Origin of the sequence: Mycolicibacterium chengduense (assembly GCF_033741155.1) — a bacterium.
Classification (GTDB): Bacteria; Actinomycetota; Actinomycetes; order Mycobacteriales; family Mycobacteriaceae; genus Mycobacterium.
Map to the genome: position 1 here is coordinate 1 of NZ_JAWQNH010000005.1, position 454168 is coordinate 454168.

Sequence of the window (454168 nt, forward strand, 5' to 3'; positions counted from 1 at the left end):
GAACGGGTCGCCCCGTACAAGAAGATTCGTAGCGTCGAATTCGTTGAGATGATACCCAAATCGGCGACTGGCAAGATACTGCGTCGACTCCTCAAGGCGTGATGCGAAAGTGACCGTTGCTCTCCGTCCAGGCCCCCGCTGAACAATGGCCGCGGTGTAGTCGCCGTCCCGATATTCTCGAAACCCGCTCGCGGACAGGCTCAGGTCGCGCGACGCACACGTCTCCGCTGTGGCGCAACCTGAGTTCCCGACGGACTCGCACCCCGTGGACGAGCGAATCCAACACCTCGTCAGTGGTTGCGATCTCGGCAAGCAGCGCAAGCGATTCCACGGACGCCTCGTGAGCCGGCAACGAGCCGGCCGAACAGGCGTCTGTGACGACGATCGTGCGGTATCCGTGGTCGGACGCAGCACGTGCGGTCCCTTCGACCGAGAGGTTGGTGGCCACGCCCGCGAACACGACGGTATCGACGCCGGCGCGGCGGAGTACGAGATCCAGCTGACTCGCATGGAAGCCGCCCACTCGCTGATGACAGATGACCGTTTCCCCGGCGCGTGGGGCGAGTTCGGCCGCGATGTCGGCTGCCGGGGTGCCGTCGACCAGACAATTCTTCTGCGCGGACATCGCCAACAGCGGGCTGTTCGCGATCATGTCGGAATAGTCCGGCTTGAAAGCGACCCGCGTGTACACGACCGTTGAGTGCCATTCCACTTCGGCTTCGAGGCTGATCCACGACGTGGCGGCCAACAACTCCTCTACCGCTACGCGTAATTCCAGTTGCGCCAACGGCATTCCCACACATCGATGAATGCCCCAGCCGAAGGCCAGGTGTTCGCTGGCCTTTCTTCCTTCGTGGTGCATGCGGCTGGGATCGGCGAACTTGGCAGGATCGAGGTTGGCAGCCGCGTAGAGCAGGTACAGCCGCTCGCCCTTCCGAACCTGCATGTTTCCGACGATTGTGTCCCTGGCAGCTGTTCGCGCGAACCACCGCAACGGGGTGTTCAGCCGTAGCGACTCCTCGACTATTGCCGGAATTCGCGCGGGTTCGTCGCGGAGCAGCTGCTGCAGCTCGGGGTCTTCGACGATCTGCGCCATGAGACACGCCAGACCTCGGGCGGTCGAGTGATGTCCGCCGGTGAGAACGGCTGTCAATGCGCCACGCACCTCGGCTTCGTCGAGATCACCCGCATGGTCGTTGGCGCGCGCGATCACACGCGATATCCACGAATCGTCGGGCTTCGACTGGCTATCGGCGATGAGACCGTCGAGGATCTCCTGCAGTCTCTTTGCGGGATCGCTGCCATCGGGCATCGGGCGTCGGTAGAGGAACAGCGACTCACTCAAAGTCTCCATTTCCGACTTGATCGACTCGGGTGCGCCGATCAGCGAGAAGATGACATCCAGCGGGAGGGGATACGCATAGTCCGCGCCTAGATCGGCTATCTCGGCCGCGGACAGGCGATCGAGCAGAGCGCCGGCGTGCTCGCGGACCATCCGTTCAAGGGGAGGCGTCACTCGCGGCCCGACCAGTTCGGTGAGAATCGCTCGATGGCGAGTGTGCGTTGGGCGGTCGTACTCCAGCGCCAGGATGTGCGACGTGAGTGCTCGCGGGAAGCGAACGCCATCCGCAGACGAAAACGTCTCGTGGTCTGCCGCGATCTGACGGCAGAGCGCATAGTCGGAAACGACCCACAACCCCCCTTGCTTCTCGGACCAGGCGATTCCGCCCGCCGCCCGAACCCGTTCGAAGAGTTCGAGGTCGTGAAGCACCAGATCTTGATCAGTGGAGTCGAATTCCACTACCGGAATGCCAGTTGCCGTCATCGTGCGCCTTCCCGAGGCAGTTCCAACGCCATGTCGAATGAGTGGCATGCTAGCATGCGACACGACGGCAGCCAGCGAGAATGCGAGCGAAACTTCAGATTCGGACCCGCGGCGCGGAGGTGTGCCTGGCGAGTGGCTCGTTGACAAAGCGAGAATTCGAGTTCGCGGACCCGACCAGAACGGCCTCGAGAATCGTGCGGTCAGTCGCCGACCCAACGTCAGCGCGGCGCGGTCCCGTTGACGGCGTGGGCCTCCGCATTGATCACATCGATCGTGCCGACGATGTGTGCTTCCATTTCGCGACGTGCGCCTTCCGCATCGCCAGCGTGGATAGCGGCACGGATGCGTTCGTGATCCGCGTGGCGCTCGTCGAGTGCGGAGCTGAGCGGCTGCGGTACCCCTGTGGTGTTGATCAAGAAATCGGACAGATCCCACAGCCGGCGGCTGGTGTCGGCGGCGATTTGCGAGTGGGCCATGTCATGGATGGCATCGTGGAAATTGCGGTTCAGCACGCGATATCCACGCGATCTCACCCGGGGATCGGCTTCCTCTCGAAGAGCATCGATCTCCGTGGAAATGGCGTCGAGTTCGGCGACTTGCTCCTCCGTACGACGCAGAGCTGCGATGCCGGCGATGGTGCCCTCGAACCCTCCGAACATCATGTAGAAATCAGCGACTTCCCGCAGGGTGTACGCCATCACCCGTGAGCCGACCTGTGGCTGGATTTCGATCAGGCCGTCGGCGGCCAGTCTGCGCAGTGCCTCCATGACCGGTTGTTTGCTCACCCCGAACTCGACGCGCAGGGCTTCTGCCGAAAGGCGTTGGCCAGCCGGGTAATCGCCCTCCATCAGCCGACCTCTGAGCTGGTCGTAGACCGCGTCATTCAGTCGTGACACTGTCCGGCGCGACCGTGATTCGCCCTCATAACGCATGTCCACCCCTGAAAGCGTAGCCCTGACCCTCGCTTGACTGCTTCAACTGCATGCCGACCTTCTTGTGGTGGGCCGGGTAAACGCGATACTGTGATGCTAGCATTCTAGTTTCCATTCGGCTCTGTTCCCCCCGGTCCGGTTCGATCGAATCGGCACCGGACCACCACGTAGGCGATTCACAGGTGCAATGACTGATTCGACGTTTCCCCCTCCTCCTTCCTTCGTTCCGTTCCGATCGGACGTCCGTTCCGGAATCGACCTGTAACCGATCAACCGATCCCATCAAAGGACCCTGACGCGTAAACCGTTGTGACACGCGGCTTTCGATCGGTCTCGATCATTGCGCAAGCCGCCTTCGAAAGGTAGGAACCCCTATGCGAACCGCACCTGCAATAGCGACGTTGTGCTTGTCGCACAGTCCCCCAGATGGCTCAAGACGTCGACCACGCGCAAGGCCTCGAGTTCCGCGCGGGATTTGCGCGGGTCGCCAAGGCGGAGGCCGACTACAGCCCGACGCTCGTGGTCTATTACGGCCCGGATCACATGCGCGCGCTCGCTCCATCGCCCCGTGCTTCACCGTCGTCGAATCTGCGACCGGCTACGGTGACTGGGGTACGCCGCAGGAGGATTACGCCGTCCCGCGGCAGAAGGCGATCGAACTCGCCAGGTATCTGGCCGAGGCCGGCATCGATATCGCCACTGCCGACACTTTGCGGCTCGACCATGGATTCGGACAGTCCACGGCGGATTTATTCGGGTCCCTGTCTTCGGTACCGATACTCCCCATCGTCATCAATTGCGTCGACCGGCCGATCGCCACAGTGGCCCGCGTCGCCGCATTGGGTCGGGCGGTGGGGGAGTGGCTGCGCATGCGTGTAGAGCCTGACGAACGCGTCTTGGTGATCGGTTCCGGCGGGCTGTCCCACGCACCGCCCTCACTGATACCCGGGGCGCGGGACCTCACCGAAGAGCAGCGGCGAAAACTGGTTACGGACAATATCGCGAAGGCCGCGGAAGCCATTGACCCGGACTGGGACCGCGATCTTCTCGACGTGTTCGCTTCTGACTGGGAGCGTCTCGCCAGCCTTCGTGAGGCCGACCTCGTCGCGGGAGGTTCCGGCGGCGCTGAGGTCCGCACATGGATAGCCTCGGTATTCACCGGCGGCACGCCGTTGGAGAAGATCGTGTATCAGCCGGTGAGTGAGTGGATCACCGGCATGGGCATCGTCGCCAGTACGAATCTGGCTGTCCCGGCCTGATCTCCGCGGCAGGCTGCGCCCTGCTGCGACACCGAAAAGTCTCCCTTCGAGGGGTTTTCGGTGTCGCAGCAAGGTAGACGGATGCGCCATGCGCCGATCAAGCCGGTCGACGACTGGGAGCCGCTGTTCCCTGGAAGGGCCAGACGTTCATTCACCGGGCGCAGTGAGGAATTCCAGTACAAGACGGTTGAACTTGTCCCGCTGTTCCCATTGCGGCCAATGCCCAGCACCGGTGATGAGTTTGAATTGGCCGCCCGAGATCTTCTCGGCCATCTCAAGACCGGCTCCTGCCGGGCCGGAAGGGTCGTCACTGGTCCACACCACCAATGCGCCGTTCGGCACCGCCTTCAAGTCTTCATCGGTGACCATGTTGCGTCGTCGCACATCGGGGTCTTGCAGGCACAGGATGTGGCGCATTGATTCCGAGAACCCCGGCTGCGAGTAGATTGTCCGACGAATCGCGACCAGTTCGTCGGTGACGGACGCCGGGTCGGCCATGAGCCACTCCAGCCGGGCGCGAATGCGCTCCTCCGACGGGTCGTCGGCGGCAGCCTGGGACAGCCCTCGGATCTTCTCCATCACCTCTGGTCGAGCCATCGTGCCGCCCGGCGTGTTGAGCACCAGCTTGCCCACGCGATCGGGATGGGCTGCCGCAAACTTGATCGCGACCCAACCGCCCAGCGATTCACCGTTGAGATGAGCCTTGGTCGTCCCGAAGGCGTCGAGTAGTGAAGCGAGATGCTCGACGTACGTGTCCAGTTCGAGGTCCGCGTCGGCAAGGGTGGTGTAACCGTGCCCCGGGTAGTCGTAGGCGATGACGTGGTAGTGCTCGGCGAAGGCGGCGATGTTGTGGGAATACGCCTCGAGGTGTCCGCCGGTTCCCGGCATGAGCACGAGGGTTTCGCCGCTGCCGGCTTCGAGCACGCGGGTGCGCCACGGGCCGACCGTCACATAGTGCAGGCGGTGCTCTGTCGCGCCCAGCGCCACCCAGACGGGCGTATCCCGGAGGAGTTCCGCGCTCACGCGCTCACCACGACCGACTCGAGCACCCCGTTGCCGACACCGGGTCGTTCGTCGAAACCCGTTGATTTCCTGGCGTGTCGCAAAGTCGCATCCCATATCTCACTGAAAGTCGCTACTGGCATGCTAGCATCACACACACCCGTCGCAAGTATGCCGGCATGCGTGGTTCCGGTGACCGATGGACCGACTGTGGCTGACGGCGCTAGACACGCCGCAGATTCATACCCCCGTCGACCACGGTGGCCGTGCCATTGACGAAGGATGCGGTGTCGGAGGCCAGATAGGTCGCCAGGCCCGCAATGTCGGCCGGTGCTGCCATGCCACCCTGACCTTGGGTCACCATCTGCTCGAACGGCATACCGGTGATGTCCGCGAAGACGTCACTGGTGCGCGCGACCATCTCGGTGGCGACGAAGCCCGGACAGATGGCGTTGGCACGGACCCCGTGGTCGCGCAGCTCCAGCGCCATCGACTCGGTGAGCCTGATCACCGCCGCCTTGGTCGCCGAGTAGATGCCCAGGAGGGGGAAGGCCACCACGCCGCTGATGGACGCGATGTTGATGATGGCACCGCCGCCGTCGATGAGCGCCGGCACGGCGTGCTTGTAGACCAGCCATGGTCCGCGCACGTTGATCGACATCAACCGGTCGAAGTCCGCCTCGCTGGTCTCGTGCAGCGGGGCGAGCGTCTCCACGCCGGCATTGTTGACCAACACGTCCAGTCCGCCGAGGGACGCAGTTGTTGACTGCACCGCCGCGGCGACGCTGTCGGCTGAACTCACGTCACATGCCACACCGATTGCGCCACGGCCGATCTCGTTCGCTGCAGCCTCGGCGCCCTGTATATCGGCGATCGCGACGACCGCACCGGCTTCGGTGAAGGCCTCGGCGATCGCGCGACCGATCCCACGGTGTCCGCCGGTGATCAGAGCCCGCTTGCCTTCAAGGGTACCGCTCATGTCAGCGCACCTTCTTTCTGTTCGTCTCATGTGTGAGCAGGGCGAACCAGGTTGTGATCGCCCCTATTTCGCCGGCGACGGCGTGCTCGCCGCCGATGCGGTGTCGGACTGTCGTCTCTTATGACGGCTCAGCCGACGGCACTGGCCTCGGCTTCCCTGACCAACAATGGGCCGACGAATTGCGCTATGGTGTCGTGGATTTCGGCGGCTCGCGGAACCGCCCCCGACACCGACAGCGTGGTATGGAACAGACGTGCCAGGCGTCGGCATTGAGTCGGCACGCCGGCGGCCTGCAACGCGGCCGCGTAGTCCTCGGCCTCGTCGCGAGTCGGGTCGATCTCCATGGTCACGATCAGGGTGGGCGGCAGGCCCGATAGGTCCTCGGCTCGGATCGGTGCCGCCCACGGCGACGTGGCGTTCACGGGATCACCTAGATACAGAGTCCACATCCGTTGCCCGAGCTCGGTCGAGATCATCGGCCCCGCGGCGAACTGCTTGCGAGAGTTGGTGTCGGCCAGCGGGTCTATGGGTGGCACCACCAGAATCTGCGCCCGCAGCGCGGGGCCACCCTCGTCTCGGGCACGTAGTGCGGTCACCGCGGCAAGGTTCGCCCCCGCGCTCTCGCCGCCGATGGCAATACGGTCAGGGTCCCCGCCGAACTCACGCGCATTCTCACCCGCCCACCGAAGCGCAGCGAGAACGTCATTCGGTGCTGCGGGGAACGGATGTTCGGGCGCCAGCCGATAGTCCGGGGACACCACGACCGCGCCGACTCGCTTAGCCAGCACCGCGCACGGCTCATCGAACGCGTCGAGGCTACCGCCGATCCATCCACCGCCGTGAACGAACACGATGACGGGCAGCGGCGAGGTGTTGCCATCGGGCCGATACAGCCGCACCGGGCGCTGTCCGTCCTCGGTGGGGTAGGAAGCCTCGGTGATGGAGATGCCGGTCGGCAACGGAAGCTGCATGGCCCTGAGGGACTCAAGGCTGAAACGGGCTTCCTCCAGAGAACACTGCTCGAGGGGTTTCACGCCCATGTTCATCATCCCGGCGAGCAGGAAGACTTCGCTGCCGTCGAGACTCACCAGAGTCGATACCGGCCTTTCGTGACCGTCGAAGGCGAATCCGCTGTAGTCGCGGGCCACGACCTCTTCGACGATCGCGCGAAACATCGGTGCGCCGGTGAACAGTGAGATCGGCGTCCGTGCCTTGCCTGCGATGTTGTCACCCATGAGCCACGTGGTCCCGGTGGGAAACAGGGTCACATCGGCGACTTCACAGACCAGCTCGTTGTAGCGGGTCTCGGCCTCGTCAGTGACTTCCGCCGTTCGGTACCCGTGCTGCTCCATCGTCGAGATCAGGCCGGCGATGAAGTCCACGCTGACTTCGATGGCAATGGGATTGTTGAACAGGGCTGCGGGACCCTGCGGACCGTTGACGTGGAAGAGGTTGGGAAACCCGTGGGTGGCCGTGCCGAGATAGCACCGTTGGCCGTGCGCCCAGTGATCGGTCAGTTGCTTGCCGTCGCGGCCGACGACGCCCATCCGCTTCAGCGCTCCCGCGCCTACATCGAAACCGGTTGCCAAGATGATGACGTCGAACTCGTATTCCTGCTCGGTGGTGGCGATGCCCTTTTCCGTGATCCGAACGATGGGTGTCGTGCGCGCATCGACGAGCCGTACGTGGGGTTCGTTGAACGCCTCGAAGTAGTTGGTTTCGAAGGTCGCTCGCTTGACCCCGTAGGGGTGGTCGGTAGGGCACAGCAATTCGGCGACCTCGGGGTCGGTGACACGCTCGCGGATGCGGCCGCGAATGTAATCGGCCACTGTCCGATTCGCTTCGGGATTGGTGATCAGGTCGTAGTAGGTCGAGGCAAGCATGCGGAAACCGCCACCGTTGTAGAACTCGTCGTACACCGCTCGTTGTTGGTCAGGGGTGTGGGCCGCAGCTGGGAGGACCGCGCGCGGATATGCCGCGCCCGTAATGCTGTCGAGTGCCTCCTGGCGAATCCGCGGGTAATCGGCCACCGTGGCATCGAATTCGTCATCGGACAACGGCCTGTTGCCCAGCGGACACGCGAAGTTGGGGGTCCGCTGGAAGACCGTCAGTTGGCCGACCTCCTTGGCGATGGTCTGAATGACCTGAATGCCCGTAGACCCCGTGCCGATCACGGCGACGCGTTTGCCGGCCAACTCGATGCCCTCGTGGGGCCAGCTGCTGGTGTGCACCACCGTGCCGCCGAAGTCGTCTTGTCCGGGGAATTCGTTGGGCTTGGTCACCCCGAATCCACCTGCGGCGTTGATGAAGAACCGTGCGGTGGTGGTAGCCCCGTCGTCGGTGCCGACGTGCCAGAGCTCGGCATCGTCGTCCCACACCACCGAGGTCACCCGGGTGTTGAAGCGGTAGCTGCGTCGAAGGTCGAACCGGTCGGCGACGTGTTCGAGGTATCGCTTGATCTCGGGCTGAGAGGCGAAGCGCTCGCTCCAGCGCCACTCGCGCTGCAGATCCTCGTCGAACGAATACGAGTAGAAAATGCTTTCGAAGTCGCAGCGCGCCCCTGGGTAGGTGTTCCAGTGCCACACCCCGCCGGCGCCGGGCGCGGCCTCGAAGGCCTGAACCGAGAGCTTCAACTCGTTGCGGAGTTTGTGGGTCGCGTAGAGGCCCGAGAATCCGGCTCCGACGATTACGGCGTCAACGTCACTGTTGGTCATGCCTCCATCGTGGTGAACAGTGATCGGTCGCACATCCGGTTGACTACCCGTACCCATACCTGCGCCCATACCTGATCTGCTGTCGGGACGGAATGGTGAACGGTCATGCCCTGAATCGTTCGGTGCGCCAGCCGAGCCCATAGCCGTGCCAAGACCCGGCGTGCACGCCGGGTCCTCGCCTTCTGCCGGCTGGCGGCGAGCAGCGTTGACCCATCACGGGACAGCGATTCCGGCCGACGGCGTTATCGGCGTGCGCGGGTTCGCTCCGCCTGCTGGGGGTGGCCGTCTGTGAATCGGCTGTCGCTGACGCCATGTCGAGACTCCTCGTGAGGAGTTGAGTTTGTTTGTCCGGGAACCGGAGTGGGTGACTGAGGTGGACGCCGACCTCGATCGGGTGCCGGGGACCTATTTAGCCGTCGCGGTGTGAGTGGCTCATTATTCGGGAGGCGGATGCGCAGATGCGTCGTAGGTTGTGCGCGTGGGGGCGAAGGTCGGCGGATAGCGGAACCGATACCGATAGGGCGGCGATCGGTGTGCCGTTGCGGCCGAATACCGGTGCTGCGATGCAGCCCAGTCCGGGGCGGCTTTCCTGGTGTTCGGTTGCCACGCCGTCGAGTCGGACGCGGTCGAGGACGCGGGCCAGTTGGTCGGGGTCGGTGATGGAGTGGGGGGTGAGTGCGGTCAGCGGCCTGCTGGTGATGTTGTCCACTGCTGCGGGGTTGTAGGCCAGCAGGACTTTGCCGACCGCGGTGCAGTGCGCGGGCAGGCGTCCACCGATGCGCGACGGGGCAACTGCATTGCGATGTCCGTACAGTTTGGCCAAGTAGACGACTTCAGTGCCGTGCAGCATCGCCAGGTGCACGGTCTGGCGGGTCGTGTCGAACAATTCGGTGAGAAAAGGCATCAGTTGGTCACGCACCCGCTCGTGGCCCGGGGGGTTCACCGCCAGGCCCAATTCGTGGAGTCGTGAGCCCAGCCGGTAACCGGTGCCGACGCGTTCCACCACCGCGTTGCGCTCCAGCATCCCCAACACGCGGTACGCGGTCGACTTACTCAAACTCGCGCGGCGAGCGAGTTCGCTGACACCGACACCGGTACTGGCTTGGTCTCCGAATGCAACCAGTAGGCTGAATGCCTTGTCGATGGCAGCTCTGTCGTCGCGTGCGGAGTCGATCACCGCTGTCATGAGGCCTCCTGGGTGTGTGACAGGGTCGCTTCAAGTTCCCTCTTCGTCACTCTTGATGACCATGATGCAAAACCCGACGTCGTTCGTCAATAATGACGAGATGACTATTAAAAGTGACAGTGCGTCCGGAGTGAACCAGCTGGTCGCCCGTAACGTGCGCCGGTTTCGCCGCGAGCGTGCCATGTCGCTGGGTGAGTTGGCCCGCCGTTCCGGATTGGCGAAGCAGACCTTGTCGAAGATCGAACAGGGCACGGGTAATCCGACGGTGGAAACGCTGGCGCTACTGGGTGCTGCGCTGGACCTTCCCGCACGGCGGCTGCTGACCGAGTGGGGCACCCCGGTGTACGTCCAACGCCGCGCTGACGGGGTGTGGAGTGGGAGGCCCGAGTGGTCGGAGCGGCTGCTCGACGAGATCTACGGCTCGGGGTACGTGCGCACCCTCGTGTTGCGACTGGAGCGCGGTGCGGCCGAGCCTGCGGTGATCGAACCGCATCCACCCGGCACCCTCCATCACCTGTTCGTGATCACCGGGAGGCTGCGCACCGGTCCGCTCAGTGAACCGGTCGATCTGGCGGCGGGAGACTTCGTCCGGTTCCCCGGCGACGTGGCGCACCGCTACGTGTGTCTCAGTGATCGAGTGACTGCGCACGTGGTGACCACGCTGCCGCAGATCCGCCAGATCGGGCCTGCCATACCGCCCACCCAGGGTCGCGGTGACGACGAATGATCCCGTACTGAACCGTATTCGAGTTTGCATGCGGCGCGCTGCGGGTGTGGCCTACGAACGGAGCTACGGCAGATCAGGGTCCTGCAGGCCCTGGATGACGGTGCACGTAGCCACGATGTGGTGTTCCATCAACTCTCGCGACCGTCGTCAACAACAAAGGGCTGGCTCGCCATCCTCTGGGATAGGAGACTCCTGCTGACTGTCTATGGGCTGGAAATGTCCTTATAGGGCGTCGGCGAGGTTCAGGCCAGATGCCGGCGGGACAGCCCACGGGTGGCCTCCCCTTGTTTGGGAGCCGGTACGTCATCGCACTGGCCGGCCCCGAAGGCGGGGGTTCGGCAATCCTGCCTGCCGGTGAATCCGCGTCGGCGAACGGGGAGCCGCAGGGTCATTGGGCATCCGTTTCCAACGCAGCATGTACCTGCGGCAGATGTCGGGTCCGGCATGACTCCCGAGCGGAGCGCATAACCGGGCTGGCTGTCACGTGACAAACAATCTCGGCAGTCGAATGTCGGGGCGCGGGCTGCATTTCGGCGAACTCGTCACCGCAGGATGGTTCACTCGGATATGACACGACTGTGAGACAGATGTCGTATGACATGTCGTGAGACTGTCCGGATCGGTGCAGGTCAGAACGCCTTCATATGACAGTGGATCTGAGAATCTACATCAACCATGGGTTTTGGGCGTGGGCGTCAATTTCTCGCGGCGAGCTTCATGTCGATGTCACCTATGTCACGCACCGGGGCTTACGAGGACAACGCCTACGGGCCAACGTAGCCATGGGGAGTCGTTCGTCGCCCCGCTCCACTGCAGTGTCGTGGACCGTCAGTCCAACGGGGAGCCGGTGCTGGGATCAAGTCTGGTCGCCGTCACGTTCAGGATGCAAGTCGGATCCATCCCCGCCATATCCTGGTGAAACGCGGGGCTCTGCAGGTAGGCCCGCTCGAGGGACTCGAGATCGGCTCCGTCGGGATAGGACGCGAGGACGTAGAGGCGATGGTCGGTGTCGTCCGGGCTGGTCCAGATGCCGTGCAGGGTGATGTCGAATTCCCCTACGGTGCCAAGATGTCGAGGATAGACGTCGTGTTGGTAGGTCCGTAGCGACTGCGCATCTTTCAGGGTGTACACGCGCCATTGGTAGACGCTCATGGCTGCTGCTCGGCCCAGGGCAGCAGTACGCACTTGCCCGTCGAATGGCGGTCTTCGATCAGCCGGTGCGCCGCGGCCGCCTGCGACAACGGCAGTTGTGCCCCCAGTTCAACCTCGAGCCGACCGTTCACTACATATTCGGCGAGTTCGGCTACCACAGAGGCTATTTCACGCCGATCACCGCTGAGGTAGGGGTAGATGCTGAAGAATCCCAGCGTCTGGTTGCCGAACAACCGTCCGGCCGCGAACTCGGCGTCGAAGTCGATGACGGGGGACGTCTTGTCGGCGCCGCCGTATGCGCTCAGCCGGCCGAACGGGGCCAGCGACGCAATCGACTGGGTGAACGCCTCTCCGCCGACGTTGACCAACGCGGCGTCTACGCCGCGGCCGTCGGTCGCCTCCATCACCTCGGCGCTCCACTGCGGTCGGGTGTAGTCGATGCAGACGTCGGCACCGAGGTTCACGACCAGCTGCCGCTTGGCCGGCGTGCTTGCCGCACCGATCACCTGGCGTGCACCGCGAAGCTTCGCGAGCTGAACGGCCATGGAGCCCAAGCCTCCTGCCGCAGCGAGGATCAGTACTGTCTCGCCAGGTGCGAGCCGCACGCCGTCGCGAATTAAGAGGTGGGCGGTCACGCCTTGGACGAGCAGCGCGGTGCTCTCGGCGTACCCGAGCTCGCGCGGTAGCGGATACACCGCGTCTGCTGCCGCGACGACGTACTGCGCGTACGCGGCCGGTTCGGCTCCCGATAGGAAACCGAAGACCCGATCACCCTTCGCCACGGTCGAGGCGCCCGCACCGACCTCTTGCACGGTGCCGGCGAATTCGGCGCCCAGCAGGTGGGGTAGTGGAGGCTGAAACGGATAGTTGTTTCTGCGTTGTTCGATATCGGCGAAGTTGATTCCCGCGGCCTCGTTGCGGATCAGCACCTGCCCCGGGCCCGGTTGGGGAATGGGAACGTCTTCGTAGACGAGGCTTTCGGGTGGCCCGTATCGATGGATCCGGATGGCCTTCATGGTGTCGCTGCTCATCACTGTCTCCATCGTGAGCTAAATTAGTAGGTGTAATCAAACTATATGCGTATTAGTTTGGTCATGCCAACTAGTTCTCGCCGAAAGTGACGGGCGACATGCCGCAGCAGGAACCACCCGCGCAGCGAATCCATCCGGCGATGGTGAAGCTGATTCACCAGATGAGCCGCCCCGAGACGCGCACCAAGCTGCTGGGCGATGCCGGGCACGACCTGACGCCCGTCGACGTCGACCTGCTGCGGACCATCATTGCCAGACAACCGGTGCGGGCCTCGCACCTGTCCGATGCGCAGGCGGTCGACAAGTCGACCATCACCCCCCAGATCCGCCGACTGGAGCGACGCAAGTTGATCACGCGGAGAACAGATCCCACTGATCGCCGGGCCGTGTTGCTGAGCGCGACCGCGCTGGGGCGCGAGACCAGTCATCGGATGGACTCCACCGGCACCGAATTCATCGAAACCGCATTGCGGCATTGGCCGAAGAAGGATCAAGCCATGTTCGCCACCTTGTTCTGCCGTTTCGTCGATGACCTCGCTGATCAGCCTGCCCACTAAGCTGGTCGACGCGCCCCATCGCGCGCCCCCGCTATGAGGCCTTCTCGGATATGACACGACTCTGAGACAGAATCTCATGACATTGTGTGAGACGTATCGGGATAGTCGCAGGTCACTCTCGCTGCCGTATGACAGCAGATCTGAGATCTACATCAACAACCGTGATTCACCGCACCGGCTGCGACGAGCGCACCGCACCCCTTCGCCGTGACTCGGTCCGTGGCCGATCTCGCCATCGATGACGTGATCGCACACCGGGGCGGCGTCGACGAGGTCGATGAAACGAACGCCGCACCTGCTGTGCCTTCAGTCCGAGTTCTCCTGCAAGCCAGCATAATTCGGTCCGATCATCTGCGGTCAGCTTGACGTCGGCGAGTGCGGTGGCGGAAGGGCGAAGCGCGAGGCGCTGTCGCGGATGCCGCTTGCAAGCCCGCTAGAACAGTCGCCTGGCGCGCCAACAGTCTCCTATGTCGAGGTCCTGGGAATCCGGTGCGCCAACCGCGCCCGCCTCCGTGCCGGCTGCTGGGCGACCCGCGGGCCCGGTGGGTTGACAAACCGCTTCGGTGTGATCAGGCTTACAACATCAAGTGATAGCGACTATCATAGAATGAGAATCGAGGGAAACAATGCGGGTGGCAGTTCTGGGCCTCGGAGAAGCTGGTGCGTTGTATGCGGCGGGATTCCTCGCCCACAGCTGGCAGGTCAGCGGGTTCGACCCTGCCGACGTCGCCACTCCGCCCGGCGTGGAGAGATTCGACGACGTCGCCGCCGCCGTGCGCGACGCCGAGCTTGTGTTGAGCCTCACCAGTTCGAAGGTTGCGGTGCGGGCGGCACGCGACGCGGCGCCCCACCTCAAGGCGGGCGCGGTCTACGCCGATATGAACTCCGCTTCGGTCGCCGTGAAAACGGCAGCGGCGGAGGCCATCGCCGTCTCCGACGGCGTGCTGTTCGCCGACGTCGCGGTGGTGGGCTCGGTACCTGCGCACGGGTCGAAAACCGCACTGGTGATCAGCGGGTCCGGGTCGGCGAAGGCCGCGGCATACTTCCAGGGCGTCGGAGCCCGGGTGGATGATATCGCCGGCGAAGCGGGTGACGCCTCGCGGCGCAAGCTGTTGCGCAGCAGCTTCATGAAAGGGCTCGGCGCCTTGATCGTCGAGTCCACCGAGGCCGGTGAGGCCACGGGCGCTCAGCAGTGGGTGCGCGACCAGATCGCGGCCGAGCTCGTCGACGGGTATGCGGCTCTTGACCGCCTGCACGATGGCACCGTCAAGCACGCCGCGCGCCGCGCGGTGGAGGCCTTCGCGGCCGTCGACCTGCTCGACGAGGCCGGCGTCGCTCCGGTGCTCGCGCGCGCTGCAGCGCAGGTACACCAGCGTCTGGCCGACGCCGACGGCCGCGCCGCCGATGAGCTGCTGTCCGCCTTCGAGGGATTGCCGGTAGCAAACATCGGCGACGCCCGCGGCCGCATGGGCATGCTCGATTCGGGCATTCGCCCCATGTGGAAAGGGGCTCGTCTGGTCGGGCGGGCACGTACGGTGTGGACGCGCGCCGGTGACAACAAGGCGCTGCAGGAGGCCCTGGCCAAGGTACGTCCGGGGGAGGTGATCGTTATCAACGGCCACGGTGACGTCAACCGCGCCCTGATGGGCGAGTTGATCGCCGAGCGCGCCCGGTCCCGCGGTTGCGTAGGCATGGTGATCGACGGCGCTGTCCGCGACGTCGACGTCCTTGCCGAGATCGGCTTCGGGGTGTGGGCGCGCGCGGTCAGCCCCGCGGGCCCCTACAAGGACGGCCCCGGGCAGGTGGACGTGCCCGTCGCGGTCGGAGGCGTGGTGTGTAATCCCGGCGATCTGGTCGTCGCCGACGACGACGGTGTGATCGTCGTGCCCGCGGCCGAGGCGTTCGCGAGCCTTGCCGGGGGCAGGGCCGTAGAGGCCGACGAAACCCAACGCCGCGCGGCCATCATTGCCGCTCGGAGCGCATCGTGATCGCCGTCTGGGCGCTGGTCGCCTTCATCGCGGCGATCGTGGTGTGGAACGCGGTGCTCAAGCGGAACATCGGCGAGGCGATGATCGTCGGTCTGGTCGCCGTGGCAGCCTTCGCCGGTGTCCATGCCCCCACCTATGTGTGGCACGGCTTCACCGATGCCATTCAGGAGGAGGTCACCTTCGCGGGCCTGGCCTTCATCTTCATGAGCTTCATCCTGGTCAAGACACCCGTACTGGACAGACTCATCGACGTCCTGAACTCGTTCCTCGGACGGATGCGTGGCGGACCGGTGTACACGTCGACCGTCGCCGGCGGCATGTTCGGCGCCGTCGCCCACGTCGGCGCCTCGGTCACCGCGGCCGTCGGGTCGGTCACGGTTCCGTGGATGAAGCGGTCCGGCGTCAGTCCGGAACTGTCGGCCACCGTCGTCGCGGGCTGCGCGGGTATGGGTGTCACGTTCCCGTTCAGCGCCACCATGTTCATCCTCGTCGGTTCAGCCACCGTCACCGGACTCATGGAGCCCGACGAGATCGTCCTTCCGCTCGCGCTCGCCGGACTGTGGTGCCTGGCCTACCGCCTGGTCATGAATTTCTACCTGGTTCGCAAGCACGGTCTGCAGCCGATCGCCGCCGAGGACCGGCTGCCCATCAAGACGAGCCTGCGCACCGGATGGCATTCGCTGCTGCTCTTCATTCCGATCATCGTCCCGCTGGCGCTCACCAGGGGACCGTTGGCTGCAGAACTGTCGGCTTACACCGACGTGGTGATGTCGAAGGCGATCAGCTTGGTCACGTGGATCCCGGTGCTGATGATCGCGCTGGTGCTGTTCCTCGGGCGCCGGCATCTACCACGCAATCCCTCAGGTTGGTGGAAGGTGTTGGGCGACAGTGCTCCTCAGTTCGGCGTCATCGGCGTCACGATCGTGGCCGCGTTCACCGCATCCAATGTGCTGGCCGACCTCGGACTGCCCGAACAATTGACCACGGTGCTGGAGAGTGTGCACGCGCCGGCGTGGCTGATGGCGGCCATCGTCGGGATCATCATCGTCGTCATCGCGATCCCCCTCACCGCGTCGGCCACGATGGCCGCCGTCGGCGGGGTGGCGGTGGCAGCCCTCGTCGGTGTCGGAATTCCGGCCCCGATCGCCGCGACCGCAGTGCTGGTGTTCGCCTCTACCGAAGGCGCCTCGCCGCCCTCGGGCGCCCCGATCTACGTCGCCGCGGCCATCGCGCAGGTCGACCCGTCGAAGACCTTCCTGCCGCTGCTCAAGTACTACTGCATTCCCATCCTGGGCGTCGGAGTCCTGATCGCCCTCGGCCTCCTCCCCGTCGCCTAGACAGAACGGACACACATCATGATCAGAACAGTCATTTCGACCGTGTTCCGAATCACCGTGGCAGCCTTCCTCATCGGCGGTGCGGTCGTGGTCGGCCTGCAGGCCGTGGGCATCGTGATGGGAAATGGCGCATTCATCGACGCCGTCTCCGACCACGTCGCCCCCTGGGTCTACGGATCCGCCGGTGTCGCCGGACTGCTTGCCTTCGCGTTGTCCTACTTCCCGCATGGCGACGGGGACGACGCGATGGACCAGAACTCGTCTCCGGCTGTACCCGAACACGCATGACCGTCGCCAAACCCGACTCAGGTTTGCATACCGGCTCCCGGTATGCAGACCTGCTCCAACGCCGAGACGGTGCGCCGCCGGGGAGCAGTTGGGGAATCTTCGACAATCCGGACCGCGGTACTGCCGGATTCGCTACGGCACAACATGTTCGTTCAGCAGTACGTCGGGTGCGCAGGGGAGCGGTGTTCAGCCTCGACTACCCGCTGACGGCATTCGACCCGCCGATGTCCCGCTCCCGATCGGCTCCTACCCACACGATCACCTGCGCGCACGAACAGTCGCGCGACGACAGCCTCGACGGCCTGTTCCTCCAGGCGAGCAGTCACGTCGACGGTCTGCGGCACCGGCGCGCGTCCGGACACGGTTTCTACGACGGTGTCGCTGACGCCGCGATCGTGACCGGCACACCGCAGCTGGGCGTGCAGGCATGGGCCGACGATCCGATCGTCGGCCGCGGCCTGCTGCTGGACGTCGAGGCACTCCTTTCGTCGGAGGGGACACCGCTTGATCATCGTGACGGACCGGCCGTCGACGCCGGTGTTCTGGACCGTGCCGCCGCACGGCAGGGGGTGGTCGTCGAGCCCGGCGATCTGGTTCTGGCTCACACGGGCTGGGCGAAGTGGTTTCTCGACGCCACCGACGACGAGCGACGCGCTGTCAGGGACGAGCGCCGAGCGACGGGATTCGCCCAACAACGTTCGCTGCTGGAGTGGTTGTGGGACAACCAGATAGCGATGTTCGCCACTGACACCTTTGCCGTCGAAGTACTCCCCGTGCTGCCGTCGAGCCCGTTTCGAGAGTCGGCTCCCGAGGACCTCGGCATGATGCACCAGGAACTGATCGCGAAGCTGGGTGTCCCATTGGGCGAGCTGTGGAACTTGACTGCGTTGGTCGAGGACAGCCGCCGGCACGGGCAATGGGACGCCCTGCTGGTGGTGAAACCGCTGGCCCTCGTCGGCGGGGTCGGCTCACCGTGTAACGCCACGGCTATCCGATAGGAACTCTCGTAGGATGATAGCCATCCAGGGTTGGTGACGAAGGTACGGAGAGCCGATGAGCGCGCGAACGGCCGGTTGGCGTTTCGCGCTGAGTTACCAGACCGCGCTGGTGCAGGCGTCATGGACAGCGGTGCGCCTGATGGTCGGCTACCGCGCCCTTGCGCTCGGTGCCGACGCGCTCGTCATCGGCGCGCTGGCAACCGCGTTCGCGCTGCCCGCGTTGTTTGCCGCGTTGCCCACCGGTCGTTGGTCGGATCGCTCCGGGGGTCCGGTGGTCGCCGTCGCCGGATTGGTGACGGCGACGATCGGGACGGCCATGGCCTTCTTGCTCCCCGGACTGTGGCTGTTGTTGGCGGCCGCCGGCGTCATCGGTCTCGGCCAAATCATGATCATGATCGGCCAGCAGACCTTCGTCGCACACGCCAGCGCCGGGGGAGACAGCGACCGGGCGTTCGGCACGCTGACGTCCGCCGCCTCGGTGGGGCAGCTCATCGGGCCGCCGGTGGTGACGGCGGTGGCGTCCTTGGCGATGTTCCATGGTCGCGATGCGCCCAACGCCACCGTGGGACTCGTCCTGTGCGCCGCGCTGCTGGCAGCGTCGATGCCGGCATACCTGCCGCTGCGGCGATGCGACCGAGAACTCGAACGACCCGCTGCCCGCGCCGCCGATCCGGAACGGGTTTCGGATCTGATCAGGGCACCTCAGATGTGGCGGTCGCTGACCGTGTCAGGGGCGGTCTTGGTCAGTCTGGATCTGATGTACGCATTCGTGCCCGTCTGGGCGACGGACCGGGGGATCGACGCGACGGTGGTCGGTGCACTGCTGGCGCTGCGAGCCGCGGTGACCGTCGTCAGTCGAGTCGGACTGCCCCGCATGGTGCGGCGGTTCGGCCGGCGTCTGCTGATCACCGCCTCCATCGGTGCGGCGTTCGCCGGGTTGCTTGCCTTCCCTTTTGTCGGAACCGGGGGTGCGGTTCTGGTGATGGTCGCCTTGGGCATCGGGCTCGGAATCCCGCAGCCGTTGACCATGTCCTGGGTGACGTCGTTGACCCGCGCGGAATCACACGGCACCGCCCTTGGTATGAGGCTGACCTCGAACCGCGTCGCCCAGATCTGCGTTCCGTTGGCGATCGGAGCCCTCGCCGGGCCCTTTGGCGTCGTCGGAATCTTCTGGGCCAATGCGGCGGTGCTCCTGGGCGCGATGGGGGTCATGGCCACCACGCGGTCACCTGACCCGGGGGCGGCATGAGCAGAATTGCTTACGATGTGCCACGTGCCAAGGGAGCCACGGTGACCACCCCGGCGAGCAACATGAGGTCGCTCGATCGATCCTTCGACGTGCTCGACGTCCTCCAAGCCGCCAAGCAGCCGATGCGGCTGGCCGAGATAGCCCGTGCCAGCGGGCTTCACATCGCGACGGCTCAACGCATCGTCAACGTGCTGGTCGCCCGGGGTTACGTCGCCCGCTCCGGCGATGCGTACACCGCCGGGCCCGCCGCTCTGGCGGTCGCCCACGCCTATCTGGTGAGCAACCCGCTCAGCGTGCTGGCGCAGCCGGTGTTGCAGCAGTTGGCGACCAACACCGGCTACACCGCTTCGCTCTACGTCAGGGTCGAGTACAGCCGCGTGCTCGTCGCGCGTGTGGAAAGCGCACATCCCCTGAGTTATGTCCTGCCGGTCGGTGAACGACTGCCCCTGCACCTCGGCGGCGCGGGCAAGATCTTCCTGGCCGACATGGATCCCGACGACGTGAGCCGGGCTCTCGACGGTGTGGTCGACCTGCACCATGCCGATGGCAGCACGTTGAGCCAGAAGGATTTCGGCACATTGCTGGACCGGGTCCGGGTTGACGGCTACGCGGTGTCGATCAGTGAACGACTGATCGGCATCGCTTCGGTCGCCGCGCCGGTGCGCGCCGCCGACGGCACCTTGTGTGCCGCGATTGGCCTCACCGGACCAGCCGACGCCATCGACGGCGCCGCTCAAAAGACCCTCGTCGCGGAGGCTCGCAGGGCGGCCGACGCGTTGGGCGGCAGGATACCGCTGACCAAATGACGGGCAGCCTGCTTCGCGTCGATCCGCGACGATCCTCGTCAGAGCCGGACGACGAACTGTTCCGATGCACCTTTGTTCCGGTTGACGTTTGATCTGCGACCGACGGTTCGAAATAAGTTGCCTCGCACGGTGATCACCGCGTCGAGGCCGGCCGGCGGGACATTCGGACATCGAGTGACCGGCCGATGGCGTGTCGAGGCGAGCCGCCATCGGCTAGCGTCAGCCCCGAGCGCATCACACCAGCAAGGGAGCCCCGTATGCCGATCGATCCGGGCGCCGTCGGCGCCACCACCGAACCCCAGGATTTCACCTGGACCGACCGCGAGACGCTGCTGTACGCGCTCGGCGTGGGCGCCGGCGTCGACGATCTGGCGTTCACCACCGAGAACAGCCACGACATCGAGCAACAGGTGCTGCCCACCTTCGCGGTGATCGCCTGCTCGCCGTTCGCGGCCGCCTTGCGGATAGGCACCTTCAACTTCGGCATGCTGTTGCACGGTTCGCAGGAGATCCGGCTGCACCAGCCGTTGCCGCCGGCCGGCCGGCTGCGGGTGCACTCGGAGGTCGCCGACATCCAGGACAAGGGTGAAGGCAAGAACGCCGTGGTGATGCTCAAGGGCTACGGGGCTGACCCGGACAGCGGGGCGGTCGTGGTGGAAACGCTGACCACGGTGGTGATCCGGGGCGAGGGTGGCTTCGGTGGCCAACCCGGGCAGCGCCCACCCGCCCCGGAGTTTCCCGACCGGGCGCCCGACGCCACGGTGGCGCTGCCGACCCGCGAGGATCAGGCGCTGCTGTACCGGCTGTCCGGCGACCGCAATCCGCTGCACAGCGACCCGTGGTTCGCGCAGACGCTGGCCGGCTTCCCCAAGCCGATCCTGCACGGGTTGTGCACCTATGGGGTTGCCGGCCGGGCGTTGGTGGCCGAGCTCGGCGGCGGTGACGCCACCAAGGTTCATGCCGTCGCCGCGCGCTTCAGCTCCCCGGTGTTCCCCGGTGAGACGTTGACGACCACCATCTGGCGTACCGACCAGGGGCGCGCGGTGTTTCGTACCGAAGCGGCTGCGCCGGACGGTTCGGGTGCCCGGGTGGTCCTCGACGACGGGGCCGCGGAGTTCACCGACTGAACCGGAGCCGGTCGAGCTGGTGTTCGAACGCATGTTCGACTAGTCTGGCCGGGGTGGGCTGGCACAACGGACCGCCGACCTGGTCGGAGATGGAGCGGGTGCTGGCCGGCCGGGCCCGCCGTATCGAGCCGCCGCCCGCGGACGGCGGGGACAGTCCGGCCTGGTCACGCAAGCGTGGCCCCTATCAGCCGACGGGTATCGAGCGCAGCGGTTCGCGCGTCCCGTACGCAGAGTTGCACGCGCACTCGGCGTACAGCTTTCTGGACGGGGCCAGCACGCCGGAGGAACTCGTCGAGGAGGCGGCCCGGCTGGATCTGCGCGCCATCGCGCTGACCGACCACGACGGGCTCTACGGTGTGGTGCGGTTCGCCGAGGCGGCCCGCGAACTGGACGTGGCCACGGTGTTCGGAGCCGAACTGTCGCTGGGTAACGTGCCCCGCACCGAGGAGCCCGACCCGCCCGGCCCGCATCTGCTGGTGTTGGCCCGGGGAACCGAGGGTTACCGGCGGCTGTCCCGCGCGCTGGCCGCGGCGCATCTGGCCGGCGGGGAGAAGGGCAAACCGCGCTACGATTTCGACACGCTCACCGAGGCCGCGGGCGGCCATTGGCACATCCTCACCGGATGCCGCAAAGGCCATGTCCGCCAAGCGCTCTCGGAAGGGGGTCCAGAGGCCGCGGCGCGGGCGCTTGCCGATCTGGTGGACCGGTTCGGCAGCGACCGGGTCAGCATCGAACTCACCCAGCACGGCCAACCGTGCGATCACGAACGCAATGCCGCACTGGCCGAGCTGGCACCCCGGTTCGGGGTGGGGGTGGTGGCCACCACCGGCGCGCATTTCGCCGAACCGTCCCGGGGCCGGCTGGCCATGGCGATGGCGGCCATCAGGGCCCGCAACTCGCTGGACACCGCGGAAGGCTGGCTGGCCCCGCTGGGTGGCGCACATCTGCGGTCGGGGGAGGAGATGGCCAGGCTGTTCGGCACCGACGCCGTCACCGCCGCAGCCGATCTCGGTGAGCAGTGTGCCTTCGGGCTCAGTCTCATCGCGCCCCGGTTGCCGCCGTTCGACGTCCCGCCCGGGCATACCGAGAACACCTGGCTGCGCCACCTCGTCGAGGCCGGCGCCGCCGAGCGGTACGGGCCACCGTCGCACGCGCCCAAGGCCTACGCGCAGATCGAACACGAGTTGCGGATCATCGAGCAGTTGAACTTCCCGGGGTATTTCCTGGTGGTGCACGACATCACCCGGTTCTGCCGGGAGAACAACATCCTGTGCCAGGGCAGGGGTTCGGCGGCCAACTCGGCGGTCTGTTACGCGCTCAAGGTCACCAACGTCGACCCGGTCCGCAACGAGTTGTTGTTCGAACGGTTCCTGTCTCCGGTGCGCGACGGCCCACCCGATATCGACATCGACATCGAATCGGACCTGCGTGAGAAGGCCATCCAGTACGTCTACGAACGCTACGGGCGGGACTACGCCGCCCAGGTCGCCAACGTCATCACCTATCGCGGCCGCAGCGCGGTCCGGGACATGGCGCGCGCACTGGGCTTCTCGCAGGGCCAGCAGGACGCGTGGAGTAAGCAGATCAGCCGATGGAACGGGTTGGCCGACTCGCCCGACGTGGAGGATATCCCCGAGCAGGTGGTCGACCTGGCCACCCAGATCACCAACCTGCCCCGGCACATGGGCATCCATTCCGGGGGCATGGTGATCTGCGACCGGCCGATCGCCGATGTCTGCCCGGTGGAATGGGCGAGGATGGAGAACCGCAGTGTGCTGCAGTGGGACAAAGATGACTGCGCGGCAATAGGTCTGGTGAAATTCGACATGCTGGGTCTCGGCATGCTCTCGGCGCTGCACTACGCCATCGACCTGCTGGCCGAACACAAGGGCATCGCCGTGGACCTGGCGCAGTTGGACCTGTCCGAGCCTGCGGTGTACGAGATGCTGCAGCGCGCCGATTCGGTCGGGGTGTTCCAGGTGGAGTCCCGCGCCCAGATGGCCACCCTGCCGCGGCTGAAACCGCGTGAGTTCTACGACCTGGTGGTCGAGGTGGCGCTGATCCGCCCGGGCCCCATCCAGGGCGGGTCGGTGCACCCCTACATCCGGCGCCGCAACGGCCAGGAGGAGGTCACCTATGACCATCCGTCCATGGAACCGGCGCTGCGCAAGACGCTGGGGGTGCCGCTGTTCCAGGAGCAGCTGATGCAACTGGCGGTCGACTGTGCCGGCTTCAGTGCCGCCGAGGCCGACCAGTTACGCCGTGCCATGGGGTCCAAGCGGTCCACCGAGCGGATGCGGTTGCTGCGCAACCGGTTCTACGATGGCATGCGCGAAAAGCACGGTATCACGGGCGCGGTCGCCGACCGTATCTACGACAAGATGGAGGCTTTCGCGAATTTCGGTTTCCCGGAAAGTCATTCGCTGAGTTTCGCGTCGCTGGTGTTCTACTCGTCCTGGTTCAAACTGCACCATCCCGCGGTGTTCTGCGCGGCGCTGCTGCGGGCCCAGCCGATGGGCTTCTACTCGCCCCAATCGCTGGTCGCCGATGCCCGCAGGCACGGGGTGCAGGTGCACGGCCCCGACATCAACGCCAGCCTGGTGCACGCCACCTGCGCGAACCGGGGGCTGGACGTACGGCTGGGCCTGGGCGCGGTCCGCACTATCGGTGACGCGCTGGCCCAGCGCATCGTCGACGAGCGAACGGCACACGGGCCGTTTGCCTCCCTGCTGGACCTGACCGCGCGAGTGCAGCTGTCGGTTCCGCACACCGAGGCGCTGGCGACAGCCGGTGCGCTGGGCTGTTTCGGGATCACCCGCCGTGAAGCGCTGTGGGCGGCGGGTGCGGCCGCGACCCAGCGTCCGGACCGACTCCCCGGGGTGGGAGCCTCCTCGCATGTGCCCGCGCTGCCCGGCATGACCGAACTCGAGCTCACCGCGGCCGATGTGTGGGCCACCGGGGTTTCCCCGCAGCGCTATCCCACTGAGTTCCTCCGCGAGAATTTCGACGAGCTGGGCGTGATTCCCGCGGGCCGACTGCTCGAAGTCCCGGACGGGAGTCGAATTCTGGTGGCCGGGGCGGTCACTCATCGGCAGCGTCCGGCGACGGCACAGGGCGTGACGTTCATGAACCTGGAGGACGAAACCGGCATGGTCAATGTGCTGTGTTCACCGGGTGTGTGGTCGCGGCACCGCAAGCTGGCGCAGACGGCCTCGGCGTTGATGGTGCGCGGCATCGTGCAGAACGCCAGTGGGGCGGTCACGGTGGTGGCCGACCGGATGGCCCCGGTGCAACTGCGGGTGGCGTCGCGGTCCCGCGATTTCCGGTGATCGGACGCCGAGCGTGCACCCAGAGCGTCGCCTCGCGCGAGAGCGCGCTCCATGTGCACGCTCGCGCGTTGAACGGCTATCCCTTCCCCCAATCGGGGGACACGCACTTCATCCCCGCCATCCACCGGTCACCGGACAGATCCCGCGCGTGAATTCGGGCATTCTTTTCTCAACGGCGAAACAAGCCGACAACAGAAACCAAAAGCTCACTCACACAAAGGATTACAGAAATGACCTCGATCTTGCGCACCCTGGTCCTGCCCATCGTCGCCGCCGGCATCATCGGCGCCGGAGCCCTCGGCCTGGCCGGCACCGCCGCCGCGGCCACTCAGGTGAACCCCGGTGACCATGGCAGCCACTCCTTCAGCCCCGAGGTCAAGGCCCACCCGGCTCCGAGCATGGCGCCCGGCTGGCATGCCCACCACGGTCCGGCCCGGGTCGCGATCCTGCAGAACCGCTGACCGGACCCAGCGCGAGCCCCACCTGCGAAAGCGAGTGGGGCTCGGCGGGTATCACGCCTCGGTCGGGGTGGTCCAGACCTTGTCGACCGAGATCTTGATGCGGGTGCTGTACCCGGACATCGCCTCGGTCAGCCCGAATTGTGCGGCGGCCTTTTCGTATTTGGCCCAGTACGGCGCGTCGTCGCGGCCGTCCACGCCTTCGGCGTCGATCCGGGCGCTGCCGCCGACCACGATGATGCCGCCGCCGTTGCCGTCGGAATCCAGGTTCAGGCTCACCTGCGGGTGGTTACGGATGTGGCGCACCTTGGCCGCCGACGGGGTGGTGTAGATGACGAGGTCGGCGCCGTCGAAGTAGAACCACACCAGTTTGGGCACCGGCTGCCCGGATTGTGCGACGGTGGTCAGCCAGCCGTAGTCGTCAGAGGTCAGGCGTTCGGTGATGTCTTGGGTCAGGTTTGTCGTCATGGACGGAATGTAGTCTCGCGATATGACTGGCGACATGACACTGAACCTGTCCGCGGATGAAGTTCTGACCACCACCCGTTCGGTGCGCAAACGCCTCGATTTCGACAAACCGGTGTCCCGTGAGGTGCTGCTGGAATGCCTCGACCTGGCGCTGCAGGCGCCGACGGGGTCGAATTCCCAAGGCTGGCAATGGGTTTTCGTGGAGGACCCGGCCAAGAAGAAGGCCATCGCCGATATCTACCGCACCAACGCCACCCCGTACCTGGCATCGCCGAAAGATTCCTTCGGCGATGCCCGCGACGAGCAGATCGATGCCGTGCGCTCGTCGGCGAGTTATCTCAACGACAACATGGAGAAAGCGCCGGTGCTGTTGATCCCGGTGCTGGAGGGTCGGCCCGACGGTGCACCCGCCGGGGTCAGCGCCTCCTTCTGGGGCTCCCTGCTGCCCGCCGTGTGGAGCTTCATGCTGGCGCTGCGGTCGCGCGGGCTGGGCTCGGCCTGGACCACCCTGCATCTGCTGGGCGACGGGGAGAAGCAGGCGGCCGAGGTCCTCGGTATCCCGTTCGACAAGTACTCCCAGGCCGGCCTGTTCCCGATCGCCTATACCAAGGGCACCGATTTCAAGAAGGCCAAGCGGCTGCCCGCCGAGCAATTCGCGCACTGGGACACCTGGTGACCGTCAGTGCAGCGCGGCGATGATGTGGTCGGTGAGCTTCTCGCAGTAATCGTCGTCGACGGGTAGCTGCATCACGGCCAGCCGCCAGTACAGCGGCCCGGCCATCAGGTCCAACGCCAGGTCGGGATCGGTGCCGACGGGCAGCTGCCCGCGTTCGACGGCCCTGTTGAACAGTTCGGCGGCCTTGATGCGGCGTGGTTCGCGGACGTGCTCGCCGAGCACCGCGGCCAGTTCGGGATTGCGGATGGCCTCGGCCAGCAGGTCGGGCCCGATGCGGCGGACCATCGGATGCGACAGGGCGTCGCGGGCGGTGCGCAGGTACTGCAGCACGTCCCCGCGCAGGGTGCCGGTATCGGGTATGTCGATGGCGGCGACGGCCGTCTTCGGGACGAGTGCCATCGTCATGTCCAGCTTGGATCGCCAGCGCCGGTACACCGCCGCCTTGCCGACGCCGGCACGTTTGGCCACGGCGTCGATGGACAGCCGGCCGTACCCGGTCTCGGCCAGTTCGGCGAAGTACGCCTCTTCGATCGCCGCGGTTACGTCGTCCTGGAGCACCGGCCCACCGGAAGTACGGCGGCGAGGGGGAGTGGTCACGAACACACCGTAGCCCAAACGGAACGGTTGCGTTCCGTCAAATCCGGTGCCATTATCGATACGTAACCGTTCCGTTTCGTTTAGGAGGCGTGATGAAATTCCTGTTCGAGGACGAGTCGTTCTCGTTCGAAACCCTGCGTGCCGCCGGCTTCGCCAACTACGGTGGCGCCGACCTCGGCGAGATCCTGATCACGGCCCGCGCCATCCCCGAAGGCGACGAGGTGGCCTGGCACCATGCCTGGAAGGCCACCGCCCGACGCGCCGAGGCCCAAGGGCGCGAATCGCTGGGCAACGGTCATCTGGTCAGTGCGCGGGAGGCCCTGCTGCGGGCGTCGAACTACTACCGGACCGCCGAGTTCTATCGCCGCGAAGACCCGGCCAACGATCCCGAGGTGACCGCGCTGTCGCGCGCCGCGCAAGACAGCTTCCTGTCGGCGATCGAATTGTTCGACTTCGCCTTCGAGCGGGTCACCATCCCGTACCTGGACACGACGCTGCCCGGCTACCTCTACCTGGTCGACGACTCCGGGCAACCGCGACCGACCGTCATCTACAACAGCGGATACGACTCGACATTGGAAGAGTCCTACTTCGCGATCGGCGCCGCGGCCCTGGCCCGCGGCTACAACGTGCTGGCCTTCGACGGTCCCGGCCAGGGCGGCGCGATCCGGGAACAGGGACTGGTGTTCCGGCACGACTGGGAGGCCGTCATCACGCCGGTGCTCGATTTCGCGCTCACCCGTGCCGAGATCGCCGCCGACCGCATCGCGTTGTTCGGCTATAGCCTGGGCGGCTATCTGGCGGCACGCGCGGCGGCCTTCGAGAGTCGGCTTGCGGCGGTGATCCTGGACGACGGCGTCTTCGACTTCGGCTCCGCCGTCGCGCGGTTGATGCCGCCCTTCCTCGGCCGGTGGATCGCCGACGGCAACACCGGGGCCGCCGATCAGGTGCTGACCTTGCTGACGGCGGCCAACACCCAGCTGCGGTGGGCGCTGCGCAACGGGGTGTGGGTGATGGGTGTCGCCAGCCCCGCCGAGCTACCGGGGGTGTTCGCCCGCTACACGCTGGCCGGCATCGCCGACCGGATCACCGCGCCGACCCTCGTGCTCGATGCCGAGAACGACCAGTTTTTCAAGGGCGAACCGCAACGCGTCGCCGATGCCCTGGTCAATGCCAAGGCCACCCTGGTCACCCTGCGGGAATCCGAGGGTGCCGGCGAACATTGCCACATGGGCGCCATGGGTCGGGCCCATCAGGTGATCTTCGATTGGCTCGATGGCGTTCTGCCGCAGCCGAACTGAGTCACACGGCGCCGATGAACCCGTGTTGGCGCCAGGCCTCGTAGGCCGCCACCGCCGCGGCGTTGGAGAGATTCAACGAGCGACGCCCGGCCAGCATCGGGATGCGCACCCGGCCGGTGATGTGGGGGTCGCCCAGTGTTTCGGCGTCCAGGCCCGTCGGCTCGGGACCGAACATCAGCACATCGCCGGGCTGATACGCGACCTCGGCGAACGAACGGTCGGCGTGCGCGGTGAACGCGTACACCGCCGCCGGCATCAGCGCCGCCCACGCCGATGCCAGATCGGGGTGCACCGTCACCGACGCCAGATCGTGGTAGTCCAGGCCGGCCCGGCGTAACTTCGGTTCGGACAGGTCGAAGCCCAGCGGCTCGACCAGGTGCAGTTCGCATCCCGTCGCCGCCACCATCCGGATGGCGTTGCCGGTGTTGGGTGCGATCCGGGGCGAGTAGAACAGCACACGAAACATCCGACGATGATGTCATCCGGCCCCGCACACGACGGGGCAACATCTCGGTCACGAACCGTGCGCGAAGGCTCGCGAACTGTGGAAAGCGCTGCATGCGGCTGTCATACTCGACAAATTGCGACAGGCGTGCCACGCCGGCCCCCGTAGGGGCAAACACAGCAGGAAACGATGAGCAACGAATTCGCGCACGCCACAACGCAAGACGCCGCTGATGCGGTCAAGCGGCCGTCGCGCTGGGCGCTGAGCAACTGGCCCGTCGGCTGGAAAGTGCTTGCCATCGCCCTGGTTCCATTGGTGCTCGCCGGGGTGCTCGGCGGGCTGCGGATACATTCCGGGCTCGGCGCCGCCACCGATCTGCGCCGGGCCGCCGACCGGGCCGACCTGGTACCGGCCATCGTCAAGTACATGGCCGCGCTGGACGCCGCGCTGCTGGCCACCTCCACCGACACCGATGTCCAGCCCGCCGTCACCGCCTTCGATGCCAGCCGGAAAACCCTCGCCGACAAGCTGGCCGGCACCGACGCGGTGCCCGATGTCGACAAGGGTGTCACGACGATCCTGCAGGGCGGCCGGCAGCTCCTCGACGGTGTCACCTCGAACGCCATCGGCCTGCGGGACCGGATCACCACCTACGCGCCCCTGCTGTTGACCGCCGAGGACGCGATCAACGGATCGGTGCGGGTGGAGGACGAACGGATCCGTGCGCAGACCGTGGGGCTGTCCCGCGCCGTCGGCGCGCGCGGCCAGATGATGATGCAGCAGCTGCTGGTCAACCGCGGCGCCGATCTGCCCGAACCGGAACTGCGCACCTCGATGATCACCCTGGCCGGTACCGAACCGTCGACCCTGTTCGGGATGAGCCAGGTGCTCGGTGTGGGCTCGGCCGACGCGCAGAAGCTGCAGGAACAGATGGTCCGCCGGATGGGCATGATGTCCGATCCGGCCATCCCGCTGCCCAACAACCCGGACCTGGCTCAGTCCATCCAGGCCACCGACCAGATCGCGGGCAAGGTCATTGCCGACACCGCAGCATCGATCACCGCGGCGGTGCACGATCAGGCCGATCGCCAACGCAGCACCGCCATCCGGGACACGGTCGTGGTCGTGGGCGCCATGCTGGTCGCGCTGATCGCGGTGGCCCTGGTTGCGCGATCCCTGGTCCGGCCGTTGCGGCGGCTGCGCGACGGCGCGCTCAAGGTCGCCCATCAGGATCTGGCCCGCGAACTGGAGCAGGTCCGCGCCGGCGGTGACCCGGGTCCGATCCGCCCGCTGCCGGTGCCCACCACCGAGGAAATCGGCCAGGTTGCGCACGCCGTCGACGAGCTGCACGAACAGGCTGTCCTGTTGGCCGCCGAGCAGGCGCGACTGCAGCTGCAGGTCACCGACATGTTCGAGACGTTGTCCCGGCGCAGCCGATCCCTGGTGGACCAGCAACTGGTCGTCATCGACCAACTGGAACGCGACGAGGCCGACCCGAAGCGGTTGCAGAGCCTGTTCCAACTGGACCACCTGGCCGCCCGGATGCGCCGCAACGGCGCGAACCTGCTGGTGCTCTCCGGTACCCGGTTGTCCCGCGAACAGTCCGGGCCGGTCGCGCTGACGGCCGCCGTCAACGCCGCTGCCTCCGAGGTCGAGGACTACACCCGGGTCGCCACCGCGGCGCTGCCCGACACCGACATCGACGGTGCCGTCGCCGCCGACCTGGTGCACGTGTTGGCCGAACTGCTGGACAACGCGCTGCGCTACTCCCCGCCCACCACCTATGTGCGGGTGTCGGCGCTGCACACCGGCGACGGCGCGCTGGTCATCGAGGTCGGCGACGAGGGTCTGGGCATGACCGAGGCCGACCTGCGCGTGGCCAACGCCCGGCTGCAGTCCGGCGGTGAGGTCAACCCGTACACCGCGCGGCATATGGGTCTGTTCGTCATCGGCCGGCTGGCCGCCACCCACGGTCTGGTGGTGCGGCTGCGCAGCACCGTGACCGGTGATCCGTCGTCGGGGATCACCGCCGGCGTCTACGTCCCGCAGAGCCTGCTGGTGGGGGAGGGCGGCGCCCCGTTCACCGATTTCGTCCCGGCGCCACCGACAGCCGTGGTGTCCCCGGCCGCGACCCGGCCGGTCGAGCCTGCGCCGGTCGTGCCGGCCGTGTCGCCGTTGGCCGATGCTGGTTCGCTTCTGCCGCAACGTCATCCGGGGGCCAGTGGGATCGCCGGTGACGCGGCGAGCCAGCCACCGGCCGGGCCCACCGAGAAGTCCCCTGAGAAGCCCACCGATACCTCGTCCTTCTTCGCGGCGCGCGCGCAGGTTCCTGCCGAACCGCCGCCGCCCAGCGCGCCCCCGACCGGGTCGGACGACGCGATCTACCAGAAGATGCTCTCCGAATGGCTCGTCGACCCGACCGATCTGGGCGCCAGCACCGACCTCGATTGGAAGTCGGTCTGGGACAACGGCTGGTCGGCAGCCGCCGCGGCCGAGGACGCCCCGGTGGCCGAACACACCCCCGAGGGGCTGCCGGTCCGCGAGCCGGGCGCCCGGCTGGTGCCCGGAGCCGGCAGTGACCCGTTAGCATCTGAACCCGCCGGCGACGAGTTCGACACCGGTCCGCTGCCGGACCCGGCCGCGGTCCGGGCGAGCATCAGCAACCACTTCGGGGGTGTGCACGCCGGCCGGACGCACGCGCGTGAGACCGGAGGATCCGAATGAGCTACCCGGCGGGGCAGAGCGCGGCGACCGGCGGGTCACCGCAGCGGCAGTCGCTGGACTGGTTGGTCTCCCGGTTCGCCCGCGAGGTCGCCGGGGTGTCACATGCCGTCCTGGTATCCGCCGACGGACTGCTGATGGCGGCCAGCGAGCATATGCCGATCGAACGGGCCGACCAGTTGGCGGCGGTCGCTTCCGGGCTGGCCAGCCTGTCGACCGGCGCCGCGCAGCTGTTCGAGGGCGGCCACGTCATGCAGTCGGTGGTGGAGATGGAGAACGGTTACCTGCTGCTGATGCGGGTGGGCGACGGCTCCCATCTCGCCACGCTGGCCACCCGGTCCTGCGATATCGGCCAGATCGGCTACGAGATGGCGATCCTCGTCGAACGTGTCGGCACCGTCATCCAGTCGGCCCGGCGAGCGCGCCAGCACTCGTGAGCCCGGATGGACAGCTGGGAAGCCGACGCCGGTGAACCGAGTCTGGTACGGCCCTACACGCTGACCGGTGGCCGCACCGAACCGGCCGTCGACCTGCCGTGGGAGGCGCCGATCCGGACACGCGATCTCGCCCCGGCGCCGCGCTGGCCGACGAATGACGTCCGGGCGCGGATACTGGAACTCGGCGGGGATGGTCCGTCGGTCGCGGAGATCGCGGCCCGCCTATCGTTGCCGCTCGGCGTGGCGCGGGTGCTGATCGGAGATCTGGTCACCCAGGGGTATCTCACGGTGCACCAGACACTCGACGACGCCGCCACGACCGATGAACGACGCGAACTGATCGGAAGGACGTTGCGTGGCCTACGGGCTCTCTAGGCACCGAACGAGCTCCACCAAGATCGTCATCTCCGGTGGCTTCGGTGCGGGCAAGACCACCTTCGTCGGCGCGGTGTCGGAGATCATGCCGCTGCGCACCGAGGCCCTGGTGACCACCGCGTCCGCCGGTGTCGATGCGCTGGCGGCGACACCGGACAAGAGCACCACGACGGTGGCCATGGACTTCGGCCGGATCACCCTGGCCGAGGATCTGGTGCTGTACCTGTTCGGCACGCCCGGCCAGCGCCGGTTCTGGTTCATGTGGGACGACCTGGTACGCGGCGCGATCGGCGCGGTGATCTTGGTCGACGTGCGGCGGCTGCAGGACAGCTTCGCCGCGGTGGACTTCTTCGAGGCGCGCAAGCTGCCGTTCATCATCGCCGTCAACGAATTCGACGGCGCCGCACGGCACCCGGCCGCCGCGATCCGGCAGGCGCTGGCGCTCCCCGAGGGCATCCCGATCGTCTCGGTCGACGCCAGGGATCGGAATTCGGCGCGCGACGCACTGATCGCCGTCACCGAGTACGCGCTGGCCGCGCTGCCGTCGTGACGGAGCCGGTGTGGGTGGACCGCGAGTTCACCGGCCACGACTTCCGTGGCGAGGACCTGAGCCGGATCCGCACCGAGCGCGCGGTGTTCGACGAATGCGATTTCAGCGGCGTCGACCTCACCGAATCCGTGCACGCCGGCTCCGCCTTCCGTAACTGCACCTTCCGTCGGGCCACGCTGTGGCACAGCACCTTCACCAACTGCAGCCTGCTGGGCTCGGTGTTCACCGAGGCCAGGCTGCGGCCGGTGGTCATGACGGAGGTGGATCTGACGCTGGCCGTCCTGGGCGGCTGCGACCTGCGCGGTATCGACCTGTCCGGGTCGCGGCTGCGGGAGGCCAGCCTCGTCGGGACCGATCTGCGCAAGGCGGTGCTGCGCCAAGCCGACCTCACCGGGGTGCGGGTGCAGGATGCGAAATTCGAGCAGGCCGACCTGCGCGGCGCCCGTGTCGATCCGACGTTCTGGACGACGGCGAAGGTGCGCGGCGCGCGGATCGACATCCCGCAGGGCCTGGCCTATGCCGCCGCCCACGGCCTCGACATCCACGGCGAATGAGTGATTTGTGGAGCCGCACCCGTAATGGTTACGGGTGCGGCTCCACAAATCGCGGAGAACTAGCCGGCTTTGAGCCGGATCTTCCAGCGCACGAAGCCGACGTAGAACACCGACAGCGCGACCAGCATGCCCATGTCGAACCACCACGTCCCGGCCGTGTGCTTCCAGTGCGAGTCATCCGGTGACAGCGGTGCCGGCACCAGCCCGGTCAGGTCGATGGTCGACGCGGTGGCGGCGAAGCCCCAGCGGGCCGGGGTTGCCCAGGACATCTGGTCCAGCACGATGCGTCCGGTCACCGGGATCATGCCGCCGGAGAACACCAGCTGCGACATGATCGCGATGACCAGCAGCGGCATGATCTGTTCGTTGGACTTGGCCAGCGCCGAGAGCGCCAGACCGACCATCGCCGCGCACACCGTGGTGGCGGCCACGTCGACGTAGAGCTCAAGGCTGCGCGGCAGCAGCAGGCCGGATGCGACGGCGCCTTCGCCCCAACCCTTCCCGAGGATGGCGATGGTGACCGCGATGGCCGACTGCACCAGCGCAAAGATCGTGAAGATGAACACCTTGGCCAGCAGGTAGGCCGACGTCGACAATCCGACGGCCTGCTCGCGCAGGAAGATGGCGCGTTCACCGATCAGGGCGCGGATGGTCAGCGCGGTGCCCATGAAGATGGCGCCGACGTTGAGCAGCACCAGGATCTGGCCCGGCTCATTCGGTGCCTCACCGCCCTTGATCGCCGGCACCGGCAGGCCGAAGCCGACGTCACCGGGCACGGTCAGGGCCAGCGTCCCCATGATGAACGGCAGCAACGCCAGGAAGATGAAGTAGCCGCGGTCGGAGACGGTCAGTCGGAACTGCCTGCGCGCGATCGTCGAGAACTGGCGCACCAGACTGGTTTTCGCGGGCTTGCCCAGATCACCGGGTTTCTCCGACGGCGGCGCCGGGGGAGTCGGGGCGCTGCGCTCCAGGTACCGGCGGTGCGCCGCGTCCGGGTCACCGGCCACGCTGCTGAAGATGTCGGCCCAGTTGGTGGTGCCCAGCTGCGGACCGATCTGGCTCGGCGGTCCGGCGAACGCGGTCTTGCCGCCGGGCGCCAGCAGCAGCACTTGGTCGCAGACGTCCAGGTAGGTCAGCGAGTGCGTCACCACCAGCACGACGCGACCGGCGTCGGCCAGCTGGCGCAGCATCGTCATCACCTGGCGGTCCAGCGCCGGGTCCAGGCCGGAGGTCGGCTCGTCGAGGATGAGCAGCGAGGGGCCGGTCAGCAGTTCCAGCGCGACCGACGCGCGTTTGCGCTGGCCGCCGGACAGCTTGTCGACGCGGGTCTCCAGGTGCTTGGTCATCTCGAGCTCTTCGAGCACCTGCATGACGACCTGTTCGCGGTCCTCTTTGGTGGTATCCGGCGGCAGCCGCAGTTCGGCGGCGTACATCAGCGCCTGCTTGACGGTCAGCTGCCCGTGCACCACGTCGTCCTGCGGGACCATGCCGATCCGGGACCGCAGCGAGGCGTACTCGGCGTGGATGTCGTGACCCTCGAACGTGATCGTGCCGCTGGTCGGGTGGGTGTAGCCGGCGACCTGCTTGGCGAAGGTGGACTTGCCGGCACCGGACGGCCCGATCACCGCGGTGAGCGTGCCGGGCCGGGCGTCCAGCGAGATGTTGTCCAGCAGGGTCTTGTTGCCCTCGATGGTCCAGGTCAGCCCGCGGACCTCCAGGCCGCCGGTGCGGGTGTCGGCCTCGGTCTCGGTGCGCCGGGCCAGCGTGCCGCCGGCGAAGACCAGGTCGACGTTACCGATGGTGACGACGTCACCGTCGCGCAGCGTCGCCTCGTCGACGCGCTGACCGTTGACGAAGGTGCCGTTGATGCTGCGGTTGTCGCGGATCTCGGTGGCCCCACCGACGGGCACCAAGGTGGCGTGGTGCCGCGAGGCCAGCACATCGGGGATGACGATGTCGTTGTCGGTGGCGCGACCGATCTTGATCCCGCCGGCGGGCACCTCGGGGGCGCGACCCGGCCGCAGGATCTTGAGCATCGTCGTGCCGATGTTGCCGTCGTTTGACCGCGAAACGGCGGTGGGCCCGATGGTGGTGGGCGGCGCGGCGGGTGCCGGTTGCTGGTAGGTCGGGTGCGGGGCGCTCTGCTGGACACCGGACGGGTACTGCGGCATTGGCGCGCTCGGCTGCGGGGCCGACGGGTAGTGCGGGCCGGTCGGGTGGTTGGGCTGCGGTCCCGACGGGTACTGCGGGTGCGGCCGCGAGGCCGGCGCGGCCGTCGGCCACGGGCTCGACGACGGCGGCTGTGTCGGCCACGCCGTGCTCTGCCGCTGGGTGACCGGTATCGAGGTGGTCTGCGGTGGTGTGCCCGCCGAGCCCTGGTGCCGGCCCACCTCGAAGGTGAGCTGCGGACCGTCCGGGTTGCCGATGTTGATCCGCTGACCGTCGACGATGTCGACGGTGGGCACCCGCTGCCCGTTGACGTACATCCCGTTGAGCGAGCCGTTGTCGATGGCGATCCATCGCCCCTGGTCGAAGCGCAGCACCAGGTGTGCGCGCGAGATCAACGGGTGGGCGATGCGAACATCGGCGCGCAGATCGCGACCGACGACGACATCGTTGCCAGCGGAGAAGGTCCGTGCGGACCCGTCGTAGCGAACGGACAGGGCGGGCGCTGCGGGTCGGCTCATCGGTGTCAACTCTATCGGTAGCCGGCCGCAGACACGGGGTGGTACACCATTGCGTTACCCGCCGAGTGCAGGCCGCATACACCCCACCGTGGTCGGATGTCAGTGCACCAGCGTGTCCGGTGCGCCGGTGAGCACGCAGTGCGTGTGGGTGTAGATCGTCGGCATGCACAGGTTGCAGTGCGTGCACACCGACCTGGTGTCCCGATCGGCCTTGATCCGGTTGATCAGACCGGGCTCGGCCAGCAGGGCCCGGCCCATCGCGACGAAGTCGAAACCCTCGGCCATCGCCAGGTCCATGGTCTCGCGATTGGTGATGCCGCCGAGCAGGATCAGCGGCATCGTCAGCTCGGCGCGGAACAGCCGGGCCTCGCGCAGCAGGTAGGCCTCCCGGTACGGGTACTGCCGCAGAAAATTCTTGCCCGTCATCCGCATGCCCCAGCGGATGGGCGGTTTGAAGGCGCCGGCGAACTCCTTGATCGGCGCGTCGCCGCGGAACAGGTACATCGGGTTCACCAGCGAGCTGCCCGCGGTCAGTTCGATGGCGTCCAGACCGCCGTCTTCTTCGAGCCACTTGGCGGTCTGGAGGGCTTCGGTGTTGGTGATCCCGCCGCGCACCCCGTCGCTCATGTTCAGCTTCGCGGTGACGGCGATCTGCTTGCCGCCGTGCTTGTCGACGGCGTCGCGCACCGCGCGCACCACCGCGCGGGCCACCTTGGCCCGATTCTCCAGTGCGCCACCGAACTCATCCGTGCGGCGGTTGAGCAGTGGGGAGAGGAACGCACTGGCCAGGTAGTTGTGGCCAAGGTGCACCTCGACGGCGTCGAACCCGGCGTCGATGGCCAGGCGCGCGGCATCGGCGTGCGCGGCCAGCACGTCGCGGATGTCGTCTTTGGTGGCCTTTTTGGCGAAGCGCATGGACAGCGGGTTGAAGAACCGGCCGGGGGCCAGTGCCTGCGCCTTGTTGGTGCGGGCGTTGGCCACCGGGCCGGCATGGCCGATCTGGGCACTGATCGCCGCCCCCTCGGCGTGGATGGCCTCGGTGAGCCGGCGCAGCCCGGGCAACGCCTCGGGGCGCATCCACAGCTGCCAGCCGTCGGTGCGGCCGCCGGGGGACACCGCGCAGTAGGCGACGGTGGTCATCCCGACACCACCGGCCGCGGGCAGCCGGTGGTAGTTGATCAGGTCGTCGGTGACCAGCGCATTCGGGGTGGACGCTTCGAAGGTGGCGGCCTTGATGATGCGGTTGCGCAGGGTCACCGGACCGAGCTTGGCGGCGCCGAACACGTCGGTGGACACATTCTGCGGACTGTTCATAGTCGGAGCCTGCCACGGCTCCTGACACAATGGCACCCGTGGGTGCGATTACGTTGGACGGCAAGGCCACGCGCGACGAGATCTTCGTCGATCTCAAGCAGCGCGTCGCGAAACTGACCGATGCGGGCCGGACGCCCGGACTCGGCACGATCCTGGTCGGCGACGACCCCGGTTCGCAGGCCTATGTGCGCGGCAAGCACGCCGACTGCGCCAAGGTCGGCATCAACTCGATCCGCCGGGATCTGCCCGCCGACATCAGCCAGGCCACGCTCGACGAGACCATCGACGAGCTCAACGCCAACCCCGAGTGCACCGGCTACATCGTGCAGCTGCCGCTGCCCAAGCACCTGGACGAGAACGCCGCGCTGGAGCGCGTCGATCCGGACAAGGACGCCGACGGTCTGCACCCCACCAACCTGGGCCGGCTGGTGCTCGGCAAAGAAGCCCCGTTGCCGTGCACGCCGCGCGGCATCGTGCACCTGCTGCGCCGCTTCGACGTGCCGATCGCCGGCGCGCATGTGGTGGTGATCGGGCGCGGGGTGACGGTGGGCCGTCCGCTGGGTCTGTTGCTGACGCGCCGGTCGGAGAACGCGACGGTGACGTTGTGTCACACCGGGACTCGTGATCTGGGGGAGCTGACCCGGCAGGCCGACATCATCGTCGCCGCGGTCGGGGTGCCGTACATGGTCACCGCGGACATGGTGAAACCCGGTGCCGCAGTGGTGGATGTCGGGGTGAGCCGGGTGGAGGGCAAGCTGACCGGTGACGTGGCCCCGGACGTGTGGGATGTGGCGGGCCACGTGTCCCCCAACCCGGGCGGTGTCGGACCGCTGACCCGGGCGTTCCTGCTGACCAATGTGGTCGAGCGCGCCGAGCAGTCCTGAGCCGAACGCCATGACGCTCAAGGAGTTCGCCCGCAAGGTCTTCGGCGGTCAGTGGCCCATCCTGACCGTCGGGGTCATCTTCGTCGTGGCCTTCGTGCTGGTGGTAGCCGGGTACTGGCGCCGGGGCGCGCTGGTCATCGCGATCGGTGTCGGCGTGGCCGCCGCCCTGCGGCTGGCACTGACCGAGGACCGGGCCGGATTGTTGGTGGTGCGGTCCAAGGTGATCGACGTCGCCACCACCGCCACGGTCAGCGCGATCGTGCTGTACATCGCCTGGACCATCGACCCGCTGGGTACCTCCTGACCCCTGTTCGGCCCTCGTTCACGGCTCACCCACGTCGACGACGGGGCGGGCCGCGGTGGCCCGCTGGTGCGGTCAGCCCAGCGTTGCCCGGATCCCGACCGTCACGTAGGGCAACGCCAGTCCGGTCGTATTCACCAGTGCCGGATGGGTTCTCAACAACTCGCGGACCTCGTCGAGCGTGCGGGTGCGGACCTCGGCCGGTGAGGTGATGCAGTAACTGCGCGAGGCCACCAGGTCGACCAGCGCCTGCGGGGTGAGATAACTCGTCCATTCGAAATGGGCGCGCTCGACCGCGGCGAACGGTTCGGGCAGGGTCACCTTCTGCTCCAGGGCGTGATCCTCGTGGCCGATGATGCGGCCGAGGTCTTTGACCCACCCCATCCGTTCGTCGCGGGTGTTCCACACCAGCCCGAGCCGGCCGCCGGGACGCAGCACCCTGGCGATCTCGGCCACCGCGCGGTCGGCGTCGAACCAATGCCAGGCCTGGGCCACCAATACCGAATCCACGCTGTCGTCGGGTAGCGGGATCTCCTCGGCCGTGCCCAGCAGCGCCGGTGTGTCGGGCAGCGAGGCGGACAGTACCTCCAGCATCTCCGGGATCGGGTCGACGGCGATGACGTCGAGTCCGCGTTCGGCCAGCCTGATGGTCAGCTTGCCGGTGCCGGCGCCCAGATCGAGCACGGTGCGTGCACCGGGCGGGAGCAGCCAGTCGATCGCTTCCGGCGGGTAGGACGGCCGGCCGCGCTCGTAAGCGGCGGCTTCCTCCCCGAATGACAGCGACCGGGGCCGGGTCGACTCGCTCACTGCGATGCGAGCTTCAGCGTCTGCCGGACGAGGGCGCCCACCGCGTCGGTCTCGACCAGGAAGCCGTCGTGGCCGTAGATCGAGTCGACGACGTTGAGCCCCGAGCACCCCGGGAGCAGGTCGGCCAATTCCTGTTGCAGGCGAATGGGATACAGCCGATCCGAGGTGATCCCCCCGACGATCGTCGGCACCTGGCAGGACTCCAGCGCCGCGGCCACCCCGCCCCGGCCGCGGCCGACGTCATGGCTGGACAGCGCATCCGTCAGCGCCACATAGGTGCCCGCGTCGAACCGCGACACCAGCTTGGCGCCCTGGTACTCCAGGTAGCTCTCGATCGCGAAGCGGGCGTCGTCGTCACCTTGGAGGTCGCCTTGCAGATCGTTGCCGAATCGCGAATCCAGTTCGGCCTCACCGCGATACGTCAGATGGGCGAACCGCCGGGCGATCTCCATCCCGGCGTTGGGCAGCCGCCCGGTGCCGTGATAGTCGCCGCCCTGCCAGTTCGGGTCGGCCTTGATGGCGGCCACCTGGCTGCTCTGCGTACCGATCTGATCGGCGGTGGCGCGCGCGCCGACGGCGAGCACCAGTGCGGTGCGCACGGTGTCCGGGTGGCCGATGATCCATTCCAGGGCCCGGGCTCCGCCCATCGAACCGCCGATCACCGCTGCCACCCGGGTGATGCCGAGGGCGGCGAGCGTGGCCAGATCGGCGTTCACCTGGTCGCGGATCGTGATGGCGGGGAACCGGGATCCCCAGGGGCGGCCGTCCCTGGCCAGCGAGCTGGGCCCGGTCGAGCCGCGGCACCCACCCAGCACATTGGTCGAGATGGCGCACCAGCGGTCGGTGTCGATCGGGGCGCCCGGCCCGGCCACACCGTCCCACCAGCCGGGGGTGGGATGGCCGGGACCGGCCGGACCGGTGACGTGCGAATCACCGGTCAGCGCGTGCAGCACCATCACGACGTTGTCGCGCTCGGGGGACAGCTGCCCCCAGCGCTGGACGGCGATGGTGACATCGTCGAGCACCGCGCCGCTCTCCAGCGGTAGCGAACCGATGTCGACGAGGGCGGTCTCGCCTTCGGCGGGCAGGGACACGGCGGGGCGGGTATCTGACACGGTCACACTGCCGCCGCCGTGTCGGACGACACCTGCCGGGCCGCCGCGAAGCCCTGCTCCAGATCGGCCAGGATGTCGTCGATGCCCTCGATACCGACGGCCAATCGCACCAGGCCCGGGGTGACGCCCGTGGTCAGCTGCTCCTGCGGGCTCAGCTGCTGATGGGTCGTGGACGCGGGATGGATCACCAGCGAGCGCACGTCGCCGATATTGGCGACGTGGCTGTGCAGGGTCAACGCGTCGACGAACGCCTTGCCTGCGGCGATGCCGCCGGCCAGCTCGAAAGCCAGCACCGCGCCGGTGCCCTTGGGGGCGATCCGGCGACCCACCTCGTACCACGGCGAGGTGGGCAGGCCCGCGTAGTTCACCGAGAGGACATCGGGATGCCCGGCCAGATACTCGGCGACCCGCTGCGCGTTGGACACGTGACGTTCAACACGCAGGCTCAGCGTTTCCAATCCCTGCGCGATGAGGAAAGCGTTGAACGGCGAGAGTGCACTGCCCAGATCGCGCAGCAACTGCACGCGCGCCTTCAGCGCGTACGCGGGCGCGCCCAGGTCGGCGAACACCACACCGTGATAGCTGGGGTCCGGCTCGGTGAAGCCGGGGAACCGACCGTTCGTCCAGTCGAAGGTGCCGCCGTCGACGATCACACCGGCGATCGCCGATCCGTGTCCGCCCAGGTACTTGGTGGCCGAGTGCACGACGATGTCGGCGCCGTGCGCGATCGGCTGGATCAGGTACGGGGTGGCGATGGTGTTGTCGACGATCAGCGGCACGCCGCTGTCGTGCGCCACGGCGGCGACGACGGGAATTTCGAGCACGTCGATCTGTGGGTTGGAGATGGTCTCGGCGAAGAACGCCTTGGTGTTGGGCCGTACCGCCGCGCGCCAGGACTCCGGGTCGTCGGGGTTGTCGACGAAGCTGACCTCGATGCCGAGCTTGGGCAGCGAGTAATGGAACAGGTTGTAGGTGCCGCCGTAGAGCCGCGGGCTCGAGACGATGTGGTCACCGGCCGCGGCGAGGTTCAGGATGGCGAACGTCTCGGCGGCCTGCCCGGAGGACACGAACAGCGCTGCGACACCGCCTTCCAGCGCCGCAACCCGCTGCTCGATGACATCGGTGGTGGGGTTGCCGATGCGGGTGTAGATGTTGCCCGGCTCGGCCAGCCCGAACAGCGCGGCGGCGTGATCGGTGCTGTCGAAGGTGTAGGACGTGGTCTGGTAGATCGGCAGGGCGCGCGCGTTGGTGGCGGCGTCGGGGGCCTGGCCGGCGTGCACCTGCTTGGTCTCGAACGACCAGCTTGCGAGCTTGTCTTCTGGCGTGCTCATGGGAAAACGAACCTCCATCCGTGTCTGGGGGTCCGTCCGTCAGCACGGACCCGCGCTTGCCGGTAGCCGCCTGTCGGCTACACAACCTGGTCCTCACCCGGAGCACCCCACCGCGGTTGGAGGGTTGCCGGCCAGCAAGCCGGGGCTTGTTGCTGGCACTCATGACCGATACGAAGCCTAGCTCACCACGTCGACCGACGGCCAGCGGGTTCACCGCGCACATCGGCCGCGCCGGCACAAAAGCTACTGGTCAGTAGTCAAGGTTGGCCCGTCACGCGGTACGGGGCCCTTGTAGTGTGGCGCTCGAGAGCTGCCGGAACCCGGAAGCCTCAGCAGACAGTGACACGCCAAGGGAAAAGGCACCCACCACCAAGGGGTACGTCGCTTTTGGGCCCGTGTCGCACGCCGCATATCTGACACCGACAGTGAGGCCGTAAGAACAACCATGAGCGCCCAGCAGCCGACCATCATCTACACGCTGACCGACGAAGCCCCGCTGCTTGCCACCTACGCCTTCCTGCCGGTGATCCGAACTTTCGCCGCCGCCGCCGGTATCGACGTCAAGACCAGTGACATCTCGGTGGCCGCCCGTATCCTCGCTGAGTTCGGCGACTACCTGACCGATGAGCAGAAGGTGCCCGACAACCTCGCTCAGCTCGGCAAGCTGACCCAGGATCCGTCGGCCAACATCATCAAGCTGCCGAACATCAGCGCCTCGGTGCCGCAGCTGCTGGCCGCGATCAAGGAGCTCAAGGCCAAGGGCTACGACCTCCCGGACTACCCGGGTGAACCCAAGACCGACGAAGAAAAAGCGATCAAGGTCCGCTACGGCAAGATCCTGGGCAGCGCCGTGAACCCGGTGCTGCGCGAAGGCAACTCCGATCGCCGCGCCCCCAAGGCTGTCAAGGAGTACGCCCGCAAGCATCCGCACAGCATGGGCGAGTGGTCGCAGGCCTCCCGCACGCACGTCGCGACCATGAAGACCGGCGACTTCTACCACGGCGAGAAGTCGATGACGCTGGACAAGGCCCGCAACGTCCGCATGGAACTGAAGACCAAGGGCGGCGAGACGATCGTGCTCAAGCCCGAGGTCAAGCTCGACAACGGCGACGTGATCGACAGCATGTACATGAGCAAGAAGGCGCTGATCGACTTTTACGAAGAGCAGATCGAGGATGCCTACAAGACGGGCGTCATGTTCTCGCTGCACGTCAAGGCGACCATGATGAAGGTGAGCCACCCGATCGTGTTCGGCCACGCGGTCAAGGTCTTCTACAAGGACGCGTTCGCCAAGCACGGCAAGCTGTTCGACGAGCTGGGCGTCAACGTCAACAACGGGCTGTCCGACCTCTACGACAAGATCGAGTCGCTGCCCGCCTCGCAGCGCGAAGAGATCATCGAGGACCTGCACCGGTGCCACGAGCACCGGCCGGAGCTGGCGATGGTCGACTCGGCCAAGGGCATCTCGAACTTCCACTCCCCGTCCGACGTCATCGTCGACGCCTCGATGCCGGCGATGATCCGCCTCGGCGGCAAGATGTACGGCGCCGACGGTCGCACCAAGGACACTAAGGCCGTCAACCCGGAGTCGACGTTCTCCCGCATGTACCAGGAGATGATCAACTTCTGTAAGACCCACGGCCAGTTCGACCCGACCACCATGGGCACCGTCCCCAACGTCGGTTTGATGGCGCAGAAGGCCGAGGAGTACGGCAGCCACGACAAGACCTTCGAGATCCCCGAGGACGGCGTCGCCGACATCGTGGACAACGACACCGGTGAGGTGCTGCTGAGCCAGAACGTCGAAGCCGGCGACATCTGGCGGATGCCGATCGTCAAGGACGCCCCGATCCGGGACTGGGTCAAGCTGGCCGTCAACCGGGCCCGGTTGTCCGGTATGACGACGGTCTTCTGGCTCGACGACGAGCGCCCGCACGAGAACGAACTGCGCAAGAAGGTGAAGGCCTACCTCAAGGAAGAGGACACCGAGGGGCTGGACATCACGATCCTCCCGCAGGTCTGGGCCATGCGGTACACGCTGGAGCGCGTCATCCGCGGCAAGGACACCATCGCTGCGACCGGCAACATCTTGCGCGACTACCTCACCGACCTGTTCCCGATCCTGGAGTTGGGCACGAGTGCGAAGATGCTCTCGATCGTGCCGCTGATGGCCGGTGGCGGACTGTACGAGACCGGTGCCGGTGGCTCCGCGCCCAAGCACGTCAGCCAGCTCGTCGAGGAGAACCACCTGCGCTGGGATTCTCTCGGCGAGTTCCTGGCCATCGGCGCCAGCCTGGAGGATCTGGGCAACAAGACCGGCAACGCGAAGGCCAAGGTGCTGGCCGACACGCTGGACACCGCCGTCGGAAAGCTGTTGGACGAGAACAAGTCTCCGTCGCGCAAGGCCGGCGAGCTGGACAACCGGGGCAGCCAGTTCTACCTGTCGCTGTACTGGGCGCAGGCGCTGGCCGAGCAGACCGAGGACAAGGAGCTGGCCGAGCACTTCGCGCCGCTGGCCAAGACGCTGGCCGACAGCGAGGCCGCGATCGTCGACGAGCTCAACGCGGTGCAGGGTGGGCATGCCGACATCGGCGGCTACTACTACCCGGATCCGGAGAAGACGGCGGCGGTGATGCGTCCGAGCAAGACGTTTAACACCGCGCTGGAGTCCTCCACCAGCTGACCGGCGCCGAGACTACGGTTTGTGGCGCGATTTCCGTGAATTCGCGCGATGAACCGTAGTCTCGGTGTCACCCGGCGGGCGGCGTCGCGCGCTGGGGCTCGGCGTAGGCATCGACGAACTCGCTGATCAGCTGGGCGACCCGACCGGGTGCTTCGAGCATCGGGACATGCCCTACCCCGGGCAGCCGGGTGACCTGCGTGTCGGGCGGCAGGTGGTCGACGAAGTAGCGGGTGCCGCGTGGGGTCGGGAACACCCGGTCCTTCTCGCACAGCACCAAATGGGTGGGCACGCCGACGTCGGCGAGTTCCAGCAGGCCGGGCAGCCGTAGTGTTTTGACCAACAACTGCAGGTATGCGGTGCAGTGGGTGGCGTCCTGCACCAGCAATTCCAGGTCGGTACGGCTGGGGCCGTCGGCGGGTCCGCTGACCGCCAGAGTGGCGATCCGGGTACCGAACGGCACATCCAGGATCCGCGGGCCGATCAGCCGGGCGGCCAGCAACGCGGGCGCACCGAGCACGAATTTCAGCACGGTCTCGTATTTGGTGAGCGAATGCTGCCCCCAGCCGCCGGCGGGCGCGATACCGGTCAGGGTGCGCGCCCGGCCCCGGCGTTCCAGTTCGAAGGCCACCCAGCCGCCCAATGAGTTGCCGACGATATGTGCTGTGTCCCAGCCTATTTCGTCCATTCGACGTTCGACATCGTCGACCAGGGTGGCGGTGTCGAGCAGCCAGCCGGGCGCGCGCGGTCCGCCGTGGTGGCCGATCATGGTGGGGGCCAGCACCTCGAAGCGGCCGGTCTGGGCCAGCTGGGGTGCCACCGTCCGCCACACATTCTGCGAGCACAGGAACGGGTGCAACATCAGGATCGGTTCACCCGTCCCGAGATGGATCGGCGCACGTTCGGTCATACGGCCCGACAGTATGTCGGTACCGGCGGTACCGCAAGGATTCTCTGTCGGTGGGCTGCACTAGGGTGCTGGCGTGATCGTCACCACCGTCAATGTCAACGGCATCCGCGCGGCCGTCAAACAGCGTTCCGACGAAAACCTGGGATTGCTGCCCTGGCTGAAGGAGTCCCGCGCCGACATCGTCTGCCTGCAGGAGACCCGGGCCGATGACGAGCAGCTGCGCGACGCCCTGGCTCCCGCCTTGGCCGATGATTGGCACCTGGCCTCGGCGGAGCCACATGTCAAGGGCCGCAACGGTGTTGCCGTGCTCTCGCGCACCCCGTTCAGCGCGGTCCGGGTCCTGGAATCCGAGGAGTTCGCCACCCACGGCCGCTATATCGAGGTCGACACCGAGGGCGCCACCGTCGCCAGCGTCTACCTGCCCACCGGCGAGGCCGAGACGGAACGGCAACTGGAGAAGGAACGGTTCATGGCCACCATCGAGGCCAGGATGGCGCACCTCTTGGCAGGCAACCGGGACACCGTGCTGTGCGGCGACTGGAACATCGCGCACACCGAGAACGACATCAAGGCCTGGAAGAACAACGTCAAGAAGTCGGGGTTCCTGCCCAGCGAACGGCAGTGGCTCACCGACCTGATGGCCACCGGCTGGGTGGACGTGGTGCGCCGGCTTCATCCCGACGTCGCCGGCCCGTACAGCTGGTGGTCGTGGCGCGGCAAGGCATTCGACAACGACGCCGGCTGGCGTATCGACTATCACCTGGCCAACGCCGGCCTGGCCGAGCGTGCGGTGTCGGCTCGGGTGGAGCGGGCCGAGTTGTACGCGCTGCGGTGGTCAGATCACGCGCCGGTGACCGTCGAATTCTCCTGAGGACCGGTTCAGCATCCCTGCCGGTTGGGAACCAGGGCCGGGTCCTCGGTCAATGCGGCACGGACCACCTCGAAGACCCGCGGATCCCAGGTGAGCGCGGCGTCCCAGGGGAGACCGGCAGCGTCGGAGACGTAGATGCTGTGCGTGTCATCGAATACCGCGCAGCGGCGGCGGGGCAGGACGCGTTCGTCGATGTCGGTGGCGAGTGCGCTACGCCGACTGACCAACCCGTCGTTCGGCCATACCGTCGGATTCGCCGATCCCGGTACGTCGAACCGATCGCCCGCGATGAGGGTCACCGGGACGGTATCGAGCACGCCGGCCTGGAATTCGTTCCAGCCACCGGAACCCATCAGGTAACCCTGGTTGACTTCACGACCCGATCCGCTCATCAACCGGGTCACCTCGTCACCGAAGGCACGCATGTTCTGCTCGCAGAACGCGTCGCCGAGACAGTCCGAGAGCGGGGTGATGCCGTTGGCGTAGTCGGACAGGAAGGAACCCTGCCATGGGGTGCCGAGTGTCGTCAGTGAACGGATCCGGATCGGCGAGTGCAGCGTTTGCAACACGCGGATCGCCGCGCGGGAGTACAACCCGCCCATCGAGTGGCCGATGATGTCGACCGTGCTGACCGCGCGGGTGTCGTGCAGATAGGTAAGGAAGCGGGCAAGGTGTTCGCCCGCGAGGTCGATCGAGGCGGTGGAATCGACGGTCATGTTGTCGGGCAAGGTCGTTGGGCAGTCGCCGAAGGCGCCGAAGCCGCCCTGGTCGACCACGACGCCGCGCCCCGCCATCGCGGGCGAGGTGTACACGACATGGCCGGCATCCAACAGCATCTGCCGCAGCGCGGTGTCGGTGTTGCCGGCGGCCAGGCCGGAGCGGCACGCGTTTCCGGGTTCGGTGAACGGACTGACCGCAGCCCCACCGGAAACGATGACCACCACCCGTCCCGGCTGCGGCGCGGCCGCCGCGGGAACGGGCGCAAGCAGGCTCAGCGCCAGAAAGACGCAGCACATCAGGCTGATTCGCACGGCTGGGATGCTATCCCGGGTATCGACCTCCTGCGCGGTATTGCGAAAGGGCGATGACGCGCAAGGTAATTCAGGGTGTTGCAGGCACACGCATCGGTCTCCAGTGCGGATCGCGGCCCAGATGGGCGAGCACCTGATCGAGAACGCCCGTTGCCGCTGCGGCTACCGCCGGTCCGAACGGCGCGCCGGGGGTGCTGCGGTAGTCGCCGTCGGGCACCATGAGCGCCAGCGGCCGGACCGCGTCGAGCACATCGGCGGGCAGTTGATAGGCCTGGCCGAGAGTGGCTGCCACATCCCAGCCGTGTACCACGTAGTCGACGAGGTGGAAGCCGATGGCCACCGCTGCGGGAAACACCGCTCCCGGCCCGAATTCTGTTAGTGCGAAAGATGTTTCCGCGGCATCGGGGGCGGCGAATGCCGCCAGGGCATCGTGGGCGGCCGCGGCGTAGGTGTCGCCGGGTGCGCGCGTCACCGCGTCGCGAACCGTAGTGGCGTCCCAGACCGCCGCGTCGGCGCCGTTGCCGCGGGCCGCTGCCGCGAAACCGCGATGCTGCGCGGTCATGTGGGCGAGCAGATCGGTCAGGTCCCAACCGGCGCACGGGGTGGGGCGGTGCAAGTCCTCGGCGCTGACCGTCGCGACGACGGGGATGGTGGCCAGGACGGCGGTGCGATGGGCGGGGCGAGGTCGTCAATCGTATGCATACGCATATCGTATGCGCATGCATACGATATGGCAACGCCTACCATGTTCCGATGGCTGCCCGGCGCCCCGACCTCGCGGCGATGCTGGCCCCGCTGCTGCGCGACACGGTTGCCGCCGAGGAGCCGGTGCTGCGCAAGCACGGTCTGACCATGTGGGGCTATGTCGTGCTGACCGCACTGGACGGCTCGCCGATGCGCACCCAGGCCGCGCTGGCCGAGGCGATCGGCGCCGACAAATCTCGGATCATCCCCACCCTCGACGAGCTGCAGCAGGCCGGTTACATCGAACGCCACCCCGACCCCGACGACCGCCGGGTGCGGCTGCTGGCCATCACTTCCGACGGCAGGCGGGTGAAGGACGCCGCCCAGGCCGAGATCCAGCGAGGGGAGGACCGGTGGCTCGGCGAACTGGATCCGGCCGACCGGCGCACGTTCCTGCGGGTGCTGCGGCAACTGACCCGCGGGGAATTCGGATGACAGCAGTGCAAAAATCGAGGGATCATGAGCACTCCAGCCAAGCCCGTCGTGTTTTCCGGCGCGCAGCCCACGTCCGACTCCCTGCATCTCGGTAACGCGCTCGGGGCGGTCAACCAGTGGGTGAGCCTGCAGCACGACTATGACGCCTACTTCTGCGTCGTCGACCTGCACGCCATCACCGTCGCGCAGGAACCCGAGGTGCTGCGCAAGCGCACGTTGGTCACCGCGGCCCAATACCTGGCCCTCGGGGTGGATCCCGCGAAGGCCACGGTGTTCGTGCAGAGCCAGGTGCCCGCCCATGCCGAGCTGGCGTGGGTGCTGGGCTGCTTCACCGGGTTCGGTCAGGCCTCGCGGATGACGCAGTTCAAGGACAAGTCGCAGAAGCAGGGGACCGACTCGACCACCGTGGGTTTGTTCACCTACCCGGTGCTGATGGCTGCCGACATCCTGCTCTACGACACCGGCCTGGTGCCCGTCGGTGAGGATCAGCGCCAGCACCTTGAACTGGCCCGTGACCTCGCCGAACGCATCAACGCGCGGTTCCCCGGCACATTCGTCGTGCCCGAGGCGATGATCCCCAAGGCGACAGCCAAGATCTACGACCTGCAGGATCCGACGGCCAAGATGAGCAAGTCGGCGGCCACCGACAAGGGCCTGATCAGCCTGCTCGACGATCCGAAGAAGACGGCCAAGAAGATCAGCTCCGCGGTCACCGACAACGACGCCGAGGTCCGCTTCGATCCGGAGAACAAGCCCGGGGTGTCGAATTTGCTGACCATCCAGTCGGCGGTCACCGGGACCGATATCGACAAGCTGGTCGAGGGCTACGCCGGCCGCGGCTACGGCGACCTGAAGACCGAGACCGCCGAAGCCGTCGTCGAATTCGTCACCCCGATCAAGAACCGGGTCGACGAATTGTTGGCCGATCCCGCCGAACTCACCGCGGTGCTCGCCGCGGGCGCCGAGCGGGCCGCGGACGTGGCTACAAAGACGCTGCAGCGGGTATATGACAAGGTGGGATTCTTGCCGCCGACGCGCTGACACCCGGGAGAGACCGCATGGCCGAGCCGGACGACAAACCCGGTGTACTGGATCGACTGCGCACGCGCTACCCCTGGTTCGACCGGGTGATGCGGGCGCAGGAGCGCTACAACGACTGTAAGGGTGACTTCTACGCCGCCGGCATCACCTATTTCACGGTGTTCGCGTTGTTCCCGCTGCTGATGGTCGGTTTCGCCGCGGGCGGTTTCATTCTGGCCAGCCAGCCGCAGCTGATGGACCAGCTCGAGCAGCGAATCCGGGAAACGGTGTCGGGGGACTTCGGCAGCCAGCTGGTGCAGCTCATGGACTCGGCCATCGCCTCGCGCGGCACCGTCGGTCTGATCGGTCTGGCGACCGCGGCATGGGCGGGCCTGGGCTGGATGTCCAACCTGCGGGAGGCGCTGAGCCAGATGTGGGAACAGCGCGGCGAGAAGGATGGCTTCCTGCGCACCAAGCTGTCCGACCTGGTCGCCCTGCTGTCGGTGTTCGTGGCCATGGTGCTCACGATCGGGCTGACCGCGCTGGCCAACAAATCGGTGATGACCCGGGTGCTGGACTGGCTGGGCCTGCACGAGATCACGACGCTCGGCGGGCTGCTGGGCATCGTGTCGTGGCTGATGTCGGCGCTGGTGTCGTGGCTGCTGTTCACCTGGATGATCGCCCGGTTGCCCCGGGAGCCGGTGGCCTTCGGCAGTTCGGTCCAGGGCGGGCTGCTCGCGGCGGTCGGCTTCGAGATCTTCAAACTGGTTGGCTCGCTGTACCTGTCCTCGGTGCTGCACGGCCCGGCCGGCGCCACCTTCGGCCCGGTGCTGGGCCTGATGGTGTTCGCCTACGTCACCGCCCGGCTGGTGCTGTTTGCGACCGCGTGGGCGGCCACCTCCAAGGAGAGCATGCTGCTGGTCCCGGTGGAACCGCCGGGACCGGTGGCGATCACGCCACGGGTCCAGGTGCGCGAGGGTATCGGCGTCCCCGCCGCCGTGGCCGCGTTCGCGGCCGGAGCGCTCGGCACCCTCGGTATCTCGCGGCTACGTCGACGCTAGTGGCCCGCCACGCTCAGCCCCGCGATGCCTGGTCCCGGGAGATGGGCATCGAGGTGCCCATCGTGAACGCGCCGATGGGCGGTGTGGCCGGCGGTCGGCTGGCCGCCGCGGTGTCGCGGGCCGGCGGGTTGGGCATGATCGGCATGGGCAGCGCGGCCACACCCGACGCGCTGCGCCGAGAGCTCGCCGAACACCAGCGCTGGGGTGGCTCGGCGCGGCCGTTCGGGATCGGGCTGGTGCATTGGGTGATGACCGATCGGCCCGAACTGTTCGACATTGCGGTGGCCGCCCGGCCGGCCCTGCTGTCGGTGAGTTTCGGCGCCGACTGGTCCTGGGTGGCCGATGCGCACGCCGCCGGTGTCCGGGTGTGCACCCAGGTGGCACGCCCGGGTGACGCGCGGCGCGCGGCGGCCGCCGGGGTGGATGTCGTGGTTGCCCGCGGCGCCGAGGGCGGCGGGCACGGCGAGCCGGTGCTGGCGACGCTGCCGCTGCTCGCCGAAGTCCTTGAGGCGGTGGATGTTCCGGTGCTCGCGGCCGGTGGTATCAGCTCGTCGCGGGCGGTCGCCGCGGTGCTCGCGGCCGGTGCGGCCGGCGCCTGGGTGGGCACCGCGTTCGCAGTGAGCCACGAGGCGCTGACGCCGGCGGCGGCCCGCGCGGAATTGCTGGCCGGCACCGAGACCGAACTCACCCGTGAATTCGACATCGCCGCCGGATACCGGTGGCCCGCGACGATGCCCGAGCGGGTGCTGCGCGGCTCGGCGGTCAATGCGGGTCAGGGCGTGGGGGAGGTGCGCGAGCAGCTGGCCGCTGCCGAGGTGCTGGCCCGGTTGGCTCAGGCCTGAGGCCGCCGGTTCATCGACCGGGCGGCCATGATCAGGGCGAACACGATGATCGCCCCGACCACACCGACGCCCACCCGCACCGGTACGGCGTCGGCGGGCGGCAGCGCGGTGGCCGCGACCGCGGTGGGATCCGGAGCGTCCGGCTTCTGCTTGGGCAGCAGGGACGGGTCGGGCTCGATCAGCTTGCCCACCTTGGTGCCCGGCGCGGTGGCGAAGCCGTAGTCGAGCAGGTGCGCGGCCTGCTCCCACGGCGCGATGGGCTCGCGGGTGCCGCGCAGCAGCACCGCCACCAGCCGGCGGCCGTCGCGTTCGGCGGCACCGACGAAGGTCTGGCCGGCGTCGTCGGTGTAACCGGTCTTACCGCCCAACGCGCCCGGATAGTTGTAGAGCAGCTTGACGTCGTTCTCCAGGTCGTAGCCGGGATGGTCGTTGTCCTCACCGGGCCGGGCCGGATACCCGGGGAACGGGTACTTCTCGGTCCCGACGATGCGGGTGAAGGTGTCGTTGCCGAACGCGTAGCGGTAGAACAGCGCGATGTCGTAGGCCGAGGTGCTCATGCCGGGGCCGTCCAGACCGGACGGTGTCGCGGCACGGGTGTCGCGGCCGCCGAGTTTGTTGGCCAGCGTGTTGATCTTCTGCAGCGCGGTGTCCATGCCACCGACCTGGACGGCCAGGGCGTGCGCGGCATCGTTGCCGGAATGCATCAGCAGGCCGTGCAGCAGATCGTTGACGGTGTAGTGGCCCCCCTGGTCGACACCGACCCGGGTGCCCTCGGCGGCCGCATCGTCGGACGTGCCGATCACCTGCCGGTTCAGCGGCAGTTCGTCGATCGCCTGCATGGCGATCAAGACCTTGATGATGCTGGCCGGCCGGTGTCTGCCGTGCGGGTCCTTGGCGGCGATGACGTCGCCGCTGTCCAGGTCGGCCACCACCCAGGCCTCGGCCGAGATGTCGTTGGGCAGTGGCGGGGTGTCCGGGGCGACGACGACGCCGCAGTTGCCCATGGCGTCCCCGCCCACCGGGGTCGCCGGCACCGGCAGAGGCGCCGGCGGGTCACCTGCCTTGGGCACCTCGGATGAGTCCACCGCGGGTGGGGTGGTCACGCGGAACGGGCATGGATCCGGTGGGGCCGGGTCGGCGTGCGCCATGGCCGGTCCCGCGGCCAGGAAAAGCGCCGCGGCCAGGGCCGTAGCGCGGTGGAGCGGAGTTTTCTTGGTCGCCATCGTCTCAGCAGATTAGGTGACCATACTGCCGATCCGCGGGAGCCGCGCTGTGACAGGTGGGGTTTGTGTTACGAAGGTGATCCTCCTGGGAGGGCGCAATGGGCCAGCGCGCCGGAGCCGATCGTGCTCATCCAGAGCCGGCCGTCCCGCTCGACGAGCCCGGTCACCTGACCGAAGTGGGGGTGTTTGCCGTGCAGGCCCCCGACCGCCCGCCCGGAGTCGGGGTCGAACGCCACCGCCCACACCTCGGAGGGCATGTCGGGTTGCAGTGCGGCGGGCAGTTTCCACATCAGCTTGCGCAGCGCGGGCGGACGCGGGGCCAGCCAGTCGGCCGGTTTGTTGACCGGGCAGACCAACGCGACCCAGATCCGGCCGTCACTGCCGGTACAGATGTTGTCCGGCATGCCGGGCAGATGCTGCACCAGCGGGGTGACGGTGCCGGCCCGCGGTCCGGTCAGCCAGTATTTGGACAGCCGCCGGCCCTGGGTCTCGGCGAAGACCAGCGCCGACCCGTCGCCGGTCACCGTCAGCCCGTTCGCGAAATACAGTCCGCTGACCAGGGTGCTGACCGAGCCGTCGGCCTCCAGCCGGTACAGCCCACCGGTGCCACGGGCCTCGAAGATGGCCGCCTTGAACCATTCGTAGTGGAAGTCGCTGGTCGACTCCGTGAAATAGATTGTGCCGTCCGGTGTTTCGGTGACGTTGAAACAGAACCGCAAGGGGCGCCCGTGCGGCGCGGAGCCTTGCGAGCCGACGCCCTCGACGGGGACGGTCCGGGTGAGGGTGGTCAACTCGCCGTTGCCCGGGTCCAGCGCCAGCAGGCCGCGATAACTGTCGCAGATCAGCACCCGACCGTCGCGGGCGACGTGCAGCCCGAGCGGGCGCCCGCCGGTGTCGGCGACCACGGTCGCATCGCCGTCGGGGGTCAGGCGGACGATCCGGCCGTCCACCAACCCGGTCCACAACGAGCCCGCGGCATCGGTGACCACATCTTCGGGCCCGTGCCCGGGCATCGGCACCAGGGTCAGGTCGGGGAACGGGAACTCCGGCAGCGGATCCACCGGCGGCGGCTGCCAGCGGACGGGGTTGATGGCGGGTTTGGCGGACGGGGCAGGCACGAAAGCGACGGTAGCCCGCCGACGACGACGGCCGGGCGGTTTCCCGCCCGGCCGTCGTGTGAAGCTCTGATCTAGAGGCGGCGTCCGGCCTCGCTGAGCACCCCGTGCAGGATGTCGTAGATCGCGTCGAACTCCTTCTGCCCGCTGATCAGCGGAGGAGCGAGCTGCACCACCGGGTCGCCACGGTCGTCGGCGCGGCAGTACAGACCGGCTTCCCACAGCGCGGGGGTGAGGAAACCGCGCAGCAGCCGCTCGGACTCTTCGTCGTCGAAGGTCTCCTTGGTGGTCTTGTCCTTGACCAGTTCGATGCCGTAGAAGAAGCCCTCACCGCGGACGTCGCCGACGATCGGCAGGTCGTAGAGCTTCTCCAGGGTGGCCTTGAACACCGGTGCCTGCTCCTTGACGTGGGCGTTGATGCCCTCGCGTTCGAAGATGTCCAGGTTGGCCAGCGCCACCGCCGACGACACCGGGTGCCCGCCGAAGGTGTAGCCGTGCCCGAACACCGTCTTGCCGTCGTTGAACGGCTCGAACAGCCGATCGCTGGCGATCATCGCACCGATCGGGGAGTAGCCCGAGGTCAAACCCTTTGCGCTGGTGATGATATCGGGGACGTAGCCGAAATCGTCGCAGGCGAACATGGAACCGATGCGGCCGTAGGCGCAGATCACCTCGTCGGAAACCAGCAGCACGTCGTACTCGTCGCAGATCTCGCGAACCCGCTCGAAGTATCCCGGCGGCGGCGGGAAGCAACCACCGGCGTTCTGCACCGGTTCCAGGAACACCGCCGCGACGGTGTCCGGGCCCTCGAACTCGATGGCCTCGGCGATGCGGTCGGCGCAGTAGCGTCCGAACGCCTTCTCGTCGTGCGCGTAGGCCTCCGGCGCCCGGTAGAAGTTGGTGTTCGGCGCCCGGAAACCACCGGGCGTGAGCGGCTCGAACGGCGCCTTGAAGGCCGGGATGCCGGTGATGGCCAGCGCGCCCTGCGGGGTGCCGTGGTAGGCGATCGAACGCGAAACCACCTTGTGCTTACCGGGTTTTCCGGTCAGCTTGAAGTACTGCTTGGCCAGTTTCCAGGCGCTCTCCACCGCTTCGCCGCCACCGGTGGTAAAGAAGACGCGGTTCAGGTCACCCGGCGCGTAGTTGGCGATCCGCTCGGCCAGCTCGACGGCCGTCGGCGTGGCGTAGGACCACAGCGGGAAGAAGGCCAGTTGCTCGGCTTGGCGGGCCGCCGCGGCGGCCAGTTCCTCGCGGCCGTGCCCGACCTGCACCACGAACAAGCCCGAGAGTCCGTCGATATAGCTGCGGCCCTGGTCGTCGAAGATGTTGACGCCCTCGCCGCGGGTGATGATCGGCGGGTTGATGTCGGCGCCGTGCCGGGCGAAGTGGCCCCACAGGTGCCGTTTGGCCTTGGCGGCCAGATCTGTCGAAATAGATTGTGCTACATCAGTAGTTGTCATCGCGTGCCCCAATTGTATTGCTGTTTGACAAGTTTGAGATAGACGAGAGTCTCGGTTGATATCACCCCTGGCACGGCACGGATCTTGGTGTTGAGTAGGTCGAGTAGGTCGTCGTCGTCCTCGCAGACGACTTCGGCGATGGCGTCGAAGGTGCCCGCGGTGAGCACCACGTAGTCCACCGATTCGATGGCGGCGATCTTGTCGGCGACCTTGGTGGTGTCGCCGGTGCAGCGGATGCCGATCATGGCCTGGCGGGCGAAGCCCAGTTGCATCGGGTCGGTGACCGCGACGATCTGCATGACACCCGCGTCGACCATGCGCTGGACGCGTTGGCGCACGGCGGCTTCGGACAGGCCGACGGCCTTGCCGATCCCGGCGTAGGACCGCCTGCCGTCCTGCTGCAACTTCTCGATGATCGATTTGGACAACTCGTCGAGTTGAAAGGCCGCCCCAGGACGGGACTGGCTGATTCGCAGGGAGACGGCAGACGCGCCGGGCTGTGAATCTGGGTTCGACATGCTGACGATTGTGCACGGAATCCGTAGTTTGGGGCAACCATTTCCATGAAATCGCGCGTTTGAGATGTCTCAGACCGGTGGAATGCGCAGCGGTCCTCGGGTAGCGTGTGACCTCGTGACCACCACCCAAACCCCTGTTGTCGCTGGTAGCTGGATCAACGGTGCGGCGGTGCGGACGGGCGGGCAGCCCTTCTCGGTGATCAGCCCGGCCACCGGTGAGGTGGTGGCGAGCTATGCGCTGGCCACCCCGGCCGATGTGGATGCCGCCGTCGCCGCCGCCCGCGCCGCGCAACCCGGCTGGGCCAAGGCCGCCCCGGTGGAGCGGGCCGGCGTGCTGGCCAAGCTCGCCGAACTGATGGAGGCCAACGCCGCCACCTTCATCGCCGAGGAGGTGGCCCAGTGCGGTAAGCCGGTGCGGCTGGCCACCGAGTTCGACGTCCCCGGCAGCGTCGACAACGTGGCTTTCTTCGCTGGTGCGGCAAGACATTTGGAAGGCAAGGCCACCGCCGAGTATTCGGCCGACCACACCTCCAGTATCCGGCGTGAGGCCGTCGGCGTGGTCGCCACCATCACCCCGTGGAACTACCCGCTGCAGATGGCGGTGTGGAAGGTCATTCCCGCACTGGCCGCCGGCTGCGCCGTCGTCATCAAACCCGCGGAGATCACTCCGCTGACCACACTCACGCTGGCGCGCATCGCCGCCGAGGCGGGGCTACCCGCCGGTGTGCTCAACGTCGTCACCGGTTCGGGAGCCGATGTCGGCACCGCGTTGGCCGGGCACCGCGACGTCGACGTCGTGACCTTCACCGGGTCGACGGCGGTGGGCCGCAAGGTGATGGCGGCCGCGGCCCTGCACGGCCACCGCACCCAGTTGGAACTCGGTGGCAAGGCGCCGTTCGTGGTGTTCGACGACGCCGATCTGGACGCGGCCATCCAGGGTGCGGTCGCCGGCGCGCTGATCAACTCCGGTCAGGACTGTACGGCGGCCACCCGCGCGATCGTTGCGCGCGACCTCTACGACGATTTCGTCGCCGGGGTGGGTGAGGTGATGAGCAAGATCGTGGTCGGGGATCCGCACGATCCCGACACCGATCTGGGTCCGCTGATCACCACCGCGCACCGCGACAAGGTGGCCGGCATGGTCTCCCGCGCCCCCGGCCAAGGCGGACGCATCGTCACCGGCGGAGTCATCCCGGACCTCCCGGGGTCGTTCTACCGGCCGACGCTGATCGCCGATGTCGCAGAGGATTCCGAGATTTACCGGGACGAGATCTTCGGTCCGGTGCTCACGGTGCGCGCCTTCACCGACGACGATGACGCCCTGCGGCAGGCCAACGACACCGACTACGGGTTGGCGGCCTCGGCCTGGACCCGCGACGTCTACCGCGCGCAGCGCGCGTCCCGCGAGATCAACGCCGGCTGTGTGTGGATCAACGATCACATCCCGATCATCTCGGAGATGCCGCACGGCGGTGTCGGGGCGTCCGGGTTCGGCAAGGATATGAGCGACTACTCGTTCGAGGAATACCTGACCATCAAACACGTGATGAGCGATATCACCGGCGTGGCCGACAAGGCCTGGCACCGAACGATTTTCACGAAGCGCTGAGCGCCGGCACCGCCGTCACCGTGATCGCGACGGCCGCGAGCCGGGTGTGGTTGCCGGTCTGGTGGACGTGGTTGCCGCTATCGGTGGCCCCGATGTACACGGTGTCGGTGCCGCTGTACCCGGGGGTGGCCAGATAGGTGAACGTCCCGTCGAGGTTCTTGGTGAATGCCACGCCGGTGATGGTGCTGGTGGTGACCGGGTCCCCGTCGTAGTCGCTGACATCGACGGCGAGATCGACGGCGACGTACCCGTCGTCGGTCCAGCGGGTGTCCAGGACCCGGACCGCGTCGATATCCGGCGCGGTGTTGTCGAACATCGCCTCCAGCTTGCGGTAGCCGTTCCAGATCGATTGCAATATCGGGTTATTGGCGTGCCCCGGCGCGGGGTTGAACCCGAACGCCCCCAGCGCGTTGAGCACGAACGTCCGCAGCGGTGACGACGGCCGGCTCGGCGCCGGTCTGACCTCGGTGATGGCCGCGGTCACCGACGGAAGATCGGTCGCCGATGCTGCCGGCGAGGTCGGTGCTTGCTTCTGCGTGCCGACGACGACGACCGGGTCACCGGCGATATCGGGCTTTGTGGCGGTGGACAGGCTGGTGTGCACCGCCGCGGTGACGGTCGAGGCCTTGTCGCCCGTGTGATCGAAGAGCGTCTCGATGCGCCGGTAGCCCGCCCAGACCGCCTCCAACAGTGGGTTGTTGGTATGGCCGGGCACCGGGTTGGGGCTGAAGCCGAACACCCCGAGCACGCCGAGGATCAGCGTTCGGATGCCGGGGGCGGCTGTGGTCTGGGTGGGCGCCACCGCGGTGGTGGTGGCCGTGACCGCGCCCGCCACACCGACCGGGGCCGCCGCGGCGGTCGGGGCCGCAACCGGTGCCGTGGACGGCTTGTCGGTCGGGGTGTCGGCGGTCCGCGACTCGGTCGCCGCGGCAGGGGCCGGCGCGTCGCGCACCGTTGCGGTCTTGGCCGTGCCGACTCGCGCGGCGGTGCGCTTGCTGTCCCGGCGGGTATGCCGGGCGGGGCGATGATCGGCCGGTTCGCTGATCTGGTCCTCGGAGTCCTTGGCACCCTTGGGTGCTTCGCCACCGTTCGGGTTCTGCGACGTGGACGAGCCGGTCACCCCGCCCGCTTCGGTGCCCGTCGTTGCCCCCGTCGACGGTGACGAATGAGCTGCACCCCCGGAGCCGGTGGAGTCACCTGTACCGGCACCGCCGGTGGAGTCACCCGCGCCGGCACCGCCGGTGGACGACGAGCCGCCGGATGCGCCGTCGTCGGCCCATGCGACCTGCGGAAAGGTGAGTGCGCTGCCGATACCCACGGCGACGGCCACGGCGCCCACCCGACCCATATGTCTCGATCCGTCCACCAGCCATGACGATTTGGTCGGTCGGGACATGCGCCACCTGTTCAGTCGCTGAGAGACAGAGATCGGGCATGACGATAACGTCAAATTTCGCGTGCTGTCTGTCCGTCGATCGTGTGACGCGCCGTGTGGACAGAACGGCTCAGTATTTGCTGAATTCCTCGCCCGTCTCCGGGTTGATGGCCCGCTCCCCGGGCGGCAGATTGGACAGATCCGGGGCGATGACGGTGGGCATGTCGCCCGAGTCGGGCAGTCCGAAGCGGGCTTCGACGGCGGCCTGGTCACCGACGGTCTCCAGCACCAGGTCGTGGCTGCGGCGCGGCAGCGTGATGCCCTTGAAGAAGCCGGGCGCCATGACCCGCCACACCAGCATCAGGACCAGCCCCAGCACCAGTGCACCGATGCCGACCACGGCCACGGCACCGAACCCGAAGATGGTGACGTTGTTTCCGTCGTCGTCGGTCAGCCAGTCCGGCTTGGCGTACTGGATCAGGCCGTAGACGAACACCACCAGCAGGATGATGCCGCCGAGCAGCGGGACGACACCGCGCATCATCAGGTCACGCACGTTGCGGGTCAACGTCTTCCGGTAGAACCAGACGCAGGCGAAGCCGGTCAGGCCGTAGTAGAACGCGATCATCAGGCCCACCGAGCCGATCAGCGCCGTCAGCAGGTTGGTGCTGATCACCGTGAACAGTACGTAGAAGACGGCACTGACGACGCCCATCGCGATCGTCGAGGTGGTGGGGGTCAGGTAGGTGCGGTGGATCTTGGCGAACGAACCGGGCAGCGCCTTGTACACGCCCATCGACAAGGTGGTGCGCGCGGTCGGCAGGATGGTGGTCTGCGTGGATGCCGACGCCGAGGTCAGGATCGAGGCCGAGAGCAGCAGCATGCCGACATGGCCGAGGACACTGTCCCCGAACAGGTCCGGACCGATCGCGGCGAATACGTCGGCGGAGTTCTCCGGATTGCCGAGACCGATGCCGTCCGTGCCGACCCCGGCGAAGGCCACCGCCGCGACGCTCACCAAGGCGTAGGTGGCCAGCAGCAGGAAGGTGGAGATGACCGCGGCCCGGCCCGGGGTACGTCCGGGATCGTCGGATTCCTCGTTGCACGCCACCGCGGTGTCCCAGCCCCAGTAGATGAAGATGGTGGTCAGCACCGCGGGGGCGATCACGGTGCCGAAATCCAGTCCGCCGGGCCAGAACCAGGACAGCGACGGGATCAGCGAGTAGTCCTCGGCGTTGTGGGTGTACACCTTGACCAGAGCCACCACCGAGAGCGCGATCAGCACCACCACCTCGATACCGAGCAGGGCGTACTGCAGCCGGGCCGAGACCTCGATGCCGCGGTAGCAGATGTAGGTCATCACCGCGATCCAGATGACACCCGCCACCGTGGACCACAACGTGCTGCCGGCCAGTGTCGCGGCCGACTGCCAGCCGAGATCACCGGCGAAGGTGAACGAGTACGAGCCGGCGATCTGGGCCAGGTTGGCCATCACGATGACGTCGGCGGCGATGATGCCCCAGCCGCCGAGCCAGCCCACCACCGGACCGAATGCGCGTGAGGCCCAGGTGAAGGTGGTGCCGCAGTCCGGTTCGGCCTTGTTCAGTTCCTGGTAGGCCACCGCGATGAGGTACATCGGGATGAACGAGATGAGCACGATGGCAGGCGCTTTCACGCCGGACAGCAGGGCACCGCCGCTGGCGATGATGAGCCCCAACGTGGCCGCCAGGCTGTAGGCCGGGGCGGTCGAGGCCATCCCGACGACGATGCTGGACAGCAGGCCCAGCGCGCCGCCCTTGAGGCCCTTGCTCTCGACGGCGCCGCCGCCGGGTTCCAGGGTGAGTTCGCCCTTGCTCATCGCTTCTCCCTGCTGATTACCTATGATTTTCAAACGAAGGATACGGTTTCAGTCGTTTTAGCGCTTGTCAACAACGAAATTAGTTTTCGCAGCATGTCTACGGTGACGGGCCGGGGGCTAGGGTTGTCCGGGTGACCACCGCGGCGCGGGCCGACGAATTCGAGGCGCTGCGTCCGCATCTGTTGGCCGTCGCCTACCGGCTCACCGGCACCTATGCGGACGCCGAGGACATCGTGCAGGACTCCTGGCTGCGCTGCCACCGGACGGGCACCGAGATCGACGATCTGCGCGCGTGGCTGACCACGGTGGTCAGCCGGCTCGCCCTGGATCGGTTGCGCTCGGCCGCGCACCGGCGGGAGGCCTATGTCGGTGAGTGGCTGCCCGAGCCCGTCGTGACCGGTTTCGGGGCCGGTTCGGACGGGCCTGGCGACCCGCTGGCCGCCGTGATAACGGCCGACGACGCGCGCTTCGCGGCCATGGTGGTGCTGGAGCGGTTGACCCCCGACCAGCGGGTTGCGTTCGTCTTGCACGACGGATTTGCCGTGCCGTTCGACGAGATCGCCGACATCCTCGGCATCAGCACCGCCGCGGCCAGGCAGCTGGCGTCCCGGGCGCGCCGCGCCGCCCCATCGACCCCGCCGCGGGACCCGGCGCACCCCGAGATCGTCGGCAAGCTGATGGCGGCGATGGCAGACGGCGATATGGCCGCCGTCGTCGCGCTGCTACATCCCGAGGTCACCTTCACCGGTGACGCCAACCGGCGTGCCCCGACCGCCGCCCGGGTCATCGTGGGCCAGGACAAGGTGGCCCGTTTCCTCTTCGGGCTGGCCAAACGTTATGGGCCGAACTGGCTTTCGGCCACCCAGCTGGCACTGGTCAACGGCGAACTCGGCAGTTACACGCCGGGGTTACCGGCAGCTGACGGGTACCCGGAGCTGGCGCCGCGGGTGACGGTGATGACCGTGCGCGACGAATTGGTCTGCGCGGTATGGGATATCGCCAACCCGGACAAGTTCACCGCATCGCCGTTGCGGGCCAACGTCACTCGGGCGGCGTCGGGGAGTCGAGCCACGGCACCCGGCATGCGTCGCCGGAGCTGAAACCCTGCTCGGTGATACCCAGGGCCGAGTACATCCGGGCCCGCATGTTCTCCACGGCGATCTGGTAGGTCAACTCGACCACGCCGGCATCGCCGAACCGCGCCCGCAGCTCGGCCACCTGCTCGTCGGTGACCCGATGCGGGTCGGTGGTCATGGCGTCCGCGTAGGCGATGGCGGCGCGCTCGTCGTCGTCGAAGGCCGATGACGTCGCGTAGTCCTCGATGAACGTGAGCCGGTCCGTGTCGAGGTTCTCCAGCCGCATCAACATCGACCCGAAATCCACACACCACGAGCAGCCGATCGTCCGCGCGGTCCAGAACACCGCGAGTTCGCGGACATTGGCCGGCAGCGTGGTGGATCCGCGTTGCAGCAGCGCTTCGTGCACGGCATTGGCGACCAGCAGGCGCGGGTGGTGGGCGGCGACGGTGAACGGTTCGGGCACCGTGCCGAACCGCCGCTTGGCGTAGCGGTACATCATCCGCGTCAGGGGGCCGGCCTTCTTCGGGGGCAGTGGAGCGATTCTCGTCGTCATATCACCTCAGACGAGGCAGCCCCGCCCTTTGTGACAGGCGGATATGACAGGCGGGTGCGACGGCCCTAGCTGCGCCCCGGTGACCCGGTCGGTAGCGGCGGCGCGATCGACCAGATCACCTCGCTCTCGCCGGAGTCGGCGTTCTCCCAGGCGTGCGGGGACTGGGCCGAAAACGTGTAGCAGTCGCCGGCGCCGAGCGTCATGTCCTGGCCGTCGACCGTCAGCCGCAGCCGGCCGCGGACCACGACGGCGACGATGGTCTTGGAATCCAGGGTGTAGGCGCCGCCGGATCCGCCGCCCGGTTGCAGCACGGTGCGCATCACCTGGACGTGCCGCTCGGTGGCCGGGGTCAGCAGGTACTCGCGGATGCCGCTGCCGCCCATCTCCAGCGGCGCGCCCTGACCGCTGCGCACCATCGCCGAATCGGGGAAGTCGAACAGCGCACCGACCGAGACCCCGAGGATGGCGCAGATCCGCAGCAGGTTCGGCACGGACACCGCTGTCTGGCCGCGTTCGACCAGGCTGAGGAAGCCCTTGGTCAGCTCCGCTTCGGAGGCGAGCGCATCCAGGGTGAGGCCGCGTTCCTGTCGCACCGCCCGCAACTTCGGTCCCAGCCGGGTCATCTTGGAGTCGACGTCGGAGGTGCGACCCGCGCCGGCGGTGTGGCTTCGTGGCATGGGCTCTCCCGGCGGTCGCGGGTCCGCGAGCGGCGACCGTCTCATTCGCGATGGTGGTGTGACACGCCTTGCAGGCCGAAGTTTAGCGGGATATAACTTCGACCAAAGTTTTGTGTCATTAAACAGGCGGGATGGGCCATGAGTCAGACCGGCGATCGTGACGCGCACACCGTGCGGGCAGCGGTGTTCATCGAGCCGGGCACGCCGGTGCGCACCGTGCAGGTGCAGCTGGCCGCGCCCGGACCCGGCGAGGTGGAGGTGGCCATCGCCGGCGCCGGCGTCTGCCATTCCGACCTACATGTGGTCAAGGGGGAGTGGGACGTGCCCGCCCCGGTCGTCTTGGGCCACGAGGGCTCCGGGGTGGTGACCGCGCTCGGCCCGGGCGTCGACGGGCTGGAGGTCGGCGATCATGTGGTGCTGTCCTGGGTGCCGGGCTGCGGCGGCTGCCGGCAGTGCGAACTCGGCAGGCCGTGGCAGTGCGAGGTGGCCGCGAACGTCGTCGCTGCCGGCGGCGTGTTGTTCGACGGCACCAGCCGCTGGAGCAGCGACGGGGCGCCGCTGCATCACTATCTGGGTGTGTCGTCGTTCGCCGAGCGGGTGGTGGTCCCGGCCTCCGGGGCGGTGCGGATCCGCCGGGACGCGCCGCTGGACGTGGTCGCCCTGGTCGGCTGTGCGGTGGCCACCGGCGTCGGCGCGGTGCGCAACACCGCCGGCGTCGAGGAAGGTGCCACGGTGGCCGTCATCGGCTGTGGCGGAGTCGGGCTGTCCTGTATCCAGGGCGCGCGGCTGGCCAAGGCCGGCCGTATCGTCGCCGTCGACATCGACGCGGCCAAGTTGGACCACGCGCGCCGGCTCGGCGCCACCGACACCGTCGACTCGTCGGCCACCGACGCCGTCGAGGCTTTGAAAGCTCTTGTCCCAGAAGGCCTCGACTACATCTTCGACGCCATCGGCAAGATCGTCACCACCGAACAGGCCATCTCCGCGCTCGGGCTCGGCGGTGCCGCCGTCATCGTCGGACTGCCGCCGACCGGGTCGACGGCACGGTTCGACCCGCTGGTACTCGCCGAGGCCAACCAGCGCATCCTCGGGTCCAACTACGGTTCGGTCGACCCGCAGCGCGATATCCCGGCCCTGGTCGACCTGTACATGGACGGTGAGCTCGAGCTGGATTCGCTGGTATCCGGGCGCCGCCCCTTGGAGGCGGCGCAGGACGCGCTGGACGATCTGGCCGCCGGCGGCGCGCTGCGCACCCTGCTGGTGCCCTCGCTGGCGGGCGGGCAATGACCGCCCTGCTGTTCATCCGCCGGCTCGGTGCGCTCACCATGATGTGCGGAATCCTTGGTGCACCGGTGCTGGCAGATGCGTTCTACGACAACATCTTCCCGGTGCCCCGGCGCCGACGAACGTGTTTGCCGACGCGTTCGTCACGGTTCTCGTACTCGGGATCGTGGGATTCGTGGCGCTGAAATTCGGCGATCCGGTGGCGGCGGAGCGCGCGGGCACGTATGCAGAAGACAGCTCATCCAACGAACAGAACCAGGAGTGATTTTTCATGGCGCAGTACGCAGTGGTCGATCCCGCATCCGGTGAGGTGCTCCGTGAGTACCCCACGGCGACCGACGCTCAGATCGAGCAGGCGCTGTCCGCGGCGGCCGGCGCCTACCGGGATTGGTCCAAGAACTCAACGCTGGAAGACCGCGTCGCGTTGATCCGCAAGGTCGCCGCGTTGCACAACGAGCGTCGCGACGAGCTCGCCGCCATCATCGTGCGCGAGATGGGCAAGCCGCTGGACCAGGCCACCGGTGAGGTCGAATTCAGTGCCGCCATCTACGAGTTCTACGCCGACAACGCCGCCAAGTTCCTCGCCGACGAACCCATCGAGCTGCTCGATGGCGAGGGGTCGGCGCTGATCCGGCGCGGCCCGGTGGGTGTGTTGCTGGGCATCATGCCGTGGAACTATCCGTACTACCAGGTGGCGCGATTCGCCGGCCCCAACCTGACGCTGGGCAACACCATCCTGCTCAAGCACGCCCCGCAGTGCCCGGAGTCGGCGGCGGCCATCCAGCAGATCTTCGACGACGCCGGCTACCCCGAGGGCGCCTACGTCAACATCTACGCAACCAACGAGCAGGTCGCCGACATCATCGCCGACCCACGCGTGCAAGGGGTTTCGCTGACGGGTTCGGAGCGGGCGGGGGCGGCGGTCGCCGAGATCGCCGGCCGCAACCTGAAGAAGGTGGTGCTCGAGCTCGGCGGGTCCGATCCCTTCATCGTGCTGTCCTCCGACGATATGGACGCCACCGTCGAGGCGGCGGTGGCCGGGCGGTTCGAGAACACCGGACAGGCCTGCAACGCCGCCAAGCGGTTCATCGTCGCCGAGCAGGTGTACGACGAGTTCCTGGACAAGTTCACCGCCAAGGTGCTGGAGCAGCGCGACGGGCTGGCCCCGCTGTCGTCGGAGGCCGCCGCGCAGCGGCTCGCCGAGCAGGTCGACCGTGCGGTGGCCGGTGGGGCGAGGTTGACCACCGAGGGCGAGCGCAAGGGCGCGCACTTCCCGCCCGGCGTGTTGACCGATGTGCCAACCGATTTCCGCGAGGAGCTGTTCGGGCCGGTCGCCATCGTCTACAAGGCCGCATCCGAGGACGAGGCCGTCGAACTGGCTAACGACACGCCGTTCGGGCTGGGCTCGTACGTGTTCACCACCGACGACGAGCAGGCGAGCCGGGTGGCCGACAAGATCGACGCCGGCATGGTGTTCGTCAACGTCGTCGGCGCCGACGGGGTCGAGCTGCCTTTCGGCGGGGTCAAGCGATCCGGCTTCGGCCGCGAACTCGGCCGCTACGGCATCGACGAATTCGTCAACAAGAAGCTGATCCGCAAGGGATAGGCCCGGAAACGAACGTGAGCTTGGGTGCGAGATCCGGACCGGATCTCGCACCCAAGCTCACATTGGGCTGCAGAGAGAAGAACTACCGCGCGAACATCAAGGCGCGCTTGACCTCTTGGATCGCCTGGGTCACCTGGATGCCACGCGGGCAGGCATCGGTGCAGTTGAAGGTGGTGCGGCAGCGCCACACCCCGTCGACGTCGTTGAGGATGTCCAGGCGCTCGGCGGCACCCTCGTCGCGGCTGTCGAAGATGAACCGGTGCGCGTTGACGATGGCGGCCGGGCCGAAGTAGCTGCCCTCGTTCCAGAACACCGGGCAACTCGTGGTGCAGCACGCGCACAGGATGCACTTGGTGGTGTCGTCGTAGCGGGCGCGGTCGGTCTGGCTCTGGATCCGTTCCCGGGTGGGCGGGTTGCCACTGGTGATCAGGAACGGCTTTACGGCCCGGAACGCGTCGAAGAACGGCTCCATGTCGACGACGAGGTCCTTCTCCACCGGCAGTCCGCGGATCGGCTCGATGGTGATGGTCAGCTGCTTGCCCGGCTTCTTGGGCAGCAGGTCACGCATCAGCACCTTGCACGCCAACCGGTTCACACCGTTGATCCGCATGGCGTCCGAACCGCACACGCCGTGCGCGCAGGACCGGCGGAAGGTCAGCGTCCCGTCCAGGTACCACTTGACGTAGTGCAGCAGGTTGAGCAGCCGGTCCGACGGCAGGCAGGGCACGCGGAAGCTCTGGAAGCCGGCGGCATCGGGGTTGTCCGGGTTGAACCGCGCGATCTTCAGCGTCACCATCACCGCGCCATCGGGCACGGGCGGCAGCTCGGGGCCACCGGCTTGCGGCTTGTCGATTACGGGTGCACTCATGATCAGTACTTCCGTTCCATCGGCTCGTACCGGGTCTGGACCACGGGCTTGTAGTCCAGCCGGATATCGGACAGCAGCTCGGTGCCTTCTTTGTAGGCCATGGTGTGCCGCATGTAGTTGGTGTCGTCGCGGTTGGGGTAGTCCTCACGCGCGTGCCCGCCACGGGATTCCTTGCGGTTCAGCGCGCCGACGACGGTGACCTCCGCCAGCTCCAGCAGGAAGCCCAGCTCGATGGCCTCCAGCAGATCGCTGTTGTAGCGCTTGCCCTTGTCCTGCACCGTGATCCGCGAGTAACGCTCCTTGAGCGCGTGGATGTCGGTGAGCGCCTGCTTCAGCGTCTCCTCGGTGCGGAACACCGCGGCGTTGTTGTCCATGGACTGCTGCAGCGCCGTGCGGATATCGGCGACGCGCTCATTGCCGTGCTCGGAGAGGATGTCACCGACCCAGCCGACCACCATGTCGGCCGGGTTCTCCGGCATGTCCACGTGGTTGTGGTTGTTGGCGTACTCGGCAGCCGCGATCCCGGCGCGCCGGCCGAACACGTTGATGTCCAGCAGCGAATTGGTGCCCAACCGGTTGGAGCCGTGCACCGACACACACGCGCATTCGCCGGCCGCGTACAGACCCGGCACGATCGTGTTGTTGTCGCGCAGCACTTGGCCGTGCACGTTGGTCGGGATCCCGCCCATGACGTAGTGGCAGGTCGGGTACACCGGCACCAGCTCGGTCACCGGGTCCACGCCGAGGTAGGTGCGGGCGAACTCGGTGATGTCGGGGAGCTTGGCCTCCAGCACGTCCTCGCCGAGGTGGCGTACGTCGATGTAGACGTAGTCCTTGTTCGGTCCGGCGCCGCGGCCTTCGAGCACCTCGAGCACCATCGAGCGGGCGACGATATCGCGCGGCGCCAGGTCGACGATGGTCGGGGCGTAGCGCTCCATGAAGCGTTCGCCCTCACCGTTGAGCAGCCGGCCGCCCTCGCCGCGCACGGCCTCGGAGATCAGGATGCCCAGGCCGGCCAGGCCTGTCGGGTGGAACTGGTGGAACTCCATGTCCTCCAAGGGAAGTCCCTTGCGGAAGATGATGCCCAGGCCGTCACCGGTCAGCGTGTGCGCATTGGAGGTGGTCTTGTACATCCGGCCCGATCCGCCGGTGGCGAAGACGATCGCCTTGGCGTGGAAGACGTGGATGTCACCGGTGGCCAACTCGTAGGCGATGACACCGGTGGCGACGGGGCCGCCGGGGGTCTCGGTGAGCGCGATGTCCAGTGCGTAGAACTCGTTGAAGAATTCGACGTCGTGCTTGACGCAGTTTTGGTACAGCGTCTGCAGGATCATGTGCCCGGTGCGGTCGGCGGCGTAACAGGCGCGGCGTACCGGGGCCTTGCCGTGGTCGCGGGTGTGCCCGCCGAACCGGCGCTGGTCGATGCGGCCTTCAGGGGTGCGGTTGAACGGCATCCCCATCTTCTCGAGGTCATAGACGGCGTCGATGGCCTCCTTGCACATGATCTCGACGGCGTCCTGGTCGGCGAGGTAGTCCCCACCCTTGACGGTGTCGAAGGTGTGCCACTCCCAGTTGTCCTCTTCGACATTGGCCAGGGCGGCGCACATACCGCCCTGGGCGGCGCCGGTGTGGCTGCGGGTCGGGTACAGCTTGGTCAGCACGGCGGTGCGGGCCCGGGGGCCGGCCTCCACCGCGGCGCGCATTCCGGCGCCGCCGGCACCGACGATCACGACGTCGTAGCGGTGTTCAACAATCATTTCCTACAACTCCAGCTCAAGAGATGTTCGCGTCGAACGTCAGTAGCACGTAGGTACCCAGTACCAGGGTGAACAACATCGACAGGGCCAGCAGGGTGTTCAGCCAGAACTTGGTCGAATCCTTGCGGGCGTAATCGGCGATGATGGTGCGCATCCCGTTGCCGCCGTGCAGTTGGGCCAGCCACAGCAGCAGCAGGTCCCAGGTCTGCCAGAACGGCGAGGCCCAGCGTTGCGCGACGTAGTTGAAATCGATCCGGTACACGCCGTTCTGCCACATCAGCATGATGAACAGGTGGCCCAGCGCCAGGAACACCAGGACGATGCCCGAGAAGCGCATGAACAGCCAGGCGTACTTCTCGAAGTTGGGCATGCCGCCCGGGCGCCGCGGGGAGCGCGGGTTGTCCAGCCCGGCGGGCCGGTCGTAGCTGCGCTGCATGACCGGGGCCGGTCCGCCGCGCTCGCTCAGGTGGTCGTATGGATTTTCGCCGCTCATAGAAAACGCTCCGCCATGTGCATGCCGAGGACTCCCAGCGAGGGGATCATCACGGCCAACCAGATTCCGGCAATCACCCACAGCATCAGGCGCTGGTAGCGCGGGCCGTGCTGCCAGAAGTCGATGAGGATCACACGGATGCCGTTGAGCGCGTGGTACAGCACCGCCGCGACCAAACCGACCTCCATGAGACCGACGATGGGCGTCTTGTACGTCTCGATGACTTCGTTGTAGGCCTGCGGGCTCACCCGCACCAGCGCGGTGTCGAGCACATGGACGAACAGGAAGAAGAAAATGGTGGCACCCGTGATGCGGTGCAGAACCCAGGACCACATGCCTGGATCGCCGCGGTACAGGGTGCGACGGCGGCCCGGTTTTGATCGCGGTGCCGGTGTATCGGAATCCGCAGCCGTAGCTGTGCTCATAGGGGTGTCCTCCAACGCCATCGGTGGACGTCCGGGGACAAGGCTGTAATTCGTCCCCAAACCTCGGGGCGACTCTAATCCCAAATGGAACCGACTTAGAACTAGCGTGGAGCCGAAAGAGGCCGTTCTACCACAAAGTTAGGGTGACCTACATTGGTTGTAGCCTTCGGATGTCGATCCTTCGGAATGCATTCAGATCATCCTGCGCGGAGGGTGTCATGAGCCTGGAAATCGACTGGAAATTGTTGCGAGACAACGCAATCGAAGCTTCGCGCGGGGCCTATGCGCCGTATTCGGGTTTTCCGGTCGGAGCGGCCGCCTTGGTCGACGACGGCAAGATCATCCGCGGATGCAATGTGGAGAATGTCTCATATGGCCTAGGTCTCTGTGCCGAGTGTGCTGTGGTCTGCGTCCTGTTTTCCGGCGGTGGCGGGCGCCTCGTCGCGCTCAGTTGCGTGGCCGCCGACGGCGCCCCGTTGATGCCGTGCGGACGGTGCCGGCAGGTGCTCTACGAGCACGGCGGACCCGATCTGCTGATCGACCATCCCGACGGTCCGCGCCGGCTGGCCGACCTGCTGCCCGACGCCTTCGGGCCTGCCGATCTGGAGCGCGCATGAGCCCGGGTACGCCTGCCGATGCGCCTCAGCACGGGTCGCATCTCGATGCACATCATCACGGGTCGCATCTCGATGCTCCGTCCGTCATCCGGACCAAACGCGACGGCGGCGTCCTCACCGACGAGGCCATCGACTGGGTGATCGACGGCTACACCCACGGTCGTGTCGCGGACGAACAGATGTCGGCCCTGCTGATGGCGATCTTCCTGCGCGGCATGACCCCCGGCGAGATCACCCGCTGGACCGCCGCGATGGTGGCCTCCGGTGAGCGGTTCGACTTCACCGATCTGGGGCTGCCCCTGGTCGACAAGCACTCCACCGGCGGGGTCGGTGACAAGATCACCATCCCCCTGGTACCGGTGGTACTGGCTTGTGGCGCAGCGGTTCCGCAGGCCGCGGGCCGCGGCCTCGGACACACCGGGGGCACCCTGGACAAACTGGAGGCCATCGCCGGATTCACCCCCGAGCTGTCCAAAGAGCGCATCCGCCAACAGCTTTGCGATGTCGGAGCGGCCATCTTCGCCGCGGGCGATCTCGCCCCGGCCGATCGCAAGATCTATGCCCTGCGCGATGTCACCGCCACCACCGAATCGCTGCCGCTGATCGCCAGTTCGGTGATGAGCAAGAAACTGGCCGAAGGAGCGCAAGCCCTGGTCCTGGACGTCAAGGTGGGCCGCGGCGCGTTCCTCAAGACCGAAGCCGAGTCCCGCGAGCTGGCGGCCACCATGGTGGCGCTCGGCAATTCCTACGGCGTCCCGACCCGGGCGTTGCTCACCGACATGAACCGTCCACTGGGCCGCACCGTCGGCAACGCGCTGGAGGTCGCCGAGTCGTTGGAGGTGCTGGCCGGCGGCGGCCCGCCCGACGTGGTCGAGCTGACCCTGGCGCTGGCAGCCGAGATGCTCGACGCCGCCGGGATCGATCGGGTGGACCCGGCCCAGACCCTGCGCGACGGCACGGCGATGGACCGGTTCCGCCGGCTCGTCGCCGCCCAGGGCGGTGACCTGAGCCAACCGCTGCCGCTCGGTACGCACACCGAAACGGTCACCGCATCCAGCGCCGGGGTGATGGGCGATATCGATGCCATGGCGGTGGCGATGGCCGCGTGGCGGCTCGGGGCGGGCCGCGCCGCACCTGGGCAGCCGGTCCAGCTCGGAGCCGGTGTCCGGATCCATCGCAGGCCCGGTGAGCCCGTGTCCGCCGGCGAAACGGTGTTCACCCTCTACACCGAAACGCCCGAGCGGCTACCGGCGGCGTTGGCCGAACTCGACGGCGGGTGGAGCGTCGGCGGCACCGTTGCCGAGCTCGGCCCCGTCGTCATCGACCGTATCGGGTAGGCGAACACGTGATGACGGCCCGGGAGATCCGCGCGCCTGCGCCGCCGCGGGCGAGCAAGATGGACAGATGAGTACGCCGCTGACCCTCGACCTGATCACCCAAGCCCCCAAAGCGCTGCTGCACGACCACCTCGACGGCGGGTTACGCCCGGCCACGGTGCTCGAGCTGGCCGATCAATTCGGGTACGACGAGCTACCGGCCACCGAGGTCGACGAGCTCGCGACGTTCTTCCGTACCGCCGCCCACAGCGGGTCGCTGGTGCGCTACCTGGAACCGTTCGCGCACACCGTCGGCGTGATGCAGACCCCCGAGGCCCTGCACCGGGTGGCCTACGAGGCCGTCGAGGACCTCGCCGAGGACAACGTGGTGTACGCCGAGGTCCGGTTCGCCCCCGAACTGCACATCGATCGCGGACTGTCGCTGGACGCCGTCGTCGACGCGGTGCTCGGCGGCTTCGCCGACGGCGAGAAGGCCGCCGCGGCGGCCGGCCGCACCATCGTGGTGCGCTGCCTGGTCACCGCCATGCGGCACGCCGCACGGTCCCGGGAGATCGCCGAGCTGGCCATCCGGTTCCGCGACCAGGGCGTGGTCGGCTTCGACATCGCCGGCGCCGAGGCCGGTTATCCGCCCAGCCGGCACCTGGATGCGTTCGAGTACATGCGAAGCAACAACGCGCGCTTCACCATTCACGCCGGTGAGGCCTTCGGCCTGCCGTCCATCCACGAGGCCATCGCCTTCTGCGGTGCCGACCGGCTGGGCCACGGGGTGCGCATCGTCGACGACATCACGGTCGGCCCCGACGGCGCGGTGCGGCTGGGCCGGCTGGCGGCCATCCTGCGGGACAAGCGCATTCCGCTGGAACTGTGCCCCAGCTCCAACGTCCAGACCGGGGCGGTGGCCAGCATCGCCGAGCATCCGTTCGACCTGCTGGCCCGCACCCGGTTCCGGGTCACCGTCAACACCGACAACCGGCTGATGAGCGACACCACCATGAGTCAGGAGATGCTGCGGCTGGTCGAGGCCTTCGGCTACGGCTGGAGCGACCTGGAACGCTTCACCATCAACGCGATGAAATCCTCGTTCCTGCCGTTCGACGAGCGGCTGGCCCTCATCGACGGGGTGATCAAACCGCGCTATGCGGTGCTCATCGGCTGAGGACGGTCCGCAAGGTTGCCGCGAACTCGCCTGGCGCGCCGAGGAATCCACCGTGATCGCCGGGGAAGATGACCGGCTCGCGGTGCAGCAGCGCCGCCAGCGCCCGGGTGGTGGCGGCGGTGAGCAGGTGGCCGGACTGCGCGCCCAGCGCGACGACGATCCGCGCCGGCCCCGCGGTCAGCGCGGCGATATCGGGCAGGTACCGGGTGGTCTCCCGCAGTTCGTGGTCGAAGAACCGGGCGGAGTCGGCGAGCTGCTCGGCCAGTTCCTCGGGCGTCGGCTCCGGGCCTGGGGGAGGGCCGGCATGCGGGTCGCCCAGGTCGAAGCCGGCGTTGGCCATGAACGCCATCCACGCCGCCTCGACCCCGTCCCGGTGGAACGTCGCGATGATCTCCTCGGTGGCCGCGCGGTGCTGGTCGGCGTCGGGCAGCAGCTCCAGCAGCGGGGGCTCGTGGGCGACCAGGGTGCGCACCCGGCCGGGGTGGCGTGTGGCCAGCGCCAGCCCGGTCACCGCGCCGCCGCTGGATCCGAACACGTCGGCGGAGTCGGCGCCCAGCGCGTCGAGGATGGCGGCCACGTCGTCGGCACGCAGGTCCGGTGTCGCGTCCTGGTCGGGGTCATGGATCGTGCTGTGGCCCAGGCCCCGCGGATCGTAGGTGACGACGGTGTGGTCGGCGGCCATGGCGTGCGCCAGCGGCAGGAACTCCGTGGCGGTCATCGGCGAACCGATCACCAGCAGCAGCGGCCCGGACCCGCGTACCTCGTAGTGCAGGCGGGCGCCGGGAACGTCGAGTGAGCGGCAGATGAGTCCGTCCGTGGTGGTCATACCGGTATGGACCGGCCGCCACCGCCGAAATCATCGGTGATCACTCGTGGCGCAACCGCGATTCGACGAAGCTCTCCAGCTCTTCCCACTGCTCCACGGCCTTGGCGTACGGCGCGGCCGGTTTGGCCGCACTGTCCGGCTCGATCAGGTAGGAGACCAGCGCACCGAGCGGCTGGGTGCGCTCCAGCGCCTTGGCGACGATGGTGTCCTCGGCGTAATCGCCGACATCCCTGAGGAATTCGACGGCCAGCTCCAGCTGGTCACGGTCAACGGCGTCCGGGCCGTCGGCGATGTCGTCGGCCAGGCCGGACAGCACGTAGATGTTGTCATCGGTGACGTCCACCCGCAGGGATCCGTCGGTGGCCGCGGTCCTGATGATCTCATAGGCGCTGTAGCCGGACAGGTCGCTCTCGTGCTCGTCGGCCAGATAGCGGGCCAGCGCCCGTTCGGAGCTGAACACGCTGATGCGGCCGTTGCGGCCGAGGAACTTCGGGTCGTCGCCGACGTAGCAGCGCAGCGTGTACAGGGTGCCGCCGCTGGTCATGATGCGCACCGGGTCGATGCCGACCTGGGTCCAGAAGTCCTCGTCACCGCCGAGCACCTGGCGCTGGGCCTCGGCCTCCAGCGCTTCGCTCTCCTCGTCGGTGTCCACCTCACCCTCGATGACCACCTCGTCGTCGTCGGCGGCGGCGAGATCGTCCTCGTCGGGCTCGGGTGCCGGCTCGTCGAGCTCCTGCTGGGCCTTGGCGGAGTCGGCGGCGCTGACCTCCGGCGTGCTGACCAGTTCGTCGATGACGTCGATGACCGAGTCCCAGGAGCGACCGATCACCGCCTCGATCTCGGCCCAGCGCTTGCGGCCGGCGCGGCCGGCGAAGGCCTCCAGTCCGCCGCCGATGGTGCCCAGCACGGGGTTGCCGTTGAACAGTTTGGTGATCACCGGCAGGTCGCATACCGACCCGATGGCCGAGACGATCACCAGCGCGCGGCGCACGGCGTCGACGGAGTCCTCGGAGGGCTTGTCCGCCACCAGGGCGGGCACCTCGACGAGGTCGTAGAGGTGGGCGTCGTCGGGATCGAGCCGATGCGCATTGGCCTGGGTGAGCTTCTCCCAGGCCGGGTGGTCGGTGAGGTCGTTGTCGGCGTTGGTCCGCACGAACGCCGTCAGGTCGGCCACCGACTCGAACGCGAACAGGTCCTCGTCCTTGCCGAGGAAGGCCTCCCATTCGTCGCCGGCGTCGCGCCAGCGGGGTGCCCACAGGGTGTACAGGTCGCCATTGGTCAGTCCGAGCCGGACCGGCACGATGTCAGCCGCCATGGCGCACAGCGTAACGATGCAGGCTGACCGCTCGGGGGCCACACCCGTAGTTCACGCCGTCGGACGCCAGAAGCCCTGAAAGCCCTGCCCGGCGTTGGTGGTGCGGATGGCCGAGAGTTGCACCGGATCGCCCGCCTCGATCATCGTGCCGTTGCCGACGATCATGGCGACGTGGCCGTCCCACACCGCCAGGTCGCCGGGGCGCAGTGATCCGGCGTCGACGGCGGCCCCGATGTCCTGCTCCTGGGCCAGCCGCGGGATCTCCAAGCCCGCCTCCCGGTAGGCCCACTGCGTCAGCCCGCTGCAGTCCAGGCCGACGCCGGGGGTGGTGCCACCCCAGTCGTACGGCACGCCCAACTGGGTCAGTGCGTGCCGCACGGCGCTGGCCGCGATGGCATTCGGCGCGGTGGCGGTGCTGCCGTCGGGCAGCCGGACGGCCACCCCGGACCCGAAGGCGGCCGGATCGCCCAGGACGGCGCCGCGCCGCCGGTCGGTCGGCGTGGCCCGCTCCAGCGCCCCGGACAGCGCCGGCGCCAACCCGGCCCCCATCGGCGTGAGCGCCCCCATCGCTCCGGGCGCGAGCGCCCCGGCTCCCGGTGCCAGCCCCGGGAAACCGGCCGGGGCCAGGCCGGCCGGTGCGGTCGGCACCGTCGGGCGGGGCGCGGCCCCGATGGTGGCCGCGTGACCGTCCAGCTCGGCGCGCAGACCGTCGACCACATCGGTGGCCCGCCGTTGGGCATGCCGAGCCTGCGCGGTCAGTTCCTCGGCCACGCCGGGGTCGTCCAGCTGCGGTTCCAGCTCGGCGGCGCAGGCTTCGAAATCGGCGATGATGTCCTGCAGCCGGGCGCGGGCCCGGGCAATCGCGTCCGCGGCCGCGCCGACCCGCTCGGCGAGCAGCCCGACCCGTTCGGCCAGCGTGCGCACGGCTGCGGCGATCTCGTCGGTGGACCGCGCCGCCGCGGCGCCGGCTTCCCCGGACCACGCGGCGTCGTCCCAGGCGCGGGAGGTGCCGGTGGCCAGCGCATCGAGCCGGTCTCTGGCGTCGTCGAGCAGCGCCGACGGATGCTCCGCCGCCGCCCAGCCGGGCCCGATCTGTGCGGCCAGGTGGTGCAGGGGTGCGGCCAGCCCGGCGACCAGCGCGCTGGACACGCTCAGCCGCCGAAGGCTGAGAGCGATTGCCCCACATGATGTTCGGCGTCCCGATAGGACACCGCGATACGCCCGGCGGTCTGTTCGGCGAGGCCGAGCTGGGTCCCGAGTTCGGTGACCGCCCGGGTGGTGTCGGCCACCGCCGCGCGCAGGGCAGCGACAAGGGCGTCGGCGACCGGCCCGAACAGCGCGGGAGCCGAGTCGGCGGCGGCGGGCAGGGTGGTGGCCAGCGCACTCAGTTCGGCGGCGATGCCGCCCAGGGCGAAGCCGGTGCGGTCGATGGCGGCGGTGTCGGCGTGCATGTGGGTTATGACGCACGCCGGGCGGCAGCGGTTCCACCCGAATCCGGCACTTGGCCGAGTACCGCGCCGCCCGATCGGTGTCCGGCTAGTCTTTCGGCCCATGGATGTCCGGGTCGTCGATCACCCCCTTGCCGCCGCGCGGCTCACCACGCTGCGCGACGAACGCACCGACAACGCGGGATTCCGGTCCGCGCTACGCGACCTCACCCTGATGTTGGTGTACGAGGCGACCAGGGACGCCCCCGCCGAAGAGATCACGGTGCGCACCCCGATGGCCGAGACGGCGGGCTCCCGATTGGCCAACCCGCCGCTGTTGGTGCCCGTGCTGCGGGCCGGCTTGGGCATGGTGGACCAGGCCCACGCCTTGATCCCGGAGGCGCAGGTGGGGTTCGTCGGCGTCGCCCGCGACGAGCGCACACATCAGCCGACGCCGTATCTGGCGTCGCTGCCCGAGGATCTGAGCACCCGGGCGGTGTTCGTGCTGGACCCGATGTTGGCCACCGGCGGCTCCATGGCGCACACCCTGACCCTGCTCCAGCAGCGCGGCGCCACCGACATCACCGCCATCTGCGTGGTGTGTGCTCCCGAAGGCATTGCGGCACTGGAGCGCACCGCCCCCGAGATCCGGCTGGTGACCGCCACCATCGATGAGGGGCTCAACGAGATCGCCTATATCGTGCCGGGTCTCGGGGACGCCGGCGATCGACAGTTCGGTCCGCGCTGACTTCTCACCAGGCCTGCGCGGCGGCCACCAGTTCGCCGCGCAGCGCGGCGGCTGCGGTACGGGCCGCAGCCAGATCGTCGGTCGGCGCGCACCGCACTTCGATATAGGACTTCAGCTTCGGTTCGGTGCCCGACGGGCGGATCACCACCCGGATCCCGGCGCCGCTGAACACCAGCGCATCGGTGCGCTGCTGGCCGCGCCGCTGCCCGAGATCCTCGACGGTCACCGGGATACCGGCAAGCGCGGCAGGGGGATTCGCGCGCAGCGCCGCCATTGCCTCGGGCGCATCGTCGACGCGGCGGGTCACCGCGGCCGTCTCGTGCACACCGTGGCGACGGGCCAGGTCGTCGAGCGCGTCGAGCAGGGTGCGGCCCTCGGTGGCCAACGTGGACACCAGATCGCACACCAGGACCGCGGCGCTGATGCCGTCCTTGTCGCGCACCGCCTCCGGGTCCACGCAGTGCCCGATCGCCTCCTCGTAGGCGTAGACCAGGGTGGTGCCGGGTGCGGTGGCCCGCGCCAGCCATTTGAACCCGGTCAGGGTCTCGGCGTGCTGCGCGCCGTGGTGCGCGGCGATCGAGGCCAGCATGCGCGAGGACACCACCGTGCTGGCGACCAGCGCGCTCGCCGGGTCGGCGAGCCTGGACAGCAGGTATTCGCCCAGCAGCCAACCGGTTTCGTTGCCGGTGAGCATGCGCCAACCGGCGGGTCCCGGCACGCCGACGGCGCACCGGTCGGCGTCGGGGTCCAGCGCGATGGCGACGTCGGCGCCGATGTCGGCGGACAGGGTCAACAGCAGGTCCGCGGCGCCCGGCTCCTCCGGGTTGGGGAACGCGACGGTGGGGAAGTCCGGGTCGGGGGCGAACTGCGACTCGACCACATGCACATCGTCGAAGCCGGCCAACGCCAAGGCATCCAGGGCGAATTCGCCGCCCACGCCGTGCATGGGGGTCAGCGCCACCCGGGCGGTGCCGGACCCGCGCCGCACCGCGGCGGCCCGCTCCAGGTACGCGGTGAACACCTCGGTGCCGTGCGGCTCGACGGATCGGCGGGCGATGTCCTGCGGGGCGCGGGCCATCGCGGTCTCGATCTCCCGGTCCGTCGGCGAGATGATCTGCATGCCGCCGTCGAGATACACCTTGTAGCCGTTGTCGTTCGGCGGGTTGTGCGATGCGGTGATCTGCACACCCGCCGCGGCGCCGAGGCGTCGCACCGCGAACGCCGTCACCGGGGTCGGTGCGGGCTGCGGCAGCATGACGACGGAAAAACCCTGGGCGGCAAGCACTTCGGCGGTCGCAACGGCGAACTCGTCGGAGTGGTGGCGGGCGTCGCGGCCGACCACCACCGTCGACCCGCCCAAGCAACGGTCGGTGAGAACCCGCGCCAACGCCCAGGTTGCCCGGGTCACCGTGCCGACGTTCATGGCATCGGCACCCTCGCGCATCGGGCCACGCAGGCCGGCGGTGCCGAAGGTCAGGGCCGGTGCTGCCGGGCGCTCGCCAGTCATGCGCTGATTGTGCCCGCTGCCGCGGAGTCCGCGTCGGCCAGCTTGCGCAGCACGGGGGCCACCAGCATGAGCAGGTCGAATTCCAGCTCGTTCAGGGTGTCGCGCATGGTGGTGTGCAGCCACGCATCGCGCTCGGCGCGGTCGGCTTCCAGCAGCGCCAGGCCGGTGGGGGTGAGTTCGATGAGCTGACGCCGGCGGTCGTGCTGATCGGGCCGGCGCGCGGCGAGCCCGCGACCGACCAGGTCGTTGATGCCGTCGGTCAGTGACTGCACCCGCACATGCAGCCGGGCGCCCAGTTCGGCCGGCGTGGTGGAACCGGCGCGGCTCACCTCGCCGAGCAGTTCCAGTTGGCTCAGGGTGAGGCCGTGGTCGGGGCGGTGGCGGCGCATCTGGCGGGTGACCGCCATCATCGATTCCCGCAGTTCGGTGGCGGCCGAGGTGTCCTTACTAGCCATATAACAAGGATAACCTTGGTATTTGACCTGAGTCACACAGGTTGAATGTCGACAAAGACAAGTTCATACTTGATATAGATATGAAGCGGTTCGCGAAGTGGGTGCTGTTACTGACGGTCAGTGTGGCCGTCACGGTGCCGCTCACCGTGGCCGGTGTGCCTTCGGCGGCCCTGTTTGCCGCGCTGGTGGTCGGTATCGCCCTGGCGCTGGCCGGCCAGGCACCGGGAGGCGTGCCGCGCCGCGCCGGGGTCGCCGCCCAGGGTGTGCTCGGGGTGTACATCGGCACCATGGTGTCGCAGAACGCCGTCGCCGCTCTCGGCCCGAACTGGCTGCCGGTGCTCGGTGTCGCGGTGGCCACCCTGCTGCTGTCGGTGCTCGCCGGGGCGCTGCTCGGACTGCACCGTGATGTCAGCCCACTCACCGGATCGTTGGCCCTGGTGGCCGGGGGAGCGTCGGGTCTGGTGGCCATCGCCCGCGAGCTCGGCGGCGACGAACGCGTGGTCTCGGTGGTGCAGTACCTGCGGGTCGCGCTGGTCACCGCGTCCATGCCGGTGGTCGTCACCCTGGTCTACCATGCCGACAAGAGCCATGGTCACCTCGCTGCCGTACGCGAAAGTGCCACGGCACCTTGGTATCTCAGTATCGTCATGCTGGTCGGGCTGGTGCTTGTCGGGTCCAACGCCGGCAGGTTGATCCGGTTGCCGGGGGCCGGGTTGCTCGGGCCGCTGGCGCTGACGGTGGTGCTGCAATTGACCGGCATGTCGTTCGGACTGAGTGTGCCCGCCGTGCTGGTTCAGGCCGGCTACCTGGTGATCGGCTGGCAGGCCGGCCTGGCCTTCACGCGGGAATCGCTGCGTGCCGTCGCCCGCATCCTGCCCACCGCGCTGGCACTGATCGTGGTGCTCGGCGTCGCCACCGCCGGTCTGGGCGTCGCGCTGGCCCACTTCGCCGGCCTCACCCCGCTGGAGGGGTACCTGGCCACCAGCCCGGGCGGGGTCTATGCGGTCCTGGCCACCGCCGTCGAGACCGGCTCCAACGTCACCTTCATCATCGCCGCACAGGTGGTGCGCATCCTGATCATGCTGTTCATCGCGCCCCTGCTGGCGCGGGGGATGGCCCGGCTCGGAGGTCAGAGGCGAGCGATGACCGCGGCCAGCAGGGTGCCCATCCGCGTGGCGGACTGACGGCCGGCCTCCAGCACCTCGGCGTGCGACAGCGGCTGGCCCGTCATGCCCGCGGCCAGATTCGTCACCAGCGACACGCCCAGCACCTGCGCTCCGGCTGCCCGCGCGGCGATCGTCTCGTGCACCGTCGACATGCCCACCAGGTCCGCGCCCAGGGTGCGCAACATCCTGATCTCGGCCGGCGTCTCGTAATGCGGGCCGGGCAGCCCGGCATAGACACCCTCGGTCAGCGTCGGATCGATCTCCCGGGCCAGGGCACGCAGCCGCGGCGCGTACGCGTCGACCAGGTCGACGAACTGCGCGCCCACCAGCGGGGAGCGCGCCGTCAGGTTGAGGTGATCGCTGATCAGTACCGGTTCGCCCACCCGGTACTCGGCGCGCAGCCCGCCTGCGGCATTGGTCAGCACCACGGTGCGCGCCCCCGCAGCGCAGGCCGTGCGCACCGGGTGCACGACATGGCGCAGATCGTGCCCCTCGTAGGCATGGATCCGGCCGACCAGCACCAGCGCGTGGCGGGCGCCGACCGGAACGGACAACACCTGACCACCGTGTCCGGCCGCGGTCGGCGGGGTGAACCCGGGCAGTTCGGCCATCGGGATGGTGGCGCTCGGCGACCCGAGTTGCTCGACGGCGGGCGCCCAGCCCGACCCCAGCACGACAGCGACGTCGTGGGCGTCGACCCCGGTGCGTTCCCGGATCGCCTGCGCTGCGGTATCGGCCGTCAGCTGTGGATCAGTCACGAATGAGATACTGCCAGGATGCCCACGGTCACCGCGTTGTCGAGCGTCGAGGATGCCGTCCACCGGCACGGCGGGGACCTCATCGAACTGTCCCACGCGATCCACGCCGAACCCGAGCTGGCGTTCGAGGAACACCGCAGCTGCGCCAAGGCCCAGGCGCTGGTGGCCGAGCGCGGTTTCGCGATGACCGCCGCGGTCGGCGGACTGCCGACCGCCTTCCGGGCCGAGTACGGCAGCGGTCCGCTGGTGGTCGGGATCTGTGCCGAGTACGACGCGCTGCCCGGCATCGGGCATGCCTGCGGACACAACATCATCGCCGCGTCCGCCGTGGGCACCGCGCTGGCGCTGGCCGAGGTGGCCGACGAGTTGGGCTTGACCGTCGTGCTGCTGGGCACCCCGGCCGAGGAGACGGGCGGCGGGAAAGCCTTGTTGCTCAAGGCCGGAACATTCGACGACATCGCCGCGACGGTGATGCTGCACCCCGGCCCGATCGATATCGCCGCGGCACGTTCGCTGGCCCTGTCCGAGGTGGCCGTCGGGTACACCGGCCGGGAATCGCACGCCGCCGTCGCGCCGCATCTGGGCATCAATGCCGCCGACGCCCTGACCGTCACGCAGGTGGCCATCGGCTTGCTGCGCCAGCAGCTCGCACCCGGCCAGATGGTGCACGGTCTGGTCACCGAGGGCGGCCAAGCCAGCAATGTCATCCCGGCGCACACCGAGCTGCGCTACACCATGCGCGCGACCACCATGGAGTCACTGCGCGAACTGGAGCAGCGGATGGCGGGCTGTTTCAGCGCCGGGGCGGTGGCCACCGGCTGTACGCACACCGTCGCCGAGACCGCGCCCGCCTACGACGCGCTGGCGCCCGATACGTTCCTGTCCGAGGTGTTCCGGGCCGAGATGCTGCGGTTCGGCCGGACGCCGGTGGCCAAGGAACTGGAGACGGCCCTCCCGCTGGGCAGCACCGATATGGGCAATGTCACGCAGGTGATGCCCGGCATCCATCCGGTCGTCGGCGTGGACGCCGGCGGCGCGTCGATCCACCAGCCGGAGTTCACGGTCGCCGCGGCCGGCCCGTCGGCGGACAAGGCCGTCACCGAGGGCGCCATCATGTTGGCCCGCACCGTCGTCGCGTTGGCGCAGAGCCCGGCCGAACGCGACCGGGTGCTGACGGCACACGAACGGCGACGGGGAGAGCTTTCTTCGGGGCGAGCGCAGCGACGGGAGAACTCTTCGGGGCGAGCGCAGCGACGGGAGAAGAGATGAGTCTGCGCGCACACACCGCGGCCTGGATTGCCGCCCACCATGACGACCTGGTGGCCTGGCGACGGCACATCCACACCCATCCGGAACTGGGCAGGCAGGAGTTCGCCACCACTGAGTTCGTCGCCAACCTGCTGGCCGATGCCGGGCTGAACCCGAAGGTGTTGCCCGGCGGCACCGGGCTGACCTGTGATTTCGGCCCCGACGACGGGCCTCGGGTGGCGCTGCGCGCCGATATGGACGCGCTGCCGATGGCCGAGCGCACCGGTCTGCCGTTCGCGTCGACGGTGCCCGGGGTGGCGCACGCCTGCGGGCACGACGCGCACACCGCGGTGCTGCTCGGCGCGGCGCTCGCGCTGGCGTCCGCCCCGGAATTGCCGGTCGGGGTCCGGCTGATCTTCCAGCCCGCCGAGGAACTGATGCCCGGTGGCGCGATCGACGCGGTAGCGGCCGGGGCGGTGGCCGGGGTGACGCGGATCTTTGCGTTGCACTGCGATCCGCGCCTGGAGGTCGGCAAGGTGGCCACCCGGCCCGGGCCCATCACCTCGGCGGCCGACTCGATCGAGATCACCCTGCACTCACCGGGCGGGCACACCTCGCGACCGCATCTGACCGGGGACCTGGTGTACGCGCTGGGCACTCTGATCACCGGCGTGCCGGGCGTGCTGTCACGTCGGATCGACCCCCGGCTGAGCACCGTGATGGTGTGGGGTGCCGTCAACGCCGGGGTGGCGGCCAACGCCATTCCGCAGACCGGCACGCTGGCCGGCACCATCCGCACCGCCAGCCGGGAGACCTGGCTGACGTTGGAATCCCTTGTCAGGGAGACGGTTTCGTCGTTGCTGGCGCCGCTGAAGGTGGAGCACGCGGTGAACTACCGCCGTGGTGTGCCGCCGGTGGTCAACGAGGAGACCGCCACCCGCATCCTCACCCATGCCATCGAGGCGCTGGGGCCCGACGCGTTGGCCGACACCCATCAGTCCGGCGGCGGTGAGGACTTCTCCTGGTATCTGGAGGAGGTGCCCGGCGCGATGGCGCGCCTGGGTGTGTGGTCCGGTCGCGGCCCGCAGTTGGACCTGCACCAGCCCACCTTCGACCTGGACGAGCGTGCGCTGGCCGTCGGCGTCCAGGTCATGTCCAACCTCGTCGAGCACTCCGCTCCCTGACGTTTCTCTGGCGAGCGGCCGTGTCTGCACACCGACACGCCGCAATGGTTGGCATTTTGGGGACACTCGCCGGCCGGGTTATCCACAGATCTTCGCGCGGGGCTGTTGTGCCCGGTTGTCGTCGCCGACCATCGGTGCCATGGTCGACGAGCTCATCGAACTCTTCCGGGCTCAGGGCGGCCTCGCCACGAGTGCGCAGATCCTGACCTACATGCCGCGGAGGGCCTTCGAGGCCTCGGTCAATTCCGGTGCGCTGGAACGTATTTGGCAGGGCATCTACTGCCTGGGTGAACCGGACGACGCGCTGCGCCTGCGCGGGCTCGACTTGCTCTGCGGCAGAAGGGTTCCGGTGTGCCTGGCCACCGCGGCGGCGGTCTACGGGTTTGACACCGAGGACCCGGCGGAGCTGCATGTGCTCAGCCCGCCGGGTACCCACCTGCGATCCGCGGACGGCTTGGTGGTGCACCGCCGCGACGATGCCCCGTTGCGCATGGTCGCCGAACGCCTGACCACGGCACCGAATTGGACGGCGGTGGAGGTCGCCCGCGCGCTGCGCCGGCCCCGTGCCCTCGCGACGTTGGACGCGGCCCTGCGCAGCGGCAGTTGCGACCGGGCTGGGTTGCGTCGGGCCGCGCGCGAGCAGTGGGGGCGGCGCGGCATCGTCGCTGTCCGTGACCTCATCGAGTTCGCCGACCCACTGGCCGAGTCGCCGATGGAGAGCGAGGCCCGGTTGGTGATGCGCGAGGGCGGGCTGCCGGCACCGGTGCTGCAGTACGAGGTTGTCGACGGAAATCGGGAGTTGCGCCGGCTGGATTTCGCCTGGCCATTCGCGGGCGTAGCCGCCGAGTACGACGGCGAGGCGGCCCACAGCGGACCCGACGCGATGCGCCGCGACCGGCGCAGGCAGGCGGCGCTGCAGGATATCGGGTGGACCGTCATACCCATGTTGGCCGAGGATGTCCGGCGCCAACCGGTGGAGCTTGTCGCACGGATCGAACGTCAACTGCTGCGACGGGCGGCGTGAGCGTCCGCAAAATGCCACTCATTGCGGCGTGTCGGTGTGCAGACATGGCCGCTCGCCGAAGAAAGCGTTACGTGCCGGGGCCGACGTTGGCGGCGGGGCGGGTGCGCAGGTCATGGACGTACTCGGCGGGCGCGCCGGCGATCTCGGCGGCGTCGGCCATCACCCCGAGGTAGCGCGCCGACGGCAGGCCGCCCTCCCAGGCGTCGACCACGTAGAGCCAGGCCAGCACCGGATCGGTGGTGGTGTCCGAGGACAGCCGGTCCACCCGGCAGCGGATCTTCTTGTGGAAGCCGAGCTCGGAGCCTTCCCAGCGGTCCAGGTTTTCTTCGTCTTCTTTGGTCATGTCGTAGAGCACGACGAAGACCTTTTCGTCGGGATCCTCGACCAGGGTCGCCAGCGCGCCCTCCCAGCCGATGTCTTCGCCGCCGAAGGTCAGGCGCCACCCGTGCAGCCAGCCGGTACCAGCGACCGGCGAATGCGGGGCGCGCTGCAGCATCTGGTCCGGATGCATATTCGACCCGTAAGCGGCGTAGAGCGGCACGGGCCAACTTTAGGCGGTTCAGCGGGCGGGAGCGAAGCGACCCGGGGGATCGGCACGTGTGGGCTCGGCCGCAGTCACCCACTACGTTAAGGGCGTGCCCACCCGCATCGTGATCATCGGCGGCGGACCCGCCGGCTATGAAGCCGCCCTGGTCGCCGCATCCCGTGGCCCCGCCGTCGCGCAGGTCACCGTCGTCGACAGCGACGGTATCGGCGGCGCCTGCGTGCTGTTCGACTGCGTGCCGTCCAAGACGTTCATCGCCTCGACCGGCGTCCGCACCGAGTTGCGCCGCGCCAACGGGCTCGGCTTCGACATTGCCATCGAGGACGCCAAGATTTCGCTGGAGCAGATCCACAACCGGGTCAAGACGCTGGCCAGGTCGCAATCCGCCGATATCGGCGCGACCCTGCTGAACGCCGGCGTCAACGTGGTCAAGGGTCGCGGCGAACTCGTCGACAGCGTGCCCGGCATGGCGCACCACCGCGTCAAGGTGTCCACGCCAGACGGCAAGGTCGGCGTGCTCAAGGCCGACGTGGTGCTCATCGCCACCGGCGCCACCCCGCGGGTGCTGCCCGGTGCGGTCCCCGACGGCGAGCGCATCCTGAACTGGCGCCAGCTCTACGACCTGACCGAGCTGCCCGAACATCTGGTGATCGTCGGGTCGGGGGTCACCGGCGCCGAATTCTGCAGCGCCTACACCGAGCTCGGCGTCAAGGTCACCGTGGTGGCCAGCCGCGACCAGATCCTGCCGCACGAGGATTCCGATGCCGCCGCGGTGCTGGAAGAGGCGTTCTCCGAGCGCGGGGTGTCGCTGGTCAAGAACGGCCGCGCCGAATCGGTGACCCGCACCGACTCCGGGATCAAGGTCACCCTGGCCGACGGCCGCACCGTCGAGGGCAGCCACGCCCTGATGACCGTCGGGTCGGTGCCCAACACCGGCGGCCTCGGCCTGCAGAACGCCGGTATCGAACTCGGGCCGGGGAACTATCTGACCGTGGATCGCGTGTCACGCACCACGGCGCCGGGCATCTACGCCGCCGGGGACTGCACCGGCCTGCTGCCGCTGGCCTCGGTGGCCGCCATGCAGGGCCGCATCGCGATGTATCACGCCCTCGGCGAGGGGGTGAACCCCATCCGGTTGCGTACCGTGGCGTCGGCCACTTTCACCCGGCCCGAGATCGCCGCGGTCGGGGTACCGCAGACCAAGATCGACGACGGCACCGTGCCCGCGCGCACGTTGATGCTGCCGCTGACCACCAACGCCCGCGCCAAGATGTCGTTGCTGCGCCGCGGTTTCGTGAAGATCTTCTGCCGACCGGCAACCGGCGTGGTCATCGGCGGTGTGGTGGTCGCCCCCATCGCGTCGGAGTTGATCCTGCCGATCGCGCTGGCGGTGCAGAACCGGATCTCGGTGGGCGATCTGGCCCAGACGTTGTCGGTGTATCCGTCGCTGTCGGGGTCCATCGTGGAAGCGGCGCGCCGGCTGATGGCCCATGACGATCTCGACTAGCGACCTGGACTAAAGGCGAGTTCACCTCCGCGGCGCGGGGCGTCGCCGGGTGCGGCAACGTAGGCTCGCACATGTGACTGACCCGATCTCAGGCAATGGTCAAGCTCAGCTCGGGCCCGACCAGCGGGCGACGGCCTGGCAGCGGCTGGGCAGTGAACAGTTCGACGTCGTGGTCATCGGTGGCGGCGTCGTCGGCTCCGGGGCGGCGCTGGACGCGGCGACCCGCGGACTCCGGGTCGCCCTGGTCGAGGCCCGCGATTTCGCGTCCGGGACGTCGAGCCGCAGTTCCAAGATGTTCCACGGTGGCCTGCGCTACCTGGAGCAGCTGGAGTTCGGTCTGGTTCGGGAGGCGCTGCACGAGCGCGAACTGTCGCTGACGACGCTGGCCCCACACCTGGTGAAGCCCTTGCCCTTCCTGTTCCCGCTGACCAAACGGTTGTGGGAGCGGCCCTATATCGCCGCAGGCATCTTCCTCTACGACCAGCTGGGCGGCGCGAAATCCGTTCCGGCGCAGAAGCATCTGCTTAAGGCCGGCGCGTTGCGGCTGGCTCCCGGGCTCAAGCGCAGTTCGCTCATCGGCGGTATCCGCTACTACGACACCGTCGTCGACGACGCCCGGCACACCATGACGGTGGCCCGCACGGCAGCCCACTATGGCGCGGTGGTGCGGACCTCGACGCAGGTGGTGGCGCTGCTGCGCGAGGGCGACCGGGTCACCGGAGTGAAGGTGCGCGACTCCGAGAACGGGGCGGTGACCGAGGTGCGCGGGCACGTGGTGGTCAACGCCACCGGCGTGTGGACCGACGAGATCCAGGCACTGGCCAAGGAGCGCGGCCGGTTCCGGGTGCGGGCCTCCAAGGGGGTGCACATCGTCGTGCCGCGGGACCGCATCGTCAGCGAGGTGGCGATCATCCTGCGCACCGAGAAGTCGGTGCTGTTCGTCATCCCGTGGGGCACGCACTGGATCATCGGCACCACCGACACCGACTGGAATCTGGATCTCGCGCATCCCGCCGCGACCAAGGCGGACATCGACTACATCCTGGGGCACGTCAACACGGTGCTGGCCACGCCGCTGACGCACGACGATATCGACGGGGTGTATGCAGGCTTGCGGCCGCTGCTGGCGGGCGAGAGCGAGGAGACCTCCAAACTGTCCCGTGAGCACGCGGTGGCGGTTCCTTCGCCGGGATTGGTGTCCATCGCCGGCGGTAAGTACACCACCTACCGGGTGATGGGCGCCGACGCGATCGATGCCGCAGCCGAATTCGTGCCGACCCGGGTGGCGCCGTCGATCACCGAGAAGGTGCCCCTGGTGGGGGCCGACGGCTACTTCGCACTGGTGAATCAGACCGAGCATGTCGGCAGGCACTACGACTTGCATCCGTACCGGGTGCGGCATCTGCTGGACCGGTACGGGTCACTGATCGGTGAGGTGCTGGCCATGGCGGAGGGGCAGCCCGACCTGCTGGAGCCGATCACCGCCGCGCCGGTCTACCTCAAGGTCGAGGCGGTGTACGCCGCAGCCGCGGAAGGTGCGCTGCATCTTGAGGACATCCTGGCCCGGCGCATGCGCATCTCGATCGAGTATCCGCATCGCGGGGTGGACTGTGCGGCGGAAGTCGCCGAAGTCGTTGCGCCCGTTCTGGGTTGGAGCGCGGCCGACGTGGAGCGGGAGGTGCAGACCTACCTGGCGCGGGTGGAGGCCGAAGTGCAGTCCCAGACCCAGCCCGACGACACGTCCGCCGACGCACTGCGCGCCGCGGCGCCCGAGGCCAGGGCCGAGATCCTGGAACCGGTACCGCTGAATTGACCGTGCCGGGTCGGCCGGGTTACGACGGTATCGGCCCGTCCCGACTGCGGGTGCAGGGCGGCAACCTACACGACGAGCTGCAGCGGCGGTTCGGTGCCGGCGCCAAGGTGCTTGCCGGCGAGGTGTTCTGCGCCGACGGCACCGTCGCCGACGGATCCACGGTGCTGCCCGCCGGCGCCCACGTCTTCCTGTATCGCGAGTTGCCCGACGAGGTGCCGGTGCCCTTCGCGATGCCCATCCTGTACCGCGACGACGACATCGTGGTGGTCGACAAACCGCATTTCCTGGCGACCATGCCGCGCGGCGCGCACGTCGTCCAGACTGCCCTGGTGCGGCTGCGCCGCGAGTTGGACCTGCCGGAGCTGAGTCCCGCGCACCGGCTGGACCGGCTGACGGCCGGGGTGTTGTTGTTCACCGCGCGCCGCGCGGTCCGTGGTGCGTATCAGACGATGTTCGCCGCGGGTGTGGTGCACAAGACATATCTGGCGCGGGCCGCCGGCACGCCGACCGTCGAATTGCCCACGGTGCTGCGCAGCCGGATCGTCAAAGAGCGCAGCCGGTTACAAGCGTTCGAGATGCCTGGGGAGCCCAACGCCGAAACCTATGTCGAAGCCCTCGGTAACCAGCACTATCGGTTGTCCCCGCGCACCGGTCGCACCCATCAACTGCGCGTGCACCTGGCGTCGATCGGAATCCCCATCGACAACGATCCGCTCTACCCCGATGTGATCGATATCGCACCGGGGGACTTCAGTCGACCGCTGCGGCTGCTGGCCCAGCGGCTGGCGTTCCGGGACCCCGTCAGCGGCGTGGACCGTGAATTCGTCAGCCACCGGACGCTTTATTGACGTAATCGATAAATCATTCGCTAGGGGAGCGGAATTGCGTGTTCTACGGCAATTTAGTTCGTCTTGCGAATGAATTGCGCAATACCGCCGTAGTGGCGCAGCGTGTGCGTCTCGGCCAATGGATTGTGATCGAAAACGTACTCGACATAAAGCTTGTTGATATTGCGCGCCAGCGACGCCGGGATGTTGTCGATGACCTGCGCTTCGAGGCCCTCGATATCGATCTTCAGAATGTCGATGCGCCCGTGCTTGCCGATGACTTCCTTCAGCACGGTCTGCGAGTTGACGCATGTCACGGTGAGGGTGTGGTCCAGGTGCGCGTTCACCCCGCCATACCGGCCGCTGTCCTCCCAGCCGAACTCCACCTCGCCGTCGCTCACACCCACCGCGACCTCACGCAGTTCGTACCGCCCCTCGAAGGGGTGCAGATTCTCCTTGAGCTTGGCCACGTTGGACGGCAGCGGCTCGAAGAGGTAGGCGAAGGCGGCCGGGGTGCGGGTGAGGAAGTAAGCGGCCGAGATGCCGATATTGGAACCGAAGTCGACGATCACCTCGTCCGTGCTGTCGGCGTGGTAGTCGTCGCGGCAGAAGATCTCGTTGACCGTGAGCACGTCGTGCCCGGAATTCAGGCCCAGCGCCAGCCAGGACTGTGGGGTGCGAACGCGGACGGTGTACGGGTACTCGCCGGTGCCGGCCAGATAACGGGTGAACATCCGGACCGGATGGTCGTAAAGCCGCACCATGTTGCGGGCAGCGACGTAATGTCGGCGTTGCAACAACGAGCTCGCAATTTTTCCCAACTGGCGTCCAGCAACCTGCATCTTCACCTCCGTCGTTGCGGGGGCGCGCTAATCCGCAAGGCTCGAATGATCCCCTCGTACGCGCCTAACAATAGCTGTCGAGCTCGTCAAATACTTGCCCGGGCCGTCGTTGGTCGCGAGCGAGCGGTGTGACCGCCTTCATCGTGGCTGATCGATGTTCATTGCTGAGTATGCACGTAAGTACCCGCCTCGCGCTAAACCAAGACATTTGCCACACCGCCGGATCTGGCTCGATCCGGCTCCGATGACCTGGTCCGATCTGGTCTACTGACGGCCATGGATCGCGCCCGGTTCGACACGCTTTTCGACATGTCCGGAAGGACCGTCGTGGTCACCGGCGGCACCCGCGGGATCGGCCTCGCGCTGGCCGAGGGTTTCGCCTTGGCCGGGGCCCGAGTGGTGGTGGCCAGCCGCAAGCCCGACGCGTGTGCGGCTGCCGCGCAGCGGCTGCGCAGCCTGGGGGCGGCCGCGATCGGGGTGCCTGCGCATCTCGGCAACGTCGACGACCTCGCGGCGCTGGTGGACCGCACCGTTGCCGAGTTCGGCGGGATCGACGTGGTGGTGAACAACGCCGCCAACGCCCTGGCGCAGCCCCTCGGGTCCATGACGGTCGAGGCGTGGGACAAGTCGTACGCGGTCAATCTGCAGGGCCCGGTATTCCTGGTGCAGCACGCACTGCCGCACCTGAAGCAGAGCCCCGCGGCGGCGGTGCTGAACATGGTGTCGGTGGGCGCGTTCAACTTCGCGCCGTCGTTGTCCATCTATGCCTCCGGCAAGGCTGCCCTGATGTCGGTGACCCGATCCATGGCGGCGGAGTTCGCGCCGCTGGGCATCCGGGTCAACGCGATCGCGCCGGGGCCGGTCGACACCGACATGGTGCGCAACAATCCGACCGAGGTGATCGAGGCGATGGCGTCGAACACCTTGATGCGTCGGCTGGCGTCACCCGACGAGATGGTCGGTGCCGCACTGCTGTTGTGCTCGCCGGCCGGTAGCTACATCACCGGGCAGGTCGTGATCGTCGACGGGGGCGGCACCCCCCGCTGATCCACCGCGGCCGCACCGGGGTCAGTCCGCGCTGCGCCAGCCCCGCACCCCGACGGCGATCATCCGCATCTGTTTGACGGCTATGCGCTTGATCTCCTCCAGGGCGGCGGGGTCGGCGGCGTCCTCGGTGGTTTCCGCGATCGAGATCATGGCGTTGACGAACAGGTTGGCCAGGATGTTGAGATCCTCGCTGCTCCAATTCTTCAGACCGGGAAACCGGGCCAGGTCGATGGCGAGTTCGGAAGTGAGCAGCCGGATTTCGGTGCGAATGGCGTAGCGCAGCACGGCAACGCCGCTGGCCCGTTCGCGGGTGATGAAGCGCCAGTGCTCGCGGCGCTCGCTGATGCTCGCGATCAGGATCTCGGCGGAGGATTCGATGACGTGGTTGGGGTCGAGCTTTCCGGCGCGCGCGCCGCGCAGCATGTCGCGCAGCGATCGGAAGGACTCGTCGATCAGCACCAGGCCGAGTGATTCCATCGAATCGAAATGCCGGTAGAAGGCTGCCGGCACGATTCCCGCCTTGCGGGTCACCTCGCGCAGGCTCAGCCCGGTGAAGCTGCCCTCCTCGAGCAGCTCCAGTGCGGCGGCGACGATCGCCCGGCGCGTGACCTCTTTGCGTTCCTCTCGGGACAGGGTGTCTCGCGACCGCGACCGACCCGAGCGCGCGGACCGCCCGGCGCGGGACTTCGGAGACTCGCTATCCACAACCATCGAGCCTACAACCGGATACTCCTCCGATTCGGCCGACGTTCCGGTGTCAAGTGTTTGTGAATTCAGAGTACGTATGTTCACCGTGTTATGCCCGTCACAACCTGCTTGTTTTCCTTGACCATGCGCTTTGCGTCGATTCACAGTGTACATATGTTCACCGAAACGTTGACGCACAAGCTGCGCGACCGGGTGCTCCGGTCGCCGCTCCTGGATCTGCTCACGGGACCGCACGGCGTCGATCGCTACACCGAGATCGTCGATCCGGTGTGGATCAAGGGCGCCGCGCGCGCCAAGGTGGTGGCGGTCCGCCGCCAAAGCGCCCGCAGTGTCACACTGACGCTGGAACCGAACGCCGCCTTCGCCGGATTCCGTGCCGGCCAGCACATCAACCTGTCCGTCGAGATCGACGGCCGTCGCCATACCCGGCCCTATTCGCCGGCCAACGCCGAAGGCAGCCGGCTGATCGAGTTGACCGTCGGTCTGCACGACGGCGGTCTTGTCTCCACCTATCTCTACGAGAACGCCAAGCCGGGCATGACCGTCGGTCTGGACTCCGTCGGCGGCGACTTCTCCATGCCCGACGAGCGGCCCCGGCGCATCCTATTCGTCTCCGGCGGCAGTGGGATCACCCCGGTGATATCGATGCTGCGGACGTTGCTCGCCGAAGGATTCACCGGGGAGATCGCGTTCGTCCACTACGCCCGGTCGGCCGAGGAGGCTTGCTACCGTGACGAACTCGACGCCCTGCCCGGGGTGAAGGTGCTGCACGGCTACACCCGCGACGATCGCGGCGCAGACCTGGACGGGTACTTCGCCCCGCATCACCTGTCGGCCGCCATGGCCGACCCCGAGGCGGTGTACGTGTGCGGCCCACCCGCGCTGGTCGACGCGGTGCGGACGTTGTGCCCGCAGGCGCTCTCGGAGAGCTTCGTTCCGCCCGTCTTCGCCGCCCCGGCGGATTCCAGCGGCGGCACGGTCACCTTCACCGGCAGCGGTGTCGAGGTCACCGACAGCGGAAAGACGTTGCTGGAGCAGGCCGAGGCGGCCGGCCTGAAACCCGAGAGTGGCTGCCGGATGGGCATCTGCTTCAGCTGCACCAGAACCAAAACCCAAGGCGCGGTGCGCAATCTGCTCAACGGCTCGGTGTCCACCGATGCCTGCGAAGACATCCGGATCTGCATCACCGCTCCCGTCGGTGATGTCGCGATCGACCTGTAGACGACCTGTTGACCCCGGACACGAAAGGCAAATCATGACTACGCTCGAATTGCCCCGTACCTCTGCCGCGCCGGCCCCGGCGCCCGCCGCCGCGACGTCGGCGAAGTACACGCTCACCCCCGAACAGTTCGAGGCGTTCGGCGCCGAACTCGACGCCATTCGCGAGCGCCAGCTGGCCGATCTCGGCGAACGCGACGCCGACTACATCCGCAAGATCATCAAATGGCAGCGCAGCCTGGAGGTCGGCGGGCGCGCCCTGCTGTTCCTGCCGCCGGCCTGGCCGATCGGGACGGTGCTGCTGGGCCTGTCGAAGATCCTGGACAACATGGAAATCGGCCACAACGTCATGCACGGCCAGTACGACTGGATGGGCGATCCGGCGTTGCGCGGCCAGAACTTCGAGTGGGATTCGGCCTGCCCGTCCAATCAGTGGCGGCACTCGCACAACTACATGCACCACACCTACACCAACATCGTGGACCTGGATCGCGACATCGGCTACGGCGTGCTGCGGATGAGCGAAGACCAGAAGTGGCATCCCTACTACCTGGGCAACCCGCTCTACGCGTTCCTGCTGATGGTGTTCTTCCAGTACGGCGTCGCGCTGCACGAGCTGGAGACCGAGCGCATCCGCGCCGGCGAGATCAAGCTGCGGGACAAGAAGGACATGCTCGCCGAGATGTGGGCCAAGGTCAAGAAGCAGACCATCAAGGACTATGTCGCCTTCCCGCTGTTGGCCGGCCCGTTCGCGCCCTTCGTCTTCGCGGGCAACATGACCGCCAATCTGATGCGCAACGTGTGGTCCTACACCATCATCTTCTGCGGGCACTTCCCCGAGGGCACCCACGAGTTCACCGTGGAGGAGACCCGTGACGAGACCCGTGGCCAGTGGTACTACCGGCAGTTGCTGGGCTCGGCGAACCTGGCTGGCGGCAAGTGGTTTCACATCTTCAGCGGCAACCTGTCGTTCCAGATCGAACACCACCTGTTTCCGGATATCCCCGCGCACCGCTACGCCGAGATCTCCGGCGAGGTCAAGGAGATCTGCGGGCGCTACGGCCTGCCCTACAACAGCGGACCGCTGCCCACCCAGTTCTTCTCGGTGGTCAAGAAGATCTGCCGGCTGGCGTTGCCGTGGAAGTGATTACGCCGTCTGGCAATTCGGGCACCAATAGCTGATCCGGTCGCCGCTGTCGTCCACCTCGATGGTGGTACCGCAGCGGCGACACGGTTCGCCGGCCCGGCCGTACACCCACAGCTGCCGGCCACGCCGGGTATCGCCGGTGGTGCAGCGATTCCAGCGGGAACGGTTGAGCCACAACATGTCCCGAGCGCGCTGTGCCAACCGCAGAGGATCCTCGACACTGTCCACCCGGGCGGTGGGCCTGCGGCCGAAGACGAAGCACAGCTCGTTGGCGTACACATTGCCGACCCCGGCCATCACCCGCTGATCCAGCAGGGTCGGTGCCAGCGGGCGGCCGGGATCGGCGGTCAGGTTGCTCGCGGCCAGTCGCGGATCCCAGTCCGGGCCGAGCAGGTCCGGGCCGAGGTGGGCGACCACCTCCTGATCGCGGGCCCGCTCCAGGACCTCCAGGATGCCCAGATCGATACCGGTGGCCAGGCTGTCGGCTGTGCCGAGGACGGCGCGGATGCGGTGTGGCGCCACCCCGGCGGGACCGATCCGCCAGCTACCCTCCATCTTCAGGTGCGAGTGGATGCTGGCCCCACCGTCCTCGGGGCCGACCCGGATGAACAAGTGCTTGCCCCGGCTGACCACCTCCTCGACCACCTGGCCGGACAGGTCCACCGTGGCATAACGCGGTACCCGGATATCGCAGCGGGTCAACGTCTTTCCTGCCAGTGCCTGCCTCAGCTTGGAGGCAGTGTGGAAGACGGTGTCACCTTCGGGCATACCCCCATTACACCGCAACCTCGGCGCGGGTCTTCTGATGGCGGTGCTGACGGTCCAGCACCGCGAAATAGAACGCGTAGGCGAATGCGCAACTGGTGAACAGGCTGGATACGAAGAACAACCACGGCCGCCTGATTCCGCGCCGGTACCCGTCGACGACGGTGAACAGCGGCAGCAGGATGACGTTGATGATGGTGTAGTCCTGGCTGGCCGAACTGGCCGCGGGGTTGGTGTAACCGAGCGCGATGAACTGTTGCCAACTGCCCGGGCCCCAGAACGGGTTGCTCGACGGGGTGGCGTATTCGGCGACGAAACGGGCGTTGAAGTAGTAGCCCAGGACGGTGGCGGCGATGCCGACGACGTAGTACGCCGCCTCCAACACCGATACCTGCGGGCCGGTCGCGGGGTGGGCGAAGATGTCACGGTTGGCGCGGACGATCCACGCGAAGACGGCGAATCCGAGCAGCAGGTGAACGGCGAGCGAGACCATGCCGTCAGTATGACCCCCGCGAGAGCATGTTTTGTCAAATTTGACATTACTGGGGGTTCAGCGCAGGCGCAGGCCGCGCGGGGTCCTGGTGAAACCGGCCTCGGTCAGCGCCTCCTGCGCGGCTCCGCGTGCCTCGTCGGCCCCCGGGTCGTGCACCGACACCCCGTTGACCCGCTCCACCACCAACGACGGAAGGCGGCGCTCGTGCACCAGCCCGGCCAGCGCACCGGCCGCCGCGTGTTGCGCGCCCGCCTCGGCCCCGAAGCTCAGCAGCGAGCGCCCGCCGCGCTCCAGGAACCACACCAGCCGGCCGTCCACCAGCACCACCAGCGCACCGGCCTTGCGGCCCGGGCGGAAGTCGCCGCACGCCGGCCAGGGCAGCGCGGCGCCGTAGGGATTGGCCGGATCCGTCGCCGCCAGGACGACGGCGTGCCATTCGGGTCGTTCCGGGTCCACCCCGTCCAGATAACTGCGCAGCCGGTCCACGGTCGAGGCGGCGGCGAACTGCGCGCCACCGAGTGATTCGATGAAATAGCCGCGCTGGCACCGCCCCGCGTCCTCGAAGGCGGTGAGCACCTTGTACAGCATCGCGAATCCGCCGGGGAAGCCCTCCGTGGCCCCGCGGGTCAGCACGCCGTGCCGGTTGAGCAGCAGCTCGGCCTGGAAGTGGCTGCGCACAGTGGAATCCAGCTCCGGCGCCGGTAGCGCCGACCAGCGGCCGGAGACCTTCGGATCGGCGCGCGAGGTGGGGTGCGCGACGCGGTAGCGGCTCAGCCGGGGCGGGCTCTTGCGTTGCCGGTGCGCGGGAGCCCGGCGTGACCCGTGCAGCACCGCACGCACCGGCGCGAAGGTGTCGCCGGTGACCCAGCCCGCCCAGATCAGTTCCCACAGTGCGGCGGTGAAGGCGTCGTCCTTGCCCGGCTCGGCCAGCTGCCGGAAGAAGTAGGCACCGCCGACCGACAGGGTGTCCAGGATGCCGCGATGCACGTCGGTGAGCTCGATCTCCGCCGGAGCGGCCAACGTCAACGGCGCCGACTCGGCGAGGTGAAACGCCACCCACCCGTCCGCGGCACCGATCTGCCCGGCGCCGGACCAGGTGACCTCACCGGAGGCGAGCAGTTCGTCGAGCATGGCGGGTTGGTAATCGGCCACCCGTTGGGGCAGGACGAGCGATTCGACCGCCGAGGCCGGCAGTGCCACCCCGGCCAGCTGCTCGATGACCGTGGCCAGCCCGTCGATCCCGCGGTTGTGTGCGGACGAGACATGCTGCCAGGCGGGCAGGAATCGGCCGTAGGCTGCCGGGCTGACCGGCTCCACCGCGGCCCGCAGCGCGGCCAACGAGCGGCGCCGCAGGATCTTAAGAACCGTTGCATCACACCACTGTTCGCGCGCCGTGGCGACGGCCGCCGACGGGGCGTCGCTGAACTCACCGCGCACCAGTTTGCCGTCGGCGGCCAACCGGCCCAGCACGTCGGCGGTAACCCGCAACCCGAGGCCGAACCGGGCCGCCGCCTCGTCGGTGCTGAACGGCCCTCGGGTGCGCGCGTAGCGGCCGAGCAGCTCACCCAGCGGGTCGTCCACGCTCTCCAGGAACGTCGCAGGCACCCCGACCGGCACCGCCACCCCGACACCGTCGCGCAGCAGGCCGATGTCCTCGATGGACGCCCACCAGGTCGCCCCGGCGAACGACACCGTCAGCGCCCGCCGTGCGGTGCGCAGCCCCTCCAACCAGCCACCGATGTCATCGGCCACGCACCGGGCCTTCAGTTCCTCCTCGGTCAACGGGCCGAGCAGTCGCAGTAGGTCGGCGATGCCTTCGGCATCGCGGGCGTGCCGTTCGGGATCGAGATGCTGCAACTGGCGGGTGGTGGCCGCGGTCACCTCGGGATCGAGCAGATCGCGCAGCTCCACCCGGCCCAGCAGTTCGGCCAGCAGCACGCTGTCCAGGGACAGTGCCGCCGCCCGGCGCTCGGCCAGGGGGCTGTCGCCTTCGTACATGAAGGCACCCACATAGCCGAAGAGCACCGACGCGGCGAACGGTGACGGGGTGGTGGTTTCCACGTCCACCAGCCGCACTCGGCGCTGGGCGATCCGACTCATCAGACCGGTCAACGCCGGCACGTCGTAGACGTCCTGCAGGCATTCCCGCACGGTCTCGAGAACGATGGGGAAGTCCGGGTACTTGCGTGCGATATCGAGCAGTTGCGCGGCACGCTGACGTTGATGCCACAGCGGTGAGCGTTTACCGGGGTGGCGCCGCGGCAGGAGCAGCGCCCGCGCCGCGCACTCCCGGAAACGGGAGGCGAACAGTGCCGACCCACCCACCTCGGCGGTCACGATCGGCTCGATCTCGTCGGCGTCGAACACGAAGATATCCGGCCCGGGCGGCTTTTCGTCGGTATCGGGGAGTCGCACGATGATGCCGTCGTCGGATGCGGTGGGTTTCTCGTCGATGCCGTACCGCTCGTGCAGCCGGCGTGACACCGCCAGCGCCAGCGGTCCGTGCACCCGCAGCCCGTACGGCGAGTGCAGGATGATCCGCCAGTCACCCAGTTCATCGTGGAAGCGCTCCACCACCAGGGTGGCGTCGGTGGGCACCACCCCGGTGGCCTGGCGCTGCTCGTCGAGCAGCTGCCACAGGTTGTCGGTCGCGTAATCGTCGAAACCTGTTTCTCGGCATCGCATCTCGAAGTCGTCGCGACCCAGGGCGGCGAGCTCGCCGGTGAACCTGCCCACCGCAGCACCCAGTTCGGCGGGGCGACCCACGCTGTCCCCACGCCAGAACGGCAACCGCGCGGGCTGCCCGGGGGCCGGCAACACCATCACCCGGTCGTGGGTGATCTCGGTGATCCGCCAGCTGGTCGCGCCAAGGGAGATCACATCACCGGGACGCGACTCGTAGACCATCTCTTCATCGAGTTCGCCTACCCGAGAGGGCTTTTCGGTGGCGAGATAGACGGTGAACATGCCGCGGTCGGGTATCGACCCGCCGGAGGTGACGGCCAACCGTTGCGCTCCGGGTCGCGCGGTCAGGCTGCCGTGATCTCGGTCGTACACCAGGCGGGGACGCAGCTCGGCGAATTCGGTGGAGGGGTATTTACCGGACAGCAGGTCCAATGTCGCCTCGAACGCGCTGCGCGGTAGCGTCGCGAACGGCGCGCTGCGCCGGACGGTGTCGAACCAGGCCTCCGCGTCAAGGGGCTCCAGCGCGGCCGCGGCCACCGTGTGTTGGGCCAGGATGTCGAGCGGATTGGCAGGCACCGCCATGGTTTCGATCTCGCCGGCCTGCATGCGGTGCACCGTGACCGCGCAGTCGATCAGGTCGGTGCGGTGATTGGGGAACAGCACACCCTGCGAGATCTCGCCGACCTGATGGCCGGCCCGGCCGATGCGCTGGAGCCCGCTGGCCACCGACGGCGGCGCCGAAACCTGGATCACCAGATCGACCGCGCCCATGTCGATACCCAACTCCAGGCTGGAGGTGGCGACGACGGCTCGCAGGCGCCCGCTCTTCAGGTCGTCCTCCACCGCGGCTCGCTGCTCCTTGCTCACCGAACCGTGGTGGGCGCGCGCGAGCAGCGTGGGCGCGCCGTGGCTCTGGCCGCTGGCCATCAGCTGGGCGGGCGCCCCACCGCCCACCTTCGGATTATGCGACTCGGGCAGCTCGATCCCGCTGCGCTCGGCATGGATCTCGTTGAGCCGTGAGGTGAGCCGCTCGGCGAGGCGCCGGGAGTTGGCGAACACGATCGAGGACCGGTGCGCTTCGATCAGGTCGACGATGCGTTCCTCGACATCCGGCCAGATCGAGTTGTCGGCCAGATTCGCCATATCCGGCACCGGCACCTGAACCTTGAGATCGAAGGTCTTGTCGGCGGGCGGGGCGACGATGGTCGTCGGAGCGGCGCCGGCCAGGAAACGCGCCACCTCCTCCGGCGGACGCACCGTCGCCGACAGGCCGATGCGCTGGGCCGGCGCGTCGAGCAGGGCGTCCAGTCTTTCCAGCGAAAGCGCAAGGTGCGCCCCGCGTTTGGTGCCCGCGACGGCGTGCACCTCGTCGACGATCACGGTGTGCACCGTGGCCAGCGTGTCGCGGGCCGACGACGTCAGCATCAAGAACAGCGACTCGGGGGTGGTGATGAGCACGTCGGGCGGTGTGGTGACGAGCGCGCGACGCTGCTGCGGTGTGGTGTCACCGGACCGCACGCCGACGGTGATGTCCGGGGCCGGCTCACCGAGACGTTCGGCCACCCGCGCAATCCCGGTGAGCGGGGTGCGCAGGTTGCGCTCGACGTCCACGGCCAGCGCCTTCAGTGGTGACACGTAGAGCACCTTCGTGCCGCGGCTCCGCGTGCCGCGGGCCAGCCCGTCGATGGCCCACAGGAATGCGGCCAGCGTCTTGCCCGACCCGGTAGGCGCGATGACCAGCGTGTGCTTGCCATCGGCGATGGCTGCCCAGGCCTGGGCCTGTGCGGCGGTGGGGGCGGGAAAGGTGCCCGTGAACCACTGCCGGGTCAGCTCGCTGAACCGGCCGAGTGGATCGGGGGTCGCCATTGGTCCATAGTGCAGGGAGGGTCCGACAAGTCGGCGACCGGCGGCGAAATCGCTGGTCAGCGGGCGTCGGGTTGAACGGCGGCGACCAGTGCGGCGGGGATGCCCGGTACCCGGCCGAGGGCGTCCAACAGGGCGTGCGCACAGGTGTCTGCGACGAACTCGCCGCCCAGCGTCGGGTCGAGCACCCGCTGGCGGCAGAACTCGAAGGTGAACGCCAACCAGCCATACACCGTGACGCGCAGGTTGCGGGCGAGTTCCGGGCTGGGCGCAGCGCCGCCCGCGTCGGTGATGGCGGCGATGATGCGGTCGGCTTGGCGGTCGTTGTCCAGTTCGTCGATGCCGCGCAGCACCGGGTCGGCCCGGCCCATCCCCATGTACGCCGCCCAGGCACCGTGTGGATGCTCCTCGTCGTACCGAAGGTAGGCCAGCACCCCGGCGCGCAGTTGGTCGAACAGACTCTGACCGGGTTCCGGTGCCTTGTTGGTGGCCTCGAACAGGCGCTCGCCCTCATTGCGGACCACCGCGGCGAAGAAGGCGCGTTTGTCCGGGAAGTAGTGGTACATCAGCGCACGGGAGATCCCGGCGCGTTCGGCGATCTCGTCGATGCGGACCTCGTCATAGGGCCGCTGCCCGAACACCTCGGCGCCGAGGGCCAGTAACTCGGTCCTCCGGTCGTCGGGGGACAGGCGTCGCCGTGAGGCACCCATGCGGGAATCGTAATGGGCACGTGTTCAACACCGACGCCCGCGTCACCCACCCAGCGAGCGCTGATACCGGCGCATCCCGGCGATCCAGCGCTCATAGTCGGCGCCTTTGCCGCGGTAAATGTCCAGCACCGCCGGGTGCGGCAGCACCAGGAACCGGTCGTCGCGCACTCCGGCCAGCGTCGCGGCGGCCACCTGATCGGCGCTGAGCACCTCACCAGCGGTGGTGACCGCGGCACCGGCGACCCTGGTGGCCGCATCGGCGGAGTCGGTGATGTCGTCGAGCAGGGGTGTGGCGACACCCATCGGGCATACGCAGGTGACACCGATCCCGTTGTCGCCGTAGGTGATGGCCAGCCACTCGGCGAAGCCGACGGCGGCGTGCTTGCTGACGGCATACCCGGCCGCGCCGACCTGGGTGAGCAGACCAGCGGCCGAGGCGATGCTGACGAAATGCCCACTGCCGCGCTGCAACCACTCGGGGACGAGGGCGTCGGCGGCGCGGATATGCGCGCGCAGGTTCACCGACAGGATGCGGTCCCAGTCGCTGTCGCTGCCCAGTCCGGGCGCGCCGATGATGCCGGCGTTGGCGACGTAGATGTCGACGGGCCCGAAGGACGCCCGCGCGGTGTCGACCAGCGCTGCGATGCCTTCGACCGATGCGGCGTCGGCCCGCACCCCCACGGCCCCGGCACCGATCGCGTCGGCGGTCGCGGCAACGGCGTCACCGTCGACATCACCGGCCACCACCGACGCCCCGGCCCCGGCCAACGCCTCCGCCAGTGCCCGTCCGATACCCGAGCCGGCTCCGGTGATGACGGCCACGCTGCCCTCGATCCGCATGGGATCTGTCTACCGTACGAACGGGTGTTCCGGTGCACCCGGTTCTGGGCCGGACAGGCGTGCGGCGGCGCCCTTGCGCCCGATCACCGATAGGCGTACGGTAGAACATACGTTCGAAACATGGTTGCCCGTGATCGCCACTCACGGGCTTTGCCGCGACTGACGGTCGCCGAGGGTACGACGGTCCTTTTCGAGGATTGTTCGAACCAATGTGCCTAGCTGATACCTGAAATGTCCTCCTGTCTATAGGTATTCGAGAGGTTCCCGGCATGGACGCTGCCGATGTCGACACTTTTGTGGATGCGTTGATCGACGATCTTGCGATGACCCCCATCCCGGACGACGAGGCTCAGCGCACGTTGTTCCATCTTTTGCACTGTCCCCGGAGCGTGGTTGATGACGAGCCGCTACTGACGGTGTTGGCGGCAGCGGTCGCCGCCCGCAACCTGCTCGACCATGTCATCTCGTCCGCCACCGCAGCGGCCGAGCGGCTCCGAATCCCGGCGCGACGGCACCTGCGTTCGGCGACTGATCTGCTGACCGCCCTCGGCATGGCCCCTGCCGCAGCACAACGCGCCGGACGGGTCGGCCGCGCAGCGCACACCCTGCCCGCCCTCACCGCGGCCCAGCGCCTCGGCGGGATCGGTATCGAGTTCGCCGACGCCGTGGGGCGCGGGATCGTCCACATCGACAAGCGGACCCCGCTGTCGGAGGAGGATCGTGCGGGGGTTGTGCGGAAGCTGATGGTTCAGGCCACCCCCGCAGACGTGGCGAAGAAGGCCCGTGCCATCGCCATCGATCGGGCCGCGGCACTTCCCGCCGAGCAGGGCGCGGTACCGGTCGCTGAGAACGCCGACCTCAACGAGATGACGTTGGCGCACAACGACGACGGCCGGGTGAGCGCCACACTCGACCTCGATATCCTCACGGGCGAGGAACTGTGCGCCGCGCTGGATCCGCTGTGCCGGCCGGTGCCGCTGCCGGACGGATCCCCGGATCCCCGCCCGGTGGATAGGCGGCGTGCTGACGCATTCGGGCAGTTGCTGCGCACCTATCTGTCGCACTCGGCGCGCCCGATGTCCGGTGGCGTACTGCCGCACGTCACCCTGATCCGTTCGGCCGCCTCGCAGGCGGCGCCGTCGCTGGGTGACCGGGTGGACGATCTCGGATTCGGTGGCCCGGTCAGCCCCGTGACCGCGGAGCTGATCTCCTGCGACTGCACCCGGACCTCGGTGACCGTCGACGGCGCCGGTGTGCCGCTGGACGTGGGGCGCAGTGAGCGGCTGTTCACTCCCGCGCTTCGCAAAGGGCTGGCCGTCCGCGATGGTGGTTGCGCGTTCCCCGGCTGCGGACGACCGGTGTCCTGGTGCGACGCCCACCATATTCAGCACTGGAGCCAAGGAGGAACAACCAGTCTGGACAACGGGATCCTGCTGTGCCGGTGCCACCACACCTTGATTCACCACAGCGGTTGGCAGGTCTATCTCGGCCACGATCGCCACCCCTGGTTCATTCCGCCCCACGACCCGGCACGCTCCGAACCCGCGCACCTGCCCTCGCACGCCCGACGGACCATGACCGATCTGCCGGCCGCCGCATGACCGCGTCGGACGCACCTTGACAACTCCACAGTGACCCCGCGCCCGCGGCCAGTGACCAGAAGTTCGCCTAGAAGGTGTTGGCCAACCGGTCGGCGAGGATGTTCGCGAAGCGTGCCGGATCGTCGAGCGAGCCACCTTCAGCGAGGAGTGCTGTGCCGTAGAGCAATTCAGCGGTATCGCTGAGCCCTTCCGTCCCCGCCGCCAAGGCGTCCCGCAGCCCGGTAACCAGTGCGTGATCGGGGTTGAGCTCCAGGATGCGCTTGCCGACGGGCACGTCCTGACCCGACGCGCGGTACATGCGCGCCAACTGCGGGGTGATGCCGAACGTGTCGGTGATCAGGCAGGCCGGCGAGGATGTCAGCCGCGTCGACAGTCGCACCTCCTTGACGTGCTCGTCGAGCGTCTGCTGCAGCCACGCCAACAGATCGGCGAAGTCCGCGCGCTCGGAGTCCGAAGCCGAGTCGTCCTTGGCGCCAAGGTCGACTTCGCCCTTGGCCACCGACTGCAGCTTCTTGCCTTCGAACTCGGGGACCGTCTCGACCCACACCTCGTCGACCGGGTCGGTGAGCAGCAGCACCTCGTAGCCTTTGGCTCGGAATGCCTCCAGATGTGGTGAGCGCTCCAGCAATTGGCGCGATTCGCCGGTGGCGTAGAAGATCTGGTCCTGGTCTTCCCTCATCCGCGAGACGTAGCCGGCCAGGGTGGTCGGAACATCCTCGGAGAACGTGGAGGCGAACGACGACAACGCCAGCACCGTGTCGCGGTTGTCGGTGTCGGAGAGCAGGCCCTCCTTGAAGGCCCGGCCGAATTGCGTCCAGAAGGTCGTGTAATCCTCGGGACGGTTGGTCTGGAGGTCCTTGATCGCCGCCAGCACCTTCTTGGTCAGGCTGCGTCGGATCACCTTGATCTGGCGGTCCTGCTGCAGGATTTCACGGGACACGTTGAGCGACATGTCCTGCGCGTCGACGACACCCTTGACGAACCGCAGGTATTCGGGCATCAGCTCGTCGCAGTCGCCCATGATGAAGACGCGCTTGACGTAGAGCTGTACACCGGTGCGCGCGTCGCGGTTGAACAGATCGAACGGCGCCTGCGAGGGGATGAACAGCAGCGCCTGGTATTCGAAGGTGCCCTCGGCCTTCATCGTGATGACATCGAGCGGCTCATCCCACGCGTGCGCGATGTGCCGGTAGAACTCGTGGTACTCCTCATCGGAGACCTCGCTCTTGGGCTTGGCCCACAGCGCGGTCCGGGAGTTGATCGTCTCGGTTTCGACGGTCACGGTCGGCTCGGTGCCGTCCTCGCCGTCCTCGCCGTCCTCGCCGTCCTGCCCGGCGCCCTCCCCGGTGGCAGGAACCGTCTTCTCGACCTCCATCCGGATCGGCCAGGAGATGAAGTCGGAGTACTTCTTGACCAGCTGGCGGATCTTCCACGGTGCGGTGTAGTCGTGCAGTTCGTCGTCGGCGTCCTCCGGCTTCAGGTGCAAGGTGACCGACGTGCCCTGGGGCGCGTCGTCGACGGTGGCGATGGTGTAGGTGCCGTCACCGCTGGACTCCCAACGGGTGGCGGTGTTTTCGCCGGCCTTTCGGGTCAGCAGCACGACGGAGTCGGCGACCATGAACGTCGAGTAGAACCCGATGCCGAACTGGCCGATGAGGTCGGTCGCATCACCGGCCTGCTGGGCCTCACTCAGCTTGCGGCGCAGCTCACCGGTTCCGGACTTGGCCAGCGTGCCGATCAGGTCGACCACCTCGTCACGGGACATGCCGATCCCGTTGTCGCGGATCGTCAGTGTCCGTGTCGAGGCATCGGGATCGATGTCGATGTGCAGATCCGACGTGTCGACGTCCAGATCCTTGTCCTGGTAGGCCGCCAGTCGGAGCTTGTCCAGCGCATCGGAGGCATTGGAGATCAGCTCCCGCAGGAACGAGTCCTTGTTGGAGTAGATGGAGTGCACCATCAACTGCAGAAGCTGACGTGCCTCGGCCTGAAATTCTCTGTGTTCGACCTGCTCGCTCACGCCACGAATTTTACAAACCGCAACTCAGCCGAACTGGACGCCCTGGGCGAGCGGCAGCTCGGAGGAGTAGTTGACGGTGTTGGTCGCCCGGCGCATATAGGCCTTCCACGAATCCGACCCCGACTCGCGGCCGCCCCCGGTCTGCTTCTCACCGCCGAACGCGCCGCCGATCTCGGCACCTGAGGTACCGATGTTGACGTTGGCGATCCCGCAGTCCGAGCCGTCTGCCGCCATGAACCGTTCTGCTTCACGGATGTCGGTGGTGAAGATGGCCGAAGAAAGGCCTTGCGGTACCGCGTTGTTGAGTTCGATCGCCTCGTCGAGGGTGTCGTAGGTCAGCACGTAGAGGATGGGGGCGAAGGTCTCGTCGTGCACCACCGAGGTCTGGGCGGGCATCCGCACCACCGCGGGCCGAACGTAGTAGGAGCCCTCCCCGAGATCGACGCGCTCGCCGCCGACCACCTCACCCCCGTCGGCGCGGGCCTGCTCCAGCGCGGCCACCATGTCCCGGTAGGCGCGCTCGTGCACCAGCGGGCCGACCAGGGTGCCGTCGGCGGCCGGGTTGCCCACCGGCAGGCTGCGGTACGCCGAGGTGATCCGGTCGACCAACTCATCGGCCACCGACCGGTGCGCGATCACCCGGCGCAGGGTGGTGCAGCGCTGTCCGGCGGTGCCCGCCGCGGAGAACACGATGCCGCGCAACGCCAGATCGAGATCGGCCGACGGGGTGATGATCGCGGCGTTGTTGCCGCCCAGTTCCAGCAGTACCTTGCCGAACCGCTGCGCCACCCGGGGGCCGACCTCGCGACCCATTCGCACCGACCCGGTGGCGCTCACCAGCGCGACCCGCGGATCGTCGACCAGCAGCTCGCCGATCTCCCTGCCGCCCTGGATCAATCGGCAGATCTGCTGCGGTGCGCCGACCTCGGCCGCGGCGCGCTCGACCAGCGCCTGACACGCCAGCGCCGTCAGCGGGGTGAGTTCGGACGGTTTCCACACCACCGTGTCGCCGCACACCAGCGCGACGGCGGTGTTCCATGCCCACACCGCCACCGGAAAGTTGAAGGCGGTGATCACGCCGACCACGCCGAGCGGATGCCAGGTCTCCATCAACCGGTGGCCGGGACGCTCGGAGGCGATGGTCTTGCCGTACAGCTGCCGGGACAACCCTACGGCGAACTGGCAGATGTCGATCATCTCCTGCACCTCGCCGAGGGCTTCGGAGGTGATCTTGCCGGCCTCGACGGTGACCAGGGTGGCCAGGTCGGCCTTGTGTTCGACGAGCAGTTCGCCGAGTCGCGCCACCACCTGACCGCGTACCGGGGCCGGGGTGGTGCGCCAGGTGGTGAAGGCCTCGGCGGCTTGGGCGATGGCGGCATCGGCGTCGGCGACCGAGGTCTCGGCGATGGTGAACAGCACCTCCCCGGTGATGGGGGTGCTGGCGGGCAGGCCCGCCTGCGCCACGGTGAGGTCGGCGCCGATGGCCTGCAGCGCCAAGCGCACCCGGTCGCGCAGTTCACCGGCGGTGGGCAGGGTGGATTGCATGGTGGTCATGATGCCGCCTTCTGGTAGAGATCGTAAGGATCGTGGATGTGGTGGCCGATGGCGCCGGCCAGCCGGTCGAGGCTGTAGTGGGGCGTGTCAGCGGTCTCGGCGGTATCGGCGACGCTGGCGTCGCGATCCAGGTTGGACCGGAAGATGCCGGCCGCCGATGCGGGGAGGAAATCCTCGTAGACAACGGGTTTGGCCGGGTCGCCACCGACGTAGTAGGCCAGGCTGGCCGCGGCCATCTCGGCGTCGGTGGCGGGGAAGTAGTCGCTCCAGCGAGCCGGGTCGGCCATAGCGGCGTCGTAGCGCTGCCGGCCGAGCGGGGTGAGCGCGACTCCGCGGGCCTCGACCTCGCCGAAACGCACCCGCAGCGCACCGTCGAACTCGGCACCGCCGGCTCCGCGGAACCGGCGCGGCTCGGCGAGCGCCCGAAAAGACGTCTGCCGCAGCAACACCGCGGGCCCATCGGTACGCGGCGGGCCCTGGATGGCGTCGATCATCGTGATCCCGCGCGCCGTCATCCGCCGGTAGAGCTCGTCGATGTCCAGCACCCGCGGGGTCAGGTGATTGATATGGGTGGTGCCGACACCGGCGATATCGGCGGCCACCGCCGACACCGCGCTCAGTTCGTCGTACCAGGCCTTGTCGATAGGTGTCCGCGACAGGGCGAAGGCGGCGGTGGCGCGGGCCACGAAGTCGTCCGCCTCGTCCGGGCGCGCCCCACCGGCGTCGGCGATGCGGCGGGCGTCGGCGATCAACGCGGGATCGAACAGCTGCCGCTGCGCCACGAACCGGTCCACCCTGGGCCGCAGATCGGCGTCGAAGAACCGGGCATCGGCGGTGGCCAGCATCGAGGTGAACACCCGGAACGGGTTGAACTCCAACTCTTCTGCCTCGATCGGCCGGAATGCGGTGGAGACCACCGGCACCGGCGATGCGGCGTCGCGCAAGTCGTAGAAGCCGACCGGATACATCCCGAAGGCCGCGAAAAGGTCTGCGACATCGGCCATCTCGGCGGCATTGCCGACCCGGATGGCGCCGTGTCGCTCGGCGGTGACGCGCTCCAGCGAACCGAGCCGATCGCTGTCCGCGCCGCCGGCACAGTCCCGGTTCACCTCGGTGCTGACCTGAACCAGGGTGGTATAGGCGGGCACCTCGGTGCCGTACATGGCCGACAGTGCCGCGGCGAAGGCGGCGCGCAGCTGCGCAGCACGGATCATGCGCGCGTCCCCCTGCGATACAGTCCGGCCATGTCCGATGCCGACCACCTCGACGATATCGACCGGGCGCTGGTGCGCGAACTTCTCACCGACGGCCGGGCCACCCTCGCGCATCTGGCGGCGACGGCGGGCTTGTCGGTGTCGGCGGTGCAGGCTCGGGTGCGGCGGCTGGAATCGCGTGGCGTGGTCACCGGGTACGCGGCGCGCGTCGACCCCGAAGCGGTCGGCAACTTGCTATCGGCGTTCGTGGCCATCACCCCTCTCGATCCGTCTCAACCCGATGATGCGCCCGCCCGCCTGGAGCACATTCCCGAAGTGGTGTCGTGCCACTCGGTCGCGGGCGAGGAGAGCTACATCCTGCTCGTGCGGGTGGGGTCACCGCGGGGTCTGGAAGACCTGTTGCAGCAGATCCGGACAGCCGCCAACGTACGCACACGCAGCACGGTCATCTTACAGACTTTTTACGAAGGACGCGAATATCTACCGTAGATATTCCTGTTGTCGATACACCTAACCGTAAATATTGCGTTAGTATCGCGGGCATGACTGCTGTTCTGCCCGACCGTGACGTCTCCGTATCCGCCGGCGAGGTGCCCGCTGTCTTGAGTCGCAGCATCCTGGCCGACGGGTTCGACTTCGTGCTCGACACCGAGCGGTCCGGTGGTTCCTATCTGGTCGACGCGCGCAGCGGTGCGCGGTACCTGGACATGTTCACCTTCTTCGCCTCCTCGGCGCTGGGCATGAACCATCCCGCGCTGACCAGTGCCGAGGCGCGCGCCGAACTGGGCGCCGTCGCGGTGAACAAGCCGAGCAACTCCGACATCTACAGCGTGCCCATGGCCCGGTTCGTCGACACGTTCGCACGGGTGCTCGGCGACCCCGCGCTGCCGCACCTGTTCTTCATCGACGGGGGAGCGTTGGCGGTGGAGAACGCGCTGAAGGTCGCCTTCGACTGGAAGAGCCGGCACAACGAGGCGTTGGGCAAATCCGCCCCGGGCACCCGCGTGTTGCATCTGCGCGGCGCCTTCCACGGCCGCAGCGGATACACCATGTCGCTGACCAACACCGATCCCAACAAGGTGGCCCGGTTCCCCAAGTTCGATTGGCCGCGGATCGACGCACCGTATCTGCGGCCGGGTGCCGACCCGGTGGAACTGGAGGCCGAATCGCTGCGACAGGCGCGCGCGGCATTCGAGCGCTACCCCGACGACATCGCCTGCTTCATCGCCGAGCCGATCCAGGGGGAGGGCGGCGACCGACACCTGCGTCCCGAGTTCTTCGCGGCGATGCGCGAACTGTGCGACGAGTTCGACGCCTTGCTGATCTTCGACGAGGTGCAGACCGGGTGCGGGATGACCGGTACCGCATGGGCGTACCAGCAGTTGGGGGTGCGTCCCGATGTGGTGGCATTCGGCAAGAAGACGCAGGTGTGCGGGGTGATGGCCGGTGGCCGTGTCGCCGAGGTGCCCGACAACGTGTTCACCGTCAGCTCGCGGATCAACTCCACCTGGGGTGGCAACCTCACCGATATGGTGCGGTCCCGGCGCATCCTCGAGGTGATCGAGGCCGACGGACTGGTCGACAATGCCCGTGTGCTCGGTGCCTACCTGCTGGACCAATTGCGGTCGTTGGCAAGCGAATTCCCGGATGCAGTGCTCGATCCGCGGGGTCGGGGCCTGATGTGTGCCTTCAGCATGCCCACGACGGCGCTGCGTGACGATTTGATCCGCACGCTGTGGGACCGGCACGTCATCATGCTGCCCAGCGGGGTGGATTCGGTGCGGTTCCGGCCGGCTCTGACGGTGACGACAGCCGAGCTGGACGCCGCCATGAAAGAGGTGCGAGCCGCGGTGCGGGACGTGTTGCGGGCGAACTAGTTCGAGCGCTTGCCCACATACACTCCCTCGGGGCGGAACCGCAGCATCGGTTCGTCGTACTCTTCCAGCGCGTGCGCCACCCAGCCCGCCATCCTGGCGATGCCGAAGACGGTCTCCGGCGCGTCGGCGGGCATCCGGAATTGCAATGCCATGGCCGCCAACGCCAGATCGGAGTTGACGAAATCGCTTGCCGAAATGATGGTTTCGACGGCGGCGTGAACCCGGGCGCCGCCGCCGGCACGCGCCAGCAGCTCCAGTAAGGCCAGCGCGCGTGGATCATGCTCGCGGTAGATGCGGTGTCCGGTGCCCGGAATGCGCTCCCCGGCGCGCAGGCTTGTGGCCACCGCGGTGACCGGATCGGCCAGCGCAGCACGCAGATAGCGGTAGGCGGCGGTGGCCGCACCACCATGCATGGGCGCGTCCAGCGCGGCCAGCCCCGCGGCGACAACCGAGTACACGCCCGCGCGTGCACTGGCGGCGACACGGGCGGCAACGGTGCTGGCTGCCAGGTCGTGGTCGGCCAGCAGCACCAGGGCGGCGTTCAGCACGCCCACCCTGGCGGGCGTCGCGGCCAGCGGCGAGAGCTTGGGCCACAGCCGTTGTGCGTAGGAACCCGCTGAGCCCGGTGCGGCATCGCCACCCACGGCGGGCAGCGCAGCCGACACCGCTTCCAGGATCTGCATCGCCTTGGTGGCCACCACCGCACCGGTGCGCTGATGGCGCAGCGGATCTGCCGCGCCGGCGAGGTCGACCGCAATGCGCACCACGTCCAGCAGCCCGGCGGTATCCGGCAGGGCCGCCCGCAGGTGGGTGGCCGCGCTCTCGTCCAGCGGTGACCGCTGTGCCGGTACGTCGTGCCCCCACAACAACCGTGCTACGTCGAGGAAATCCCGGCTCACCAGTTCGCGGGCCGGGATGCCGCGGTAACAGAGCTCGTCGCCGGACAGTGAGGTGAGCTGGGTGCGTATCCGCTCCACCACCCCGGCCGGCGGGCGGGTCCGCGCACCGGCACCGGCCAACGCTTCGACCTCGTCGACGGCGAACACGCTGCCGCGCACCCCGGCGATGCGCACGCTGTGTAATCGGCCACGGCTGACATAGGCGTACACCGATTCGCGTTTGATCCCGAGCACCTTGGCCACCTGTGCGGTGCTCAGGTAATCGTGCCCGTCGTGGTCGATCGCGGCAGGCCAGCGCCGCGTGTGTCGCCGGTGCGCTGCCATCGCGACATCCCCTCATATTGATCGAGTCAACATTGACTGCAGTCAACATTAAACCGAATGTGGTTGTACCGCTTGAGTAGAAGGAGGACTACCCGATGGTCGAAACGCTCATCGAGGCCGCCCCTGGGCTGGCCAACATCGTGGCGGCGGACACCGCGATCGGCGATGTCCGCGGGGACGAAGGTTTCTATCACTACGGCCAATACCCGGCCGTCGAGCTGGCCGCCACCCGCAGCTTCGAGGAGGTGTGGTTCCTGTTCGTGCACGGCCGGTTGCCGTCACCCACCGAGGCGGCCGCGTTCGCCGCGCACACCGCCACGCTGCGCGCCATCCCGGCCGATGTCGCCCCGATCCTGCGGATGGTCGCACTCGGCGGCGCGACGGACCATCCGCTGGCCGCGCTGCGTACGGTGCTCTCGGCAGTGGCCACGGCCCTCGGTCTGGAACCGGTATGGGATCTCGACGAGGACGCCAGGCGCCGCGACGCGCTGTTGCTGGCGTCGATCACCCCGACGGTGCTGGCCGCCCTGTACCGGATCGGGCAGGGCCTCGACCCGGTGCCACCGGACCCCAGCCTGCCCGCCGCAGCGCATTGGCTCTACCTGCTGACCGGCCGGCAGCCGGCCGCCGAGCACGCCCGCGCCATCGAGCAGTACTTGATCGCCACCATCGACCACGGCTTCAACGCCTCGACGTTCACCGCGCGGGTGGTGGCCTCGACCGGAGCCGATGTGGCATCCGCGATCTGCGCCGCCCTTGGCGCCTTCTCGGGTCCGCTGCACGGCGGCGCACCGGACCGCGCGCTGGACGCCCTCGACGCGATCGGAGACCCCGCCAACGCCTCGGCGTGGGCGCATGCCGCCCTTGATCGCGGCGACCGCATCATGGGGTTCGGTCATGCGGTGTACCGCACCGCCGATCCGCGCGCCGAGCTGTTGAAGTCGATCGCCATGGGCCTGGGTGGTGAGCTCGCCGAGCGGGCCGTGCGGGTGGAGCGGGACGTGACCGACGTGCTCGCGCAGCGGCGCCACGGCCGGGAGTTGCGCGCCAATGTCGAGTTCTACGCCGGCGTGGTGATGGAGCAGTGCGGGGTGCCGCGCGCGATGTTCACCCCCACTTTCGCGGTGAGCCGGGTGGTCGGCTGGTCTGCACACATCCTGGAGCAGGCCCAGTCCCGCAAGATCATTCGGCCGCGGGCGCGCTATATCGGGCCGGAGCCGGTGCGGTCAGCCCTGCGCCAGTAGCGCCCGGATGGTGGACCGCAGCCGGGGCAGCTCGGCGCCGCCGACCAGGGTGCACCCGTGCAATTCGGCGAGTTTGCGTGCGGCCGGGGTGAACTCGTGATTGGTCACCACCATGGTGCGGGTGCAGTCCTGCATGGGGGCGCCGGCCACCACCTCCTGGACGGCGCCGGTGCCCACCGGCCGGGCCTGGCGTTTGCATTGGATGGCAAGCCGATTCGGCCGGCGCCCGACGATCAGGTCGACGCCCCAGTCGCCGGTCAGGGCGGTCATGATCACCGGGACGCCGCAGGACCGTGCGATGCGGGCGACGTGATCCTCGAACTCGGTGCCCGACATCGCCCCGACCGTATCCTCCCGCGGTGAGGGTGTGCGCAGCCCGGCGAGGAAGTGCGGGCCGATGCGCAGCACCGCCGGTACGGCGACCGCGCACACCAGCGCGACCTGCCACCGCTGCCCGTAGGCATAGGCCGCCACACCGGCGGCAAGCCCGATCACCAGGAGCAGTCGCATACGCACGGGCGCATCCTAGGACGCGGGGCCGACATCCCCGTTCAGCGTTCGCCACACCCGGGCCGGTGTCATCGGCAGCCGATACATCCGCGCCCCGCACGCCCGCGCGATCGCGTTGGCCAGCGCCGGGGCGACCGGGTTGTACGGCGACTCGCTCATCGACTTGGCGCCAAGCGGCCCGAGCTTGTCGAAGGTATCGGCGAAATGCACCTCGGTCACGGGCAGATCGGCAAGTTGCGGAATGTGGTAGTTGCGTAGGACTTTGGTGGTGACCTCGCCGCGCCCGTCCAGCCGGATCTCCTCGAACAGGGCGGTGCCGATGGCCTGGGCCACCCCGCCCTCCACCTGGCCACGGCACTGCTCGGGATTCATCACCACCCCGGCGTCGGCGGCCTGCACCGACTGCAGGATGCGCACCTCACCGGTCTCGACATTCACCGCCACCCGGAACCCGTGCACGTTGAAGGCCACCGACCGAGGGGTGCCCTCGTGACGGCCGTGGCCGATCAACGGACGGTGCGTGACCCCGGAGTCGCGCAGCTGGCGGAGATCGCGGCAGGCGGACTGCACCGCCAGCCCGGCGACCACGGTGCCCGCCGACCCGAACGCCCCGGTGTCGTAGGCGGTGACGTCGGTGTCGGACTGGCGTAACCGCAATCGGTTCATCGGTACACCCAGCGCCTCGGCCGCCAACGCCAGGTGCACCGTCGAGGTGCCGTTGCCGAACTCCGCGGTGCCCACCGACACCGTGTACATCCCGTCGGCGTCCAACTCGACCGACGCTTGCGAGTAATGGCCCCGCGGCGGGATCGTCGCGATCATCGCCACCGCCATACCCTCGCCGACGGACCACTGCGGTCCGTCCGGCGGCGCGGCGCCGTTGCCCCGGGTGAGCGCGGCCTGCACCAGATCCAGACATTGGTCCAGCCCGTAACTGCCGAAGGTGAGGTCGTCGTCGGCCACGTGCGCATCGACGAAGGCATCACCGGGCACCACCACATTGCGCCGGCGCAGATCGAAGGGGTCGATGCCCAACCGCTCCGCCAACTCGTCGAGCGCGGATTCCACGGCGAAGATCACCTGACCCAGGCCGTAGCCGCGGAACGCCCCGGAGGGAAGGTTATTGGTGTACACGGCTTGGGCGTCCACCCGTTTGTTCGGGCAGCGGTACACGGCCATCGATTCACCGCAGCCGTGAAACATCACTCCGGGGCTGTGATTGCCATAGGCGCCGGCGTCGACCAGCACGTCGACGGCCAACGCGGTGAGCACACCGTCCGCGCCGGCCGCGGCGGTCGCCGCCACGCGGAAGGGATGCCGGCACGGGGCGGCGATGAACTCGTCGGTGCGGCTGAACTCGTAACGCACGGGCCGGCCCAGGCGCAGCACCGCCAACGTCACCAGGTCCTCGGTGAGCAACTCCTGCTTGCCGCCGAAACCACCACCCACGCGGGCGGTGAACACCCGGACCCGGGCCTGCTCCAGCCCGAAGATGTGACACAGCTCGTCGCGGACCAGGAACGGCACCTGGGAGCTGGTGCGAATCACCACCCGGCCGTCCGCGTCGATCCAGCCGGTGCAGCCGTGGGTTTCCAGGTGGCTGTGCTGGACGCGCTGGGTGGACCACCGCCCGCGCACCACCGCACCGCCGGCATTCTCGGCCGCGGCGATACCTGCGGCGACATCGCCTACCCCGCCGTGCAGTTCGGCCACGATATTGCGCTGCGGATCGGCGATGCGGGCCGCGGCGTCCTTGTCGCCGTGGATCGCCGGGGCGCCGGGCCGGCGGGCCTGCTCGGGGTCGAACACCGCAGGAAGTTCGGCGTATTCGACCGCGATGGCCCGGCACGCCTGCTCGGCGGCGGCGAGGCTGTCGGCGATCACGGCGGCCACCCGCTGCCCGACGAAGCGGACCGTTCGGTCGAGCACGTAGGTGTCGTCGGGATCGTCGGTGCGCTCCTCGTGCCGTGCCGTGGAGAACGGCACGGGGGGACTGTCGAGGTGGGTGAGGATCAGCTGCACGCCCGGGACCCGCTGCGCCGCCGCGGTGTCGATGGACACGATGCGCGCATGAGCGACGGGACTGCGCACCACCGCGAGGTGGAGCAACCCCTGCGGGGCGTGGTCCATGGTGTACTGCTCGGTGCCGGTCACCACCCGGCGCGCGGCGGGTGCGCCGGGGGACGCATCGCCGGTGTTGACGGTGCCGGCCAGCGCGTCGGTGATGGCGCGGTAACCGGTGCACCGGCACAGGTTTCCCTTGAGGTGCTGGGGCAGGTCCGCTCGTTGCTCGGCGGTCAGCGCCGATGCGGTGGTGACCATTCCGGCCGTGCAGAAGCCGCACTGGAAGCCGGCCGCGTCGGCGAACGCGCGCTGCACCGGATGCAGGTCGTCGGGGGTGCCCAGGCCGGCAACCGTGGTCACCGAACGCCCGGCCGCGCGGAACGCCGGGTACACGCACGAATGCACCGCGGTGTCGTCGACCAGCACCGAGCAGGCGCCGCAATCACCCGCGTCGCACCCCTTCTTGACCTCGAAGTGGCCCTGCTCGCGCAGGTAGGTGCGCAGGCACTGGCCGGGCCGCGGAAGGTCCTGGGCGGGTTCGCCATTGATGATCATGCGAGTTCCGCCGCGACCTGCCGGGCGAGCACCAGCGTCATCGCCCGACGCCAGTCGGGGTCGCCGTGGGCGTCGTCGGTCCAGGCGGAGTCGGGTATCTGCGCGTGGGCGGTCGCCACCTGGTCCGGACCGGGCACCGCGGCGAAGGTGAACGTATACGGCCGCACGGTCGCGGCCGTCACGGACAACCCGAACCGGCCGTCGGTGTCGCGGCGGCCGATGACCACCACCGCCGACCGGCCCAGCGGGGCGGGCGCCAGCTTGCGAAAGGCGGTGCGGGCGGCCAAGGTGCGCGCCGGGAGGAACACCGAACGCACGATGTCACCGGGGGCCAGCACGGTGGTCGACTCGCCGATGACGAATTCGTCGATCGGACAGCGGTATTCGGTGCCGTCAGGGCGCCACACCGTCACCGTGCCGGCGAGTGCGGACACCATCGAGATCATCGCACCGGCCGGGAAAGCCAGGCAGAGGTTGCCGCCGACGGTGGCGGTGTGCCAGATCTTGAACGACGCCAGCAGGGCCGCACAACATTGGTGCAACAACGGGACGCCGAGCTCACCGGACAACCGGGACACCTCGGCGATGGTGCAGGTGGCCGCGAGCTCGACGCCGTCGGCGGTGCGGATGACCGACGGCCAGCCCAGGCCGGCCAGGTCCACCAACCGGGTCAGGTGCGGCTGAGGTTCGGAAAACAGCCAGGTGCCGCCTGCCAGCACGGCGTCGCCTGGGCCGAGTGGCCACAGCTCATCGCGGTGGCGCGGGGCGTCGATCACCTCGACGTCGTTGAGATCCACCTGTCGACGGTAATCAAGCAGCGCCGGAACCGCATGCCCAATGGCTGCAACCCTTGGGTTGCAGTTGCACGCGCGATGTGCAACTGTGGAGTTGCACATCGGTTCCGAAACACCTTCAGGAGACCCCTATGGACGCCCTGGCGATCACCCGCAGCATCGACATCGACGCCCCCATCGACCGGGTATGGTCGGCGATCACCCAGGCCGACCTGATCGCCCAATGGTTCGGCGACACCTGCGAATTCGACGCGGTTCCCGGCGGCGCCGGCTTTTTCGGCTGGGAGCAGCACGGCAAGCATCGGGTGGTGGTCGAACACATCGAAGCGCCAAGGGTTTTGGTGTATCGCTGGGCGCACACCGCCGATGTCGACCCGGTGCCGGGCAATTCCACCGTGGTCCGGTTCGAGCTCACCGAGATCGACGGCGGCACCCGACTGGACCTGTCGGAGACCGGCTTCGAGGAACTGCAGGATCCACAGGCCGCACACGCAGATAACACGGGCGGCTGGACCGCCGAACTCGGCGAGCTCGTCGAATTCGTGCAGCGCCGGCCGTGACGGCGGTCCCGGGGGTGCTGGCCGTGCTGGCCGACGAAACCCGCTGGCAGATCCTCACCGAACTGGGCGCACAGGAGCTGTCGGCCAGTGCCCTGGCGGCCCGGATGCCGGTCAGCAGGCAGGCGATAGCCAAGCATCTGGCGGTGCTGGCCGACGCGGGGCTGGTGGAAGCCGTGCCGGTCGGGCGGGAGATCCGTTATCGCGCGCTGGGGGCCAGACTCAGCGCCTTGGGGGCCGAACTGGACCGTATCGGCCGGCGGTGGGACGAGCGGCTGGCGGCCATCAAGCGGATCGCCGAGGGCGCCGGCCCGGCGTAGCGTGGACGGTGCGTTTACCGGTCGGGTTCGCGGGAACCCGGCGGTGATGAGGGCAACCATGTACGACAACAGCGGTATCGGTTCGGCGGTGCGGTTCGGCCTCGTCACCGCGGTCGCCGGGGTGACCTTCCTGGTGGTGGCGGCCCTGCTGGTCGGCTCCTGCCACGGGGCCATCGCGGACTCGGCGGCGTGCGGGCCGCCGCAGCGGCTGGCACTGGCCTTCGGCGCACCGCTCATCCTGCTGATCGGTGGGCTCTACGCCTTCGTGCGCACCTACCGAGCCTGGAAGCAGCGGCACACCTGGTGGGCCTGGCAGGGGGCCGGTTGGTTCCTGATGTTGTTGATGCTGCTGACGCTGACCATGGGCCTGCCCGTGCTGGCCGGCCCGGTGCTCGGCTCATGACCGCCGTGTCGCCGCTGTCCGCCCTGGCCCTGGTGTGCAGCCTCAAGCCCAGCCCGGCGCCCTCCAGCAGTGAACTGATGGCCGACCAGGTCTGCTCGGCACTGCGCACGATGGGTGTCACCACCGAGACGGTGCGGTGCGCCGACCACGCCGTCCCCCCCGGGCGTGCAAGCCGATATGGGCGACGGCGACGAGTGGCCGCAGATCCGGGAGAAGGTGCTGGCCGCCGATATCCTGGTGCTCTCGACGCCGGTGTGGCTGGGCCACCCGTCGAGCATCGCCCAACGAGTGCTGGAGCGGCTGGACGCCGAATTGTCCACCACCGACCAACTGGGCAGGCCCGTCCTGGTGGACAAGGTGGCCATCGTGGCCGTGGTCGGCAACGAGGACGGCGCGCACAAGACCGTCGCCGATCTGTTCCAGGGGCTCAACGACATCGGCTTCTCCGTCCCGGCGCAGGGCTGCACCTACTGGAACGGGCAGGCCATGGGCAGCACCGACTACCTGGAACTGGACCAGGTGCCCGAGGCGGTGTCGTCGACGACGGTCACGGCGGCGCGCAACGCGGCAAACCTGGCCGAGTCGCTGCGCACGGGCGGCTACCCCCGCTACGCCTGAGCGGCGCACTTCCGTCCCGGACACCGGCGATCTACCCTGGATAACAGCTCCTCGCCGGCCCGGTGTGGCCGGGAGGGCAGGGAAGAGGAGGGTTGCCATGAAGGGCCCGAAAGACCCAGTCGATCACACTCGTACGACACGCCCGCATGCCGGTGAGTCCATGAAAGACAATCTGATCATGCCGGCGCTCATCCTGATCGGAGTCGCGTTGGTGCTGTTCGTGGCGAGCCTCGCGGCGTTCGCCACAAAGCATTTCGACATCGGCTTGACGGTGGCCACGCTGTCCGGCGCCGGGCTACTGGTGGGTGCGCTATGGCTGGCGCTGGAACACGTCCGCGTGCGTCGCATCGAAGACCGTTGGTATGCAGCGCATCCCGAGGCGCCGCGGCAACACCCGAACAGCTGAACGCACTCAGCCCAGCAGATCGGTGATCTGCTGGGCTGGGTGAGTCCCCTCGCGGGTCAGTGCTGTTGCGCCCGCTGGCGTTCCTCGGCGGCCTGCGCGCCGCCGCGGGCGGCGTCGGCTTCGGCCTCCTTCTTCGCCGCGTCGCGCTGCGCATCGGCCTTGTCCTGCTGGGCTTTACCTTCTTCGGTGAGGTCGTGGCGGCCGGTCACCGTGCCGACGGCTTCCTTGACCTTGCCCTTGGCGTCCTCGACGACACCGCTGACGGCTTCTTCGGGTCCGGTCTTCTTGTCAGTCATGATTACCTTTCCGCTTACCGAAGTGGATTGGTGTGTACTACTTCGGGTACCACGCGGCGACATTGCCGCGCCCGATCAAAGGTTTCCCGTCCCTGGCGGCCCGCAAACACCTGGCGGCGTTTCCCGTATCCCGTCTCGTATCCCGCGCTCGGGCGTGGTTTCGCCGAGGAGGGGATCGGGTACCCGGCTGCCACTGGATTCGACCGATGGAGGCTTCCATGTTCCGGGGATTAGCCGGCACGATCGTGTTGGTCTGGCTGTTGATCGGGGTGTTGGCAGCCTGGCAACGCGACTACTTCCACACCGGCCAGACAAACTGCGCCACAGCGGGTCAGATCGGGCTCACCGTGCTGGCCGGCCCGTTGAACTACGCCGGCGTGAATCCCAAGGTGGTCGACTGCCGGCTTCCCGAGCCCAGCGCCATGCCGGCTGTCATCGCGTGAAATGAGGTAATCATGGTGGTTCTCGGAGCGATCCTGCTCATCCTCGGACTCATCCTCAACGTCTATGTGTTGTGGGTGATCGGCGTCATCCTGCTCGTCGTCGGCGCCGTCTTCTGGCTGCTCGGATCGGTCGGTCGGCCGGTCGGTGGTCGCCGCTACTGGTACTAGCCCGCGATCGGTCATGGGCACTGGTCATGGGCACTGACGTCGACCATCCCGAACGTGATCAACGGTGGAACACCGCGGCCAGGGGAGAGACGGCAGCCCAGCGGCTCGACCGCAATTGGGCCAGCCTGCTGCAGGAAGTCCGGGTCGTCGAGACGGGCGTGCAACTGCTCACCGGCCTGCTGCTGACGCTGCCGTTCCAGAATCGGTTCGACCGGTTGGACGCCGCGATGCGGGCGGTCTACCTGGCTACCGTGGGTTGCTCGCTCGGCGCCACGATCCTGCTGGTGGCACCCATCGGCATGCATCGCATGATGTTCCGCCAGCACCGGCTCGACGTGATCGTGGCCGGCGCCCACCGGCTGGCGTACTACGGCCTGTTCCTGCTGGCGCTCGCGTTGGCCGGCGTGTCGGTGCTCATCTTCGACGTGGTGGTGGGTCCCCGGGCCGGCATCCTCGCCGGTGGTGTCACCGCGCTGGTGCTGATCGGGCTTTGGTTGGTGCTGCCGCTGGTGTTGCGCCATCGGCCACCACCCTGACCGGGCGCACGTTTGTCCCCGGTCATGCTCGGGTACCTGGGGAGCATGACCGGCTTTGGCTACACCTTGATGACCGAACAGAGCGGGCCGAAAGAATTGGTGCGCAACGCGGCGGCCGCTGAAGCGGCCGGTTTCGACTTCGAGGTGTGCAGTGACCACTTCTCGCCATGGCTGGCCGCCCAAGGCCATGCGCCGCACGCGTGGACGGTGCTGGGCGCGGTGGCCCATGTGACCGAACGAGTGGAACTCTTTTCCTATGTCACCTGCCCCACCATGCGGTACCACCCCGCCGTCGTCGCGCAACAAGCCGCGACCCTGCAGATCCTCGCCGACGGCCGGTTCACCCTGGGCCTGGGCAGCGGCGAGAACCTGAACGAGCATGTCGTGGGCAAGGATTGGCCCACGGTCAGCCGGCGTATCGACATGCTCGCCGAGGCCATCAAGATCATCCGGGAACTGTTCAGCGGCGAGTTGGTCGACTTTCGGGGCGAGTTCTTCGAAGTCGACTCGGCCCGGCTGTGGGACATCCCGGATGTGCCGGTGGCCCTGGCGGTGTCGATGACCGGGGTGAAATCGGTCGAGAAGCTGGCCGATTTCGCCGACCATCTCGTCGACACCGCACCCGACGGCGATGTCGTCGAGACGTGGCGACGTCGCCGTCGGGCGGTGGGTCTACCCGACGGCCGAGTGGTCGGCCAACTGCCGGTGTGCTGGGATCCTGACCGGGACAAGGCAATACAGCGGGCGCACGAGCAGTTCCGCTGGTTCAGCGGTGGCTGGTCGGTCAACGCCGACCTGCCGACAACGGCGGGATTCGCCGCCGCCAGCAAGTACGTCCGCCCCGAGGACGTGGCCGAGAGCATCCCGTGCGGCCCCGATCTCGATGCGATCGTGGAGGCGGTGCGGCCCTACCGCGACGCCGGGTTCACCGATATCGCCCTGGTCCAAATCGGCGGTCAGGCGCAGGACCAATTCTTGGCCGAGGCCGCCGAGCCGTTGCTGGCCGCACTGCGGGCCGAACTCGGATGACCGACCGGCGCGTGGTACAGGTCATCCCTGGTGGCCCGGTGATCATCGAAGGGCCGGTTGCCATCGAGATGCCCGACGGCGCGGTGGTGGAATCCGACCGGTTCAAGGTCGCCATCTGCGCGTGCCGGCGGTCCCGCAGCTACCCGTTGTGCGATACCAGCCACCGGAAGAAGCAGCGGAAAGCGGCCCCGAATTCAGCTGAGCGGCAGCAGGAGTGAGCTGCGCTCGTCGCGCCAGCATTTCATCAGGTGGTTGGCCAGTCGGTCCTCGACGAGTTCGAAGGCCCGGATGCCGAACACCACGTCGGGCTCCAGTCCGGGTTCGCGAGCCAGCAGGTCGCCCACCACATCGGTGCGCACCACCTGCTCGTGCACGGCGTCGGCTTCCACGTGCTCCAGATAGAACCGCGTGCACGGCGTCGGTGCGCCCATGCGCTCCAGCGCATCGGCCAGCCGCTGCGACCCCGGGGACGAGGTGATTTCGGTGGCCGCGAAGTGTCCGACCGTCGCGCCGCGCCAGCGTCGGTGCAGGCCGAACATCGACATCAGGTTCACCACGGCCAGGGTCTCGGCGGGCACCGCCTCCAGGTAGGCCAGATAGCCGTCGTCCAGCCCGGCGGCCGTCATCAGGTCGGCGAACAGCCGCTGATGGACCTGCGGCCCCCGGCCACCGCCGAATTCGTCGAATTCGACGGCCACGAACGATGCCTTGGCCTGACCGACCAGGCGCGGGATCACCCAGGCGTGCGGGTCGGCCTCTTTGAGGTGGTAGATGGACCGGTGCACGAAGTACTCGCGCATCTGCTCCCAGCTACCCTCGGCCAGCAGGAAATGGGACGGGCCGCTGCCGTCGACGGGCTCGATCGACAGCCGGTCCATTTCGCCGGCCGCGTCCAGCCCGCTCAGCTCCCCGAGATCGCGCCGGATGTCGGCCAGGAATGCGGCTTCCAACCGGCCGCGCAGTTCGATCAGCGCCGGATCCCATTCCCACCGTGCGTCCACGCCGGTGAATCCGCGGTAGAACAACTCGTAACACAGCTGTAGCGCCACGTGGAGGTCCAGGCCGTACGGGTCTGCTTCGGCGACTGCGGCACCCAATGAATCATCAAGAGCAGCACCAGTTTTCAGTCGGTCGATCACCGCGCCGGACAGGGGGCCTGCCGGTGCGGGCACGCCACGTGTGATCTCGCCCATGATCAGATCTGCTGGCGCAGCCGGTGCCAGCCCGTGCTCAGCTGATCGCTGCCCTGCTCGATGGCGGTTTCGGCGAGCTCGGCGCCCCGGCGGCGGGCTTTCTCGGCGATCGGGGCACCGCGTTCGATGGCGGTTTCGGCGAGCTCGGTACCTCGGCGGCGGGCTTTCTCGGCGATCGGGGCACCGCGTTCGATGGCGGTGGCGGCCAAGTCGCGGCCGCGCTCGGCGCCGACCTGTAAGCCGTGTCCGATCTTGTCGGCGATGTCGGCAATCTCGACGTCCGGACCGCTGTCACCGAGGGGTAGGGCGGCCGTGACCGCACCCGCGGCCAGCCGCGCGGCGCGCCGACCACGCCAGCCCAGCGAGGGCTTGCCCGCGGTATCGGCGGAGGCCAGCACCAGGCCCCCGATGAGGCTCAGATCGGTGAGGAAGCCCCGGCGTTTAGCGGCCTTGCGTTCCGGATCGGATTCGTTCCAGAACATGTGATCGCCCAGATTGCCGGGGATCACGGTCACGGCCAGCAGCGCCGAGGCGACGCGCGGAATGCGGCCGGTGGCCAGCAGTAACCCGGCGCCGATCTGCACGCCGGCGTTGACCCTGGCCACGGTCACCGCATCCGACGGCACCTTCGTACCGACCGGGTCGGGCAGTGTCTGCAGGCCCTCCAGGGTCGGGCGTACGACATCGGATGCGGACTTGGTGTCGAGGAGGGTCTCGACGCCCTGTCCGATGAAAGCGACGGACAGCAAGGGACGGGCGACTCTGCGCAGCAACATGTGGTGCGGGATTCCCGACATCAGCGGCGCCGAAACATCCTCATGACAGCGCCGCCGTCGCCCGGGTGTAACCGGGTCGTAAGGTGATGTGCTCCGAACCGACCCGCGCGATATCGGCCCAGCGAGCCACGAAGGTGCCGCGATGCCGCCACCGGGCCAGCGCGGCGATCAGCACCGGCGCGTTCATGCCGGTGCGTTCGTACCCCAGATAGGACGAGGTGGTGCGCGGGCTGACGACCAGGCCGAGTACCTCGGGGCAGCCGCCGCCCCCTGGCACCGCCAGCCGGATGTCGATGACCGTGCCCACCGGATGATCGTCGGCGTCGACGACGGCCATGCCGAGGAGCCTACTCAGCTGCATGCCGGCCTCCCGGGATATGGCAGACGATGTGCTCGCGCAGCCACTGTTCGACCCAGTGCGCGTCGGCGACGACGTCCGTGGGCGCCAGTTGCACGGTGACGCCTACCCGGACCACCGTGTCCCACGGGATCTCCCGCAGCCGGGACCGGGGCGGGCCACCGCCGAAGATCCTGGTGCCCAGCGCCTGACCGGACAGGATGCCGGTGACCGTCGGCGCCGCTGCCCCGCTCGGGATCTCGCGGTCCACTTCCACACCGTCGAGTTCCAGATCGTCGAGGATGCCCACCGGATCACCGTCGTCGTCGACGAGTTGGCGGTCCAACAGGTGCAGTCGGGCGTCCAGGATCCGCTGCGCGGCCGTCACTGCCCGGCTCCCGTCACGATCATCAGCGGAATCGCGGTCAGCGACGCGACCACGATGATCACCAGGTATATCGAGGCCAGCACGTTGGTCACCCTTCCGTTGACGTGGTCACCCATATAGTCGCGGTCGTTGGCCACGATGAGAATCGGCAGATAGGTCAGCGGCAGCGCGATCGCGGAGAACACCACCGAATATTCGGTCACCAGAACCGGATCCCCGCCGGTGTACAGGACGGCAACACCGAGCACGATCGAGATCAGCATCACGGTGTGGAAGCGCGCGGCGTCGGCGGGCTTGCGGAATTTGCCCCACCGCCAGCCCAGGAACTGCGCCAGGATGTAGCCGCTGGACAGCGTCGTCTCCAGCGCTGCGCCGAACGTTGCCGCCACGATGCCGATGATGGCGAAGGCCAACGCCAGTTTGCCGCCGGCGGCGACCACCGGCATCACCACCTGCGAGAGCGAGGTCACCTCGATCCCGGCGGGTAGCAGCACGATGGTGGCACCCGCGGCGATGGCCACGGACAGCACCCCGCCGAGCGGGAACCCGATCATCACGTTGAGCCGGGATGCACCGAGATCCTTTGTTGTCCAGTGCTCTTCGACCGCACCGGAGGAGAAGAAGAACACCTCGTACGGTGTCATCGCCGCGCCGAACAGAGCGACGGCGTAATACCAATAGGTGGCCGCTGATTCGGACTGGGGAATGACCGGATGGGTCACGGCATGCCCGAGCGCCGACCAGTCGGGCATCAGGGCGAATACGGCCACGGCGAAGACGATGAGGCACAGCCCGGTGAGCCCGGTGAGGTTCTCCATGACGCTGAACTTCACCCGCCACACCACGATCCAGACCCCGAAGGCGGCCAACGGAATCCACAGCATGCGGCCGACGTCGTTGGCCAAATGCAGAGCCAGCGCGATACCACCGATCTCGGCGGTCAGCGTCATCAGGTTGATCAAGAAGGAGGCACCCAGGTTGGCCGCCGCGGTGCGCGGGCCCAGACGTTCCCGGATCAGCTCGAAGGTCGCTCGACCACTCACCGCAGCCACCCGCCCGGCCATCTGGGCGAACAGGCAAATGCCCACCACACCGACCACCACCACCCACGCCAACGTCAGCCCGAAGCGGGACCCGACAACGGCATTGGTGACCAGGTCTCCGATATCGAGGAAACCTCCGATGGCGGTCAGGATGCCGAGTGCGACCGCGAAAAGCTTCTTCATCAGCGGCGTCGCGCGCATCGGAGAGCTGCACGGCGGCCAGTTGTGCGGTGGACCGACCGCGGTGGAACAAATCCAGTGCGAGAGCACCGCTGCGGGCGGCCGCGGTGCTCTCCTGCGTGGCCTTGGCCAACTGGCCGGGAGCGCCGTCGCGGTTGGCCGGGCACTGCGTCAGCAGCAGCGCGAGGGCCACCGTGCACAGCACAGCAAGCGTCCACTTGCGGATGGCGCGCAGTCGTTTTCCGTTGCGTGCCATGTCCGGTTCGGCCTCAGCTGTCCCGGTCGAAGTCGTCGTCAGCGGTGTCGACGACCTCGTGCTGCTCTTGCCAGTCCGCACCGGAGGCCTCCAGTGGAGGTCCGGCGGGGTCGGTTACCGGGTTCTCTTCGTCGGGCACCGGTTCGGTGACATCGCGGAGCTGTTCGACCGCATCGGCCTCCGGCACCGCATCAGGGAACTGTTCGCGGTCCATTCGGGCCGGATACCCGCGGCGCCGGAATCGAACCCCACGCTTCACGACCGCCGGGGAGACCGGGTAGCGCGCACCGCGGGCCCTAACCGACCGGGGCGCCCCAGGTCAAATCGGGCAACCGCGTTTGAAGCCTGGCAGCAGCAGGGTATGACACGGCCATGGCATGGTCAGGCCATCATGGGGCCCAGGATGATGAACGTGGCGGCGTAGACGCCCGCAACGATCAAGAGCAGGACGCACACCGCGATGGCCACCGCCACGAGGATGCGGCGACGCGCCTGGGGCTCGATCTTGGACATGCCAGCCGAGTACCCGCCGGGCTTTCGGAACACACGCGTGTCGGGTGGCCCAGTGCAATCGATTGATACCGAAACGACGTGGGGTAGCCTCCGTGCAGATACCCCGGGAGGTCTGATGACTGGGATTAACGGCGACGACGGCGTGCCGGCCTCCGGCGACCGTTCTGTCGAGCTTCGGGTGGCCGCGCGGCTGGAGAACCTGGCTGTGCTGCGCACGCTGGTCGCAGCGGCCGCCACCTTCGAGGATCTCGACATCGATTCCGTCGCCGACCTGCGACTGGCCGTCGACGAGGCGTGCACGCGGTTGATCCGCTCGGCCGCGCCGGACTCCGTGCTGACGGTCCAGATCGACCCCGGCGACGACGCCCTGCAGGTCCACGCGTCGACAACCTGCCAGGGTGACGACGCCATCGTCACCCCGGACAGCTTCAGCTGGCACGTGCTGCGTTCGCTGGTGTCCGATGTTCGGACCTTCGCGGACGGTCAACATGTCGGCGCCGGCCGGCTGGTCGGGATCTCGTTGACCGCGAAGCGAGTGGGCCTGCTGCAGTGACCTCGGAATACACGGACGTCATCGACATGTTCCGTGAACTCCGCGCGCTTCCTGAGGACTCCACTCAGTTCGCACGGCAACGTGAACGGATCGTCGAGCGCTGTCTACCGCTGGCCGACCACATCGCGCGCCGCTTCGGTGGTCGCGGTGAATCCCACGAGGACTTGGTCCAGGTGGCCCGGATGGGCCTGGTGAATGCCGTCAACCGCTTCGACGACACGGCCGGATCGGATTTCGCGTCGTTCGCGGTTCCCACCGTGATGGGCGAGGTGCGCCGACACTTCCGCGACAACGGCTGGTCGGTGAAGGTCCCGCGGCGGCTCAAAGAACTCCACGTCCGGATCGGCAGCGTCACCGCCGACATGGCCCAACGGCTGGGTCGTGCCCCGAACGCCACCGAATTGGCCGCCGAGCTCGAGATCGATCGGGAAGAAGTGGTCGAGGCGCTGGTCGCCGGCAGTTCGTACAACACCCTGTCAATCGACAGCGGGTCTGGCGGCGACGACGAGGCACCGTCCATCGGTGACACCCTGGGCAGCGACGACCTCGCGCTCGAGCAGGTCGAGAACAGGGAGTCGTTACGACCCCTGCTGGACGCCCTGCCCGAGCGGGAACGCACCGTGCTGGTGCTGAGGTTCTTCGAGAACATGACCCAGACCCAGATTGCCGAGCGCGTCGGGGTGTCCCAGATGCATGTATCGCGTCTGCTGGCGAAATCCCTAGCGCGCCTTCGCGACGATCTGAAGTAGCGCCGACGGATCGCGTTGCAGCCTCAGCAACGCCGCCGTTACGGATTCTTCGACGGGCAGCACTCCGTCGGGATCGCAGATCCGCAGCAGGCGGCCGACCGCGTGGCTGGGAACCAACGTCCAATCGATGCCCTGTTCGGTCGCGCGGGCACCCATGGTGCGCACCGCGGAGAACGCGGCGGTGCCGAAGAACGCCACCCCCGTGAGGTCGAGGACCATCTCACGCACGTGCGGAAGATGCAGGACGACATAGTCGGAGAATTCGCGGCCATTGGCCGCATCGATTTCGCCGAACACCGACAGCACGGCGGTGGACGGGGCAAGCCATTTGGTGCAGTAGGCCGCCATGTCGCATTCGGTGATATTCGAGGCGGCGTTACGCCTGGATTGAGGAACGGTGAGGTTGTGCATTTGTGACTCCATCAGTCGGAATACGGGATTCGTACTGTGGTCACGTCAAGTAGTTCAAGACCGGTCGAAGGGCCCTAAGGGTGCAGGACCTTGCTAGTTGTCCCCCACGTCAATGACGCTCGCATGAGGCTGTGAACTCAACCTTCGTCTGACACTACGCCACCTGTCGCGGCGGAACAATCGAATCGGCCTACCGCTGCCGTCCGGAGCCGCTCAACCTGCGGAATCCGTGGCAATCGGGCTTGTCTTCACGCTGCCGGAGGCCGCGCGTGCGTCGTCACCGTCGCCTCGTCAGCAGGTGCGCGACCGGAACACGTTGACAGAGAACAATGTTGATGCTCAGGCCGGGTTCTGTGCGCCGTCGACGCGATCAGGACCTGCCGCTGCGGGTTTCGTGCCGGTTGGCCTTCTTGATGGCCTCGACCAGTTCGTCCTTGGCCATCGTCGATCGGCCGGGGATGTCGAGCCGGCGCGCGATGTCCATGAGGTGCTTCTTGGTGGCGTTGGCGTTGACGCCCTCGGCGGTCTCGCCACGGGCATGGGGGCCGCCGCTGCGAGCCCGGTCATCGGAGGGGCCCGGCGCGTCCTTGGCCTCCCAATGATCGCCCACCTTTTCGTAGCTGTGTTTGAGCGCCGAGTACGCCACCCGGTGGGCGCGTTCACCCTCGCCGTACTCCTGCGCCGCCGCGTCGTGCGCCTTGGCGAAGGTGCGCTGCGCCTTGGCGTCGGACTTCTGCAGCGTGCTGGGCAGTTCGTCGCGGCGGGCCTTGCCGCTCTTCGTGGTCTTGGGCATAGCTTCTGCCTCTCGCTCGGGTGCCGTTCTCGCGTGCCTACCGCACCACTGGGAAGAACGACGTCCCGTCCTCGGGCGTGCCGTCCTCGGGCTGCTTGACCTCCACCCGCTCCTCGGCGTCGGGGTCCCGCGCCGGTTGCTCCGGCCGGACGTCGGGCACCTCGGCGGCCAGTTTGTCGTCCAGGGATTCCCCCTCGACGGCCTCCTCGCTGGACATGCCGAACTTGTCCGACCCCTGCCAGTCCTCGGGCGGGTCGACAACCTCGTCACCGTCGGCGTTGCGGACCTCGTCGGAGTCGGTTGCCTCGTCGGGTGGCAGTGTGCCGTATTCCTGTTCCTGTGCGGCCATGCGGTCAGGGTGCCCGAGGCGCCGGTCGGTCAAACACCGGGCAGCCAACCACCCCAGCTCAGACCAGCCAGCCCTGCTGCACGTCCCAGGCCGGGCCGGCGGGCGCGGCGTCGTCACGGGTCACGGTGGCCTGGATCAGTCCGTAGGGCCGGTCGTCGGCATGGAACACCTCGTTGTTGTTCTCCAGGCCGAACGGGGACAGGTCGTAGACGAAGTGATGCTTGTTGGGGGCGGACAGCCGCACCTCGGCGATGTCGGCGTGGTTCTCCAGCACCGCCCGCCCCATCTGGAACAGCGTCTGCTGCAGGGCCAGCGACTGCACCACCGCGAACTGTTCGACCAGAGCCGCTTTCACCTGGCCGTACACCATCTCCCAGTCGACGTCGGTGCGGGTGAAGCGCCACTGAGCCACCAGCGAGGTGGCCATCACCCGGTCGTGGGTGGGTTCCAGGACGGTGTAGGGATCGGTGAGAAAGCCGGCGAACTCCGACCCCGTCGACTTCAGGATGACCAGATCCTTGAGCCCGCCCACGACGTACTCGCCGGACCCGTCGACGGTGACGGCGGCCGTCCGGACCTCCTGTCCCTTCCGGATCCAGGTGTGGTCGTGCTCGGTACCGCCGACCACCGCGCGTTCCCAGGCGTACTCCTCGATCTCGATCCGGGCCGCCTGCACCGGGGCCACGTCGTGCACGAAATGCCGTGCCAGGGCCAGGCCGTAGTCCTCGACAGAGTCGATGCCTTTCTCCTTGGCGTAAGCGTAGGCGGTCTGTTTCTGCGTGTCGGTGGGCAGCACATCGGACTGATCACCGGCCAGGTGCGCCGCGGCGAAATCGCCACGCAGGCAAGTCGATACGTTGATATCGCGGATCTCGTGGCGCGGCTTGTCCCGATAGATCCGCACCACCCGGTTCTCGGCCTTGCCGTACTGGTTCTTGCCCAGGATGATCTGCGACATGGTCAACTTCCTCGGTAGGTGGAGTACGCGAACGGTGAAAGAAGCAGCGGGACATGGTATTTCTCGACACCGTCGGCCACCTCGAAGGTGATGATGACCTCCGGGTAGAAGGTCGGCGTGGCGGTGAAGTAGGACCCGGTGTCGAAGGTCAGCCGGTATATCCCGGGCGCCAAGCCCTCGGCCAGTGGTGCGATGCGGCCGTCGTCGTCGGTGTGGGCGGTCGCCAGCACCGTGCCGGTGGCATCGGTGAGCGTGACGGTGATCCCGCCCGCGGGCGTGCCCGCCACGGCGTCCAGGACATGAGTGCTCAGGTGTGTCATGCCCACGATCCTGACGCGGTCATGCCGGATCGCTCAAGAGACGCTCCAGGCGCAGTCGGTTGATCTTGGCCAGCTCACTGCGCATCACCCGGCGCTCGGTGTCGGGATCGTTGTCCAGCCGCTCGGTCAGGATGTCGAGCAACTCCTGCGCCTGCCGTCCGCTGGCACACACCAGATAGACGTAACCGAACTTGTCCTCGTAGGCGCGATTACCCTGCGCCAGCGCCACTTTCACCTCGTCGTCGGCCGAGGCCACGCCGGCCTGCTCACGAGCCGAGGCGGCGTTGTCCACCTTGCCGCCGATCCGGGGGTGCCCGTCCAGGGCCGCGTCGATCTCGGTGTCGGGCAGCTCGGCGAGTACTCGGTCGGCGCGGTCGAGCAGGGCCTGGGTATCCGGGAACGGCGCACCGGCGAGCACCCGGCGGGCCCAGATGGGCGAGCTGCACACCTCGAACAGCGCGTGCATGCGTTGCCGGTCGGTGAGTGCGTTGAAGCCGGCCAGACCGATCGCTTTCACGACAGTTCGTTGAGGCGGCTGAACCGGGCGGCGGCAATGGGGTTGGCATCGGCCACCAGATCGGTGAACCGGTAGTTGGCGATCTTGGCCACCTCGATCAACGCGAAGGCCTTCTCGGCGGAGTCGGAGTTGTCCATCCGGGACCAGCCGTTGCGCAGCACCCGGTCGAAATGCTCGGTCTCCCTGGCGCAGATGATCAACGGGAAACCGAAGTGCTCGCGGTACGCGGTTGCCAACTCCACCACGTCATTGTGGTCGGACTCGTCCAGGTTGGACAACGCCACGTGGTCGACGGCCAGCGCGTGCCCGGTCTCGTCCTCGGCCCCCAGATCGTTGAAGGCGTTGAGCAGCTCCAGTTGCTGCTCGGACGACCCGGTCAGCACGGCGTCCTGGAACGCCTCGCGCAGCGCCTTGGTGTCGCCGAAGGGCCGCTGCGCGTAGGCGCGCTCGACCGCCCACGGCACATCCTGCACCACATGGCCGAACACCTCGGTGAAGCGTTCGGCGGTCATGGTGTTCACCTCGGCCAGGGTGATCGACCCACCACCGGCGACCCGCGGGCCCCGCGAACCGGTATGGAAGAACACGATATTGAGCACGATGGCGGCCACCGCCCCGATGCTGATACCGCTGCCGAAGATGAGATTCAGCCCGGTCGGCATGGCCTTGGCGATATCGGGATAGGCGGTCACCCACAACGCCAGGGCCAGGCTGGTGGTCACGATGATCAGATTGCGGTGATCGGTGAAATCGACCTTGCCCAAGGTCTGGATGCCGACCACGGCCACCGTTGCGAACAGGGTCAGCGCCGCGCCGCCGAGCACCGGGTTGGGAATCGAGGCCACCACCGCGGCGACCTTGGGCAGGAAGCCGAGCAGGATCATGATCACCCCGGCGGCGGCCACCACCCAGCGGCTCTTGACGCCGGTCAGCCGGACCAGCCCGACGTTCTCGGAGAACGCCGTGTACGGGAACGAGTTGAAGATGCCGCCGATGGTGGTGGCCAACCCGTCGGCGCGCAGCACGTTGCCGATATCGGCGGCCTTGATCCGTTTGCCGACGATCTCACCGGTCGCGATGGTCGAGCCCGTCGACTCCACCGCCGTGATGAGCAGCACGATGATCATGGTCAGGCAGGCCACGAAATCGAACTTGGGCATACCGAACAGGAACGGGGGAGTGAAACCGACGGCGGCGGCCTGGCCGACCTTGTCGAAGTTCATGTCGCCCAACGCAAAGGCCACCGCGCATCCGATCACCAGGCCGAGCAGCACGGCGATGGTGGCCATGAAACCGCGGAACAGGCGCTGGATCGCGACGATGATGGCGATGGTGCCCAGCGCGTACAGGAACCAGCGGATATTCGTCGGGTCGGTTTCGTGGGTGTGCGGGTTGGTCACGGCGTCCAGTGCCCCCACCGGCACCAGACACAGTCCGATGATGGTGATCAGCGTGCCGGTGACCACCGGCGGGAAGAACTTCAACAGTTTGATGAACACCGGTGCGATGAGGAAGGTGAACACCCCGGCGACGATCACCGCGCCGTAGACGTAGAGCAGACTGGGCGCTCCGCCGCCGTGGGCCAGCCCGATGGCGATGATGGGGGACACCCCGGCGAAGGTGACGCCTTGCAGCAGCGGCAGCCGGACCCCGATCTTCCAGAACCCGACGGCCTGGATGATCGAGGCGATGCCGCAGGTGAACAGGTCGGCGGTGATCAGCTTGACCAGGTCGGCCTGCGGCAGGTTGATCGCACCGGCGATGATGATCGGTACCAGGACGGCGCCGGCGTAGAACGCCACCACATGCTGGAAGCCGTAGGTGGCCAGCTTGCCGACGGGCAGCACCTCGTCGACCGGGTGCGTGCGTTTGGTCGGTGCCGGGTTGAGCGACTCAGGCGGGGCCGTCATCGTTCAAGAATCGTTCACGTTCACACTGTTCGCATGTCGAGTGGGCACAAAGTCGCGGGGGTGGTGCTGGCCGCCGGGGCGGGAACGCGCTACGGGATGCCCAAAGTGCTTGCCCGCCAAGGTGACTGGCTGTTCTCGGCGGTCGCGGCGCTGGACGGCGGCGGTTGTGGGGATGTCGTGGTGGTGCTCGGGTCGGCGCAGGTCGAGGTGCCCGCGCCGGCCCGTGCCGTGCAGGCCGAGGACTGGGCCCAGGGGCTGTCGGCGTCACTGCGGGCGGGGATCGTGGCGATCGACGCCGACCTGGCCGTCATCAGCCTGGTGGACACCCCGGACGTCGGCGCGGACGCGGTACGGCGGGTGCTGGCGGCGGCGTCGGTGACCGGGCTGGCCCGCGCCGTGTATGCCGGCCGGCCCGGGCATCCGGTGGTGATCGCGCGACGGTTCTGGCCGGCGCTGCTGAGCGCGCTGCACGGGGACACCGGGGCGGCCCCCTTCCTGCGGGGGCGCGCCGATGTGGTCGAGGTCGAATGTGGCGACCTGGCCACCGGGCGTGATGTCGATGAGCGTTAGAGCAAGCCCAGCCGCTCGACAGCGGCCCGCTCGTCGAGCAGCTCGGCCACCGAGGCGTCGATACGGGCCCGGGAGAACTCGTTGACGTCCAATCCCTCGACGACCTCCCAGGCGCCGTCGACCGCGCGCACGGGCAGCGAGGCCACCACCGTTTCGGGAATGCCGTACACACCGGGGGAGGGCAATGCCACCGACGTCCAGTCCGCCGGGTCGGTGCCGTCCACCCAGTCGCGGATGTGGTCGATGGCGGCATTGGCCGCCGACGCCGCCGACGAGGTGCCGCGGGCCTCGATGATCGCGGTGCCGCGGCTGGCCACCGTCGGGATGAAATCGTTTGTCAGCCAATCGGTATCGGCTGCGAACTCGGCGCAGGGGCGCCCGCCCGCCGTGGCATGGAAGATATCCGGGTACATCGTCGGCGAATGGTTGCCCCACACCGTCACCCTGGACACGTCACCGACGTGCACCCCGGCATGGGCGGCCAGCGCGGCGACCGCCCGGTTGTGGTCCAGCCGGGTCAGCGCGGTGAACCGGTCGGCGGGGATATCCGGGGCGTGGGCCGAGGCCACCAGGGCGTTGGTGTTCGCCGGGTTGCCGACCACGACGATCCGCACGTCGCTGCCGGCGCCGGCGTTCAGGGCCGTGCCGGCCTCGGCGAAGATCGCGGCGTTGGCGGCCAGCAGGTCGGCGCGCTCCATGCCCTTGCTGCGCGGCTTGGCGCCCACCAGCAGGGCCACGTCGACGCCGTCGAAGGCGCGGACCGGGTCGTCGTAGATCTCGATGTCGACCAGCAGGTCGAAGGCGCTGTCCACCAGTTCCATCACCACACCCTCGGCGGCCTTGATCGCCGCGGGCAGTTCCAGCAGGCGCAGCGTGATCGGCACGTCCCGGCCGAGCAGTGCTCCCGCCCCGATGCGGAACAGGGCCGCATAGCCGATCTGGCCGGCGGCGCCGGTGACGGTGACGACCTTGCTCACGTGTGCACGTCCAGGCCGAGCACGGACTGCGCGTAACGCCGCACGGTGTCCTCCGAGATCGCGGCGGCGTCCTCGAAGCCGGGCCGGCCGCGGCTGCTCAGGTATCCGGTGACGGGGTCGAGGGCGACCTCGGCCAGCAGTTCACCGGTGGTGGGCTCGCAGACCGCCCAGGTGTAGCGGGTGTCGTCGGCCCAGCCGTCCTCGGCGTCGTGCACATAATCCAGATCGGTCTCGCCGAGGTCGGCCAGCGCGGGCCGGTCATCGATGCGGTCGTCGCAGCGCAACCCGCGCAGGTACCACTGGCCGTTGTTGATCTCTACGGGTTCCATCAGCCCTCCCAGAATGCCGAAAGGCCACCTATTGCACAGGATTCGGGAGAATCCGTGCCATAAGTGGCCACTCGACGTGAAAAGTTACTTGATCTCGGCGATCACGGTGCCCTGGGTGATGGCGGCGCCGGCCTCGACGGCCAGCCCGGTGATGACGCCGTCCTTGTGCGCGGTGACAGGGTTTTCCATCTTCATGGCCTCCAGCACCACGACCAGGTCACCGGCGGCGACGGTCTGGCCCTCTTCGACGGCCACCTTCACCACGGTGCCCTGCATCGGCGCGGTGACCGAGTCGCCGGACGCGGCGGCGGCGCCGGAGGCACCACGCTTGCGCGGCTTGGGCTTCTTGCGAATGACCCCGGCACCGGCCGCGGCACCGCCGCCACCCCCGAGGGCCAGGTCACCGGGCAGCGAGACCTCCAGGCGACGGCCGCCGACCTCGACGACCACCTTCTGGCGCGGCAGGTTGTCCTCGTCGTCCAGCGGTTCACCACCGGTGAACGGTTCGACGGTGTTGTTCCACTCCGTCTCGATCCACCGGGTGTGCACGTCGAACTTCTCGCCGTCACCGATGAACGCCGGGTCGGCCGTCACGGCACGGTGGAACGGGATGACGGTGGCCAGGCCTTCCACGTTGAATTCGGCCAGCGCGCGGCGCGACCGGGCCAGGGCCTCTTCCCGGGTGGCGCCGGTGACGATCAGCTTGGCCAGCATCGAGTCGAACTGGCCACCGATGACCGAGCCGCTCTCCACGCCGGAGTCCATGCGGACACCGGGGCCGGTGGGCGGTTCGAACTTGGTGACCGGGCCGGGGGCGGGCAGGAAGCCGCGGCCGGCATCCTCGCCGTTGATGCGGAACTCGAAGGAGTGCCCGCGCGGGGTCGGGTCCTCGGTGATGTCGAGGGCCTCGCCGTTGGCGATCTTGAACTGCTGCAGCACCAGGTCGATGCCGGAGGTCTCCTCGGTGACCGGGTGCTCCACCTGCAGGCGGGTGTTGACCTCGAGGAAGGAGATCAGGCCGTCCTGGCCGACGAGGTATTCCACGGTGCCCGCGCCGTAGTAACCGGCTTCCTTGCAGATGCGCTTGGCGGACTCGTGGATCTCCTTACGCTGCGCGTCGGTCAGGAAGGGTGCCGGTGCCTCTTCCACCAGCTTCTGGAAGCGGCGCTGCAGCGAGCAGTCGCGGGTGCCTGCGACGACGACGTTGCCGTGGGTGTCGGCGATGACCTGCGCCTCGACGTGGCGCGGCTTGTCCAGGTAGCGCTCGACGAAGCATTCGCCGCGGCCGAAGGCGGCGATGGCCTCACGGGTGGCCGAGTCGAACAGCTCGGGGATCTCCTCGATGGTGCGGGCCACCTTCATGCCGCGCCCACCGCCACCGAAGGCCGCCTTGATGGCCACCGGCACGCCGTACTCCTTGGCGAATGCGACGACCTCGTCGGCGTTCTTGACTGGATCAGGGGTGCCCGGCACCAGCGGGGCTTGGGCCCGCGCGGCGATGTGGCGCGCGGTGACCTTGTCGCCGAGGTCGCGGATGGACTGCGGGCTGGGGCCGATCCAGATCAGGCCCGCGTCGAGCACGGCCTGGGCGAAGTCGGCGTTCTCGCTGAGGAACCCGTAGCCGGGGTGGATGGCGTTGGCGCCGGACTTCTCGGCGGCGTCGAGCAGCTTCTCGAACACCAGATAGGACTCGGCCGAGGTCTGGCCGCCGAGCGCGAACGCCTCGTCGGCGAGCCGCACGTGCGGGGCGTCGGCGTCCGGCTCGGCGTAAACGGCCACGCTCGCGAGCCCGGCGTCCTTGGCGGCACGGATCACACGGACAGCGATCTCGCCGCGGTTGGCTACGAGCACCTTGGAGATCTTCGAGCTGGCGTGACTGGGCACTGCGCCTCCTGATGGCAGGTATCTCTAAGAAACGTCTTAAACAATCTATCGGGCGAAGTGTATGTGTCCAATTCCGGGGGTGGCGAGTCGGGACCCCAAAATTGTCAAGTCACCGTTGCGATTTCGGTAAACACATGTAACTACTGGCGAGTACGCCGGCGGGGCGCGGCGGCCCGGCGCCCGGAAACGCCGGACCGGCGGCGCCCGGGTGGGGCGCCGCCGGTCCGGCGTTCGGTGAACGTGGTGGTTCAGGCAAACGTCAGGCGAACAATGTCGGGATGCCCTGCATCGACGGTGCGGGTTCGACACCGAGCACATTGGCCAACAGGGACGGCGTCACGTCCAGCACGTCGACCTCTTTGCGGGACGGATCCGCCGGGACACCGGCACCGGCGGCGAGCAGGATGCCCTCCTCGATGTGGTAGCCGGTGTTCACCCCGCCGATGCGGTACTGGACCTCCAGCCCGATATCGGCCGGGCTGCCGGTGATCGGTTCGGAGCCGAGCGGCTGGAACTCCAGCGTGGTGGCGTCACTGCCCTGCGAATAGTCGATGCCGAAGGTGACGGTCTTGCCTTCCACCCGCACGCGGGCGAACAGCGGCCCCTTGCCGGGAACCGTCACCGATGTCAGCGGTGCGGTGGCGGCTTGCGCCTGCTCTTCGGTGTCGAAAACCAGCGAGACCATCGGGTACATCGCCAGACCCAGTTCGGCCGGGGCCACCTTGAGCTTCGCGAGCAACGCGGTGTGGTCCTCGAGCACGAAACGGTTGTCGTCGACCTTGACTACCTCGACCGGCCCCTGGCCCATGCTGGCCGCGACGACGAGCATCGCCTGCGGATTCTTGGCCAGGTACTTGCGGATCCGGCCCAACTGGCGGTCGGTGATGTCCATCGCCGCCACGATGAAACTGCCGTACACCTCGTCGGCGGAGTATTCGTACTTCTCGGTGTAGCCGGGCATCCCGTCGCCCCAGAACCGGTGCATCATGCCGGCGACGTGGTTGGTGAAGAACGCACTGAGTCGGGGCTTGTGCTTGCGCTGCAACTTCCAGTACATGTCGAAGCTCAGGGGGGCCTGCATGGCCGACCGGAACGCCTTGTAGCGCGGGTCAGTGCGCTCCTTGACCAGATGCGTGCCCAGGGTGGCCACCGAGCGCGGCGTCAGACCCAGCCGAACCAGGTCGACCGCGGTCGCAGCAAGCGTCTTCGGGTTGAGCAGGGCGTCGGGAGAGAAGCCGTTCGCACCGGTCATCGCGAGGTTGAAGGCCTGGAAGCGCTCCAGCGCGGCCGGATACGTCTTGGCGTCCTGGCTGAAGGTGTCCGGCACATAGAAGCCGCCGTGCCGGAACTGGCGGGCCGGCCAGCTCTGCATGGGCCCGAACAGGCCGACCGAGAGACCGGCGCTTTCCGCCACATCCCAGATCGGGTCACCGCGGAAGGTGGTCGGGTCCTGACCGAGATCGAACGAATTGTGGTCGTAGGTCGACGTGTGCAGGGTGGGCCAGGTGCGCCACGGTTGCAGGCCCTGCAGGTCTTCCCGGTCCTCGTGCACCGTCGTCAGGGACTGGCCTTCGCGCAGCAGCGCAGCGACATTGGACTGCGGACGATGTTTGACGTAAATGTCGATGACATCCCACGGCACCTCGTTCAGCTCGTAGAGGATGACATCCCTGCGCTGACGGTTCATCGAGGCGGAACCCTTTCGTATCGCTTGCACTGTGTTTGCCGGGCTCGTCGCCGCGACTGGTGAGCGCGAACGCCGCACCGGGTTTCCCCCCGCCCGCCATTGTTGCATGTGCATAGACAAAGCGCCGGTGTTGGCCGCTTTCCTGGCAGCTCTGATCAGTGATGTTGCCCATAGCGAGCCGTGGATCGGGCGCGGTGGGGCCGCCGGGTTGACGGACGTGCTACTTAGCTCGTGCCCAGCCGGCGCTTGATCCGGGCCAACATCGCCGACATGCCGCGCAGCCGCAGCGGGCTGATCAGCTTTGCCAGTCCGAGATCGGCGTAGAAATCGTCGGGTACGGCCAGGATGTCGGCCGCGGACTGGCCGTCCAGCCCGGCCGCCAGGATCGCCGCGAAACCGCGGGTGGTCGGGGCCTCGGCCGGGGCGCTGAAGTACAGGTGCACGTGGTCGCGATCGGTCGCGTCGACCTCCAGGAACAGCGGCGACTGGCACTCCGGGACGGGTTCCATGGCCGCCTCTTCCAGATGTGCCGGCAGCGGCGGCAGCTCGTTGGCGAACTCCAGCAGCAGCGCCAACTTGTCCTGGCCGGTGACTTCACCGAACTCGGCGACCACCTCCGCGAGCGCGGCCGGCATCCCCGAGGGGGTGGTCATACGGTGCCCGGCTCTTCTCCGGTGACCACCGGGACACGCACTGCGTTACCCCATTCCGTCCAGGAGCCGTCGTAGTTGCGCACGCCGGGCAGGCCGAGCAGATGGGTCAGCACGAACCAGGTGTGGCTGGAGCGCTCCCCGATCCGGCAGTACACGATCGTCTTCTGATCGGCGCCCAGGTGTCCGTAGAGCTTGTCCAAGTCGGCCCGGCTGCGGAACCGGCCGCTCTCGTCGGCGGCCTTGGCCCACGGGATCGACACCGCGGTGGGGATGTGGCCGCCGCGCAGCGCGCCCTCCTCCGGGTAATCGGGCATGTGGGTGCGCTCGCCGGTGTACTCCTGTGGTGACCGGACATCGATCAGCGGCTGGCTGCCCAGCGCGGCCAGCACGTCGTCGCGGTACGCCCGAATGGGGGCGTCGTCACGTTCGACGACGGGGTAGCCGGTGCTCTGCCGGGTGGGTACGTCCAGCGTGGTCTCCCGGCCGTGCGACACCCACAGGTCGCGGCCACCGTCGAGCAACCGCACATCGGGGTGGCCGAACAGGGTGAATACCCACAGCGCGTAGGCCGCCCACCAGTTGCTCTTGTCGCCGTAGATCACCACGGTGTCGTCCCGGCTGATGCCCTTGCGGTTCATCAATTCGGCGAACTGGGCGCCGTCGATGTAGTCGCGAACGGTCGCGTCGTTGAGGTCGGTGTGCCAGTCGATCTTCACCGCCCCGGGGATGTGGCCGGTGTCGTAGAGCAATACGTCCTCGTCGGATTCGACGATGGCCAGGCCGGGACGGCCCAGGTTGGCCGACAGCCAGTCGGCGGTGACCAGGCGTTCGGGATGGGCGTACGCGGCGAGAGCGGGATCGGGATCGGCAGCAAGAGGCACGCCATGAGCGTACCCAGACCGTCCGCGGTCAGAGCAGGCTCTTGGCCAGGATCGGCACGGTGACGGTGGCGTTGTTCGTCGACAGGCCGTTACTGCTGGTGACGGTGAACGTATCGGAGTAGGGGCCCAGCAGGGTGGCGTTGCTCATCGCGAGCGCCGTCGGGGTGTAGGTGTAGGCGCCGGTGGTGGCGTTGATGGTGACCGATCCGGTGAGCAATGTCGGGATGCTCGCCGAGTAGGTCACCGCGCCACCGTCGGGGCTGGTGGACGTGACCGTGCCGGTCACCACACCGGTGGTCTTGTTCTGCACCTGGGCGGAGGTCGTCGGCTTGGTCGGGGTGTCGTTGGTGGCCGGTGAGATCGGCACCGTGAGCGTGCTGCTGGAGCTGATGCCCAGCGCGTTGGTCGCGGTGACCGTGACGGTGTCTTTGGTGATGACACCGAGATTGGCATTCTGGCGGGCCGACGCGCTCGGGGTGTAGGTGTAGGCGCCGGTGCTGGGGTCGATGGTGACCGATCCGGTGAGCAATGTCGGGGTGCCCACCGAGTAGGTCACCGCGCCGCCGTCGGGACTGGTGGACGTGACCGTGCCGGTCACCACGCCGGTGATGAGGTTCTCGCTGACCGTCGAGGTGGGTTTGGCCGGGGTGTCGTTGGATGCGGGCGACACCGGCACCGTGACGAAGGTGGAGCCGCCGGTGTAGTAGCCGTTGGTGGCGGTCACGGTGAAGGTGTCGGTGGTGATGACGCCCAGATTGGCGTTGATGCGGTTCGCCGTGGTCGGGGTGTAGGTGAAGGTGGTGCCGGTGATGGTCACCGAGCCGCCGAGGGGCTTGGAGCTCACGGTGTAGGACAACGGCAGGTTGCCGGGGTCGGTCGCGGTCAGCGTGCCGGTGACCACGCCGGTGACGGTGTTCTCGCTGATATTGCTCACCGTCGGATTGGTCGGGGTGTCGGCTACCGGGCTGATCGTGACCGTGACGGTGGCCAGGCCGCTGGTGAAACTGCCGTTGCTGGCGGTGACCCCGAACGTGTCGGTGGCGGGGTGACCCGTTGTGAGCTGCGCGATCTGTGATTCGAACTGGGCCAATGAGGTGGGCACATAGGTAAAGGTGTTCCCGTTGATCGTGATGCTGCCCTGCGTGGGCAGCCCGATCGCGGAATAGGTCACCGCGGTGCCGTCGGGGCTGGTCGAGGTCAACGTCCCGGTGACCACTCCGGTGGTCGAGTTCAGGCTGATACCCGATGCCACCGGGACGGTGGGGATGTCGTTGGCAGCCGGTTCGATGGGCACGGTGATGAGTGCGGTGCTGGTGTAGGTGCCGTTGTCGGCGGTGACGGTGAAGACATCGGTGGTGATGACGCCGAGGTTGGCGGTCAGGCGCGCCAGTGTGGTTGGGGTGTAGGTGAATACGCCGGTCGAGCCGTTGAGGGTCAGGGTGCCGGACAGGGGTGCGGTGGCGGTGTAGGTGAGTGCCGATCCGCCGGGGTCGCTGGCGGAGATGGTGCCGGTGACCGTGCCGGTGATGGTGTTGGCGCTGACGTTGGTCGCCGCCGGGGACGTCGGGGTGTCGTTGCTGGCCGGCGATACCGGCACCGTGATGAATCCTGGCGCGCTTGCCTGACCCGATGCGTTGCCGGCGGTGACGGTGAAGGTGTCGGTGGTGACGACACCGAGGTTGGCGGTCAGGCGCGCGAGTGTGGTTGGGGTGTAGGTGAATTCGCCGGTGCTGCTGTCGAGGGTGAGGGTGCCGCCGAGAGGGCCGGTGAGCAGGCGATAGCTGACCGTCGTGTTGTCCGGGCTGGTGGCGCTCAGGATGCCCGTCACCACGCCGGTGGCGACGTTCTCGTGGACGTTGCTCGCCACCGGGGTGCTCGGCGTGTTGTTGGCGGAAAGCACCGGCACGGTGACAGTTTCGTTGGTGGCGGCCACCCCGTCGCTCGCGGTGACGGTGAACGTGTCGGAGGGATTGAGGCCGAGGGCGGCCAGCGCGCTGCCGAAGACGTTCGACTTGTAGGTATAGGTGCCGCTGGCGTCGACGTTGACCGAGCCGAACAGCGGATTGGTGTACACCGCATAGGTCAGCTGCGCGCCCGCCGGTTCGGTGACGTTCAGGCTGCCGGTGACGGTGCCGGTCGCGGGATCGGACGTGGTGGTGGGGGTTCCCGTCTTGGGGACCAGTCCCGCGAATTGCTCTGCGCCGCGGTAGAAGCCGTAGATGAGGGCACTGACGAAGTCCGTCGGTGCGAGGGGGCCGGAGAGGCCGTTGGCGCTTAGCGCGGCGATGGTGGACGGTGCGGTGAAGTAGCTGATCAGCGCGGTCTGGATGGACGCGATGAACGAGTTGGTGCTGGTCGCGTGGGGGGCCGCGGCCTCGGTGGCGGTAGCGGCGGCTACGGGCGTCGTGGTGGTCGCCGCCAGCGCTTTGGGGGCGACTGTCGTGGCTGTGGTTGTTGCGGCGGCCGTGGTCGCGACGGCGGGGGTCTTGGTTGCCTCAGTTGTCTTATCCGCCACAGTCGCCACAGTCGCCACAGTCGTCGAGGTCGTGCCGTCCGGCGAGGTGCTGGGGACGGTCTTGGCCTTCGCCGTGGTGCCGGCCTTCGTCTTCTTGTTCGGTACTGGGCTCTGGGGCGTCGTGTCGGGGACGGGGGTTGTCGTCGTCGCGGTGCCGGCGTCGGGGGTGGTCGTCGTGCCACTGCTCGACGGCGGGGTGGTGGCGGACTTCGTCGGCTTCTTGTGACCCGCGTGCCCCGTCGCCGACGTCGTGCCCGCCGCGCCGGTGGCGGCGGTGGAACCGCTCGTCGGTGTCGTTGTGTCCGACCCGGGTGTGGCATTGGCCGTGCCGGTCGCACTGGCCATGGCCGCACCCAACCCTAAGGTCACGGCACCGACACCGAGCCAGTGGTAGGGCTGGCGGGACGGCGTGGGCGCGGCGCGGTGCGCGCCCTTCCCGCGACCGTGGCGTGTGGACCGTGAGTTGGACCGGTGCGCACCCGACATGCGTTCCTCCATCTGGGCCTGGTGCCGACACGCCGCGGGCGGAGATCATCGCGCCCCGGAGTCGTCTGCGTCAACGTCAATTTCCTATCAGAGTCCGGGCTCACAGATGCGCCAATTGGGAAAATTATTGACGTGGGAGTAATAAGTGTGAGCAAATCGCCAGGTGATCTTCCAAAAGGCGGAATCTCCGCACCACGTGCGGCTAAATCGACACCACGTGCCATCCAGGTGCGCTAACAGCAAATTCGCATAATGTTCCCAGCTCAATTTCAGCAAAGCGTAGCTCGGGGCATCGCCATCGCGGTGATGGTGGCGACGGGAGGTGCGGCAGTCACCGGCTGTGCCACCACCATCGCGGGACATCCCGGCCCGACCGCGGCGCCCGCTGCGCCGGCGACGAGCGGCACCGCGGGGGCACCTGATGGCCCGAGGGTGAGTGCGGCGGCGCTGCAGAAGATGGTGACCGATCAGCTCACCGCCGCCGGCGTGACACCGCAACGGGTGGACTGCCGACAGGATCTCCTCGGCCGGGTCGGGCAGACCGCCCGCTGCGATGTCACCGTGACCCCGGTGAACAGTTTCGAGCCGATCATCTCGGTGACGGCGGTCGACGGAGCACAGATCTCCTACGCGATGACGCCGTCGGTGACCACCGGACAGTTGCAGGTCGCCGTCGCCGACATGGTGGGGCGGTCGACCACTACGGCACCAGAGGCGGTGAGTTGTGAGTCGGGTCTGGCCGGCACGGTCGGGGCGACCGCATACTGCACGGTCACCGTCGGCGGTGTCGCCACGCGCCAGGCGGTCGCGGTCACGCGGGTGCAGGGCTTGTCGATGGAGTACCGCCTCGTCCCGGAATCGGGCCAGGTGCTGCCCAAGGCCGTCGCCGAAGGCGCGTTGCTGGCCCAGCTGCGGCAGTCCGGTCAGAATGCGGATTCGGCCAGCTGTCTCGGGGATCTGCGGATCGCTGTCGATGCCACCATGGCGTGCGTCGCGGTGACCGGCGGGCAGCCCCGGAATTACGTACTGGCGGTCGCTTCGGTGGTGAACGGCAGCGTCACATTCAAAGTGAGGCCGGCGCAATGATATTCGCGAGCCGGCGGATCACCCGGGTGATGCCGGGTTGGCGCTCCACAACGCGGCGATACTGATACCGAGACTGTCCAGCAAGCTGCGCAGCAAGGGCAGGCTCAGTCCGATCACGTTGGACGGGTCGCCGTCGATGCGGTCGACGAACCAGCCGCCGAGTCCGTCAAGGGTGAATGCGCCTGCCACCCAGAGCGGTTCGCCACTGGCCAGGTACGCCTCCAGGTCGGATACGGCCGGTTCGGCGAAATGCACGGTGGTGTGCGCTGTCTGGGCCGCGCGTCCGACGACGGCGCCGTCGCGTAGCCACAGCACGGTGTGTCCGGTGTGCAGCACGCCGGGGTGCCCGGCCATGGATTGCCACTGCGCCCTGGCGGCGTCGACACTGCCCGGTTTGCCGCACAGCCGGCCGGCCACCTCGAGCATCGAATCACAGCCGATGACAACGCAATCCGCGTCGATACCGGCCGGCAGCAATCCGGCGACCCGGTCGGCCTTGGCGGCCGAGAGCGCGAGCACGACCTCGGCCGGGGCAGCCCCCGGCAGCGACGCGATGACGGCGTCCTCGTCGACGTCGGAGACCACCACCAGTGGGTCCACCCCGGCCCGGCGCAGCACCGACAGCCGGCCCGCCGAGGCGGAGCCCAGCACCAACCGGGTCAAGCGTTCAGTGCCTCATGTGGGTGCGTTCCAGCAGCGTGACCCGCTGCCAGCTGTGCACCTGGTAGCGCAGCTTGTCCACCGGGTGACCCCACAGGTCCCGCGCCGGCGGCGTGGTGTCGACCGGGCCACCGCCGGCCGCGGACAGCACGCCGATCAAGGCAGCCAGTTCCTCGGCGGTCGGGTTGCCCTTGACCACCTGGATGTGCGGTTCGTGTGTCGCGGTTTCGTTCTCGGACACCGTCGTTGACTCCTCAGCCCCGCTCACACCTGCTGAATCGTTCGCCCCGCTCACAGACGTTGAATCGTTCGCCCCGCTCACAGTGGAATGTTCCCGTGCTTCTTCGGCGGAACCGAGCTGATCTTGCGCTCCAGCAACCGCAGCGCGGTGGCCACGTAACCGCGGGTGTGCGACGGCGGGATCACCGCGTCGACGTAACCGCGCTCGGCGGCGACGTACGGGTTCACCAGGGTGTCCTCGTAGTCCTGCTGCAGTTCCAGCCGCAGCGCGTCGACATCCTCGCCCTTGGCGGCGGCGTCCTTGAGCTGCTGGCGGTACACGAAGCCGACCGCGCCGGAGGCACCCATGACGGCGATCTGAGCCGTCGGCCAGGCCACCACCACATCAGCGCCCATGTCCTTGGAGCCCATCACGCAGTACGCGCCGCCGTAGGACTTGCGGGTGATCACGGTGACCTTGGCGACCGTCGCCTCACCGTAGGCGTAGAGCAGCTTGGCGCCGCGCCGGATGATGCCGTTGTACTCCTGGTCGGTGCCGGGCAGGAAGCCGGGCACGTCGACCAGCAACACGATCGGGATGTTGAAGCAGTCGCAGGTGCGGATGAAGCGCGCCGCCTTCTCCGAGGCGTTGATGTCCAGGCAGCCGGCGAACTGGGTGGGCTGGTTGGCCACGATGCCGACGGTGCGGCCGTCGACCCGGCCGTAGCCGATGATGATGTTGCCGGCGTAACCCGCCTGCACCTCGAGGAACTCGTCGTCGTCGAGGATGCGCGAGATGACCTCGTGCATGTCGTACGGCTGGTTGGGCGAATCCGGGATCAGGGTGTCGAGCTCGAGGTCTTCGTCGGTGAGGTTGTCCTCGATGGCGCCCGGGTGCGGCGGTGCTGCGAACCGCGGCGGGTCGGCGTAGTTGTTCGACGGCAGGTAGCTCAGCAGGTCCCGCACGTAGTCGAAGGCGTCCTGCTCACCGGAGGCGACATAGTGGGCGGTGCCCGACTTGGCCATGTGGGTGTGCGCGCCACCCAGTTCCTCCATGGTGACGTTCTCGCCGGTGACGGTCTTGATGACATCCGGACCGGTGATGAACATCTGGCTGGTCTGGTCGACCATGACGATGAAGTCGGTCAGCGCGGGGGAGTAGACGTGCCCGCCGGCCGCCGCACCCATGATCAGCGAGATCTGCGGGATGACGCCGGAGGCCAGGATGTTGTTGCGGAAGATCCGGCTGTACAGGCCGAGCGAGACCACGCCCTCCTGGATGCGGGCGCCGGCGCCGTCGTTGATGCCGATGAGCGGGCGGCCGGTCTTGATGGCCAACTCCTGAACCTTGACGATCTTCTCGCCGTAGACCTCGCCGAGGCTGCCGCCGAAGACGGTGGCGTCCTGGCTGAAGATGCACACGTCGCGGCCGTCGATGGTGCCGTAGCCGGTGACCACGCCGTCCCCGACGGGGCGGTTGTGCTCCAGACCGAAGTTGGTGCTGCGGTGCTTGGCCAGGGCGTCGAGTTCGACGAACGAGCCCTCGTCGAGCAGCGCCAGCACGCGCTCACGCGCGGTCAGCTTGCCCTTGGCGTGCACCTTCTCGACTGCCGCCTCCCCGACGGGGTGCTGCGCCTCCTCGGCGCGCTTGCGCAGGTCGGCCAGCTTGCCGGCGGTGGTGTGGATATCGACTACGTGATCTGCCGCCGGTTCAGTAACGCTCGTCATGGGACACGATGCTAGCGGCACTTCTAAGAACTGCATAAGAGAGGTGCGACTTTTGTCACTGTGTCGCCCTCGGCGGTGAAGCTGTGTCGGTGCCGCCCGTCGTCCGTGACTCCATCGCCGCCATGCTGCTCGACCGCGTCGGTGACCACCGGCTCGGCCTGCGCACCAGAGAGCGGGACTGGTCCTGGGATGAGGTGGTCGCCGAGTCCGCGGCGCGCGGCGCGCTGGCACAGTCGTTGCGCCGCGCGGAGCCGTTCCACATCGGGGTGTTGTTGGCCAACGTCCCGGATTTCGTGTTCTGGCTCGGTGGTGCCGCGCTGGCCGGGGCCACCGTGGTGGGGATCAACCCGACCCGCGGTGATCGCGAACTGGCCGCCGAGATCCGGCACGCCGACTGCAGGCTGATCGTCACCGACCGCGCGGGGGCCGACCGGCTGCGCGGACTGGACCTCGGGCTGGAGCCGGACCGGATCCTGATGGTCGACACCGCCGAGTACGCCGCCCTCGTCGACACCCATCGGGTGCCACCGGCCGCCGCGCCGGGCGTGGCTGCCGACAGCCTGTTGCTGTTGCTGTTCACCTCCGGCACCACCGGCGCCGCCAAGGCCGTGAAATGCAGCCAGGGCCGGCTGGCCCGGATCGGCTACGCCGCCGTGCAGAAGTTCGGGCACCACCGCGACGACGTCGACTACTGCTGTATGCCGCTGTTCCACGGCAACGCCATCATGGCGCTGTGGGCGCCGGCGTTGGCGGTCGGCGCCACGGTGTGCCTGACGCCCGCGTTCTCGGCGTCGGGGTTTCTTTCCGACGTGCGGTATTTCGGGGCGACGTTCTTCACTTACGTCGGCAAGGCGCTGGGCTACCTGATGGCCACCCCCGAGCGGCCCGACGACGCCGACAATCCGCTGCAGCGCGGTTTCGGGACCGAGGCGTCGCCCGCCGACCAGGCCGAGTTCCGGCGTCGGTTCGGTGCGCAGTTGTTCGAGGGGTACGGCTCCAGCGAGGGTGGCGGCGCGGTCGTCCTGGCGCCCGACGCGCCGCCCGGAGCGCTCGGCCGGCCGGCTCACGCGGGCGTGGCGATCGTCGACCCGCAGACATACGAGGATTGCGCCCCAGCGGTTTTGGACGACCGCGGGCGGGTGCTCAATCCGGATGACGCCGTCGGCGAGATCGTCGACAAGTTCGGTACCCGCAGCTTCGAGGGTTACTACCGCAATGACGACGCCGACGCCGAACGCATCCGCAACGGCTGGTACTGGACCGGGGACCTGGGGTATGTCGACGCGGCGGGGTTCCTCTATTTCGCGGGGCGGCGCGGGGACTGGATCAGGGTCGACGGTGAGAACATCTCGGCGTTGACCATCGAACACGTGCTGCGCCGGTATCCGGCGGTGGTGGCCGCCGGAGTCTATGCGGTACCCGATCCGCGTTCGGGTGATCAGGTGATGGCGGCGATCGAGGTGGCCGATCCCGGCCGGTTCGACGTCGCCGCGTTCGCCGAATTCCTCTGCGGACAAGGGGATCTGGGGTCCAAGGCGGTGCCGCGCCTGCTGCGGGTGTCCGTCGAACTGCCCGTCACCGGTTCCAACAAGGTGCTCAAACGCGAACTGCAACAACAACGTTGGCGCACGGAAGAGACGGTGTACCGGTGGGCGGGACGCGCCGGGGCGGGGCTGCAGTACCGGCTGCTCGACGCGGCAGACAAGCAGTCCCTGGACGCCGAATTCGCCGCCCACGGCCGGCAGCGCCACCTCTGAGTGCGTGCAGCCGGTCGGGCCATCCCGAGCGGGCAGGGGGTTTGCGTGATCAACTATCAGCAACGTCGTAAGTAACCGATCCGATGCCGATGACGGAGGACAGTGCCGGTGAAACCGCTGGGCGGCGATCGAACCTTCGGCCGGTCGGCTTTGCTGTCGAATATTAACGGGATTGGTAACATACCGCTCGACAGGCTCGTGCGGGCCGGCCGGAGCCGGTGCGCCGTGGGTATCGCCGATCCAGTGTTGAGGACATATGCACCAGCCAATGGCAGGCAGGATTGCTCGTGGAACCGATGGCTGAGGTGAGGCGCAGGTTCGACGGCGTCGACGGGCCCAAGGTGGCGATCGCGCACGACTACCTGACCCAGCGCGGCGGCGCCGAGAAGGTCGTCCTCTCCATGAGCCGGGCGTTCCCGGACGCGCCGATCTACACGTTGCTGTACGACCCGGAGCACACCTATCCCGAATTCGCCGATCGCGACGTGCGGGTGTCCGGCGTCAACCGCATACCGCTGTTCCGTCGCAACCACCGGCTCTCCCTGCCGGTGCTGCCGGTAGCGGCGTCGTCGATGTTCGTCGACGCCGATGTCGTGGTCACCAGCAGCAGCGGCTGGGCGCACGGTTTCCGCACCAACGGGCGAAAGCTGGTGCACTGCCACACGCCGGCGCACTGGCTGTACGCGGCCGAGTACTACTTCAAGCCCGACGGGGACCGGCTCAAGCGCGCGGTGCTCAAGACCGGCGCCCCGTATCTGCGGTCGTGGGACCGCCGCGCCGCCCGAACCGTGGATCGCTACCTGGCCGTCTCGACCACCATCCGGGACCGGATCAAGGATGCCTACGGCATCAGTGCCGATGTGCTGCCGTCCCCGGTGGCCATCAAGCAGACCTCCACGGTGGAGCCGGTCGCCGAGGTGGCGGACTGGGCCGGCGCGGACGGCGACTCCTTCTATCTGTGCGTGTCCCGGCTGCTGCCGTACAAGAACGTCGAGGCCGTGATCCGGGCGTTCGCGGGGTCGCAACGCCGCCTCGTGGTGGTGGGGCACGGTCCGGAGGCCGCGCACCTCGAACGGATCAAGACGCCGAATGTGGCGATGCTGTCCGCGCTGACCGACGCCCAGATGGCCTGGCTGTACCGCTCGTGCAATGCGCTGATCGCGGCCAGTTACGAGGACTTCGGCCTGACCCCCATCGAGGCGGCGGTGTGTGGCCGGCCCAGCATCGTGCTGCGCTGGGGCGGCTTCCTGGACACCGTCATCGAGGGCACCACCGGGGTGTACTTCGACCGGCCCGAACCCGACGCGATCGCCGGCGCGCTGGACCGATTCGAGGCCACCGACTTCGATCCGGACACGCTGCGCGCCCATGCCGACCGGTTCACCGAAGCGCGCTACGCCGAAGCGCTCTACGCCGCGGTCGACGAACTGGCCGGGCAACGCCACGGCGCCGGCCGGGATGTCGATCGGTGAGCAAGCTGTAACGACTCGACGGGCGGCGCTGCCGCCCGGATGGCTATGGTTGTGACGCAAATCCCCGAAGGAGTTAACCGCCCATGACCCGTGAACCCGCGTCGGCCGATCCCGCCGATGTCGCCCGTAAGCATGCGGCGGCCCCCGGCTTACGGACCCCGCCCGATCCCGTCTGGGTGCTCAACGACGAGGGCCGGGTCGTCGACTACAAGATGCAGGGCATGACCCGCGGCCGCAAGATCCGGAACCGGCTGGGCGAGTTGATCTTCAACAGCTTCATCACCTTCATCCCGTCGCACACCATCCGGCAGGGCTATCTGCGTCTGATGGGCGCCAAGATCGGCAAGAACTCGTCCATCCTGCGCGGCACCACCGTGCTGGATATCGAGTTCCTCACCATCGGCGACGGCGTGGCGATCGGGTTCCGCTGCCTGCTGGATTCGCGTGCCGGGCTCTACATCGGCAACAACGTCACCGTCGCCAGCGACGTGCACTTCATCGGCGGCGGGCACGACATCAACCACCCCGACTTCCTGCCGGTGCCGATCCCCACCGTCGTCTGCGACTACGTGTGGATCGCGTCCCGGGCCATGGTGCTGCCGTCGCTCATCGGCCGCGGCGCCGTGGTGGCCGCCCACGCGTTGGTCAACAAGGACGTCGGTGAGTTGGAGATCGTCGGCGGCGTCCCGGCCAAGGTCATCGGGAAACGCGACGCGGACGCCCTGAAGTACGAAAACAAGCACCGGCCGCTGTTCTACTGATGGCCGCGTTCGCCGATCACCGGCTCGTCTTCATCGCACCGGCCGAGGGCCAGACGGCGGTGGGCGACTATGCCGAGGACCTGGTCACCGCGCTGCGACCGCATTTCGGGGAGATCGCCGAGCACCGGACCCTGGGGCCGGGTGGTGACAGCCTGGCCGACCTACGCCGGCACCGTGCGCAGGTGCGCCGGCTGATCGCCGAGGGGCCGCCGGGCCGGACCCTGGTGCACGCCGAACTGTCCACCGGGGTGCTGCCGACGTTCTGGTCGGTGGCGGGTATCGACGGTGTGCCGGTGACAGCGACCGTGCACGACCCGCCGCAGGGTCTGTGGTTTCTCGGCCGCACCCGTTTCATCGCCAAATCCCGGCTGCTGACCCACGGCATCCACTACCCGCTGCGGCCGGTGTCGCGTGCCATCGAGGGCGCGGTGCACGGCGAGCGGACCCTGATCGCGCTCACCGAGACCGGCCGGCAGTCCATCGAGCGCACCTATCCGCGCACCAGCACCGCGTTCATCCCGCACCTGGTGCGAGACCGGCCGGCCATCACGCCGGCACAGGACCGTCCCAAGGCGGTCGGATTCTTCGGATTCGTCTACCGCGGAAAGGGATTCGAGGAGATCGCCCGTATCCGCGCGGAGCTGCCCGACGACATCCTGATCCGGGTGGCCGGCCGCGGGACCGAGTCGCTGCCGCGTGCCGACGGTATCGAGATCCTCGGCGGGGTCGACGGCGCCGCCGAGGACGCCTTCTTCGCGTCGGTGCGGGCCATTGCGCTGCCGTACGGCAAGCGGCACTTCTACGCCGAGACCTACCCGGCTTCCGGGGTGGTCGCCCACTCCATGGCCTACAGCACACCGGTGGTGTGCACCGGTTACGGCTCGCTGGCCGAACTCGGCACCGCCGACGGGGTGGTCACCGTGCCACCCGTGGAGGGGGAGGTGGCCGCCGGTCTGGCCCGCGAGATCACCGCGCTGCTGAACGACCGCGATCGGCTCACCGAGCTGGGCCGCAACGCCGACCATGCCCGGCACGCCCGGTCGGCCGCGCGCACCGCCGAGGCCTTCGTGGACCTGTGGTCACGCACCCTGGCCGGGCAGCCGGAAGATGCCTGAGCCGGCACCCGAGCAGGTCGCGCCCGGGCCGCAGGAGCACGCTCCGACCTCGCGGCACCTGATCCAGACCCTGTGGGCAGTGTTCTGGCTGTACGGCGGCCGCGGTGTCGGGCTGCTGTGGACCGTCCTGCTGATCGGCCACCTCGGCGTCGCCGACTACGGCCGCTACGGCATGGCCTATGCCTGTTTCTCCCTGATCGGGCCGCCGCTGGACAATCCGTTCGCGGTGCGGTCGGTGCGTGAGTCGCAGGAACGCTTCCTCGCCGAACGCACCACCCGCTACCTGCTCGGCGTCGCGCTGATGGTGGTCGGCGCCGCGCTGATCCAGGTCAACTACATCGCCTGGTTCGGGTTGTTCGTGGCCGGCGGCGAGATCGCGCTGAAATCGTGGCAGAGCCAGGCCGCCAGGGACGGCCAGCCGCAACGTGTCGCACAGATCGACACCTTCCGTCAGGTGGCCAGTGTGGTGATGGCCGCCGGCTACCTGTTCATCGCCGACGAGCCGACGCTGCAGGCGGCCAGCCTGTGGTTGGTCTCGCCGTATGCCGTCGCCGCGGTGGGCATCGCGTTCGTCGTGCCGCGGCACCGCCCGGGACTGCCGGGCTCGCCCAAGCTGATCGCCATCCTGGTGGGTGAAACCCTGGGCCTGGCCGCCTATCTGCAGGGTGACGTGCTGTTGCTCGGCTGGCTCACCAACGACACCATCGTCGGCTACTACGCCATCACCACCACCGCCACCATTGCCGTGGTCGCCGTCGGACAGTCCTTCGGGATGTCCTACAACCACACGCTGCGGGCGGGGGAGGGCGACCTGTCGGCCGGGCCGCCGCTGAAGAGCACGCTGATTCTCGGTGCGGTGGCGGGGTTGTTGATCCTGCTGGCCGGTATCGGGCTGCTGATCTCGCCGGCGCCCGAACAACTGGCGGTGGCGATGCTGGTGATGTCGCTGTTCTGCGCCATGCGCACCATCAGCTCGGTGTTCCAGGCGGTGCTCTACAACCAGCGCCGCGACGGGATCCGGCTGGCCGCCAACCTCGGCTTGGTCCCGGTGAAGTTGGGTTTGGTCGCGCTGCTGGTCGGTGCGGGCGCGGTGGGCGCGGCCATCGCCACCGTCATCACCGACGCCATCCTGCTGGCCATCTACGCCCGCGTGCTCTACCGGAAAGTGGATCGGTGACCAACCCCAGAACCAGACCCGACGCCGAAGTCACCTTCCTGCTGTCCAAGGATCCTTCGGTCGAGCACGGCGGTGACGTCGAGCTGTCCCGGCTGGTGATGGGGCTGGCGGCGGATTCCTATGCGGTGTCGGCGATCTGCTTGTCGCACCAGCCGCCGGGCCGGCTGGACACCGATATCGTCGCCGGCGGCCTGCCGCTGACCCGGGTGCCCAAGTCCGGGGTGCGGCCCGTGCGGCTGCTGATCGACGCCGCCCGCACCCGGCGCAGCCTGGCCCACGTCCGGTTCGACAACGACGAGTTGGTCCGTGCCATCGACGCTTCGACGGCGGGCATCTTCGTCGCCGAGCACAGCTACATGGCCGAATCCTTCTTGCGCAGCCGGCATTCCGGTTCGGCCCGGTTCGTGGTCAACACTCATGTCAGCGAGTCGCTGGTGTGGCGGGCCAGCCGTGGCCTGCTGGGCCGGCTGCAGGTCGGGCAGCTGCTGCGCGACGAGCTTCGGGTCGCGCGCGCCGCCGACGCGGTCGGCACCTTCGACGCCGACGAGGCCGAGTTCTACCGCGGCCACGGGGTATCCGACGCCCGCTGGCTGGATCTGACGCTGCCCCCGCTGGCTCAGGTTGCGGTCGCCGACACCCCGCCCCGGCTGGTCCTGATGGGTACCCGGGATTGGCCGCCGAACCAGGAGGCGTTCCTGGAAGCCCTGCGGCTGTGGCCGCGGATCTGCGCGGGCATCCCCGGCGCCGAGCTGTGCGTGATCGGCGCGAAACACTCCAAGGCGCCGGATCCGCACTACCCCAGCGGAGTTCGCGATCTGGGATTCGTGGACGACCTGCCGGCGTTCCTGGCCACCTGCCGGTCGCTGATCGCCCCGATCAGGACCGGGGGCGGCGTGCGCGTCAAGATCCTGGACGCCGCCAGGATGGGACTACCGGTCGTCGGCAGCACCCCCGCGGTCGGATCACTCGGGTCGCTGCTGGATCTGCGGGTGTACGACGACGACGAGGCGTTCATCGCCGAATGCCGGCGCTACCTCCTCGACGCCGATGCCGCCGCGGACGCCGGCGACCGGCTTTACCGGCTGAACCGTCAATATTGGGAGCAGCGCCGCCCGCACCGGGCTGTCGAGGGATTGTTGTCGGGGGCGATACCGGCACAGGCCGGCTGATCCGCGGCTAACCCGGAGCCCGCGCCGGGGTCGCGGCGGCCGGGATCTGCACCGCGGCCGGGGCGGTTTGGACCACTTGCGCCGTTTGCCGGAGTTCGTCGGCGTAGGCCAGGAAAGTCAGGAAGATCGTGTACAGGAACACGATCTGCGGGATGACCACCACGGGGTGATCCAGATTCAGCGCGACAACCGAGAAAGCGATAAAGACACCGCCATACAGGGCGCCGGGTAACCAGTTTGCTCGCAGCAGCCGGAATCCGATCACGCAGCCGATGATGACCACCGTGATGAACGCGATGCCGACAAAGATGCCGGCGCGGTGGATGGCGATCAGCGGAGCATTCGAGACGAAATTCTGGATAAATGCGTAGGCGCCGTCTTTGAATTCGCGCTGCGACCAACCCCAGCCGAACAACCAATGTCCACTCATTCGGCCGGGGAATTCACGGATCGAGTCGACGCGGTCACTGGCGCCGGCGTCATTGGAGCCCAAAGTGCCCAAAAGTCGGGTGCGTACCGACGGCACCAGCATGGCCGTCGTGAAGGCCACGATGAGTGCACCCACCAACAGCTGACGGTCCCGCGAGCGCATCTTGTGGAACAGGAACACCAGGGCCACGCCGACCAGGGTGGTCACGATCGCCGACCGGCTCAGGGTCAGGGCGATGGCCAGGCCGAGGATGGTCACCGCCACCGCCCGCTGCCAGCCCACCAGCAGGATCGTCGCGATGACGAAGGCGATCACCAGACCGATGCCCGCGGCGTTGGGATCCAGCCACAGGCCGCCCAGACGGGTGAAGCTCTGACTGCCGGCGCCGACGGCGAACCGGTCGGTGCGCGGCAGATTCGAGACACCACCGGTGAAATAGAAACGCTCGGTGTTGGCCACGGCGTAACCGAATAGCCGAAATGGCTGCAGCAGCATCTGATTGGAGCCCAATGCCACCGACGCGATACCGAAAGCGGCGTTGAATGTCGCGGCATAGACGAAGATGCGGCCGAATTTGGCGAGATGTTCGGCAGGCAGGGCGAGCAGCGCGAAGAACGCCGACGTGGCGATGGCCCATTTCGTGTAGTCCATGACATTCACGATCGAGGTGTAGGTGCACACCATCGCGATGCCGGAGACGATCACCAGAACCAGGACCGCCTTGGCCAGTGTCGGCCACCGCTTGGTCGCGGTGGGGTGAACCCACGCGGCCAGCAACGCCCCTGCGGCGAACGGAAGGTACAGCGGCACGTGCACACCGGGGAAGTAACCGAACGGCAGCGCGCCGATGGCAATCGCCATGCCCCAGTACAACCACAGGGGGTGGCGCAGCCCGATGTAGACACCGACGGCGACCGCCAGCAGCGCGGCGACGCCCAAGATCGCGATTTTCCCGCCGACCGCGGCGGCGGCACCGACCGCCGCTGCCAACACAATGATTACGGCGCCGACGAGCACATCGCGCCGGGATATCGCGCCCAGATTCATTTCGGACCCGCCCTCATCCGGCAATGATGTCTACTGCATTGTTGCACCCGCCACGCATTTAACTATCCTTGCATTGGTTTCGCTGGACGTGCCACCAGGGTGCGGCCGGCATCTGGTGTGCAACCTTGTCGTGGACGCTATCGTTGCACTGTTGTCTCGACTGAGAGCGAATGGGAGTGCTTCTTGGCCATCGGTGATTACCTGCGCATTTTCCGCAGGCTGTGGTGGGTGGTTGTGGGGGCGCTGGCAATCGGAGCCGTGGTCGGGTACCTGACCACCTTGTTTGCCACACCGCAGTACGCATCGACCGTCCGACTGTTCGTGACGACCCAGAGTGGCACCTCGGTCGGGGATGCCTATCAGAACAACTTGTTTTCGCAAGAACGCGTCTTCTCCTATGCCGGCCTGGCCACCAGTGAGCAGGTCGCCGTCCGCGCCGTCGACCAGCTGAAGGCGCCCATCACGACCGACGAGCTGCGCGCCAAGATCACCGCGGTGCCCATGCCGCAGACGGTGCTGCTCGACGTCACGGTCAAGGACGCCGACCCGGCCGCCGCGCAGCGGTACGCCAACGCCGTCGCCGATCAGCTGGTCAAGGTGACCGCCGAGCTGGAGACCTCACGGCGCGGCGGCGAGGCCGCGGCCGGCGCGGTGATCGTCGACGAGGCCAGCTACGGCACCCTGGTGCCGTCGATGGGCCTGGCCACCCGGATCGCGGCCGGTGCCGTGGGAGGTTTGCTGGTCGGGGTGCTCATCGCGCTGGCCATCGGGGCCTCGGACACCAAGCTGCGCCGCCGCGAACGCGTCGAGGAAGTCTCCGGTGTCGCCCTGCTCGGCACCCTGATCGAGGACGACAGCCGCGACGGTGTCGTCGATATCGCCGCGGGCGGGCCCGCCGTCGAACGGTTGCGGGAACTGCGTACCAACGTTCAGTTCGCCCGCACCGCGGGTGGACAGCAGCCCAAGGTCATCGCCGTCACCAGCCCGTCCCCGCAGGACGGCCGGTCCTCCACCGCGGTCGACCTGGCCGCGGCGTTCGCCGAGGCGGGACACTCGGTGCTGCTGGTCGACGGGGACCTGGTGAACCCGTCGCTGCCGGCGCTGCTGAAACTGCCGCCCGAGGACATCACCCGCGCCGGAGCCAGCGGCTTCACCACCCTGGTTGCCGGCCAGCACGACATCTCCGAGACCGTCATCGACGTCCCCGATCACGGTTTCTCGCTGCTCGCGGCCGGACCGGTGCCGACGGTGCGCGGTGAGCTCTGGGGTGACGACGCGGTGCCGCGGGTGCTCGAGGTGCTGCGCAGGCATTTCGACTACGTGATCATCGACACCCCGCCGCTGACCAAGTACGCCGACGGCGCGGTGGCCGCGGCCCTCGGCGACGGGGCCCTGGTGCTCGGCCGGATCGGCCACACCAAATCCTCGGCGCTGCGCAAAGCCCTCAAGGTGCTCGACACCGCCCACGCCGGAGTGCTCGGTGTGGTGGCGACCTGTGAACCGGGCCATCGCCGGGAGCTGTCCGGGCATCGCAAGCAGCAGAACGCCGCCGGTGACCAGGGTGCGTCACAGGACGGTCCTGACGAGGACGGCGCACGCCACCTCGCCAAATCGCAGACCACAGGTTAAGTCGGTGTCCAGGCTGGTATCGCGGACGACTGCCTTGCTGGCGGCCGCCGCGTCGGTGGCGTTCCTGGTGTCGGCGTGCGCGCCGGCCGCCGCGCCCCCGCCGCCGGACGAGACACCGGCGATCAAGACGCTGACTCCGCCGTTCAACGGCAAGCCGCGCCTGTCCCCGCCCGATATGACCGATGACGGGCCCGGGTCGCTGATCTCGGTGGAGCCGCTCAAGGGTGCCGACCTGCTCGACCAGGACGACGCCACCTACATGCGGGTCGTGTACCGGTCCACATCCGGGGTCGACGGGTCGCCGACCCAGGTGTCCGGTGCGGTGGCGATCCCGCCGGGCAACCCGCCCAAGGGCGGCTGGCCCATCCTGGCCTTCGGTCAGGGCACCAAGGGTGTGCTCAACAAGTGCGCCAGCAGCCTGTACGGCAGTCTGCCGCTGAATCAGTGGACCATGTCGGTGTTCGTCCAGGCCGGATTCGCGGTCGCCGTCACCGATTTCCAGGGCGCCGGGGTCGAGGGCTTCCAGCATCCGTTCCTGGACGCGAAGACCTACGGTTTCAACGTGATCGACTCGGTGCGCGCGGCCCGCCGGGTCGGCGCGGACCTCAGCGACAAGTGGCTGGGCTACGGGCACTCCGCCGGTGGCCTGGCGGTCTGGGCGGCCGCCGAGCAGGCGCCCAGCTACGGCAAGGGGCTGGACCTGCTCGGCACGGTGTCGATGGCCCCTGCCGCGGATATGTCCGGCCTGGCCGACGCGGCCTGGAACGAGACGCTCACCCCGGATCAGCGGATCACCATGGTGTTCGCGCTGCAGTCGCTCAAGTGGTTCCACCCGGAGATGGACCTGGACGCCTACCGGCGTGGTGCGACCGCACAGAACTGGGACGAGCTGCTGGACTGCATCCCACCGAACTTCGACGACATCGCGCGCGTGCGGGCATTGATGACCAACGCCGATCTGAAACCGGCCACCTATGAGGACGTGGTGTGGCTGCGGGACCGGCTGCAGGAGTTGGCGGTGCCGCAAGCGCGCATCGAGTCGCCGATCATCGTCGGCTACGGCACCCAGGACACCTTGGTCAACGAGAAGTGGTTCGAACGGGCCTTGGACCGGGCCTGTGCGATGGGCAGCCCGATGGAGATCAGGAAGAACCCCGGGAAGGGGCACGCCGATCTGGACAGCGGGTACACGCTGCCCTGGCTGATGGACCGGCTGGCCGGTATCGCCCCGCCGCCGGATGATTGCGCGGGCCGAAGTTGAGAGCCCCGGCCGAGGTCCCGCGGTTCCGCGACTACCTGTCGATCCTGGCCGGCGGCTGGCTGGTCATCCTGCTCGCCACGCTGGCCTCGGCAGGTGCCGCCTACGGGGCGCAACAGCTGCTGCGCGACCGCGACTACGAGGCGTCGTCATTGCTGATGGCGCAGGTGGCCGGAGACCCGGCCACGTTCGCGGCGTACGCCGGCGGGATGGGCGCCAACGCCCGTATTGCCACCTATGTGGGGCTGGCGAAGTCCGACCTGGTGGCCCGGCGCACCATCGATCAGATTCCGGGCCTGGGGATGACGCCGGAACAACTGGTCGCCGAGACCTCGGCCACCTGGGAGCCCGGCGGGGTGAACCGGTTCGGCCGGCCCAACTCGGCCCTGCTGCGGGTCACGGTCACCGATCCGGATCCGCGCCGGGCCGTCGGCTTGGTCAATGCGGTGTCGGCCAACCTGATGGCCATCTCGCGGGAGCTGGAATGGACCCAGTCCCAGCCCACCGACCCGATCCAGTACACCGGCCCGGTCGCCGAACTGGTGCCGGTGGATGCCGCGACGACGGCCACCAGGGTGCCCGCGCCGATGCTCAAGGGTGTCGCGGTGGGCGCCGGGGTGGGTTTCGCGCTGAGCCTGATCCTGGTGCTGGCGGTGGGGATCACCCGGGACACGGTGCTGACCCCGGCACAGCTCGATCACATCGCCAAACAGGCGATGTCCGGTAACGCGTAGGAGAGAGTTGCGGATGCGACGTTGGAAGTCCGCGGTGGCGGTACTGGCTTCGGTGGCGTTGGCCTCCGGCCTCATCGCGGGCTGCTCGCAGGCCAAGCCGGCGTCGCCGCCCGCGGGCTCGGGGGAGCCGTCGATCCAGCTGCCGGGAGATTATTCGGGGTCCGGCCCTGGCACGCTGATCAGCGCCACCAAATTCGACACCATCGACCGGCGCATGCTGCGGGTCTCGTCGGTCGCGGCACGGTTCACCTACACCTCCACCTCGGGTATCGACGGCAGCCCGCAGGTGGTCTCCGGCAGCGTCTTCGCGCCCAACGGCACACCGCCGGACGGCGGCTGGCCGGTCATCGTCTTCGGGCACGGCACCACCGGCGTCGAGCACGACTGTGCTCCCTCGTTGTCGCCGACCCTGTTCGGGTTCTCCGATGCGGTCCGAGCGCTCATCCAGCTGGGCTACGTCATGGTGGTGCCCGACTACCAGGGCCTGGGTACCGACGGCACCTATCACCCGTATCTGGACGCCGCGACCGTGGGCCACAACATGATCGACGCCGCGCGGGCGGTCCGTAAGCTGGTGCCCGACACCTCCGGCAAATGGGTGGCCTTCGGCGTCTCCCAGGGCGGCCAAGCCTCTTGGGCGGCAAACGAATTGATCAACACCTACGGAGCCGGTGACACCCGCCTGGTCGGTTCGGTGAGTGTGTCCCCGGCGGCCGATGTGACGGGTCTGGCCGACGTCGCCGCCGACGGCAAGCTGACACCGCAGCAGGCTGTCGCACTGGCGTTGTTCCTGCGCGCGCTCAAGAACCAGGTGCCCACCCTCAACCTGGACGACTACCGCAGGGGTCTGGTCAAGGACAACTGGGACCTGCTGACCGGTTGTTCGGACGCCGACGCGCAGAAGCGCCTGGAGATCGCCAACCAGGTGCAGCCCGACGACCTGCGGCCGGCCACCCCGCAGGCCACCGACGAGTTACGCGGTTACCTGAACCGGATGAGCGGGCTGCCGCGGTTCCAGGCCAGCGCTCCGATGCTGATCGTGCATGGTGACGCCGACGAGACGATTCCGGTGCAGTGGACTGAGGACGCCGTCAAGCGGGCCTGCGATCTCGGGGACACCTTGGCCTCGTTCATCGCGGCCGGGCGCCATCACGGTGATTTCGATCCGATCGTGGCGCTGGACTGGGTGCAGAAGCGGTTCGCCGATGTCCCGGCCGACAACACGTGCACCGTCGAAGGTGGTCCGTCGATACTGAAGACCACCTGAGACCCGGACGCGACGACCCGGAGAACGCCATGACTGATACCAACGCCGCCCGCGAGGACGCCTCGCCGGTCGAGCCCGCCATCGAATCGCAGGTGCTGGCGACGTCGCCGACGCATCGGCGCATCATCGGTCTCGACGGGGTGCGGGGACTGGGCTGCCTGGCCGTCGTCGCGGGTCACGTCGGGATCGCGTATTCGCCGATCGTGCACCACAAGGCGAAGTTGGACATCCTCGGGCTGGCGCTCATCCTGTTCTTCGTCCTCAGCGGATTCCTGCTGTTCCTGCCCTATATCCGCAAGCTCGCCAAGCCGGCCGACAAGGCCACCATGCCCGACACCCGCCAGTACGCGCTGCACCGCGTGTTCCGGGTGTTCCCCGGCTATCTGGTCATCTTCTTGATCTGCAACTTCGTGCTGCAGGTGGCCTACATACAGAACTCCGCGACCCAGCAGCTGGGCACCGACCAGGGCACCGGCATGATCACCGATCCCTGGGAGCTGCTGGCCAATCTCACCCTCACCCAGACCTACGTCCCGGAGTACGTGCAGACGGGCATCAGCCCGTCCTGGTCGTTGACGCTGGAGATCGCGTTCTACGTGTCACTGCCGCTGCTGGGCATGCTGTTGTTCGGGCTGCGCAAGCGCACCGCTGTCGCGCCGTTGGCGCTGGCCTGCCTGGCCCCGGCCATCCTGCTGGTGCTCGGCGTCGTCGGCCGGTTGTTCGCGCCGCTGGTTTTCCGGGCCACCGGGGAGACCAGCGTGGCCATGCAGAACTGGGGGCCGAACTGGGCCGCGGTGTTCATGCGCAGCTTCCTGACCAATGCCGACCTCTTCGCGTACGGCATGTTCGCCGCCATCTTGTTCGTCGCGATCGAGCAGGGGGTCATCGGCCCTCGCGCCGCCAAGCGGATCTGGGTGTACTCGATCCCGGGGCTGCTCGTCGCGATGGTGGCCGCGCTGGCGATCACCGTGACGGGCAGTGCCTTCGCCACGGCCGGAATCGGTTTTGTCTCAGCCATTTTCATCATCCTGATCGTGCTGCCGCTGGCGTGGGGCGGGGATTCCAAACTCGCCAGGTTCCTGGATTACAAACCGTTCCACTTCGTCGGCGTCATCTCGCTGTCGGTGTATCTGTGGCATTACCCGATCCTGTTGCTGCTGGGCCGTTACGGCCTGGCTGCCGGCGACACCTGGGCCGGTATGTTCCGCAATATCGCCGTCGTGGCGGCGGTGACGATCGTGTTGGCCACCGCCACCTACTACCTGGTCGAGAAACCCGGGCTGGGGCTGGTCAAGCGATTCCGGAAGAGTTGATGCGACACAAGCTGTGGTGGGGCGGGTCGGCCCTGGCCGTCGTGCTGGTTGTCGTGATCGGCATCGTGCTGGTGACCCGACGCGAGGATGCCAAGCCGACGGGGCAGGGCGCCGAAACGGGGGCGCAGCCCGTGGCGGGCGCCCAGCTGGGTGGACAGGATCCCGGTGCGCTGGTGAGTGCGAGCACCATGCCCGAGTTCAACAAACGGGCCCAGGGCGCGGCGATCAACGCGGCCCGGGTGATCTACCACTCCACCGAGGGCGACACCGGCGCGCCCACCCAGGTGTCGGCGTCGGTCTTCGTGCCGCCGGGTGACGCGCCGGCCGGCGGCTGGCCGGTCATCGCGCTCGGTCACGGCACCGTCGGTATCGACGAGCCCTGCGCACCGTCGCTGTCGGCCTCGCTGCTGAGCATGGCCGAGGTGGTCGACAAGTTCATCGCCACCGGCTACGCGGTGACGCTGGCGGACTTCCAGGGGCTGGGTGCGCCGGGTGTGCACCCGTACCTGGATTCGATGACGGCGGGCCGCAACATCATCGATTCGGTGCGGGCCCTGCGCAAGACCTTCCCGAACGTGTCCGACCGATGGGCGGCCTGGGGCGGTTCGCAGGGTGGTGGGGCGGTGTGGGCCGCCAGTGAGCTGGCCGGCAGCTACGCCCCCGACCTGAATCTCATCGCGACGGTCGCGCTGGCGCCGGCCGCCGACGTGGCCGGCCTGGTCGACAAGGCCGTCGAGGGCACCCTGACCAAGGAACAGTCGGCGGCCCTGGCCCTGGTCATCGAGTCGATCGCGCGGCTGGATCCGGCGATCAACCGCGACGACTACCGGCGCGGCATCGTCGCCGAGAAGTGGGATGTGCTGATCGCATGCGCCGGTGATGCGGTGCGCGACCGCGCGGACGTCATCGACAAGATCAAGCCAGGCGACGTCGCCCCGCACGACGCGGCGGCGGCCGACCGGCTGCGTGCACACCTGCGCGCGTGGGCGTTGCCCCAGCAGCGGTCCAGCGGGCCGCTGTCGGTGACCTACGGCGGCGAGGACGAGTACATCGACCCGGCGTGGACCGCCCACGCGATCGAGGCCGCCTGTGCCATGGGCACGCAGCTGATCTCCCAGTTCCAGCCCGAGCACGGTCATGGCGACCTGGATGTCGGCGAGCAGTTCGGCTGGCTGCTCGACCGGATGCACGGAACCCCCGCCGGCGGCGGCTGTGCCTGAGCCGGCGGCGGCTGTGCCCGAGCCAACCGCCGGCTGTGCTGAACCGCAGGCTGTGCTGAACCGCAGGTCAGTGCCTATTAGGTGGCCGCAAGGTGCCCCGTTGGCGGCCCGTTAGCTGCATCGTGGCGGCGCGGCCGGTGTCGCGTTTGCGATATCAACATGAGTTGGTACAACGCAAAGGTCGTCACCATAGTTGACAGGTTTCGACGGCAACGTAAATATTGTGGTTGGTTTACCCGGCCCGCAGTCGTGTTTCGTGGTTAGATCGCACTGTCCGCGCGGCGGCGGACCAACCCCTTGGTTGGCCACCGCGCAAAGTCGTTCGGGACGACGGGCAACGGTCGGGAACCGGTGGGTGCGACATCGCTCACACAGGGAAAAACAGGCGCCGGATATTGCAACTTACGCAAAAGAAAGCGATAGTTTAAGCGGGCCGCTATAGCCCGCGAGCAACAATGTTCGACTGGCGCAGCAAAGAAGGTGGACCACCAGGTGACTCTTGTGAGAGAGACGGCAGCGCCAGCCGCCCTGCAACGTGCCGAACCTGCGGTTGCCCATGTCGGTGGGTTGCATTGGCAGCGTCGTTACGTTCTTGCCCTGACCATCACCGATGTCTTCGTGGTCGGTGCGGCGATGGCGTGCGCCCAGATGGTCCGGCTCGGCCGGCCAGTTACCGATTTCGACCCGCTCACCAAGTACTTCGGCCTGCTGTCGGTCATCTTCGGATTTATGTGGCTCGGTTTGCTGACGGCGTACCGGTCCCGGTCGCCACGAGTGGTCGGCGCCGGCATGGAGGAATACCGTCGCGTCCTCTCGGCCACCCTGTCCACGATCGGCGTCGTCGCGGTCACCCTGATGATCTTCCGGCCGGAGTACGCGCGCGGTTATCTGGCGTTGGCCTTCCCGCTCGGACTGGTGTTCCTGATGCTCGGGCGCAGCGGCTGCCGTCGCGTGCTGAACTTCTACCGCCGCCGCGGACGCTGCGTCACCTCGGTGCTGGCCGTCGGCAACCCGGTGGCGGTCAAGAGCCTGGTCCAGTCGCTGGACCGGACCTGGTGGTACGGCTACTCGGTGGTCGGCGTCTGCCTGACCGGCCGGCCCGGCGGCGGCACCCTCGAGGTGCCCGGCGTGGGCGCGCTGCCCGTGCTCGGTGACGAAGGTCAGGTCGAGGAGGCCATTGCCCGGGTCGGCGCCGACACCGTCGCGCTGACCGCGACCGAACACCTCGGCCCCGAAGGCGTGCGCGAGCTGTCCTGGGAACTGGACCGCCTCGGCGTGGACCTCGTCGTCTCACCGGGCATGGTCGACGTCGCTGGTCCCCGCCTGACCATGCGTCCGGTGGCCGGCCTGCCGCTCATCCACGTGGAGAAGCCGCAGTACAGCGGCACGAAGAAGCTGCAGAAGCGGGCATTCGACGTGTGCGTGGCGGTGACCGTGCTGCTGATGGCCTTCCCGCTGCTGCTCGCCAGCGCGCTGGCCATCAAACTCACCAGCCGTGGACCGGTGTTCTACCTCTCCGAGCGGATCGGCCTGGACGGCAAGCCGTTCCGGATGATCAAGCTGCGCACCATGGTCCAGGATGCCGACCAGATGGTGGCCGGCCTGGCCGACAAGAACGAGATGGACGGCGGCGTGCTGTTCAAGATCCGGCAGGACCCGCGGGTCACCCCGATCGGCCGGATCCTGCGCCGCTACAGCGTCGACGAGCTGCCGCAGTTCATCAACGTGCTGAAGAAGGAGATGAGCGTGGTGGGCCCGCGCCCGCCGCTGCCGAGTGAGGCCGACTCCTACACCCATCAGGTGCGCCGACGGTTGCTGGTGCTGCCAGGTATCACCGGGCTCTGGCAGGTGAGCGGCCGGTCGGACCTGTCCTGGGACGACTCGGTCCGCCTGGACCTGTCCTACGTGGAGAACTGGTCCATCAGTGGTGACCTCGTCATCGCCTTCAAAACCGTGCGGACCGTGCTGGGCGGGGTCGGCGCGTACTGACCGGGACCGACCGGTCATCGACCACGGCTTCGGTAGCGTGGATTCGTGCCGCGGTCCGTATCCGAAACCCCATCTGAGATGCCATCCGACCCGCGGGCACCGACTCGGTCGCGCCGCATCAAGCGCACGCTCGTCGCGCTCGCGCTGACCGCCGTCGTCGTCGCCGAAATTGCGGTGGCCGTGGCGCTCCTGCCGTTCGCGGTGCCGGTCGGGCTGGCCTATCTCAATCTCTTCCCCTCCTCCGGTGGCGCCCCCGTCCCGGTGCAGACCGCCGATATGAGCGGATCCGGGCCCGGCACGCTCGTGTCGGCCACCACGATGCCCGGGGTGACCCGCAGGATCGAGGCGCGGGGGCTGCGGGCCGCGCGGGTACTGTACCGGTCCACCAACGGAGACACCGGCGAGCAGACCGTGGTGTCCGGGTCGGTGTTCGTCCCGACCGGAACCCCGCCGCCGGGCGGCTGGCGGGTGGTCGCCGTCGGGCACGGAACGCTCGGCATCGACGGGCCCTGCGCACCGTCGTTGTCCGACAACATGATGGGGCTGCTGCCGTTCGTCACGGCGTTCACCGGCCGCGGTTTCGCCGTCGCGGTCGCCGACTACGAAGGCTTGGGCACCAAGGGAAACCACCCGTACCTCGATGCCCGCACCGCCGGACTGAACATCATCGACAGCGTGCGCGCGCTGCGGCACACCTTCGCCGACGTGTCGGCGGTCTGGATGGCGTTCGGCCACTCCCAGGGCGGCGCGGCGACCTGGGCCGCCGACGAGCAGGCCGGCCGGTACGGCACCGACCTCAAGCTGATGGGCGCGGTGGCCGCGTCACCGGCCGCCGACGTCTCGGGCTTCGTGGACAAGGCGCTGGCGCATACCCTGACCTCCGATCAGCTGCTGGCCATGCCGGTCATCGTGGAGTCCTTGGCCCGCAGGCATCCCGATCTCAACCGCGACGACTACCGGTCCGGTGCGGCCACCAAGTACTGGCAGGTGCTCACGGCCTGCCAGGCGCCGGAGATCTATCAGCGCGGTGACGCCGGCGCGCAGTTGCGCCCCGAGTTCGTCGCGCCCCGCAATGCGGCCGCGGCCGACCGGCTGCGTCAGCTGCTGCGCGACTGGGCGCTGCCGCAACGTCCGCTGTCGGCGCCGCTGTCGGTCTGGTACGGCGGCGCCGATACGCTGGTCGACTCGGCCTGGACGGCCGCAGCGATCGCGAAGGCATGCGCCATGGGAGGAACGGTGACGGTGCAGTTCGAACCGGGTAAGGGACACGGGGATGTCGACTTGGCGTCCCAATTGGATTGGATGGCAAAACGATTCGCCGACCAGCCGGTGCGCAATGACTGCTGAACCGCGGGCCTTGGACGCCGCGGCGCTGGGCGCCGCACTCGATACCGCGGCGGGACCGTGGCGTCGCCTGGACATCGTCGAGGTCACCGGATCGACCAATGCCGACCTCATCGCGCGGTCCCGCGGCGGTGACGACATCGCCGGGGTGGTGCTGCTGGCCGAGCATCAGACCGCCGGTCGCGGACGCGGCGGACGGTCGTGGGCGGGCGTGCGGCACGGGCAGATCATCATGTCGGTGGGCGTCGCCACCGACGGCGTCGACGAGCAGCACTGGGGTCTTGTCCCGCTGCTGGCCGGCGTCGCGGTCGTCGACACCTTGTCCGCGTCGGGCATCCGCGCCGGGCTCAAATGGCCCAACGATGTGCTCGTCGGCACCGCCAAGATCGCCGGGATCCTGGCCGAGGTGGCCGCCCCGAAACCCGTCATCGTGCTGGGGATCGGGCTCAATGTCGCCGTCCGGCCCGAGGAGATCGGGCAGCCGCAGGCCACCTCGGTGTATCAGCTCGGGGTCCAGGCCGATCGCACCGATATCGTTCGGACGTTGTTGGCGCGGCTGGGGGAGCGGGTCGGGCAATGGCGGGCCGGTGACACCGACGCGCTGCTCGACGACTACCGCGCCCGCAGTGCGACCTTGGGGGCCCGGGTGCGTGCCCAGCTGCCGGGTGGCCGGGACATCGTCGGCACGGCCGAGGCCATCGACGGGCAGGGCCGGCTACGGATCGGCACCGAGCGCGGCGGTGAAGTGGTCTCAGCGGCCGATATTGTGCATTTGCGGCCCGCGGGCGACGCGGTGGTTGAGTAAAGTCACACCGTGGGCTACCCGGAGAACGTGCTGGCCAAGGACGAGCGCGTGGTGCTGCACCGGCATCCGCACTGGAAGCGGTTGATCGGCGCCGCGCTGGTGCTGCTGCTCGCCACCGCGCTGGCGGCGTTCGGCGCGGGTTGGGTGAACCAGACCGACTGGGACGGCAACGCCAAACGGATCCTGTTCGCGGTCATCGGCGTGATCTGGCTGATCCTGGTGGGCTGGCTGACGGTGTGGCCGTTCCTGAATTGGTGGACAACGCATTTCGTCATCACCGACCGCCGGGTGATGTTCCGTCACGGCCTGCTGACCCGCAGTGGCATCGATATCCCGCTGGCCCGGATCAACAGTGTGGAATTCCGGCACGGTCTGCTGGACCGGGTGCTGCGCACCGGAACGCTGGTCATCGAGTCAGCGGCGCAGGATCCCCTGGAATTCCACGACATTCCGCGGGTGGAGCAGGTGCACTCCCTGCTCTATCACGAGGTCTTCGACACCCTGGGGTCGGAGGAATCGCCCAGTTGAGCGCTGCGGCGTGACCGTCGCAGCGGGGTGACGGTGCCGCTGGCCTGCTCGTGATGGTCCTCGAACGCCTCGGCGATACCGCCGGCGGTGAGCGTGGATTCCAGTGCCTTGTCGGGGTTGCGTGCGAACTCGTCGGGGAAGACGAAACGGCGGAACGCCCAGAACCGGAACGCCATCTGCAGCAGGTTGCCGATCACGTAGGCCGAGACGAAGTCGGCGATGTTCTCGACGGTCAGCGACACCTCGGGCACGCGCAGCCCCAGCATGTAGCTGGACACCCACAGCGGGGCCATGCTCAGCAGCACCCCGACGCCGCTGACCACGAAGAACAGCAGCGCCTCGTGGTGGCGTTCGCGGCCGCCGCGGTCCTTGAAGCTCCACTCCCGGTTGAGGATGTAGGAGGCGATCACCGCCACGATGCCGGCGATGATCTTGGCGGTCACCGGCTTGGGTTCCAGCACGGTGAGCTTGAGGGTGTAGAAGATCGCCGAGTCGATGACGAAGGTGGTGGCACCGACCAGCGCGAATTTGATCAGTTCATGGTGCCGCTCGGCGAACGGCCGGATCGGGCGGGGCAGCCGCGCGATCGTGGCATCAGCAAAGGACACGAAGAGACACTCTACGGAAACTCACTGGCCAACGTGAACCTGCGCAGGTCGCGGTGGGTGTGTGAGCCCTCCCCGCGTCGTGAAAACATGGTGCCGTGCCACGTACCCCCAAGAGCTCAGCCGCCCCCGTCGTCGCCATGATCGGGGGCGGGCAGCTGGCCAGGATGACCCACCAAGCGGCCATCGCCCTCGGTCAGACCCTGCGGGTACTGGCCGCGGCCGCTGACGAGCCGGCCGCGCAGGTCAGTCCGGACGTGGTGCTCGGCGCGCACACCGATCTGGAGGCGCTGCGCCGGGCCGCCGCCGGAGCCGATGCCCTGACCTTCGACCACGAACACGTGCCGACCGCGCATCTGGAGCAACTGGTCGCCGAAGGGGTCACCGTCGCACCGCCGCCGGAGGCGCTGATCCACGCCCAGGACAAGCTGGTGATGCGGCGCAGGCTGGAGGCGCTCGGTGCGCCGATCCCGCGCTATTCGGCGGTGGCAAGCGTGGACGATGTCGACGCGTTCGCCGCCCGGATCGGTGGCCCGGTGGTGATCAAGACCATCCGCGGCGGGTACGACGGCCGCGGTGTGGTGCTGGCCCGCGACCTGGCCCACGCCAGGGAGGCGGTCGCCGGATATCTGGCCGACGGTGTCGAGGTGCTCTTGGAGGAGCGCGTCGCCATGCGTCGGGAGCTGTCGGCCCTGGTGGCGCGCTCGCCGTTCGGGCAGGGCGCGGCGTGGCCGGTGGTGCAGACCGTGCAGCGCGACGGAATCTGCGTGGAGGTCATCGCGCCGGCGCCGGGCTTGCCGGCACAGGTGGCTGCCGAGGCCGAGGCCCTGGGCCTGCGGTTGGCCGACGAGCTCGGGGTGGTCGGGGTGCTGGCCGTGGAGCTGTTCGAGACCACCGACGGCGCGATCCTGGTCAACGAATTGGCGATGCGCCCGCACAATTCCGGGCACTGGACCATGGACGGTGCCCGCACCAGTCAGTTCGAACAGCATCTGCGCGCGGTGCTGGACTACCCGCTCGGTGACACCGCAGCGCTGGCCCCGGTGACGGTGATGGGCAATGTGCTCGGTGCGGCGCAGACCCCGCAGATGTCGATGGACGAACGGGTGCACCACCTGATGGGCCGGATGCCCGACGCCAAGGTGCACCTGTACGGCAAGGGGGAGCGGCCGGGCCGCAAGATCGGGCACGTCAATATCGTCGGCAGCGGGGGAGAGGGGTCCAGCGATGACCCGGAATACGTTGCGGCACTGAGGGAACGAGCGCAGCGGGCGGCGCACTGGTTGTCGCACGCCGAGTGGACCGACGGATGGGACGGACACTAGATCCATGACCGAGAAGTTGAGCCCCCGCGTCGGGGTCATCATGGGCAGCGACAGCGACTGGTCGGTGATGGAGGCCGCCGTCACCGCACTGGCCGAGTTCGATATCCCGTTCGAGATCGGGGTGGTGTCCGCACATCGCACCCCGGGCCGGATGCTGGACTACGCCCAGACCGCGGCGGGCCGGGGTATCGAGGTGATCATCGCCGGCGCCGGCGGGGCCGCGCACCTGCCGGGCATGGTTGCGGCGGCCACCGCGCTGCCGGTGATCGGTGTGCCGGTGCCGCTGGCGCGCCTGGACGGGCTGGACTCGCTGTTGTCGATCGTGCAGATGCCGGCCGGCGTGCCGGTCGCGACGGTGTCGATCGGCGGGGCGCGCAACGCGGGCCTGCTCGCGGTACGGATTCTCGGCGCGAGTGATGCCGCGCTGCGCTCCCGAATGGAGGCCTTCCAAGCGGGTCTGGAGCAGATGGTGCTGGAGAAAGACGCGGCGTTGCGCAGCCGACTGCTCGGCGATTGAGTGAATCGGGATTAACCGGCTATGGTTACTGGCGAGTAGCGAGGAGATCCGATGGTTGCCAACCCGTCCTTTGACCTGTTCCAGCTGTCCGACGAGCACAATGAGTTGCGCACCGTGCTGCGCGCCCTGTGTGAGAAGGAGATCGCGCCGTACGCCGCCGAGGTGGACGCCCAGGCGCGTTACACCGACGAGGCCCTTGCCGCGCTGGACGGCTCGGGCTTCTCCGCTGTCTTCATCCCGGAGCAGTACGGCGGTCAGGGCGCCGACGCCGTCGCCGCGTGCATCGTCATCGAAGAGGTGGCGCGGGTGTGCGCCTCGTCCTCGCTGATCCCGATCTGCAACAAGCTCGGCACCACCGGCCTGCTGATGCGCGGCTCCGAGGAACTCAAGCAGAAGGTGCTGCCCTCCATCGCGGCCGGTGAGGCCACCGCCTCCTATGCGCTCAGTGAGCGCGAAGCCGGTAGCGACGCCGGTGCCATGCGCACCAAGGCCGTGGCCGACGGTGACGACTGGATCCTCAACGGCACCAAATGCTGGATCTCCAACGGCGGCAAGTCCACCTGGTACACCGTCATGGCGGTGACCGACCCGGACAAGGGTGCCAATGGTATCTCGGCGTTCATCGTGCACAAGGACGACGAGGGTTTCTCGGCCGGCCCCAAGGAACACAAGATGGGTATCAAGGGTTCGCCGACCACCGAGTTGTACTTCGAGAACTGCCGCATCCCGGGCGACCGGATCATCGGCGAGCCCGGCACCGGTTTCAAGACCGCGCTGGCCACCCTGGACCACACCCGCCCGACCATCGGTGCGCAGGCCGTCGGCATCGCGCAGGGGGCGCTGGACGCGGCGATCGCCTACACCAAGGAGCGCAAGCAGTTCGGCAAATCCATCGCCGATTTCCAGAACACCCAGTTCATGCTGGCCGATATGGCGATGAAGATCGAGGCCGCCCGGCTGATGGTCTACACCGCGGCCGCCCGCGCCGAGCGGGGCGAGCCCAACCTGCAGTTCCTGGCCTCGGCGTCGAAGTGCTTCGCCTCGGATGTGGCCATGGAGGTCACCACCAACGCCGTGCAGTTGTTCGGTGGGTACGGCTACACCGTGGACTTCCCGGTGGAACGCTTCATGCGCGATGCCAAGATCACCCAGATCTACGAGGGCACCAACCAGATTCAGCGTCTGGTGATGTCGCGTCAGCTGCTGCGCTGAGCCGAAGACGATCGCCGGGTCGCGTCACTTCCAGAGTGACGCGACCTTGCGGTAGGCGGCGCGTGCGGTTTCGCTGCGCCGGGCGATGTGCACCGGATGGACGGGCACCGGCACCAGCACGCTGACCGGATGGTTGACGAACACCGACTCGAACACCGCCGTCATGGTGCGGTCGGCGTACGCCCGGTCCAGCGCCGTGCGGTACCGGTCGGCGTGCTCGGGCTGGGTGAACAGCACCTTGTTGTAGCCGATGTAGAAGGGCACCAGCGCGCCGCCCTGCTCGAGGTAGTGCACGGTGCCGACGCACACGCCGGGCCACTGCTGGTTGAAGACGTCGTCGGCGATCACGACGCCGCCGTCGATCAGGCTCTTCTCGGCCAGCCGCATATCGCTGAGCACGATCTCCTCGGTGTGGCCGCCGTCGACCGAGAACAGCCGCACGCCGGACAGAGCGGGGATGTCGCCGGGCACGATCTGGGTGGAATCGCCTTGGTGCACGACCAGGTCGGTGCGGTCGGCCCAGCGGTCCAGGTTGCGCAGGAATTCGCTGCGGTTGCCTTCGCCGGACTTGTCGATGTTCGCGGCCTGGTTCTCGAAAAGGTCGATCGCGATGGCGTGCTCACCCGCTTGCTGAAGCAACTTCATGGCGATGAAGAGCTGGCCGTGATGGACGCCGATCTCGGCGATCGGCCCGCGGATACCGGCGGCCCGCTGCAACTCGTCGACGGCCTGTAGCAACCCGATGGCCGAGGACTCCGTATAGCCCTGCACACGGCGATGGCCGAAGTGCCGATATGCAGCGAATCTCATCGCGATGCTTCCCACCTGTCACAGGGTACTCATGAGGGGCCCGTCTGGCCCATAGCATGACATTATTGACGGAAAAGGATATTTAACGCGAGCGGTGCCGCCCCGCTCAGCCCTTGGTGACCTTCTCGGTCCCGCGCCTGCGCTCCATCGCACCGGCATCCGGGTTTGCCACGAGCACCAGAGAGGCGCCCGCCGCGAACACCGCGAGCAACTCGGTGATCAGATCCTCGGTGGTATGCCAGCCCGCCGTCGACATGACGCGGTCGGTGTCGGACAGGCCGCGCGCGCCCGCCGCGTCCGTCGCTGCGGCCAGCACCTGACTGACGGTCCGGCCGTTCAGGGCGGGGCCCGGTGCGCGTTCGGGGATGATCTGGTCGCCGTGCACCCGCACCGCGGTGGCGTAGTCGGTGATCCCGACCGGCAGGCCGGGCGCCGGTTTCCCGAACGGGTCCAGGGACAGCACCACCACCTCACCGGCCGCCGCGGCGGCATCGGCGTCATCGAGCCGGTCCGCGGTGCACAGCGCGATATCCGCGTCCGCTGCTTCCGGTCCGAACACCGCTTCCGCGCCGATCCACCAGATACCCAGCAGCACCGCGGCGGTCTGCCAATGGGCGGGCAGCAGCACCGCCACCCGGCTGCCCGGTCCGGCGCCGAGTTCGTCGCGCAGCAGGTTGGCGGTCTTGGCTGCCCAGTTGGCCAGCGTCACCGTCGACAGTTCGATGCGCTCACCGCTGGCGTCGTCGTAGTAGGTGATGCGCGGCCCGACGGGGTCGCGGCGCAACAGCGGATCCAGCAGTGCCGCGCTGATCGTGGCCATCTTCAGTTCACGCACGCCGGGTCGTCTGACCCCGCGGTGAGGATGGGCGACGGCGGCGGGGGCGGCTCGGCCGTGTCACCGGAACCGCCCGCGCTCTGCTCGATGACCGCGGAGTCGCCCGACAGCCCGGTGGGGCCGTCCAGGCCCGAGCCCGGCCCGGTGTAATCGGAGGACAGCACCACGCGCACCGTCCCCGGTGCCAGCGTGGCATCCTCGACCACCGGAAGGTTGCCGAGCTCCTTCGAAATTGCTTGCGCGCCAAGGTCATCGGTTTTCGCTGCCTGCACCTGGCTGTTGGCGACGTGTTCGCCCTCGTTGTTGCCCACCGCACCTGCGGTGAAACCCTTGCTGGTCAAGACCTGCTGCACCGACCCCGCCAACCCGTTGATATCGGTGTCGTTGACCACGTCGGCGGTGGTCTTCTCCGGCGAATAACTGAGCTGCTCGGTCTTGCCGGCGGCCTGGTCGCTGAGCAGGCTCTCCACCCAGTCGTGCACCTGAACCGGGTCTACCCGCACGACGCTCTGCATACCGTCGTCGCTCCAGCCGTCCTCCTGCAGGATCGGGATGGTCGCGAAAGCCACCGATCCGGCGGCCAGCTTCTGCAGCTGTTGGATGAAATCCATGATGTCCCAGCCGTCGGAGAGCACCACCGAACGCTGAACCGCATCCTGCAGCCGATTGAGGGTGGATGGGCTGGACAGTGTCTTGCCCGAGATGACCTCGTGCGCCAGCGAGGCCATCACCGACTGCTGGCGGGTCACTCGATCCAGGTCGCCGCGGGGCAGGTCGTGGCGTTGCCTGACGAAACTCAGCGCCTGCGGACCGTTCAGCTTCTGCCAGCCGGCCGGGAAGTCGGCGCCCGAAAGAGGTTCGTACACCGGATTTTTCAGGCACACGTTCACGCCGCCGAGGGCATCGGTGATGAGCGAGAAGCCGAGCAGCCCGATCTCGGCGTAATGGTCGACGGTCACGCCGGTGAGCTTGGCGACGGTCTTGATCAGCGCTTCCCGCCCGGCCTCGGTCGCCTTGGGTTCGGCCGTGGCGGGGTCCTCGCCCTGCACCTCGACCAGCTGCTTCATCTTGTCGAGCTTTACCTCGCCGAAGACACCGTTGATCTTCATCTTGCCCAGCCCCGGGGCATCGACATAGGAATCGCGGGGGATCGAGATGGCCGTCGCCGAGCGCCCGTTGTTGGGGATGCGGACCAGGATAATGGTGTCGGTGTTGGTCGACACGTCGTCACCGGCGCGCAACGTGGCCAGTTCCTCGGGCGACAGGGGATTGCCGTGCGCGTCGGTGCGGCTGTCCAGGCCGACCAACAGGATGTCGATCGCGCCGTCGTCACCGCCGCCGCCCAGCGCCGCCGAGTTGACGTGGTTGATGCCGTCCTCGAACGAGCGCACGGTGCTCCAGGCCACACCGGTGCACACCACGATGGCGGCAGCAGCGATGACGGCGATGGTCCGGGTCACCTTCACGCGTGCTCTGCCTCCCGGGCCGGTTTCTGCATTGGCTCAGGCTACTGGCGCTACCGCCGAAGTTGCGGGAGCGCGCACCCGGCGTGCCAGCGCGCATCGCGCAGGCCCGGCGCTCAGCAGATCCGCAGGTGCCGGCCATCTGCGCAGGTCCGGTACATTGGCGGGCATGAAGACGCCGCTGCGCAGGGTTCTCGGCCGGTTCGTGATGTTGGTCGTGCTGGTCATCTCGATGGGGGCGGTGTCACCGGTGACGGCGCAGGCTGCGGTGGTAGCGCCGGCCGACGGCTACGGATTCGCCCAGGGCTACACCTGGGCCACCGGCAACCCTGGTGATGCCAGCCGCGAGATCGACGCGGTCGCCAAGACCACGGCCTCCTGGATTCGCGTGCCGGTCGACTGGGGTGTCATCGAGGGCAGCAAGGGCCAGTACAACTGGGGTTACCTCGACAATTTGGTGAACTCGGCCGGCGCGCACAAGCTGCGGGTGCTCGGCATCATCTCCAACACGCCGCTGTGGGCGCGGCTGGAGGGCGCACAGCTGCTGTTCCCGTCGTCACCGCCGCGAAACCCGGCTGATTACGGGGCCTTTGCCGCGGCGGCGGCGAAGCGTTACGCCGGCCGGATCAACGCGTGGGAGATCTGGAACGAGCCGAATCTGCCGCTGTTCATGGGCTTCGCCGACAACAAGGCGGGCCGGTACGCGGACATGCTGAAGTCGGCGTACGGCGCCATCAAGTCGGTGCAGCCGGGGGCCACCGTGATCGCGGCCGGGCTGAGCCCGCTGGACGGGCCGGACTCGCCGCCCGGATTCCTGCAGCAGCTCTACGACGCCGGTGCCGGTGGCTCCTTCGATGCTGCCGCCGCGCACCCCTATGTATTCCCCGGTGGTCTGGCCGCCGACAGCAACCACGGTTGGTCGGATGTGCTGCGCATGCGCGATGTGATGAATGCCCACGGCGACGGTGGCAAGAAGATCTGGCTGACCGAGATGGGCGCGTCGACCAGCGACATCCCCGGTGACGGTGTCAGCCAGCAGGAGCAGGCCAAGCAGATCACCGACGTGCTGGCCGCGGCCGCCGCGGTGGGCTGGACCGGTCCGGCCTTCATCCACGCGGTGCGCGATCTGGACACCGGAAACCGCAATGACCGGGAGGCCAACTACGGCGCGCTGCTGACCTCGGATTGGCAGCCGAAGTTCACGGCCGGAGTGCTTGCCCGTTAGGCGTTTCGGACGCGGTGCCGGTGAGGTGCAGGACACAGCGTGGCACGCCGCTACCCTCTACGACCGTGAGTGACCACCTCTTCATCGTGACGGTGACGTACTCACCGGGCCCGCATCTGGACCGTTTCCTGGCTTCGCTTGCGCATGCCACCGAGCGGCCGGTGACGGTGGTGATGGCCGACAACGGCTCCACCGACGGCAGCCCCGAAGAAGCGGTGCAGCGCTACCCCAATGTGCGGTTGTTCCACACGGGCTCGAATCTGGGGTACGGCACCGCGGTCAACCGCGCGGTGGCCGAGTTCGTCACCGACGGTGACTGGCTGGTGGTGGCCAATCCCGACGTCCAGTGGGGCCCGGACAGCATCGACGAGCTGTTGGCCGCCGCGCAGCGGTGGCCGGCCGCCGGCTCGCTGGGGCCGCTGATCCGGGATCCGGACGGCACGGTGTACCCGTCGGCGCGGCATCAGCCCAGCTTGATCCGCGGCGGTATGCACGCGGTGATCGGCCCGGTGTGGAAGAACAATCCGTGGACGGCCGCCTACCGGCAGGAACGGCTCGCGCCGAGCGAGCGCCCGGTGGGCTGGCTGTCGGGGTCGTGTCTGTTGCTGCGGCGGGCGGCGTTCGACCAGATCGGCGGATTCGACGAGCGCTACTTCATGTATATGGAGGATGTCGACCTGGGGGACCGGCTGACCGCCGCCGGGTGGCAGAACGTCTACGTACCGTCGGCCGAGATCGTGCACGACAAGGGCCACGCGGCCGGCCGTGATCCCGCGAAGAACTTGGCCGCGCATCATCGCAGCACCTACACTTTCCTCGCCGATCGGCATCCCGGCTGGTGGCGGGCACCGTTGCGGTGGACTATTCGGGGGGCCCTGGCTGCCCGGGCTGGACTCGTCGTCGGACATTCCCGGCGCAGACAGGCGAAAGGACGGCTCTAGGCATGGTCGATCCGGCGAAAGTCGATGCCGTCATCCTGGTCGGTGGGCAGGGCACCCGGTTGCGCCCGCTGACCCTGTCGGCGCCCAAGCCGATGTTGCCGACGGCCGGGCTGCCGTTTCTGACCCACATGCTCTCCCGCATCGCCGCGGCCGGGATCGAGCATGTCGTGCTGGGTACGTCGTATAAGGCCGAGGTGTTCGAGGCGGAGTTCGGCGACGGTTCCAAGTTGGGCCTGCACATCGAGTACGTCGTGGAGGAGCAGGCGCTGGGCACCGGGGGCGGTATCGCCAACGTCGCCTCGAAACTGCGGCACGACACCGTGCTGGTCTTCAACGGTGACGTGCTGTCCGGGGCCGACCTGGGGGCGTTGCTGGCCTGCCATGAGGAGCACCAGGCCGATGTCACCTTGCATCTGGTCCGGGTCAGTGATCCCAGGGCGTTCGGCTGTGTGCCCACCGACGCCGCCGGGCGGGTCACCGCCTTCCTGGAGAAGACCGAGGATCCGCCGACCGACCAGATCAATGCGGGCTGCTACGTCTTCCGGCGCGAGCTCATCGACGAGCTGCCCAAGGGTCGGGCCTTGTCGGTGGAGCGTGAGGTGTTTCCCGCGCTGCTGACGCAGGGCCGCAAGGTGTGCGGTTATGTCGACAACTCGTACTGGCGGGATATGGGCACGCCCGATGATTTCGTGCGCGGTTCGGCCGACCTGGTGCGTGGGATCGCACCGTCGCCGGCGCTCAACGGTCAGGCCGGGGAGCGGTTGGTGCACGACGGCGCCGCGGTCGCCCCTGGCGCGCTGCTGATCGGCGGCACCGTGGTGGGTCGCGGTGCCGAGATCGGCGCGGGAGCGCGGCTGGACGGTGCGGTGATCTTCGACGGCGTGCGGGTGGCCGCGGGTGCGGTGATCGAACGGTCCATCATCGGATTCGGCGCCAGGATCGGACCCCGCGCGCTCATCCGCGACGGCGTGATCGGTGACGGCGCCGATATCGGCGCGCGGTGCGAACTGCTGCGCGGCGCCCGGGTGTGGCCCGGGGTGACCATTCCCGACGGCGGGATCCGTTACTCCACCGACGTCTGACGTTGCCGCGCCGCGGCACCGAGTGCGGCCAGGGCCGGGTCACCCTCGGGCAGCGCGTCCAGCGGCCACCACCGCAGATCGAGTGATTCGTCGCTGCGCACGATATCGGCGCCGGCCGGCGCGCGAACGACGAACTGCAGATCCAGATGCCGGGTGGGCAGGCCGAGCGAGCAGGTCAGCGGGTGCACGTGCACGCGTGCCAGCCCGGCATCCAGGCGCAGCCCGACGATCCCGGATTCCTCTGTCGCCTCGCGCAGCGCGGCGGCGGTGATGTCGACGTCCTCGTCCTCGCAGTGCCCACCCAGTTGCAGCCAGCGCCCGATCCGCGGGTGCAGGGTCAGCAGTGCCTGGGTGCCGGAGTCGTCGAGCACCAAGGCCGACGCCGTGATGTGGCCGGGTTCGCAGGCTCGCCGGCAGGCGTCCGGGCGGCCCAGCACGAAGGCCAGCACCGCGTGCCGCAGGGCGTCCTGCTCGGAATCGGGTGCATCCCAGCGGGTCAAGGTGTCGACGACGGAGGCGTGCAGGGTCATCTGATCAGCAGCAGACCGTCGGTGCCCGCCGGCTCCCGCGGCGCGGGCGGTTCGAGTGGATGGCCGATCGCGATGGCGCCCAACGGCTCCCAGTCCTGGGGTAACTCGAGCTCCCGGCGGACGGTGTCGGCGGCGAAGATCGTCGACCCGATCCAGCAGCTGCCCACCTCCCGGGTGGCCAGGGCCACCAGCAGTCCCTGCACCGCGGCGCCGGCGGCCACGGTGAACATGGTGTGTTCGGCGGCCGTGCGGGCCGGGTCCGGATAGCTGTGCGCACCGTCGGGAACCATGAACGGGATGACGACTTCGGGGGCGTCGTAGAGGATCTGGCCCCGGCCCACCCGCCGGGCGACGTCATCGGGGGAGCGCCCGTCACCGCTGAGATCGGATTCCCAGCGCCGCTTCATCGCATCCAGAAGTCTTGTGCGGATGGCCGGTTCGCGCAGCCAGACGAACCGTACGGGACGGGTGTGATGCGGCGCGGGCGCCGTCAGCGCCTCGGCCACTGCCGCCTCGATCAGGGCGGGGTCGACGGGGTCGGGCGCGAATCGGCGGATGGAGCGGCGCAGCAGCTGGGCCTGGCTGCGGCCCAACGCGATTGCCTCGGCGGTACCCAGCCAGAACAGGTCGTCCTCGCCGTTGCGCACCAGGGTGCGGCCGCCGGAGCCGTCGTCGTACAGGGTCAGGCCGCGCACCACGGCCACCGGGACACCGGTGAGCTTGCCCTTCACCAGATCCGCGGCGGCGGCCAGTTCGTCGGCGACCGCGATCTCGGTGACGATCAGTTCGTTGCCGAAACCGTCGTGCGAGCCGCCGTATCCGTGCAGTACTCGCAGACCGGCCGCGCCGATGGCGACATCGGTCTGGCCGTTGCGCCAGGCGCGGCCCATGGTGTCGGTGACCACGACGCCGACCCGGACCCCGAGCCGCTGGGCCAGGCCGTCCCGCACGGCGGCCGCGCTGCGGTCCGGGTCCACCGGCAACAGCGCCAGTTCGGCGGCGTCGACGTTGGAGCCGTCCACGCCGGCCGCGGCCTGGATCAGCCCGAAGGCGTTCTCGGTGATCAACGTGCGGCCCTTGCGAGCGAGCACGCGGACGGCCTCGTCGTCGATGAGTTTGCGGCGCAGCGCGTCCCGTTGCTCGGGGTCCGACGGTGCGGCGACGATCCGCCCCTCGGCCTTGGACAGCACCTTGCTGGTGACCACGACGACATCGTCGTCGCGCAGCCAGTCGGCGGCGGCGGCGATGGCCGCCGCCACGTCGTCGCCGGGCCGGAACTCGCCGAGGCCGTGGACGGGAATGATCTCGATTCCCGCCGAGCTGCCGTGGTCGGTGCCATGGTCGGTGTGCGCCGATGTCACAGTGTCAAGCCTGCCAACCGGATACCGGCGCGCACCATCTCGGCGGTGGCGGCCGGATCGGTCATCAACAGTGGCGCCTGCTGCACCCGCACGCCCTCGATGTCGGCGGTGTCGCCCCGGTCGATCAGCCAGCCGTCCAGGATGCCGGTGCCGCTGCGGGCGCCGAAGTGCGCACCGACACCCTGCGACGAGGATTCGACGCCGATCACCCGCAGGCATTCGTCGGCCATCCCGCGCAACGGCTTTCCGGCCACGATGGGGGAGTACCCGATCACCGGGGCCGCGGTGGAGCGCAGTGCGCCCCGGATGCCGGGGACGGCCAGGATGGTCCCGATGCTCACCACCGGGTTGGACGGCGCCAGCAGCACGACATCGGCGCCGGCGATGGCCTCGAGCACACCCGGTGCGGCGGTGGCCTTGTCGGACCCCACGAAGGCGAAGCTGTGCGTCGCGATCTGCGCGCGGTAGCGCACCCACCACTCCTGGAAGTGGATCGCCCGGCGTTCGCCGTCGGGATCGGTGACCACGACATGCGTTTCGCTGCGGTCATCGGTGACGGGCAGCAGCCGTGCGCCGGGCTGCCACCGGTCGCACAGCGCCTCGGTCACCTGGGACAGCGGATAGCCGGCGCGCAGCATCTGGGTGCGCACCAGATGGGTGGCCAGATCGCGGTCGCCGAGGCCGAACCAGTCCGGCTGCACGCCGTAGGCGGCGAGTTCCTCCTTGGCGTGCCAGGTTTCGTCGCGGTGACCCCAGCCGCGTTCGGGATCGATTCCGCCGCCCAGGGTGTACATGCAGGTGTCCAGGTCCGGGCAAATACGTACGCCGAACATCCAGGCGTCGTCGCCGACGTTGACCACGGCGGTCAGTTCATGCTCGGGCGTCTGACCTTCGGCCGCAGCCGGGCTGTCGTGGCTGGCAAACTGCCCCAGCCCCAACAGATGCTGCACGCCGAGCAGGAACCGGGCGCCACCCACGCCGCCGACCAAAACGGTGACTTTCACGCTTCAGACCCTAGGCCAGCGCGCCGGTGTGGCCGACATCGCGGCGGATGTGGCGAACACGCCGGTGCAGGGACACGCCGGATCTATGTCACGAGATGGTATGAAAATGCCTTCCACCGCTTGACCCTGGCAGCTAACAAGTGTCTAATCACATCAGTGTCATTTCGCGGTTGCAGCCCCGGTTTCGGTGTCGCAGACCAAGATTCGATCACATGTTCGAAGGTGTTCGACAGTGAGCGTATCGGGGATGGCCTTACACCACAATAGTGATGGCGGGAGTGGAGCTCCGTAGGGCTCCAATATGGGGACTATTAATCAGGTGAGGAGGCGGAACATGTCTTTTGAGCAGGTCAATTTCGACCGCGTGCTCCGGTTCGACGACCGGCAGCTCGGTTCAGTGGACAACGAACCGCACACCACTACCGGTTCGGTGCCGTTCGAGGTGACCGGACGCCCGCAATTGAGTTTGGTGCCGGAACGGATGGACTTCGACGCGGTGGCGGCCGACGAAGACGACGATCAGTGGCAGGAGCGCGCCCTGTGTGCGCAGACCGACCCTGAGGCCTTCTTCCCCGAAAAGGGCGGCTCCACTCGCGAGGCCAAGCGCATCTGCCAGGGATGCGAGGTTCGTGATCGCTGCCTGGAGTACGCGCTGGCCAACGATGAGCGATTCGGCATCTGGGGTGGGTTGTCCGAGAGGGAGAGACGCCGCCTCAAGCGCGGCATCATCTGACGCAAGAACGGCTCGGCCTCCCGGCTGAGCCGTTCTGCGTAGGTGGGTCTGTATGGGTGGCTAGTCGTCGTCGATCGATGGGTCGATGACCGACGGTTCGACGCCCAGATAGGTGGCCACCTGAGCCACCAGTACCTCGTGCAGGAGATCCGACAGATCGTCGGTGTCCTTGGCTCGGCGTTCGATCGGCTTGCGGAACAACACAATTCGTGCCCGGGTGGAGTTCCCGCGGACATCGACGCCGGCCGGGATCAGCCGGGCCAGGGCGATCGGACCGTCGGCGACCACCTCCGGCGGCCACTGCACGCTGTCGGGATCCTTGGGCGCGATCCGCGGGATCTCGTCGACCGCGACGTCGAGGGTGGCCACCCGGTCATGCCAGCGCCGCTCGATCGGTTCGTAGGCTTCCAGCACCGCCATGTCGAAACGTTCGGCCCGGCTGCGCCAGCCCGGCACGGTCGGCGGCAGCAGCGGCCCGCGCATATCGCGGCCGCGGCGTGATCCGCGATGGTTGCGCTGCGCCACGCATGAGATGGTAACGGTTGGAGATCGGCGCTCGTCGCACTGCGCGTGTCCGGGTGCCCGCGACGTTTCCGCACGATAATCTTCGCAGCGTGAATGTTCCCCGTCGCTGCTGCCGGCCCGGGTGCCCGCACTACGCCGTGGCGACGCTGACCTTCGTCTATTCGGACTCGACAGCCGTCGTCGGACCCCTGGCGACCGTGTCCGAGCCGCACTCGTGGGATCTGTGCGTCGTCCACGCCGGACGGATCACCGCGCCGCGCGGCTGGGAGTTGGTGCGCCATGCCGGGCCGTTGCCCGCGCACCCCGATGAGGACGATCTGGTCGCGCTCGCCGACGCCGTGCGGGAACGCCACGACGGCCTGCCCTCGATGGTGAACGGCGTGACCGCGGGCTTCTCCGACCCGTCGACAGGTGTTCCCGGGGGCGCGTTGATCGCGCCGCCGATCCGCCGCCCGGAGACCAACGGACGCCGCCGCGGCCACCTCCGGGTGCTGCCCGACCCGCCGGAGACCGGCGCCGAATAGCGCACCGGCGGGACCTGCGGCGGTGGAATACCGGAGCCACTAGGCTGGCTGCCAAGTCACCATTCCCCACCCCGGTCGATCCAGAGAGCGAGGACAGCCATGCCTCGGCCCGCCGCCGCCGTGAATGCTGTGATCAAGGCCTACGACGTACGCGGCCTGGTCGGAGAGCAGATCGACGAGGCGTTCGTGCGCGATGTCGGAGCCGCCTTCGCCCGGCTGGTGCGCGAGGAGCCCGCGACCCAGGTGGTCATCGGGCACGACATGCGCAGCAGCTCACCCGCGTTGTCCGAGGCGTTTGCCGAGGGCGTCACCGCGCAGGGGCTGGACGTGGTGCGGATCGGCCTGGCCTCGACCGACCAGCTGTACTTCGCCTCGGGATTGCTGGACTGCCCGGGTGCGATGTTCACCGCCAGCCACAACCCGGCCGCCTACAACGGCATCAAGCTGTGCCGGGCGGGGGCCAAGCCCGTCGGTCGCGAGACCGGTTTGGCGACGATCGCCCAAGAGGTCATCGACGGTGTGCCGGCGTACGACGGTGCGCCCGGTCGGGTGCAGGACCGTGACGTGCTCGCCGACTACGGCGCCTTCCTGCGTTCGCTGGTCGACCTGACCGATCTGCGCCCGCTGCGGGTGGCGGTCGACGCAGGCAACGGGATGGGTGGGCACACCACGCCCGCGGTACTGGGGGCGATACCCGGACTCACCGTGCTGCCGTTGTACTTCGAACTCGACGGCACCTTCCCCAACCACGAAGCCAACCCGCTGGATCCGGCCAATCTGGTCGATCTGCAGGCGCACGTCATCGCCACCGGGGCCGATATCGGATTGGCCTTCGACGGGGACGCCGACCGTTGTTTCGTCGTCGACGAGAAGGGCATCCCGGTTTCGCCGTCGGCGGTCACCGCGCTGGTGGCCGGCCGGGAATTGGGACGCGAGATCGGGGCCACGATCATCTACAACCTGATCACCTCGCGCGCCGTGCCGGAACTGATCGTCGAGCGCGGTGGCACCGCGGTGCGCTCCCGGGTGGGCCACTCCTATATCAAGGCGCTGATGGCCGACAGCGGCGCCATCTTCGGCGGTGAGCATTCCGCGCATTACTATTTCCGCGACTTCTGGGGTGCCGACTCCGGCATGTTGGCGGCCCTGCACGTACTGGCCGCCCTGGGGGAGCAGCAGCGACCGCTGTCGGAGCTGATGGCCGACTACCACCGCTACGAGGCCTCCGGCGAGATCAACTTCACCGTCGCCGACGCGCCTGTGGTGGTCGACTCGGTGCTCACCGCCTTCGGCACCCGGATCCAGTCCCTCGACCACCTCGACGGGGTGACCGTCGATCTCGGTGACGGTCGGTGGTTCAACCTGCGCAGCTCCAACACCGAGCCGCTGCTGCGGCTCAACGTGGAGGCCCGCACCGGCGAAGAGGTCGACGAGATCGTGCACCAGGTGGGCGAACTCATTGCCGGGGCAAGCGAGTCGGTCCCGTGACCTCACGGGCCGCCACGATCGATCTGGACGACGTCGAGGGCTTGCTCGCCGCCGATCGGGATGGTTTGTTGCGTGCCGCTGCGATGGCCGGGGCCCAGGTGCGGGCGGTGGCGGCCGCCGTCGACGAGGGTGCTCTGGACCCGGTGCGTTCCGATCTGCCGCCCCGCACCCTGATCTGGGTCGCCACCGGCGGTCCGGCCCAGACGGCGGGGTTGTTGCTGTCGGCGGCACTGGGGGCGTCGACATCGGTGCCGATGGTGCCGGCCGCCGAGGTGCCGCCGTGGATCGGCGCACTTGACGTGTTGGTGGTGGCGGGGGCGGACGCCGGCGACCCGGTCCTGGTGGCCGCGGCCGCCACCGGCGTGCGCCGGGGTGCCAGGGTGATCGTCGTCGCGCCGCACGAGGGGCCGCTGCGCGATGTCACCGCCGGTCGTGCGGCACTGTTGCCGCCGCGGTTACCGGTGCCCGAGGAGTTCGGGCTGTGCCGTTACCTGGCCGCCGGTGCGGCGGTCTTCGCCGCTCTCGATGCGGGCATGCGGGTCGATATCGGCGCACTGGCCGACGAGTTGGATGCCGAGGCGTTGCGCAACAGCGCTTCCCGCGAACTGTTCACCAATCCGGCCAAGACGATCGCCGAACAGGTGTCGGGCCGTGACGTGGTGTTCACCGGTGACACGACCGCATCCGTCGCGCTGGCCCAGCATGCCGCCGCGGTGCTGCTGCGGATCGGCCATCAGGTGGCCGCCGCCGCCAATCTTGCCGACGTGTTGGTCGCAGCGGGTGAATTGAACTCCGGGCCAGCCGATTACGAGACGGCCCTGTTCCACGACGAAGAGATCGACGGGCCGCTGCCGGCTCGGGTCCGCGTGGTGGTGCTGACTTCCGACGAACACCGGCCTGCGGTGGTGGCGCGAACCGAGAGCCTGGCCGACATCATGGTGCTCAGCGCCGATGACGTTCCTGACATAGCGACGCCGCGAGCGGCCGGACGCCCCGAACAACAACTGGCCATGCTGGCCGTGCGGCTGGAGATGACGGCCGTATACCTGAGACTGGCACGAGGGTGAGATCGTGAATCTGCTGCACGGCGCGGTGCGCAAGTATGCCTGGGGGTCGCGGACTGCCATCGCCGAATTCACCGGACGGCCAAGTCCCACAGTGCATCCCGAGGCGGAGCTGTGGCTGGGTGCGCACCCGGGGGATCCGGCGCAGTGCGAGACGGCCGACGGTGTGCGCTCGCTGCTGGAGATGATCGACGCCGACCCCGAGGGCCAACTCGGCCAACCGATCAGGGCCAGGTTCGGCACCGCGTTGCCGTTCTTGGCCAAGGTGCTGGCCGCCGACGAGCCACTGTCACTTCAGGCGCACCCGAGCGCCCGGCAGGCCGAGCAGGGCTTCGAACGGGAAGAGCGGCTTGGCATTCCGGTTTCGGCGCCCAACCGGAACTATCGGGATCGCAGCCACAAGCCGGAACTGATCGTCGCGCTGGGGCCGTTCGAGGCGCTCACCGGGTTCCGCTCGGCGGCACGCACCGTCGAGTTCATGCGCGCGCTGGCCCAGGCCAACCCGGCCGCCGACCTGGACCCGTACATCACCCTGCTCAAGGACCAGCCCGACGCCGACGGCCTGCGGGCGCTGTTCACCACCTGGATCACCGCACCGCAGCCCGATCTGGACGTCCTGGTGCCCGCGGTGCTCGACGGGGCGGTCGGTTACCTGCGCTCGGGGGAGACGGATTTCCAGGCCGAGGCCAAGACCTTGCTGGAACTCGGGGAGCGCTATCCAGGAGATGCCGGTGTGCTGGCGGCGATGCTGCTCAACCGGATCACGCTGCAGGCCGGCGAGGCGGTCTACCTGTCGGCCGGGAATCTGCACGCCTATCTGCACGGTGTCGGTTTCGAGGTGATGGCCAACTCCGACAACGTGTTACGCGGCGGTCTCACCCCCAAGCACGTCGATGTGCCGGAGCTGCTGCGGGTACTGGATTTCACGCCGACGGGCGACGCCAAGATCGTCCCGCGTCCCGTCGGGGACGGTCTGGAATGGGTGTATGACACCCCGGCGCCGGAGTTCGCGGTGTCGGTGCTGTCGATCGAGGGCGAGCGCCTCGGTCACGAGGTCGATGCGCCCGCCGAACACGACGGCCCGCAGATCCTGCTGTGCACCCAGGGCTCGGTGGAGGTGTTCGCGAAATCGGAGACGGTGACCTTGGCGCGCGGCGCCGCGGCGTGGGTGGCCGCCGACGACGGCCCCATCCGGCTGCGCGCCGGCGAGGCGTCGAAACTGTTCCGGGTCACCGTCAACTTCTGACCGGAGATTCTTACAGCCCGGTTACCTGCTGAATCGGTCAGGGTGCCGGCCGGCCGCCACCTACCCGAGTGGACGGTTTCGGGCACCCGGTCGGTCGGTAGATCGCCGAACCCATTGTGACTGGCGCCACAAGGGCTCACGGTGGTCGATGCAAGCATTCATCGACCACGGAAGAGCACGCTGATGGCCATTGAGCTGAACCAGATTTGGGACTTCCCGATCAAGGAATTCCATCCGTTCCCCCGCGCGCTGCTCGGTGTCGGCGCGCACGACATCATCGGTGTCGAGGCCAAGAACCTCGGCTTCAAGCGCACCTTGCTGATGACCACCGGCCTGCGCGGCTCGGGCATCATCGAGGAGCTCACCGGCAAGATCGAATACCAGGGCGTCGAGGTGGTGCTCTACGACAAGGTGGAGTCCAACCCCAAGGACTACAACGTCATGGAGGCCGCCGCGCTGTACCAGCAGGAGAAATGCGACAGCATCATCTCCATCGGCGGTGGCTCCAGCCATGACGCCGCCAAGGGGGCCCGCGTGGTCATCGCCCATGACGGCCGCAACATCAACGAGTTCGAGGGCTTCGCCAAGTCCACCAACAAGCAGAACCCGCCGCACATCGCGGTATCCACCACGGCCGGAACGGGTTCGGAGACATCCTGGGCCTACGTCATCACCGACACCTCCGACATGGAGCACCCGCACAAGTGGGTGGGTTTCGACGAGGCGACCATCGTCACCCTGGCGATCGACGACCCGCTGCTGTACTACACCTGCCCGCAGCATTTCACCGCCTACTGCGGATTCGACGTGCTGGCCCACGGCAGCGAGCCGTACGTGTCCCGGTTGGATTTCGCTCCGTCGCTCGGAAACGCCTTGTACTCGGTGGAATTGGTGGCCAAGAACCTCCGTGAGGCCGTGTTCGAACCGCGCAACCTCAAGGCCCGTGAGGGCATGATGAACGCGCAGTACATCGCCGGGCAGGCGTTTAACTCCGGAGGCCTGGGCATCGTGCACTCGATCAGCCATGCCGTCTCGGCGTTCTTCGACAGCCACCACGGACTGAACAACGCCATCGCGTTGCCTCGGGTGTGGGAATACAACCTGCCCTCGCGCTACGAGCGGTACGCGCAGCTGGCCACGGCCATGGGCGTGGACACCAGGAACATGACCACCGTGCAGGCCGCCGACGCCGCGGTCGAAGCCGCCATCCGGCTGGCCCAGGACGTCGGCATCCCGGACAACTTCTCGCAGGTGCGCACCGACTCGTATGCGAAGAACCGGATGAACACCGGGAAATACGCGGGCCGGGGTGATGTGATCAAGGGCGACGACAAGACGGTGCTGGCGATCTCCGAGCACATCCAGGACGACTGGTGCACGCCGGGCAATCCCCGCGAGGTCACCGTCGACTCGATGATTCCCGTTGTGGGACACGCCATCAACGAGTCCTACTAGCCGGTGATGCGGACCCGTTCGGCGGCCGTCGTGGCCGCTGAACGGGCCCGTCGACACAACAGGAGATCGAGATGACCGCTGAGACGGTCCGCAGGCTGGACGACCCCGTCACCTTCGGCAACGCCGCCGACCTTTCCGCCGCACTGCGCGAACAGGACTACATCGCCGACGACGACCTGGCCACGGTCGTGCACCTGGCGACCGCGCTGGACCGGCCGTTGCTGCTGGAGGGACCGGCCGGGGTGGGCAAGACCGAACTGGCCAAGGCTTTGGCCGCGGCCGGTGGCAGACGGTTGATCCGGCTGCAGTGCTACGAGGGCCTGGACGACAACCGCGTGCTCTACGAGTGGGACTACGCCAAGCAGTTGCTGCACGTTCAGCTGCTGCGTGACCGGATCACCGCCGCCACCAACGGTATCGACGATATCGAGGAGGCGTCGCGATACCTGGCCGAGCGCGACTTCGGGCTCTACTCGGAGGCGTTCCTCTCGGTGCGGCCGCTGCTGGAGTCGGTGCTTTCCGAGCAGCCGGTGGTGCTGCTCGTCGACGAAGTCGACCGCACCGAGGAGGCGATGGAAGCCCTGCTGCTCGAGGTACTGGCCGAACGGCAGGTCACCATCCCGGAGATCGGGACCTTCGTCGCGCGCTCGGTGCCGTGGGTGGTGCTGACCTCCAATGACACCAGGGAGCTGTCCGCCGCCCTGAAACGTCGCTGCCTGCACTATCACCTGGATTTCCCCACCCCGCAACGGGAACGGGCGATCGTCGGGGTGCGTGCCCCGCACGTCGAGCCGGCGGTGGTGGCCGGTGTGGTGGAGCTGGCGCGCACCCTGCGCGAGTTGCCGCTGCGCAAGAGCCCGTCGATCTCCGAGGTGATCGACGCGGCCCGGGCGGCGGCCATCCTGGGCGCCACCGATGACGGCGTGCTGCTGTCGGCGCTGGTGAAGTTCAGCAGTGACCGCGATATCGCTTTGCGGCACTTGACGTCTGCACCCGATGATCCGGAACCGGCCGGACCGGCAGAGCGGGTGACAGTGGCCTCGCGGCCGGCGAACACCACCACCGCGGCCTTCCGCGGGCGGGGCGGCCGGCGATGACACCGTCGCAGCTGCTGGACGCCGTCGCCGCGGCGTTCGGTCAGCTACTGCGCCGAGCCGGGGTGGCCACCTCACCGGCCGAGGTGATCGAGGTGCGCCGGGTGCTGGGCCTGCTCGGCGCAGCCGACCCGGTGGCGCTGCGGGCGGCGCTGCGTGCCACCTGCGCGAAATACGGTCGCGAGCAACGAGGTTTCGACCGTGCGTTCGACGCCATGTTCGGCGCGGTGTCGCAGGAACACCAGGAACGTGAGGCGGGCCCGAGCCGTGCGCACACCGGCTCGGGCCTGCCCGACCACCTCGACATCGACGAGGATGCCGAGGTGGGCCGGTACGCCGAGTACAACGAGCGGGCCGCCGAGGTGGGGGAGCACTTCGACACGCCGGAGGCCGACCAGGGTTTCAACCCGCACAAGGACGACGACGACTACAGCGTGACGGGGGCCGACGACCAACTGACCGTGTCGGCGGAAGCCGATGAGGGCAGGCGCGGCATGCGCTACACCGTGGAAGTGGATCGGGCCGCTGCGGCGATGGCCGGTGACCTCGCGGACTCGGTCGCCCCGGTGGTGGCCGGGTCCCTGAGCTTCGACGATCCGGATGCCATCCTGGCCTGGCTGGACGCCTACGACCCGAGCCGCACCTACGGCGGCGAGGCCGGTGAGCCGTTGACGGCCGAACAGTTGAGCCAGCTGACCCAGGCCGTCGAGGGGTTCGTCGCGGCGCTGGCCGAGCGCAGCGGGCTCACCGCCGCCGCGGATACGCCGGACACGGCCGCCGACACCGGGGTGGCCGCCGATATCGACCTGGCCTGCCATGAGGTGTTGCGCCGGATGCGGGGGGCGCCGCGTCCACGCCCGCGCGAACATGGCAGGGGCCGGCTGGACATGCGCCGCACCAGCCGGGCCGCGCTGCGTACCGACGGGGTGCCGTTCCATCTGGTCACGCGCACGCCGCTACCGGACCGGATCAGGCTGCTGGTCATCGCCGACGTGTCGCTGTCGGTGCGTCCGGTGACGGCGTTCACCCTGCGGCTGGCCCAGGCCCTGCACCGCCGGGCCCACCGCTGCCGGGTGATGGCCTTCGTCGACCGGCCCGTCGATGTCACCGAGATCCTGCTGCGCGCCGGAGGCGACGACGCGCTGGCCGCCGTGCTGGCCGAGGGCCAGCTGGACCTCCATGCCAGCAGCGATTACGGGCAGGTGTTCGGGGAGATGCTGCGCGGTCAGGCCGATGCGCTGGACTCCCGCACCGCGGTGCTGATCGTCGGCGACGGCCGCAGCGGCGGGTTACCGCCCGGCGTGGAGCGGCTGCGGGCGCTGCGCCGGCGGGTGCACCGGCTGGCCTGGGTCACTCCCGAACCGCACCGCTACTGGCGGCAGGCCACCTGCGCGATGCCGGACTACGCCCAGGTGTGCGACAAGGTGGTGGTGGCCGGTGACGCCGACGCGCTGTTGGCGCGCGCCGGCGAACTGGCGCACGCGCTGTCTTAATCCCCGTCGCTTCGCTCGCCCCGGCGTCCTTGATCCCCGTCGCTTCGCTCGCCCCGGCGTCCTTGATCCCCGTCGCTTCGCTCGCCCCGGCGTCCTTGATCCCATCCACCTACCCGATCGGGTAGGTGCCGCCCTGTCCACCTGCACGTTGGTCATCCTCAGTCGCCGACGTAGGGTGGGTGTGTTACGTGGATCACATAGCAGGGAGCCGGCGAGGTGATAGCGCAAACGCGGGGGGCACCGCCGAGGGCGGGCGCAGCGACGGGTGTTGCGCTCTCGGTGCCGACGGCCCGGGGCGACGGAATGCCGAGCCGACTGCTGAAGTTCCATGCGCCGGAGATCGTGTTCGGGCTGGACTCGATGGCCGAGGCCGCCCACGCCGCCCTGCGCCTCGGCGGGCTGCGGCCGCTGCTGGTCACCGATCCGGGGCTCATCGAAGCGGGCTGGGTCGACGAGCTGGTCCGGCATCTGCGGGACCAGGGTGTGGCGGTCAAGGTGTGGAGTGCGCTGACACCCAACCCGAAGGACCACGAGATCACCGCGGGCCACCAGTTCTATCGATCGCACGGGTGCGATGTGCTGATCGCCCTCGGTGGCGGTTCGGTGATCGACGCGGCCAAGGGCATCGCCATCCTGTCGGCCAACGGCGGCGACATCCTGGACTATGCGGGCGTCGACAAGGCGACCATGCCGATACCGCCGCTGGTGGTGTTGCCGTCGACCTCGGGCACCGGGGCTGACGTGTCGCAGTTCTGCATCGTCACCGACACCACCCGCAACACCAAGATCACCATCCTGGGCCGGTCCCTGGTTCCCGATATCACCGTCATCGATCCTCGGCTGCTCACCACCATGCCCGAATGGCTCAATGCCGCAACCGGTTTGGATGCGCTCACGCACGGTATCGAGGCCTTCGTATCCCTCGGGCACAACCAGCTCACCGATCACCACGCCTTGCGGTCGGTGGTGATGGTGACCGAGAACCTGGTCACCACCATCGAACGGCCGCAGGACATGTCGGCCCGGGTATTGATGGCGCAGGCGGCGCTGGAGGCCGGTTTGGCGTTCACCAACGCCATTCTGGGGGCCGCGCACGCGATGAGCCATCAGGTCGGCGGGCTGCTCGACCTTCCCCACGGCGTCATCAACGGCGTGCTGCTGCCGCATGTGGTGCGGTTCAACGCCGAAGCCGACCCGGCGCCGTTTGCCGCCATCGCCGCGTGCCTCGGTATCGCCGACCAGCGGGCGCCGCAGTTGGAATCGGCACTGGCGCTGGCCGACCGGCTGCAGGATCTGGCGCGGCAGGTGGGGGTGCCCCGCGGGCTGGGCGAACTCGGGGTGCGCGAGGAGGACGTGCCGGTGTTGGCGCACAATGCCATGGCCGACGCATGTATCACCACCAATCCGCGAGCCGCCGACGAGGCACAGTTGCGGGCACTGTTCCGGGCCGCGTTGTGAGTTCCGGTTCGCTGCGGCGCCCGGCACCGGACCTGGAGCGGCTCACCGGGGTGCGCTCCGGCAAGGGCACGTTCTATCCGGAGTTCCGAGTGGCGGCACTGCGGACGGAACGGGTCATCGCCGCGCTGGATGCCATCTCGCGCGCACTGGTGCAGACGGTCAACGGGCCGGAGAACCTGGTGCGGGCCGTGGCCGAGGCGGCCCGCACCCATCTCGGCGCCCAGTGGGTGCTCATCGCGCTCGCCGACGGCGCACTGCCGGAGGCTCGCCCGCGCCACCTCATCCTGGATGCCGACGGATACGCCTACTCGTTCGAAGGGCTGTCCGGCGCAAAACATCCCGTCCCGCACCTGCCCGACGCCGTGCTCAATCGGCTCAACGACATCCTGCGCGGCCAGCTCGCCCAGTTCCGGTTGCCGGTCATCGAACCGCACCACGCGCACGTGCCGATCGAGCTCGACGGCGGGGTGATCGGCGCGTTCGCGGCCTGGACGCCGAGCGACCGCATGCTGGACGGCACCGACGAGACCGTCATGCGGATCCTGTCCAGCCAGACCGCCGTGGCGTTGCACAACTGCGAGCTGTTCCAGCGCGCCCAGACGCTGTTGGCGCAGTCCGAGGCGCGTAATGCCGAGCTGCTGGCCACCCAGCGGGAACTCGGTGCGGCCCAGCAGCATCAAGTCCTCGATTCGGAGCGACACCGGATCGCCCGCGAACTACACGACAGCGTCGCCCAGACGGTGCTGTCGGCCGGCATGCAGATCGAGGTGTGCCGCAGCGAGATACACGCCCGCGCCGGTAATCTGGCCGGATCCTCCGACCTCCTGGACCGGCTGCACACGGCCAAGACACTCACCCGGTCGGCCACCGAGCAGCTGCGCTCGGCCATCTACACCCTCAACCAGCCCGGCGACGCCGGCCGGTCTACGCTGCCCGAACTGATGGAGCAGCTGGCCACCGTGCACATGCCCGAGGATCTGCGGGTCTGCCTGAAAGTGGAAGGCGCCGTGGCCGAGTTGCCCGGTGACGTCGAGCATGCGCTGCTGCGGGTGGCGGGCGAGGCGCTGTTCAACACCGCCATGCACGGCAACGCGACCCGGGCGATCGTGCGGTTGCGGTACCGGCCGGCCGCGGTGACCCTGTCGGTCGCCGACGACGGTACCGGCGACCCGGACAAGCTGCGCCTGATGTTGCGGATGGCCGAGGCCACCGACGTCGACGGACATCACCGCGGCCTGGCCAACATGCTGGCCCGCTGCCGTGAACACGGGGGCACCTTCGCGGTGCAGCGCTCCCGCATCGGCGGGGTCCGCGTCGTTGCAACCATACCCAGGAAGGGGTTCCCCTCATGACGGTGCACACCCAGACCAAGGCCATCCGGCTGGCGCTCGTCGATGACCATCCGATTCTGCGGCAGGGGCTGAGGTCGGTATTGGAACGCGAGGACGACCTGGTGGTGGTCGGTGAGGCATCCAGCGAGAACGAGGCGGCGGCGATGGTCGCGGCGGTACGTCCCGACGTCGTGCTGCTCGACCTGAAACTGTCGGCCGGGTCCGACTTCGAGGGATTGTCCTTGTGCGCCACGCTGTCCGCCGCGCATCCGCAGATCGGTCTGCTGGTGCTCACCACGTTCCTCGACGAGGGCCTGGTGGTGCGGGCCGTGCACGCCGGCGCCCGCGGTTACGTCGTCAAGGACGTCGACACCACCGAACTGGTCCGCGCCATCCGGGCGATCTCGGCGGGGGAGAGCGCGTTCGACTCGCGCAGCGCCGCGGCGGTGGTGCGCTCGCTGAACGGCCGCACCGAACCCCGCGAGCAGCTCACCGACCGGGAGATCGAAGTGCTGCGCTTGCTCGCAACGGGCCTGTCCAACAACAAAATCGGTGAGAAGCTGTTCGTCTCGGCGACCACCGCGAAGTTCCACGTCAGCAACATCATGCGCAAGCTGCAGGTCAGCCGTCGGGCCGAGGCGGTGTACGCGGCCAGCAAGCGGGGCCTGATCTAGCCGGCGAGGATCTGCTCGCGCAGGATGTCGGCGTGCCCGCAATGCTGGGCCAGCTCGCGCAGCACCTGCAGGTACACCCAGCGCAGGGTGCGCGGGCCCGCGGCGTGGCCGCTTGCGACGGTATCCAGGGACAGCCCGGCCGCGATGGTTCGTGCTGTCGCACAGGCCTTTTGATGCGCCGCCAGGACCGTGGCGATGGTGTCCTCGTCGTCGAGCTCGAAGGACTCGTCTACGCTTTGTGCCCCGAATGCGCTGCGGTCGGTACCGCCGACACAGTGTTCGAACCACACCCGCTGCATCCAGGTCACGTGCGTGAGCAGGCCCAGCAAGGTGGTGGCCGACGGGACGAGCCGCCGGCGCGCCTGTTCCTCGGTCAGGCCGTCCAGCGTCCGTTCGATCGCCGCCCGGTAGTCCTCGATGAAAGCCTCCAGCTGAACACGTTCCGGTTCCAGGGTGACCTCGAAGGCGCTCATCGAGACCTGCTCGGCCATATCGCCATCCGTTTCAGCAGCCCGTCGCGCAACCCCACGGTGTGGAAGGTGACGGCGCAGATGTGGGCGGTGAACGCGGCGAACAACAGGTAGGCGAGCACGGTGTGGGTGGTGCGCAGCGCCGCGTACAACGCGATTCCGTGCGGTGCAATGCCCGGCAGGTGCAGCCCGGCGAACAGCGTGACGGGCGAATCCGCGGCAGACAGCATGGCCCAGCCGACCAGCGGTTGGGCCAGCAACAGCGCGTAGAGCAGATACTCCGAATACGTCGCCATCTTGCGTTCGGCCTTACCCATGGTCGCCAGGAACGGCGGCGGCCGGTGCGTGAGCCGATTGATCAGGCGGACCACCGCGAACACCAGGATCAGGATCCCGAGCGGCCGGTGGATCGCCAAGAGCAGCGGGTAGTACGTGAGGGCGGCGACCATGGTGACGCCGAGGAAGAACTGGCCGATCACCATGACCGCCATCGACCAGTGCAGCAGCCGGGATAGCAGAGTGAATCTCACCTGGGTGTCAGTGCTCACCGCGGACCACCTGTTCGACGTTGACTTCGCTGGGCGACTTGGGTTCTCGGGCCCGACGGTTGAACGACTGGGCGTACACCGCCGAGCGTGCCCTGGGCAGCGGATCATCGGATGCGGCCAGCCCGTCGGGCAGCACCAGCGGATCGAAATTGATGTCCCTGGCATTTCCGGGGGCCTCGGTGGCCAGCCGGTCGATGGTGAGCACACCCGCCTCCACCGTCGGGCGGTCGGCGGGCCACCCGAGGGTGGCGTCATGGGTGGGATCACCGGGCTGGCCCAACGTCAGGACCAGCCGCCAGGAGACCGGGCCGCGCTGCACCTGCTCGATGAGGGCATCGAACAGGGAATCGTCGCCCTGCGCTTGGGTGGTTGCTTGTTGCACCGGGATCAGGGACCACCGGACGGGGGTGGTGTGTCCGTTCTCGGCGGTGGCCAGGAATGCGTTCAGTCCCCAGAACGTGCTGTCGGCGAAACCGGCACTCGGTGGCGCGGTCTTGATCACCTTCATGGCCGCCGCGGTCTCCGGATGGGCGGCCAGGAACGCCGACATCGCCGCGGGATCGGGTTTGCCGGTCTTGGGATCCGGCTTGGACGCCAGCATCCGGTCGTAGAAACCTTGCGGGGTGCTGTCCGGGAACACCGGGATGTTGACCATCGCGGTACGCCACTGCTGGCCGTCCGAGGTCTGGAACAGCACCCCCAACCCGCGCACGGTGGCGGGCTGGTCCTTCTGGTCGGGCAGGGTGCCCGACAGCGAGAAGCGGGCCATCACCGGTACGGTGCCGCGGCCGAAGACGGACGCCTTCGAGACTTCCGTTGCCGCACCGGTGCTGGTGAAGGTGCCGGTGGCGGCGACCCCCTTGGCGTGGTTGCGGCGGAAGCCGTCGTGGCGGCCGTAGAGCTGCTCGAACCGGTCGGTCAACCGCGCAGCCGTCAGCCGGGGCGGGCCCAGCCAGTCCGAGGCGACCGCAACCCCGCCGGCGCCGACCGCCACCACACCCGTGACGGCGGCCAGCCCGACCAGGGCGTCACGACGATTGAGGCCGAAGCCCCGTTGGTTGTCCTGGGTCATGCTGTCCAGCTTGCCTTCTCCTTGGGTACTCGTCTTCCGATGTGCTCAGAAAGGTAGGTCGAGCCGGCCGTTGGTGGTGTCCAGCTCGTCATGGTTGGAGCCGTGCAGACCGAGGACATAGGGCACCTGGGGGTTGGTTCCGTAGGGCACCAGCGGGTCGGTGTCGGCGGCGGCGACGGGTGCCAGGGCAATGGCAATGCCGGCCCCGGCGCCCAACACGCAGGCCAGGGTGCGGGTGGTGGTGGTGATGAGCGCGGAAATGTTCATGCCTCGACCTTGCCGAGCGTTGGCGATGATCGGATGGTCGAATTCTGAAGATTTGATGTAGGTCCTGGCCGGTGGCACCGGCCGGGGCATCATGGAGAAATGCCGGATACTGCGGGCGTGCCGACGCTGCGCGCCTTGATCGTCGACGACGAGGTGCCGTTGACGACGGTGGTGGCCAGTTACCTCGTCAAGAACGGGTTCGAGGTGCACACCGCGCACGACGGGCCCGCCGGGCTGGCGCAGGCTCGCACCGTGGACCCCGACGTGGTGGTGCTCGACGTCGGGCTCCCTGGGATGGACGGCTTCGAGGTGTGTCGCCAGCTGCGGATGTTCTCGGATGCCTATCTGGTGATGCTCACCGCCAGGGACACCGAGGTGGACACGGTGGTCGGGCTGTCGGTCGGTGCCGACGACTACGTGACCAAGCCGTTCAGTCCGCGCGAATTGGTGGCCCGAATCCACGCGATGCTGCGTCGACCGCGCCGCGACACCCGCGAACCCGGTGCCGGTGCCCCACATCCGCCGCGGTCGATCGGCGCGTTGCGGGTTGACGTCGGATCCCGTGAGGTGCACCTGGGGGAGCAGGAAATCCCGCTGACCAGAACCGAATTCGATATCCTCGTCGCGCTGTCGGCGCGGCCCGGCCAGGTGCTGGGACGCCGGCAGCTGATCGAGGCCGTATGGGGGGACAACTGGGTGGGCAACGACAACATCGTCGACGTGCATATCGGGCATCTGCGCCGCAAGCTCGGTGATGATCCCGCGCAGCCTCGTTACGTCACCACCGTGCGCGGCGTCGGCTACCGCATGGGCCGAGGGTAGTGGTGGCCGGCGCCGACGCGCGGTTCGGCATCCGCACCCGGTTGCTCGCGGCCAACTCCGTTGTCGTCGTGGCCAGTATCGCCACCACCATCGTGGTCGCGATGCTGGTGGGCCCACCGATGTTCCAGCGGCTGATGGACGCCGCCGTGCAGCCCGGCAATGCGACCGACCATCCCTATCAGCGGGCGTTCGCGCGCGCGACGACGATGTCGGTGGGCACCGCGCTCGCGGTGTCGGCGGTGACTGCACTGGTGCTCAGCTGGTATCTGAGTCGACGGGTGTACCGATCGGCCTCCGAACTGGCCAGCGCGGCAACGGCAATCGCCGACGGGCGTTACGACGTCCGGGTGTCACCCACCGGGCTGGGCAAGGAGTTCGACGAGATCGCCGCGGCGTTCACCTCGATGGCGCAGCGCCTCGGCGACGTCGACCGGAGCCGGCGGCAGATGCTGGCGGACCTGGCGCACGAGATCCGCACCCCGGTGGCGGTCCTGGAAGCCTATTTCGAGGCGTTGGAGGACGGCGTACAGACTCTGGACGCGGAGACGATCGGCGTGTTGCGGGATCAGACCCGCCGACTCACCCGGTTCAGCGCCGATGTCGGCGCGCTGTTCAGCGCTGAGCAGCGTTCGGATGCGATCGATGTGCGCCCGGTCGAGGTCGGTGAGTTGATCACGAACGCGGTGGCCTCGTTCGAACCGCAGTACCGCGCCAAAGGTGTTGACTTGGCCCACGACATCGACCCCGGTCTGCCGGCGGCGGTGGGGGACCCGGAACGCATCGGGCAGGTACTGACCAACCTGCTCAACAATGCCCTTCGGCACACCCACGGTGGGGACCGGGTCAGGATCGGTGCGCGGTTGGCCGGTGCTGCCGTCGAGATCTCGGTGTGCGACAACGGGGATGGCATCCCGCCCGAACACCTCGGCCGGGTGTTCGAACGCTTCTATCGTGTGGACACCGCGCGCGACCGTGGGCACGGCGGTGCCGGTATCGGCCTGGCGATCGCGAAGGCGTTCGTCGAGGCCCACGGCGGCCGGATCGTCGCCGCCAGCACCGGGACCGGGCATGGGAGCACCTTCACGTTCACGATCCCGGTGCGCTAGCCGCTACCGCCGGTCGAGCACCAGCCAGCCGCCGTGGTGTTCGAACACGGTCACGTGCATGGATGGGTCTGCGGCACAGAGCCATTCACCGAGTGTTCGCAATGTGGCGATATCGAATCGGCGGATATGGCCATAGCAGGCTTGCGGCTGCTCCTCGAACGGTACCGCGACCACCACCCGGTGCCGGGCCAACCGCACGGCTTCGGCGAGCACCCGGTCACCGGCCGGCTCATCCAGATGCTCGAGCAGGTGCACAGCGGTGACGGTGTCGGCCGTACGGTCGGGTAGGGGGATCCGGCCGGCGTCGCAGCGTAGGGTGCGCACCGGGCGCCGCAGCCGTCGGCTCACCGCGTCCAGCAGATCCATCGTCGGCCCGCTCAGGTCGGTGGCCAGCACGTCGAAACCGCTGCGCTGCATGCGCAGTGGGAAGAAGCCGAAGCAGGACCCCAGGTCGATCAACCGGGGCCCGGCGACCAGCTGGGCGGCCCGTTCGTGGATGGGGGCGAACGCCGCGCTGCCGTCCTCCAGCGCCGCAATGGAGTTGCGGTAGAACCGCAACCACGCCGCCATGCCGCCGTCGACCGTCGACCGCACCACTCCGGTGAACACCTGCTCGAACTCCGGGCGGCCGCGCAGCCACGCCCCCAGCTGCGCGGTCAGCAGCACCGCGAGTTCGTCGTTCAGCTCGTCAGGTGTGAGGTCGTGCTGGACCGTCAGCACGGCACCGTCGCGAGAGGCGGTGAACCGGGCGCCGCTCCGGTCGTCGTGCGGAGGGCGCCGCAGGACCCGCACCCCGTCACCGTGCCACACGCCGACGGCCGTCGGCGCAAGGGGATCGACCTCGGCGGGATCCAGGAGAGCAACGGTCATGGTGGACAACGGTATTGGCGGCACAGGTGAATCCGCCCGCACCAACTGGGTGCGATCTGCACCTGACCGGGTGGGTGGCCAACTGCCCGTCCGGCCAGTGTTGCCTGACATCGGTGTGACTTAGCGTGAGTGGTGTCCATCACAGTCCTGGAGGAACCGATGCCCACTCATGACGCCACCGAGAACACCGCGACGACAACGCCGCTGGTCGAGGAGACCCTCGTCGAGGAGGTCCTCATCGACGGCATGTGCGGGGTGTACTGACATGCCGTTCGATCCGAACGGCGCCTGGCGACTGCACCCGCAGGTCGCCGTTCGGCCCGAGCCGTTCGGCGCGCTGCTGTACCACTTCGGCACCCGCAAGCTGTCCTTCCTGAAGAACACCACGGTGGTCGAGGTTGTGCAGTCACTGCCTCGGCATCCCAGTGCCGCGGCCGCCCTGGAAGCGGCGGGGGTGCGGGACAGCGAGCCTTACACCAAAGCCCTTGCCGCGCTAGCGCACTCCCAGATGCTGGTGCGGTCATGACGACGATTTCGCCGGCGGTCACCCTCAGTGACCAGTTCGAGCTGGGCTTGGACGCCCCGATCTGCCTGACCTGGGAGCTGACCTACGCGTGCAACCTGTCCTGCGTGCACTGCCTGTCGGCGTCGGGTAAGCGCGACCCGCGTGAGCTGAGCACACGGCAGTGCAAGGACATCATCGACGAGCTGGAACGCATGCAGGTGTTCTACGTGAACATCGGTGGCGGTGAGCCGACGGTGCGCTCGGATTTCTGGGAGCTGGTGGACTACGCCACCGAACACCATGTGGGCGTGAAGTTCTCGACCAACGGGGTACGCATCACGCCCGCCGTCGCCGCCAAGCTGGCCGCCAGTGATTACGTCGACGTGCAGATCTCGCTGGACGGCGCCACCGCCGAGATCAACGATGCGGTGCGCGGCCCCGGATCGTTCGACATGGCGGTGCGGGCCTTGACGAACCTCCAGGATGCGGGCTTCAAGGATGCCAAGATTTCCGTCGTCGTCACCCGGCACAATGTGGAGCAGCTCGATGAGTTCAAGGCGCTGGCGGATCGTTTCGGAGCGACGTTGCGGATCACCCGGCTGCGGCCCTCGGGTCGCGGCGCCGATGTCTGGGACGAGTTGCACCCCACCCCGGCGCAACAGCGCCGGCTCTACGACTGGCTGGTCGCCCGCGGTGACGGTGTTCTTACCGGGGATTCGTTTTTCCATCTGTCGGCGTACGGCAGCGCCCTGCCCGGGCTGAACCTGTGTGGTGCCGGCCGGGTGGTGTGCCTGATCGATCCGGTCGGCGATGTGTATGCCTGCCCGTTCGCCATCCACGAGAAGTTCCTGGCCGGAAACGTATTGACCAGCAACGGGTTCCAGGACGTCTGGCGGAACGCGCCACTGTTTGCCGAACTGCGTAACCCGACCACCGGCGGCGCGTGCGCATCCTGTGCGCACTTCGACAGCTGCCGCGGCGGCTGCATGGCCGCCAAGTTCTTCACCGGCCTGCCGATGGACGGCCCGGATCCCGAATGTGTGCAGGGCTACGGCGAATCGGCGCTGAGTGCCGAGCGGTCCATCCCGCGCCCGGCCGTCGACCATTCCCGCTCGCTGCCGCTGACGGTGCTCAAAAAGCCCAGGCGGGTGTGCGATGTCAACCCCGTCAGTGAATTGTTGTAAGGAGCGAAACGATGGCATGGTTCGAGACCGTGGCCGAGGCGCAACGCCGCGCCGCGAAACGGCTGCCGAAGAGTGTGTACAGCGCGCTGTTGGCCGGATCGGAGAAGGGCAGCACCGTCGCCGACAACACCGCGGCGTTCGGCGAGCTCGGCTTCGCACCGCACGTTGCTGGTCTGTCCAGCAAGCGTGATCTCGCCACAACCGTGATGGGTCAGTCGATTTCGTTGCCGGTGTTCATCTCGCCGACCGGGGTGCAGGCCGTGCACCCCGACGGCGAGGTGGCGGTTGCCCGCGCTGCCGCGGCTCGGGGGACCGCGATGAGCCTGTCGTCGTTCGCCAGCAAGGCCATCGAAGAGGTGACCGCGGCCAACCCGCAGACCTTTTTCCAGATGTACTGGACCGGGACCCGCGACCAGCTGGAGGCCCGGATGGAACGGGCACGGGCGGCCGGCGCCGTCGGCTTGATCCTCACCACCGACTGGTCCTTCTCGCACGGGCGCGACTGGGGTAGCCCCAAGATTCCGGAACGCATGGACCTCAAGGCCATGGCCCGGTTCGCGCCGGAAGGGTTGCGGCGGCCGCGCTGGCTGCTCGACTTCGCCCGCACCGGCCGGGTGCCGGATCTGACCGCACCCAATCTCGCCGAACCCGGAACTCCGGCGCCCACCTTCTTCGGCGCCTACGGCGAGTGGATGCAGACGCCGCTACCTACCTGGGCGGATATCGCCTGGCTGCGGGAGCGCTGGGGTGGCCCGTTCATGCTCAAGGGCGTCATGCGCGTCGACGATGCCAAGCGGGCCGTCGATGCGGGTGTCACCGCCATCTCGGTGTCCAATCACGGCGGCAACAACCTGGACGGCACGCCCGCCTCGATCAGGGCGCTGCCCGCCATCGCGTCGGCCGTCGGCTCCGATATCGACGTCGTGCTGGACGGCGGCATCCGGCGCGGCAGCGACGTGGTGAAGGCGGTGGCCCTCGGTGCGCGTGCCGTGATGCTCGGCCGGGCCTACCTGTGGGGCTTGGCCGCCGGTGGTCAGGAGGGTGTGGAGAACGTGCTGGACATCCTGCGCGGCGGTATCGATTCGGCCTTGCTGGGGCTCGGTTTGGCCTCGGTGCAGGATCTCCGGCCGTCCGACCTGGTCATTCCGGACGGCTTCGCCCGCGACTTGGGAGCCTGACCGGTCGTTTTACAAAAGACGGTTGTTTGTCTAGACGCCGGACAAATGGCGGTCTATAGTCAACTTCAATGGTGATGCCACTCACAGGAGGAGTTGACTGACGATGACGTCGCAAACCGATCTTCAAACCCAGCCGGTGCCGGCTGCCGACTGGCGGGACCGCAAGCGTTACCTCTGGCTGCTGGGCCTGATCGCGCCAACGGCCCTGTTCGTGATGCTGCCGGTGGTGTGGGCGTTCAACCACGCCGGCTGGTCGGCCGCGGCCCAGGCCCCGTTCTGGATCGGGCCGCTGCTGGTGTACGTGCTGCTGCCCATCCTGGACCGGTTCTTCGGGCCGGATGGCCAGAACCCGCCCGATGAGGTGATGGAGCGGCTGGAGAACGACAAGTACTACCGCTACTGCACCTACATCTACATCCCGTTCCAGTACGCCAGCGTCATCATGGGTGCCTACCTGTTCACCGCATCCGACCTGAGTTGGCTCGGGTTCGACGGCGGGCTGGGCTGGCCGGCCAAGATCGGCCTGGCCCTCTCGGTCGGGGTGCTCGGCGGTGTCGGTATCAACACCGCCCACGAGATGGGGCACAAGAAGGATGCGCTGGAACGCTGGTTGTCCAAGATCACCCTGGCCCAGACCTGCTACGGCCACTTCTACATCGAGCACAACCGCGGGCACCACGTCCGCGTCGCCACCCCGGAGGATCCCGCGTCGGCGCGCTTCGGCGAGACGTTCTGGGAGTTCCTGCCGCGCAGCGTATGGGGCAGCCTGAAGTCGTCCTGGGAGCTGGAGGCCAAGCGGCTGGAGCGGGCCGGAAAGTCGAAGTGGCGCCCGTCCAACGACGTGTTGAATGCCTGGGCGATGTCGGTGGTGTTCTACGGCGCCCTGCTCGCGATCTTCGGTCTCGGTCTGATCCCGTACATCCTGATCTCGGCGATCTACGGTTTCGCCCTGCTGGAAACCGTCAACTACCTGGAGCATTACGGGCTGCTGCGGCAGAAGCTGGAGTCCGGCCGGTACGAGCGGTGCGCGCCGGTGCACAGCTGGAACTCCGATCACATCGTCACCAACTTGTTCCTCTACCACCTGCAGCGGCACAGTGATCATCACGCCAACCCGACGCGGCGCTACCAAACCCTGCGCAGCATGGACGGTGCGCCCAACCTGCCCAGCGGATATGCCTCGATGATCGGGCTGACCTACTTCCCGCCGCTGTGGCGCAAGGTGATGGACCACCGGGTGCTGGCCCACTATGACGGCGATATCACCCGCGCCAACATCCATCCGCGGATGCGGGACAAGGTGCTGGCCAAGTACGGGGCTGGCGATGAGCGCTCGCGCGAAGAGCGGAGGGCTTGAGCGTGAGCGCCTTCAAGTGTCCCGGCTGCGACTATGTCTACGACGAAGCCAAAGGTGCTCCGCGCGAAGGCTTTCCGGCCGGAACGGCATGGGGCGCGGTGCCCGACGACTGGACCTGCCCGGACTGCGCGGTGCGCGAGAAGGTCGACTTCGAAGAGATCGGTGCGAAAGCATGAGTGACTACAAGCTCTACGTCTGCGTGCAGTGCGGATTCGAGTACGACGAGGCCAAGGGCTGGCCCGAGGACGGCATCGCCCCCGGCACCCGGTGGGACGATATCCCCGACGATTGGAGCTGCCCGGACTGCGGCGCGGCGAAATCGGACTTCGACATGGTTGAGGTGGCCCGGTAACCGGGGCGAGCGAAGCGACGGGGAAGTGACCGGGGCGAGCGAAGCGACGGGGAAATGACCGGGGCGAGCGAAGCGACGGGGAAATGACTTGACCGCCGATTGGGTGGGGTTAGGCGATAACCTCGGCCCTATGAACACCTCGATGCCTCGACGCACGGTGCCGCGCGTGCCGTACGCCGAGGCATCGCGGGTGCTGCTGCGGGACTCGATCCTGGACGGCATGCGCGAGCTGCTGCTGGTGCGGGACTGGTCCTCGATCACCCTCACCGATGTGGCGCGGGCCGCCGGGATCAGCCGGCAGACCATCTACAACGAATTCGGATCCCGGCAGGGGTTGGCCGAAGGCTATGCGCTGCGGCTGGCCGACCGACTGGTCGATGCCGTCGCGCACGCCATCAACCACAACGTCGGCCAGGTGTACGAGGCGTTCCTGGAGGGCTTCCGGGCCTTTTTCGTGGACTCGGCGTCCGACCCACTGGTCATCTCGCTGCTGACCGGCGCCGCCAAGCCTGACCTGCTGCAGATCATCACCATCGGCAGCGGGCCCATCATCACCCGCTGCTCGACGCGGCTGCAGGAAACCTTCCAGACCAGCTGGATCCGCTCCAGCGACGAGGACGCCGGGGTGCTGGCCCGCGCCATCGTCCGACTGGCCATGAGTTATGTGTCCATGCCGCCGGAAGCCGACCACGATGTGGCCCGTGACCTGGCCCGGCTCATGTCACCGTTCGCCGAACGATACGGTGTAATCGACACCCCTTAGCTGTCAGAGCGCCGAGCGCCTGTCCCGCGAGCCCGCAGGCTAGAGGTGTCTTCGGGGCACAGCTGTGCCGCCGACAGTCATTGACGGTTCAAAAAAAGAGGGGCTCTTACATGTCTGAGCTGAAGGTTGATGTCCGCAACGGCATCGACTACAAGGTCGCCGATCTGTCGCTGGCCGACTTCGGCCGCAAGGAAATCCGCCTGGCCGAGCACGAGATGCCGGGCCTGATGGCGCTGCGCCGCGAATACCACGACGTCCAGCCGCTCAAGGGCGCGCGGATCTCGGGTTCGCTGCACATGACGGTGCAGACCGCGGTGCTGATCGAGACGCTCACCGCGCTCGGCGCGCAGGTCCGCTGGGCCAGCTGCAACATCTTCTCCACCCAGGACCACGCCGCCGCGGCTGTGGTGGTCGGTCCGCACGGCACCCCGGAGGAGCCCAAGGGCACCCCGGTGTTCGCCTGGAAGGGCGAAACGCTGGAGGAGTACTGGTGGGCGGCCGAGCAGATGCTCACCTGGGAAGGCGAGCCCGCCAACATGATCCTCGACGACGGTGGCGACGCCACCATGCTGGTGCTGCGCGGTGCGCAGTACGAGAAGGCCGGCGTGGTCCCGCCCGCCGAGGACGACGACTCGGCCGAGTGGAAGGTCTTCCTCGAGCTGGTCCGCAAGGGCTTCGAGAAGGACAAGACCAAGTGGACCAAGATCGCCGAGTCCGTCAAGGGCGTCACCGAGGAGACCACCACCGGTGTGCTGCGCCTCTACCAGTTCGCCGCCGCCGGTGAGCTCGCGTTCCCGGCCATCAACGTCAACGACTCGGTCACCAAGAGCAAGTTCGACAACAAGTACGGCACCCGGCACTCGCTGATCGACGGCATCAACCGCGGCACCGACGTGCTGATCGGCGGCAAGAAGGTGCTGATCTGCGGCTACGGCGATGTCGGCAAGGGTTGCGCGGAGTCGCTGGCCGGCCAGGGTGCCCGCGTGCAGGTCACCGAGATCGACCCGATCAACGCGCTGCAGGCGCTGATGGACGGCTTCGACGTGGTGACCGTCGAGGACGCGATCGGTGACGCCGACATCGTCGTCACCTCGACCGGCAACAAGGACATCATCACCCTCGAGCACATGAAGGCGATGAAGGACAAGGCCATCCTGGGCAACATCGGCCACTTCGACAACGAGATCGACATGGCCGCCCTGGAGCGCTCCGGCGCCACGCGGATCAACATCAAGCCGCAGGTTGACGAGTGGGTCTTCGGCGAGGACGGCAAGTCGATCATCGTGCTGTCCGAGGGCCGGCTGCTGAACCTGGGCAACGCGACCGGCCACCCGTCGTTCGTGATGAGTAACAGCTTCTCCAACCAGGTGATCGCCCAGATCGAGCTGTGGACCAAGAACGACGAGTACGACAACGAGGTCTACCGGCTGGCCAAGCACCTGGACGAGAAGGTGGCCCGCATCCACGTCGAGGCTCTCGGTGGCACGCTGACCAAGCTCACCAAGGACCAGGCCGAGTACATCGGCGTCGACGTCGAGGGGCCGTACAAGCCGGAGCACTACCGCTACTGAGCCTGGTGCCCAAGAGATTCACGCGGACGATCGCCGCGACGGCCATGTGTGCCGTCGCGGCGATCGGCTGTTCGCACCGCAACGACGAACCCCAGCCGCCACCTGAGCCGCCGGTGCCGGTGCGCCACGACATTCCCGCCCTGGTTGCGGTGTTTCCCACCATCGGGGCGCCCGAAGCCGTCTCGTGGGTGCAATGGACGGGCGATGCCGGTGCCCCCACCGCCGGGGTGCGGTGGACCGATGCCGTGGTGAAGCTGTCGCCGGAGGTGACCGAAGCCATGATGAAGCTCTTCCAGCCCACCGACACGGGCCGCAAGCCCCGGGTGCGCGACGAACTCAGTGCCGAAGTGCCCCAAGGCCCGTTTCTCACCGGGGAGCGGCTCGACAACGGTTTTTCGACTCCGCCGGCGACGAGCACCTACGCGTTCTTGGACCGCGGCCACGCCACCTTGGTGTTGCAGGCCACGAGCCTGGATTAGCCCGTCCCCGCGCTGCGTAGAATTCTGCTCAGCGATCGAGGGGGGCGAATGGCTGAGGACGCGGTCATCCGGGAACTGGCTGCGGCGGTGGAGCGTAGTCCGGAACTGATCGAATTGCGGGTACACCTGGCGACCCTGCTGGTGCAGCGTGAACGCTTCGCCGAGGCGTTGGCCCATTGCAGCGCGGTACTGGCGCAGGACGCGACGCATGCGGCTGCCCTGTCGTTGTTGCAGCGGTGTACGTCCGGGCTGGCGGGCTCGCCCACCAGTCAAGGCGATTCCTCGCCGGAGTTCGACTGGGGGGCTGCCGAGGATCAGGTCGCCGATATCGTCAAACCGGCCTTCGTCGACGATCCAGCCACAGTGGTCGACGAGAATGATTTCGACGCCGTGCAGCGGCCGGTGACGCGGCTGACCGATATCGCCGGTATGGCCGATGTGAAGAAGCAGCTCGAACTTTCGTTGCTGGGGCCCATCCGCAATCCGGATCTGATGAAGACGTTCAAGGTGTCGGCCCGCGGTGGGCTTCTGCTCTACGGTCCCCCCGGGTGTGGCAAAACGTTTGTGGCGAAGGCTGTTTCGGGTGAGCTGGGGGCAAACTTCTATCAGGTCGGCATCGCCGACGTGCTCTCGCGCTGGCTGGGCGAGAGCGAGAACAGCATCCGCGCGATCTTCGACAGTGCCCGCCGCAATGCTCCGTGCGTGCTGTTCTTCGACGAGGTCGACGCGCTGGGGCATCGCCGCTCGGCGTTGAGCGGCTCTGCGGGGTTGCGCACCGTCGTCAATGCGCTTCTGGAGGAACTTGATTCGGCCACATCTGTCAACGATGGTGTGTACGTGCTCGGAGCGACGAATGCGCCGTGGGATGTCGACCCGGCGCTGCGCCGGCCGGGGCGATTCGACCGGATGATCTTCGTCCCGCTGCCCGACGCCGAGGCCAGGGCAGCCATCATGAAGCTGCATCTGCAGGACCGACCGGTCGAGGGCATCAATCTGGCCGAGGTGGCCAAGCGCACCGACGGCTTCTCCGGCGCCGACCTGGCGCACATCTGCGACTCCGCCACTCAACTGGCGATGGCGGATTCCCTGAGCAGCGGGCAGATTCGGCCGGTCCGCATGTCCGATGTCGACACGGCACTGACGCAGATCAGGCCGTCGACGGGGCCGTGGTTCGACACGGCGCGCAATGTGGTCGAGTTCAGCAACCGGGACGGAACCTACGACGCATTGGCCAAGTATCTGCGGCGCCACAGGGTTCGGTGATGTCCTTGGCCGCCGATGCCGGTGATGTCGCCGCGGCGTATCTCGATACCGGGAACTACCAGCGTGCGGCCGAGGTGTTGCAATCCGCACTGGCTGGCGATCCGGGGAATACCGTCCTGCTGGCCCGCTACGCCCAGGCGCGGTTGGGACTCAAGGACTATGCAGGGGCCGCGTCGGCGGCGTACTCGGCGCTGGGAGTGGCGCCGACGAACGCGTACGCCAAACGGGTCTACGCGCTCGCCCTCCACGGCCTCGGCCGGTACCACGAGGCCAGGTGGATGGCATGGCGGACGGTGACCGAGCACCCTGACGACTATCGGGCGCATTACATCTACGCCCATCTACTGCACCTGGCCGGATTCGATCATGATGCCTTCTTGGTGATCAACGAGGCGGTGCGGCTGAACCCCGCCTCCGCGGACGTTCGCGTGCTGCGCGGTGACATTTCCCGGTTGATGTGGAACAGGTCCGCCGCCGAGGCTGACTATCACGAAGCGCTGCGGCTGGAACCCGATAACGCCTCGGCCGTACACAATCTGGCGGTCAGCAGGCTGCGCTGGGGCTCGCTGACGACGGCGGTGCGCGGCTTCCTGGGAGCGGGCCGGCTCGATCCGGAGCTGGGTCCGTTGGCGCGGAAGAACATCGGTGCGGTGCTGATCAGGGTGCTCAGGCTGGCGACGGCTTCGGTGGTCTTTCTTGCGGTCGCGCTGATCGCCATGGGCGGCACGCACGACCTGCACCATTCGACGGTGCTGCCAAGGGTATTCGCCGTGGTGCTGAGTGCCGGTTTGGGTGCGGTCGTCGTCTGGGTGGTGCGCAGTGTGCCGCGCCCGACGTTGCGCACGGTGCTGCGGCAACGCTTCCTGCTGGTGATCCGGCTGGCCTTCCTCATGGTCGCGATGGCCATCGGAATCGGCACCGCGCTGATCGGTGCGGCGAGCGTGGCGGGAGTGCTGGGGCCTGTGCTGTTGCTGGGCGTGATCGGCTTGACGGTGTTGGGCTGGCTGGTCGGCCAGTAGGCTGCGTCTGTGCGAGCCGCGGCGATGCTTGTGACCATTCTCCTGCTGGTCACCGGCTGCGGGCCGGGCCGCAACCCGGCTTCCGCTCCGTTTCCCGCGGCGGCCGGCCGGGGGCCGTGTGCCGTCGACACCGAGCGTGACGTGCCTGCCACCATGCGCGACGGGGTGGTGTTGCGCGCCGACGTCTACCGGCCCAGGAACACCGGTCCCGTCCCGGTGATCCTGATGCGGACCCAGTACGGAAAATCGGGGGCGCAGGTGGAGCCGTCGCGGTATCAGTCACCGGATTGGTTTGCCTCGCATTGTTATCTGGTGGTGGTCCAGGATGTCCGCGGCCAGGGCAGCTCCGGCGGCACCTTCAGCGAGTTCACCAACGACATGAACGACGGGTACGACTCGGTGGAGTGGGCCGCCGCCCTGCCCGGCTCAGACGGCAAGGTGGGCATGTACGGCTCGTCCTATGTCGGGGCCACCCAGTGGCTCGCCGCGGTCACCGCGCCGCCACACCTGGTCACCATCGTCCCGGCCAACACCGGATCGGATTACTACGACGGTTGGACCTATGAGGGCGGGGAGTTCCGGTTGGCGTTCGTGCAGCCGTGGGCCATCGACTCCATCGCCAGCACTGCTGCCCGCAACCGCAACGATCAAGAAGCACTGGCGCGTCTGCAAGCGGCGGCGGCCGACCCGACACGGTGGCTGAATTTCCGCCCCTTCAAGGATCTTCCGCCGATGCAGCCGAACAACCCGGCTGTCGCGCCGTGGTACTTCGACTGGATTCGGCACAGCACCCGCGACGACTTCTGGCGGGCCGTCAGCATCCGGGACCGGTACCCGTCCGTGCGGATTCCGGTGCTGCATTTCGAGGGCTGGTATGACGCGTTCCTGGCCGGCGGAGTGCAGAACTTCGCCGGGATGACGGCCCACGGCGGTAGCGATGCCGCACGCGCCAACCAGCGACTGGTGATCGGGCCGTGGGATCATGTGGCCTGGGGCCGGCCCGACTCGCGTCCGGCGCCGATGCTGTCCGATATCGGCCCGGTCGGCAACAGCCCGATCAACGACCTGATGCTCCAGTGGTACGACCATTTCCTCAAGGGCGTCGACAACGGCATCGGCGGGACGCCCCGCGTCGACTATTTCGTGATGGGCGCCAACACGTGGCGCCATGCCTCGGGTTGGCCACTGCCGCAGACGCAATGGGTGAATTGGTACCTGTCGGGCAACGGCGGGCTGGCCGAGCGCACGGGGTCGTTGCAGCCGGTGCTTCCGGCGGCGCAGGGGCCCGACACCTACACCTATGACCCGGCGTATCCGGCGCCAAGCCTGGGTGGCCATTCCTGCTGCGGTGCGCTGTCAGGGCCGCAGGGTCCCTATGATCAGACGCCGGTGGAACAGCGCTCGGATGTGTTGGTGTACGACTCGGCGCCGCTGTCCCAGGACACCGAGATTACCGGGCCCGCGACGGTGACGCTGTGGGCGTCGTCGTCCGCGGTGGATACGGATTTTACCGCCAAGCTCGTCGTGGTGAAGCCCGACGGGCAGGCGGTGAACCTGAACAACGGGATTCTGCGGACCGCGTTCCGGGACTCGCTATCGCAGCCGACGCCGATCGAGCCGGGCCGGCCGTATGAGTTGCGGATTGAAATCTGGCCGACCAGTTACGAATTTCGGGCGGGGGAGCGGGTGCGGCTGGAGATTTCCAGCAGTGATTACCCGCAGTTCGCGCCGAATCCCAACACCGGGGCGCCGTTCGGCCAGGACACCAGGACGCTGCCCGCCGTGCAGACCATCCTGCACGATCCCGCTCATCCGTCGTCGATCACGCTGCCGATCATCCCGGCCGGCTGAGCCCGAACGTGCGCTTGCGCGTCATGTCGTTCGCAGTTTTCGCGTTCAAGTTCACGTTCGCGCCGGTGGTGATGGCCGGAACCGCTGCACCGCTTCGGCGCCGGCGTCATCGTCGGAGTCCTTGAGCCCGTTGATGACTCCGTCGATATCGGCGGCGGGCCGGTTCTGGCTGAGTTTGAACTTGGCCTCGATCCGGGTGATGGCGATCTCGATGCCCACGATGGCGCGCAGTTGGCCGGCGAGGTACTTCGGCGGGGCGTCATCGACGCTCCACGGCTGGGGTCGGTTGGCTTCGTGCTTGTCGGTGAGCCGGCGCAGCAGGCTGTCCAGCCAGGCTGGGTCGTCGTGCACGGTGACGGTGCCGTACACGTGGGCGGTCAGGTAGTTCCAAGTGGGCACGACACGGCCGTGCTCGGCTTTCGACGCATACCAGCTGGGGGAGATGTAGGAGTCAGGGCCGCGGACGATCACCAGCGCCTCACCGAGGACGGGCTGTTGCCACTGCGGGTTGTTGCGGGCCACGTGGCCCTGCAACGTGCGCTGCTCGGCGTCGTAGACGAAGGGCAGCATGGTGGCGACCAGGCCTTCGGGTGTGGCGGTGATCAGGTCGGCCGCCCCGTGGTGGGTGAGCAGGTCATCGACCGAGGCGTCGTCGGCGGCGAAGTGGGCGGGGACGTACATGGGTCAAGCGTCCGCGACGGGGAGGGTGGGGGCAAGGGGGTTTCGGGGATGTCCCGGTCAAGTTGGAAGCAGGTGGCAATCGGGGCCACCCGTCGCCTGCCGAAAGTACTCAGCGAGGGCCAATGACGCCGGCCAGTAGCTGACTGTATGCAAGTCGCCCCAACAGCTGGAAGCAGGCGTCGGACTCTGTCGTCAGACGTACCAAATTGTTCTTGTTGCCTCGCTCATACCAGTAGACCTCCCATGCGCCGTCGCTGGATTGCTCGACACAGAATGAGTAATCGGCGTGGCCGCCAAGCGCCAAGACGTCCGGCGCAATGCCGATTGACGACAACACCTTGGCTAGTTCAGTCAGATTCACAGGGCAACCTCTCGCAAGTAGCCAGCATTAAGAAGATCCACGATGGGACGAGTGAAGTAGTACTGGACGCCGCCGCCAGGCTGGCCCATAGCGGGAGCAATTGGGCCTTCCCACAAGGGTATTGGCCGTATCACTTCATACCGATGGTACCCCGCGTCGAGGCTGTGAGGCGGAAGAGCCCGCAATGGGAACTCCGTGCCGACGGGCGATCCAAATTGGCCGAATCCTGGACCGAACCGGTCGAACATCTCCCCTGGTTGCAGAACTGCTGGTGTCCGTGCTTCCGGCGTGCTGAAACCCTGCGGGTGATGTTGAGGGTCTGGCCATGTCAGGTCGGGGTTGCCATGCCGATCGCGATTGCCACTTGGCCAATACTCGCGATTCCAGTCTTCTTCCGACAACCCGCCCTTCGGGTCGTAGTCATTTGGAACCAACGCTCTCACCTCCGGGTGTGAACTCGGCGCGCCCGGGGAAAGCGCATCGTTTACGCGAGTTGGGTTAGCTGCTGCAGCATCGAGTAACCCTTCGTCCAGTAATCCAGCTGCGGGATGGACCAATTGATCAGTCGGGATGGTATGCCCAGTCAAGTCATAGTCGCGTTCGTGACCTGACGGCTGCTCAGAATGATCGCCCGCGGGGTGTGGCAGTGGTGGTTCGTGGCGCCCTTCGTCCAATTGATGCGGGATGTCCGCGGCCAGGCCAGCCCTTCCGCCTCCTACACCTCGGTTGTCGCCACCTCCGGCCACACCCCGTGGTTCTGTCGGCTCAGCCACTCCGCGTGCGACGTCGCCACGCTCGCCGGCCACCCTCTCGGCTCGTGAGCCAGAGTCTGCTTCTCGATGGCCAGGAGATTCTGCTGGGTGGGTGCCGGGGGATCGGTCAGCGACTCCACCGTCATCTGATAGTCGATGGTCTGCGCGTCCTCCCGTACCCGCCAGATCATGATCCGTGACTGATGCGGGTAGATCCGGCTCCCGCCCCGGTTGAACCCCGTCTCCTTGAACGTCGTGTACGCCTCGGCCACCATCGTCTCCGACCAGCTCGGGTACTGATAGATGATCCCCGTCTCCGAATCGATCACCAGCCGGGCCAAGCCGACTGCTTGACCCGAGGCCATCTGTTCCGGAGAAAGCACTTTGGTCACCACCCAACCCTTCTGGATTGGGCGCACTTGGAATGTCTCGGTTGGTGACATCAGCGCCAGATACGCCAATGCCTGCTCCCTGGTGTCCAGCTCCGCCATCGTTGTGCTCGCCTACCGGTACGTGGTATCCGTCTCCGGCCACACGCCCTGATTCTGACGGCTCACCCACCTCGCGTGTGACGCCGCCACTTTCGACAGCGGATCCCTCGGGTCGCACAGACCCGTGTGCTTCTCGATTGTCAGCGGGTGATCCTGCGTCGGCTCGGGGGGATTGCTCAGAGACGCCGCCGTCAACCGATATGCGATCGTCGTTGTGTCCTCCTGCGTACGTCGAATCCTGATCTCCCACTGGTGTGGATAGATCTGATTCCCGGCCCGGTTGAGTCCCGTCTCCTTGAACGTCGTGTACGCCTCGGCCACCATCGTCTCCGACCAGCTCGGGTACTGATACACGATCCCCGTCTCCGAATCGATCACCAGCCTCGCCAGTCCCACTGCCTGGCCCGCCGCCATCTGCTCCGGGGAAAGCACTTTCGTCGCCATCCATCCGTACCGAAACGGTTGCACGTGATAGGTCTGGCTCGGAGCCATCTCGGCCAGATACGCCAGCACCTGTTCCCTGGTGTCCAATTCCGGCATGGTGCACTCCTTGACTGGGTTCGATCGGCGTGAAGTGAAGGTAAGTTGACTGCTCGACCATCCAGGCAGGGGGACGGTCCGAGGTCAATCCTTGCTGCGGATCCCACCACACCGGGCCTCCGCCGCCTTCGGGATGCACGATGACCGTCGCATGTGACCCGCTGGTGATGGGCATTCCGTGGGCGTCGAAAAGGTATTCGCCGGTGATCAAGTCGCGGGCGTGCCAGCCGTTGACCACCAGCGCGGCAGATCCGGGGCCGAGTTGGTTGATGTACCGGTGGAGCAGATCGAACTGGTCGGAGAGCCCGTGGTCGGGAAACTCCAATAGCCCATCGCCGAGCCAATTTTGGGCGCGATTCAAGCCGTTGCGCTCGCCGGATTCCCTGTCGATGGTCCCGTCCGGCAATTCGTCCAGATACCGAGGCGCGGAGACGGTCGGCTCCCCGCGGAACGATGACAGCGCCGAAAGTGAACAGTCGAGACAATTGTTCGAGCGGCCGTCGACGGTCGGCCCACCATCATTGATCAAGTTGCCGTAGTCGTTCGTCCGGGGATCGGCATGCCGAACGTAGTTTCCCTGCGGGTCGCGCAGGGCGTCCTCCACCGCCCGCTGGTACGCGGGATCCTCGACATGGTCGAGCTGGCCCGGACCGTAGATCCGATCGTTCGCCGGATTGCCCACCGGCCCGGAATGATCCGCATGTTCGGGCCCGGTGCCGGCACCCGGGTCATGGCTGGAGCCGGCGGGTTCAGTGGGATGATGCTCTGCGGTAGTCGGTGTTTCATCCCGATGAGGTGCGGAATGGTCTTCGGCTCGGGCTGCGGGAGCATCCTGCGTGGGGCGTAGCTGTTCGCGCGCGGGCGCCGATTCGGGCGGGGTCGCGCTCGCCTTCACCGGCGCCGACGGTGAACGCTCGGCCGACGGTCCCGCGCCAGTCGGGGATGGTGAATTCGTCTGCGGGGAGCGGGTGTCCGGTGACCGACCTTCTGGCGACCGAGCCTCCGGTGTGCGCGTGGACGCGTCCGGAGCCGGCGTGCGGGCGGCGGGGGAGTGATCGCCTGCGGCGTGCATGGGGCCGGCGACGTGCGGACCCATCGGCATACCGCCGACCATGGGCGTCGGCGCAGTGGGGTGTTGTCCGGTGGGCGTCGACGCCGGACTTGTGTCGACGGATTCGTGCGTGGACGGCTGATGTGCGGCCGGCTCGTGCACACGGGGCTGGTCGACGGTCGGCTGGTGCTCCACCGGAGGATGGCTCGCCGTCGGCGGCTCATTGCCGCCAGGCGTGGAGGTTTCCCTGATCTCGGTGGTGCGCGAACCCGCTTCCGGTGCATGTGAACCCGCCTCGGGCGCATGTGAACCCGGCTCTGGTGCGCGTGGCGTCTCGGGAGTCCCTGCCGGACTGTGTGTTTCATGCGGGGGCGAGGCCGCCGGTGGTGACGCCTCGGGAGCGCGCGGCGACGCTTCCGGCGCGCTCGGTGACTGCTCCGGCGTATGCGACGTCGGTCCCGGTGTATGTGACGGGGGGCCCGGTGGTTGCGGTGCCGACCCGTCCACTCGGCCTGGTCCGGAATCTGCGGGAGACGGCGGAACCGAACGTCCCGGTGGATCCGGTGGCGGGTTGGCACCACCTCCTTGATGGGTGCCGCCGGGCGTGCTCTGCGGTCCCGGCGGGTCGGGTGGCCCGGCCGGTCCGTGCGGGCTGTCCAGTCCGCGCGGCGTGGTCGGCGCGTCGATACCGTGTGGGGCGGTCGGCCCGACCAGCGAATCGGGCACCGCGCCGGGCCTGACCTCCGGCACATCGGGGACCCCTTGTCCGCCTGGAAGATCTCCCACCCCGTCGAACTTCGGCGCGCCGCGGCTCCACTCACCGATCTCGCCGAGCTTGGGCAGACGGCCCTCTTCCAGCACCCGACGAGTCATGTTCAGGCTCTTGGCCACGCTGCCGGTCTTCGAGAGCGCCCCGCCCGGCACGAACAACGACCCGATATTGAACGCCGCCTCACCGGCGCCCCGGCCGGGGTGGTCACCCTTCCATTGGTCCAGCGCGATGAACTGCTTGCCCATTTCGGCCAGCACGCCGGGTGCTTTGCTGGGATCGTTCGCCACTTCCCAAGCCTTTTCGGCCATGCCCTTCCACGTCGCCGGATCGGCCATTGACACGACACCGGACACGGTGTTGATCAGACCGTTGGCCAGACCCACCTCGAAGTCGGTATAGAGGGTGACGGCGTCGGCCAGGAAATTGCCGACGTCGTCGCCGAATTGAGCGACGAGAACGGGCCGGATCCACTTCTGGAAAGCGTCCGCGGCGTCGCTGATCACATTCTTGAGTTCGTTGAGCAGGCCGACAATTCCCTCGACCTGGCGCTGGAAGTTGCCCAGCACGGTACTGACGTCGCGGGCGACCTCGCGGAGCACCTTCATGCCATCGCCGGTGAAGAAGTCGGTCACCGTGTCCCACAGTCCCGACAGCGACAGCCGGTCCAGCAGTCGGCGGATGGCATCTTGGACCTGTTGCACCTCCTTGGCGAAATCCGAGATCTTCTGGGCAGTTGTCGTGGCCGTGTCCGTGAGGTGCGACATGGCCGTGCCCAGGTTGTCGAACGCCTCGGAGATCTTGTCGCCTTCGGGAATGTGCTGCGCCGCGACGGCCGGCTTGAGGGCATTGAGCTCCGACTGGAAGATGGCGAACCCGGTGCTGAAATTCCGCCATTGCGCTGCAAGCACATTCATCATCGCGGCGTTTCCGGACGGCCAGCTCATCGCCGTGCCGGCGATCAATCCGAGCCCAGGCAGGACCTGTAGCAGGGGCTCGACCAGGTACCACTTGCTGGGCGGCGGAACCATGACCCCGTTAGGTCCCGTGGGCAGATCGGCGGCTACCTTCTCGGCAGGCGCCGGCCCGACACCGCCGCTCGCGCCCTGGCCTCCGATGGTCGATGCCGCGTCGGCATTACGATAGTTGTAGCCGGTTGCCTGGAGCATGCGGCCGACGCCCAGATACGAATTCGCCGCCATGGCCAGTGTTTTCGCGAAATCGTCAGCGATTCGGCCGTACTGCAGTCCGAAGCTCAGGCCCGCGCTATCCGCACCAGAGGCGATGCCACCGCCCAGCGCCGCACCCAGTGAGTCGGACAGCATCGCCAGCTGCGAGCCCAGCGATTCGACGCGCTTGCCCGCGTTGATCAGGACGTCCGGATCCACCTCGATCCGGCCGTGCGCCGAGGCGACTACCCCCACATCGCGCCGTTTCTGGTCACGGCTTCCGAGTAGTTCTTCTGCGCGGCCTGGGCGATCGATCGCAACTGCTTCAGCGCCGACTTCATCTGCTCGGCGCCGTCCTCCCACTGCTGCTGAGCCTGGGCTTGGGAATCCGACCCCTCGCCATGCCAGGACGCCCGGAGCGCCGCCATGGTGTGGTCGATGTCCTCCAGGGACTCGGTGACCTCACGTTCGAACGCCTGCATGTGCTCGATCGCCGCCTGCAACTTGCCGAAATCGACCACCAGCTGCGTCATCGCGGCACCTCACCGGTCGGTGGCTGCGCATCGGAAGGCGGCGGTTCGACGGGTGCCTGCTCGCCGCGTTTCTCCGCCTCGGCCGATTGCTGCACGGCCTGCTCGACAATCTGCTCGACGGCCTGGCCGACCTGTTGCGCCATCCCGGCCGCCGCTTGGGCGGCCTGGGCCAGTCCGGATGACACCTGGCCGCCGACCTGCCCCACCTGCGACACCGCATCGGAGGCTGCCGACGCCACCGCACCCGACGCCGAACCTGCCGCAGCCGCTGGACCCCGCGATCCCACCGGCCCTCCCGACGGCCCCGCCCCGGTGGACATGGTGTCCCCGGTCACCGGCGCCTCCCCACCGGCAGCAGCCGGTGCCGACCCGGTGCTCTGCTCCGGGGATGCCGACGCGATCGCGTCCGCACCCTGCTCGTCGGCGCGGGCGTACTGATCGGCGGCAACGCGCAGCAGCTCGGACATGGTCTGCACACCGCGAATCACCTGACCGGCGCCGTTGTGCCACTGATCCCACGCGCCCGAGAATGCAGACGCTGCGCCACCCTTCCAGCCCGACCCGAGCAGCTCGCGGGTTTCCAGGTCGACGCTGGACAGACCGTCCTGCAGCCGTTGCCCCGCATCGCGCAGCCGGCTCGACGCCAGGTGCAGGTCGGACACGACGACCTCGACCGGACGTTCCATCTCACCCCCGTGTCCCTCGACGGTCCGCTCCCTTTGCAGCTTATTAGCCGCAAAGGGGGACCACATGCACCAGTTACGCTCGCCCGGTGCTGATCGTCATCGAAGGCCTGGACGGCGCGGGCAAACGCACCCTGACCGAAGGCCTGCGGGCCGGGTTCGAGGCCCGCGGCAAATCGGTGACCACGCTGGCCTTCCCCCGCTACGGCGAATCGGTGCACGCCGACCTGGCGGCCGAGGCGCTGCACGGCGGCCACGGCGATCTGGCCGATTCGGTGTATGCGATGGCGACGCTGTTCGCACTCGACCGCGCCGGAGCCCGCGACGAGATCCTGCGCCGCGTCGACACACACGACGTCCTCATCCTGGATCGTTACGTCGCGTCCAATGCCGCCTACAGTGCCGCGCGGTTGCATCAAGATGCCGACGGCGACGTGGTGCGGTGGGTGCACGACCTCGAATTCGGCCGGTTCGAACTGCCCGGCCCCGACTGGCAGGTGCTGCTCGACGTTCCGGTGGAGCTGGCCGAGCAGCGGGCCGTGTCCCGCGCCGCGCAAGAGTCCGACCGGGCCCGTGATGCCTACGAACGCGATGGCGGGCTGCAGCGCCGCACCGGTGCGGTGTACCGCGCATTGGCCGCCGCCGACTGGGCCGGCCGGTGGGTGGCGGTCGCCCCGGACGTGGTTCCCGCGGAGCTGGCGGACACGCTTCTGGTTTAGGTCCACATCCGTCGCGGTGTGGCACCGGCGGTTTGTCACGGTTTGGTGACACCATGGTGTCCCATGAGGCAACGGATCCTGGTCGTGGACGACGACCCCTCCCTGGCCGAGATGCTCACCATCGTGCTGCGTGGGGAGGGTTTCGACACCGCCGTCATCGGTGACGGCACCCAGGCGCTCACCGCGGTGCGAGAGCTGCGCCCCGATCTGGTGCTACTCGACCTGATGCTGCCCGGCATGAACGGTATCGACGTGTGCCGGGTGTTGCGCGCCGACTCGGGCGTGCCCATCGTCATGCTGACGGCCAAGACCGACACCGTCGACGTGGTGCTGGGTCTGGAGTCCGGTGCCGACGACTATGTGATGAAGCCGTTCAAGCCAAAGGAGTTGGTGGCTCGCGTCCGGGCCCGGCTGCGTCGCAACGACGACGAGCCCGCCGAGATGCTGTCCATCGCCGATATCGACATCGATGTGCCCGCGCACAAGGTGACCCGTGCCGGGGAACAGATTTCGCTGACGCCCCTGGAGTTCGACCTGCTGGTGGCGTTGGCACGCAAACCGCGGCAGGTGTTTACTCGTGATGTGCTGCTCGAACAGGTGTGGGGATACCGTCACCCCGCCGACACCCGTTTGGTGAACGTGCATGTCCAGCGGTTGCGGGCCAAGGTCGAGACCGACCCGGAGAACCCGCAGGTGGTGCTGACCGTTCGAGGAGTGGGATACAAGGCCGGACCGCCGTGATCGGTCGGCTCGCCGACGTCGTGATCGGTCGGCAGTTCCAGTGATCTTCGGCTCGCGGCGTCGAGTCCGCAGCCGCTTCCGCGGCTCCGGTCCGGTGGTACGCGGGCTGGGTGCCCTCGGCAGGGCAATCGGTTTCGCGTGGCGACGCTCCCTGCAATTGCGCGTGGTGAGCCTGACCCTGGGGTTGTCCCTTGCCGTCATCATGGTGCTCGGTTTCGTACTCACCAGCCAGATCACCGACCGCATCCTGGAAGTCAAGGTGCGGGCCGCCACCGAGCAGATCGAACGGGCCCGCAACACCGTCAGCGGCATCGTCGGCGGTGAGGAGACGCGTTCACTCGACTCCAGCCTGCAGCTGGCGCGTAACACCCTGATCGACCGCAAGGTCGACACCGGTGCCGGGCTGGCCGGTGCCTTCGATGCGGTGCTCGTGGTGCCCGGCGACGGGCCGCGCGCGGCCACCGCAGCCGGTCCGGTGCAGCAGATCCCCAAGGAACTGCGCGATTTCGTCAAGGCCGGCCAGGTCAGCTATCAGTACGCCACTGCGCACACCGACGGCTTCTCCGGGCCTGCGCTCATCGTCGGCAGCCCCACCTCGTCGTCGGTCCCCAATCTTGAGCTGTACCTGATCTTTCCGCTGACGAATGAGGAATCCACGATCGCGCTGGTGCGTGGCACCATGGCCACCGGTGGCATCGTGCTGCTCGGTCTGCTGGCGGCCATCGCGCTGCTGGTGGCCCGCCAGATCGTGCTGCCGGTGCGCTCGGCATCGCGGATCGCCGAGCGGTTCGCCGAAGGCCATCTGTCCGAACGTATGCCGGTGCGCGGCGAGGACGACATGGCGCGGCTGGCAGTGTCGTTCAACGATATGGCCGAAAGCCTGCAGCGCCAGATCACCAACCTCGAGGAGTTCGGTAATCTGCAGCGCCGCTTCACCTCCGACGTCAGCCATGAGCTGCGCACGCCGCTGACGACGGTGCGGATGGCCGCCGACCTGATCTACGACCACAGCGAGGACCTGGACCCTGCGCTGCGCCGCTCGACCGAGCTGATGGTCAACGAATTGGACCGGTTCGAGACCCTGCTGGCCGACCTGCTGGAGATCTCCCGGCACGACGCCGGTGTCGCCGAATTGGCGGTGGAGGCGGTGGATCTGCGCTCGGTGGTGCAGAGCGCACTCGACAACGTCGGGCATCTGGCCGCCGACGCCGCCGTCGAGTTGGACGTCGACATGCCGTTGACCGGGGTGATCGCCGAGGTGGATCCCCGCCGGGTGGAACGCATTCTGCGCAATCTGATCGCCAATGCCATCGACCATGCTGAGCGTAAACCGGTACACATCCGGATGGCCGCCGACGAGGATACCGTCGCCGTCACCGTCCGCGACTTCGGTGTGGGCCTACGCCCCGGTGAGGAGAAGCTTGTCTTCAGCCGGTTCTGGCGCTCGGACCCTTCGCGGGTACGACGCTCCGGCGGAACGGGTTTGGGCCTGGCCATCAGCATCGAGGACGCCCGGCTGCACCAGGGCCGGCTGGAGGCGTGGGGCGAACCCGGCAAGGGTGCCTGCTTCCGGCTCACCCTGCCGCTGGTCCGCGGCCACAAGGTCACCACCAGCCCGTTGCCCCTCAAACCCGTCGACCAAGCGGGCGCACCGCGCCGGGAACGCGAACCGGCGGGGGAGGGCGTGTGACGCGCCGACTACTGGCCGTGCTGTGTGCCGCGGCGCTGGCCGTGTCCGGCTGTGCCGGTGTGCCGAGCTCGTCGTCCCCGCAAGCGATCGGCACCGTCGAGCGGGCCGCACCACCCAGCCTGCCCACCCCGACCCCGGGCATGGACCCCGATGTCCTGTTGCGTGAATTCCTCAAAGCCACCGCCGATCCCGCGAACCGGCACCTGGCGGCCCGGCAGTTCCTCACCGAATCGGCGTCGCGCGGTTGGGACGACGCCGGCAGCGCCCTGCTGATCGACCGCGTGGTCTTCGTCGAAACCCGTGGCCCCGACCGTGTTTCGGTGAATATGCGGGCCGACATCCTCGGTTCGCTGTCCGATATCGGGGTGTTCGAGACCGCCGAGGGCGCGCTGCCCGACCCTGGACCCATCGAACTGGTGAAGACCCCGGGCGGCTGGCGAATCGACAAGCTGCCCAACGGGGTGTTCCTGGACTGGCAGCAGTTCCAACAGACCTACAAGCGCAGCACGCTGTACTTCTCGGATCCCACCGGCAAGACGGTGGTGCCCGACCCGCGCTATGTCGCGGTCGCCGACCCCGACCAGCTGGCCACCGAACTGGTCACCAAACTGATCACCGGCCCGCGCCCGGAGATGGCCCGCACGGTACGCAACCTGCTGGCCGCCCCGCTGCGCCTGCGCGGCCCGGTGACGCGTGCCGACGGCGGCAAGACGGGGGTGGGGCGTGGTTACGGCGGCGCCCGGATCGACATGGAAAACCTGTCCACCACGGATCCGCACACCAGGCAACTCCTTGCCGCACAGATCATCTGGACGCTGAACCGGGCCGGGATCAACGGTCCGTACGTGATCAACGCCGACGGTGCGGCCCTCGACGACCGGTTCGCCGACGGTTGGGACACCGCCGACGTGGCGGCCAGCGACCCCGGCGCTTCCGACGGAGCGGCCGCCGGCCTGCACGCCCTGATCGGCGGGTCGATGGTGTCCCTGGACGGCCAGAACGCGCCCCGGGTACCGGGTGCCTTCGGCCAGACGCCCGGACAGGTGTCGGCCGCGCTGTCACGCAGCGGCCAGGAAGCCGCGACCGTGGTGGTGTTGCGGCCCGGCGCCCCCGACATGTCCTCGTCGCTGTGGATCGGGCCGCTCGGCGGCAACACCGGCCAGGCCATCGACGGCCGCACCCTGACCCGCCCCACCTGGTCGCTCGACGACGCCATCTGGATCGTCGTCGATGGCAACAACGTGGTGCGTGTCCTGCAGGAGGCGGCCTCGGGTCAGCCTGCCCGCATCCCCGTGGACTCGACGGCGGTCGCGACGAAGTTCTCCGGGCCCATCTCCGAACTGCAGCTGTCCCGCGACGGCACCCGCGCGGCCATGGTGATCAACGGCCAGGTGATCCTGGCCGGGGTCGAACAGACCCCCGGTGGGCAGTACGCCCTGACCTATCCCCGCCGGCTGGGCTTCGGGCTGGGCGACACCGCGGTGTCGTTGTCCTGGCGCACCGGTGACGACATCGTGGTCACCCGCACCGATACGGCCCATCCGGTGTCCTATGTGAACCTCGACGGCGTGAACTCCGACGGGCCGGCGCAGAACCTGGTCGCGCCGGTGACCACCGTGGCGGCCAACCCGTCCACGGTGTACGTCGCCGACCAGCGCGGGGTGCTGCAGCTGTCGGGCTCGGCGGCCGAGAACGACCTCAACTGGTCGGAGGTGCGCCCGCTGATGGTCCCCGGTGCCGTGCCCGTGCTGCCCGGCTGACGACCGCGGTCACCTGTCGGAGGCCAGGGTCACACTGAACCCATGCTGCTCGACCTGGTGCTGCCCGTGGAATGCGGTGGTTGCGCCGCGCCCGGTACGCGCTGGTGCGCGGTATGCGATTCCGAGCTGCGGGCCAAGGCCGCCGAACCGCGCATCGTGACACCCCGGCTCGATCCGGGTGTGCCGGTGCTGTCGCTGGGGCGCTACGCGGCCTCGCGCAGACGGGCCATCGTCGCGGTCAAGGAACACGGCCGTGCCGACCTGATCGCGCCGTTGGCGCTGGCGGTGCACACCGGACTGACGCAGCTGCTGACCTGGGGGCTGCTGGACACGCCCGTGACCGTCGTACCGGCACCCACCCGGTGGACCGCCGCGCGTCGACGCGGGGGTGACCCGGTCGGCCGGGTGGCCCGGGCGGCGACCGGTGGGCTGCCCGGGGTCACCGTGACGCGGTCGCTGCGGCTGACGGGCTTCGCCAGGGACTCGGTGGGCCTGTCGAGTGCGGACCGGCAGCGCAATCTAGCCGGCCGGGTCCGGGTGCACGACGCGCCGACGGTGCCCGTCATCCTGCTCGACGATGTGGTGACCACCGGGGCCACCGCCTGTGCTTCGGTGGCCGCGCTGCAGGCCTGCGGCGTGTCGGTGCAGGCCGTGCTGGCAATCGCCAACGCGTGACGACCGGCGATGACGGGGGCGTCGATTGCCGCGAGATGAAGAACTCAAAACAGGTCTGCGAAATTAGTGGCACAGTCAGGTGAACACGGACTACGTTGGGGCCAACCACCCGTGAAGGTTTCACGGCGGCACCCCTCACGGGCGCCCATGAAACCGAGCGGCTGCCAAGAAGCGGTAGGAGGTGAGTAGTCGACACCTTGCGCCGGCGGGCGCCGCTTCTGCACTGCTCCGTCGACGCGTTTCTTTGAGAGTCCGGGCACGCCGTGCGCGTGCGACACCGCAGGAGAAACGAGTTGTCAAGTATGTCAACCCAATCCGTGCAAACCGATCGCAACACCATGGTTATCGACGAAGATGACGCGCCACCGGTCACCAACGCCGACGTCGTCGTCAAGGGCCGTAACGTCGAGGTTCCCGACCACTTCCGGATATACGTCTCCGAGAAGCTGGCTCGGTTGGAGCGCTTCGACAAGACCATCTACCTGTTCGATGTCGAACTCGACCACGAGAAGAACCGGCGCCAGCGCAAGAATTGTCAGCACGTGGAGATCACCGCGCGGGGCCGTGGCCCCGTCGTGCGGGGCGAGGCCTGTGCGGACAGCTTCTACGCCGCGCTGGAATCCGCGGTCTGCAAACTCGAGAATCGGTTACGTCGCAGCAAGGACCGGCGCAAGATCCACTACGGCGACAAGAGGCCCGTCTCGCTGCACGAGGCCACCGCGGTGCTCCCGCAACAGGAGCTGCCCAGCGCGCCCGAGCCGGCACCCAGCGAGGCGGCCGTCGACGATCATGAACCCGGCCGGATCGTGCGCACCAAGGAGCACCAGGCCACCCCGATGACCGTCGACGACGCGCTCTACGAGATGGAGCTCGTCGGTCACGATTTCTTCCTGTTCCACGACAAGGAATCCGACCGGCCGTCGGTGGTCTATCGCCGGCACGCCTATGACTACGGCCTCATCAGGCTGGCCTGAGCAGCTGGCCCGAGCACGAGCCCCCGGCGCGCAGCCGGGGGCTCGTTGCGTCTTTCGGGTTGCATCTCGCGGGGCAGCTGACGGCGGTCACCTACGATGGACCGCAGTCAACAGCTGAGATGTCAATCCACCCGAAGAGGAAATAGCGTGCTGGAAAAGTTGCTCCGTCTCGGTGAAGGCCGCATGGTCAAGCGCCTGAAAAAGGTCGCTGACTATGTGAACACCTTGTCCGATGACGTGGAGAAGCTGACCGACGCCGAACTCCGTGCCAAAACCGACGAGTTCCGCAAGCGGGTCGCCGACGGAACCGAGCTCGACGATCTGCTGCCCGAGGCGTTTGCCGTCGCCCGCGAGGCGGCCTGGCGGGTGCTGGGCCAGCGCCACTTCGACGTCCAGGTGATGGGCGGTGCGGCACTGCACTTCGGCAACGTCGCCGAGATGAAGACCGGTGAGGGCAAGACCCTCACCGCCATCCTGCCCGCCTACCTGAACGCGCTGGGCGGCAAGGGTGTGCACATCGTCACCGTCAACGACTACCTGGCCAAACGCGATGCCGAGCAGATGGGCCGCGTGCACCGTTTCCTGGGGCTGGATGTCGGGGTCATCCTGTCCGGCCTGACCCCCGACGAACGGCGGACGGCGTACGCGGCCGACATCACCTACGGCACCAACAACGAGTTCGGCTTCGACTACCTGCGCGACAACATGGCGCATTCGGTCGCCGAGATGGTGCAGCGCGGCCACAACTTCGCCATCGTCGACGAGGTCGACTCGATCCTCATCGACGAGGCCAGGACCCCGCTGATCATCTCCGGGCCGGCCGACGGTGCGTCGCACTGGTATGCCGAGTTCGCCCGACTGGCCCCGCTGATGAAGAAGGACGTCCACTACGAGGTGGACCTCAAGAAGCGCACCATCGGTGTGCACGAGATCGGCGTCGAGTTCGTCGAGGACCAGCTGGGCATCGACAACCTGTACGAGGCCGCCAACTCGCCGCTGGTCAGCTACCTGAACAACGCGCTCAAGGCCAAGGAGCTGTTCGAGCGCGACAAGGAGTACATCGTCCGCAACGGCGAGGTGCTCATCGTCGACGAGTTCACCGGCCGTGTGCTGATCGGCCGCCGCTACAACGAGGGCATGCACCAGGCGATCGAGGCCAAGGAGCATGTGGAGATCAAGGCCGAGAACCAGACCTTGGCCACCATCACCCTGCAGAACTACTTCCGGCTCTACGACAAGCTCTCCGGCATGACCGGTACCGCCGAGACAGAGGCGGCCGAGTTGCACGAGATCTACGGCCTGGGTGTGGTGGCCATCCCGACCAACCGGCCGATGGTCCGGGTGGACGCCTCCGACCTGATCTACAAGACCGAAGAGGCCAAGTACATCGCGGTGGTCGACGACGTCGTCGAACGCTACGAGAAGGGCCAGCCGGTCCTGATCGGCACCACGTCGGTCGAGCGTTCCGAATACCTGTCGCGGCAGTTCACCAAGCGGCGCATCCCGCACAACGTGCTCAACGCCAAGTACCACGAGCAGGAGGCGAACATCATCGCCGAGGCCGGCCGCCGGGGAGCCATCACGGTGGCCACCAACATGGCCGGGCGTGGTACCGACATCGTGCTCGGCGGCAACGTCGAGTTCCTGGCCGACAAGCGGCTGCGCGATCAGGGCCTGGACCCGGTCGAGACGCCGGAGGACTACAACGCCGCGTGGGATGCCACCGTCAAGGCGATCAAGACCGAGGCCAAGGCCGAGGCCGAAGAAGTGATCGCGGTCGGCGGTCTGTACGTGCTGGGCACCGAGCGGCACGAGTCGCGGCGTATCGACAACCAGCTGCGTGGCCGCTCCGGCCGGCAGGGTGACCCGGGCGAGTCGCGGTTCTACCTGTCACTCGGCGACGAACTCATGCGCCGGTTCAACGGGGCCACCCTGGAAACCCTGCTGACCCGGTTGAACCTGCCCGACGACGTTCCCATCGAGGCGAAGATGGTGACCCGGGCCATCAAGAGCGCACAGACCCAGGTCGAGCAGCAGAACTTCGAGGTCCGCAAGAACGTCCTCAAGTACGACGAGGTGATGAACCAGCAGCGCAAGGTCATCTACAAAGAACGCCGGATGATCCTGGAGGGCGAGAACCTGCAGAAGCAGGCCCACGACATGATGGTGGATGTCATCACCGCCTATGTCGACGGCGCCACCGGCGAGGGCTACGCCGAGGACTGGGATCTGGAGAAGCTGTGGGAGGCGCTCAAGACCCTCTACCCGGTGGGTATCGATCATCACGACCTGCTGGATTCCGATGCCGTCGGCGAGCCCGGCGAGCTGACCCGCGACGAACTGCTGGGTGCGTTGATCGAGGATGCCGAGCGGGCTTACGCCGAGCGCGAGAAGCAGATCGACGCCATCGGCGGTGAAGGCGCGATGCGGCAGCTGGAGCGCAACGTGCTGCTCAACGTGATCGACCGTAAGTGGCGCGAGCACCTCTACGAGATGGACTACCTCAAGGAGGGCATCGGCCTGCGCGCGATGGCTCAGCGTGACCCGTTGGTGGAGTACCAGCGCGAGGGTTACGACATGTTCGTCGCCATGCTGGACGGGCTGAAGGAAGAGTCGGTCGGATTCCTGTTCAACGTGGCTGTCGAGGCGGCGCCGCCCGCGCCGGCTCCCCAGGCCGCGCCGATGGCACAGGGGCTCGCGGAGTTCGCGGCCGCCGCGGCGCAGGAGCAGGGGCAGGTGGCCACCCAGGAGCGCCCGGCAGGGGTACAGGCCAAGGGCATCCAGGATGGTGACCGGGCCCCGGCGCTGACGTACTCCGGGCCGGCCGAGGATGGCTCCGCCGAGGTGCAACGGTCATCGGGTGGCCGCCATGCCGCACCCGAGCCGGGCAGCCGTAAGGAGCGCCGGGAGGCGGCCCGTCAGCAGGCCCGCCAGTCCAAGCGGCGCTAGCCCACCTGCAGCGCCACCACCTGCCAGCGACCGGCGACCAGTTCGATGCGTGCCGCGATGGCTCGCACCCGCGTCCCGCGGGTGTAGCTGGCGAACACCTCGGCGGCCTCGACGCCCTCGGGACCGCATTCGGCCGCGCGGCGCAGTCCCACCCGGCGCAGCACCGCGGTGCCGTCGGTGTGGGGTGTTCGGGCCAGCGCCACCGTCGCGTCCAGCAGCGCCGGCGCCAGCAACCCGCGCAATTGGGCGGCCGGGCGCCGTCGATCGATCACCTCGAGCACGCGGCGTAGCGCCGCGTCGGCGAATGCCCCCACCGGTGCCGGCACCGGCTCGGCTCGCTGCTCTCTGCACGGGGCGAACCTCCCATGCGGGGTGGATCTTCTGCGCAGCACCAGGGCCGGGGGCGGGTAGGCGACCGGCCCGACCGGCGGCGGCTCGCAGTCGATGATCGGCCTCGTCACACACGACGGGCGCGGTTCGGCGGCGGGGTGCGGAAGGGTGGTCACAGTGAGTCTCTCCAAGGCGATTCCAGCCAAACGGCACGGACAGGACATTGCTGGAGAGGCTCAGCCATATCGATGATCGCACGGTCGTGTGGGGCCCGTACGCACCTGTGATGCGCCCCCAGGGGGATTGCCGCTAAGTTGACGGTCATTCGTGCGATCGCGTGGACGCCCACGTGACCGGACCAGGGAGGGGCCACGCCGCGATGGTGACCAGGTTGTCGGCATCGGATGCGGCGTTCTTCCACCTGGAGAACACGGCCACCCCGATGTACGTGGGATCGCTGTCCATCGTGCGCAAACCGCGTGCCGGGCTGAGCTACGAGTCGGTGCTGGAAACCGTGGAGCGCCGGCTGCCGCAGATCCCGCGCTACCGGCAGAAGGTGCGCGAGGTCAGTTTCGGCCTGGCCCGGCCGGTGTGGATCGACGACCGCGACTTCGACATCACCTATCACATCCGGCGTTCGGCGCTGCCGTCCCCGGGCAGCGACGCCCAACTGCACGACCTGGTTGCCCGGCTGGGGTCGCGGCCGCTGGACAAGACCAGGCCCCTGTGGGAGATGTACATCGTCGAGGGACTGACCAACAATCGGATCGCCATCTACACCAAGTCCCATCAGGCCCTGGTCAACGGGATGTCCGCGGTGGAGATCGGTCATGTGATCGCCGACCGCACTCAGAAGCCGCCCGAATTCGGCGAGGACATCTGGATCCCGGCCCGCGAACCGAGCGACACCGCGCTGCTGTTGGGGGCGCTGGGTGAGTGGATTGCCCGACCCACCGCCCAGCTGGCCGCGCTGCGGGCGACGGTCACCGAGATGGCCACCAACGCCGGCGCGCTCGTCGACGCCGGCCGCCGCGTCGCCGAGGTCGCCAAGACAGTGGCCCGGGGCACCGCGCCGAGCAGTCCGCTGAACACCACCGTCTCGCGCAACCGCCGCTTCACCGTCGCCGGGCACCAGCTCGACGACTACCGGGCGCTGCGGGCGCGCTACGAGTGCGATGTCAACGATGTGGTGCTCGCGGTGGTCGCCGGCGCCTTGCGGAACTGGTTGCTGTCCCGGGGCGAGCCGGTGACGGCCACCTCGACGGTGCGCGCGATGGCGCCGAATTCGGTCTACCCGGACGCCGAGATCGATTCGACGGGACCTGGCCAGGCCATCAGCGAGGTGTCCCCGTTCCTGGTCGACCTGCCGATCGGGGAGGGCAACGCGGTGGTCCGGCTGTCCCAGATCGCCCATGCCACCGAGTCGCATTCCACCGCGGTCAGCCTGGTCGACGCGCGCACCATCGTGACGCTGTCCGGGTTCGCGCCGCCCACCTTGCACGCCATGGGTATCCGCGTGGCCACCAGCTTCTCCGCGCGCCAGTTCAACCTGCTCATCACCAACGTGCCGGGTGCCCAGAAGCAGATGTACATCGCGGGCACCAAACTTTTGGAGACGTATGCGGTGCCCCCGCTGCTGACCAATCAGGTGCTGGCGATCGGCGTGACGTCCTACAACGGCATGCTGTACTTCGGCATCAACGCCGACCGCGACGCCATGAGTGACGTGGACGTGTTTCCGTCGTTGTTGCGAGAATCCTTGGACGAGTTGTTGGAGGCGGCCCGTTGATGCGCGTGTATGTACCGGCCACGCTGGCGATGCTGCAACAGTTGATCGCCGATCGGGTCATCCACGCCCGCAGCGGAACGGCGTTCGCGGTCACCCCGGCCCTGCGTGAGGCATACGCGCACGGGGATGACGAGGAGCTGGCCGAGGTGGCGCTGGGGGAGGCGGCGCTGGCGTCGCTGAGATTGCTGGGCGGTGGCCTCGGTGACCTGCCGCCGCGCCGCGTCGTGGTGGTGGCCGACGCCGAGGATGTCGCGGTGCGGCCCGACCTGGACGACGCCGTGGTGCGGCTGGCGGGCCCGATCGGTTACGACCACATCGTGGCCGTCTACGTCGACAACGCGGCAGCGGAGGAGGCGGTACTGGCGGCCGTCGAGGTGATCGACGCCGCTGACCTCGGCGACGAGGATGCCGAGCTCACCGTCGGGGATGCGCAGGACCACGATTTGGCCTGGTACGCGCCCCAGGAGCTGCCGTTCCTACTCGAACTGCTGTGACGCTGTCGGGTCATTCACAGGAATAAGTTACCGCCGAGTACTAGATACGGCACCGTAGGTTACGGTACCGTAGGTTTCGTGGCGAAGAGCACCGTCAAGAACACGGCCAATGTTGCCGATACGGTCCGCCCCTCGATTCCGGGGCCGGCGCACTGGAAGACGCTGCGCGCCATCGCGCAGCGGATCACCACTCCGTTGCTGCCCGATGATTATCTGAAACTGGCCAACCCGCTGTGGTCGGCGCGCGAGTTGCGCGGCAAGGTCGTCGAGGTCCGGCGCGAGACATCGGATTCGGCGACCTTGGTGATCAAGCCGGGGTGGGGCTTCACCTTCGACTACGAGCCCGGCCAGTACATCGGCATCGGGCTGCCGATCGACGGACGCTGGCGCTGGCGGTCCTACTCGCTGACCTCGCCGGCGGTGACCGGCAGTGGGCGGCGTGCCACCATCAGCATCACCGTCAAGGCCATGCCCGAGGGGTTCCTGTCCACCCACCTGGTGGAGGGCGTCAAGCCGGGCACCATCGTCCGACTGGCCGCACCGCAGGGCAATTTCGTGATGCCCGATCCGGCGCCGGCCCAGGTGCTGTTCCTGACCGCAGGCTCCGGGATCACCCCGGTCATGTCGATGCTGCGCACGCTGGCCCGGCACGACCAGATCACCGATATCGTCCACGTGCATTCGGCCCCCACCGAGGCCGACGTGCTGTTCGCGACCGAATTGGCCGCCCTGCACGAGACGTATCCGAGCTACCAGCTGATCGTGCGCACCACTCGGACGCAGGGGCGGCTGGATCTGCTCCGGTTGGCCGAGGTGGTGCCCGACTGGCGCGACCGTCAGGTGTGGGCATGCGGCCCGGAGGGCATGCTCGACGATGCCGAACGGATTTGGACCGCAGCCGGATTGGGCGAGAAGCTGCATCTGGAACGGTTCGCGGTATCGCGGGCCGCGCCGCACGGAACCGGCGGTGCGGTGACCTTCGAGCGCAGCGGTAAGACCGTGCAGGCCGACGCCGCGACATCGTTGATGGAGGCCGGCGAGGGTGCCGGGGTGCGGATGCCGTTCGGCTGCCGAATGGGCATTTGCCAGTCCTGTGTCGTGAGTCTGTTGGACGGCCACGTGCGCGACCTGCGCACGGGCGTCGAACACGAGCCGGGGACGCGCGTGCAGACGTGTGTCTCGGCGGCGTCCGGCGATTGTGTGCTGGACGCATAACTGTTTACCCGGAGCTAACCTACGGTAGCGTAGGTTACGCTAGAGTAGGAAACGGAAAGGAGGGTTGACCAGTGGCTATTACCGATGTGCCGGCGTTCGCGCACTTGACCGAAGCTGATATCGAGAGCCTTGCTGTCGAGCTCGACACCATCCGGCAGGATATCGAGGACTCCCGCGGCGAGCGCGACGCGCGCTATATCCGCCGCACCATTGCCGCCCAACGCGCCCTCGAGGTGACGGGCCGGCTGATGCTGGCCGCGAGTTCGCGGCGCTCGGCCTGGTGGGCCGGGACAGCGACCCTGGGCGTGGCCAAGATCATCGAGAACATGGAGATCGGCCACAACGTCATGCACGGCCAGTGGGATTGGATGAACGATCCCGAGATTCACTCCTCGACGTGGGAGTGGGACATGAACAGCGCCTCCAAGCACTGGCGCTTCACCCACAACTTCATGCACCACAAGTACACCAACATCCTGGGCATGGATGACGATGTGGGCTACGGTCTCCTGCGCGTCACCCGAGACCAGCGCTGGAAGCCGTTCAACGCCTTCAATCTCCTCTACAACACCGCTCTTTCGATGTTGTTCGAGTGGGGCGTCGGACTGCAGCACCTGGAACTCGGCAAGATCGCCAAGGGCCGTGACGACCGCAAGGCCACCATGATGCGGCTCAAGGAATTCGGCACCAAGTCCGCGCAGCAGCTGTTCAAGGACTATGTGGCCTACCCGGCGTTGACGTCGTTGTCGCCGGCTGCGACCTACAAGTCGACCGCGCGAGCCAACTTCTGGGCCAACGTGATCCGTAACGTCTGGGCCAACGCCGTGATCTTCTGCGGCCACTTCCCGGACGGTGCGGAGAAGTTCACCAAGACCGACATGATCGGGGAGACCCGCGGTGAGTGGTACCTGCGCCAGATGCTGGGCAGCGCCAACTTCAAGAACGGTCCGGTGCTGCGCTTCATGAGCGGCAACCTGTGCCATCAGATCGAGCACCACATCTACCCGGATCTGCCGAGCAACCGGCTCTATGAGGTGTCGCTGCGGGTGCAGGCGGTCTGCGAGAAGTACGACCTGCCCTACACCACCGGTTCGTTCCTGGTGCAGTACGCCAAGACCTGGCGGACCATCGCGAAGCTGTCGCTGCCGAACAAGTATCTGCGCGACACCGCCGACAACGCGCCGGAGACCCGCAGTGAGCGGATGTTCGACGAGCTGGAAGGTTTCGGGGTCGAAGATCCCGCCACCGGACGGCGTCGCGGGCTCAAGACCGCCATCGCGACGGTGCGAGGGTGGCGCCGGGACAAGCGCGCCGCTTAGGACGTCTGGACCAATAGTGAATCCCGCCCTTCACGCGCGAAGGGCGGGATTCTCTATTTCGCGGACGATCCGGCCGGCCGCCGATGACCACCAGGCCCGCAGCCTCAGTAGGCGGGCTCATTGAGCGTCGCCAGCAGTCGCCGCGCCGCGCTCACCCGCGCCGCCGCGGCGCCGGTCAGCTCGTCCAAGGCGCATTCCGGATCGGCGGGCGGACCCATATGGCCACAACCCCGTGGGCAGTCCAGTACCGCCTCGGCCAGATCCGAGAACGCCTGCACCACGTCGTCGGGGGCGATATGCGCCAGCCCGAACGACCGCACACCCGGGGTGTCGATCACCCAGCCGGACCCTCGCAGCGGCAGGGCTATCGACTGCGTCGAGGTGTGCCGGCCCTTGCCAACTCCGGTCACCTCACCGGTTGCCCGATCAGCTTCGGGTACAAGGCGATTCACCAACGTCGACTTCCCGACACCGGAATGCCCCAGCAGCACCGTCACCTTGCCGGTCAGCATCGGCGCCACCACGTCCAGCGGGTCGTCGCGCCCGGCGGTCACCACCGTCAGATCCAGATCGGTGAACTGTGCGGCGAACGGTTCGGCCGGCGCGAGATCGGATTTGGTGAGACACAGGATCGGTTCCAGTCCACCCGCATAGGCGGCGATCAGGGCCCGCTCGACGAACCCGGTACGTGGCGGCGGGTCGGCCAGCGCCACCACGATGAGCAGCTGATCGGCGTTGGCCACGACCACCCGTTCGGTGGGGTCGGTGTCATCGGCCGTGCGGCGCAACACCGTTCGGCGCTCGGCGCGCCGCACGATGCGTGCCAGCGTGTCCGCCCGCCCGGACAGGTCGCCGACGATGCCGACCTCGTCGCCGACCACGATCGGCGTGCGGCCCAGTTCCCTGGCCCGCATCGCGGTCACATGGCGATCCGGGTCGCCGTCGAGGGCGCACCCCCAGCGGCCGCGGTCCACCGTGACGACCATCGCCTCGGCGGCATCGGCATGGTCGGGGCGGTTCTTGGTGCGCGGCCGTGAACCCTTGCCCGGGCGTACCCGGACATCGGACTCGTCGTAGTCGGCCGCTCTCAATCCGCTACCCCCGGTCGTCCAACAGCATTTCGGTCCACATGCCGGGAAAGTCCGGCAGCGTCTTGGCCGTCGTGCCGATGTCTTCCACCGTGACGCCGGGCACCCGCAAGCCGATGATCGCCCCCGCGGTGGCCATCCGGTGGTCGGCGTAAGAATGCCAGGTGCCCCCGTGCAGCGGCACAGCCGTGATGACCAGACCGTCGGGCGTCTCGGCGCATTGCCCGCCGAGGCCATTGATCTCGGCGCTCAGCGCGGCCAGCCGGTCGGTTTCATGCCCCCGCAGATGTGCGATACCGCGCAGGGTCGAGACCGAGCCCTCGGAAGCGAGCGCGGCGAGGGCGGCGATGGACGGGGCCAATTCACCGACATCGTGCAGGTCCACGTCGATGCCACCGTAGGATGGTGCGCCCTGCACCTCAAGATATGAATCCTTCTGCACGGCAACGACTCCCAGCTGGGACAATAGGCCGAGGATGACGTCGGCCGGCTGGATACTCACCGCCGGCCAGTGGTCGATGCGCACGGTCCCGCCGGTGACTGCTGCCGCCGCCAGGAACGGCACCGAGTTGGACAGGTCGGGCTCGATGTCCCAGTGCCGCGCGGCCACCGTCCCCGGCTCGACCCGCCACCGGTTGGGCTGCGAATCATCCACCGCCACACCGGCATCGCGCAGCATCGTCACCGTCATCCCGATATGTGGGGCCGAGGGCACCGAGGTGCCGGTGTGCACCACGGTCAACCCCTCGCGGAAGGTCGCACCGGCCAACAGCAGCCCGGAGACGAACTGGGACGACCCGGAGGCATCGATATGCACCTCACCGCCGTCGGCGCCGCCGTGTCCGCGCACCTGGAACGGCAGGCCGTCACCGTCGATGCGCACCCCGACGTCCCGCAACCCGTTCAGCAGCGGGGCGATGGGCCGGGCACGCGCCTGCTCGTCGCCGTCGAAGGTCACCGTCTCGGCGCCAAGGGCGGCCACCGCGGGGACGAAGCGCAGTACCGTGCCGGCCAGCCCGCAGTCGATCCGGGTTCCGGGTGCTGGGGCGATGGACCCTCCGATGGTCAGGTCGGTGTCCCCGGTGACGGTCAGTCCGAGCGCCTGCAGCGCACCGATCATCAGGTCGGTGTCCCGGCTGCGCAGCGCGCCGCTCACGGTCGACTCGCCCCCGGACGCGGCCAGCGCGGCCAGGATCAGCGCCCGATTGGTCAACGATTTGGACCCCGGCACGGTCACGGTGGCGTTCACGGGTTCGGATGTCGACGGTGCCGGCCAGTCAGTCACGACCTCTATCCTGCCTGGTATGTGTGGGCGATTTGCAGTGACCACCGACCCGGCGTTGCTGGCCGAGAAAATCAAGGCGCTCGACGAGACCGCCCAGACGGCCAAAGAAGCTGGTCCCAACCACGCCCCCAACTACAACGTCGCACCCACCACGACCATCAGCACCGTGGTCAAACGACACACGCAACCGGAGGACGAGTCCACCCGGCGGATCCGTTCGATGCGATGGGGGCTGATCCCGGCGTGGGCCAAGACCACCGCCGAGGGTGGGCCGGACACCAAGGGCCCGCTGCTCATCAACGCCCGCGCCGAGACCCTGACCACGTCGCCGGCGTTCCGTGGATCGGCCAAGAACAAGCGCTGCCTGGTGCCGATGGACGGCTGGTACGAATGGCGGCCCAACCCGGCCGCCGACGGTAAGAAGGCCACCAAGACGCCGTTCTACATGTACGCCGGCGACGGCGAACCGCTGTTCATGGCGGGGCTGTGGTCCACCTGGCGGCCCAAGGATGCTGCCCGGGACAGCCCGCCGCTGCTCAGCTGCACCATCATCACCACCGCCGCCGCTGCCCAACTCGCCGATATCCACGACCGGATGCCGCTGACCATCAGCGCGGCCGACTGGGACCGTTGGATGGACCCCGACGCGCCGATCGACGAGGGGTTGCTCCGCGGGCACGGCGACCTGGATCGTATCCAGATCCGCGAGGTGTCCCGGCTGGTGAACAGCACCCGCAACAACGGTCCCGAGTTGATCGAGGCCGCCCAGCCTGAGCCGGGTCTGTTTTGAACCACGACGTCGTCGACGCCCTCGGCGCGGACCTGCGCGCGGCCGGCTACACCGTCGACGGGGTGGCCGAACTGCTCGGCGCCGATGCCCACGCCGCCCTCGGCCGGGGCGTGTGGTGGCCGGCCCTGCGCGCCTGCGACGCCGCGGGCGGACCGCTGGCCACTCTGGTGCGGTTGTTCCTGCTCGGCGCCGACGAGAGCCCACAGCGCGTCGCCGAGGCGTTCCCGACAGCCGGGCTGGCCGCGCTGACGGCGGAGGGCGTGCTGGTGGACACCGGTGAGACCGTGCGCGCAATCCTCGACATCCGGCCCTACAGCGACTTCCTCGTGGTCTCCGATCAGGACGCGGCCTTGCGGGCCGGGCCTCTGCACCGTGATCACGTGCTCGGCATCGGCGGCGCCTCGGTCTCCCTGGCCCGCGCCGTGGTCCGCACGCCGGCGCGCCGCGCCCTGGACCTCGGGACCGGTTGCGGTGTGCAGGCCCTGCACCTGGACGGCCATTGCGACCAGATCGTGGCCACCGACACCAACGAACGCGCGCTGGCGATGGCCGCGGCCACCGCACGGCTCAACGGCATGTCGTGGGAGCTGCGGCATGGCAGCCTGTTCGAGCCGGTGGCGGGGGAGCGGTTCGACCTCATCGTCTCCAACCCGCCGTTCGTGGTGGGCGCCGGCGACATGGACTACATCTACCGTGACTCCGGGGTGGCCGGGGATGGCTTGTGCCGCAGCATCATCGAACAGGTTGCCGACCACCTGAACCCCGGTGGTACCGCGCACATCATGGCCAACTGGATCGTGCGCGGCGATGATTGGAGCGCCCGGGTGCGGGACTGGCTTGCAGGTACCGGGCTACACGCCTGGGTGGTGCAGCGTGAGCTCGCCGACCCGGTCAGCTACGTCGCGCTGTGGCTGGCCGACGCCGGCGAGCCGACCGAACAGGCCGCGCGGCGCGGCGGTGCGTGGCTGGACTGGTTCGCCGAGCAAGGCATCACGGGTATCGGCATGGGATTGATCTCGCTGCGGGTGCCCGCCGCCGGGGAACGCCCGGAACAGACGTGTGAGGAAATCCTCGACGAGCCGGTTACCGGGTCCGAGGTCGACGCGTTCTTCGCGCGCCGCGCATTCCTGCGGCGGACCACCGACGAGGCACTGCTGGCCGCCCGGTTGTCCACGGCGCCGGTGCTCTTGGAGGAGCAGTTCCTACCCGGGGAGCACGGCTGGCAGCAGATCGGTGCGGCGGTGCGCCGCCCCGGCGGGCCGGCCGCGGTGATCGGCGTCGACGAGGTGCTGCGCGCCCTGCTGGCGGGCTGCCGCGGCGAGGTGCCGCTGGGTGCGTTGATCGACCTGCTCGCCGCCCACCACGGGGTCGACGCCGCCGCACTCGCCGAGGCCGCGCTGCCGGAGGTCCGCGCCGCGATCAGCCGCGGCATCCTCTATCAGGCCGAGTGACGACGCGCGGTAATGACCGCATAGGGGGCGCCGAACTCGACACCGTCCGGGCCGGCATGCGCACCCAGCGCCACGCGGAAGGCGTCCACCAGCGCGGCCCGCGTCCCGTCGTCGAGCCGAGCCAGGACATCGAGGTGCATTGGGGATTCCCGCGTGATGAAGTCCACCGCCCGCTCCACCGACGCGAAACGCCAAGGGTGTAACCCGGTTTCGATGGTGACATCGGTGAAGCCGGCGGCCAGTCGGGACCGCGCGGTATCCGGGTCACCCCACTGATCGGGACCGTACGGCGCGGGCGGCGGCGCGCCGAGCACCTGCAGGATCGGTGTGTAGAACGGGTTGTCGGCATCGCGCACCCAGGTGGAGAATCCGAGCACCCCGCCCGGGCGCAGCACCCGGGACAGTTCGGCAACCATCGCGGCGGGTTCCACGAAGATGATGCCCATATTCGACACGGCCGCACCGAAACTCGCATCGGCCAGGCCGGTGGCGGCGGCATCGGCGGCCACCCAGCGCACCGCGTCACCACCGGGCTTCTCGGCGGCGATGGCCAGCAACTCCGGGGTGAGGTCAACGCCGGTCACGCGGGCGCCGGCGGCCGAGGCGGCCAGTGCCGCGTTGCCGGTACCGCAGGCCAGGTCGACCACCTCGAGCCCGGGCAGGGCGACCAGGGCACCGACGGCGGTGAGCACCTCGGACGCAATGGGCGCGATACGTTCGGCGACGGATTCGTACCGTCCCGCGGACCAGATCGACGAGTTGGGCACGGCCCCAGCGTAGGTCAGCCGACCGGCAATCCGGCCAGATACGCCGCCACGCCCAGGGCCGCCGCGCCGATCAGCGTGCTGACCACACCGCGGCGGGCCACCAGTAGTGCCACCGCGGCCAGGGCCAGCACGCCGAACTGCCACGGCTGCTGGGCGGCCAGCGCCAACGGCACCGCCGAGCCGGTGATGGCACCGATGACGGCGGGCCCGGCGCCGGTCAGAAAGGCCTGCACGTACCGGTTCGCCCGCAGCGCGTCGAAATGCCTGCCGCCACCGATCACCATGACGAACGACGGGCCGAACGCGACCAAAGCCGCCAACAGGGCACCGCCGACGCCCGCGGCCGCGTAACCCACCACCGCCACCGTGTGCAGCACCGGTCCGGGGGTGATCTGGCCCAGGGCCACCGCGTTGAGGAACTCGGCGTCGGTCATCCAGTGATGCCGGTGCACGGCGTCGTCCTGCATCAGCGGGATGATGACGAACCCGCCGCCGTAGGACAACGCACCCACCTTGAACGCCGTCCACACCAGGGCGGGGATCCCGGCCAGCGCCGGCGCCGCGGCCAGCAGCACCGGCCAGGCCTGCGCCCCGGCCCGCGACGGTGCGATGCGGGCCGCGATCTCCAGCACCCCGGCGGCGATCAGCACCAGCACCAGCCATGGGCCGGTCAGGGCCGCGGCCACCGCGCCTGCGATGAAGTAGCCGATCCAGCGGATCCTGGGCCAGGGCGTTTCGCCGGCCCGTCGCCAGCTGGACGGGATCAGCCCGACGGCGGCGTGCAGCGCGACGGCCGCCACCGCCGCACCGGCCCCGGCGGCCGCGCCCCGCGCCCAGCCGGGCGCACCGCCGGACAGGAAGAACGCCGCCAGCGCCAGGATGACGACCAGACCCGGCAGGATGAACGCCAGCCCGCCGACCAGTGCACCGCGCACGCCGCGCAACCGCCAGGCGGTGTAGATGGCCAGCTGCGTCGATGCCGGCCCGGGCAGCAGGTTCATGGCCGCGATGGCGTCCTCGAACTCGTCGGCGTCCAGCCACCGTCGCCGCTGCACGCACAGTTCGCGCAGCATCGCGATATGGGTCGGCGGTCCGCCGAAACCCAGACAACCGATCCGGCCCCATTGCGCGGTGATCGTCGTCAGCGGCACCAGGGGCTCGGCCACAGGGGTCCCTTCGGGTCAGCGGTTGCGCACCAGCTCGACGGCCGCCTCGGTCACCGGGTCCACCGCCGCGGCGTAGGTGTCGTCGTCGGGATGCTTGCGCACGAAGCTTTCCACAAACGGACACAGCGGCACGATGCGCAGTCCCGCGTCGGCGGTCTCGCGCAACGCTTGCCGAATCAGCGTGCTGGCCAAGCCTTTACCGCCGAACTGCTCGCCGACCTCGGTGTGGAAGAAGATTCGCTGCCCGTCATGATCCAGATATTCGGCGAAGCCGGCGAGCTCATCGTCGTAGTACACCTCGAAACGCGACAACTGTTCAGCCGCAAACACCCTGGCGTTCATCCGCGGTATCCCGGCGGGTTCGGGCTGTCCACCCACAGGTCGACGCCGAGGTCCGAGCCGGGCACACAGTCATACACCGACAGGTCGGTGACGCCGGAGTCCAGTAGCACGTCCTCACACAGCAGGCTCTGCCCGGTGTATTCGCGGGCGGGTTTGGTGAAGACCGCGTACGCCGCATCCGCGTACACCTCGGGTTTGCGTGCCTTGGCCATCGCCTCGTCGCCGCCGAGCAGATTCTGCACCGCGGCGGTGGCGACCAGGGTGCGCGGCCACAACGTGTTCGACGCGATCCCCGCGTCGCGCATCTCCTCGGCGATGCCCAGGGCGCACAAGGTCATTCCGAACTTCGCCATCATGTACGCCGTCGGCTTGAGCCATTGCGATTCCAGCCGCAGCGGTGGCGACAGGGTCAGGATGTGCGGGTTGGCGCGGCCCTTCATGTGCGGGATACAGGCCTGCGACACCGCGTAGGTGCCGCGGATCTGGATGCCGTTCATCAGGTCGAACCGCTTGAGCGGTACCTCCTCGATGGAGCCCAGGTTGATCGCCGAGGCGTTGTTGACGCACAGGTCGATACCGCCGAACCGCTCGACGGACTGGGCTACCGCCGCCGCCACCGAGTCGCCGTCGCGGACGTCCCCGACGATGGGCAGCGCCTGTCCGCCGGCCTCTTCGATCTCCTTGGCCGCGGTGTAGACGGTGCCTTCGAGTTTGGGATGCGGTTCGGCGGTCTTGGCCAGCAGCGCGATATTGGCGCCGTCGGCGGCGGCCCGTTTGGCGATGGCCAGCCCGATACCGCGGCTGGCGCCGGAGATGAACATGGTCTTCCCGGATAACGGCGCTTCAGTCATGGGTGCACCCTATGCCGCGCGGATGTCGGCGATCACGGCGTTGGTGGCGACGACCAGATCCTGCGGGGCCAGCGCCACGTCCCAGCCCCGCTTGCCCGCGCTGCACAGCACCCGGCCCCAATCCAGCGCCGAGGCGTCGACCACGGTGGGCAGCGTCCGCCGCTGCCCCAGCGGCGAGATGCCGCCCAGCACGTAACCGGTGGAGCGTTCGGCCGCGGCCCGATCGGCCATGGTGACCTTGGCAAATCCCAGTGCCGCCGCGGCGGCCTTGAGCGACAGTTTCGACGGCACCGGCAGCACCGCCACCGCGAGGTCCCGGCCGGCGGCCACCACCAGGGTCTTGAAGATCTGCGCCGGGTCCAGCCCGTGCGCCGCGGCCAGCTGGTCGACGGCCTCTGCCCCGAACGAGTCGGCGCGCGGGTCGTGCTCGTAGCGCAGGATCTCGTGCCCGACGCCGGCGTCGATCAGTGCTGCGATCGCCGGGGTTGCTGCGCGTGCCACCGGGCCAGCCTAGTGCCGGGGAATGACCAACCCAGGGGCGGCGTTACTGCAGGTGCGACGGGGCGCACCAGCCGCCGGCGGGATTTGTCGGCGTCAACCTCTAGGATCGTGGAAGGAGTTTCTCAGTGTCAACGGCATGCCTGGAACGTCCGGCGGATGTGCTGGAGCCGTTCGGCAGTGCCGAGAGGGAAGGGATGGGTCCAGTCACGATGACCGATATAGACGAGGCCGCACCCGCCCCGACCGAAGAGACCGACGCCGAACTCACCGCCCGCTTCGAACGCGACGCCATCCCGCTGCTGGACCAGCTCTACGGTGGCGCGCTGCGGATGACGCGTAACCCCGCCGATGCCGAAGACCTGGTGCAGGAAACCATGGTCAAGGCGTATGCCGGGTTCCGCTCGTTCCGGGAGGGCACCAATCTGAAGGCGTGGCTCTACCGCATCCTGACGAACACCTACATCAACAACTACCGCAAGAAGCAGCGCCAGCCGTCGGAGTATCCGACCGAGGAGATCACCGACTGGCAGCTGGCGGCCAATGCCGAGCACAGCTCGACGGGTTTGCGGTCCGCGGAGGTGGAGGCGCTGGAAGCCCTGCCGGACAGCGAGATCAAGGATGCTCTGCAAGCATTACCTGAGGAATTCCGAATGGCGGTGTACTACGCCGATGTCGAGGGATTCCCGTACAAGGAGATCGCGGAAATCATGGATACCCCGATCGGGACGGTGATGTCTCGACTGCACCGAGGCCGTAAGCAACTGCGTGACCTGCTGGCCGATGTCGCACGTGACCGCGGATTCATCCGCGGCGGGCAGCTCGCCACCGAGGAGGTCTCGTCATGAGCGACGAGTTCACCCGCAACGAAGAACACACGTTCACCCCGCCGGTCGGCCCGGTCGATCCCGAGCATCCCGAATGCGCCGCGGTGATCGCCGAGGTGTGGACGCTGCTCGACGGTGAATGCACCCCGGAGACCAGGGACAAGCTGCGCCATCACCTCGACGAATGCCCGACCTGCCTGCGTCATTACGGCGTCGAGGAGCGGGTCAAGAAGATGATCGCCGCCAAATGCGGCGGCGAGAAGGCCCCCGACACCCTGCGTGCCCGGCTGCGGCTGGAGATCAGCCGCACCACCATCATCAGGGGCTGAGCCGACAGCCCCATAACGAAACCGCCCGGACTCTTGTGAGTCCGGGCGGTTTCGTCATGCGTATCTGGTCAGCGCACAGACTTCGAGCCGGCGTTGGGCCGCTTGCCGTGGTTGGCCTTGCTGTGCTTCCGATCGCGCTTCTTGCGGCCTCGCTTGGCCATGGTTTTACCTTCTTTCCAGATTGACTACCGTCGACGCTTGCCTAGATTGTCTCACGGCGCAGGCGGTGCTCTGTCCACCGCATGGTGTGGTTCGATAGAACCCTCAACAGCAGTGCTCGCCGGAGGAGTGGGGTGAAGATGGCCGAGGATGTACGCGCCGAAATCGTGGCCAGTGTGCTCGAGGTCGTCGTGAAGAAGGGCGACCAGATCGGCGAAGGCGACACCCTGGTGCTGCTGGAGTCGATGAAGATGGAAATCCCGGTGTTGGCCGAGGTCGCGGGCACCGTCACCGAGGTCAGTGTGGCCGTCGGCGACGTCATCCAGGCCGGCGACCTCATCGCAGTCATCAGCTAGCCGCTCATGTCGACCCTCGGCGATCTGCTTGCCGAGCACACCGTTCTGCCCGGCAACGCCGTCGACCATCTGCACGCGGTGGTCGGGGAGTGGCAGCTGCTCGCGGACCTGTCCTTCGCCGACTACCTGATGTGGGTGCGCCGCGACGACGGGACGTTGGTGTGTGTCGCCCAGGTGCGACCCAACACCGCGCCCACCGTGCTGCTGGCCGACGCGGTCGGCACCGTGCAGGACGGCCCGGCCATGCCGGTCGTGGCCGATGCGTTCGACTCCGGGGTCATCGGCCGGGAAAGCGACGCCGGCCAGACCGACGCTCGCGACGGCAACTGGCTCAACGTCGAGGCAGTCCCGGTGCGCCACCGCGGCCAGGTGGTTGCGGTCCTGACGCATCAGACGGCGCTGGCCGACCGGCGCAAGACCAGCCCCCTGGAACGGGCCTACCTGGACTGTGCGCGGGATCTGCTGCGGATGCTCAACGAGGGCACCTTCCCCAATGTCGGTGATGCCGCGATGTCGCGATCGAGCCCACGGGTCGGCGACGGCTTCATCCGCCTCGACGTCAACGGGGACGTGACTTTCGCCAGTCCTAACGCGCTGTCGGCGTATCACCGGATGGGGCTCAACGCCGAGCTCGAGGGCCACAATCTGATCGCCATCACCCGTCCCCTGATGACCGACCCGTTCGAAGCCCAGGAGCTGGCCAAGCATGTCCGGATCTCGGTGGCCGGCGGGGCCAGCACCCGGATGGAACTGGATGCCGGTGGCGCGGCGGTGCTGCTGCGCACCATCCCGCTGCTGGCCGGTGGCGAGGCGGCCGGGGCTGCCGTGCTGATCCGCGATGTCACCGAGATCAAGCGCCGCGACCGGGCGCTGCTGTCCAAGGACGCCACCATCCGCGAGATCCACCACCGGGTGAAGAACAACCTGCAGACGGTGGCCGCGCTGCTGCGGTTACAGGCCCGCCGCACCAACAACGCCGAGGGCCGCGAGGCGCTCAACGAATCGGTGCGCCGGGTGGCTTCCATCGCGTTGGTGCACGATGCGCTGTCCATGTCGGTGGACGAGGAGGTCAACCTCGACGAGGTGGTGGACCGCATCGTGCCGATCATGAACGACGTCGCCTCGGTCGACAGCCCCATCCGGATCACCCGGGACGGCGACCTGGGAGTGCTGGACGCCGACCGGGCCACCGCGCTGATCATGGTGATCACCGAGCTCGTCCAGAACGCCTTGGAACACGCCTTCGACGGTCAGGCGTCGGGAGCGGTCACCATCCGCGCGGAGCGGTCCTCGCGGTGGCTGGACGTCGTCGTGCACGACGACGGCAAGGGCCTACCGGAGGGCTTCAGTCTGGAAAAGTCGGATCGGTTGGGGCTGCAGATCGTGCGCACCCTGGTTTCGGCGGAACTGGACGGTTCGCTGGGTATGCACGATGTCGCCACCGGCGGCACCGATGTGGTGCTGCGGGTGCCGATCGGGCGGCGCAGTCGGTTCACCCTTGACAGCAAACTCTAAGCAAAAGAATTGCGGCCCCGCCGAATTCGGCGGAGCCGCAATACGCGCGGGAGCGGCGATCAGACGCCGCTGCGCGCCTTGGTGCGAGCGTTGCGACGCTTGAGCGCGCGGCGCTCGTCCTCGCTCATACCGCCCCATACGCCCGCGTCCTGACCGGACTCCAGCGCCCACGACAGGCACTCGGTGGTCACCGGGCAGCGGTTGCAGACGAGCTTCGCGTCAGCAATCTGCGCGATGGCCGGGCCGCTGTTCCCCACGGGGAAGAACAGTTCCGGATCCTCGTCGCGACAAACCGCCTTGTGGCGCCAATCCATGAGTCCAACTCCTTACCGTTTGCGCGCGAAAGCGCACGAGCTTTTTTCTTCGGCTGTTAACGCGTGCACTTGAAATGTTTCTGCACTGTTGCATCCGATGCTTTCACAGGCTGAACAGATGTCAATAGCGGCGCGTTAACTCGTGGGCAATGTCACTACCGGGGCGGGTTACCTAACCCCTCACCCGTTTGTACTACACTCAACTCACTTACGCTCAAAATTTTTTGAGGCTTCTCTAAAGTCCCTGTTCAGGGCAAATTTCGTGGCGGCGCGACGACCGCCAGAGCGTCCGGCACCGACGTGAACGTCATCGTTTCCCGCTTTCCGATGTAATCGCCGTCGATCTGGCAGTCCACCGGTGTGTCACTCGTCACGCGCAGCCACGGCAGGTCGTCCTCGCGGATCAAATGGCCGGCCTTGATATCCGGTTTGGCCGAGATCATGCGCCGCACCAGGCGCAGATTGGCCCACACGTTCATGCTCGTGGTCGCGAACACGCCGAGCCCGGTGTCGAAGGTGGTGGTGGGGTTCGTCCACACCGGTCGGGTGTTGGCGTAGGTCCACGGGCTGGAATTGGAGACGAAGGCGAAATGCACCCCGCTCACCGCTTCGCGGTCGGGCAGGTGCAGCGTCAACGTCGGTTCCTTGCGGGCGCTGGCGAGCACTTCGCGGATCGCCACCCGGATGTAACGCGACGGGGTGACCTTGCGCCCCTTGGCGCGCTGGGCTTCCACCGCGGCCACCACGGCACCGTCCACGCCCATCCCGGCAGTGAACACACCCCAGCGTTCGCCACAGTCCATCAGCCCGATGCGTCGCCAGGGGGCACCGTTGCGGTGTGCGCTGAGCAGGTCGACGAGTTGGTTGGTGGCCTCGATCGGGTCCGGGCTGATGCCCAGGGAGCGAGCGAACACGTTCGCCGACCCGCCCGGGACCACACCGACTGCCGGCGCCTGCGGTGTGCGGTGTCGCAGGATCCCGTTGACCACCTCGTTCACGGTGCCGTCGCCGCCGTGCACGATCACCACGTCGATACCCGTCTTGGCGGCCTCCTCGCCGATCTCGACGGCGTGGCCGCGGTGGTTGGTGTGCACGACGGTCAGGTCGGTGCGGCTCTCCAGCGCGTGCGCCAACAGATCACGGCCGGCCGCGGTGGTCGACGTAGCGTTCGGGTTCACGATCAGCACGGCACGCACGGGGTACGAGCCTAACCCGGACGGGTTACGCGCCGGCCTCGCTGCGCAGGATGCCCAGCACGTTGTCGAGCACGGGTGAGCGGCGCTGCGCGCGGTGTGCGGCCACCAGGTCGATGCCGACGGTCTCCGGGGTCAGCGGCACGTAGTGCACACCGGCGAGGTCCAGTGCCGCGGTCGGGGCGGGCACGATCGCCACCCCCAGCCCCGCCGCCACCAGGGTCACCAGGGTGGAGGTCTCCATCACCTCGTGCTGGACCCGCGGGACGAAGCCGGCGTCGGCGCAGACGGCGAACACGATGTTGCTCATCACCGAACGGCCTTGGCCCGCATGGGTGATGAAGTCCACATCACGCAGTTGTTCGACGGTCAGGGACGCGTGCCCGGCCAGCGGGTGCCGCGACGGCAGCGCTACCAGCAGGCGGTCCCGCCGGATGGTCTCGGTGACGATGTCGTCCTGCAGGACCGGCGGGCGCAACAGCGCCAGGTCGATATCTCCGACGGCCAGTGCGGCCAGTTGGGCCGGTGCCAGCATCTCGCCGCGCACCTGCACCTCGATCCCGGGTAGGGATTCGCTCAGCGCGCGCACCAGCCGGGGCAGCAGCGAATAGGTGGCCGAGCCGACGCAGCCGATGATCAGCTGGCCCTCGGTGCCGGCCTCGATTCGGCGGGCCTGCCGGGCGGCATCGTCGACCGCGTCCAGAATTTGCACCGCTCGGCTCAGGTAGGCGCGTCCGGCTGGGGTGAGCTCGACGCTGCGGGTGGTGCGGGTCAGCAGGGTGACGCCCAGCTCGTTCTCCAGCTGGCGGATCTGCTGCGACAACGGCGGCTGCGCGATGTGCAGACTTTCGGCGGCGCGGCCGAAATGCAGGTGTTCGGCGACGGCGCGGAAGTAGCGCAGGTGGCGGAGCTCCACAATTGAAACTCTACAGCTCTCAATAGGTCGGAAATAAGTACTTCAGCATATGGCCGTGTCGGCCTAGCGTCGATGCCATGGATGTCGTGATCTGTAACCCGGTCCGGACGCCGGTCGGCCGGATGGGCGGTGCGCTGGCCCCGCTGACCGCCGCCGACCTGGCCACCGCGACGCTGCGCGAGCTGATCCGGCGCACCGGCCTCGGCGCGGGCGATGTCGACGACGTCGTCCTCGGCAACGGGTACGCCAACGGCGAGGCCCCGGCGATCGGGCGGATCGCCGCGCTCGATGCCGGCTTGGGCACCGCGGTGCCCGGTCTGCAGATCGATCGGCGCTGCGGCTCCGGCCTGCAGGCGGTGCTCTACGCCGCCGGTCAGGTGGCGACCGGCGCGGGCCGGGTCGTGGTCGCGGGTGGGGCCGAGTCGATGTCCAACGTCGAGCATTACGCGCTGGGTTTGCGCACCGGGGTGCGCCAGGGCGCCGTGATGCTGGCCGACCGGCTGGATCGGGCCCGTGAAACCGCCGGCGGGGCTTCGCATCCGGTGCCTGGCGGGATGATCGAAACCGCGGAGAACCTGCGTCGCGAATACGGAATCAGCCGGATCGAGCAGGACGAGCTGGCCGTGCGCTCGCATCAACGGGCCGTTGCCGCGCACGAATCCGGTTTGTTCGCCGAGGAACTCGTCCCGATCGAGGTCGGCGGAACCGTCGTCGATCGCGATGAGCATCCCCGAGTGGGCATCACCGTCGAGAAGCTGGCCACGTTGCGCCCGATGCGCGCCAAGCTCGACGACGCGGCCACCGTCACCGCGGGTAATGCTTCTGGCCAGAACGACGGCGCTGCGATGTGTGTGGTGACCACCCGCGATGATGCCGAAAAGCATGGCTTGACACCGATGTTGGCGCTGCGGTCCTGGGCGGTCACCGGCTGCGATCCGGCGACGATGGGTCTGGGCCCGGTCGCCGCCACCGCGAACGCGCTGGACCGCGCGGGTCTCACCCTCGACGATATGGACCTGATCGAACTCAACGAAGCCTTCGCCGCCCAGGTGCTCGCCGTGCTGGCCGAGTGGAAGCTCGATGCCCTCGACGAGCGGCTCAACCCGCTGGGCTCGGGGATATCGCTGGGGCATCCGATCGGTGCGACCGGTGCCCGCATCCTGGCCACCGCGGCGCACGAGGCGCGCCGCCGCGATGCGCGCTATGTGCTGGAGACCATGTGTATCGGTGGGGGACAGGGCCTGGCCGCGGTCTTCGAGGCCGTCGCGTGAGCGCCGTCGACGTGCACGCGGTGGTGACCGGTTCCGGCCCGGCGGTGCTGCTGTCCAACTCGCTGGGATCCGACCACCGGATGTGGGATGCCCAAGTAGCCGAGCTGGAACGGCATTTCACCGTGGTGCGGTATGACACCCGGGGGCACGGGCAGTCACCGGTGCCCGCCGGCCCCTACTCGATCGACGACCTGACCGATGACCTGGTGGCCCTGCTGGACCGGCTCGGCATCGCGCGGGCACATGTGGTCGGACTGTCGCTCGGTGGGATGACCGCGATGCGGCTGGCTGCCCGTAACCCCGACCGCGTCGACCGCATGGTCCTGTTGTGCACCGCGGCGCAGTTGCCGCCGGCGCAGACCTGGACCGACCGGGCGGCCACCGTCCGAGCCGGCGGTGCCGCCGCGGTCGCTTCCGCCGTGGTGGCGCGGTGGTTCAGTGGCGGCTATACCGGCGACCGGGCGTACTGGGAGGCGATGGTCGCCGGCACTCCCGCGGAGGGATACGCGGGGTGCTGCGAGGCCATCGCGAAACTCGATCTGCGCGAGCAGCTTCCGTCGATCTCGGCACCGGTGCTGGCCATCGCCGGCAGCGACGACCCGTCGACCCCGCCCGCCACGCTGGCCGGCATCGCCGATGCGGTGCCCGAGGCCCGCCTGCTCGTCGTCGATCGGGCCGCGCACCTGGCCAACGCCGAACAGCCCGGCGTCATCACCCCCGCCATCATCGAGCACTTGGAGCACTCATGACCCTGAACAAGGTGGTCGGATCGGCCGCCGACGCGGTGGCCGATATCCCGCACGGCGCCAGCCTGGCCGTCGGTGGGTTCGGATTGGCCGGCATCCCTTGGTATCTCATCGACTCGCTCTTGCACCAGGGTGCCGGCGATCTGACCATTGTCAGCAACAACTGCGGGGTGGACGGTGCGGGCCTGGGCCTGCTGCTGGAGGCCCACCGGATCAGCCGGGTGATCGCGTCCTACGTCGGGGAGAACAAGGAGTTCGCCCGGCAGTACCTGGCCGGCGAACTGACGGTGGAGCTGACCCCGCAGGGCACGCTGGCCGAACGGATGCGGGCCGGCGGCAGCGGTATCGGTGCGTTCTTCACCCCCACCGGGGTGGGCACCCTGGTGGCCGACGGTGGTCTGCCGTGGCGCTACCACGTCGACGGATCCGTCGCGCTGGCATCACCGGCCAAGGAGGTCCGCACCTTCGGCGGCAAGGAGATGGTGCTCGAGGAGTCCATTGTCACCGACTATGCACTGGTCCGTGCGGCCGTCGTCGACCGGGCCGGTAACTGCAAGTTCCACGCCGCCGCACGCAATTTCAACCCGCCGGCGGCGATGTCGGGGCGCATCACCGTGGTCGAGGCCGAGCGGGTCGTCGAGGTGGGGGACCTGCATCCCGACGAGATCCATCTGCCCGGCATCTTCGTGCAGCGCGTGGTCGAACTGACCCCGGAACAGGCCGCGCACAAGGAGATCGAAAAGCGCACCACCCGCCCCCGAGGAGCCGACCGATGAGCTGGAACCGCGATCAGATGGCCGCCCGCGCTGCCCGTGAACTGCGCGACGGTGACTACGTCAACCTCGGCATCGGGCTGCCCACGCTGATTCCCGACCACTTGCCCGAAGGCTCGGAGGTCACCCTGCACGCCGAGAACGGCATCCTCGGCGTCGGCCCGTTCCCGTATGACGACGAGGTGGACCCTGACCTCATCAACGCCGGTAAGCAGACGGTGTCGGTGGTGCCGGGGGCTTCGTTCTTCGACTCCGCGACCAGCTTTGCGATGATCCGGGGCGGCCATGTCGATGTCGCGGTGCTCGGCGGCATGCAGGTCGCCGCCAACGGCGATCTGGCCAACTGGATGGTGCCCGGGTCGATGGTCAAGGGTATGGGCGGCGCGATGGACCTGGTCAGCGGAGCGGAGCGGGTCATCGTGCTGATGGATCACGTCGCCAAATCCGGTGCACCCAAGCTGGTTTCGTCGTGTGACCTGCCATTGACGGGCAAGGGCGTGGTGAGCCGGGTGATCACCGATCTCGGGGTGTTCGACGTGACCGGCGACGGATTCGCGGCCGTCGAGCTGGCCCCCGGCGTGTCCTTCGACGACATCGTCGCCAAGACCGGCGCCCCGGTGACCGACGCCCGGATCGCCGTCGCTTAACCCGTCAAAACGGTGGTGGTTCGTCATGGGCTGCCATTCGGGCTTCGTGTTCTCGGCTGTCACGCCGCGCTGTCGTGGGAGACCATTTCGGACTGGGACGGGTTCACCTAGTATTTCCAGGCCGAAATCCAGCGCCAGATCATCGACGCCGAAAACAACGAACTGTTGAACGGCGACGGCACGACAGGGCACCTCTCCGGTCTGCTGTCGACGTTGGGCATCCTCGCCCCGGCGGTCGACAGCAACACCACCACTGGACACGGTGAGTCTCGGTATCGCCGCACTGCGTACCGGGGCGGCCTCGGCGAATGCGAATCTGTTGGTGCTGCACCCACACATGGAGTGCGTTGCAGCGGGTGAAGGACAGGCAGGGCCGTTACATCGTGCAGACCGATCCCACGGTCGGGGCGGCGAGTTCGATCTGGGGCGTGGAGGTGTTGCCAACGATGACCATCGCAGCCGGGGTGGGCGCATTGGTGGACACCCGCAAGATGGGCTACGTCGTCGTCCGTGAAAGCCTCACGCTGCGGACAGGTACCAACGCCGATGTCTTCTCCCGCAACCTCGTCCGATGGGTCGGTGAGGAACGGTTGGCGCTGGCGGTGGAACGTCCTGCTGCGGTGTGCAAGCTGACCGGATTGCCGGTGGCGTGATGGGCGACGAAGACATGTTTGACGATGACAGCGTAGACGTGTTGGAGCCCAACGAATCGGGCCGACTGGTCGGCTGTTGCACGCGACTGATGCGGTGGCGCGGGCTATCCGACGCATCATCAGGGAGCCGATTACGGGCTACTGGATACCACGGGGACCGTGGTCGACGGCACGCAGTGCGTCCATGACGGGGCGGTTTACGGTGGCGGTGAGAAGGTCGACGCGCCGTCGCGGTAGAGTCGCTTTGGGTTCGATCAGGTTGGGCCACAACTGAATCCGAGTCAGAATCCAACAGGGGTAGATCGACGGCGGATGCTGACGACGAGTCGAAGCCGGAAGCAGACGACGAGCACCCGGTGAAGGCGTCGGCCATGTCGCTGCGCGCCGGCAGCGGCAGGCGGTCGGCGAAGTGGTAGCCAGCTGATTGCGGGCAAGGCGGTCTGAGTCGTTGCAATTACCTAGACCGCCTTGCCCGTTGGCTCAACTCTAGGCGTCGGCTAGCTCGCTGCTTCGATAGAACGTTTCGACCGGGGTATCGGAATCGAGGTCGATTTCCACGTGAACCCGGCCATCGCGCACACCGAGGACTACGGCGTCATAGACGCCAGCACCGTAAGGGACGCGGATGCGGTCGCCACGTTTTAGGTGGATTTCCATCCTTGTGACCCCTTTCACCACGGGTTTTGTCCGGTCAATGCCTTCAAGTGTGCACCCACGGCTGTATCAATGCTACCCGTCAGTCTGTTGAGGGCGGTGCGCCAGATCCTCATTTGCCGTAGCCAAAGGTGATTGCGGTCACGACATCGTTGTAGTTTGGCCTCCTCCGCATGTACGAACGCGTTCCGCGCAAACATGAGGTCGTCCAGCTTCCGACGCAATGCTGGCGCGGTGGTGAAGCGCGCATCCATCTCGCGAGTGAAGCGCATGTCGAGGCGTCCGAAGTCATTCTCTAAGGCTTTCCACGTCGGGTTGCCCGTGCTCAGGTCGCGGCGGCGGATATATGCCGTACGCGTGAGCGCCAGAAGTCCGGCATCCGTTATGCCGAGGCATCCCACCACGTGATCGACTGCTTCGTCGTGCACGTCTCGGCAATAGCCCTGGAATTCGGCGACGAGTCTCGCGACGATTGCGCCGAGCAGATGTTCGGCGTCATGTCGTCTGCCAGCGGCTCGTCCAGTGAGCCGGTGGTGAATGTCGAACACTCGGTCGATGTCCGCGCTCCGCGTCGTCGTCCATGCTGTGTGAGCCTTTGACCTCCCCATGAGAGGCCGACTCTATCTGAACGGAGGGAGCCGCAAGTCTATCTGAACGGAGGGAGTCGCAAGCGTTTGTTCCTTTGCTGGCCCGCCGACCGTGCGACCTGGCAGGCTCGTGGTGTGTCTTCACATCTGCTCGGTGATCAGGCCGCGACGGTCACCCATCACGAGGCTGGCCGTGCCGTTACTGCGCTCATGACCGTGAACAATCGGTTTGAGGACCACGGGCATGTTTCCGTCACGCTCGCCAACGGGGGCGGGGGCAGCAACAGTGATATCGGGGTGTCGGGTGAGCATCCGGTGCAGGCGGCGTTCGTCTTCTACGCGGGTCCCTGGCCGAGACACGTTGGAAGTGGGGCAAACCGGTCGACACATTGGGCGACGTCAACACGGAGGGTACGAAGTTCCGAGACGCGGTCGCCGACACGTCGCCGCGCCAAATCCGGTCCGCTGCCATCCTCGTCGCTTAGCCCAACTAGCAGCTAGGTCACCTAACCGACGAGGGTCATCGCAGGTGGCGCTCGATGATCGACGCCGCCCGCGCAGCGCCGTCCTCGGACCGGATCTGCGCGCCGATTCGCTCCGTTGTCACTCTGAGCGCGGGATCCAGAGCAGCGCGGAAACCGTCGGCGAGACGCTCGGCCGTGAGCCGGCGCTGCGGGATGACAGTCGCGCAGGCGCCGATCTCCCGTAGCCGCCGGGCCCAGAACGGTCCGTCACCGTAACCGGGGAGTGCTACGGTCGGTACTCCGGCGCGCAGCCCCGCTGCGGTGGTTCCCGCGCCGCAGTGATGCGCCACCGCCGCCATGTGCGGGAACAGCCAATCGTGGGGCGCGTCGCCGATGGTCAGGACGCCGTCTGTGGCGGCGTGCAGCCCGGCCCAACCCGCCTGTATGAGAACTCGGACGCCGGCCAGTTCTGCGGCGCGAACGATGAGCTCCGAGAGCACCCGGGAGCGTTTCTTGCTCACCACCACGCTTCCCAGTCCGACGAACACCGGCGGCGGGCCCGCGGCCAGGAATCGGGCGAGCTCGTCCGGCGGCGTCCAGGACGGGTCGCGCGGAGGCCGCCAATAGCCGGTGACTTCCAGGCCGGTCCGCCAGTCGGCGGGGCGCGGTGCGACCGACGTTGAATAGCCGTGCAGCACGGTCCAATTCGCTCCAGTCCGGAGGCGCCGTAACGCACGTGCGGACACCTTCGGCAATCCCACGCTGCGGCGCAGGTCCGCCACGACGCCCCCGTAGAGAAGGTCGAACAACCCCGCGCCGAACTCCGCCGCCAATTTGTTGCCGCGTGCGCCGAGGTTGCCGCCACCGAGGATGGCGGGCGGATGGGCCGCGGTCGCCGATAGCGGCTGCATCCGAACTCCCAGCGCCGGAATCCCTTTCGCCTCGGCGAGGGGATGTCCCGCCATTTCGGCGAACGGCGAGAGCAACAGCAGATCGGTGGCCTGATCAGCGTTGACACGCAGAATCGCCGCGTCGAGTGTGCGCATCCCCGACGGTGCGGCGAACGCCGCCAGCCCTTTGGTCGGGTCCTCGCCGTCGTCGAGCGCGGCGGGTAGTTCGCGAAAGGTCAACCCGCAGCTCATGATCATGGATGCGAACGGTGAGTACGCGGTCACGGCGACGTCGTGCCCTCGGCGCTTCAGCTCGGCTCCCAAACCGGCAAGTGGTGCAACATCTCCGCGGCTGCCGACAGCGATGATGCTGATCCGACTCATGGTGCTGAGACCGTGTTGTCGAAGATCCGCACCAGATCCTCGCCGTAGGACCGCGCATCGAATTCTGGTTGCCGCAGGATCTTCTCGACGACCGCGTTGACGGCGCCACGCAGCGCTATCGCCATGGATTCCAGCGGGAAGTCGCCGAATTCGCCATCGGCTTGCCCGGCGGCGAGAATGGCGACGGGGTCGAGCGCGGCGACGCGTTCAGCAGTCTCGGCACTCAGCCGCAGATCCTCGGAGCTGATCTGTGTCAGCGCGGCCAGATGCGTGCGGTGCGTATCGAAGTAGGCAATGTTCGACCGGATATAGGTGGCCAGTTTCCCGCGTGCGGTCGTCTCCCTCTCGATTGCCGGGATCACGACGTCGAATGCCGCGGCGTACATCGCCTCGACGATCGCTTCCACCAGCTTGTCTTTGCTGCCGAAGTGGTAGAGCACCGCGCTCATCGCCAGGCCGACGTGGTCGGCGATCTTGCGGATCGAGGTCTTGGCCCAGCCGAGCTCGGCGACCACCTCGATGGCGCCGTCGACGATCTGTGCGCGCCGGGCCGACTGGACGAACGTCATCTCTCCAGATCGCATGATCTGAGATTAGATCAGTTGATCTATTTTGGGAACCGCTGCTCAGCCCGCAGCGTCCGGCAGCAGTGCCGGGCAGTTCCCGTACGCATCGGCAGTCAGCTCGAAATGCCACAGCTCATTGGCATACGTGCGGCACAGCCCGAACCGCGCACCGTTGGCGATCAGCCACTGGTCCGCACCGGTCCCGCCGACGTCGACCGCCTCGCCGATGACGTGCTTGGAATGCTCGGGCGTCTGCACGTACTGCCGGGCCGCGGCGACGCTGCCGTAGGTGGCCACCGCGTCGTCGAGCAGCCGCTGCTGAAACTCGGGGGAGCGCCAGCCGGAGGTGATGGTCATCGTGATGCCGTCGGCCGCGGCGGCGGTGGTGGCGTTCTGGATGGCGCTCAGCAGCGCCGGATCCAGCCGGCCGATGGCGGGATTCTGCACGTCGAAGGCGGTCAACACCTGATCGCCGGTCAGCGATCCGTCGGCGGTGTCCGCATGTGCGACCGGGGCCGCGCAGAGGGCGCCCACGGCCAGCGCACCGACCGCCATCAACATCCGCATGGTCCTCAGCCTACGTCCGGCGACGGGAACACCCCGTCGACATAGCGCCAGGCACCGTCCTCGCCGCGCCGGAAGCGACTGCGCTCGTGCAGGATGCGCCTGCGCCCCTGCGCGACGTACTGGGCGCGGAACTCCACGATGCCGGCGGTGTCGTCGGGGCCACCCGCCTCGGTGTCGACGATCTGCAGCCGCCGCCAGGTGATCGTCTCGTCCAGATCGAGGGAGGCGGGCCGGGTACTGCGGTCCCAACTGGACATCAGGTAGTCGGCCAATCCGAGCGCGTACGCGCTGAACCGGGAACGCATCAGGGCGTCGGCCGTCGGCGCCGTCCGGTCACCGCGGTGCAGCGGCCCGCAGCAGAGGTCGTAGTCGGTGCCCGATCCGCAGGGGCAGGAGTCACTGCCGGGCACGCGCCACCGCCACCCCGTCGGCGATCTGATCCACCAGACTCTCCAGCTCCGGTCGGTCTGCCAGCCAGGCCAACGCTATTCTTGCTGGCGCCCAGGTGCTTTCGTCGATCGGAATGAGTTTGAACTCCGGTGGCGAGAAGATCCGCCCGACGAACGACGCCGGCGCGTAGGTCACCAGTGCCACCAGATGACGGTTGAACACCTGGGTGGCCATCTCCAGCTCGCCGCCGAGCTGCCCGGTGGTCCGCACGATCCGCGTCACGCCGCGGGCGGTGAGCCCCCGCGTCAGCCCCGCCAGCACCACCGGGTTGGGCCTCGCGAAGTCGATGACGACATCGCGGTCGCGCAACTGCTCGATACACACCACGTCATGGGCGGCCAGCGGATCGTCGTGGCGCACCGCGATCGCCCCCTGATACTGCGCGACGACGCGGTGCCGCAGGCGTTGATCCGTTGACGGCAGATGAATCAGGCCCAGCTCCAGATGCCGGGAGATCAACTTGGCGGTCACCTCGGCCGCCGAGCCCGGCACGCTGAATTCGGTCGGCACCGCAAGGGTGGCGACGGTGCTCTCCAGCAGCGCAAGGAAATCCGATGGCGCGTAAGCGGTGGCACCGATACGCACCGGAGTCGCGGCGCCGGTGATGCGCTCCGCCGTCGCCTTCAGTTCGTCGACCCGACGCAGGATATCCCGCGCGGGTCCGAGCATCTGCGCACCCAGCGGCGTCAGCCGGACGTCGTGGTAATTGCGCTCGAACAGTGCCCCGCCGAGCTCACGTTCGAGCAGTTTGATCTGCTTGCTCAGCGGGGGCGGGGTGATCATCAACCGGTCGGCGGCACGTTTGAAGTGCAACTCGTCGGCGACCGCGACGAAGTACCGCAACCGGGTGACGTCGATACCCATGATCCCCGCATCGTACGAGGTGCTCAGCCCCCGGCCGTCTCCAGCACACCGCGCGCGATCAGTTCGTCGATCTCGACGTCGGTCAAACCCAGCAGCTCACGGGCGATCTCGCGGGTCTGCTCACCCAGCAGCGGGGCTTGACGCAGCGGTGGATCGGCGACCCGCTCGGCGTGCACCTGCACGTTCTCCAGGATGTACGGTTCGGCCCCGTGCGGATGCAGTTCCTCGCGGAAAGCGCGGCGCGCCACGTAGTACTCCCAGTCCGGGAGATCGGCGGCGTGGAACACCGCGCCCGCGGGAACGCCTGCGGCCTGTAACAACTCCATGGCTTCCACCGGCGTGTGCCGCGCCGTCCAGGCCGCCAGGTCCTCGTCACCGATCACCGCGCGCAGCGCCGACTCGTCGTACGCATCCCGCGCGGTCACCGCGATCCAGGCGTCCTCGCCGGCGGCCGGGAACAGCCCCCAGGACGCGGTCGGCTGGGCCGGCACCTCCCCGGCGATCTCGGCGGCGAGGTGGCTCAGCATCACCTCCGACTGTGCCACGCTGACCGCGCCGCCGGCGCCGGTGCGCTCGCGTCGCACCAGCACGGCCATGGCGCTCAGTGCCCCGATGCGGGCTGCGACATGGTCGGGATACACGGTGACGGTGTCGCAGAACGTGTCGGTCCCGTCCGGGTACACCCAGAGGTCGGTGACGCCGGCAGCCGCCCGCACCAACGGGCCGTAGCCCATCCGTGCCGCCCAGGGGCCGGTGGGCCCGAACGCCGAACTGTCCACCACCACGACGCCGGGATTGATCGCGCACAAGGTGGCATGGTCCATGCCGAGCGCCGCCGCCACACCGGGTTTGAAATTGGTCAGCACCACATCGGACATCCCGACGAGGCGATGGGCCAGCGCACGGCCCTCGGCGCCACGAAGATCGATGCCGATGGACCGCTTGTTGCGGTGCCCCGCCGCGTAGGTGTGGCTCACCGACGTCAAGCTGCCCCGCAGACCGTCGGGGAACGCCGAATTCTCGATCTTCACCACATCGGCGCCCAGGTCACCGAACAGCCGGCCGGTATCGCTGCCCACCACGATCACCCCGAGGTCCAGCACTCGCAGCCCCTCCAGCGGAAGGCCCTCGTCGCGGCGCGCCCGGGCACCCAAAATCGGTGCAGCAGAAGGCCGTTGGGTCGACGAAGCCGGGGCTGTCAGCGCGCTGGCCCGGTGGCCGTCGATCTCGACGATCCCCACCGGGATGGGCGCGCGACGTCCGTCGCCGAGGTCCGCCTCGCGGAACACGCCGCGTTGGGAGACGTGGTCGGTGCGAAGCGCCTCCGGCAGCGTCAGCACCGCGGCGGTGGGCACACCGTGCCGCTGGCCCTCGGTCTCCAGTTCGGCCCGGGTCCGGTCGGCGCAGAACCGGCCGATGGCCGCCAGCAACGCGGGGGAGCCCAGGCGCACCCGCAGGCTGTCGAAAGAAGGATCAATGAATTCCTCGGGCCGACCCATCCAGGTCAACATGCCGTGCCATTGCCGTTTGGCCAGCAGGCAGATTCGGATGTGGCCGTCCTTGCACGGGATGATCGGGTACCGCAGCTGCTCGGCATTCCAGTTGCGGCGCTGCGCATTCAGTGGCACCCCGCCCGAGGCCGTACCGGCCGTACCGAACGGCGGGTCCAGCGTTTGCATCGCCCCGTCGAGCACCGAGAAGTCGATGAGATCGCCCGTGCCGGTGCGCAATCGGTCGAGCAGCACACTCATGGTCAGCACCGCGGCCTGTGCCGCGGCGACCTGGTAGGGCAGTTGGCTGCCCGGCGGCACCAGTGGTGCCCGCCCGGGGATGCCCGACCGGGACAGCTCGCTGGTCAGGGCGTGCAGCACCGGTGTGGTGGCCTGCCAGCCGCGGAACCGGTTGTCCCTGCCGAAATCACTGATGGAGAGGATGACCAAGCCCGGGTGCTCGGCCCGAATCGTCTTGACGGCCAACAGCTCTTCGGCTGTCGAACCGGGCGCGGTGTTCTCGATGAGAATGTCGGCGTCGGCGAGCAGGAGTCGCCAGCCCGCCAGGTCCACCGCCACGGGTGTCAAACCGTGGCGGTTGATCGCCGTTGCCAGCGGTGCCGGATCGATGACCGGTTCGGTGACCCCGGTCAGCACCACCGGGGTGACACGGGCGCCCAGGTCGGCGAGCAGCCGGCTCACGGCGGTCATCGGGCCGGACGTCAGGTCGAGCACCGTCACACCGGAAAGCGGTGGGTCGTAGCCCATCAGGATCTCCGGGCCTGGCGGAACGGGATGTCGCGGTCCACCTCGGGTTCCTTCGGCAGCCCGAGCACCCGCTCGCCGATGATATTGCGCTGGATCTGGTCGGTGCCACCGCCGATCGAGGTGAAGAAGGCGTTGAGCGTCAGGAAGTTCACGTCATCGGCTTCGGCGTTGTCGGGGCCGGCCAGCAGCGCCTCGGCGCCGATGATCTCGGTCTTCAGCGCGGCCTCGGAGTGCAGGATGCGCGACATCGCCAGCTTGCCCAGCGACATGATGGAGCTCGACGTGCCCTGGGCGGTTTCGGCTTTCGCGCGGGCGTTGTTGAGCGCGTTGAGTTCACGCAGGGCCAACACCTGCGCCAGCTCGCTACGGATCACCGGGTCGTCGAGGCGGTCATGGTCGCGGGCCAGGTCGATCAGGCTGTCGGCGCGGGTGCGGTTCCGCGATCCGCGACCGGTGTCACCCATGATCGACCGCTCGTAGGCCAGCGCCGTCTGCAGCACCCGCCAGCCGTTGCCGGCGCCACCGACTAGATGGCTGTCGGGCACTCGGGCGTCGGTGAGGAACACCTCGTTGAAATGCGACTCCCCGGTGATCTGTACCAGCGGCCGCACCTCGATGCCCGGCTGGCGCATCGGGATGACGAAGAAGCTGATTCCCTTGTGTTTGGGTACATCCCAGTCGGTGCGCGCGACCAGCAGTCCGAACTCGGCGGTCAGCGCACCCGAGGTCCACACCTTCTGACCGTTGACCACCCAGTCATCGCCGTCCCGGACGGCTGTGGTGCTCACCGCCGCCAGATCCGAGCCGGCTCCGGGCTCGCTGTAGAGCAGACACGTACGCGCGCGTTCGGTCAGGAACGCGCGCAGCAGCGCGGCTTTCAGGGAATCGCCGCCGAACGTCAGGATGGTGTTGGCCGCGATGTTGTACTTGTCCTGCCGCGCACCGGGCGCCTTGACGGCTCGGAATTCCCGTTCGATGACGGCGGCCGATTCGCGCGGGTAGGCCCGGCCGAACCATTCGGTGGGGTAGGTGGGGACGGCGTAACCGGAGTCGAGCACCTTCTCCAGCCAGGCGATCTTCTCCGGCGAACTGGTCCACGGGTCAACGGTTTTCGGCAGTCCGGTCCAGTGCTCGGCCAGCCAGGCCCGGACTTCGGCGGTCAGGTCGTCCATCTCAGCCTCCCTTGGCCACTAGGTAGCGTTCCCGGAACTGTGCGGGACTGCCGAACAACTGCATGCCGGTGCGGGCCCGGCGCAGGAACCGATGCGCCGGGTGTTCCCAGGTGAACCCGATGCCGCCGTGCATCTGGATGGCCCGCATCGCCGTCGTCTGATAGGCCTGCGCACAGGTGAAACCGGCCAGGGCTACCGCGGCCGCGGCGTCCTGCGAGCCGAACCGGGTCGCCGCGTGCTGCGCGGCGGAGGTGGACGATTCGACCTCCAACAGCAGATCCGCGGCCATGTGCTTGAGCGCCTGGAAACTGCCGATGGGCCTGCCGAACTGGATCCGTGTCTTCAGATAGTCGACGGTCATCTCGAAAATGCGCCGAGCGCCGCCCGCCTGCTCACCGGCCAGCGCGATCACCGCGAGATCCAGTGCATACTGCACCGCCTCCCAGCCCGCCGTCCCGATCCGGCGAGCGGCTACCCCGTCGAAGGTGAAGGTGGACAACGGGACCGAGGGGTCGAACACCGTCGCGGCCACCCGCCGCAGTCCCGGGGCCTCCGGTTCAACTTCGAAGACACCGATGTCGTGCCCCACCCTGGCCGCCACCAGCACGACGTCGGCGAGCTGTCCGTGCAGCACGTAGTGGGCGGTGCCGCGCAACGTGTCGTGGTCGTCTGCGCGCACCGCCACCCCGGTGGGGGTCCAGGTGCCGGTGGCGCCGGTCAGCGCGACGGTGCCGATGGCGGAACCGTCGGACAGGCCAGGCAGCAGACGGCGGCGGTCCTGCTCGCCGCCGGCGGCCGTGACGAGTGCGGTGGTCAGCACCGCGCTGGCCAGAAACGGCGCATCGACCAGGGCGGCGCCGATCTCCTCGGCGACCGCCTCCAGCTCCGGGACGCCCAGGCCTACGCCGCCGTACTCGGTGTCCACCAGCAGGCCGGCCACCCCCTGGGCGGCCAGTTTCTGCCACAGGTCCGGGTCGAACCCGTCGGTCACCTGCCGGGACAGCAGGTCCCGGACCGCCGAGCGCAGCTCCGCGCGTTCGGCCACGCTGATCGTCATGGGTCCATGCAACGTGACCGGCGGCGCGATGTACATCATGCTTTGCGACACCGATACGTTTCCGAAAGGGAACCGTGCGTCAGGCCCGACTCACGACGTGCTCCCGAGCCGTTCGGTCGGCACGTCGCGGGTTTCCCGCGCGGTCAGCGCCGATGCCGCGGCGATCACACAGACCACGCCGGTGAAGACGCTGATCACCACCCAGCCGCCTTCGCGCACCCCGCCCAGCGCGGTGACGATACTCGGCGCGAAACCGGCCACCAGGAAACCCAATTGGGTGCCGATCGCCACTCCGGAGAACCGCACCGTGGTCGTGAACATCTCGCCGTAGAACGCCGGCCACACCGCATTGGCCGCGGCGTAACCGAAGGAGAAGGTGGCCACCGCGAGTGCGAAGGTCAGCAGCTGGTTGCCCTCGCTCATCGACAGCATGTAGAAGGGCATCAGCACCGCCGAGGACAGGGCGCCGTACACGAATACCGGCTTGCGGCCGATCCGGTCGGCCAGCTTGCCGAACAGCGGCTGAGTGGCCAGGGCGAACACATTGGCCACCACGACCAGCCACAGCGTGACGTCGGCAGGCAGGCCGACCTTCTTGCCGTAGGCGATGGCCAGGTTGCTGAAGACGGTGGACACCGCGGCGATGAACGCGCAGAAGATGACCCGCAGCACGTCGGCCCAATGGTCGCGCAGCAGCGGGATCAGCGGCATGCGGGCGATGGTGCCGGCGGCCTTGGCCTCGGTGAACTGCGGTGTCTCGTGCAGCCGGCGGCGGATGAAGTAGGCCACCACGACCACCACTGCACTGAGCCAGAACGGCACCCGCCAGGCCCAGGTGTACTTCACCTCGTCGGGCAGCGACACGAACGGGATGAGCACCAGTGAGGCCAGGATCAAACCGCCCTGGGTGCCGGTCAGCGTCCAGGACGTGTAGTACGCACGCTGGTGGTCGGGGGAGTGTTCGAGGGTCAGCGAGCTGGCACCGGCCTGCTCGCCGGCGGCCGAAAAGCCTTGCATCAGACGGCATATCACCAGGAGCGCCGGGGCGGCCCAGCCGATGGTGGCGAAGCTGGGCAGGCAGCCGATCAGGAAGGTGGAGACACCCATGAGCACCAGGGTGAACATCAGCACGCGCTGGCGGCCGATACGGTCACCGAAGTGGCCGAGGATGAGGGCGCCCACCGGCCGCGCGACATAGGCGAAACCGAAGGTGGCAAACGACATGACCAGGGCCGCTTCCTCGCCGGACGGGAAGAAGACGTGCGGGAAGATCAGCGCCGCCGCCGAGCCGAAGAGGAAGAAGTCGTAGTACTCGACGGCGCTGCCCATGAAGCTGGCCAGGGCGGCCCGGCGCGGGGTGCGCGCCGTGGCGGCCTCGGGTGGTTGCGTGGTGGTGGCCATGGTTCTCCTTTGAACGGATTATGTTGGGCTGCGCTGGCTTAACCGACGAGTTTGCGGAAGTGGGCCGACATCCGGTCGGCGTCCGGGCTGATCCCGGTGATCAAAGCGAAGGCGTCGACCGCCTGGTGGACGGCCATGTGCCCGCCGTCGAGGGTGCGGCAGCCGGCAGTGCGGGCCGCGCGCAGCAGCGCGGTGTCCAGGGGACGGTAGACGATGTCGGCTACCCACATCGCCGGATGCAGCAGGGCCGGGTCGAAGGCGATACCCGGGTGCTGGGCCATCCCGGTGGGCGTGGCGTGCACCACTCCGTCGGCCTCGGGTAGCAGCACCGCGAGTTTGTCGAACGACGACGCGTCGACGTGGGCCAGCGGATGCCGTGCCGCCAGATCGGCGGCCAGTGCGGTGGCCCGGTCAGGATCGAGGTCCACCACGGTCAGGTGGCCGGCGCCGAGGCCCAGCAGCGCGGCGGCCACCGCGGTGCCCGCCCCGCCCGCCCCGACCAGCACCACCCGACCGATAGCGGCTCCGGGCAGACCCTCGCCGAACCCGTGGCTGAAACCGGTGATATCGGTGTTGTGCCCGAAGGCTTTTCCGTCACGGAACAGCACGGTGTTCACCGCACCGAGCTGCCGGGCGGTGTCCTCGATGTCGTCGAGGTGCTCCAGGACGAGTTGTTTGCAGGGGTGGGTGATGTTCAGCGCGTCGTAGCCCAGCGTCCGCGCCCACTGCAGAATCTCCCCGACGCGGGCGGGGGACAGGCCCAGCGCGTCGAGGTCCAGGGTGCGGTACACGTAGTCCAGGCCGTGGGCCCGGCCCTCGGCCATGTGCAGCGCCGGGGTCAGCGACGGGCCGATACCGGTGCCGACCAGACCGACGAGATAGGGGTGCGATGAGCGCATCGGCCCGTGCTCCTTAATGTACGAACTAGTACGTACGCAAAGTAGAGCACTGTGGTGCGCGTCGCGTCAAGCGTTCGATGTGAGGCGCGTCTCGTCGGTCAGGGGTCGCTGGTCAGCCAGCCGACCACGACATCGCCCAGCATCCGGCGCAGGTGAGCGCGGCGCGATGTCTCGGTCAGATCGGTATCGAAGAGGAAGCCGAAGGTGTACTGGTTGGCGACCTGGAACACGCAGTACGAGCTGATCACCAGGTGCACGTCCAGGGCGTCGACGTCGTTGCGAAACGCGCCCGCGGCCCGGCCGTCGCGCAGGATCTCGTCCAACAGGGACGTCGCGGGCCGGGACAGGTCGCGCAAGTCGTCAAGCTGTTTGATGAATTCGCCGCGGTGGATGTTCTCGATCGACACCAGCCGGATGAACGCGTCGTGGGCGATGTGGTGGTCGAAGGTGACCTCGGCCAGCCGGCGGATGGCCTCCACGGGGTTGGCGTGGTCGACCCGCAATTTCTGCTCGGCTTCCCGGATGCCGCGGTAGGCGTGTTCCAGAACGGCCAGGTAGAGCTGTTCTTTGCCGCCGAAGTAGTAGTAGATCATCCGCTTGGTGGTGCTGGTGCGTTCGGCGATCTCGTCCACCCGCGCGCCGGAGTAGCCGGACTCGGCGAACACCTCGGTGGCCACCGCCAGGAGTTCGGCGCGGGTGCGCTCGGCATCGCGCTGAAGTTCGGCTTTGGGCTTGGCGGCCATGACGGCTGAGCTTACCGAGGGGGTGCCCCGTACCGCCGCTGCGCTTCCGGATCAATTAACTATTTGGTACATTGACGATGGGAGTGGCCCCCGTCACAGGAGGAATGATGAAGACGTCGATCGCCACGGTCTCGCTGTCCGGCTCGCTCGTCGAGAAGCTGCATGCCTGCGCGGCGGCCGGCTTCGACGGCGTCGAGATCTTCGAGCCCGACCTGATCGCCGGTGATCACTCCCCGGAAGAGATCCGCCAGCTGGCCCGCCGGCTCGGCCTGTCCCTGGACCTGTACCAGCCGTTGCGCGATCTCGAGGGCGTGGACGAAACGGTGTTCGCCGACAATCTGCGCCGGGCCGCGGCCACCTTCGCCACCGCGCAGCGGCTCGGCATCGACACGGTGCTGGTGTGCTCCAACGTGGCGACGGCCACCATCGACTCCGACGAGGTATCGGCCGCCCAACTGCGCCGCATCGGTGAGCTGGCGGCCGGCTACGGCATCCGGATCGCTTTCGAAGCGCTGGCGTGGGGGCGCTACATCGACGACTACCGCCGCGCCTGGCGGGTCGTCGAACTGGCCGCACACCCGAATGTCGGTGTGTGCCTTGACAGTTTCCACGTGCTGTCGCGCGGGCACGACCCCTCGGAGATCGAACGGATCCCCGGGGACAAGATCTTCTACCTGCAGCTGGCCGACGCGCCCGCACTCAGCATGGACGTGCTGTCCTGGAGCAGGCACCACCGGTTGTTCCCCGGTGAGGGCTCCTTCGACCTGGCCGCGTTCGTGCGGCACACCCTGGCGGCCGGCTACACCGGTCCGTTGTCGCTGGAAGTCTTCAACGACACGTTCCGCCAGACCGATCCCGGACACACCGCCGTGCATGCGTTGCGCTCGCTGGTGTGGCTGCACGATCAGGTGGCGCACACGCTCACCGATGCGAAACCACCGACCGGCTTCGACTTCGTCGAGATCAAGGCCGAGGACACCAGTGCGGTCGAGGTGCTGCTGCAGCGCTTGGGCTTCACCCCGCGCGGCCGGCATCGCAGCAAACCGGTCTCGTTGTGGTCGGCAGGCGAGGTCCGGGTGGTGCTCAACGAGCAGCAAGCCCGCGACCAGGTGCCCCACGTCGCGGCGATCGGACTGCAGGTGCCCGATACCGAGGCCACGTCCCGGCGGGCGGCCGAACTGATGGCGCCCGCCGCCTATCGGCGCACCTACGCCGCCGAGCAACCGTTCGGCGCCACCGTCGCGCCCGACGGCACCCAGTTCTTCTGGGCGTCGTACACGGCCGCCGAGCCGGCCTGGGTCGCCGAATTCGACGGCGGCCTGCCCGCCGGCGGGCCGCAGCTGGTGATCGACCACGTCAACCTCACCCAGCCCTGGCAGACCGCGGAGGACGCGGTCCTCTTCCTGACCAGTGTGTTCGGGCTCAGCGCCGGCGAACCCGCCGAGGTACCCGGTCCCAAGGGGCTGGTGCGCAGCCAGGTCATGCACAACGCCGACAAGTCGGTCCGGCTGCCGCTGAACGTGGCGCCGCACATCATGGACGACGCCGGCCTGCCCCAACACATCGCCTTCGCCTGTGCCGACGTCCGCGCGCTGGCTCGCACCGCGCACGCGGCCGGCCTGCAGTTCCTGGCCATCCCGGACAACTACTACGACTATCTGTCCGGCCGGTTCGGGTTGGCCGAGGACACCGTCGCCGAACTGCGCGAACTCAACCTGCTCTATGACCGGGCATCCAGCGGTGCCGAGTTCATCCACTTCTACACCGGCACCGTCGGCACGGTGTTCCTGGAATTCGTGCAGCGCATCGGTGGCTACGACGGCTACGGCACCGACAATGCCCCGGTGCGCCTTGCCGCGCAGCGCGGGCGTCTCGGTACCGTACGGTCGTGACCGAACGCGTACTGCTGCTCGTCAACGGGCCCAACCTCAATCTGCTGGGCACCCGCCAGCCCGAGGTGTACGGCGCCACCACGCTGGCCGAGATCGAGGCCGCGGTGAGCGCGCTGGCCGCGCAGTTCGGTCTGGCCGTGCGCGCCGTGCAGAGCAATCACGAAGGCGCGCTGATCGACGCCATCCACGCCGCCCGCGGCGAATGCGCCGGCATCATCATCAATCCCGGTGCCTACAGCCACACTTCGATTGCCATCCGGGACGCGCTGTCCTCGGTCGACCTGCCGGTGGTGGAGGTGCATCTGAGCAACATCCATGCCCGTGAGCAGTTCCGGCACCATTCGTTCGTCTCGGCCGTCGCCGAGGTGGTCATCGCCGGGGCGGGTCCGGCCGGCTACGAATACGCGGTGCGTCATCTGGCGGCGAAGTTCGCATGAGCCTGCAACCCCCGGTCGTCCGCTACGCCGGATTTCTGGTGGCCGCCGAGGCCGTCGCCGCTCTCGTGGTGGCCGTCGTGCTGGCGGTGCTGGCCACCGGCGGCACCGACAAACACACCCAGGGTTTCAATGCCTACGGCACCGCCGGCTGGTTCGCCATCATGGGCAGCGGTCTGCTCGCCGGCGGATGGGCGCTGATCACCGGCAGGCGATGGGGCCGCGGTATCGGGATCTTCGCCAACCTGCTGCTGCTCGGGGTGGCGTGGTACCTGTTCACCTCGCATCAGGCGGGCTACGGGATTGCGGTGGCCGTGCTGGCAGTGCTCACGATCGGAATGCTGTTCACTCCGTCGGCCGTGCACTGGACCACCGGGCAGGATTAGACCTCGCCCGCCAGCGCGCTCAGCTCCGGCCCGGACACCCGGTAGGTGGTCCACTCGGTCTGCGGCTTCCCGCCGACAGCGTCGTACAGCGCGATCGCGTTGACGTTCCAGTTCAGCACCGCCCAGGACAGCCGTGTTCCGCCGCGGCGAACACACTCGGCGGCCAAGGTGGCCAACAGCTTCCTGGCCAGCCCGCGGCGCCGGAACGCCGGACGCACGAACAGGTCCTCCAGGTAGATCCCCGTCACCCCGTCCCAGGTGGAGAAGTTCAGGAACCACACCGCCGTCGCCGCCGCCTGCCCGTCGACCTCGACCACATGTGCGTACGCCACCGGTTCGGGGCCGAAAAGCGCTTGGTGCAAATGGCTTTCGGTGACGGTGCATTCGTCGAGAGCGTTCTCGAACTCGGCGAGTTCGCGGATCATCGACACGATGTCCGCTTCGTCGCCCGGTCGGGCCCAACGGATGGACTCAGTCATCTTCTGCTCCCAGTCCTGTCAGGATCGTCCGGAACTTGGTGGTGGTCTCGTCCACCTCGTCATCGGGATCGGATTCGGCGACGATCCCACCACCGGCGTGGGCCAGCGCCGTCCGCCGGTCGGGGCCCAGCACCGCGCACCGGATCGACACCACCCAGCGGCCGTCACCGCCGGCGTCGCACCAACCGACCGCACCGGCATAGAAACCGCGGTCGCCCTCGAGCTCGGCGATCAACGCGGCGGCGGCGTCGGCCGGCACCCCGCCGACGGCCGGGGTCGGGTGCAGGGCCACCGCGAGATCCAACGCGCTGGTCCCACTGTCGCGCAGCCGGCCGCGGATCGGGGTGCTCAGGTGCCACAGCGCGTCGGTGCCGTGCAGCTCGGGTTCGTCGGCGATCTGCAGATCGGTGCACAGCGGTTCCAGTGCCGCGCGCATGACGTCGACCACGAACGCATGCTCGCGCCGGTTCTTGCCGGAGGCCGCCAACGCGGCGGCGTTGGCGGCGTCGGCCTGCGGGTCCGGCGATCGCGGCGCCGACCCGGCGAACGGCCGGCAGATCACCGTCTCGCCCGCGCGTGCCACCAACAGTTCCGGGCTGGCGCCCACCAACGTGCCGGCCGCGCCCAGGTCGGCCAGGTACACCGTGGCGCCCGGATCCGCGGCGGCCAATCGGCGCAGTACCGAGCGCGGATCCCAGGCGGTGTCGGCGCTCAGTTTCAGCGCACGGGCGAGCACCACCTTGTCCAGCGCCGAGTTCCGTAGCCGCGCCACCGCCTCGGCGACCCGGGCCCGGTGCTCGGAGCCGGCCGGCAGCGTCTGGCGGGCCAGCACCGCCGGTGCGGGGAGCACCGGCCAGTCCGGCAGCGACGGCGCGAACTCGACCCGATCGGGGGTGAACAGCGCGGGCCGGGCGCTCAGGTCGAAAGGCAACGCCCCCACCACGATCGGCACGGCACCGGACTGCAGAGCCTGTTGGGCGGCGGGGATCGTGGCGAACTCCCGGCGCACGCCGTCGGCCAGGACCGTGCCGTCCGGCCCGGACAGCACGAACGACGGCGTCACGCCGGCAGGCACGGGTTGACGTGACCGGTCAGGCCCAGTGCGGAGATCTGGCGAACGCCGTGCTCGAAACCGCATACCGCGATCGAGGCCGCCGCCATCGACAACCGGATGCCCTCGGACACCGGCAACTCGATCCAGCGGGTCAGCATCGACCGGGAGAAGTGGCCGTGCCCGACGAACACCACGTCACGCTCGGCCATGTTCGCCAGCGCCAGCGCCACCGCCGCGTCGGCGCGCGCGGTGACATCGGCCATGCTCTCGCCACCCGGGCACGGATGCGTCCACACCGTCCAGCCCGGCACGGTCTGGCGGATCTCCGGGGTGGTCAGGCCCTCGTAGTCGCCGTAATCCCATTCGGCCAGCAGGGGCGTGACCTCGTCGACGGTCAACCCGGCCAGTTCGGCGGTGAGCAGCGCACGGCGGCGCGGGCTGCTGACCACCAGCGGGTCGCGCAACTGCAGGTCGCCCAGCGCCTCCGCCGCGAGCTTGGCCTGGTACCTACCGGTATCGGTGAGATCCAGATCGGTGCGCCCAGTGTGCTTGCCACTCTTGGACCATTCGGTCTCGCCGTGCCGGAGCAGGAACAGCCGGTGCTGCTGGACAGTCACCCACACGATTCTGCCCCACGGCAGGCCGAGGGGACCGCGCGCGTGCTTGGATGGGCGGTGTGACGCGAGTATTAGCGGTCGCCAATCAAAAGGGTGGGGTCGCCAAGACGACGACGGTGGCGTCGCTGGGTGCAGCCTTCGTCGAGCACAAGCAGCGGGTGTTGCTGGTGGACCTGGACCCGCAGGGCTGTCTGACGTTCTCGCTGGGCCAGGACCCGGACGGCCTCGCCGTGTCTGTGCACGAGGTGCTGCTCGGGGACGTGGAGCCCGATACGGCACTGTTGTCCACTCCTGAGGGCATGACGGTGCTGCCCGCCAACATCGACCTGGCCGGCGCGGAGGCGATGCTGCTGATGCGGGCGGGCCGCGAGTACGCACTCAAACGAGCGCTCGGGAAACTGGCCGGCCAGTTCGATGTCGTCATCGTCGACTGCCCGCCGTCGCTGGGCGTGTTGACCCTCAACGGGCTGACCGCCGCCGACGAGGTGATCGTGCCGTTGCAGTGTGAGACGCTCGCGCACCGCGGCGTGGGGCAGTTCCTGCGCACTATCGGTGATGTCCAGCAGATCACCAACCCGGAGCTGAAACTGCTCGGGGCGCTGCCGACCTTGTACGACTCCCGCACCACGCACAGCCGGGACGTGCTCTTCGACGTCGTCGACCGCTACAACTTGCCGGTGCTCGCGCCGCCGATTCCCCGCACGGTCCGTTTCGCGGAGGCCAGTGCCTCCGGCGCCTCGGTGCTCAAAGGCCGGAAGAACAAGGGTGCCAACGCCTATCGCGATCTCGCTGGGGCGCTGCTGCGGTACTGGAAATCGGGGAAGGCGCTGCCGACGTTCACCCCGGACCTCTAGTCAGCCCAGCGCCACCACGGTGCCGCCGCGCTGCTCCAGCAGCGTCGATCCGGCCACCGCGGGGATCACCGGATCCTGTGACGGCGGGCGTTTGACGTCGATGTGGCGCACACCGGCCCCGGTTTCGGGGTTGAAGACGTCGTAGCCGGAGGTCACCGGCACCAGCAGCGAGCCGGCCATGATGGTGGCCGGTCCCACCGGCGCATTGTTGCCCGACGGCGCCACGGTGTACTTGTAGCGCAGCTGGTTGGCGTCGAACACCAGCACCGAGTCGCCCGTCCACCAGGTGATCAGGTCACCGGGATGCGACATTGCCGCGTTCGGCGAGACCGCCTTGGGTAGCAGCGTGCTGGCGGTCACCGTGCCGGTGTTGTCGACGATGTTGACCGCCGGTTTGGGGGTCGGCACATAGACGGCGGTGGTGGTGTCGGTCACCGCGACGACCCGTGCGTCGGAGTCCACCGAGACTCCGGGTTGCTGCTGGAATTTCGTCGTCGGGGTGTCTTCTTCGTCCGACGGCGTCAACAGGGTCAGCCGCATATCGGCCTGGTTCGGGCAGGCCTCCAACACCGACACCTGCGACGAGCTGGCGGCGGCGGACACCAGTCGGCACAGCGGATCCTGCGGGACGTCGGGTTTGATCCGGGCGTCCAGCGTCCCCCAGCTGAGCATCCGCACCATGTCCGAGCGCCACAGTTCCAGCCGGCTGTCACCGGCCGAGAGCACCGTGCTGCCGTCGGAGGACAGCGCGACCTCGGGGTCGGCGTACGCGGTGCGCGTCGGGCCGCGCCGCCCGGTCTGGGCGTCGATGGTGCTGACCTGGCCGCAGCCCCGGCTGTCCGGGTACACCGCAACGGCGTACTGGTACACCCACGTCACCCCGCACAGGTCGAGATCGCGGGTGTACGACCACAGTGGCGCGCCGCCGGCCGGGTCATGCCCGATGACCTCGCGGCCGTCGCCGGTGACGACGGCGCCGCCCACCACCAGGGGCTGGGTGGTCTTTCCGCTGGGCGCCGACCACAGTTCGTGCAGGGTGTCGGGGACCGTGGCGGCCGGTTTGAGGGCCGGTACGGCAGCGGCGGCGGGCTTGCTGACGGTGGCCCGAGCATCGCTGGTCCACCAGATCAGGGCGGCGACCACCGCCACCACCACCGCGATGGCCGCGGCCGCCACCATGTCGCCGCGGGTGCGGCGCTCCGGGGGGATACCGGGCATTTAGCCGGCTGCGGGCGCGGCGGCCTTGCGCGGGCGACGACGGCGCCGGCGCTTGGGGGCGGTGCCGGCCTCATCCGGGCTGTCCGAGCTGGCCGAGCTGTCGGCACCCGGGTCGGCGGACTCGGAGTCGGTGACCTGTTCGGGATGGCCGGTGGCGGGCTGGCCGGCGCGGGTGCGCCGGCGGGTGCGGGTGCGGGCCGGTCGTTCGGCCCGCTCGGCGCGTTCCCCTTCGGTGCGGGTCTTCGGCTTGCGCGGCGCGGCGATCGAACCGGTGGCCTCGGCCGGGATGTTGAGCTCGGTGTACAGATGCTCGGAGCTGGAGTACGTCTCGGTGGGATCCGGATTGTCCAGGCCCAGCGCCTTGTCGATCATCGACCAGCGCGGCAGCTCGTCCCAGTCCACCAGGGTCACCGCGATGCCGGTCTTGCCGGCGCGCCCGGTGCGGCCGATGCGGTGCACATAGGCCTGTTCGTCGTCGGGGATCTGGTAGTTGATGACGTGCGTGATGTCGTCGATATCGATACCGCGGGCCGCGACGTCGGTGGCCACCAGCACGTCGACATCGCCGTTGCGGAACGCCTTGAGGGCCTTTTCGCGCGCGATCTGGCCCAGGTCGCCGTGCACGGCGCCGACCTTGAAGCCGCGCTCGCCGAGTTCGTCGGCGACCTTCTGCGCGGTGCGCTTGGTGCGGGTGAAGATCATCGTCGCGCCGCGGCCGTCGGCCTGCAGGATGCGGCTGACCATCTCCACCTTGTCCAGCGCGTGCGCGCGGTAGACGAACTGCTCGGTGGTGTCGTGGGTGGCGGCCGAGTGCGGCGCCTCGGCCCGGATGTGGGTCGGCTGGTTCATGAAGGTGCGGGCCAGCGTGATGATCGGGTCGGGCATGGTGGCCGAGAACAGCATGGCCTGCCTGTTGTCGGGGGTCAGCCGCAGGATCCGCTCGATATCGGGCAGGAAGCCCAGGTCCAGCATCTCGTCGGCTTCGTCGAGCACCAGCACCGACAGTCCACCCAGCTGCAGGTGGCCCTGCTGGGCCAGGTCGAGCAACCGTCCCGGGGTGCCGACGACGACGTCGACGCCGTTGCGCAGCGCCTCGATCTGGGGCTCGTAGGGGCGGCCGCCGTAGATCGACGTGACGGTGAACTTGCGGTCGCCGGCGCGCAGGTGCTTGGCGGCGCTGGTCAGGTCGTCGAAGACCTGCAGGCACAGCTCGCGGGTGGGCACCACGACCAGGGCGCGGGGGGCGCCGGTCAGCGGCCGCGACTCGTCGGTGGAGACCCGGTGCAGCAGCGGGACGCCGAACGCCAGGGTCTTGCCCATACCGGTGCGGGCCTGGCCGATCAGGTCGTCGCCGGCCAGGGCGAGCGGCAGGGTGAGTTCCTGGATGGCGAAGGGGTGTTCTTTGCCGGACTCGGCGAGGGCGCGCACGATCTCGTCGCGCACGCCGAGATCGGCGAAGGTGGTTTCGGTTTTGCTGTTGAGTTCGGTCATATGGTGGTGGTCGGCATCATTGTCGATGCCTTACTGCCTTTCGTTGTCATTCCTCGTCGCGTATGTCGTCACGCGCGCACGAAGATGACGAGAAAGGGGCCGCTTCTCCCCGGCTGGGGCGATGTCAGCCCGCTGGGCCCTGCCCCGTCTTGAAGGGGGCCGGCCGAACCACGTGCACGCACATTTCCTCGGCTGTGGCGCCAAAAAGCCACTGCCTACACCCATGATAGCTGGCTTCTGTGCTGCTCGGTCGCTGTGGCGCTCGGCGTCTAGAGTTGGGCCATGCCACAGACGTCCTCAGCACAGCCGGGCACCGGGCCGAAGCCGGCGGTCAGTGCCGATCATCCCGGCGTCACCGAACTGTTCGCGCTGCTGGCCTACGGCGAGGTGGCGGCGTTCTACCGGCTGACCGAAGAGGCTCGGATGGCGCCCAATCTGGCCGGTCGGATCAGCATGGCCAGCATGGCCGCGGCCGAGATGCGGCACTACGAACTGCTGCGCGACGCACTGGCCGAACGCAATGTCGACGTGGTGCCCGCGATGACGAAATATGCTGCCGCACTTGAGAATTACCATCGGCTGACGACGCCGAGCACCTGGCTGGAAGCGTTGGTCAAGACCTATATCGGTGATGCGCTGGCCGCCGATTTCTACCTTGAGATCGCCGATGCGCTCCCCGAGGAAGCGGCCGGGGTGGTCCGGTCGGTGCTCGCCGAGACGGGCCACTCCCAGTTCGTGGTCGCCGAGGTGCGTGACGCCGTGACGGCCAGCGACCGCCAGCGGCACCGTCTGGCGCTGTGGTCGCGCCGGCTGCTCGGCGAGGCCATCACCCAGGCCCAGTTCGTGCTGGCCGATCGTGACGAGCTCGTCGACCTGGTGCTCACCGGCAGCGATGGGCTGCTGCAGCTGGCCGAGTTCTTCGAGCGTCTGCAGCGCACCCATGCCAGCCGGATGCAGGAGCTGGGCCTGGCCTAGTTACCGGGTGCAGGTCGCGATCATCGTGTTGTTGGTCTGCGCCACCAGCGGCGCACCGGCCGCATCGGTGATCGAGCAGTTCAGCTGGCTGGTCACGCTGGTCGCGGTCACCGAACTCAACTGCACGCCCGGGTCCAGGGTGATGGATTTGCGCCACGGCAGCGCGACGTTGACGTCGGTCTGCAGGGCGCCCTGTCCGTCGGTGTAGATGATGGTGACCAGGTCCAGCAGTGATTTTTGGCCGGTCACCGTGTAGGTGATGGTGCGCGCGGCGGCCGCCGGATCGGGCGCGGCTACCGGCGGCGCGACGGCTGGCACCTGCGCCTCGGTGGTGGGAACCGGTGTCGCGGTGACCGTCGCCGAGGGGGTGGGCGTCACCGTGGTGACGGTCTCCGGGTTCTGCGCCGGGTTCAGTGCCGTGACCGGCGGCGGGGCCGGGGCGACGGTCGTCGACGGCGCGGCGGACGTGGTCGCCGCGGCGGAGGTGGTGGAGGCCTGCGTGGCCGACACCGAACCGCTGTCGCCGCCGCCGAGGATGATGCCGGTGCAGATCACCGCCACCATCAGGATGGCGCCTGCGACCCCTGCCACCCAGATCCAGCGCCGGTCCAACTCGTCGTGGTAATCGGCGGGATATTCGTACTCGTATGCGGGCTCGGCGCCGGTGTCGGCATCCAAACCGGCACCGTCGAAGTCATCGTCATGGCCGAGATAGTCGTAGCTGTCGTCGGCATACGGGTAGCGCGACCGGTAACCGGCGTCGCGCGTCGCGGAGTTACGTGAATAAGGCCTGGTCATTGCGTTTCCCAAGTGGTTTCGGTGCGTACCGGGCCGATGCTAATGGGGCTGCAGTGACAGATGAGGCCGACGCGGCGAGCCGCCGTGTCACGGTCCGGCTTCGGTGTGGTGACCGTCGGATCGCGGCCCGATCGGCTGTGCACTTCGCTATCGGCTTAGCGCCCTGACGCGGCCGCCCGCGCCGCGTCCACTAGCCTGATGGCGAGCACTGCCCACCAACGAAAGAGGCCACAGCGTGGACATCAAGATCGGGGTCACGGACAGCCCGCGGGAGCTGGTCATCAGCAGCGCGCAGACCCCCGGCGAGGTCGAAGAACTCATCACCAAAGCGCTGGGTTCCGACGGTGTGCTCGCGCTGACCGACGAGAAGGGCCGCCGGTTCCTGGTGCAGTCGACGAAGATCGCCTACGTCGAGATCGGCGCGGCCGACGTGCGTCGGGTCGGCTTCGGGACCGTGGGAGCCGAGGCCGTCAAGAACGGGTGAGCGGCACGTGTGACAGGCCGCCCCAGGCGAACTGCACCGTGCCCTCCACGGCCGCCTCTTTCGAGATGGGGCGGTCGTTGTCGAGCCAGTAGCGCGCACAGTCGACGCTGGTGGACACCAGGCCGACCGCGATCATCCTGGCTCGATGTGCTTCCAGGCCGGAATCCCGGCTGATCAGGTCGAACACCGCATCGGTACACGATTCGGTGGCGACCTTCACCTGCGCCGACACCTGCGGCTCGGTGACGTAGTCGTTCTCGAAGATCAGCCGGTAGCCCTGGCTGTCGTGCTCGACGAAATCGAAGAAGGCCTGCACCGCGGCGCGCAGCCGCTGCCGGTTGTCGGTGGTGGTGCGCAGCGCTTGCCGCACGCCGGAGACCAGGTTGTCCACGTGCCGCTGCAGCACCGCGAGGTACAGCTCCAGCTTGGATGAAAAGTGTTGGTACAGAACGGGTTTGCTGACTCCGGCACGGTCGGCGATCTCGTCCATGCCTGCGGCGTGGTAACCGCGGTCGACGAAAACCTCACTGGCGGCGATCAGCAGCTGCCCGCGGCGTTCGTCACGGGGCAGCCGGTTACCGCGCCGGGTGCCGCCGGTGCCCGCCTTGGCGCCTTTTCGATCGGCGGCATTGGCGAGATCGCTCATCAGGTCCTCTATCTTGTGTGGATCGTCACGACATTACTACCGCACCGTGGGCGAGGCGCCGCTGCTGGCACTTGTGTCGGTGGCGTGCCGGACCGGTGCCCGTCACGGTGTGTGTAATCCTGGTGCGGTGACCTACGACCCGGGGCGTCGCGGGGGCGACCGTATGCCCGGCGGGCAGGAACGGGGGAATGTTCCCGTTCTACGCAGTGAATGGCGGGAGCCGCTGCGCGCCCAGCGTGATCCGTTGGCCGAGGATCACGGTCGGCCGCGGGCCAACCGGGACGACCGTCAGCACCTTCGCAAGCAGACCTGGCTCGGTCGGTTCGTGTCCACGTACGGCTGGCGGGCGTATGCGCTGCCGGTGCTGGCCATCCTGACCGTGGTGGTGCTCTACCAGACCGTGACCGGCACCAGTGCGCCCAAGGCCGTGAACGCCGAAGGCCCGGTCCAGGGGCCGCCGACCATCGAGGCGCCCGGCACGGCGATCATCGGTGCGCCGCCCAAGGGCCTGTCCCAGTTCGACGTCAACCTGCCGACCGGGATCCTGCCCAACGGTGGACCGTTCACCGAGGCCGGGGCCCGAACCTGGCATGTGGTGCCCGGCACCACGGCCAAGGTCGGCGCCGGGGACACCAAGACCTTCCGCTACACCGTCGAGGTCGAGGACGGCGTCGACACCGCGTCGTTCGGGGGTGACGACGGCTTCGCGCGGATGGTCAGCGAAACCCTGGCCAACCCGAAGAGCTGGACGCACAACACCCAGTTCGCGTTCGAACGTGTCGACAGCGATGCCGGCGGTCCCCCCGATTTCCGGGTATCGCTCACCTCGCCGATGACGGTGCGCGACGGCTGCGGCTACGACATCCCGCTGGAATCGTCGTGCTACAACCCCGTCTATGACGGCACCCAACCCCGGGTGTTCATCAATGAGGCCCGCTGGGTCCGTGGCGCCGTCCCGTTCCAGGGCGATATCGGCTCCTATCGCCAGTACGTGATCAATCACGAGGTGGGTCACGCGATCGGCTATCCGAAGCACGAACCGTGCCCGGAGAACGGCGCGCTGGCGCCGGTGATGATGCAGCAGACCTTCTCCACCGACAACGACGACGCCGCCAAGTTCGACCCGGAGTCGGTGAAACCCGACGGCCGCACCTGCCGGTTCAACCCGTGGCCGTATCCGATCGCCTGAGGCCCGCACGACGGCTGCGCCGGGGAAGGTTTACCCCTGGATTACCGTTGAAGCAGTGAGCCTGGTGGGATAGACGCCAGGATTGCGATCGACTCAAGGAGGACGACGGTGACGTCGTTACCACCGCTGGTGCAACCAGCCGCCGAACTGACCCGCGACGAGGTCTCTCGGTACAGCCGTCACCTGATCATCCCGGATCTCGGGGTGGACGGGCAGAAACGCCTCAAGAACGCCAAGGTGCTGGTGATCGGTGCCGGCGGCCTGGGGTCCCCGACGCTGCTCTATCTGGCTGCCGCCGGTGTGGGCACCATCGGCATCGTCGAGTTCGACGTCGTCGACGAGTCGAACCTGCAGCGACAGATCATCCACGGCCAGTCCGATATCGGCCGGTCCAAGGCACAGAGCGCGCGCGACTCGGTGCTCGAGGTCAACCCGTATGTGAACGTGGTGCTGCACGAGCTGCGCCTGGAGCCGGACAACGCCGTCGACCTGTTCGCCCAGTACGACCTCATCCTGGACGGCACCGACAACTTCGCCACCCGCTACCTGGTCAACGATGCCGCCGTGCTGGCGCACAAGCCGTACGTGTGGGGCTCGATCTACCGGTTCGAGGGGCAGGTGTCGGTGTTCTGGGAGGACGCCCCCGACGATCTGGGCCTCAACTACCGCGACCTGTACCCGGAGCCGCCGCCACCGGGCATGGTGCCGTCCTGCGCCGAAGGTGGCGTGCTGGGCATCCTGTGCGCGTCCATCGCCTCGGTGATGGGTACCGAGGCCATCAAGCTGATCACCGGCATCGGCGAGACGCTGCTGGGCCGGCTGATGGTGTACGACGCGCTGGACATGAGCTACCGGACCATCAAGATCCGCAAGGATCCCGCCCGGGAGAAGATCAACGAACTGATCGACTACGAGGCCTTCTGCGGTGTCATCACCGACGAGGCGGCAGAAGCGTCGGTCGGCTCCACGGTGACCCCGCTGGAACTGCGCGAACTGCTGGACTCCGGCAAGCCGGTGGCGCTGATCGACGTGCGCGAACCCGTCGAGTGGGAGATCAACCACATCGAGGGGGCCGAACTCATCCCGAAATCGGCACTGGAGGCCGGCAGCGGTCTGGCGCAGTTGCCGCAGGACCGGGTTCCGGTGCTGTACTGCAAAACCGGCATCCGGTCGGCCGAAGCACTGGCCGCCGTCAAGAAGGCCGGGTTCGCGGACGCACTGCACCTGCAGGGCGGCATCGTGGCGTGGGCGAAACAACTCGAGCCCGACATGGTGATGTACTGAGCGCTCTGTGACGCAGGCACCGCTTAGGCTGACGTGCGTGACTGACGAACTGCCACCGGAGCACGTGTTGGCGGCATTCGGCCTGGCCGGGGTGCGTCCGGTCCCGCTGGGTTCCAGCTGGGAGGGCGGCTGGCGCTGTGGCGAGGTGGTGCTGTCCATGGTCGCCGACCATGCGCGCGCCGCGTGGTCGGCCAAGGTGCGCGAGACCCTCTTCGCCGACGGGATCCGACTGGCCCGGCCGGTGCGTTCCACCGATGGCCGCTACGTTGTCGCCGGCTGGCGCGCCGACACCTTCGTCGCCGGCACCCCCGAACCGCGGCACGACGAGGTGGTGTCGGCGTCGGTGCGGCTGCACGAGGCCACGGCGAACCTGGAGCGGCCCCGCTTCCTCACCCAGCCCCCGGTGGCGCCGTGGTCGGATGTCGACGTGTTCATCGCCGCCGACCGGGCGGCCTGGGAGGACCGGCCGCTGCACGCGTTGCCGGCCGGCGCGCGCGTCTCGCCCGGTTCGGCCGACGGCCAGAAATCGGTCGAGTTGATCAATCAGCTGGCCACCCTGCGCAAGCCGACCCGCAGTCCCAGCCAACTGGTACACGGTGATCTGTACGGCACCGTCCTCTTCGCCGGCGCCGCTGCGCCGGGCATCACCGACATCACCCCGTACTGGCGGCCCGCGGCGTGGGCGGCCGGCGTCGTCGTCGTCGATGCGCTGGCGTGGGGTGACGCCGATGACGGTCTGCTCGAGCGCTGGAGCCCGCTGCCGGAGTGGCCGCAGATGGTGTTGCGCGCGTTGATGTTCCGCCTCGCGGTGCACGCACTGCACCCACGGGCCACCGCGGCCGCCTTCCCGGGGTTGGCGCGTACCGCGGCGCTGGTTCGCCTGGCGCTCTAGCCCGCTCGTCATCGCCGAGGGTGCCCTGAGCGCCCCATTTCGGCGTGTTACGGCCGCATTGCGGCGGTGAGCCCCCCGCAACGCAGATGTATTCCATCCCTAACCACCCGGTAATGGCCGGCGCCTGTAATTGGAGACATCCAAAACCACCCCAAACTTGGAGTCCTCCATGGCATTTGATCCATCCATCGCCGAGAACATCGCCACCTCGTTGGCCGAGATTCCCCATCCGTCCCTGCCGAAAGGATCGAACATCTACGGTGGCACCAAGATCTTCCCCGACTACCAGGCCGAGGAAGGCGAAAGCTACTTCACCCTGGTGCACGGAATCGCCCACGAATCCTCGGTCTCCTTCGTCGCCGTGCTGCAGGCCACCCGCGCGCTGCGCAAGGGCTTCGAGTCGGCCATCTACTTCTACGGGCCGGGCGCCATCAATTGCCTTGCCACCAGAGGGTTTCCGAAGACCGGCGACTCCGGCTTCCCCGGCGAGCAGAACATCAACGACGCGCTGGCCACCTTCATCTCCGAGGGCGGCACCGTGTTCGCCTGCCGGTTCGGCTTGGCCCTGCACGGCGGTCGGGAAGAGGACCTCATCGAAGGCGTCATCCCGGCGCATCCGCTCGACGTGCAGGACGCGCTCATCTACTACGCCCGCAAGGGCGCCATCATCAACTCGACATACATGGTCTAGGGCGCATCATGACCACACTTGCCGGGGTCTCGGCCAATTTCACCCGCGATCTGGAACAGAACTACGCGCTCATCGAGGCGCTCACCGAGGAGGCCCGCGCCAAGGGCGTCGACTTCCTGGTGTTCCCCGAGGCCGCCATCGGCGGCTACCTCTCCTCACTGGGCAACCACGGCGACACCGTGAAGACCACCAAACGCTCACTGCCACCGGCCATCCGGCTCGACGGCCCGGAGATCGCCAGGGTGCAACAGATCGTAGGCGACATGGTGATCGCCATCGGATTCTGCGAGCTGGCCGACGACGGTGAGACCCGCTACAACGCCGCGGCGGTGCTGGACGGCACCACCGTCTACGGCAGCTACCGCAAGGTGCACCAACCGCTGGGGGAGGGCATGTCGTATTCGGCGGGGTCCGGCTACCGCGTCTTCGACACCCCCGTCGGCCGCGTGGGCCTGCAGATCTGTTATGACAAGGCATTTCCCGAAGCCGCCCGCGTGATGGCCCTCGACGGCGCGCAGATCATCGCCAGCTTGTCGGCGTGGCCGGCGGCCCGCACCGCCACTGCCGAGAATCTGCAGGACGACCGCTGGACCTACCGGTTCAATCTGTTCGACACCGCGCGCGCCCTGGACAACCAGGTCTTCTGGATCGCCTCCAACCAGAGCGGAACCTTCGGATCCCTGCGCTACGTCGGCAATGCCAAGGTCGTCGATCCTGGCGGAAACATCCTGGCGACAACGCTTCTCGGTAGTGGCCTCGCCGTTGCCGAGGTCGATATCGACGCCACCTTCCGCACCATGCGGGCCGGCATGTTCCACTTGCGCGACCGCAGGCCCGATGTCTACGGCTCGCTCACCGAAGAGTTCGCTCATGCCTGAGATGACTTTCGAGGTGCGCTGGCCCGACGGCAGCACGCAGCGCTGCTACTCACCCAGCTTGGTCATGCACGACTATCTGAGCACGGGAACGCACTACACGGTAAGCGATTTCGTCGAGCGGTCGACCCGCGCACTCGGCGAGGCCAGCGAGCGGGTTCGCGCCAAATTCGGGTTCGCCTGCACCTCGGCCGCCGACACCGCCGAACGTATCACCGTCGCCGCCGCCCGCTTCCCGCGACAGGCACTCGTCCAGGTCACCCAGATGGAGCAGCCATGACCACCAACCACATCCCGGTCGCCATCATCGGCGGCGGGCAGGCCGGGCTCTCGGTCAGCTGGTACCTGGGCCGGATGGGTATCGAGCACGTCGTGCTGGAAGCCCAGACGCCGGTGCACGCCTGGGCCGACACCCGGTGGGACAACTTCACTCTGGTGACGCCCAACTGGCACTGCAAACTACCCGGCTACGCCTATGACGGACCGGACCCGGACGGCTTCATGACCCGTGACGAGGTGGTGGCCTGGCTGGCCGGCTGGCTGGACACGTTCACCCCGCCGCTGCGCACCCACACCCGGGTGACCCGGCTGGCGCAGGGACCCGACGGGCGCTTCGAACTCACCCTCGACGGGCAGGAGACGCTGCGCTGCGACCACGCCGTCATCGCCACCGGCGGCTATCCGCTGCCCGTGATCCCGAGCTATGCGGCCACTCTCGACGCCGACATCACCCAGATCCACTCCGAGCTCTACCGCAACGCCGACCAGTTGGCCGACGGTGCGGTGCTGGTGGTCGGCACCGGACAATCGGGTGCCCAGATCGCCGAGGACCTGCATCTGGCCGGGCGGCAGGTGCACCTGGCCGTCGGTAACGCACCCCGGGTGGCGCGCTTCTACCGTGGCCGGGACTGTATGACCTGGCTGGCCGAGATGGGCCTGTACGACAAACCGGCACAACAGTATCCGGGTGGCAAGGCCGCGATCGAGAAGACCAACCACTACGTCACCGGGCGTGACGGTGGCCGCGATGTCGACCTGCGCCAGTTCGCCACCGAGGGCATGAAGCTGTACGGAGCCCTGGCCGACGGCAAGGACACGCTGCTGAGGTTCGAGCCCACCCTGACCAGGGCACTGGACCACGCCGACGCGGTGTACAACTCGATCTGCTCGGATATCGACCGCTACATCGACGCCAGCGGGGTCGACGCGCCACCGCCAGCACGGTACTCGCCGGTGTGGTCACCCGAAAGCGAGACCACCACACTGGATCTGGCCGAGGCCGGTATCACCAGCATCGTCTGGGCCATCGGCTACCGGCCCGATTACCGCTGGATCGAGGCGAGCGCCTTCGACGGTGCGGGCCGGCCCATGCAGACCCGGGGCATCACCAACGTCGACGGGTTGAGCTTCATCGGCCTACCGTGGATGCACACCTGGGGCTCGGGCCGATTCCTGGGCATCGACCGCGACGCCAAACACGTCGCCGACACCATCAATGGCAAGGTTCGCCGGCGCACCTTCCACACCGACGCCGTCGCCATCTAGGGGAGTCCCGATGTCAGTATCCACGCGTGTCGACCTCGCCCTGCTGGGCTTCCGCGGCCAACCACCGGTCAGCCGCACCGCCGGCGCCGGGCCGAGCGCCGACGGCCACCTCGTCATCGACGGACTCAACGCCGCCATTCCGCGAAACCCACAGAGCCCATTCGTGTTCGACGGTGCCCGGGTACTGCTCGACGGCGCGGACACCGGCCTGGACGTCGAGGTCGTCGAGCGGCCCCGGTTCTACGACCTACACACCGCCGACGGGGTGCCCTACGAGAAGCTGGCTCGGCTGCACGGCCGCAACGTGCTGGCCACCACCGTCGTGCAGACCTGCATCCGCTACGCCGAAGACCAGCGGTGCCGGTTCTGCACCATCGAGGAGTCCCTGCGCACCGGCGCCACCACCGCGGTCAAACGCCCCGCCGAGCTGGCCGAGGTGGCCGCGGCGGCGGTCCGGCTGGACGGCGTCACCCAGATGGTGATGACCACCGGAACCTCGGCCGGGACCGACCGCGGCGCCAGGCATCTGGCCCGGTGTGTACGGGCGGTCAAGGCGGCCGTGCCGCACCTGCCCATCCAGGTGCAGTGTGAACCCCCGGCCGATCTGGGCGTGCTGGCCGAGTTGCGCGAGGCGGGGGCCGACGCCATCGGCATCCACGTCGAATCGCTCGACGACGATGTGCGCCGCCGCTGGATGCCGGGCAAGGCCACCGTGCCGATGGCGAGCTACCGGGCCGCATGGCGCGAAGCGGTGCGGGTTTTCGGCCGCAACCAGGTGTCGACCTATCTGCTGGTCGGGCTCGGCGAGGACCCCGACGAACTGGTCAGCGGGGCAGCCGAATTGATCGAGATGGGGGTCTATCCGTTCGTGGTGCCCTACCGGCCGCAGTCAGGGTCGCTCGCCGTCGACGTGGACGGCGCCGGCGCACCGGATGCCGCACTGGTGGAGAAGGTATCCCGTGAGGTGGCCGCCCGGCTGGTCATGGCCGGAATGGCCGGAACCGATCAGCGGGCCGGGTGCGCGGCCTGCGGGGCCTGCTCGGTCCTGCAGAACTTGGGGGCCTGATGACCGAGCTGTCCATCTTGGCCGGAACCCGCCCGACCGCAGCAGTTCTCATCCATCCCGCCGACGGCACCGAACTGGATGCCTACCGTCGGCTACGCCGCGACGTCTTCGTCGGCGAGCAGGGCCTGTTCGCCGGCACGGACCGCGATGACATCGACGACGACCCGCGCACCGTGGTGCTGGTGGCCACCGCACCGGACGGAGCGGTCCTCGGCGGCGTACGGCTGGCGCCCGTCGGCTCCGTCGACGTGGGTTGGTGGACCGGCAGCCGGCTGGTCGCGGCGCCCGACGCTCCCGGCGGCATCGGCCCGGCGTTGATCAGGGCCGCGTGCGCGCACGCCGAATCGGCAGGCGTGCTGCGGTTCGAGGCGACCGTGCAGCGGCGGTACCTGCCGATGTTCGCCGCGCTCGGCTGGCAGACCCTGCGGCACAACGAGTTCGCCGGTCGCCCGCACACGGTGATCCGCTGGCCGCTGAATCCGTTCGATGCGCTCACCGCGGCCACCAAGACCTTCCTCGGCCCGGCCCTGGCACCACTGCGGGCGACGGCGGGGGCGCTCGGCCCGGCCGGGTTCGTCGGGGACGACGGGGCGCCGGTCCCCGGCAGCGATCTGATCGCCGCGTGCGACGCCATCATCCCGTCCATGGTCGAGCGCGACCCCGAGTGGGCGGGTTGGTGTTCGGTGCTGGTGAACGTCAACGACCTGACCGCGATGGGGGCCCTGCCGCTGGGACTGCTCGATGCGGTCGGCGCCCCCACCCGGGCCTTGTTGGATCGGATCATCCGCGGTGTCGCGGCGGCCTCGCGGGCGTGGGAGATACCGGTGCTGGGTGGGCACACCCAACTCGGCGTCCCGGCGGCGCTGGCCGTCACCGCGCTGGGCCGGACCGGCGCACCGGTACCCGGCGGCGGTGGGCGGCCCGGTGACCCGGTGGCGCTCACCGCCGACCTCACCGGCGACTGGCGCCCCGGATACACGGGCCGGCAATGGGATTCGACGAGCGGTCGCGGCGGCGCCGAGCTGCGTGCCATGACCGGCCTGGTGGCGCAGATGGCGCCACGGGCCGCCAAGGATGTCAGCATGGCCGGGGTCGTCGGCACCCTGGGCATGCTGGCCGAAGCCGGCGGCACCGGTGCCGAGCTCGACATCGCGGCCATCCCGCGCCCGGCGACGGCGGCGATGGGCTCGTGGCTGACCTGCTTCCCCGGTTACGCGATGCTCACCGCGGGCGGCCGGCCGGCGGCCGGGCCACCGTCGGGCGTCTCGACCGCTGTCTGCGGGTCGCTCACCGCGACGCCCGGTGTGCGCCTACGCTGGCCTGACGGGGTGACGACGACGGCGCTCACCGCGCCGGTCACCGGTCTCGGAGCGGCCTGAGGGGAGCCATGGCACCAGTCACGCTGGGCGCGGTCGCCGCCCATTTCGGCCGCGATATGGACCGCGGGGTGTCCAAGGTCGTCGGGATCATCGAGTCGGCGGCCCGCGACGGGGTCGACCTGCTGGTGCTGCCCGACGCCTGCCTCGGCGGCTATATCGGTGATTTCGCCGCCCCCGACCCCGACGATCCGCCGCCCGCCCTGGATCCCGACGGCCCGGAGATCGCGGCCGTCATCGCCGCGGCGGGGACCATGACCGTCTGCGTCGGCTACGCCGAGGCGGCGCCCGGCGGCGCCCGCTACAACGCGGCAGTCTGCGTGTCCGGGGACGGTGTGTTGGGCACCTACCGCAAGGTGCACCAACCGGCCGGGGAAGCGCTGACCTATCTCGCCGGTGACGCGTTCGGCGCGTTCGACACCCCGGTCGGCCGGGTCGGCATGCTCATCGACTACGACAAGACCTTTCCCGAGGCAGCGCGGGCGCTGGCCCTCGACGGTGCGCACATCATCGCCGCACTGTCCGCGTGGCCGGCCAGCATCACCGACCGCGCCTCCCGGTTGCCCGCCGATCGTCAGTCCCGGTTGTTCGATCTGTACGACTGTGCTCGCGCCGCGGAGAACCAGGTGGTCCTGGTGTCCTCCAACCAAACCGGTGTGATGGGCAAACTGCGCTTCCTCGGGCAGGCCAAGGTGGTCGGGCCGGGCGGGGACATCCTGGCCACCACGCGCTCCAAGGGCGGTATGGCCAAGGCGGAGATCGATGTCGAGGCCGAGATCGCCCGCGCCAGAAAGGTGCTCAACCACCTCGCCGAGCTCCGCCCGGACACCTATCGCGCCAAATCGGTCCGGGGTTGACGGTGCGGATCGCGCTGCTCACCTATTCCACCAAGCCCCGTGGGGGCGTGGTGCACACGCTGTACCTCGCCGAGGCTCTGGCGCGGTCGGGTGCCGACGTGACGGTGTGGTCGTTGGCGCGGGCCGGCGACCGGGGCTTCTTCCGGGACGTCGACCCTGCGGTGACCGTGCGGTTGGTGGAGTTCACCGATCTGCCGGGCGACACCGTCACCGACCGCATCATCCGGTCGATCGAGGTACTGCGCCGCGCGTTCACCCCCGACGACTACGACATCGTGCATGCCCAGGACTGCATCAGTGCCAACGCCGTCGGACGGTGCATCCGCACCATCCACCATCTCGACCGGTTCACCACGCCGGTGCTGGCCGAATGCCACGAGAAGGCGATCGTCGAGCCCTACGGCCGCATCTGCGTATCCTCGGCGGTCGCCGCCGAGGTGCGCGCGGGCTGGGGATTCGAACCCACGGTGATTCCCAACGGGGTTGATGCACAACGCTTCGCCGACGCCGCCGCCGACAGGGACGGCCAGGACCGCTGGCGGGCCACGCTGGGGCGGTATGTGCTGACCGTCGGTGGTATCGAGCCACGTAAGGGTACCGTCGACCTTGTCGCGGCGTACCACCTTCTGCGGCAACGTCATCCGGACCTGTCGCTGGTGATCGCGGGTGGTGAAACCCTGTTCGACTACCGCGACTACCGGGCCTCGTTCGAGGCTCGGTGCGCCGAACTCGGCGTCGACCCCGTCATCCTCGGTGCCGTGGCCGACGACGAGTTACCTGCGCTGGTCGCCGGGTGCGCTGTGTTCGCGTTCCCGTCGACCAAGGAGGGATTCGGCCTGGCGGCGATGGAGGCACTGGCCGCGGGTCGGCCCGTCGTCACCAGGGACCTGCCGGTGCTGCGCGAAGTCTTCGCGGAGACGGTGCGGTTCGCCGCCGACATGCCGCAGTTCGCCACGGAAATGGCCGCCGCACTGGATGATCCGGCCGACCCGACGCCGGGACGAGAGCTCGCCGCGTCGATGACGTGGGAGTCGGCGGCGCGGGCGCACCTGGAGTTCTATTCGAACTGGTGACGGTATTCGCGCAATGGCACCCGGCCGTCGGCGGCCAGCACGCCTTCGGCCCGCAGCCGCTCCAACTGTCGGGTGGCCAGGTGCGCGGCAGGTCGCCCGGAGGCAGGAATCACCCTGTGCCAGGGCAGATCCGACGAGTCGGTGCGCATCACCCAACCCACGATCCGCGGGCTGGACAGCCCCGCCTCCTCGGCGATGTCCCCGTAGGTGCTCACCCGGCCCGCCGGGATCGCGGCCACCAGCGCGCGCACCGACTCGACCTGCTCCTCGGTGACGCGCGCCATCTCAGCCCAGCAGGTCGCGGATGACGGCCGCGGTCTCGGCAGGCCGGGCCTGTCCCACCATGTGATCGCAGTCCAGATCGACCGACGTGAACCGGTCGCCCACCGCCGTACGCAGGGCATCGATCAGCTCGCCGGTGACATACGGCGGTGTGGTGCGGGTCGCGCGGATCAGGGTCACCGGAATCGGGTTGGGCGGCACGGCGATCGGGCGGGTCAGCTCACTCCAGTACGACATCGCCGCCGGAATGCTGATCCGCCAGCCCAGCCGCCCGTTGGGCAGCTCCATCAGGTGTTCGTCGAGTTCGCGTTCCAGTTCCTCAGGTGCCACCTCACCCCACGAACCGGACAGTTTGTCGGCCCGGGCCTCGGCGCGGTCCGGGTAGTCGGGGGACGACAGCATGGCGTCGGCGATATCGCGCATCCAGTCACCGTCGAGCGCCACGGCCGGATCCAGCAGCGCCAGTGCGGAGACCAGATCGGGCCGGGCGGCGGCCAGGGCCAGCGCCACCGCGCCCCCGAAGGAGTGCCCGGCCACCAGCACCGGTCCGGACGCCTGCGCGTCCAGCAGCTCGGCCAGCGCCGCCACATTGGCCTCGATGGTCCACGGGGCGGCCCACGTCGACCGGCCGTGCCCGATCAGGTCGGGAGCCAGGATCGCTACGTCCGGCAGATGACCGGACGCCAGCGTCTCCCACCGTCTGCCGTGTCCGGTCAGGCCATGGATGGCCAGCACCTGGACGGGGGAGTCGGGACCGTACCGGTAGGTGTGCAGCACGGTGCGAGGGTACTTGTCGGACCCCCGTGGTGACATGTCGGCATGACCGCATCGACCACTGTGCTGGAGCCCGCCGCACTGGCCGACCCAGGTCTGCGTGGCACGGTGCGGGTGCTCGGTGGCCCGGGCACCGGCAAGACCAGCCTGCTCACCGGCGCCGCCGCCGCGCACATCGCCGCCGGCGTGCCGACCGAATCGGTACTGCTGCTCACCGGTTCGGCGCGGTTGGGTGCGGCGGCACGCGCGCAGATCACCGCGACCCTGCTGCGCAGCGGGACGGGCGTGGTGCGCCAGCCCCTGGTGCGCACCGTGCACTCCTACGCCTTCGCCGTGCTGCGGCTGGCCGCCCAGCGCGGCGGTGATCCACCGCCGCGACTGATCACCGGGGCCGAGCAGGACGGCATCATCCGGGAACTGCTCGCCGGCGACCTCGAAGACGGTGCGGCCAGCTGGCCGGCGTCGCTGCATCCCGCCCTGGGTACGGCCGGCTTCGCCTCCGAACTGCGTGATCTGATGGCGCGCTGCGCCGAACGCGGGGTCGACCCGATGGCGCTGCAACGCCTCGGCCGGTTGTCGGGCCGCGCGGAATGGGTGGCGGCGGGTCGCTTCGCCCAGGTCTACGAGCAGGTGATGCTGCTGCGCGCCGCGGTCGGAATGGCTGCACCGCAGGCGACTGTGCCGGCGCTGGGGGCAGCCGAGCTGGTCGGTGCGGCGCTCGACGCGCTGGCCACCGACGCCGATCTGCTCGCCGCCGAGCGCGCCCGCATCAAGCTGTTGCTCGTCGACGACGCGCAACACCTGGATCCGCAGGCCGCGCTGCTGGTGCGGGTGCTCGCGGCCGGGGCGGGCCTCACCGTGATCGCCGGTGATCCCAACCAGTCGGTGTTCGGATACCGCGGCGCCGATCCTGCGCTGTTGCGCACCGACACCCCGGCCATCACGCTGACCACCTCACATCGATGCTCGACGGCGGTGGCAGCCGCCGTCTCCGGTATCGCCCGCCGGCTGCCCGCCGCCGAGGGATTCGGCGAATTCGCCAGTGGTACCGGTGATCCCGGAAAGGTATCGGTGCGCATCGCCGCCACCGCACATGCCGAGGCGATGGTGGTCGCCGACGCCTTGCGCCGCGCCCATCTCGTCGACGGGGTGCCGTGGTCGCAGATGGCGGTGGTGGTCCGGTCGGTGCCGCGGGCCGGCGCCGCGCTGGGGCGCGCGCTGGCCGGCGCCGGTGTGCCGGTGGATCTGCCGGCCGCCGAGCCGGTGCTCGGCCGCCAGCCGGCCGTGCACGCCTTGCTCACCGTGCTCGGGGCCGCCGCGGACGGGGTGACCGGCGAGGTGGCGCTGGATCTGGTCACCGGGCCGATCGGTCGGGTCGACCCGGTCTCCCTGCGGCAGTTGCGCCGGGCGCTGCGCCGGCTGGCAGACCACCAGCGCGACTTCCCGGACCTGCTCGCCGACGCGGTGCGCGCGGTGCCGGACGGTCTGGCCCCCGAGCACGCCCGCAGCCTGCAGCGGGTCGGTGCGGTGCTGGCGGCCGCGCGGCGCAGCCGCCGCGCGGGGGAGGACCCGCGTTCCACGCTGTGGCAGGCGTGGCAGCGCAGCGGATTACAGCGTCGGTGGGTGGCCGCGGCCGACCGTGGTGGCGCCGCCGGGGCGGCCGCCGAGCGCGACCTGGACGCCGTCACCGCCCTGTTCGACGTGGCCGAGCAGTACGTCACCCGCACCACCGGGGCGACACTGAGGGGCCTGCTCGACCACGTCGACGGGCTGAGCCTGCCGGTCACCGCCGATCGCACACCTCGCGGTGAGGTGGTCGCGGTGTGCAGTGCACACGCGGTGCTGGACCGCGAGTGGGACTTCGTGGTGATCGCCGGCGTCCAGGAAGGCCTGTGGCCCAACACCATGCCCCGCGGCGGGGTACTGGGCACGCAGCATCTGGTCGACATCCTGGACGGGGTGACCGAGCCCGGTCAGCCCGTCTCGGTGCGGGCCCCGCTGGTGGCCGAGGAACGGCGCCTGCTCATCGCCGCGATGGGCCGGGCCCGCAGCCGGCTGCTGGTGACCGCTGTGGACGGCGGTGCCGGTGATGACGATGCCATGCTGCCCTCCCCGTTCTGCGCCGAGCTCGCCGAGCTGACCACCGACGACAGCCAGGCCGACAGCACGCCGGTCGCCGCGCCGCGGTTGCTGGCACCGGCGGCGCTGGTGGGCCGCCTGCGCGCGGTGGTATGTGCCCCCGAGGCCGAGGTGAGCGAGGAGGTCCGTCGCTGTGCCGCACACCAATTGGCCCGGCTGGCCGAGGCGGGGGTGGCGGGCGCGGATCCGGCGTCCTGGTACGAGTGCACCGAACCGTCCACCAGCGAACCACTGTGGTCCGGCGCCGAACACGTGGTCACACTGTCCCCGTCCACGGTGCAGACCCTGACGGATTGCCCGTTGCGCTGGATGCTGGAACGCCACGGTGGCAGCGACAGCCGCGACGTCCGGTCGGCGGTGGGGACGTTGGTGCACGCCCTGGTCGCCGATTCCACCAGGACCGAAGGCCAGCTGCTGGCCGAACTGGAGAACGTCTGGGCCGGGTTGCCGTACGAATCCCAGTGGTATGCCGACAACGAACTGGCCCGGCACGGGGCCATGCTGGCGACGTTCGCGCAGTGGCGTGAGCTGACCCGCCGCCAGCTGACCGAGGTGGGCACCGAGGTCGGCGTCGACGGGATGGTGGCGCCCGGCGTGCGGGTGCGCGGCCGCATCGACCGCCTGGAACGCGACAACGCCGGTCGGCTGGTGATCGTCGACGTCAAAACCGGTAAGAGCCCGGTCACCAAGGACGACGCGCAGCGGCATGCCCAGTTGGCGATGTACCAGCTGGCCATCGCCGAAGGCGTGCTGCCGCAAGGGGATGAGCCCGGCGGCGGGGTCTTGGTGTATCCCGGCAAGCCCAGCGCCGGTGGGGCCACCGAACGCACGCAGGACGCCCTGACCTCCGATGCCGCCGCCGGCTGGCGCGACCAGGTGGTCGCCGCCGCGGCGGCCACCCAGGGCCCGACGTTTGTCGCCAGGGTCAACGACAATTGCGGGCACTGCCCGGTGCGCGCGATGTGCCCGGCACATCAGCGGGGGGAGGGCCAGTGATCGCCACCAGGTACAGCCCGGCCGAACTGGCCGATGCACTCGGCCTTTTCGCGCCAACCGATGAGCAGGCGGCGGTCATCGCCGCACCGCCGGGACCGCTGGTGGTGATCGCCGGGGCCGGCGCCGGTAAGACCGAGACGATGGCGGCGCGGGTGGTGTGGCTGGTCGCCAACGGCTACGCCGCACCGGCGGAGGTGCTCGGGCTGACGTTCACCCGCAAGGCCGCCGGCCAACTGTTGCGCAGGGTGCGGGCGCGGCTGGCCAGGCTCGCCGGTGCCGGACTGTGCCCGCAGCTGCGATCCGACGACCCGCCCACCATCAGCACCTATCACGCCTTCGCCGGAACCCTGTTGCGTGAGCACGGCTTGCTGCTGCCGGTGGAGCCCGACACCCGGCTCATCGGTGCGACGGAATTGTGGCAGTTGGCCTTCCGCGTGGTGTGCGAACACCCGCGGGTATTCGAGACCGACAAGACCCCGGCCGCCATCACCGGCCAGGTGCTGCGACTGGCCGGTGCGCTGTCCGAGCACCTGGTGGACACCGCCGCCCTGACCGACACCCATGTCGAGCTCGAGCGGTTGATCCTGAACCTGCCGCCCGGCCCCAACCAACGGGATACAGGCCCGGCGCAGTGGCTGCTCAAACTGCTCGACACCCAGACCGAACGAACCCGGTTGGTGCCGCTCATCGACGAGCTGCACCGCCGGATGCGGGCGGCCAAGGTGATGGACTTCGGTGCCCAGATGTCGGCGGCCGCCCGGTTGGCGGTGGCCGCACCCCACGTGGGCGACCAACTGCGGCAACGGTTTCGGGTGGTGCTGTTGGACGAGTACCAGGACACCGGGCACGCGCAGCGCATCGCGTTGTCGGCATTGTTCGGCGGCGGGGTCGACGACGGCCTCGCCCTGACCGCGGTGGGGGATCCGATCCAGTCCATCTACGGCTGGCGCGGGGCGTCGGCCACCAACCTGCCGCGGTTCGCCACCGACTTCCCGCTGTCCGACGGCACACCGGCACCCACCCTGGAATTGCGGACCAGTTGGCGCAATCCGCCGCAGGCGCTGCATCTGGCCAACGAGGTGTCCGCGCAGGCGCGCCGCCGGTCGGTGAGCGTGCGTGAGCTGCTCCCGCGTCCCGGTGCCGAGCCCGGTGATATCCGCTGCGCATTGCTGAACGACGTTGTCGCCGAACGTCATTGGGTGGCCGACGAGGTCGCTCGGCGGTATCTGGCCGGTCCGACACCACCCACCACGGCGGTGCTGGTGCGCCGCAACGCCGATGCCGCGCCGATGGCCGAGGCGCTGACGGCGCGTGGCGTCCCCGTCGAAGTCGTCGGCTTGGCCGGCCTGCTGTCGGTTCCGGAGGTGGCCGACGTGGTGGCCATGCTCCGGCTCATCGCGGACCCGACCGGTGGGCCCGCGGCGATGCGGGTGCTCACCGGACCGCGCTGGCGCCTCGGTGCGCGCGATATCGCGGCGCTGTGGCAGCGGGCGGTCGAACTGGACGGACCCGCCGCGGCGGCCACCACCGCGCAGATCGTCGCACAGGCCGCGCCGGATGCCGATGCCGCCTGCCTCGCCGATGCCATCTGCGATCCCGGACCCGAGTCACGCTACTCGGCGCCAGGTTACGTCCGCATCGTGGCGCTCGGGCGCGAATTGACCGCGCTACGAGCCCATCTGGCCCATCCACTACCCGAACTGGTCGCCGAGATCCGGCGCGTGCTGGGTGTCGATGCCGAGGCCAGGGCGGCCCGTCCGGTGGCCGCCGGGTGGGGTGGCGCCGAACATCTGGACACCTTCGCCGACGTGGTGGCCGATTTCGCCGACCGGGCCGATGCCACTGCCGACGGACTGCTGGCCTACCTCGAGGTGGCCGCGGCGGTCGAGAACGGGTTGGCCCCGGCCGAGACCACGGTCGCCACCGATCGGGTGCAGATTCTCACGGTGCACGCGGCCAAGGGGTTGGAGTGGCAGGTGGTGGCGGTTCCGCACCTCAGTGGGCGGGTGTTCCCGTCCACCGCGATGGCGCGGACCTGGCTGACCGACGCCGGTGACCTGCCGCCCCTGCTGCGCGGGGACCGGGCCACCGACTCCGGGCACGGCGTGCCCGTGCTCGACACCTCCGATGTCTTCGACCGAAAGGCCTTGGCGGACAAGATCGCCGCGCACAAGGATCATCTGGCCCAACGGCGCGTGGACGAGGAACGCCGGCTGCTCTACGTCGCGTTGACCAGGTGCGAGCACACCCTGCTGGTGTCGGGCCATCATTGGGGTCCCACCGAGTCGAAACCACGCGGCCCATCGGAGTTCCTGCTGGAACTGCGGGCCATCGTGGAAGCCTCGGCCGAATCCGGCGAGCCGTGTGGTGTCATCGACCACTGGGCACCCGCGCCCGCCGACGGAGATCCGAACCCGCTGCGGGACAGTGTGGTCGAGGCGGTGTGGCCGGCCCGGCCGTCGAACGCACGGCGCGACGCGCTGGATCGTGGCGCAGAGTTGGTGCGGTGCGCCGACACCTCGGCGGATCTGTCCGCCGCGGATATGGAGGACTGGGCGGCCGACGTCGACGCGCTGCTGGCCGAACGCGCCAAGGCCGGCGAGCCGGATCCGGTGCCGCTGCCCGGCCAGCTGTCGGTCAGCATGCTGGTCGAGCTGGGCAAGGACCGGGCTGCCGCGATGCAGCGGTTGCGCCGTCGCCTGCCGGTCCGGCCCGACCCGAACGCATTGTTGGGCACCGCGTTTCACGACTGGGTACAGCGCTTCTTCCATGCCGAGCGGCTCTTCGACCTCGACGATCTGCCGGGTGCGGTCGACGGCGAGGCCGGCCGGGCCCACGCCGAGGAGCTGGCCGAGCTGCAGGCCGCGTTCGCCTCGTCGGTGTGGGCGGCCCGCACCCCGGTCGACGTGGAGGTGCCGTTCGAGATGATGGTCGGCGCGACGGTGGTCCGGGGACGGGTGGATGCGGTCTTCGACGACGGTGACGGCAGGCAGGTGGTGGTCGACTGGAAGACCGGCGACCCGCCCGCTACCCCGGAGGCTGCCCGGCATGCCGCGGTGCAGCTCGCGGTGTACCGGCTGGCCTGGGCCGGAATGACCGACCGGCCGCTGGATTCGGTGCGCGCGGCGTTTCACTACGTGCGCAGCGGGGTCACTGTCCGGCCCGACGACCTGCCCGGGCCGGACGAGTTGGCGGCGTTGTTGGCGGAGGCGGACTACGAGTTGCGATAGATCTTGTAGGCCTGGGTGATCATCGGGATCTGCAGCGGCAGCCGCGCGATGGCGCCGATCCGCATCGGCAACGGCTTGGCGGGGTCCTTGAACCACATCCGCACCATGTTGACATTGGCCGGAAACACCCCGAGATACAACGCGATCGCGGCCAGCGCGCCCAGCTTGCGGGTCCGGGGGGCCAACAGCAGCGCACCGGTGGCGACCTCGGCGACACCCGATGCGTGGGTGTAGAAGCGGGCGCTGCCCGGCAGCTCCGCCGGCACGATGGAGTCGAATGGCTTCGGCGCGACGAAATGCAGGATGCCCATGCCCACCAGGGACCCGCCCATGAAGCGGGCGCGGGACGGATTGGACTGCTGAACGACGGGCGAAGGGGATGTCATGGTTTCATTGTGGCGTGCTCACCTCCCACCGATCGGTGAATCGTGGCCAAAGGTAGGTTGCGCCGGCGCCTGGAGGCGATCGACCAGAATCTGACGTCGCGCCCGGACGCCGACCTGGTCGACATCCTGAACATCCCGGAGAAGTTCGTCAGCCCCGGCCGCAAGATCTTCATGCGGGTGCTGTGGGCGCTGAGCGCGCTGGTCGCCGCGGTCTTCATCGTCTACATCGACCGCCACGGCTACCGCGATGTCGCGGCCACCCCGGAGGAAAGCGATCCGCTGTCACTGCTGGATTGCATCTATTACGCGACCGTGTCGCTGTCCACCACCGGCTACGGCGACATCACGCCGTACACCGAATCAGCTCGCCTGGTCAACGTCCTGGTGATCACGCCGCTGCGGGTGGCGTTCCTGATCGTGCTCATCGGCACCACGGTCGAGACCCTGACCACCCAGTCGCGGCAGGCACTGAAGATCCAGCGTTGGAGGAGATCCGTGCGCAACCACACCATCGTCGTCGGCTACGGGACGAAGGGCCGGACCGCGGTGTCGGCGATGATCGGCGACGACGTGGCGCCGGCCGACATCGTCGTGGTCGACGACGACCCGGCCGCCCTGGAACGCGCCAAGAGCGCGGGGCTGGTCACCGTCCGGGGCAGCGCCACCGACTCCGAGGTGCTCCGGCTTGCCAGCGCCCAACACGCGAAGTCGATCATCGTCGCGGCCAACCGGGACGACACCGCGGTCCTGGTCACCCTCACCGCCCGCGAATTGGCCCCCAACGCCAACATCATCGCCGCGGTCCGGGAGGCCGAGAATCAGCACCTGCTGCGGCAATCCGGCGCGAACACCACCGTGGTCACCTCGGAGACCGCGGGTCGGCTGCTGGGCATCGCCACCCAGACCCCGAGCGTCGTCGAGATGATGGAGGACCTGCTCACCCCGGACGCCGGATTCGCCATCGCCGAGCGACCGGTCGAGACCAAGGAGGAGGGCGGCTCGCCGCGCCACCTCCCCGATATCGTGCTGGGGGTGGTGCGCGGCGGGGAACTGCTGCGCGTCGACGACGAGCGCGTGGACGCGCTCGAACTCAGCGACCGATTGCTGTACATCCGATCCAAAGATTGAGCAGAAAAACCCGATGAGCGGCTTCACCCTGCGCAACGTCCCCCTGCTGTCCCGGATCGGCGCCGACCGCGACGATCAGGTGCGCACCGATATCGACGCCGCGATCGCCGGCTGGCCGGACGCGGCCGTGCTGTATGTCGACCGGCGCAACCAGGTGCTGATCTCCGGCGGGAGCGTGGTGCTGAGCACGACGACCGCGCTCGGCGCCACCCCGCCCGCCGATGCGGTGTTCCTCGGCACCGTGGCCGGCGGCCGGCATGTCTGGGCGATCCGAGGCGCCCTGGAGGCTCCGCCCGGCGATACCGTCGAGGCCGAGGTACTCGACCTGCGCCGCGCCGGACCGATCTTCGACGACGCCAGCGCCCAACTGGTCGCCACCGCGACGGCGCTGCTGAATTGGCATGACGCCGCCCGGTTCAGTCCGGTCGACGGTGCACCGACCAAGACCGTCAAGGCCGGCTGGGCGCGCATCAACCCGGTCAACGGCCACGAGGAATTCCCGCGCATCGACCCGGCGATCATCTGTCTGGTGCACGACGGCCACGATCGGGCGGTGCTGGCTCGCCAGACCCTGTGGCCGGAGCGGCTGTTCTCGCTGCTGGCCGGATTCGTGGAGGCGGGGGAGTCCTTCGAGTCCTGTGTGCAACGCGAGATCGCCGAAGAGATCGGGCTGAACGTCAGCGACATCCACTACCTGGGCAGCCAGCCGTGGCCGTTCCCGCGCTCGCTGATGGTCGGGTTCCACGCCATCGGTGACCCGGAGCAGCCGTTCGCGTTCAACGACGGTGAGATCGCCGAGGCCGAGTGGTTCACCCGGGCTCAGGTGCGTGAGGCCCTCGAGCACGGTGACTGGAACAGCGATTCCTCATCGCGGCTGCTGCTGCCGGGATCCATCTCGATCGCCAGGGAGATCATCGAGTCCTGGGCCTTCGCGAACTGACCGGCCCGGTGCGGCTCAGCCCAGCTTCGCCTTGACCTGCTTGATGCTCGGGTTGGTCAGCGTGGAGCCGTCGGCGAACTTCACCGTCGGAACCACGTGGTTGCCGCCATTGACCGAGCCGACGAACTCCGCCGCGGCCGGATCGCCCTCGATATCGATCTCCGTCCACGAGATGCCCTCGGCCTTCAGGGCGGTCTTCAGGCGGGAGCAGTAGCCACACCACGACGTGGTGTACATGGTCAACGCAGGGCTAGTCATAGTCCCTACAACGTAGTCGACCACCGTCGAATGCCCGGTGGGTGCGCGGTGGTTGTCACATCGTGCTGCCATGATGGACGCCATGCCGTCCGTCGACAGCCTGCTCGGCGACCTCGACGACGAACAGCGCGAGGCCGTCGTGGCGCCCCGTGGCCCGGTCTGTGTGCTGGCCGGTGCCGGTACCGGTAAGACCCGCACCATCACCCGCCGCATCGCGCACCTGGTGGCGGCCGGCCATGTCGCGCCGGGCCAGGTGCTCGCGGTGACGTTCACCGCGCGGGCGGCCGGTGAGATGCGCGGTCGGCTGCGCACCCTCGGTGAGCAGTCCGGGGTGCCCACGTCGGCAGTGCAGGCGGTCACCTTTCACGCCGCCGCCCGCAGGCAGTTGCAGTACTTCTGGCCCCGCGTCGTCGGCAACACCGACTGGCAGCTGCTGGACAGCAAGTTCGCGGTGGTGGCCCAGGCAGCCAATCGCGCTGCGCTGCACGCCAGTACCGATGATGTGCGGGACCTGGCCGGGGAGATCGAATGGGCCAAGGCGTCACTGATCACCCCGGAGGGATACGCGGATGCGGTGGCCAAGGCGGCCCGCGACATCCCGTTCGACGCCGCCACGGTGGCCAAGGTGTACGACGCCTACGAAAACCTCAAGACCCACCGGGACGGCACCGCGCTGCTGGACTTCGACGATCTGCTGCTGCACACCGCGGCCGCGATCGAGAACGACGCCGCGGTGGCCGGCGAATTCCGGGACCGGTACCGATGTTTCGTCGTCGACGAGTACCAGGACGTCACCCCGCTGCAACAGCGGGTGCTCAACGCCTGGCTCGGCGAACGCGACGATCTGACGGTGGTCGGCGACGCCAACCAGACCATCTACTCGTTCACCGGGGCCACCCCGCGCTTCCTGCTCGACTTTTCGCGGCGGTTCCCGGAGGCCACGGTGGTGCGCCTGGAGCGGGACTACCGGTCCACCCCGCAGGTGGTGTCCCTGGCCAACCGGGTCATCGCGGCGGCCCGCGGCCGGATGGCCGGCAGCAAGCTGCACCTGGTCGGCCAGCGCGATCCCGGCCCAAAACCGTCATTCAGCGAGCACTCCGACGAGGCGGCCGAGGCCGCGGCGGTGGCCAAACGGGTCGGCTCCCTGATCGAATCCGGAACACCGGCGGCGGAGATCGCGGTGCTGTACCGGATCAACGCGCAGTCCGAGGTGTACGAGGAGGCGCTCACCGAGGCCGGCATCGCGTTCCAGGTGCGCGGCGGGGAAGGGTTCTTCAGCCGCCAGGAGGTGCGCCAGGCGTTGTTGGCCATGCAGCGTGCCGCCGGCGCCGAGCACGAGGGCGAGCTGCCGCAGGTGGTGCGCGCGCTGTTGGAGCCGCTCGGGCTGACCGCGCAACCCCCGGCCGGTACCAAGGCCAGGGAGCGGTGGGAGGCGCTGGCCGCGCTGGCCGAATTGGTGGACGACGAAGTGGCCCAACGGCCTTCGCTGGATCTGCGGGCGCTGTTGGCCGAGCTTCGGCAGCGCGCCGAGTCCCGTCATCCACCGGTGGTGCAGGGTGTCACGCTGGCGTCGCTGCACGCGGCCAAGGGCCTGGAATGGGATGCGGTCTTCCTGGTCGGCCTCACCGACGGCACGCTGCCCATCTCGCACGCGCTGGCCCACGGGGCCGACAGCGAGGCGGTGGAAGAGGAGCGCCGCCTGCTGTACGTCGGAATTACCAGGGCCAGAGTTCATTTGAACCTGAGTTGGGCGCTGGCCAGGGCCGCGGGCGGCAGGCAGGGGCGCCGGCCGTCCCGGTTCCTGAACGGGGTGGCGCCGCAGACCCCGGCCGACTCCCCGGTAGGGCGGTCGCGCAGACCTCGCGGTCCGGCGCCGCGCTGCCGGGTGTGCAACAAGGTGCTCGACACCGCGGCGGCGATCACGCTGCGACGCTGTGAGAGTTGCCCGTCCGATCTGGACGAGTCGTTGCTGGCCGCGCTCAAAGAGTGGCGGCTGCGCACCGCCAAGGAGCTGAACGTACCGGCCTATGTGGTGTTCACCGACAACACCCTGATCGCCATCGCCGAGACCCTGCCGACCGACGAGTCGGCGTTGGTGTCCATCCCGGGTATCGGCGCTCGCAAGCTGGAGCAGTACGGGCCCGACGTGTTGGAGCTGGTCAAGAATCGGTCATGACACCCACAGATCCTGCCAAAACCGCAGGTCAGAAAATCGCTTGTGGGTTTGTGCTGTTACGCTCTAGTCTCAAGATCACCAAATCTGTGCGGCTCGGCGAAAGGAGGGGAGCGACATCATGATCAACATTCACGCCATGTCCGGCGTAGCCGTCGACGGAATGTCTGTGCGCTCCCTGCTGCCCGTGCAGCCCGCTGCGCCGGCCGTCCATCGAGCTGGTTGGGCGCCCGCTGCCGCCAACCCGCAGCTCAAGCGCCGCACCGCCGCCGCGACATCAAGGTCCGTGAAACGGGGCACCACCTAGGTAGGCCCCCACAACGCCGAAACGGCCACGGACCCGAAGTCACAACGGATCCGTGGCCATTGTTTTCGGGAAATCCGATCTGGAACCCCGAACACCTGGTCACCGGTCCGAATCAAGACCGACACCGACACAACGACCAGGAAGTAGGGAAAGACATGTCGGAACTGACATGCCAAGAACTCGAACTGCCCGCGGTGCCGTGCCATGGGGGGAATCCTGACCTGTGGTTCGCCGAGAGCCCGGTCGAACTGGAGCAGGCCAAGGCGCTGTGTGCCGACTGCCCCATTCGCAGCCTGTGCTTGTCCGAGGCCTTGGCGCGCCAGGAGCCGTGGGGCGTCTGGGGCGGCGAGATCATCGAGCGCGGCGCCATCGTGGCGCGTAAGCGTCCGCGTGGCCGCCCGCGCAAGGACACCAGGGAAGGCCAGGCGGCCTAGCTTCGGCTAGGCCGTCAGGCCGTCTCGTCGTCGGCGAAGCCCGGAACCAGTTCTGTCGCAATGGCTTTCACTGGAACATGGGCATCGAGCTGACAGCAGATGGCGATCGTCGAGGCGATCACCCGCAGCGGGATGGCCAGCTGCGCCGGTAGGTCGAGTTGGCGGGCCATCTTGATCTGGGCCACCGAGTTGTCCATCTGGCCGGCGGCCATCTTCTGCAGCCAGCGGCGGTTGTAGTGGAAGACGTCGACTTCGATGGGCTGGACGTACTGGCGCAGCATGTCGTCGACCTCCTGGGCCGAGACTTGTTGACCCTTCTGGATGAAACCGGCGGCCTCCATGGCCGGCAGCGCCTCGTCGTAGTTCTTGTCCCGCGCCAGCCGGATCGTGGTGCCCAGTGCCACCGGGAAACCGCCCGGCAGCGGTGCCACTGCGCCGAAGTCGATGACGCCCATCCGGCCGTCGGGCAGCAGCATGAAATTCCCGGGATGCGCGTCGCCGTGCATCAGGCCGAGCCGCTTGGGCGCGCCGAAGGTCAGTTCGGTCAGCCGGGTACCCATCAGGTCCCGCTGTTCGGGTGTGCCATCGCGGATGATCACCGACATGGGGATGCCGTCCATCCATTCGGCGATCACCACTTTCGGCGCACTGGCCACGATGTGCGGCACCGCGAAATGCGGGTCGTTCTCGTAGGCCTTGGCGAAGGCGCGCTGGTTGTCGGCTTCGAGCCGGTAGTCCAACTCCTCCTCGGCGCGCTGGATCAGCTCGTCCACCACGCCCTCCACGTCGGCGCCGGGTGCCAACTGCTTGAACACCCCGACGAGCCGCTGGATGGTCTTGAGATCGGCGCGTAGCGCCTCGTCGGCGCCCGGGTACTGGATCTTGACGGCGACCTCGCGGCCGTCGGACCAGATCGCCTTGTGCACCTGCCCGATGCTGGCCGAGGCCACCGGGGTGTCGTCGAACGAGGCGAACCGGTCCCGCCACTTGGTGCCCAATTGGGCGTCGAGGACGCGGTGTACCTTGGCCGCCGGCAACGGCGGCGCTTCGCGCTGCAGCTTGGTCAGCGCTTCCCGGTACGGCTTGCCGTACTGCTCGGGGATGGCGGCTTCCATCACCGAGAGCGCCTGGCCGACCTTCATCGCGCCGCCCTTGAGCTCACCGAGCACGGTGAACAACTGCTGGGCCGCCTTGTCCATCAACTCGGCGGTGACCTCGTCCTTGGACTTGCCGGTCAGGCGCTTGCCGATCCCGAGCGCTGCCCGGCCGGCGAATCCGACCGGCAGGGTCGCGAGCTTGGCGTTGCGGGCAACGCTCCCACGCTTGATATCAGCCACGCATCCATCATCCACGACGCACCTGAATAGGTCAGCAGGGACAACCCGGATGCCGTGACCAACGGCGCGCCAGCACCGATCCGCTACCGACGTCGAACTCCAGGGTGGTGTCCAGGGTCATCGGCGGTTCCGGGGCGTCATCCGGTGGGTCCGAATCGGCGCAGCGCATGGCGCGGACCACCCGGTCCACCTGGTTGAGCGCCAGCGCGGCGGTGCCCATCAGGGTGGCGCGATCGGCGGAACCGACGGTGTGCCGCAACTGGGCGGCGACCGCCGGCCAGGCGGCGTCGCGGTCCCGGCGGTGCCGGTCGGCGCAGGCCAGACACGAGGTGACCCCGGGAATCACCAGCGGCCCGACCAACCCCGTGCCGTCGCGCACCCGCACCGGCAGGTGTGGCAGCTCGGCCGCATGCAGATCGCGCACCACCCGCGGATCGACGACCAGGGCATCGGTGAGCAGCACCAGGTCGGCGTGATCGGTGCTCACGACGGCATGCGGTCGGCTGCTCTGGGTGACGCGGTTACCCGAGCATCTCAGCGCCCCGGCCAGCAGGTCGGACAGCGGCCCACGCCCGTGGATGCGGATGGTCACCGACCGCGCCGCGGAGTGCCCGACGGTCAGCACCCCGGCTCGGCGCAGCGCATCGAGCAGGTCGGCCACGGCAGACTCCGGCATTCCCAGCGCGGCGGCACGCGCCGAGAGTTCGTCCCTGGTCACCGCCGTGTGCATACCGCGCAGCACGTCGGCCACGGCGGCGGCACTCACCCCGGCCTGCGGATGCACCACCACGGCGCGGCGCGGGTCCCAGCCCACCTGCACGGTGTCATCCGGGCGCAGTAGCACCGGCATCGATGGATCGAGCAGATAGCGCCTCATGCACCGACTCTGCCACGGTCGGGCGGGCGCCGGTTTCAGTTATCCACAGGCCCGTCGGGGCCGGGCTTCCCGTCGTCTTCGAGCTCGGCCAGCGCCTGGTCGATGCCCGAGGTGTCACCGCCGATGGCCCGGTCGATGAAGGCGGCCGGCTCGTCGAGGTCGTCGGCGCCGGGCAGCAGGTCGGGATGCTGCCAGACCGCGTCGCGGGCGTCGGCCCCGACGGCGTCGGTCAGCTTCTCCCACAACGCGGCGGCCTCGCGCAGCTTGCGCGGCCGCAACTCCAGGCCCACCAGCGTGGCAAAGGTCTGCTCGGCCGGGCCGCCGGTGGCGCGGCGCCGGCGCAGCATCTCCGACAGGGCCGCGGTTCCGGGAATCCGGTCACCGAGCGCAGCGGTCACCACGGTCTGCACCCAGCCCTCGATGAGGGCGAGCAGGGTTTCCAGCCGCTCCAGCGCGGCAACCTGTTCGGGGGTGGCCTTCGGTTCGAAGATGCCCTGGTTGAGCAGCTGCTCCACGGCCGCCGGGTCGGCCAGCGCGGCCGGATTGATGCCGCTGGCCAGATCCTCGATCCCGCTCATGTCGATCTTCATGCCCTTGGCGAACGCCTCCACGGCGCTGAGCAGCTGGCTGGACAACCACGGGACATGGCTGAACAACCGGTGATGAGCGGCCTCACGGGCGGCCAGAAAGGTCAGCACCTCGCTGCGCGGCTGCTCCAGCCCCTCCGACAAACTCTCGACGGCTTCGGGCAGCAGGGCCGCCACGCCCTTGGGCCCCAAGGGCAGACCGATATCGGTGGAGGTCAGCACCTCCTTGGACAGCTTGCCCAGTGCCTGGCCGAGCTGGCTGCCGAAGGCCATCCCACCCATCTGCGACATCATCGCCAGCAGCGGACCCGCCATGGTCTTGGCTTCCTCGGGCAGCGCCGAGGCCCACACCGTGGAGATCTGTTCGGCGACCGGGTCGCACAACCGCTTCCAGGTGCCCAGCGTGTTGTCGATCCAGTCGGTCGGGGTCCAGGCCACCGCCTTCGTGGTGCCGGCCGGCAGCGCGGTCACCCCGTCGAGCCACGTCTCGGCCAGATGCACGGCATCGGCGATCGCGGCGCCGGTCTTCTCCGACACCGGAGCGACGAATCCGATCGAGCTGGACGCCAGCTGCCGGGCCAGGTCGTAGTTGACCGGACCGGCCTGCTGGCCGGTGTTCATCACATTGCCTGCGCCGCTGAACATTTCGCCGAGCTTGGTGAAGATCTGGCCCAGATCGGACATATCGAAGCCGGCGCCGCCGAGCCCGAACGGGTCCGCGCCCGATCCCGGGCCGGGGTTTTCTTTGCGCTTGTCACGCTCGGGGTCGTCCCCGCTGGAGAAGCCGAAGGGCAGGTCAGCCATGACTTCAACGGTACTCACCCCGGGCCGCGCAGGTGGGGCCGCGGGTCACGCTGTCGGTGAACGCGCTCTACTGTGGGCGGCGTGAACAGGCGGATTATGACGCTGGTGGTGGCGCTGGTGCCGATCGTGGCGTTCGGTGTGCTGCTGTCGTTGGTGACGGTCCCATACGTGTCGCTGGGGCCCGGCCCGACGTTCAACACCCTCGGTGAGGTGGACGGCAAGCAGGTCGTCGACATCAAGAGCACCGACAGCACCGCCGGCTCGATCGTCCATCCCACCTCGGGCCACCTCAACATGACCACGGTGTCCCAGCGCGACGGCCTGACCCTGGGGGAGGCCCTGGCGCTGTGGATGTCCGGACGCGATCAGCTGGTGCCCCGCGATCTGGTGTATCCGCCGGACAAGTCCAAGGACGAGATCGACAAGGCCAACACCAACGAGTTCAAATCCTCGGAGGACAACGCCGAGTACGCCGCGTTGTCCTACCTGAAATACCCGAAGGCCGTCACGGTGGAGTCGGTGACCGATCCCGGCCCGTCGGCGGGCAAATTGCAGCCCGGTGACGCCATCGACATGGTCAACAATGTCGCGGTGCCCGATATGGCGGCCTTCCAGGCGATCGTGAAGGCCACCAAGCCGGGCGATCAGATGGTCATCGATTATCGGCGCAAGAATCAACCCGCCGGTACGGCCACCGTCACGCTCGGCTCCAATCCCGACCGGCCACACGGCTTCCTCGGCATCGCCGTGCTCGACGCCCCGTGGGCGCCGTTCGACATCGAGTTCAACCTCGCCAACATCGGCGGCCCCTCGGCCGGGCTGATGTTCAGCCTCGCCGTCGTCGACAAACTCACCACCGGTGACCTCAACGGCGGCAAGTTCGTCGCCGGCACCGGCACCATCAGCGCCGACGGTGCGGTCGGACCGATCGGCGGCATCACCCACAAGATGATGGCCGCCCAGGATGCCGGTGCCACGGTGTTCCTGGTGCCCGCCGACAACTGTGCCGAGGCGTTGACGGCCCGCGATGATCGGCTGCAGCTGGTCAAGGTGGACACCCTGAGCACTGCGGTGGACGCGCTGCACACCATTTCCGCCGGCGGCGAACCACCCCGATGCTGAGAATGCGCTTGGCGGGCCATGCGTAGAGTTGGTGCAGTTGAGGCCCCAGATGTGTCGGCGGCCACGGACCAGGACTGGAGTTGACGAGTGGGTATGCGGCCCGCGGCGCGAATGCCGAAGCTGACACGACGTAGCCGGATCCTCATCGGGGTGGCCCTGGTCGTCGTCTTGCTGCTGTTGGTGGGGCCACGGCTGATCGACACCTATGTCGACTGGCTTTGGTTCGGCGAGTTGGGCTACCGGTCGGTGTTCACCACCCGGCTGTTCACCGAGATCTCGCTGGCGCTGGTGGCCGCGGTGGTCATCGGTGCCCTGGTGTTCGCCGGTATGGCGCTGGCCTACCGCACCCGGCCGGTGTTCGTCCCCACCGCCGGGCCCAACGATCCGATCGCGCGGTACCGCACCACGGTGATGAGCCGGCTGCGGCTGTTCGGCATCGGCATCCCGGTGCTCATCGGCCTGGCCGCGGGCGCGTTCGCCTGGAACTCCTGGACCACGGTGCAGTTGTTCCTACACGGCGGCGATTTCGGGATCACCGATCCGCAGTTCGGCCGCGACCTCGGGTTCTACGCCTTCGACCTGCCGTTCTACCGGTGGGTGCTGAGCTTCCTGTTCTTCGGCGTCTTCTTGGCCTTCCTGGCAAACCTGGTGGGGCACTACCTGTTCGGGGGTATCCGGCTGTCCGGGCGCACCGGAGCACTCAGCCGGGCCGCGCGCATCCAACTGGTGGCGCTGGCCGGGACACTGGTGTTGTTCAAGGCGGCGGCCTACTGGCTGGACCGATATGAGCTGCTGAGCAACACCCGCGGCGGCAAACCGTTCACCGGCGCCGGCTACACCGATATCAACGCGGTGCTGCCGGCCAAGCTGATCCTGCTCGCCATCGCGTTGATCTGTGCGGCCGCGGTGTTCTCCGCACTGGTGCTGCGCGACCTGCGGATCCCCGCCATCGGCCTGGTGCTGTTGCTGCTGTCCTCGTTGATCGTCGGTGCGGGCTGGCCCATGATCGTCGAGCAGTTCAGCGTCAAACCCAATGCGGCGCAGAAGGAAAGCGAATACATCAGCCGCAGTATCACCGCCACCCGGCAGGCCTACGGGCTGACCGACGCGACGGTCACCTATCGCGATTACAGCGGCAACTCGCAGGCCACCGCCCAGCAGGTCGCCGCCGACCGCGCCACCACGTCGAACATCCGGCTGCTGGACCCGACCATCGTCAGTCCGGCGTTCACCCAGTTCCAGCAGGGCAAGAACTTCTACAGCTTCCCCGAGCAGCTGTCCATGGACCGCTATGTCGGGCCGGACGGCAACCTGCGTGACTTCGTCGTCGCCGCCCGCGAACTCAACCCGGAACGGCTGATCGACAACCAGCGCGACTGGATCAACCGGCACACCGTCTACACGCATGGCAACGGTTTCATCGCCTCGCCGGCCAACACGGTGCGCGGTATCGCCAACGACCCCAACCAGAACGGTGGTTATCCGGAGTTCCTGGCCAGTGTGGTCGGCGCCAACGGCAGTGTGGTCTCGCCCGGGCCCGCGCCGCTGGATCAGCCGCGCATCTACTTCGGTCCGGTGATCGCCAGCGCGCCCGGAGATTACGCGATCGTCGGCCGCAACGGTGGTGACCGCGAGTACGACTACGAGACCAACACCGAGACCAAGAACTACACCTACACCGGTGCCGGTGGCGTGCCGATCGGCAACTGGCTGGCCCGCAGCGTGTTCGCGGCCAAGTTCGCCGAACGGAACTTCCTGTTCTCCAACGTGATCGGCTCCAATAGCAAGATCCTGTTCAACCGTGACCCGGCGCAGCGCGTCGAGGCGGTGGCGCCGTGGCTGACCACCGACAACGGGGTGTACCCGGCGATCGTGAACAAGCGGCTGGTGTGGATCGTCGACGGTTACACCACCCTGGACAACTACCCGTATTCGGAGCTGACGTCGCTGTCGAGCGCCACCATCGACTCCAATGAGGTGGCGGTGAACCGGTTGCTGCCGGACAAGCAGGTGTCCTACATCCGCAACTCGGTGAAGGCCACCGTCGACGCCTATGACGGCACCGTGACCCTGTACGCGCAGGACGAGAACGATCCGGTGCTCAAGGCGTGGATGGCCGTGTTCCCGGGCACCGTCAAGCCCAAGAGCGACATCTCCCCGGAGTTGCAGGCCCACCTGCGTTACCCCGAGGACCTGTTCAAGGTGCAGCGCCAGTTGCTGGCCCGCTACCACGTCAACGATCCGGTGACGTTCTTCTCCACCTCGGACTTCTGGGATGTGCCGCTGGATCCGAACCCGACCGCCAGCAGCTATCAACCGCCGTACTACATCGTCGCCAAAGATATTGCCAAGAACGACAATTCGTCGTCGTTCCAGCTGACCAGTGCGATGAACCGGTTCCGAAGGGACTTCCTGGCCGCCTACATCAGCGCCAGCTCCGATCCGGCGACGTACGGCAAGATCACGGTGCTGACCATTCCCGGTCAGGTCAACGGGCCCAAGCTGGCGTTCAACGCGATCAGCACCGATACCGCGGTCAGCCAGGACCTCGGTGTCATCGGCCGGGACAACCAGAACCGGATCCGCTGGGGCAACCTGCTGACCCTGCCGGTCAGCGACGGTGGGCTGCTCTATGTGGCACCGGTGTACGCCTCGCCGGGTGCCAGTGATGCCGCATCGTCGTACCCGCGGCTGATCCGGGTGGCGATGATGTACAACGACAAGGTCGGTTACGGCCCGACCGTCGGCGATGCGCTGACCGAGCTCTTCGGCCCCGGCGCGGCGGCGACGGCCACCGGACCGGCTCCTGCCGATGCGAAACCGCCCACGGCGCAGCCACCGGCGGCGGGTCAGCAGCCCCCGGCCGCTCCGCCGCAGCAGGGCCAGGCACCCGAGGTGCCGGTGCCCGTGGCGGCCGTCCCCGGTGGCGCCGTGCAGCTCTCACCCGCCAAAGCCGCGGCGCTGCAGGACGTCAACGCCGCGCTGGATGCGGTGCAGCAGGCGCAGCGCGGCGGCAACTTCGCGGATTACGGCAACGCGCTGCAGAAGCTCGACGACGCCATGAACAAGTACCGCGACACCAAGTAGGTAGCGGCCGCCGGTTTGTGCGGTTTCCTACGCAACGCGCCGCCGCGCGCGTAGGAAACCGCACAACCGCGGGCCACGTGAACTGCATTCCAAGAAGTTCCCAAGTGGCATTGGGGATCCTTTCTGCCGTGATACGCGCATGGTGAAAGGACTCCGATGACCTTGGCCGACACCCTGGGCGACCCCCTGTCGACCCTGCCCGACCACTTCAGCGCACTCGTCGCGCTGCCCGGCGAACCCGGTTACGAACGCTGCCGCCCATGGAATCTCGCGGCGACGGTGCAGCCGGCGGCGGTGGTGTTCGCCACCGCGCCGCATCATGTCGCCGAGGCGGTGCGCTTCGCCGCCGAGCACGGGTTACGGGTGACGGTGCAGGCGACCGGGCACGGAGCCACCGTCGTCGACGACGACACCATCCTGGTGCTCACCTCGGCGATGACCGAATGCATGGTCGACGTCGCCGAGCGCACCGTGCGGGTGGCCGCCGGAGCCACCTGGCAGCAGGTGATCGACGCGGCGGCCCCGTACGGCCTGGCGCCGCTGTGCGGCTCGGCCCCCGGCGTGGGGGTGGTCGGGTTCCTGACCGGAGCCGGGGTGGGCCCGCTGGCGCGCAGCGTCGGGGTGTCCTCGGATTACGTGCGGTCCTTCGACGTCGTCACCGGGGCGGGGGAGCTGCTGCACGTGACGCCGGATCAGCATGCCGAACTGTTCTGGGGGTTGCGCGGCGGTAAGGCGACGCTCGGCGTCGTCACTGCTGTCGAGATCGAGCTGCTGCCGATCCCCGAATTCTACGGTGGTGCCCTGTATTTCGATGGGGAGGATGCGCCGGCCGTGCTGCGCGCGTGGTATGGCTGGTGCGCCGGGTTGCCCGAGAACGTCAACACCTCGATCGCGCTGCAGCAGTTGCCGCCGCTGCCCGGGGTGCCCGAGCCGCTGGCGGGCCGGCTGACGGTCGCCGTCCGGTACGCCGCCCTCGACGACTTCGCCGAGGGAGCAACGCTTTTGGAGCCACTGCGGGCGGCGGCGACGCCGGTGCTCGACACCGTGGAGGTGCTCCCGTACGCGGCGATCGGCGCCGTGCATGCCGACCCGGTCGAGCCGATGCCCGTGCACGAGGACCAGGCATTGCTGCGCGAGTTGACGTCCGAGGTGATCGACATCCTGCTGGCCGCGGCCGGACCCGGATCGGCCTCGGTGCAGACCATCGTCGAGGTCCGGCTGCTCGGCGGTGCGTATGCGCGGCAGGCCGAGCACAGCAGTGCGTTCTGCCACCGCAATGCCGCATACGCGGTCACCACCATCGGGGTGCCGGCCGGCCCGACCGCCGAGCTGGTGCCGGCCCAGGCGCGTGCCCTGATGCGGGCGCTGGCGCCGTGGTCGACGGGAGGCCAGCTGCCCAACTTCGCGCCGTCGGCCGATCGGCAGCGGCTGGCGCGGGTGTACGACGAGCAGACTCGGGGATGGCTGGCCGATCTGGCCGATCGGTTCGATCCCGCGGGGGTGTTCCGGACCGGTCAGGTGGTGCGTTCGGAGCCCCAAAACCACCTCTGAGCACACGATTTGGAGCTGCGCGCACCCCTTCGGTAACGTTGTGTTCACCGACGCGGGGTGGAGCAGCTCGGTAGCTCGCTGGGCTCATAACCCAGAGGTCGCAGGTTCGAATCCTGTCCCCGCTACTAGTGGGAACGACCCCCGGAGATTTCTCCGGGGGTCGTTTTTATGCCCGTCAGGAACACTTTTTATGCCCGTCGGGAACACTTTTGGGAATATTCGCGAAGCTATCGATTTCGTGCGAACAAGTTGGGAACGCGTCAGTGCTCCGCAGCGGCGCCAAGACAAATAAGTGCGCTTTCGGTGAGGGGACAGCGAGTCCATGGTGGACAACGCGCCGGTAGTCAACGGCTTCCTTCCGCTGGATTGCGTCGCGGCGCCGTCGAATGTGGCCGTTGCCGGCTCTCGCTGCCGTTGATGCCGTCCTCTACTTCGGTGTGAATCTGCTCTTGGCATAGAAGCCCACCCTTGGACGGGGTGTAGCAATATTGCCGCATAGTTGCTTGACGTACCGAGCGACATATGATTGGGTTTCTCACCGTGCGTAGCAATACTGCCGCAAAACGGCGATTCGGCCATCCGCCGAGGTGCCGGATTCATGGTTGATGGCGCGAGAAAAGAGGCACTGCTGCGGCTCGCGGGTCTGGTGACTGAGCGCCGCTGGGTGCAGCTCGGCTTTCGTCAAGATCAACTTGCGTATGGGCCATCTACGACGACCATGACCCAGATCGAAGCCGGGGTGCCAGTGTCGGACTTGTCCTATCGAAAACTTGACCAGAGCTTGGGTTGGCAAGAGGGAACGTGCAAGAGCATCTTGGCGGGAGGCGACCCGGCGGTCGTAGTAAGGCAGCCACCTCAACGCCTGGACCCGAAGCGAGACCTCTTTGGGGGCGGGCAGCCGCGTGATTTCGAAGCTGAGCTCGCGGCGATTCCAGTGACCAAAGTGGACACTTCGCCGCTCGCCGAATTGCTTCTCGCTAAGCGGACTTCGCCCGCGGAACGCACCTCCGAACAATGGGCTGTGATTCGTGCGGCAGATGAGCGTCGTCAACGGCAAGCAGCTGCTGCACAGCGTTTCGATGCTGAGCGACCGTTCATCGAGCTTGTTTGGGATGGCCAACGATTGGCAGCGCTGAAGAACGATGCGGACGTAGACGCCTACGTCCGAGAGGTCGAATCGGCAGTCGTTGGAATGGTTGGAATCGATCGACTGAACGATGCTCTGGATGCTCGACTGAGTGAGTGGATGCTTATCCGCGCCAACAAGGCAGGGGTGTTGCGCGAGTTCATGGATGAGGTTGATCGTCTGCGCGAGTCGGGTGTCGATGATCGCGATATCAACGCACTCTTGGCTGTGAAGCTGGACGAGCTGCTGCCCCGATCGCAGGGCCGTGAGACGGCCCAGTCGAAGTTTCGCCCTGGCGGCCGTGTGGTTGTTCGTACGGTCGACGAGGCCGGCGACGAAGAAAGCCAGGATGGCGGGGGTAGCGATGGGAGTGCCTAGGACGACCGTCTGGAAAATCGAGCCGCATACGCAGGCGAAGCACGAGATCCTAACCCGCTACCTGGACGCGTGGTTTCCGATCCTCGCCAGCTGGAACACGAAGGTGCTGTTCATTGATGGCTTCGCGGGGCCCGGCGGCTACGCGGACGGCCAGCCCGGCTCGCCTCTCCTAGCGATCGAGTCCGCCCGCAAGCGTGAGACGATGCTTGGCGACTCGACCGTGATGTTCTTGTTCAACGAGTTCGATAAGAAGCGCTACGCAGAGCTCGACGCACGCACCGACGAGGTCGACAAGGACCTACCGGAAAACTTTCACATTTATCTCCGAAACCTCGAATTCCGCGAGCTTGCAAACGAAATCATCGAAGGGCGCGGCGATGGTCGACTAGTTCCGACGTTCGCTTTCGTCGACCCGTTCGGGTGGTCCGGCGTGCCTCTGGAGCTGATCGCAAACCTGACACGCGACAAGAGATCGGAACTTTTCATCCTGTTCTCCTACAACAGCCTCAATCGTTGGATCGGTCATCCCGACCAGCAGGAGAACATGCAGGAATTGTTCGGCTGCGCAGACTATCGTCAGGCCGAAGGGCTCAATCCTCCGGACCGTAAACGCTTCCTAGCCGGTCTGTACGAGCGGCAACTTCGCACTGTCGGCAAGTTCGACTACGTAAGCCAGTTCGAGATGATCGAGAAGAACGGTCGTACAAGCTATTTCCTCTATCACTGCACCCGAAGCCTCAAAGGTCTGGAAGTGATGCGCTCTGCGATGTGGGCCATCGACCAACAGTCAGGGTGCCAATTCTCTGACCAGGTCGCCGGCCTCGAGCCGCTGTTCGACGGACCGCTCGCCTTCGATCTTGAAGAGCGACTGCTGGCGCAGTTCGCCGGCCAGCGCGTCCCGATCAGGACAGTGCAGGAGTTCGTGCTGACCGGAACGCGATTCGCCCCGGCTCACCTGAAGAAGCTGACGTTGAGGCCCATGCAGCAGAACGGCTTGATCGAGGTCTACGGAGACAGGATCAGACGCGGAACGTTCCCCGACCGCTGCGAGATCGAGTTCCTCGCCTAGATCGCGATCCGATCTGGCATCTCGTTCCACAGCTCGCCGTCGAGCTCTCGGCCGAGCGCCTTCGGCGTGCGACCGCCCCACTGTTTGAAGAAGAACGCGACACCGGCGTCGCCGCATATATCGCGGATGCCCCGAACCCAGTTAACGTCGACCGGCCGGTAATTCGGACCGGACTCACCTCCAGCGATGACCCACTGAATACCGCCGAGCTCTAGGCCGTCGAGGGGCCCGATCAACGGCTCACAGGATAGGAAGCGCACCGCCGCCGGCACTTCCCGAAGGTGGTCGACGCGCGGGAGCGCCTCTGCGTTCTCGACCGAGACACCCATCCACAGATTCGACGGCCAGTCAAGCTTGTCGGCTATCCGGCGAAGCCGGAGACTGCGCTTAGTCAACACCTGGTAGGTGTGGTGCGGCGTGTCCCGGCACACGTCGAAGACGTCGCGGATGAAGCTGACTGGAACTCGGGCGTGGAAGAGGTCGCTCATCGAATTGACGAACACGACTCGAGGCTGGCGCCATCGGTGCGGCTCATCCAGCGCCTCAGGGTGGATCGTGATGCCGAACCCGGGCCCGGACGTCCGCGGGTCGCCGTCATTCTGATATTTCGCAGACCCCATCGCCTTGAGCCGCTTGGCGAGGGTCATGGCGTAGCAGTGGTCACAGCCGGCGGAAATCCGGTCGCATCCGGTGACGGGGTTCCAGGTTGCTTCGGTCCACTCAATTGCTGATCTATCGGCCATCTCAGTCCCCATCTTGGATTCGAACACATGTTCGACTACCTGCAGCTTATCTGACTCACGGTAAATGGCAACCCTGTAATTCCTGGTCAGGCCGTTACTCGTGTCGGATCCCTAACATAGCGTCCGCGGCTCGGCTGTTAAGGAATCAATCCGTATGACGCCAAGTCGATCACAGGTCGAATCGGGAACAGTCATGGTGGCCGTTTGGAGCCCGGGCTCCAAAGTTGAATAGCAGCACCACCGCAAAAGCGGAGTGGCGCAGCTCAAGTGGTCAACTCCACGGTCCTTTCGTCAAACTCCGCGACGACCCGGAGACTCCCACCGGGCGCAGCCACATACCACTCCAGCGTCCCCATCTCGGTGTGCGACAGGTCGCCGGACTGAAGCTTCGACACCCAGGCCTACGAAACGCCCATGAGGCGGCAATGTCGGCCTGCCGTGCGTGATGCGCCTTGCGGGCGTCGGCGAGGCGCTGCGCCTGGACGGCGGACATCGCTATGGGCAGGGAATCGACGGAAACGCTCGTGGCGGACGTGCCGACGTCCCGGGCCGATCCGGAATAATCCGAGCGGCCGAATGCGAGCGAAGTGGCGAATTCACTCGGCTGCGGGCGCTAGGCTTTCCGGCACTTGTGATTGCATTAGTAAGGCGTCGGGGGTGTTTAAGTGAGTAAGTTGATGCGTTGCTCGCGTGGGGTGACCGTCTGATGAAGGTCCAACGACTTACTGTCTTTCTGCTGCAACCAATTTCGGAACCGATCGATGCCATAGCGGAAGGTAAGTCTCCCAAGGCGGTCCCCTTAGATGCCGCTAGCGGCATTACTGGAGCGCTTTACTATCTCCCGAAGCCTCCTCGTCCGCCCGCTTGGATTTCGTTTGTGAAGGAGGTCGCTCCCTCATTCCCCGATCTAATGTCGTCCTCGGCATCCGGAGTCATGATTGTGGAGGCACATGGCCGGCATTTCGCGCTCACGTTCGGTTATGGTCGTGGCCTTCTTGACATGTCAAAGATCGAAAGGCAATTCGGACTCCGTGTGGCGTTGAATCGCATTGATTCGCAGCAGCTTCGGAGTATGGACACTAAAACGTTCGAAGACTTGGTGGTGACCCGGACGCTACAGGCAAGCAAGAGCACCGATCTGCCGACGTTTGGCATAGACATTTCGAAAGATATCCTCCGAGCGGTAACTGGTGAACCGCGAGACACGTCCTTATCGAGACGGCTTTCTGGTGCCGATGCTCTTGTCTTTGGAACCACCAAGAAAGCTTCCGAGATATCGAAGGTGCTCGGCGAGTTACTAGAAGCGTTCGACGAGGACACCTATAAGGAGAGCTTCGGCTGGATAGACCACCTGTCGCTGGTCGCAGACGTCGCCATGATCGCTACTCTCGACGAGTTGCTCGCTCAGCAGCTCGCTGCAGGCGACACCGGTGCGACGCACATGGCGATGCCGGAGCCGATCGGGTGGGAAGATATCGAGTCGTTCAGGATCACGGGCAGCCAAACAGTCTTTCCGGATCTGGATTTGGACGAATACCTCAAATCACTTGGAGACCGTCGGTCGAGCATTACCGTCAGCATCCTGAAGGGACGTCGAGTATCCCTGAAGTTTCTTCGTTCCAATGAGTACGACGGCCGCTGGACGCTTTATAACTGCCTGATCTCGGAACAGCGGGTCAGCGATAAGTTGTACGTGCTCATCGAGGGTCGATGGCTCGCAGTGAGTCAGACGCTTGCAGAAGAAGTTGACGCGTACGCGGCGGCGCTGCCCGAAAGCGCTGTGACCCTGGTGCGGTCGAATGCTGGCGAGACCGAGCCTGTGTACAACAAGCGGATGGAGAGCGAGGCCCCGACGGAAGTGCTCTGCTTAGATGCCAAGATCAAGACGCCAGGTGGCGCCGCGTCCGGCATTGAACTCTGCGATATCCTTTCGATTCGTGGTGAATTCGTTCACATCAAGCGCAAGTCGCGGTCGTCCACACTCAGTCACCTGTTCGCCCAGGGTTTGGTCAGCGCAACGACGTTCGTAAGCGACGGTGTCTACCGCGACGCGGTTCGCGCGGAGATCGAGAGTTCAGTCGATCCGGCGGAGCGAGATAAGTGGCTCAGTCTCATTCCTTCGGGCGCAGAGACCGTCGATCGGTCGATGTACACCGTGTCGTACGGAGTGATCGCGAAGTCGACGAAGCCTGGTGTGGACTGGCTTCCTTTCTTCAGCAAGCTCAACTTGATGCAGCAGGGAAAGCAGATACAAAGCCTTGGCTTCCGGCTTTCGATATCGCGAATCGACATCGGATCGTGAGTGACTGGGCGGATTCAATCGGTCGTCGCAATACCGGCCTGTTCGAGTGATAGTAGATGGTCGTTGAGTGCTTCGGCGGGGGTCTTCCATCCGAGCGTTTTACGGGGTCGGGTGTTGAGTGCGTGAGCGACTGCTTCGAGGTCATCGGCGTTCCATCATGACCGGTCGGTGCCCTTCGAAAAGTGCTGCCGTAAAAGCCCATTGGTCTTCTTGTTGGTTCCGCGCTGCCACGGGGAATGCGGATCGGCGAAGAACACGGGGATGCCGGTCTCGACTTTGAATGCAGCGTGAGCGGAGAGTTCTTTGGCCCGGGCCCAGGTCACCGAGCGCTTGAGCTGCTGGGGCAGCGTATTCATCGTGGCCGCCAGTGCGTTCTTCATCGTGATCGCCCCGTAGCCGGCCAGGGCCGGGCCGGTCTTGATGCTGTGTCCGTGCCGGTAACCATGCTCGCGTGGCAGGTGGACCAGGATCGTGAATCGGGTCATGCGTTCGACCAGGATGCCGATGGCTGGACTGATCCCGGTTTGGTTGACTCCTTGATGTGCCCTGGGTTGCATGGAGTCGGTTTGCTTGACTCTTGGTCACGATGTCCGCCGAAGGAGCCGTGTCCGTGCCCAAGCGTTATCCCGAAGAGTTCCGTCGCAAGGTGCACGGCGTTGAGTTCACCCTTGCCGCCCACCGAGTTTGCCGCTTGCCGGATGGCCATGGCCGTCGCTGCGGGGTGATATCGAGTCGACATTGCACGGTGAGCCGTCTGTGGTGGCTCTGTCACCATCGTGGTGATCACCCTGCCCGCCGCCTCCGCACCGGCGTCGGCAACCATGGACCAACGATTAATGCTGTGCGGACCATTCGACGATGTGCTCGTAGGCGGCCCGGTCTGCGGGGTTGGTGGCCTGGGCGAACACCAGGACGATGTCTTCGACGACGTAGCTGTTGGCGGTGTCCCCGGCGTAGCGTTCGGCAGGGCCGCTCTGGGCGAACGTGACGATCGAGACGGGGTCCGAGTCGACTGCGCCGGTGCATTGCAGTCGTGCGCATGTCGTCGCCGTGACGTCGTGGGCGTTGGGTATCGGCATGCCCGATCGCTTGATGGTGTCGGCAATGCCGTTGGCGGACAACTGGTTCAGCGGCACCCCGGCTTCTGGCGGCGCCGGTGTGGCGCCGGCGGCTTGATGGCTGGCGCACGATGTCAGCGCGACGGCCGTCACGGCGATCATCATCGTCGGTTTCATCGCACTGCCTCCGTAACTGCCGACCATAGTTGTTCCCGTTCAGTAGGATTGAGCACCGGCGCAAAGGTTACGACGATGTCGTCCACCACCCGTAAACCGCGCGGGTGTGCATACGCTCGTGCGGCCGAGGCCGATGCGAACGAGGTGACCTGAACCGTGTCGGTGATCACCGATTGTCGACATTGCGGGTTGTGGCACGCTTGGTCGGTAACGTCCAGGGCGTTGGGTGCGGGTAGCCCTCGTCCGCGCAGAAATCCGATGATTGTCCATGGCGATATCTGCTTCTGCGCTACGTGGCCGAGTTGTTGGACCGCCGGTGCCGTCGTCGTCGGTGCCGAAGCCGAAGACGAAGACGATAGGGCGCCGTGGGGTGCCTGGCCGGCGCAGGCGGCGGCGATCGCCGCGAGGGCGACTGGGACAGCAGCTCTTAGTATTTTTTGCATGTCTCGTAGGTGTTGATCAGGGCTTGTTCGGTTGCTGGCGGTCGGTAGACGCGGTCGGTGCAACCACCGGTGGTGATGGCGATCGGGCCGGTGGCGTGGCCGTCTCCGTCGATATCGCCCTGGATGTGATCGGTCGCTGTCAACAGCGTCGGTCCCGGCAGCGCCGCGACGAGGGGGAGATGGCGGCGGGCGAGCCGCTCCGCGTCAGCCTGGTCATGCGAAGCGGTCTTCTCGGCCAGCCATACCGGCGCACTGACCCGCCCACCGATCGTCAGCTTGCTCAGGTGTGGAATCGCTTGGTCGGCATTGACCTGTGCCCATAGTGCCAGCTCCGCGCTGCTGGGATAGCGGTGCGTGGATTTGATGTCGGCGGGATGGTCGACTCCGGCGCTGACGGTCCAGGTCAACGCTGCCAGCTCCGGATACCGGTCGGTCAGCGTGGTGATCGCAACGGTGGCGTCGCGGTAATCGGCGCGCTCGGCCAGCTGAATCGACCCTGTGTTGAAATGGCCCCACTCTTGGATGGGGTGCCGCCCGCCGGGATGGGCGATGTTTGCCCGCAAGGTCACCGTCGCCGTCGGAAAGTCGTGGCGCAGCCGTGCCCAATCCCTTGCCTGGGCGACGATTTCGTCGTCGTTGACGATTGGCAGGCGCCCTCCGTCGATCGCGAACACATTCCAGCCGTGGTGGGCATCGAATTCCGTGCGGTACCCGCTGAAGTCGACTTCGCGCAGCCCGCGCAGATAGCGTGTCGCGATGGCAGCGAGTTCGTCGGCACCGATGTCGACAGTGGTCTCGGCGTCAATCGTGAAGTTCACCCGGCCCTGGTTGGGAAGGTTGGTGGCCTTACTGCTGACCGCGATCACGCCGGGCAGGTGGCCGATCTCGTCGGCCAACTTCGCGACCTGTTCCTGCCGGTCCGGCGGCGTCGCCGCGCATCCGCTCAACAGGACCGCAGTCAGGGATGACAGGAGCACCCCGATACGTCGAGCAATCACCCGCGGCCCTCGGGGGCACATCGGGTGAACGGCAATCTGCTCAACCCAGATCGGGGGTGGACGTGTTCGACGATCGTCACGTCCGTGTCCCTTCTGTAACGAGTGATGGCCAACCCGATCGTAGTGCAATAGTTGCAGTATGCAACGTTGAGTGCTGCGCCGACGCGGGGGCGTTCCTCCGGTACTGTGGCGCGGGGGAGGGGTGGAGTGAGCGCAAAGGGCAGGACGATCGTCGACGAGTCCGCCGAAACGTCGGTTGACGACATCACCGATGCGCTCATTACGGCTTCCCGTCTGCTGGTGGCGATTTCGGCCCGCTCGATTGCCGAGGTCGACGAGTCGATCACCATTTCGCAGTTTCGGGTGCTCGTCATCTTGTCGACGCGCGGCCCGTCAAATCTGTCGACCCTGGCCGGACTGCTCGACGTGCAACCGTCCACGATCGGCAGAATGGTCGAACGTCTGGTGACGGCCGGGTTGTTGGAGCGACGCCCGCACCCACACTCTCGTCGTGAATTGGTTGTGGAGCTGAGCGCTCGTGGGCGCAAGACGGTGCGCACCGTGACCATGCGGCGCCGCAACGAGATAGCCCGCGTGGTGCAGGCGATGCCGGTTCGGCAGCGACACGGTCTGGTGGACGCGTTGACCGCGTTCACCGCTGCCGGCGGTGAACCCGCTGCCGATGGTGATTTTTGACGTCCCTGGCTAGCTGGGCTTCCCACGGGCCACCGCCAAGGCGGCGGCCCGGTCGGTGAGCAGGTCATAGATCGGACGCGAACGCAGCGCGACGGCCACCAGGAGCGCGCTCGCGCAGGCACCCAGCATGGGCGGAAGTTGGTTGGTCGTTCCGGTGAGTTCGGTGGCGAGAATCAGGCCCGTGACGGGCGCCTGCACGGTCGCGCTGAAGAAGGCGGCCATACCGATCAGGGCAAGCGCCGCAGATTCGGGAGGGGTCGCATCGAGGTGCCCGGCAACCAGCCCGATCAGCAGTCCGGTGTAGGCGCCGAGTACGAGCATCGGGGCGAACAGACCGCCCGGGGTGCCCGCGGCATAGGACACGGCGCCGAGGACAAAGCGCAATGCCAATATCCCGACGACGGCCCCGGCCGCGCCGTGCCCCAAAAGGGCGTCCTGGGTGAGGTTGTCGCCGCCACCGGCAAGGTCGGGAGCGCACCAGACCAGAACCCCCACCGCGGCACCGATCGCGGCGGCCCGCGCTTCGGCCGGCCATCGGCTGGTGTCGGCAACGTGCAGCCCGAACATCAGTGCCTTGTTGTACAGGACACCGAGCAGGCCGGCGGTCACCCCGACGGCCAACACCCAGCCGGCGTTGCTCATCTGTGGGTTCTGCAGCTCCGGCATCCGAAAGTCGCTGCCAGAGTGCACGAATGGGTATGCCGCGGCGAAGCCCGACGCCGACGCGATCAAGGTGGCGATGGTGGTGCGCGGATCGAATCGCTTGACGAGTTCTTCCAACACGAACACACCACCGGCGATCGGGGCGTTGAACGCCGTCGCCAACCCGGCGGCGGCACCACCGGCCGCGAGGACCCGAAGATCGGACATCGGGCGACGCGTCACTGACGCGACAATGACGGCGATCGAGCCGCCCATCTGAACCGACGGGCCTTCCCGGCCGAGCGCCAGGCCGCCGCCCATCGACAACAAGCCACCGACATACTTGATCGGCAAAATCCGAAACCGGCCCGGCTCGGCCCGACCCGCCACGACGGCCTCGACGTGCGGGATCCCGCTCCCTTCGGCCTGCGGTTCGAGCCGGCGCACCAGGGCCGCCGCCGCCGTGACCGCAGCCGCGCAGCCGAGCACGACGACGAAAAACCCCCACGCGCTGCCGTGCGCCCACCCGCTGACCGCTGTGCGCCATTCCGACAGGTAGGTCAGCGCGACCCGGAAACTGGCGGCAGCCAGCCCGGTCAAGGCGCCGACCACCGCGGCGGCAAGGACGAAACCGATCAGGCTTTCGGCGCCCTCGCCCTCGGTGTCCACCGGACGTGAGGTCGGCATCCGCCACCCGGTGAAGATGCTGCGCAGCCAGCGCGCCGGCGTCGGTGTGCTGTCATTCACCCCTCTATCTCTAGCTGGTCGGGGAACGCGGTGCACAACCGGCCACACCGTCGGCTGCGGAGGATAGGCTCGCGCTGTGCTGCACCTGCGTGTCATCGCACCGGAGCATCTGCGTGAGCCGATCCTGGACGTGCTGCGCGGCGAGGCGGGCGTGGGCAATCTACTGCTGTTCCCCGGTGCGGCGCTGGCGCCGGCCGGCGACGAGATCACCGCCGATATCGCCCGCGAGTCGGTGAACGACGTGATACGCCGGCTCAAAGAGCTCGACGTCCAGCATCAGGGCGCCATCACGCTGCACGCGCTGGACACCGTGCTGTCCACCCAAGCCCATCGTGCCGAAGATGAGGCCGAGGGCGACGCCGCCGACGCGCTGGTGTGGGACGAACTGATCGCGCGCACCCGGGACGACTCCGCGCTGACGATGACGTTCCTGCTCTTCCTTATCCTGGCGTGTCTGCTCGCCGCCGTGGGGGTGGCAACGGATTCGTCGGTCACGGTGGTGGGTGCCATGGTCGTCGGCCCGGAATTCGGACCACTGGCCGCTTTGTCGGTGGCGCTGGTTCGACGACGCGGCGGGCTGGCGCTGCGGGCTGTGCTTGCCCTAATCGTTGGTTTTCCGGTGGCGATGGGCGTCACGGCCGTGGCGACGCTCGGCGCCGAAGCCATCGGCTGGATCACGCTGGACACCGTCGCCAATGTCCGCGAAGTCGACTTCATCTACCAGGTCGGGCCGGTGTCGCTGGTCGTCGCGCTGCTGGCCGGTGCGGCCGGCATGCTGTCCCTGGTGTCCGCCAAATCCGGTGCGCTGATCGGGGTGTTCATCTCGGTCACCACGGTGCCCGCAGCGGGTTTCGCGGTGGTGGCCGCGGTGCTGGGGGACTGGTCGGTCGCCGGCCGGTCGGCGCTTCAGCTGCTGGTCAACCTGGTCGGCATCGTCATTGCCGGTGTGCTGGTACTGGTGCTGCGGCCGAGTCGGTCGATGATCCCGCGGTCGGCACAGAACGTGTCGTAGGACGTGCCGTCATGGCCGATGCCCGAGGAAGCGCTGCGCGTTGGCCGAAGTTACTGCCCGCCAGTCCATCTCGGGGTCGGCGTCCAGGGCGGCGATCTGCTGGCCCACCGCGAACGCCGGCGTCCAGCAGGAGTCACTGCCGTAGAGGATGCGGTCGGCTCCGACGACGTTGCGCAGGACGGCGGCCTGGGTCGGCATGGGTTTGCCGGCGGTGTCGAACCACATGCGGCGCAAGTGGGCATCGGTGCTCAGCAGTCCTGGTGCACCGCCGTCGGATGCGGGCCACAGGCTGCGGAACATCTCGATGCGCTCCGCCAGCAGCGGCAGGGCGGCACCGCAGTGCGGGATCAGGAAGCGGATACGGGGATAGCGGGTGACGACGTCGGCGAAGATCAGATCGGTGATGGTGCGCGTCGTCTCGAACATGAACTCGACCATCGGGGCGGGGCGTCCCAGCGCCACGGAATCCGCGTCCGGTGGTGAGGTCGGGTGGACGAACACGATGGCGTGCCGCGCGTCGAGGCACTCCCACAACGGGTTCAGCGACGGGTCACCGAGATAGCGTCCGCCGCTGTTGCTCATCAGCACCACGCCCACCGCTGCGTGCCGATCGGTCGCGCGCACGGCCTCGGTGACGGCGGCGTCGACATCGGGCAGGGGAAGCGAGGCGAGAAACGAGAACCGCTCGGGGTGTGCGGTGACCGTCCGGGCCGCGAAGTCGTTGACGTGGCGCGCCAGTGCAGCGGCATCGGCCGTGAACGACACGCCGGGGGAGGACACCGACAGCAGTGCGTGCCGGATCCCGTTGTCCGCCATCAGCGAGAGCTGCTGTTCGACCGACCAGGACGGCCATTGGGGCATGCCGTCGGGATGTTCGATTCCCTCGGCGATCGCGGCGCCGACGTAGTCCTCGGTGACGAAGTGCGCGTGGACGTCGAGCCATTCGGTCATCGTGGCTGCTGCGGCCGAAACGTGGGCAGGTGGGGTAACACGGTGTCGAGGTGGCGGCCGGCCGCCATGACGGTGCCGTCCGGGCGTACGACGGCGGCGTCGGCCCGGCCCCGCGACAGCCATGTCGCCAGCTCGGTGCCGGGGTCGGCGACGACCACTCGTGCACCCCTGGTGTCGATGGCGGCGTGTTGATCACCGCGCGGTGGCGTCGTGGTGATCAGCGCGAAGCCGCCGCCTTGGACATCGTCGAGGCGCTGACCGTTGGCCAGCAGCGCATTTGGGGCGAGGCGGCCGGTCAGGCCGGGCCGCAGGGTGCGGCGAGCGCCGACGAGCGCGGAGCGCCGCAGCGCCGGCGTGGCCCCGTCGACGAGCTTGTCCCGCAGTCCGGGGATCAGGTGAAGCCGCGGGGCGATCACCCGACGGAGTGCATCCCCGAGGCGCCCGCCGGCCGTCATCGCCTTACCCACACCCAACGCGGTGGCGATCATGTACCGAGCGTGCGGTTTACGTTCTGCTTCATAGGAATTCAGTACAGCTTCCGGAAAGTCACCGCGCAGCACTCCGGCGAGTTTCCACGCCAGGTTCATCGCGTCACGCAACCCGGCGCACAAACCCTGACCGATGAACGGGGGAGTGAGGTGCGCGGCGTCACCGAGCAGGAAGATCGGTCCGCTGCGCCACCGGTCGGCGATGCGCGCACGGAAGGTGTACTCCGCGACCCGGACCAGCTCCAGGTCGCGGTGGTCGATACCGGCGATCCACGGGCCGATCAGCGGTGTCAACGCCGACAGGTCGGCGAAATCCTGCGCGCGCTCGGTGGGCAGCAGCCGGAACTCCCACCGATACCGGGTTGGCCCGATGCGCATGTAGGTGGCCGCGCGGACGGGATCACAGACTTGGTGCACGCCCTCCCACTGCGCCAGCTCGGCGGTGGTGGCGATGTCGACCACCAGCCAGCGCTGGTCGAAGCGCCAGTCGGCCATGGTGACGCCGATCCGGTTGCGCACCAAACTGTTTGCCCCGTCGCAACCCAGCACGTAGTCGGCGTCGACGACGTGCTGGGCACCGCTGTCGCGGTCGGTGTAGCTGACGCGCACCCGCCCGCGGTGGTCGTCGGTGACGTCGGTGACCTCGACGTTGCCCCGCAGCACGACGCGCGGATAGTTCTTCAGATTGGTCCGCAGCAGGTGCTCCAGGTCGGGTTGGTCGTACATGTTGGCCTGGGGGTAGCCGTGCACGCCGATCTCGGTGGTGCGGCCGAACTCGGCGAGCACGTGATGGGTCTTGTCGAGCAGGCGCAGTCCCAGCGCCGGTCGCGAGATGGCGGCGAACTCGTCGGCGATGCCGAGCCGCGCCAGGATGCGCATCGACTCGTCGTCCAGGTGCACCGCGCGGGGCTGCGGGTAGACGCCCTCCCACCGGTCGAGAACCAGTACGTCGACGCCGTAGCCCGCGAGCAGGGTCGCGGCCGTGATCCCGGTCGGCCCGGCCCCGACGACGATGACGACGGGCACCGTCATCCGTAGACGACCGGCGTGCGCTGGGTGCCGAGATCAATCGTCCCGTCGTCGGTGGCCACCCGGGCCTCCACCACGTCGCCGTGCTGCAGGTATTTGCGGTTCCCCGCCTGGCGTTTGAAGAACGCCTTCCACTTCACCGCGGGCGGCAGCAGGGCCCCGATCATCTCGATCGGCTTGGGTGGCGCGCTCAGCGCCGTGCCGGCGGGTGTGCCGGTGAGTACCAGGTCGCCTGCGGAGAGATCCTGGAACCGGGTCAGTGACTGCAGGGCCCGCAGCGGCCGGTAGAGCATGTCGCCTTCGACGAGCGCGTTCTGCCGCTGCTCACCGTTCACCGACAGCTGCAGGCGCAGATCCCCGAAGCGTGCGAGTTCCTCGGCGCTGAGCAGAACCAGCGCCGGCCCGACGGGAGTGAACGTCGGGTAGGACTTGGCCTCGTAGAACTGCGTCTGGGGCAACTGGATGTCGCGCGCGGACACGTCGTTGGTGACGACCAGTCCGGCGACGACCTCGGCCAGATTCGCTTCGGTGATCGAGGTCCCGACCGGCACGTCCCGGCCGATCACGAGCCCGATCTCCACCTCGTAGTCGAGGAAGCGGACGTGGCCGGGCTTGACGATATCGGTGAAGGGGCCGCTGATGGAGGCTGAGGACTTGCGGAAGAAGGTCAGCGGAGTGGTTTTCGGGTCCATCCCGGAGTCGACGACGTGGGACTCGAAGTTGGTCATCTGAGCGATGACCCGGCATGGCGTCGTGACCGGAGACCGCAGCTGCAGGCCGTCGACGGCGACGGTGTCGGCTCCTGTCGCGCCCGCCGCGGCCTCGATCGCCGCGCGGTCGGCCAGCAGCTCACCGGTGGTGCCGGCTTTGGTGTGAATGAGGTTGGCGCCGTTGGCGGTCTGGACATACCAGGCGTCGTCGGTGCGCAGCACGGAGATGGTCACGAGGTGGCTACTTTCAACAGGCCGAGGAGGCGGTGGACGTCGAATTCGTTGTCACGGCGTAGGGCGCTGATCATCGACAGTGCTTCAGCGCGAGCGGATCGCGGGCTGGTGCCCAGGAAGTCTGCGGAGACGGGCGGACCCCACTGCGCCAGCCCGGTGGCAGTGAACGGAGCCCATCCGGGTTCGAGCGTGTTGTCGAACATGTCGCCGTCGGCGAAATGCTCGACCAGGAAACCGTCCGGGTCGCGCCAGTAGTCGAACAACTGGCTGCCCTGGATATGACGACCGATGCCCCATGACCGGAAGTAGCCGCGCTCGGCCAGGTACTCGCCGCCGGCGGCCAGGGCGTCCAGGTCGGCGACCTGATACGCCGAGTGCACGTAGCGATTCGCCGGTCCCAACGCCATCGCCAGGGTGTGGTGGTCGGCCGGCGTGGCACCGCGGTCGCAGCGGATGAAGCTCATGGCGGGTCCGCGGTCACGCTGACCGGGGAAGTACAGGAAGTCGCTGACGATCATGCCGAGGTTGTCGAGATACCAGTTGAGTGCCTGCAGGTAGCGGGTGGACTGCAGCACCACGTGGCCGAGTCGTTGGACGCGGGCGGGCACCCGCAGCGGGCGTTGCGTCGCGTTGATCCGCGGGATGTCGTGACCGGTGTTGGTCACCAGCGGGCGTTGCGACGGCAGCGCGGGCAACTCCCGCATCCCGGCCACCACCCGCACCGGGATGCCACTGGGATCGAGTAGCTCGGCCACCAGACCGCCGATGGTTTCGGGGAGCGGGCGGGTGGGGACGCCGGCCACTTCGGCGAGCTTGAGGACGTCGAGCTCGTCGTGCGCGGCGAAGGCGACGCCGGTGAAACGGCTTCTCGCGCCCCGCCGGACGATCACGCACGCGGCACCGGGATCGGTTCCCCGCAGCTGCAATTCGTCCGGTGTGCTGGTCGACACCTGAAAGCCGAAGGCCCGCGCAAACGCCTCGGCGCGCACCAGATCGGGTTTCTCGAACTCCAGCCAGGCGATATCGCGGACCTTGATCACCGGATTGCGGGACCGGCCGCGATGTTCGCCGCGGCGTGCCCCGTGCTCACTGTGAAGGTCCTTGTGGACGTCGACGTTCACGTGGCGGCTCCTAACTGTCTGACGAAATCGTCACATACGACGGCACTATCAGTCAAGGATGCTGACGAATTCCTCAGTCCTGAGGCAGGGGCATATGATGGCGCCCACCGGATACCGGGAAGGAGCCTCATGACCGTCGACGATGCGCCGTCCGTCAATCGAGTCGAGCGGCGCAAGCAACGGACCCGCGCGGCGCTGATCAAAGCGGCGCAGGCGTTCATTGCCGAGGGCAAGCTCAACGTGCCGATTCTGGAGATCACCCAGGCGGCCGATGTGGGGATGGGCTCGTTCTACAACCACTTCACCAGCAAGGAGGAACTGTTCGATGCCGCGGTCGTCGACACCCTCGATGCGCACGGCGCACTTCTCGACGAGTTGACCGCCGCGATCGACGATCCCGCCGAAACCTTCGCGTGCAGCTTTCGATTGACGGGTCGACTGTTCCGCAGCCGCCCCCAGGAGGCCCAGATCCTGCTGAACAACGGTCCGTCGTTGATCAATTCCGACCGTGGCGTAGCCCCGCGGGCCCGCCGCGATCTGATCGCCGGCATCGAGGCCGGCCGTTTCACCATCGAGGATCCCGAGCTTGCCTTGGCGATCGCCGGCGGCGTGTTGATGGGTGTCGGCATCCTCGTCAGGGATCATCCCGATCGCGACGATGGCGCCACCGCCGATCTGGCCACCGAAAACCTGTTGCGAGTCTTCGGCTTGCCTGCCGACGAGGCCCGTGCCATGTGCCGAAAACCCCTTCCCGACATCGGCTAATTAGCTGTATTCATATGTGAAATCGCAACATCCAGTCGGGGGAGGATGGTGCTGAGTCGCCGTGGCCCCAATACCTGACGCACGAAAATGGTCAATACGATTTCGCGAATCGCACATCGGCCTATCCTCTGCTGATATCGACCCCCGGGTCGTGAACACAAGGAGGATCGTCGTGCGAATACAACAACGTTTCCTCATCGCGGGAGTTATGCCCTTGGCCCTCGGCGGCGCCGGTGTACTGGGCGCACCCACAGCGGCAGCCGACTGCACCAGTGCTGGTTACGCGACGGTCTGCGCACAAGGTGATGTCCGGGGAGGTGGGCCGACTCCACCGTCGGTGGTTTATCCCTCGTATTGCGCAGACCCCTGGTATTGCGACGATGACTGGGATATGGACGTTATTTGGGACCCGGGAATTGACATCGGTCGACCCGGCCTTCCCGGCCGGCCGGGGGGAATCGGGCCGCGTCGTTAGATAAAGCCGATCGGTGCTGTGCGCAGTTCGAACCGCAAAGGAGTTTTACACCATGGTTGTTCGTAGTCTGATTGGCGCCGGTCTGGTAGCCGGTGCACTGATGGTGGGAAGTTCTGCCACCGCTGCCGCCGATCCGCCGAACTGCACGGCCGCAGATCTGGCCGGCGTGATGTCGGGTGTATCAGCGGGGACATCTGCCTATCTGTTTACGCACCCGGACGTGAATGCCTTCTTCACCGGACTCAAGGGTAAGACGAGGGAAGATATGCGCACGGCCATCAAGGCGTACTTCGACGCGAATCCACAAGTGAGCGACGAGCTGAGGGCCGTCCGGCAGCCCGCCGCTGATTTCCGGGATCGCTGTAACACCGCGGTGCCCGATATGCCCATGGGGTGACCGGCCCCGAGTAGTCGGTGTGAAAGTCGCCGGCGGAAAACGACGGTTCGCCGGCCGTCTGGGGTGTCGATATCCGCAGCTGTGGGTTCCGATATGAGCCTGCGTCGATTTTGCCGTTCGGCGTGGTCCGACTCCGCGGAATCGCTATGTGTTCGCCGTGAATCATGTGTGCGCCGGTAGTTGACATGTGAAGCACTGTGTACCCGCTGGTAGCCTGCAATGGCAATCCAACAGATGGGGTATTTTCCATGGCCGAACGTGTCGTCCGCCAACTAATTGACGACTTGGATGGTTCCGAGATTCCGCATGGCGGCGGGGAGCGTGTCGAGTTCTCGCTGCGCGGCGTCGAATACCAGATCGATCTGACTGCCGGCAACATCGCCAAGCTGGACAAAGCACTGAAACCGTATATCGATGCGGCGGTAAAGGTTCGTGGCGGGCGCTCGCGCCGGACAGTGAAATCTATTTCTGCCAACGGTAGCGGTAGCGCCAGCGGATCAAAGGAACAGCTTGCGGCGATCCGTAAGTGGGCAAGGAAGAACGGGTACGAGGTGTCTGATCGCGGCCGTATCAAGGCCGAGGTCCTCGAGGCTTTCGAAGCCGCTCACTAGACTTTCGCCCCCGAATGCCGTGGCATTCGGGGGCGAATAGTCGTGCGGTTGGGTTATTCCGACGTTCCGGTGCCAGTCGACGCGCCGGCGGTGGCGCTCGATCGTCCCTCCGATGTCGCAGCCGGGGTGCCGGAGGTGGCTTCGGGCGCTTTCGGCTTGCTGTCGCGCTTACCCTTGACCCCCGCCTTCGGCTTCACGGGCTTGACCCCACTCGGGCTGGTTGCCGACTTCGCGCCGGGCCGGGTCACCTTGTCGCCGGTGGTGTTGTCCGTTTTCGTTGTCGACGCGTCGGACTTGTCCGAGGCGGGCTTCGACTCTGCCTTCGAATCAGCCTTCGAATCAGCCTTCGAATCAGCCTTCGAATCAGCCTTCGAATCAGCCTTGGTATCCGTCTTGGGCGTCGTGTCGGTCTTGGGATCGGACGTGGTACCGGACACCGTGTCCGTCTTCGTGTCGGACGTGCTGGCAGGGACCGTGTCGGTCTTCGTTTCGGACTTCGGATCAGTCTTCGGACCAGACACCGTGGCCGGCGCGGGATCGGTGGTCGGTTCGGTGACCGCCGGTTCCGTGACGGTGACCTCGGTACCGGCCGTCGTCTCGGTCGCCGTCTCGTCCGTGGCCGTCTCGGTGGCCGTCTCATCCTTGGCCGTGACCTCGGAAACCTTTGTCTCCGTGTTCGTTTCGGTAGCCGTCTCGGTGGTCGCCTCGTTGTGCTTGATCGCCTCCGGTGCGGCGTCGGCAACGGTGGTGTCCTTCGCGGTGACCGAATCCGCTGTGACGGCTGTGGTGACCGGGCCGGTGGCGGCCGCGGCGAGCTTCGCGCTCGCCGCGCTCGTCGTGGGTTTGACCCCGAAGATCCCGCCGAGCAGGTTCTTGACCACATTCACCACCGTCGACAGCGCCATCGGCACGAAGTTGACGATATTGCTCATCACGCTGGCCACGGCGGTGAAGAGCTGTTGCACCAAGCCGCCCAGACCGGCCGCTGGCGTCCCCGGCGTGGTGGTGGGGGGAGTGGCTCCGGTCAGCTGCAGGATCAGCTTCCGGATGACGTCGGCGGCTGCCTTGGCGTTCCAGTTGTAGTCGAACAGCCCGAGGTGGTCTTCCTTGGTGGTGCTGTCCTGCGGACCGGTGTCCTTGGCGTTGTAGATGAAGATCGGACCACCGTTGAGGAACTTCTGCCACGCCGTGATCATGTCCTCCAGGTACTGAGCCTGCTTCGCCTGATCCTCGGGCGTTCCGGTCATGGTGGGCTGACCGTATTCACTGATCCAGATCTTCAGATCGGAGTCGCCCTTGACGTTCATCAGGGCCCGAATGGCTTGCAGCTGAGCCAAGGCCGAGGTGCCGGGCCAGGTATTGGCCGGTCCCTGGCTGAACATCAGGGTGTAGTTGTACGGGTGGAATGACAGGGCATCGAAGTAACCCTTGGCCCCGTTGGCGTACATCTGCGTGATGAAGCTGACCGGATCCAGTGACAGGTTGCCGATGGTCAGACCCGCACCTACGACTCCGCCGATGACCTTGATGTCCTGATTGGTGGTCGCGGCCACCGCCTTGATGGCGGTGTAGGCCTTCTTCAGCATCTCCGTGTAGGAAGCCGCGTCGACCGGGTTCCATTCGAAGATGGCGTTCGGCTCGTTCCAGATTTCGTACGCCGAGATCTTGCCTGCGTAGCGCTGGGCGACAGCGGACGCGAACTTGGCGTACGCGTCGGGATCGGGGTGACCGTTGGCGATGTTGCCGGCCCAGGCCGGCGTCTGGTTGAGCACGCCGAGGATGCCCATTCCGCGGTCGGCGGCGGCCTTGACGATGTAATCCGTCTTGGACCAGTCATAACTGGTGGAGTTGAGCGGCTGGACGCTCCGCCAGAACACGCCGATGCGGACATTGGTGACGCCGATGGACAGCATCTTGTCCAACGTCTTGTCGATGTCGGCATTACTCATGCTGTAGAGGTTCGACTCCGCGACACCGATCGTGGTCGAGGAGTCGTCGATGGTCGCGGTGTTGATCACCTCGTACGAGGCGTGCCGCATGGTGGGCAACAGGAATTGGCTTGTGGTTGCTGCGAATAGCGATATCGCAACCACCGCAATCGTGGACCGGATGGCAATGCGCCGTATCGGTCTCCGGGCATGGTTCATCACGGTAACTCCTGTTCTGACGGTTGAGGGGTCCGAGCACCTGGCTGAAGACTGCTCCAAAACTTACGGGCCTGCTAGCAAATCGGCAAAATTTAGAAAAACAGGCTTTGAGCTGGGATTTGTTACCCGAAAGTAGGCGGATCCAGCAAATGGTCTAATGAGTGCGCCATTTATCAAAACGTTACCCATAAGCCTTGTTATGGCAAGCAACGGCGCGACACGCCGAGAGGTTCGCGCCGTCAGGCGAGATTTCCGATGTTCGTGGCGGAATGTCTTGTAGTGCAACAGTTTTCGGAGCCACCATGGGCATGGCCTCGGCCGAGCGCAATTGAAACGCTTCGGTACCTTGCGCATTGGCAAATTTTGGTGCAGCGTCCGCCGATTGGCGGACAGGCGTGATATTTACATTCTGGACAATATTTCCCGGGCGTGCCGCGGTATCGCGATTCGCGCCCGCCGTGGGCGGCTGCGGGGCGATCTGCAGGTCGCACCGCCTTACGCGAGCGATAATCTCAGAGGTTCCTAATACTATTCTTAGGTTTCTTACTTTTGCCATAGTGGTTCGCGGCGGCACCACCCAGGTCGAAATGGTGGTGTGCCGTGCGACTGACGTGAGTGCATGCCGTGCTCGGGGGAGCCCTCCGGCCGGATGGCGCACGTGCAGACGGTGGCCGAGTTCCCTCGGCGCGCGACGGTCCTCGACGGTGATCACCCAGCCGAACAACCAGCTCAGCGCCGTGCACGAGGGGCGGGCGGCAGTTGCGCGGCCTGCCCGGCGCGAGCGCCCGCACGGCAGCAGTTGGTTCCGGGACCGGTTGTCGGGTGCTGGCGCCGGTACCCGCGTCCGGGGCCAGAGCGACCTTTCGCGGGTGGGGTTCCTATCTGGCTTCCACGGGTTCGCTGCCGGCCGGAGCTCGCCGGGCCCACGGCCTCAGTGCAAACATCCGGCCAGCCGGTCCGCGTGGTGAGTATTGCTGCCGCCGCCCGCTGCGTGCGGGCACGCCGCGATCGACGGTTCTCGGCCGGCCCTGCGGCCGTCGAGTCGGCTGCCGCATAAAGAATGGTGCGATCGGGGTCGAAATGGCGAACCGGCGCGGCGGTGTGCGGACTTTGCTTGAAGCCGATCGGAGCGTCGCCGCGATGTGGCGGGCGGGCCGGGCCGACCACTCCGGCCGCGACGGCGCCCATTGTTACCCTTGCGCACGTGTCCGATGAGAACGAGCCCGAAGGCGAGAACGTATCCGAGGATGCCGCGCCAGACGCCGAGCAGGCCAAGTCCGGTTCGAATTTCGGACCCGGGGTGCTGGCCACGATCGCGATGCTGGTCGCCATCGCGACACTCGGCGCATCCGCGTGGATGTGGCGCAATCCCACCCAGCCCGATGCCCCGGCTCCTGCCGAGGCTGCGACACCAACCTTCTCCGACGCCGAGAAGAACGACGCCAAGACCAAGCTGTGCGCAGCGTTCGAACTCGTCCGGGCCGGTGTGGCCAACAGCAGCGCCTTGCAGGCGCCCGGCGGCGATGCGGATGTCTCCGGCGCGCTCGCGGTGGCGGCCAACGCCCGACTGGCCCTGTACGGGGGTGGTCAGTATCTACTGGCCCGCATCGAGCCGGCGGCACCGCCGGACATCGCGGACGCGGCCCGCAAGTTCGGTAACACCCTGATGGACATCGGCGCCGCAGCCATGGCGCAGGTTCCCAAGAGCGACCCGGGCCAGGATGCCCGGCTCAAGGACGCCGACGCCCAGAACGCGGCGGTCGAGGAGCTCTGTAAGTAGTAGCCCCGGCCATCCCGCCGACGGGCGGGTTGGTGCTGCGCGCCAGCGGTCACAGCGGCGTGAGAAAAATTCTCACGTATGTGTGGACAAGTCACATGCGGTGTCATACATTCACACGCAATGATCGAATCAGCTGCACACTGGCCACCAACGACCACCGTTAATGTGAATTTTACACATCGGTGCGAGGCGTGACGGTGGACGCGAAGACCCGCCGTGACCGCATCGAGCAGCGGCTGCGCAGTGAGTTCGAGGTCGGTTACGCCGAACTCGCCGCCGAATTCGACGTGTCCGAGATGACCATCCGGCGCGACGTCGAGGCCCTCGAAGCGCTCGGCGTGCTGCGCCGCGTGGTGGGCGGCGCGATCGCCGTCAAAGGCAAGGACGCCGAGCCGTCGTTCGCGACACGGGTGGCCGACGCTGCCGAAGAGAAGCGCCACATCGCCGACGCGGTCGCCGACCTGGTGAGCCATGGCGAGACGCTGATCCTGGACTCCGGCAGCACCGCGCTGGCGGTGGCCCGGTCGCTGCGTGGTCGCCGGCTCGGCCTGACGATCGTCACGCCGAGCATCCTGGTCGCCCTGGAGCTCGTCGACGAGCCCGACACCACCGTCGTGCTGACCGGAGGGGAAGTGCGTCCCGGCGAACTGAGCCTCATCGGGCCGACCGCCGAGGACACGTTGGCCAATTACAACTGTGACACCTTCGTCATGGGCGTCGCCGGGATCGACGTCGACCGCGGAATCTCGGACTACCACCACGGTGAGAGCCGGGTGAAGCGCTCGGCCAGCCGCCGTGCCGACCGGGTCATCGTCGCCGCCGACAAGAGCAAGCTCGGCCGGGTCACCTTCGTCAGCATCGCCGCACTCGCCGATATCGGCGTCATCGTCACCGACGGCGAACCCGACCATCCCGCCCTGGTCGCCGCCAGGGTAGCGGGCGTCGAGGTCATCTGCGTCGCAGGCGGTGCGGCATGAGTGGCTACACCATCGGCGTCGACATCGGTACCACCGGCACCAAGACGGTGCTGCTGCACACCGACGACGGCATCGTCGCCACCGCCGCGCGGGAGACCGCCCTGTATTCCACCGGACCGGGCATCGCCGAGGCCGACACCGCGCAGTGGCACCGCAACGTCGTCGAATCCATCCGCGAGGTCCTCGCATCGGCCGAGGTTCCCGCCGACGCCGTCGGAGCCGTCGCCACCTCGGGTATGGTGCCCGCCGTCGTCCCGGTGGACCGGGCCGGAAAACCGTTGCGGCGTGCCATCCTCCAGAACGACGCGCGAGCACACCACGAGGTGACGGCGCTGGCGGCGGAGCTGTCCGGAGTCGACCTGGTGACCCTCACCGGATCGGCGCTCACCCAGCAGTCGGTGGCCCCGACCACGGTGTGGCTGCGCGAGCACGAACCCGATGTGTACGCCCGCACCGCGCACTGGGTCGGCTCCTATGACTGGGTACTCACCGCACTCGGGGCGCCGTGTCACGTCGAGCAGAACTGGGCGCTGGAATCCGGGCTGTTCACCATCGACGGATCGATGGCTGATGCCGTGGTCGCCGCCGCTGGGCTCGATCCGGGCACCCTCGCGCCCGTGTACCGCCCCGGGACCCTGGTCGGTGAGCTCAGCTCGCAGGCCGCCGAACTCACCGGTCTGCCGGCGGGCACGCCCTTGGTGGTCGGCGGCGCCGACCACGTGCTCTCCGCATATGCGGCCGGTGTGAACCGGCCCGGCGACGCGTTGGTCAAACTCGGTGGCGCCGGGGACATCCTGGTCGCCAGCGACACCCAGGTGGTCGACGAACGCCTGTACCTCGACGCCCACCCGGTGCCGGGGCATTGGTTGCCCAACGGATGTATGGCCACCAGCGGCAGCCTGATCCGCTGGTTCCAGACGCTGGTCGGCGGGGCCGAACTCACCACGCTCGACGACGAGGCCGCCCGGTGCGCCCCGGCCGAAATCCTGTGCCTGCCGTACTTCCTCGGCGAGAAGAGCCCGCTGCACGATCCCGATCTGCGCGGCACGTTCGCCGGCCTGCACCTCGGACATACCAGGGCCGACATGTATCGGTCGGTGCTCGAGGCGATCGCCTTCGGCTTCCGTCACCACGTCGATGTCTTCACCGATATCGGGGTTCCGTTGCGTCGGGTGATGATCACCAACGGCGGCTCGAAATCCACGCTGTGGAAACAGATTCACGCCGACGTGCTCGGTCTGGAGATGCTGCCGGTGCGTGGGCATCCGGGGGCGTCGCTGGGCGCGGCGGTGATCGCGGCCATCGGGATCGGCGCACTCGACGATTGGTCCGACGCCGCCCGGTTCATCACCCTGGACCCGCCGTACGTACCCGATCCGGCTCGCGCGGCGGTGTACGACACCGCCTATGCGATCTGGCGCGATCTCGGCGCGGCAATGGCGCCGATATCGCACCGCATGGCCAGAACCTCCCGATGATCACGAAAGGAACCGTGCCGCAATGAAAATCACCACCACCCCGACACCTGGGCGGAGGCGGCCGTTCGTGCTGGCCACCCTCGCGGCCCTGGTGTCCGTCGTCGCACTGTTGCTGAGCGCCTGTGCCGGCAGCGGCGGCCCCGAGCAAGCCCAGGCCACCGGCACGGGCGAGGTACCCAAGAACACGTCGGGCACCGTACGCATCCTGATGGAGAACGTGCCGGACAGCGACATCGTGAAATCGATGGTGTCGGACTTCAACAAGGACTACCCGGACATCAAGGTCGACATCGAGCAGCTGACCTATGACCAGATGCGCGACAAGCTGGTGTCCTCCTTCCAGTCCAGCACCCCGAACTATGACCTGATCGTGGTGGACAACCCGTGGATGGTGGACTTCGCCAAGGCGAAGTTCCTGCAGCCACTGGACGCCCGCATCGACAGCACCTCGGACTATGACGCGGCCGACTTCTTCAAGCCGCTCACCGACATCACCACCGTCGACGGCGTCCGCTACGGGGTGCCGTTCTACAACTACGCGCTCGGCTACCTGTACAACACCGACGATCTGGCGCAGGCCAAGCAGACGGTGCCGACCACGTTGGACCAGCTGGTCGCGGTGTCGAAGGCGCTCAAGTCCGGTGACCGCGCCGGCATCGCGATGCAGCCGCAGCGCGGGTACAAGATCTTCGAGGAGTGGGGTAACTGGTTGTTCGCCGCGGGCGGCTCCATCTACGGTGCCGACGGCAAGCCCACCCTCAACACCCCGGAGGCCAAGCGGGCGCTGCAGGCCTACATCGACACCTACAAGAACGCCGCCCCGCCCAACAGCCTGAACTGGAGCATGGACGAGGCGCAGCGCTCACTGGCCGCCGGCCAGTCCGCGTCGATGATCAACTACAACTGGCAGCTGCCGGCCGTCAACGAGCCCGGATCCGGCCCGTCGGCTGGCAAGTTCAAGCTGGCCACCATTCCCGGCGGCAAGCAGGTGCTGGGCTCGTGGAGCTGGGCCATCCCGGCCAACTCGGGTGCCTCGGACGCCGCCTGGGCCTTCGCCTCGTGGATCACGGCTAAGCCGCACGATGTCGCCCGCACCGAGAAGGGCGGCGCCGCCATCCGGCAGAGCACCCTGAAAGACCCGGCCGTCCTGAACGGCAAGTTCGGCGCGGACTACTACCAGACGGTGGAGAAGCTGCTGGCGAATTCCGCTCCGCTGAGCCAGGGCCCGAGCGGTGAGGAGATGATCCAGGCCGTCGGCACCGAGCTCAACGAGGCCGTCGCCGGCACCAAGAGCGTCGACGACGCATTGGCCGCCGCGCAGGCCGCCGCCGAGAAGATCCAAGGCTAGCTGACCCCTCGCAGCTGGCTTCCCCGAAACCGACCACCCCGCGAAAGGAGCAATGACCATGATGCAGTTCAAACACGGCATGGTCGCCCCCCTGATTGCGCTTTTCGTCGGGGTGGTCGGTTTCCCGTTGGCCTACGCCTTCTACCTCAGCGTCACCGGCTACAAGCTCACCGATCACGGCACGCCGAAACTGGTGGGCGCCAGGAACTATGTCGACACCTTCGGCGACGGCGAGTTCTGGCATGCGTTCGGGACCACCGCGTTGTACGTGCTGGTCGCCGTCGGGCTGGAACTGATCATCGGGCTGGCGATCGCGCTGGCCCTGCAAAAGCAGCGCTGGGCCCGCGATCTCACCCGCTCCATGCTGCTGGCCCCGATGTTCATCACCCCCATCGCGGTGGGTCTGATCTTCCGCTTCCTGCTCAACGACCAACTCGGCGCCATCCCGCACCTGTTGCGCGTCATCGGGATCGACTACGACTTCTTCGGTCCCGGCCGTGCCCTGTTCACCATGGCGTTCATCGATGTCTGGCAGTGGACGCCGTTCATGGTGCTGCTCCTGCTGGCCGGGCTGGAATCCATTCCCCGCCAACCGTTGGAGGCGGCCCGGGTGGACGGCGCCAACGGCTGGTATGTGCTGCGCCGGGTCACCCTGCCGCTGCTGGCGCCGGTTCTGGTGGTGGCCATCATGCTGCGGTCGCTGGACGCCATGAAGGTGTTCGAATACGTCTTCGCCACCACCCGCGGCGGACCCGGCACCGAAACCGAGACCCTGCAGTACTTCATCTACCAAACCGGAATCCAGTTCTTCCGGCTGGGCTCGGCGTCGTCGATGGCCTTCGTGGTGCTGCTGCTGGTGCTCACGGTGATCGTGTTCGCCTTCCGCCGCATGGAGAAGGCGCGCACCGACCAGGCGGGGCGGTCATGAAGAACTCTCTCGCGCTGACGATCTGCCGGGTGGCCCTGCTGTGGGCCGCAGCGATCACCGTCCTGTTCCCGATACTGTGGGTCGCGCTGGCGAGCGTGAAAACACCTCAGCAGCTCAATGATCCGTTCCTGCTGAGCTTCACCCCGGTGTTGGACAGCTGGCGTGCCGTGCTGTCCTCGGACATCCTGGGTGCGGCCGGACGCAGCGCCCTGGTCGCACTCGTCACCGTCGGCATCAGCGTGGTGGTCGGCAGCATGGGCGCCTACGCCATCGCGCGGTTCCGGGCCGGCGGCACCGCCACCCGGTTCGGCATGCTGGCAGCCCAGGTGCTGCCGCCCGCGGTCCTGGTGTTCCCGTTCCTCACCATGGCCTACGCGCTGCGCCTCAACGACACCGTGGTGCCCGTCATCTTCGCGCACCTGAGTTTCGTGCTGCCCGTGGTGACCTGGTTTCTCATCGGCTTCTTCGAGGCGGTGCCGCGCTCCTTGGAGGAGCAGGCCCAGGTCGACGGCTTCACCCGATTCCAGGCCTTCCGGATGGTGGTGCTACCGCAGGTGTATCCGGGCATCGGCGCCGCCGCCATCTTCGGTTTCACCCTGTCGTGGAACGACCTGTTCTACGGCCTCATCCTGGCGCCAGGAAAGGCCGCCATCCTGCCGGTGGCCATCGCCGGGTTCAATACCTTCCGCGGGGTGCAGATCGGCTCGATGAGCGCGGCGATCCTCATCGCGGTGGTCCCCGTCGTCATCGCCAGCTTCTTCATCCAGCGCCGGCTCGTGCAGGGCATCAGCGGCGGCGCGGTCAAGTTCTAAAGATTGGTGAGCACAGCGTCATGGCTACAGTCCGCTTCTCCGGAGTCAACAAGTCCTACGGATCCACCACCATCGTCGAGGACCTGAATCTCGAACTGCCCGACGGCTCTTTCACCGTGCTGGTCGGACCGTCCGGTTGCGGCAAGTCCACTTCGCTGCGCATGCTCGCCGGCCTGGAATCGGTCACGTCGGGCACCATCACCATCGGTGACCGGGACGTCACCGACCTGCAGCCCCGGGACCGGGACGTGGCCATGGTGTTCCAGAACTACGCGCTGTACCCGCATCTGACCGTGCGGGAGAACATCGCCTTCCCGCTGCGCGCGGCCAAGACACCGCGAGCCGAGGCGCTGCGCCGCGCCGACGAGGTGGCCGAATCCCTCGGTCTGGGAAAGCTGTTGGGCCGCAAGCCCAAAGACCTCAGCGGCGGACAGCAACAGCGGGTGGCGATCGGGCGGGCCATCATCCGCGAACCCGCGGTATTCCTGTTCGACGAACCGTTGTCCAACCTGGACGCCAAACTGCGCGTCGAGACCCGTACCGAACTGCTGCAGATCCAACGCAGGCTCGGCATCACCTCCGTGTACGTGACGCACGATCAGGAGGAGGCGATGACGCTGTCCGACCGCATGGTGGTGCTGCGCGACGGCCGCATCGCCCAGCAGGGCACCCCGCTCGAGGTGTACAACACTCCCGCCGACACCTTCGTGGCGTCGTTCGTCGGCAGTCCCAAGATGAACCTGCTCGACGGCGAGCTGACCGGCCGCACCTTCACCCTGACCAACGGCATCGCCCTCGATGTCGACGGGATCGACGCGCGCGGCCCGCTGATCCTCGGGGTGCGCCCCGACGACCTGGTCCCCACTGCGGCGCCGGACGGTGCGGCCACGGTGGCCCTGATCGAACTGCTCGGGCCGCGGGCCATCGTCACCATCTCCGCCCGCGATACCGAGCTGACCAGCGTGGTCGAGACATCTCGGCTCACCGGTATCACCGAGGGCGCAGCGGTGGCGCTGACGATCCGGCCCGGTGGCGCACACGCTTTCGACGCACAGACCCAGCTGCGCCTCACCGGCGCAAGTCGGTGAAGAAGTAAAGGAAGAGGAACAAGCACGTTATGACGAAGACAGTCGTGGTGACCGGTGCCGGATCGGGCATCGGACGGGCCATCGCCACCACACTCGCAGCCCGGGATTGGCGTGTCGTGGTCACCGATATCAACGGTGACGCCGCGCGGGAAGTCGCCGCCGGCCTGCCCAACCAGGATGTCGGGCATGAATCGGCGGTGCTCAATGTCAGCGCGCCCGAAGACGCGGCCACCGTGGCCGACGGCATCGCCGACCGGCTCGGTCTGGACGCCTGGGTGAGCAACGCCGGGATCTCGTTCATGCACAAGTTCCTCGACGCGCCGGTGGCTCGTTACGACCAGACCATGGACGTCAACCTCAAGGGCGTGTTCGTGTGTGGGCAGGCCGCGGCTCGGGCCATGGTGCGCAGCGGAACGGCAGGCAGCATCGTCAACACCGCGTCGATGGCGGGAAAGCAGGGCCGGGTGCCCTACCTGTCGGATTACGTGGCGTCCAAGTTCGGCGTCGTCGGCCTCACCCAGGCGATGGCCTACGAGCTCGGTGAGCACGGCATCACCGTCAACTGCGTGTGCCCGGGATATGTCGAAACCCCGATGCAGACAAGGGAACTGGAGTGGGAAGCGCAGTTGCGCGGCAGCACTCCCGACGGTGTGCGCGCCATGATGATCGACGACACGCCGTTGGGGCGCCTCGAACAACCCGACGATGTCGCCCGGGTGGTGGCGTTCCTGCTGTCCGAGGACGCACGCTTTGTCACCGGCGAGGCGCTGGCCGTCAACGGCGGCGCCTACATGGACTGACCGGTCCGCAAAAGACTTGGTATTCAACGCAAAAAGAAAGGCACTTCAGTGACCACCACCTGGCTCGACGAGGTCTTCGGAGTTCGCAAGCCCGTCATCGCCATGCTGCACCTCAGCGCGCTGCCCGGCGACCCCGGTTACGACACCGCGGGCGGTATCGCCGCCGTCGTCGACCGGGCCCGGACCGAACTCGACGCCCTGCAGTCCGGAGGCGTCGACGGCGTCATGATCAGCAACGAGTTCAGCCTGCCGTATCTGACCAAAACCGAACCCATCACGGCGATCACCATGGCCCGCATCATCGGCGAGCTGCTGCCCGACCTGTTCGTGCCCTATGGCGTCAACGTGCTGTGGGACGGGCGTGCCTCCATCGATCTGGCCGTGGCCACCGGCGCGAAGTTCGTCAGGGAGATCTTCACCGGGGTCTATGCCAGCGATTTCGGCCTGTGGGACACCAACGTCGGTGAGGTGGCCCGGCACCGCACCCGGGTCGGCGGGACGGGAGTGAAGCTGCTGTTCAACATCGTGCCGGAGTCGGCCACCTATCTCGCCGCGCGGGACCTGGCGTCGATCACCCGCACCACCGTCTTCGCCACCCTGCCCGACGCGATCTGTGTCTCGGGCGCCACCGCCGGTGCACCGACCGACACCGAGGCGCTGCGCGTGGTGAAGTCGGCCGCCGGCGACGTGCCGGTGTTCGTCAACACCGGGGTGCGGGCCGAGAACGTGGCCAAGCAGCTCGACATCGCCGACGGGGCCGTCGTCGGAACGTATTTCAAGCAGGACGGCGTGTTCGAGAACCAAGCCGACCAGAAGCGGGTCGAGGAGTTGATGCTGGCCGCCAGATCCTTCCGCGACCAGCTGGTGTGAGAGCCCGTTTGAACGACGCCGCCGCCGGGCATCCCTGAGCCCGACGGCCACGTCGACCGTCCTTCGCGATCGTGGGAAAGAGGACGGATGGCCGACGCCGACCGCCGCCGGCTGGGCGAGTCCGACAGCCCCATCGAGGACGAGCTCGAGTACGCCTTCACCCGGATGGTCGACGAGGGCACCCAACGGCTGCACCGGAGCTGGCGGGAAGTGCTGGTCACCGGATTCTTCGGCGGCACCGAGGTCGCGATGGGTGTGCTGGCCTACCTGTCGGTGCTGGCCGCCACGGACAGCCCACTGTTGGCCGGGCTGGCGTTCTCGATCGGCTTCCTGGCTCTGCTGTTGGGGCGCAGCGAGCTGTTCACCGAGGGCTTCCTGATTCCGGTGACCACCGTGGCGGCCAAACGGGCCAGCATCGCCCAACTGTGCAAGCTGTGGGGCGGGACGCTGGCCGCCAACCTGGTCGGCGGCTGGCTCATCATGTGGTTGATCATGATCGCCTTCCCCCGGTTGCACGACACGACCGTCGAGGCGGCCACGCACTACGCCACCGCACCCCTGTCCGGGGAAACGGTCACACTCGCGGTGCTGGGCGGCATGGCGATCACGCTGATGACGCGCATGCAGCACGGCACGGACGCGATGGTCGGCAAGATCGCCGCGGCCGTCGCCGGTGCGTTCCTGCTCGCGGGCCTTCAGATGTTTCACTCGATCCTGGACTCGCTGTTGATCTTCGGGGCGATGTTCACCGGCCACGCGCCCTTCGGGTACCTCGACTGGCTCACCTGGTTCGGTTACACCGTCGTCGCCAACATGGTCGGAGGCCTGGGATTGGTGACGCTGCTGCGCCTGCTGCGCAGCAAGGACCGCCTGCAGCAGGAGCGCGTGGAAGCGGAAGAGGCGGACTGAGTAGCTACAGTCGAGGCATCATGGCCACCGATGATCACCACCGCGGCCCGCTGACCGCATTGGCGTTGCGGGTATCGGCCGCCAAGGCCGGTTTGGGGCCGCCGACGACCCGCTACACCGTGCGCCGCGATATCGAAGTCGTGACCCGTGACGGCGAACGGCTGCGCACCGATCTGTACACGCCGTCGGAGCCGCTGGGCACGATACTCATACGCACTCCATACGGCCGGACGAATCTGCCGGCCACCGTCACCGCCGGGCTCTACGCCGAGCGTGGCTACCGCGTGGTTCTGCAAAGCGTCCGTGGGACGTTCGGCTCCACCGGTACCTTCGAGCCGGGACTGAGCGAGGCGGCCGACGCCGCGGACACCGTGGCCTGGATGCGCACCCAACCGTGGTTCGACGGCCGGTTCGCCACCGTCGGGGCGTCCTATCTCGGCTTCACCCAATGGGCACTGTTGTCGGACCCGCCAACGGAGCTGACGACCTCCGTCATCGCCATGGCGCCGCATGACTTCGCCGAATCAGGTTGGAGCACAGGGTCATTCGCCCTCGGCGATTTTCTGACCTGGAGCTACCAGGTGGCCCATCAGGAAAACGGCGGAACCCTGCGCATGCTGACACGGGCACTGACCACGTCGCGCCGGCTACGCACCCCGCTGCGCACCGTGCCGCTGCGCGACGCCGGCAGGCGCATCCTCAAAGGACGTGCCGGCTGGCACGAGTCGTGGCTGCGCACCTCCGACACGGCCCACCCGTACTGGCAGCCCAGCCGGCTCGGCGGCGCCCTGCAGCGGGCCGGCGCACCGGTGTTACTGGTCACCGGCTGGCAGGACGTCTTCCTGACCCAGACGCTGGAGCAGTACCGCCGCCTCGTCGAGCGCGGCGCCGAGCCCGCCCTGATCGTCGGCCCCTGGACCCACGGCGAGGGCGGCGGTGACCTCTTCAGGGAATCGCTGGCCTGGCTGGCCGGGGCGCGCTGGTCCGGGGCGCGGATCCAGGTGACCGGCACCCAGGACTGGCGGGATATGCCCGAATGGCCGCCCGCCACCGAGGATTCCGTTCTCTACCTGCGTCCCAGGGCCGCGCTGGGGGACCGGCGCCCCGACGGCGACGGGGTACTGACCCGGTTCGTGTTCGACCCCGCCGATCCGACTCCGACCATCGGCGGTCGGCTGCTGTTCACCCCCAGCGGTTACCGCGAGGACAGCGCACTGGCCGCGCGTGCCGATGTGGTCACCTTCAGCACCGCGCCGCTGACCGACGCGTTGGAGGTGCTCGGCACGCCGCGCCTGGATCTGGTGCACCGCACCGACACCGGATACGCCGACGTCTGGGTGCGGATCAGCGAGGTCGCCGCCGACGGGACCTCACGCAACGTCAGCGACGGCTATGTGCGCCGCGCGGCCGGGGCGCCGCCGACGCTGCAGCTGGATCTCGACCCGATCGCGCACCGGTTCACGCGCGGCTCCCGGATCCGGCTGATGATCGCGGGCGGATCGCATCCGCGCTATGCCCGCAACCACGGCACCGGCGAACCGGTGTGGACCGCGACGCAGATGGTGCGCACCACCCACGAGGTCGGCGCCGGGTCGCGGCTGCTGCTGCCGGTGCCGCGCTAGCGCACCTTCAACACGATTTTGCGGGTGGCGCTGCGGTTTTCCAGTGCGGAGATGGCCTCGGCGGCCTTGTCGAACGGATACACCACGGGCTCCGGTGCGGGCACCGCGCCGGAAGCCAGCAGCGGGGCCAGCTCCGCCCACTGCTGCGCCAGGTAGCCCGGGTGGGTCATGGTCCAGGCGCCCCATCCGACGCCGATCGCGTCGACGTTGTTGAGCAGCAACCGATTCACCTTCACGGTGGGGATCTCCCCGCCGGTGAAACCGACGACCAGCAGCCGCCCGCCAGCGGCCAGGGAGCGCAGCGAATCGGTGAACCGGTCACCGCCCACCGGGTCCAACACGATGTCCACGCCGCGCCCACCCGTCAGGTCGGCCACCGCGTCCTTGAATCCGTCGGCGAGCACCACGTCGGATGCGCCCGCGGCCCGGGCGATCTCGCCCTTGGCCTCCGTGCTCACCACGGCGATCACCCGGGCGGCGCCCAACGCGGGGGCCAGCCGCAGCGTCGAGGTGCCGATTCCGCCGGCCGCACCGTGCACCAGCACCGTCTCGCCGGCGGCCAGCCTGCCGCGGGTGCGCAGCGCGAAGTGCACCGTCAGGTCGTTGAACAGCACCCCGGCACCTGCCTCGAAGGACACCGAGTCCGGGAGTGCGAACACCCGGTCCGGCGGCAGCGTGACCACCTCGGCCATCCCGCCGGTCAGCAGCGTCAGCCCGGCGACCCGGTCACCGGCCGCCACCGGTGCATCCCGCGGTGCGCTGCGCACCACCCCGGCGATCTCGGCGCCCGGGATGTACGGCAGCGGCGCCTTGTACTGGTACAGGCCACGGGTCTGCAGGGCGTCGGGAAAGGCCACACCGGCTGCGTGCACCTCGATGACCACCCCATCGGAGCCCGGCTCGGGGATGTCCACCACCTCCGCCGCCGACGGGCCGTCCAACCGGGGGATGTGTATGGCGCGCATGAGGCACCATTTAACATCCCGTGGTGATCAAGGCACGTGCCGCGGTGCTCCGCGAACCCGGTCAGAACCCCGACCTCGCCGATATCGAACTGCGTGACCCGGTGGCCGACGAGGTGCTGGTCCAGATCGAGGCGGTGGGCATCTGCCACACCGATATCAGCGTCGCCACCTGGTTCACGAAGGTGCCCGTGGTGTTCGGGCATGAGGGCACCGGCACCGTCGTGGCCGCCGGCCCGCAGGCCCGCGACCGCATCGGGAACCGGGTTGTGCTCACCTTCGCCAGCTGCGGCGCGTGCCCGAACTGCGCCGGCGACCGGCCCGCCTACTGTGATCAGTCGGCCAATCTCAACATGCGGGGCAGCCGCCGCGACGAGACCAGCGCGCTGCGGCTGCACGGTGCACCCATCACCGGTGGCTTCTTCGGCCAGTCCAGCTTCGCCACGCACGCCATCACCCGGTCGCGCAACGCGGTGACGGTGCCCGACGCGATCGCGCCCGCGCTGGCCGCACCGCTGGGCTGCAGCGTGCAGACCGGGGCCGGCGCGGTGCTCAACGTGGTCGCGCCGACGGCCGACGACGCGGTCGTGGTGTTCGGCGCCGGTGCGGTCGGCCTGTCGGCGGTGATGGGAGCGCGCATCGCCGGCTGCCGCACCATCATCGCCGTCGACCCGATCGCCGACCGCCGGGAGCTGGCCACCGAACTGGGCGCCACCCACACCTTCGACCCCGGCGCCGACGTCGCGGCCGCGGTGGCCGACCTCACCGGCGGGGCCGCCGCGGTCATCGACACCACGGCCCGCCCCGACGTCGTCGCGGCGGCGGTCGGATTGCTGCGCTCCCGTGGCACCCTGGCGCTGCTGGGGCTGGGCGCGCCGACGGCCGAACTGCCGGTGGCGCTCATCATGGCGAAGGGCATCACGGTGCGCGGCGTGGTCGAAGGTGACAGCGACCCGCACACCTTCCTGCCGTGGCTGGCCGACCGTCACCTGAGCGGGGAACTCCCGCTGGACAAGCTGGTGACGCGATTCGCGTTCGACGATTTCGGGCAGGCGTGGGCCGCCGCGAAGGCCGCCGAGGTGATCAAGCCCGTCCTGGTCACGGCGTAGACTGACGGCCCCGGCAACGTGGCCGGGGACGATTGGAGCACCCAGATGACGCTTCCACCGCTGCCCGCCGGTCGCACCGTGGCGGTCCGCTCGAATGATGGCACCCGGCTGCACGCCCAGGTGTTCGGCCCGGACGACGCGTACCCCATCGTGCTGGCCCACGGCATCACCTGCGCCATCGGGGTGTGGGCGCATCAGATCGCCGACCTTGCCGGCGAATACCGCGTCATCGCCTATGACCACCGCGGACACGGCCGCAGCGAGACTCCGCGCCAACGCCGCCAGTACAGCCTCAACCACCTGGCCAGCGATCTGGATGCCGTTCTGGATGCCACGTTGGCGCCGGGGGAGCGCGCCGTCATCGCCGGGCACTCGATGGGCGGCATCGCGATCACGTCGTGGTCGCAGCGCTACCCGCAGCGGGTGCTCGGATGCGCGGATGCGGTGGCGCTGATAAACACCACCACCGGGGACCTGCTGCGCGACGTGCAACTGGCTCCGGTGCCCGCGCCGCTGTCGCGGGCCCGCATCCGCACCGCCGGCACGTTCCTCAAGACATTCGGTGCCACGCCGATCCCGAAGCTGGCCGACGGTCCCAACAAGCGATTCGTCGAATATCTGGCCGTCGGGCGCGGCGCGGCCCCCGAGGTCGGCGACCTGGTGTACCGGCTGTTCGCCACCACCCCGGCGGCGGGCCGGGGCGGCTGGGCGCGAGTGCTGGTGGACAGCCTTGGCGCCAATCATATTTCGCTACGCAACCTGACTGTGCCGACGTTGGTGATCGGCAGCCGCGATGACCGGCTGCTGCCGATCAACGCGTCCCGCCACATCGCCGAGCACCTGCCGAACCTGACGGCGTTCGTCCAGTTGGCCGGCGGGCACTGCGCCATTCTGGAGCGCCCGGCCGAAGTGAACCACCAGCTGCGGGCGCTGGCTGAATCGGTTGCGCCGCAACGACTCAGTTCGTGAGGTACCCGGTGACCTCGGCGGCGGCGCGCTGACCCGAGCGCACCGCGCCGTCCAGGAACCCGGTCCACTCGTCGGCCGTCTCGGTGCCTGCCCAGAACACGCCGTCGACGGGGGCGCGCAGCGCATGCCCGTAGCTGGTCCAGGCGCCGGGCGGTACCGCCGCCGTCGGGCCGCCCGGCGCGAATTCCTTGGTGCCCCAACAATGGTCGAGATACTCGATGGGTGACGCCGCGGCATCGCCGAACAACGCGGCGAAGTTGCGCAGTGCGCGGTCGCGGCGCTGCTGCGGGGGCAGCGGGTCGAAGCTGCGTGAGTCGGCGAATCCCAACAGCACACCGGGCCCGTCGTCACCGGGACTGACGTCGAAGGTGATGAACACCGGTCCCTCATCCGACAGCGCCTCGCCCGAACAGCCGTCGGCCCGCCAGAACGGCTTGTCGTAGGCGGCATAAGCCTTGCTCAGATTGCCCTGCGGCCAATGCGCCACCAGGTCCCGATGGTCGTCGGGCAGTGCCGGTTCGAAGGTGATCGCGCCGCGGTGCGCCGGCGGGATAGCCACGATCACCGCCCGCGCTTCCCACGATCCGGTCTCGGATTCGACGCGATACCCGGAGCCGTCCCGGATGACGTGGCGCACCACGGTGTTCAGCCGCACGGTCAGGTCCTCGGCCATCCGGATGGCGATCTGCTGCGTCCCGGCGGGGAAGCGGTCCTGTTGGGCACCGCCCTCGACGTCCAGCATGGGGCCGAGGCCGCCGGCCGCCTTCACGTAACGCACCGCGTGCAGCATCGACACCGCGTCCGGTTCGCACCCCCAGGTCACCCGCGACATGATCGCCATCAGATTTCGGGTCGACGCGTTCGCGTGCACCGAGCGCAACCAGCTGTCCAGGCTGCGCCGGTCCAGCCGCTCGGCCGCGGGCGCCGCCCACGGGTCGACCACCGGGATCAGTTTGGCCAGCCGATCGAAGCGCCACTGGATTCGGGACACGTCGAACAGCTCGATCATCGACAGCTTCGGAATGGTGCTGCGGTAGGACCGCACCCGCCCGTGCCAGTCGATCAGGTTCTTGCCGCGGGAGTACGTGGGTACCGTGTCGCAGCCCAGTTCGGCCGCGAGTTTCAGCACGGCGGTCTGGGTAGGGCCCACGAACGTCGCACCGAGGTCGACCGGTACTCCGGCGATCGTCGTCGTGTGCGAGCGCCCGCCGACCCGGTCGCGGCCCTCCAACACGACCACGTCGAGTCCTCGTCTGGTCAGTTCGCGCGCCGCCATCAGCCCCGCGAATCCGGCTCCCACCACGATCACATCGCCCACGAGCCCCAGTCTGCACCGAAGCACCGCCGCCGCGCACTAGGGTGAGCCGCTGTGAAGGTCATGACGGCGTTGTACGGGCCCACCGATGCCATCGAACGCGCGCGGGAGCTACGCGATGCCGGAGCCAGTGGGGTGTTCACCTTCGAAGGGCCGCACGACGTGTTCACCCCGCTGACCCTGGCGTCGACGGTCGGCGGGCTGGAACTGATGACGAATGTGGCGATCGGGTTCCCGCGCAATCCGATTCACCTGGCACATCAGGCAATCGACCACCAGATCCTCACCGGCGGCCGATTCACGCTGGGGTTGGGCACCCAGATCCGCACGCAGATCGAGAAGCGGTTCGGCGCCGATTTCGACCGGCCGGTGCAGCGCATGACCGAACTGGTGGCCGCCCTGCGGGCGATCTTCACCACCTGGTCGACCGGTGAACGGCTGAATTTCCAGGGCGAGTTCTACCGGCACACCCTGATGACCCCGACCTTCACCCCGCGCGACAACCCCTACGGGCCGCCGCCCATCTATGTCGGGGCGCTCGGCCCGAAGCTGACCCGCGCGGTCGCCGAGCATGCAGACGGCCTGCTGGTGATGCCGTTCGGATCCAAACGCTTCCTCAACGAGGTGACCATGACCGCGGTGGACGCCGGGCTGAGTGCCGCGGGTCGCGGTCGCGCGGATCTCGCCATCGTCCCCGAGATCATCGTGTCGGTCAGCTCCGACACCAACCCCGACCATGCCGCCACCCGCCAGTTGCTGGCCTTCTACGGTTCCACCCCGGCATATCGGCCGGTGCTGGAGGCACACGGCTGGGGTGACCTGCAGCCGGAACTGAACGCGCTGTCCAAGCAGGGCCGCTGGGCCGAGATGGGTGCGCTGATCGACGACGACGTGCTGCACACCATCGCCGCCTGCGGCACGCCCGCCGAGGTCGCCGCGCATATCGCGGATCGGGTGCGCGGGGTGTCCGACCGGGTGTGCATCTACCAGCCCGGGCCGATCGCGGTGGATTCGCTGGCGCAGATCGTTGACGCACTGCGCACCTGAGCACCTATGGTGGTGGTACGGCGCAGGACCACGAGGAGGTCGTCCATGGGCGAGGAGCAGGTCGAGTCCGGGTTGACCCCCGAATTCACGGACGTGCTGATCATCGGCGCGGGCATCTCCGGCATCAACGCCGCCTACCGCATCCACGAGCAGAACCCGCGGCTGACCTACGCCATCCTGGAGCGCCGCGAGCGCATCGGCGGTACCTGGGATCTGTTCCGCTATCCCGGAATTCGTTCCGACAGCGATATCTTCACGCTCAGTTTCCCGTATGAGCCGTGGACCCGTGCAGAACATGTCGCCGACGGGGCCGACATCCGTGCCTACCTCACGCACACCGCGCACAAGTACGGCATCGACCGGCATATCCGCTTCAACACCAAAGTGCTTTCGGCGGATTGGGATTCGGCCACCGACACCTGGACGGTGGCGATCGAGTCCGACGGGGTGCCTGCGACCCGCCGGGCCCGCTTCCTGTTCTTCGGCACCGGGTACTACGACTACGACCACCCGCACACCCCGCCGATCGCGGGGCTGGACGATTTCGCCGGTCCGGTGGTGCACCCGCAGTTCTGGCCCGAGTCGCTGGACCATGCCGGCAAGAACGTCGTGGTGATCGGCAGTGGAGCCACCGCGATCAGCCTGGTGCCCGCCCTGGCCCGCACGGCCGGCCACGTCACCATGCTGCAGCGTTCGCCCACCTACATGATGGCCATGCCTGCCATCCCGGTCGTCATGCAAGCCATCCGGAAGCTGTTGCCGGACAAGCTGGCTCACCGCTTCATCCGGTTCCGCAACGCCTGGATGCACTACGCGCTGTTCCTGTTCTTCCGCAAGGCCCCAGGCCTGGGCCGGCGACTGATCCGCGCCAGGACCGTTGCCCAACTCCCCGCGGGCTATCCGGTCGACGTGCACTTCAAACCCCGCTATCGACCCTGGGACCAGCGCATGTGTCTGGTGCTCGACGGCGACCTGTACGAGGACCTCAGCGCCGGACGCGCCGAGATCGTGACCGATCACATCGATCACGTCGATGCCACCGGCATCGTGCTGGCCGGCGGTGGCCGACTGGAGGCCGACATCATCGTCACCGCAACGGGGTTACAGCTGCAGGCGCTGGGCGGGATCGAGGTGCGCATCGACGGCCGCACGATCGAGCCCACCGACCGATTCGTCTACAAGGAGTACCTGCTCGAAGAGGTGCCGAACATGGCCTGGTGTGTCGGATACACCAACGCGTCGTGGACGCTGCGCGCCGATATGACCGCCAAGGCGGTGGCAAAGCTGTTGGCGTACATGGATGCGCACGGCTATACCCACGCCTACCCCCATCGCAACGGGGTGCCGGTGCAGGAGAAGCCGGCCTGGGACATCAACGCCGGCTACGTGGCGCGGGCGCCGCATGCGCTGCCCAAGTCCGGTACCCGTCGACCCTGGAACGTGCGGCACAACTACGGTCTGGACGTGATCGACCATCGGTTCGACCGGATCGAGGAGTCGATGGTGTTCGGGCGGGCGCCGGCCCGCGCGCTAGCCGAATCGGTTTCGGTACAGGTGGTAGGCCAGCAGGGCCACGTGTAGCGGCCCCCACTCACCAGGGATGTAGTCGCGCGCCGGATGCAGCCGCTCGGCCAGCATCGGTGCCTGCTCGTGCAGGATCTGTCGTGCCCGGCGCGCATGGAAGGTGTTGGACACGATCTTGACCGCCGGACTGTCGGTCATCAGGGGGATCGAATTCACGATGTTCTGCACGGTGTTCTGCGACCGATCTTCCACGATGACGTTCGCCGGCGGTACCCCGAGCCGACGGACCGCATAGTCGGCCATCAGCTCGGCCTCCGGCACCGTGGTGCGCACCGCGGCGCCGGAGAAGACGAACCGGGCCGTCGACGGGTCGGTGGAGCGCACGGCAATGCGCACCCGCCACTTCCACAGGGCGGTGATCGGACAACCCAGTACCAGCACCGTCTCCCCGGGCACCGGAGCACCGTCGGCATTCGCGGTCAGCTCGCGTGAGGCTTTCCAGGTCGCCCACTCCGCCGCGCCGAACACGGCCAGCACGGCCGGTACCCACACCCATTTCGGCCCCATCGCTTTATTCGACCACGTTCAGAGAATCCGGATGCTCAGCCCCGTCGCCAGTAACTGGGTGGCCGACAACCCGAATGTCGTCTTGAACCGGTCGGCCAGGTGCGAAGGGCTGGCGAACCCGGCTTCGACCGCGGCGGTGGTGAGACTGTGTCCGGCCGCCAGTTCGGCGCCGGCGCGGATCAGCCGGCTCCACAACCGGTAGCGGCGCAAGCTCGATCCGGTCTCCTGCCGGAACAGGTGCAGGAAACGTGATTCGGACAGCCCGGCCGCCGCCGCCAGCTCTCCCGCCGAGCTCTGTGTGCCGGGATCGTCACGAATCTGCTTGGCCACCAGCTCGATCCGGGGGTCGATGGTGCCGATCGCGACCGGCGCTGCCGCCGCCAGCCGCCGCGCCGCCGCGGCATCATCCTGCGGCACGGTCAGCAGGGCCCGCTGTGCGTCGTGGTGCACGCCGATCTGGTGATCGAACTCGGTGAACCGCTGCCGGCAGGACCGGGTGTGCTCGGACGCGGGGTCGAGGTAACACGACACCAGCCGACCATCGACCGTCAGGTGGTGGGTGAGTCGCGGGGGGATCAGCGCCGAGCGCGCGACGATGCGTCGTGCGCCGACGGTGACGGTCAGCGGGCCGTCGACACCCACGGCCAGGCACCACACCGAACCGGAATGCGGTTCCAGCCCCAGACCCGGGCCGGCATACAGCGCCTGTCCCGGCCACAACCACACCGCGGGATAGCAGGTTTGTGGAAGCGCCGCCGGCTTCGCGCTGGGCATGCTGGACTCCTGATCGCTGACGAACAGGAGGTTACCGTGATCGAGCTGGTCCTTGCGGTGTTCTTCGCCGGCATGGGCGTCTATGCACTGGCCGCGCCGGCGGCCATGCTGGGTCCGTTCGGTGTCACGCTCGGCACCGCGACCGCGCGCTCGGAGGTGCGTGCCGTCTACGGCGGATTCGGGCTGGCCATCGCCGCGGTGCTGATCTACGCCACCCGCGCGCCCGAGGCGCGAACCGGTGTCCTGATCACCGTCGGGGCCGCACTGGCCGGGATGGCAGCAGGGCGGTTGGCGTCGGTGTTCGGTCAGCGGACGCCGTTCTACCCCAACTGGTTCTACTGCCTGGTCGAAGCGGCGGGTGCGGCGGTGCTCTTCTGGGCCGTTTAGGGAGCCACGGTCAGCCAGTCGGCGAAGCCGGACGGGTCGTGCCGGCCCAGCGCGCCGTGCTCGAACAGCCCCCAGCCTTCGGCCGGCCCGCGGCCCTCCTCGGTGCACACCGCCCGCCCGACGTGGTCGATGACCCCGAAGGCGCAGCGTCCGACGACGGCAGGATCGGTCATGTCGTAGCTGAGTCGCTCGGTGAACTTCTCGCCACGCCACACGCCGTGCGTCCAATCCGAATCACCGCCGTAGCCACCACCGACGTGAATCGGAACCGGCAGTTTGGATTCCACGTCGAACCGGACGGGTGAGCCGTCCGGTGTGGTCGCGTCGATCGTTGCGCCGGTGGGGATGCGGGTGCCGGAGCGGTAGTGGATGTGCACCCGAGGCCAACCCAGTTGTTCGACGCGGCCGTCCTTCCAGATACGGGTGCAGTCGTTCAAGGACCGGAATCCGTTGGGCTCTTCCTGGATGATCAGCACGATCGAGAAGTCGTCGAACGCCATCGGCACGTACAGCCACCACATACCCTCGAACGGGGGATCGGCGGGCCGCCCGGCGGGCTCGGGGTCACCGATCGGCCGGATACCCCAGGACCGGTCCCTCGATCCGATCCACACCGCGGGATCGATCGCGATGCGTTTGCCGTCGATGTCCAGAGTTCCTTTCCACGAACCCAATTGGGCAAACCGCTGGGCGTCCAGGGTCACCCGGTTGCCCTGGCGCATGACGTGTGGCTGTTCCTGCACGACGTCGAACAACCCCGTCCAGGTCAGGTCAGCGGCGATCCCGTCGGTTTCCTCCAGGGTGATGTGCAGCGAGTGCAGCGGGTCGGTGACGTCGACGCGGTAACCCAGCACATGCTGGTGCAGCCGGTCTTGGTCGATGGCATCGGACAGGTGCACCGCCGTCTGGGTGTCCCCGTGCCTCACCAACAGGAAGGCGTCCTTCACCCCGAGGTTCGGGTAGTACCCGATCCCGGTGATGACGAAGATGTCGCCGGTGCGGTCATGGGCGTTGAAGTAGGACCGGTCGTAGAAGTTGCGGTCCGAAGAGCCGGGCCAGGCAATGGGTTTGGGGATCTGGTGAATGGGGAATTCGTCCATCGGGCCGAGCATCAGGCCTCCTCGAGGAGTCGTCGCAGCAGCGAGGCGTGGTAGAACGTCGACTCCACGTCCTCGGGTTTGTCCATCTCGCCGAAATGCACCCGGCGTGCGGTGGTGCGCATGAACACACAACACCAGATCACTCCGGAGTAGATGTAGAACCAGCGCAGGTCGCCGAGCGTGACGCCGGTCAGTCCTTCGTAGGTGGCCCGCACATCGTCCTCGCGCAGGACGTCCGGCAGGCCCGGTAGTCCTGCCAACCCGGCGAGTTCCTGGAATACCATGTGGGCGAAGATGATCCACGAGACGTCGAGTTCGCGGGGTCCCAGGGTGGCCATCTCCCAGTCCAATACCGCAGCCGGGCGGAAATCCTGGTACAGCACGTTGCCGATGCGGGAGTCGCCCCACGCCAGCACCGGGGTGGCGGCGGCGACGTCGGTGGGGAAGTGGTCCTCCAGCCAGCCCAGCGCCCGTTCCACGAGTTCGGAACGGCCGATATCCGGGACGGCGAATTCGTACCACTGTTTGAGCCAGCCGAAATGCCGCCGCAGTGGGGTGTCGCCGGCCGGGTCGTCCTCGATGAGGAACGAGAACCGCTGGGCGGCATCGGGAATGGAATGCAGTTTGGCGAGCACATCGACGGTGGCGTCCTGCAGCTCGCGCCGGCACTCGGCGGGCGCGTCGGCAAACCAATTGCCGCCGAAGGTGTAGGGCATCACATCGGGAGGCACGATGCCATCGACCCGGTCCATCAGGAAGAACGGGGTACCCAGCACGTCGCCGGTGGTGTCGATCCAGCGGACCCGGGGGACCGGCACATCGGTGAGATCGCCGACCTGGCGCATCAACTCGAATTGATGGTCCAGCCGATAGGACGAGAACACCGGGACGTCGGCGGCGGTGGGGGCGACCCTGGCGACCAGGTTCTGTTGCGCACCGTGCCAGTCGACGGTCAACAGCAGGGTCTCCGACGACATGCCGTTGGCGTCGACGCCGCTGTCGACGGTGACGGTGGGGGTGCCCTTGCCCGGGAGCTGCGTCGCCAGCCACCGCGCGATCGCGGCGGGTACGGTGCTGACATCTCGGCTGGAATGCTGCAGACGGCTGACGTCTTCGACGGCCGGTTCGTTCGCCACGGTGTTCCTTCCCGGACCAATTACGCTACGATCGGTAGCGATATGAAAGCAGACTCACCTACGGTTGACAAGGGGGCGGGCCGACCCCGCGATCCCCGCATCGACGCTGCCATACTCGAGGCCACCGCGGATCTGCTTGTGCAGATCGGCTATTCGAATCTGACGATGGCCGCCGTGGCCGAACGCGCCGGCACCACCAAGACGGCGCTGTACCGCCGGTGGTCGAGCAAGGCCGAGTTGGTGCACGAGGCGGCGTTCCCGACGGCGCCCACCGCGCTGCGCATGCCGGAGGGCGATATCGCCACCGATATCCGGGCCATGATCGCCGCCGCGGGAGCGGTGTTCACCAGCCCGGTGGTGCGTGCTGCCCTCCCCGGGGTGATCGCCGATATGGCCGCCGATCCGGAGCTGAGCCAACGGGTGATGAGCCGGTTCACCGGGCTTTTCGGCATGGTGCGGGACCGGCTGGTGCATGCCGTCGACCGCGGTGAGGTGCATCCCGATATCGACCCCGACCGGCTCATCGAGGTGATCGGCGGCGCCAACCTGCTGCGCATGCTGCTGGTGCCCGGCTGGGAGATCGACGACCAGTGGATAGACCAGACCACCGCCATCGTGGTGCACGGCGTCATCCGCTAGCCCCCTTCCCGCCCAAATGCACATTTGGGCGAATAAGTGCGAGTGCGGATCGGCAAAACGTCGAACTCGACGTAAGCGCCGGTCTGCAACCTATGCGTATGGTCGTGGGCGTGTCCGTCTTATCGACGCCCGTCATCGCCGATGCGCTCGCCGGCCTGTTCGCCCGCGTGGTCAACCCCAGCCCGAAACCGGGGGTGCGGTTCGCGGAGTTCGCCGCCGATACCGCCGAGGTCAGCATCCCGACCCGGCACGGCGACACCCCAGCCACCGTCTATCGTCCCGACGGTCCGCCTGCCGGGGTGTACGTCAACATCCACGGCGGTGGTTTCGTCGTCGGCCACCGCGAACAGGACGACCCCTGGTGCCGCTTCCTGGCGGCGCGGGCCGGCGTCACGGTGATCAACACCGATTATGTGCTTGCGCCGCATCACCGTTTCCCGGCCCCCGTGGAACAGCTCTACGATGTGGTGGGCTGGGCGGCAGACCACGAGGCCGCCGACCAGCTCTGCGTCGGCGGGCAGAGCGCGGGCGGCAATCTGTCCGCCGCCGTCGCCCGGACGGCATTGATGCACGACGGGCCGCCGATTGCCTTACAGGTCCTGCATTACGCCCCGCTGGACCTGGTGACTCCGACGGGCCGCAAGCGCTCCCCCCTCGGGGGCAAGGCGATCATGAAGCCATGGATGGGCGAGGTGTTCGATACCGCCTACATCCCCGAGATCGCCCGGCGCCGAGACCCGTTGGCCTCACCGGCATGGGGCGACAACGCCGACGACATCGCCGGTATCGCACCGGCTTTGGTGATCGCTTGCGAGTATGACCGGCTGCGTGACGAAGCGGCCGCCTACGCCAAGAGGCTCGACGCGGTCGGTGCGCTCGCCGATTACGTCGAGGTGCCAGCCGTCGACCACGGCTACAACATCATGAGCGACGCCACCGAAGTGACTCGCGGGATGTACGAACTGATCGCCGGACAGGTGCGCCGCGCCGTCAGCCGGTGAACTGCTGACCGTTGACCAGATCCAGTAACGGCTGAGGCAATGCGCCCAGGGCGAAGGTGACGGCGGCGGTGATCGTCACCGTCGCCGAACTCAATATGCTGGGTACCACCACGGTGGGCGCGTCCTCGGGCGGATCGGTGAAGAACATCAGCACGATCACCCGGACATAGAAGTAGGCGGCCACGGCGCTGGCCACCACACCGATGATCACCAAAGGTGCTGCCCCGCCCTCAGCGGCCGCCTTGAACACCGCGAACTTGCTGACGAAACCACTGGTCAGCGGAATCCCGGCGAACGCCAGTAGGAACAACGAAAACACGACGCCCACCAGGGGATAACGCCGGCCCAGGCCGGCCCACTGGGTCAGCGTGGTGGCTTCCTCGCCGTCGGCGTCGCGCACCAGACCGGCCAGCGCGAACGCGCCGAGCGTGCTGAAACCGTAGGCAAACAGGTAGAACAGCGTCGCGGCCAAGCCGGCACCGTTGAGTGCGATGACACCGGTCAGGATGAAGCCGGCATGGGCCACCGACGAGTAGGCCAGCATCCTTTTCACGTCGTTCTGGGAGATCGCGGTGACGGTGCCGACGACCATCGTGACGATCGCGATCACCCACAGCACCGGGCGCCAATCGTCGGCCAGGCCGGGCAGCGCCACGTAGAACAGCCGCAGCATCGCGCCGAACGCCGCGATCTTGGTGGCGGCCGCCATGAATGCCGTCACGGGCGTGGGGGCGCCCTGATAGACGTCGGGTATCCACGAATGGAACGGCACCGCGCCGACCTTGAACAGCACTCCGACCGACACCAGTGCCACGCCGACCAGTGCCATCGAGGTGTCTCCGCCGCCCCGCACCGCCGCCGCGATGCCACTGAGGCTGAAGGCGCCGGAGAACCCGTACAGCAACGCGATCCCGTACAAGAAGAACGCCGACGAGAACGCGCCCAGCAGAAAGTACTTCAGCGCCGCCTCCTGGGACAACAACCGGCGCCGGCGCGCCAACCCGCACATCAGGTACAGCGGCAGCGAAAAGACCTCCAGGGCAACGAACATCGTCAGCATGTCGTCGGCGGCCGGGAACAACATCATGCCGGCGACGGCGAACATCGTCAGCGGGAACACCTCGGTCTGGGCCACAACCGCTTTCGCGGCGATCTTCTCGGCCACACTGCCCGGCACTGCCGCGGCTTGTGGGGTGAAGGCGTCCAGGCCGCGTTCCTCGCCTGCGGGTATCCGCCGTTCGGCCATCAGCAAGGTGCCCAGGATCCCCACCAGTAGCAGGGTGCCTTGCAGGAACAGTGCGGGCCGGTCCACGGCGACGGTACCCACGGCCGCGGGGGCACCCGTTCCGTCGAGGGTCGACGTCACCAGCACCACCGCCACCAGCGCGGCCAGCTGGCCGCCGATCGTGAGTACCAGCTGGGCGGCGTACCGGATACCGCGCGGCAGGAACGCTTCCACCAGCACCCCGGCCACCGCCACCCCGAGGATGATGAGGACCGGTGATAGCTGGAAGTATTCGATCGATGGTGCCTCAAGTTTCATCGGGACGCACCCTCCGCGGTCGGCACGGGATCCTGTTGGTGGATCGTGCGCAGCGTGTGGTCGACGGCTGGGTTGATGACGTCGAGCGCCGGTTTGGGATAGATGCCCAGCACCAGCAGCAGCGCGATCAGCGGCGTCACCACGATCAGCTCACGGGGCAGCAGATCCCGCAGCCGCTCGTTTCCCTCTTTCACCGGACCCGTCATCATCCGTTGGTACGCCCACAGGATGTAGATCGCCGAGAGCACCAGCGCGGTCACGGCGAACACCGCCATTGCCGGGTAGCGGGTGAACGTGCCGATCAGCACCAGGAATTCGGAGACGAACGGTGCCAGACCGGGTAGTGACAGGGTGGCCAACCCGGCGATCAGGAATGTGCCGGCCAGCACCGGCGCCACCTTCTGCACACCACCGAAGTCGGCGATCAGTCGGGATCCACGTCGCGACACCAGGAATCCGGCGATCAGGAACAGCGCCGCCGTGGAGATCCCATGGTTGACCATGTACAGCGTGGAGCCGGCCTGGCCCTGACTGGTCATCACGAAGATGCCCAGGATGATGAAACCGAAGTGCGAGATCGAGGTGTAGGCGATCAACCGCATCACGTCGGTCTGGCCGATCGCCACGATCGCGCCGTACACGATGCCGATCACGGCGAGGGTGATGATGAACGGGCGGAACAACATCGAGGCGTCCGGGAACAGTTGCAGGCAGTAGCGCAACATGCCGAACGTGCCCACCTTGTCGACGACGGCCATCATCAGCACCGCCGTCGCCGGGGTGGCCTCCACCGCAGCGTCCGGCAGCCAGCGGTGGAACGGCCACAGCGGCGCCTTCACGGCGAAGGCGAACATGAACCCCAGGAACAAGGCATTGAGCACGGCGGGACTGGCGCCCAGCTCACCGCGCGACGCGGCACCGGCGATGGCCCGGAAATCGAATGTGCCCCCGAGCGAGTCGGCAGTCACCACGTACAGCCCGATCACCGCGGCCAGCATGATGAGCCCACCGAACAGGTTGTACAACAGGAACTTCACCGCGGCGGCCGACCGGTTGGCCCCGCCGAATCCGCCGATCAGGAAGTACATGGGAATGAGCATCGCCTCGAAGAACACGTAGAACAGCAGCACGTCGAGGGCCACCAGGGAGATCAGCACCATGCCCTCGACAGCCAGCGTCAGCGCCAGGTAGCTCTGGGTGGACCGGGTACCGAAGCTGGTGTCGCCGCCGTCGTTCCAGCCCGCAATCAGCAACAACGGCACCAGCACCGCGGTGAGCACCACCAAGGCCAGCGCGATGCCGTCCACCCCCAGCAGGTAACCGGTGCCGAACGACGGAATCCATTGCCGGTCCTCGACGAACTGGAACTGCGCCCCGCCCGGATCGAACCGGACCGCGAGCACCAGCGCGATGGCCAGCACGACCAGTGAGATGGCCAGCGCCAGGTAGCGGGCGAACTGCCTGCCGGGCAATACGATCACGATCGCCGCGCCGACGATCGGGACCGCCCACAGCGCGCTCAGCCAGCCGATGCCGTTCACCAGACCCTCACCACCAGGAACGCTCCGATCACCAGGGCCGCGCCGCCGAGCATGGACAGCGCATACGAGCGGGCGAAGCCGGTCTGCCACGACCGCATCCGCCGGGAGATGGCACCGATGCCGGCGGCCAGCCCGCTGGCCACCCCTTCGACGGCATCGTCGTCGATCTCGACCAGGCCCGCGGTGAGCTGCTGGCCCGGCCGCATGAAGACGGTTTCGTTGAACCGGTCGCCGTACAGGTCAGCCCGGGCGGCGTCGGTCAGAGCCGAAGCCGCCGGGGCGGTTTCGGGGATGGGACGGGTGGCATACATCCGGTACGCGACGCCGACCCCGACCGCCACCACCGACAGGGTGATCACCGTCATCACCCACACCGGGACGGTGCCGTGCGCTTCGTGGCTGCCAACCACCGGCTCCAGCCAGCTGGTCAGGGTACCGCCGATGGCCAGCAAGGCCCCGGCGCCGACGGAGCCGACGGCCAGCACGATCATCGGTGCGGTCATGATGCCGGGGGACTCGTGCGGATGCGCGGTCTCTTCCCAGCGCTTGCGCCCGAAGAACGTCATGAGCATCACCCGGGTCATGTAGAACGCGGTGATCCCGGCGCCCAGCAGCGCAGCCCCGCCGAGCAACCAGCCGCGCGCTCCGCCCGCTGCGAACGCGGTCTCGATGATGGCGTCCTTGGAGAAGAACCCGGCGAACGGTGGCACCCCGATGATCGCCAGGTAACCCAGCCCGAACGTCACGAAAGTGACCGGCATGTAGGCGCGCAGTCCGCCGTAGCGGCGCATATCGGTCTCGTCGTTCATGCCGTGCATCACCGAGCCGGCACCCAAGAACAGCCCGGCCTTGAAGAAGCCGTGGGTGAGCAGATGCATGATCGCCACCGCGTATCCGGCCGGCCCGAGCCCGGCGGCGAGCACCATATAGCCGATCTGCGACATGGTCGACGCGGCAAGGGCTTTCTTGATGTCATCCTTGGCGCAGCCGATGACGGCGCCGAACAGCAGCGTCACCGCGCCGACGACGGTGACGGCCAGCTGGGCCTGCGGTGCCAGGTTGAACACCGGACCGGACCGGACGATGAGGTAGACGCCCGCGGTGACCATGGTGGCCGCGTGGATGAGGGCCGACACGGGGGTGGGGCCTTCCATCGCGTCGCCCAGCCAGGATTGCAGCGGCACCTGCGCGGATTTGCCGCACGCGGCCAACAGCAACAGCAGGCCGATCGCGTTCAGTGAACCCTCCGACAGCGCCGGCGCGGCCGCGAAAAGACCGTCGTAGGAGACGGTTCCGGCGACGCTGAACATCACCATCAGCGCCAGCGCCAACCCCATGTCACCGACGCGGTTGACGATGAACGCCTTCTTGGCCGCGGCGGCCGCCGACGGTTTGTGCGACCAGAACCCGATGAGCAGATAGGACGCCAGGCCCACACCCTCCCAGCCCAGGTAGAGGCCCAGGTAGTTGTCGGCCAGAACCAACAACAGCATGGCGGCGACGAAGAGGTTCAGGTAGGCGAAAAACCGTCTGCGGTCCGGATCGTGTGCCATATAGCCGATGGAGTACAGGTGGATCAGCGATCCGACCCCGGTGATCAGCAGCACGAAGCAGATCGACAGGGCATCGACCTGCAGCCCGAAATTCACCGTCAGCTCACCGACCGGCACCCAGGTGAACAACGTCTGGTGGATCACCCGGTCCTCGGCGGCACGCCCGACCAGATCCGCGAACAACACCGCACCGACGACGAACGAGGCCAGCGCCGTGGCGCAGCCGAGCAGGTGCCCCCAGGCGTCGGTGGCCCGGCCGCCGAGCAGCAGCACGGCCGCACCGGCCAGGGGGAGGGCGATCAGCAGCCAGGTCATCAGTTCCTCAGCAGACTGGCCGCGTCCACCGATGCCGAACGCCGGGCCCGGAAGATGGTCATGATGATGGCCAGCCCGACCACCACCTCGCATGCCGCCACCACCATGGTGAAGAACGCCACCACCTGACCGCCCAGGTGGCCGTGCATGCGGGAGAAGGTGACGAACGCGAGGTTGGCCGCGTTGAGCATCAGCTCGACGCACATGAACATGACGATCGCGTTGCGCCGCAACAACACTCCTGCCGCACCGATGGTGAACAGCAGCGCCGACAGATACAGGTAGTTGGCCGGGTTCATCACTGCCCACCTCGGCGCGGGATGAGCACGGTGCTCACCGAGGTTCGCGCCGCCGTGCCGTCGGGCAGGCGGGCCGGGATGTCCACGGCGTTGTGTCTGGCGTATACCCCCGGATTGGGCAGCGTCGTCGGGTATCCGCCCGGGCCGAACCGTTCGATGGCCAGTTCACGCTGGGTCTTTCGGCGGTCGAACCGTTCCCGATGGGCCAGTACCATCGCACCGAGGGTGGCGGTGATCAGCAGGGCGCTGGTGAGTTCGAACGCCCATACGTAGCGGGTGAAGATCAGCACGGCCAGGCCCTGGACGTTGCCGCCGGCATTCGCCGCGGCGAGGCCGGTGAACCCGTTCACCGAGACGTTGCCGATACCACCGATCAACAGCACCCCGAAACCGACGCCGGCGATGATGGCCGCAACCCGTTGGCCGCGAATCGTTTCGATCAGCGACTCGGACGAGTCGACGCCGATGAGCATCAGCACGAACAGGAAGAGCATCATCACCGCGCCGGTGTAGACCACGATCTGCACGATGCCGAGGAACAGGGCGTCCTGGGCGATGTAGAGCACCGCGAGGTTGATCATTGTGATCGCCAGGAACAGCGCCGAATACACGGCCTTGGTGGCGGCCACCACGCCGAGCGCACCCACCACGGTGAGTGTCCCGACGATCCAGAAGACGACGGCTTCCGCGGTGGAGGTCATTGCGCCGACTCCCGTTGGCGGGCAAGGCCGGTGGCGGTGATGTTGCCGCGGTAGTAGTCCTCGTCAGTGCTGCCGGGCGCCATCTCATGCGGTGGTGCTGTCATCTCCGGCTGCAACGGCGCCAACAGCTTGTCCTTGCCGTAGATCAGGTCGGCGCGGTTGTCGTCGCCCATCTCGTAGTCGTTGGTCATGGTCAGCGCGCGGGTGGGGCAGGCCTCGATGCACAGGCCGCACCCGATACAGCGCAGATAGTTGATCTGATACACCCGGCCGTAGCGTTCACCCGGCGAAAAGCGTTGTCCCTCGGTGTTGTCGGCGCCTTCGACGAAGATGGCGTCGGCCGGACACGCCCACGCGCACAGTTCGCAGCCGATACACTTCTCCAGCCCGTCGGCATACCGGTTGAGTTGATGTCGGCCGTGATAGCGGGGCGCCACCGGTCCCGGCTCTTCCGGGTACTGCTCGGTGATGGGCTTTTTGAACATCGTCTTGAAGGTGACGCCGAACCCGGCGAGTGCATCACCGACCTTGGACATCTGCGACCTCCTTGTTCGGCAGCGGCGGCACCGGGAAGGCCCCGGTGTCAGGTGGCAGCGGCGCGGCGGTGGTGTCGTGGCGCACCGCATGCCAGATCATTAGCAGCAACGCGGCGCCGGTGAGCGCGCCGATGCTGACCACCGCGGTCGTCCAGGACGGGCTGCCCTGGGCCCGCAGTTGATGCGTCACCGCGACGACGACGATCCAGCCCAGCGACAGTGGGATCAGCACTTTCCAGCCCAGCGCCATGAACTGGTCGTAGCGCAGCCGGGGCAGGGTGGCCCGCAGCCAGATGTAGAAGAACAGGAACGTCCATACCTTGGCGACGAACCACACCAGCGGCCACCAACCGGAATTCGCACCGTCGATCAGGTTGAACGGGAACGGCGCGTGCCAGCCACCGAGGAACATCGTGGTGGCCAACGCCGACACGGTGGTCATGTTGACGTATTCGGCGAGCATGAACATGGCGAACTTCAGTGACGAGTACTCGGTGTGGAAACCGCCCACCAGTTCGCCTTCGGCTTCCGGCAGGTCGAACGGCGCCCGGTTGGTCTCGCCCACCATCGAGGTGACGTACACCAGGAATGACGGCAACAGCAGGAAGACGAACCAGGTGTCGTGCTGGGCGGCCACGATGCCCGATGTCGACATGGTGCCCGCGTACAGGAACACCGCGGCGAACGACAGGGCCATCGCAATCTCGTAGGAGATGACCTGGGCGCTGGAGCGCAACCCGCCCAACAGTGGATAGGTGGACCCGGAAGCCCAGCCCGCCAGCACGATTCCGTACACCCCGATGGAGGTGACCGCGAGCACGTACAACACCGCCACCGGCAGGTCGGTCAGCTGCAATGGCGTGGTGTGCCCGAACACCGACACGCTGCCACCCATCGGGATCACGGCGAAGGCCATGATCGCCGGAATCACCGCCAGAACCGGCGCCAGCAGATAGATCGGTTTGTCCACCCCGGCCGGGATGAGGCCCTCCTTGAGGGCGAGCTTGATGCCGTCGGCCAGGCTTTGCAGCAATCCGAACGGGCCGACCCGGTTGGGGCCGAACCGCATCTGCATGCGGCCCAGCACCTTCCGTTCCACCAGGATGGCGACCAGCACGGTGAGCAGCAGGAAGACGAAGATGCCGAGGGCCTTGGCGATCATCAGCCACCACGGGTCGTGGCCGAATGCGCTCAAATCCGGGTAGGTCATGCCGGCTCGATTCGTACGACGGATCCGATGCCCGCCCCGAGCGTGCCGTACACCTGCGAGCCGGGGGAGTTCAGCGGCAACCACACCACCCGGTCCGGCATGTCGGTGATCTCCAGGGCGAGGGTGATGACGCCGTGGTCGGTGCTCACCCGAACCGTGTCGGCGCAGCCCGTTTCGGCGGCCGTGGCGGCGGAGAGCCGGGCCACCGCCGGCCGGGCCGTACCGGCCAGATGCGGTTCGCCATCCTGTAACCGACCGGCGTCCAACAGCATCCGCCACGAAGCGAGCACCGCCTCGCCCGGCCCCGGTTGCGGCGGGACGGCCCCGATATCGGGGGCGGGCGCGGGCAGCCCGTGCCACACACCCAGTCGGGCGATGTCGGCACGCACCCGCGCCGCATCGGTGAGGCCCAGGTCGACGCCCACCTCGTCGGCCAGCGCGGCGAGCACCCGCATATCGGAGGTCGCCGACGGCGGGAGGGCGCCGTCGAACGGGCGGGGCCGGCCCTCCCAGTCGACGAAGGTGCCGCTCTTCTCGGTCACCGGTGCGACGGGGAAGACCACGTCGGCACGGTCGGTGATGGCGCTGCGGCGCACCTCCAGGCTGACCACGAAGCCGGCGGCCTCGATGGCGGCCAGCGCGGCGGCCGGATCGGGTAGGTCGCCGACCTCCACACCACCGACCAGCAGGGCCTGCAGGTCACCGGCCGCCGCGGCGGCCAAGATGCCCGCCGTGTCCCGCCCCGGGTGATCGGGTAGCTCTTCGACATTCCAGGCGGCGGCGACCTCGGAGCGCGCGGTGGGATCGCCGATCGGTCGGCCGCCGGGCAACAGGTTCGGTGCGGCACCGACCTCCAGTGCGCCGCGCTCCCCGGCGCGGCGCGGCACCCAGCCGATCCGGGCGTCGGCGGCCTCGGCCAGCCGCAGGGCCGCGGTGTAGGCGCCGGGCGCGGCCGCCAGCCGTTCGCCGACCAGGATGATGCTGCCGGCGGGCAACTCGGTGCGCAGCCCGTCCAACGCGGCAGCCTCGCAGCCGGGCACCGCGCTCACCAGCTGGCCGTTCAACTTGGTCAGTCCCCGGCTGGCGAACGGAGCGACGGCGATGACCGGCAACCCGGTCCTGCGGACCGCTTTGCGCAGCCGCAGGAAGATGATGGGGGATTCCTCCTCGGGTTCCAACCCGGCCAGCACCACCGCGGGGGCGGTTTCCAAGTTGGCGTAGGTCACCGCGAACGAGCGGCCCGCCACTGCGTGCGCGAGGAACTGGGCCTCCTCCACTGAGCCGGCCCTGGCCCGGAAGTCGATATCGTTGCTGCCCAGCATGATCCGGGTGAACTTGGCGTAACCATAGGCATCTTCGAGGGTCAGCCGTCCGCCGGTCAGCACCCCGGCGGGCCCGGCGGTCAGTCCGCGCAGCGCCACCGCCACCGCCTCGGACCAGGAGGCCGGCCGCTGGCTGCCGTCGGCGTCCCGCAGCAGCGGTGTGGTGATCCGGTCACCCTGGGTGGCGTACGCGAACGCCCAGCGGCCCTTGTCGCAGTTCCACTCCTCGTTGACTTCCGGGTCGTCGCCGGCCAACCGGCGCAACACCTTTCCACGCCGATGGTCGGTGCGCTGCGCACACCCCGAGGCGCAGTGCTCGCACACGCTGGGGGTGGACACCAGGTCGAACGGGCGGGCTCGGAACCGGTAGGCGGTGCCGGTGAGCGCACCGACCGGGCAGATCTGCACGGTGTTGCCCGAGAAGTAGGAGTCGAAGGGTTCACCGTCGGCGACGCCCACCTGCTGCAGCGCGCCGCGCTCCAGCAGCTCGATGAACGGGTCCCCGGCGATCTGATTGGAGAACCGGGTGCAGCGAGCGCACAGCACGCAGCGTTCCCGATCCAACAACACCTGCGATGACAGGTTGATCGGCTTGGGGTAGGTGCGCTTGACATCGGTGAAGCGGGAATCGCTGCGCCCGTTGGACATTGCCTGGTTCTGCAACGGGCACTCCCCGCCCTTGTCGCACACCGGGCAATCCAGCGGGTGGTTGATCAGCAGCAGCTCCATCACCCCGCGCTGGGCCTTGTCCGCCGCCGGCGAGGTGAGCTGGGTGCGCACCACCATGTCCGGGGTGACCGTGGTGGTGCACGACGCCAGCGGTTTACGCTGCCCCTCCACCTCGACCAGGCATTGCCGGCAGGCGCCCACGGGGTCCAGCAGTGGATGATCACAGAACCGCGGAATCTGGATGCCCATCAGCTCGGCGGCCCGGATCACCAACGTTCCCTTGGGCACGCTGATCTCGTGGCCGTCGATGGACAACGTCACCATCTCGACCGCCGCCGTATCCCGGGCTCCTTCGGCCAGCGTCATGCGCGCACCTCCTCCGTGTGTGCGGTTTCATTCGCGACACGCCGCCGCGCGGGGATGAGAACGCACAATGACGTCGTCATGCGCGCGCGCCTTCGGTGGCGAACACCGTCGAGGCGTGCGGGTCGAACGGGCAGCTCGCGCCGAGGTGCGCCTCGTACTCGGCGCGGAAGTATTTGAGCGAGGAGATGATCGGGCTCGCCGCGCCGTCGCCGAGCGCGCAGAACGACTTGCCCAGGATGGCGTCGGAGATGTCGAGCAGTGTGTCCAAGTCCCCGGTCGTCGCGTGTCCGGTCTCCAGCCGTTCGTAGATCTGGGTCAGCCAGTAGGTGCCCTCCCGGCACGGCGTGCACTTGCCGCAGGACTCGTGCGCATAGAACTGCGTCCACCGTCGCACGGCCCGCACCACGCAGGTGGTCTCGTCGAAGATTTGCAGCGCCTTGGTGCCCAGCATCGACCCGGCCCCACCCACACCCTCGTAATCCAGTGGCACGTCGAGGTGTTCGGGGGTGAGCATGGGCGTCGACGAGCCGCCGGGCGTCCAGAACTTCAACTGGTGCCCGGCGCGTATTCCACCGGCGTAGTCCAGCAATTCACGCAGCGTGATGCCCAGTGGGGCCTCGTATTGACCGGGCCTGGTGACATGACCCGACAGCGAGTACAGCGTGAACCCCGGCGATTTCTCCGACCCCATCGACTTGAACCAGTCCACCCCGTTGCGCACGATCGGTGGCACGCTGGCAATGGATTCCACGTTGTTGACCACCGTCGGGCAGGCGTACAGCCCGGCCACCGCCGGGAACGGGGGCCGCAGCCGCGGCTGCCCGCGCCGGCCCTCCAGCGAGTCCAGTAGCGCGGTCTCCTCACCGCAGATATAGGCGCCGGCCCCGGCGTGCACCACCAGGTCCAGGTCGAATCCCGAGCCGAGGATGTCGCGGCCGAGGTAGCCAGCCTCATAGGCCTCGGCGACCGCTGCCCGCAGCCGGCGTAGCACCGGCACCACCTCACCGCGCACGTAGATGAAGGCCTGCCTGGCCCGGATCGCGTACGAAGCGATGATGGCCCCCTCCACCAGCACGTGCGGAGTGGCCATCATGAGCGGAATGTCCTTGCAGGTGCCGGGTTCTGACTCGTCGGCGTTGATCACCAGATAATGCGGCTTCGGGTCCGACTGATTGATGAACGACCACTTCTGCCCGGTCGGGAAACCGGCGCCACCGCGACCGCGCAGCCCGGAGTCCTTCACCAGCGCGATGACGGCGTCGGGATCCATGTCCAGGGCGGCGTCGAGTGCCTGGTACCCGTCGTGGCGCAGATAGGTGGCCAGCGTCCAGGACTCTGGCTCGTCCCAGTAGCTGCTCAGTACCGGTGTGAGGGTGGTCATCGTGGCTCCCTGGCGATCCGCAACCCGGCCAGGGTGGCTGGGCCCGGCGGTGAGGCGTCCGGCGCGCCGGGATCCACCCCGGCCAGGATGCGTGCGGTCTCCCGGAAGGTACACAGGGGGGCGCCGCGGCTCGGGGTCACGGCGACGCCCGTGCGCAGTTGGTCGACGAGTTCGCGCACCGACGACGGGGTTTGGTTGTCGAAGAACTCCCAATTCACCATGACTACGGGTGCGAAATCACACGCGGCGTTGCACTCGATGTGCTCCAGGGTGATCGCGCCGTCGGCGGTGGTCTCGCCGGCGTGCACACCGAGGTGTTCCTGCAACACCTCCAGCAGCGCATCACCGCCCATGATCGCGCACAACGTGTTGGTGCACACGCCGACCAGATAGTCCCCGGTGGGGGTGCGGCGGTACATGGAGTAGAACGTGGCGACGGCGGTCACCTCGGCGGGACTGAGGGTCAGTTGCGCCGCGCAGAACGCGACGCCGGCCGGGGTCAGGAAACCGTCCTCGGCCTGCACCAGATGCAGTAACGGCAGCAGCGCCGAGCGCGGATGCGGGTAGCGGGCGATGATCTGCTCGGCCTCGCTCGCCAGTCGCGCCGTCACCTCGGCCGGATACGCCTGCGGCCCGGCCGATATCGGCGGCCCCGGTTCGTCGGGCCGCTGCCCCAGTTGCAGGTCGATCGCCGTCACCTGTCAACGCCTCCCATCACCGGATCGATCGACGCCACCGCGGAGATCGCGTCGGCCACCATGCCGCCCTCGCACATCGCCGCCACCGCTTGCAGATTGGTGAACGACGGGTCGCGGTAATGCACGCGGTAGGGCCGGGTGCCACCGTCGCTGACCATGTGCACACCCAGTTCCCCACGCGGGGATTCGACGGCCGCGTACACCTGCCCGGCCGGCACCCGGATGCCCTCGGTGACCAGCTTGAAATGGTGGATCAACGCCTCCATCGACGAGCCCATGATCTTGGCGATGTGTGCGGGCGAGTTACCCAGGCCGTCCGGTCCGAGCTTCAGGTCCGCTGGCCAGGCCAGCTTCTTGTCGGTCAGCATCACCGGCCCGGGTGTCCGGTCCAGCCTCTGCACGCACTGCTCGACGATCCGGAGCGACTGCTTCATCTCGTCGACCCGAATCAGGTAGCGGCCGTAAGCATCACAGCCGTCATCGGTGCAGACGTCGAACTCATAGGTCTCGTATCCGCAGTACGGCTGTGCCTTACGCAGATCGTGGGGCAGGCCGGTGGAGCGCAGCACCGGACCGGTCACCCCGAGCGCCATACAACCGGTCAGGTCGAGATAACCGATACCTTTGGTGCGCGCCTTCCAGATGTAGTTCTCGCGCAGTAGGTTCTCCATGTCGCGGAGCCGACCGGGCAGGATCTTGACCAGTTCGCGCAGCTGCGGCATGGCTTCGTCGGGCAGATCGGCCGCCAACCCGCCCGGCCGGATATAGGCATGGTTCATCCGCAGGCCGGTGATCGTCTCGAACATGGTGAGGATCAGTTCGCGTTCCCGGAATCCGAAGAACATCGCCGACATGGCGCCCAGTTCCATGCCGCCGGTGGCCAACGCGACCAGATGGCTGGAGATGCGGTTCAGTTCCATCAGCAGTACCCGGATGACGCTGGCGCGCTCGGGGATGTCGTCGGTGACACCGAGCAGTTTCTCCACGCCGAGGCAGTAGGCGGTCTCGTTGAAGAACGGTGACAGATAGTCCATCCGGGTCACGAATGTCACGCCCTGCGTCCAGGTGCGGTACTCCAGGTTCTTCTCGATCCCGGTGTGCAGATAGCCGATTCCGCAGCGGGCCTCGGTGATCGTCTCACCCTCGATCTCCAGGATCAGCCTCAGCACGCCGTGCGTGGACGGATGCTGCGGGCCCATGTTGACGACGATCCGTTCCCCGGCGTGTTCAGCGGCGGCAGCGACGACGGCATCCCAGTCCTGACCCCCGACCATGACGACGGGCGGTTGGTGATCGATGGTCATCAGTTGTAGGACCTCCGCTGATCGGGCGGCGGGATCTGCGCACCGTGGTACTCCACCGGGATGCCACCCAACGGATAGTCCTTACGTTGCGGGTGCCCCACCCAGTCGTCGGGCATCTCGATGCGGGTCAGCGCCGGATGGCCATCGAAGAGGATGCCGAAGAAATCGTAGGTTTCGCGCTCGTGCCAGTCGGTGGTCGGATAGACCGAAAACAGCGATGGCACATGCGGATCGGCGTCCGGTGCGGTGACTTCCAGCCGGATCCGGCGGTTGTGGGTGATCGACATCAGTGGATACACCGCGTGCAGTTCGCGTCCGTGCTCGTCGGGGTAGTGCACACCGGACACCCCGAGGCACAGCTCGAAACGCAGCCCGGGATCGTCGCGCAGGGTCTGGGCGACCGCCATCAGATGTTCGCGGCGCACCTCCAGGGTCAGCTCGTCGCGGAACACCACGACGCGCTCGACGGCCGCCTGATAGGTGTCCTGGCCCAGTGCGGCGGTCAGCCGGTCGACGACCTCGTCGAAATAGCCGCCGTAGGGTCGCGGTGAGCTACCCGGGAGCGCCACCTCGCGGACCAGGCGCCCGTATCCGGACGTGTCGCCGGACCCGCGCACGCCGAACATGCCGCGGCGGGTGCCGATGACTTCGACATCGGGTTCGTCGCTCATCTGCTGTTGATTCGCTCCGCGAGCGTCGCTCATCGCAACAGCCCCGTCAGTTCAATGGTCGGCCGCGACGCCAACGCCGCCTGCTCGGCCGCCGCGATGGCCTCGGCGCGATTCACCCCGAGCGGCATCTCGGCAATCTTGGCGTGCAGCTTGAGGATTGCGTGCAGCAGCATCTCGGGGCGCGGGGGACAACCCGGCAGGTAGATGTCCACCGGCACCACGTGGTCGACGCCCTGGACCACCGCGTAGTTGTTGAACATGCCGCCCGAGGAAGCGCACACGCCCATGGCAAGCACCCATTTCGGTTCGGCCATCTGGTCGTACACCTGGCGCAGGACCGGTGCCATCTTCTGGCTGACCCGGCCGGCGACGATCATCAGGTCGGCTTGCCGGGGCGTGGCCGAGAACCGTTCCATGCCGAACCGGGCGATGTCGAACCGCGGGCCCGCGGTCGCCATCATCTCGATGGCGCAGCAGGCCAGCCCGAAGGTTGCCGGCCACAACGATCCTTTGCGGACGTAACCGGCGACCTTCTCGACGGTGGACAGCAGGATGCCGCCGGGCAGTTGTTCCTCTAGTCCCATGACAACCCCCCGCGCCGCCACACGTAGGCGTAGGCGACGAACACCGTCAGCATGAACAGCACCATCTCGACCAGCGCGAACATACCGAGGGAGTCGAAGGAGACCGCCCACGGATAGAGGAAGACGATCTCGATGTCGAACACGATGAACAACATCGCCGTCAGGTAGTACTTGATCGGAAATCTTTGGCCCGTCGCCAGCTTGGCGTCCGCGGCGGGGCGCAGCGGTTCGATGCCGCATTCGTAGGCTTCGAGTTTGGCTCGGTTGTAGCGGCGCGGGCCGATGAGGACGGCGATACCGACCGAGCCGACCGCGAATACCGCCGCGATCCCCCCGAGAACGAGAATGGGTAGGTAGATGTTCATAGCTCCCTCGCTGGGCTTTCGATGTGAGCTAGAACACAGCTTAGTCACGCTACCGGTCGCACCGGCGCATTTTGGCTAGGATGAAACGAACAGCTGGGTCGCCGCGTCGTCACCGACGATGACGTGAAGAATTAACGGCCACAGCGCTTTTCGTGCTGCTTAGACTGCGTCTGCGCGTAACAGGCCAGCCACCGTCTCCCCGAGTGCGATCGGATCGATCGGATGCGACACCGCGGCTTCGGCCCTCGACCATGACGCCAGCCAGGCATCATCGGCTCGGCCGGTGAGTACCAGGATCGGCGGGCAGTGGGTGACCTCGTCCTTCAGCTGTTTGGCCAGCCCCAGCCCGCCGGCGGGTGCCGCCTCGCCGTCGAGGATGGCGAGATCGACATTCCCGTCGGCGATCTGCGCGACGACCATGGGCGCGGTCGCGACATCGAGATAACTCAGCTCGGGCAAGTCCGGGTGCACCCGGCGGCCGAGTGCGGACCGCACCGCGTCCCGGGTACGGGGATTGGAGCTGTACACGAGAATCCGGACCTGCGCATCGGTGTCGGCCACGCCTGCGATGCTACGACTGCCGGATCAGCACCGCGGTGGCTTCGATGTTCACCGCTTCGCCCATCATGCCCAGCAGGTTGCCGTCCACGCCGTAGTGCAGCCGGTTCAAGGTGGTGGTGGTCTGCAGGCGAAGTGCGCCGTCCCCGGCCGACCGCACATGCGTGGCGAGCTCCAGGTCGCGCTGGGTGTCCTTGACCGAGAGCGTGGCCTGCAGCAGTACCCATCCCGTGCCCGTGACCTCGCCGGAGTGCACCACCACGCTGATGCTGGGAAATTTCTGTACGTCGAAGAAGTCCGGGGAACGCAGATGCGTGTCCCGCTTTCCGATTCCGGTCTTGAGCGACGCCGCGTCGATGTCCAGGCGCCCGGTCACGTCGATCCCGTCCTCGGCCGCGGCGACCCGCCCCGATCCCGTGACGTCGCCGAAGGTGCCCTTGACATGGGCCAAACCCCAAAAGGTCGGGCTGTGGAACTCGATCCTGGTGCGTTGCGGGTCCAGCCGCCAGTCGCCGATCCAGTTGGTATCCGTCATGCCATCAACGGTGCCATATCCGCGGGGTCGAAGTATTCGTCGATCCTTGTGATCAGGCCGTCGTCACCCAGTTTGACGACGATGCACACCCGCAGCGTGATCGAACCGCCGCCGACGATGCCGGCATGCAGGAGGTGCTGCTGTACGAAACCGTGGTCGAACAACTGTCGGTCCAGAATCTCGTACCGGCGTTCGGTGGTGTGGTCGAGGAACCACCGGATGACCTTCAGGGCGCGCCTGCGGTCGTTGTCATGGGTGTCGCCGGTGTGCCAGACCATGACATCGTGGGCCCACAGCGCCTCCACGCCCGCGTAGTCGCCGGCCTCGATGGCACCGAACAATCGGTTGGCCACGTCGGTGATCATCGAGCCCTCCTGTGATTGACCTCAAGCATTGTTCAGGTTGAAGACTGGGTGCCATGAGAGAACTTTTCACGGCCGCGTACGAAACGCATACCGCGCCCTGGGTGATCGGTGAACCCCAGCCCGCCATCGTGGAACTGGAACGATCCGGCGTCCTGCACGGCCGCATCCTGGACGTGGGATGCGGCCTCGGTGAACACACCATCCTGTTGACCCGGCTGGGCTACGACGTTCGGGGGATCGATTACGTCGCCGAGGCGATCGCGCAGGCCGGCCGGAATGCGCGGGACAAGGGCGTCGACGCCCGCTTCGAGCTGGCAGATGCGCTGGACCTGCCCGCCGACCCGCGCTACGACACGATCGTCGACAGCGCGCTGTTCCACATCTTCTCCGACGACGACCGGACGCGTTATGTGGCCAGCCTGGACCGAGCGTGCGCACCCGGGGGCCGGGTGTTCGTGCTGGCCCTTTCCGACGCCGGGCGGGGGTTCGGGCCGCAGGTCAGCGAACAGACGATCCGCTCGGCGTTCCGCGCCGGCTGGGAACTGGAATCGCTGGACACCGCCACCTACCGGGGTGTGGTGGGGCAAGCGCACGCCGACCCGCTCGGCGTCCCGGTGGGGACCGTCGTCGACGAGCCTGCCTGGCTGGCCACCGTGCGTCACCGCTGACTCACTCCCGCTCGTAGCCGGGATGCGCGACGGCCAGCCGATGCGCCACCAGCGCGTGCAGCGCGGGCAGCACCTCGTCACCGACAGCGCCGGACCTGATGGCCGCGGCCAGCGCGGTTTCGTCGTCGAAGCCCAGCGCGTTCAGGGCCTGGAGTGGGCCGTCCGCAGTGTCCCGGGCCTCGGCGAGCAATTCACGTTCGACGATGCGCAGCACATTGGCCGCCACCCGGGTGTGGAAGTTCAGGGCGTCGGTGAGCTGACCACTCTCGCGTACCTCGGTTTCCAGGAACTCCGCCACCGCCGCGACCAGTTCGGCCGCCGTCGGCTTGTAGTGCAGATTCACCTGACCTCCTCAAGCAGGGTCAGCAGGTCGTGTTCCGTCTCGCACACCCGCCGCCCGATGGCCGCCAGCTCCACCGACCGAGTGTGCCCGCAGCGGTGCCGCTCGTACTGGTAACGGCAGATGACACCCCAGCGCAGGGTGGACAACACCAGCCACCAGTGCAGCGCCCCGCGGTCGATCGGGGCACCGCCGGCCTGCCGGTAGGCGCTGACGAAATCGTCGATGCTGCCCAGCCCGCCCGCGCCGAGGTCCTTGGGCGCGCCGAACCGCCAGGCTCGGATGCAGAACCACGCCAGATCCTCGGTCGCCGCCCCGATATGGGTGAGCTCCCAGTCCAGCACCGCAGTCAGCTGCCCGGCGTCAACGATCAAGTTGCCCATCCGGAAGTCACCGTGCACCAGCACAGGTGGGGCCGGCGCCGGACGGTTGCGCTCCAGCCAGCGGAACGCGTACTCGAAAGTGGCTGTGGTGTCGCCCATTTCGTCGAGCTGGCGGCGCGAGTCCTGTAGCGGATCGAGTACCGGCAGCCCGATGCCGACGGGATCGGCCCGGTGGATGTCCGCCAGCGCCCTGGCACACTGGGTCAGCAGTGCGGCGCGGCCCGCGGCGTCCAGGGTGCGCGTGATCTTGCGGACGATGGTCTCGCCCTCGACGAATTCACTGATCAGATACGGATTGCCGAGGGGCGCGGTGGCGTTGGAGGCGGTCAGGACCGCCGGTACCGGGGCTCCGGCCGCGGCGGCACGACGCAGCGCCGCGGCCTCCAACTCCATCCCGGCGTGGGTTTCGTCGGGTGGGCCGGTGCGCAGGATCAGCGGCCGGCCGTCGGCGGTGAAGGCCCAGGTGGCCCGGCTGGCGCCGCCGGTGAGCACCCGCAGGTCCGCCACGCGGCTCGCACCGAGAACCGACGCCAGTGCCGTCGGCAAGGCCTGGGTGTCGATCACGTGCGTCCGAACTTGAGCATCCGTTGGGCGACGCGGCGGATCTGGATTTCCTCGGCCCCCTCGGTGATCCGGTACCGGCGGTGGTGTCGGTAGATGTGCTCGAACGGTTCGTGGCGGCTGTACCCGACGCCGCCGTGGATCTGCATGGCCCGGTCGGCCGCCTCGCACACCAATCGGTTGGCCCGATAGTTGGCCATGGATACCTTGTCCGAAACTTCCATGTGGTGATTGCGGTCCAGATGCCAGGCGGCGTAATACACCAGCAGCCGCACCATCTGCGCCTCGGTCTGCAACTCGGCCAGCGGCCACTGCACGGCCTGGTTCACCGCCAGCGGCTTGCCGAAAACGATGCGCTCACTGGCATATTGGGCCGCCCTGTCGATGCAGTACTGTGCCGCACCCAGACTGCTCGCGGCCTGCCGGATCCGGTTCTCGTGCAGGAACGTCTGCCCGACCTCCAGGCCGTGGTCCACCTCGCCGAGCACGGCGTCGTCGGGCACCCGAACATTCGTGAGCTCGACCTCACCGTGGTCGCTGGGCATGTTGAACGTCCACCAGTAGTAGGGGACGTGAAACCCCGGGGCGTCGGTGGGTACCAGGAAGGCGGTGATGCCGGTGGCTGATCCGTCGTGGCCCGAGGTCCGCGCAAAGATCAGGTCGTGCGTGGCGCGGTGCACCCCGGTGTTCCAGCGTTTGGCGCCGTTGATGATCCAGCCGTCGCCGTCCCTGACCGCGGTGGTCTGCAGCCAGGTGGCGTCGCTGCCATGGTTGGGTTCGGTCAGGCCGAAGGCCATGGAGCGCTGCCCGGTCAGCATGGCCTCGACCCACTCGGCCTTCTGCGCCTCGGTGCCGAACCGGCTCATCATGATGACCTGCGGGAAGTTCCCGACGATCGACGACTCGTCCTGCAGGTCGTTGTGCAGGCCCAAACCCTTGTGTGCCAAATGCTCCCGGATGACCGCCATGTCCAGGTTGCTGCCGCCACGGCCGCCGAACTCTTCGGGTAACCCATAGCGCAACCAGCCGGCTGCGTCGGCGCGGCGGCGCATCTCGTCGAGCAGATCCTCCCATTCCCTGGCCGGTACCCCGCCGCCGGCCAGGTCGGTGCGGGCGAACTCCCGGCGGCGGTCGAAGTACTGCATGTGCTGGCGTTCCAGCGGCTTGATCTCTGCCTCGATGAAGGCGTCCATCTCCGCAAGCAGTCCGGGAAGGTGTTCGGGTAAAGCGAAATCCACGCTGATCTCTCTTTCGTCCTCTAGGCGCCGTACAGGGTCTTCTTCCAGATCGTCGACAGTGTCTTGATGGCGTCCTCGTCGCTGATCTGCAGCTCCGATCCGGGGTTGCCCACCACCACGACGGTGAAGTTCTCGAACAGCAACGCGATCGCCGCGGCGATATGCTCGGGGTCGAGGTCCTGGGCGTAGCCCTGCTCGATGGCCCGACGTACCGAATCGGCCACCATGTCCATGCCGAACCGGCGAAACGCATGCTGCACCTTGGCAAACCGCGGCTGGGTGGCGCCCAGTTGAGCGACGGCGATCATGATGCCGATGTTCTGCTTGAACAGATTCCAGTAACCGGTCACCACCGTGGTGAAGTACTCGGTGTCCGCGGGGGAGTCGGGCAGCGGCACCCGGGTACCGGACGGCTCCACGATATCGTGCAGGAAGGACTCGGCCAGCGACGCGAGCAGGTCTTCCTTGTCGTCGAAATAGCGGTAGAACACCGCCGAGGACTTGCCCGCCGCCGAGGTGATATCGGCCAGCGTGGTGCCGTGGAAACCGCGTTCTGCGAACAACTTCCGGGCCGCCATCTCGATGGCGTCGCGGGTTTGCCTGCCTTTGGCGGTCAGGGTGTCGGCGGGCGTCATGTCAGGCCAGAATGCGATCACCGGCACGCAACAGCGCGCTGGGTAGCTGGTGGCCGACGGCGTCCTGCGCGACTTTGGCGGCTGCGATTGCGCGCCCCAGGTCGACGTCGACCTCGATATCGCTGTCGCGCAGCAGATACACCAGATCCTCGGTGGCGATATTGCCCGAGGCGCCGGGCGCGAATGGGCAGCCGCCAAGTCCACCGACGGAGGCATCCAACCGGCTCACCCCGGCCTGCACGGCCGCATACGCGCTGGCCAGCCCGGCCCCGCGGGTGTTGTGGAAATGCGCCCCGAGCGGGATGTCCCCGATGAGGGGTTGCACCTGGGCGACCAGCGCGCCGACCCGGCGCGGCGTGGTGGTGCCGATGGTGTCGGCGACGGCGATCCGGTCGACACCCAATTCGGCAGCGGCGGTGACGATATCGAGCACCCGGTGCACGGGTGTCGGTCCGTCGAACGGGCAGTCCCAGGCCGTGGCGATGATGACCTCCACCGTGGCGCCACCGTCGTGCGCGATTCGCGCAACGTCGGCGATGGCTGCGGTGGCCTCCGCGGTATCGCGCCCCACGTTGGCGCGGCTGTGGGCGTCGGAGGCGGACACCACGTATTCGAGGGACCGCAGCCCGGCCGCGACGGCACGGTTGGCGCCGTTGGCACTGGCTACCAGGGCGGAGAATTCGACGTCGGGGAAGCGGTACAACTCGGCCGCCAGTTCGGCGGCGTCGGCCAGGGCCGGCACCTTGGACGGGGAGACGAAAGCGGTGGCCTCGATCTCGCGCACCCCGGTGGCGACGATCGCCTCCAGCAGTTCGATTTTGGCGGCCAAGGGAATCGGCTTCTCGATCTGCAGGCCGTCGCGCAGGCACACCTCGCGGATGTCGACCTTCTTCGGCAATGTCACAGCACGCCGTCCTCTCGCAGTGCGGCGACGTCCTCGCCGGACAACCCCAGCAGTCCGGAGTACACCTCGTCATTGTGCTGGCCGGGCCGCGCCGAACCGGCGCGGCGCACCGAGCCGGGAGATTCGGAGAGCACCGGGACGATCCCGGGGCCCTTGACGTTTCGTCCGATGCGCTCGTCGAAGTGATCGGCGATCATGCCGCGGGCCTGCAGCTGCGGGTCGGTGACCACCTCGGCCACGGTGTTGATCGGACCGCTGATCACCCCGGCTTCCGACAGCGTGTCGATGATCTCGGCGGGTTGCCGCTGTGCCGCCCAGGCACCGATGATTGCATCCAGCTCGTCCTGATTGCGCCCGCGCGCAACGTGATCGGCGAAGCGCTCGTCGACGGCCAGCTCGGGGCGGTCCATCGCCGCGCAGAGCCGTCGGAACACGGTGTCCTGGTTGGCGGCGATCACCACCCAGCTGCCGTTGGCGCTCTGGTAGATGTTCGACGGCGCGATGCCCTCCAAACGAGTGCCCGAGGGACCGCGCACCACGCCGCCGACGTCGTAGTCCGGGATGGTGGACTCCTGGATGGCCAGGCACGATTCGGTCAGCGCGGTGTCGACCACCTGGCCGACTCCGGTGACGCTGCGCCGGTACAGTGCGGCCAGTGCGCCCTGGGCGGCGAACATCCCGGCCAGGCTGTCGCCGAGGGACAACGCCAGCCGCGGGGGAGGCCCGCCGGGGAAACCGTTCATATGCCGCAGTCCGCTGGCGGCCTCGGCGACCGAGGCGTAGCCCGCCTTGCCGGCGTCCGGGCCGGTCTGCCCGTACCCGGACACCCGCACCAAGATGATGCCGTTGTTGCGTTCGCTCAGGACGTCGTAACCCAGATTCCACTTTTCCAGGGTGCCGGGTCGGAAGTTCTCCACGATGACATCGGAGCGGTCCACCAACTCCAGAAAGAGTTCCCGGCCGCGCGGCGTGCGGAGGTCGAGGGTGATGGCTTTCTTGTTGCGGGCGTGCACCGTCCAGAAGAAGTGGTGCCCGTCCAGTTCGGCCTGGCCCCACGTGCGCAGCGGGTCGGGGGAGGTGGGCAGCTCGATCTTGAGCACCTCGGCACCCATGTCGCCGAGCAGCCGGCCCGCGAACGGGCCGGAGATCAGGGTGCCCAGTTCGAGCACCCGGATACCGTCCAGCGCTCCTGCGGTCACGGAGTTTCCAGCGAGAAACCGTGCCGGTGCAGCCAGTCGGTGCAGATGCCGACGGCCTGGCGCAGCGTGCCGCGCTGATCGGGCCCGGCGTAGTAGTGGTTGGCCCCGGGGATCTCGTACATCTCCTTGTCCGGATGCCCGATCGCCTCGTACAGCCGGCGGGTGTGACTGGGGGTGCAGGCGTCGTCGGCGAGGTTGCCGATCACCAGAGCGGGCACCGCGATATCGGGACCGGCCTTCACCGCGTCCCCATGGGCGTCGTCATAGCTCCACTGTGACAGCCAGCTGCGCAGGGTGCAGAACCGGGCGAGGCCCACCGGGCTCATGTTGACGACTTGCGGGTCGCCCAGATAGCACTGGCCGGGGGTGCGATCGTTGGGGTCGACGGTGGGGTCCAGCCAACGCGGGTCGGCCATGGTGCCGTGCACGACGAACGCGTACTCGTCGTCGGGTCGCCCGGCGGCCTTCAGTTCGGCGAGTTTGTCCTTGACCCACCTGGTGATTCGCCGGTTCCTGGCGATCTGGGCCTGCCGGTAGCGGTCCAGGAACTCCGGCGTGTAGGGCGGCTGGTTCGGGTTGTCCGGGTTGTACAGGTCCAGTTCGGGGTCACGCCGGGACGGGTCGTTCTCGTCGAGGATCGAGGCGTCCAGCCATTCGGTCATGGTGCCGTGGCGGCTGATGTGGGCGGCCAGCAGCATGATGCCGTCGGCGGGAATGAGGCCGAGCTTCGTCAGATCGGGGCCGTCTCCGGACGGGCTCGCGGTGACCGTCGGATGCTGGGCCTGCTGTTGGTAGAACACCGACAGCGACCCGCCGCCGCTCCAGCCGGCCAGCACCACCTTGGCGTAGCCGAGCCGGTTCTTGGCGTCCTTGATGCACTCGCCGAGATCTTCGACCACCTTCTCCATCAGCAGGGCGGAGTCGGTGCCGCGGAAGCGGCTGTTGCAGTAGATGACGTGGTGCCCGGCGCGGGCCAGCGCGTTGATCATCGGCAGGTACGCGCCACCGCCGATCGGGTGCATGAACACCAGCACCGTATCGCTCTGTTTGGTCTTGGGCTTGAGCAGATAGCTCTCCAGCACCACCAGTTCAGCGACACCGCCGTACACGTCGCGGACCGCCGAATTATTCTGGTAGGCAACCAGGTACGGGATGCGGTCGTACTCGTACTTCACGGGCTTTTCTACGGTGGTCACTAGTGCTGCCCCAGATCGTTGGCGAGGATTTCGGCGGAGGGAGTGAGTCGGCGGCGGGTGTCGATCGCGATCACCGACCAGTCCACCCGGTCGTAATCGTCGAACTTTCGCCGGGCCCGTTCGCGCGCCTTCTCGGGTGCGCCGTGGTGAACGCCCTGCGGCGCATGGGAAACCAAACCCGGTGGCATCGGGATGCCGTACAGCGAGCCGGCGTGGAAGAACGCGATCTCGTCATAGTCGACGTTGCGGTGATACCACGGCGTGCGCTCGGTGCCGGGCACGCTCTCGGCCGGCTTGGGCAGGAAGTTCATCACGTACACCCCGGTGGCTTGCATGAACAGATGCACCGTCGGCGGCAGGTGCACGCTCTCGGAGGTGATGACGGTGTAGTCCTCGATATTGAAGGTGAACGGGAAGTTGTCCCCGCGCCATCCCTCGACGTCGAGCGGATGATGTTGGTAGAACAGCGAAGTCGGTCCACCGTCATGGATCAGGCGGACTTCGTATTCGGCCCTGCCGTCGTCGTCGATCGGTTCAGGTTCGGGGATGGTGACCTGGGCCGGGTCGAACGGAAAGTGCCGGCCCAGGGTGCCCGGCGGTGGCACCCGGAAGTCGTCGGTGGCCTGGATCATCAGCCAGGTGCTCTCGGCATCGGGCACCTGGCGGAAGGTGCAGGCTTTCGGGAGGTATACCCAGTCGCCCTCGCGGTAGCGCAGGGGCCCGAACTCCGTCTCCAGCAGGCCGGTGCCCTTGTGCACGAACAGCAGCAGGTCACCGTCGACGTAGCGGACGAAGAACGGCATCTCCTCGGTGCGCCGGCTCAGCAGCACGTGGCAGTCGTCATTGGAGTACATCAGGAGCGGGCCGCCTTGGGCGTCGGTGGCGTCGCTGGGCTTGAGTTCCGAGGACAACACGTCGGTGGGACGCAGGGGGCCGACGGTGCGGTAGGCGGTGGGGTCGTTGCGCCGGTACATGTTCGCGGTGCGCCCGACGAAGCCGCCGCGGCCCAACTCGTCGTCCTTGAGACCGTCGAGGTCGGCGTGCACGCGTCTGGGGGTCTTGCCTTTGCGCAGGTGGACGAAGGATTCCATCACGCTCCTCGGTGATCGGGCGTTCAAAACTGAAAGTGACATTACTTTTTGTTTCGCGGTGAGGCAAGGGTGTCGCGAGACTGAACTCAGGCACGGTTTCCGGTCGAAATCCGTCCCTGGTTTCAGTCTCGCTGCGTGCGAATCCCTGGATGCCGCAACGCGCTCAGATCATCGATGTCCGTGGAATCTTCATGCCGAGGGCCAGCGCCCCGGCAAGTTCCCGGCTGGTGTCGTAGTCGAACACCACATGCCCGGCCAGCACGTCGACATCGCGCTTGAAGCGCTGCAGGGGACTGGACAGGAAATGGATACTGGCGCCGCCCGCGCCCAGCAGTTCGGCGATCACCGCCCGGGATTCCGCCACGATATGGGCGGCGGCCAGCCGGGCCTGTGCGCGGACGGGCTTCTCGACGGTGTCACCGCGCTGCACGATGCCCTCGATTTCGCCGACGGTGTCGGCGAGCAGGCCGTGCAGGGCCCGCAACCGGACCTGGGCGCCGGCCAGGTGCGCCTGGGCGATCGGCTTGTCCTTCTGTACGACACCCTCATACGGCAGCACCCGTTCGGCAAGCCGGTCGGCGTACAGCCGGGTGACCCGCTCGGCGCTGCCCAGTGCCGGCATCGCGGCCAGCAGCGCCAGCGCAGGCACCATCGGCCAGCGGTAGGTGGCGGCGTCGTGCAAGCCGGCTCCCGGTGCGGTGCCCGCGTAGATATCGGTCACCTTGACCAGTCGATGCTCGGGCACAAAGACGTCGCTGACGATGGCGTCGTTGGAGCCGGTCGCGCGCATCCCGTCGGTGTGCCAGACGTCGTCGACGGTGACCGCACTCATCGGCAGCAGCGCCAGCGCCGGGTAGAGCGCATCGTCGGCTCCGCAGAGGGCGGCCACGATGATCCAGTTGCCGTGCATCACCCCGGTCGCCCAGGACCAGCGGCCCGTCAGCCGGATTCCGCCGTCGACGGGTAGGCCCCGGCCGGTTGGGGCCAGCGGCGCCGGTGCCAGGAACGGCCTGTTGCCGAAGGCTTCCTCCTGGGCCTGCTCGCCGAACAGCGCCAGCATCCAGTTGTGCAAGGTGAAAAAGCCGATGGTCCAGGCGCTCGATGTGCAACCGTGCGCGAGGCGCCGGACCGGATCGAGGAGGGCCGGAAACGGGGCCTGCTGCCCGCCGTACCGGGCCGGAACCAGCAGATCGGTGAAACCGGAGGCCAGCAGATCCTGCACCGTGGCGTCGGGCAGCCGGCGCAGCGTTTCGGCTTCGTCGGCGCGGTCGGCGAGCGCGGCGACGAATTCATCGGTGATCTGAGGCTGGGTGGTCAGCATGACCGAAAGTTACCATACTTTTTAGTATGGTCCTCAGTTTGCGAGCATGAGATCCAAGAACCGTTCGCTGCGGGTCGCCTGGTCGGGGTGCGGCGCGGAGCCGGAGAGATGGAGTAGCCCCACACCCACGGCGAACGTCGCATCGGCCCGAAGCTCGGCTTCGTCGGCGTCGAACCCGTAGTCCAGAAATGCGCGCCGCACCGCGCCTAGCACCCTGCGATCGGCGGCGCGCACGCTCGCGGCCACCGCGTCGTCGGTGCGCGCCCACTCGCGCATTGCCCGTTCCAGCGTCCAGTGCCGCGGACTGATCAGCGCGGCCATCATGTGGCGCAACCGGTCGCGGGGAGGCAACGATCCGATTTCATCCCAGGACCGGCGATCCGCATCGCGCAGCTCGCCCCAACCCTGGACAAGCGCTGTGCGATAGCTGGACATGCCCGTGAAGTGCCAGTAAAAACTGCCCTTCGTCACCTCGAGGCGCTGGCATAAACGGTCGATTTTCAGGGCTTTTATGCCCTCCTCCGCCAGGATTGCATAGCCGGCCTGCAGCCAGTCGTCGACCGACAATCGGTTGCTGGCAGAGTTGCGATCGGCGGTCATGAGACGAAGCCTACGGCGGCACGCCGCCACCCCGGACTTTCTGAACTCGCTGGCTACATGTTTTACTGCAAGCCGCGACAACTGAAATTTGCGGTCCGCTCTGCTGCCACAACCCGAGGGTCGAGCGGACGCGTGATACCGCGTGCAACGTCGCTCTGCGGTATTGCTGGGTGGTGCCGGCCTCGTGTCTTCGCTGCCCAGGGGCGAGCGTGACCGTGAACAATCTGAGTTGGGATGGATTTATGCAGAACGTTGTAGGCCGATGGATGCGCCGGATCGGGGCTGCTGCCGCCGCGGCGCTCGTCATTCCCGGTGCGGTCGCCATGACCGGCGAAACCGCAACCGCAGGCGCTTTCTCCCGCCCCGGTTTGCCGGTTGAGTACCTCCAGGTGCCGTCGCCGTCGATGGGCCGCGACATCAAGATCCAGTTCCAGAGCGGAGGCGAGGGCTCGCCCGCCGTCTACCTGCTCGACGGCCTGCGCGCCCAGGACGACTTCAACGGCTGGGATATCAACACCCCGGCGTTCGAGTGGTTCCTCAACAGCGGCCTGTCGGCCGTCATGCCGGTCGGCGGACAGTCCAGCTTCTATGCCGACTGGTATGCGCCTGCCCGCAACAAGGGCCCGACGCTGACCTACAAGTGGGAGACCTTCCTGACCCAGGAACTGCCGCAGTGGCTGCAGGCCAACCGCGGCATCAAGCCCACGGGCAGCGCGGCCGTGGGTCTGTCGATGGCCGGCTCGGCGTCGCTGACCCTGGCGATCTGGCACCCCGAGCAGTTCATCTACGCCGGCTCGCTGTCGGGCTTCCTGAACCCCTCCGAGGGCTGGTGGCCGTTCCTCATCAACATCTCCATGGGTGACGCCGGTGGCTTCAAGGCCGACGACATGTGGGGCAAGACCGAGGACCCGAACAGCGGCTGGAAGCGCAACGACCCGATGGTCAACATCGACCGCTTGGTCGCCAACAACACCCGCATCTGGGTCTACTGCGGTAACGGCCAGCCCGACGAGCTCGGCGGCGGCGACCTGCCCGCCACCTTCCTGGAGGGCCTGACCATCCGCACCAACATCACCTTCCGCGACAACTACCTGGCCGCGGGCGGTAAGAACGGCGTCTTCAACTTCCCGGACAACGGCACGCACAACTGGGCGTACTGGGGCCGCGAGCTGCAGGCGATGATCCCCGACATGCAGCGCACGCTCGGCTGAGCTGACGCATAGCGAAATCCCCCGGGACCGTGTGGTCCCGGGGGATTTCTTTTGTCCGGGGCTCGTCAGCGTGTGCGGTTTCATCCCTGACGCGCGGGTGTCGACGTATCAGACGGCACATTCGCGCGTGGTCCCCACATGACTGGGTCCAGATATGACTGGTCCGCATACGACAACGGCGCCCGCACCGTCAAGGTGCGGGCGCCGCTGTTCGTGTCGGTTGCTACTTCAGCTGCGCCGAGGTCAGCCCCAGCAGCCGTCGTGCGACCACCAGCTGCTGAATCTGCTGCGTGCCCTCGAAGATGTCCAGGATCTTGGAGTCGCGCGCCCACTTCTCCAGCAGCGCTTCCTCGGAATAGCCTGCGGTACCGGCCATCTCGACGGACTTGAGGGTGATGTCGGTGCCCACCCGGGCGGCCTTGGCCTTACCCATCGAGGCTTCCTTTGAGTTGGGGATCTTGTTGTCGGCCTGCCATGCCGAGCGCACCGTCAGCAGGTAACCGGCCTCCCAGTCGGCCTCCATTCGCAGGAACTCCGCCGCGGCGGCGCTCTGCGCGTGGGCCGGCTTGTCGTAGGAGATCTCGACGCCCGCCTCTGTGAGGATGGTCCGAAGCTCCTCCAGCGCCGCACGGGCCACACCGACGGCCATGGCCGCGACGATGGGCCGGGTGTTGTCGAAGGTCTCCATGACCCCGGCAAAACCCTTGTCCACCTTGATCTCCGGATCACCCAGCAGGTTGTCCTTGGGGATCCGGGCGTTCTCGAAGCGGATCACCGCGGTGTCGGACGCCTTGATGCCCAGCTTGTGCTCCAGACGCTCGACCGTCACCCCGGGATGCTCCCGCGGCACGACGAACGACTTGATGGCCGCGCGGCCCTTCGACTTGTCCAGCGTTGCCCACACCACGATGTGGGTGGCCCGCGAGCCGGCCGTCACGAAGATCTTCTCGCCGTTGATGACGTACTCGTCACCGTCGAGGACCGCCGTCGTCGACACCGCCGCCGAATCCGAGCCGAACGACGGCTCGGTGATCGCCATCGCGGCCCACACCTTGCCGAACCGCTCCAGCTGCTCCTTGCTGGCCACGCTCGAGATGGCGGCGTTGCCCAAGCCCTGGTAAGGCACCGACAGCAGCAGAGCGACATCACCCCAGCTGATCTCCAGCGCGTTCAACAGCGCAGACATGTTGGCGCCGTTGATGTTCTGGCCGGTGCTGTCGCCGGAGGCGAACGCCTCGGCCCCGGCGAACGAGATGGTCTTGGCCTCCGAGATGCCCTCGAAGAGGGTGGCCAGGGTGTCCAGCTCGACGGGGTAGGCGTGCTCGGCCTTGTCGTACTTGCGGGAGATGGGACGCAGCATCTCGGCCGCGCCCTGATGCCCCTTCTCGATGACCGCTTGCAGTTTGCGCGGCATTTCCAGATTGATCGTCATGGTTGAGCCTTTCTAGAGAGCCGTGCGGTTACAGGACGACGACACCCTCGGCGACACCGATTGCCCGCAGATCGCGGTACCAGCGTTCGACCGGGTGTTCCTTGGTGTAGCCGTGGCCGCCGAGCAGCTGGACACCGTCCAGGCCGATCTGCATGGCCTTGTCGGCGCCGAACTTGTGGGCCAGTGCGGCCTCACGCAGGAACGGCAGACCCTGCTCGGCGCGCGACGCCCCGCGCCAGGTGATCAGGCGCAGCCCGTCGAGCTCGATGGCGATATTGGCGGCCATGAACGCCACCGACTGGCGGTGCGCGACCGGCTCGCCGAACGCCTCGCGTTCCTTGATGTAGGGGATGACGTAGTCGAGCACGGCGTGCGAGGTGCCGACGGCCAGCGCGGCCCAACCCAGTCGGGCCAGGGCGACGGCTTCGGCGTAGTCGCCGTCGGACGCTTCGTCCTCACCGAGGCGGTTGTGCAGCGGCACGGCGACGTTGTCCAGTTCCACCTTGCCCAGCGCGGCGGCGCGGATGCCCATGCTCGGGTCCGCCTTGACCGTCAGGCCTTCCGACGCCGACTCGACGATGAACAGGGCCGGCTTGCCGTTGAGCTGCGCGCCGATGATGAACAGCTCGGCGTCGGCGGCCGCCGGCACCAGCGACTTCACACCGGAGAGCCGGTAGCCGCTCGGCGTGCGAACCGCGGTGGTCTTCAAGGCCGTCGGATCGAACAACGCGTGCGGTTCGGCGATCGCGACGCAGGCCTGCGGCACGTTCTCGCCGGCGAACTCGGGCAGGTAGGTGGCCTGCTGGTCGGCGCTGCCCCAGTGGGTCAGGGCCGAGGCGACGCCGCCCGGCGCGAGGATCGGCAGCGCCAACCCCATATCGCCGTAGGCCAGGGCCTCGGCGACCAGCGCGGTGGTGACCGTCGAGCGATGCGCGGCGATCCCGTCGAAGTCCTCGGGAATGTTGATCGCGGTGATGCCGAGCTCGGCGGCCTTGGCGATCAGATCCTTCGGGTAGCTCGCCGCGTCGTCGGCGTCGTGGGCGGCGGGGCGCAGGATCTCCTCGGCGAACTCCTCGACCGTTTCGATGATCAGCTTCTGATCCTCGTCGGGAGTCAGGTCGAAGTAGTCCGAACCGCTGGGCTTGAGCCGGGTCGCCGGTTTGCCCAGACCCTGGACCCGCTTGATCTGGCGGGTGGTGGCGCCGGCGGCCGAGAACGCCGTCTTGACGCCGTAGCGCAGGGTCTTGTTCAGCGGGTCGCGCAGACCGTAGCGGTCCAGGAACTCCTGGCCGACCAGGGGTGTGATCAGCGCCAATCCGATATCGGTCGCTGTCCTCTTGTGCTTGTGCAGCCCGACGGCACTCTCCGGTCCGGTGCGCTTCGGGCGGGATTCGATCTGGGTCATGTCACAGCCTCATTCAGTAGGTGCGGTGCGCCATGACCGTATCTTACTCCGGAGTAAGATCAACGAAAGCTGTTACGAAATTCACATCAGCCGACGCAGCACCTGCTCGTGCAGCAAACCGTTGGTGGCCAGGGCGCTACCGCCGTGCGGGCCGGGCCGCCCGTCGATGCTGCCGAAGGTGCCGCCGGCCTCTCGGATCAAGATGTCCAGCGGCGCGATGTCCCAGACCTTCACCTCCGGCTCGCAGGCGATGTCGACCGCACCCTCGGCGACCATGCAGTACGACCAGAAATCGCCGTAGGCGCGCACCCGCCACACCTCGTCGGTGAGGGCGACGAACTTGTCCCGGCGGTCCTCCCAGCCGGTGGTCAGATCCGAGTAGGACAGGCTCGCGGCGCCCAGCTCGTTGACGCCGGACACCTGGATCCGTCGGGTCGTTCCGTTGAACGACGCGTACGCGCCCTCGCCGGTGGCGGCCCACCAGCGTCGTCCCAGTGCCGGCGCGCTCACCACGCCGACGATGGGCACGCCGTCGTCGACCAGGGCGATCAGGGTGCACCAGACCGGCACCCCGCGCACGAAGTTCTTGGTCCCGTCGATCGGATCCAAGATCCACTGGCGACCGGTGAAAGTCGTTGCGCCGCCGAACTCTTCACCGAACACCGAATCGGAGGGCCGGGCTTTGGCCAAGGTGGTGCGCAGCGCCTGCTCGGCGCCCTGGTCGGCATCGGTCACCGGGGTCAAATCGGGCTTGGTCTCCACCCGCAGATCCAGCGCGCCGAAACGCTCCATGGTCAACGCGTCGGCCTGATCGGCCAGTTCCAGGGCGAGAGTCAGGTCGGTGCTCATGCGTGCAGTCCTACCATGGTGGTCATGTGGGAATTCGCCATGGTGTTGCTGTTGATCGGGGCGCTGGTGCTGTTGGCCGCACCGTGGATCCGTAAGCGTCAAGGCCGCGGCGGCGGTGTCGCCAACGGTTGGCAGTCCGGCAACCTTCTCGTGACGGGCGTCAGCCCGCGTCCGGACGCCACCGGCGAGCAATTTGTCACCATCACCGGCGTGATCAATGGACCCACGGTGGCCGAGCACGTGGTGTATCAGCAACTGGCCGTCGACGTGAACGACTGGCCGACCATGGGGCAGTTGATCCCGGTGGTGTATTCGCCGAAGAATCCGGACAATTGGCGTTTCGCGCCGCCGCAGGTGCCGGACAGTCCCGCCGGGTTGTCCTAGTCAGACCGCGAGATTGCGGTTATTGCGCGGAAGTTCGAGTGGCGAGCACAAGAACCGCAACTTCGCGGCGAGCCCGGCGCGGGAGGGATGTGGCGGCCCGAGCCTGCCGTCCCAGCCCCTGGCGACGAGCGCGCGATAGGTGCGCTCGACGATCATCCAGTCGGTGTCCTCTTTGATCACCCGCAGGACGTTCCAGCCCAGCGCGTCGAGTCGGGGGAGGACCCGCAGATCTTTCACGTACTGAAATCTGTTGGTGCGGTGCTGATCACCGTCGTACTCGATGACGACCTTGAACCTTTCCCACCCCATATCGACGGTGCGGAGCACCCGCGCGCCGTCTGGCACCGGAAGCTGGGTGGCCGGCTCCGGGAAACCGGTGTCCAGGAGTAGCAGACGCAGCCGGCTCTCCTGGGGTGAGGCGGCACCGGCATCGACGAGGGGAAGCAGCGCGCGAAGCTGTTTGAGCCCGCGGACGCCCCGGTACCGCTCGATCAAGGTGGATACTTCGTCGGCGTCGAAAGCCGTGACCCGCTGGAGTTCGTCCATTCTGGCGAGCGCTTCGGTTCGCGGGCGGTGGCGCCCGAGGTCGAACGCGGTACGGGCCGGCGTCGTCAACCGAACACCGGCAAGCATCACCTCGTCGGATGCCAGCCGATCGCGGCGCACCACGATGCCTGCAGGCGGCCTGCTGATCTCCCAGATCATCTCGATGGGGATCTCGTCATCGATCCAGCACGCGCCGTGCAGGGCGGATGCGGCCACGCCCGCGATGACACCGCCCTGATGCGATCGAAGCCATGCCGCGGCAATCCGGTCACCGAGTGTCAGCACCTGGCCCTTGGGTGCGTATACGTCGCGGTGCACGCGATCGTGGTGGCGCCGCAACTCGTGAACGGTCATGCCGCCCCGGCGCGCTTGGCTACCGACGATGAGCTTTCCCATGCCGGGATACTCGGTCCCGGCACCGACATCCGGTCGCGAGATTGCCGTTGTTGTGCACAAGTGCGAGTAACAACCGCGACAACTGCAATCTCGCGGGGCGAAAGAGTCAGCCGTGCGCGATGCCGAGCATGTCGGCGACGCTGACCAACTTGACCCGCGGCCGGCTCTGGGCCTCGCCGAGGGCGCGCTCGTGGGCGTCGATACGCTGCCAGTGATCGTCGGTGACCAGTTTGGGCTGGCGTTCCACCAGCCATTGCGCCAACTCGGAGGCGTGGTCCTCGGCGAACCCGGGCTCACCGAGATCGGCCAGCAGCGTGGCGATGGTGTCCGCCGAATCCTTCTTGTTCGAGCCGATCACGCCGGACGGCCCGCGCTTGATCCAGCCGACGACGTACTCGTTGCGGCTGCCATCCACCCGCCCGTCGGTGTGCGGGATGGTGCCGGAGCGGTCGTCGAACGGCAGCCCCGCCAACGGCACCCCGCGGTAACCGACCGCGCGGACCACCAGCTGAACCGGGATCTCCTCGCGCTCGCCGGTGTCCTTGGCCACCACCCGGCCACCCTCGTCCACGAGTTCGTTGCGGCCCAGCACGATTGACTCGACACGGCCGTCGCCGCGGATTTCGATCGGTGAGGTCGCGAATTTGAACACCACCCGGCGCTTCACCTCGGTCGGCGTCAGCTCGGCGTACTCGCGCAGCACCTTGACGTTCTGCTTGACGGTCTTGCCGGCCGCCTCCAGCTCCTCGTCGGTGATGGCATCGAAATCTGCGCGGTCCACCACGATGTCCACATCGGCCAGCTGTTCCAGGTGTCCGAGTTCGCGCAGTTCCAGTGTCGTGAACGGGGCCTGAACCGGACCGCGCCGGCCGACCACGATCACCTCCTTGACCCCGCGCACGCCCAGCGAGTCCAGCGCGTGGTCGGCGATATCGGTCTGCGCCAGGATTTCCGGATCGCTGATCAGGATGCGTGCGACGTCCAGGGCGACGTTGCCGTTGCCGATCACGACGGCACGCTCGGCGTTCAGATCGGGGGCGGTGCCCTCGAAATGCGGGTGCGCGTTGTACCAGCCCACGAAGTCCACCGCGGCCACGCTGCCCGGCAGGTCCTCGCCGGGAATCCCGAGTGCCCGGTCAGATTGCGCGCCGACGGCGTACACCACCGCGTCGTAGCGCTGCGCCAACTCGGCCGCCTGGACGTGCTCGCCGACGGTGATGTTGCCGAAAAACCGGAACCGGGGGTCCTCGGACGTGGTGGCGAACTGCGCGCTGATCGACTTGATCTTCGGATGGTCGGGGGCCACCCCGGACCGAACCAGTCCCCACGGCGTGGGCAGCATCTCCAGCATGTCGACGCGAACGTCTCGATCCGACTTCAACAACGACGCGGCGGCGAAGAACCCCGAGGGGCCCGAGCCGACGATCGCCACGTGGTACGGGCGCATACGCAAGCCTTTTCGTGAGGCTGACCGGCGGCGCGCAAGGGGCTGTCGCGACGTCACCGGACCGGTTACCAGCCCGATGCTAGCCGCGCCACGGCGATCGAGGGCGGACTCTGGATAAGCGGCCGGTACCCTGAACTTTCGTGGATCCTGACCTTCTTGCCGATATCGCCGCCCTCGACGCAACGCTCACCACCGTGGAGCGGGTGCTCGATGTCGACGGTCTGCGTGCCCGCATCGCCACGCTGGAGGCCGAGGCCACCGATCCCAACCTGTGGAACGACCAGGCCAACGCGCAGAAGGTGACGAGCAGCCTGTCGCACGCCCAGAGCGAGCTGCGCCGCGTCGAGGAACTGCGCCGCCGTATCGACGATCTGCCGGTGCTCTACGAACTGGCAGCCGAGGAGGGCGGCGAGGAGGCGAAGGCCGAAGCCGACGCCGAGCGTGATCAGCTGCGCGAAGACCTGGAGGCCCTCGAGGTTCGCACCCTGCTCTCCGGGGAGTACGACGAGCGCGAGGCCGTCGTCACCATCCGCTCCGGCGCGGGCGGGGTGGACGCCGCCGACTGGGCCGAAATGCTCATGCGGATGTACATCCGCTGGGCCGAGGCCCACAAGTACCCCGTGGAGATCTTCGACACCTCCTACGCCGAGGAAGCCGGCATCAAGAGCGCCACCTTCGCGGTGCACGCCCCGTACGCCTACGGCACGCTCTCGGTGGAGCAGGGCACCCACCGGCTGGTCCGGATCAGCCCCTTCGACAACCAGGGCCGCAGGCAGACCTCGTTCGCCGACGTCGAGGTGCTGCCCGTGGTGGAGACCACCGACCACATCGACATCCCGGAGGGCGACCTGCGGGTCGACGTCTACCGCTCCAGCGGCCCCGGCGGGCAGTCGGTCAACACCACCGACTCGGCGGTGCGCCTGACCCACATTCCCACCGGCATCGTCGTCACCTGCCAGAACGAGAAATCCCAGCTGCAGAACAAGGTGTCGGCCATGCGGGTGCTGCAGGCCAAGCTGCTGGAGCGCAAGCGCCAGGAAGAACGCGCCGAGATGGATGCCCTCAAGGGGGACGGCGGCAGTTCGTGGGGCAACCAGATGCGGTCGTATGTGCTGCACCCGTATCAGATGGTCAAGGACCTGCGCACCGAGTACGAGGTGGGCAGCCCGTCGGCGGTGCTCGACGGCGATATCGACGGATTCCTGGAGGCCGGGATCCGGTGGCGCAATCGCAAAGAGGACGAGTAGCAGTTGAACTGGTCGCAGCATTGGCACGGCTTCTGGCACGGCCAGATCGGCGAATGGATCCTGACCCGCGGGTTGCGGATCGTCATGCTCGTGCTGGCCGCGATGCTGGCCGCCCGGTTCGTGAACTGGATCGCCCAGAAGGTGACCCAGCGCATCGACGCCGACTTCCGCGAGAGCGATGCCCTGGTCCGCTCGGAGACCACCAAGCACCGGCAAGCGGTCGCCTCGGTGATCTCCTGGGTGACCATCGCGATGCTCGTCGTGATCGTGTTCGTCGAATTCACCGACATCGTGGCCATCCCGATCGCCTCGCTGGTGGCGCCGGCGGCGGTGATCGGTGCCGCGCTCGGTTTCGGGGCGCAGCGGCTGGTGCAGGACCTGCTGTCGGGCTTCTTCATCATCACCGAGAAGCAATACGGCTTCGGTGACCTGGTCGCGTTGACGGTCTCCGGTATCGCGCTGCCCGCCGAGGGCACCGTGATCGACGTGACCCTGCGGGTGACCAAGCTGCGCTCGTCCGAGGGCGAGATGCTGACCATCCCGAACGGCCAGATCGTCAAGACGGTGAACCTGTCCAAGGACTGGGCGCGGGCCGTGGTGGACATCCCGGTGCCGGTGACCGCAGACCTGCACACGGTGAACGATCTGCTCAACGGGGTATGTGAGTCGGCGATGAACGATCCACAGATGCGTGAGCTGCTGCTCGACAAGCCACAGGTGATGGGCGTGGAAAGCATCCAGGTCGACACCGTGAACCTGCGGATGGTGGCCCGAACCCTGCCCGGCAAACAGTTCGAGGTGGGACGGCGGTTGCGACTGCTGGTGATCGCGGCGCTGGCCGGTGCCGGTATCGCCTCACCGGCCGAGACGTCGACGCTGGCCCCGGCGGTCGCGCAGGAGCCCAAATCATGAAATTCCAGCTGCGCCGCGAGGGCGAGAACCGGCACTGGCCGCACTATCTGTTCTGGGGCCGGATGCGGACATCCACCTTCGCGCTGATAACGGCGTTCTTCTTCACCTGGTGGCTGTACACCACCTACGCACCGGCGCCGGCCCCGCAACCGGTCCCGGCTCAGCAGGTGGTGCCGCCGGGTTTCGTACCGGACCCGGAATACACCTGGGTGCCGCGCACCAAGGTGGAAACCCCGCGCACCACCTACCGCACGACGACCACGACCACTCCGACCACCGAGCCCACCCCGACCACCGAGACCACGCCGCCGACCGACACCACCACGTCGAGCACACCGCCCACCACGACGACGCCGGCCCCGCCCACCACGACGGTGATCGATCCCGACGGACCCGGCCCGATTCCGCCGCTGACCTTGCCGGTCCTGCCGGGAGCGGTGCCGCCACCGACGACACAGACGACGATCGATCCCGGCGCGGCGCCCGCGACACCCCCGGCGCCGGCGCGCAGCTCAAGCTGACCCGCGGTTGCGTCCGGCTACACTGGCGTGCCGTGATGATCACGCTCGACAAAGTGAGCAAGCAGTACAAATCCTCGGCGCGGCCCGCGCTCGACGATGTGTCGCTCAAAATCGACAAGGGCGAGTTCGTCTTCCTCATCGGTCCCTCGGGGTCGGGCAAGTCGACGTTCATGCGGTTGTTGTTGGCCGCTGAACACCCCACCAAGGGCGATATCCGCGTCTCCAAATTCCACGTCAACAAGCTCTCCGGTCGCCACGTCCCGCAGCTGCGCCAGGTGATCGGCTGCGTGTTCCAGGATTTCCGGCTGCTGCAGCAGAAGACGGTCTTCGACAACGTGGCCTTCGCGCTGGAGGTGATCGGCAAGCGCGGCGACGTCATCAACCGGGTGGTGCCCGACGTGCTGGAGATGGTCGGGTTGTCCGGCAAGGCCAATCGGCTGCCCAACGAGCTCTCCGGTGGCGAGCAGCAGCGGGTGGCGATCGCCCGGGCGTTCGTGAACCGGCCGCTGGTGCTGCTGGCCGACGAGCCCACCGGCAACCTGGACCCCGAGACCAGCAAAGACATCATGGATCTGCTCGAACGGATCAACCGCACCGGCACCACCGTGCTGATGGCCACGCACGACCACCACATCGTGGACTCCATGCGTCAGCGTGTCATCGAGCTCGAACTGGGCCGGCTCATCCGCGACGAACAGCGCGGCGTCTACGGAATGGATCGCTAAGTGCGTTTTGGCTTCCTCATCAATGAGGTTCTGACCGGTTTCCGTCGCAACGTCACCATGACGGTGGCGATGGTCCTGACCACCGCCATCTCCATCGGCTTGTTCGGCGGTGGCCTGCTGGTGGTCCGGCTGGCCGACCAGTCCCGCGCCATCTACCTCGACCGGGTGGAGAGCCAGGTCTTCCTCACCAATGACGTCTCGGCCAACGACCCGACCTGTGATTCGGATCCGTGCAAGGCGCTGCGCGCCCGGATCGAGGCACGCGACGACGTCAAGTCGGTCCGCTTCCTGAACCGTGACCAGGCGTACGAGGACGCGGTCAAGAAGTTCCCGCAGTACAAGGACGTGGCCGGCAAGGACGCGTTCCCGGCGTCGTTCGTCGTCAAGCTGGACAACCCGGAGCAGCACAAGGATTTCGACCAGGCCATGCAGGGTCAGCCCGGGGTGCTCAACGTGCTCAACCAGAAAGACCTGATCGACCGGTTGTTTGCCGTGCTGGACGGGATGAGCAATGTCGCGTTCGCGGTGGCGCTGGTGCAGGCGATCGGTGCGGTGTTGCTGATCGCGAACATGGTGCAGGTGGCGGCCTACACCCGGCGCACCGAGATCGGCATCATGCGGCTGGTCGGCGCGACCCGCTGGTACACCCAGCTGCCCTTCCTGGTGGAGGCCATGCTCGCCGCATTAATCGGTGTCATCTTGGCCGTCATCGGGCTTATTGTGGTGCGGGCCGTGTTCCTGGAAAAGGCGCTCGACCAGTTCTACCAAGCCAATCTGATCGCCAACGTCGACTATGCAGACGTGCTGTATTACAGCGCTCCGCGGATGCTGCTCCTCGGCATGGCGATGGCTGGCATCACCGCCTATGTCACCCTCCGAAGTTACGTCCGAAGATAGAGATGGCTACCACCAGTAAGAAGCCAGGCAAAGCTGCCGACAAGACCAACAACCACGTGGTCGCGACCAATCGCAAAGCCCGGCACAACTATTCGATTCTCGATGTGTACGAGGCCGGTGTGGTGTTGGTGGGTACCGAGGTCAAGAGCCTGCGCGAGGGGCAGGCCTCACTGGTCGATGCCTTCGCGACGGTCGACGACGGCGAAATCTGGCTGCGCAACCTGCACATCGCCGAGTACCACCACGGCACCTGGACCAACCATGCGCCGCGGCGTAACCGCAAGCTGCTGCTGCACCGCCGGGAGATCGACAATCTGGTCGGCAAGATCCGCGATGGCAACCTGACCCTGGTGCCGTTGTCGCTGTACTTCACCGACGGCAAGGTGAAGGTGGAGCTGGCGCTGGCCCGCGGTAAAGAGGCCCACGACAAACGTCAGGACATCGCCAAGCGTGACGCGCAGCGCGAGATCAGCCGCGAGATGGGCCGACGGGCCAAAGGCATGCGCTGATCGGGGTAGTGCTCGCGCTGGCGTCGGCCATCGGCTACGGCGTGAGCGACTTCGTCGGGGGGATCGCTTCGCGCCGGGTCGCGGCGTTGCGGGTGGTCATCGTGTCCTATCCGCTGGCCCTGCTGCTGCTGACCGGGCTGGCTTTCGTTGTCGGCGGACATATTTCGCAGCCCGCGGTGTTCTGGGGTGTGCTGTGCGGGCTGGCTCAGGCCTTCGGGGTGTGGTGGTTCTACGCCGCGCTGGGGGCCGGACCGATCTCGGTGGTGTCGCCGCTGACGGCGATCCTGGTGGCCGGCGTCCCGGTCGGATTCGGTGTGGTGATGGGGGAGCGCCCCAGAGCGGTCGCGCTCGCCGGGATCGCGGTGGCGCTGGTCGCGGTGGTCCTGGTGTCCCGGGGTGTGACCGATGAAGACACCACCGAGCACCGCTTCACCACCAAGGTGGCCTGGCTGACCGTCGGTTCCGGGCTGGCGTTCGGGCTGAACTTCGTGGTGATCGACCAGGCACCGCACGAGGCGGGGCTGTGGCCGCTGGTGTTCGCCCGGCTGTCGGCGTCGCTGTTGGTGGTCGTGATCGCGCTGGCCGCGCGCCAGCTGCGGGTCCCGACGGGGGTGCCGCTGTGGCTGGCGCTGAGCGCCGGCGTGCTCGACACGATCGCCAACGTGGCCATGCTGTTGGCCCTGCAGCACTCGCTGCTGTCGCTGACCGGTGTACTGATCGCCCTGTATCCGGCCGGGACGGTGGCCCTGGCGCTGCTGGTACTCAAGGAGACGGTCACCAGATGGCAGGTCGTCGGGATGGTCGCCTCCCTCGCCGCGGTCGCCATGATCGCCGGGGGTTAGGGATCCTCCCGCGAGCGGCCGTGTCTGCACGCAACACGCCGCCAAATGGTGGCATTTTGAGGCCGCTCGCGAGTCACACGCGACGCAACTGCCACCGCGCGATGCCGGCGAATGCCAGGGCGAGCAGTCCCAACATCGCCATGTCGAACCACCACGCCCCGGCCGTATGGCGCCAATGCCCGTCTTGCGCGATGCCGACGACGAGGTTGCTCAGGTCCGCCGTCGAAGCCGAGGCGGAGAAGCCCCACCGCGCCGGGGTGATCGACGCCAGCGCCGACAGTGCCGGCCGACCGGTCACCGGGATGAAGCCTCCGGCCAGCACCAGCTGGGCGGTCAGCGCCACCGCGAGCAGCGGCATCACCTGATCCACGGTCCGGGCGGCAGCCGAGAGGGCCAGTCCGAGGATCACGGCCGCCACCGCCGTGGCCGCGACACCCACCCCGAGTTCCAGCACTGGGCTGCCCAAAGTTGTGGCCCCGGTCGGAGCTGGTTTGCCGATGCAGACGATCAGCACCAGCAGCGTCGCCTGACCGGCGGCCACCGCGCCGAACACCGCGATCTTGGCCAGCAGATAGGCGCCGGCCGACAGCCCGGCCGCACGTTCTCTGGCGTAGATCGCCCGCTCGCCGGCCAGGTCCCGAACCGTCAAGGTGGTGCCCATCAGGATCGCGGCGAAGTTGGTCAGCGCGATCACCTGCTTGGCCTCGAGCGGGGCGGTCAGCGCCGAGCTGAGGAATCCGGAGTGCCCAGACACCGTCAGCGGCAGGATGCCCACCAGCACGGGCAGCGCAGCCAGGAACGTCAGGTAACCGCGGTCGGTGGTCAGCAGCCGGACCTGACGACGGGCGAGCGTGCGGAACTGCCCGACGGTCCCCTGGCGGCGGGGCGGGCGCGGAGACCGGGCCAGGACCGGGGCGTTCGGGTAATGCCGTTGCACCCCTTCAGGATCCGCGCACAGCCGGGCAAAGATCTCGGCCCAATCCGTGCTGCCCAGCACCAGCCCGATGTCGGCGGGTGGCCCGTAGTAGGCGGTCTTACCGCCGGGCGCCAGCAACAGCACCTGATCACACATGTCGAGGAAAGCCAACGAGTGCGTCACGACGATGACGACCCGGCCGGCGTCGGCAAGCCGACGTAACAGCGTCATCACCTGGCGGTCCAGTGCCGGATCGAGACCGGTGGTGGGTTCGTCCAGGATGAGCAGTGCCGGACCGGTCAGCAGTTCCAGTGCCACCGAGACCCGTTTGCGTTGTCCGCCGGACAGTGTGTCGATACGGGTTCCGGCGTGCGGGTGCAGGTCCAGTTCGGCGAGCACATCGGCGACCGCCGTGGGGTCGGCGCCGCGCAGCTCGGCGGCGTATGCCAAAGCCTCTGTGACGGTGAGCTTCCCGTGCAGAACATCGTCCTGGGGGACCATGCCGACCGTGCCCTCGAAGTGCACGGCGCCGGACTCGGGCCGGGTCAGTCCGGCCAGCACGCGGGCCAGGGTGGACTTGCCGGCACCCGAGGGGCCGATGAGCGCGGTGAGGGTACCGGGCTGGGCGGAGAACGACACCCGGTCCAGGCGGGTGTCGAGTGTGACGCCGTGGACGTCCACACCGCGGGAGATCGTTTGAGTGTTCATGTGAGTACGTACACCAGGGGTAGGGCCAACAGGAGGGAGTCGATGCGGTCGAGCAGGCCCCCGAAACCGGGCAGCCAGTCCCCGGCGTCTTTGACGCGCGCCTGGCGCTTGAGCATCGATTCGAGCAGATCGCCGAACAGTCCGCCCACGGCGACCGCCAGCACCAGTCCGACCGAGACGGTGCCGAGGACGAACAGCACCGCCGTGGCACCGACTACCGCGCCTACGACACCGCCTGCGGTCTTGTTGGGGCTCAACGGGGAGATCGGACGCCGGGCCCACGCCATGCGCCGCAACCCTTTTCCGCCGCACCACGCGGCCACGTCGGTGGCGGCGACGGCGAAGCAGACCAGGAAGGCGTCCGGCCACACCAGCACCAGGTGCGCCAGCGACCAGCAGATCCACACCGACCCGAATGCGGTGAAAGCCGCACGGCGGGAACCCGTTTCGATGTCACCGGACACCACCGACGGCACCGCGCACAGCAGCACCAGCAGCGGCGCCAGCGCCAAGAGCGAGGGGCGCAGCCACGCCGCGATCGGATAACCCACTGCCAGCACCAGCAGCACCGCGGTGTCGGTGCGGCGCAAGCCGACCAGTCGGCCGTACTCGAAGACGCCAACCGCGGCGAGCGCGGCGGCGAACGCGGCGGTGGTGCCGGCACCGAGTACCGTCGGGATGCCGACGGCGGGGGCAATGAGCACCCAGGTGCGCCACTTGCGGATCAGGTCGGGCCGACGCGAGATCAGCACCGCGATTCCGGCGGCGGCCAGGATGCCGACGGTGAGTGCGGGCAGGAACCAGGCCGGTCGGCCGAAATTCGCGGTGTCAAGCAGCGAGGGCATGGTGCCCTCCGGTGCGCAGCGCCAGCACCGTGTCGCGCAACCGCGCGGCCGTGGTGTGGTGCGGGTCGACCGGTTCCCCGATGCATACCCGCATCGGGGAACCCGGGGTGAACGTGCCGCCCTTGGGCAGCACGTCGGCGGTGCCGAGCACCGCGACCGGAACGATCGGCACACCGCAATCACGGGCCAGTCGCACGGCACCGGAACGGAATTCGGCGATGTTGCCGTCGGTGGACCGGGTGCCTTCCGGATAGATGACGATGGTGTGGCCCGCCTTCAGCAGCGGGCCCGCCGCCCGCAGCAGCTCGGCGTAGCTGCCGCCACCGGTGCGGCGCAGTGGCAACACACCGATCAGGGAGGTGGCGACGAGCCGGCGCACCGGGACGTCGAACCAGTAGTCGGCGGCCGCACCGAACATCACCTTGGTCGAGGGCGGAAGGGCAGCCAGCAGCACCGCGGTGTCGGCGTGTGAGGCGTGGTTGGCGACGATCACTGCGCCACCGCGGACCTGCCAGCGCCCGGTGACGGTCAACCCGCCCGAGACGGTGCACACCGTGCGCCACAACCAGTGCCGGACGACGCTCATGGATTGCCGATTCGCTCGGCAAGCCTCGCTCATGCCGCCGCCCGCATCGGCCGGGTCGGCAGGTTCGACACGACGGTCCACGGACGCGTCATCGGCACGGTCACCGCATCGTCGGGTAGCGCCTGCGCTTTCAGCTCGCGGTGTGCGTTGCGCAGCCGCAAGGCGGTGGTGATCAGGGAGCCGTTGACCAGCTGGGCCAGCAGAATTGGCATCAGACCGGGGAACGCGGTGGCCAGCACGGTGAACACGCAGCGTTCGGTCTTGCCGAGGGGGCCACCGTTGATCCGGGTGGCACCGGCCCCGGCTGCGGCCAGCGACGCGAAGGTGGGCAGCGTCGCGGCCAGGGCGGCGATCACCACCTGCAGCACCGTCCACGATAGCCACTGCAGACCAGGCCCGTGCTGACGCGCGGCCCACACGGCAAGCCCACCGAAGGTCAGCAGATCGGCTGTGCGGTCACCGATTTCGTTGAGCACGAAACCCCACGGCCGACTGACGCCGCGGGCCCGGGCGACGGCGCCATCGAGATTGGCGCCCGCCAGCCGTAACACCAGGAACACCGCGGCCAGGTGCCACCACCCCCAGGCAATGAACACGCCGGCCACCGCGGCGGCGAGTACGCCGGCAGCGGTGAAGACATCCGGTGAGACGCGGTGCGCGACAGCGGTGTCCAGGATGGGGGTCAGGCGCGCGGTGAACCACGGCTTCAGCGCGTAAAGGCCGGCCATGCGGCGTCGTTGCGGGGAAGACACATACCGGTTCATGGCTGGCTCCTTTCGTGACGGGTGTTTCGGTCACGAAAAGGTTGCGGCCAGGCGCTTGGCGGATTCTTGTGGTGTCAGTCCCCGGTGCGGGTGAAGGTTTCGTCGAACTCGGTCTTCATCGCACACGGCGCGGATTCCTCCCACGTGCCGTGCCCCAAGAGCAGGTTGACGGGGTTCTGCGTGGGCTGTGGCAGCGGGTATTGGCCGGTGGCGGTGAGTTTGATGACGTTGCCGTCGCAGACGGCCTCGGACTGGCTGTTGAGCGACCAGACGCCGTTGGCGAACAGCAACGGGCGGTAATCCTCGGGCTTGTGGAAGTAGCTCATGCACCGCTCACCGGTTCGCAGGCAGTCGGTGTGCACGGTGTAGTCACCCTGGATCGGCGGGAGGCCATTGCGAAAGGTTCGGGTGCTGCGGTAACTGCCGTGCAGGGCCGCGGCCGGGGAGACGACGCGGGCCGGCAGGGCGGCGGGGTCGGGCAGGGTGGCCGGGTCGACGTCGGTGGTGCGGTTGAACGTGATGGTGGCCCGGCCGGAGCAGGAATTGCCTGCCGTGCCGGTGAACTGGCCGGTGAGGGTGCCCTCCGGGCGATCCCGCAGCGTGAAGACGTACCAGATCTCGTCGGCGATATCGTGGCACTGCTCGGCGGCCAGCGCGACGGCCACCCACTGCCCGTCGATCTGATCGAATTCCAGTTTTGCGACCGGTGGGCCACCGTCACCGCTTTGGCGCTCGGCGACCGCGACACAGCCGTCCGGCCGGCACGTCGAGCGCACCGCCCACATGGCCGTCGTGGGTTTCGCGCCGTCCAGCGGCCCGCCGTCGATCAGGGTGGGTGCGCTGAACACGGCCTGGTAGACGCCGCCGAACACCGGTGCCGGGGGTGGTGCGGCCGATGTGGTGGACGGTGCCGTGGGCGGGGTGTCCTCTTTGGAGAGCGCCAGGCTGGCGACGATGTCGCCGGCCACCAGCACGACGACTGCCGCCACGGCGGTGAGGATCAGTCCGGTGCGGTTCGTCTTGTGCGGTTTCGGTGGCGGTGTCCAGGCCTGGGTCGGCGCGGCGTCGCTCGGGTAGGTCAGTGCCCGCTGCGCCGCGGCCGCCAGGTCGACGGTGGTGGGGAAGCGCTCGGTCGGTTGCTTGGCCAGGCCGGTGGCGATCACCTGGTCCATGGCAGCTGGGATGGTGGGCAGGTCCTGTGACGGTCGGGGCGGGGGCATCATCATGTGGCTCACCGCAACCTGCTCCAAGGTCTCCCCGGGGAAGGGCAGGTTGCCGGTGAGGCATTGGTAGAGCACGCACGCCAGCGCATAGATGTCGGAGCTGGGGCCGCCTTCGCCGGTGCTGAAGCGTTCCGGTGCCATGTAGGCCCAGGTGCCGACGGTGGTGCTGGCCGACGTAAGCGCGGTGTCGGTGTTGGCGCGGGCGATGCCGAAGTCGATCAGGTAGGCAAAGTCGTTGTCGCCCAAGAGAATATTGGATGGATTCACGTCGCGGTGCACCAGCCCGGCCTGGTGGGCGATGTGCAGCGCCGAGGCGATCTGGCCGATGATGTACACCGCGCGTGCGGGTTCCAGCGGGCCGTGGTTGATCAGGGTCTGCAGGTCGGCGCCGTTGATCAGCCGCATGGTGACGTAGAGCCGGCCGTCGATCTCGCCGACGTCGTGGATGGGCACGATGTGGGGGTCGTCCAGCCGGGCCGCGGCGCGGGCCTCGCGGCGGAACCGCTTCTCGTAGTCGGGGTCCTGGGCGTAGTGCGGCAGCAGCATCTTCAACGCGACGACGCGGTCGATCTCGGTGTCGTAGGCCCGCCAGACCTCGCCCATCCCGCCCCGGCCCAGCAGCTCGATCAGCTGGTAGCGGCCGAACGGCGTCCCCTGCACCGATTCACGATAAACCAGCAGGCCCACGAGTTCAGGGCTGATCGACCGGGGAGAAGGCGGGACCCGGAACAAATAACCGCTGGCCGTCGTTGGATGGCACGGTATGATGGTTTTTCCTGCCGAAAGTCGGCGGGGATGCGAGGGGCCGAACGGTTTCGACATCGCGCATCGAATCAAGGGAAGCGTGCCGGTGCAGGCAAGAGACCACCGTAAGCGTCGTTGCAACCAATTAAGCGCCGATTCTCATCAGCGCGACTACGCACTCGCTGCCTAAGCGACTGCGTGTCTGTCAGACCGGGAGCGCCCTCGGCCCGGACCCTGGCATCAGCTAGAGGGACCCACCCACGGGTTCGGTCGCGGGACCCGTGGGGACATCAAACAGCGACTGGGATCGTCATCTCGGCTTGTCTGCGTGACCGGGAGATCCAAGTAGAGGCATAGCGGACTGCGCACGGAGAAGTCTTGAGGGAATGCCGTTGGACCCGGGTTCAATTCCCGGCGGCTCCACAAGAGAAGGCCAGGGCAACCGCCCTGGCCTTCTTTCGTTTCCGCGTAGTACCGAACGGACCCGGCAGGTCGCGGGATGTGTCATCGTCTCCAGCATGGGGTAAACCCCAAGGGGTTTAGTCGGCTCGAAGCGATGCGAATGGTCGCTCGGCTTTGCGAGGGCGATCATGCGAAACGGTTCCGACACGCCGCCAGGCGTGCTCGCTGTGCTGGGCAACATGGTCATTGCCGCGCCCAGACGGGTCCTGCTCGTGGTCGGCATCCTGACGGTGGTGGCGGGGGTGTTCGGTGCGGACGTGACCACGCACCTCGGCGCCGCCGGCTTCCAGGACCCGAATTCCGAGTCTGCGCGAGGCGCGAAGGTCCTGACCGAGACGTTCGGCCAGGGTGACATGGACGTGACGTTCGTGGTGCGCGGCACGAATGGCGCGCTGGATCCGGCGGCCGGCCGCCGACTGGTCGAGAAGCTGCGGCGCGCCCCGCACGTCAGCGGAGTCACTTCGCCCTGGGACGGCACGCCCGCCGGGCAGGGGTTGCTCAGCGCCGATAAGAAAACCGCGGTCGTCATCGCGCAGATCACCGGCGGAGAGAGCGATGCGCCTCAGCACGGCAAGGAGGTCGCCGATACCGTCACCGGATCGCGCGACGGCCTCACCGTCGCCGCCGGAGGCACTGCGATGGTGGCCGCCGAGATCAACGAGCAGTCCGAAAAGGACCTGCTGATCGCCGAGTCCATTGCGCTGCCGCTGTCCCTGGCGGTGCTCATCTGGGTGTTCGGCGGACTCTTCGCCGCGCTGTTGCCCCTGGTGGTCGGCGGCTTGGCGATCGTCGGCACCCTTGGATTGCTGCGCGGGATCACCCTCTTCACCGATGTCTCGATGTTCGCGCTCGACCTCACCACGGCCATGGGTCTGGCGCTGGCCATCGACTACACGCTGCTGCTCGTCAGCCGCTACCGCGAGGAGTACCACCTGGTCGGTGACCGCGACGAGGCGCTGCGCCGGGCCGTGCGCAGAGCCGGGCGCACCATCCTGTTCTCGGCCTGCACGGTGTTCCTTGCGGTGGGCGCGCTGGCGGTGTTCCCGATGTACTTCCTTCGGTCCATGGCCTACGCCGGCTGCGGGGTGGTGGCACTGGCCGGCATCTACGCCGTCGTGGTCGCCCCGGCGGTGATCGCACTGCTCGGTGACCGTATCGAATCGCTGAACATCCGCACGCTGTTTCGCCGCACACCACCCGCCACCGACATCCGCGAGACCCGGTTGTATTCCGTCGCGACATTCGCGATGCGCCACGCCATCCCGTGCGTGCTGGCCGTGATCGCGGTGCTCATGATCGTCGGCGCCCCATTTCTCAGCGCGAAGTTCGGGCTGCCCGATGACCGCGTACTGCCGACCAGCGCACCGTCGCGCCAGGTCGGCGACACCATCCGCACCGAATTCCCCGACAATGCCGCGACGGCCACCTCGATCGTCCTCCCGGACGCGCACGGTCTCACCGACCGCGATATTGCCGGTTATGCGACGGCGTTATCGAAAGTCGATGGTGCCGAGCTGGTTTCGACTCCGCAGGGGTCGTACGCGGATGGCCGCCGGACCGGTCCACCCCTGTTACCCGCGGCAGCCAAGGAAGGCCGTCTGTGGCTCTCCGTCGCCATCGACCATCCGTCCTCGGACACCCAGTCGCGTGCCGAACTCGACCGGCTGCGTGCAGTTCCCGTGCCGCACGGCGCCCCGGCGCTATTCACCGGCGCCAACCAACTCAACCAAGATTCGGTAGACGAGATCACGCGACTGTTGCCGGTAGTGCTGCTGCTCATCGCGACCACGACGTTCGTGCTGATCTTCCTGCTCACCGGAAGTCTCGTGCTGCCGGTGAAAGCGTTGGTGCTCAACACCTTGTCGTTATCGGCCACTCTCGGTGCCCTGGTCTGGGTGTTTCAGGAAGGCCATCTCGGCGGGCTGGGTACCAGCGCCACCGGCACGTTGGTCGCCGACGTGCTGGTATTCCTGTTCGCGACGGCGTTCGGATTATCGATGGACTACGAGGTATTCCTGTTGTCGCGGATCAGGGAGCACTGGCTTGCGTCGGGGAATAATGACGAGGCGGTGGCCCTCGGCATTGCCGGTGCGGGCCGGGTGATCACGGCCGCGGCGCTGCTGATGGTGATCGTGTTCGCGGCGTTGTCCAGCGGGCAGGTTGCCTTCATGCGGATGATCGGCGTCGGTCTGGCGTTGGCGGTGGTGGTGGACGCGACACTGGTCCGGATGGTGCTGGTGCCGGCGGTGATGAAGCTTGCCGGTCGATGGAACTGGTGGGCGCCGGCGCCGCTGGCGAAGCTGCACGCCAAGGTGGGGATCAGCGAGTGAGGTTGATGGCCCCGGACAGTTCGTGGTCGATCAGGAAGGTGCCGGATTCACGCAGGTTCGGCGGATGGAACGAATACGCCGAGATGCAGGAGGCCAGATAGGCGATTTCGGGGTCGGTCGCGAAGGCCACGCCGCCCACTTTGGCGACCAACCGGGCCACTGCGGTCTGCAGGTGGTCCCGGAAGCCGAGGCGGATCCACAGCAGGTCGGCGAACAAGTCGTCGCTGCGATCACCGTCGTCGTACCGGGCGGCGATCATGCGCAGAGCACGCCACACCCCTTCGACGGGGGAGAACAGCTCCACGAAGTCCGCTTCGGTCACGTCATCGCGTCCGGCGACCTTGAAGGCCAGCCGTGTCGCCGCACCGATGTAGCCGGCGGTGATGATCAAGCCGAAGAGCACGTAACCCGATTTCTCGTTGCGTCCGTCGGGGTCTTCGACATCGCTGACCATCATCAGGTCGCTGGGCACGAAGACGTTCTCGAAGTGCACCGCGTGGGTCTGTGCGCCCGAGAGCGGAGCACTGACCCACAGCGGGCTGACGCTGACGCCGGGGCTGCCGTTGAAGATCACGGTGATGGCCCGCTGCCCGGTGTCCTCCAGCAGCACGCTGGCCATCACGCAGTCCATGCTGTCGGCCAGGCTGCACGGCTTCTTGCAGCCGGTCACGGTGTAGCCGCCCTCGGCCGGGGCGGCCTGCATGGTGGGTCGGAAGACGCTGCCGGCGATGGTGCCTTCGGAGAACCCGGACGCGAAAACCGTGCGGTTCTCGATCAGGGAGGTGATGAGGCCGACGGTCTCTTCGTCGGCGGATTCGGCGAAGTCGGCCAGGCCTGCCACCGACAAATAGTGCATGGTGGTGGCGGCGGCCAGTGACGGGTTGAGATAGCCGACGCCGCGTTGCAACTCAAGGGTTTCCACGCAGCTTGCGCCCAGCCCGCCGAGCTCCTTCGGTGCGGTCAGCCGCGGTCCGTCGTGCTCCTTCCACAGGCTGACGACGTTGGTGGCCGGGTCCTCGGTGCGCATCAGTCCGAGATCGTTCAGCTCGTCGGCGAGGTCGGGCAGGTAGCGGCGGACGGCACCACTGTGCGACAGTCGCGATTCGAGTCCGGTGCGGTCCATCGGGGGTCCTTCCGCGCGATCAGGGTCGAATGAGGTAGCGCTGCAAGGCTTCCGCTGAGGTGGCGGTCGGCTTCCACGATGTCGTGGTGCGCAGCAACGTCGAGTCGAGCAGCGGGTCGCCGAGCGTCACCCAATGCCCGGAGAAGGGGGCCAGGTGCAGCCGGAACGCCAGATCGGCGCCCGCTTTCAGCAACGGCAAGGGCCCCGGTATCAGGCGTGACCCGTTGAGTTCTGCGATCTCGCGCACGCTGGTCTGATCCTCGGGCGCCACGTTGTAGAGACCGGTGAGCTGCTCGGTGAGGATGGTGACATAGGCGTCCACCAGGTCGGTGTCCCAGAGGAATTGGTAGAACGAACGGCCGGGTTCGGGATACAGCAGGGTTTTCGCCCGGAAGGCCTGCAGGCCGGAATTGTCGAAATGTTCGCCGACGATGTAGCAGGGACGCACGATCGCCAGCTGGGTGCCGTCCGGGTCGCTGTCGCGCCAGTACCAGCGGGCCAGGTGCTCTACCAGCGCTTTGTGATAGAAGTAGTAGTGATCGGGATTGGCATCCCCGGCGGGATACGTGTTCTCCGGCAACTGTTTTCCGGTTCCGCAGGCCTGGACCCCGAGGGCGTTCGCGCTCGAGGTGAGAATCAGCCGGCCGATGCCCACCCGGTTCGCTTCGTCGAGCAGTGTCTTGGTTGCCGCCACATTGACCCGGTAGGCCAGCCGTTTGTCCCGGGGCTCTTCCACACAGTAGGCCAGGTGGACCAGCGCGTCGTACGTCGCGACAGGACCCAGGTCGATGTGTCCGCCCAGATCCAGGAAGGCCTCCCGGATCTTAGGGTGTGCCGCGCCGAGCGGCCTGCGACCGAGCACGGTGATCTCCGCGACGTCATCGCAGTGCACGGCCCAGTTCAGGAGGGATCGGCCGAAATCACCGGTCCCGCCGGTGATGGCGAGGCGGAGTCCGCTACTCATGCGGCCGCCATGGCCCAGGACAGCTCCTTGGTGAGCAGGTCGGCGCAATGGCGGACGTCGTCCTCGGTCAGCTCGGAGGTCATGCAGACGCGCAAGATCGGCTTACCCAAGGGCACCGCCGGATAGATCGCCGGCGTGACGAAAACGCCCGCGTCGCGAAGTTGATTCCAGCTCAGAGCGGTTCGCATTTCGTCGAACAGGCGGATCGGAATGATGGGCGACCAGTCCGGGCTGTGGGCGTCGGGTTGGTGCAGCGCCACGTTCAAGGGGGCCAGCGATGCCCGCATCAGCCGCGCGTTGCGCTCCAGGCGTTTCCGGCGTTCGCGGCCTTCGTCACCGCGGATGATGTCGATCGCGGCCGCAGCGGCGGCCATCGATGCCGGCGTGGCGGACGTGCTGAACCAGAACGAGCGGGCGGCCAGCCGGATCTCGTCGATGAAGTCACGCGATGCGGCGATGAATCCGCCGAGACCGCCGATGGCCTTCGACAGCGACCCCATCAGGATGTCTATGTCCCCGGCGACGTCGTCGCGTTGAGACAGGCCTCCTCCGGAGGAGCCGAAGACACCGATACCGTGCGCCTCGTCGACCATGAGCAGAGCACCGGCCTCCTTGCAGATCGCGATGATCTGTTGCAGGGGCGCGGTGGAGCCCTCCATCGAGTAGAGCGAGTCGACGATGACCAGCGTGCGACGGTACCGCTTTCCGGCGTGGCTGCGCAGCGTGTCGGCCAGGGAACGAGTGTCGTTGTGGTCGAATTTGGCCTCGACGGCCTGGCTCAGATGCACGCCGTCGCGGATGGACGCGTGGGCCAGGGAATCGACCACGGCCAGGCAGTCGGCCCCGAGCAGGGCCTGAATGGTGCCGACGTTGGTTTGATAACCCGTGGTGAAGACGAGCGCCTGCTCCTTGCCCAGCCAGCGGGCGATCTGCTCCTCCAGGTCAACGTGCAGGCGGTAGGTGCCGTTGAGGAGGCGACTGCCGGTGGTGCCGACCCCGAATTCCCGGGTGGCCTCGGTGGCCTTGGCGATGACATCCGGGTGGGTGGACAGGCCGATGTAGGAGTTGGACCCGAGTAGTACGCACTCGCGGCCCCGAACACCCACCCGGGGCGTGTTCACCGAATCAATTTGCTGAAAGAACGGCAGCTGCCCCTTGGCGCCGAAGTGGCGCACCAACTTGATGCGTTGCTCGACGTCTTGGGCGATATCGCCGGTTTCCGCGTAGTCGTCCAGGTTCTGATCCACGGTTTCCCCTCACCTGTCACCTGCGGATTTCATGAGCCCCTCTGAAACTCACGTCACTGAGGTGATTCGGGTTCAACCGCGTCACGGATTGCTCGGAAGTCAGAGAAATTGAGATTGTCCGGATGATCACTGCCGGGGTCCGTGCTAGCTGTGAGTGCGGTTTCGTCCGCGACACACGGCGTCGAGCGGATGAAAGCGCACAAAGTCAGCGCCTACAACGGGGTGTAGACAACGATCTGGAATTCCGGCTGATCCGACGGCCGCAACTGGTGATGCTCGTAGCGGACCGTGCCGAGCTCGGGGTGGTGAAAGATCCGCTCGCGGGATTCGAACCCGCGGATGTCGTGGCGCTGCCACCCGGCCCGGAAATCGGCGCTGGCCTCCGACAGCCGGGCCACCAGATCCAGCAGCGCCGGGTCACCGAGTCGAGAACCGATCTCGGCGCGGAACTCCGCGAGGAAGCGCTGACTGGTCACCTGCCAGTCGTCGAGCAGGTCGCGCACGGCCGGGTCGGTGAACACCACCCACAGCAGGTTGCGCTCGGCGGGCGGGGTGGTCGCCACATTCGGGTAGAGCCGTTGATAGGCCGCGTTCCAGCCGGCGATGCCCCATTCCGGGGTCAGCGCGTAGGCGGGGTTGTCGCCGATGGCGTCGAGGAAACGCTGCACGTGCGGCGGCACCGTCGTCACCTCGCTGGCGGCAGCGGCGGGCAGAGGGGCGAAGCCTGCCAGGCCCAGGACGTAGCGGTGCTCGGGCACGCCCAAGCGCAGCGTGCGGCTGACGGCATCGAGCACCTGCCGCGACGGATTGATGTCTCGGCCCTGCTCCAGCCAGGTGTACCAGGTGACGCTCACTCCGGACAGGTAGGAGACTTCTTCGCGCCGCAGGCCCACCGTCCGACCCCGTCCGGCCACGGGCAGTCCGAAGTCGGCGCGGGTCAGACGTTCGCGGGTGGAGCGCAGGAAGGCACCCAGCTCGGCGCGGCGTTCCTCCTCGGTGGGCATGCCCAAGCCTATTACTCTCACTACTAGTACCGACGGCGTCTTCCCAGCATGCTGGCCACGTCCGACAGTGGGAAGCATGATCCCGCTGCGTTCCCGCACCGTCACCCATGGCCGCAATATGGCCGGAGCGCGCGCTCTGCTGCGCGCCGCCGGCGTCGCCCGCGAGGACTTCGGCAAGCCCATCGTGGCGGTGGCCAACAGCTTCACCGAGTTCGTGCCCGGTCACACTCACCTGCAACCGGTCGGGCGCATCGTGTCCGAGGCGATCAAGAATGCCGGTGGTATCCCGCGCGAATTCAACACCATCGCCGTCGACGACGGCATCGCCATGGGGCATTCCGGGATGCTGTACTCGCTGCCGTCCCGCGACCTGATCGCCGACTCGGTGGAATACATGGTCGAGGCACACAAGGCCGACGCGCTGGTGTGTATCTCCAACTGCGACAAGATCACTCCGGGCATGCTGATGGCTGCGCTACGGCTCGACATCCCGACGGTGTTCGTGTCCGGTGGGCCGATGGAGGGCGGCCGTGCCACCTTGGTCGACGGCCGGGTGCGCACTGGGCTGCACCTGATCGACTCGATGGCCGGCGCTGCCGACTCGTCGATCTCGGACGAGGATCTGGCCCGGATCGAGGAGTCAGCCTGCCCGACGTGCGGGTCGTGCTCAGGCATGTTCACCGCCAATTCGATGAATTGTCTGGTCGAGGCGCTGGGTCTGGCACTGCCCGGCAATGGCTCGGTGCTGGCCACCCATACCGCGCGGCGCGCCCTGTACGAAAAGGCCGGTGCCGCCGTCGTCGACCTGGCCACCCGGTACTACGGCGAGGGCGATGTCTCGGTGCTGCCGCGGGCCGTCGCGTCGCGGTCGGCGTTCGAGAACGCCATGGCGATGGATGTGGCGATGGGCGGATCGACCAACACGGTGCTGCACCTGATGGCCGCCGCGCATGAGGCCGAGTTGGACTTCGCGATCAGCGAGATCGACGAGATTTCCCGCCGTGTCCCGTGTCTGTGCAAGGTGGCCCCCAACGGCTCCTATCTGATGGAAGACGTGCACCGCGCCGGCGGTATCCCGGCGATCCTCGGTGAACTGCACCGGGCGGGTGTGTTGGCCAAGGATGTGCATGCCGTGCACGCCGCGACGCTCGACGAGTGGTTGGCCGACTGGGACATTCGCGGTATCGCCCCTTCGGCCGAGGCATGGGAGCTGTTTCATGCTGCGCCCGGTGGACGGCGGAGTGCCACTGCGTTCTCCCAATCCGAACGCTGGGAGAGCCTCGATGTCGACGCGGCGAACGGTTGCATTCGCGATGTGGCCCATGCCTATTCGGCCGACGGAGGGTTGGCGATCCTCACCGGCAACCTGGCGCCCAACGGCGCCGTGGTCAAGACCGCCGGCGTCGATCCCGGCGCGCTGACGTTCGAAGGGCCCGCGGTTGTCGTCGAATCACAGGAGGAAGCGGTCGACGCCATCCTCGGCGGTCGCGTCGCCGCCGGTGACGTGGTGGTGGTGCGCTATGAGGGACCGCGCGGCGGACCGGGTATGCAGGAAATGCTCTATCCCACATCATTTTTGAAGGGCAGAGGGCTCGGCAAGTCGTGTGCCTTGATCACCGACGGCCGGTTCTCCGGCGGCACTTCCGGGTTGTCGATCGGGCACGTGTCGCCCGAGGCCGCCGCCGGCGGTCCGATCGCTTTGGTGCGTGACGGTGACCGCATCCGGATCGACATCCCGTCGCGCGGCATCACGTTGGACGTGTCGGAGGGCGAGCTGGAGCGCCGCCGCGCCGAGCTGGACGGAGTGTACCGACCGCGGGACCGCGACCGCCCGGTGTCCACCGCGCTGCGGGCGTACGCGTTGTTGGCGACGTCGGCGGATCGTGGGGCGGTGCGGGAGATCCCCGGCTGACCCGTCGTGTTTGTGCGGTTTCATCCGCGACGCGGCGGTGCCGGCGTTTGAAAATGCACAAACACGCGCGCCGCGGCGACGCGAACTTCTGTCTTGTGCGGGCGCCAGCAAATAATCCGCGCCCTCGCGGAAAACATGCGCGGCCAATAGTGCCCGTGATATCAAAGAATGAGCGAATTCGGTCGCGGCAATTCCTTGATAAGGGAAATTCTCGGTCGATCCGTGCTGGATATGGAGTCGTTGTATAGGGGAAGCCGCAATGACAGACTCGCGGAATTCGTCAGGGGAGGCGGCCAGCGACCGTGTGGCGGTGACGGCGCTGTGCCCGCAGGGTCATGTCAACGCGGCGAACTATAAGTTCTGTAGTCAGTGCGGTGTACCGATCGGTGTCTTGCCCTTCCCGGCCGACGATGAAATCCCCGACACAGCGCAGAGCTGGGGTGGGCGTCGCGCGCTGCTGATCGGCGGGGTGGTCCTGGCGCTCGTGGTCGCGGCGGCCGGCGTTGCCGGGGCGGTCCTGGTGGTTCGGTCGGGGACGGATAAGCCCGCGGCCGCGCCGGACGGCGGGTTCACCACGTCGGGTGTGGCCGCACCGGCGGCCTGCGCGGAACCGCCGATTCTGGCGGCGGAGTCGATGGATATGACTCCGGCTGGGCTCACGGTCGCGGCGGCGTTCTTTCCCGGCTGCGCCGGGGGTGAGGTTGAGGCCGGCAACGCGGTGCGGGTGACCGTTGCCGACGGCCGGCGTGACATCGCGGCAGGAGAGTTCGATTTCTCGGCAGCCCCGGTGGTGATGGACGGCGGGGCACCGGGACATCAGACACTAGTTTTCCCGTCCGGCATGTACTGGCGCACGCCGGACATGGTGGATGCAGCGCCGACCCTCGTTGCGCACCGTGCGCAGAATCGGCCGGGACTGGCGACCGCAGCGGTCGGGCGGCAAGGAGTGGCAGAGTTGACGGCAACCGCGCCTGCCTCTCCCGAACACGGAAGTGTGGATGGGGTGGCACAAGCGGTTCTCAATGAGTTGAGGGACGCCGACTATCCATACGTGCGCAACATTATTGCCAATCGCTGGGTGCCGCAAGTGAGTTCGAAACGTGCCGGTCTCGAAATCAAAGGACGGGAGCTCACCAATGCCGATGTGCTGACCGATCATCTTGCCTACCGGCAACGCTACGGTGAGGCACGTCTCGTGTACTCGGGCCAATGGTCGACGTTCAGCGGCCCGGACTGGTGGGTTACCGTGGTCGGTCCGTCGTGGTACTTCCCGGCAGATGCCAATCGGTGGTGCGACTCTGAGGGATTCGGCGTCGACGACTGCTTTGCGAAGTTCGTCAGTTCCATGTTCGGTGCCGAAGAAGGCACCACTGTGTACAGGAAATGAGCACAAGACCATGGGATTCTGTGTGTTCTGCGGGGCGGCGCTGGTTGACGAAAATGCCTGCCGATCGTGCGGTGCATTCAAGGCGGGCGAGGCCTGGTACGAGCCGGCACACGAGACGGCCGCCGTTGATGCCGGAGACTCCGGTTGGCGACCGGACCCCACCGGGCGGCATGAGGGCCGCTACTTCGTCGGTGGCCAGCCGACCGACGTCATCCGCGACGGCGGAGTGGAAGCGCTCGATCCGATTGGCAAGCAGCAGTTGGCAGGCTTCGGCGCGGATCTCACTGCCCCCGCGCCGCGGCGCCGTGGCGGCAACCGCCGCAACCTGTGGACGGGGGTATCGGTAGCGCTGGTGACCGCAATTCTGGCCGGTGCCGGGATCGGGACGTATCTCTATCTGCACCGCGTCCGGGAGACCCCCGAAGACCGCTACCTCGCATCCCTGCGGGAGAAGGGTTTCTCGGCGGGGTTCAACTCCGACGCCAACGCGGTGGCACACGGCAGACAGGTGTGCCGAAAGCTCGGCGAGGGTAGCCCGCAACAAGGGATGCCTGCCGATCAGGTTGCCGTGCAGAACTTCTGCCCGGAGTTCGCGACCGGCTTCCACGTCCTCGAGACGGCGACGATCCACGGCAGCTTCACTCTCAACGACCCCGACCCCAACGCATATTCGCGTGGCATCGAAGTTGATGGCTCGTCCTGCGCGGGCACCGGTGGTTACGGCGATGTCGATGCCGGCACCCCGGTGACCGTGAAGAACGGCAAGGGCGAGATCCTCACCACCTCCTACCTTGAGCCGGGCCGGGGTGGTCGCTACATGTGCACCTTCGGCATCACGTTCGACATCACCGAGGGCGAGGATCGCTACGTCGTGAGCGTCGGGCGCCGCGGTGAATTGAGCTACACGTTCGCCGATCTCAAGGCAGGTGGTGTAGCGATGGAGTTGGGCGGCTGACCCGTGGCTTGGCCTGCGGTTGTGCGGTGTCATCCGCGACGCGCCGCCGTCGGCGGATGTCACCGCACAAACACGAGCGATCAGACCTGGATCAGCCCGCCGTCGACGGCCAACTCCGCACCGGTCATGAAGCTGCTCTGATCCGAGGCCAGGAACAGCACCGCCGCAGCGATCTCCTCCGGCCGGCCGACCCGCTTGAGCGGCAGGCTGGCTGCCATTCCGTCCAGCAGGGCCTGCTGTTGGTCGGCGGCGGCCAGGCCGACGAGTCCGGGGGTCTCGATGGGGCCGGGCACGATGGTGTTGACCCGGATCTTGCGGTCGGCGAGTTCGGCGGCCCAGGTCCGGCCCAGCGAGCGGATGGCCGCCTTGGATGCCGCGTAGAGCCCGAAGGACGGTGTGCCTTCGGAGGCGGCGGTGGATCCGGCCAGAATGATCGAGGTGCCCTCGTTGAGCAGTGGCAGCGCCTTCTGGACGGTGAACACCGTGCCGGCCACGTTGCGGTCGAAGTTGTCCCGGTAGTGCTGCGGGGTCACGTCGGCCAGCGTGGCGAAGTCGCCTCCGCCCGCATTGGCGAACACGATGTCGAGTCCCGCGCCGTGCTGGGCGATCTCGGTCGCCAGCGCGTCGAGTTCTTCCGGCTTGCTGATGTCGCTGCGCACGCCGTGGGCGCCGATCTTGTCGGCTGCCTCCGTCAGGCGGGTCTGGTCGCGGCCGGTGATGAAGACGTAGGCGCCTTCGTCGGCGAGCCGCTGCGCCGTCGCCAGGCCAATGCCTGACGTGCCGCCGGTGACCAATGCCGTCTTACCGTCGAGTTGTCCCATGATCGGGCTCCGTTCTGGTGTGGTTCTACTAGGTGCCCTCGCTACAACATAGGTGATACATCACCTATTCCGATAGATGGCACTGCTGCAGCGGGCCATCGCCTAGCTGGGCCTAATCTGCGCCGCAGGTCCCCGTGACGTCACTCATGACACTTCCTATTAGTGACTTGTCATGCATGTTTAGCCAGGAGCGGGCGGCAGCGAGCTGTTGTGATTGAGGTTGACGTGAATGTGCTCCAGCGCCGCGGTGAACGGCCCGAGCAGGTTCTCGGGTAGCGCATCGAAGAACAGGCCCCGGACCAGGTCGACGTGCCCGGGCGCGGCCTCGGTGATCGCCTGTCGGCCGTTCGGCGTGAGCACGACGTTGGTGGTCCGTCCGTCATCGGTGTTGGGCCGGCGTTCGGTGAGGCCTCGTTCATCCATGCGGCGCAGCTGATGCGAAAGCCGGCTGCGTTCCCAGCCGATCTGCGCGGCCAGGTCGCTGACGCGCATGCCGTCGTCCTTTGCGCCGCTGAGGGCCACCAACACGTCGTACTCTGCCAGTGACAGTCCGGAATCGGCCTGCAGTTGGCGGTTCATCTCGTAGTTCATGCGTAATTGGACGCGCATGTACGCAACCCACGCGCGCTGCTGCTTCGGTGTCAGCCACCCGCGTTTGGGTGATGTGTCCCGCACTTTTTTCGGCGCCACGGTGTGAGTATGCCGGTTTGGGGCCTCGACGCGCGCAAACCGTCCGTTCGCCGCCGCTCTCAACCAGTTGACAGCCACAGTTTGACGGACTACGCATATTACGCGCGATAGCGCAGTTGTAACGCCGACAAGTTCACGATGGGCGATGCGGGCCTGATCGGGAGGGTGCCGTCGATGACCGCTACCGTGGCGGGGCGATCCAGGATCGCGCACCTCATCAGGGTGCTCTCGGTGCCGTTGGTTATCGGCTGGGTGCTGCTCAACGTCGCCACCAACGTGCTGGTCCCGCCCCTGGAGGAAGTGGGTGAAGCGCATACCGTCGGGCTGAGCTCGCGGGACGCGCCGGCGATGATCTCGATGAAGCGCATCGGCGCGGACTTCAAGGAATTCAGCTCCGACAGCAACGCCATGATCGTGCTGGAAAGCGACCAGCCTCTGGGCGCCGAAGCCCACCACTACTACGACGGGTTGATCGAACGGTTCCGTGCCGACCCGGCGCACGTCGAACACGTCGCGGACTTCTGGGGTGACCCGCTGACTGCCGCGGGCGCCCAGAGCGAGGACGGTAAGGCCGCCTACGTGCAGCTGTACCTGAAAGGCAACCAAGGCGAGACGTTGGCCAACGACTCGGTGGCCGCGGTCCGGGACATCATCGCGAAGAACCCACCGCCGCCGGGCCTGCAGGTGTTCGTCACCGGTGGCGCGCCGCTGATCTCGGATCAGCACCACGCCGGCGACAAGAGCATTGCCCTGGTCACCGCGATCACCATCGGCGTGATCGCGGTGATGCTGCTGATCGTCTATCGGTCGATCGTCACGGTGCTGCTGACGCTGGTCATGGTGTTCATGGAACTGGGCGCCGCCCGCGGTGTGGTCGCCTTCCTGGCGTACAACAACATCATCGGGTTGTCGACGTTCGCCGTGAACCTGTTGACGCTGATGGTCATCGCCGCCGGGACCGACTACGCGATCTTCGCGATCGGCCGCTACCAGGAGGCGCGCGGCTCCGGCGAGGACCGGGAGACCGCGTACTACACGATGTTCGGCGGCACCGCGCACGTCGTGCTCGGCTCGGGGCTGACCATTGCCGGTGCCATGCTGTGCCTGTCCTTCACCAAACTGCCGTATTTCCAGACCATGGGTGTGCCGTGCGCCATCGGAACCTTCGTCGCTGTCGTCGCGGCGCTCACGCTGGGACCGGCAGTCATCACCATCGGCAGCCGGTTCGGTCGCTTCGATCCCAAACGCACCATCCGGTCGCGCGGTTGGCGCCGCGTCGGGGTCACCGTGGTGCGCTGGCCCGGCCCGGTGCTGGTTGCCACGCTGGCGCTCGCGCTCGTCGGCCTGGTGACGCTGCCGGGCTACAAGACCAATTACGACGCGCGCAAGTACTTGCCGCCCGAGATCAACGCCAATATCGGATACCAAGCCGCCGAACGGCATTTCAGCGCCGCCCGGATGAATCCGGACCTGCTGATGGTGGAGAGTGACCACGATCTGCGCAATCCCGCCGACTTCCTTGTGATCAACAAGATCGCCAAGGCCGTGCTCGCGGTCCCGGGTATCGGTCGCGTACAGACCATCACCCGGCCCAACGGAAAGCCGATCGAGCACACCACCATTCCGTTCATGCTGAGCCAGCAGGGCGCCACGCAGAAGATGAACGAGAAGTACAACCAGGACATGTACGCGCGGATGCTCACGCAGATCGATGACATCCAAACGAATATCGACACCATGAAGAAGATGCAGTCGGTCACCCAACAGATGGCCGATACCACCCACTCCATGGTGCTCAAGACCACCACCATGACGCTCGACATCGCCGAACTGCGGGACCACATCGCCGATTTCGACGATTTCCTGCGCCCCATCCGCAATTACTTCTACTGGGAACCGCACTGCTACGACATCCCGGCGTGCTGGTCTATCCGGTCGGTGTTCGACACCCTCGACGGGATCGACACCATGACCGACGACATCCAGCAGTTGCTGCCGGATCTCAAGCACCTCGACACGTTGATGCCGCAGATGGTGGCGCTGTGGCCGACCAATATCGAGGTCATGGAAAGCATGAAGACCAGCATGCAGACCATGTATCAGACCCAGAAAGGTATGCAGGATCAAGGCTCGGCGATGCAGGACAACTCCACCGCGATGGGGGAGGCGTTCGACAAATCGCTGAACGACGACACCTTCTATCTGCCGCCGGAAGCGTTCAACAACAAGGACTTCAAGCGGGGGATGAGCAACTTCATCTCACCCGACGGTAAATCGGTGCGCTTCATCATCAGCCACGACGGTGATCCGGCGACACCGGAAGGCATCTCGCATGTGGGCCCGATCAAGCAGGCCGCCCGCGAAGCGATCAAAGGCACGCCGCTGGAAGGCTCCAAGATCTTCCTGGCCGGGACCGCTGCCACCTACAAGGACATGCACGACGGTGCCCAGTACGACCTCATGATCGCCGGAATCGCCGCGGCAGCACTGATTTTCATCATCATGTTGCTGATCACCCGAAGCATGGTTGCCGCGGCGGTGATCGTCGGCACGGTGTTGTTGTCGCTGGGAGCTTCGTTCGGCATGTCAGTTCTGTTGTGGCAGCACATCCTCGGTCTGGAACTGCACTGGATGGTGCTGCCCATGGCGGTGATCCTGCTCTTGGCTGTGGGGTCGGACTACAACCTCTTGCTGGTCTCGCGGTTCAAGGAGGAACTGCACGGTGGCCTGAAGACCGGGATCATCCGCGCGATGGCGGGCACCGGGTCGGTGGTCACCTCGGCGGGTCTGGTGTTCGCCGCGACCATGGCCTCGTTCGCGTTCAGCGATCTGAAGGTGATGGCCCAAGTGGGGACGACGATCGCGCTGGGCCTGCTGTTCGACACGTTGGTGGTGCGCTCGTTCATGACGCCTGCGGTGGCGGCGTTGCTGGGCAAGTGGTTCTGGTGGCCTCGGGTGGTGCGGCCGGCGCACTCGGACCGACGGCTGGCGGCGGCCGGGATCGAGCCCGTCACCGTTCGGTAGGCCGGGGCCTGCCGGCCCCGGCCGTTCGCACTACGGGCTGGAGCTGATGGTGACGTGGGGCGTGACCTGCGGGATCTGGTCCTCGGACAGGCCGATGCAGGCACCGCTGTCGGCGCCGGTGCAGGGGATGCCATCGATCTCCGGGATGTCCGGGTTCGCCGCGGTAGTGGTGAAGCCTTCGGAGTCGGGGGAGTTCGGCACCAGGAACGGTGTGCACTGGGTGGTGAACTGGTCTTCTTCCTCACCGTTGCTGCAGGCCGCTTGCGCGATCGCGGGGTTGATGGTGACCAGGGCCGCCGGGGTGCCGAGAGCGGCCAGGGCGAAGGCGGCGGCAAGCGCGCGCTTGGTCAGGTCATGCATGGGGCGGCTCCTCGTTCTCGAATCAAGTCGTCAGGATTGTACGGCTGAGTCACAGAAGTCACACGGGGAACTGACGGGGTTGGGCGTGGCGGCATGATGGGTGTGGTGAAGATTCGTGTGCTGGCCGGTGTGGTCCTGGCGTTGCTGATGTTGTTCCCCGGCGTTGCGTCGGCTTCGGTCGCCGCGCCTTCTGGGGATGTCGTGTCGATCGGTGATCCTGACGCCCTCGGGCAGATCGATCTGTATGTGGACCCGATGTGCCCGTACAGCGGGAAGATGATCCGCTCGCAAGGTTCGGAGATCGGCAAGCGCATCGAAGACGGCTCGCTTCGGGTGAACCTGCGATTCGTGAACTTCCTTGAAAAGTATTCGGCCAGCGGCAGTTACGATGCGCGGGCCATCTACGCGACGTTCGTGGTGGCCGGCCAATCCGGGTCGAGCGAGGCCACATGGCGGTTCGTGCAACAGATCTTCTCCGCGGAACACCAACCGCACGAGGGTGGTGCGACCGATCTGTCGAATGACCAGCTGGCCGATCTGGCCGCCTCGGCGGGAGCGCCAGGCTCGGCGGTCGACTTGATTCGGCTGGGCGTGTTCCTGGGGTACGACCCGCACGCCATCGCCGCGTCCAACCTTGCTGTGTTGCACACCTTTCCCGAACCAGGGGTGCCGACAGTGGTCCTCGGTGGCGAACCGCTGGACGGTGAGTCGGACTGGTTGGCGCGGTTGTCGGGGTGAGGGTTTGCGGGGGATGGTGGCGAATGCCCGGCTCCGAGCGACAAATGAGCGACAGTGATAGGGCTGGTCGGGCGGTAGGGTATCTCTCGGAGGAGAGTCACGAGTAGACGCCAACGCAGCGTCCTGCGCGACTCCACACCCGACGGTATCCGCACCGTACAACGGCCGCCTGCGTGACGAACTGCTAATGACCGCTACTCGACTCTGTAGCCAAACTGCGCCAGGCGTCGTCGAGCAACCGCAACCTCATCTTCGCTGAACAGCTCTGAGAACTGCGGTTCGACTACCAGAGCCTCGACGGTCAGATCAAGCCGGCCGCGCTCCCAAAGTTCGGCGAATCCATCGGAGATCGCCGGAGAGGCCAGCAGCCTGTGCGCAGTCTCCTGTGGCCCGTGTTGAGACAGCATGCTCAAGAAATAGGAGGCATTGCAGCCGGCCTCCGAGCGGCCGCGGTCGTAGACCGCCCTCATGCGCTCCGCAAACTCGGCGGCCGCGTTGCTCGGGGTCGTCGGGGCAGGCTCGTCCTCGATGACCTCGCCAGCTGTGGCTGCGGCCTCGTTCTCGACAAACCCGAGAAGAGCATCCACCGAGGTGAACACCTGATAGCCGAGTTCTTCCAAACGTGGTAGATCAGCGTCATCGGGGTCCAGTTCCAGGACGACGGGCGAGCCCAGACCCGGCTGCAGGCCGTCGGGCCAGAATGCTTCGGCGACAGCCAGTTCCGCACCGCTCACCGGATCGGGGATGTCGGCGTCGACTACGGGGGTGGCGAAACCCCTGCTCTCCAGTTCGGAGATCAGCGCACGGACTTGCTCGGCGCGGGGATCGTCGACCTCCTCATCGGCGACCTGCAACCGTTCCAAGACGACGTCGTCGTGCGGTGACTGCGGATTGCGCAGGCTCTCCAAGAATGACTGCGCAGAGGAGGCGAGCAGCTCACGTCGAGCGGCCAGGAAGTCCGAGTAACGCTCAACGTGCCATAGCTCGGGATCGGTGGGAATCCATTGCGATTCCAGAACACCAGGATGCTTGGCCTGTACTTCCGGTAGGTATTCGGCCGGATCGCGCATGCCGATCTTGATGTTGGTGTCTTGAGTCAGGAAGCAGAAGTTCGCGAGGGCATTGATCTCGTTGCGGTCGAACCCGTGCTTGCGTAGCAGCGCCTTTGGGAAGATGTGATGCACCTGCAGCGAGGTCAGCTTGCCCAGCAGCTCGGCGCGCAGTTCCAATCCGCTACCGAAATCACGCGCACCGTCGACACGAGTGAGCAGGTAGAGCAGGGGATAGAACCGTGACCCGCGGGTCGAGCCGGAGAAATCATCGGGGCTCACCGCCAAGTGGCCGCCGCGGACGCGTTCCAGCGTGGAGATCAGCGCGTCCACCCCGACACGTTCGACGGCGTCGTAGTCCTGTTGTAGGTAGGTTTCCGTCGAGCCGCTGAATCGGCCCCACAGTGCTGAATGCACATACCAGTACAAGACCTTGTCGCGGTGTGCGCTGTCGGTGAATCCGCCGCCATTCAACTGAAGCAGTCGGGTGATAACAGGAGTGGCATAGCGGCCCATTAGAACCCGGTCGTGGTCGAGGCCGAGGCGACCGGATGCAGCGTCGAGGAACGTGCCGATGTGGCTCACAGACTTTCCCAGCGCCGACTCGAACTCAACGGCTGACACGTCGGTCAGCGAGGAGAACAGCGCCCGGCCGGTGGCAACCGCCGTCGCATTGCGCAGCAACCAGTCCAAAGAGAACCGGAAGCCGGCCTTCTTCCACCGATCCAGGCTGTCCCGCAGCTCCTTGCGGGCGTCCGGCCACTCCGCACAGAGTTTCGCCAACGCGAGGTCGCCCTTGGACAGTTTGGTGCCGCCGGAGTTGACCTTGTTGAAGATGTCGACGACTTCCTCGACCGTCTTACCGGCCCCGGTGATCTTCTCTGAGTTGAAGTTGCGGTTCTCGATCTCCTTGATCCGGTTCAGGCGCTCAAGATAAGTATTGAGCACCTCGCGTTCGACATCGGGGAATGCGGTCAGGTACTCGAAGGGGCCTTTGCGGAAGAGCTCGGTGACGTTGACCCAGGTCGGGTCGCCGGCCATCTTCGTCGGCGCGTAGAACTCGAAGGACTCGGTTTCAACATTGAAGTGCAGCCCGGTGAACGCACTCTTGTCGCCCTCGAAGAATGGCGGTGGCGCACCGCGGACGACGCCATACATCGACGTGACCCGCTGCTGGCCGTCGAGGAGAAGCTGCCGGGTGCCGCTGCCCCCGGCGGCGCCGCGCACGGTGATGTCGTCCGAGGTGGTTTCCCACATCAGCAACCCGCCGACCGGGTAACCGCGGTACAGCGAGCGCATCAGGCCGCGGACCTGGTCGCGGTTCCAGACGTAGCCGCGTTGGAACTCCGGGAGAAGAACCACGCCGGAGTCGATTTCATCAAGCAGCGTCGAGAGTCGGGTCACGTGAGCACTCCTGTTCAGTTCTTGTCGACAGCAGTCAGAAACGGACTGGGTTCGCCGTGCCAGGTCACCAGCAGCTCTTCGCGGGCCCGGGTGCAGGCCACGAAGAGCAGACAGCGTTCCCGTTCCAAGTCCTGTTGGTGCGTCTGCTTGTCATCCTCAAGTGGCGTGACGGCGTTGGCGGCAGGCACCAGCTGGGCGCTTACGCCCGCCACGCACATGCAGCGGAACTCCAGACCCTTCACGCGGTGCATCGTCCCCACCCGAACCGCGTCGTCGTCATCGGAGGCCTTCGCGAGGTCGATTGTGTCGATGCCGGCCTTGCGTAGCGCGCTCTCGATCTTCGAGGCCGACCACTTCGCCCGAACCGCGATTCCTATTTCCGATGGCGCGACGCCGCCGTCGACCCAGTCTTTGACCCTGGTGGCGATGAACTGCGCCTCCGCGTCTGCGCTCGAATGTCCGCTCAATACCGGTGCGAGCCCGTGCACGTAGGACTTGCAGCCGGCAGTGGAGTCCAAACCGCCCTCCATGTCATCGATCGGTTCGCCGCGCAGCAGGCCCAGGCTCCACCCCAGAATCTCGGCGGTGGTGCGGTAGTTGATGTTCAGGCGTGAGGACCGACCGGCGATGTTGATGCCGACCTCGCGGAGACTGACCCGGTTGTCGTAGATGCGTTGGTGGGTGTCCCCGGCGATGAAGATGTCGTCGGGAGCTTCGGCGACGGCCGCGCGCAGCAGCCGCCACTGGTCGGGACTGAGGTCCTGGGCCTCATCGATGACGATGTGCCGGAACGGCTTGTCGGTAGACTCCTCCAGCAGTCGGGTAGCTTCTCGCCGGATGGTCTCATGCGTCCAGACACCCTGTTGGGTCAGTGTCTGCTCGAACTCCCAGATCGCCTGCCACACCTGAGCCCGTTGGGCTGCTCCGAGGGCGCGGCCGCGGCCGGTCCGTTTGGCGGCCAGGTATTCGTCCGCGGTGCTGATGCGCCGGGCCAGCACCACCTGCCGCCATTCCTCGGACAGAAACACCGGGGTGAAGCTGAGTCCGAGTTCGCCGATCAGCCCGGTCCAGAGCGCCTTCTCGTCCTCGGCGCCGAGCAGGTGCGGCGCTCCGTGGGCCTTGCGGAAGACCCGATGCGCGATCCGGTCGACGTGTGACACCTCGATCCGGGCCTCGGCCTTTTCGTCGTCGACCAGCATGTCCAAGCCGGTTTGCAGCGTTTCCGACAGCGTCGAGGTGAAGGTGGTGACCAGGACCTTGCCGTCGCCGCGTTGGGCGAGCATGTGCGCGCGGTGCAGGGCGACGACGGTCTTGCCGGTGCCGGGGCCGCCGGTGACGCGGGCCGGGCCCTTATAGCCGGCGTCGACGACGGCCCGTTGGGTGGGGTGCAGGTACACCCGCCAAGTGGCGAATGGGTAGGCGAAGACGTCCATCAGTTCGTCGGGGCCGGAGACCAGGACGACGCGGTCGTTGCTGCGAAGGATGGCGGCGTCGATGTCCTCGGTGTCGACGGGCTCGTTGAGGATCTGCGCGCCCAGGTCAGCCCATACCTCGTCGGGGGTGTAACCGGCAGCGAGCCCAAACAGCACATCCCACTGGGCCTCGGGGAGAAAGGATTTCGCGGCATCGAGCTGGGCGGGGTCGGTGACGGTGCGCGCGAACGCCAGCACCTTGTCATCGATGCCGAGCTTGGTGAGTTCGCCGTCTTTGATGTGGGCGAAGATCGGGATGCCGGCGCTCTTGGCCGCCTGTTCCATTTGGGGAATCTGGCGGTCGAGTTCGGCTTCGTCGCGGATCTCGATGCCGCCGGTGGCAGAGTTGACGGAGACATTGCTGCGTTGCGCCCAGGCGTAGGCGTCATCGTGGTGCAACACTTTCAACAGCGTGTACACATCCCCGGTAACGGGAGCGAGCACGATGCCGCGCCAAGCCTGGTCGATGCGGATGGACCGGAACCGCGGGTTGCGGGCGTTGGCGATCTTCTCCAGATGCAGCCCGGTGTGGGTGGCGGCGTCGAACTCATCGAACACCTCGGCAACCCGCTTCGCGACAGTCTTCTCCAGCTTGGCGAGGTCGGTGATGAATCCCTTGTCAATAGCGAGTGTCGGCATTGTTCTGTCCGGTGGCCTTCCGTTGCTCGGCTATTCGGAATGACGGGGTCCTTGCCCGGCGGGTGGGTCCGCGAGTGGTTTCCAGCCCTTACCGCCGTTGGCGATCGCCTCGGCCATGCGGTCGTAGGCTTCTAACACCAGGCGCTTGGTGCGGAACTCGCCGAGGGAATTCTCTTCGTACTTGCGTACGAGACCGAACGAATCGAGGACGTGCTCAGCTTCGTCGCGTTTGAGGCCGTAGACGTGGAGGAAGCCAGCGTCGAGGTCGGCCCTCAGCAGTGCGCGGCGTTCTGGATCCCAGCGAAAGGGGGGGCCCTCATCGCCTAGGTCTTGGGCGTACGGGCGCAAACGCAGTGAAGTATAGGATAGCTCGACAATGTAGGGCCGTAACCAAGCGCGGAGATCCGATTCTGCCAGCCACCCGGCCCTCCGTGAGAACTCACTTGGTTCTGGGCAAGCAACTTGCTTTGCAGCGAATTCGTTGACGTGCGATCCGCTAACCTTTTGGCGGGTGATGTAGTCAAACGGTATCGACGACCACGCTGCATGTAATAGGCAGCCGAGTGACGAGTCTTCCAATGTCGCTACATAAAATGAGTTGCCGACAGCTGAGAGGGGTAGGACGGATGGGACAAACGTCCGTTCATTGCCTTTATTGGTAGTATCGCGCCATCCCAGAAGCCAACCTCGATCCCAACGATTATCCAGCTTTGCACTCAAATTCGCGCGAGACACCCAGTACCGGGCGAGCGGCTCGATCGTAGGATCGTCATGGTCGGCGTCGGAGACCCTCGGCAGTGACCCGAGGTTGAGCTGCGCCTGAGTGGCAGCGAAAAATGTGGAGAATCGGTGGTCGAAGTGTCCGACCATCTTAGCTTCATAGAGCGGCAGGTACTCGCTGCCCTCCGTCATATACGACCACCCGTTGAATTCGTTGTCTTCGAACGATTCTGCGGTGCGAAAGTCTTTGGTTTTCGACATGCTGAACAAGCCTTGGCTAATCGTGAGGTGCCAAGGATTTCCGCTTGCGTCTCCGTCGCAAACTAAAACCGGATGACGTCGGTACATCTTTACTGTGATGTCGGCATCGGTGCGGCTTCTAAATATCGGCAGGTTTCCAGTGTTGGGATTCAGAAGCAACACCTCTGACGGCGCAATCTCAAATAATCGCTCGTGGATTGTGCTCAGATAGCGATTGAGGAATGAGAACTTTGCTCTTTCAACGATGCGTTCCGAGCCCGCCATCACGGTGACCGCGAACCGAACCGCGTGGTGAACATCGCGGAAGATTTTGGCCTCATTCTCGAAATCGTAAAAGCATTGAAGGCGATTAGATTTCAACGCATCGGAGAAGAAGTCTGCCCGGGTCTTGTCTGTGGCGATCCCCGTGGGAGTGATGAAGGCTGCGCTCCCAAGCGGACCCGCTATTAGCCCCATGGTTTCGGCGAATGCACTGTAGGCATTCATTTTTCCTCGGGCCGTCAGCGGGAAGCGACCCCCACGTATGAGGTGATTGGTGGCGCTCGCCTGACGCGCTGCGTTGTGGTACTGAAGGTAGATATCTGGATTAGTTTCTGCAAGCCGAGCAATCATTGGCTTGCGGGCGTCAGAAGAGCCCGCATCTGCGATGTCGTTAAGGTCAAGATTAGCGAAGAACTGCTTATCTTCGAGCTGCAATGTATCCCATGGCGGGTTGCCCACCACACAGGCGAAGCCGCCCGTCCATCCGGTGCCGGCGTCGGCGCTCCCGTCGTCAGGAACTGTGAAGATGCCGGGAAATTCCAAGTGCCAGTGGAAGAACCGGTACTGCCGGGCCAGGGCATTGATCTGACAGACGAGGGTATCGGGTACGGACTCCGGGGTTTCGGACAGCGCGCGCAGGGTGGCGTGGGTGATGCCCTGCCCCGAGGTGGTCGCACCGGTCTTAGGTTGGACGAAGGCTGCGCACCAGGCATCGGCCACCAGTTTGGCGGCCACCAGGTCTGGGTCGGCTTCCAGGCGGCGCCAGGCGTCGGCGCGGGCCCGGAGGGCGGCGACGGAGGCGACGGTGCCGGTGTCGGCGTCGTGGGCGGCCTTGGTGAACTGGCTGGTTTCGACGTTGAGGGTTTCGGCGCCGAAACTCAGCGTCAATTGGTCTTGGTCGGCTTTGCGCTCGGCCTTGTTGCGGGCCTTCAGCTTCTTGGTCCAGTCCTTGTCGTCATCTCCGAGGGCGACGAAAGCGGTGTCGGGAATGTTGTGCCGCAACAATTCCGGTGTTGTGCCCAGCAGCGCATTTCCGACCCGGAAGTGTGCGTCGAGGAAGGGGAAGGGACGGTCGGCGTCGAACGCTTCCAGCCAGAGCGCCACCTTGGTGATCTCGATGGCCAGATCGTTGAGGTCCACGCCGTACACGCAGCGCTCGATCACATCGGCGGTTGCCGCCCGCAGCGCAGCGGGGGTGGGTTCGGTCTCCCCGGTGCGCACAGTGGCCAGGGCGGCGGCGATGCGCCGTGCCGCGGCGACCACGAAATGGCCACTGCCGCAAGCGGGATCGACCACGGTGAGTTCGAGAAGCGCCCGTTCGGGATTGCCCTCGCGGATGGCTTCGTCGATCAGCGGGTCGAGTGCTTCGTCGAGGACCAACGCGATGAGATCGGAGGGGGTGTAGTAGGAGCCGGATTTCTTGCGGTCGTTGCCGGTCGCCACGTCCAGGGTGAAGGTTCGCTCGTCGGCGTGGTAGCGCGGGGTGTAGGCCAGCAGGCCCTCGTACATGCCGCCGAGTTCTTCGCTGTCGAGGTTGCGGTAGTCGACCGGGCGCGGCAGTCCGGTGACCGGGTCGTCGATCTGGGCCAGTGCTCGCACCGCCGCCAGCAGCGCCCGGTTGGGCAGTTTCGCGCCGTAGAGAATGCTCAGCGCGTCCCGCGAATACAGGCTGGCACCCAGGCCGCTCAGTCCGAGGGCGGGTAGGCCGTCGCCGGCGAGTGCGTCGGTGACGATCTGGTGGGCTTCCCATAGGTCGGTGTGCCAGCCGCCGATCGGTTGAGCAGCCAGCCGGCGTAACCGGGCGGTGGAGAAGTAGTCCGCGTATAGGGTGCGGGCTTTTTCGGAGACGTCGGAGCGGTGCAACAGGTCACGGTCTTCGACGACGAACAGCACGATCAGCCGGTAGGCGATGCGCAGCAGCGCGCGTTGCAAGTCGCGGTCGGCGTCGGTGGCCGCGGAAAGCCACTCACGCAGTGCCACGTTGGCCGGGTGTGCGACGAACCCGGTACCCAGTTCCTGCAGCGCGGCGGCGACGCCATGCTGCAGGTTCAGCAGTGCGCGGGCGCCGTCATCGATGGCGGTGGTGCGCCAGCGTTCTAGCCAGCAGTTATCCAGCTTGGGTTCGGCGACCTCGATGTCGGCGTCTTCGGCGGAGCCATCATTGTCGGAATCGGGTTGTGTCGCCTTGGCCGCCTTGTCATCCAGGCGGGGCGCAAACCGGCTGGCATGCACCGTCAGGAACAGCACCCGAAAGTCGGCGTAGAGCTGGTCGGTGAAAATGGCGTCGAGGTCGAATTCGACGAAGGACTGTCTGGTGAGGCTCGAGGCGTCGCGCAGCAGACGCAGCTGGTGGCCGTTGGACACGATCGCCCATAGGGCGCGGTCTTCGCGGTTGAGGTAGTCCTGCACCATGGCCTGCGGTGCGCGAGCGGTGACCCCGGCGGTCTTGGTGTCCAGGTCCACGCCCGCACCGACCAGGTGTAGCGGCACCCAGGCTGTGGCGTTGGCGGCGTCGGGCCAGGCGAGGCGATGCGAGATGGGGAAGTGCGGGGCCTCGGTCTCGCCGAGCCCGGGCGGCACGGCCAGCCCGCCGTTGACGACATCGGGCCGGCCCCAGCCGAGTTCGTAGAGCAGGGGCAGCAGCCACTTGTCCCGGGTGAGCTTGGTGGCGGCATCCCCTTCGGGCAGCCGTTCCAGTGCGGCGCGCCAGGCGCGGTGCGCGGCGAGCATGGCCTCCCAGGCGCGGGCGATGGCACCGTTGACCGCCATCCCCGGCGACAGTTGATAGGCCTCGGCGGTCTGACCAGGCATCCGCAGTTCGTTGGCGCGCGGGATCGCCTCGGCGGGCAGCGCGGTGCCGACCGTACGGACGGCCTTGAAGACGTTCAGCGTGCTCATCAGGCACCCGCCTCCGGTAGGAACACGTAGACGCCGAGGACATCGGCGGGTGGTAGGAACCGCACAGTCGGGGCGCGGCCGCCGGCCTTGGAGGCGCTGCGTACCGCCTGATGCTCGGAGACCAAGTCTTTCGCCGCCTCCCGACCGGTCGTGGTGAGATGCTCGGTGAGCGCGTCCAGCCGGCTCAGGGCACGCCCCAACTGAATCCGTGCCAGCGAATCATCGACGTTGCCAGACGGTTTAAGAGTCAACAGTGCGTCGACCTCGGCCGGCGGCAGCCAGGTCAGGGTGTCCCCGGTCGCGGTGAACGCCAGGAACGTGGCTTCCTCGGCGACCTGGGTGACGGTGGTGGCCGCGCCCGGGAGGGTGATCTCCAGCCGGTGGCGCACCATCAGCAGTGTCGTCACCTTGCCGACGTCGCGGGTCCGCATCACCCCGGCGCGGCGCGCGGGCCGGGCGGCCGGGTCGAGCCGGGAGTCGAGGGCGGCGTCGAGGACATACCGCGACAGCGCGTCCACCGTGGCATCGGTCCGGGTCAGCACACTGTGCCCGGTCGGCACCGGCAGCGAACGGTGGAAATGTAGCCGGCCCCCTTTGGCCGGTGGGAGTTGGTCGCGTACTGCCGCCGGCAGGGTGTCGATGACCGCGGTGAACCCGTCATCGGTGTCGCTGATCGGCGCCCCCAACAGCGATAGTGCTGTGCGGGTGAAGGTTTCGACGTCGGCAGGTCCGCCGAGTGCGCGTCGCACCTCGGTCAGAGCCGCTTCGACGGTGTCGGGTTTGAGTCCGGCTTGGCGGAACCGCGAGCGGGACACCTTCTCCCGTTCGGCGGCGTTGGTCCATTCGACCTCAACCTGATCGGCCAGCGACTGGGAGGTGGCGGCGCCAAAGTCCAGGGTCAGCTGTTCGGCTTGTTTGCCCCGCAGCAGCAGCGATTCCCAGATCGCCTTCATCACGGTGGTGGAATCGACCGGGATCGGCACCGCGACGCCGATGCTGCGCTTGATGTTCTCGTGGCGCCGGATCAGGACTTCCAACACCAGGCCGTCGATGCCGTTGTCCTCGCCGTAGTAGGTCACGGTGCGCACGGTGGGTGCCTGCTGGCCGAACCGGTCGACGCGGCCTTCACGCTGTTCGTGGCGCGTCGGGTTCCACGCCAGGTCGTAGTGCACGACGGCGGTGAAGCCGTCCTGCAGGTTGATGCCCTCCGACAGGCAGTCGGTCGCGATGAGCAGTCGGGGGCCGTCGTGGGCGCTGAGGGTGTCGACGCGGGTCTCACGTTCCTCCGGCGGCAGCGTCCCGGTCACCGCGTCGATCTTGAGGTCCTTGATCTTCGCCAGTGCCGTGCCCAGGTGTTCGGCGAGGTAGTCGGCGGTGGGGATGTAGCGGCAGAAGACGATGGGGTGGTAGCCCTCGTCGAGCAGTTCCTTCAGCAGGGGAATGAGGCGCTTGAGCTTGGCGTCGGAGCGTGGGCCTTTGAGGGCTGCGGCCTGTGCAGCCAACTCACGCAAGCGCTTTCGTGCCTTGGTGTCGGTCTCGTCGCTGTCGCCGGTGTCGGCGCCGACGGTGACATCCTCGGCTTCCGTCGTGTCGTCGAGGTCGGTGTCGAGCACGCGTGGTTCGGCGTAGGCGTCCACCTCGCGCTCGTCGTCGGCGGTCGCGACCGCGGAGCGGTTGAGCAACGTCTGCTCGGCCGCGGCCGGACTGGACGCCAGGCACCGCAGCAGCGCGATGGCTGACCACCAGCGGACGCGTTGGCGCACCGCGCTGAGCTTGGGGTCGGTGACCTGCTCGCGGACGTAATCCATCACGTCGTCGAACAGTTGGCGATATCCGGCGGTGAGCTTGTATGCGGATTCGGTGGTCTCCCGTCCTGGGAATGGGGTGTCCTCCTTGAATTCGCCGCGCAGATACTCGCGGATGTCGGCGCGCTGGCGTTGGATGATGTACCTGGCGAGCAGCTTGCGGTCGTCTTCGCGGTCCCGGCCGGACAGGTCGGCTGGCAGGTCGCCGAGCCTGTCGTCGAGCAGACCGATCAGCGACTGCCAGGCGGTGTCGTCGCCGCTGTGCGGGGTTGCGGTCAGCAGCACCAGGTGCCGGTCCTTGTCGTCGGCCAGTTTGCGCAACAGGGCGTAGCGCAGATGCGCCTGGCTCGATGTGCCGACACCGGCGCCTGCCACGCAGGTGTGGGCTTCGTCGACGATCACCAACTCCGGGCAGTGCAGGGCGAATTCGTCGCGCCGGGTCTGCTGTTTGATGAAGTCGGTGGAGATCACCAGATGGGGGTGATGGTGGTAGAGGTTGGAGCCGAAAGGGACACTGCGCATCAGCCGGTTGACCGTGGACGGCAGCAGCAGCTTCGCATCGATGCCGAACTTGTGCCGAAGCTCGCTCTGCCACTGCGGCGCCAGTTGCGGGGAGCACAGCACCGCCAATCGCTGCGTCTCGCCGGTGGCCAGCAGCTCGGCGGCGATCAGTCCCGCCTCGACGGTCTTGCCGATGCCGACGCCGTCGGCGATCAACAGCCGGGTTACGTCCTGGTTGGCCGACATCATCAACGGAACCAGCTGGTAGTTGCGGGGGGTGACGGCCAGGCGAGCGAACGATCGGAACGGGCCGCCGCTCGCACTGAAGGAGAGCCGCAGCGCGTCCCGCAACAGGCGGGCACGGCCGGCGTCGCCACGGTCGTCGACCGTGGGTGGTTCGAAGGTGGCGGCGGCGAAGTCGTCGATGTCGGGCAACAGCACGGTGGTTTCGTGCTCGTGCCCGCCGAGAGGCCGGACCAGCAGCGCGCCCTCGGGGGAGCCGGGCAGCACCAGCCAGTCGCGACCGCGGGCATTGATCAGGCTTCCGGCCGGATAGTCGAGCGTCGTCATGCGTTGGCCTTCGGTTCGCCAAAGACGCCGCGGTGTTCGGCGATCGTGTTGAGCCAGCCCGCGTCGGCGTCCTGGTGATGGAACCGCAGCACCAGCCAGCCGGCCTCGTCTTCGAGCTTCATGCGCGCCTGTTCATCCTTCTCCTGCTGATGGGCTGCGTCGTGGTGCGGGCCGTCGACAAAGATGGCGACGTCCATACCGTCGGTGTGATACGCGAAATCGGGCCGGACGTAGAAGCCGGTGACGATCTGCTGGGCGTCATCGGGCAGCCGGTAACCATGCTGGACAAGTAACGCCAAGAACTTCTTCTCCAGCTCGCTGTCGCAGGCCTGCTCGAGACGCTCGAGTTGAGTGTCCGGTGCCTCACCGCCGGCTCCGACGGCAACGTTCGACACAGCGATCCGCTTGAGCAGATCGCGCACGCAGTGTCGGTCCAGGTGCTGGTGATCCCACTGGTTGCTGTAGGACAGCAAGCAGTCGTAGCACGCTTGCGCACAGTCTTCGGTCGCATGGGGGGCACGTTGGCGGTCTTCACCCGTGTCGGGATCGAAGTGCAGAATCTCCAGTGCTTTTCGGGCCACCCGCGTGAGCTGCCCATCTTCGGCGGCCAACCGGCGCAGCACGCCGGCCCCACCTTCAGCGGCTTCGAAGAACAGCAGTCGTGACCACGCGTCGTCGCCGGTGTTGGAGGGCAAGGCCTCGACCGCGAGTTCGGAGCCTTCCAACTGGTAGACGGCTTCGATGCCGCGCTTGAGGGCGTACATCGCGGCCATCCGCTGGTCGGTGCCGATTGATGGGTCCAGATGCAGCAGCAGGGCGTTGCGGTGGTCCTCGACATAGGGGATCACCCTCTGGTACCGCGGCGCCTCACCGTGCACGTTCTTGGCCAGGTCGGCTTCCTTGCACCAGCGGCCTTCGACGGTGTCGAGGACGTAGCCGCGGACGTCTTTGTCCTTGCGGCGGCGCAGGCCGACGTTCATCCGGCGGATCAGTGCGGTGTCGCCGTAGGTCATAGTGCTGAGTTCATGCCCGCCCTCGATGATGGTGCTGGTGAGTTGTCCGGCGCGAACCCCGTGTGGCACAAAACGAATGGTGGTCACAATTTCGTGCCCGGCGCGTTGGCGTTCTTCTTCGTCGGCGCTGATGCGGTCACGGCGGCTGGTCTTGACCGACAGCAGTCGCATCAGGTTGCCCATGGTGGCCTCGATGCCGAACGGGCTGCCGCAGTGCTGGCAGAGGTCTGGCTCGGTGGATTCGTGCAGGTACCCGCAGGCGCCGCAGCGTTTGATCTCGCTGATGTGCACACCGGTGCCGTCTTCGCGGGCTGGCAGGCTGACCCGGTTGACCTCGTACCGTGCGCCTTCGTGGTAGATGAACGCGCCGGGGCCGAACTCGCTGATGGCCACGAATCGTGGGCGTTGGATGAAATCTCCCTCCCCGCCGCTGCGGGTGCGGCGTTCGGCCGGGATGAACGCCGACAGCGGGAGTCGCGGGAAGGAGTAGCCGGGTAGGAAGCCTTCCGACGCGAAGTAGCGGTAGGTGTAGAAGTCGCCCTGCAGCACGTCGTCGACTTGGCCTTTGAGCAGGTCGAGTGCCGCTCGTGCCTCCGAAATGCGGCCGCGGGCACGCTGTTTGGATGCCTCCGAGGCGCCGATGGTCTTCAGCGTCTGGTTGGCCTGGTCGAGTTCGTTCTGCGCTTCGTTGTACAGGCCGCGCCAGCGGTCGGCGGCATTGTTGAACCGGGCCGGTGCTTTGTCGACGGTGTCGGTAACCCAGGTGTCGGTCCACCACGGGGCGCTGGTGACCTCGGAGGCTGCCTCCAGCACTGCGGAGATCGCAGTGATCGCCTCGGCGCGGCTGGATTTCGACTCGATGGTCGCGAGCACCTCGGGGCGCAATGGCTGTCCCGATTGGTCGATTTCCAACAGGTCGACCATGCTGGCCTTGAGGTCCAGGCCGCACTTGACCAGCCAGATCGAGTGGGCGTGCGCGCGAACCAGATCCTGGTTGCCCAGTTCCAACCGCGGTGGTGCGACCGCTCCGGCGACCATGTCCTGACTTCGGCGGAAGTAGTAGGCGTCGTGCGCGTTGCCGGTGGCGCAGTAGGTCAGGGCGATCGCCGGCTGACCGGACCGCCCGGCACGTCCGGAACGCTGCGCGTAGTTGGCCGGGGTGGGTGGAACATTGCGCATGCCGACCACGTTGAGGCTCTTGATGTCGACGCCGAGCTCCATGGTAGGGGAGCAGTACAGCACCGGCAGCCGGGCGTCGCCGAATTCTTCTTCGCGTTTTTGGCGTTTCGAGGGCTCGACCTGCGCGGTGTGTTCACGGGCCTCCAAGCCGACGAGCGATTTGGCGGTCTCGGCGTAGAGGGCTTTGAAGTACGGGTTGACCCGGCCTTCGGTCTGGTTGCTGCGGATGGGGTCCGGCGCCCGATGCGTGCCGTCACCGGGATACCAGGCGATGAGATCAGCGCGCAGCTGGTAGCCGGTGGGCCGCTTGGGTACCGCGATACGCACCAGGATGCCTGCCTTGGCCATGACCTCCATCAGGTGCTCGATGATGGCCTGGGCGTCGGCGGTCTTCAGGGCATGCTGGTATGCGGGGAAACGGTTGGGGCGGCGCAGCCAACGCCCGAAGGCGCCCAAACCAGACAGGTGCAGGTCCGCCCCGATGCCGGCCACGTTCTTGGGCCGGCCACCGGGGTAGGCCAGGCCGCTGTACGTCCCGGCTTCATCGGAGATGGCCCACGGGTCTTTCAGCCATTCCCGGCTGGCCCGGCGGACGGCATCGAACTTCTCATCGGTGAGGAATTCGGTGTCGATGCACAGGTTTCGGCGCAGTTCGTCGAGGAGGACGTGCATCACTTCGCGTCGCGTCTCCGTGCCGGCGCTGGCCAGTGGTTCCCCGCAGCCTGCCCATTTATCGTCGTTGGCGGCGAGCTCGTCCACCCCCTCGTAGGCCAGGCGTAACTGCCCGGTCTGCTCCAGGTTGGGCATGGTGATGCGCCAGCCGCGCTTGAGGTCGGCCCACAGTCGATAGGTCACCACATCGCGCAGCGCTCGGGCGATCTTCTTGCGGGGGATGGGCTCGTGGGCAGTCTCCTCGTCGCGGGCGAAGAACTTCAATCCCTTCCCACTGAGCGCCTTGACGACTGCAGGCCCTAGGTTCTCGTCGGTGAGGGGTTCGCCTTCGCGTTCCTGGTGCTCGGCCGCCGCGCGGTAGAGCGCCGAGCGGATGAGGCCGACCAGCACGAAGTCGTTGAAGTGGCCAGCCTGCAGGCTCGCGTCCTGGCGGTTGTCGCTGAACGCCAGGAACTTCCGCGCTTCGTCATCGAGATCGTCCTCGCCGCGCAGGGTCCGCACGACGGACTGGGACAGCACCGTCACCGCACTGGCGCGGCCCTCCGTGCCGAGGCTGGCCACCCGGGAGAACTGCGACTGGCGGGTGCTTTCGTAACTGGTCTTGCACGATGGGCAGAATTCGAGGCGCTCAAAGAACGCGACCGGCATCCCGTCGTCGGTGATGGTGCCGAACTCGTCGACACGTAATGAATTGGGCAACTTGGAAACCCGGGCTTTGTCGAGCGCCTGGCCGGACCCGCTGGAGACGAGCCAGTCCTCCGGCACTAGCTCCAGCAGGGCAGGATCGCTCGGGTCCGGCCACGGCTCCTTCGTCAGGAACAACAGGCCTTCGGCGTCGGGGTGTTCGACCAGATCGGAGTTGGGGATGCGCGGGCTGAAGCTCTCGCCGCCACGCTCGAGGTTGACGACCAGGAACTCCTGACCGCACTCACGGCAGAACGCGAGCGGGAACAGGGGTTGACCGAGGGGCCGGTTGGGTGCGCTGCGCTGATACTGCGTGGTGAGGTATCGCTTCTCGGCGGGTTCCAACGTGGTGTAGACGGTGTCGCCTTTGCCGATGAACTGATGCAGTTTGAAGGCGAACAAGGCGCGGCCCTGCGGATCGCGCGCTTTTGACCCGGCGAGCAGCAGCTCCTGCAACTGCTGCTCGCAGGTCGCTCCGTCAACGCCGGTCTCATCGTGCAGCTTCTGGGCGGCGTCTTTGAGCTTGGACGGCGGGCGTCGTGCCAGCTTGCCCTCGTCGTCGGTGTGCAGGCCGAAATGCTGTTCGGTCCAGATGGCCAGCGGGTCGCACTGCAGTGCCTGCCAGTCCGTCGGTGTCGGTTGTGCCAGGCGGGCTGTGAGCGCGGCGGTATCGGTGTTGCCGGTCGTCGCGCGGCGGAGGGTCTCCCCGACGATGTTGGTGGCGGGGATCTCGATGCCGAAGATTCTGGTCGCCAGTTCGGCGACCTGCTGGCGCTGCTCGGCCTTGGTGCCCGGGCCGGCCAGGGTCGCGCTGGTCCCGATGCACTGGATGTCGTTCGATGTGACGGCGCCGCGCAACCGGCGCACCAGCATCGCCACATCGGCGCCCTGCCGGCCCCGGTAGGTGTGCAGCTCGTCGAGAACCAGGAATGACAGGTTCGCCGCGCTGCTGATGAGGTTCTTGCGCTCCTTCGGACGAGTGAGCATCAGTTCCAACATGACGTAGTTGGTCAGCAGGATGTCCGGGGGAGAGGCAAGGGTCTTCTCACGCTCCTCCCGGTTCTCCTGACCGGTATACCGCGCGAAGCTGACCTTGGGGTTCGTCTTGCCCAGGAACTTCTCAAGCTCATTGCGCTGGCTGTTGGCCAGGGCGTTCATCGGATAGACGATGATGGCCCGCACGCCCTTGCCGGAGCCCTCGCGCAGCACCCGATCGACGATCGGCACGATGTAGGACATCGACTTGCCGGAGCCGGTGCCGGTGGTCAGGACGTAGGACTCACGGCGGTTGGCGATCTCGAAGGCATCGGACTGGTGACGGTGGAAGGCGATCTCGTTGCCGGCCGGGCCGCGGAAGATATTGGTGGCCTCGGGGTCGAGAACACCCCTGCCAGCCAGTTCGCTGACAGTGCCGCCGGACTCGAACGCCGGATTCAGCGCAAGCCACGGCTCCGGCCAGAGCAGGCCGTCCGCGATCTCCTTTTCGACCTTGGCGCGGATCTGGTCGTCCTTGATCTCCAAGAAGCCCTTGACGAAATTCTCGTAGTCGGCCAGGACCTCGCCAAGGACACCGAACGCGTCCATGAGTCTTCTCCTTGCTACCTGCTCCGGGGGCGGAACCTAGGTGACGATACGTCTGTATGGCGACAAACGGCGAGGGATCCGCGCGGCGTGGCTCGTGGGTTGCAAATTTCAGGAGAAGACTCCGAGCAATCCACGTTCGTCGCCAGTGATTAGGTACGTCGTGTTCGAGAGCCCAGTAGTTCCTGGATTCTGACCATTGCGTCGCAAGAAAGCGCGGCTACTCCCTTTACTAGGCGAGTCGTGTCGCGATCCCTGAATCGACGTCCACCGCGGATGTCGCTTTCTCGAACTGATCCTTATCAGCGCCAGGTCTGGTCAGCAGGCGCACTTGTCGGTGCCAGGTGCGAATCTGTCCGGCTCGCGACTGGCGGGCCTGGAACCCGACGAATGGAGCTCAGGTGGTCACCGCCTGCCACGGACTACAGCAAATTAACCCATATGCATATATTGCCCCGCGTGTGATGTCATGGTTACATAAATGGGCCTTTGCATCGGGTTATGCCACAAGGGCATTCAGCGTAAACGCTGGACGGCAGCAAAGTCGCTCGAAGGTAGAGGTGTAATCAGTGAACGCCGTTGATCGTCATGCTCTCGTCGGGCAGACACTGACCACGCTGGCCGGTGGCCTCTCGCCGTTTGTCAGCCAGGTGCTCAACCGCCTCCTGCCACCCGACACCGACTGGGCGCAGCTCATGCGGGCAAAGGATGTCGCAAAGGGCCGAGGCGGGGGCGAGTATCAGAATCGCGACCTGGCCCTGATGCTGCGCGCGATGACCGAACGCCTCGGTGATCTGGGCTACCCGTTCAACAAGGCCATGCCCCGACAGGCCGAGATCTACGCCAAGGAGCTGCGGGAGGTCCGCAACAAGTGGGCGCACACCGGCGAGTTCAGCGATGCCGAGACCTACCGGGCGATCGACTCGGCCGAATTGCTGCTCCGCGCCATCGGGGTCACCGATGTCGCGGAACGCGTCCATGAGCTCAAAGCCGCGGTCGTGCCGGCGGCTCCGGTAGGCAGGCACGCCCTGGCACCCGCCGCCGAGCGCAGCACCGCGACCGCTCCGCCACCGCCGGCCGAGGACGCGCCGCGCATCGACATCGTCGCCATCACGGACTTGAGCTATGCGATGGCCCATTGCCGTATCCCCGTCGTCGAGCACATCACCGTGGACAACGCCGGAGGCGACCGACAGGGCGCGGTCCTAGAGGTCAGCGCGGTCAGCGCCGACGGATCGCACGGTGACCCCGCCGAGATCCACCTCGACCTGCTCGCCCACCAACCGACGGTGCTGCACACCGTCGACCTCAAACTCGATCCGGGATCGATGCTGCGCGTCGATGAGCAGCGCCCCGGTGAGATCCGTGTCGTCCTGCGCGACAACGCCGGTGCGGTACTCGCCGAGTCGACCAAGGATGTCAATATCTTGGCCGCCAACCAATGGAAGGCCACTCCGCCGCAGCTCGCGCTGGAAATACTCGCGGCCTACATTCAGCCTAATGCCGTCAGCGTTGCCACCTTGATGCTCGATGTCTCGGACCGGCTGAAGGCGGCGACCGGCAACTCGTCGTTGGATGGCTATCAGAGCGAGAGTCCCGAACGGGTCGACGCCATCGCCCGGGCGGTGTTCGACGCCATGAAGGCCCGCGACATCCGCTACGCCGAACCGCCGGCCAGCTGGGGCGACATCGGCCAGAAGGTCCGCACCCCGGCCGAGGTGCTTGACGGGCGCCTGGGTACCTGCCTGGACACCACGTTGGTGATGGCCGCGGTCTTCGAGCAGTGCGGTATCAACTCCACCATCTGGCTGCTGCGTGGTCACGCCTTCCTGGGCTACTGGCGCATCGATGGCGCCATGTCGAACGTCTCCACCACCGAACCCATCGAGGTCATCAACCAGGTCGACCTGGGCCATATCGGGCTCGTCGAGACCACGATGGTGACCCAGTCCGCCGCCGACCCGACGTTCGACGATGCTCGGCGTGCGCCGCGCAACCGGCACCTGGCAGAGAACCTGACCGACGTTCTCGGCGTCACCGACGTGCAGCAGGCTCGGCGGGCGCGGGTCTTCCCGCTTCCCAGTCGCAGTGTCGATGCTGACGGCAATGTCGTTGTCTCCGAATACAAGCCGGGTTCCGGCCCGGTTATCGCCCAGTACACCCAGAGCGAATCCCGGCACGCGGCACAGCCGGACGCGGTGCCCGCCCGCATCCGCCAGTGGAAGAACGCGCTGCTGGACCTCAGTCTGCGCAACAGGCTGATCAACTACACCGACCGAGCGGGCTATCGACTCGACGTGCCGGGCCCGGCACTGAGCCGCTTCGAGGACGCTATCAACGCCGGTGCCCAGATCTCGCTGCTGGGTTCCGACGAAGTCCAGAACGTTGACATCGCCCGTGGAATCCGTTTCGGTCGCGACCTGCCGGAACCGGCCCGCGAACTGCTGCTCGCCGTCAAGCACGGCGCCTACATCGACATCACCACGGCGTCCTACAAGAGCAAGCTGCGCTACCTCGCCAATAAGGCGAAGACCATCGTCGAAGAGACCGGCGCCAACAACCTCTATCTCGCCTTCGGGATGCTCAGCTGGGAACTGGCGGACCGGCCCCTGAAGTCACCGCTGGTCCTGGTGCCGGTGACACTGCGCACCACCAATCGGGGTGAACGCTACGTCATCGCCATGGACGAAGCGGGCGCGTCGACGCCGAATTATTGTCTTGTCGAGAAGCTGCGCACCTCACTGGGTCTGGAGATTCCGGCGCTGGCCCAGCCCGACGAAGACGCCTCGGGCATCGACCTGACCGGCACGTTCAACGCGGTCCGTCGGGCCCTCGCGGACGCCAAGCTGCCGTTCCTGGTCGAAGATACCGTCCACCTGTCCATCCTGCAGTTCGCGAAGTTCCCGCTGTGGAAGGACCTCGACGAATCGTGGAAAGAGCTGTCCCGCAATAGCTTGGTGCGCCACCTCATCGAGAACCCGCAGCACCCGTTCGTCGATCCGGTCACCGACCTCGCTGAGCCGAACCTCGACGAACTCGGCACCACCGTGCCGGTGCCGGCCGACGCATCGCAGTTGCGCGCCGTGGCCGACGCCGTCGGCGGACGCACCTTTGTGCTGGAAGGGCCTCCCGGAACGGGCAAGTCGCAGACCATCACCAACCTGCTCGCGCACGCGATGGCGTCTGGGCGGCGGGTGCTGTTCGTCGCGGAGAAACGCGCGGCCCTCGATGTCGTGAAGAAACGTCTGGAAAGTGTTGGGCTCGGCGAGCTCTCCCTTGATATCCACGACAAGTCGGCGCGGCCGGCGGCGGTGCGTGCGCAGATCAAGCATGCGTTAGAGCTACGGCTCAACCACGACGCCGACTTGCTGAAGACCAAGCTGCAAGTCGCCGAATCAAGCAGGCATAGCCTTGCGCGCTACGCAGAACGGCTGCACGAACCGAACGCGGTGGGCCAGTCGCTGTACACCGCCCGGTCCTCGGAACTCGCCGCCGATCAGGACGTGACACCGCTGTCTGTACCGAAAAGCCTGGTCACCAACGCTGATCCGACGGTCTTCGACGCCGTCGCCCAGGCCCTTCGGACGTTGCCAGAGAAGGTGGACGATGCGCGTCCGCGCCCGGATCACCCCTGGGCATTCGTCGATTCCGTCCCGCCGACCGGTCTTGACCCAGCCCGGATTCACAGCGCAGCGGTGATGTTCGACAACGCACTCGCCGAACTGCAAGCCGGTGGCATCGCGTTGGAAGTTCTCACCAGGTATCGCCACCCTACCGATGTCGATGTCTGGGCGGGACTAACGGCGGAACCGCGTTATCCGTTGGCGGGCCTGGATCAGCTGCACACACCACAGGGTCATTCACATTTGACCGGCATCGAACAGATTCTGGCCCATCTGGGCCAAACGACGCCGGAGTGGCTGTCGACCGTCACGCCCGCGGTCGTGGACCTTGATGTGCCGGCCATCCACGCCGCCGCGCTGGCCGCCGACCAATCCGGCTTCTTCGGTCGCAAGAAGCGTCGCCGTGCGGTGCTTGCGCAGCTGGCCGAGGTGTTGACGGTAGACCAGGCCGGGGTCGACCTCAAGACATTGTCGAAGCTCACCGAGCAGTTACAGCAGGGGCACGCCGTGGTAACTGATCTGCGGCAAAGGGTTTCGGCTCTGCCGGTGCCAGTGTTCGACCGGGCATGGAATCCGTTCATCCATGCGGATGCCACGCACCTTGCGGCGACGGTGAGTGCGGTACGACGCATCGGCGCCGTTCTGTCGACCGATCCTGCCCAGCCGCGCCTTGCCGATTTGCGTGCGTTCTACAGTGCGCATGCCTCGGGAGCGTTCGCGTCGGCGTTGCAGGCTTGGTCAACCGGCTGGACGCAGTTGGCCCACGCGACGGGCGCAAACGTGTTCGGGGACGGCTTCATCGCCCGGTGGTGGGCGGGCCGCGATGGGCGCAAGCTGGAGTCGCCGGCGACCATCGAACGTTGGGTTGCCCTGCTGCAGCATGTCGAACCGCTGGTCTGCGCGGACATGCCGGATGCCCGGGCGCAGATCCTCACCGGCAACGTCGCGGCCGAAGATGCCAGCCTGGGGTTCGACCGCGGGGTCGCCGTCAGGTCGATCTCTGAGCGTCTCGACGCCAGTGGGCTCAGCCAGTTCGATGTGGCCGCCCACGGTAAGGCGATCGACCGGTTCACCCGCAGCGCCGCTGCGATTCGCGACGAGCTGCGTCGGTCGATTCCTGCCGGATTATTGGCCGCGCGCAGGTTCGACGCCTACACCGAGAGCGGGCAGGTTGGTCTGCTCAAGCGCCAACTGGACCGCAAACGCGGCGGGATGAGCGTCCGCGGTTTGATGGACAATTTCGGCGAACTGATCACCCAGATCATGCCCTGCACGTTGATGAGCCCCGATTCGGTGGCGCGGTTCTTCCCGGCGCAGCCGGACATCTTCGACATCGTCGTGTTCGACGAGGCGTCACAGATCCGGGTCGCCGACGCCATCGGTGCGATGGGTCGCGCGAAAGCCGTTGTGGTGGTAGGGGACAGCAAACAAATGCCGCCTACCAGCTTCGCCGAGACCAACGCGTCCATCGACGACGAGAAAGTAGATGCCAATCCTGAGGTGGTCGCGGACGAGGAGTCGATCCTCAGCGAATGCGTACAGGCGTTGGTGCCGCAGCAGTGGCTGTCCTGGCACTACCGCAGCCAGGACGAGGCGCTCATCGCCTTCAGCAACATTCACTACTACAACGGCCGGCTGGCATCGTTCCCTGCGCCACGGACGTCCGCGTCGGGCCATGGCATCTCGCTCGTTCGGGTCGACGGGCAGTTCGAGCGGTCCGGCAAGGGAAAGACACTACGCACCAACCGGGTCGAAGCGGACCGTATCGTGGCTGACATCCGGCGCCGTTTCGCCGAATCGCCCGATAAGGCACCCTCGATCGGTGTCATCACCTTCAACGCGCCCCAGCGTGATCTGATCGAAAACCTGTTGCGTGACACAGGGGATGAGCGGTTGCTGCAGGCGTTGGACCATCCGGATGGGCTATTTGTCAAGAACCTGGAGAATGTGCAGGGCGACGAGCGCGACACCATCTTGTTCTCGGTCGCGTTCAGCAAGAACGACAAGGGATTTGTGCCGCTGAACTTCGGTCCACTGTCGCGGCCGGGCGGAGAACGTCGGCTCAATGTCGCGATCACCCGCGCCCGTTGTGAGGTGGTGCTCTATGCCAGCTTCGACCCGGGTGATCTCCGTGCCGAGGAGACGACGCAGGTCGGCACCAAGCATCTGCGCGCCTACCTGGAGATGGCTCAGCGGGGCGTGGAGACCATCACCCAGGGCGGTCGGCGCAATGCCGTGATCGATCGGCACCGGGACGACATCGCCGTCGCACTGCGTGCCGAGGATCTTGTGGTCCGATCCGACGTGGGCCTGTCCGACTTCCGCGTCGATCTGGTGGTATCCGATCCGGACGAACCCGACCAGCCGTTGGTGGCGATCCTTCTCGACGGCACCGAGTGGTACGGCCGCCGTACGGTGGCCGATCGCGACGGACTCCCGGTCGATGTGCTGTCGAACCTGCTGCACTGGCCAGGAGTCGAGCGAATCTGGTTGCCGGAATGGCTGAATCAGCGCGAGGCCACGATAACGCGTATTCGTGATGCGGTGGCGGCTGCGAAGCAGCGGCGAACAGAGCCGCCCGTTGCCCAGCCCGTTGAAGTGCCTTTCCCGCCGGCTCAACCAGAGGTTGTGGCATTCAAGTCGGCGTCTGCCCTTACGTCGCAGCCCCGCCCGACAGGTGCGCCGCGGCACTCCAACCTCGCTGACTACACTGGGTGGACGGCCGTCGTGATCGGCGGCGTGAGCGTGCTCGACGAGATCCACACCAGTTACAACCGCTCTCACGTCTTGAAGATCATCGAGGCGATCATCGAGGCGGAAGCACCGGTGCACAAAGACCGCTTGGCCAGGCTAGTGGGGGGAGCGTTCGGGCTTTCAAGGGTCAGTGAGGACCGTAAGCGGGTCATCCAGAGCATGGTCCCGGATGAGTTCGCCCGGGCCGAGGACGCGGACTTCTACTGGCCCACAGGGATTCAGCCGCAGACATGGCGGACCATCCGAGTGCCCAGGGCGGGGGACAGTCGCTCGATCGACGAGGTAAGCCTGGTGGAGATCGGCAATGCAATGGTGGTCGTCGCTGAGCAATCCGGCGGCGCTGTGAAAGACGATCTCAAACGCCAAGCCATGGCCTTGTTCGGCGTCAAACGAATGGGGGCCGGCGTCACGGCTCGGTTGGATGCGGCAATGGAACGCGCCGTTGCGGTGGGGAAGCTGAAGGTGCTGCCCTCGGGTGTTGTGGTGATGGGAACGGCGTGAGTGCCGTTGAGTTCGATGACGAACTCTTCGACCTGGTGAGGCAAACAGCCGGCCCCGGAACGGTGATCATGACGTTGAGCATCAAACGGTGAAGCGGCCGGTGGCTCTACCGTGCGCGTCAAGAGGGGGAGGGACGCGCGAGGTGACAAGGAACCGTCTAATCGGTGGATGATTCTTCCGCGCTGGTGGATTGGCGTCGACGGAATCCTATCCCTTTATCGCGGGCACGCCCGATAAAGCTACCGAGCTGTTGGATCCCTTCACCCGCCGCCTCCAGCGCGATTGCGGTGCCCCCGCTTGTCGCAGTGAGAGCCGCATTGGCAGTTTCACCGACGCGGCCGATCGCAGCGGTGGCAGCGTCCTTCGGGGACGGCGCCTCGAAGACCTGCCACTCCTCGAGCTGTGCGCGGCGTGCCGAGGCGAAGCGGTCAAGGTCTGCGCGAAGAACCGGAAGGTCGCGTTCCAGGCGCTGCACGGACCGGATACGGATCCCGTCGAGGGCATCGGTTTTCGCGACAGCTGCCAATACTTCGTGAGCGCGCTGATACAGTGCACCATCTTCGGTGAGCTGCCTTGCCAACAGATCCCGCGCATCGTCCATCACCTGCTGCACGTGTTCGGGCTGGGTTGCCTCGACTCTGGCCAGACGTAGGCGCTGCCACTTGAACAGCGACTCCTGGGCGACCACCAGGAGGCTCAAAGTCTCACCGAGATAGCCGTTTTGGACAGCAGACACGATGAACTCGGCACGGCCCTTGATCGGCTTGTCCGGGTCGAAGGACCGCAGCGTGCGGTCAGCGTGATGGCGCAGCTGTTCGACCGTTCGATTGAGTGCTGGGCCGATGGCTGCGATCGAGTCCCAGTCTGCGTCGGAGAACGAACCATGCCGATCGAGATACGCGGTCATCCGGTCTATCGTCGTGCGATCGCCGAGCACATCGCCCGACCGATTGGCATGGGCGAGTCGAAGCACCTCCTCGACCTTGCCCTCGACGCGCTTGACGGATTCTTCGACCTCTGCGATCGCGCCCGTCAACGCCAACTGGACGGCAACCATCTGCAGCGACATCAACCGCGCGGGGTTGACGTTGGTCTGTTTCCACTGCAGCTGTTTGACGAATTTCCCGTCCGCCCCGCGAGTCACCATGCGGAAGAAGCCGTCGGTGCCTGATATCAGCCGACCTTTGCGGATCGCCTCCATGCTTTCCGGATGAAGTTGCACAAACTTGCCAGATTGTCCCAAAAACGCAGCCCCGCCGGCCGCCAAGCCGGTCGCATTACCGAGCGTCGCCTTGTCGATTCCGACGGTGTCCACCACCCGCCGGGTGACACCTCGGATTCGGTCGATGTACGCCTCGACATCCCCGGCGTCGCCGGAAATGAGCAGGCCCTCCGGCTGCACCGACACGACGATCTCACCTTGCCCAGTCACTACGGTCGGAAGCTCGCCGAGTTCGTCGGTTGAGTTGTCGGGGTGCGACGTGTCACTCATTTGGTGTCCTCCCAGGAACTTCGCTGAACTTAGTTTCGCAGATGGGTATCTGATCGCGACCAGAGTTCTCGGTCAGCGGCTGCGCATGGGAGAGGTGCTGTTACCGCACCCTCACCGACTGGCCGAAGTCCGTGGGATCCGGCGCCGGCTCTTCATCGCCCTCGTCATCCCACGGCCTGCAGAACGGGCACCACGGCCGCAACCGGTGATGCACCCAATCGCTGGAGATCACCGCGATGATCCACAGGTCTCCTGGAATGTAGAGCAGCCGAGCAGTGCCGGCCCCGTCCAAGAGAGCACTGAGCAGCGCGGGAACGACGACCACAACGGCGAAGACGGCGGTGCCGGTCACCGTCATGTTGAAATGCGCCAACCGAAGCAGTGGCAACCGGCGTTCCGCTTCGGTCGGTGCGTCCGCCGGAACATCCCGCATGCACCACTCGCACAGGTGATCCCGATGCCGATGAACGAAGGAGACGACCCAACACAGCAGCAGGATCGCGTTGAACACGAGCGCAACTGCCACGAACCAGCCGAACCAGGCCGTCACACGAAACAGCATCGATACTGCGAGGACGTAGATCAGCGAGTGGGCGATGACCGACTGGACACGCGGTGCACCGCCGTGATCACCAAATGGGCTTGTCGACCGCACGATTTCACCCCAGCTCCGTGACGAGAGCCGAATGATCAGTCTCGCCGGCCAGCCGCGGCGCATGGTCGAACTCGCACAGGCTCACCCGGTGTGCCAGCTCGGGTGACGCGTACAGGTGATCCAACCGAAACCCGTCGTCGCCCGGCCGGCTGAACCACAAGTACTCCCGCGTCGCCGGATGCCGCGATCGCCACACGTCGAGGTAACCCGACCCGATCAACCGGCCGGGCATCTCCGAGCCGATGAAGCCGGCGCCCTGCGGCTCTTTGTCCAGATCGTTGTTGCCGGTGTTGAAGTCACCGACAAGCACGTCGATTCCGCTGGCTCTCGCATCGCGGACCACCGCCTGCAAGTAGCGGAGTTCCGCCACCTTCTGCGGCAGGTAGACCGCGCAGAGCACGACACCGGCGGTCTCGGCACACCACAGGTGGCGCGCTTCCACATCGTCGGCGAAGGCCCGGGCCCGCGTGACCCCGTGCCGCGACGCGATCAGCGTGCTGTTGTGCTTGGGGTCCGTGTCGGGGTGTGACGTCGTGTACCCGGCCGCGGCCAAGTGCAACTTGAGGCGCACACCGGTGCCGTCGGCCCGGAACTCGGTGACCACCACGATGTCGGCGTCATAGCCGAGCAGTCGCGTGGCCAGCGCCCCAGCGCACTTGCTGCCGCCGTGACGGATGTTGAGGGCGGCGATCCGCGTCGTCATCGAGGTTCCTGTCTGCTCGACATGGAATCTCCAGCGAGCCGATCAGTATGAGGCTGGCCACCGACAAGTCGGCTTGAGTAGTACTACCGATGTGCCTACCGCGCCCGATGTCGGACAGTGATGCCATGACCGTCCGCGAATCGAACACCCGCCCAGCCGGAGTCGGTGCACCGCTGTGTTTCTGTTCAGCCGTCTGTCTCGGCCTGGCTGCGGTGTTCACGCTAAACGTGTGGCTCAGCCCGGAGTTCGCCGGAGACTTCGACGGCGGCACGCATACCGCCCACGTGGGCGGAGATGTTCGCTTCGCGACCGGACTGCTGATCGCGGGTGCGGCGAGTGCGGTCGCCGCGATCGTCCGGGGCGGCGGCCACCGCGTGCGTCCCACCGGCATCCTGCTGCTGCTGGCAGGACCGGCCGTAGCGGTCCTGACATTGCCGCTGTTGAACTATTACGGCTGACCACTTCCGGCTGTCCAGCGGATTTTCATCGGCGACGCGCTGCCGAGCGCCTCCGCGGCCGTGTATCCGCCGCTTGTCGGTGCCCTGTGCGAGTCTGTGCGGCTCGCGTCCGTCGGGCATCAAGACAGGAGGCGAGAAGATGCTTGCGAAACCCAATGCCCAGCCTGCGCGCGTCGATCTGGCCTCAACGGAACCGTGCCGGGCCGAGACGGTCGCGATCGTCATCGCGGAGATCGACTTCGGATATCGCTATGTCGCCGTCGGCGCGGCGTGGTCCTGCCACGGCGTGACGGCGGCGGCCACCCCGGAAGCTGCGGTAGTGAACGCCTTTGACGCCGTCCGTGCCGCGCATCCCGAGAGCACACGCATCCGGTTCGTCTCGAATGTGCGACTCGATGGCCACATCGACCTTGCGACGCCAGGTTGGTGGATCGAACGGCCCACCTCGACAGAGCGATTCATGCTCGGAGCCGCGCGAATCCGGCTACGACAGATCTGGATACCCGCACTTCCGCCACCTCCGGTGGACCAAGGTCCGATGACCGTCGCGACTGACGGCTCGGTACGCCACAAGCGGGCCGGATTCGCCTGGCTCAGCGTGGCGGGTCAGTACGGGACGAACGGATATCGCTCCTCGCGCAAGCGGGTCGGGCTCGAATCGGTGCTGTGCGCTGAACTTTTCGCCATCGGCGCCGCGGTCTTCGCCCTCCCGCGACATCGGCTGACGGTCCTGTCCGACAGCCAGAACGCCATCGCCATGGTGAACCGGTGGAAACAGGGCGAGCCGGCGATGCCGAAGGGATATCCCGACGAGCCTCTCGAACGGCAGTACTGTCTGCACACGGTGCGGCGCCGCATTCTCGTCAACCCGGATCGGGTCGACGTGCGATGGGTTCGCGGCCACAGCGGGGTGCCGTTGAACTCCGGTGCCAACGCCCTGGCCCGGCTGAGTTCTGGGCGTTATCGGTCCGGTCTGAGCGAGGACGAATACCGCCACCGCGCGGCGGCCTTCGCCGAGAAATTCGCGACAGAGCATCGCCGAATCACCAGCGCCGCAGAACTTGTCGGTACCCCCTGTCATTCTGATCGGCTCGCCTGAGGACCGATGACGACGAAAGGACATCGCCATGACCACTCCCGGCTGGTACCCCGACTCGAGCGGACAGCCCGGCCAGCGCTATCACGACGGTTTGGCGCTGGACCCCCGCCCCCAGCCACCCAGCGATGGCCGTCGCGCTATCCCGTGGCCGCGGAACCAGTCACGGGCTGCATCTGGTGCTGACTATCTTGTCATGGGGCCTGTGGCTGCCGATCTGGATTATCGCCGCGGTCGTCGCCGGTGGCTCGTCCTCGGCGGTGGCTGTCGCGGGATCGGGCGGCTTCGTCCGGCACCACCGCCTCCCACTGGTCGCCGGCGCGGTGATCGGCGGGCTGGTCCTGTTGGCGTCCGGGCAACGGCGATGCCGTGAACACGGCAGGCTAGGTCCCCAGTCGCTCTCCTTGACGCTGCCCTGGCCACAAAAGTTGACGCTGCCCTGGCCACGAAAGCTGTGCCCGACTGCACACGCCCTCGCCGCTGAACTCTGATTTAACCCAAGTCAAACGGGGTATCACCCTCCCGCTGGAACCGGTACCCCGGTACTGGAAATAGTCCGGCCTAGTCGTGAGAACGCGAAGGAGTGCTGACGGATGGTTGTCCACGGGGTCAATTCGGGTGCAGTGGTCGGAGCTGACGAGCAGCGACTGCTCGCCGCGGCTGAGGGCGTCTTGTTGGCACTTCGCCGGTACACCCCGCAAGCTGCCGGCGACGAACTCCGGACCGCCGCGCGTCGTCACGGTGTTCCGCTGTCGACGATCGCGCTGGCGCTGGTCGACCTGGCCTCCTGCCGCCCGGTGGAGGGCACGCCAGGCCCGGCTCATATTGCCGCGCAAGAGGAATGGGGCGCGTTGCTCGGCACCGCCGAGGCGGCCGCCGCATAGGCCGCGCACGGCCCGCGCGCCTGCGGGCACAATGATCGCCATGCGAGTTGCGGTTCTTGGTACGGGCGCCATGGGCGCCGGCATGGCGCAGTCCCTGCTGCGTGAGGGCATCGATGTCGTGGTGTGGAATCGCACGCCCGAGCGGGCTCAGCGGTTGGCGGACGCGGGTGCCGAGGTGGCGTTGGATCCGGCGGCAGCCGTCGCGGGAGCAGACGTCGTCGTCGCCATCCTGTTCGACGAGGCGGCAACGCTTGATGTGATGACGACCGCGCTGCCGGCGATGCCCGACCACGCCGTCTTCGTTCAATGCGCCACCATCGGTATCGACGGCGCCGCCCACGCCGCCGCCGCGGCGGCAGAGCACAATGTCGCGTTCCTGGACTGCCCTGTGTTGGGCACCAAAGCGCCTGCTGAGCAGGGAAAGCTTGTGATGCTGGCCTCTGGCGATCGCAGCTTGCTCCAGCGGGTGCAGCCGGCATTCGACGCCATGGGTACCAAGACGGTTTGGGCGGGCGACGAGCCGGGGATGGGTTCGCGGCTCAAGCTGGCGTGTAACGCGTGGATCGCCACGCTGGCCGCGGCCATCGGGCAGTCGTTCGCTTTGGCGAAAAGCCTTGGCGTCGAACAGCAGCTGATCTTGGACGCGTTCGACGGATCAGCCGCGGGTTCGCCATACCTGCAGGCCAAGGGCAAAGCAATCCTCGACTCCTCCTTTGCGCCACAATTCAGCGTCGACGGCGTGCGGAAGGATACTGGATTGATCCGTGACGCGATCGTCGCTTCGGGACTGTCGACCGTCTTGGTCGATGGGGTTCGGGCGGCCTTCGACGCCGCGAGCGAGGCCGGTCACGGCGACGAGGACATGGCCGCGGTCTATTTCGGGTTCTGAATCCCGGCGGCCCACTCGTTCTCGCCAATCCGCAGACGCTCACTTTCGCGCTGACCCGAACCTGCCCGCTTGGATGACGTCGTTCGGGGCTACGGTCTGTGGGGCCTCGCCGTCGGACTCAGTGTGACGTGCACAAAGTCGTAGAACGGCCACTTCTCAGAAAGTGGTCGAACGGCTACAATTCGACATGTTGCCGAACGACTACAAGAGGTGCAAGCATGCAAGTCAAGACGATGGGCGATCTCGGTGCCCTCGTACGTTCGGCGCGCACCGCGCGCGGGATGACGCAGGCCGACCTGGCTGCACAATTGCACGTGGGCCGAGATTGGGTCATCCGACTCGAGAAGGGGCACCCGCGCCTCGAAGCGCAACGGGTACTCGATGCGCTGCAGGTCGTCGGGGTGCACCTGGAGGTAACCGCGTCCGACAGCCTGCCCACGTCCCGTCACCCTCGTACTGAGGGTGCGTCCGAGGTGGCGGTTGACCCGTTCGACGTGCTTTTCGGCTCGACGCAGCCCTGATGGCGACGAGGACACTTCGTGTCTACCTCGATGGGACGCCGACGGGCACGCTGACGCAGTCCAGCCATGGTTCGTTGGGGTTCGTCTATGACGACGGATACGGCGCGGACGGCGATCCGACACCCTTGTCGCTGTCGCTTCCCGTTCTGTCGCGACGGCACCGGGACAAGGCGGTGCGTTCTTACCTCGAAGGTCTGCTGCCGGACAGTGAAGGAACGCGGCAACGATGGGGTCGCGAGTACAACGTCTCGCTCAACAACCCCTTCGCTCTGCTCACCCATGTCGGCCGAGACGCGGCCGGCGCCGTCCAGATTCTTCCACCGGAGGTGGACCCCGCCGACGCTCAGGCCCGAACCGGTGACATCGAATGGCTGAGCGCAGACGATGTCGGAGACCTCGTTCAGGGGCTGGCCACCCATCAATTCGACTGGGATCCAGGTAAGTTCGGCGGCCGGTGGAGTCTGGCCGGCGCGCAACCGAAGATCGCGCTGTTCCGGGATCCCGCATCCGGACAATTCGGTGTCCCGCGCGACTCCACGCCGACGAACGTCATCGTCAAGCCCGCGATCGCGGGTTACGCACGACACCACGTCAACGAGACATTATGTTTACGCGCTGCCCGTGAGGTCGGATTGCTCGCCGCGACAGTCGAAATGGAACAGTTCGGCGACGTCCAGGTGTTGATAGCCACCCGCTATGACCGGACTCGCGACAACTCTGGCTGGCGTCGGGTGCACCAGGAAGACCTGTGCCAGGCGCTGTCGGTGCACCCGAGCCTGAAGTACCAGTCCGACGGCGGCCCCGGGGTGGGTGACATCGCCGACCTGCTTGGCAGGCTCCCGATCGAGGACCGCGAGGTGAATGCCGAGCGGTTCTTCAAAGCGTTGGCCTACAACGTATTGATCGGTGAGACGGACGCTCATGCAAAGAACTACTCGTTGGTGCTCATCGGATCACGCGCACAGATTGCGCCGCTCTACGACGTCGCTTCCGCCGCGCCCTACGACCAGCGCGAGCGACTCCGGTCATCGATGAAAATCGGTGAGCACTGGAAGATGCTGGATGTCAACGACTCCGACTGGGGCAAGGTCGGACGCCGACTGGGAATCTCTGGCGAGCGAGCGGTGTCGTGGGTTGATGAACTGCGAGGTGAACTTCCCGGCGCGTTCACACGCGCTGCGGCTTCCTTACCGCCGGATGTGCAGGCCGAGGCCGGCGGGATGGCCGAGCGGATCGTGGAGCACATCGCCGGAACATGGAAACCCAACCTGTCGCCCTGACAGCCAAGGTTCATAGTCGGACGCAGGGCCGGATGCGCCGTCAGCGCTCCAATCCCAACGCCGCCCGCAACCGATCCACGTCCATGGTGCCGGGCGTCCCCCGGGGAAAAGTGTCCAGCAGCTTGATCAGGTCGCCGCGACGGGTCGGGTCGTCGGCGGCCTGGCGGGGTGTCACACCATGGAGCGCGGGAATTGACTGATCGAGCCAGCTCGCTTCGTAGGCGCGTACGGCGGCCTCCAGTACCGCTGCGATTTCGGGATCCTCGGGGTCGACGGTTTCGGCGGAGGACGGGCCCTGCGCGGCGAGGTCGCGAATGTCACTGGCCGGCACTCGGCTTTCGCCGACTACGACCAACTCGGGATCAAGCCGGCGTAGCGCCTCGAGTGCCTCGTCCATCCGTTCACTGCTGTTTGTCTCTACGCGCAGCAGGTCACGATCGAGTGTGTAGGTAGCCCGAATCCGTCGCCCGCCGGGTTCAGTCACGAGATCGAGCCATCGGTTGTCCTCGGTCCCGTCGTAAGCGGCATCCAACGCTGATGACAGCTGCACGGGGTCGCTGACCCGCAGGGTGACCTCGCACAGGACCATGAGATGTCCCTCGGTGTTCGTCAGTACCGGCGGCGCGAATCTCCGGCTGAGAAAGGCCACCAGCTCATTCGGGTCCGGCTCAGCGTCGAGCAATTCGATCAGATCATCACGCTCGTGCAGCCGGACCGGCTCCAGACCGCCGAGGAACCGCTGCTCGTCACCGGCAGGGTAGATGCGGGCGCACACCAGATGCCCGGGCTTCACTTCCCGGCTGGCAACCCGGTCGTGAACCGTGTGGCTGTCACCGGTTCGCACATCCCGCAGTGTCACCCCGTCGCCCGGACGGGATTCTTGCACCTCGAAAACAGAGCGCTGCACCAACAACCACTGCTCGGCCAGCAGCCGCTCATCATCGGGCAGCAAGTACCCGCGCGCGTCCAGAAAATCGTCGAAAGCGCCACCTTCGAACAACACCGCATCCATCATCAGCGGGTCGCCTTCGAGCTCGGAATCATCGATGTACAGCAGGCGTTCGGCGGTCACCTCTTCGAGTAGCTGGCTCCACCCGGTGAGCAGAACATGTTGGGTCGCTTTGAGATACAGCCATCCCGCTCGCTTGGCGAGTGGTGGTCGCTCGTTGCGGAGGTGGCATTTCTTGTACTTGCGTCCGGAACCGCACCAGCACGGCTCATTGCGGCCGAGATCGGGTCGCGGGTGCGGCAGGAATTCCTGCAGCAGCGCCAGCAGGGGATGGTCTGGCAACGCTTGGGCGCGATGTAACAACGCCACACCGCGTTCGGCGTCGCCGCGGTCGGAGGCGAAGCGCGCCAGGTCCAACAGGGTGGGTGGCCAATCGACATCCATCGACTCTGCCGCCAAGTATTCGTGCTCGGCCTCCTGGACGGCGCCTGTGCGCTCGAGGGCGACCGCGCGCAGCCACTGGCAACCCACCCGGGCTGGGGGCGGCACCTGAGGGGCCAAGGTGTCGGCGAGCATAGCCAGCGCCGCCGGGTCGATACGCTGGCTGTCGAGAGCTTCCTCCACCAGGAGTTCGGCCAAGTAGGGATCGGCCAAGATGGCACCGAGTTCGCCCAGAGCCAGTTCTTCGTCGGGGGCAGGTTCCAGGTCCCCCTCTCGCAGCAGCGTTTCCATCTGTCCGGCGACGGCGACGAGCGCCAATACGACCGCAGCATGGTCGACTTCTATGTCGTGCCGCTGCGCAAAGTACGCGCACTGCGCCTCGAATCGGTTTCTGTCGAAATCGAAGCCGGCCGGCGCCAGGAATTCACCTTGATGAGCCAGACCCGACCCGGCGATGATCTCGGCCAACGGAAGTGTCGGCGCGGTGAACAAGGTGTCGTCCTGTAAGCAGAGCGCCCACACGGCGGCGTCGATGAACGTCGATTCCTCTGTGCTCAACGTCGCAGCCAGCAGTGACCCCACGCTGGGATCGGCGGCGGTACCCACCCGCTCAACGGCAAACCCGTTCGCATCGACGCGGATTCCGATGAGGTCTCCAGCCGTCACACCCAGGGTGCGCATGGTGGCGGGTGGCAGCACCAGCACTCCGCCCTCGGGCACCGCTTCGTCGGGGATGCCGCGCACTTCGAGAAGGTCGTCGTCGAAGTCAAGCAACGCGATCGTTGCCGGCGTCCCGTCGAGGAACCGGTTGTGCGGTTCGTGTTCGCACAAATTGCCGAGCGGCGCAAGATCGGGTGTCACCGTCACGATATCGTGGACGAGTTCCTCAGCGGTGACCCGATGGGTGAATATCCGGCCGCGGACGACGGTCGGTACCCAGATCCATCGCTCGTCGGGCAATTGCCCTGCTGGACAGTTCATCTGGTGCAAAGCCGTGTTGATGACGTCCTCGGGGTTTGCAACACCGGCGGCGCGCAGGCGTTCGGCGATCTGGTCATCGGAGAGTGGGCCGGTCTCGGCGAGCATCGTCGACAATGCGGTCATCGAATCGGTCACTCGATTACAGTAGCGCCGGGACACGTCACACCAATGCGCTGATATCGGTGCGGTCCGCCGTGGGTTGTCTGCCAGTTTGTGCACAACGCAGGCCGGCCCGGCCCCCACTCAGGTCGGGACGACCGTGACCGCGCACCGGATGCTCGGCGCCCGGCTCAACCGTGCGTCCGCGGTTACCAGCGGACACTCAAGTGCCTCGGCCAGCGCTACGTACATTGCGTCATAGGCCCTCACGGTGTCGCGAAGCTCCCAAACTCGTTCCAACAGCGGAGCTGCGGCGTACCGGGTGATCTCCAGCCGCGCCCATACGTCGATGACCTTCCGTGCGTCGCCCAGGGCACGTGCACCAACGGCTGTCTGTCGGTGTAACGCGCTGAACACCTCGGCGTCCATCAGATGTGGTGCGTGGAGGACCTCTTCGGAGACGAACCGACGCGCCCGACCAGCGTTCAGTAATGCTGCAACCGCGGCGGAGGCGTCGAGGACGATCACCGCCGGTCGGCGTGGAGGTCAACCACGATGCTGCTCACCGGGACATCGAGGTCGGGCAATGCGGTCATCAGGGCGGCATTGTCAACCCGCCGGGTCGAGGCATCGAGCTCACGAATCGCAACGGCGGTGACCGATGAGTTCGTGGCGCGCGCTAGCCGCTCGAAGCGATCCATCACCTCGTCGGGGACGTTTCGAATGTGAAGGGTGCGCATGCTTCAGATCAACCGCTGCGGTGCCAAGTTGCTTGCAAATGCAAGCAGAAATGGACCGCTGTGTCAGCGCGCCACGACTGGCCGATGCCGGGCCTGCGCTGAGCCCATGGTCACAAATGGGTAACCTCGACCCGAGAGTCGATGGATCAGGGGGAACTCCATGAGCCTCGTACTGGGCCTTTCGGTGACGACGAGGGATGTTCGCGGTGAGCTGGTTGACGGTGCCACCGGCCAGGGCGAGCACCTGGACCGCATCGTGCTCGATGCCGCCGACGTGGAGGATTACCTGGCCACCTTGCCCGCCGACGAAGATCTGCACGCCGTCGGACTGACCTGGACGCCCGACGCCGAATCGGCCGCCATCAAGGTTCGCGAGGCCCTCGACGTCTACAGCGGGGGAGCGCCCGTGGTCGCCGTCCGCGAGGTCGAGGCCACCGAAGCGCTGGCCCGCGGCATTGCCGAGATGACCGGTCACGATTTCCTGGTGGTCTGCATCGTCGAGCCCGATTCGGCGATGGTCGCGACGGTGGACGGATTCAACGTGGCCGTCGAGCAGATCGAGCGGATGGATGCCGCAACCCTGATCGACCGGGTGTGCGCCGTGGTGCGCAGTGCGCGGCCCAGCCCTGACGTGGTGTTCGTCCTGGGCTCCGAGGATGCCGACGAACTGGTGGCGGCGCTGCAGCAGGAAACGGATCGCCCGGTGCTCACGGCAACCGAGGCGGATTTCGCGCTGACGCGGGGTGCCGCCCTGGCTTCTGCGTATGCCGCGAGCCTGCCCCAGCGGGAGCCCCGCGCGCCCCGGTTCACCCGGGTCCGGCTGCTGACGTCGGCGCTGGGCGTCGCCAGCGTGACGTTGGTGGTGGCGTTGTCGGTCGTGATCGGGTCACAAGGGTTGCCGGAACGCGGCGAGCGATCGACCGCGCCCGTCGCCGCGTCGGCGCCGACCAACGATCCAGCGCCCCCGACGCCGGGCTACCTTTCAGTCCGCGAGCAGGCGCGCGAACCATTCGCATTGATGAATGTGTCTGTCCCGCAAGCACCGCCACCGGTATCGGCGCCCGAGCCTGCCGCGCCGCCGCCCGCCCCGGAACCCGCCGCGCCGGCCAACGTGTCACCGGCCCCGCCGGTCTACGTTCCCCCGGCGGCCCCGCCACCTCAGCCGCGGCTGCGTGACCGGATTTTGGACAAGATCCCGATCATCGGCCGGTTCCGCTAGAGCTCAGCGGTGCGTCAGCCCGCCATCCACGGGGTATTGGCTGCCGGTCACGTAGCTCGCGTCGTCGGACAGCAGGAACAATGCCACCGCCGCGGCCTCGTCAGCTCTGCCGGCCCTGCCCAACGGAACGCGGCTGACCACGCCGGCCTCGAATGTCGAACGGGTCGTGTCGTCCATGAAGCTGCGAAAGTCGGTGGTGATCGCGCCCGGCACCAGCGTGTTGACCCGGATGCGGCGCGGGGCCAACTCGGCGGCCCAACTCCGCGCCGCGGCGATCAGGGCGGCCTTGGTCGCAGCGTAGACCGCGGTGCGCGGTGCACCCTCGTAGGTTGAGGTCGACGACGTGACCACCACGGACGCCCCCTCGGTCAAGCTGTCGGACAGGGCGGCCAATTGCAGCAGCGGCCCGCGGACATTCGTTGCCATCATGGCGTCGAAGAGTTCGGCGCCGGTGTCGGTGATCGTGGCGATATCGGCGTACCCGGCGTTGAGCCACAGTCCGTCGATGCCGCAGCCGGCGTTGGCTTGCGCGAGGGCGGTTCCGGCATCTGGCGCGGATGCATCATTGGAAATGACTGTCGCTGAAGCGATTTCACGCTGCACGTGAGCGATCCGTGCCGGGTTGGTGCCGGTGAGTAATAGTTCGGCACCCTCGTTGGCCAGGCGGCGCGCGCCGGCCAAACCGATGCCGCTGGTCGCGCCGGTGACCACGATGCGCTTCCCGTGGAATCGAGGCGTCATAGCGCCGACGCTACGACCTAGAGTCGACTCTAGGTCAAGCACTGGGGGTGGGACGGATGACCGGATACTCCATCGGTGAGGTCGCGGATGCGGTCGGGCTGAGTGTGCACGCGTTGCGGTTCTACGAGCGTGAAGGTCTGCTGATCGAGCCAGTGGAACGCACCGCGAGTGGCCGGCGTCGGTACAGCCGGACGAACGTCGACTGGTTACGCATCTGCACGCGGCTGCGCGAATCGCAGATGCCACTCGCCGACCTGAAACGGTTCGCTGCCTTGGTGCGCACAGGGCCGGGCAACGAGTCCGAACGCCTGGCGCTGCTCAATGCTCATCGCGCCCGGGTCGACGCCCAGCTGCGGGCGTTGGAGCAGGCGCGCGACATCATCACATGGAAGACCCGGGTGTATGAGACGAAGTTGCGTGGCGGCGACGCCGAAGGCCTGTGGGATCCGACGGCCGTGTCGTAGTGCTCAGACCCTGGGCAGCCAGCCCGACCATGCTGGCGACAGGATGAATCCGCGGCCCTGAGCGTCCTTGCAGGCGGTGGTGCCCTTGTCGTCGACACCGCAGACGGCGCCTCCGACGGTAATCGAGTGGAGTGGCGGCAGCGTTTTGATGGGCTGACCGTTGAATGCGTCCGTTGGGCTTCCCTCGGTCGTCTGTTTCAGACCGGTCACCGTTCCGATCCAGTTTGACCGATTGAGGCCCCTCGAGGGGTCCGACGCTGCAGGAGGCAGCGCTGGCAAATTGTTTCCGCTGCACTGAGGTTGTAGCGAGCTGAAATTGCACACCACTCCGTCCGGGGTCAGAAAGTAGGTACCCGAGCTGGGATGCCCTGGTGTGGTGGTGTCGACGCGGTAGTCGGCAATGTTTACCGGGGCATATCCGTTGAGACTCGGGAACTTCGGAGTGTCGGCCTGCGACCGGGGCAGAGGAACAGCAGCGGATAAGGCAGCCGCAACCACTACCACCGTAGGAAAGCGCATCGAACACCTAAACCTTCGGCAACCAACCTGACCATTGCGGCGACAAGATAAAACCTTGGCCCTCGCCGTCTTTGCACGCGGTGGTTCGAGCGTCGTCCACGCCGCAAATCATGCCATTGAAGGTGATGGAGTGAAACGGCGGAAGAGTCTTGATGGGTTGGTCCCTGAAGGTTCCATTCGTCGAGATCGGATTGCCCGTCTTCTTCAATCGTGTCAGGGTGCCGATCCAATTGGCGCCATTGAGCCCTTTGGTCGGATCTGTCGCGACAGGTGGCACTCCAGGGAAATTATTTCCGGTGCATTGGGCCTGTTCGATCATGAAGTCGCACGGTATGCCGTCCGGAGTCAGAAAGACCACCTTGCTTGACGGCATACCGGGGGTGGTGGTGTCTATCGTGTAGTCAGCCGGGTCGACTGCCGTGTAGCTGGCAAGGTCAGGGAATCTCGGTGGCTCAGCGTGCGCAACGCCTGCTGCCAGTGCGGCAGCACTGGCAGCGACGGCACTCACCACGAGCGTCTTCACGATCATGTCTGTCCTATCGTTGCGATGGGCAAGGGCGTTATCACCGGTTCGCGTTCACTTGAAATTGCTTGACGACGTAGGGATTGCCGGTCTCGGTGTTCCATTGGCTTACCAGGATGCCGAGATTGTCCAAATGCGTTCCGGGCAGGATGTAACCGCCGTAATTCTGGGGATACTGGCCAGGAACTGGGGGACTCCAGTGACCGCCCGCTGCAACGACGGTTGTGGGAGTGTCGTAATCCAGGACGGTAGCGGGAATGCCACTGCCTACTCGCAATTCGGTGTTGCCGGTGTCCGTGTTGAATCCCGAAAGCACTGGACGGCCGTCTACCTCGCGAAAACTCAGCTCGCCGTAGGCAGTGGTTGTCACGGGGACGGCTTGTTGGCCTGGGCTGTCGAACGTCTGTCCATTCCACGGCTCCCACGCGTTCCGATTGAACACCTCATTCGGGTCGACGCGATACATCGTCACGCCCTGGTGGCGGTCGAATCCGTCCGCGGCGATGTAGACCTTTCCGTCGCTAGCCTGGTACCCACTCACCTGGGTCGGTGCTGCGGTGGGATCGCTGATCGTCGGCGGCTGGAACGGCTGACCTGCGGCGGGGTTCGCAATTTGTGACCACGGCCGGTAGCTGCCCTCCACCGGCACCCACCCTTTCGACGGCTCGTTGGTCACCTTGACCAGCCAGGAGCCGCCCTTCGGGGCCAGCCCCTCGCCGGTGTTGGTACCGACCACCATCATGTAGGTGTCTTTCCCGACGGTGATGCTGCCAGCGGGCAAGGAGTTGTTCGCACCCGCTTTCACCGCTTCGGGAGGCAGGGGGAACAGCACGTTTTTCCCGTCTGGCCCGGTCAGCGGTGTCCCGAAATGCGCCTTACCCTGCGAGTCGAAGCTCACTGGCACGGCCACCGACGGGTAGTGCGTCCCCTCGCCCTGCTTGCCGCCAGAGTACGAATCACCCAGGATCGCGACCTTCGACCCATCGGGAAGCGTGATCACCTCACCCAGATCGGCCGCATTGATCCCGTCGATCGGAGCGCCGGTGCCCGCGACCGGCCCCAGATTGCGCGATTCGCCGGGCTGCAGCGGCCCGAGATCCGGCGTCGTCATCGGGGTCGGCGCCGGCTCCGGCAACCCGGACGCCTTCGCGATCGCCTTGGCGAGTTCGTCGTCGATCCGCTCGCCCTCGATGATCGCGTCGGCGATCCGCGCCTTGACCTCGGCGATCTTCTCCGACACCTTGGTCTGCGTCTCGGCGTCCATGTAGTCGTAGCTCGCGGGGGGACTGACGGCGTTCGTGGCGGGATCCACGTTCACCGCTGGCGCCTCGGCCGCGAAATTGAGAATGTCCTTGACCTTGTTGGCCAGCGCGTCGGCTTCCTGGTGGGCGGTGTCGATCAGCGTGGCGGCCGCCTTGATCCGCTCGGCCTGCTTGTCGTGATCGGCCGCCGTCGAGAACACCGCCTGCCGCGCGGTATCGCCTGACTCGCCGTCCCAATCCGAGGCCTGCATGGCCGAGCGCAGAAAGTCGGCCGAATCGGCGTGATTGGTCGCCACGTCATGGGCGGCCTTGCCCAGGTCACCGATCTCGGGTGGCCAGTTGAGCAGCTCCTGAAGGGTGAGCGCCACGAGCTACTGGTCGCGCCCGGCTGCCTCGATATCCTCGGCAGCATCACTGTCGGTGGTCGTATAGGCGCGTGCGG

Annotated in this window: 427 protein-coding genes, 1 tRNA gene, 1 other RNA gene, 5 pseudogenes and 1 riboswitch (1 of these 435 cut by a window edge); of the genes and pseudogenes, 217 read left to right on the forward strand and 217 right to left on the reverse strand. The window is 67.5% G+C overall.

The window, feature by feature from the left end:
- Positions 1-91: 91 nt before the first annotated feature.
- Both SBI67_RS18530 and SBI67_RS18535 read right to left on the reverse strand, forming a co-directional pair.
- Positions 92-1825 carry an isochorismatase family protein gene (locus SBI67_RS18530; protein ID WP_318981988.1) on the reverse strand — a complete coding sequence of 578 codons (1734 nt, stop codon included), beginning with the start codon at positions 1823-1825 and terminating at the stop codon, positions 92-94.
- Positions 1826-2043: 218 nt separating this feature from the next.
- Positions 2044-2757 (reverse strand): GntR family transcriptional regulator, encoded by a 714-nt coding sequence (locus tag SBI67_RS18535; RefSeq protein WP_318982566.1) that lies wholly within the window; start codon positions 2755-2757, stop codon positions 2044-2046.
- A 374-nt stretch (positions 2758-3131) separates the two neighbouring features.
- Here SBI67_RS18535 and SBI67_RS18540 point away from each other — a divergent pair, with 374 nt between their 5' ends.
- Positions 3132-4016 (forward strand): DODA-type extradiol aromatic ring-opening family dioxygenase, encoded by an 885-nt coding sequence (locus SBI67_RS18540; protein ID WP_318981989.1) that lies wholly within the window; start codon positions 3132-3134, stop codon positions 4014-4016.
- 147 nt (positions 4017-4163) lie between these two features.
- On the opposite strand, the gene SBI67_RS18545 is transcribed toward SBI67_RS18540, so the two are convergent.
- The 4 genes from SBI67_RS18545 to SBI67_RS18560 all read right to left on the reverse strand — a co-directional run bounded on the left by SBI67_RS18545 (position 4164) and on the right by SBI67_RS18560 (position 9897).
- A complete protein-coding gene (locus SBI67_RS18545; RefSeq protein ID WP_318981990.1) occupies positions 4164-5039 on the reverse strand; it encodes an alpha/beta fold hydrolase in 876 nt (291 codons plus the stop codon).
- Between the two features lie 202 nt (positions 5040-5241).
- Positions 5242-5997: an SDR family NAD(P)-dependent oxidoreductase gene (locus SBI67_RS18550; protein ID WP_318981991.1), complete on the reverse strand. Its 756-nt coding sequence runs from the start codon at positions 5995-5997 to the stop codon at positions 5242-5244.
- A gap of 128 nt (positions 5998-6125) precedes the next feature.
- A complete protein-coding gene (locus SBI67_RS18555) occupies positions 6126-8711 on the reverse strand; it encodes a flavin-containing monooxygenase (protein WP_318981992.1) in 2586 nt (861 codons plus the stop codon).
- Between the two features lie 409 nt (positions 8712-9120).
- Positions 9121-9897: an IclR family transcriptional regulator gene (locus SBI67_RS18560; RefSeq protein ID WP_318981993.1), complete on the reverse strand. Its 777-nt coding sequence runs from the start codon at positions 9895-9897 to the stop codon at positions 9121-9123.
- A 100-nt stretch (positions 9898-9997) separates the two neighbouring features.
- Between SBI67_RS18560 and SBI67_RS18565 the strand changes: the two genes are divergently transcribed.
- Positions 9998-10624 (forward strand): helix-turn-helix domain-containing protein, encoded by a 627-nt coding sequence (locus SBI67_RS18565; protein WP_318981994.1) that lies wholly within the window; start codon positions 9998-10000, stop codon positions 10622-10624.
- Positions 10625-10866: 242 nt separating this feature from the next.
- On the opposite strand, the gene SBI67_RS18570 is transcribed toward SBI67_RS18565, so the two are convergent.
- The 3 genes from SBI67_RS18570 to SBI67_RS18580 form a co-directional block, all read right to left on the reverse strand.
- Complete coding sequence (locus tag SBI67_RS18570) at positions 10867-11016, reverse strand: hypothetical protein (protein ID WP_318981995.1); 150 nt, start codon at positions 11014-11016, stop codon at positions 10867-10869.
- Between the two features lie 436 nt (positions 11017-11452).
- Positions 11453-11776 carry an NIPSNAP family protein gene (locus SBI67_RS18575; protein ID WP_318981997.1) on the reverse strand — a complete coding sequence of 108 codons (324 nt, stop codon included), beginning with the start codon at positions 11774-11776 and terminating at the stop codon, positions 11453-11455.
- Positions 11773-12807, reverse strand: a complete 1035-nt coding sequence (locus SBI67_RS18580; protein WP_318981999.1) for a quinone oxidoreductase family protein — start codon at positions 12805-12807, stop codon at positions 11773-11775. The genes SBI67_RS18575 and SBI67_RS18580 overlap by 4 nt, the downstream gene beginning before the upstream one ends.
- Positions 12808-12905: 98 nt before the next feature.
- Between SBI67_RS18580 and SBI67_RS18585 the strand changes: the two genes are divergently transcribed.
- The 10 genes from SBI67_RS18585 (at position 12906) to SBI67_RS18630 (ending at position 24947) form a co-directional block, all read left to right on the forward strand.
- On the forward strand, positions 12906-13364 hold the full coding sequence (locus tag SBI67_RS18585) for a MarR family winged helix-turn-helix transcriptional regulator (protein ID WP_266045549.1): 459 nt from the start codon (positions 12906-12908) through the stop codon (positions 13362-13364).
- A 626-nt stretch (positions 13365-13990) separates the two neighbouring features.
- On the forward strand, positions 13991-15352 hold the full coding sequence (locus SBI67_RS18590) for an RraA family protein (RefSeq protein ID WP_318982000.1): 1362 nt from the start codon (positions 13991-13993) through the stop codon (positions 15350-15352).
- Positions 15349-16689: a TRAP transporter large permease subunit gene (locus tag SBI67_RS18595; protein WP_318982001.1), complete on the forward strand. Its 1341-nt coding sequence runs from the start codon at positions 15349-15351 to the stop codon at positions 16687-16689. Before SBI67_RS18590 ends, SBI67_RS18595 begins: the two co-directional genes overlap by 4 nt.
- An 18-nt stretch (positions 16690-16707) precedes the next feature.
- The gene (locus SBI67_RS18600) at positions 16708-16977 is read left to right on the forward strand and encodes a hypothetical protein (RefSeq protein WP_318982002.1); all 270 of its coding nucleotides are present in this window, start codon (positions 16708-16710) and stop codon (positions 16975-16977) included.
- Between the two features lie 167 nt (positions 16978-17144).
- Positions 17145-17975: a cyclase family protein gene (locus SBI67_RS18605; RefSeq protein ID WP_318982003.1), complete on the forward strand. Its 831-nt coding sequence runs from the start codon at positions 17145-17147 to the stop codon at positions 17973-17975.
- A gap of 55 nt (positions 17976-18030) precedes the next feature.
- Positions 18031-19224, forward strand: coding sequence for an MFS transporter (locus SBI67_RS18610; protein ID WP_318982004.1), 1194 nt, complete (start codon positions 18031-18033; stop codon positions 19222-19224).
- 41 nt (positions 19225-19265) lie between these two features.
- On the forward strand, positions 19266-20030 hold the full coding sequence (locus SBI67_RS18615) for an IclR family transcriptional regulator (RefSeq protein ID WP_318982005.1): 765 nt from the start codon (positions 19266-19268) through the stop codon (positions 20028-20030).
- 257 nt (positions 20031-20287) lie between these two features.
- On the forward strand, positions 20288-21157 hold the full coding sequence (locus SBI67_RS18620; protein WP_318982006.1) for a MaoC family dehydratase: 870 nt from the start codon (positions 20288-20290) through the stop codon (positions 21155-21157).
- A gap of 53 nt (positions 21158-21210) precedes the next feature.
- Positions 21211-24486 (forward strand): error-prone DNA polymerase, encoded by a 3276-nt coding sequence (locus SBI67_RS18625; RefSeq protein WP_318982007.1) that lies wholly within the window; start codon positions 21211-21213, stop codon positions 24484-24486.
- 230 nt (positions 24487-24716) lie between these two features.
- Positions 24717-24947: a hypothetical protein gene (locus SBI67_RS18630; RefSeq protein ID WP_318982008.1), complete on the forward strand. Its 231-nt coding sequence runs from the start codon at positions 24717-24719 to the stop codon at positions 24945-24947.
- Positions 24948-24998: 51 nt separating this feature from the next.
- On the opposite strand, the gene SBI67_RS18635 is transcribed toward SBI67_RS18630, so the two are convergent.
- Positions 24999-25412 (reverse strand): TIGR03667 family PPOX class F420-dependent oxidoreductase, encoded by a 414-nt coding sequence (locus tag SBI67_RS18635; protein WP_318982009.1) that lies wholly within the window; start codon positions 25410-25412, stop codon positions 24999-25001.
- A 34-nt stretch (positions 25413-25446) separates the two neighbouring features.
- Here SBI67_RS18635 and SBI67_RS18640 point away from each other — a divergent pair, with 34 nt between their 5' ends.
- Entirely contained in the window at positions 25447-26088 is a 642-nt protein-coding gene (locus SBI67_RS18640) for a nitroreductase family protein (RefSeq protein WP_318982567.1), read from the forward strand.
- A gap of 3 nt (positions 26089-26091) precedes the next feature.
- On the opposite strand, the gene SBI67_RS18645 is transcribed toward SBI67_RS18640, so the two are convergent.
- Positions 26092-26685 (reverse strand): TetR/AcrR family transcriptional regulator, encoded by a 594-nt coding sequence (locus SBI67_RS18645; protein ID WP_318982010.1) that lies wholly within the window; start codon positions 26683-26685, stop codon positions 26092-26094.
- Positions 26686-26777: 92 nt separating this feature from the next.
- On the opposite strand from SBI67_RS18645, the gene SBI67_RS18650 reads away from it, so the two are divergent.
- Positions 26778-27986, forward strand: a complete 1209-nt coding sequence (locus SBI67_RS18650; RefSeq protein ID WP_318982011.1) for an alpha/beta hydrolase family protein — start codon at positions 26778-26780, stop codon at positions 27984-27986.
- Between the two features lies 1 nt (position 27987).
- Here the strand turns inward: SBI67_RS18650 and SBI67_RS18655 are convergent, their stop codons facing one another.
- On the reverse strand, positions 27988-28452 hold the full coding sequence (locus tag SBI67_RS18655) for a tRNA (cytidine(34)-2'-O)-methyltransferase (protein ID WP_266045557.1): 465 nt from the start codon (positions 28450-28452) through the stop codon (positions 27988-27990).
- 168 nt (positions 28453-28620) lie between these two features.
- Between SBI67_RS18655 and SBI67_RS18660 the strand changes: the two genes are divergently transcribed.
- Genes SBI67_RS18660 through SBI67_RS18680 form a run of 5 tightly spaced genes read left to right on the forward strand, consistent with a single transcriptional unit; the run spans position 28621 to position 33068 of the window.
- Positions 28621-31155: an ATP-binding protein gene (locus tag SBI67_RS18660; RefSeq protein ID WP_318982012.1), complete on the forward strand. Its 2535-nt coding sequence runs from the start codon at positions 28621-28623 to the stop codon at positions 31153-31155.
- Positions 31152-31589, forward strand: coding sequence for a roadblock/LC7 domain-containing protein (locus SBI67_RS18665; RefSeq protein ID WP_318982013.1), 438 nt, complete (start codon positions 31152-31154; stop codon positions 31587-31589). Before SBI67_RS18660 ends, SBI67_RS18665 begins: the two co-directional genes overlap by 4 nt.
- Before the next feature lie 6 nt (positions 31590-31595).
- The gene (locus SBI67_RS18670; RefSeq protein WP_318982014.1) at positions 31596-31964 is read left to right on the forward strand and encodes a DUF742 domain-containing protein; all 369 of its coding nucleotides are present in this window, start codon (positions 31596-31598) and stop codon (positions 31962-31964) included.
- Positions 31945-32514 (forward strand): GTP-binding protein, encoded by a 570-nt coding sequence (locus tag SBI67_RS18675; protein ID WP_318982015.1) that lies wholly within the window; start codon positions 31945-31947, stop codon positions 32512-32514. The genes SBI67_RS18670 and SBI67_RS18675 overlap by 20 nt, the downstream gene beginning before the upstream one ends.
- Positions 32511-33068 carry a pentapeptide repeat-containing protein gene (locus tag SBI67_RS18680; RefSeq protein ID WP_318982016.1) on the forward strand — a complete coding sequence of 186 codons (558 nt, stop codon included), beginning with the start codon at positions 32511-32513 and terminating at the stop codon, positions 33066-33068. Before SBI67_RS18675 ends, SBI67_RS18680 begins: the two co-directional genes overlap by 4 nt.
- Before the next feature lie 59 nt (positions 33069-33127).
- Here SBI67_RS18680 and SBI67_RS18685 read toward each other — a convergent pair whose 3' ends face one another.
- Together SBI67_RS18685 and SBI67_RS18690 are read right to left on the reverse strand one after the other, a co-directional pair.
- Positions 33128-35755 carry an FHA domain-containing protein gene (locus SBI67_RS18685; RefSeq protein WP_318982017.1) on the reverse strand — a complete coding sequence of 876 codons (2628 nt, stop codon included), beginning with the start codon at positions 35753-35755 and terminating at the stop codon, positions 33128-33130.
- Between the two features lie 99 nt (positions 35756-35854).
- Positions 35855-37069: an NADH:flavin oxidoreductase gene (locus tag SBI67_RS18690; RefSeq protein WP_318982018.1), complete on the reverse strand. Its 1215-nt coding sequence runs from the start codon at positions 37067-37069 to the stop codon at positions 35855-35857.
- A 38-nt stretch (positions 37070-37107) separates the two neighbouring features.
- Here SBI67_RS18690 and SBI67_RS18695 point away from each other — a divergent pair, with 38 nt between their 5' ends.
- Together SBI67_RS18695 and SBI67_RS18700 are read left to right on the forward strand one after the other, a co-directional pair.
- Positions 37108-37953 (forward strand): bifunctional methylenetetrahydrofolate dehydrogenase/methenyltetrahydrofolate cyclohydrolase, encoded by an 846-nt coding sequence (locus SBI67_RS18695; protein ID WP_318982019.1) that lies wholly within the window; start codon positions 37108-37110, stop codon positions 37951-37953.
- 10 nt (positions 37954-37963) lie between these two features.
- Positions 37964-38257 carry a DUF3017 domain-containing protein gene (locus tag SBI67_RS18700; RefSeq protein WP_318982020.1) on the forward strand — a complete coding sequence of 98 codons (294 nt, stop codon included), beginning with the start codon at positions 37964-37966 and terminating at the stop codon, positions 38255-38257.
- Positions 38258-38329: 72 nt separating this feature from the next.
- Here the strand turns inward: SBI67_RS18700 and SBI67_RS18705 are convergent, their stop codons facing one another.
- Genes SBI67_RS18705 through SBI67_RS18715 form a run of 3 tightly spaced genes read right to left on the reverse strand, consistent with a single transcriptional unit; the run spans position 38330 to position 41507 of the window.
- A complete protein-coding gene (locus SBI67_RS18705; protein WP_318982021.1) occupies positions 38330-39061 on the reverse strand; it encodes a class I SAM-dependent methyltransferase in 732 nt (243 codons plus the stop codon).
- The gene (gene metX, locus SBI67_RS18710; protein ID WP_318982022.1) at positions 39058-40182 is read right to left on the reverse strand and encodes a homoserine O-acetyltransferase MetX; all 1125 of its coding nucleotides are present in this window, start codon (positions 40180-40182) and stop codon (positions 39058-39060) included. The genes SBI67_RS18705 and metX overlap by 4 nt, the downstream gene beginning before the upstream one ends.
- The gene (locus SBI67_RS18715) at positions 40179-41507 is read right to left on the reverse strand and encodes a bifunctional o-acetylhomoserine/o-acetylserine sulfhydrylase (protein WP_318982023.1); all 1329 of its coding nucleotides are present in this window, start codon (positions 41505-41507) and stop codon (positions 40179-40181) included. Before SBI67_RS18715 ends, metX begins: the two co-directional genes overlap by 4 nt.
- Positions 41508-41554: 47 nt before the next feature.
- Positions 41555-41674: riboswitch (SAM riboswitch) on the reverse strand.
- A 278-nt stretch (positions 41675-41952) separates the two neighbouring features.
- Here SBI67_RS18715 and SBI67_RS18720 point away from each other — a divergent pair.
- Positions 41953-44190, forward strand: coding sequence for an NADP-dependent isocitrate dehydrogenase (locus tag SBI67_RS18720; RefSeq protein ID WP_318982024.1), 2238 nt, complete (start codon positions 41953-41955; stop codon positions 44188-44190).
- Between the two features lie 67 nt (positions 44191-44257).
- Here SBI67_RS18720 and SBI67_RS18725 read toward each other — a convergent pair whose 3' ends face one another.
- Positions 44258-45097: an epoxide hydrolase EphH gene (locus SBI67_RS18725; RefSeq protein WP_318982025.1), complete on the reverse strand. Its 840-nt coding sequence runs from the start codon at positions 45095-45097 to the stop codon at positions 44258-44260.
- Positions 45098-45170: 73 nt separating this feature from the next.
- Between SBI67_RS18725 and SBI67_RS18730 the strand changes: the two genes are divergently transcribed.
- Positions 45171-45968: an exodeoxyribonuclease III gene (locus SBI67_RS18730; RefSeq protein WP_318982026.1), complete on the forward strand. Its 798-nt coding sequence runs from the start codon at positions 45171-45173 to the stop codon at positions 45966-45968.
- Positions 45969-45976: 8 nt separating this feature from the next.
- Here SBI67_RS18730 and SBI67_RS18735 read toward each other — a convergent pair whose 3' ends face one another.
- Positions 45977-46999, reverse strand: a complete 1023-nt coding sequence (locus SBI67_RS18735; RefSeq protein WP_318982027.1) for an esterase/lipase family protein — start codon at positions 46997-46999, stop codon at positions 45977-45979.
- Positions 47000-47069: 70 nt separating this feature from the next.
- Positions 47070-47657: a TIGR03086 family metal-binding protein gene (locus SBI67_RS18740; protein WP_318982568.1), complete on the reverse strand. Its 588-nt coding sequence runs from the start codon at positions 47655-47657 to the stop codon at positions 47070-47072.
- A 95-nt stretch (positions 47658-47752) separates the two neighbouring features.
- On the opposite strand from SBI67_RS18740, the gene SBI67_RS18745 reads away from it, so the two are divergent.
- Genes SBI67_RS18745 through SBI67_RS18760 form a run of 4 tightly spaced genes read left to right on the forward strand, consistent with a single transcriptional unit; the run spans position 47753 to position 51101 of the window.
- Positions 47753-48178 (forward strand): MarR family winged helix-turn-helix transcriptional regulator, encoded by a 426-nt coding sequence (locus SBI67_RS18745; protein WP_318982028.1) that lies wholly within the window; start codon positions 47753-47755, stop codon positions 48176-48178.
- A gap of 24 nt (positions 48179-48202) precedes the next feature.
- Complete coding sequence (gene trpS / locus SBI67_RS18750; protein WP_318982029.1) at positions 48203-49219, forward strand: tryptophan--tRNA ligase; 1017 nt, start codon at positions 48203-48205, stop codon at positions 49217-49219.
- 17 nt (positions 49220-49236) lie between these two features.
- Entirely contained in the window at positions 49237-50259 is a 1023-nt protein-coding gene (gene yhjD, locus SBI67_RS18755; RefSeq protein ID WP_318982030.1) for an inner membrane protein YhjD, read from the forward strand.
- A 41-nt stretch (positions 50260-50300) separates the two neighbouring features.
- The gene (locus SBI67_RS18760) at positions 50301-51101 is read left to right on the forward strand and encodes a nitronate monooxygenase (protein WP_318982569.1); all 801 of its coding nucleotides are present in this window, start codon (positions 50301-50303) and stop codon (positions 51099-51101) included.
- Here SBI67_RS18760 and SBI67_RS18765 read toward each other — a convergent pair.
- The 4 genes from SBI67_RS18765 to SBI67_RS18780 form a co-directional block, all read right to left on the reverse strand.
- On the reverse strand, positions 51092-52324 hold the full coding sequence (locus tag SBI67_RS18765) for a D-alanyl-D-alanine carboxypeptidase family protein (RefSeq protein ID WP_318982031.1): 1233 nt from the start codon (positions 52322-52324) through the stop codon (positions 51092-51094). The two genes, SBI67_RS18760 and SBI67_RS18765, sit on opposite strands and share 10 nt — an antisense overlap.
- 68 nt (positions 52325-52392) lie before the next feature.
- Entirely contained in the window at positions 52393-53442 is a 1050-nt protein-coding gene (locus SBI67_RS18770; protein WP_318982032.1) for an SMP-30/gluconolactonase/LRE family protein, read from the reverse strand.
- A gap of 71 nt (positions 53443-53513) precedes the next feature.
- On the reverse strand, positions 53514-54899 hold the full coding sequence (locus SBI67_RS18775) for an aspartate aminotransferase family protein (RefSeq protein WP_318982033.1): 1386 nt from the start codon (positions 54897-54899) through the stop codon (positions 53514-53516).
- Positions 54896-55417, reverse strand: a complete 522-nt coding sequence (locus SBI67_RS18780; RefSeq protein ID WP_318982034.1) for an Lrp/AsnC family transcriptional regulator — start codon at positions 55415-55417, stop codon at positions 54896-54898. Before SBI67_RS18780 ends, SBI67_RS18775 begins: the two co-directional genes overlap by 4 nt.
- A gap of 115 nt (positions 55418-55532) precedes the next feature.
- On the opposite strand from SBI67_RS18780, the gene SBI67_RS18785 reads away from it, so the two are divergent.
- On the forward strand, positions 55533-57026 hold the full coding sequence (locus SBI67_RS18785) for a gamma-aminobutyraldehyde dehydrogenase (protein WP_413232529.1): 1494 nt from the start codon (positions 55533-55535) through the stop codon (positions 57024-57026).
- On the opposite strand, the gene SBI67_RS18790 is transcribed toward SBI67_RS18785, so the two are convergent.
- Both SBI67_RS18790 and SBI67_RS18795 read right to left on the reverse strand, forming a co-directional pair.
- On the reverse strand, positions 57013-58422 hold the full coding sequence (locus SBI67_RS18790; protein WP_318982036.1) for a hypothetical protein: 1410 nt from the start codon (positions 58420-58422) through the stop codon (positions 57013-57015). The two genes, SBI67_RS18785 and SBI67_RS18790, sit on opposite strands and share 14 nt — an antisense overlap.
- 109 nt (positions 58423-58531) lie before the next feature.
- A complete protein-coding gene (locus SBI67_RS18795) occupies positions 58532-60259 on the reverse strand; it encodes an APC family permease (RefSeq protein ID WP_318982037.1) in 1728 nt (575 codons plus the stop codon).
- 131 nt (positions 60260-60390) lie between these two features.
- Between SBI67_RS18795 and SBI67_RS18800 the strand changes: the two genes are divergently transcribed.
- On the forward strand, positions 60391-61359 hold the full coding sequence (locus SBI67_RS18800) for a sigma-70 family RNA polymerase sigma factor (RefSeq protein ID WP_318982038.1): 969 nt from the start codon (positions 60391-60393) through the stop codon (positions 61357-61359).
- On the opposite strand, the pseudogene SBI67_RS18805 reads toward SBI67_RS18800, so the two are convergent.
- Positions 61301-61894: pseudogene (locus tag SBI67_RS18805) on the reverse strand (carboxymuconolactone decarboxylase family protein); the annotation flags it as partial. The gene SBI67_RS18800 and the pseudogene SBI67_RS18805 overlap by 59 nt on opposite strands.
- Positions 61895-61956: 62 nt before the next feature.
- Complete coding sequence (locus tag SBI67_RS18810) at positions 61957-62568, reverse strand: helix-turn-helix domain-containing protein (protein ID WP_318982039.1); 612 nt, start codon at positions 62566-62568, stop codon at positions 61957-61959.
- A 138-nt stretch (positions 62569-62706) separates the two neighbouring features.
- Between SBI67_RS18810 and SBI67_RS18815 the strand changes: the two genes are divergently transcribed.
- The 3 genes from SBI67_RS18815 to SBI67_RS18825 all read left to right on the forward strand — a co-directional run bounded on the left by SBI67_RS18815 (position 62707) and on the right by SBI67_RS18825 (position 65458).
- On the forward strand, positions 62707-63855 hold the full coding sequence (locus SBI67_RS18815) for a Zn-dependent alcohol dehydrogenase (RefSeq protein ID WP_266045584.1): 1149 nt from the start codon (positions 62707-62709) through the stop codon (positions 63853-63855).
- On the forward strand, positions 63852-64037 hold the full coding sequence (locus SBI67_RS18820) for a hypothetical protein (protein ID WP_318982040.1): 186 nt from the start codon (positions 63852-63854) through the stop codon (positions 64035-64037). The genes SBI67_RS18815 and SBI67_RS18820 overlap by 4 nt, the downstream gene beginning before the upstream one ends.
- An 86-nt stretch (positions 64038-64123) precedes the next feature.
- Positions 64124-65458: an NAD-dependent succinate-semialdehyde dehydrogenase gene (locus SBI67_RS18825; RefSeq protein ID WP_266045585.1), complete on the forward strand. Its 1335-nt coding sequence runs from the start codon at positions 64124-64126 to the stop codon at positions 65456-65458.
- A gap of 82 nt (positions 65459-65540) precedes the next feature.
- Here the strand turns inward: SBI67_RS18825 and SBI67_RS18830 are convergent, their stop codons facing one another.
- Genes SBI67_RS18830 through sdhC form a run of 4 tightly spaced genes read right to left on the reverse strand, consistent with a single transcriptional unit; the run spans position 65541 to position 69001 of the window.
- On the reverse strand, positions 65541-66326 hold the full coding sequence (locus SBI67_RS18830) for a succinate dehydrogenase iron-sulfur subunit (RefSeq protein ID WP_318982041.1): 786 nt from the start codon (positions 66324-66326) through the stop codon (positions 65541-65543).
- A gap of 2 nt (positions 66327-66328) precedes the next feature.
- A complete protein-coding gene (gene sdhA, locus SBI67_RS18835; protein ID WP_318982042.1) occupies positions 66329-68083 on the reverse strand; it encodes a succinate dehydrogenase flavoprotein subunit in 1755 nt (584 codons plus the stop codon).
- A gap of 16 nt (positions 68084-68099) precedes the next feature.
- Positions 68100-68576 (reverse strand): succinate dehydrogenase hydrophobic membrane anchor subunit, encoded by a 477-nt coding sequence (locus SBI67_RS18840; RefSeq protein WP_036401966.1) that lies wholly within the window; start codon positions 68574-68576, stop codon positions 68100-68102.
- Entirely contained in the window at positions 68573-69001 is a 429-nt protein-coding gene (gene sdhC / locus SBI67_RS18845; protein WP_082132523.1) for a succinate dehydrogenase, cytochrome b556 subunit, read from the reverse strand. The genes SBI67_RS18840 and sdhC overlap by 4 nt, the downstream gene beginning before the upstream one ends.
- A 218-nt stretch (positions 69002-69219) precedes the next feature.
- On the opposite strand from sdhC, the gene SBI67_RS18850 reads away from it, so the two are divergent.
- The 3 genes from SBI67_RS18850 to SBI67_RS18860 all read left to right on the forward strand — a co-directional run bounded on the left by SBI67_RS18850 (position 69220) and on the right by SBI67_RS18860 (position 72111).
- Positions 69220-69618: a cytidine deaminase gene (locus SBI67_RS18850; protein ID WP_413232530.1), complete on the forward strand. Its 399-nt coding sequence runs from the start codon at positions 69220-69222 to the stop codon at positions 69616-69618.
- Positions 69615-70955, forward strand: coding sequence for a thymidine phosphorylase (locus SBI67_RS18855; RefSeq protein ID WP_318982043.1), 1341 nt, complete (start codon positions 69615-69617; stop codon positions 70953-70955). The genes SBI67_RS18850 and SBI67_RS18855 overlap by 4 nt, the downstream gene beginning before the upstream one ends.
- 67 nt (positions 70956-71022) lie before the next feature.
- On the forward strand, positions 71023-72111 hold the full coding sequence (locus SBI67_RS18860; RefSeq protein WP_318982044.1) for an adenosine deaminase: 1089 nt from the start codon (positions 71023-71025) through the stop codon (positions 72109-72111).
- On the opposite strand, the gene SBI67_RS18865 is transcribed toward SBI67_RS18860, so the two are convergent.
- From SBI67_RS18865 to SBI67_RS18880, 4 genes are read right to left on the reverse strand one after another with little or no spacing between them, the layout of a single operon-like run.
- Positions 72101-72937, reverse strand: a complete 837-nt coding sequence (locus tag SBI67_RS18865; RefSeq protein WP_318982045.1) for an alpha/beta fold hydrolase — start codon at positions 72935-72937, stop codon at positions 72101-72103. The genes SBI67_RS18860 and SBI67_RS18865 overlap by 11 nt on opposite strands.
- A gap of 40 nt (positions 72938-72977) precedes the next feature.
- On the reverse strand, positions 72978-74252 hold the full coding sequence (gene satS, locus SBI67_RS18870; protein ID WP_318982046.1) for a protein export chaperone SatS: 1275 nt from the start codon (positions 74250-74252) through the stop codon (positions 72978-72980).
- 51 nt (positions 74253-74303) lie between these two features.
- Positions 74304-75401, reverse strand: coding sequence for an NlpC/P60 family protein (locus SBI67_RS18875; RefSeq protein WP_318982047.1), 1098 nt, complete (start codon positions 75399-75401; stop codon positions 74304-74306).
- A 2-nt stretch (positions 75402-75403) separates the two neighbouring features.
- The gene (locus SBI67_RS18880; RefSeq protein ID WP_318982048.1) at positions 75404-75703 is read right to left on the reverse strand and encodes a hypothetical protein; all 300 of its coding nucleotides are present in this window, start codon (positions 75701-75703) and stop codon (positions 75404-75406) included.
- Positions 75704-75803: 100 nt separating this feature from the next.
- Here SBI67_RS18880 and upp point away from each other — a divergent pair, with 100 nt between their 5' ends.
- Complete coding sequence (upp, locus tag SBI67_RS18885; protein WP_318982049.1) at positions 75804-76427, forward strand: uracil phosphoribosyltransferase; 624 nt, start codon at positions 75804-75806, stop codon at positions 76425-76427.
- A 4-nt stretch (positions 76428-76431) separates the two neighbouring features.
- On the opposite strand, the gene SBI67_RS18890 is transcribed toward upp, so the two are convergent.
- Together SBI67_RS18890 and SBI67_RS18895 are read right to left on the reverse strand one after the other, a co-directional pair.
- Positions 76432-77934 carry a phospho-sugar mutase gene (locus SBI67_RS18890; protein ID WP_318982050.1) on the reverse strand — a complete coding sequence of 501 codons (1503 nt, stop codon included), beginning with the start codon at positions 77932-77934 and terminating at the stop codon, positions 76432-76434.
- The gene (locus SBI67_RS18895) at positions 77931-78389 is read right to left on the reverse strand and encodes a MarR family winged helix-turn-helix transcriptional regulator (RefSeq protein WP_318982051.1); all 459 of its coding nucleotides are present in this window, start codon (positions 78387-78389) and stop codon (positions 77931-77933) included. Before SBI67_RS18895 ends, SBI67_RS18890 begins: the two co-directional genes overlap by 4 nt.
- A gap of 80 nt (positions 78390-78469) precedes the next feature.
- Here SBI67_RS18895 and SBI67_RS18900 point away from each other — a divergent pair, with 80 nt between their 5' ends.
- Positions 78470-79573 (forward strand): AbrB family protein, encoded by a 1104-nt coding sequence (locus SBI67_RS18900; RefSeq protein WP_318982052.1) that lies wholly within the window; start codon positions 78470-78472, stop codon positions 79571-79573.
- On the opposite strand, the gene SBI67_RS18905 is transcribed toward SBI67_RS18900, so the two are convergent.
- Positions 79519-80313, reverse strand: coding sequence for a purine-nucleoside phosphorylase (locus tag SBI67_RS18905; protein ID WP_318982053.1), 795 nt, complete (start codon positions 80311-80313; stop codon positions 79519-79521). The genes SBI67_RS18900 and SBI67_RS18905 overlap by 55 nt on opposite strands.
- Positions 80314-80331: 18 nt before the next feature.
- Here SBI67_RS18905 and SBI67_RS18910 point away from each other — a divergent pair, with 18 nt between their 5' ends.
- From SBI67_RS18910 to SBI67_RS18920, 3 genes are all read left to right on the forward strand, one after another.
- The gene (locus SBI67_RS18910; RefSeq protein ID WP_318982054.1) at positions 80332-81582 is read left to right on the forward strand and encodes a M20 family metallopeptidase; all 1251 of its coding nucleotides are present in this window, start codon (positions 80332-80334) and stop codon (positions 81580-81582) included.
- The gene (locus SBI67_RS18915) at positions 81579-82745 is read left to right on the forward strand and encodes an amidohydrolase (protein WP_318982055.1); all 1167 of its coding nucleotides are present in this window, start codon (positions 81579-81581) and stop codon (positions 82743-82745) included. Before SBI67_RS18910 ends, SBI67_RS18915 begins: the two co-directional genes overlap by 4 nt.
- A gap of 139 nt (positions 82746-82884) precedes the next feature.
- Entirely contained in the window at positions 82885-83769 is an 885-nt protein-coding gene (locus SBI67_RS18920; RefSeq protein WP_318982056.1) for a type IV toxin-antitoxin system AbiEi family antitoxin, read from the forward strand.
- 67 nt (positions 83770-83836) lie between these two features.
- Here the strand turns inward: SBI67_RS18920 and SBI67_RS18925 are convergent, their stop codons facing one another.
- Entirely contained in the window at positions 83837-84310 is a 474-nt protein-coding gene (locus SBI67_RS18925; protein ID WP_266045602.1) for a gamma-glutamylcyclotransferase family protein, read from the reverse strand.
- A gap of 94 nt (positions 84311-84404) precedes the next feature.
- Between SBI67_RS18925 and SBI67_RS18930 the strand changes: the two genes are divergently transcribed.
- From SBI67_RS18930 to SBI67_RS18940, 3 genes are all read left to right on the forward strand, one after another.
- Positions 84405-85820 carry an NAD(P)H-quinone dehydrogenase gene (locus SBI67_RS18930; protein ID WP_318982057.1) on the forward strand — a complete coding sequence of 472 codons (1416 nt, stop codon included), beginning with the start codon at positions 84405-84407 and terminating at the stop codon, positions 85818-85820.
- Positions 85821-85893: 73 nt separating this feature from the next.
- Positions 85894-87633, forward strand: a complete 1740-nt coding sequence (locus SBI67_RS18935; RefSeq protein WP_318982058.1) for a glycerol-3-phosphate dehydrogenase/oxidase — start codon at positions 85894-85896, stop codon at positions 87631-87633.
- A 2-nt stretch (positions 87634-87635) separates the two neighbouring features.
- A complete protein-coding gene (locus SBI67_RS18940) occupies positions 87636-88481 on the forward strand; it encodes a pseudouridine synthase (protein ID WP_318982059.1) in 846 nt (281 codons plus the stop codon).
- 53 nt (positions 88482-88534) lie between these two features.
- On the opposite strand, the gene SBI67_RS18945 is transcribed toward SBI67_RS18940, so the two are convergent.
- The gene (locus SBI67_RS18945; protein ID WP_318982060.1) at positions 88535-89302 is read right to left on the reverse strand and encodes an FkbM family methyltransferase; all 768 of its coding nucleotides are present in this window, start codon (positions 89300-89302) and stop codon (positions 88535-88537) included.
- A 276-nt stretch (positions 89303-89578) separates the two neighbouring features.
- Between SBI67_RS18945 and SBI67_RS18950 the strand changes: the two genes are divergently transcribed.
- The gene (locus SBI67_RS18950) at positions 89579-90349 is read left to right on the forward strand and encodes an SDR family NAD(P)-dependent oxidoreductase (RefSeq protein WP_318982061.1); all 771 of its coding nucleotides are present in this window, start codon (positions 89579-89581) and stop codon (positions 90347-90349) included.
- 21 nt (positions 90350-90370) lie between these two features.
- On the opposite strand, the gene SBI67_RS18955 is transcribed toward SBI67_RS18950, so the two are convergent.
- The gene (locus SBI67_RS18955; protein WP_266045607.1) at positions 90371-91054 is read right to left on the reverse strand and encodes a TetR family transcriptional regulator; all 684 of its coding nucleotides are present in this window, start codon (positions 91052-91054) and stop codon (positions 90371-90373) included.
- Positions 91055-91210: 156 nt separating this feature from the next.
- Between SBI67_RS18955 and SBI67_RS18960 the strand changes: the two genes are divergently transcribed.
- Together SBI67_RS18960 and SBI67_RS18965 are read left to right on the forward strand one after the other, a co-directional pair.
- The gene (locus SBI67_RS18960; RefSeq protein WP_318982062.1) at positions 91211-92278 is read left to right on the forward strand and encodes a ferredoxin reductase; all 1068 of its coding nucleotides are present in this window, start codon (positions 91211-91213) and stop codon (positions 92276-92278) included.
- A gap of 34 nt (positions 92279-92312) precedes the next feature.
- On the forward strand, positions 92313-93422 hold the full coding sequence (locus SBI67_RS18965) for a fatty acid desaturase family protein (protein ID WP_318982063.1): 1110 nt from the start codon (positions 92313-92315) through the stop codon (positions 93420-93422).
- On the opposite strand, the gene nei2 is transcribed toward SBI67_RS18965, so the two are convergent.
- Genes nei2 through SBI67_RS18990 form a run of 5 tightly spaced genes read right to left on the reverse strand, consistent with a single transcriptional unit; the run spans position 93423 to position 100778 of the window.
- Complete coding sequence (gene nei2, locus SBI67_RS18970; RefSeq protein WP_318982064.1) at positions 93423-94190, reverse strand: endonuclease VIII Nei2; 768 nt, start codon at positions 94188-94190, stop codon at positions 93423-93425.
- 7 nt (positions 94191-94197) lie between these two features.
- Positions 94198-94680 carry a DUF2834 domain-containing protein gene (locus SBI67_RS18975; protein ID WP_318982065.1) on the reverse strand — a complete coding sequence of 161 codons (483 nt, stop codon included), beginning with the start codon at positions 94678-94680 and terminating at the stop codon, positions 94198-94200.
- A gap of 57 nt (positions 94681-94737) precedes the next feature.
- Positions 94738-99231, reverse strand: coding sequence for an ATP-dependent helicase (locus SBI67_RS18980; RefSeq protein WP_318982066.1), 4494 nt, complete (start codon positions 99229-99231; stop codon positions 94738-94740).
- A 56-nt stretch (positions 99232-99287) separates the two neighbouring features.
- The gene (locus SBI67_RS18985; protein ID WP_318982067.1) at positions 99288-99938 is read right to left on the reverse strand and encodes a TetR/AcrR family transcriptional regulator; all 651 of its coding nucleotides are present in this window, start codon (positions 99936-99938) and stop codon (positions 99288-99290) included.
- A gap of 42 nt (positions 99939-99980) precedes the next feature.
- Positions 99981-100778: an SDR family oxidoreductase gene (locus SBI67_RS18990; protein WP_318982068.1), complete on the reverse strand. Its 798-nt coding sequence runs from the start codon at positions 100776-100778 to the stop codon at positions 99981-99983.
- 269 nt (positions 100779-101047) lie between these two features.
- On the opposite strand from SBI67_RS18990, the gene SBI67_RS18995 reads away from it, so the two are divergent.
- Positions 101048-102379, forward strand: a complete 1332-nt coding sequence (locus SBI67_RS18995) for an HNH endonuclease signature motif containing protein (protein ID WP_318982069.1) — start codon at positions 101048-101050, stop codon at positions 102377-102379.
- 67 nt (positions 102380-102446) lie between these two features.
- Here SBI67_RS18995 and htpG read toward each other — a convergent pair whose 3' ends face one another.
- Genes htpG through hglS form a run of 3 tightly spaced genes read right to left on the reverse strand, consistent with a single transcriptional unit; the run spans position 102447 to position 107167 of the window.
- Positions 102447-104399 carry a molecular chaperone HtpG gene (gene htpG, locus SBI67_RS19000; RefSeq protein WP_318982070.1) on the reverse strand — a complete coding sequence of 651 codons (1953 nt, stop codon included), beginning with the start codon at positions 104397-104399 and terminating at the stop codon, positions 102447-102449.
- 24 nt (positions 104400-104423) lie between these two features.
- A complete protein-coding gene (gene amaB, locus SBI67_RS19005) occupies positions 104424-105953 on the reverse strand; it encodes an L-piperidine-6-carboxylate dehydrogenase (protein WP_318982071.1) in 1530 nt (509 codons plus the stop codon).
- The gene (gene hglS, locus SBI67_RS19010) at positions 105950-107167 is read right to left on the reverse strand and encodes a 2-oxoadipate dioxygenase/decarboxylase (protein WP_318982072.1); all 1218 of its coding nucleotides are present in this window, start codon (positions 107165-107167) and stop codon (positions 105950-105952) included. The genes amaB and hglS overlap by 4 nt, the downstream gene beginning before the upstream one ends.
- A gap of 30 nt (positions 107168-107197) precedes the next feature.
- On the opposite strand from hglS, the gene SBI67_RS19015 reads away from it, so the two are divergent.
- Both SBI67_RS19015 and lat read left to right on the forward strand, forming a co-directional pair.
- The gene (locus tag SBI67_RS19015; protein ID WP_318982073.1) at positions 107198-107656 is read left to right on the forward strand and encodes an Lrp/AsnC family transcriptional regulator; all 459 of its coding nucleotides are present in this window, start codon (positions 107198-107200) and stop codon (positions 107654-107656) included.
- 53 nt (positions 107657-107709) lie between these two features.
- Positions 107710-109044 carry an L-lysine 6-transaminase gene (gene lat, locus SBI67_RS19020; RefSeq protein ID WP_318982074.1) on the forward strand — a complete coding sequence of 445 codons (1335 nt, stop codon included), beginning with the start codon at positions 107710-107712 and terminating at the stop codon, positions 109042-109044.
- Here the strand turns inward: lat and SBI67_RS19025 are convergent.
- The gene (locus SBI67_RS19025) at positions 109041-110267 is read right to left on the reverse strand and encodes a citrate/2-methylcitrate synthase (protein WP_318982075.1); all 1227 of its coding nucleotides are present in this window, start codon (positions 110265-110267) and stop codon (positions 109041-109043) included. The genes lat and SBI67_RS19025 overlap by 4 nt on opposite strands.
- 95 nt (positions 110268-110362) lie before the next feature.
- Here SBI67_RS19025 and SBI67_RS19030 point away from each other — a divergent pair, with 95 nt between their 5' ends.
- Complete coding sequence (locus tag SBI67_RS19030; protein WP_318982076.1) at positions 110363-111511, forward strand: citrate/2-methylcitrate synthase; 1149 nt, start codon at positions 110363-110365, stop codon at positions 111509-111511.
- Here SBI67_RS19030 and SBI67_RS19035 read toward each other — a convergent pair.
- The 3 genes from SBI67_RS19035 to SBI67_RS19045 are packed head-to-tail and all read right to left on the reverse strand — an operon-like array spanning position 111494 to position 115437.
- Positions 111494-112021, reverse strand: coding sequence for a restriction endonuclease (locus SBI67_RS19035; RefSeq protein WP_318982571.1), 528 nt, complete (start codon positions 112019-112021; stop codon positions 111494-111496). The two genes, SBI67_RS19030 and SBI67_RS19035, sit on opposite strands and share 18 nt — an antisense overlap.
- Before the next feature lie 15 nt (positions 112022-112036).
- A complete protein-coding gene (locus SBI67_RS19040) occupies positions 112037-114640 on the reverse strand; it encodes a molybdopterin-dependent oxidoreductase (protein ID WP_318982077.1) in 2604 nt (867 codons plus the stop codon).
- Complete coding sequence (locus SBI67_RS19045; protein WP_318982078.1) at positions 114637-115437, reverse strand: FAD binding domain-containing protein; 801 nt, start codon at positions 115435-115437, stop codon at positions 114637-114639. Before SBI67_RS19045 ends, SBI67_RS19040 begins: the two co-directional genes overlap by 4 nt.
- A 128-nt stretch (positions 115438-115565) precedes the next feature.
- Here SBI67_RS19045 and SBI67_RS19050 point away from each other — a divergent pair, with 128 nt between their 5' ends.
- The 5 genes and pseudogenes from SBI67_RS19050 (at position 115566) to usfY (ending at position 117738) form a co-directional block, all read left to right on the forward strand.
- Entirely contained in the window at positions 115566-115994 is a 429-nt protein-coding gene (locus SBI67_RS19050; protein ID WP_318982079.1) for an SRPBCC domain-containing protein, read from the forward strand.
- Positions 115991-116311 carry an ArsR/SmtB family transcription factor gene (locus tag SBI67_RS19055; protein WP_318982080.1) on the forward strand — a complete coding sequence of 107 codons (321 nt, stop codon included), beginning with the start codon at positions 115991-115993 and terminating at the stop codon, positions 116309-116311. Before SBI67_RS19050 ends, SBI67_RS19055 begins: the two co-directional genes overlap by 4 nt.
- A gap of 58 nt (positions 116312-116369) precedes the next feature.
- Positions 116370-116714 carry a hypothetical protein gene (locus tag SBI67_RS19060; RefSeq protein WP_318982081.1) on the forward strand — a complete coding sequence of 115 codons (345 nt, stop codon included), beginning with the start codon at positions 116370-116372 and terminating at the stop codon, positions 116712-116714.
- A pseudogene (locus SBI67_RS19065) lies at positions 116711-117332 on the forward strand (flavodoxin family protein). Before SBI67_RS19060 ends, SBI67_RS19065 begins: the two are co-directional and overlap by 4 nt.
- A 97-nt stretch (positions 117333-117429) precedes the next feature.
- On the forward strand, positions 117430-117738 hold the full coding sequence (usfY, locus tag SBI67_RS19070; RefSeq protein WP_318982082.1) for a protein UsfY: 309 nt from the start codon (positions 117430-117432) through the stop codon (positions 117736-117738).
- 56 nt (positions 117739-117794) lie between these two features.
- Here usfY and mbp1 read toward each other — a convergent pair whose 3' ends face one another.
- The gene (gene mbp1 / locus SBI67_RS19075) at positions 117795-118034 is read right to left on the reverse strand and encodes a microaggregate-binding protein 1 (RefSeq protein WP_266045811.1); all 240 of its coding nucleotides are present in this window, start codon (positions 118032-118034) and stop codon (positions 117795-117797) included.
- Between the two features lie 218 nt (positions 118035-118252).
- On the opposite strand from mbp1, the gene SBI67_RS19080 reads away from it, so the two are divergent.
- From SBI67_RS19080 to SBI67_RS19100, 5 genes are read left to right on the forward strand one after another with little or no spacing between them, the layout of a single operon-like run.
- A complete protein-coding gene (locus SBI67_RS19080) occupies positions 118253-118477 on the forward strand; it encodes a hypothetical protein (RefSeq protein WP_318982083.1) in 225 nt (74 codons plus the stop codon).
- Between the two features lie 12 nt (positions 118478-118489).
- Complete coding sequence (locus SBI67_RS19085) at positions 118490-118645, forward strand: DUF6131 family protein (RefSeq protein WP_174995373.1); 156 nt, start codon at positions 118490-118492, stop codon at positions 118643-118645.
- 26 nt (positions 118646-118671) lie between these two features.
- Positions 118672-119181, forward strand: coding sequence for a DUF6328 family protein (locus SBI67_RS19090; RefSeq protein ID WP_318982084.1), 510 nt, complete (start codon positions 118672-118674; stop codon positions 119179-119181).
- A gap of 45 nt (positions 119182-119226) precedes the next feature.
- Entirely contained in the window at positions 119227-120210 is a 984-nt protein-coding gene (locus SBI67_RS19095; protein WP_318982085.1) for a TIGR03557 family F420-dependent LLM class oxidoreductase, read from the forward strand.
- Positions 120207-120428, forward strand: a complete 222-nt coding sequence (locus tag SBI67_RS19100) for a CDGSH iron-sulfur domain-containing protein (RefSeq protein ID WP_318982086.1) — start codon at positions 120207-120209, stop codon at positions 120426-120428. The genes SBI67_RS19095 and SBI67_RS19100 overlap by 4 nt, the downstream gene beginning before the upstream one ends.
- On the opposite strand, the gene SBI67_RS19105 is transcribed toward SBI67_RS19100, so the two are convergent.
- The 7 genes from SBI67_RS19105 to SBI67_RS19135 all read right to left on the reverse strand — a co-directional run bounded on the left by SBI67_RS19105 (position 120405) and on the right by SBI67_RS19135 (position 124896).
- Positions 120405-121403, reverse strand: coding sequence for an iron-containing redox enzyme family protein (locus tag SBI67_RS19105; RefSeq protein ID WP_318982087.1), 999 nt, complete (start codon positions 121401-121403; stop codon positions 120405-120407). The genes SBI67_RS19100 and SBI67_RS19105 overlap by 24 nt on opposite strands.
- Before the next feature lie 2 nt (positions 121404-121405).
- The gene (locus SBI67_RS19110) at positions 121406-122179 is read right to left on the reverse strand and encodes a DoxX family protein (RefSeq protein WP_318982088.1); all 774 of its coding nucleotides are present in this window, start codon (positions 122177-122179) and stop codon (positions 121406-121408) included.
- Positions 122180-122219: 40 nt separating this feature from the next.
- Complete coding sequence (locus SBI67_RS19115; protein ID WP_318982089.1) at positions 122220-122540, reverse strand: PRC-barrel domain-containing protein; 321 nt, start codon at positions 122538-122540, stop codon at positions 122220-122222.
- Complete coding sequence (locus SBI67_RS19120; protein WP_318982090.1) at positions 122527-122904, reverse strand: PRC-barrel domain-containing protein; 378 nt, start codon at positions 122902-122904, stop codon at positions 122527-122529. Before SBI67_RS19120 ends, SBI67_RS19115 begins: the two co-directional genes overlap by 14 nt.
- Positions 122901-124130 (reverse strand): NRAMP family divalent metal transporter, encoded by a 1230-nt coding sequence (locus SBI67_RS19125; RefSeq protein WP_318982572.1) that lies wholly within the window; start codon positions 124128-124130, stop codon positions 122901-122903. The genes SBI67_RS19120 and SBI67_RS19125 overlap by 4 nt, the downstream gene beginning before the upstream one ends.
- Before the next feature lie 266 nt (positions 124131-124396).
- Complete coding sequence (locus tag SBI67_RS19130; protein ID WP_266045636.1) at positions 124397-124597, reverse strand: Rv3202a family protein; 201 nt, start codon at positions 124595-124597, stop codon at positions 124397-124399.
- Positions 124598-124764: 167 nt separating this feature from the next.
- Positions 124765-124896, reverse strand: a complete 132-nt coding sequence (locus tag SBI67_RS19135; RefSeq protein ID WP_318982091.1) for a hypothetical protein — start codon at positions 124894-124896, stop codon at positions 124765-124767.
- Positions 124897-125011: 115 nt separating this feature from the next.
- On the opposite strand from SBI67_RS19135, the gene SBI67_RS19140 reads away from it, so the two are divergent.
- Both SBI67_RS19140 and SBI67_RS19145 read left to right on the forward strand, forming a co-directional pair.
- Positions 125012-125449 carry an ATP-binding protein gene (locus SBI67_RS19140; protein ID WP_266045638.1) on the forward strand — a complete coding sequence of 146 codons (438 nt, stop codon included), beginning with the start codon at positions 125012-125014 and terminating at the stop codon, positions 125447-125449.
- 26 nt (positions 125450-125475) lie between these two features.
- The gene (locus tag SBI67_RS19145; RefSeq protein ID WP_266045813.1) at positions 125476-126198 is read left to right on the forward strand and encodes a SigB/SigF/SigG family RNA polymerase sigma factor; all 723 of its coding nucleotides are present in this window, start codon (positions 125476-125478) and stop codon (positions 126196-126198) included.
- On the opposite strand, the gene SBI67_RS19150 is transcribed toward SBI67_RS19145, so the two are convergent.
- From SBI67_RS19150 to SBI67_RS19180, 7 genes are all read right to left on the reverse strand, one after another.
- Entirely contained in the window at positions 126169-126609 is a 441-nt protein-coding gene (locus tag SBI67_RS19150) for an STAS domain-containing protein (protein ID WP_318982092.1), read from the reverse strand. The genes SBI67_RS19145 and SBI67_RS19150 overlap by 30 nt on opposite strands.
- Before the next feature lie 370 nt (positions 126610-126979).
- Positions 126980-127402, reverse strand: coding sequence for a ChaB family protein (locus SBI67_RS19155; RefSeq protein ID WP_318982093.1), 423 nt, complete (start codon positions 127400-127402; stop codon positions 126980-126982).
- Between the two features lie 37 nt (positions 127403-127439).
- Entirely contained in the window at positions 127440-127751 is a 312-nt protein-coding gene (locus SBI67_RS19160; RefSeq protein WP_266045641.1) for a hypothetical protein, read from the reverse strand.
- 58 nt (positions 127752-127809) lie between these two features.
- Entirely contained in the window at positions 127810-128709 is a 900-nt protein-coding gene (gene pucL / locus SBI67_RS19165; protein WP_318982094.1) for a factor-independent urate hydroxylase, read from the reverse strand.
- A 2-nt stretch (positions 128710-128711) separates the two neighbouring features.
- Positions 128712-129029, reverse strand: coding sequence for a hydroxyisourate hydrolase (gene uraH, locus SBI67_RS19170; protein ID WP_318982095.1), 318 nt, complete (start codon positions 129027-129029; stop codon positions 128712-128714).
- A gap of 19 nt (positions 129030-129048) precedes the next feature.
- A complete protein-coding gene (gene uraD / locus SBI67_RS19175; protein ID WP_318982096.1) occupies positions 129049-129546 on the reverse strand; it encodes a 2-oxo-4-hydroxy-4-carboxy-5-ureidoimidazoline decarboxylase in 498 nt (165 codons plus the stop codon).
- On the reverse strand, positions 129543-131456 hold the full coding sequence (locus tag SBI67_RS19180; RefSeq protein ID WP_318982097.1) for a PbuX/PucJ/PucK family nucleobase permease: 1914 nt from the start codon (positions 131454-131456) through the stop codon (positions 129543-129545). The genes uraD and SBI67_RS19180 overlap by 4 nt, the downstream gene beginning before the upstream one ends.
- A 33-nt stretch (positions 131457-131489) precedes the next feature.
- Here SBI67_RS19180 and SBI67_RS19185 point away from each other — a divergent pair, with 33 nt between their 5' ends.
- Positions 131490-132026 (forward strand): nucleotidyltransferase family protein, encoded by a 537-nt coding sequence (locus SBI67_RS19185; RefSeq protein WP_318982098.1) that lies wholly within the window; start codon positions 131490-131492, stop codon positions 132024-132026.
- On the opposite strand, the gene SBI67_RS19190 is transcribed toward SBI67_RS19185, so the two are convergent.
- From SBI67_RS19190 to SBI67_RS19220, 7 genes are all read right to left on the reverse strand, one after another.
- Positions 132023-133003 (reverse strand): malate dehydrogenase, encoded by a 981-nt coding sequence (locus tag SBI67_RS19190; RefSeq protein WP_318982099.1) that lies wholly within the window; start codon positions 133001-133003, stop codon positions 132023-132025. The two genes, SBI67_RS19185 and SBI67_RS19190, sit on opposite strands and share 4 nt — an antisense overlap.
- Complete coding sequence (locus SBI67_RS19195) at positions 133000-133332, reverse strand: hypothetical protein (protein ID WP_318982100.1); 333 nt, start codon at positions 133330-133332, stop codon at positions 133000-133002. The genes SBI67_RS19190 and SBI67_RS19195 overlap by 4 nt, the downstream gene beginning before the upstream one ends.
- Before the next feature lie 84 nt (positions 133333-133416).
- Positions 133417-135216 carry an acetyl/propionyl/methylcrotonyl-CoA carboxylase subunit alpha gene (locus tag SBI67_RS19200; protein ID WP_318982101.1) on the reverse strand — a complete coding sequence of 600 codons (1800 nt, stop codon included), beginning with the start codon at positions 135214-135216 and terminating at the stop codon, positions 133417-133419.
- A gap of 259 nt (positions 135217-135475) precedes the next feature.
- Positions 135476-136903, reverse strand: coding sequence for a hypothetical protein (locus SBI67_RS19205; protein ID WP_318982102.1), 1428 nt, complete (start codon positions 136901-136903; stop codon positions 135476-135478).
- Between the two features lie 224 nt (positions 136904-137127).
- The gene (locus SBI67_RS19210) at positions 137128-137556 is read right to left on the reverse strand and encodes a SufE family protein (RefSeq protein ID WP_413232531.1); all 429 of its coding nucleotides are present in this window, start codon (positions 137554-137556) and stop codon (positions 137128-137130) included.
- A complete protein-coding gene (locus SBI67_RS19215) occupies positions 137553-138437 on the reverse strand; it encodes a sulfurtransferase (RefSeq protein WP_318982103.1) in 885 nt (294 codons plus the stop codon). Before SBI67_RS19215 ends, SBI67_RS19210 begins: the two co-directional genes overlap by 4 nt.
- A gap of 28 nt (positions 138438-138465) precedes the next feature.
- Positions 138466-140952 (reverse strand): beta strand repeat-containing protein, encoded by a 2487-nt coding sequence (locus SBI67_RS19220; protein ID WP_318982104.1) that lies wholly within the window; start codon positions 140950-140952, stop codon positions 138466-138468.
- A gap of 31 nt (positions 140953-140983) precedes the next feature.
- Between SBI67_RS19220 and SBI67_RS19225 the strand changes: the two genes are divergently transcribed.
- Together SBI67_RS19225 and SBI67_RS19230 are read left to right on the forward strand one after the other, a co-directional pair.
- A complete protein-coding gene (locus SBI67_RS19225; protein WP_318982105.1) occupies positions 140984-141178 on the forward strand; it encodes a hypothetical protein in 195 nt (64 codons plus the stop codon).
- 566 nt (positions 141179-141744) lie between these two features.
- Positions 141745-142524, forward strand: coding sequence for a DUF4333 domain-containing protein (locus tag SBI67_RS19230; protein WP_318982106.1), 780 nt, complete (start codon positions 141745-141747; stop codon positions 142522-142524).
- A gap of 18 nt (positions 142525-142542) precedes the next feature.
- On the opposite strand, the gene SBI67_RS19235 is transcribed toward SBI67_RS19230, so the two are convergent.
- The 3 genes from SBI67_RS19235 to SBI67_RS19245 all read right to left on the reverse strand — a co-directional run bounded on the left by SBI67_RS19235 (position 142543) and on the right by SBI67_RS19245 (position 145131).
- Positions 142543-143187 (reverse strand): Maf family protein, encoded by a 645-nt coding sequence (locus SBI67_RS19235; RefSeq protein WP_318982107.1) that lies wholly within the window; start codon positions 143185-143187, stop codon positions 142543-142545.
- Positions 143188-143191: 4 nt separating this feature from the next.
- The gene (locus SBI67_RS19240; protein ID WP_318982108.1) at positions 143192-143425 is read right to left on the reverse strand and encodes an acyl-CoA carboxylase subunit epsilon; all 234 of its coding nucleotides are present in this window, start codon (positions 143423-143425) and stop codon (positions 143192-143194) included.
- A gap of 77 nt (positions 143426-143502) precedes the next feature.
- Positions 143503-145131: an acyl-CoA carboxylase subunit beta gene (locus tag SBI67_RS19245; protein WP_318982109.1), complete on the reverse strand. Its 1629-nt coding sequence runs from the start codon at positions 145129-145131 to the stop codon at positions 143503-143505.
- A gap of 122 nt (positions 145132-145253) precedes the next feature.
- Here SBI67_RS19245 and casI point away from each other — a divergent pair, with 122 nt between their 5' ends.
- The 6 genes from casI to SBI67_RS19275 all read left to right on the forward strand — a co-directional run bounded on the left by casI (position 145254) and on the right by SBI67_RS19275 (position 152582).
- Positions 145254-146888 (forward strand): steroid-22-oyl-CoA synthetase, encoded by a 1635-nt coding sequence (casI, locus tag SBI67_RS19250; RefSeq protein ID WP_318982574.1) that lies wholly within the window; start codon positions 145254-145256, stop codon positions 146886-146888.
- Positions 146889-147184: 296 nt separating this feature from the next.
- Entirely contained in the window at positions 147185-148360 is a 1176-nt protein-coding gene (locus SBI67_RS19255) for a glycosyltransferase (protein WP_318982110.1), read from the forward strand.
- Between the two features lie 83 nt (positions 148361-148443).
- Positions 148444-149121 carry an acyltransferase gene (locus SBI67_RS19260; RefSeq protein ID WP_318982111.1) on the forward strand — a complete coding sequence of 226 codons (678 nt, stop codon included), beginning with the start codon at positions 148444-148446 and terminating at the stop codon, positions 149119-149121.
- Positions 149121-150236 (forward strand): glycosyltransferase, encoded by a 1116-nt coding sequence (locus tag SBI67_RS19265; RefSeq protein WP_318982112.1) that lies wholly within the window; start codon positions 149121-149123, stop codon positions 150234-150236. Before SBI67_RS19260 ends, SBI67_RS19265 begins: the two co-directional genes overlap by 1 nt.
- A complete protein-coding gene (locus tag SBI67_RS19270) occupies positions 150229-151413 on the forward strand; it encodes a polysaccharide biosynthesis protein (RefSeq protein WP_318982113.1) in 1185 nt (394 codons plus the stop codon). The genes SBI67_RS19265 and SBI67_RS19270 overlap by 8 nt, the downstream gene beginning before the upstream one ends.
- The gene (locus SBI67_RS19275; protein ID WP_318982114.1) at positions 151410-152582 is read left to right on the forward strand and encodes a glycosyltransferase; all 1173 of its coding nucleotides are present in this window, start codon (positions 151410-151412) and stop codon (positions 152580-152582) included. The genes SBI67_RS19270 and SBI67_RS19275 overlap by 4 nt, the downstream gene beginning before the upstream one ends.
- 7 nt (positions 152583-152589) lie before the next feature.
- On the opposite strand, the gene SBI67_RS19280 is transcribed toward SBI67_RS19275, so the two are convergent.
- Positions 152590-154059 carry an O-antigen ligase family protein gene (locus tag SBI67_RS19280; RefSeq protein WP_318982115.1) on the reverse strand — a complete coding sequence of 490 codons (1470 nt, stop codon included), beginning with the start codon at positions 154057-154059 and terminating at the stop codon, positions 152590-152592.
- Positions 154060-154242: 183 nt separating this feature from the next.
- Between SBI67_RS19280 and SBI67_RS19285 the strand changes: the two genes are divergently transcribed.
- The 10 genes from SBI67_RS19285 to SBI67_RS19330 all read left to right on the forward strand — a co-directional run bounded on the left by SBI67_RS19285 (position 154243) and on the right by SBI67_RS19330 (position 166146).
- Positions 154243-155688, forward strand: coding sequence for a tyrosine-protein kinase domain-containing protein (locus tag SBI67_RS19285; protein WP_318982116.1), 1446 nt, complete (start codon positions 154243-154245; stop codon positions 155686-155688).
- Positions 155689-155692: 4 nt separating this feature from the next.
- A complete protein-coding gene (locus SBI67_RS19290) occupies positions 155693-156949 on the forward strand; it encodes a lipase family protein (RefSeq protein WP_318982117.1) in 1257 nt (418 codons plus the stop codon).
- Positions 156946-157680 carry a YveK family protein gene (locus SBI67_RS19295; protein WP_318982118.1) on the forward strand — a complete coding sequence of 245 codons (735 nt, stop codon included), beginning with the start codon at positions 156946-156948 and terminating at the stop codon, positions 157678-157680. Before SBI67_RS19290 ends, SBI67_RS19295 begins: the two co-directional genes overlap by 4 nt.
- A gap of 13 nt (positions 157681-157693) precedes the next feature.
- Positions 157694-158947, forward strand: a complete 1254-nt coding sequence (locus SBI67_RS19300) for a lipase family protein (protein ID WP_318982119.1) — start codon at positions 157694-157696, stop codon at positions 158945-158947.
- Between the two features lie 29 nt (positions 158948-158976).
- Positions 158977-160260 carry an acyltransferase family protein gene (locus tag SBI67_RS19305; protein ID WP_318982120.1) on the forward strand — a complete coding sequence of 428 codons (1284 nt, stop codon included), beginning with the start codon at positions 158977-158979 and terminating at the stop codon, positions 160258-160260.
- The gene (locus SBI67_RS19310; protein WP_318982121.1) at positions 160260-161480 is read left to right on the forward strand and encodes a lipase family protein; all 1221 of its coding nucleotides are present in this window, start codon (positions 160260-160262) and stop codon (positions 161478-161480) included. Before SBI67_RS19305 ends, SBI67_RS19310 begins: the two co-directional genes overlap by 1 nt.
- Before the next feature lie 492 nt (positions 161481-161972).
- Positions 161973-163469, forward strand: coding sequence for a sugar transferase (locus SBI67_RS19315; protein WP_318982122.1), 1497 nt, complete (start codon positions 161973-161975; stop codon positions 163467-163469).
- Between the two features lie 78 nt (positions 163470-163547).
- Positions 163548-164816: a lipase family protein gene (locus SBI67_RS19320; RefSeq protein ID WP_318982123.1), complete on the forward strand. Its 1269-nt coding sequence runs from the start codon at positions 163548-163550 to the stop codon at positions 164814-164816.
- Positions 164806-165618 carry a biotin--[acetyl-CoA-carboxylase] ligase gene (locus SBI67_RS19325; protein ID WP_318982124.1) on the forward strand — a complete coding sequence of 271 codons (813 nt, stop codon included), beginning with the start codon at positions 164806-164808 and terminating at the stop codon, positions 165616-165618. Before SBI67_RS19320 ends, SBI67_RS19325 begins: the two co-directional genes overlap by 11 nt.
- Before the next feature lie 9 nt (positions 165619-165627).
- On the forward strand, positions 165628-166146 hold the full coding sequence (locus SBI67_RS19330; RefSeq protein WP_318982125.1) for a PH domain-containing protein: 519 nt from the start codon (positions 165628-165630) through the stop codon (positions 166144-166146).
- Here the strand turns inward: SBI67_RS19330 and SBI67_RS19335 are convergent.
- Positions 166101-166754, reverse strand: coding sequence for a GtrA family protein (locus tag SBI67_RS19335; RefSeq protein WP_318982126.1), 654 nt, complete (start codon positions 166752-166754; stop codon positions 166101-166103). The two genes, SBI67_RS19330 and SBI67_RS19335, sit on opposite strands and share 46 nt — an antisense overlap.
- A gap of 95 nt (positions 166755-166849) precedes the next feature.
- On the opposite strand from SBI67_RS19335, the gene SBI67_RS19340 reads away from it, so the two are divergent.
- From SBI67_RS19340 to SBI67_RS19350, 3 genes are read left to right on the forward strand one after another with little or no spacing between them, the layout of a single operon-like run.
- On the forward strand, positions 166850-168076 hold the full coding sequence (locus tag SBI67_RS19340; RefSeq protein WP_318982127.1) for a 5-(carboxyamino)imidazole ribonucleotide synthase: 1227 nt from the start codon (positions 166850-166852) through the stop codon (positions 168074-168076).
- A gap of 4 nt (positions 168077-168080) precedes the next feature.
- Positions 168081-168593, forward strand: a complete 513-nt coding sequence (purE, locus tag SBI67_RS19345) for a 5-(carboxyamino)imidazole ribonucleotide mutase (protein ID WP_318982128.1) — start codon at positions 168081-168083, stop codon at positions 168591-168593.
- A 51-nt stretch (positions 168594-168644) separates the two neighbouring features.
- Positions 168645-169805 (forward strand): acyl-CoA dehydrogenase, encoded by a 1161-nt coding sequence (locus SBI67_RS19350; protein WP_318982129.1) that lies wholly within the window; start codon positions 168645-168647, stop codon positions 169803-169805.
- A gap of 24 nt (positions 169806-169829) precedes the next feature.
- Here the strand turns inward: SBI67_RS19350 and SBI67_RS19355 are convergent, their stop codons facing one another.
- The 3 genes from SBI67_RS19355 to SBI67_RS19365 all read right to left on the reverse strand — a co-directional run bounded on the left by SBI67_RS19355 (position 169830) and on the right by SBI67_RS19365 (position 172916).
- Positions 169830-170630 carry a class I SAM-dependent methyltransferase gene (locus SBI67_RS19355; RefSeq protein WP_318982130.1) on the reverse strand — a complete coding sequence of 267 codons (801 nt, stop codon included), beginning with the start codon at positions 170628-170630 and terminating at the stop codon, positions 169830-169832.
- A 91-nt stretch (positions 170631-170721) separates the two neighbouring features.
- Positions 170722-171435: a TIGR03089 family protein gene (locus SBI67_RS19360; RefSeq protein ID WP_318982575.1), complete on the reverse strand. Its 714-nt coding sequence runs from the start codon at positions 171433-171435 to the stop codon at positions 170722-170724.
- Between the two features lie 2 nt (positions 171436-171437).
- On the reverse strand, positions 171438-172916 hold the full coding sequence (locus SBI67_RS19365; protein WP_489685564.1) for an LCP family protein: 1479 nt from the start codon (positions 172914-172916) through the stop codon (positions 171438-171440).
- Positions 172917-173082: 166 nt separating this feature from the next.
- Between SBI67_RS19365 and SBI67_RS19370 the strand changes: the two genes are divergently transcribed.
- From SBI67_RS19370 to manB, 3 genes are all read left to right on the forward strand, one after another.
- Positions 173083-174138, forward strand: a complete 1056-nt coding sequence (locus SBI67_RS19370) for a glycoside hydrolase 5 family protein (RefSeq protein ID WP_318982131.1) — start codon at positions 173083-173085, stop codon at positions 174136-174138.
- 65 nt (positions 174139-174203) lie between these two features.
- Positions 174204-175079 carry a glycosyltransferase family 2 protein gene (locus tag SBI67_RS19375; RefSeq protein ID WP_318982132.1) on the forward strand — a complete coding sequence of 292 codons (876 nt, stop codon included), beginning with the start codon at positions 174204-174206 and terminating at the stop codon, positions 175077-175079.
- 2 nt (positions 175080-175081) lie between these two features.
- Complete coding sequence (manB, locus tag SBI67_RS19380; RefSeq protein ID WP_318982133.1) at positions 175082-176161, forward strand: mannose-1-phosphate guanylyltransferase ManB; 1080 nt, start codon at positions 175082-175084, stop codon at positions 176159-176161.
- Here the strand turns inward: manB and SBI67_RS19385 are convergent.
- Genes SBI67_RS19385 through cofD form a run of 3 tightly spaced genes read right to left on the reverse strand, consistent with a single transcriptional unit; the run spans position 176143 to position 179056 of the window.
- On the reverse strand, positions 176143-176691 hold the full coding sequence (locus tag SBI67_RS19385) for an NUDIX hydrolase (RefSeq protein WP_318982134.1): 549 nt from the start codon (positions 176689-176691) through the stop codon (positions 176143-176145). The two genes, manB and SBI67_RS19385, sit on opposite strands and share 19 nt — an antisense overlap.
- Positions 176688-178052, reverse strand: coding sequence for a coenzyme F420-0:L-glutamate ligase (locus tag SBI67_RS19390; protein WP_318982135.1), 1365 nt, complete (start codon positions 178050-178052; stop codon positions 176688-176690). Before SBI67_RS19390 ends, SBI67_RS19385 begins: the two co-directional genes overlap by 4 nt.
- A complete protein-coding gene (gene cofD, locus SBI67_RS19395; RefSeq protein WP_318982136.1) occupies positions 178049-179056 on the reverse strand; it encodes a 2-phospho-L-lactate transferase in 1008 nt (335 codons plus the stop codon). Before cofD ends, SBI67_RS19390 begins: the two co-directional genes overlap by 4 nt.
- Positions 179057-179537: 481 nt before the next feature.
- Here cofD and SBI67_RS19400 point away from each other — a divergent pair, with 481 nt between their 5' ends.
- Positions 179538-179789, forward strand: coding sequence for a WhiB family transcriptional regulator (locus tag SBI67_RS19400; RefSeq protein ID WP_266045817.1), 252 nt, complete (start codon positions 179538-179540; stop codon positions 179787-179789).
- 60 nt (positions 179790-179849) lie between these two features.
- On the opposite strand, the gene SBI67_RS19405 is transcribed toward SBI67_RS19400, so the two are convergent.
- Positions 179850-180272, reverse strand: a complete 423-nt coding sequence (locus SBI67_RS19405; RefSeq protein WP_318982577.1) for a metallopeptidase family protein — start codon at positions 180270-180272, stop codon at positions 179850-179852.
- Between the two features lie 131 nt (positions 180273-180403).
- On the opposite strand from SBI67_RS19405, the gene SBI67_RS19410 reads away from it, so the two are divergent.
- The 10 genes from SBI67_RS19410 (at position 180404) to SBI67_RS19455 (ending at position 192141) form a co-directional block, all read left to right on the forward strand.
- Positions 180404-180838, forward strand: a complete 435-nt coding sequence (locus tag SBI67_RS19410) for a DUF3499 domain-containing protein (protein WP_266045686.1) — start codon at positions 180404-180406, stop codon at positions 180836-180838.
- Positions 180839-180937: 99 nt separating this feature from the next.
- Complete coding sequence (locus SBI67_RS19415; protein ID WP_318982137.1) at positions 180938-182326, forward strand: phosphomannomutase/phosphoglucomutase; 1389 nt, start codon at positions 180938-180940, stop codon at positions 182324-182326.
- Positions 182323-183393, forward strand: coding sequence for a TobH protein (locus tag SBI67_RS19420; RefSeq protein ID WP_318982138.1), 1071 nt, complete (start codon positions 182323-182325; stop codon positions 183391-183393). The genes SBI67_RS19415 and SBI67_RS19420 overlap by 4 nt, the downstream gene beginning before the upstream one ends.
- A gap of 4 nt (positions 183394-183397) precedes the next feature.
- Positions 183398-184636 carry a mannose-6-phosphate isomerase, class I gene (gene manA / locus SBI67_RS19425; RefSeq protein ID WP_318982139.1) on the forward strand — a complete coding sequence of 413 codons (1239 nt, stop codon included), beginning with the start codon at positions 183398-183400 and terminating at the stop codon, positions 184634-184636.
- A 183-nt stretch (positions 184637-184819) separates the two neighbouring features.
- Positions 184820-186091: an NDMA-dependent methanol dehydrogenase gene (mdo, locus tag SBI67_RS19430; RefSeq protein WP_266045690.1), complete on the forward strand. Its 1272-nt coding sequence runs from the start codon at positions 184820-184822 to the stop codon at positions 186089-186091.
- Positions 186092-186162: 71 nt separating this feature from the next.
- Complete coding sequence (locus tag SBI67_RS19435) at positions 186163-187188, forward strand: MadB family AAA-type ATPase (protein ID WP_318982140.1); 1026 nt, start codon at positions 186163-186165, stop codon at positions 187186-187188.
- Complete coding sequence (madC, locus tag SBI67_RS19440) at positions 187185-188678, forward strand: MadC family VWA domain-containing protein (RefSeq protein ID WP_318982141.1); 1494 nt, start codon at positions 187185-187187, stop codon at positions 188676-188678. Before SBI67_RS19435 ends, madC begins: the two co-directional genes overlap by 4 nt.
- Before the next feature lie 303 nt (positions 188679-188981).
- Positions 188982-190136, forward strand: a complete 1155-nt coding sequence (locus SBI67_RS19445) for an iron-containing alcohol dehydrogenase (protein ID WP_318982142.1) — start codon at positions 188982-188984, stop codon at positions 190134-190136.
- An 11-nt stretch (positions 190137-190147) separates the two neighbouring features.
- Complete coding sequence (locus tag SBI67_RS19450) at positions 190148-191488, forward strand: MadS family sensor histidine kinase (RefSeq protein WP_413232541.1); 1341 nt, start codon at positions 190148-190150, stop codon at positions 191486-191488.
- Positions 191485-192141, forward strand: coding sequence for a MadR family response regulator transcription factor (locus SBI67_RS19455; protein WP_318982143.1), 657 nt, complete (start codon positions 191485-191487; stop codon positions 192139-192141). Before SBI67_RS19450 ends, SBI67_RS19455 begins: the two co-directional genes overlap by 4 nt.
- Here SBI67_RS19455 and SBI67_RS19460 read toward each other — a convergent pair.
- From SBI67_RS19460 to SBI67_RS19475, 4 genes are read right to left on the reverse strand one after another with little or no spacing between them, the layout of a single operon-like run.
- On the reverse strand, positions 192138-192632 hold the full coding sequence (locus tag SBI67_RS19460; protein ID WP_318982144.1) for a DinB family protein: 495 nt from the start codon (positions 192630-192632) through the stop codon (positions 192138-192140). The genes SBI67_RS19455 and SBI67_RS19460 overlap by 4 nt on opposite strands.
- A complete protein-coding gene (locus SBI67_RS19465; RefSeq protein ID WP_318982579.1) occupies positions 192611-193141 on the reverse strand; it encodes a cytochrome b in 531 nt (176 codons plus the stop codon). The genes SBI67_RS19460 and SBI67_RS19465 overlap by 22 nt, the downstream gene beginning before the upstream one ends.
- A 7-nt stretch (positions 193142-193148) precedes the next feature.
- A complete protein-coding gene (locus SBI67_RS19470; protein WP_318982145.1) occupies positions 193149-194231 on the reverse strand; it encodes a catalase family peroxidase in 1083 nt (360 codons plus the stop codon).
- A 45-nt stretch (positions 194232-194276) separates the two neighbouring features.
- A complete protein-coding gene (locus SBI67_RS19475; RefSeq protein WP_318982146.1) occupies positions 194277-194498 on the reverse strand; it encodes a hypothetical protein in 222 nt (73 codons plus the stop codon).
- Between the two features lie 99 nt (positions 194499-194597).
- Between SBI67_RS19475 and SBI67_RS19480 the strand changes: the two genes are divergently transcribed.
- Both SBI67_RS19480 and SBI67_RS19485 read left to right on the forward strand, forming a co-directional pair.
- Positions 194598-195320 (forward strand): winged helix-turn-helix domain-containing protein, encoded by a 723-nt coding sequence (locus tag SBI67_RS19480; protein ID WP_318982147.1) that lies wholly within the window; start codon positions 194598-194600, stop codon positions 195318-195320.
- Between the two features lie 2 nt (positions 195321-195322).
- Positions 195323-196426: a sensor histidine kinase gene (locus SBI67_RS19485; RefSeq protein ID WP_318982148.1), complete on the forward strand. Its 1104-nt coding sequence runs from the start codon at positions 195323-195325 to the stop codon at positions 196424-196426.
- Positions 196427-196429: 3 nt separating this feature from the next.
- On the opposite strand, the gene mftM is transcribed toward SBI67_RS19485, so the two are convergent.
- On the reverse strand, positions 196430-197296 hold the full coding sequence (gene mftM, locus SBI67_RS19490) for a mycofactocin oligosaccharide methyltransferase MftM (protein WP_318982149.1): 867 nt from the start codon (positions 197294-197296) through the stop codon (positions 196430-196432).
- Between the two features lie 159 nt (positions 197297-197455).
- On the opposite strand from mftM, the gene mftA reads away from it, so the two are divergent.
- The 13 genes from mftA to SBI67_RS19555 all read left to right on the forward strand — a co-directional run bounded on the left by mftA (position 197456) and on the right by SBI67_RS19555 (position 208818).
- Positions 197456-197560: a mycofactocin precursor MftA gene (gene mftA, locus SBI67_RS19495; protein WP_318982580.1), complete on the forward strand. Its 105-nt coding sequence runs from the start codon at positions 197456-197458 to the stop codon at positions 197558-197560.
- A gap of 1 nt (position 197561) precedes the next feature.
- Entirely contained in the window at positions 197562-197822 is a 261-nt protein-coding gene (mftB, locus tag SBI67_RS19500; RefSeq protein WP_318982150.1) for a mycofactocin biosynthesis chaperone MftB, read from the forward strand.
- Positions 197819-198985 carry a mycofactocin radical SAM maturase gene (gene mftC / locus SBI67_RS19505; RefSeq protein WP_318982151.1) on the forward strand — a complete coding sequence of 389 codons (1167 nt, stop codon included), beginning with the start codon at positions 197819-197821 and terminating at the stop codon, positions 198983-198985. Before mftB ends, mftC begins: the two co-directional genes overlap by 4 nt.
- Before the next feature lie 11 nt (positions 198986-198996).
- Positions 198997-200163 carry a pre-mycofactocin synthase MftD gene (gene mftD, locus SBI67_RS19510; RefSeq protein WP_318982152.1) on the forward strand — a complete coding sequence of 389 codons (1167 nt, stop codon included), beginning with the start codon at positions 198997-198999 and terminating at the stop codon, positions 200161-200163.
- A 103-nt stretch (positions 200164-200266) separates the two neighbouring features.
- Entirely contained in the window at positions 200267-201520 is a 1254-nt protein-coding gene (locus SBI67_RS19515; RefSeq protein WP_318982153.1) for an alkane 1-monooxygenase, read from the forward strand.
- 2 nt (positions 201521-201522) lie between these two features.
- Positions 201523-201696, forward strand: coding sequence for a rubredoxin (locus SBI67_RS19520; RefSeq protein ID WP_318982154.1), 174 nt, complete (start codon positions 201523-201525; stop codon positions 201694-201696).
- Positions 201693-201872 (forward strand): rubredoxin, encoded by a 180-nt coding sequence (locus SBI67_RS19525; protein ID WP_318982155.1) that lies wholly within the window; start codon positions 201693-201695, stop codon positions 201870-201872. The genes SBI67_RS19520 and SBI67_RS19525 overlap by 4 nt, the downstream gene beginning before the upstream one ends.
- Positions 201873-202002: 130 nt before the next feature.
- Positions 202003-202635, forward strand: coding sequence for a TetR family transcriptional regulator AlkX (gene alkX / locus SBI67_RS19530; protein WP_318982156.1), 633 nt, complete (start codon positions 202003-202005; stop codon positions 202633-202635).
- Between the two features lie 110 nt (positions 202636-202745).
- On the forward strand, positions 202746-204206 hold the full coding sequence (ahcY, locus tag SBI67_RS19535; protein WP_318982157.1) for an adenosylhomocysteinase: 1461 nt from the start codon (positions 202746-202748) through the stop codon (positions 204204-204206).
- 5 nt (positions 204207-204211) lie between these two features.
- The gene (locus SBI67_RS19540; protein WP_318982158.1) at positions 204212-204685 is read left to right on the forward strand and encodes a hypothetical protein; all 474 of its coding nucleotides are present in this window, start codon (positions 204212-204214) and stop codon (positions 204683-204685) included.
- A gap of 48 nt (positions 204686-204733) precedes the next feature.
- Complete coding sequence (locus tag SBI67_RS19545) at positions 204734-205948, forward strand: AAA family ATPase (RefSeq protein ID WP_318982159.1); 1215 nt, start codon at positions 204734-204736, stop codon at positions 205946-205948.
- Complete coding sequence (locus tag SBI67_RS19550) at positions 205948-206967, forward strand: tetratricopeptide repeat protein (RefSeq protein WP_318982160.1); 1020 nt, start codon at positions 205948-205950, stop codon at positions 206965-206967. Before SBI67_RS19545 ends, SBI67_RS19550 begins: the two co-directional genes overlap by 1 nt.
- A 24-nt stretch (positions 206968-206991) precedes the next feature.
- Positions 206992-208818, forward strand: coding sequence for a CocE/NonD family hydrolase (locus SBI67_RS19555; RefSeq protein WP_318982581.1), 1827 nt, complete (start codon positions 206992-206994; stop codon positions 208816-208818).
- A 51-nt stretch (positions 208819-208869) separates the two neighbouring features.
- On the opposite strand, the gene SBI67_RS19560 is transcribed toward SBI67_RS19555, so the two are convergent.
- The 8 genes and pseudogenes from SBI67_RS19560 to SBI67_RS19580 all read right to left on the reverse strand — a co-directional run bounded on the left by SBI67_RS19560 (position 208870) and on the right by SBI67_RS19580 (position 215851).
- Positions 208870-209499, reverse strand: coding sequence for an FMN-binding negative transcriptional regulator (locus SBI67_RS19560; protein ID WP_318982161.1), 630 nt, complete (start codon positions 209497-209499; stop codon positions 208870-208872).
- 109 nt (positions 209500-209608) lie between these two features.
- The gene (locus SBI67_RS19565; protein ID WP_318982162.1) at positions 209609-209860 is read right to left on the reverse strand and encodes a hypothetical protein; all 252 of its coding nucleotides are present in this window, start codon (positions 209858-209860) and stop codon (positions 209609-209611) included.
- Positions 209857-210666, reverse strand: coding sequence for a TNT domain-containing protein (locus SBI67_RS29230; protein WP_489685569.1), 810 nt, complete (start codon positions 210664-210666; stop codon positions 209857-209859). The genes SBI67_RS19565 and SBI67_RS29230 overlap by 4 nt, the downstream gene beginning before the upstream one ends.
- Positions 210576-211103, reverse strand: coding sequence for an SUKH-4 family immunity protein (locus tag SBI67_RS29235; protein ID WP_489685565.1), 528 nt, complete (start codon positions 211101-211103; stop codon positions 210576-210578). Before SBI67_RS29235 ends, SBI67_RS29230 begins: the two co-directional genes overlap by 91 nt.
- Before the next feature lie 12 nt (positions 211104-211115).
- Positions 211116-211643: an SUKH-4 family immunity protein gene (locus SBI67_RS29240; RefSeq protein WP_489685566.1), complete on the reverse strand. Its 528-nt coding sequence runs from the start codon at positions 211641-211643 to the stop codon at positions 211116-211118.
- Between the two features lie 100 nt (positions 211644-211743).
- Positions 211744-214788 (reverse strand): annotated as a pseudogene (locus SBI67_RS29245) (toxin glutamine deamidase domain-containing protein); the annotation flags it as partial.
- An 89-nt stretch (positions 214789-214877) separates the two neighbouring features.
- Positions 214878-215165: a WXG100 family type VII secretion target gene (locus tag SBI67_RS19575; RefSeq protein WP_318982164.1), complete on the reverse strand. Its 288-nt coding sequence runs from the start codon at positions 215163-215165 to the stop codon at positions 214878-214880.
- Entirely contained in the window at positions 215162-215851 is a 690-nt protein-coding gene (locus tag SBI67_RS19580; protein WP_318982165.1) for a WXG100 family type VII secretion target, read from the reverse strand. The genes SBI67_RS19575 and SBI67_RS19580 overlap by 4 nt, the downstream gene beginning before the upstream one ends.
- Positions 215852-215937: 86 nt before the next feature.
- On the opposite strand from SBI67_RS19580, the gene SBI67_RS19585 reads away from it, so the two are divergent.
- The 7 genes from SBI67_RS19585 to secA all read left to right on the forward strand — a co-directional run bounded on the left by SBI67_RS19585 (position 215938) and on the right by secA (position 225356).
- Positions 215938-216567, forward strand: a complete 630-nt coding sequence (locus tag SBI67_RS19585; protein WP_318982166.1) for a dTMP kinase — start codon at positions 215938-215940, stop codon at positions 216565-216567.
- A gap of 63 nt (positions 216568-216630) precedes the next feature.
- Positions 216631-217308 carry a two-component system response regulator MtrA gene (gene mtrA / locus SBI67_RS19590; protein ID WP_036402163.1) on the forward strand — a complete coding sequence of 226 codons (678 nt, stop codon included), beginning with the start codon at positions 216631-216633 and terminating at the stop codon, positions 217306-217308.
- 40 nt (positions 217309-217348) lie between these two features.
- On the forward strand, positions 217349-218998 hold the full coding sequence (gene mtrB, locus SBI67_RS19595; protein WP_318982167.1) for an MtrAB system histidine kinase MtrB: 1650 nt from the start codon (positions 217349-217351) through the stop codon (positions 218996-218998).
- Entirely contained in the window at positions 218995-220758 is a 1764-nt protein-coding gene (lpqB, locus tag SBI67_RS19600; protein WP_318982168.1) for an MtrAB system accessory lipoprotein LpqB, read from the forward strand. Before mtrB ends, lpqB begins: the two co-directional genes overlap by 4 nt.
- A gap of 45 nt (positions 220759-220803) precedes the next feature.
- Positions 220804-221433 (forward strand): ComF family protein, encoded by a 630-nt coding sequence (locus SBI67_RS19605; RefSeq protein ID WP_318982582.1) that lies wholly within the window; start codon positions 220804-220806, stop codon positions 221431-221433.
- A 302-nt stretch (positions 221434-221735) separates the two neighbouring features.
- Positions 221736-222407, forward strand: a complete 672-nt coding sequence (gene hpf / locus SBI67_RS19610; RefSeq protein WP_318982169.1) for a ribosome hibernation-promoting factor, HPF/YfiA family — start codon at positions 221736-221738, stop codon at positions 222405-222407.
- A 147-nt stretch (positions 222408-222554) separates the two neighbouring features.
- The gene (secA, locus tag SBI67_RS19615; protein WP_318982170.1) at positions 222555-225356 is read left to right on the forward strand and encodes a preprotein translocase subunit SecA; all 2802 of its coding nucleotides are present in this window, start codon (positions 222555-222557) and stop codon (positions 225354-225356) included.
- Here the strand turns inward: secA and SBI67_RS19620 are convergent.
- Positions 225353-225862 carry an Rv3235 family protein gene (locus SBI67_RS19620; protein WP_318982171.1) on the reverse strand — a complete coding sequence of 170 codons (510 nt, stop codon included), beginning with the start codon at positions 225860-225862 and terminating at the stop codon, positions 225353-225355. The genes secA and SBI67_RS19620 overlap by 4 nt on opposite strands.
- 203 nt (positions 225863-226065) lie before the next feature.
- Here SBI67_RS19620 and SBI67_RS19625 point away from each other — a divergent pair, with 203 nt between their 5' ends.
- From SBI67_RS19625 to SBI67_RS19640, 4 genes are all read left to right on the forward strand, one after another.
- Entirely contained in the window at positions 226066-227475 is a 1410-nt protein-coding gene (locus SBI67_RS19625; RefSeq protein WP_318982172.1) for a WS/DGAT/MGAT family O-acyltransferase, read from the forward strand.
- Complete coding sequence (locus tag SBI67_RS19630) at positions 227475-227969, forward strand: DUF6912 family protein (protein ID WP_318982173.1); 495 nt, start codon at positions 227475-227477, stop codon at positions 227967-227969. Before SBI67_RS19625 ends, SBI67_RS19630 begins: the two co-directional genes overlap by 1 nt.
- Positions 227970-228047: 78 nt before the next feature.
- Positions 228048-229184 (forward strand): ferredoxin reductase, encoded by a 1137-nt coding sequence (locus SBI67_RS19635; protein ID WP_318982174.1) that lies wholly within the window; start codon positions 228048-228050, stop codon positions 229182-229184.
- A 71-nt stretch (positions 229185-229255) separates the two neighbouring features.
- Positions 229256-230503: a fatty acid desaturase family protein gene (locus SBI67_RS19640; RefSeq protein ID WP_318982175.1), complete on the forward strand. Its 1248-nt coding sequence runs from the start codon at positions 229256-229258 to the stop codon at positions 230501-230503.
- Between the two features lie 104 nt (positions 230504-230607).
- On the opposite strand, the gene rsgA is transcribed toward SBI67_RS19640, so the two are convergent.
- Both rsgA and aroA read right to left on the reverse strand, forming a co-directional pair.
- Complete coding sequence (rsgA, locus tag SBI67_RS19645; RefSeq protein ID WP_318982176.1) at positions 230608-231594, reverse strand: ribosome small subunit-dependent GTPase A; 987 nt, start codon at positions 231592-231594, stop codon at positions 230608-230610.
- Positions 231595-231598: 4 nt separating this feature from the next.
- Positions 231599-232876 carry a 3-phosphoshikimate 1-carboxyvinyltransferase gene (aroA, locus tag SBI67_RS19650; RefSeq protein WP_413232532.1) on the reverse strand — a complete coding sequence of 426 codons (1278 nt, stop codon included), beginning with the start codon at positions 232874-232876 and terminating at the stop codon, positions 231599-231601.
- Positions 232877-232895: 19 nt separating this feature from the next.
- Between aroA and SBI67_RS19655 the strand changes: the two genes are divergently transcribed.
- Together SBI67_RS19655 and SBI67_RS19660 are read left to right on the forward strand one after the other, a co-directional pair.
- Positions 232896-233666, forward strand: a complete 771-nt coding sequence (locus SBI67_RS19655) for an SOS response-associated peptidase (protein WP_318982177.1) — start codon at positions 232896-232898, stop codon at positions 233664-233666.
- Entirely contained in the window at positions 233663-235117 is a 1455-nt protein-coding gene (locus tag SBI67_RS19660) for a DUF7782 domain-containing protein (RefSeq protein ID WP_318982178.1), read from the forward strand. The genes SBI67_RS19655 and SBI67_RS19660 overlap by 4 nt, the downstream gene beginning before the upstream one ends.
- Here the strand turns inward: SBI67_RS19660 and SBI67_RS19665 are convergent.
- Genes SBI67_RS19665 through SBI67_RS19685 form a run of 5 tightly spaced genes read right to left on the reverse strand, consistent with a single transcriptional unit; the run spans position 235105 to position 238744 of the window.
- The gene (locus SBI67_RS19665; protein ID WP_318982179.1) at positions 235105-235884 is read right to left on the reverse strand and encodes a class I SAM-dependent methyltransferase; all 780 of its coding nucleotides are present in this window, start codon (positions 235882-235884) and stop codon (positions 235105-235107) included. The two genes, SBI67_RS19660 and SBI67_RS19665, sit on opposite strands and share 13 nt — an antisense overlap.
- A gap of 14 nt (positions 235885-235898) precedes the next feature.
- Entirely contained in the window at positions 235899-237050 is a 1152-nt protein-coding gene (gene chrA, locus SBI67_RS19670) for a chromate efflux transporter (protein WP_318982180.1), read from the reverse strand.
- 15 nt (positions 237051-237065) lie between these two features.
- Positions 237066-237392: a GNAT family N-acetyltransferase gene (locus SBI67_RS19675; RefSeq protein WP_318982181.1), complete on the reverse strand. Its 327-nt coding sequence runs from the start codon at positions 237390-237392 to the stop codon at positions 237066-237068.
- Positions 237389-238243, reverse strand: a complete 855-nt coding sequence (locus SBI67_RS19680; protein WP_318982182.1) for an SDR family oxidoreductase — start codon at positions 238241-238243, stop codon at positions 237389-237391. The genes SBI67_RS19675 and SBI67_RS19680 overlap by 4 nt, the downstream gene beginning before the upstream one ends.
- 9 nt (positions 238244-238252) lie before the next feature.
- Complete coding sequence (locus SBI67_RS19685) at positions 238253-238744, reverse strand: aminoacyl-tRNA deacylase (RefSeq protein WP_318982183.1); 492 nt, start codon at positions 238742-238744, stop codon at positions 238253-238255.
- A gap of 209 nt (positions 238745-238953) precedes the next feature.
- Between SBI67_RS19685 and SBI67_RS19690 the strand changes: the two genes are divergently transcribed.
- Positions 238954-239589 carry a sigma-70 family RNA polymerase sigma factor gene (locus SBI67_RS19690; protein WP_318982184.1) on the forward strand — a complete coding sequence of 212 codons (636 nt, stop codon included), beginning with the start codon at positions 238954-238956 and terminating at the stop codon, positions 239587-239589.
- Positions 239586-239897, forward strand: coding sequence for a mycothiol system anti-sigma-R factor (gene rsrA / locus SBI67_RS19695; protein ID WP_318982185.1), 312 nt, complete (start codon positions 239586-239588; stop codon positions 239895-239897). The genes SBI67_RS19690 and rsrA overlap by 4 nt, the downstream gene beginning before the upstream one ends.
- A gap of 68 nt (positions 239898-239965) precedes the next feature.
- Here the strand turns inward: rsrA and SBI67_RS29150 are convergent, their stop codons facing one another.
- Positions 239966-240058 carry a 50S ribosomal protein bL37 gene (locus tag SBI67_RS29150; RefSeq protein WP_003882799.1) on the reverse strand — a complete coding sequence of 31 codons (93 nt, stop codon included), beginning with the start codon at positions 240056-240058 and terminating at the stop codon, positions 239966-239968.
- A 138-nt stretch (positions 240059-240196) separates the two neighbouring features.
- On the opposite strand from SBI67_RS29150, the gene SBI67_RS19700 reads away from it, so the two are divergent.
- Both SBI67_RS19700 and SBI67_RS19705 read left to right on the forward strand, forming a co-directional pair.
- Entirely contained in the window at positions 240197-240412 is a 216-nt protein-coding gene (locus SBI67_RS19700) for a biotin/lipoyl-binding carrier protein (protein WP_024454384.1), read from the forward strand.
- A gap of 6 nt (positions 240413-240418) precedes the next feature.
- Complete coding sequence (locus SBI67_RS19705; RefSeq protein WP_318982186.1) at positions 240419-241927, forward strand: two-component system sensor histidine kinase PdtaS; 1509 nt, start codon at positions 240419-240421, stop codon at positions 241925-241927.
- A gap of 59 nt (positions 241928-241986) precedes the next feature.
- Here SBI67_RS19705 and whiB1 read toward each other — a convergent pair whose 3' ends face one another.
- The 3 genes from whiB1 to SBI67_RS19720 all read right to left on the reverse strand — a co-directional run bounded on the left by whiB1 (position 241987) and on the right by SBI67_RS19720 (position 244350).
- On the reverse strand, positions 241987-242241 hold the full coding sequence (gene whiB1 / locus SBI67_RS19710; protein ID WP_036402183.1) for a transcriptional regulator WhiB1: 255 nt from the start codon (positions 242239-242241) through the stop codon (positions 241987-241989).
- A gap of 248 nt (positions 242242-242489) precedes the next feature.
- On the reverse strand, positions 242490-243437 hold the full coding sequence (locus SBI67_RS19715; protein WP_318982187.1) for a diacylglycerol/lipid kinase family protein: 948 nt from the start codon (positions 243435-243437) through the stop codon (positions 242490-242492).
- A gap of 25 nt (positions 243438-243462) precedes the next feature.
- Positions 243463-244350 (reverse strand): LysR family transcriptional regulator, encoded by an 888-nt coding sequence (locus SBI67_RS19720; protein WP_318982188.1) that lies wholly within the window; start codon positions 244348-244350, stop codon positions 243463-243465.
- 77 nt (positions 244351-244427) lie between these two features.
- Between SBI67_RS19720 and SBI67_RS19725 the strand changes: the two genes are divergently transcribed.
- The 5 genes from SBI67_RS19725 (at position 244428) to SBI67_RS19745 (ending at position 248440) form a co-directional block, all read left to right on the forward strand.
- Positions 244428-245621, forward strand: coding sequence for an acetyl-CoA C-acetyltransferase (locus SBI67_RS19725; protein ID WP_318982189.1), 1194 nt, complete (start codon positions 244428-244430; stop codon positions 245619-245621).
- Positions 245618-246370, forward strand: a complete 753-nt coding sequence (gene pcaD, locus SBI67_RS19730) for a 3-oxoadipate enol-lactonase (RefSeq protein ID WP_318982190.1) — start codon at positions 245618-245620, stop codon at positions 246368-246370. The genes SBI67_RS19725 and pcaD overlap by 4 nt, the downstream gene beginning before the upstream one ends.
- Positions 246367-247143, forward strand: coding sequence for a CoA transferase subunit A (locus SBI67_RS19735; protein ID WP_318982191.1), 777 nt, complete (start codon positions 246367-246369; stop codon positions 247141-247143). Before pcaD ends, SBI67_RS19735 begins: the two co-directional genes overlap by 4 nt.
- The gene (locus SBI67_RS19740; RefSeq protein WP_318982192.1) at positions 247140-247787 is read left to right on the forward strand and encodes a CoA transferase subunit B; all 648 of its coding nucleotides are present in this window, start codon (positions 247140-247142) and stop codon (positions 247785-247787) included. The genes SBI67_RS19735 and SBI67_RS19740 overlap by 4 nt, the downstream gene beginning before the upstream one ends.
- A gap of 308 nt (positions 247788-248095) precedes the next feature.
- Positions 248096-248440, forward strand: coding sequence for a phage major capsid protein (locus SBI67_RS19745; protein WP_318982193.1), 345 nt, complete (start codon positions 248096-248098; stop codon positions 248438-248440).
- 486 nt (positions 248441-248926) lie between these two features.
- Here SBI67_RS19745 and SBI67_RS19750 read toward each other — a convergent pair whose 3' ends face one another.
- The 13 genes from SBI67_RS19750 to SBI67_RS19810 all read right to left on the reverse strand — a co-directional run bounded on the left by SBI67_RS19750 (position 248927) and on the right by SBI67_RS19810 (position 261396).
- Positions 248927-249097: a hypothetical protein gene (locus tag SBI67_RS19750; protein ID WP_318982194.1), complete on the reverse strand. Its 171-nt coding sequence runs from the start codon at positions 249095-249097 to the stop codon at positions 248927-248929.
- 14 nt (positions 249098-249111) lie between these two features.
- Positions 249112-249642, reverse strand: coding sequence for a hypothetical protein (locus SBI67_RS19755; protein WP_318982195.1), 531 nt, complete (start codon positions 249640-249642; stop codon positions 249112-249114).
- A gap of 559 nt (positions 249643-250201) precedes the next feature.
- Entirely contained in the window at positions 250202-251419 is a 1218-nt protein-coding gene (locus SBI67_RS19760) for a glycosyltransferase (protein WP_318982196.1), read from the reverse strand.
- Positions 251416-252003 carry a TetR/AcrR family transcriptional regulator gene (locus SBI67_RS19765; protein WP_318982197.1) on the reverse strand — a complete coding sequence of 196 codons (588 nt, stop codon included), beginning with the start codon at positions 252001-252003 and terminating at the stop codon, positions 251416-251418. Before SBI67_RS19765 ends, SBI67_RS19760 begins: the two co-directional genes overlap by 4 nt.
- A 42-nt stretch (positions 252004-252045) precedes the next feature.
- On the reverse strand, positions 252046-252552 hold the full coding sequence (locus SBI67_RS19770; protein ID WP_318982198.1) for a M15 family metallopeptidase: 507 nt from the start codon (positions 252550-252552) through the stop codon (positions 252046-252048).
- A gap of 5 nt (positions 252553-252557) precedes the next feature.
- A complete protein-coding gene (locus SBI67_RS19775) occupies positions 252558-252962 on the reverse strand; it encodes a YchJ family protein (protein WP_318982199.1) in 405 nt (134 codons plus the stop codon).
- Positions 252949-253866 (reverse strand): LysR family transcriptional regulator, encoded by a 918-nt coding sequence (locus tag SBI67_RS19780; RefSeq protein WP_318982200.1) that lies wholly within the window; start codon positions 253864-253866, stop codon positions 252949-252951. Before SBI67_RS19780 ends, SBI67_RS19775 begins: the two co-directional genes overlap by 14 nt.
- A gap of 23 nt (positions 253867-253889) precedes the next feature.
- Entirely contained in the window at positions 253890-256124 is a 2235-nt protein-coding gene (locus SBI67_RS19785) for a CaiB/BaiF CoA-transferase family protein (protein WP_318982201.1), read from the reverse strand.
- Positions 256124-257296 (reverse strand): acyl-CoA dehydrogenase family protein, encoded by a 1173-nt coding sequence (locus SBI67_RS19790; RefSeq protein ID WP_318982202.1) that lies wholly within the window; start codon positions 257294-257296, stop codon positions 256124-256126. Before SBI67_RS19790 ends, SBI67_RS19785 begins: the two co-directional genes overlap by 1 nt.
- A gap of 1 nt (position 257297) precedes the next feature.
- Positions 257298-258353: an acyl-CoA dehydrogenase family protein gene (locus SBI67_RS19795; protein ID WP_318982203.1), complete on the reverse strand. Its 1056-nt coding sequence runs from the start codon at positions 258351-258353 to the stop codon at positions 257298-257300.
- A 90-nt stretch (positions 258354-258443) separates the two neighbouring features.
- Positions 258444-259754 (reverse strand): MFS transporter, encoded by a 1311-nt coding sequence (locus tag SBI67_RS19800; RefSeq protein ID WP_318982204.1) that lies wholly within the window; start codon positions 259752-259754, stop codon positions 258444-258446.
- A gap of 38 nt (positions 259755-259792) precedes the next feature.
- Complete coding sequence (locus SBI67_RS19805; protein WP_318982205.1) at positions 259793-260653, reverse strand: shikimate dehydrogenase; 861 nt, start codon at positions 260651-260653, stop codon at positions 259793-259795.
- 98 nt (positions 260654-260751) lie between these two features.
- Positions 260752-261396, reverse strand: a complete 645-nt coding sequence (locus tag SBI67_RS19810; RefSeq protein ID WP_318982206.1) for a TetR/AcrR family transcriptional regulator — start codon at positions 261394-261396, stop codon at positions 260752-260754.
- A gap of 107 nt (positions 261397-261503) precedes the next feature.
- Here SBI67_RS19810 and SBI67_RS19815 point away from each other — a divergent pair, with 107 nt between their 5' ends.
- Genes SBI67_RS19815 through SBI67_RS19825 form a run of 3 tightly spaced genes read left to right on the forward strand, consistent with a single transcriptional unit; the run spans position 261504 to position 264108 of the window.
- A complete protein-coding gene (locus SBI67_RS19815) occupies positions 261504-263288 on the forward strand; it encodes a bifunctional sugar phosphate isomerase/epimerase/4-hydroxyphenylpyruvate dioxygenase family protein (protein WP_318982207.1) in 1785 nt (594 codons plus the stop codon).
- Positions 263285-263725 (forward strand): type II 3-dehydroquinate dehydratase, encoded by a 441-nt coding sequence (gene aroQ / locus SBI67_RS19820; RefSeq protein WP_318982208.1) that lies wholly within the window; start codon positions 263285-263287, stop codon positions 263723-263725. The genes SBI67_RS19815 and aroQ overlap by 4 nt, the downstream gene beginning before the upstream one ends.
- Positions 263722-264108 (forward strand): hypothetical protein, encoded by a 387-nt coding sequence (locus SBI67_RS19825; RefSeq protein ID WP_318982209.1) that lies wholly within the window; start codon positions 263722-263724, stop codon positions 264106-264108. Before aroQ ends, SBI67_RS19825 begins: the two co-directional genes overlap by 4 nt.
- Here SBI67_RS19825 and SBI67_RS19830 read toward each other — a convergent pair.
- From SBI67_RS19830 to SBI67_RS19840, 3 genes are read right to left on the reverse strand one after another with little or no spacing between them, the layout of a single operon-like run.
- Positions 264105-264587, reverse strand: coding sequence for a GNAT family N-acetyltransferase (locus tag SBI67_RS19830; RefSeq protein WP_318982210.1), 483 nt, complete (start codon positions 264585-264587; stop codon positions 264105-264107). The genes SBI67_RS19825 and SBI67_RS19830 overlap by 4 nt on opposite strands.
- Positions 264580-265662 (reverse strand): isochorismate synthase, encoded by a 1083-nt coding sequence (locus SBI67_RS19835; protein ID WP_318982211.1) that lies wholly within the window; start codon positions 265660-265662, stop codon positions 264580-264582. Before SBI67_RS19835 ends, SBI67_RS19830 begins: the two co-directional genes overlap by 8 nt.
- The gene (locus SBI67_RS19840; RefSeq protein WP_318982212.1) at positions 265647-266258 is read right to left on the reverse strand and encodes an acid phosphatase; all 612 of its coding nucleotides are present in this window, start codon (positions 266256-266258) and stop codon (positions 265647-265649) included. The genes SBI67_RS19835 and SBI67_RS19840 overlap by 16 nt, the downstream gene beginning before the upstream one ends.
- Positions 266259-266308: 50 nt before the next feature.
- On the opposite strand from SBI67_RS19840, the gene SBI67_RS19845 reads away from it, so the two are divergent.
- Positions 266309-267112, forward strand: coding sequence for a ParA family protein (locus tag SBI67_RS19845; RefSeq protein WP_318982213.1), 804 nt, complete (start codon positions 266309-266311; stop codon positions 267110-267112).
- Here the strand turns inward: SBI67_RS19845 and SBI67_RS19850 are convergent, their stop codons facing one another.
- Complete coding sequence (locus SBI67_RS19850; RefSeq protein ID WP_318982214.1) at positions 267113-268330, reverse strand: Rv3212 family protein; 1218 nt, start codon at positions 268328-268330, stop codon at positions 267113-267115.
- Positions 268331-269821 (reverse strand): DEAD/DEAH box helicase, encoded by a 1491-nt coding sequence (locus SBI67_RS19855; RefSeq protein ID WP_318982215.1) that lies wholly within the window; start codon positions 269819-269821, stop codon positions 268331-268333. It abuts the gene before it with no gap.
- Positions 269822-270103: 282 nt separating this feature from the next.
- On the opposite strand from SBI67_RS19855, the gene SBI67_RS19860 reads away from it, so the two are divergent.
- Positions 270104-270796: a ferritin-like fold-containing protein gene (locus SBI67_RS19860; RefSeq protein ID WP_318982216.1), complete on the forward strand. Its 693-nt coding sequence runs from the start codon at positions 270104-270106 to the stop codon at positions 270794-270796.
- Here the strand turns inward: SBI67_RS19860 and SBI67_RS19865 are convergent, their stop codons facing one another.
- Complete coding sequence (locus SBI67_RS19865; protein ID WP_318982217.1) at positions 270797-271594, reverse strand: hypothetical protein; 798 nt, start codon at positions 271592-271594, stop codon at positions 270797-270799. It lies immediately after the preceding gene.
- A gap of 235 nt (positions 271595-271829) precedes the next feature.
- On the opposite strand from SBI67_RS19865, the gene SBI67_RS19870 reads away from it, so the two are divergent.
- Positions 271830-272078 (forward strand): DUF3107 domain-containing protein, encoded by a 249-nt coding sequence (locus SBI67_RS19870; RefSeq protein ID WP_266045769.1) that lies wholly within the window; start codon positions 271830-271832, stop codon positions 272076-272078.
- Here the strand turns inward: SBI67_RS19870 and fasR are convergent.
- A complete protein-coding gene (fasR, locus tag SBI67_RS19875) occupies positions 272065-272724 on the reverse strand; it encodes an HTH-type transcriptional activator FasR (RefSeq protein WP_266045770.1) in 660 nt (219 codons plus the stop codon). The genes SBI67_RS19870 and fasR overlap by 14 nt on opposite strands.
- A 127-nt stretch (positions 272725-272851) precedes the next feature.
- Here fasR and SBI67_RS19880 point away from each other — a divergent pair, with 127 nt between their 5' ends.
- From SBI67_RS19880 to SBI67_RS19930, 11 genes are all read left to right on the forward strand, one after another.
- Positions 272852-273913: a DUF3152 domain-containing protein gene (locus tag SBI67_RS19880; RefSeq protein WP_413232533.1), complete on the forward strand. Its 1062-nt coding sequence runs from the start codon at positions 272852-272854 to the stop codon at positions 273911-273913.
- 108 nt (positions 273914-274021) lie between these two features.
- On the forward strand, positions 274022-275197 hold the full coding sequence (gene moeZ / locus SBI67_RS19885; protein ID WP_318982218.1) for an adenylyltransferase/sulfurtransferase MoeZ: 1176 nt from the start codon (positions 274022-274024) through the stop codon (positions 275195-275197).
- 37 nt (positions 275198-275234) lie between these two features.
- On the forward strand, positions 275235-276089 hold the full coding sequence (locus SBI67_RS19890; protein ID WP_318982219.1) for a TIGR02569 family protein: 855 nt from the start codon (positions 275235-275237) through the stop codon (positions 276087-276089).
- Between the two features lie 169 nt (positions 276090-276258).
- Complete coding sequence (locus tag SBI67_RS19895; RefSeq protein WP_318982220.1) at positions 276259-276780, forward strand: MSMEG_0572/Sll0783 family nitrogen starvation response protein; 522 nt, start codon at positions 276259-276261, stop codon at positions 276778-276780.
- An 8-nt stretch (positions 276781-276788) separates the two neighbouring features.
- Positions 276789-277658, forward strand: a complete 870-nt coding sequence (locus SBI67_RS19900) for a carbon-nitrogen hydrolase family protein (RefSeq protein WP_318982221.1) — start codon at positions 276789-276791, stop codon at positions 277656-277658.
- Positions 277651-277935 (forward strand): MSMEG_0570 family nitrogen starvation response protein, encoded by a 285-nt coding sequence (locus SBI67_RS19905; RefSeq protein ID WP_318982222.1) that lies wholly within the window; start codon positions 277651-277653, stop codon positions 277933-277935. Before SBI67_RS19900 ends, SBI67_RS19905 begins: the two co-directional genes overlap by 8 nt.
- Positions 277932-279200, forward strand: a complete 1269-nt coding sequence (locus SBI67_RS19910; RefSeq protein ID WP_318982223.1) for an MSMEG_0569 family flavin-dependent oxidoreductase — start codon at positions 277932-277934, stop codon at positions 279198-279200. Before SBI67_RS19905 ends, SBI67_RS19910 begins: the two co-directional genes overlap by 4 nt.
- 10 nt (positions 279201-279210) lie before the next feature.
- Positions 279211-280266: an MSMEG_0568 family radical SAM protein gene (locus SBI67_RS19915; RefSeq protein WP_318982224.1), complete on the forward strand. Its 1056-nt coding sequence runs from the start codon at positions 279211-279213 to the stop codon at positions 280264-280266.
- Entirely contained in the window at positions 280266-281645 is a 1380-nt protein-coding gene (locus tag SBI67_RS19920) for an MSMEG_0567/sll0787 family protein (RefSeq protein WP_318982225.1), read from the forward strand. The genes SBI67_RS19915 and SBI67_RS19920 overlap by 1 nt, the downstream gene beginning before the upstream one ends.
- An 8-nt stretch (positions 281646-281653) precedes the next feature.
- Positions 281654-282499 carry a carbon-nitrogen hydrolase family protein gene (locus SBI67_RS19925; protein ID WP_318982226.1) on the forward strand — a complete coding sequence of 282 codons (846 nt, stop codon included), beginning with the start codon at positions 281654-281656 and terminating at the stop codon, positions 282497-282499.
- 2 nt (positions 282500-282501) lie between these two features.
- Complete coding sequence (locus tag SBI67_RS19930; protein ID WP_318982585.1) at positions 282502-283572, forward strand: MSMEG_0565 family glycosyltransferase; 1071 nt, start codon at positions 282502-282504, stop codon at positions 283570-283572.
- Here the strand turns inward: SBI67_RS19930 and SBI67_RS19935 are convergent.
- Together SBI67_RS19935 and SBI67_RS19940 are read right to left on the reverse strand one after the other, a co-directional pair.
- Positions 283557-283856 carry an MGMT family protein gene (locus SBI67_RS19935; protein ID WP_318982227.1) on the reverse strand — a complete coding sequence of 100 codons (300 nt, stop codon included), beginning with the start codon at positions 283854-283856 and terminating at the stop codon, positions 283557-283559. The two genes, SBI67_RS19930 and SBI67_RS19935, sit on opposite strands and share 16 nt — an antisense overlap.
- A gap of 1 nt (position 283857) precedes the next feature.
- On the reverse strand, positions 283858-284667 hold the full coding sequence (locus SBI67_RS19940) for an alpha/beta fold hydrolase (protein ID WP_318982228.1): 810 nt from the start codon (positions 284665-284667) through the stop codon (positions 283858-283860).
- 6 nt (positions 284668-284673) lie between these two features.
- Here SBI67_RS19940 and SBI67_RS19945 point away from each other — a divergent pair, with 6 nt between their 5' ends.
- Together SBI67_RS19945 and SBI67_RS19950 are read left to right on the forward strand one after the other, a co-directional pair.
- On the forward strand, positions 284674-287763 hold the full coding sequence (locus SBI67_RS19945; RefSeq protein WP_318982229.1) for a PD-(D/E)XK nuclease family protein: 3090 nt from the start codon (positions 284674-284676) through the stop codon (positions 287761-287763).
- The gene (locus SBI67_RS19950; protein ID WP_413232534.1) at positions 287703-290993 is read left to right on the forward strand and encodes an ATP-dependent helicase; all 3291 of its coding nucleotides are present in this window, start codon (positions 287703-287705) and stop codon (positions 290991-290993) included. Before SBI67_RS19945 ends, SBI67_RS19950 begins: the two co-directional genes overlap by 61 nt.
- On the opposite strand, the gene SBI67_RS19955 is transcribed toward SBI67_RS19950, so the two are convergent.
- The gene (locus tag SBI67_RS19955; protein ID WP_318982230.1) at positions 290978-291379 is read right to left on the reverse strand and encodes a DoxX family protein; all 402 of its coding nucleotides are present in this window, start codon (positions 291377-291379) and stop codon (positions 290978-290980) included. The two genes, SBI67_RS19950 and SBI67_RS19955, sit on opposite strands and share 16 nt — an antisense overlap.
- A gap of 42 nt (positions 291380-291421) precedes the next feature.
- On the opposite strand from SBI67_RS19955, the gene SBI67_RS19960 reads away from it, so the two are divergent.
- Both SBI67_RS19960 and nudC read left to right on the forward strand, forming a co-directional pair.
- Positions 291422-292507: a potassium channel family protein gene (locus SBI67_RS19960; RefSeq protein ID WP_318982231.1), complete on the forward strand. Its 1086-nt coding sequence runs from the start codon at positions 291422-291424 to the stop codon at positions 292505-292507.
- Positions 292508-292520: 13 nt separating this feature from the next.
- Positions 292521-293447 carry an NAD(+) diphosphatase gene (gene nudC / locus SBI67_RS19965; RefSeq protein ID WP_318982232.1) on the forward strand — a complete coding sequence of 309 codons (927 nt, stop codon included), beginning with the start codon at positions 292521-292523 and terminating at the stop codon, positions 293445-293447.
- A gap of 15 nt (positions 293448-293462) precedes the next feature.
- On the opposite strand, the gene mrx1 is transcribed toward nudC, so the two are convergent.
- The gene (mrx1, locus tag SBI67_RS19970) at positions 293463-293705 is read right to left on the reverse strand and encodes a mycoredoxin Mrx1 (RefSeq protein WP_266045786.1); all 243 of its coding nucleotides are present in this window, start codon (positions 293703-293705) and stop codon (positions 293463-293465) included.
- Between the two features lie 70 nt (positions 293706-293775).
- Between mrx1 and SBI67_RS19975 the strand changes: the two genes are divergently transcribed.
- From SBI67_RS19975 to SBI67_RS19985, 3 genes are all read left to right on the forward strand, one after another.
- Complete coding sequence (locus SBI67_RS19975) at positions 293776-295881, forward strand: ATP-dependent DNA helicase UvrD2 (RefSeq protein WP_318982233.1); 2106 nt, start codon at positions 293776-293778, stop codon at positions 295879-295881.
- A gap of 118 nt (positions 295882-295999) precedes the next feature.
- Positions 296000-296185 (forward strand): hypothetical protein, encoded by a 186-nt coding sequence (locus SBI67_RS19980; RefSeq protein WP_318982234.1) that lies wholly within the window; start codon positions 296000-296002, stop codon positions 296183-296185.
- Between the two features lie 155 nt (positions 296186-296340).
- Positions 296341-296619 (forward strand): WhiB family transcriptional regulator, encoded by a 279-nt coding sequence (locus SBI67_RS19985; RefSeq protein ID WP_318982235.1) that lies wholly within the window; start codon positions 296341-296343, stop codon positions 296617-296619.
- Between the two features lie 14 nt (positions 296620-296633).
- Here the strand turns inward: SBI67_RS19985 and SBI67_RS19990 are convergent, their stop codons facing one another.
- From SBI67_RS19990 to SBI67_RS20000, 3 genes are read right to left on the reverse strand one after another with little or no spacing between them, the layout of a single operon-like run.
- On the reverse strand, positions 296634-297971 hold the full coding sequence (locus tag SBI67_RS19990; RefSeq protein WP_318982236.1) for a macrolide-binding ATPase MABP-1: 1338 nt from the start codon (positions 297969-297971) through the stop codon (positions 296634-296636).
- Positions 297972-297987: 16 nt separating this feature from the next.
- A complete protein-coding gene (locus SBI67_RS19995; protein ID WP_318982237.1) occupies positions 297988-298833 on the reverse strand; it encodes a cyclodehydratase in 846 nt (281 codons plus the stop codon).
- A gap of 35 nt (positions 298834-298868) precedes the next feature.
- On the reverse strand, positions 298869-300224 hold the full coding sequence (locus SBI67_RS20000; RefSeq protein WP_318982238.1) for a zinc-dependent metalloprotease: 1356 nt from the start codon (positions 300222-300224) through the stop codon (positions 298869-298871).
- Between the two features lie 81 nt (positions 300225-300305).
- Between SBI67_RS20000 and SBI67_RS20005 the strand changes: the two genes are divergently transcribed.
- The 6 genes from SBI67_RS20005 (at position 300306) to SBI67_RS20030 (ending at position 308557) form a co-directional block, all read left to right on the forward strand.
- Positions 300306-301346, forward strand: coding sequence for a YlbL family protein (locus tag SBI67_RS20005; protein WP_318982239.1), 1041 nt, complete (start codon positions 300306-300308; stop codon positions 301344-301346).
- An 87-nt stretch (positions 301347-301433) separates the two neighbouring features.
- Positions 301434-304433: a UPF0182 family protein gene (locus SBI67_RS20010; protein ID WP_318982240.1), complete on the forward strand. Its 3000-nt coding sequence runs from the start codon at positions 301434-301436 to the stop codon at positions 304431-304433.
- A gap of 156 nt (positions 304434-304589) precedes the next feature.
- Entirely contained in the window at positions 304590-305984 is a 1395-nt protein-coding gene (locus tag SBI67_RS20015; RefSeq protein ID WP_318982241.1) for an FAD-binding oxidoreductase, read from the forward strand.
- Positions 305985-306035: 51 nt separating this feature from the next.
- Positions 306036-306109 (forward strand) — tRNA-Met (locus tag SBI67_RS20020).
- 473 nt (positions 306110-306582) lie between these two features.
- Positions 306583-307488 (forward strand): hypothetical protein, encoded by a 906-nt coding sequence (locus tag SBI67_RS20025; protein WP_318982242.1) that lies wholly within the window; start codon positions 306583-306585, stop codon positions 307486-307488.
- On the forward strand, positions 307460-308557 hold the full coding sequence (locus SBI67_RS20030; protein WP_318982243.1) for a three-Cys-motif partner protein TcmP: 1098 nt from the start codon (positions 307460-307462) through the stop codon (positions 308555-308557). Before SBI67_RS20025 ends, SBI67_RS20030 begins: the two co-directional genes overlap by 29 nt.
- Here the strand turns inward: SBI67_RS20030 and SBI67_RS20035 are convergent.
- A complete protein-coding gene (locus SBI67_RS20035; RefSeq protein ID WP_318982587.1) occupies positions 308554-309300 on the reverse strand; it encodes a DUF5131 family protein in 747 nt (248 codons plus the stop codon). The two genes, SBI67_RS20030 and SBI67_RS20035, sit on opposite strands and share 4 nt — an antisense overlap.
- Positions 309301-309563: 263 nt before the next feature.
- A pseudogene (locus SBI67_RS20040) lies at positions 309564-309787 on the reverse strand (helix-turn-helix domain-containing protein); the annotation flags it as partial.
- 219 nt (positions 309788-310006) lie between these two features.
- Here SBI67_RS20040 and SBI67_RS20045 point away from each other — a divergent pair.
- Positions 310007-311602: a DUF6119 family protein gene (locus tag SBI67_RS20045; RefSeq protein ID WP_318982244.1), complete on the forward strand. Its 1596-nt coding sequence runs from the start codon at positions 310007-310009 to the stop codon at positions 311600-311602.
- Positions 311603-311616: 14 nt separating this feature from the next.
- Here SBI67_RS20045 and SBI67_RS20050 read toward each other — a convergent pair.
- The 3 genes and pseudogenes from SBI67_RS20050 to SBI67_RS20060 form a co-directional block, all read right to left on the reverse strand.
- A pseudogene (locus SBI67_RS20050) lies at positions 311617-312111 on the reverse strand (IS30 family transposase); the annotation flags it as partial.
- 324 nt (positions 312112-312435) lie between these two features.
- Complete coding sequence (locus SBI67_RS20055; RefSeq protein ID WP_318982245.1) at positions 312436-312837, reverse strand: hypothetical protein; 402 nt, start codon at positions 312835-312837, stop codon at positions 312436-312438.
- Between the two features lie 427 nt (positions 312838-313264).
- Positions 313265-314257: a hypothetical protein gene (locus tag SBI67_RS20060; protein WP_318982246.1), complete on the reverse strand. Its 993-nt coding sequence runs from the start codon at positions 314255-314257 to the stop codon at positions 313265-313267.
- 228 nt (positions 314258-314485) lie between these two features.
- On the opposite strand from SBI67_RS20060, the gene SBI67_RS20065 reads away from it, so the two are divergent.
- Positions 314486-314974, forward strand: a complete 489-nt coding sequence (locus SBI67_RS20065; RefSeq protein ID WP_413232542.1) for a MarR family winged helix-turn-helix transcriptional regulator — start codon at positions 314486-314488, stop codon at positions 314972-314974.
- A gap of 9 nt (positions 314975-314983) precedes the next feature.
- On the opposite strand, the gene SBI67_RS20070 is transcribed toward SBI67_RS20065, so the two are convergent.
- Positions 314984-316363, reverse strand: a complete 1380-nt coding sequence (locus SBI67_RS20070) for a H(+)/Cl(-) exchange transporter ClcA (RefSeq protein ID WP_318982247.1) — start codon at positions 316361-316363, stop codon at positions 314984-314986.
- Positions 316364-316484: 121 nt separating this feature from the next.
- On the opposite strand from SBI67_RS20070, the gene SBI67_RS20075 reads away from it, so the two are divergent.
- The gene (locus tag SBI67_RS20075; protein WP_413232543.1) at positions 316485-317375 is read left to right on the forward strand and encodes a DUF389 domain-containing protein; all 891 of its coding nucleotides are present in this window, start codon (positions 316485-316487) and stop codon (positions 317373-317375) included.
- Between the two features lie 9 nt (positions 317376-317384).
- Here SBI67_RS20075 and SBI67_RS20080 read toward each other — a convergent pair whose 3' ends face one another.
- The 4 genes from SBI67_RS20080 to SBI67_RS20095 are packed head-to-tail and all read right to left on the reverse strand — an operon-like array spanning position 317385 to position 321908.
- Positions 317385-318326, reverse strand: coding sequence for an amidohydrolase family protein (locus SBI67_RS20080; RefSeq protein ID WP_318982249.1), 942 nt, complete (start codon positions 318324-318326; stop codon positions 317385-317387).
- On the reverse strand, positions 318323-319846 hold the full coding sequence (gene mhpA / locus SBI67_RS20085) for a bifunctional 3-(3-hydroxy-phenyl)propionate/3-hydroxycinnamic acid hydroxylase MhpA (RefSeq protein ID WP_318982250.1): 1524 nt from the start codon (positions 319844-319846) through the stop codon (positions 318323-318325). The genes SBI67_RS20080 and mhpA overlap by 4 nt, the downstream gene beginning before the upstream one ends.
- Entirely contained in the window at positions 319843-320787 is a 945-nt protein-coding gene (locus SBI67_RS20090) for a fumarylacetoacetate hydrolase family protein (RefSeq protein ID WP_318982251.1), read from the reverse strand. The genes mhpA and SBI67_RS20090 overlap by 4 nt, the downstream gene beginning before the upstream one ends.
- Entirely contained in the window at positions 320784-321908 is a 1125-nt protein-coding gene (locus SBI67_RS20095) for a VOC family protein (RefSeq protein ID WP_318982252.1), read from the reverse strand. The genes SBI67_RS20090 and SBI67_RS20095 overlap by 4 nt, the downstream gene beginning before the upstream one ends.
- A 129-nt stretch (positions 321909-322037) precedes the next feature.
- On the opposite strand from SBI67_RS20095, the gene SBI67_RS20100 reads away from it, so the two are divergent.
- The 4 genes from SBI67_RS20100 to SBI67_RS20115 all read left to right on the forward strand — a co-directional run bounded on the left by SBI67_RS20100 (position 322038) and on the right by SBI67_RS20115 (position 324156).
- Positions 322038-322673: a TetR/AcrR family transcriptional regulator gene (locus tag SBI67_RS20100; RefSeq protein ID WP_318982253.1), complete on the forward strand. Its 636-nt coding sequence runs from the start codon at positions 322038-322040 to the stop codon at positions 322671-322673.
- A gap of 208 nt (positions 322674-322881) precedes the next feature.
- Positions 322882-323148 carry a hypothetical protein gene (locus SBI67_RS20105; protein WP_413232544.1) on the forward strand — a complete coding sequence of 89 codons (267 nt, stop codon included), beginning with the start codon at positions 322882-322884 and terminating at the stop codon, positions 323146-323148.
- A gap of 52 nt (positions 323149-323200) precedes the next feature.
- Complete coding sequence (locus tag SBI67_RS20110; protein WP_318982589.1) at positions 323201-323545, forward strand: heme-binding protein; 345 nt, start codon at positions 323201-323203, stop codon at positions 323543-323545.
- 248 nt (positions 323546-323793) lie between these two features.
- On the forward strand, positions 323794-324156 hold the full coding sequence (locus SBI67_RS20115; RefSeq protein WP_318982255.1) for a histone-like nucleoid-structuring protein Lsr2: 363 nt from the start codon (positions 323794-323796) through the stop codon (positions 324154-324156).
- 53 nt (positions 324157-324209) lie between these two features.
- Here the strand turns inward: SBI67_RS20115 and SBI67_RS20120 are convergent, their stop codons facing one another.
- Positions 324210-326195: a cellulase family glycosylhydrolase gene (locus SBI67_RS20120; RefSeq protein ID WP_318982256.1), complete on the reverse strand. Its 1986-nt coding sequence runs from the start codon at positions 326193-326195 to the stop codon at positions 324210-324212.
- A gap of 1312 nt (positions 326196-327507) precedes the next feature.
- Between SBI67_RS20120 and SBI67_RS20125 the strand changes: the two genes are divergently transcribed.
- The 11 genes from SBI67_RS20125 to SBI67_RS20175 all read left to right on the forward strand — a co-directional run bounded on the left by SBI67_RS20125 (position 327508) and on the right by SBI67_RS20175 (position 338915).
- Entirely contained in the window at positions 327508-328083 is a 576-nt protein-coding gene (locus SBI67_RS20125) for a hypothetical protein (protein ID WP_318982257.1), read from the forward strand.
- A 191-nt stretch (positions 328084-328274) separates the two neighbouring features.
- Complete coding sequence (locus SBI67_RS20130) at positions 328275-329060, forward strand: DeoR/GlpR family DNA-binding transcription regulator (RefSeq protein ID WP_318982258.1); 786 nt, start codon at positions 328275-328277, stop codon at positions 329058-329060.
- A complete protein-coding gene (locus SBI67_RS20135) occupies positions 329057-330538 on the forward strand; it encodes an FGGY-family carbohydrate kinase (protein WP_318982259.1) in 1482 nt (493 codons plus the stop codon). The genes SBI67_RS20130 and SBI67_RS20135 overlap by 4 nt, the downstream gene beginning before the upstream one ends.
- A gap of 22 nt (positions 330539-330560) precedes the next feature.
- On the forward strand, positions 330561-331886 hold the full coding sequence (locus SBI67_RS20140) for an ABC transporter substrate-binding protein (protein WP_318982260.1): 1326 nt from the start codon (positions 330561-330563) through the stop codon (positions 331884-331886).
- A 61-nt stretch (positions 331887-331947) separates the two neighbouring features.
- Positions 331948-332814 (forward strand): carbohydrate ABC transporter permease, encoded by an 867-nt coding sequence (locus SBI67_RS20145; RefSeq protein ID WP_318982590.1) that lies wholly within the window; start codon positions 331948-331950, stop codon positions 332812-332814.
- Positions 332811-333626, forward strand: coding sequence for a carbohydrate ABC transporter permease (locus tag SBI67_RS20150; protein ID WP_318982261.1), 816 nt, complete (start codon positions 332811-332813; stop codon positions 333624-333626). Before SBI67_RS20145 ends, SBI67_RS20150 begins: the two co-directional genes overlap by 4 nt.
- Positions 333627-333646: 20 nt before the next feature.
- Positions 333647-334714 (forward strand): ABC transporter ATP-binding protein, encoded by a 1068-nt coding sequence (locus tag SBI67_RS20155; RefSeq protein WP_318982262.1) that lies wholly within the window; start codon positions 333647-333649, stop codon positions 334712-334714.
- 29 nt (positions 334715-334743) lie between these two features.
- Positions 334744-335514 (forward strand): SDR family NAD(P)-dependent oxidoreductase, encoded by a 771-nt coding sequence (locus SBI67_RS20160; RefSeq protein WP_318982263.1) that lies wholly within the window; start codon positions 334744-334746, stop codon positions 335512-335514.
- Positions 335515-335562: 48 nt separating this feature from the next.
- The gene (locus SBI67_RS20165; protein ID WP_318982264.1) at positions 335563-336384 is read left to right on the forward strand and encodes a BtpA/SgcQ family protein; all 822 of its coding nucleotides are present in this window, start codon (positions 335563-335565) and stop codon (positions 336382-336384) included.
- Between the two features lie 87 nt (positions 336385-336471).
- A complete protein-coding gene (locus tag SBI67_RS20170; RefSeq protein WP_318982265.1) occupies positions 336472-337293 on the forward strand; it encodes a formate/nitrite transporter family protein in 822 nt (273 codons plus the stop codon).
- A gap of 20 nt (positions 337294-337313) precedes the next feature.
- On the forward strand, positions 337314-338915 hold the full coding sequence (locus tag SBI67_RS20175; RefSeq protein ID WP_318982266.1) for a CocE/NonD family hydrolase: 1602 nt from the start codon (positions 337314-337316) through the stop codon (positions 338913-338915).
- Here the strand turns inward: SBI67_RS20175 and SBI67_RS20180 are convergent.
- Positions 338912-339880, reverse strand: coding sequence for an NADPH:quinone oxidoreductase family protein (locus SBI67_RS20180; RefSeq protein WP_318982267.1), 969 nt, complete (start codon positions 339878-339880; stop codon positions 338912-338914). The genes SBI67_RS20175 and SBI67_RS20180 overlap by 4 nt on opposite strands.
- A gap of 23 nt (positions 339881-339903) precedes the next feature.
- Here SBI67_RS20180 and SBI67_RS20185 point away from each other — a divergent pair, with 23 nt between their 5' ends.
- Complete coding sequence (locus SBI67_RS20185) at positions 339904-340986, forward strand: NAD(P)-dependent alcohol dehydrogenase (protein ID WP_318982268.1); 1083 nt, start codon at positions 339904-339906, stop codon at positions 340984-340986.
- A gap of 45 nt (positions 340987-341031) precedes the next feature.
- Positions 341032-341955: an alpha/beta fold hydrolase gene (locus tag SBI67_RS20190; protein ID WP_318982269.1), complete on the forward strand. Its 924-nt coding sequence runs from the start codon at positions 341032-341034 to the stop codon at positions 341953-341955.
- Here the strand turns inward: SBI67_RS20190 and SBI67_RS20195 are convergent.
- On the reverse strand, positions 341945-343273 hold the full coding sequence (locus SBI67_RS20195) for a flavin monoamine oxidase family protein (RefSeq protein WP_318982270.1): 1329 nt from the start codon (positions 343271-343273) through the stop codon (positions 341945-341947). The two genes, SBI67_RS20190 and SBI67_RS20195, sit on opposite strands and share 11 nt — an antisense overlap.
- 60 nt (positions 343274-343333) lie before the next feature.
- On the opposite strand from SBI67_RS20195, the gene SBI67_RS20200 reads away from it, so the two are divergent.
- Both SBI67_RS20200 and SBI67_RS20205 read left to right on the forward strand, forming a co-directional pair.
- Positions 343334-344317 (forward strand): TIGR03617 family F420-dependent LLM class oxidoreductase, encoded by a 984-nt coding sequence (locus tag SBI67_RS20200; RefSeq protein ID WP_318982591.1) that lies wholly within the window; start codon positions 343334-343336, stop codon positions 344315-344317.
- A 45-nt stretch (positions 344318-344362) separates the two neighbouring features.
- On the forward strand, positions 344363-345898 hold the full coding sequence (locus SBI67_RS20205; protein WP_318982271.1) for a flavin-containing monooxygenase: 1536 nt from the start codon (positions 344363-344365) through the stop codon (positions 345896-345898).
- Here SBI67_RS20205 and SBI67_RS20210 read toward each other — a convergent pair.
- Complete coding sequence (locus tag SBI67_RS20210) at positions 345848-346408, reverse strand: YdcF family protein (RefSeq protein WP_318982272.1); 561 nt, start codon at positions 346406-346408, stop codon at positions 345848-345850. The two genes, SBI67_RS20205 and SBI67_RS20210, sit on opposite strands and share 51 nt — an antisense overlap.
- An 18-nt stretch (positions 346409-346426) precedes the next feature.
- A complete protein-coding gene (locus tag SBI67_RS20215) occupies positions 346427-347182 on the reverse strand; it encodes a helix-turn-helix domain-containing protein (protein ID WP_318982273.1) in 756 nt (251 codons plus the stop codon).
- A 36-nt stretch (positions 347183-347218) separates the two neighbouring features.
- On the opposite strand from SBI67_RS20215, the gene SBI67_RS20220 reads away from it, so the two are divergent.
- Positions 347219-347569 (forward strand): DUF4345 domain-containing protein, encoded by a 351-nt coding sequence (locus SBI67_RS20220; RefSeq protein WP_413232535.1) that lies wholly within the window; start codon positions 347219-347221, stop codon positions 347567-347569.
- Here the strand turns inward: SBI67_RS20220 and SBI67_RS20225 are convergent.
- A complete protein-coding gene (locus SBI67_RS20225; RefSeq protein ID WP_318982274.1) occupies positions 347566-348681 on the reverse strand; it encodes an Rv3169 family protein in 1116 nt (371 codons plus the stop codon). The genes SBI67_RS20220 and SBI67_RS20225 overlap by 4 nt on opposite strands.
- A complete protein-coding gene (locus SBI67_RS20230) occupies positions 348681-349805 on the reverse strand; it encodes a phosphotransferase family protein (RefSeq protein WP_318982275.1) in 1125 nt (374 codons plus the stop codon). The genes SBI67_RS20225 and SBI67_RS20230 overlap by 1 nt, the downstream gene beginning before the upstream one ends.
- Before the next feature lie 42 nt (positions 349806-349847).
- Here SBI67_RS20230 and SBI67_RS20235 point away from each other — a divergent pair, with 42 nt between their 5' ends.
- Together SBI67_RS20235 and SBI67_RS20240 are read left to right on the forward strand one after the other, a co-directional pair.
- Positions 349848-350444 (forward strand): TetR/AcrR family transcriptional regulator C-terminal ligand-binding domain-containing protein, encoded by a 597-nt coding sequence (locus tag SBI67_RS20235; RefSeq protein ID WP_318982276.1) that lies wholly within the window; start codon positions 349848-349850, stop codon positions 350442-350444.
- A 110-nt stretch (positions 350445-350554) separates the two neighbouring features.
- A complete protein-coding gene (locus SBI67_RS20240) occupies positions 350555-351445 on the forward strand; it encodes an alpha/beta hydrolase (protein WP_318982277.1) in 891 nt (296 codons plus the stop codon).
- Here the strand turns inward: SBI67_RS20240 and nuoN are convergent.
- The 17 genes from nuoN to SBI67_RS20325 form a co-directional block, all read right to left on the reverse strand.
- A complete protein-coding gene (nuoN, locus tag SBI67_RS20245; protein WP_318982278.1) occupies positions 351435-352988 on the reverse strand; it encodes an NADH-quinone oxidoreductase subunit NuoN in 1554 nt (517 codons plus the stop codon). The two genes, SBI67_RS20240 and nuoN, sit on opposite strands and share 11 nt — an antisense overlap.
- A complete protein-coding gene (locus SBI67_RS20250; protein WP_318982279.1) occupies positions 352985-354529 on the reverse strand; it encodes an NADH-quinone oxidoreductase subunit M in 1545 nt (514 codons plus the stop codon). Before SBI67_RS20250 ends, nuoN begins: the two co-directional genes overlap by 4 nt.
- Positions 354526-356397, reverse strand: coding sequence for an NADH-quinone oxidoreductase subunit L (gene nuoL / locus SBI67_RS20255; RefSeq protein WP_318982280.1), 1872 nt, complete (start codon positions 356395-356397; stop codon positions 354526-354528). Before nuoL ends, SBI67_RS20250 begins: the two co-directional genes overlap by 4 nt.
- Positions 356397-356696, reverse strand: coding sequence for an NADH-quinone oxidoreductase subunit NuoK (gene nuoK, locus SBI67_RS20260; RefSeq protein WP_024454806.1), 300 nt, complete (start codon positions 356694-356696; stop codon positions 356397-356399). Before nuoK ends, nuoL begins: the two co-directional genes overlap by 1 nt.
- Positions 356696-357397, reverse strand: a complete 702-nt coding sequence (locus SBI67_RS20265; protein WP_266049846.1) for an NADH-quinone oxidoreductase subunit J — start codon at positions 357395-357397, stop codon at positions 356696-356698. Before SBI67_RS20265 ends, nuoK begins: the two co-directional genes overlap by 1 nt.
- Entirely contained in the window at positions 357394-357933 is a 540-nt protein-coding gene (gene nuoI, locus SBI67_RS20270) for an NADH-quinone oxidoreductase subunit NuoI (RefSeq protein ID WP_318982281.1), read from the reverse strand. Before nuoI ends, SBI67_RS20265 begins: the two co-directional genes overlap by 4 nt.
- Positions 357917-359143, reverse strand: a complete 1227-nt coding sequence (gene nuoH, locus SBI67_RS20275; RefSeq protein WP_318982282.1) for an NADH-quinone oxidoreductase subunit NuoH — start codon at positions 359141-359143, stop codon at positions 357917-357919. The genes nuoI and nuoH overlap by 17 nt, the downstream gene beginning before the upstream one ends.
- Positions 359140-361500: an NADH-quinone oxidoreductase subunit G gene (locus SBI67_RS20280; protein WP_318982283.1), complete on the reverse strand. Its 2361-nt coding sequence runs from the start codon at positions 361498-361500 to the stop codon at positions 359140-359142. The genes nuoH and SBI67_RS20280 overlap by 4 nt, the downstream gene beginning before the upstream one ends.
- 76 nt (positions 361501-361576) lie before the next feature.
- The gene (gene nuoF / locus SBI67_RS20285) at positions 361577-362881 is read right to left on the reverse strand and encodes an NADH-quinone oxidoreductase subunit NuoF (protein WP_318982284.1); all 1305 of its coding nucleotides are present in this window, start codon (positions 362879-362881) and stop codon (positions 361577-361579) included.
- Entirely contained in the window at positions 362878-363579 is a 702-nt protein-coding gene (nuoE, locus tag SBI67_RS20290; protein ID WP_318982285.1) for an NADH-quinone oxidoreductase subunit NuoE, read from the reverse strand. The genes nuoF and nuoE overlap by 4 nt, the downstream gene beginning before the upstream one ends.
- The gene (gene nuoD, locus SBI67_RS20295) at positions 363576-364883 is read right to left on the reverse strand and encodes an NADH dehydrogenase (quinone) subunit D (RefSeq protein WP_318982286.1); all 1308 of its coding nucleotides are present in this window, start codon (positions 364881-364883) and stop codon (positions 363576-363578) included. Before nuoD ends, nuoE begins: the two co-directional genes overlap by 4 nt.
- Positions 364883-365554: an NADH-quinone oxidoreductase subunit C gene (locus SBI67_RS20300; protein WP_318982287.1), complete on the reverse strand. Its 672-nt coding sequence runs from the start codon at positions 365552-365554 to the stop codon at positions 364883-364885. Before SBI67_RS20300 ends, nuoD begins: the two co-directional genes overlap by 1 nt.
- A 29-nt stretch (positions 365555-365583) precedes the next feature.
- Complete coding sequence (locus SBI67_RS20305; protein ID WP_318982288.1) at positions 365584-366138, reverse strand: NuoB/complex I 20 kDa subunit family protein; 555 nt, start codon at positions 366136-366138, stop codon at positions 365584-365586.
- Positions 366129-366503 (reverse strand): NADH-quinone oxidoreductase subunit A, encoded by a 375-nt coding sequence (locus tag SBI67_RS20310; RefSeq protein ID WP_318982289.1) that lies wholly within the window; start codon positions 366501-366503, stop codon positions 366129-366131. Before SBI67_RS20310 ends, SBI67_RS20305 begins: the two co-directional genes overlap by 10 nt.
- 159 nt (positions 366504-366662) lie before the next feature.
- The gene (locus tag SBI67_RS20315) at positions 366663-367064 is read right to left on the reverse strand and encodes an Rv3143 family two-component system response regulator (protein ID WP_318982290.1); all 402 of its coding nucleotides are present in this window, start codon (positions 367062-367064) and stop codon (positions 366663-366665) included.
- A gap of 10 nt (positions 367065-367074) precedes the next feature.
- A complete protein-coding gene (locus tag SBI67_RS20320; RefSeq protein WP_266049836.1) occupies positions 367075-367596 on the reverse strand; it encodes a YceI family protein in 522 nt (173 codons plus the stop codon).
- Positions 367593-367961, reverse strand: a complete 369-nt coding sequence (locus tag SBI67_RS20325) for a nuclear transport factor 2 family protein (RefSeq protein WP_318982291.1) — start codon at positions 367959-367961, stop codon at positions 367593-367595. Before SBI67_RS20325 ends, SBI67_RS20320 begins: the two co-directional genes overlap by 4 nt.
- Before the next feature lie 53 nt (positions 367962-368014).
- Between SBI67_RS20325 and SBI67_RS20330 the strand changes: the two genes are divergently transcribed.
- Positions 368015-368629 (forward strand): class I SAM-dependent methyltransferase, encoded by a 615-nt coding sequence (locus SBI67_RS20330; protein WP_318982292.1) that lies wholly within the window; start codon positions 368015-368017, stop codon positions 368627-368629.
- Between the two features lies 1 nt (position 368630).
- Here the strand turns inward: SBI67_RS20330 and SBI67_RS20335 are convergent, their stop codons facing one another.
- From SBI67_RS20335 to SBI67_RS20380, 10 genes are all read right to left on the reverse strand, one after another.
- The gene (locus SBI67_RS20335) at positions 368631-368972 is read right to left on the reverse strand and encodes a DUF6285 domain-containing protein (protein ID WP_318982293.1); all 342 of its coding nucleotides are present in this window, start codon (positions 368970-368972) and stop codon (positions 368631-368633) included.
- On the reverse strand, positions 368969-369916 hold the full coding sequence (locus SBI67_RS20340) for a phosphotransferase family protein (protein ID WP_318982294.1): 948 nt from the start codon (positions 369914-369916) through the stop codon (positions 368969-368971). Before SBI67_RS20340 ends, SBI67_RS20335 begins: the two co-directional genes overlap by 4 nt.
- Complete coding sequence (locus SBI67_RS20345) at positions 369913-371151, reverse strand: acyl-CoA dehydrogenase family protein (RefSeq protein WP_318982295.1); 1239 nt, start codon at positions 371149-371151, stop codon at positions 369913-369915. Before SBI67_RS20345 ends, SBI67_RS20340 begins: the two co-directional genes overlap by 4 nt.
- Positions 371152-371171: 20 nt before the next feature.
- Positions 371172-371786: a TetR/AcrR family transcriptional regulator gene (locus SBI67_RS20350; RefSeq protein WP_318982296.1), complete on the reverse strand. Its 615-nt coding sequence runs from the start codon at positions 371784-371786 to the stop codon at positions 371172-371174.
- Between the two features lies 1 nt (position 371787).
- Positions 371788-372690 carry a hydroxymethylglutaryl-CoA lyase gene (locus tag SBI67_RS20355; RefSeq protein ID WP_318982297.1) on the reverse strand — a complete coding sequence of 301 codons (903 nt, stop codon included), beginning with the start codon at positions 372688-372690 and terminating at the stop codon, positions 371788-371790.
- On the reverse strand, positions 372687-373889 hold the full coding sequence (locus SBI67_RS20360) for a CaiB/BaiF CoA transferase family protein (protein WP_318982298.1): 1203 nt from the start codon (positions 373887-373889) through the stop codon (positions 372687-372689). The genes SBI67_RS20355 and SBI67_RS20360 overlap by 4 nt, the downstream gene beginning before the upstream one ends.
- The gene (locus SBI67_RS20365; protein ID WP_318982299.1) at positions 373886-375085 is read right to left on the reverse strand and encodes an alpha/beta fold hydrolase; all 1200 of its coding nucleotides are present in this window, start codon (positions 375083-375085) and stop codon (positions 373886-373888) included. Before SBI67_RS20365 ends, SBI67_RS20360 begins: the two co-directional genes overlap by 4 nt.
- On the reverse strand, positions 375085-376176 hold the full coding sequence (locus SBI67_RS20370) for a homogentisate 1,2-dioxygenase (RefSeq protein WP_318982300.1): 1092 nt from the start codon (positions 376174-376176) through the stop codon (positions 375085-375087). Before SBI67_RS20370 ends, SBI67_RS20365 begins: the two co-directional genes overlap by 1 nt.
- Positions 376177-376339: 163 nt before the next feature.
- Positions 376340-377497: an acyl-CoA dehydrogenase family protein gene (locus tag SBI67_RS20375; RefSeq protein ID WP_318982301.1), complete on the reverse strand. Its 1158-nt coding sequence runs from the start codon at positions 377495-377497 to the stop codon at positions 376340-376342.
- A gap of 33 nt (positions 377498-377530) precedes the next feature.
- Entirely contained in the window at positions 377531-378097 is a 567-nt protein-coding gene (locus SBI67_RS20380) for a TetR/AcrR family transcriptional regulator (RefSeq protein ID WP_318982302.1), read from the reverse strand.
- 242 nt (positions 378098-378339) lie between these two features.
- Between SBI67_RS20380 and SBI67_RS20385 the strand changes: the two genes are divergently transcribed.
- A complete protein-coding gene (locus tag SBI67_RS20385) occupies positions 378340-379308 on the forward strand; it encodes an esterase family protein (protein ID WP_318982303.1) in 969 nt (322 codons plus the stop codon).
- Positions 379309-379531: 223 nt separating this feature from the next.
- Here the strand turns inward: SBI67_RS20385 and SBI67_RS20390 are convergent, their stop codons facing one another.
- The 3 genes from SBI67_RS20390 to hisN all read right to left on the reverse strand — a co-directional run bounded on the left by SBI67_RS20390 (position 379532) and on the right by hisN (position 382994).
- Positions 379532-380740: an acyl-CoA dehydrogenase family protein gene (locus SBI67_RS20390; RefSeq protein ID WP_318982304.1), complete on the reverse strand. Its 1209-nt coding sequence runs from the start codon at positions 380738-380740 to the stop codon at positions 379532-379534.
- Positions 380741-380768: 28 nt separating this feature from the next.
- Entirely contained in the window at positions 380769-382145 is a 1377-nt protein-coding gene (locus SBI67_RS20395; RefSeq protein ID WP_318982305.1) for an acyl-CoA dehydrogenase family protein, read from the reverse strand.
- An 81-nt stretch (positions 382146-382226) separates the two neighbouring features.
- The gene (gene hisN, locus SBI67_RS20400) at positions 382227-382994 is read right to left on the reverse strand and encodes a histidinol-phosphatase (protein ID WP_318982306.1); all 768 of its coding nucleotides are present in this window, start codon (positions 382992-382994) and stop codon (positions 382227-382229) included.
- A gap of 24 nt (positions 382995-383018) precedes the next feature.
- Here hisN and SBI67_RS20405 point away from each other — a divergent pair, with 24 nt between their 5' ends.
- Positions 383019-383378: a hypothetical protein gene (locus SBI67_RS20405; protein ID WP_318982307.1), complete on the forward strand. Its 360-nt coding sequence runs from the start codon at positions 383019-383021 to the stop codon at positions 383376-383378.
- Here the strand turns inward: SBI67_RS20405 and SBI67_RS20410 are convergent, their stop codons facing one another.
- Together SBI67_RS20410 and SBI67_RS20415 are read right to left on the reverse strand one after the other, a co-directional pair.
- A complete protein-coding gene (locus tag SBI67_RS20410; RefSeq protein WP_318982308.1) occupies positions 383379-384320 on the reverse strand; it encodes a type IV toxin-antitoxin system AbiEi family antitoxin in 942 nt (313 codons plus the stop codon).
- Positions 384321-384426: 106 nt separating this feature from the next.
- Positions 384427-385767 (reverse strand): FAD-dependent oxidoreductase, encoded by a 1341-nt coding sequence (locus SBI67_RS20415; protein WP_318982309.1) that lies wholly within the window; start codon positions 385765-385767, stop codon positions 384427-384429.
- A 140-nt stretch (positions 385768-385907) separates the two neighbouring features.
- On the opposite strand from SBI67_RS20415, the gene prfB reads away from it, so the two are divergent.
- The 7 genes from prfB to SBI67_RS20450 are packed head-to-tail and all read left to right on the forward strand — an operon-like array spanning position 385908 to position 391420.
- Complete coding sequence (gene prfB, locus SBI67_RS20420; protein ID WP_318982310.1) at positions 385908-387014, forward strand: peptide chain release factor 2; 1107 nt, start codon at positions 385908-385910, stop codon at positions 387012-387014.
- A gap of 3 nt (positions 387015-387017) precedes the next feature.
- The gene (locus SBI67_RS20425; protein ID WP_318982311.1) at positions 387018-387926 is read left to right on the forward strand and encodes a mechanosensitive ion channel family protein; all 909 of its coding nucleotides are present in this window, start codon (positions 387018-387020) and stop codon (positions 387924-387926) included.
- Entirely contained in the window at positions 387923-388447 is a 525-nt protein-coding gene (locus tag SBI67_RS20430; RefSeq protein ID WP_318982312.1) for an Rv3103c family proline-rich protein, read from the forward strand. Before SBI67_RS20425 ends, SBI67_RS20430 begins: the two co-directional genes overlap by 4 nt.
- 35 nt (positions 388448-388482) lie before the next feature.
- Positions 388483-389172: a cell division ATP-binding protein FtsE gene (ftsE, locus tag SBI67_RS20435; RefSeq protein ID WP_062657276.1), complete on the forward strand. Its 690-nt coding sequence runs from the start codon at positions 388483-388485 to the stop codon at positions 389170-389172.
- Positions 389173-390069: a permease-like cell division protein FtsX gene (gene ftsX, locus SBI67_RS20440; protein WP_266049810.1), complete on the forward strand. Its 897-nt coding sequence runs from the start codon at positions 389173-389175 to the stop codon at positions 390067-390069.
- Positions 390070-390071: 2 nt separating this feature from the next.
- Complete coding sequence (gene smpB / locus SBI67_RS20445; protein ID WP_318982313.1) at positions 390072-390578, forward strand: SsrA-binding protein SmpB; 507 nt, start codon at positions 390072-390074, stop codon at positions 390576-390578.
- Entirely contained in the window at positions 390575-391420 is an 846-nt protein-coding gene (locus SBI67_RS20450; RefSeq protein WP_489685570.1) for an EamA family transporter, read from the forward strand. The genes smpB and SBI67_RS20450 overlap by 4 nt, the downstream gene beginning before the upstream one ends.
- Positions 391421-391493: 73 nt before the next feature.
- Here the strand turns inward: SBI67_RS20450 and SBI67_RS20455 are convergent, their stop codons facing one another.
- From SBI67_RS20455 to SBI67_RS20475, 5 genes are all read right to left on the reverse strand, one after another.
- Positions 391494-393044 (reverse strand): ATP-binding cassette domain-containing protein, encoded by a 1551-nt coding sequence (locus tag SBI67_RS20455; protein WP_318982315.1) that lies wholly within the window; start codon positions 393042-393044, stop codon positions 391494-391496.
- A complete protein-coding gene (locus SBI67_RS20460) occupies positions 393041-393889 on the reverse strand; it encodes a phosphatidate cytidylyltransferase (RefSeq protein WP_318982316.1) in 849 nt (282 codons plus the stop codon). Before SBI67_RS20460 ends, SBI67_RS20455 begins: the two co-directional genes overlap by 4 nt.
- Positions 393873-394475, reverse strand: a complete 603-nt coding sequence (locus tag SBI67_RS20465) for a lysophospholipid acyltransferase family protein (protein WP_318982317.1) — start codon at positions 394473-394475, stop codon at positions 393873-393875. Before SBI67_RS20465 ends, SBI67_RS20460 begins: the two co-directional genes overlap by 17 nt.
- 29 nt (positions 394476-394504) lie before the next feature.
- Entirely contained in the window at positions 394505-395239 is a 735-nt protein-coding gene (locus tag SBI67_RS20470; RefSeq protein WP_318982318.1) for a CDP-alcohol phosphatidyltransferase family protein, read from the reverse strand.
- Positions 395240-395313: 74 nt separating this feature from the next.
- Positions 395314-397122 (reverse strand): serine/threonine-protein kinase, encoded by a 1809-nt coding sequence (locus SBI67_RS20475; protein ID WP_318982319.1) that lies wholly within the window; start codon positions 397120-397122, stop codon positions 395314-395316.
- Positions 397123-397263: 141 nt separating this feature from the next.
- Between SBI67_RS20475 and ssrA the strand changes: the two genes are divergently transcribed.
- Both ssrA and SBI67_RS20485 read left to right on the forward strand, forming a co-directional pair.
- Positions 397264-397632: a transfer-messenger RNA gene (gene ssrA, locus SBI67_RS20480) on the forward strand.
- A gap of 164 nt (positions 397633-397796) precedes the next feature.
- The gene (locus tag SBI67_RS20485) at positions 397797-399998 is read left to right on the forward strand and encodes an MMPL family transporter (protein WP_318982320.1); all 2202 of its coding nucleotides are present in this window, start codon (positions 397797-397799) and stop codon (positions 399996-399998) included.
- Here the strand turns inward: SBI67_RS20485 and SBI67_RS20490 are convergent.
- The 4 genes from SBI67_RS20490 to SBI67_RS20505 form a co-directional block, all read right to left on the reverse strand.
- The gene (locus SBI67_RS20490) at positions 399988-401121 is read right to left on the reverse strand and encodes an acyl-CoA dehydrogenase family protein (RefSeq protein ID WP_318982321.1); all 1134 of its coding nucleotides are present in this window, start codon (positions 401119-401121) and stop codon (positions 399988-399990) included. The two genes, SBI67_RS20485 and SBI67_RS20490, sit on opposite strands and share 11 nt — an antisense overlap.
- Before the next feature lie 19 nt (positions 401122-401140).
- The gene (locus tag SBI67_RS20495) at positions 401141-402085 is read right to left on the reverse strand and encodes an NAD-dependent epimerase/dehydratase family protein (protein ID WP_318982322.1); all 945 of its coding nucleotides are present in this window, start codon (positions 402083-402085) and stop codon (positions 401141-401143) included.
- Positions 402082-403332: an aminotransferase class I/II-fold pyridoxal phosphate-dependent enzyme gene (locus SBI67_RS20500; RefSeq protein ID WP_318982323.1), complete on the reverse strand. Its 1251-nt coding sequence runs from the start codon at positions 403330-403332 to the stop codon at positions 402082-402084. The genes SBI67_RS20495 and SBI67_RS20500 overlap by 4 nt, the downstream gene beginning before the upstream one ends.
- Before the next feature lie 212 nt (positions 403333-403544).
- Positions 403545-404336, reverse strand: coding sequence for a helix-turn-helix transcriptional regulator (locus tag SBI67_RS20505; RefSeq protein ID WP_318982324.1), 792 nt, complete (start codon positions 404334-404336; stop codon positions 403545-403547).
- A 76-nt stretch (positions 404337-404412) separates the two neighbouring features.
- Here SBI67_RS20505 and ilvD point away from each other — a divergent pair, with 76 nt between their 5' ends.
- From ilvD to SBI67_RS20520, 3 genes are all read left to right on the forward strand, one after another.
- Entirely contained in the window at positions 404413-406248 is a 1836-nt protein-coding gene (gene ilvD, locus SBI67_RS20510) for a dihydroxy-acid dehydratase (RefSeq protein ID WP_318982325.1), read from the forward strand.
- Positions 406249-406507: 259 nt separating this feature from the next.
- Complete coding sequence (locus tag SBI67_RS20515; RefSeq protein WP_318982326.1) at positions 406508-407635, forward strand: hypothetical protein; 1128 nt, start codon at positions 406508-406510, stop codon at positions 407633-407635.
- Positions 407636-407645: 10 nt separating this feature from the next.
- Positions 407646-408590 (forward strand): DUF732 domain-containing protein, encoded by a 945-nt coding sequence (locus tag SBI67_RS20520; protein ID WP_318982327.1) that lies wholly within the window; start codon positions 407646-407648, stop codon positions 408588-408590.
- 80 nt (positions 408591-408670) lie between these two features.
- On the opposite strand, the gene SBI67_RS20525 is transcribed toward SBI67_RS20520, so the two are convergent.
- Positions 408671-409411, reverse strand: coding sequence for an SDR family NAD(P)-dependent oxidoreductase (locus tag SBI67_RS20525; RefSeq protein WP_318982328.1), 741 nt, complete (start codon positions 409409-409411; stop codon positions 408671-408673).
- A 180-nt stretch (positions 409412-409591) separates the two neighbouring features.
- Positions 409592-410020: a MarR family winged helix-turn-helix transcriptional regulator gene (locus SBI67_RS20530; RefSeq protein WP_318982329.1), complete on the reverse strand. Its 429-nt coding sequence runs from the start codon at positions 410018-410020 to the stop codon at positions 409592-409594.
- Positions 410021-410275: 255 nt separating this feature from the next.
- On the opposite strand from SBI67_RS20530, the gene SBI67_RS20535 reads away from it, so the two are divergent.
- The gene (locus SBI67_RS20535) at positions 410276-413125 is read left to right on the forward strand and encodes an MMPL/RND family transporter (protein ID WP_318982330.1); all 2850 of its coding nucleotides are present in this window, start codon (positions 410276-410278) and stop codon (positions 413123-413125) included.
- A 30-nt stretch (positions 413126-413155) separates the two neighbouring features.
- Here SBI67_RS20535 and SBI67_RS20540 read toward each other — a convergent pair whose 3' ends face one another.
- Positions 413156-413485 (reverse strand): hypothetical protein, encoded by a 330-nt coding sequence (locus SBI67_RS20540; protein ID WP_318982331.1) that lies wholly within the window; start codon positions 413483-413485, stop codon positions 413156-413158.
- 93 nt (positions 413486-413578) lie between these two features.
- Here SBI67_RS20540 and SBI67_RS20545 point away from each other — a divergent pair, with 93 nt between their 5' ends.
- Complete coding sequence (locus SBI67_RS20545; RefSeq protein ID WP_413232536.1) at positions 413579-414223, forward strand: DsbA family protein; 645 nt, start codon at positions 413579-413581, stop codon at positions 414221-414223.
- Between the two features lie 194 nt (positions 414224-414417).
- Here the strand turns inward: SBI67_RS20545 and SBI67_RS20550 are convergent, their stop codons facing one another.
- Genes SBI67_RS20550 through SBI67_RS20570 form a run of 5 tightly spaced genes read right to left on the reverse strand, consistent with a single transcriptional unit; the run spans position 414418 to position 430935 of the window.
- The gene (locus SBI67_RS20550; protein WP_318982332.1) at positions 414418-416676 is read right to left on the reverse strand and encodes a GmrSD restriction endonuclease domain-containing protein; all 2259 of its coding nucleotides are present in this window, start codon (positions 416674-416676) and stop codon (positions 414418-414420) included.
- 14 nt (positions 416677-416690) lie between these two features.
- Positions 416691-418787, reverse strand: coding sequence for a UvrD-helicase domain-containing protein (locus SBI67_RS20555; RefSeq protein WP_318982333.1), 2097 nt, complete (start codon positions 418785-418787; stop codon positions 416691-416693).
- A 30-nt stretch (positions 418788-418817) separates the two neighbouring features.
- Positions 418818-422927, reverse strand: a complete 4110-nt coding sequence (locus SBI67_RS20560; protein ID WP_318982334.1) for an Eco57I restriction-modification methylase domain-containing protein — start codon at positions 422925-422927, stop codon at positions 418818-418820.
- Complete coding sequence (locus SBI67_RS20565) at positions 422927-425803, reverse strand: DUF8741 domain-containing protein (protein WP_318982335.1); 2877 nt, start codon at positions 425801-425803, stop codon at positions 422927-422929. The genes SBI67_RS20560 and SBI67_RS20565 overlap by 1 nt, the downstream gene beginning before the upstream one ends.
- Positions 425800-430935 carry a DEAD/DEAH box helicase gene (locus tag SBI67_RS20570; protein ID WP_318982336.1) on the reverse strand — a complete coding sequence of 1712 codons (5136 nt, stop codon included), beginning with the start codon at positions 430933-430935 and terminating at the stop codon, positions 425800-425802. Before SBI67_RS20570 ends, SBI67_RS20565 begins: the two co-directional genes overlap by 4 nt.
- A 566-nt stretch (positions 430936-431501) precedes the next feature.
- Between SBI67_RS20570 and proA the strand changes: the two genes are divergently transcribed.
- Positions 431502-437810: an anti-phage protein ProA gene (gene proA / locus SBI67_RS20575; protein ID WP_318982337.1), complete on the forward strand. Its 6309-nt coding sequence runs from the start codon at positions 431502-431504 to the stop codon at positions 437808-437810.
- A 157-nt stretch (positions 437811-437967) separates the two neighbouring features.
- Here the strand turns inward: proA and SBI67_RS20580 are convergent, their stop codons facing one another.
- From SBI67_RS20580 to SBI67_RS20590, 3 genes are all read right to left on the reverse strand, one after another.
- Complete coding sequence (locus SBI67_RS20580; protein WP_318982338.1) at positions 437968-439302, reverse strand: hypothetical protein; 1335 nt, start codon at positions 439300-439302, stop codon at positions 437968-437970.
- Positions 439303-439402: 100 nt separating this feature from the next.
- Entirely contained in the window at positions 439403-440020 is a 618-nt protein-coding gene (locus SBI67_RS20585) for a hypothetical protein (RefSeq protein ID WP_318982339.1), read from the reverse strand.
- Positions 439962-440660, reverse strand: coding sequence for an endonuclease/exonuclease/phosphatase family protein (locus SBI67_RS20590; protein ID WP_318982340.1), 699 nt, complete (start codon positions 440658-440660; stop codon positions 439962-439964). The genes SBI67_RS20585 and SBI67_RS20590 overlap by 59 nt, the downstream gene beginning before the upstream one ends.
- 125 nt (positions 440661-440785) lie before the next feature.
- Between SBI67_RS20590 and SBI67_RS20595 the strand changes: the two genes are divergently transcribed.
- The 7 genes from SBI67_RS20595 to SBI67_RS20625 all read left to right on the forward strand — a co-directional run bounded on the left by SBI67_RS20595 (position 440786) and on the right by SBI67_RS20625 (position 445788).
- Complete coding sequence (locus SBI67_RS20595) at positions 440786-441118, forward strand: hypothetical protein (RefSeq protein WP_318982341.1); 333 nt, start codon at positions 440786-440788, stop codon at positions 441116-441118.
- Positions 441119-441257: 139 nt separating this feature from the next.
- Positions 441258-442217: an RNase H family protein gene (locus SBI67_RS20600; RefSeq protein WP_318982342.1), complete on the forward strand. Its 960-nt coding sequence runs from the start codon at positions 441258-441260 to the stop codon at positions 442215-442217.
- Positions 442218-442393: 176 nt separating this feature from the next.
- Positions 442394-442705, forward strand: a complete 312-nt coding sequence (locus SBI67_RS20605) for a hypothetical protein (protein ID WP_318982343.1) — start codon at positions 442394-442396, stop codon at positions 442703-442705.
- Between the two features lie 102 nt (positions 442706-442807).
- Positions 442808-443098, forward strand: coding sequence for an ANTAR domain-containing protein (locus SBI67_RS20610; RefSeq protein ID WP_266046887.1), 291 nt, complete (start codon positions 442808-442810; stop codon positions 443096-443098).
- A gap of 31 nt (positions 443099-443129) precedes the next feature.
- Complete coding sequence (locus tag SBI67_RS20615) at positions 443130-443987, forward strand: NAD(P)-dependent oxidoreductase (RefSeq protein ID WP_318982344.1); 858 nt, start codon at positions 443130-443132, stop codon at positions 443985-443987.
- A gap of 218 nt (positions 443988-444205) precedes the next feature.
- The gene (locus SBI67_RS20620) at positions 444206-444508 is read left to right on the forward strand and encodes a helix-turn-helix domain-containing protein (protein ID WP_318982345.1); all 303 of its coding nucleotides are present in this window, start codon (positions 444206-444208) and stop codon (positions 444506-444508) included.
- Positions 444508-445788, forward strand: coding sequence for a type II toxin-antitoxin system HipA family toxin (locus SBI67_RS20625; RefSeq protein WP_318982346.1), 1281 nt, complete (start codon positions 444508-444510; stop codon positions 445786-445788). The genes SBI67_RS20620 and SBI67_RS20625 overlap by 1 nt, the downstream gene beginning before the upstream one ends.
- Before the next feature lie 40 nt (positions 445789-445828).
- Here the strand turns inward: SBI67_RS20625 and SBI67_RS20630 are convergent, their stop codons facing one another.
- From SBI67_RS20630 to SBI67_RS20640, 3 genes are all read right to left on the reverse strand, one after another.
- Positions 445829-448282 (reverse strand): SEC-C metal-binding domain-containing protein, encoded by a 2454-nt coding sequence (locus tag SBI67_RS20630; protein ID WP_318982593.1) that lies wholly within the window; start codon positions 448280-448282, stop codon positions 445829-445831.
- 120 nt (positions 448283-448402) lie between these two features.
- Complete coding sequence (locus tag SBI67_RS20635) at positions 448403-448786, reverse strand: type II toxin-antitoxin system VapC family toxin (protein WP_318982347.1); 384 nt, start codon at positions 448784-448786, stop codon at positions 448403-448405.
- Positions 448783-448959 carry an antitoxin gene (locus SBI67_RS20640; RefSeq protein WP_318982348.1) on the reverse strand — a complete coding sequence of 59 codons (177 nt, stop codon included), beginning with the start codon at positions 448957-448959 and terminating at the stop codon, positions 448783-448785. Before SBI67_RS20640 ends, SBI67_RS20635 begins: the two co-directional genes overlap by 4 nt.
- Positions 448960-449158: 199 nt before the next feature.
- Between SBI67_RS20640 and SBI67_RS20645 the strand changes: the two genes are divergently transcribed.
- On the forward strand, positions 449159-450217 hold the full coding sequence (locus SBI67_RS20645; protein ID WP_318982349.1) for a DUF7159 family protein: 1059 nt from the start codon (positions 449159-449161) through the stop codon (positions 450215-450217).
- 3 nt (positions 450218-450220) lie between these two features.
- On the opposite strand, the gene SBI67_RS20650 is transcribed toward SBI67_RS20645, so the two are convergent.
- On the reverse strand, positions 450221-450958 hold the full coding sequence (locus tag SBI67_RS20650; protein WP_318982350.1) for an SDR family oxidoreductase: 738 nt from the start codon (positions 450956-450958) through the stop codon (positions 450221-450223).
- Between the two features lie 56 nt (positions 450959-451014).
- Between SBI67_RS20650 and SBI67_RS20655 the strand changes: the two genes are divergently transcribed.
- The gene (locus SBI67_RS20655) at positions 451015-451422 is read left to right on the forward strand and encodes a MerR family transcriptional regulator (protein WP_318982351.1); all 408 of its coding nucleotides are present in this window, start codon (positions 451015-451017) and stop codon (positions 451420-451422) included.
- Between the two features lie 3 nt (positions 451423-451425).
- Here SBI67_RS20655 and SBI67_RS20660 read toward each other — a convergent pair whose 3' ends face one another.
- From SBI67_RS20660 to SBI67_RS20675, 4 genes are all read right to left on the reverse strand, one after another.
- Positions 451426-451632, reverse strand: coding sequence for a hypothetical protein (locus tag SBI67_RS20660; RefSeq protein WP_318982352.1), 207 nt, complete (start codon positions 451630-451632; stop codon positions 451426-451428).
- 316 nt (positions 451633-451948) lie between these two features.
- A complete protein-coding gene (locus SBI67_RS20665) occupies positions 451949-452470 on the reverse strand; it encodes a hypothetical protein (protein ID WP_318982353.1) in 522 nt (173 codons plus the stop codon).
- Positions 452471-452504: 34 nt separating this feature from the next.
- Positions 452505-454022, reverse strand: a complete 1518-nt coding sequence (locus tag SBI67_RS20670; protein ID WP_318982354.1) for a DUF4185 domain-containing protein — start codon at positions 454020-454022, stop codon at positions 452505-452507.
- A 75-nt stretch (positions 454023-454097) separates the two neighbouring features.
- Positions 454098-454168, reverse strand: partial view of an ESX-1 secretion-associated protein gene (locus SBI67_RS20675; protein WP_318982355.1) — the final stretch only. 235 nt of this gene lie beyond the right edge of the window; the window shows 71 of its 306 coding nt (coding positions 236-306); its start codon lies off the right edge, out of view; its stop codon occupies positions 454098-454100.

What these genes read in the sequence shown, in the direction of transcription:
- SBI67_RS18530 (WP_318981988.1), bottom strand. Translation starts at nt 1,825, where the DNA reads ATGACGGCAACTGGCATTCCGGTAGTGGAATTCGACTCCACTGATCAA.
- SBI67_RS18535 (WP_318982566.1), bottom strand. Translation starts at nt 2,757, where the DNA reads ATGCGTTATGAGGGCGAATCACGGTCGCGCCGGACAGTGTCACGACTG.
- SBI67_RS18540 (WP_318981989.1), top strand. Translation starts at nt 3,132, where the DNA reads ATGCGAACCGCACCTGCAATAGCGACGTTGTGCTTGTCGCACAGTCCC.
- SBI67_RS18550 (WP_318981991.1), bottom strand. Translation starts at nt 5,997, where the DNA reads ATGAGCGGTACCCTTGAAGGCAAGCGGGCTCTGATCACCGGCGGACAC.
- SBI67_RS18555 (WP_318981992.1), bottom strand. Translation starts at nt 8,711, where the DNA reads ATGACCAACAGTGACGTTGACGCCGTAATCGTCGGAGCCGGATTCTCG.
- SBI67_RS18560 (WP_318981993.1), bottom strand. Translation starts at nt 9,897, where the DNA reads ATGACAGCGGTGATCGACTCCGCACGCGACGACAGAGCTGCCATCGAC.
- SBI67_RS18565 (WP_318981994.1), top strand. Translation starts at nt 9,998, where the DNA reads ATGACTATTAAAAGTGACAGTGCGTCCGGAGTGAACCAGCTGGTCGCC.
- SBI67_RS18570 (WP_318981995.1), bottom strand. Translation starts at nt 11,016, where the DNA reads ATGACCCTGCGGCTCCCCGTTCGCCGACGCGGATTCACCGGCAGGCAG.
- SBI67_RS18575 (WP_318981997.1), bottom strand. Translation starts at nt 11,776, where the DNA reads ATGAGCGTCTACCAATGGCGCGTGTACACCCTGAAAGATGCGCAGTCG.
- SBI67_RS18580 (WP_318981999.1), bottom strand. Translation starts at nt 12,807, where the DNA reads ATGAGCAGCGACACCATGAAGGCCATCCGGATCCATCGATACGGGCCA.
- SBI67_RS18585 (WP_266045549.1), top strand. Translation starts at nt 12,906, where the DNA reads ATGCCGCAGCAGGAACCACCCGCGCAGCGAATCCATCCGGCGATGGTG.
- SBI67_RS18590 (WP_318982000.1), top strand. Translation starts at nt 13,991, where the DNA reads ATGCGGGTGGCAGTTCTGGGCCTCGGAGAAGCTGGTGCGTTGTATGCG.
- SBI67_RS18600 (WP_318982002.1), top strand. Translation starts at nt 16,708, where the DNA reads ATGATCAGAACAGTCATTTCGACCGTGTTCCGAATCACCGTGGCAGCC.
- SBI67_RS18610 (WP_318982004.1), top strand. Translation starts at nt 18,031, where the DNA reads ATGAGCGCGCGAACGGCCGGTTGGCGTTTCGCGCTGAGTTACCAGACC.
- SBI67_RS18620 (WP_318982006.1), top strand. Translation starts at nt 20,288, where the DNA reads ATGCCGATCGATCCGGGCGCCGTCGGCGCCACCACCGAACCCCAGGAT.
- SBI67_RS18630 (WP_318982008.1), top strand. Translation starts at nt 24,717, where the DNA reads ATGACCTCGATCTTGCGCACCCTGGTCCTGCCCATCGTCGCCGCCGGC.
- SBI67_RS18635 (WP_318982009.1), bottom strand. Translation starts at nt 25,412, where the DNA reads ATGACGACAAACCTGACCCAAGACATCACCGAACGCCTGACCTCTGAC.
- SBI67_RS18640 (WP_318982567.1), top strand. Translation starts at nt 25,447, where the DNA reads ATGACACTGAACCTGTCCGCGGATGAAGTTCTGACCACCACCCGTTCG.
- SBI67_RS18650 (WP_318982011.1), top strand. Translation starts at nt 26,778, where the DNA reads ATGAAATTCCTGTTCGAGGACGAGTCGTTCTCGTTCGAAACCCTGCGT.
- SBI67_RS18655 (WP_266045557.1), bottom strand. Translation starts at nt 28,452, where the DNA reads ATGTTTCGTGTGCTGTTCTACTCGCCCCGGATCGCACCCAACACCGGC.
- SBI67_RS18660 (WP_318982012.1), top strand. Translation starts at nt 28,621, where the DNA reads ATGAGCAACGAATTCGCGCACGCCACAACGCAAGACGCCGCTGATGCG.
- SBI67_RS18665 (WP_318982013.1), top strand. Translation starts at nt 31,152, where the DNA reads ATGAGCTACCCGGCGGGGCAGAGCGCGGCGACCGGCGGGTCACCGCAG.
- SBI67_RS18670 (WP_318982014.1), top strand. Translation starts at nt 31,596, where the DNA reads ATGGACAGCTGGGAAGCCGACGCCGGTGAACCGAGTCTGGTACGGCCC.
- SBI67_RS18685 (WP_318982017.1), bottom strand. Translation starts at nt 35,755, where the DNA reads ATGAGCCGACCCGCAGCGCCCGCCCTGTCCGTTCGCTACGACGGGTCC.
- SBI67_RS18690 (WP_318982018.1), bottom strand. Translation starts at nt 37,069, where the DNA reads ATGAACAGTCCGCAGAATGTGTCCACCGACGTGTTCGGCGCCGCCAAG.
- SBI67_RS18700 (WP_318982020.1), top strand. Translation starts at nt 37,964, where the DNA reads ATGACGCTCAAGGAGTTCGCCCGCAAGGTCTTCGGCGGTCAGTGGCCC.
- SBI67_RS18715 (WP_318982023.1), bottom strand. Translation starts at nt 41,507, where the DNA reads ATGAGCACGCCAGAAGACAAGCTCGCAAGCTGGTCGTTCGAGACCAAG.
- SBI67_RS18720 (WP_318982024.1), top strand. Translation starts at nt 41,953, where the DNA reads ATGAGCGCCCAGCAGCCGACCATCATCTACACGCTGACCGACGAAGCC.
- SBI67_RS18725 (WP_318982025.1), bottom strand. Translation starts at nt 45,097, where the DNA reads ATGACCGAACGTGCGCCGATCCATCTCGGGACGGGTGAACCGATCCTG.
- SBI67_RS18745 (WP_318982028.1), top strand. Translation starts at nt 47,753, where the DNA reads ATGGCTGCCCGGCGCCCCGACCTCGCGGCGATGCTGGCCCCGCTGCTG.
- trpS (WP_318982029.1), top strand. Translation starts at nt 48,203, where the DNA reads ATGAGCACTCCAGCCAAGCCCGTCGTGTTTTCCGGCGCGCAGCCCACG.
- yhjD (WP_318982030.1), top strand. Translation starts at nt 49,237, where the DNA reads ATGGCCGAGCCGGACGACAAACCCGGTGTACTGGATCGACTGCGCACG.
- SBI67_RS18760 (WP_318982569.1), top strand. Translation starts at nt 50,301, where the DNA reads ATGGGCATCGAGGTGCCCATCGTGAACGCGCCGATGGGCGGTGTGGCC.
- SBI67_RS18765 (WP_318982031.1), bottom strand. Translation starts at nt 52,324, where the DNA reads ATGGCGACCAAGAAAACTCCGCTCCACCGCGCTACGGCCCTGGCCGCG.
- SBI67_RS18775 (WP_318982033.1), bottom strand. Translation starts at nt 54,899, where the DNA reads ATGACAACTACTGATGTAGCACAATCTATTTCGACAGATCTGGCCGCC.
- SBI67_RS18780 (WP_318982034.1), bottom strand. Translation starts at nt 55,417, where the DNA reads ATGTCGAACCCAGATTCACAGCCCGGCGCGTCTGCCGTCTCCCTGCGA.
- SBI67_RS18790 (WP_318982036.1), bottom strand. Translation starts at nt 58,422, where the DNA reads ATGTCCCGACCGACCAAATCGTCATGGCTGGTGGACGGATCGAGACAT.
- SBI67_RS18795 (WP_318982037.1), bottom strand. Translation starts at nt 60,259, where the DNA reads ATGAGCAAGGGCGAACTCACCCTGGAACCCGGCGGCGGCGCCGTCGAG.
- SBI67_RS18810 (WP_318982039.1), bottom strand. Translation starts at nt 62,568, where the DNA reads ATGCCACGAAGCCACACCGCCGGCGCGGGTCGCACCTCCGACGTCGAC.
- SBI67_RS18815 (WP_266045584.1), top strand. Translation starts at nt 62,707, where the DNA reads ATGAGTCAGACCGGCGATCGTGACGCGCACACCGTGCGGGCAGCGGTG.
- SBI67_RS18820 (WP_318982040.1), top strand. Translation starts at nt 63,852, where the DNA reads ATGACCGCCCTGCTGTTCATCCGCCGGCTCGGTGCGCTCACCATGATG.
- SBI67_RS18825 (WP_266045585.1), top strand. Translation starts at nt 64,124, where the DNA reads ATGGCGCAGTACGCAGTGGTCGATCCCGCATCCGGTGAGGTGCTCCGT.
- SBI67_RS18830 (WP_318982041.1), bottom strand. Translation starts at nt 66,326, where the DNA reads ATGAGTGCACCCGTAATCGACAAGCCGCAAGCCGGTGGCCCCGAGCTG.
- sdhA (WP_318982042.1), bottom strand. Translation starts at nt 68,083, where the DNA reads ATGATTGTTGAACACCGCTACGACGTCGTGATCGTCGGTGCCGGCGGC.
- SBI67_RS18840 (WP_036401966.1), bottom strand. Translation starts at nt 68,576, where the DNA reads ATGAGCGGCGAAAATCCATACGACCACCTGAGCGAGCGCGGCGGACCG.
- sdhC (WP_082132523.1), bottom strand. Translation starts at nt 69,001, where the DNA reads ATGAGCACAGCTACGGCTGCGGATTCCGATACACCGGCACCGCGATCA.
- SBI67_RS18850 (WP_413232530.1), top strand. Translation starts at nt 69,220, where the DNA reads ATGAGCCTGGAAATCGACTGGAAATTGTTGCGAGACAACGCAATCGAA.
- SBI67_RS18855 (WP_318982043.1), top strand. Translation starts at nt 69,615, where the DNA reads ATGAGCCCGGGTACGCCTGCCGATGCGCCTCAGCACGGGTCGCATCTC.
- SBI67_RS18860 (WP_318982044.1), top strand. Translation starts at nt 71,023, where the DNA reads ATGAGTACGCCGCTGACCCTCGACCTGATCACCCAAGCCCCCAAAGCG.
- SBI67_RS18865 (WP_318982045.1), bottom strand. Translation starts at nt 72,937, where the DNA reads ATGACCACCACGGACGGACTCATCTGCCGCTCACTCGACGTTCCCGGC.
- satS (WP_318982046.1), bottom strand. Translation starts at nt 74,252, where the DNA reads ATGGCGGCTGACATCGTGCCGGTCCGGCTCGGACTGACCAATGGCGAC.
- SBI67_RS18880 (WP_318982048.1), bottom strand. Translation starts at nt 75,703, where the DNA reads ATGCACGCCGACACCGCCGCCATCGACCGCACCGGCTTCGCCCTGGGC.
- upp (WP_318982049.1), top strand. Translation starts at nt 75,804, where the DNA reads ATGGATGTCCGGGTCGTCGATCACCCCCTTGCCGCCGCGCGGCTCACC.
- SBI67_RS18890 (WP_318982050.1), bottom strand. Translation starts at nt 77,934, where the DNA reads ATGACTGGCGAGCGCCCGGCAGCACCGGCCCTGACCTTCGGCACCGCC.
- SBI67_RS18895 (WP_318982051.1), bottom strand. Translation starts at nt 78,389, where the DNA reads ATGGCTAGTAAGGACACCTCGGCCGCCACCGAACTGCGGGAATCGATG.
- SBI67_RS18900 (WP_318982052.1), top strand. Translation starts at nt 78,470, where the DNA reads ATGAAGCGGTTCGCGAAGTGGGTGCTGTTACTGACGGTCAGTGTGGCC.
- SBI67_RS18910 (WP_318982054.1), top strand. Translation starts at nt 80,332, where the DNA reads ATGCCCACGGTCACCGCGTTGTCGAGCGTCGAGGATGCCGTCCACCGG.
- SBI67_RS18915 (WP_318982055.1), top strand. Translation starts at nt 81,579, where the DNA reads ATGAGTCTGCGCGCACACACCGCGGCCTGGATTGCCGCCCACCATGAC.
- SBI67_RS18920 (WP_318982056.1), top strand. Translation starts at nt 82,885, where the DNA reads ATGGTCGACGAGCTCATCGAACTCTTCCGGGCTCAGGGCGGCCTCGCC.
- SBI67_RS18945 (WP_318982060.1), bottom strand. Translation starts at nt 89,302, where the DNA reads ATGCAGGTTGCTGGACGCCAGTTGGGAAAAATTGCGAGCTCGTTGTTG.
- SBI67_RS18950 (WP_318982061.1), top strand. Translation starts at nt 89,579, where the DNA reads ATGGATCGCGCCCGGTTCGACACGCTTTTCGACATGTCCGGAAGGACC.
- SBI67_RS18960 (WP_318982062.1), top strand. Translation starts at nt 91,211, where the DNA reads ATGTTCACCGAAACGTTGACGCACAAGCTGCGCGACCGGGTGCTCCGG.
- SBI67_RS18965 (WP_318982063.1), top strand. Translation starts at nt 92,313, where the DNA reads ATGACTACGCTCGAATTGCCCCGTACCTCTGCCGCGCCGGCCCCGGCG.
- nei2 (WP_318982064.1), bottom strand. Translation starts at nt 94,190, where the DNA reads ATGCCCGAAGGTGACACCGTCTTCCACACTGCCTCCAAGCTGAGGCAG.
- SBI67_RS18975 (WP_318982065.1), bottom strand. Translation starts at nt 94,680, where the DNA reads ATGGTCTCGCTCGCCGTTCACCTGCTGCTCGGATTCGCCGTCTTCGCG.
- SBI67_RS18980 (WP_318982066.1), bottom strand. Translation starts at nt 99,231, where the DNA reads ATGGCGACCCCCGATCCACTCGGCCGGTTCAGCGAGCTGACCCGGCAG.
- SBI67_RS18985 (WP_318982067.1), bottom strand. Translation starts at nt 99,938, where the DNA reads ATGGGTGCCTCACGGCGACGCCTGTCCCCCGACGACCGGAGGACCGAG.
- SBI67_RS18990 (WP_318982068.1), bottom strand. Translation starts at nt 100,778, where the DNA reads ATGCGGATCGAGGGCAGCGTGGCCGTCATCACCGGAGCCGGCTCGGGT.
- SBI67_RS18995 (WP_318982069.1), top strand. Translation starts at nt 101,048, where the DNA reads ATGGACGCTGCCGATGTCGACACTTTTGTGGATGCGTTGATCGACGAT.
- amaB (WP_318982071.1), bottom strand. Translation starts at nt 105,953, where the DNA reads ATGACCACCATGCAATCCACCCTGCCCACCGCCGGTGAACTGCGCGAC.
- hglS (WP_318982072.1), bottom strand. Translation starts at nt 107,167, where the DNA reads ATGATCCGTGCTGCGCAGCTGCGCGCCGCCTTCGCCGCGGCACTGTCG.
- SBI67_RS19015 (WP_318982073.1), top strand. Translation starts at nt 107,198, where the DNA reads ATGTCCGATGCCGACCACCTCGACGATATCGACCGGGCGCTGGTGCGC.
- lat (WP_318982074.1), top strand. Translation starts at nt 107,710, where the DNA reads ATGACTGCTGTTCTGCCCGACCGTGACGTCTCCGTATCCGCCGGCGAG.
- SBI67_RS19025 (WP_318982075.1), bottom strand. Translation starts at nt 110,267, where the DNA reads ATGGCAGCGCACCGGCGACACACGCGGCGCTGGCCTGCCGCGATCGAC.
- SBI67_RS19030 (WP_318982076.1), top strand. Translation starts at nt 110,363, where the DNA reads ATGGTCGAAACGCTCATCGAGGCCGCCCCTGGGCTGGCCAACATCGTG.
- SBI67_RS19035 (WP_318982571.1), bottom strand. Translation starts at nt 112,021, where the DNA reads ATGCGACTGCTCCTGGTGATCGGGCTTGCCGCCGGTGTGGCGGCCTAT.
- SBI67_RS19040 (WP_318982077.1), bottom strand. Translation starts at nt 114,640, where the DNA reads ATGATCATCAATGGCGAACCCGCCCAGGACCTTCCGCGGCCCGGCCAG.
- SBI67_RS19050 (WP_318982079.1), top strand. Translation starts at nt 115,566, where the DNA reads ATGGACGCCCTGGCGATCACCCGCAGCATCGACATCGACGCCCCCATC.
- SBI67_RS19060 (WP_318982081.1), top strand. Translation starts at nt 116,370, where the DNA reads ATGTACGACAACAGCGGTATCGGTTCGGCGGTGCGGTTCGGCCTCGTC.
- usfY (WP_318982082.1), top strand. Translation starts at nt 117,430, where the DNA reads ATGAAGGGCCCGAAAGACCCAGTCGATCACACTCGTACGACACGCCCG.
- mbp1 (WP_266045811.1), bottom strand. Translation starts at nt 118,034, where the DNA reads ATGACTGACAAGAAGACCGGACCCGAAGAAGCCGTCAGCGGTGTCGTC.
- SBI67_RS19080 (WP_318982083.1), top strand. Translation starts at nt 118,253, where the DNA reads ATGTTCCGGGGATTAGCCGGCACGATCGTGTTGGTCTGGCTGTTGATC.
- SBI67_RS19085 (WP_174995373.1), top strand. Translation starts at nt 118,490, where the DNA reads ATGGTGGTTCTCGGAGCGATCCTGCTCATCCTCGGACTCATCCTCAAC.
- SBI67_RS19090 (WP_318982084.1), top strand. Translation starts at nt 118,672, where the DNA reads ATGGGCACTGACGTCGACCATCCCGAACGTGATCAACGGTGGAACACC.
- SBI67_RS19095 (WP_318982085.1), top strand. Translation starts at nt 119,227, where the DNA reads ATGACCGGCTTTGGCTACACCTTGATGACCGAACAGAGCGGGCCGAAA.
- SBI67_RS19100 (WP_318982086.1), top strand. Translation starts at nt 120,207, where the DNA reads ATGACCGACCGGCGCGTGGTACAGGTCATCCCTGGTGGCCCGGTGATC.
- SBI67_RS19105 (WP_318982087.1), bottom strand. Translation starts at nt 121,403, where the DNA reads ATGGGCGAGATCACACGTGGCGTGCCCGCACCGGCAGGCCCCCTGTCC.
- SBI67_RS19110 (WP_318982088.1), bottom strand. Translation starts at nt 122,179, where the DNA reads ATGTTGCTGCGCAGAGTCGCCCGTCCCTTGCTGTCCGTCGCTTTCATC.
- SBI67_RS19115 (WP_318982089.1), bottom strand. Translation starts at nt 122,540, where the DNA reads ATGCAGCTGAGTAGGCTCCTCGGCATGGCCGTCGTCGACGCCGACGAT.
- SBI67_RS19125 (WP_318982572.1), bottom strand. Translation starts at nt 124,130, where the DNA reads ATGAAGAAGCTTTTCGCGGTCGCACTCGGCATCCTGACCGCCATCGGA.
- SBI67_RS19130 (WP_266045636.1), bottom strand. Translation starts at nt 124,597, where the DNA reads ATGGACCGCGAACAGTTCCCTGATGCGGTGCCGGAGGCCGATGCGGTC.
- SBI67_RS19135 (WP_318982091.1), bottom strand. Translation starts at nt 124,896, where the DNA reads ATGTCCAAGATCGAGCCCCAGGCGCGTCGCCGCATCCTCGTGGCGGTG.
- SBI67_RS19140 (WP_266045638.1), top strand. Translation starts at nt 125,012, where the DNA reads ATGACTGGGATTAACGGCGACGACGGCGTGCCGGCCTCCGGCGACCGT.
- SBI67_RS19145 (WP_266045813.1), top strand. Translation starts at nt 125,476, where the DNA reads ATGTTCCGTGAACTCCGCGCGCTTCCTGAGGACTCCACTCAGTTCGCA.
- SBI67_RS19150 (WP_318982092.1), bottom strand. Translation starts at nt 126,609, where the DNA reads ATGCACAACCTCACCGTTCCTCAATCCAGGCGTAACGCCGCCTCGAAT.
- SBI67_RS19155 (WP_318982093.1), bottom strand. Translation starts at nt 127,402, where the DNA reads ATGCCCAAGACCACGAAGAGCGGCAAGGCCCGCCGCGACGAACTGCCC.
- SBI67_RS19160 (WP_266045641.1), bottom strand. Translation starts at nt 127,751, where the DNA reads ATGGCCGCACAGGAACAGGAATACGGCACACTGCCACCCGACGAGGCA.
- pucL (WP_318982094.1), bottom strand. Translation starts at nt 128,709, where the DNA reads ATGTCGCAGATCATCCTGGGCAAGAACCAGTACGGCAAGGCCGAGAAC.
- uraH (WP_318982095.1), bottom strand. Translation starts at nt 129,029, where the DNA reads ATGACACACCTGAGCACTCATGTCCTGGACGCCGTGGCGGGCACGCCC.
- SBI67_RS19180 (WP_318982097.1), bottom strand. Translation starts at nt 131,456, where the DNA reads ATGACGGCCCCGCCTGAGTCGCTCAACCCGGCACCGACCAAACGCACG.
- SBI67_RS19185 (WP_318982098.1), top strand. Translation starts at nt 131,490, where the DNA reads ATGTCGAGTGGGCACAAAGTCGCGGGGGTGGTGCTGGCCGCCGGGGCG.
- SBI67_RS19195 (WP_318982100.1), bottom strand. Translation starts at nt 133,332, where the DNA reads ATGGAACCCGTAGAGATCAACAACGGCCAGTGGTACCTGCGCGGGTTG.
- SBI67_RS19205 (WP_318982102.1), bottom strand. Translation starts at nt 136,903, where the DNA reads ATGAACCGTCAGCGCAGGGATGTCATCCTCTACGAGCTGAACGAGGTG.
- SBI67_RS19210 (WP_413232531.1), bottom strand. Translation starts at nt 137,556, where the DNA reads ATGACCACCCCCTCGGGGATGCCGGCCGCGCTCGCGGAGGTGGTCGCC.
- SBI67_RS19230 (WP_318982106.1), top strand. Translation starts at nt 141,745, where the DNA reads ATGGTGGCGACGGGAGGTGCGGCAGTCACCGGCTGTGCCACCACCATC.
- SBI67_RS19245 (WP_318982109.1), bottom strand. Translation starts at nt 145,131, where the DNA reads ATGACGAGCGTTACTGAACCGGCGGCAGATCACGTAGTCGATATCCAC.
- casI (WP_318982574.1), top strand. Translation starts at nt 145,254, where the DNA reads ATGCTGCTCGACCGCGTCGGTGACCACCGGCTCGGCCTGCGCACCAGA.
- SBI67_RS19255 (WP_318982110.1), top strand. Translation starts at nt 147,185, where the DNA reads ATGGCTGAGGTGAGGCGCAGGTTCGACGGCGTCGACGGGCCCAAGGTG.
- SBI67_RS19260 (WP_318982111.1), top strand. Translation starts at nt 148,444, where the DNA reads ATGACCCGTGAACCCGCGTCGGCCGATCCCGCCGATGTCGCCCGTAAG.
- SBI67_RS19265 (WP_318982112.1), top strand. Translation starts at nt 149,121, where the DNA reads ATGGCCGCGTTCGCCGATCACCGGCTCGTCTTCATCGCACCGGCCGAG.
- SBI67_RS19270 (WP_318982113.1), top strand. Translation starts at nt 150,229, where the DNA reads ATGCCTGAGCCGGCACCCGAGCAGGTCGCGCCCGGGCCGCAGGAGCAC.
- SBI67_RS19280 (WP_318982115.1), bottom strand. Translation starts at nt 154,059, where the DNA reads ATGAATCTGGGCGCGATATCCCGGCGCGATGTGCTCGTCGGCGCCGTA.
- SBI67_RS19300 (WP_318982119.1), top strand. Translation starts at nt 157,694, where the DNA reads ATGCGACGTTGGAAGTCCGCGGTGGCGGTACTGGCTTCGGTGGCGTTG.
- SBI67_RS19305 (WP_318982120.1), top strand. Translation starts at nt 158,977, where the DNA reads ATGACTGATACCAACGCCGCCCGCGAGGACGCCTCGCCGGTCGAGCCC.
- SBI67_RS19310 (WP_318982121.1), top strand. Translation starts at nt 160,260, where the DNA reads ATGCGACACAAGCTGTGGTGGGGCGGGTCGGCCCTGGCCGTCGTGCTG.
- SBI67_RS19320 (WP_318982123.1), top strand. Translation starts at nt 163,548, where the DNA reads ATGCCATCCGACCCGCGGGCACCGACTCGGTCGCGCCGCATCAAGCGC.
- SBI67_RS19325 (WP_318982124.1), top strand. Translation starts at nt 164,806, where the DNA reads ATGACTGCTGAACCGCGGGCCTTGGACGCCGCGGCGCTGGGCGCCGCA.
- purE (WP_318982128.1), top strand. Translation starts at nt 168,081, where the DNA reads ATGACCGAGAAGTTGAGCCCCCGCGTCGGGGTCATCATGGGCAGCGAC.
- SBI67_RS19350 (WP_318982129.1), top strand. Translation starts at nt 168,645, where the DNA reads ATGGTTGCCAACCCGTCCTTTGACCTGTTCCAGCTGTCCGACGAGCAC.
- SBI67_RS19360 (WP_318982575.1), bottom strand. Translation starts at nt 171,435, where the DNA reads ATGGCCACGATCAGCGCGGCACTGCTGGATCCGCTGTTGCGCCGCGAC.
- SBI67_RS19370 (WP_318982131.1), top strand. Translation starts at nt 173,083, where the DNA reads ATGAAGACGCCGCTGCGCAGGGTTCTCGGCCGGTTCGTGATGTTGGTC.
- manB (WP_318982133.1), top strand. Translation starts at nt 175,082, where the DNA reads ATGGTCGATCCGGCGAAAGTCGATGCCGTCATCCTGGTCGGTGGGCAG.
- SBI67_RS19385 (WP_318982134.1), bottom strand. Translation starts at nt 176,691, where the DNA reads ATGACCCTGCACGCCTCCGTCGTCGACACCTTGACCCGCTGGGATGCA.
- SBI67_RS19400 (WP_266045817.1), top strand. Translation starts at nt 179,538, where the DNA reads ATGGACTTCGACGCGGTGGCGGCCGACGAAGACGACGATCAGTGGCAG.
- SBI67_RS19405 (WP_318982577.1), bottom strand. Translation starts at nt 180,272, where the DNA reads ATGCGCGGGCCGCTGCTGCCGCCGACCGTGCCGGGCTGGCGCAGCCGG.
- SBI67_RS19415 (WP_318982137.1), top strand. Translation starts at nt 180,938, where the DNA reads ATGCCTCGGCCCGCCGCCGCCGTGAATGCTGTGATCAAGGCCTACGAC.
- mdo (WP_266045690.1), top strand. Translation starts at nt 184,820, where the DNA reads ATGGCCATTGAGCTGAACCAGATTTGGGACTTCCCGATCAAGGAATTC.
- SBI67_RS19435 (WP_318982140.1), top strand. Translation starts at nt 186,163, where the DNA reads ATGACCGCTGAGACGGTCCGCAGGCTGGACGACCCCGTCACCTTCGGC.
- madC (WP_318982141.1), top strand. Translation starts at nt 187,185, where the DNA reads ATGACACCGTCGCAGCTGCTGGACGCCGTCGCCGCGGCGTTCGGTCAG.
- SBI67_RS19445 (WP_318982142.1), top strand. Translation starts at nt 188,982, where the DNA reads ATGCCGAGCCGACTGCTGAAGTTCCATGCGCCGGAGATCGTGTTCGGG.
- SBI67_RS19455 (WP_318982143.1), top strand. Translation starts at nt 191,485, where the DNA reads ATGACGGTGCACACCCAGACCAAGGCCATCCGGCTGGCGCTCGTCGAT.
- SBI67_RS19460 (WP_318982144.1), bottom strand. Translation starts at nt 192,632, where the DNA reads ATGGCCGAGCAGGTCTCGATGAGCGCCTTCGAGGTCACCCTGGAACCG.
- SBI67_RS19470 (WP_318982145.1), bottom strand. Translation starts at nt 194,231, where the DNA reads ATGACCCAGGACAACCAACGGGGCTTCGGCCTCAATCGTCGTGACGCC.
- SBI67_RS19475 (WP_318982146.1), bottom strand. Translation starts at nt 194,498, where the DNA reads ATGAACATTTCCGCGCTCATCACCACCACCACCCGCACCCTGGCCTGC.
- SBI67_RS19480 (WP_318982147.1), top strand. Translation starts at nt 194,598, where the DNA reads ATGCCGGATACTGCGGGCGTGCCGACGCTGCGCGCCTTGATCGTCGAC.
- mftM (WP_318982149.1), bottom strand. Translation starts at nt 197,296, where the DNA reads ATGACCGTTGCTCTCCTGGATCCCGCCGAGGTCGATCCCCTTGCGCCG.
- mftA (WP_318982580.1), top strand. Translation starts at nt 197,456, where the DNA reads ATGCCCACTCATGACGCCACCGAGAACACCGCGACGACAACGCCGCTG.
- mftB (WP_318982150.1), top strand. Translation starts at nt 197,562, where the DNA reads ATGCCGTTCGATCCGAACGGCGCCTGGCGACTGCACCCGCAGGTCGCC.
- mftC (WP_318982151.1), top strand. Translation starts at nt 197,819, where the DNA reads ATGACGACGATTTCGCCGGCGGTCACCCTCAGTGACCAGTTCGAGCTG.
- mftD (WP_318982152.1), top strand. Translation starts at nt 198,997, where the DNA reads ATGGCATGGTTCGAGACCGTGGCCGAGGCGCAACGCCGCGCCGCGAAA.
- SBI67_RS19515 (WP_318982153.1), top strand. Translation starts at nt 200,267, where the DNA reads ATGACGTCGCAAACCGATCTTCAAACCCAGCCGGTGCCGGCTGCCGAC.
- SBI67_RS19525 (WP_318982155.1), top strand. Translation starts at nt 201,693, where the DNA reads ATGAGTGACTACAAGCTCTACGTCTGCGTGCAGTGCGGATTCGAGTAC.
- alkX (WP_318982156.1), top strand. Translation starts at nt 202,003, where the DNA reads ATGAACACCTCGATGCCTCGACGCACGGTGCCGCGCGTGCCGTACGCC.
- ahcY (WP_318982157.1), top strand. Translation starts at nt 202,746, where the DNA reads ATGTCTGAGCTGAAGGTTGATGTCCGCAACGGCATCGACTACAAGGTC.
- SBI67_RS19545 (WP_318982159.1), top strand. Translation starts at nt 204,734, where the DNA reads ATGGCTGAGGACGCGGTCATCCGGGAACTGGCTGCGGCGGTGGAGCGT.
- SBI67_RS19550 (WP_318982160.1), top strand. Translation starts at nt 205,948, where the DNA reads ATGTCCTTGGCCGCCGATGCCGGTGATGTCGCCGCGGCGTATCTCGAT.
- SBI67_RS19555 (WP_318982581.1), top strand. Translation starts at nt 206,992, where the DNA reads ATGCTTGTGACCATTCTCCTGCTGGTCACCGGCTGCGGGCCGGGCCGC.
- SBI67_RS19560 (WP_318982161.1), bottom strand. Translation starts at nt 209,499, where the DNA reads ATGTACGTCCCCGCCCACTTCGCCGCCGACGACGCCTCGGTCGATGAC.
- SBI67_RS29235 (WP_489685565.1), bottom strand. Translation starts at nt 211,103, where the DNA reads ATGGCGGAGCTGGACACCAGGGAGCAGGCATTGGCGTATCTGGCGCTG.
- SBI67_RS29240 (WP_489685566.1), bottom strand. Translation starts at nt 211,643, where the DNA reads ATGCCGGAATTGGACACCAGGGAACAGGTGCTGGCGTATCTGGCCGAG.
- SBI67_RS19575 (WP_318982164.1), bottom strand. Translation starts at nt 215,165, where the DNA reads ATGACGCAGCTGGTGGTCGATTTCGGCAAGTTGCAGGCGGCGATCGAG.
- SBI67_RS19580 (WP_318982165.1), bottom strand. Translation starts at nt 215,851, where the DNA reads ATGGAACGTCCGGTCGAGGTCGTCGTGTCCGACCTGCACCTGGCGTCG.
- mtrA (WP_036402163.1), top strand. Translation starts at nt 216,631, where the DNA reads ATGAGGCAACGGATCCTGGTCGTGGACGACGACCCCTCCCTGGCCGAG.
- hpf (WP_318982169.1), top strand. Translation starts at nt 221,736, where the DNA reads ATGTCAACCCAATCCGTGCAAACCGATCGCAACACCATGGTTATCGAC.
- SBI67_RS19625 (WP_318982172.1), top strand. Translation starts at nt 226,066, where the DNA reads ATGGTGACCAGGTTGTCGGCATCGGATGCGGCGTTCTTCCACCTGGAG.
- SBI67_RS19630 (WP_318982173.1), top strand. Translation starts at nt 227,475, where the DNA reads ATGCGCGTGTATGTACCGGCCACGCTGGCGATGCTGCAACAGTTGATC.
- SBI67_RS19655 (WP_318982177.1), top strand. Translation starts at nt 232,896, where the DNA reads ATGTGTGGGCGATTTGCAGTGACCACCGACCCGGCGTTGCTGGCCGAG.
- SBI67_RS19675 (WP_318982181.1), bottom strand. Translation starts at nt 237,392, where the DNA reads ATGAACGCCAGGGTGTTTGCGGCTGAACAGTTGTCGCGTTTCGAGGTG.
- SBI67_RS19680 (WP_318982182.1), bottom strand. Translation starts at nt 238,243, where the DNA reads ATGACTGAAGCGCCGTTATCCGGGAAGACCATGTTCATCTCCGGCGCC.
- SBI67_RS19690 (WP_318982184.1), top strand. Translation starts at nt 238,954, where the DNA reads ATGACCGATATAGACGAGGCCGCACCCGCCCCGACCGAAGAGACCGAC.
- rsrA (WP_318982185.1), top strand. Translation starts at nt 239,586, where the DNA reads ATGAGCGACGAGTTCACCCGCAACGAAGAACACACGTTCACCCCGCCG.
- SBI67_RS29150 (WP_003882799.1), bottom strand. Translation starts at nt 240,058, where the DNA reads ATGGCCAAGCGAGGCCGCAAGAAGCGCGATCGGAAGCACAGCAAGGCC.
- SBI67_RS19700 (WP_024454384.1), top strand. Translation starts at nt 240,197, where the DNA reads ATGGCCGAGGATGTACGCGCCGAAATCGTGGCCAGTGTGCTCGAGGTC.
- SBI67_RS19705 (WP_318982186.1), top strand. Translation starts at nt 240,419, where the DNA reads ATGTCGACCCTCGGCGATCTGCTTGCCGAGCACACCGTTCTGCCCGGC.
- whiB1 (WP_036402183.1), bottom strand. Translation starts at nt 242,241, where the DNA reads ATGGATTGGCGCCACAAGGCGGTTTGTCGCGACGAGGATCCGGAACTG.
- SBI67_RS19725 (WP_318982189.1), top strand. Translation starts at nt 244,428, where the DNA reads ATGGATGTCGTGATCTGTAACCCGGTCCGGACGCCGGTCGGCCGGATG.
- SBI67_RS19735 (WP_318982191.1), top strand. Translation starts at nt 246,367, where the DNA reads ATGACCCTGAACAAGGTGGTCGGATCGGCCGCCGACGCGGTGGCCGAT.
- SBI67_RS19740 (WP_318982192.1), top strand. Translation starts at nt 247,140, where the DNA reads ATGAGCTGGAACCGCGATCAGATGGCCGCCCGCGCTGCCCGTGAACTG.
- SBI67_RS19745 (WP_318982193.1), top strand. Translation starts at nt 248,096, where the DNA reads ATGCGAATCTGTTGGTGCTGCACCCACACATGGAGTGCGTTGCAGCGG.
- SBI67_RS19750 (WP_318982194.1), bottom strand. Translation starts at nt 249,097, where the DNA reads ATGGAAATCCACCTAAAACGTGGCGACCGCATCCGCGTCCCTTACGGT.
- SBI67_RS19760 (WP_318982196.1), bottom strand. Translation starts at nt 251,419, where the DNA reads ATGAGTCGGATCAGCATCATCGCTGTCGGCAGCCGCGGAGATGTTGCA.
- SBI67_RS19765 (WP_318982197.1), bottom strand. Translation starts at nt 252,003, where the DNA reads ATGCGATCTGGAGAGATGACGTTCGTCCAGTCGGCCCGGCGCGCACAG.
- SBI67_RS19770 (WP_318982198.1), bottom strand. Translation starts at nt 252,552, where the DNA reads ATGCGGATGTTGATGGCGGTCGGTGCGCTGGCCGTGGGCGCCCTCTGC.
- SBI67_RS19780 (WP_318982200.1), bottom strand. Translation starts at nt 253,866, where the DNA reads ATGGGTATCGACGTCACCCGGTTGCGGTACTTCGTCGCGGTCGCCGAC.
- SBI67_RS19785 (WP_318982201.1), bottom strand. Translation starts at nt 256,124, where the DNA reads ATGGGCTACGACCCACCGCTTTCCGGTGTGACGGTGCTCGACCTGACG.
- SBI67_RS19790 (WP_318982202.1), bottom strand. Translation starts at nt 257,296, where the DNA reads ATGGACGACCTGACCGCCGAAGTCCGGGCCTGGCTGGCCGAGCACTGG.
- SBI67_RS19795 (WP_318982203.1), bottom strand. Translation starts at nt 258,353, where the DNA reads ATGACGATCAGCGTGGCCGAACGCGCGGAGCTGCGCTCGGCGGTCCGG.
- SBI67_RS19800 (WP_318982204.1), bottom strand. Translation starts at nt 259,754, where the DNA reads ATGGCCACCACCACGCAACCACCCGAGGCCGCCACGGCGCGCACCCCG.
- SBI67_RS19805 (WP_318982205.1), bottom strand. Translation starts at nt 260,653, where the DNA reads ATGCGCTCATCGCACCCCTATCTCGTCGGTCTGGTCGGCACCGGTATC.
- SBI67_RS19810 (WP_318982206.1), bottom strand. Translation starts at nt 261,396, where the DNA reads ATGGCCGCCAAGCCCAAAGCCGAACTTCAGCGCGATGCCGAGCGCACC.
- SBI67_RS19815 (WP_318982207.1), top strand. Translation starts at nt 261,504, where the DNA reads ATGAAGACGTCGATCGCCACGGTCTCGCTGTCCGGCTCGCTCGTCGAG.
- SBI67_RS19825 (WP_318982209.1), top strand. Translation starts at nt 263,722, where the DNA reads ATGAGCCTGCAACCCCCGGTCGTCCGCTACGCCGGATTTCTGGTGGCC.
- SBI67_RS19830 (WP_318982210.1), bottom strand. Translation starts at nt 264,587, where the DNA reads ATGACTGAGTCCATCCGTTGGGCCCGACCGGGCGACGAAGCGGACATC.
- SBI67_RS19845 (WP_318982213.1), top strand. Translation starts at nt 266,309, where the DNA reads ATGGGCGGTGTGACGCGAGTATTAGCGGTCGCCAATCAAAAGGGTGGG.
- SBI67_RS19850 (WP_318982214.1), bottom strand. Translation starts at nt 268,330, where the DNA reads ATGCCCGGTATCCCCCCGGAGCGCCGCACCCGCGGCGACATGGTGGCG.
- SBI67_RS19855 (WP_318982215.1), bottom strand. Translation starts at nt 269,821, where the DNA reads ATGACCGAACTCAACAGCAAAACCGAAACCACCTTCGCCGATCTCGGC.
- SBI67_RS19860 (WP_318982216.1), top strand. Translation starts at nt 270,104, where the DNA reads ATGCCACAGACGTCCTCAGCACAGCCGGGCACCGGGCCGAAGCCGGCG.
- SBI67_RS19865 (WP_318982217.1), bottom strand. Translation starts at nt 271,594, where the DNA reads ATGACCAGGCCTTATTCACGTAACTCCGCGACGCGCGACGCCGGTTAC.
- fasR (WP_266045770.1), bottom strand. Translation starts at nt 272,724, where the DNA reads ATGAGCGATCTCGCCAATGCCGCCGATCGAAAAGGCGCCAAGGCGGGC.
- SBI67_RS19895 (WP_318982220.1), top strand. Translation starts at nt 276,259, where the DNA reads ATGGCATTTGATCCATCCATCGCCGAGAACATCGCCACCTCGTTGGCC.
- SBI67_RS19900 (WP_318982221.1), top strand. Translation starts at nt 276,789, where the DNA reads ATGACCACACTTGCCGGGGTCTCGGCCAATTTCACCCGCGATCTGGAA.
- SBI67_RS19905 (WP_318982222.1), top strand. Translation starts at nt 277,651, where the DNA reads ATGCCTGAGATGACTTTCGAGGTGCGCTGGCCCGACGGCAGCACGCAG.
- SBI67_RS19910 (WP_318982223.1), top strand. Translation starts at nt 277,932, where the DNA reads ATGACCACCAACCACATCCCGGTCGCCATCATCGGCGGCGGGCAGGCC.
- SBI67_RS19915 (WP_318982224.1), top strand. Translation starts at nt 279,211, where the DNA reads ATGTCAGTATCCACGCGTGTCGACCTCGCCCTGCTGGGCTTCCGCGGC.
- SBI67_RS19920 (WP_318982225.1), top strand. Translation starts at nt 280,266, where the DNA reads ATGACCGAGCTGTCCATCTTGGCCGGAACCCGCCCGACCGCAGCAGTT.
- SBI67_RS19925 (WP_318982226.1), top strand. Translation starts at nt 281,654, where the DNA reads ATGGCACCAGTCACGCTGGGCGCGGTCGCCGCCCATTTCGGCCGCGAT.
- SBI67_RS19935 (WP_318982227.1), bottom strand. Translation starts at nt 283,856, where the DNA reads ATGGCGCGCGTCACCGAGGAGCAGGTCGAGTCGGTGCGCGCGCTGGTG.
- SBI67_RS19940 (WP_318982228.1), bottom strand. Translation starts at nt 284,667, where the DNA reads ATGTCACCACGGGGGTCCGACAAGTACCCTCGCACCGTGCTGCACACC.
- SBI67_RS19945 (WP_318982229.1), top strand. Translation starts at nt 284,674, where the DNA reads ATGACCGCATCGACCACTGTGCTGGAGCCCGCCGCACTGGCCGACCCA.
- SBI67_RS19955 (WP_318982230.1), bottom strand. Translation starts at nt 291,379, where the DNA reads ATGACATCCCCTTCGCCCGTCGTTCAGCAGTCCAATCCGTCCCGCGCC.
- nudC (WP_318982232.1), top strand. Translation starts at nt 292,521, where the DNA reads ATGAGCGGCTTCACCCTGCGCAACGTCCCCCTGCTGTCCCGGATCGGC.
- mrx1 (WP_266045786.1), bottom strand. Translation starts at nt 293,705, where the DNA reads ATGACTAGCCCTGCGTTGACCATGTACACCACGTCGTGGTGTGGCTAC.
- SBI67_RS19975 (WP_318982233.1), top strand. Translation starts at nt 293,776, where the DNA reads ATGATGGACGCCATGCCGTCCGTCGACAGCCTGCTCGGCGACCTCGAC.
- SBI67_RS19980 (WP_318982234.1), top strand. Translation starts at nt 296,000, where the DNA reads ATGATCAACATTCACGCCATGTCCGGCGTAGCCGTCGACGGAATGTCT.
- SBI67_RS19985 (WP_318982235.1), top strand. Translation starts at nt 296,341, where the DNA reads ATGTCGGAACTGACATGCCAAGAACTCGAACTGCCCGCGGTGCCGTGC.
- SBI67_RS19995 (WP_318982237.1), bottom strand. Translation starts at nt 298,833, where the DNA reads ATGAGGCGCTATCTGCTCGATCCATCGATGCCGGTGCTACTGCGCCCG.
- SBI67_RS20000 (WP_318982238.1), bottom strand. Translation starts at nt 300,224, where the DNA reads ATGGCTGACCTGCCCTTCGGCTTCTCCAGCGGGGACGACCCCGAGCGT.
- SBI67_RS20015 (WP_318982241.1), top strand. Translation starts at nt 304,590, where the DNA reads ATGACCTTGGCCGACACCCTGGGCGACCCCCTGTCGACCCTGCCCGAC.
- SBI67_RS20025 (WP_318982242.1), top strand. Translation starts at nt 306,583, where the DNA reads ATGGTTGATGGCGCGAGAAAAGAGGCACTGCTGCGGCTCGCGGGTCTG.
- SBI67_RS20030 (WP_318982243.1), top strand. Translation starts at nt 307,460, where the DNA reads ATGGCGGGGGTAGCGATGGGAGTGCCTAGGACGACCGTCTGGAAAATC.
- SBI67_RS20035 (WP_318982587.1), bottom strand. Translation starts at nt 309,300, where the DNA reads ATGGCCGATAGATCAGCAATTGAGTGGACCGAAGCAACCTGGAACCCC.
- SBI67_RS20045 (WP_318982244.1), top strand. Translation starts at nt 310,007, where the DNA reads ATGAAGGTCCAACGACTTACTGTCTTTCTGCTGCAACCAATTTCGGAA.
- SBI67_RS20055 (WP_318982245.1), bottom strand. Translation starts at nt 312,837, where the DNA reads ATGAAACCGACGATGATGATCGCCGTGACGGCCGTCGCGCTGACATCG.
- SBI67_RS20080 (WP_318982249.1), bottom strand. Translation starts at nt 318,326, where the DNA reads ATGACCGAATGGCTCGACGTCCACGCGCACTTCGTCACCGAGGACTAC.
- mhpA (WP_318982250.1), bottom strand. Translation starts at nt 319,846, where the DNA reads ATGACGGTGCCCGTCGTCATCGTCGTCGGGGCCGGGCCGACCGGGATC.
- SBI67_RS20100 (WP_318982253.1), top strand. Translation starts at nt 322,038, where the DNA reads ATGACCGTCGACGATGCGCCGTCCGTCAATCGAGTCGAGCGGCGCAAG.
- SBI67_RS20105 (WP_413232544.1), top strand. Translation starts at nt 322,882, where the DNA reads ATGCCCTTGGCCCTCGGCGGCGCCGGTGTACTGGGCGCACCCACAGCG.
- SBI67_RS20110 (WP_318982589.1), top strand. Translation starts at nt 323,201, where the DNA reads ATGGTTGTTCGTAGTCTGATTGGCGCCGGTCTGGTAGCCGGTGCACTG.
- SBI67_RS20115 (WP_318982255.1), top strand. Translation starts at nt 323,794, where the DNA reads ATGGCCGAACGTGTCGTCCGCCAACTAATTGACGACTTGGATGGTTCC.
- SBI67_RS20120 (WP_318982256.1), bottom strand. Translation starts at nt 326,195, where the DNA reads ATGCGGCACGCCTCGTACGAGGTGATCAACACCGCGACCATCGACGAC.
- SBI67_RS20135 (WP_318982259.1), top strand. Translation starts at nt 329,057, where the DNA reads ATGAGTGGCTACACCATCGGCGTCGACATCGGTACCACCGGCACCAAG.
- SBI67_RS20140 (WP_318982260.1), top strand. Translation starts at nt 330,561, where the DNA reads ATGAAAATCACCACCACCCCGACACCTGGGCGGAGGCGGCCGTTCGTG.
- SBI67_RS20145 (WP_318982590.1), top strand. Translation starts at nt 331,948, where the DNA reads ATGCAGTTCAAACACGGCATGGTCGCCCCCCTGATTGCGCTTTTCGTC.
- SBI67_RS20150 (WP_318982261.1), top strand. Translation starts at nt 332,811, where the DNA reads ATGAAGAACTCTCTCGCGCTGACGATCTGCCGGGTGGCCCTGCTGTGG.
- SBI67_RS20155 (WP_318982262.1), top strand. Translation starts at nt 333,647, where the DNA reads ATGGCTACAGTCCGCTTCTCCGGAGTCAACAAGTCCTACGGATCCACC.
- SBI67_RS20160 (WP_318982263.1), top strand. Translation starts at nt 334,744, where the DNA reads ATGACGAAGACAGTCGTGGTGACCGGTGCCGGATCGGGCATCGGACGG.
- SBI67_RS20170 (WP_318982265.1), top strand. Translation starts at nt 336,472, where the DNA reads ATGGCCGACGCCGACCGCCGCCGGCTGGGCGAGTCCGACAGCCCCATC.
- SBI67_RS20175 (WP_318982266.1), top strand. Translation starts at nt 337,314, where the DNA reads ATGGCCACCGATGATCACCACCGCGGCCCGCTGACCGCATTGGCGTTG.
- SBI67_RS20180 (WP_318982267.1), bottom strand. Translation starts at nt 339,880, where the DNA reads ATGCGCGCCATACACATCCCCCGGTTGGACGGCCCGTCGGCGGCGGAG.
- SBI67_RS20190 (WP_318982269.1), top strand. Translation starts at nt 341,032, where the DNA reads ATGACGCTTCCACCGCTGCCCGCCGGTCGCACCGTGGCGGTCCGCTCG.
- SBI67_RS20200 (WP_318982591.1), top strand. Translation starts at nt 343,334, where the DNA reads ATGACGGCGTTGTACGGGCCCACCGATGCCATCGAACGCGCGCGGGAG.
- SBI67_RS20205 (WP_318982271.1), top strand. Translation starts at nt 344,363, where the DNA reads ATGGGCGAGGAGCAGGTCGAGTCCGGGTTGACCCCCGAATTCACGGAC.
- SBI67_RS20210 (WP_318982272.1), bottom strand. Translation starts at nt 346,408, where the DNA reads ATGGGGCCGAAATGGGTGTGGGTACCGGCCGTGCTGGCCGTGTTCGGC.
- SBI67_RS20215 (WP_318982273.1), bottom strand. Translation starts at nt 347,182, where the DNA reads ATGCCCAGCGCGAAGCCGGCGGCGCTTCCACAAACCTGCTATCCCGCG.
- SBI67_RS20225 (WP_318982274.1), bottom strand. Translation starts at nt 348,681, where the DNA reads ATGCTCGGCCCGATGGACGAATTCCCCATTCACCAGATCCCCAAACCC.
- SBI67_RS20235 (WP_318982276.1), top strand. Translation starts at nt 349,848, where the DNA reads ATGAAAGCAGACTCACCTACGGTTGACAAGGGGGCGGGCCGACCCCGC.
- nuoN (WP_318982278.1), bottom strand. Translation starts at nt 352,988, where the DNA reads ATGAAACTTGAGGCACCATCGATCGAATACTTCCAGCTATCACCGGTC.
- nuoL (WP_318982280.1), bottom strand. Translation starts at nt 356,397, where the DNA reads ATGACCTGGCTGCTGATCGCCCTCCCCCTGGCCGGTGCGGCCGTGCTG.
- nuoK (WP_024454806.1), bottom strand. Translation starts at nt 356,696, where the DNA reads ATGAACCCGGCCAACTACCTGTATCTGTCGGCGCTGCTGTTCACCATC.
- SBI67_RS20265 (WP_266049846.1), bottom strand. Translation starts at nt 357,397, where the DNA reads ATGACCTCCACCGCGGAAGCCGTCGTCTTCTGGATCGTCGGGACACTC.
- nuoI (WP_318982281.1), bottom strand. Translation starts at nt 357,933, where the DNA reads ATGTCCAAGGTCGGTGATGCACTCGCCGGGTTCGGCGTCACCTTCAAG.
- nuoH (WP_318982282.1), bottom strand. Translation starts at nt 359,143, where the DNA reads ATGACCTACCCGGATTTGAGCGCATTCGGCCACGACCCGTGGTGGCTG.
- SBI67_RS20280 (WP_318982283.1), bottom strand. Translation starts at nt 361,500, where the DNA reads ATGACGCTGGCCGAAGGAGCCCGGGATACGGCGGCGGTCGAGATGGTG.
- nuoF (WP_318982284.1), bottom strand. Translation starts at nt 362,881, where the DNA reads ATGACCACCCTCACACCGGTACTGAGCAGCTACTGGGACGAGCCAGAG.
- nuoD (WP_318982286.1), bottom strand. Translation starts at nt 364,883, where the DNA reads ATGACCATCGATCACCAACCGCCCGTCGTCATGGTCGGGGGTCAGGAC.
- SBI67_RS20300 (WP_318982287.1), bottom strand. Translation starts at nt 365,554, where the DNA reads ATGAGCGACGAACCCGATGTCGAAGTCATCGGCACCCGCCGCGGCATG.
- SBI67_RS20305 (WP_318982288.1), bottom strand. Translation starts at nt 366,138, where the DNA reads ATGGGACTAGAGGAACAACTGCCCGGCGGCATCCTGCTGTCCACCGTC.
- SBI67_RS20310 (WP_318982289.1), bottom strand. Translation starts at nt 366,503, where the DNA reads ATGAACATCTACCTACCCATTCTCGTTCTCGGGGGGATCGCGGCGGTA.
- SBI67_RS20320 (WP_266049836.1), bottom strand. Translation starts at nt 367,596, where the DNA reads ATGACGGATACCAACTGGATCGGCGACTGGCGGCTGGACCCGCAACGC.
- SBI67_RS20325 (WP_318982291.1), bottom strand. Translation starts at nt 367,961, where the DNA reads ATGATCACCGACGTGGCCAACCGATTGTTCGGTGCCATCGAGGCCGGC.
- SBI67_RS20330 (WP_318982292.1), top strand. Translation starts at nt 368,015, where the DNA reads ATGAGAGAACTTTTCACGGCCGCGTACGAAACGCATACCGCGCCCTGG.
- SBI67_RS20350 (WP_318982296.1), bottom strand. Translation starts at nt 371,786, where the DNA reads ATGACGCCCGCCGACACCCTGACCGCCAAAGGCAGGCAAACCCGCGAC.
- SBI67_RS20370 (WP_318982300.1), bottom strand. Translation starts at nt 376,176, where the DNA reads ATGGAATCCTTCGTCCACCTGCGCAAAGGCAAGACCCCCAGACGCGTG.
- SBI67_RS20375 (WP_318982301.1), bottom strand. Translation starts at nt 377,497, where the DNA reads ATGCTGACCACCCAGCCTCAGATCACCGATGAATTCGTCGCCGCGCTC.
- SBI67_RS20380 (WP_318982302.1), bottom strand. Translation starts at nt 378,097, where the DNA reads ATGACCGCCGATCGCAACTCTGCCAGCAACCGATTGTCGGTCGACGAC.
- SBI67_RS20385 (WP_318982303.1), top strand. Translation starts at nt 378,340, where the DNA reads ATGCAGAACGTTGTAGGCCGATGGATGCGCCGGATCGGGGCTGCTGCC.
- SBI67_RS20390 (WP_318982304.1), bottom strand. Translation starts at nt 380,740, where the DNA reads ATGACGATCAATCTGGAAATGCCGCGCAAACTGCAAGCGGTCATCGAG.
- SBI67_RS20395 (WP_318982305.1), bottom strand. Translation starts at nt 382,145, where the DNA reads ATGACCCAGATCGAATCCCGCCCGAAGCGCACCGGACCGGAGAGTGCC.
- hisN (WP_318982306.1), bottom strand. Translation starts at nt 382,994, where the DNA reads ATGAGCACCGACCTGACTCTCGCCCTGGAACTGGCCGATCAGGCCGAC.
- SBI67_RS20405 (WP_318982307.1), top strand. Translation starts at nt 383,019, where the DNA reads ATGTGGGAATTCGCCATGGTGTTGCTGTTGATCGGGGCGCTGGTGCTG.
- SBI67_RS20410 (WP_318982308.1), bottom strand. Translation starts at nt 384,320, where the DNA reads ATGGGAAAGCTCATCGTCGGTAGCCAAGCGCGCCGGGGCGGCATGACC.
- SBI67_RS20415 (WP_318982309.1), bottom strand. Translation starts at nt 385,767, where the DNA reads ATGCGCCCGTACCACGTGGCGATCGTCGGCTCGGGCCCCTCGGGGTTC.
- SBI67_RS20430 (WP_318982312.1), top strand. Translation starts at nt 387,923, where the DNA reads ATGAAATTCCAGCTGCGCCGCGAGGGCGAGAACCGGCACTGGCCGCAC.
- ftsE (WP_062657276.1), top strand. Translation starts at nt 388,483, where the DNA reads ATGATCACGCTCGACAAAGTGAGCAAGCAGTACAAATCCTCGGCGCGG.
- smpB (WP_318982313.1), top strand. Translation starts at nt 390,072, where the DNA reads ATGGCTACCACCAGTAAGAAGCCAGGCAAAGCTGCCGACAAGACCAAC.
- SBI67_RS20455 (WP_318982315.1), bottom strand. Translation starts at nt 393,044, where the DNA reads ATGAACACTCAAACGATCTCCCGCGGTGTGGACGTCCACGGCGTCACA.
- SBI67_RS20460 (WP_318982316.1), bottom strand. Translation starts at nt 393,889, where the DNA reads ATGCCCTCGCTGCTTGACACCGCGAATTTCGGCCGACCGGCCTGGTTC.
- SBI67_RS20465 (WP_318982317.1), bottom strand. Translation starts at nt 394,475, where the DNA reads ATGAGCGTCGTCCGGCACTGGTTGTGGCGCACGGTGTGCACCGTCTCG.
- SBI67_RS20470 (WP_318982318.1), bottom strand. Translation starts at nt 395,239, where the DNA reads ATGAACCGGTATGTGTCTTCCCCGCAACGACGCCGCATGGCCGGCCTT.
- SBI67_RS20485 (WP_318982320.1), top strand. Translation starts at nt 397,797, where the DNA reads ATGCGAAACGGTTCCGACACGCCGCCAGGCGTGCTCGCTGTGCTGGGC.
- SBI67_RS20490 (WP_318982321.1), bottom strand. Translation starts at nt 401,121, where the DNA reads ATGGACCGCACCGGACTCGAATCGCGACTGTCGCACAGTGGTGCCGTC.
- SBI67_RS20495 (WP_318982322.1), bottom strand. Translation starts at nt 402,085, where the DNA reads ATGAGTAGCGGACTCCGCCTCGCCATCACCGGCGGGACCGGTGATTTC.
- SBI67_RS20505 (WP_318982324.1), bottom strand. Translation starts at nt 404,336, where the DNA reads ATGCCCACCGAGGAGGAACGCCGCGCCGAGCTGGGTGCCTTCCTGCGC.
- ilvD (WP_318982325.1), top strand. Translation starts at nt 404,413, where the DNA reads ATGATCCCGCTGCGTTCCCGCACCGTCACCCATGGCCGCAATATGGCC.
- SBI67_RS20515 (WP_318982326.1), top strand. Translation starts at nt 406,508, where the DNA reads ATGACAGACTCGCGGAATTCGTCAGGGGAGGCGGCCAGCGACCGTGTG.
- SBI67_RS20520 (WP_318982327.1), top strand. Translation starts at nt 407,646, where the DNA reads ATGGGATTCTGTGTGTTCTGCGGGGCGGCGCTGGTTGACGAAAATGCC.
- SBI67_RS20525 (WP_318982328.1), bottom strand. Translation starts at nt 409,411, where the DNA reads ATGGGACAACTCGACGGTAAGACGGCATTGGTCACCGGCGGCACGTCA.
- SBI67_RS20530 (WP_318982329.1), bottom strand. Translation starts at nt 410,020, where the DNA reads ATGCGCGTCCAATTACGCATGAACTACGAGATGAACCGCCAACTGCAG.
- SBI67_RS20535 (WP_318982330.1), top strand. Translation starts at nt 410,276, where the DNA reads ATGACCGCTACCGTGGCGGGGCGATCCAGGATCGCGCACCTCATCAGG.
- SBI67_RS20540 (WP_318982331.1), bottom strand. Translation starts at nt 413,485, where the DNA reads ATGCATGACCTGACCAAGCGCGCGCTTGCCGCCGCCTTCGCCCTGGCC.
- SBI67_RS20545 (WP_413232536.1), top strand. Translation starts at nt 413,579, where the DNA reads ATGATGGGTGTGGTGAAGATTCGTGTGCTGGCCGGTGTGGTCCTGGCG.
- SBI67_RS20555 (WP_318982333.1), bottom strand. Translation starts at nt 418,787, where the DNA reads ATGCCGACACTCGCTATTGACAAGGGATTCATCACCGACCTCGCCAAG.
- SBI67_RS20560 (WP_318982334.1), bottom strand. Translation starts at nt 422,927, where the DNA reads ATGAGCACGCTGAACGTCTTCAAGGCCGTCCGTACGGTCGGCACCGCG.
- SBI67_RS20565 (WP_318982335.1), bottom strand. Translation starts at nt 425,803, where the DNA reads ATGACGACGCTCGACTATCCGGCCGGAAGCCTGATCAATGCCCGCGGT.
- SBI67_RS20570 (WP_318982336.1), bottom strand. Translation starts at nt 430,935, where the DNA reads ATGGACGCGTTCGGTGTCCTTGGCGAGGTCCTGGCCGACTACGAGAAT.
- SBI67_RS20580 (WP_318982338.1), bottom strand. Translation starts at nt 439,302, where the DNA reads ATGAGTGACACGTCGCACCCCGACAACTCAACCGACGAACTCGGCGAG.
- SBI67_RS20585 (WP_318982339.1), bottom strand. Translation starts at nt 440,020, where the DNA reads ATGCGCCGCGGCTGGCCGGCGAGACTGATCATTCGGCTCTCGTCACGG.
- SBI67_RS20590 (WP_318982340.1), bottom strand. Translation starts at nt 440,660, where the DNA reads ATGACGACGCGGATCGCCGCCCTCAACATCCGTCACGGCGGCAGCAAG.
- SBI67_RS20595 (WP_318982341.1), top strand. Translation starts at nt 440,786, where the DNA reads ATGACCGTCCGCGAATCGAACACCCGCCCAGCCGGAGTCGGTGCACCG.
- SBI67_RS20600 (WP_318982342.1), top strand. Translation starts at nt 441,258, where the DNA reads ATGCTTGCGAAACCCAATGCCCAGCCTGCGCGCGTCGATCTGGCCTCA.
- SBI67_RS20610 (WP_266046887.1), top strand. Translation starts at nt 442,808, where the DNA reads ATGGTTGTCCACGGGGTCAATTCGGGTGCAGTGGTCGGAGCTGACGAG.
- SBI67_RS20615 (WP_318982344.1), top strand. Translation starts at nt 443,130, where the DNA reads ATGATCGCCATGCGAGTTGCGGTTCTTGGTACGGGCGCCATGGGCGCC.
- SBI67_RS20620 (WP_318982345.1), top strand. Translation starts at nt 444,206, where the DNA reads ATGCAAGTCAAGACGATGGGCGATCTCGGTGCCCTCGTACGTTCGGCG.
- SBI67_RS20625 (WP_318982346.1), top strand. Translation starts at nt 444,508, where the DNA reads ATGGCGACGAGGACACTTCGTGTCTACCTCGATGGGACGCCGACGGGC.
- SBI67_RS20630 (WP_318982593.1), bottom strand. Translation starts at nt 448,282, where the DNA reads ATGACCGCATTGTCGACGATGCTCGCCGAGACCGGCCCACTCTCCGAT.
- SBI67_RS20640 (WP_318982348.1), bottom strand. Translation starts at nt 448,959, where the DNA reads ATGGATCGCTTCGAGCGGCTAGCGCGCGCCACGAACTCATCGGTCACC.
- SBI67_RS20645 (WP_318982349.1), top strand. Translation starts at nt 449,159, where the DNA reads ATGAGCCTCGTACTGGGCCTTTCGGTGACGACGAGGGATGTTCGCGGT.
- SBI67_RS20650 (WP_318982350.1), bottom strand. Translation starts at nt 450,958, where the DNA reads ATGACGCCTCGATTCCACGGGAAGCGCATCGTGGTCACCGGCGCGACC.
- SBI67_RS20655 (WP_318982351.1), top strand. Translation starts at nt 451,015, where the DNA reads ATGACCGGATACTCCATCGGTGAGGTCGCGGATGCGGTCGGGCTGAGT.
- SBI67_RS20665 (WP_318982353.1), bottom strand. Translation starts at nt 452,470, where the DNA reads ATGATCGTGAAGACGCTCGTGGTGAGTGCCGTCGCTGCCAGTGCTGCC.